This is a genomic window from Stenotrophomonas sp. CASM101 (assembly GCF_049384845.1).
GTDB classification, from domain to species: Bacteria; Pseudomonadota; Gammaproteobacteria; order Xanthomonadales; family Xanthomonadaceae; genus Stenotrophomonas; species Stenotrophomonas hibiscicola.
On record NZ_JBMRFR010000001.1, the window covers coordinates 280,078 to 738,765 of the forward strand.

Sequence of the window (458,688 nt, forward strand, 5' to 3'; positions counted from 1 at the left end):
GTACGCCGCCGGCGCGCACATCGCCACCCGTTCGCTGGAAATCGGCGACGCCAACCTGAAGACCGAGCGCGGCCAGCGCGTGGAACTGGGTATCCACACCCACAGCGAGCGCCTGGACTTCTCCGCGTCGGTCTACCAGACCAGGTTCAAGGACTTCATCTACCTGGCCGACACCGGTGTTACCGAAGGCCTGCCGGTCCGCGCCTGGACCCAGCAGGACGCGGTGTTCCGCGGTGCCGAGGCCGAAGCGCTGGTGCACCTGTTCGAGGGTGGCGCCGGTGACTGGGATCTGCGCCTGTTCGGTGACTACGTGAAGGCCAAGCTGGATGGCAGCGGCAGCCGCAACCTCGACATTGCCGTTCCGCATGGCGACCACAACCATAACTACAGCGTGGAACTTGCCAACACCGGCTACCTGCCGCGCATCGCCCCGGCCCGCGTCGGTGCCGACCTGCGCTGGTCGAAGGACGGCTGGCGCGCCTCGGTCGGTGCGGTGCGTTACAGCCGCCAGAAGGACGTCGCGCAGAACGAGGAGCCGAGCAACGGCTACACCCTGGTCGACGCGCACCTGGCCTACCGCTGGGATCGCAACGCCAGTAACAGCTATGAGGTGTTCCTGGATGGCAGCAACCTGACCAACCGCGAAGTGCGCCCGCATACTTCGCTGCTGCGCGACTACTCGCCGCTGCCGGGCCGTGGTGTCGCGTTCGGCATCCGCGCGTTCTTCTGATCGGCCTGCGCCGTCGGAACATTACCTGAGGGGGCCGAAAGGCCCCCTTTTTTTGTCGTATATGGCATGAACTGGTGAAAGCGGCGCACTACCGACGCATCACCATCTGCTACGCGGCTAGACTCAGCCCGGTGTCAATCCAATAGACAAACTGAGCGGAAACAGTTGCACGGCCCTGAGTCTCGATGCCGAACTGGAAGAACGCTTCCTTGCAATCGCCAAACGCGGGAGAACCGCTTGGCTGGCCGGCGACATTGCGGAGGCAGAGCATCGCTTCCTTGAAAGCCGGGACATGATTCCAGAGCCGAAATCTGCTTATGGCTACGGCCAGATTACCTCGTATGGAATAGCTGTCTTCTATCGCGATACCGCTCAGTTTGAGAAGGCCAGAGCGTGGGCGATGGTCGCCAGAGGCATTTATGGACAAGGAGAAGCCTCAAGCGAGTACATGGACGAGCTCCTTGCAACGATTGAGTTCGAGGCCGGAGACCTGGATGGGGCCTACACACTATTTGAACCGCAGTACCGGAAGTACGGCCGTCGTGTCTTTGAGGGCCATGAGAAGGGGTTCATTGATTTCATCAAGAGCAGGAAGAAGGCCAGATGAGCGGATCAGCCACCGGCTAGCCGCATCCGTTCCGGCGCCAAGCCTTTTCATCCACGCATGGCGTGGATCTACAACAACTCCAGCGGGGGGCCTTCGGGCCCCGCTTTCGTTCAGATTCTCACCATCACGTATCCGTCACAAAGATGTGCGTACGACAACAAGCGGACAATCCCGTCACTCAAAGTCTCGCCAATCGGACACTAATGTCCGAAAATATACCCATGACCGCCCAACGTGCCGATGCCGCTGCCCGCCGCGCCCTCATCCTCGACGCCGCCGATCATGTGTTCGGCCAACACGGTGTCACCGCCCCGCTGGACCTGGTGGTTGAACGCGCCCAGGTGGGCCGCGCCACCCTGTACCGCAACTTCCCCGACCGCACCGCGCTGATCCAGGCGCTGCTGCAGCGTACGGTCGACCGCATCCGGCGCCAGGTCGAACAGCTCGGCGACCGCGACGACGCCCTGTTCGAGGTATTCGAGGGCATGGCCCAGCGCATCATCGATTCGCCGGCGCTGGCCGATTACTGGCGTGCGGTCGATTCGGACGTGCCGTCCATGCGCGCTGCGCGCGAGACCGTGCGCGACCTGCTGGAGGAACCGATCGCGCGCGCCAAGGCCGCCGGACTGTGCCGTGCCGACCTGGAAAAGACGGATATTTCACTGATCTCGGGCATGCTGGGTGCGGCCCTGCGCGGCAAGACCCGCGACGAGCGCGCCCAGTTGGCCGGGCGCGCCCTGCAACTGTTGCGTGGCGGTCTCCAGGGAGCTGCCAGCGAGGCCCGTTGATGGTCCAGCCGTATCTGAAGCCGGTTCCGGATTGGGAGGAACATGAGAAGCCGACCATGCCCGGCTCGGCGTCGATGCCCTGGCACCCGCCGTACCGGCGTGCGGCCTATGCGCTGGTATCGTTGCTGGTAGCGATCACCGGCGGCCTCGGCAATGCGCTGGTAACCGCCAACCTGCCGTTCCTGCAGGGCCAGCTGGCGCTGACCCCGACCCAGGGCAGCTGGCTGGTAGCGGCCTATGCCATGGTCAACGTCACCGCCAACCTGCTGGCCTTCAAGTTCCGCCAGCAGTACGGCATCCGCCTGTTCGCCGAAATCGGGCTGGGGCTGTATGCGGCGCTGGCGGTGCTGCACCTGTTCGTCGGCAGCTTCGAGACCACGATGCTGACCCGTGCCGCCAGCGGCTTCGCCGGCGCGGCCTGTTCAACGCTGGGCACGCTGTACATGCTGCAGGCGCTGCCGCGGCGCTTCACCGGCAATCTGCTGGTGGTCGGCGTCGGCCTTTCCCAGCTGGCGGTGCCGATCGCTTGGATCGTCTCCCCGGGCCTGGTCGATACCGGCCAGTGGCACCAACTGTACTCGTTCGAGGCCGGCCTGGCCCTGTGCGCCTTCGCCGCAGTGGTAGTGCTGAAGCTGCCGCCGGGCATCCAGGTGAAGGCGTTCGAGCCACTGGACTTCCTCACGTTCGCGCTGCTCGCCCCGGCCGTCGCCCTGCTGGTGATCGTGCTGGCGCAGGGCTACACGCGCTGGTGGCTCAATACAGCGTGGCTGGGCTGGGCGCTGATCGCTTCGATCGTGCTGTCCACCACCGCCTTGATCATCGAGCACTACCGGCGTAACCCACTGCTGCAGATCCGCTGGCTGTCGACGCTGCCGGTGCTGCATTTCATCGTCGGCGCCTTCCTGATCCGCTTCCTGACCACCGAGCAGTCCTACGGCGTGGTCAACCTGATGCGCACGCTGGGCATGGGACCGGACCAGATGCGGCCGCTGTTCGTGGTGATCCTGGCCGGGGTGATCACCGGAATCGCCGGTGCCTCGCTTACCTTCGGCCCGAAGCGGCTGATCGCCCAGCTGCTGATGGCGATCCTGCTGCTGGGCGCCGCCGCGTTCTTCGACCAGCACCGCACCAGCATGGATCGGCCGCACGACTTCTACGCCAGCCAGTTCCTGGCCTCGGTCGGTGCGGGCATGTTCATGGGGCCCCTGATCATGCTTGGCATCTCTGCTGCGCTGAAACAGGGCGTGGACCACATGATCACCTTCCTGGTGACGCTGTCGATCACGCAGACGCTGGGCGGCCTGGCCGGCTCGGCGGTGCTGGGCACCTTCCAGCTGCATCGCGAGCAACTGTATTCCAGCGCGCTGACCAGCCAGCTCGATCCGGCCGATCCGATGGTAGCGCAACGCCTGCGTCTCCAGCAGCAGCTGTACAGCGCCCAGATCACCGACCCGGTCCTGCGCAGCGCACAGGGCAGCGCGCAGCTGGCACAGACCACGCGCCGAGAAGCCAACGTGCGTGGCTTCAACGATGTGTTCACCCTGAGCGGTTGGCTGGCGATCGGTTTCCTGTGCTGGTTGCTGCTGCTGTCGCTGCGTACCGCCGTACTGAAGCAATGGCGCAAGCGCCACCCGCCCGTGTCCACCGCGGCCACGCCGGCCGCATCCCGTTGAGTCCCCCCATGCCTCCCGTGCCGCCCCGACCCGACGACGCCGACAACGTCACCCCGCCGCCGCCCACCGACGCGGCGCCCGCGTCCACGCCGGTAGAACCCGCGGTCGCGCCGAAGTACCTCAAGCCCAGCGCGCGCAGCGTGGCGGTGATGGTGATTGTCGCCCTGCTGGGCATTGCGCTGATCCTGCGTGCCTGGCACCTGTGGCCGTTCACCAGCAGCGTGATGGTGACCGACAACGCCTATGTGCGCGGCCAGATCACGGTGATGGCGCCGCAGGTGAACGGCTATGTGACCGAGGTGCTGGTGAAGGACTTCCAGCACGTGAAGGAAGGCGAGCCGCTGCTGCGCATCGATGACCGCATCTATGCGCAGCGTGTCGCCCAGGCGCAGGCAACGCTGGACAGCGCGCGTGCGGCGCTGGCCAACTCCGACCAGTCGCAGGCGCAGAACCGTGCGCAGATCGCCTCGGCGCGCGCCACGCTCTCGGCCGGCCAGGCCGAACTGCAGCGCTCGCGCAACGAGCTGAAGCGCTACGAGGAACTGGCCGCACAGCAACTCGTGTCGATCAATGACCGCGACAAGTTCCGCACCAGCCAGGCCTCGGCGCAGGCCAGCGTGCAGCAGTCGCAGGCGCAGATCCGCATCGCCGAGGAAACGCTGGTGTCGACCCAGGTCGCGCGCAAAAGCCTGGAGGCCCAGGTGGAAAGCGCGCAGGCGCAGCTGGAGCTGGCCCGCATCGATCTGGCCAATACGGTGATCCACGCACCGCGCGACGGCCAGATCAGTGAAGCCAGCGTACGCGTGGGCCAGTACGTCGCGGCCGGCTCGCAGCTGCTGTTCCTGGTACCTGACACGCTGTGGGTGGTGGCCAACTACAAGGAAGGCCAGACCTGGGGGATGGCGATCGGCCAGCCGGCCACGTTCTCGGTGGACGCGTTCCAGGGGCAGGTGCTGAAGGGCCGTGTCGAAGAGATCGCGCCCGCCACCGGGTCGGAGTTCAGCGTGTTGCGCCCGGACAATGCCAGCGGCAACTTCACCAAGGTGGTGCAGCGGCTGCCGGTGCGGATCTCGATCGATCCGGGTCAGGCACTGGCGGCGCGGCTGCGGCCCGGCATGTCGGTGATCGTGCGGGTGGATACGGCAGGCAAACCGAAGGACTAGCCCTTGTCATGAAACGGGGTCAGATCCCTTTTGCCAATGGCAAAGGGATCTGACCCCACTCAGGATGCCGGCCAGCGGCCGGCACTACCATTGCATTACCCCGCGCAGCGCGCGCAGAGACCGTGCACTTCAAGGGTCTGTGCCTGCGGCTGGAAGCCCAGTTCCTTGGCGCGCTTTTCCAGCTGGCTGACGATTTCCCGGTCTTCCAGTTCCACCGCGCTGTGGCAGCTGTTGCAGATCAGGAACGGCACCGAATGCGCGGCGCTGCTGGGGTGGTGGCAGGCCACGAAGGCATTCACCGATTCCAGCTTGTGCACGAAGCCATTGGCCATCAGGAAGTCGAGGGCGCGGTACACGGTGGGCGGGGCATCAGCACCCACACCCTTGCCGTTGCGCACCCATTCCAGCAACTCATAGGCCTTGACCGGCTTGCCGGCCTCGGCGATCAGCTTCAGTACATTGGCGCGGATCGGGGTAAGGCGCAGCCCGCGTTCGCGCGAGACACGCTCGACCACCGCCACGAAATCCGATGCGTCGTGGACGTGGTGGTGCGGGGCGGTACAAGCAGTGGCGGTCTTGGCGGACATGCGCGTTCTCCGGTTCGGGCCTGGCAAGGATGCCTCAGGCCGTTGCTACCTTGGTGATGGCCACATCGATGCGTTTCAAGGCCTGCTCGCGGCCAGCCAGGTACACGGTATGGGAAATGTCAGGACTGACCTGGGTACCGGTGATGGCCACGCGCAACGGCTGGGCCACCTTGCCCATGCCGATCTCCAGCGCTGCGGCCGCGTCATGCAGGGCCAGGCCCACCGATTCGGCGGTCCATTCCGGCAACGCCGCCAGCAGCTCGCGGGCCTTGCCCAGCGCCACCTCGGCACCGGCCTTGAAGTGCTTGGCCACCGCCGCGTCATCGTACTCGGTCAGCGGCTGGTACCAGACCACGGCTTTCTCGGCCATCTCCTTCAGGGTCTGCACGCGTTCACGCAGGGCGATCACCACGTCCTCCGGTGCCGGTCCGGCAGCCACGTCCAGCCCCAGCTTCTGCAGCTGGTAGACCAGGTGCGGCACGATCGCGGCCACATCCTCGGTCTTCAGGAAGTGCTGGTTGACCCAGCCCAGCTTGGCCATGTCCAGTCGCGAGGCCTTGGAGTTGCAGTCCTTCACGTCGAACAGCTCGATCAGCTCCTGGCGGCTGAACAGCTCCTGGTCACCGTGCGACCAGCCGAGACGGGCCAGGTAGCTCAGCAGCGCATCGGGCAGGTAGCCGGCGTCCTTGTACTGCATCACGTCGGCCGCGCCGGTGCGCTTGGACAACTTGGCGCCCTGCTCGTCCAGGATCATCGGCATGTGGCCGAACTTCGGCACCGGCGCACCAATGCCTTCGTACAGGTTGATCTGGCGCGGGGTGTTGTTGATGTGGTCGTCGCCGCGGATGACCTCGGTGATGCCCATGTCCCAGTCGTCCACCACCACCGCGAAGTTGTAGGTGGGGTAGCCGTCCGGGCGGAAGATCACCATGTCATCCAGCTCGCTGTTGGCGATCTCGATGCGGCCCTTGATCAGGTCGTCGAACACCACCGTGCCTTCCAGCGGATTCTTGAAGCGGATGACGCGGTTCGGGTCGTCCCTGTAGGGCAGGCCCAGATCGCGCGCAGCGCCGTTGTAGCGCGGCTTCTCCTGCCTGGCCATGGCAGCCTCGCGCATCGCGTCCAGCTCTTCGCGGGTCTCGTAGGCGTAGTACGCCTTGCCCTCGGCGATCAGCTGCTCGGCCACTTCCTGGTAACGGGCAACGCGGTCGGTCTGGTAGATCGGGCCTTCGTCATAGTCCAGGCCCAGCCACTCCATCGCCTCCAGGATGGCGTCGATCGCACCCTGGGTGCTGCGTTCACGGTCGGTGTCCTCGATGCGCAGCACGAACTCGCCGCCACGGTGGCGGGCCTCCAGCCAGCAGTACAGCGCGGTGCGGGCACCACCGATGTGGAGGTAGCCGGTGGGACTGGGGGCGAAGCGGGTGCGGCAGGTCATGGACGGCTCGAGGAACGGGAATCCCCCGATTTTACCAGCCCGCCGCCCCCGACGGAAAAAGGGGACGGAGGGGATTAAGTCGTGATTGCCCAGCCCGTGGGCACTGCAACCGGGAAACGGAGGGGAGATGCGACTTAATCCCCTCCGTCCCCTTCTACGGTTCCACCTTGCGCGGGAACGGCTGCTCGCGCATCGCGGCGTTGTAGGCGAACGAGGCGACGATGGCAGCGGCCTGCTTCAGGTCTTCCGGTTCGGCGTGGTCCCAGGTGTCCAGGTGGCTGTGGTGGACATTGGTGAAGTAGTCCAGCCGGTCCTGGATGAACTGGAAGCCCGGCAGGCCGATGCGGTCGAAGCTGATGTGGTCGGTGCTGCCAGTGTTGCGGGTGGCCACGGTGGTGGCGCCCACGTCATGGAACGGCGCCAGCCAGGCTTCGAAGATGGGCATGGCCGCCAGGTTTTCCTGAGCGTAGATGCCACGGAAGCGGCCCGAGCCGTTGTCCATGTTGAAGTAGACCTGGAACCTGCTGTAGTCGCGGGTCTTCTGCAGTGCGCCGGTCGGCTCGCGCAGCGACGCCGGCAGCGCCTTCTGCGCCGGGTCGGTCGGCTCCGGGAACTTGCCGAAGTGCTTGGCCACATAGGCCTGCGAGCCGATCAGGCCCTGCTCCTCGCCGCTCCACAGCGCGACGCGGATGGTGCGCCTGGGCTTGGCGCCGGTGGCCTTGAGGATGCGCATCGCCTCCATCATCACCGCCACGCCGGCGGCGTTGTCGGCCGCACCGGTGCCGCTGTGCCAGGAATCCAGGTGCGCGCCGATCATCACCACTTCATCGGGCTTGCTGCTGCCACGGATCTCGGCCAGCGTGTTGTAGCCGGGCTGGTCGGCCTCGTCGGTGAAGCGTGCGGCCACATCCACGCGCAGGCGCACGGTCTGCTTGGCCTCCAGCGCGCGTACCAGCGGATTGAAGTGCTCGCTGATCATCGCCAGCTCGGGAATGCCCACCGACTCACCGGCCTTGCGCGAACCACCACCGGCAACGCGGATGATGCCGTTGTCCCAGCTGCTGATGCCGATCGAGGCCAGCGCGCCCTCTTCCACGAAGAAGGCATTGACCCTGGCCGCCAGCTGCTGGCGTTCCTGGTATTCCTTGACCCGCTTGGCGCGCTCGGCGGTGGCGTCCTTGTCCTTGGGCAGGGTGAACTCCTGCAGGCCCTCCAGCGAGGTGGCGTCGTGGCGGTGCGAATCGGGCTCGGTGCCCCGCTTGTATTCGCGTGCCTCGCCCAGCAGGAGGATCTTGCCACGCAGCTTGCCGCGGTACTTCTCTATGTCTTCGGGCTTCTTGATGTCGACCTGCACCAGCTCGCCTTCGACCGGGCCCTTCGTACCGGGGGTCCAGGCCTTGGGCAGCGCATGCAGCGGCTGCACGCGGTCACCCAGCATCTCCACGCTGGCCGAAGTGAACTCCCAGCCACGGCCGAAATCATCGAACGCCTCGTCGTGGACGTTGTCCAGCTTCCATTCGTTGAACTTGCCGCGGGTCCACGCATTGGCGCGGCCCATCGCCGGCGAGTTGGTCAACCGCGGTCCAATGCGTTCGGTGAGGTAACTGAAGGTGTCCATCACCTGCGACCGGTGGAAGGCCTCCTGGCGGATGCGGCTGACCATGTCCAGGTCCACCGTCTCGCGCTGCTGCGCCCCTGCATTGCCACCCATCACCAGCGCTGCGGCCAGCACGCCCCACTTCAACACATCGCACCCCTGCCCTTCGGCTCGATCTTCAACCCATCGAGTCTAGCCAGCAGGGGCGCGCCGATACCGTCCCATCGGTCATGGACAGCAGTAGATCCACGCCATGCGTGGATGAACAACCCGATCACCCCCTCCACCCCAACCACAACTGCGCCCGCTCCGGCAGCAACAACAACCAGTGCCGCCGGTCGACGCTGCAGCAGCCGTACACCGCCGCATGCGCGGGCCAGTCATCGGGCAGGCCGTCGATGCCGATTTCGGCCAGCGCTTCCGCCCCGGCCTTCCATGGCCGGTAGCGCGGCACCCGTCCGGCCACTGCGCCACGTCCCTGCCGCGCACCCTGCAACCAGCCCAGGCCCTTGCCCCGCAGTCCTTGGCAGGTCGCCGCCGCCAGCTGGAAGCGGACCAGGCCGGGGGCGATCCGTGCCCCCGGCAGGGCCGCCAGCACGCCATGTGCCTGCAGCAGTGCATCCACTTCCAGCAGGGCCGGAATGCCCTGCCGTGCCCGTTGCCGCAATCCCTGGCGCCAACTCATGGCCTGCTCCTTACTTCAGGTCCGCGCCGAGCGCGTACCAGTCCACCCGGCGGGTCACCCACATCGCCAGCGCCAGGATCACGAACAGCAGCAGCGAACCCATCAGCAGCGCATTGTTCTCCGACACCAGCAGGCCATACAGCGCGCCGTACAGCACGGTCAGCAGCGCCGCGAAGCCGAAGCCGCGCTTCCAGTGGCCCAGCACATTGGCCAGGTACACCGCCTGCAGGCCGATGCAGGCCACCGCCGAAACCAGGTAGGCCTTCCAGAACGCGATGTGCTCGGACAGGCTGATCAGCAGCAGGAAGAAGATCGCCAGCGCCAGGCCGACCATCAGGTACTGCAGCGGGTGGATGCGCAGCGACTTGATCAGCTCGAACAGGATGAAGCCGAGGAAGGTCAGCAGCACGAACAGCACGCCGTACTTCGAGGCACGGTCGGCCTGGGTGTAGGTATCGACCGGATCGACCAGCGACACCGTCACCGCCTGCGAGTCCACCGAACCGTCATTGCGCAGCTGCCGCTGTGCGTCGGAGGCCAGCGAGGACACCGCCCAGCGCGCATCGAATCCCTGCGCATCAACGCGGCGCTCGTTGGGCAGGAAAGCTCCGCTGAACGACGGATGCGGCCAGCTCGAACGCAGCGCGATGTGGGTGTCATCGCCCACCGGCACCACCGACAGCATGCGACTGCCATCCAGGCGCAGCTCCAGTTCAACGGTGCTGGCGGCCAGCGTGCCGCCCTGATCCGCATCGAAACCGGCCACCGGTGCATGCAGGCCCCGCCCGATCTCGCCGGCCGCACCAACACCCGGCAGCAAACGCAGCTGCTTGCCATCCACGCGCAGGTTCGGCGTGCCGACCAGGCCACGGACATCGGAAACCCCCACCGCCACATACGGCTGGCCGTAACTGCGGCCCGCCTTCACCGGGTAATCGTCTGCGGCGAAGGTCGCCTTCATCTGGCCGTTCCAGCTGTACACCGGCACCTTGAACAGCCCCACCTCACGCTGGCTCGGCAGCATTTCGCCGCCCACCTCCAGCGATGCCGGCATCTGCAGCCAGTGCCCCTCGGTGACCTGCACTTCGGTCTTCTTGACGCCCAGCGGGTCGACCAGTTCAACCTGCTTGCGTTCCACCCATGGCACCACCCGCACCGGGCCCACCAGCTGCTGTGCGCCGGCGCGGCTGTCGGCCACCCGCGAGAAAGCCTCGTCGCGGTACGCACTGCGTTCGTTGATGACACTGCGGATCATCGTCAGCGGAACCAGCAGCAGCAGGATCAGGCCGCCGACAATGGCGAAGCGCAGCAGCATCTTCAGGGATTTCATGGTCCATCCTCGTTGGAGAGGACTGCAGGATGGACCGCCACGGTGAGCGGGGTTTGTGGCGAATTTGAAGCGAATGTGAAGTCAGCGGCGGGGGCGCTGGCCTGGTGTACCCAGCGGCAACCACAGGCTGGCCACGGTACCGCCGCCGTCGCGGGCATCGGCACTGGCGCGCCCATCGTGCAGGCGCGCGACTTCCTGCACGAACGGCAGGCCCAGGCCGGAACTGCGCCGACCACTGCCGGGGCGGGCCAACGAATAGAAGCGTTCGAACACCCGTTCGCGCGCGTAGTCGGGAATGCCGGCACCGCGATCCGCTACCTGCAGGCGTACGCCCTGCCCGTCCACCTCGGCCAGCAGCGCGATGTCCGCGCCGGGCGGTGAGAAGGCAATGGCGTTGTCGATCAGGTTGTGCAACGCCTGCCGCAGCAGATAGGCATCACCCTGCACGCGCATGTCGGGTACGCTGCCGATGCGCACCTGCACGCCGGCCGCCTGCGCACGCACCTGCGCGGCCGCCGCCGCATCGGCCAGCAAGGTTGGCAGCGCGATCGGATCGCGGGTCTGCAGCCAGCCGTGCTGTTCCACTTCGGCCAGCGCCAGCAGCTTGTCAATCGTCTCGGTCAGCCGCTCCTGCTGATCGACGATGCTGCGTGCAAAATGCACGCGGTCGGCCTCCGGCAGTGGCTCCTGCAGCAGCTCGGCGGCACCGCGGATCGCCGCCAGCGGACTCTTCATTTCATGCGTCAGCGACTGCACGTACTGCTCGACGTAGGCCTTGCCCTCCAGCTTGCGGCGCATCGTTTCCAGTGCCTGGCCCAGGTCGCCGATCTCGTCGCGGCGCCGCCGCGGGGGTGGCACCGGTTCGCCGGCGCTGACCGCACGCGCGTAGCGGCTGAGCTGGCCAAGGCCCGTGGTGAGCCACATCGTCACCAGCACGCCGACCAGCGCCGACAATCCGATCAACCAGGCGCCGCGCTCGATGATGGCGCGTTGGCTGGCAGCGATGAACGGATCGATGCTGCGGTTGGGCTGGGCCAGGCTGAGCACGCCGATCAGCGTGCGCCCGTCGTCCGGGTCGTATACCGGCGCCGCCACATGCATCACCGTATTGCCTTCCTCGCCCGGCGTTTCCGGGCTGGAGCGGGCACCGTACTCGCCACGCAGGGTGCGATAGACATCATTCCAGCGCGAGTTGTCGCGCCCCAGGTCGCGGCCCAGCGAGTCGTAGATGACGATGCCCTTGGCATCGGTGATGGTCACCCGGTAGTCCAGTGAGCGCTTGGGAAAGCGCCAGACCATCGCTTTCAGGTCACGCTGCCGCGCCTTGGCGAGGTTGCGGGTGAAGCTGCCGCTGCCGATGGTGCCGGCCTTGACGTCGGCGGCGGCCATCTCGGCCAGCACGTTGGCCGCATCGACCAGGGTCGATTCCATCGCCTGGCGCACGCCGGGCTTCACTTCGTTGACGAACACGCGCATCACGAAGAACGCGGCGATGCCGGTGATCAGGAAGAAGCCGAGGAACAGCTTCAATACCAGGCGCATCGGCTAGACCTCCAGCGCGTAGCCAAGGCCACGATGGGTGCGGATGGGGTCTTCGCTGGCACCGGCCGCGCGCAGCTTGGCGCGCAGCGTCTTTACATGCGTATCAACGGTGCGGTCGGCGCTGTCGGCACTGCTGTCCCAGCCACGGTCCATCAGCTGGGCACGGCTGAGGATGGCGCCCGGGCGCTGCAGCAGCGCTTCCAGCAGCGCGTACTCGTAGCGGGTCAGGTCCAGTGCCTGGCCGCGGAAGCGGATACGCCGACCTTCGCGGTCGATGGCAAAGGCGCCATGTTCCTGCCAGCCCGCATCGGCGCTGGGTCCTGCGTTGACCGGTGCCGCGCGGCGCAGGCGCGCACGCACCCGCGCCACCAGTTCTCGCGGCGAGAACGGCTTGGTCATGTAATCGTCGGCGCCCAGTTCCAGGCCCAGCACGCGGTCCACTTCATCGTTGCGGGCGGTCAGGAAGATCACCGGCAGCTGGGCCGCCGGCCCGGGCTGCGCGCGCAGCCGCCGGCACACTTCGAAACCGCCCAGGTCGGGCAGGCCCACGTCCAGCACCACCACGTCGATATCGCCGGCCTGCAGCCGTTGCAGGGCCTCGCCGCCCAGCAGGCAGTGGCTGGCGGCATAGCCTTCGCTGCGCAGCGCATAGAGCACGGTTTCGGCGATGGCGGCTTCGTCCTCGACCACCAGGACATGGGCAACGGGAGCTGTCATGGCGCGCAGCATAGCCGCTGCGGCCGCCGCCCCGTACACTGCCGCCCATGAACTACCGCCACGCCTTCCATGCCGGCAACCACGCCGATGTGCTCAAGCACATCGTGCAGCTGGCCCTGATCGACAGCTTCAAGCGCAAGGACAGCCCGTTCTTCGTGCTCGATACCCACGGCGGTGCCGGCCGCTACCTGCTGGCCAGCGAAGAGAGCCGCAAGACGCTGGAGGCCGAGTCCGGAATCATGCGGCTGATGGCCCAGCCCAGGCTGCCCGAGGTGGTCGAGCGCTACCTGAAGGCGGTGCAGGCCGACAATCCGGTGGGCGCGCTGACCAACTACCCGGGCTCGCCGCTGTTGAGCGCACAGGCCATGCGCGCGCAGGACCGCATGGCGGTCTGTGAACTGCAGGAGGCCGAAACGGCCACGCTGAAGGCCCTGTTCGCCCATGACAGCCGCGTCGACGTGCGCGCCGGCGATGGCTGTGCCCTGCTGCGCTCGCTGCTGCCGCCGAAGTTCAACGGCAGCAAGATCGGCCGTGGCCTGGTCCTGATCGACCCGCCGTACGAGGCCCAGGACGCGGAATACCAGAACGTCCTGGCCGCCCTGGCCGAGACCCTGGCACGCTGGCCGCAGGCCACGTGTGCGGTCTGGTTCCCGATCAAGCAGCGGCGCACCATCCTGCACTTCCTGCGCAAGGCCACTGCCCTGCCGGTCAAGTCGGCGATGACGATCGAGTTCCTGGTGCGCCCTGACGACTCGCCGCTGCGGCTCAACGGCAGCGGCATGCTGCTGCTCAACCCGCCCTGGCAGTTCGACCGGGTGGTCGGCCCGGCCCTGCCGGCGCTGCGCCAGCACCTGGGCGAACCCGGTGCCAGCACCCGCCTGGATTGGCTCAAAGCCCCCGAATAACGGCCTTCACGAGGCTGTACCGCCGTGAGCCTTCCGTTCACGGAATGCAGCCCCGGTGATGCCACAATCGATGGACCACCAAGGAATCACCCGGTATGGCCACTCGCAACCGCATGCCGCCCTGGCATGAGATCTTCAAGGCTCCCAGCGGCCACGAGCTGCTGATCCGCCCCATCCGCCCGGAAGATGGCGCACCGCTGCAAGCGGCATTCAGCCTGTTCGGGCCGGAAGAAATCCGTGATCGTTTCCTGCAGGCGGTGACCGAACTGTCGCCGGAGACTACCCAGCGCCTGACCCACCCGAACCCCAAGACCGAGATCACCCTGGTCGCAGCCGAGTCCCTGCCCGCTGGCGAAGCGGTGGTCGGCGCGGTTGCCCGGGCCTCGATCATCCCCGGCACCCGTGAAGCCGAGTACGCGATCCTGATCAGCCGCTTCCTGATCGGCCAGGGCCTGGGCCGGCAGCTGATGCGCAAGCTGGTGAAGTGGGGCCGCGGCAAGTACCTGGACCGCCTGTACGGCGACGTTGCCGCCGAGAACGAGCCAATGAAGCAGCTGGCCGCCTCGCTGGGCTTCAAGCCGGTGCCGCATCCGAACGGTGCCGAAGGCCTGGTGCGGATGGTGCTGGAGCTGGACAACTGACGGATGCGTCGGGTCCTGCCCGGCGACGTTGATTCAACCGCTGCGCTCGCCGGGCTTGGCCCGGCGCTACACCCGCTCACGTCACGATCATGGGCCCGGCAGGGGCTTCTGCTAAAATCCGGAGTCCATGTCGCGTACCTCATACCCCGCCCCGCCGCTGCCGCGTGCCGGCCAGCTCCGCGCCTGGTGGCGCGCCCCCGCCTCGCCGACCGCCCTGGCCTGGTACCTGGCCCAGGCCGCGCGCGCGCACGACGCCCCGCTGCTGGTGATCGCCCGTGACAACCACGGTGCCAACCAGCTTGAAGCCGACCTGCAGACCCTGCTTGGCGGCGACCCGGCCCTGCCGGTGGTCGCCTTCCCTGACTGGGAAACCCTGCCCTATGACCGCTTCAGCCCGCATCCGGACATCATCTCGCAGCGCTTGGCTGCCCTGCACCGCCTGCCCACGCTGAAGCGTGGCCTGGTGATCGTGCCGGTGCAGACCCTGCTGCAGCAGCTGGCCCCGCGCAGCTATGTGATCGGTGGCAGCTTCGACCTGAAGGTCGGCCAGCGCCTGGACCTGGAGGCCGAGAAGCGCCGCCTGGAAAGCGCCGGCTACCGCAACGTGCCGCAGGTGATGGACCCGGGCGACTTCGCCGTGCGCGGCGGCCTGCTGGACGTGTTCCCGATGGGCGCCGACGAGCCGCTGCGGGTAGAACTACTGGACGAGGACATCGACTCGATCCGTGCCTTCGATCCGGAAAGCCAGCGTTCGCTGGACAAGGTCGAGGCGGTGCACATGCTGCCCGGCCGCGAAGTGCCGATGGACGAGGCCAGCATCGCACGCGTGCTGGCCACGCTGCGCGAGCGTTTCGATGTGGATACCCGGCGCAGTTCGCTGTACCAGGATCTGAAGTCCGGGCTGGCCCCGGCCGGCGTCGAGTACTACCTGCCGCTGTTCTTCGAGCGCACCGCGACCCTGTTCGACTACCTGCCCAGCGGCAGCCTGCCGGTGGTCTGTGCCGGTGCCGGCGAAGCCGCCGAGGCGTTCTGGGCGCAGACCGGCGAGCGTTATGAGCAGCGCCGCCACGATGTGGAACGGCCGCTGCTGCCGCCGTCGGCGCTGTACCTGTCGCCGGAGCTGCTGCGCGAGCGCCTGAACGATGCCCCGCGCATCGAGGTATGGGCCGCCGACCACGCACGCATCGCCGACGCGCACGCGCTGGGCGACCAGCCGCTGCCCCCGCTGCCGGTGGCCGCGCGCGAAACCCCCGCCGGCGATGCGCTGAAATCCTTCCTCGGCCATTATCCGGGCCGGGTACTGATCGCCGCCGATTCACCCGGCCGCCGCGAGGCGCTGCTGGAAGTGCTGCAGGCCGCCGAGCTGAAGCCGCCGGTGGTGGCCGACCTGCCCAGCTTCCTCGCCGACGACGCGCGCTTCGCGATCGCGGTGGCACCGCTGGAGGATGGCTTCGCGCTGGACGATCCGCGCATCGCGGTGCTGACCGAGCGCCAGCTGTTCCCCGAGCGCGCCGGCAGCACCCGGCGCACGCGCCGTGCCGGCCGCGAGCCGGAAGCGATCATCCGCGACCTCGGTGAACTGACCGAGGGCGCGCCGATCGTGCACGAGGATCATGGCGTCGGCCGCTATCGTGGCCTGATCGCGATGGACGTCGGCGGCATGCCCGGCGAGTTCCTCGAAATCGAATATGCCAAGGGCGACCGCCTGTATGTGCCGGTCGCCCAGCTGCACCTGATCAGCCGCTATTCCGGTGCGTCGGCGGAAACCGCGCCGCTGCATTCGCTCGGTGGCGAGCAGTGGAGCAAGGCCAAGCGCAAGGCCGCCGAGAAAGTACGCGACGTTGCTGCCGAGCTGCTGGAGATCCAGGCCCGCCGCCAAGCGCGTGCCGGCCTGGCACTGCAGGTCGACCGCGCGATGTACGAGCCGTTCGCGGCCGGTTTCCCGTTCGAGGAGACCCCGGACCAGCTGGCCGCGATCGATGCGACCCTGCGCGACCTGGCCAGCAGCCAGCCGATGGACCGCGTGGTCTGCGGCGACGTCGGCTTCGGCAAGACCGAGGTGGCGGTGCGCGCCGCGTTCGCCGCCGCCAGTGCCGGCAAGCAGGTGGCCGTGCTGGTGCCGACCACGCTGCTGGCCGAACAGCACTACCGCAACTTCCGCGACCGCTTCGCCGATTACCCGCTGAAGGTCGAGGTGCTGTCGCGCTTCAAGACCAGCAAGGAAATCAAGGCCGAACTGGAAAAGGTCGCTGCCGGCACCATCGACGTCATCGTCGGCACCCATCGCCTGCTGCAGCCGGACGTGAAGTTCAAGGACCTGGGCATGGTCATCGTCGACGAGGAGCAGCGATTCGGCGTGCGCCAGAAGGAGGCGCTGAAGGCGCTGCGCGCCAACGTGCACCTGCTGACGCTGACCGCCACGCCGATCCCGCGCACGCTCAACATGGCCATGGCCGGCCTGCGCGACCTGTCGATCATCGCCACGCCGCCGCCGAACCGGCTGGCGGTGCAGACCTTCATCACCCAGTGGGACAACGCGCTGCTGCGCGAAGCCTTCCAGCGCGAGCTCGCGCGCGGTGGCCAGCTGTACTTCCTGCACAACGACGTGGAGAGCATCGGCCGCATGCAGCGCGAGCTGTCCGAGCTGGTGCCGGAGGCACGCATCGGCATCGCCCACGGGCAGATGCCCGAGCGCGAACTGGAAAAGGTGATGCTGGATTTCCAGAAGCAGCGTTTCAACGTGCTGCTGTCGACCACGATCATCGAATCGGGCATCGACATCCCCAACGCCAACACCATCATCATCAACCGTGCCGACCGTTTCGGCCTGGCCCAGCTGCACCAGCTGCGCGGCCGCGTCGGTCGTTCGCACCACCGTGCCTACGCCTACCTGATCACCCCCGACCGTCGCGCGATCACACCCGACGCCGAGAAGCGCCTGGAAGCGATCGCCTCGATGGACGAGCTGGGCGCCGGCTTCACCCTGGCCACCCACGATCTGGAAATCCGCGGCGCCGGTGAACTGCTTGGCGAGGACCAGAGCGGGCAGATGGCCGAGGTCGGCTTCAGCCTCTATACCGAGCTGCTGGAACGCGCGGTACGCAGCATCAAGCAGGGCAAGTTGCCCGACCTGGATGCCGGTGAAGAAGTGCGCGGTGCCGAGGTCGAGCTGCATGTGCCGGCGCTGATCCCGGAAGACTACCTGCCGGACGTGCACACGCGCCTGACCCTGTACAAGCGTATTTCCAGCGCGCGCGACACCGATGCGCTGCGCGAGCTGCAGGTGGAGATGATCGACCGCTTCGGCCTGCTGCCGGATGCGGCCAAGCACCTGTTCGCCATCGCCGAGCTGAAGCTCAAGGCCAACACGCTGGGCATCCGCAAGCTGGACCTGGGCGAGAACGGTGGCCGCATCGTGTTCGAGTCCAAGCCGAACATCGACCCGATGGCGGTGATCCAGCTGATCCAGAAACAACCGAACCTCTACGCCATGGAAGGGCCCGACAAGCTGCGCATCAAGCACCCGCTGCCGTTGCCGGAAGACCGCTTCAATGCGGCCCGCGCCCTTCTGACCACCCTCGCCCCGGGTTGATCGCCCCCCCCGAACACCCCGCACCGGTCCCCACCCGGTGCGGGCGGATGACCATGCTCCCTGACGCCGTACCCGCCCCCGACCTGCTGCACGCGCAGTCCTGCCTGATCGATGCGCTCTCGATGTCGCTGCAGATGCGCGACGCCTACACCCGCCACCACTGCGACCGCGTCGGCCTGCTCGCGCAGTGCCTGGCCGCGCACTGCGACCTGGGTCAGGAGGCCTGTGCACAGGTCGGCCTGGCCGCGCGCTTCCATGACATCGGCAAGATCGGCATTCCCGACGAGGTGCTGCTGGCCCCGCGCCGCCATACCGACGAGGAACGCGCGATCATGCGTGAGCATCCGGTGCGCGGCGAACACATCTTCCTGGCGACCGGTCGCAGTGACGCCGCGCCGGTCGCGCAGCTGATCCGTGCCCATCACGAGGCGTTCGATGGGAGCGGCTATCCCGACGGGCTACGCGGTGAAACCATTCCCCTGGGCGCGCGCATCGTCACTATCGTCGATGCCTACGATGCGATGACCAGCGTACGCCCGTATCGCGACGCAATGGAGCACGAAACCGCCTTGCGGATCATCGAAGCGCAGTCCGGCGGGCTGGTGGACCCCTACGTGCTGCAGCGCTTCCATCGCATGCTGGCGCGGGAACCTGCGCTGGCGTAGCTGCCCGCCGCCGGGCATGAACTGACGCGCCCGCCGACGCACCTGTAGAGTCGACCGTTGGTCGACTGCTCTTCGTCCAGACCGCGAAAATCCCGCGCTGCGCGCGATAGTCGACCAGCCGTCGACTCTACCAATCCGGCGCCACCGGGTCGGTAAACAAAAGGCCCGGCATTCGCCGGGCCTTTCGCATCACGCAGTCACGGGTAATCGATTACCAGATCACCACGCGCTTGTCGTCGGCACGCACCATCGCGTCGCCGGCCTTGCACTGGAATGCAGCGGCATAGGACGGCATGTTCGACGGTGCACCGTTGGCACGGAAGTTGGCCGGCGCATGCGGATCGGTGTTGAGGCGGACACGCAGCTCACCATCGGTGAAATTGCGGCGCCACACCGTGGCCCAGTTCATGAAGAAGCGCTGGTCCTGGCTGTGGCCATCGACCTCGACATTCGCCTTCGGATCTTCCTTCAGCGCCATCTGCAGCGCGTCATAGGCCACGGTCAGGCCGCCCAGGTCGCCGATGTTCTCGCCCAGGGTCAGCTTGCCCTTCACGTTCATCCCCGGCACCGCTTCATAGCCGTCGAACTGCGCGACCAGCTGGTCGGTACGCTCGGTGAAGGCCTTGCGGTCGGCGTCGGTCCACCAGTTGTCGAAGTTGCCGTTGGCGGCGAACTGGCTGCCCGAGTCGTCGTAGCCGTGCATCATTTCGTGGCCGATGACCGCACCGATGCCGCCGTAGTTCAGCGCCGGATCCGCCTTGGCGTCGAAGAACGGCGCCTGCAGGATCGCTGCCGGGAACACGATCTCGTTCTTGGTGGCGTTGTAGTACGCGTTGACGGTCTGCGGGGTCATGCCCCATTCGGTCTTGTCCACCGGCTTGCCGATCTTGTCCAGCATGTACCGGTAGTTGAACGCACGCGCCGCCTGCATGTTGCCCAGGTAGCTGTCGCCGTTGGTCTGCAGGCCCGACCAGTCACGCCACTTGTCCGGGTAGCCGATCTTCGGGGTGAAGCTGGCCCACTTCTCCAGTGCCTTCTTCCTGGTTTCTTCGCCCATCCACGGCAGTTGTTCCAGGCGCGCCTTCAGCGCCTGCGACAGGTTTTCCACCAGGTGCTGCATGGCCACCTTCGACTCGGCCGGGAACACGGCGTCGACGTACAGCTGGCCCAGAGCCTCACCCATGCCACCGTTGACCGACTCCAGCACGCGCTTCCAGCGCGGCTGCATTTCCTTCTGGCCACGCAGGGTGGTGCCGTAGAAATCGAAGTTGGCCTTCTCGAACTGGCTGCTCAGGTACGGCGAGGCATCGTCGATGGTGTGGAAGCGCAGGTAGGCCTGCCAGGTGCTGGCCGGCACATCGGCGAGCATCTTGTCCATTTCACCGAAGAAGCCCGGCTGCGCCAGCGAGAACTTCTGTGCGGCCGGCACCTTCAGGGTGTCGAACAGCGCGGTCCAGCTGAAGTTCGGGGTCAGCTTGTCGGCATCTGCGGCGCTGAGCGGGTTGTAGCGCTTGGCCGGGTCACGCATTTCGATGCGCGACATCGAGGCCTTGGCCAGGCGGGTTTCGAAGGCCATCACGGCCTTGGCCTGCTCGGCGGCCTGCGCCGCGTCCACACCGGACAGGGTCAGCACCTGTGCGATGTAGGCCACGTAGGCGTCGCGGATCTTGGCCTGCGCATCGTCGAAGTAGTAGCCCTTCTCCGGCAGGCCCAGGCCGCCCTGGCCGACGTAGGCGATGACGTTGGCCGAATCCTTGTAGTCGGCATTGGCGAACAGCGAGAACAACACGCCCTTGCCTTCGGCCTGGCTGTCGCGCAGGTACCGGGTGATGGCGGCGGTGTCGTTAAGCGCGGTGATCTTGTCCAGCTGCGGCTGCAGCGGCGCCAGGCCGGCGGCTTCGATCTTCGCTTCGTCGTTGCCGGTCTTCCAGATGTCACCGATCTTGGCTTCCACCGAGCCGGCCTTGGCCTGGCTGGCGGCGGCCTGCTGCACCAGCGCGTGCTGCACTTCCAGCGAGCGCTCGCGCAGGATCTCGAAGCTGCCCCAGGTGGTCTGGTCGCCCGGCACCGGGTTGGCCTTCAGCCACTTGCTGTTGACGAAGCCATTGAGGTCGGTACAGGCGGAGATGGACGGATCGAGATCAGCGCTGTTGAGCGAGATCAGCGGCGTCTTGATCTGCGACAGGTCGAAGGCTGGCTTGGCGTCGGCGCTGGCCGCCGGTGCGGCGTCATTCTTGCCACAGGCCGCCAGCGAAGCAGCGATGGCGATGGTCAGGCCCAGCGGGACCAGGTTGCGGACGTTCATGAGGCTCTCCTGCGGGTAATTTCACAGGGTAGCCGGGGGCGTGAAGTTGGGGACCGGCCAAAGGTCACAGAGCGTCCTTCTGTAGAGTCGAGCCATGCTCGACTGCTCTCCGTTCCGGGTTCATGCTTCGTGCGGCAATAGCCCAAAGCAGCCGAGCGTGGGCTCGGCTCTACAAAAGCGAAGGCCGGCTTGCGCCGGCCTTCTGCTTCTTATTTCGCCTTGCCCTGGTTGGCCACGGCTTCGGCGGCCTTGCGCGCCGCTTCCGGGTCGCCCAGGTAGCGGAACGACTGCACGGTCAGGTCATCGTTCAGTTCGAACAGCAGCGGGATGCCGGTCGGGATGTTCAGCTCGAGGATTTCCTCGCGCGAGACATTGTTGAGGTACTTGTACAGCGCGCGCAGCGAGTTGCCGTGGGCGGTGACCAGCACGGTCTTGCCGTCCTTCAGCTGCGGGGCGATGGCGTCGTGCCAGTACGGCAGCACGCGATCCAGAGTGGTGGCCAGCGATTCGGTGCCCGGCAGCGCGTTGCGGTCCAGGCCGGCGTAGCGGCGGTCATGGATCGGGTGGCCCGGATCTTCCAGCTCCATCGGCGGCGGCGGGATGTCGTACGAACGGCGCCACACCTTGACCTGCTCCTCGCCGTGCTTGGCCGCGGTCTCGGCCTTGTCCAGGCCCTGCAGGCCGCCGTAGTGGCGCTCATTGAGGCGCCAGGACTTGTTCACCGGCAGCCAGTCCTGCTCCAGCTCGGCCAGCGCACCCTGCAGGGTGTGGATGGCGCGCTTGAGCACCGAGGTGTGCGCAACGTCGAACTGCAGGCCTTCCTCGCGCATCAGGCGACCGGCGGCGGCCGCTTCGCGACGCCCCTGCTCGGTCAGGTCAACATCGACCCAGCCGGTGAAGCGGTTGTCCAGGTTCCACTGGCTCTGGCCATGGCGCAACAGTACGAGTCTACGGGTCACTGCAGGGTCTCCAACGCGAGGATAGGCAGGCCGCCATTGTAGCCCGGCCGCCGCTCACCGGGCCGTGGCGCCGCCCGTGCGATGCTGTGACCCATGAATACGGTGATCGATCCCGGGCGCTGGGAAGGCAGCGTCGCTGCCGCCCGTGCGCAGCAGCTGCAACTGGCGGGCCGCGTGGAGCGCCAGGACCGCCTGCCACGCAACGTGCGCTGGCTGGCCGGGATGGATGTCGGCTTCGAAGACAACGGCGCCATCACCCGCGCCGCGGCGGTACTGCTGGACGCGGAAACGCTGAAGCCCATGGCGCAGGAGATGGCGCGCATCCCCACGGTGATGCCCTACATCCCCGGCCTGCTCAGCTTCCGCGAACTGCCGGCATTGCTGGCCGCACTGGCACTGCTGCCACGAACGCCGGACCTGGTGTTCGTCGATGGCCACGGCATCAGCCATCCGCGCCGGCTTGGCGTCGCCGCGCATCTTGGCGTGGTCACCGATCTGCCGAGCATCGGCGTGGCGAAATCGAAACTGGTGGGAAGGTTCGTCGAACCGGGCGCCGAAGCTGGTGCGCATACACCGCTGCTGGATGGCGACGAGCAACTGGGCTGGGTGCTGCGCAGCAAGGTGCGCTGCAAGCCGCTGTTCGTGGCCGGTGGCCATCGGGTCAGTGCCGACACCGCGCTGGGCTGGGTGCAGCACACCCTGCGTGGCTATCGGCTTCCGGAGCCAACCCGGCTGGCGGATCGGCTGGCCTCGCGGCGGGACGAATGACCGCACCGGGCATTCCCCGGTGCGGCCTTCATTTTCATTCAACGATGCACGTGGCCACGATGGCCCTGCGCGTCCTCGCCATGGTCGTGGCCCTCGTGGCCCTCGTGTCCGCCGCCCTTGGCCGGCGTCGGCTCGCCACAGGCTTCGCCACAATGGTCCGCTTCAATCTGCAGTGTGACGTGCTCGATACCGAAGTCATCATGCAGGCGACCGCCCAGCTCGCGGCGCAACGCATCGGCGTCGGTGCCGTCGCGCATCACAATGTGCGCGGTCAGCGCCGGCGTGCTGGAAGCCAGCGCCCACACGTGCAGGTCATGCACGTCCAGGACTGCGGCGTGGCCGGCCAGGCTGTCGCGCACCCTGGCCACATCCATGCCCTTGGGCACGCCTTCCAGCAGCACGTTGATCGCCTCGCGCATCAGCACGTAGGTGCGCGGCAGCACCCACAGGCCGATCAGCACGGCCAGGATCGGGTCGATCGGTTTCCATCCGGTCCACTTGATCAACAATGCGCCCGCAATCACTGCCACCGAGCCGAGCATGTCGGCCCACACTTCCAGGTAGGCGCCCTTCACGTTGAGGCTCTCGCCACTGCCCGCCTGCAGCAGGCGCATCGAGATCAGGTTGATGACCAGGCCCGCAGCCGCGATCACCAGCATGCCGGAGGAGGCGATCTCCTGCGGCTGGCGGAAGCGGCCGATCGCCTCCCACAGGATGTAGGCGGCGACCACGAACAGCATGGCACCGTTGATCATCGCGCCCAACGCTTCCAGCCGTGCATAGCCGTAGGTGCGGCGCGCATCCGGCGGGCGCCGGCTCAGCCGTACCGCAACCAGCGCGATCATCAGCGCCAGCGCGTCGGTGGCCATGTGCGCGGCGTCGGACAACAGCGCCAGGCTGTTGGTCCAGAACGCGCCCGCCACCTCGACGACGAGGAAGGTGGAGGTCAGGCCGAGCGCCCACCACAAGGGCTTCTCGTGGCGGATCTGGGACGGCAGGTGATCGTGGTCGTGGCCCATGGCAACAGCTCCTTTGCGATGCGGTGCAGGCTACGCGGTGCCGGCGGAGGAGACTATTACGATGTTTATAACATTGCAGGCCACACGAGCCCTCGCCGGCCTGCCGTCAGAAGCCGAAGCGCAGGCTGGCCCAGTATGCGCGGCCCGGCTCGTTGTAGGTCGCCGCCCCGGCATCGCTGCTGTTGGCCTCGCGGAACAGGCGCTTGTCGGCCAGATTGTTCACTCCAAAACCGAAGCTGACCGTCTCGGTCACCTTGTAGCGCGCGCTCACGCCCCAGATGTTGTACGCGCCACGATCCTGCAGCGCGATCGATGCATCACAGCTGCCAGTGCAGCGCGGGTCGTTGTTGATGTTGGTCGTGGCCGGTTCCTGCTTGCCGTAGAAGGTGCCGGTCAGCAGCATGGACAGCCTGTCGGTGGCCTGCCAGTCCAGCATGGTGTTGATCGTGTACTTCGGAATCACCGACAGCGGCTGGTGCGTGGTCTTGTTCTCGTTTTCCACCATGTAGGTGAAGTTGTTGCTCCACTTCAGGCGGTCGCCCTGCTCGCCCAGCAGCGGAATGACCAGGTTGCCTTCCAGCCCCTGCACGATCGCCTTCGGCGCGTTCTCCCAGCGGAAGATGCGGCCCTTGGTGTCGGCGGTCAGCCCGATCTGGGTGTAACCGGCCTGGATCTTGTCCTTGTAATCGTTGTGGAAGTAGGTCAACGACGCCTGCCAGCCGCTCTGCGGTGCCCACTCGATGCCCAGTTCCTTGTTCAGGCTGGTTTCCGCCTTCAGGTCTGCGTTGCCGCGCATGTAGCAACCAGCGCCCAGGCTCGGCAGCGCATTGGGGCAGCCGTTGCCGCGGGTGTAGTAGAGATAGTCCGGATTCGACTGGTACAGGTTCGGCGCCTTGAACGCGCGGGCAATGCCGCCCTTCACCACCCAGTCGCTGTTGATGCGGAACTGCGCATTGAGGCTGGGGCTGGTGTTGTTGCCGAACTGGCTGTGGTGGTCGAAGCGCAGGCCCGGGGTAACGATCCAGCGCTCGCCCAGGTAGATGTTGTCTTCCACGAACGCCGCCGTGGTCTGCGCGTCGGCCTTGCCCCGCGCACGGTCGGCCGACAACCCTGGAATACCGCCGCCGCTGCTGCTGGACTGGCTCATCGAATACGGATCGGTCAGGCGGCTGTCCAGGTATTCAAAGCCGAGCGTCCAGATGTTCTCTGCGCCGCCCAGCGCGGTCGGGAAGCTCACTTCGCCATCCAGCTGGTAGTTGCGCAGGCGAGAGGTCGACCAGTCGGTGCCGTTGAAGCTGCCTTCCGGGCCACCGGCCAGGCCTTCATTGATGCGCGAGTTGTTGACCGCCTCGACTGCGGCCGTCACCCGCGAAGTGACATCACCCCAACGGCCGCGGTGGGTGACCGCACCGGTGTTGCGGTACATGCGGTTGGTCTCCGCTTCGCCCTCGGCCAGTGCCGCCAGATCGACGCCGGTCGAGGTACCGGTGGTGCTGACGGCGCGGTCGCCGGCGTAGATGTTGCCCTGGCGGCTGGTGCCGGCTTCGAACTCCACCACCTGGTTGGCGGTCACGTCCCAGCGCAGCAGCGCGTTGACGTCGCGGTTCTTGACACCCTCGCGGCCGGCTGGCGGCACCGCGTTCGGATTCGTCGCGTACCGGCGATTGAGGTCCAGCGAATCGGCGTCGGTCCTGTTGAGATTGCCGTACATGCGGAACGACAGGGTATCGGTCATCGGCCCGCTGAGCTGCAGGCCGACGCGCTCGCTGCCCCCTTCGGCACTGTGCTCGGGCACCAACCCAAACAGGTCGACCGCACCGGTCAGATCGCCGGTCGGGTGCTTGGTGATGATGTTGACCACGCCGCCGGAAGCACCGGAGCCGTAGCGTGCCGCCGCCGGGCCGCGCAGCACTTCGATGCGCTCGATCATTTCCGCCGGCACCCAGTTGGTATCGCCGCGGGTATTGCGCTCGCCGCTGCGCCCCATGCGCACGGCATCACGGGCACCGACGCGCTTGCCGTCGACCAGGATAAGGGTGTTTTCCGGGCCCATGCCACGCAGGTCGATCTGGCGGTTGTTGCCGTACTGGCCCGAGGCGCTGTTGCCGGTCAGGTTGACGCCCGGCATGGTGCGCAGCAGTTCGGCGATGTCGTTGGCCGGCGGGCGCCTGGCGATGTCCTCGGCGGTGATGGTCGAGGTACCCAGCGCCTGGCGCGCGATCTGCGAGGCGGTGACGTGCACCGTGTCGATATCGGTGGCGTCGGTCTCGGCCCGGGCGGCCAGGGCGCTGCCCGCCAGCAGGGCGGCAACGGCAAGCGCCAGCGGGCGCGGCGAGAGGACAACGGCAGGAGACATGATCTGGACCTTCTGGCAGGGCTACGGGGCCTCTGGCAAAGGGCTTGAGGCAACGACAAGGGGGAGGCGGAGCGTCGCTGCAGTCGCCTGCGGCCCGATCCGTGCGTACATTCTCCCATAAACGCGAGTGATTCTCAAATGCGTTCACTCATTGCCGCAGTGGCGCCGATGTGCTTTGCGCACCGTGCAAGGCTGCACCGCGCGTAAACTGGCCGGCTAACCCGCCATCAACCGCACGCCGCCACGGCCGATACCCGTGGTTTGTCGTACGCAGTCAGAGATCGACGTGGAAACACCGCAACTGGACGATGCCAGCCAGCCGCTGGCCGAAGCCTGGCAGCACTGCCTGCAACAGGCTGGCCCTGCCGCCACCGCGCTGCTCAAGGCCGCTGCCACCGATGCCCCAGCCGTGCTGGCACAGCGCTTTTACGAAGTGCTGCTGCAGGACGGGCGTGCACGCCGCTTCCTGTCCCACGACCAGGTCAAGCAGCGCCTGCAGCCGGCCATGCAGCGCTGGCTGGTGCAACTGCTGACCACTGATCGCGACAGGATCGCCAGTGCCGTGGCCTCGCAACGGGTGATCGGCGATGTGCATGCCCGGGTCGGCATTCCGGTCGACCTGGTCACCCGCGGCGCGCGCGTGCTCAAGCACGAGCTGTTCGTGCGCCTGCGCGACGACGCACCCGACAGTGCCACCGCGTTCGCCGCCATCGACTGCCTCAGCGCGATCATGGACATCGCCATGGAAGGCATGACCCTGGCCTACACCCATGCGCGCGAACGATCCACCCGTGCCGATGCGGCCTACCGGTTGTTCTCGCTGGTGCAGAACGTCAGCACCGAGCGCGAGCGCCAGCGCGCCCTGCTGCTGGACTGGGAAAACGCACTGCTGTACGCACTGGCCGGCCACGTGCAGGCCGGCGAAAGCGCCAGCCTGGCGACCTCGGAATTCGGCCTGTGGTTCACCCACAAGGGCATCCCCAGCTTCGGCGAGAGCAGCGAAACCCAGCAGGTCGGCCAGCTGATGGCCCGCATCGACGGGAACCTGCAACAGGCAAGCAACGATGTCCCGGCGCAGCGGCTGGCGGTGCTGCCGGCCATCCGCGAGGATCTGGCCGCCATCCGCACCCTGATGACCCTGCTGTTCGAGCGCATCGGCGAACTGGATGCCGGCAGCGATGCGCTGACCAACCTGCTCAACCGCCGCTTCCTGCCGACCGTGCTGCGCCGGGAAATCGAGCTGGCCACGCGCAACGGCACGCCGTTCTCGCTGCTGCTGCTCGACCTGGATCACTTCAAGGCGATCAACGACGGCCACGGCCACGATGCCGGCGACCGCGCGTTGCAGCACGTGGCCGGCCTGCTCGGCCAACTCACGCGGGGCAGCGACTACCTGTTCCGCTATGGCGGCGAAGAATTCGTGGTGGTGCTGGTGGCCGCCAGCGAGTCACAGGCCTCGGTGATCGCCGAGAGCCTGCGCCGGCAGATCGCGCAGTCGCCAGTGGCATTGGCCAACGGCCAGGTTCTGTCGCTGACTGCCAGCATCGGCGTGGCCGGCCATGATGGCCACCCGGACTACGAACGGTTGATGGCACGTGCCGACGCGGCGATGTACGAGGCCAAGAGCAGCGGCCGCAACCGCGTGGTGGTGGCCAGCGCGGACCTGCAGGAAGCCCCGGGGCGGCGTGCACTGCAGCGATGACGACAGGACAGGTAGAGTCGACCGCTGGTCGACTATCGCGCGCAGCGCGGGATTTTTCGCACGCGGGGCGAAGAGCAGTCGACTGACAGTCGACTCTACCGACAGTCGACTCTACCGGTTCGCGCGCCAGCCGATGCGTTGAACGCCACCACCCGCCATGCTGCCCACCACAGCAGCGCCAGCAGCGCGATGCCGGCGCCCAACAGGCACACTGCTGGCCAGCCATGCCGGGCCTGCACCCAGGGTCCCGCAGCCGCACCCGCCCCGCTGCCAACTGCATAGAACAACATGTACAACGCCACCAGGCGCCCATGCTGCCCTTCCGGCGCACGCAGCAGCAGCGCCTGGTTCGATACGTGCAGTGCCTGCCCACCGAGGTCGAGCACGATCACGCCCAGCAGCAGCATCGACAGCGACTGCGGCAGGCCCAGCAGCGGCCACCACGCGGCCAGCATCAGCAGCAACGCGCCAAGACTGACCCGACCGGCGAAACCGCGGTCCATCCAGTGCCCGACCCGCGCTGCCATCAAGGCGCCCACTACGCCGGCCAGGCCCAGTCCGCCGATGGCCGCGGTGGACCACTGCAACGGAGGCGCCGACAACGGCAGCGGCACCGCCGCCCAGAACACGTTGAGGCCAGCAAACAGCAGCAATGCCAGCGGCCCACGCTCGCGCAGCGCGCGGTCCCGGCGCAGCATGCCCAGCATCGAACCCAGCAGTTCGCGCCAGCGCGGTGGTACCGCCGGCATCGGCACCGCCGGCAGGCGCCGCCACAGCAGCACGGCCAGGGCCGCCATCAGCGCTGCCGACAGCAGATAGACTGCCCGCCAGCCGACGGTGGCCGCGACCGTGCCCGATACAACGCGCGCCAGCAACAGGCCGATGAACACGCCGCCCTGCACCACGCCCACCGCGCGCCCGCGCCGCTCGGGCGGCGCAAGCGTGGCGGTATAGGCGATCAAGCCCTGAGTGAGCGCGGTGCCCAGCAAGCCTGCCAGCAGCATGCCAGACAACAGCCAACCGGCCGTGCGTGCCGCTGCCAGCCACAGCAGGGCCGCCACCAGTGCCGCCAACTGCAGCCGCAGCAGGCGCCGCCGGTCACCGCGATCGGCCAGCGGCAGCAACCCGAGCAATGCAAGCACGCTGCCGGCCTGGGTTGCCGCCAACACTGCGCCCGCCACGGCACGGTCCAGTGCGAAGGCCTGTGCCAGCCGATCCAGCAGCGGTTGCGCGTAATAGACGTTGGCCACGCTGGCGCCGGCCGCGACCGCGAGCAGGGTCAGCAATGGGCGGGACATCGATGCGCTCATGATGTAGTTGCAATTTGAAACTTGATGCAGGCTATCGCCATTGGTTTTAAACTGCAACCACATTCGGAGGCCCCAGCATGCACGCCAACAGTCCCTGCCCCGTTGCCCGCAGCGCCGACCTGCTCGGTGACCGCTGGGCATTGCTGGTGATCCGCGATGCCTTCGACGGCGTCAGCCGCTTCGGCGACTTCCAGCGCAGCCTCGGCGCGGCGCGCAACATCCTCAGCGATCGCCTGCGCAGGCTGGTCGAGGCCGGCATCCTGCAACTGCAACCGGCCTCCGATGGCTCGGCCTACCAGGAATACGTGCTCACCCACGCCGGCCAGGAACTGTTCCCGCTGCTGGTCGCGCTGCGCCAGTGGGGAGAACGCCATCGCTTCGGGGCGGGCGAAGCCCACTCGCAGCTGATCGAATCGGCGACGCGGCGGCCGCTGCCGTACATGCAGCCGCGCGGGCGCGACGGTCAGCCCCTGCAGGCCGCCGCCACGCGTGTGCGCAAACTCAAGATCGACGGGCGCGGCGCCTGACCCGCCCATTCGCGCACACCGCGATGCGGCGGCGCCGGTTAGCATCGGGTCTTTCCGCCGCTGGATGCCGCCGATGCCGCGCTTTCGCCCTTCCCTGCTGACCGCCCTGCTGCTGCCGCTGCTGGCCTGCGCGACAGCCACGCAGGCGCGCGAGGTCGCCGCGCCCGCCGACCACGTGCAGGCCGATGGCCCGTATGTGTTCCGCCAGGGCGACCAGCTGCAGGCCCAATGGATCTGCGCCGACAAGGTCGAATCGCGCACGCTGGCCACGCAGACCGCAGGCACCGACATCGCCCCACGCTGCGGCTACGAGCACACCGTGCATGTGGCCGCGCCGAATGCGCCTTCGATTTCCGTACTGCCGGCCACGCCGCGCATCGTCGCGCTGTCCGACATCCATGGCCAGTACGGGCTGCTGGTGCGCCTGCTGCGCGCCCACCAGGTCATCGACGCCCAGGACCGCTGGGCACTGGGCAAGGACACGCTGGTCGTCGCCGGCGATGTGTTCGACCGCGGCCCGCAGGTCACCGAAGCCTTCTGGCTGCTGTATGGCCTGCAGCAGCAGGCCGCTGCCGCCGGCGGTGCGGTGCACTTCGTGCTCGGCAACCACGAGACCATGGTGCTGTACGACGACCTGCGCTACGTCAACCCGAAGTACCTGCGCAGCGCCCAGCTGCTGGGCCGCAGCTACCCGCAGCTGTACGGCAAGGACTCGGTGATCGGCCAGTGGCTGCGCACCCGCCCGGTGCTGCTGAAGATCGGCGACACCCTGTTCCTGCACGGCGGCATCTCACCCGAAGCGGTGCAGCTGGCGCTGGACCCGGCGCGCACCAACGCGGCCTACCAGGCCTCGCTGGGGCTGCCCAAGGCCGAAGTGAAGGCCGACCCGGCCACGGCACCGCTGTATGACGGCAAGACCAGCCCGATCTGGTACCGCGGCTATTTCGATGGCCGCCTCGACTCCGCAGGGGTACAGGCCGTGCTCGACCGCCTGCAGCTCACCCGCATCGTGGTCGGCCACACCTCGATGCCGCACGTCAGCAGCTTCCACGGCGACCGCGTGATCGCCATCGACAGCAGCATCAAGAACGGCGAGAACGGCGAACTGCTGTTCATCGAGAATGGCAGGCTCAGCCGTGGCCTGCTGGATGGCTCCCGGGTGCCGCTGGCGCTGGGCGAGCCGGGGCTGCAGGACTGAATGGAGGGACAGCGTGACGGCGCCGGGAGGTGCCGGCGCGCTCCACCTTCATCCGGTTTGCGGCTACCCTTCGGCAGCCGAGAGGCCCATCCCGTCCAGCCGGTGGGCCTGACCGTAACAGGAGCCCCCGCGCATGCGCGTTCTGATTGCTGAAGACGACCCGGACATCGCCTCGGGCCTGTGCGCCTCGCTGCGCCGGCAGGGGCACGTGGTCGACCACGTCGACAACGGTGCGCACGCCGATGCAGCACTGGGCTCGACCCAGTACGCACTGCTGGTGCTGGACCTGGGGCTGCCGCAACTGGATGGCCGCGACGTGCTGCAACGACTGCGCCAGCGCGGCGATGGCCTGGCGGTGCTGGTGGTGACCGCGCGTGACGGCCTGGCCGAGCGGGTGCGCGTGCTCGACCTCGGTGCCGACGACTACCTGGTCAAGCCGTTCGCACTGGACGAATTCGAAGCCCGCGTGCGTGCACAGCTGCGGCGGGTCACCAGCAATGGCAATCCGGACCTGCGCATCGGCCGCTTGCGCCTGGACCTGGCCGGGCACCGCGTATGGATCGACGACCAACCACTTGAACTGACCGCACGCGAGTTCGGCCTGTTGTCGGCACTGGCGGTGCGTGCAGAGCGCATCGTGTCACGCGCGCAGCTGGTGGAAGCGCTGTGCGACTGGGGCCAGGACCTGACCGACAACGGCCTGGACATCGCCCTGCACCGCCTGCGCCGCAAGCTGCAGCCCGGCGGCATGGGCATCCGCACCGTGCGCGGGCTGGGCTACATGCTGGAAGACGCGCAGGACGACAGCGCCCCGTGATCAGTGGACCGCCCAGCCTGCGCCGGCGCCTGCTTGCCTTCCTGGCGCTGCCGATGCTGGCCCTGCTCACTTTCAATACGATCCTGGCCTACTACGTTGCGCTGGACTACTCCAACCGCATCCACGACCGCAACCTCATCGACGATACGCACTCCTTCGCGCAGATGCTGAGCGGCATGCCAGTGACCAGCGAGCTGTCACCGCAGGCGCGCTTCCTGATCGAGTACGAGCCCGACGGCCATCGCTATTTCAACGTCGACAGCAGCCGCCAGGGGACACTCAGCGGCAATGCGGATTTCAGTGCCTACGCGCCTTCGCAGGAATGCACCGGCGTGGACCCCACCCTGTACGACGGCATTCTCAACGGCCAGCCGGTGCGCATGGCCACCGTCTGCACGCGTGCGATGAACGATCCGCAGGACCAGCTGGCGGTGACGGTGGCCGAAAGCATGGCCGAACGACGCCAGCGCGCGAGAGAGATCCTGATGATCATCATCCCGCTGATGACCATGCTGGCGCTGGGCACCGCCGCGCTGGTCTGGTTCGGGGTGACCCATGGCCTGCGCATCCTGACCCCGCTGAGGACCCGCCTGGCACAGCGCCGCGGCGAACTGGCGCCGATCTCCGACGCCGACGTGCCGGAGGAGATCCAGCCGCTGATCAGCACCATCGACGATCTGTTTGCCCGCCAGGCGGAAATGATCACCCTGCAGAACCGTTTCATCGCCGACGCTGCGCACCAGCTGCGCTCGCCGTTGGCCGGCATGGCCCTGCACGTGGACCAGGCATTGGCGCATGGCGACCCGGACACGGTGCGCGAGGCACTGCAGCACATCCGCCGGCTCAACCAGCGCACCGCGCGGGTCAGCACCCAGCTGCTGGCGCTGAGCCGGGCGCAGACCGTGCCCGATACCGTGGAGGCACTGGACCTGTGCGAACGGGTGCCACAGTGGGTCGGCATGCGCGTGCCCGAAGCGATCCGCGACGGCATCGACCTGGGCTACCTCGGCAGTCCCCACCCTCTGCGCGTGCTCGGCAACGGTGCCCAGCTGCAGGAAGCACTGGACAACCTGATCGACAACGCGCTGCGCTATGCCGGCCGCGATGCGACCGTCACGGTGGGCGTGCACGCGCTGGATGACAATGACGTCGAACTGTACGTGGAGGACAACGGCCCCGGCGTGCCCGAGGACGTGATGCCACGGCTGGGCGAGCGCTTCTTCCGCGCCCCCGGCACCACCGCCAGCGGCACCGGCCTGGGCCTGGCCATCGCCCACGAGGCGGTGGAGCACTTCGGCGGGCGCCTGAGCTTCCTCAACCGCCCCGGCGGCGGGCTCAAGGTCGCCATCACACTGCCGCTGCTGAAGGGCCCCTGACCCGGATCGGGGCGCTGAAAGGCTGGCGAAAATCGCGGTTGCGATCCTGACCCTCCCCACTGCCGTCCCGGAGCCGCCAGGTGACCGAATCGCACGACTTCTTCCTCCCCGGTGGCCCGCAGGGCGTGCTGCTGGTCCACGGCCTGACCGGCACCCCGGCGGAAATGCGCATGCTGGGCAAGGGCCTGAACAACGCCGGCTTCACCGTACACGGCGTGCAGTTGCCCGGCCATTGCGGCACCGTGGATGACCTGCTGGCGACCACCTGGGAACAGTGGTACCAGGGCGTGGAAGATGCAGCGGCGAGCCTGCGTGGCAAGGTCGACCAGTTGTTCGTCGGAGGCCTGTCGATGGGCGCGGTACTGGCGCTGGCGCTGGCTGCTCGCCGCCCCGAATGGGTGTCCGGCGTCGGCGTGTATGGCGCCACCTTCCGCTACGACGGCTGGAACATTCCCGCCGTGGCCCGCCTGTCGTTCCTGCTGCCGTGGTTCAAGCGCTTCAACATCGGCCGCGACCGCATGTTCATGGAAGAACCGCCGTACGGCCTGCGTGACGAGCGCCTGCGTGCGCAGGTCAGTGCCGCCATGCTGTCCGGCGACAGCGCCGCGGCCGGCCTGCCGGGCAACCCCTGGCACGCGCTGGCCGAGATGCGCGCCCTGAGCAACTGGACCCGCCGCCACCTGCACCAGGTCACCGCACCGTGCCTGGTGATGCACGCCCGCGAAGACGACGTGGCCAGCATGGGCAACGCCGAACTGGTGATGTCGCGGGTCAGCGGCCCGAAGGAACTGGTGGTGCTGGAAAACAGCTACCACATGATCACCATCGATCGCGAACGCCGCGATGTGATCCGTCGCAGCGCGCGTTTCTTCACCGGGATCGGTGAACGCACGGGCGTGCTCAAGGCGGTGGCCTGAGATGGGGGCACTCGCCACCCTGCTGTGGCTGGCCAATGTGGTGCTCGATACCGGTGGCCAGCTCGCCTTCAAGGCCGCCGCCAGCGACCCGCAGGATGGCGAAGGACTGCAACGCTGGAAACACATGCTCAGCCGTCCCTGGCTGTGGATCGGCATCGCCTGCTACGTGCTTGAGTTCGTTGCCTGGATCGCGTTCCTGTCATTGGTACCGCTGTCCAAGGGCGTGCTGCTGGGCTCGATCAACATCGTTGCGTTGATGATCGCCGGCCGCATCCTGTTCCGCGAAAAGCTCACGCCATTGCGGGTGACCGGCATGCTGCTGGTCACGGCGGGCGTGGCGGTGGTGGGGGCCGGCTCATGAGGCGCCTGTATGTGATCGGCTTCCCGCTGCTGATGGCCTTCGACACGCTGGCCCAGCTGTGCTTCAAGTACGCCGGTGACGCCGCGCTGCCGGTCGAGGCCAACACCGCGTGGCTGCTGCGCGTGCTGTCGCAGCCGTGGGTATACGGCGCGGTGCTCGGCTACGTCGGCGCATTCTTCACCTGGATGAGCCTGCTGCGCCATGCGCCGATCGGCCCGGCGTTCGCGGCCTCGCACCTGGAGGTGATCAGTGTGCTGCTGCTGTCGGCCTGGCTGCTGAAAGAGCCGCTCACCCAGCACCACCTTGTCGGCGCGGTCCTGATCGTGGCTGGCATCGTCTGCCTCGGCCGCGCCGAAGCGGACGACCCGCACAGCCCGGCCGACAGCACCTCGTGAGCGGGCCGCGATGAGCCTGTTCGCGCGCGAACTGCCGCCGACCGCCGGCCTGCCGATGCAGGCCAGCGACTTCCTTCCCGGCGGCGGCGACCTGCGCGACATCCTGGCCACCCAGCTCGGTACACCGCCGCTGCAGTTGACCTGCTCCGGCACGCACGGACTGCTGATCGCGCTGCGTACGCTGCGCAAGCGCGCGCCAAAGCGCGATACCGTGATCCTGCCGGCCTACACCTGCCCGCTGGTGCCGATCGCGGTGCACAGCCTGGGCCTGCGCGTACAACTGTGCGATACCCGTCGTGGTCACTTCGACTTTGATCCGGCACAGCTCTCGCGCCTGGCCGACGCACGGACGCTGGCGATCCTGCCCACCCACCTCGGCGGGCGCATCGCCGATGTCGAGCGGGCCTGCGACATCGCCCGCGGCGCCGGCGCCTGGGTGATCGAAGATGCCGCACAGGCGCTGGGCGCACGGGTGGGCAACAGCAGTGTCGGCCTGCGTGGCGACATCGGATTCTTCAGCCTCGCTGCAGGGAAGGGACTGAGCCTGCACGAAGGCGGCCTGCTGGTCAGCCGCGATGACGAACTGCGCGCCGAACTGGCCGAGCATGCCGCCGAACACGTGCGCTTCAACCTGCGCTGGGAGCTGCTTCGCAGTGTGCAGCTGCTTGGTCTTGCCGCCTGCTATCGCCCCTCGCTGCTGTCGCTGGTGTACGGCAATCCGCTGCGCAGCGCACTGCAGCGTGGCGATCTGGAAGACGCGGTCGGAGACATTTTCCCGCTGGACATCCCGCAGCACCGGGTCAGCCAGTGGCGGCAGAACATCGGTGCCAACGCGGCGCGGCGGCTGCCTGCGTTCCTTCAGGCCGGGCGCCTGCGCGCATTGCAGCTGCGTGTGCAGCTGGCACAACTGCCGGCGGTGGAGGTGGTTGACGGCCTGGCCGGTACCGGCGGCACCTGGCCGATGCTGATGCTGCTGCTGCCCAGCCAGCGCGCGCGCGATGCCGCGCTGGACGACCTGTGGCCGCGCGGCCTCGGTGCCAGCCGCATGTTCATCCATGCCCTGCCCGACTACGCCTACCTGCGTGGCATCGTGCCGCAGGAGGACATGCCCAATGCACGTGACTTCGCCGCACGCATGCTGACCCTTGGTAACAGCGCCTGGCAGACCCGTGAAGAGACGGCCGAAATACTGCAGGTCCTGGCCCGCGCCTGACCTGCACATGCATGCGTGGCCTGCGCTACGCGCATTCATTCATGCACCTTCCTGAACGCTTTCCCAGCCCGTCAACAGAGCCTTTCAACAGGAAAGGAACGAGAAAGGCGGCCTGCCTACATTGAGCCTGCCCGGCAACGTGCCGGACGCCTTTCTCATCGACGGACCTGCCCATGCACTGGAGCATCCTGTGTGACTTCGACGGCACCATCAGCCTCGAAGATGTCATCGACGCGCTGCTGGAGAAGTACGGCCAGCCGGGCTGGCAGCAACTGGAAGACCAGTGGAAGTCGGGAAAGATCGGCTCGCGTGAATGCATGCAGGGCCAGGTGCGGCTGTTGAAGCTGGACCCGGCCACGCTGGATGCGCACCTGGACCAGGTGCAGATCGATCCGGGCTTCGCCGCCTTTGTCAGCCGCGCCGAACAGCTGGGCCTGCCGCTGCGCATCGTCAGCGACGGCCTGGACTATGCGATCCACCGCATCCTCGCCAACCACGGCCTGGCGCAGCTGCCGGTGGTGGCCAACCACCTGCGCTGGTGCGAAGACCATTGGGAACTGGAGTCGCCCTACCAGGCCGAAGGCTGCCGCAGCGGCACCTGCAAATGCACCTGCGCCGCGCAGGCACGTGCCAACGAAGCACCGCGCGTGCTGATGATCGGCGACGGCAGTTCGGATTTCTGCGTATCCGAAGACGCCGACTTCGTGTTCGCCAAGCGCCGCCTGATTGCCCATTGCACGAATGCCGGCATCGAGCATGCCGCCATCGACACCTTCCACGATGCAGTCGCACTGTTGCCGCGCCTGCTCGATGGCAGCCTGCTGCAGCCACGTCGCCTCGACGCCCGCCCGCAGCCCACCGCGCTGCCCCTGCTGCTGGCCACCGCCTGAGCACTCCCTTCCAGGCGCGCTCCCCTTTTACCCCTTTCGAACGTCCTTCACGGAACCGAACTGCATGAACATTTTTGACAAGAACGCCGACGCCGCTGTCTCCGATGCGCAGCTGCTGGCCGACGAAGCCCGCTACAGCTCCTTCGGCGATACCGTCCACTACGTCGACCCGCCGAAGATCTTCCAGCGCGGCGAAGGCAGCTACATGTTCGACGGTGCGGGCGTGCCCTACCTCGATCTGCAGATGTGGTACTCGGCCTGCAACTTCGGCTACAGCAACAAGCGCCTGAATGACGCGCTGAAGGACCAGATCGACACCCTGCCGCAGGTCGCCAGCCAATACCTGCATCCGACCCGCGTGCAGCTGGCCAAGACCATTGCCGTGGACATGCACGAAAAGTTCGGCCTCGACGGTCGCGTGCATTTCAATGTCGGTGGCGCGCAGGCCATTGAAGACTCGCTGAAGATCGTGCGCAACGCGCGCGGCGGCAAGAGCCTGATGTTCGCCTTCGAAGGCGGCTACCACGGCCGCACCCTGGGTGCCTCGTCGATCACCTCCAGCTACCGCTACCGCCGCCGCTACGGCCACTTCGGCGAGCGCGCGATGTTCATCCCGTTCCCGTACCCCTTCCGTCGCCCGAAGGGCATGACCCCGGACGAGTATTCCGACCACTGCGTGTGGCAGTTCGAGCGCCTGTTCGAAAGCGAATACAACGGCGTGTGGGACCCCAAGGTCGGCCAGGCCGAGTACGCCGCGTTCTACGTCGAGCCGATCCAGGGCACCGGCGGCTACGTCATTCCGCCGCGCAACTTCTTCACCGGCCTCAAGCGCGTGTTGGACAAGTACGGCATCCTGATGGTGGTCGATGAAATCCAGATGGGCTTCTGGCGTACCGGCAAGCTGTGGTCGATCGAGCATTTCGGCGTGACCCCGGACGTGCTGGTGTTCGGCAAGGCGCTGACCAACGGCCTGAACCCGCTGTCGGGCCTGTGGGCACGGGAAGAGCTGATCAACCCGACCGTGTTCCCGCCGGGTTCCACCCACTCCACCTTCAACTCCAACCCGCTGGGCACCCGCCTGGGCCTGGAAGTGTTGAAGCTGGGCAAGGAAATGGACTACGAGCGCACCGTACCGGAAAAGGGCGCGTACTTCCTCGACGGCCTGCGTGGCCTGCAGAAGCGCCACCCGGAAATCGGCGACGTCGACGGCCTGGGCCTGGCCCTGCGCGCCGAAATCTGCCAGGCCGACGGCTACACCCCGAACAAGGAACTGCTGGACCGCATGGTCGACATCGGCCTGGCCGGTGACCTCCTGCACGACGGCAAGCGCATGGGCCTCGTGCTCGACGTGGGTGGCTGGTACAAGAACGTGATCACCTTCGCGCCGTCGCTGGACATCAGCTACGAAGAGATCGACCTGGCGATCACCCTGCTCGACCAGGCGCTGACCAAGGCCAAGGGCTGAGGCTGGATGCGCTGCCGGTTCCCGTGCCGATGGAGATGACGTCACGCGCATCCAGCACCGCGCTGGAACCGGCCGCGCTGCTGGAGGGTTTCCTGGCCCACCCGCCGCTCGGATTCGAGGCAGGCCGCCTTCCCAGTGGCCTGCCGACCTTCCGTGCGCCGCTGGACCTGACCACCACGATGGACGACGCGCTGCGCAGCAGGCTGCTCGGTCTGCCGCTGTCGCGCCTGTGGCGGCCATGGATCACCTGGAAGACCCGTTTCGTCGGTGCCACCAGCACCGAGTACACCCCGCTGCCGGCGCACGTGGCGCCGGAGGCGCTGGCCGAGGACGTGACGCGTCACGCGATCGGTGATACCCGGCTGCTGGTGGTCAAGGACCTGGCCATCGATTCACCGCTGCTGGACGACGCGGCCAATGCGCACAGCGCGGCGTTCCTGCAGGCCTTGCTGGCGCGCGGCTTCGTTGAACTGGAAGGCATGCCGCTTGCCTGGGTGGCGATCGATTTCGATTCGCTCGATGGCTACCTCGGCCGCCTGTCGCCCTCGCGCCGCAAGAACATCCGGCGCAAGCTCCGTTCGCGTGATGACCTGCAGATCGACTGCATCGCCACCGGTGATCCCGCCTTGGCCGACCCACGGCTGCAGGCCGAGCTGTATGCGCTGTACCTGGGCGTGTATGCGCAGAGCGCGGTGCATTTCGACCAGCTCGACCTGACCTATTTCCAGTACCTGCTGGCCGACAGCCAGGGCCAGGGACGGATGTTCCTGTACCGCCACCAAGGGCAGCTGATCGGCTGGAACCTGTGCTACATCCACGCCGGAAAGCTGGTGGACAAGTACATCGGTCTGGCCTACCCGCAGTCACGCGAGCACAACCTGTACGCGGTCAGCTGGATGCACAACCTCGAGTATGCCCTGCAGCACGGCCTGAGCCACTACGTGGCCGGCTGGACCGACTCGCGGATCAAGGCCGAACTGGGCGCCCGCTTCACCTCCACCCGGCACGCGATCCACGCCCGTTCCCCGCTGCTGCGCACTGCCCTGCGCAAGCTGGCGCCGCATCTGCAGGGCGAACCTGATGGAGGCGGTTGAACGATGCCGTTGCGTTCTCCGTTGATCCTCGACCTGGACGGTGGCGTGCTGCCGCTGCCCCAGGCGCAGACCCTGGCCCTGCCGCAGTGGCACGACCCGCTGCGCTTCGCCTGCAGCACTGCCACCCTGCACCGTTTCGCCGCCGAAGTGCTGGCGCCGCTGCCCGCGCAGCTCGGCACCGTGATGCTGGGCAGTGGCGACTTCCATCACCTCAGCCTGCCGCTGTTGCGCCGCATGCGCACACAGGTGCCGTTCCAGTTGGTAGTGCTGGACAACCATCCGGACAACATGCGTTTTCCGTTCGGCATGCATTGTGGCTCATGGGTGAATGCCGCCAGCAAGCTGCCGCAGATCTCGCACATCCATGTGCTCGGCATTACCTCCAGCGACATCGGCCTCGGCCATGCCTGGGAGAACCACTGGCGCCCGCTGCTGGGCGGTCGCTTGACGTACTGGTGCATGGACGTGGATGTCAGCTGGGGCCATCGCCTCGGCATGGGCCACGCGTTCCGCCGCTTCGAGCACCCCGAAGCGCTGGTGGCCGCGTTCGCTGCCGAACAGGCCACGTCACCGCAGCCGGCCTACCTGTCGATCGACAAGGACGTGTTCGCCGAGGACGTCGCGCGCAGCAACTGGGACCAGGGCCGATTCCAGCTGGAAGACGCACTGGTGGTGATCGAGGCGCTGCGTGCCGGCGGCCTGGTCGGCAGTGACATCACCGGGGAAGTGTCGCTGGCCAACTACCAGAGTCGCTTCAAGCGCTGGTTGTCGTCGCTGGATGGCCAGCCCGACATCAGCGCCGACGATCTTCCTGCCTGGCAGGCGCGTCACCAGCAGGTGAATCGCGAACTGCTGGCGGCGATGGCCGCCGTACCGACGGCCTGCTGACCGCGTCGGTAATGCCGGCCGTTGGCCGGCGTGGCTTCGGTAGTGCCGGCCGCTGGCCGGCAACCTCGTTGTTCCCGGGCTCACAGGAATGCCGGCCAGCGGCCGGCACTACACTGGGCTCCTGCCCCCAAGAGCCGCCGCCATGCCCCAGACCGTCATCCCGCAACTGCGCATGCGCCACGCCGATACCACCCTGCCGTTCTACGTGCAGGGGCTGGGCTTCGTGGTCGACTGGGAACACCGCTTCGAAGCCGGTTTGCCGTTGTTCGCCCAGCTCACCCGCGATGGCCAGACGATCTTCCTCACCGAGCACAGCGGTGACTGCGAGGTCGGCGGCGCCGTGTACTTCATCGTCGACGACGTCGACAGCCTGTACCGCGCCTTCAGCGCCGCCAACGTGCCGATCGAGCAGCCACCGCATGACACCGACTGGGGCAGCCGCGAGATGCTGCTGCGCGACCCCGACGGCAACCGCCTGCGCTTTGCCACCCACCTGGACTGAACAACGCGGGCTTGAGGCGGATATACGAAACATATACGCTTCGTATATTCCCACTCCAGGACCGCCGATGGGCATCGTCAACATCGATGACACCCTGCACGACCAGTTGCGCCGTGCCTGCACTGTGTCCAGCCGTTCGATCAACGCCCAGGCCAACTTCTGGATCCGGGTCGGCATGCTGTGCGAGATGAACCCCACGCTGAGCTTCCAGGACATCGTCGCCAGCGAACTGCGGGCTGCCGGCGTGCAGCCGCCGCTGCTGGCACCGGGACAGGTCTGAGCAGATGGCGATCATCAAGCGCCCCGACGAGATCGCGCTGATGGCCGAATCCGGGCGCCTGCTGGCCCAGGTGTTCGCCGCACTCGACCAGCTGCCGCTGCAGGGCCGCAGCACGATGGAGATCAACGATTTCGTCGAACGCATGATCGTTGACGAGCTGCAGGCGCGGCCGGCCAGCAAGGGCCAGTACGGCTTCCCGTACGTGCTCAACGCCTCGATCGACAACGTGATCTGCCACGGCGTACCCAGCACCACCGACGTGCTGCGCAGCGGCCAGATCGTCAACCTCGACATCACCCTGGAGAAGAACGGCTACATCGCCGACTCCAGCACCACCTACCTGGTCGGTGAGGTCGACTACGCCGCGCGCCGGCTGGTGCAGACCGCTTACCAGGCGATGTGGAAAGGCATCGCTGCGGTGCGCCCCGGCGCGCACCTGGGCGACATCGGCCACGCCATCGCCCGCCACGCGCGCAGCCACGGCTACAGCGTGGTGAAGGAATACTGCGGCCACGGCATCGGCCAGGAAATGCACGAGGAACCGCAGATCCTGCACTACGGCCATCCCAACACCGGCAGGGTGCTGGAAGAAGGCATGGTGTTCACCATCGAGCCGATGCTCAACCAGGGCAAGCCGGCCATCCGCCAACAGCCGGACGAATGGCCGGTCTACACCCGCGACGGCAAACTGTCGGCGCAGTTCGAGCACACGGTGGCGGTAACCCGCACCGGTGTGCGCGTATTGACCCTGCGCCCCGGCGAAACGCCATTGTGCGCGGTGGATGCGGCCTAGAGCGGACGCAACAGAAGCAGCGTTGCCAGGCAGAACATGAAGATCGCGACGCCCCCATCCAGCACCCGCCAGGCGTCCGGCCTGCGGAACACCGGCTGCAACAGGCGCGCGCCATAGCCCAGCGTGCAGAACCAGGCCACGCTGGCCAGGCACGCCCCGGCGGCGAAGGCCCAGCGCAGGTCACCCGGGTAGCGCGTGGACAGACTGCCCAGCAGCACCACGGTATCCAGGTAGACGTGCGGATTGAGCAGGGTGAAGGCCAGGCAGGTCAGCAGCACCTGGCGCGCGCTGCCGCCCTGCGCCTCGGCCGCGGCCAGTGCACTGCCTCCGCGCCACGCGCGCAGCCCTGCCCGCAGGCCATACCACAGCAGGAACGCGGCGCCACCGAAGCGCAGCACCTGCAGCAGCAGCGGCCACTGCAGCACCAGCGCGCCCATGCCGCCGACGCCAGCCAGTATCAGCGCGATGTCCGCGCCGGCACAGGCAGCCACCACCGTTCCGACATGCCGACGCTGCAACCCTTGTCGCAGCACGAAGGCATTCTGTGCGCCGATGGCGATGATCAGGCCGGCACCCGCGAACAGGCCGGCGGCAATGGCGGCGATCCACATCAGGAAGGCCCAGGCAGCGAGGGGACGCGCAGGGTGCGGCCAATTGCCCTGTTTAGACAATCTGATTTTTCTTTATCCTGTGCAGGAAAACTGAAGAGGCGACGGCATGGACCTGGTACATCCGCAGCTGGCCGCATTCGCTGCGGTGCTGGAAGAAGGCAGCTTCGAGGCCGCGGCACGCCGCCTGTCGATCAGCCCGTCGGCACTGTCGCAGCGGGTCAAGGCGCTGGAAGACCGCCTCGGCCAGGTACTGGTGGTGCGCCAGGCACCCTGCCGACCGACCGCCGCGGGGGAAGCACTGCTGCGCCGGGTACGGCCGATGCAGGCACTGGAAGCCGAGGCGCTGGCCGAGCTGCTGCCCGAGCGTGGCAACGACGCTGCGCGTAAGCCCATCCCCCTGGCGGTCAACGACGACTCGCTTGACACCTGGTTCGTGCCGGCCATTGCCGACCTGCACCAGCGCCATGGCTACCTGTTCGACCTGCGCATGGACGACCAGGACCACACCCTGCAGCTGCTGCGCGATGGCAGCGTGCTCGGCGCAGTGACCGCCGAAAGCCAGCCGGTGAAGGGCTGCAACGTGCACCCGCTAGGCGCCATGCGCTACCACGCGATCGCTTCGCCCGGCTTCGCCCGCCAGTACTTCAACGATGGCATGCAGGCCGCGGCCCTGGCGCGCGCACCGATGCTGGTGTTCAACCGCAAGGATGAACTGCAATGGCGCTTCGTGCGGCGCCTGACCCGCGCGCGACTGCAGCCGCCGCTACACTACCTGCCCTCTTCCACCGGTTTCGTCGAAGCCGCCGCGTGCGGACTCGGTTGGGGCATGGCCCCGGAAACCCTGGTCGCGCCCGCCGTGCGCGCCGGCCGCGTGGTGGTACTGGAACCCCGCCGCTGGCTCGACGTGCCGCTGTACTGGCAGCATGCCGCCGTGCGCTCAAGCACGCTGCAGCACATCACCCAGGCGCTGCGCACGGCAGCCAGCGGCACCCTTCGTTGAGGACAATCCGATGACCGCAGACTCGGGCTTCACGCCGCGCGCACTACCGTTTGCGCACTTCTTTACCACTGGGACGGCATGGGCGTGATCGGCCGACGTACAAGGATGCACCGCGCGAAGGCCGCGCTGGCGCTGGTGCTGGCGACCTGCCTGCCAACCGCTGCGTCCGCGCAGAACAGCAACGACGCCCCCGCATTGGACTGGGAACAGGCACGGCAACGCCTGGAGCAGGTCTCCGATGCGCTGGCAGCCGCTGATGCAGCGGTACGCAACAAGCAGGACCTGCAGGACGCCACGCGCCTGCTGCGCCTGCCGGAGATCACCGGCGAAGTGCGCCGCCTGCAGTTCCAGAAGACCCTGACCCTGCCACTGGGTTCGCTGGCGCCCGTGGCTGAAGCCTTCGGAATCGATTCGCCGCTGTCGTTCACCGAGCGCGACTGGCGTACACGCCCGGTAGTGACCGCGGTGCTGCCGCTGTACACCGGCGGCGTGATCCCGGCCGCGCAACGTGCGGCCAGCGCCGCCCATGAGCAGGCCAACGCCGAGCGCGAGGCACAGCGCCAATCATTGACCGTGCAGCTGGCCCAGGCCTACTTCGGGCAGCGCCTGGCCGAGCAGGCGGTGGAAGTGCGCCGCGACGTACGCGACGGCCTCAACCGCCACCTGTCCGATGCAGAAAAGCTAGAGCGCGAGGGCTTCGCCACCCGCGCCCAGCGCCTGCAGGCTACCGTGGCCCGCGACAAGGCCGAGCGCGAATACCAGAAGACGGTGAACGATCTGGCTACGCTGAAGGCCGCGCTGGCCACGCTGCTGCGCAGTGGTGGCGAGGTGCAGCCGGTGTCGCCGCTGTTCGTGCAGCGCGTGCCGATGGAACCGGTGGCCAGCTTCGAGCGCACGGCGCAGGCGCGCCAGCCGCAGATCGCGCGCTTGCGCGCGATGGTGGCGCAGGCCGAACAGGGCGTGCGCGTGCAGCAGGCCAAGCTGAAGCCGCAGATCTTCGCCTTCGGCCAGTACGACTTCCGTCGCCGCGACGAGATGCTGACCGACCCGGACTGGGCGTTCGGCATCGGCCTGAAGTACACCTTCCTGTCGCCGAACTCGCGGCCGGCGCAGATCAGCGCCGCGCGTGCGCAGCAGGACCAGGCCGAAGCGGGCCTGCGCGAGGCCGAGAACCAGGTCGCACTGGGCGTGCGCAAGGCCTGGAACGAACTTGAGACCGCGCGCCAGCAGTTCGTGCTGCTCGACAGCAGCATCGCCCAGGCACAGGAAAACCTGCGCCTGCAGGAGCTGGCATTCCGCGAAGGCCAGGCCACCTCGCTGGATGTGATCGATGCGCGGCTCGGCCTGGGCGGCGCCCGTGTCGAGCGCGCACAGGCCGCCTACCAATACGACATTGCGCTGGCACAGTTGCTGGAGATCAGTGGACAGATGGACCGTTTCGAAGAATTCCGGCGGCGTGCGGACGAGGTGATCGACCATGAGTGACGTGCTGCACGACGATGCGACGACGCCCCCCGGCAAGCGACGGCTGGGACCGATCCTGCTGGTGGTCCTGTTGGTCGCGGTGGTGCTCGGCCTGTGGCTGGCCTGGCGCAGCCCGGCCGACCAGATCCAGGGCATGGCCGATGCGGATACGATCAACGTGGCCGCCAAGATCACCGCGCGCGTGGCCGAGCTGAAGGTGCGCGAGGGCGATCGCGTGCAGCCCGGGCAGGTGCTGTTCCTGCTCGACAGTCCCGAAGTGGCCGCCAAGGAACAGCAGGCGCACGGCGCATTGGCCGCTGCGCAGGCGGTGGCCGACAAGGCCGATGAAGGCGCGCGCAGCGAAGACATCCGCGCCGCCGAAGCGAACTGGAAGCGCGCCGAAGCCGGCGCGGCACTGGCCGAAGCCACCTACCGGCGCGTGCAGAACCTGTTCAACGAAGGGGTGATGACCCGGCAGAAGCGCGATGAAGCGCATGCCCAGGCCACCAGTTCGCGCGAACTGGCCCGCGCCGCCCGCGCGCAGTACGACATGGCACTGGCCGGCGCCCGAGAGCAGGACAAGCGCGCCGCGCAGGGCCAGGTGCAGCAGGCGCAGGGCGCGGTGGCCGAAGTCAACGCGGCGCGTGCCGAAGTGGAGGGACGCGCGCCGGTGGCGGGCGAGATCAACAAGCGCATGGCCGACCCGGGCGAGCTGGTGCCGGCCGGCTATCCGGTGTTCACCCTGGTCGACATCGACCGCATGTGGGTCGCCATGAACCTGCGCGAATCGCAGATGCAGGGCCTGAAGGTCGGCAGCAAGCTGCAGGGCAGCGTGCCGGCGCTCGGCCTGGACGGCGAATTCGAGGTCTACTTCATCAATCCGGCCGGTGACTATGCAACCTGGCGTACCACCCGCCAGTCGTCCGGCTATGACGTCCGCAGCTTCGAGGTGCGGGTGCGCCCGGTACGCCGCATCGAGGGCTTCCGCCCCGGCATGAGCGTGCTGTTCGCATGGCCCCAGCACTGAGCCCGGACCGCAACGGCTTCGCCGCTTCGTGGCGACGCGAGCTGCAGTCGCTGCGCGGCAACCGTGCCGACCTGCTGCTGGTCACCTTGCTGCCACTACTGATGCTGGTAGTGATGGCATGGATGTTCACGCCGTCGGTGATGCGCGACATCCCGATTGCTGTGGTTGACCTTGACCACAGCAGTGACAGCCGCCTGCTGCTGCGCATGCTCGACGCCAGTCCCGGCGTACGCGTCGCCAGCCAGCCAGCGGACATGGAAGACGCACGTTCGCAGCTGCGCAGCCTGGATGTATTCGCCATCGTGCTGGTGCCGCGCGACGTCACCCGCCAAGCGCTGCGCGGCCGCCAGGGCACGGTGTTCGCCTATTACAACGCCACCTACATGACCACCGGCCAGTCGGCGGCGCGCGACATCGGCGAGGCGGTTTCCGCATGGAATGCACGCCTGCTGCGCGAGCGCATTGGCCTGCAGGTCGGCCCGGGCAAGCTGCGTGCGGCGCCGATCGCTGTGCAGTCGGACATCCTCTACAACCCGGCACGCAGCTACGAGCTGTTCCTGCTGCCGCTGATCTTCCCGGCGGTGCTGTCACTGGTACTGGCACTTGCGGTGGCCGGCAGCCTCGGCCGCGAGATCCGCGATGGCACCCTGCCCGCCTGGCTGGGCCGCACGCCGTGGTCGGCGATTGCCGGCAAGGTCGCGCCGTACCTCCTGCTGTTCTCGCTGTATGGCGCGCTCGGTATCGGTTACCTGGCATGGCTGCGTGGCGACGGCGTGGCCGGCAGCGTACTTCTGCTGCTGCTCGCGCAGCCGTTGTTCTACCTGGCCACCGCCGCCTACGCGCTGTTCTTCGTCGGCGTCACCCGCGACATGGGCACCGCACTGTCCGCGGTGGGCCTCAGCATCGGCACCGCACTGGCGTTCTCCAGCGCCACGTTCCCGGTGCTGGACGGGCCGTTGTTCACCCGCATCTGGCATCAGCTGCTGCCATTGAGCGCCTACATCAAGCTGCAGACCCAACAGCAGTTCATCGGCTCGCCGCTGCAGGTTTCGGCATGGCCGCTGGCTACGCTGCTATTGATGACAGTGGTGGCCGGGGGCATCGGCGGGCTGCGCCTGATCGCCTTTGCGCGTACCCCAGAAGCCGCACAGCCGGCGGGGGGCGACGCATGAGCGTACTCTGGCGCAGCCTCCGGCAGACCCTGATGGCGGTCCTGTGCGACCGCTACGCGATCGTGGTGATGGTCGGCGCAGTGATCCTGTACTCGTTCTTCTATCCGGCCGCCTACCGGCACCAGGTGGCCAGCAACCTGCCGGTGCTGGTGGTGGACGAAGACCACAGCGCGACCAGCCGCGAGCTGCTGCGCAAGCTCGACGCACTGCGCGTTGCGCGCGTGGTCGGGCAACCGGCGGACGTCGACAGCGCACGCCGGCAGCTGGAAGCCGGCCAGGCCGAGGGGATCGTCGTGATCCCGGCCAATCTGGAGCGCGACATCCTGCGCGGCCATCCAGCCAAGCTGGTACTGCTTGGCAACGGCGCCTACCTGGGCCGCGCCAGCTGGGTGCTGGGCAGCGTAGCTGACGCGCTGGGTGCGTTCGGGCGTGATGCCGTGGTCGGCCAGGCCGCCTTCATGGGTGCACCGCAGGCCCCGCCGGTCACGCTTGTGCAGCGTCCGCTGTACAACACCCAGGAAGGCTATGGCAGCGCGATCGTGCCCGGGGTGGCCGAGCTGATCGTGCACCAGACGCTGTTGATGGGCATCGGCGTTCTGCTCGGCGGCCGCCGCCTCGCACTGGGCCGGCGCCTGCGCTTTGACCTGCCGACGCTGGCCGGCATGGCGTTGGGCTTCGGCCTGATCGGACTGTTCGGCCTGTTCTGGTACGCCGGTTTCACTGCCTGGGCGCAGGACTACCCGCGCGGCGGCAACCCGATAGGCCAGCTGCTGGGCGGCACCTTGTTCGTCGCCGTCACCGTGGCCTTCGGCCTGTTGGTCGGCAGCTTCTTCCGCACCCGCGAGCGCGCCTTCCAGTACATCGTCGCCACCTCGATCCCGCTGTTTTTCCTGGCCAACCTGTCGTGGCCGGCGGTGATGACGCCGCAACCGCTGGTCTGGCTGGCACAGCTGCTGCCCACCACCTCGGGCATCAACCTGATGGTGCGCCTGAACCAGATGGACGCCCGCCTGACCGACGTCAGCCACGAACTGATCACCCTCACCCTTCTGCTGCTGCTTTACGGCAGCCTCGCCGCCTGGCGCCTCCTGGCCCGAAACGGGGACGGAGGGGATTAAGTCGCAGGCAACCTGTTCAAGGGCCGCGGCATGGCCGCTTCGAGCCGACGCTCAGGGATCCGGGGCGTACCAGAACGGGATGCGGAACGCGCGACGCCGTCCGCCCCCGCGCTCTCCGCCTGTGGCATTCCACACCAGTTCCAGGTCATGGCGTCCGGGCGCGAGGCCGCGGGTAGGCAGGTACCCCACCAGGCCGCGCATATCCAGGTCGCGCCGCTCCATGGGCACGAAGCCATGCAGGTCGACCGGGGTGCCGTCCAGCTTGACCTGCCAGAGCCGGGAAAGGCACTCCACTGCGGCGTTGGCGGCCTGTTGCCCGGAGGCTTCATTGTGCGCGTCCGGAAGTGCGGTGCAATGCTGGCGCGCCAGCGGATTGTCGCGTTGCGGGCGATGCGGAATGAACACGCGAAGCTGCCCACCGCTGATCGTGTCCGACGGGATCATCGGGTACGGCAGCAGCTGGTCATGCGCCGAACGCATCGATTCGTAATGCGCACTCAGCATGCCGTGCTCAACCGCCGCTTCCGTGACGATCTGGTACCGGTTGAACAGCGAGAACTTCAACGACGCCATCACCTGCACGGCGGCCAGCAGCATCGCTACCAGCACCGCGAACAGGTAGGCCGCCATGAACGAGCGCGAGCGCAGGTTGCTCTGCATGGTCAGCTGCATGGTCTGCATCAGGCGCAACAGCGGAACCCGTTGCAGGGCCGCCAGCATGCCCTGCAGGAGTCGCTGCGGTCGCTCATGGGGCTGCCCGCGCGCCTGCCGCCGCGCCACGATCTTTTCCAGGATCCCGGGGGTAACAGCCAGCGTCAACAGTGCGGCCAGCACGCTGCACAGGGCGAGCATGGCGACATGATCGGCGCCACCTGACAGCGCGCCGATCACCATCGACACACCGAGCGTCAGGACGGCCAACACCAGCGTGCCCGCCAATGTCTGTACGGCAAGCAGGGTGGTCGAGAACAGCATCGTCGCCAGCCGGTCGGCCCGTTCGATGCTGCCATCGAGGCCTCCGTCCCGGGCCTGCAGGAAAGCGCGCGTGACCGCCCCCATTCTTGGCAGGCGCGCCCAGTCAATGCCATCGGGGAAATGCGACCGGAGGCCGATCAGCCCGATCCAGTAGCCGCGCACCGTGAGGTGGATGATCAAGGCGACTGCCAGCACATAGCACATGCCGACACTGATGCTGAAACCGAACCAGAGCATCTGGAAGTACATGCCTTCGGTGTGCAGGCTGCTGCGCGCCCAGGCGTCGAACAGATAGCCCGGCACGGCCAGCAGCGCGAACGCCAGCAGGCCCGAAATGAACAGCTCGAGTTCATCGGTGCGATCACGCACCCGTTGGGGATGGGCGGTCGCTTCCGCTATCGGGTCATGCCCGGCGAGCGGTGCCGGTTGGGGAGCTGGAGCCGATTCGTTCACTGGACGTTCATCCGTTGAGTCGGCGCAGTATAGGCATGACGCCAGATTCAGCGATACGGGTCCGGAACGACGAACGCCGGCGCGGGGCCGGCGTTCGAATACTGCGATGTGGAAGGGCCGAACAGGTGTGGCAGCGACCGATCAACGATAGACGCGTTCGCAGCGGCGCTCGACGACGCGGTCGCCGTTCTTCTGCTGGCTGTTGCCCTGGATCTGGCGACCAGCCGCACCACCGGCCACGGCGCCCGCCACGGTAGCGAGCTTCTTGCCGTTGCCGCCGCCCACCTGGTTGCCCAGCAGGCCGCCGATTACCGCGCCGGTTGCCGTACCGGCAATGCGGTTCGGATCGCGCGAGTTGCGCTGCACTTCCACGTTCTTGCAGACCACGCGGCTACCGTCGTTGAACCTGCGCCCCTCATCACGCGGGCCGTAAGTCTGCGCGCCGGCCACCGACGAGGCCGCCAGCAGGGTACCCAGCACAAGCAATCGGGTCGAGGTCTTCATGGCCATCTCCTGAGTTCCGGTACGGGGCCAGTGTCCCCCAGCTGTTGGCAACCGGAAGTGAAATGGGCGTGTCCCCAATCTCGCCGGCCATCGCGCGTTCAGGGAAAAAATCCGCGCCCATCACGGTCAACGATCGTGATGGGCGCCGTCTCCCTGCCGGCATGCGCTGTTGCTAGAACTCTTCCCAGCCGCCCGCGTTCGCAGCCAGCGTCGGCTCGATGCGTGGTACCAGTACCCCCGGCCGGCGTACCGGAGTCACTTTCGCCGCGACCGCGGCCAGGACCGGGCGCACGGCTGCGGCCGTGGTTGCCGCACTGATGCGGAACACCGAAACCGCTTCGGCCAGCAGATTGGCCTGCTCCTCCATGGAACGAGCCGCGGCGCTGGCCTCTTCCACCAGCGCCGCGTTCTGCTGCGTGGTCTCGTCCATCTGCACCACCGCCTGGTTGACCTGTTCAATGCCCGAGCTCTGCTCCTGCGATGCGGCAGATATCTCGGCCATGATGTCGGTCACCCGCTGCACCGAGGCCACCACCTCGCCCATGGTGGTGCCAGCCTGGCGGACCAGCGCCGAGCCGTCGGCGACCTTGCCAACCGAATCCTCGATCAGGCCCTTGATTTCCTTGGCCGCACCCGCCGAGCGCTGTGCCAGTGTGCGCACCTCACTGGCCACCACCGCAAAGCCCCTGCCCTGTTCACCGGCTCGCGCGGCTTCCACCGCCGCGTTCAACGCCAGGATGTTGGTCTGGAAAGCAATGCCATCGATGACCGAGATGATCTCGGCGATCTTCTTCGACGAGGCCTCGATCGCCGACATCGTGGTGACTACCTGGCCGACCACCTCGCCGCCCTGCGAAGCGACACCGTGCGCGCCGATCGCGAGTTGATTGGCCTGGCGTGCGTGCTCGGCATTCTGCTTCACGGTGGAGGTCAGTTCCTCCATCGACGCCGCAGTCTCTTCCAGGTTCGCCGCCTGCTGCTCGGTGCGCCGCGACAGGTCGGTGTTGCCCGCGGCGATCTCGCCTGCCGCCAGGTTGATGCTGGACGCGCTGGCCTGGATGCGGCCGACGATCTGCGTGAGCTGGTCGACGGTGGCGTTGCAGTCATCGCGCATCCGGGCGAACACCCCGTGGAAGTCCCCCTGCATGCGCACGGTCAGGTCACCGCGCGAGATGGACTGCAACAGGCTCGATACCTGCACCAGGTTCTCGTCGGTGGTCTGCATCAGCCGGTTGAGCCCGGCCACCATGTCGTGGAAATCGTGAGCGAAGCGCTGCTCGTCACCGCGCAGGCTGAAGTCCCCCGCCGCTGCTGCCGTCGCCAGCCTGCGGATCTCACCGTTGATCGCTGACAGGCTGGCCTTGGTCTCGTCCATCGCCTGGGTGATCGCGGCCTTCTCGCCCGGCAGAGGATCCATGTCTACCGACAGATCGCCCCTGGCGTAGTGCTTCATTACTTCGATCAACCGGTTCTGCACCTGCACATGCGAGCCGACGAGCGCATTGGTCTCGTGCACCATGCGCCCGTAGTCACCGGGGAAGGCGCTCTCATCCATGCGATAGCTGAGGCTGCCCGCATCGTGCTGGCGAGCCAGTTCCCCCTGCGCCGCCATCACAGACTGCAATTGCGCCTGCATGCGCTGCATCGACCTGAGCAGCTGCGTCACCTCATCGTTGCCGGAGGCGTCGATGCTGCTGTCCAGCCGCCCGTTGGCGATGCCATCGGCGAGCTTCACGGCTCCCTCCAGCGGCCGGGTCAGGCTGCGGGTGATGGCCCATGCGGCCAGCGAGCCGAGTATCAGGCTCAGCACGCCGAACACGATCGACAAGGTGCCGGTCCACGCCTCGGTCGCGCGGTAGTCCTCGCGGCTGCGCGCCGTCAGCACCTCTTGGTGCCGCAGGAGGGTGGAGATCGCCTCGTTCCAGGCCGTCGCCAGGCCCTGCTCGGCAAGCAGCTCCTTGGCTGCACCGTCGAAATCGCCGGCCTTCATGCGCTCATGCAGTTGCCGGGTGGACGCGTCGGTGGCCTTGCGTGCCGCGTCGATCCGCGCGACCAGCGTATCGCCGGTGGCATCACGCGGAATCTTGATGTACTTGGCCCATATGGCGTCGTAAGCCTGCGACAGCTCCTGCGCCTTCCGATAATCCCTGTCGAAATCCTCACCGCGCTTGATCACCATCAGCCGGCGCTGCATCAGCACCGCATTATTGGTATCCAGCATCTCGTTCAACAACCGCATTTTCACCATGTTGACGTCCACCACTTTCTCGAACTGGGTGGACTTCAGGTGATTTCCGTACAACGCCAGGCCGACGATGGCGACGATGAACAGCAGCAGCAAACCAAACCCGGCGCCCAGCCGGGATCCCACTCGGAGGTTGCGTAAGGCGAGCATCTCAATTCCCTTGATCAATGGCCGTACGGTCGATGGCGGCGCAGGCAGGGGAAACTTTATGGGCCGATATTATTGTATCGATCCAGATATCCTGAAATGTGCGGGCTGTTGTGAAAACCGCGCACCGGCAAATTCCTGCAGCCGCGCATTGCAAACGTGCATCGGACCACCCAATATTCGACCTGAATGCGGGTTATTCATTTTGCGAGCCGGTGACGGCGCATGGAGAACGAGTAGCCAGCATTAACTTGGGCTGCGAAGAAGCCACCAGAGGCATGTGCCACGCTTCCTTCCGCCTCTGGCCTGGGAAAGAACGTTCGATACTTTCTCGAGAGAGCCTCATGAACTCGCGCTCAGTATCGGTGTTTCTCCGGAGTAGTCCCTGGCATCCATGACCGATGCAGAAGATGCATGGCGGCGTGGCGTCCGCCCACTGCAGAGCAAGCCACCACGTAGCCAGTGCAATGATTCGCATCGTCGCTGGCCCTCTACGCATCCTTCGACGTCCGTCGTGACCTGTGGCAAAGGCGCACCGCGATGCCATATGGCATCCAGCCCGGAGCGACCGCGTAAAGCTCTCTCGTGCTGGGCCATCAACAACAGCGCGGACCACGCTACAGTCGGCGCATGACCCTCGTCCTGCAGATTGAAGGCGCCGCCATTGATGACATCGCCAGCCTTTACACGGAGATCAACCGCGTGTTCATGGCCGGCGAGGCATGGCAGCTCGGGCCGAGCCTGGACGCACTGGACGACCTGCTGCATGGCGGCTATGGCGCGTTGGCCGGGCAGGCGCAGGCCACGCTGATCTGGCGCGATATCGCCCACAGCCGTGCGGCCCTGGGCGTGGAGGCGACCTGCCAGTGGCTGCAGGCCAAGCTGGACGCACCAGGCAGCTTCAACGCGCGAGCGATCGCCCGCCGGCTGCAGGCGGTGCGACAGGGCGAGGGCCCGACCTACTTCGAGATCGTCATGCAGATCTTCTACAGCCATCGGCAGATCACCCTGGTCCCGGCCTGAACCCTTTTTCGTGCCGCACCGGCCTGCCACCCGTGGCGGCAGCCCTGCGCCCCAGCAGTTACCATGGACGGCCCTGTACCGGCTCCGCTGCCGCCGCCCTCCGGCGCGGCCGGACGCCCCGATTCACGAGTCCCATGTCCAAAGACAAGTCCGCCGAACATACCCCGTTGATGAAGCATCAAGTGCGTGTGCTTACAACCCATTGATTTAACGGGCGCTTGATCCAAGAAAATCCTGGTGAGGAGCCTCGTCTCTACTGCATTGCTACACAACCCCTCTGCGCCTCCAGCGGGATGACGTGGGCGATTGACAACCCTTGATTGCATGCTATGGCTTGCAACGGGGCAGGGTTTCTTACTCCTTTTCCCTGCCCCACTAAGCCCCCGAGCTGCAGGTCTCCTCCCCCGGTCGTTCGGGGGCTTTTTGTTTTAGCCCGCTTGCGCTTTCCCGAAAATCTACTACCCCTGAAAGCATCCATTGTTCTTTCTGGGAGGAAAGCATGCAGCCCCGCGTTACCATCGCCGCCGTTCTGGCCTGCCTGGCCTTGGCCGGTTGTTCGACTGTTCAACCCAAACCCAAGCCCAGCAGCCCCTGGGTTTTCCAAACCCCGAAGCCGCACGGCGCCATTTACCGGTTCTTCCACCCTAAAAGCGAAAGGACGTGGAAAGGGGTTTCCCCAGCGCTGCGGGAAAAGGTGGAAGCCGTCCAGGCCCAACTGGCCGCGGAAGGGTTTGATGTGCGGCCCGTGGAAGGGTATCGAAGCCCCGAGCGCCAGGCGGCCCTGCTTGCCTCCGGGTCTGGCGTGACCAGCGTTGGGGCATTCTCCAGCTGCCACAACTTCGGACTGGCCTTGGATGCCGCCGTGTTCGTCAATGGGGAGCCCAGCTGGAACTTGGACGATGCCCATGTGATGGCCGGCTATCAACGCTTTGGGGAGCTGGCGGAGATCGTGGGGCTGAACTGGGGCGGCCGGTGGACCAGCCCAAAAGACTATCCCCACGTCGAGCTGAAAGACGAATGCGGCCAAGCCAAGTGGGCCTACCGGCAGGGGCGCAAGCCGGGCGCGTTTCCTTCGGTGACCGGGGAGCCCTCTTCTGAAGTGCTGGCCCGGGCGCTGGCGCCGGCTTGGTGTCCTTCTGGGATGGAAACGGCGTGCTTGGCCTGGGGCAATGAAAACCGGATGGCCTGGAACTGGACGCTCCCGGCTCGGGTTTGTGTCGGCACCTTTCCTAACACCTTGAAAAAGATCGCCTGATCGCCTTGCGGAAATGCAATCGCCTGCTATGGATGAAGTATCAATCCATACTCGGGAGGGTTTTCATGTCGCCGCTTCGTATTTCGATTTTAACGGCTTTGATGGGGGCTTCGTTATTTGCCTCCCCATCGTTTGCTCAAACCGCCACGGGAACCGGGGCCACGGCTTCGGAGCCCAACTCGACGGCGACCGGGGAATACGCCCAAGCCTCGGCCCCCAATGCCACTGCAACGGGCGCCTATGCCAATGCCTCCGGGAACGGGGCCGTCGCCACGGGTGTTCAAGCCACCGCCTCCGCAGACAACGCGGTGGCATCAGGCACGAATGCCCAAGCGTCCGGCGCGAACTCCATTGCGACGGGCCAAGCCGCAAATGCCGCGGCGGTGAGCGCCGTCGCGGTAGGCACGCTGAGCTACGCGGGGGGCGAAGCTGCCATGGCCTTGGGCGCGCAATCCGCGGCTACCGGAGCCCATTCCTTGGCGGTTGGTGTCCAGTCACAAGCCAGTGGGGATCTTTCCATGTCCTTTGGCTACTTCAGCCGTTCGCGGGGCAATGCATCGATTGCTCAAGGCACCTTGGCAGAGGCAAACGCTGACCATGCAGTCGCCATAGGCAGTTCTGCCGTTGCCGATGCATTTCAGTCACTTGCACTAGGCGTTGGGGCTGAGGCCCGAGCGCAGGATTGCGTCGCTTTGGGTTCTCATAGCCGTTGCTGGGCCAGCGACGAAGTCAGCGTGGGATCCACTTTTGAGGACGGAGGCCAGAGCACCCGCCGAATCACGAACGTTCGGGCCGGCACCTCAGACACCGACGTCGCAAACCTCGGACAGGTCCGTCAGGCGGCCCAAGCGCTGGGCGGTGGTGCCACGTTCGTTAACGGCAACTTTGTCGCGCCCATTTATCAGTTCCGCAGCGGTGCCACGCATCAAACTGTGGGAGCCGCTTTGGACGACCTGGATGGACGGGTGACTTTCCTTGAACAAAACCCAGGCAGCGGTTCCGGCACGCCCGGCCCGCGCGGCGCAGATGGGTTAAGCGCCTACGAGGTGGCGTTGGCCAACGGCTTCCAAGGCAATGAACAAGAATGGCTGGCAAGCCTGAAAGGGGAGCCAGGGGTCCAAGGACCTGCCGGCACGGATGGGGTGGACGGAGCCACCGGGACCGGCTCGGGCTCGATTGCAAAGGCGGGCAAGAACGTCGAAGTCACCACGAACGCGGACGGAAGCCAAACCGTTGCAGTCAGCGACAACGTGCAACTGTCGGACGCTGGGTCGCTGAGCGTCGGCTCGACCGCGGTCAATGCCCAAGGCGTCTCCATTCAAGGTGGTCCCTCGGTTACGACTGCGGGAGTCAATGCCGGCAATCAACGCGTGACCAACGTTGCTCCGGGGCGCATCGAGCGCGACTCCACGGATGCCGTGAACGGTGGGCAGGTCTACGAAATGCAGCAGGTGTGGGATGACCGCTGGACGGAAACCGACCGCCGCTTCCGTCACCAAGATCGCCGAATCAATGGCCTGGGGGCGCAGATGGGCGCGATGACCCAGATGGCGACGGCTGCTGCGCAGAACGGCGGGGCTGCCGTCGGCCAGGTGAACCTTAATGTCGGCGTTGGCTTCTCGGGTGGCAGTGCTGCAATGGCCGTGGGCTGGGGAGCACGAGTCAGCGAGAAGGTCAGCGTCTCGGCGGGCCTGTCCTTCGGCTCTGGCAACAAGCCGGTGGCCGGCTTCGGGCTGAGCATCAACCTGGGGCGCTAACCGAACGATTGCGTGGTGGAAAACGGAGGTGATCGTATCTCGGCAAGGGCCCTTCGGGGCCCTTGATCGTGCCATGACTTGACGAATCGGTTCTTTCTTTTATGGGTATGTAGGTATACCCATCGATGGAGGACCCTTGAACTGGAAACGCAATCAGAAATACCTGCCCCGCCCACGCCATCTCTACGGGTTGTTCTTTGACAACGGGTGCTGCTACGTGGGGCAGACCGTCGATTTAAAGCAACGCGAGCAGCAGCACCGCAGTGCTCGTGGGGGCTGGCAGGGACGCCGATTCTCGTTCGTCCCGCTGTCGAGCATGACGGGCACCCAGGCCGATGCCGAGGCTCACGAATACGCGTGGCGCTACAAGGCTTTCCAGAATGGCTGGCGGATCTACAGCAAGCCACCGGGCATTCTTATCCGCGATCCCCGCAGGCGCACCACGGGTTACATGAAGTCCTTGGCGGCGGGGTATGCGTGGCCCGAGGCGGTTCCGCGCCGCTCGGCGGGGGCTCCGTCGTCCCTGGCTTGGGGGTTCTTCAAATGGCTGTTCCTCTACCCCTTCCTTTTCGGCGTGGCGGTGATAGTGCTGCAGGCCGTGGTCATGGCCACCCTGTAAAGCAAGGGCCCCGGCGGAAGCCGCGGGCCGCCCCTGCCCTACCCTCCACGCGCTTTTGACGTTGCTTTGGTGTCAAAAAGAACGCGGCCAGTGGCCGCGCCTCCAAGCAAAAGCGGTTTGGAGAGAAAAGCACATGGGCGGCATGGCCGCCCAGCCTGCTGCTCACAACGAGAAGCCCTGCGTGTGTTTCGGGGACTGCGCCGGCAGCTTGGGAGACGCCTTGCGCGCCCGCCGCAACGGCTCCAGCACTTCCAGCAGCCAACGGGCCTTGCGCTCGCCCTCGCTCCTCTGCGGTTTTGGGCGTTCCGCGTGCTCCTTCAGCAGCGCGTCGAGCTTGCCTTGGATGCGCGTTCGCTGAGCGGCTGGGCGTTGAGTGGTGGGGCGTGCAGCTGCCCCAAGGCGCTGGACAACCGGCCGTTGCGGATCGTCTTTTAGCCCCGCGTCCAGAACGGTCGCCTTCAATCGCTCCAACCCCAAGCGGGTGTTGAGTTGCTCCACGTCATCGTAGGTGCCATACAGCTTGTAGCTCCCTTTAGTCAAACGGGTAAAGGCCACCAGCGAACTGGCGTTGTCCATCATCCCAAGGTTCATAAGGTGGAACACTTCGCGCTTGCCCTGCCCTTGGCTCTTGTGGACGGTCACCGCGTAGTCGTGGACCACCGCCTTGTGCTCGTGCGTGTTCCACACCACCTTGCGCCCATTCTCCTTTGGGTTCTCCGAACGCAAGGTGCCGACGATATCGTAGCCGCCCGAGCGCGACGCTTTGATGGATTGGATGGTGGCCTGGGTGCCATTGACCACACCCAAGTCCTTGCGTTTGGCTGTGAACATCACCCGATCTCCCTCTACCAAGGCCAGGTCGAACTTTCGTCCATTGACGCGCCCCTCCACCACCACCTCATCCGTGCCGATCTCGCCGCGTTCTTTGAGGCCTTTTCGAATCCCTGCGTTGAGAGCGCCGACCTCGGCCCGGCTGTGGGCCAGCACCAGCTTGTCGTCCAGCGCCGCTGGATTCTTGAAGTAGTCGTTCACCAGGCGCTCGATGCATTTCTCCTGCGAGTGGGCTTCCACGATGGAGTCCATCAGGCGCTCCTTCTGCTCATCGCCCAGCTCCAAGGTTTCGCGCCGGCTGCGGGTGCCCTTTTTCAGATCGACCACTTCACCGTTCTCGTTTTTGGCGTAGAACCCCATCGCCGTCTCGCGGTCCTCCTGCCGCGCCTGTCGGCGAATCTCGGTCAACTTCACATCGCCCACCGCTTGCTTGGTGAGCTGAAAACCGGACCCGGCCCCGATGGGCTGCAGTTGCTCGGCGTCGCCTTGAAGGATGACCTTGGATTTCGCCTTCTCTGCGTAGGCCAACAAGGCTCGGGTGTCCCGCGTGTCCACCATGCCGGCTTCGTCAATGACCAGCACGTCGTTGGGCTGGAGTTCGCGCTTGCCTTCGGCCAAGTCGTGAAGCATCTGTGCCATGGAGGTTGAGGGCATCCCTGATTCCACTTCCAACTTCTGGGCGGCTTTGTTCGACACGCACACCCCCAGCAGCACCATCCCCTCAGATTCCAGCGCTTCCTTGTAGAGCTCGGAAATCGTGGTCTTGCCGGTGCCTGCTAAGCCGCTCAAGTTTGCCACCCCGCCACTGCCGCGACAGATGTGGTTCACGGCCACCAACTGCTCTTGCGAGAGCTGGAAGCCCTTGGCTTTCTGGTAGTCCTCAATGACGCGATCCACCGCGGCCTGCGAAGCATGGTGCTGGGTCTCGTTGGCCCGGCGGTTGGCGATGTCCACCACCGCTTGCTCCGCTTGCAACATCCATGGCGCGCAGAACCGGTCTTCCGTGTGCTTGCGGGCCAGTGTCTGCCCCCGGTCTTCGTCTGCCAAGCGCTCGGCGTTGACCAGCACCAGCCCATTGTCTTGCTTGAACTGCTCAATGCGGGCATGGAGTCCGGCCGCGTCCAACTTGCCGGCGTATTCCATTCCCAGCACCCGCACCAAATCAATGTCGTTGAACACGGCTTCGTTCTCGTGGAGCAGTTCCAGCAGCTCGGCGTCGCTCTTGTGTTCCACCTTGTCCAGGTTCCCCCGCGCTGCTTTCAACGTCTCCGGCGTCAGCTCGAAGTCCTTCAAAGCCTCCTGCCAGTGCTCGACCAACTCCGTGTAAGTGGGCTCGTTCTTGTGCTTCCGCGTGGCCTTGTTCGCCTGTTGGGTGCTGACCCCATGCTGCTCCGCGTATTCGAGCAGGGCCTTCCGGCGCTTGCTGAAGTGGTCGATGACGTCCTGGTCGATGCCTGCAAGGCGTGCGTAGGATCGGTTGGTCTCCTTGCCGTCGTCGTCCAGTTCTCGGACGTGCTCGACCTGATAGCCCAACCCTTGAAGGTTCTTGTAGAGCTCCAGCTTGTAGATTTCATCCATGGCCCGGGCATGGCGATAGATTTCGACGGCATCGAAGGTCGATTCCTTGCCATCGGCTCCCAGCGCCACCCCATAAACGAGATGGTGGGTGTGCAGATCCATGTCGAGGTCACGCCCGGCGAAGTGCTGGTGGCTTGACCACACCAGGCCCTTCACGCCGATCACGTCCTTGCCGCCCTTTCCCCGTCGAGTCTCAACCATCTGTTCCAGCCGGTTCATCGCTTCTGCAGAGGCGGCTTGGTGCGCCTTGAGCACGGCATCGCGCCGTTCTGGCGACTCCATTGCAAAGAGAATCCCAACGTCCTTGGGCGCCGACACCGTGACGTCGTAGCCGACCCGGTGGCCGCCGACCACCACGACCTCGGGCTTGCCTTGGGCGTCCAGGACGGGATCCCCGTTCTTGTCCACCTTTGGCCGCACCTTGCCTTTCTGGCCTGCGTTCTGGCAAAGCGCCCTCCCTGTCTGGGGGGCGAATCCTTCGGCCAGCTTGCTCATGCTCTCCCGTGTTACCGCCGTGGACAAGAGATTGAGGTGCGCGGCCATCTTGCCGCCCCAGGCCATGGTGTCCTGCGCGTTCCCGTCTTTGTCGAGGTAATACTCGGTGAGCATCAGATACTCGACCACGGCCGCGCCGGACTTGCTGTCCGTGCCTTGAGCGGTCAATGCCGTGACGTTGAACATGGAGTCCTCCAGGAATGGGTATCCCTTCAGATCTACCAAAACCCAGCGACTCCACAACCCCACTACTTGCGGAAGATTGCTTCCAGCTCGTCGTCTGAAACGGCGCGGAGCTTCGGCGGCGTGGCACCACGTTTTTGCAGCTCCGCGGCGGCCTGATCGGCGGTCATCTTCAGCACCCGCTGGACCTCTGCAGCGCTCTGCGCGTCGCTCGGTGGCATGGGCTTTTGCTCCACCGGGCGCCCCCCCTGCTTCGTCCACCTCGCCCGCTTCTGCCCCTCTCGAACCTTGGGATAGCTCACACCCGGCCAGTCCAGCAACAACAAATCGCCCGTGGTCTGCACGATGGCCCGGATACCCCAACGTTCTTTGCCGTAAGCCTTTCCTTTGCGGAAGCCCAGATCGTCGGTGAGGCGCCCTGGCGGAACAACGGATTTCGACTCCTCGTGGACGGTCGCCTTGTCGTCATGCGTGCGCCAAGCCACGGTGCGCTTGCCCAGGTTCCGGGAGATCTTCTCTCGGGTCTCGCCGACCTGAAGCTGACACACGATGTGTGTGCCGACCAACCCAGAAAACGCCTGGGCCGTCTTGTCCCCGTAGACCCTCTCGACCTGTGACCAATCCTGCACGGCCATGCAGGCCACCACGCCTTTTGAGCGTCCTAAGGCCAGCAGCGGCTCGATGTTGAGCTTGCCAGCGGAGGTGAGCTCATCGAAGAAGAACCCTAGGAATCGCCCGACCTCATCATCCGGCAAGCTGGGCGAGATGATCTCCGGCACCGCGACGTTGATCATGGCAGAGATGTAACTGCGCGCCAGCACCTCGTCCGGGCCCGATTGAACGATGACCTGCTTCCGACCCTCGTAGGAATCTTTGATCCAGTCGAGCATCGAGAACATTCGGTCCGGCTTGCGCTCCGGCCACGCCAAGGCCAGGCGCTCGATGACCGCTGTTCCGTTGGCGAGCACGGCCATGCAGCTCGATGTGGTGTTGCTGTCGGGATTGGAGATGAGCGCGGCGGCGCGGGGATAGTGGATTGAAAGCGCTTGGGACATGGGTCCGGCTGGGCGGGCAACCAATGCGGCCAACTCTGCCCACCCCCAGTTCTTGCCCTTCGTGGCCTGAAGTTCGCGCACGCATCCTTCTAGCAAGGCTTGCGCCGCAGACGCCCAGAAAGCGCCGCTGCCCTCCTCCGGGGGGATGATGGATTGGGAGAACGCGGCGGCTTGGGTTTGCGTTGCCACGTCACGGCCCACGTCCCAGACCCAGCTTCGTTTATCGAAGGGGCAGACGATGGCCGGGTGCTTAAAAATGGCCGTGAAGTCACCTTTGATGTCATAAACGAACGCCTTCTTTTTTTCGATCACCACTTGCTGGAGCAGGTGCTTCAGGATGACCGACTTACCCGAGCCCACGCTTCCATAGATGAACATGTGCCGGGCCAGCAGCTTTTTGCTGACGGTCCAGTCGGGATGCAGCGACAAGGCATGCAGCTCGTCTTCCTGCTCTTTCTTCGTGAGCGAACGGCGACGGGCCTCAGTCAAGGCATCTTTCCCCTGCAGCAGTTCTGACCCAGATACGTGCCACATGTTCGAACGCGGGATGAGCCCCCGACGCGTCACCCAAGCCGACGCCCACCCGGCCAAGCAAGCGGCGACGCCGACCCGTGCCAACGTGCCAAACGTGGCCTGCTCCTTGGCCACCCCCCAGAACGCGGCGGCCGGCTCTCGGAATGAGATCGTGCCGGTGGCAAGGTTGCCCAGCGCTGCCAGGCTGCCAGTCAGTGCCTGACCGAAGTTCATCAGCGAGTGCGAGGATGGGATTTGCCAGCCCAGCCAGAGCGCCGTGGGATAGGTCAGCGCCGCAACGCAAGCGCCTGACAGCAGGGCCTGGGGCCAATAGCGGACTTCGCGGCTCGGCTCGATGTTCGACGGGACCGTCCAGCTCCAGCAGTCATAAACCGTGGACTTGCTCACGTGCCTTCTCCCGGTGAGCGTCGCCCGGCTTGCGCCCCTCACGATCCAACTGCCCAGGGTCCGCGCCTGCAGCCGTGAGCTCCAGGCAGCATTGCGCGCGTTTGTGCTGGGCCGCCACATGTAGGGGAGTTTCCCCGCGGGGGTTCCCCAAGGCGAAGTCCGCGCCAGCCTCAATCAACCGACGAACGATGCCGGGGTGGCCGTGGCGCGCGGCGAGGTGCAGCGGCGTCTCGCCGTTGGCGTCGGGCACATTGGGCTCGGCGTGCATGCGCAAACAGGCCTCCACTCCATCGAGGTTCCCGGTCGTTGCGTTCTCGCAAAGCCACGTCTGCCAAGGGGCTCCGTACAGCCCCAGGTGCAGCGCATGCGCATGGGCTGCTGCCAGCACCTGGCTACCATGCATCGTGGTTAGCGCTTCTCCATAGGTCGCCTTGATGTGGTCCGCCGCCAACCGGGCGTGGGCATCGGGGACCTCAAACCGCCGGAGCAGTTGGGCGATGTCCAGAGACGGCTGAGACGGCACCGGCAGTTCAGGCAAGGCTCGGAGGGCCTAGAGCTGCTTCGCTGCGGAACGGTTCGACTGGACCTGGTCGATGGATTCCCTCAGCTCTCTCAACAGCCCCTCCCGCTGCTCGGCCGGGAGCAAGGCGTAGGCGGAGGCCAGGGGTTTGTGGCCCAGCACGCCGGCATGGATGGCTGCGTCGAGCGGGTGAGCGGACAGGTCCGGATCGACCTGAAGCAATGCGGCGTGGCCGCCCTGCCCCAGCTCCAGGGAAATGCGGTTGGAGAAACGGCTGGGGGTCAGCACCCAGTCAAAACCCGCGTCGGTCTGGGTGTCCAAGCCGAAAACCTGGGCCTCTCGGCAAAACCGCGTGGCCAAGTCCAACACTTCGCGCGCATCGGCGCCAGCTGCGGCCTCGTGATGCTTCCCGTAGAACTGGGCCAGCGTCAGGGGGTGGGGAACGGGATGAAGCAACGGCTCGTGGGGACGATTCAAGAAATCGCCCCCACCTGGGTTGCCTGCTGCGTTGTCACGTTGGGGTTCCATCCCCATTGCATACCGTGTTTTTCGTTTTTGGCAATCAGCAAGCGATCTTGATGATGAAAGCCACGCCAACCAGAACTCCGGTTTGAAGGAAAAGCGAGACGGTGTGCAGATCCATCTGCTCCAAATCCTCCTTCAGCCACGCCATCATGACAGCAACCCTGCCACGTTGGCGGCCACGTAGCTCACCACCGAAAACGAAAGCAAGGTGATCAGCAGGTTCCCCACGTTGTCCACGGCGAACTCGTAAGCATCGGCAAAAATATACATAAGAGCCTCCCCCGGTTGTGTTTGACTGATTACAGTCAACCACATCTCATAAAACTGGCAACCCTAAAAATCTCGATTGATCGACACTTTTGATGTTTAGTCAAAACCTTTTTTCTCTTTCCCAACCCCCACCCCGTCTCTTGCTTTGAGCCGCTTTCGACGTTTGCTTTTATGGGTAGATCGATCCACTCACAAACAAGGGAACGTGCCCAATAAAAAGGGCCCCGAAGGGCCCTGAGTGGTGTGTTTACTGGCGGAACACATTGGGTTGGCGCTCGCGACCTTGCTTCTGCCAATCGAACTCTTCCTCATAGAGGCGCATCTTCTTCTGCTCGGCCAAGGCCGTTGCGGCAAAGGTGGCCCCACCCCACTTGCCCGCGCCGTATTTCGGAAAGTCCACCCGCACGTCATCGCTACGCTGGCGCTGCTTGCGCCACTCGTCCAGGCGCATCATGGGAATCTCCACCTGTCCCGCGCGTTGCTGCTCTTCCTTGGCGCGCTCAGAGGGCATCTGGCTCACTCCCTGGCGCTGCTCGATGGTCTTCACTAGCTCCTCTTGCTTGCTCGCCATCCGCTCTTGATGCTTCGCAATCTCCGCCGGATCCGACTTTCGAAGCCACGTTCGAATGTCTTTGCGGGTCTCTTTGAGACCAGCCTCCAGCTCCGCCATTTGCTTGTCATACGCTGCCCGCTGCTTGACCAGGAAGAGATTGGGTCGCCCTCTCACCTCCATTTCATGGCGCTGATTGGCCAAGTCCGCTGCTCGCTCCTCCAGCGCCACCAGCCGCTCCGGGTCCAAACGTCGCTCCATGGAGCGCTGCATGCGCTCCACTTCGGATTTTTGCTCTTGGGCCTTCCGGTCCAACTCCGTCCATTTTTCTGCGACAGGCTCCTTGCTCGATGCCATCTGAGCGCGGAACTGTTGATCTTTCTCGTGATGATTGTGATTGTTCATTGCTTGGTCTCCTGCTGTGGGGATTGGAGGTCTTTGGAGCGCGCCTCGCGCTCCTTCTTGATGGCCGCAACCACCTCCTCGACTTGGCTAAGTGGAAGGAAGGGGGTGTTGCACACGTCGGCGCGACGAACGCCAGCCCGGTTGAACCAAAGAATGGCTCGCCCCTGCTGGTTCAGCAGGCCGGTGAACTCGGCTTGCGAGAACAACGGTTGGGCCTCGCGGTGACCGGACGCCGGCACCTCAATGTCCTTCACGGCATTAACCCCAGTGAGTTTCTGGCCGGTCCAGCGCATCTTGGTCACGGGGTCGATGTGGGTCGCCACCAAGCGCCCAGCACCCGCCCTGCGCAGTTGCTTCATGCCGGCCGCCATGGGGTGATTCGGGTCGAACAACGAGTTGTCCAACGCCATCTCAATCCCACCGGAGTAGTCCAAGCCAACGGCCTTCTGCTTGAAGGAAGTCATTTCTTCGACTCCGTAGCGGCTGGCCGCATACTCGTAGCTCTTCGGGGTGGTGCGCTGAAGAACGAGGTTCTGGAAGCTGCCCAAGAACTGATCAGCCGCATCCCCGGGCAGCTTCACCCGAATGCCGTCCACGTTCTGGGTGGCGTAGATACAGCCCATCTTCGTTGAGCGGCAGATCGGCAGGATGATCTGGTCCTCGCGCCCAATGAGGTTCTGGCACTCGTCTTTGATCAAGATCACCGGCAGCTCGCCGCGCCCGCGCCATTCTTCTTCACTGACTTCGTTCCGCAGCTTGATGCCGTTGTTCAGACGCTGGCAGATGAGGTTCTGAACCAACACGCCGGCGGTGCCGTGGCGCGTGTCGGGCAGGTTCACGCCCATGGAGGTGCCCTTGAGCATCTGGCCCACGTCCACTTCGCCTCGCTCAATGCTGTGCCAGGGCACGCCGTTCTCGTCCACCAAATACTTGCCGCGCATCAGGGGATTGATCCGACGGTCCACGTTGGCCATGAAACTGCCGCGCGTTTCGGCCGGGTAGGTCGGCCACTTCTTGAGCACGAACTCAAACGACATCTGAAGCAATGAGCCGCCGACGAGAAGGTCCGGGTGAATGGTCTTTTGAGCCGTTTCCAGCCGAAGGTCCCAGTCCTTCTTGCGGGCCGCAAAGTCCTCATCGCTTCCCAGATGCATGGGTTGCACGCCGAGGAAGTTGGCCGCCGCCAACAAGCTCTCACCGGGCAAGCTGCTGGTCTGCGTGCTGCGAATGTCGTTGATGGCGATGAGAACCTTGTTCAGGCGCTCCAGCGTCCACTGCCACTCGCGCTCCTTGGAAAGCTCTTGCTGGCGAATGGCCATTTTTGCTTCCAGGTCGGCGATCACCAGATCGATATCAGCACCATCCCCGCCATTGGCCACCTCAGCATCTTGCTTCTGAAGCAATCCTTCGATCTCAAGCTCCAGGCCCAGCTTCTCTGCGGCATCCAACGCCCGCATCTTGTTCTCGTGGTTGTGGAGCGCTTCCAGGATGACGGTCGCGTGGTCGATGATGTCCGCGGACATCCCCTTCCAAATATCCGTCTCGTCGTCTTCCATGCGAGTGTTGGTCAGCGCAGCCTTTACGCCTTGGGCATCCAGGCCTTCAATCATGCCCAAGTGAACGCCGGTCTCCACCACGTAATCCAACATGCCGCGAACCTCGCCAGCGAGCGCGCCCTTGCCGCAGAACACCGCGAACGCGCAGGGGTAGCCAGACTTCATGATTTCGGCCATCAGCCACCGAATGTAGGACGATTTCCCCATGCCGCTTTCGGCCAAAATCATGGCGTGCATGAACAGGTCATCGACGCTGATGCCTGCCGGGGAACCGGCGTCGTAGCAGAACTTCGCCCCTTTCTTCTTCAGGTGGCCCGTCGCCGTGCCCCAGGCAATGAATGGGGTTTTGTCAGCCAAGGCTTTCCGAACTTGGTTTTCCAAGGCTTCGGCCGTCGCCCGCTCCATCAACCCTTGCTTGCCCAGGTTGAACCGGGAGCTTTGGGACTGAAGCGCCAACGTGCGCTCTTTGTAGTCCCGCGAGTAGTAGACAAACCCGTATGCACCGGCCATCACGAACCAGGCGAAGCCGCCGATCACCGGAGGGAAGAGCGTCGTGATCAGCAGCGCAACCATGCCAACACTGCTCCAAAGGACAAAAGCCTTCAGACGTGCCAGCCTTCCGCCCCACGCTTCCTGATCTTGCTCCACCGGAGCAATCAGGCAGTAGAGGAACCCGGCCACGAGATAAAGTGTCAGTGCCGTCATGGCACCGCTCAACACGATGCCGCTGGTCCAAGCTGCCGTCCCCAGGCCTTTGATGAGCACCAACGGCAATGCAAAGGACAGGAAGAACGCCCGCAGCGCATCCGCGGTCCCCTCGCTTCGCTGAATGGCCCTCACGTAGGGCACGACGGCCGGAAGCAGCAACCACCCCAAGATACCGACGTAAGGGATGGAGGTGAGCGCTGCGATGAGCGCACCAAGGGTGGGAAGCGCCGCATACATCAAGAACAACGCCGTGCTATCTCCGCCTTGGAACTTATCCCTGGGCAGCACCCGGCTCTCGATCAGCCGCCCGTCTTTGGTCAGCTCCGCCCGGCCCTCCTGATTCTGCAGATCCAATGGAGCCGAAGGCCAGAAGACAGAGAACTTCTCGTCCTTCTCGTCCATCGACTCCGGAACCACGTAGCAGCCGCTTGCGGCGTCGTATTCTGCTCCCAAATCCGTGGCGTTATTCTCACGGCCTTTCGGAACCACGAGCCGGCGGCTGGAGACACGGTTGTGCGCGTTGACTAGGCCTTGGACGTTCTTGTAGTTGGCCGAGGATTTTTGACGCATGGCATCAACGATCCCTTGAGGCGCTCCGCGCAGCAGGATCCGATGCTTGATTTGGTTGGCAAGATCCAACAGGTTGTAAAGATTCAATCTCATTTCAGTTCCTCCTGGCTCAACTCATTCCAAATCGTGCGGCACCGCGCAATCGCATCACTGGTAATGTCGTTCCTTTTCCATCTGTCCTCGCACTCAGCGCGAAGCGCGGCAAGTTCCTCCGCAGTGGCCTCCGTCTCAGCAGGTAACGCAGCCCTTTGAGCAGGTGCCGTGCTCGCTTTTGGTTCAGCGGACGCCGCCGCCCTTTTGGGCCGGGCTTCTTGTCCACTCTTCAAGGGGCTGAGAACGCCAGCAACCAACTGAACTGCCATCCCCACCGGCGATCCACCCCAGTTGGAGAACGGCGCCGCAATCAGGGCGCAACCAACGCTGACGGCCACTACGGCCAAAAAGGTTGCCTTCGGGATTTCGGCCTTACTGACCTGCCGGGCTTCCTCTGCGTGCTGCTGCCCAAGGGACCACGCTTTCAGATTGTGCTGCTGCAACTCAATCGGACGATCCTCGGCCAGATCGTAGTAACTGTCTTTGACGGCCTGCGGGACATTTTTTAAACCCAGATCATCAGGACGCCCCAAGAACGTCTCGCCATGCCACCGCATGAAGCGAGAGGTGAATGAAACCCCGGCGCCGCGATACGGCAAGAAGAACCAACCCAACATAAAACCTCCCTTGAATGTAACTACCATTTACTTGTAACCGACCATCTTGTTTGCGCAAGGGGGGTTAGTTGATTCCAGCCTTCTTTGCCCAGGCGTCCATGTCGCTTTCTGCCTTTTCCTGCCACTGCGTTTCTTCCCGAGACTTTTCAGCCTCTGGTTTCTTAGCTGCAGGCGTTGCTCCTACGCCTGCCGAAGACGTCGCTTTGGCAACCACTGCCCTCGGCCTCTTCACTTCCTCAGGAGCGCGTTTGTCGCCTTTCTTCACCGGTTGAGACTCGGCCCGTGCTGCCGCCTTGGGCGCTTCTGCGAGAGCAGGCACGCCGCCCTTCTCAACCGGCAACGCGGGTGGCGCTTCGACTGCAACCGGAGCTTGCTCGGGTTCAGGAGCCGAAACAGGGGGTGCTGGCTTAACCTCTGGGACCGGCACTGCCGGCGTTGAAACAGGCGCAGCCACCGCAGACGCAGGAGCCGCAGTGGGAGCGGGTTCGTTTTTCCCGGTGTCGCGAGTGACCCACCAAGCAATCCCCCCACCCAGCACCAGGCAGGCGACGCCGGCCACAACGACGATTGACGAACCCTTCTTGCGGCTGATCGTTGTTGAGGCCGAGCCAGCAGGGGCGGCATGCGCTGGCGAGGGCTCCGGTTGAACCGCTGCCGCGTCCGCGACATGAGGCGCGGGCGTGGACGGGGGCAACGCCTCCTCGTCCTCCAATGCCTCCGAAGCAACGGAAAGGTCCGCCGGCTTCACTGCCTCCTCTTCCGCAAGCACGTCCAGCGTTTTCGGTTCTACGGCTTCTGGTTCGACAACGACCACCGGAACCAGCGGCTCGTAGGCCCGGCTGGGTTCTTCCAGTGCAACCGTTGTGGATTCCAAAACCGGCTCGGGGGCGCACACGTCCACCGGCTGCGCAGGGGCGGCTGGCTTCGCCGCTTCCTCCCGCTCGGCTTGTTCTTGCTGTTGCCGCGCCTGCTCGGCTGCGGCGGCTTCCTTGCGTGCCTTGGCTTCTTCTGCTCGACGTGCCAAGGCTTCTTGGGTTTCTTTGGTCTTCTCGACAGCCTTCTCCGTCAGCTCCTTGGTCCTGCGCCCGAGGGCGCGGCCCCAATGCTTGGCAGCGTTCAACACCTCGCTACCGCCGCTTGGAGTTGTGGGCGGAGTGGTGGTGGCGGGCGACGGGGCGGTGTCGTCATCAAAAAGCTCAGCCAGCTCCTGCAGACGGCGAAGCTCTTCCGGGCTTTGGGGGGTGTTGCTCATCGGATCCTCCAAGAGTTTGAAAAAGATTTGAGCCAAGGGGCTTTCGCCCCCCAGCTCTCGGTTGGCTTAGCGAACGTCAGGGATGGGAGTCACACGAATGAGGAAGGGCTCGTTGTCCTCCCCGCACGCCACAATCGAGCGATGAGCAGTCAGTGCCCCACGGCGATACAACTCCTCCGCGGGGATCGGGCACACCGCGAGATCCCCGCCCTCAAAGCGAATCGTCAACTGGCTTTTCGAGGACTTGAGCAGAGCCGCCAGTTTGTCCAAGGTCGCGGCCGTCTTCGGATTGCTGCCCTGCATGTCCTTGGGGTTGTAGCGAATCGTCAACGCGTCCAAAGCCTCGGCCTGGCCGTCAGTGGTCTGCACTGTTTTGGTCTGCACTTGCGCGTCCAATCCCGCCTGCCTCGCGGCTTGGGCGACCTCTTCCGCCTCCTGAACCTGTGCCCGAAACGAAGCAATACCGCCAACGACCGCGCCCGCGGCGCACGCCGTCAGGGTCTTTTCTTTCTTGCCCGTCAGCAGAGCGATGCCTGCACCGGCAGCGCAGCCAATCCCGCCCGCCTTGAACAGGCGCAGCTTGTTGGTCTTCTGCGGTTCCGCCGGAGCGGCGTCCTGAGCGAATGAGATGCTAGGGGCCAGCAACGCGGCGATGGTGAGAGTAAGAGCAAAGCGTTTCATAGAGACCTCCTTTGAGGCAGTGGGGGGAAAGGGTTAAGAGCGGTTGGCGTGACGTCGCCAATCCGCGCTGTTGTCTGAAGGGGTGGGGGACGGCCCGCGATGCGGCTTGGCAGCTGGCGGCTCGGCGGGGGCTTCGTGGTCGGCCTGTTGTTCGGCGATGAAGTGGCTAAACCCTCGGAGCGCTTCGAGGATGAGCGTCCGGTTGTCCTGGAGCGCCGCGTCCTGCTCGGCTCGCAGGTCCGCCATGAGGCTTTCGAGCGCCAGGAATGCCCTGGCTTCGGATTCACGGACCGTGGTTTGAATCGCGCTCAACGTGTCGCTGGCCTCCAAGCCTTGCACCACGCCGCGATTCTTTTCGAGAACGGCCAGGCGCAAATACTTGTTGAGCGAAACCCCCTGCTCCTTCGCGCAGTAGCGAGCACTCTCCAGCTCATCGCTGGCGATGCTGAAAGACTTGGTTAACAGCGACTGACGAACCACTTAACCCCCTGCAATGAAAATCCATACCCATGGATAGCAAAGGATTTAAGAAGCGCAAGTGGGCTAAGCCGATTTTCTTCTGTCTTGCTGGGATGCAGGCCATTTTTCAGCCGAACTGTTGGCCAAGTTGTTAGCCAAGACTGAAAACAAGGCGTAGCAAGGCCTGGGCGGGTGGAAACGCGCAGCGTTTCTAGCCAATCCGGAAAAACACTTTAGTGCGACTTGTGTATGGTCTACTCACTTCACCCCTCGGAAAAAACTTGAACGGTGAATGGGCAGCCAACGTCTTCCCCCGCAGTCCCTCCCCAGTTTTCGCTCCACCGCTCTTGCCCTTCCGCTTTTCCCCGGTAGAAGTTTAGGAAAGCCCCAATCCTCAACGAACCCGGAGACCCCAATGCCCCTCACCCCCGCCACGCCCAGCCGCTCAAAAAAGTTTTCACCCCCCCCCGCAGCCTCCCTCCCCACCCACCCAGCTTCCCACCTCCCCACCGACTCCGCACCCCTTGCCTCAGAAATCGGGGACCGCCGTTTTCTCCACTCCCGCGCCCTACCCCAGTTCGCTTTAGTCAAGCGGAGGCCAGCGCGGGATCTCGTGAGTGGCTGGGTTCAGTCACGCTGCCCGGGTGTTCGGAAAGCCCTGTCTCCATCCGTTTTAGTCAACTCTGCTTGGGGGTTCTGGAGGTCGTGTGCTGGGGGTTCGGTGCTCGGTTCGCATGCCATGGAAACACTGACCCCATCCGTTTTAGTCAAGCGCGCTGCCCAGCTTGAAGTTCGCTGCGCCCCGGCCTTCGATCAGCGGTTGGGGGGCCAGTGCTGGTCTGGGAATGTTTCGGGCAAGCGGGCTCTGGGTTTTGGATCGGCGGTCGCTGGGGTGGTTCGACAGGCTCGGCAAGGCGTTTTAGTCAAATCTTTCTCAGGCTCCTGCAACGCCCCACTGCCCCCGTTCTGCGATCCGGGTGCTGGGCCTGCGTTGAGCGGCTGGGGGGTGTTCCGTGCTTGACCTGACCCCCTTCTTGGATGCCATTGCCCGAGCCGATGCCCCGCTGGAAGGCAAGGCCAACGGGTGGCAACGCAAGGCTGTTTTGGCCGAGTTCGGCAACGCCTGCGCCTTCTGCTCCGCTCCACTGGACCTGTCCTCTCCCAAGTCTTGGACGGCTACGCCACTGGTCCCCGCGCAACTGGGAGGGCCAGCTTCCGTTGTCGAAAACTGGGTGCCTGCCTGCCGTCCCTGCGCTGCTGCCAAGGGCCTGCGCGATGTCGTGAGCTGGTCGGACTGGCAAGCGTCGGCGGACCCTGACCGGGTGGCCTTGCTGCTGGAGCGTCGGCGCTCTGCGTTGCTCTACGCGGAGAACCATTTCACCCCGTTGAGCCGTCACTCGAAGCGTGAGCGGCTGCTAGCACACCTGTCCGCCCGTTTCGACAAGCCCCGCTTCCGGGTCCACGCCTGGTCGGGTGAGGTGGATGGGGAGCGCGTGGCCTTGGTTGGCTGGAGCACCCGGTCAGGCGATGCCCTGGCACTGAGCGAGGCCCTGCTGGCGTTACGACTGAGGGACGGGGGCGAGGTGCTGGCAGAGGGCCAAGTGGCCCTTCTGCGGCTTCCGGCAAACGGGTTCCTGGGGGCCGTGTGGGCGCTCATTGAGGCCCATGGGATCGTCGTGCCGCTTGAGGTGCCGGGCGGTGACCAGGTGGACGATGACGACTGGCAAGAGTGCTGGCGACACCGTGTGATGGACCCGGTGAGCAACCACAAGCGCGTCCCGATGACCGGCGGTCCGGCCCTGCCTCATGCCCCCCGTGTGCTGTCCACGAACCCAGATTCCGTTCGTCGCCTAGCCCAGCTGCAGGCTGCGAAACGGGCGGACAGGTTGGAAGAAGCGGAGTTGCGGTATCGAGAAGCGATGGCCCGGAAGACCAAATACCTGGAGCGTGTCAGACGCGGCTTGGAGGCCCCGATGCCGCTGAACGAATACCGGGCGTGGAGCGATAAGGTGAGGCAGCTGGGCGTGGACTGGGTGAAGCTAAAGAACTAAAGCCGCTCTCTCGCTATCATTGACTCAGAAGCGGCACGGTGGGCATCGATTGAGTGCCCCGACAAAGGAATCGTCAAGGGACTACGAAATGGCAATCAGTCAGCAAGTGATTCATGGCTTGAACATCACGAAGCTCAAGGGAATCTTGGCTTTGGATGAGATTCGATTCGACGAGAAGCCGCTCACTGCAATCCTCGGGCCGAATGGTTGCGGCAAGTCAACGGTATTGCACGCGCTCGCTTGCTGTTATAGGCCACCCGAAGGATCGGACGGCAAGAGCTGGCAGTTTCGGGAGTTCTTCACTCCCACATCCGATTCAACGTGGGCCGGCAGCTCGCTGATCATGCATCATTCATTCAGAGACGGCTTGACTGAGCATAAAGACATCAGCACCGAATACAGAAAGAAGGCGGACAGGTGGTCCCCTCGCTATTCGAGGCGCCCGGAGCGCGACGTTTACTTCATCGGAATAAAGTCCTGCGTTCCTCGCATTGAGGAAGAGACCTATAACTCAGCCATCAACTATCAAACAGAGGTGCACGCTGACGCCACGCTCATAAAAGCAAAAATGGGTGTAGTGTTCAACCGTGCCTATACCGAGCTCAATGTTCACAAGACTCATGCCGGACGAAAATACAATGGCCTTGCACTCGATGGCAACAGGTATTCTGCGCTTGCCATGGGAGCGGGCGAGCAGAGAGTTCTGGAAATCCTATCCGTCGTCTTCAAAGCGCCGAAGTATTCACTCATCCTGATTGATGAGGTTGACCTCCTACTACACACCGCCGCGTTGACTCGCTTGATGCAGCTCCTACATGATCGAGCTAAAGAAAAATCGCTCCAGATAATCTTCACAACCCACAGAGAGGCGATTCTTGACCTCACGAAGATTGCCAGCATCAAACACCTACACACGGTCAAAAATCAGAACAAGACGTATTGCTTCTCAAATACGAAGCCTGAGGCACTCCACCGACTGACCGGGGAACGGGATCGGCCGCTTGAGGTTTTTGTCGAAGACGAAATGACCTTGACAATCGTGGAACACGAGCTTTTTTCGCTGGGAATGAAGCGCTATGCAAACATAACATCCTATGGCGCGGCGACAAACTGCTTCACCCTCGCTGCTGGATTGATGCTGTCCGGAGCACACAGCGTCGAATCTCAGCTGTTCTTGCTGGACGGTGATGTTTATGCAAGCGAAGACCAACAACGGGAACGTGTCAACGCGGTCCTAACTGGAACCGAAACCAGCGCGTCGGAGCGCCGTGAGCGTTGCCTCGAAGGCATCAGAAAACTTATCCCGGCGAACGATGCAGCTGCGGCGCCGGAGACGCAGCTGCATTGGATGATCCGTAGCCTGCCACCACAAGATGACATTGAAGGAACTGAGATCATTGAACTCGCACAAGGTATAGAAGCAGTCGATGATACGCACTCCTTCATCGAGCTGATCATTAGCACACTTAACATCAACAGGGCTGCCGGCCTATCGCGCATAGTTGATGTCGCTTCAAGGTCGCCGCATTGGCAACTCTATGTGTCGGAACTACGGGAATGGCTGGAGCTTAGGCAAGCCAGTGTTATCGAATCAGATACCAAGCCCTTGCCAGCAGTAATACCCACCCCCTCTGCGGAGTAAGCAAAAGCGGCTGCGATGGCCTTGCAGCATTCTTCACCTGCTCTGCTCCAGGCACCGGTCCACCAGTTGCCGCATCGCCTCGCCCAGCGAGATCCCAGCAGCTCGTGCGTCCTGGACCAATCCCCCGGCCACCTCTTCAGACACCTTCGGGTCCGGCAAAATCGCGCCGTAACGCTTCCCATCCGGCCCATGCTTGGCACGGACTCGGGGCCCGAACGGCTGCCGGATGTCGGCATGGGTGGCCACCAGGGCAGCCAATGCACTGCTGGCCGTGAGCCCCTGCTGGCGAGCGAGAGCCCGGAATGCGGCCGCCTTGGCCGGGGCAATGCGAACCGTGGGCAGCCGGCGGGGAACCGGCTGCTTGGGGGCGATGGCGTATCCCTTAGCCATTGATGAGCTCATCCCGGACGTGGGCGCGATACCAGCGGCGGCAGACCTTCTCAAACCCTTCTTGATCTTCGCCCTCGTAGGAATGGGTGTAGCCATTGCTATCGCAGATCTGCTCACCGAGGGTGCCTGGTTGACCATTCAAATCAGCGTAGATGTAGGAACGGCCAGGGCGAGAGAAAGTGATGGTGCGGTTGAGTTTACGGCTATTGATGATGAGTTCCATGATGATTACCTTTTTGGCTTTTTCGGTCAGCGGTATTGCCTTCCTATGAATCCAGGTTACGACAGACCCAAAAAATGTAAACCCTAAAGCAACACATTTATTTGACTAAAGTGCAGAACTGACGAGCAACCGCAAAAGACACAAAAACCCTGAAACACCTCACATTTCCAGCCCAGCACTGGGCCGGCGGAAGCCGAGGCCCCACCCGCCCTTCCTCCACAACGCTGTTGCTCTAGCCGCTTTTGCCGTTGCTCTTTCCACCCGCCGCCAGCCATAAAAAAGGCGGCCCATGGCCGCCTGTCTTTCACTGCCCCCCGAGGGATGGCGTAGGACCTGCTCATAGCTCTGCAGCGATTTCCTCGTGATCCAACGCTTCGGAAACCTCGGCCAGGGTGGCATACCCGCGGAGACTAGATTGGTGTTTCCCGTCCGAGAGTTCCCAGCGCGGCATGGCTTCGCAGTTGTTGGCGGCTTCCATCTTAACGTAGCGCCCAGCCTCGGACAGTTCCAGGCCCAAACGGGCGGCGCGGTTTTCGAGGGTTTGGCGGCGAGGGGTTTTCATGATGAATCCCTGTTTGGTTTTCAGGTCAGCGGTATTGCCTCCCTACAAATCCAGGTTACGACAGGGCATAAAAATGTAAACCCTAAAACAACACATTTATTTGACTAAAGTATAGAACTGACGGGCAACCGCAGAAAACATAAAAACCCTGAAACACCTCACATTTCCAGCCCAGCACTGGGCCGGCGGAAGCCGAGGCCCCACCCGCCTTTCCTCCACAACGCTTTTGCTCTAGCCGCTTTTGCCGTTGCTCTTTCCACCCGCCGCCAGCCATAAAAAAGGCGGCCCATGGCCGCCTGTCGTTCACTACCAACCGAGGGCTAGCGTTGTTTCCTCGCCCGCCCCACAATCGCCTTCCGGACCTGTTTCCGCACCGGATCCAGGTCGTCGGTCGCCGTGGTCACGACTAGGCGGCGCTTGGTTCTTTTGAGCTCCTGGCAGGCCCAGGACGCCAGCGCGATGAGCGCGGTGGTCAGAATCGGCTGCTCTTCCCCGGTGACGTCCTGAATCTGCTCCCGGAGCTTGGGCGGCACGGTGACCATCGTTCGCTCCACGCGCGCCCCGTTCTCGTCGCGATAGTCGAACATGGTGGAGTCGCGTCCCACGTCCAGATGAACCCTCTGGCCGTCCCGCAGGTAGGGCCGCTCCTCGGAGTAGTCGAAATAGGTTCTCCGCCCAGGCGCGTCTCCTGCCGCCACCATCAGCTCTGCCAGCTGCTGTTCGGAAAACTGGTCCAGATCAATGAGCGGCGCATACGTGCGTTCCGGCTTGGCGTGGACCACTTTCGCGGCGGTGGACAGGTCTTTGCGGGCTTTGGCAACGGCGTTCTTGGCGGGGGTCTTCTTGGCAGCCATGAGGTCCGGCAGGGGCAGCATTGGGATGTCCATCATGCATTCCCCCGGCCCGGGTTGGCCAATCTTTTTTGGATAGCCTGACCTACCCGCAATATATCTTCTCGGGCGTTAGCCACGCCCGCGCCGCGCATGGAAAAGACGGTCTCCCCCAGCTCATAGAAGCTTCCCAGCGCAGCGCGCTCGGGGATGACGATGGCCCCGGCCAGCTCCGGGTCTTCCAGCCGCCGGCGGTGTTCAGCCCGCTTGATGTTGACCCGGTTGGCCACCGGCAGGAAGGCCTTGCCCTGCTTCCGGAGGGTCTCGATGGTATGCAGGTAGACGACGTAACTCCCGCCGTCGAGCAGAGTGGGAACGATGTAGAGGTCGCCATCCGGAAGCTGATCTTTCACTGGGGCGCTGGGCGGCAGGTCTTGGATTTCCAAGTCGAACCCGGGGGAGGCCGCACGGCCCACGGTGAATGGGGTTTCGTCGGAAAGCGCGGCCCAGGCAACAGAACAGCAGTGCGGATCTCGGTCGTTCACCAAAACTCGGTGTTGGGAGGCGAAGAGCGCAGCAAGATTGAGCGAAAGCGTCGTTTTTCCAACGCCCCCTTTGAAACAACAGACGATGAGACGCATGATAGAGATCCTTTTATGGGTAGGTCATGCAACACACTAGGCTGCAAACCTAATCCCGCAAGGGCCTCTGCATCCAGAGGGTTTTCGCCGTGCAGACGTCCGGGATTCAGCGACCCAGGCCGCGGCGGGAGCCGTGGCCCTCCCCGCCCCTTCTCCCACGACGCCTTTCGGCGGCGAGTAGCCGCCGGCACGTGCTTCAAACCTCTTCAGCGACCGGTTGCTGAGTCTTGATGAACGCTGGGTGGTAGCGGTGAAGGTGGGTGTTCATCAAATCCGCGGTATGGCGTGCGAACCATGCCTGCATTGCCGGGCACAGAACGCCTCCACAGACCTCTGCGACGCTCCGACCTTCTGAGATCTGACGACGTTCTAGCTTCCCGGTGTGCCCCCGTCGCACCACGAACCGCTCCCCAATCCGGACCAGCGGGTTGGCCCCGGCGTCCATGAGCGCTTCGATCATCGCGGCATAGCGCGCCGCCAGGATCCGGTCCGACTGGATCGCCTTGGCATACATGACGGAGGCGACGGCCAACGCAGTGATGCCAGGATCGCCCGCCACGCCAGCGTCGAGGTCGGGCGTCCCCTTGAGCGAGTGCAGCCACCCATAGAACGCCAGCGGGTCGATGGTTTGGATGGCCCTGATGAGGCTTTCGGTCCCGGCACTCATTGCCCACCTCCCAGAACCCCGATGAGCACCAAGGCCACCAACGCGTAGAACGGCACCAGCACGATGCTCCACCACGTCTTCGAAACCTCTTGCAGCACCCTTCCTTGGCGATGCTCCGCCGGCAGTTGATAGAAGCGCACCAGGGCGCGCCCGGCGGAGATGGGGTTGGCGACCAGGTCCCGGTAGAACACCGCGGTGCCCAGGAGACCGACAAACAGCAGGGCCATGTTCAAGAGGCTCATGCGAAGCGCTCCTCTTCCTTCTTCCAACGCCGCTCATGGCGGGCGCGGGTGGCCAAGCGCTGGATCCTGCGGTGCTTGTCGGCCAGCTGATTGAGGCCATTGGTGCGGTCCAGGAACCGCGCGGCGGTGTGGAGTTGGAAATGCGCCAGGTCAGTGCTGGCAGGCTCGACGGGATGAATCTTCATGTCGTCACTCTCTTTTTGTGGATAGGTCGGTTTACCCATTAAACCGCTCCTACACACTGATCCAACCACAAGTTCAACCCGTGTCAACCCATTGATTTGAAGCATTTTTGACTAAAAACAGAAACTACTCTCAGGGCTTGCCAGAACGCGGTTCTGTCGCATGTCGACGTGCATGACACGTCACTACTGGCCTCGCCTTCCTGTTAACGCCCCAGGCGTTGGCCTGGTCGAGTGCTGCTCGCACTGGGTTGCCACCGCAATTAGGGCCGCCGCGTTATGGGTCTACCCCCGTGTCGCCATCCGGCTCTACGTGGCGTCGGATGTGGAGAACGTTCGGGATCTGGCCAGCCGTATTGAAGGTTCCCACGGCGTCGCCGGCTCGCTACGCAGCGCCAGCACGATGAACGTTCTCGGGCAGGGGCTCGCTCCCGCCGACTTCCGTCAAACCAGTCTCGTAGTCAGTAGCCTTCCAGGCGATATGTTACGACGCTACAACGTTCAAAAATGCAGTAAGCTCTTGCTCAACCGCCGGATCAGCGCACAGGAAAAACACGGCCTCGTGGTGGTAGGCCTCCGTGAGCGTGGAGTGGATGCTGATTCCTGCGGCTTAGGGGGTTCTCACAAACACGTCGTGCTGGTGCTGCATGCCCGCTTGGTCAGCCTGATCCTGAAGCGCGCGCTTAGCCACCGCCGTCCGCTCAGAGACATGCTCCATTGCAGGGGTTCCGACCCCGCATGCGGTGTAGAAGACCTTGCCCTTGAACGTGGTGCGCCAGACACAAACACTCCCACCATCGCTCAGGGACTGCATGTTAAGAACAAGGCTGCTGATCATCGGAATTCATGGGAAAGGTGGGCCGCAGCTCTCCAAACGACGCCATCCGCTTGGGCGGCTGAGACACGCGGGGAGGGGGCCAGCCCTAGCAGCACCCCCATGGACCGTGGGCGACCTGCCGGCCCAATCGTGGCGGTCATCGTCCAATGGGTGTACCTGTTCCATCACACGTCTCGCGGGATGGGAGCTCCAGCAAGGGAGCGCTCGATCTGTCTGGGGGCCGCCACCGGTATTAAGGCCAGCCCGGGCCTCGTCCACGCTGAACGCAAAGAGGCTTGCGCCTTCGATCGGTGGGCATCACAGTGACACGCATGGCCTTGCATGAGCGAACACAACCACCGCTATGACCGCTCCTCTGGATCACTTCGCAGACCTGTGCATGGCGGCCCAGGGGTTTCGTCCCTCGCAAACGAGGCTGACGGCCTTGTGTGATCAAGACCTGGTTTGGTTCCAGCCGGGCAAGCCAGCCCGGTTTGGACTCACCGAGGTGGGTAAGTCGCAGCTGATGGAGATGTTGAAGGCGTGTTGTAGCGGGGCCGTCGATGAGCCGCTTGCCAAGGTCAAGTCGATGCGACCCAACAGCGTGGAGTTCTCGGCTGGAATGGCTTACTTCGACGAATTCGAATGCAATCTGCGCCTGGGCGTTCGACCTGAAATTCTCCCGAATCGTTTGGCCTTCCTCGCTTGGCTGATCAAAGAGCAGCCTAGCGCGCCCATCGCCCCAAAGTAGGCGCCATCGCCCACAAGCTGCCGACACCTCTCCCGTCCGCTCCTTGCACCACAGCACCATTGCATCGGGTGTCTGACGGAGAGCGCAGGCGTGCCCTCGCAAGCTTGGGCTCGACCAAGCGCCTGCCCACGCCAACCGTGTAACAGTATTGATCTACGATAATTGGCCGCCGCAGTTGTCAACGCTGGCGGTCGCCTCGCTCACGGCCTGCGGCTGTACAGTTCAGACGCAGATGCGTGGTTGTTCGATCAAGGCTTGCAAGCCAGTGGAGGTGGGGCTGAAGTTCATGGGCAGCTTGCCGATAAACCTGTAACAAGGTAAATGAGGCGGGAAGCCCAGCGAAGCGATGGCGCGTTTCAGATCGGGGGTTGCTTTGAGCGTTCGAAAGGATCGGGTTCGCTATGCCTTGACGGTCGTAGGGGCCACGACGGTGTGCCTTCTGGCGATGCTCGCCGTCGCCCAAGCCATTCTCTACGTCCGTGACAAGGAAGGATCGGAGGCAGTGGCAGAAGCCGCGGTGGCACGCTCGGAGGCTATCTCTCTCGCAAGGCGCGTCGCGGCCGAACAAGCGTCTCGCATAGGGCTGCCTCGCTGCTCGGCCGCCGACATTGACTCGCTGAAAGAGATTGCGTTTCGCTCCAGCTATATGAGCGACATCGGTCGCATCCAAGACGGACGCCTTGTCTGCAGCGCCCTTTGGGGGCGCTCGCGCCCCTACAGCCTCCCCGCTCCACGCTTCTCCAGCGGAGGTGTCCGGATTTGGCATGCATCGGATCTCGTTGGCTCCCCCTACACCGGGTCCAATCTGATCGCCCAAGGCGACACGTTCACCGTGTCTTCTCCGTCTGCCTTCGAGAGCTTGGACCCTGCGCGCAGCAGCTCCATCAGCATCGAAACGAAGGACCGATCATTTGCATTCCGGACCTTGTCCCCGACCAGCCGCGTCGGCAACCCCTCTGTCGTCCAAGCTCAGCATTGCAGCCATGTGGCTGACGTCTGCGCCTTCGTCACCAGCCCTAGGCACGTGGTGTCCGAGCTGCCCTCGGCGTTGCTCACCACTATCTTGGCAGCCGGGGCGTCGATGGGGCTGTTGCTGGCGTTCCTGCTGATCAAACACCGAATCACGGCACGGCAAACCATCCAGCAACGGCTGGTGCTTGCGCTGAAGCGCAGCGAGATCGAACTGGCCTACCAGCCCCTGCGTCGGATTGGCACGCGGGAGCTCGTGGGATTTGAAGCGCTCAGCCGCTGGCGCCCGCCGGGAGACGATGAAATCCCGCCGGCCATCTTCGTGCCCATCGCCCACCGCCTCGGCCTGAGTCCTGATCTTTTTCGATACGTCCTGGCCCGTGCCATGAATGACCTCGCCCCCGCTTTGCGGGAGCACAGGAACCTCTACGTGAGCATCAATGCCGAGCCTGTGGACATGGCCCAAGAGTGCATCGTTCGCTACATCAGCAGCGTTACCACCGATTTTGGCGTGCTCCCCGAACAAATTCGCATCGAGATCACCGAACGGGAAGAACTCGTGTCTGCCACCGCCAAGAGCAACATGCAGGCCCTCTCGGTTCTGGGATACCGGTTCTTGATCGACGACTTCGGGACGGGCAGCGCGAATTTCTCCCACCTCGCCCAATCGCCGTTTCGAGGAATCAAGATCGATCGCATGTTCGTGGCCGCTATCAACGAGGACTCCCCCCTGCGGCCCGTGTTGCCAGGGATGTATCGCATCGCACGTGAGCTTGGGCTGGATGTCATCGCAGAAGGCGTCGAAACAGAAGAGCAAGATTTGCTGCTCTACCGGATCGCGCCGGACGCCATCGGCCAGGGATGGCATTACGGCCGGCCTCTCTCAACAAAAGACGCTCTGGCCGCCATCCAGGTTGGGTAGCCCTCCCGCGCGGCTGGACCCAAGCCTGTTCACTGGCGCTTGACCTCCGTCCTAGCAAGATGTCCGTGCGTCCGATGGACGCGACAATCGTGAAACTCTCCGCTATGGCGCTGACCCCAGTTGGCGCCGCCGAACCAACGGGGTGACTCCCCCTCGCCCTAGGTGACGCCCCGGCAATTCAGGGCATCGTCGTGATCGGCACCCCTAGCCACTGGCCTTTCTAGGCCAACGTGCGCCGCGCACCAAACCAGTGGTCGAAACCGCCTAGCCGCTGGTCTGGCTTTTTGCTGGTGAACGTACTGGCTGAGCGCTTTCCAACAGCGCCGCTCGGTCCCTTCGCTGTGCCGTGGGCTGTCAGCGTACAGCGCGCCTCTTGGTCATATTTCTGCTGCGGCAATAGAGGGATCGGGCAGCGGTATCTGGCGTGCGGACTGCGCGGACGACCCCGTAGATGAATTCTTCAGAGTGGCTTCGAGAGGGGCCCCACGTAGACGGAGGCAGACGGCCCTCCCGTGAAGCGCACAAGGAGATCCATCGCCGTTGCATTCATTGCGTCCGCATCGCCCCGCTGAGAGAAGCTGGCCCAGTCTGCCATCGCGATGCTCTGCAGCTGGCCCTCCTTGGCCTCAAACAGCCGCATAGGCCACCGCGGCAGCCGACGTTGCGAGACACGCCCGCGTGCCAACTCGATGAAGTTCAGGTGGCTGCGCGCTTCGGATGCCCTGGCGTAGGCAACGCGAAGTCCATCCGGTGGACCCTCCATGTAGGACAGGAACCGGGCCCCGTCGTACAAGGTCACCCCGGTCACGCCGGCCTGTCTGTTGAACCGCTCCGCGTCGGCCATCAACTCAACCAGCCGCCCAAGGCTAAGGTAGGGGCTGGCCTCACTCACAAAAACCACCGCACGGTTTGGCATGACACGCTCCTAAGATTGCTTCAGACCCAACAACCTGACGGGTCGGGAAGAGCAACAAGTGCTACACGGCAACCTTTGATTTTGCCTTCCAGGCGCCTGTTTCCAGATCCTCCCTCAGCACCCAGTCCTTTGCCGGAATCTTCGCCCCACGAGCGGTCAGGTAGTCCGGCATGGAGAGCAGGATCTCACCCCCTTGAATCAGACAGCTGGTCGAGAGGACCACGCCATCACTGAGCTCGACCAAGCAGGTGGTTCTCTCGCCCGGTTCAGCCTGCTCGCCTGTCAGGGACGCAGTGGCCCCTGGGTAGATGTGGCTGTGAGTAAATTCCAACCGCATGGCATGCCCCCTGTCGAATGCCTCAAGCTGATGACTCCCCTGCTTCCACTTTGCAACGTGAATCGGGCGGCCTACAGAGAGAATCCGTTACCCATCACCGCGGGACGTCATCGGGACGATTGCCGGCCAACGCGGCAAGCCGCTCCATCCCCGTTTCTGGGATGAATTTCCCTCCGAAGCGTTGGGAGAAATTCACCCAGTTCGACCTCATCAGTGCTTTGAGCTCGGCTTCTGAAATCGGCAGGAAGAGCAATGCATGCGCAGGGAACCGCAACTGCTGGATGGATCCCCGCGCCAGCTCAACGATTTCGGTATGCAGGGTGACGGACTCGGTGTAAACGCAGCTGGCAGCCACCGCACTCGCTGCGCCTTCCATATACGTTAAAAACCTGCTGCCGTCGAAGCATACGACTGCATGCGAGCCGCACTTGGCATTGAACTCTCGGCCTGCACGCATGACTTCGGCCAAGCGCTCATCACCGATGCCCTCCACCGCCGCGCTCACGAACACCACTGCACACTTGGGCATTGAGGGCCACCTCCAACTCGGAACCAGTGAGTCTAAACAGGCCAAGAGTAGATCAGCTGTGTAGAAAACGCAGGCGGGCTCGGACCGAAGTTGCGGTCCTTCTGAACGCTTAAGGATGCGCCATGGTTAGGACCATCCTAGATCAAGCTGGCTGCAAGAGACTTGACCTGGTGGGCAGCGTCGCCCCGAGGTGCGCGAGGACTGCGGCCTCAACGACCGAAGTGCTGCACAGAAAAAATATCCCGTCTCGCGGTCCAGCCGACGTTAAAGACCGATGGACACAGATCACTGAGGCGGATTCATCGCTCACGAAAACCTCATGAAACTTCGATCCCGCAAAGCGCACTTGGAGGGCTCTCCGACTTGCTTTCGTGTCCTGCCGTAGCACCATACCGTATTGCCCAGGCGTCCCGATGCCACTAGCGGTCCTGCAGGCCCGTGGGGTGGCAGCACCTCTGAGCGCCCGGGCCATTGGCGCTCAGCAGTCCCCTGTCCGCTACAAGTGAAGATCGCCACAACCGCGTGATATCGGCGTGAAAGCCAGCCGCGTCATTTGTTGCCGTTGCAACCGCCCACTTCTGACCTCCTACTAGTGCTTGGAACCGGGAAATCGAGTTGATTGAACAGTCTAGGCAATGCACCCGTCTTCATCAGTGATCCTGTTCATATTCGGTCAGAAACATCTCACACTGCTCGCTCCGCTTCCGACAGCGCTCTCTCTTCGCGTTGACTGTTCAATGCAATCTTCGACCGACTTTGTAATCCACCAAGTCGATCCCACACTGCTGAGCAAGGGGGCGAGGGCTGGATCTGCAGCTATCCTGATGACCTGCCAAGCGTGCCGAGCTAGGTCCACCGTCACCATCGGTGGCGGACTGCAGACGGATAACGCGGGTGTCTGGGTCACTTGTCCGGGATGCAACGCGAATGCCATGCTGGGTCTGGAGGAGATTTGGCGCCTTTGGAGCAGTGACGCCGGGATCGCCTTTGCAGCGGCATTTGACGCGTCGATCAAAGCGCCAGTCAGGGTGATGCCGGAGGGAGATCGTCGAAGAGGCCCTGACCTATCGCCTAGCGGTTGCTGCAATGGCTGCAGCTGAGCACGGCGCCACCGGAGATCGATGTCAGCCCAATGGGCTCGCTTGAAACGAAATCACTGTCGCACATGTGGCAACGGGCGTGGACTTTCAGCGCTTTGGACACCGCCTGCGGACCCGCGCTCACGCGCTCGACCCAGACCAAGCGAAACCGTCCAGTCTCACCAGCCGCACCACAGCTTTCATTCGCGTCCCGCTCGCACATTCAAGTTACCAACCGTGGCGTATGGCTTAGCATCAGACGGCGAGGGAGAAGGCAGCGTGCTGCGCTGCTGAGCCTCACGTGAAGCCGATTTAGTCAGGCGCGCGATGAACTGGATCGGCCAAGCGCGGCGAACCACCAGGGAGTATCGTGTTCAATCCACTTCAAACGAGCCCATCCATGCTGCGAGCCGTTGCCTACCGAAGCGTTGCCGACCCGGGAATTGATTCCACCCGCCTCGATCAGATCGTGCGCGGTGCACAACGCTTCAACCGGCTAGGCGGCGTGACAGGAGCGATGCTCTTCGATGGAGCCCGCTTTCTCCAATACGTGGAGGGACCAAACGATGGCATAGAAGGCGCCATTGGACGCATCAGGGCCAGCGATGACCACACCAACCTCCATGTGCTTGGGAATCGCTGATCGAAACCCGGCGCTTCCCGGCTTGGGACATGTGCTGCTTTATGCAGCCCAACACTGTGCTGGATCGGCTGTTCGTCGCCCCGTGGGGAAGTTTGGACCGCTCGCTGGATCACGCCGGCAACCCGGTCGGTGGCTTGTTGCTTCTGCGCCAGATCTTGGCGTAAGGCCGCAGCCCAAGGGGAGGCAGCCCCTGCTTCCCACGCGCGCCAGAGATCCACTCACGGCGGTTAGCCACACGCGGTTGCGAGAACCGCAGTTTCAGAACAACGCTGGTGCGCTATCAACTTGCCGTAGTCGAATCGTGGGCGATCTTGTGAGACAGGTCTGCGATGTGCCGTTCGACGGCGGCCAAGGCTAGCTGCATCGCGTCGCCCTTATTGCGGATCACACCCCTCTCCCGCACCTTGACGTCCACACCGTCTACCGTCGCCAAGTAGTGGAAGACTTCATCGGTCGGACTGGTGATGGTGACAACGTAGGTATGCCCACCCATCGTGTCTCGCATGGTGTGGCGGAAACCCTCTGTCTTCATGACCGGTTTGCAATGGTAGGCTGGGATCAATCTTACGCGGATGAGCGAGGCTAGAGGGCGATAAATGACCTCTCGGCCGGATCTGCTTTGGCTGCTGAGGTCTCGGGTAAGCAGGAGTTCGCTTCCCCTCCGTCCCTTCGCAGTTCCCGTAGCAGTCGTTGCCTATGATGACAATCCGGCCGCCGTCACCGCCGCCGCCTTGAGAAGGCGGGGGTCATCGAACACCGCGACTCCCAAGAGACCAACAAAGAGCAGGGCGAGGTTCAAAAGGCTTATGCGAACCGCTCCTCTTCCTTCTTCCACGCCGCTCATAACGGGCGCGCGTGGCCAAGCGCTGGATCCGGCGATGCTTGTCGGCCAGCTGATTCAAGCCGTTGGTGCAATCCAGAAACTGCGTGGCGGTGTGGATCTGGAAATGCGCCAGGTCGGTGCTGGCAGGCTCGACGGGATGAATCTTCATGTCTTCACTCTCTTTTTGTGGGTAGGTCGGTTTACCCATTACACCGCTCCTACCACGATCCAACCACGTCGCCAACCGATGTCAACCCATTGATTTGAAAGATTTTTGACTAAAATCAAGAACTGCCGTCAGGGCTTGTCAAAACGCGGCTGTGTCGCATGCTGAAGTGCATGACACCGCATGCCCACCCTCGCCGTCGTTCCTCCGCTCCAGGCTTTGGCCTGGTCGAGTTGCTGCTCGCATTGGGGGTTGCCACGGCCATGGGGGCCGCCGCGTTTTGGGGCTACCCCCGCGTCACCACTCGAGTGAACGTGGCGTCGGACGTCGAGAACGTTCGAGACCTGGCCAGCCGCGTTGATCGGTCCCATGGCGTCATCGGTTCGTTCCGCGGCGTCAGCACGTTGAACGTCCTCGAAGAAGGGCTGGCCCCTGCCGCCTTCCGCCAAGGCAGCGCAGCGACCATGAGCAACGCGTGGGGCGGCGCGGTGACCGTGGCCCCGGCCACGGTGCGCCTGGCAGGAGATGCCTTCACCGTGGGGCTGTCTGGGCTTCCTGCGCGGGCCTGCGTGCCGTTCGTCTCCGCCATCGCAGGCGACGCGAACGTGCGGGACGTGATCGTGGGCAACACCAGTGTTTTGTTGGGCAACGGCGGAACCCTAGACATCCCCGGCTTGGGATTGGCGTGCGGGGCCGATGGGGCCGTGGTCGATGTCGTTTATTACTCAGGCCTTGTGGCCGGCTCGTCGGTGGCCCTGGTGCCCACGCTTCCCCTGCCCTCCACGCCCGCGTTCCCGGCCCCTTCAACGCCAACCCCGGCTGGGCCCGTATCCACCGCGCCCAGCGTGCCCGATGCACTGCCTGGCGTTCCTGGGAGTGTGTCGCCAGGCCCTGGGGTTGCGCCTTCCCCGGCGGTTCCGCCGCTTCCTGTTGCGCCCAACGTTCCGGTGCCTCAGCCGCTCCCAACGCCGGTCCCCACCCCGGCCCCGCCCGCCTTGGTGCCTTGCCGGCAATCGGAAAGCTCGGCGGCCCGGGCGAGCTGTCCGGCGGGCACGTGGGGCACAGAGACGGTGCGCACGCGCCAGGTCTGCGCTCCCGGCGACGTGGATCCAAACTCAGACGCCGCGTGGGAGCATCCCGAGGCGTGGGTTCAAGCCCAGACGGTGGCAGCCGTGACGACGAGGGATTGCCAGGCCTGCCCGGGGACCACCCGTGAGGAACGCGATCAATGGCTTCCCACGTCGCAAGCCTGCCCGTCGGGTCAAACCGGCACGCACACCTGGGAACGGCAGCAGTTGCGGTCGAGGGACGTGTTTACCCATTGCCCGTTTGGCACCACCGCTCTGCCCGGCCCCACTTATGGCGGCTGGTCCAACTGGGTGGATACAGGGGCGCGTCGCAACGAGGTCAACACATGCAAGCCCACGGCTGCTCGCTGCAGCGACGGGAGCTTGCAGGTCGTGGCGTGGCACTCCGCCGATTGGCAGGACGTGCCGCCGCCCTCCGGTTCGAGTGGCATTTCTTACTGGTATCCCGACGCCGTGGTGCGCCTGACGCCAGCGGAAAAAGCCAAGCTGGACTGGGCCATCGCCAACGTGCCCATCCAACGGGTCGAGACGCCGGCACCGATGCCCGGCAACTGGCCCGCCAACGTGAGCGAGTCGGCTTTCTACGAAGAGCAATGCAACGCGCTTTCGGACGCCGGGAACATCCGCTACGCCTATTCCTACGACTTCGAATGCGTCTCCAACATGGGCATGCACTACTGCGACTACAACTGGACCAGCGGCGGCACCTCCTTGGCCGTGTGCCGGCAAGCGTGCGCGTCCGATCTGGTGGGCAAGAGCAACAACCCCTATCGCTGGGAATGGCCCGAGTCGTCGGTGGTGGCTTCGACGCCCTCCACGACCTGCACGGGCCAGCCCGGATGCACGCCCAACGGCGGTTTTGGCACCCAGCAAGGCCTGCCGGCGTGCAACGAGCACAAAGTCGGCCAGACCGTCGTGTTCAACTGGTATCGGCAGTTCTACAACCCAGTGCGGGTGGACTACCAGGTGCTGACGCTGACATGCAGAGGGCCTAGCTGATGTGCCGGGGACCATCGTCCCCGCCCATAGGTCAGTCGCAGAGATCAAACCTCAACGGCTTGCCATCCCACCGACCATACAGCTCGCCACTCCCCCAATAGCTGACCCGGCCTTCGCTTTCGCGCCGAATCGCTCTGAACACGCCGTTTCCCGGTGTCTGGTCGACCAAGCTCCCATCAAGCACCGGGAGAACATATCCAACCAGGCCATCCGGCGGAGTTGCTTGAGAAGGGATTGGTAAAAGGAGAGCACCTGTCGGCGTTTCTCGCAGAACGATGCAGAAGCACGGGTAGCTGAAGCTCTTCCAGGAAAAGACCAGCGCAGGATGCGTGCCTCGGGAACGAATCTCGTCGAGCAGCGGGCCGAGCGAAGTCATTGCTAGCGCCCTGGCCTTCGCCTTCATGGCCTCTTGGCTTGCCTCCTCGCACCAAGATGCAACGTCCGATGAGTCGGCGAGGATCAGGTCCTTATTTCGGCTAGCAAAGCGCTTGGCGACGTTTCTGTAGCGAGACGTAGTAACAAACAACCCGCCCGCCTTCTCCCGCAGGCTATGCGCCTCAAGGGCTGCCACTGCATCAAGATCTATAGGACGATGCTTGGCGTAACGCTTCACTTGCACCAGCGTGAGGGCATCACCCAAAGGGGATTGAATCCACATTCGGACATCCACGCCTTCATCGGCGCTGCCCGGTCCGATCTGAGTCCGCCAGCCTCTGGCCGTGAACACGCTGCTGATCAGCTCTTCGAACGCACGGGGACTCAGCCGATACAGGTCATCTGGGCGCTTCGAAAAATATTCGTAGATATCGCCGGAAACATCCGCCGTATCGGCCTCGATCAGCCGACAGGTCCACCTCCAGCGAGCCCATTCGTCGAACCTCTTCTGAAGGTCGGACTCCTGGTCAATGAGGTAGTAGCCGGCGGTGACGTGGTCATCTAGCTCGATGAATACACCGATGGACTCCAATGCCGCGTAGAGCTCCTCGGCCTCGTCCATCCCTTCATTCAAGCAGCGCCCCACCATACCTTCGGACCAGAGGGTCAAAATGGAAGAACCCTCACCCGGCTCAGTGTCGTAGTGATCAAGTGGATCCTTGTGCCCAGAATCACCCCACAGGTCGTGGCGCTCTGCCCATGACTCGGTGATCGCCTTGGCTTGGGCAACCACATCCTCCAGCTCTTGATCCGGCTTGGCCCTTGACTTTCGAGCACCCTTGATACTTTTAGATGAAGTTGCCACGACATATCTGCCGTCCGATAAAGTTGGAACGTATACTCCGCCCAACCGACATCTTTTTCCACATCCTCGGACGCACATGACAATCCTTTTCTTGATTGCGCTAGCCCTTGCGATCCCTACCAGCGGCCTATCTCTACTGGTCTACGGTGCAGTATTTGTAGGGAAAGCCATCCTTAAAGCTAAAGTAAGGATGCAGGAGGCCAACAAGAACATCGCCTTCAAAGCGATTGACAGCGAGGGCCCGAAGAACCTTCCCTCTTGGGTTAAAAACGAGGATCGGCGAGATGAGTTTGTCAGCGCGCTGCTGATGATGGCTCAGCGAAGAGGAGTTCCGGAGGCTTACTTGGGCGTGATGCTCAACACTCGGCAGTCTCTAGAAATCCTGTTGGGCTTCGCAGCAGAGATGGAGAAGAACGGCGCCTCTTTCGTGGAGCAGCAGTCCGGCAGCATCGATTTCGTCTGCCAGATGTGGGATCGCTTGGACGCAGCAAACAAAGCTAAGTTCGCAAACATTGATCTGACAGAAGAACAGTATCGCAGCCTCCACACGCCAATCGAACGCCGACTCCCCATCAACGCTCCGAGGCGCAACGATGCCCGCACTACCCAAATGATCGAATGGGCAATCGAGACTCTTGGCAAAGAGCCAAGCGTAATCGGAACCGCCTACGACGAGATTTCCTACAGCGCAGTGGTCAGCTACGTTCATGAACGCAAATGCACGATCATTACGCGAGTGGCAAAGCCCTACGGCGACTGGCTTGAGTTCCAAACGAACGTGCGTGGTCGGTCCTATCAAGTCACACTGGGAATGACACACGAAGGACACGGTTCGGTGCTCACCTCTCATCCCGCCTAAGATGTCAGTCCATGCGCTGGCTCATCGGGCGTCCGGCAGGGCCGTTCTATCCCACGCCCGCTTGACCCACCCGAACACTACGGCCAGCACGCCGATCAACAGCACGCCCCAGAGCCAAGCCAAGTAAAACGCTGCGGTAGCGATCTCCCCAAACTGGGGATGATCGGCATATTTGAAGCCCAGAACGGCGGCCGCCACCACCGTTACCACGCCCAATCCGCCCCCGAGCAGCGCCCCTTTAAGGAAGCCGTGCTTCCGAAAATACGGCATCCGCCCCGTTCGGACGTGCCAGTCCCAAAGCCGCTGAGCGCGGATGTGGAGCGCCAGGCAAAATGCCAAAAACGCGAAGACGAGCGCACCGGGCACACAACAGACCACGCCGATGAAGAAGTCGCGCTTCATCACCTCCACGCCGGCCGCCAGCCCAACCAGGCCCAACGGACCCAAGATGACGCTCGGGAGGATCAGCGCGGATGGGCCCGGCGGCGCATACACAACTTGCTGCGGCGGATAGCGGTTCATATGGTCCTCCCCTGTTGGATGGCTGCACGCTTGATCGAGACCGGCGTGCAGTCAAGCGGTGGACTGCCGCCCGTTTAGCCCGCGGACGTCCCTTCGTCCTTCACCTCAACCGGCTGCCAGCCCTCGCCCTGCGGGCGGAACAGTGCACGCAGCTTCGGCTTGAGGGTGCTTGGCTCGGGCTTGGTGGGCTGGCCACCGATGGACCCCTGCGCTTTTACCGACCCGCCCACCATGCATTCTTGATCCCCATTGGGCTTCTTCTCGCAGTCGAGATCCAAGCCGCCCGCGTCGGTCACTTCAAACCGCCAAGAGCGCTGGAGGGTTGCCTGCCTCCCCTGCTCGGTGAAAAAGCCTTCCACGACCTTCACCCCGTCCTCCTTCGTGGGGCCCTTGTCGCCAGAGCAGGCCGTCAGGGTCAAAAGTGCCGCTGCTGCGGCCACGATCATTGCGTGCTTCATGTCATGCGTCCTTGTCTTTGGAAGGAGTGATGCCGATGACTTGGTTCTTGTAGCCGATCTCCAGCCGGTCGATTTGGAGAACGATGTCGGGCAGGTCGTTGGGCTTCAACCTGCCCTCCACGACCTTGAAAAAGATTCGATCCCCCGTGGCGTCGCGCCCCACCCGTCGCAGCTCGGCCGCGTCTTCCGGCTTCAATCGCAACGCGGCGTGGTAGCGCCCGCCATGCTCGACCCCGACCACCGCACTGCCCTTGCCCAACGGCGAAGGGCCGATAACGGCCGTCGGAAGAAAGTCAGGCGAGCGGGGATACCAGTCGTGGTTCATGACCAGCACGTAGGCGTGGAGAATGTTGGTGCCGGGGTCGATCTCCACGTCGATGTAGGGCCGCAGGTAGAATGCGTCGGTGGAGGCGATCTGCCGCGCCTTGGCCTCAAACGCAGAGGCCGGGTCGCCCTGCAGGCCGACGCGTTTGAACTGGTGCCTCCATGAGCCGATGCAATGGGTTCGCATGGCGGGCGTCATGGCCTTGCCTGCCTTGGCCTCCGCGAAGAGGCCTTCTTCGCACATCTTGTGACCACCCGACGCGGTGGCCGCCAAGCCCCACCGGATCCGGGTGTAGCCGTCGAGCACCGGAGGGTCGCCGTCGTCCCAGTAAGTCCCCGCTGGTTCCAAATAGGGGCTCCTTGCCCGTTCACTGACTGTCCTGGGCGTCCCCGAGATCGCCTGCCCGATCTGCCGCAGCAGTCCTTTTGCCTCTTGGGCTTGGACCCCGGCCGACACCATCAACGCAACAGCGAAAATGCCCCCTGTCCAATGCTTCATGCCCTGCTCCTTGCCGTGGTTGCCTGCAACTTACGTGTCACGTAGAGTCTACCCGGGGCGTAGGTCATCCGTCATCCTGCCCGCATGCCTGCACTGCATCCGTTCAGCCCATGACAGCAGCCCCGTCCGCTCCCCGGGCGATCGTGGCGGCGCGCCTGCGCCAAGCCCGCGGGCTGAGGGGATTGAGCCAACGGGAGGTTGGAGTGCGTATGGGGTTGGACAAAGACACTGCATCCGCCCGCATCTCCCGCTACGAGTCGGGATCGATGTCGATCAGCCTGGAAGCCCTTTTCAAGCTGGCCGAAGCACTGGAAGTGCCACCGGCTTACTTGGTCGCAACGACGCCAAGCATGTCCGAAGCCATTCTCGCCCTGAGCATGGAGAGCGTGTCCCAGCAATCCCGCCTGGCGGATATGTTGAACGCGCTCGCCAAACTGCCGACTCAGGAGCGCGAAGCATTCGCCAAACTGCTTAAAGACAAGACCTAAGACGGTTCCGCGTAGCGGGACATGTCCTTCCGCATCTATCGCCATCGCCATCTTTCCTTGATATTGGCCTCGAATACGCCCTATCGGCCTGCTTTACTGATCCTTGAGCCCATCCTCCCTCGCACCTAGCACCATCACCGACTTGCCTCCAAATGTGACCCGCGTCACTATTGAGGAAGGGGGACGGAGCCTTCCTGGCTCTGGCCATTCACAGGGGAAGTGACCGATGTCGAATAAGAATGGGGCCGTTGCGCCCCCGACGCTGGAAGAGTGGTTGAATGGCCGCCCAAGCTGGTTGCGCATGGCGGCAGCCACGGTCATCGAGCACCGCCGCATGCCGAACGAAGAGGAGATGGAGGCGCTGGCGGATCACTGCCTGGCCGACGCGGCCAAGACACTGGACGCTCCCCACCCGGCGTTGGCACCGGGAACCATCTTGGGGACACCCACCGCCGCTGAGCTTCGCATCGACTCGGTCTCCTCCATCCGCGGCGTCAATGCCCTTGGCGAGGACGCGGCATTGGATCTCAGCCAAGGCCACATGACCGTGGTCTACGGACCCAACGGGGCCGGCAAATCGGGCTACGCCCGTTTGATGAAGCACGTTTGCGGCGCGCGGGCCAAGGGATCCATCCACGGCAACGTGTTCAAGCAGAACCCCGGTGCTGCCTCTGCTCTAATCAAAGTCACGGCGACCCGATCCGACGGCACGACGTCGTCTGCTGATCTCACTTGGCAAGCATCCGACGGCCCCCACGCGACATTGAAAGCGGTCCCGGTCTTCGACTCAGCCACAGCGCTGGAGTTCGGAGACAGCGCCACCACCGCCACCCATCTTCCCCGGGCGATGCGGTTCGTCGGGATGCTCATCAAGATCTCCGATGACTTGGCCACCCAGTTGAAGGCCCGCGCGGCCAAGCTCACCAGCAAACTGCCCATCATCCCGGAAGACCATGCGCAGAGCAGCGCTGCAACGGTCCTCCGGAAGTTGACGGCGAAACTGACCGAAGAGGAGATCAACCAGCGTTGCGCGTTCCCCGCTGCACTGAACGATGAGCGTTTGGCGCTGGAGACCGCACTGGCCCAGGCGAACCCTGAAGTGGCCCACGCCAAGGCCGTCGGAGAGCTGGAACGCTTGTCGCAGATGGCCACAAGCGTCTCGGCGTTGAGGGGGAGCTTGAGCGACGAGAAGGCCCAAGCCCTCCTGGAGGCCCGCAGCAATGCAGAGGTCAAGCGCCAGGCCGCCACCGCCTATGCCACGGCCTTCCTCAATGGGCTGCCGCTCAAAGGCGTCGGAGACGCCGTGTGGCAAACCCTTTGGGACGCTGCAAAGGCGTATTCGACCGGTCTTGCCTACCGTGATCTCCCGTTCCCCCACGTTGGAGACGAGGCTTGTTGTGTCCTCTGCCAGCAACCGTTGGGAGACGAGGGCAAGGCCCGCTTGACCAGCTTTGAAAGCTACCTCAACGACACCCTGCAGACAGAAGCGAAAAGCGCGGAAGACGCGCTGACGGCGCTGAAAAAGGCATTGCCCAGTCCTCTCCCCGATGTCGCTTGGCAGGCCCAGTGCGCCGCTATCGGCTTGGAAGCCCCCCAAGCCACTGAGCTGCTTGAGGCCATCCATGCGAGGTTGAAAGCCATGGCCGAGGCCACGGCCGCTCCGGCAGTGCAGTGGTCTACATGGACCAACGCCTACGATCAGAAGGTCAAGACAACCACCGCTGAACGCGACGCGCTGGCGGGCTTGCTGGACCCGACGGGGCGGAAAGAGAAAGAAACCCGCCTAGCAGAGCTGAAAGCACAACAGTGGCTATCGGAGCAGCGCGATGCGGTATGGGCCGACGTGATCCGCCTCAAACGCGTGGGAACGGTGGAAGCCGCTGTCCGGTCCACCTCAACCAGCCAGTTGACGCTCAAAAGCAATGACATTGGCGAGTCGGAGTTGGCCAAGGGCTACTGCGACCGCTTCAATGCCGAGTTGCAGGCGTTGGGCGGTCATTCGCTGCCCGTCCGCATGTCGTATCGATCCCAAGGTAAAGGGGCGTTCACCTTCTACGTGGAGCTGAAGGACGCGCAAGGTGCCCAGAAGAATCGGGAGATCCTGAGCGAGGGTGAGCAACGCATCGTGGCATTGGCGGCCTTCCTGGCCGATGCGACGGGCCTTGAACGGGGCATGCCCGTGATCTTCGACGACCCCATTTCCTCCCTGGACCAGCGCTTTGAGGAGGCGGTCGCCAAACGACTGGTGGATCTGGCCGAGCATCGCCAGGTGATCGTTTTCACGCATCGGCTGTCTCTAATGGTTCTCCTGCAGAACGCCTCGAAGCAGCGGACCAAGCTAGATCAGTCCGCCGTCAGCGTCGCGGTTGAATCGATCGCCCGCGATGGAAGTAAGACCGGCATGCCGGCGCAGATCAACACCTTCTCCTTGAAGCCACAATCCGGCTTGGGACAAATGGTCAGCAGCATCGGACAGCTTAAGAAGCTTGATCCGCCGCTAAAAGAACTTGCCCTGAAGGCCGCCTGCAGCAACTTCCGAATCTTGGTTGAGCGCTCTGTAGAGGACGAGCTTTGTTCTGGCGTCATCAACCGCTACCGGCGCGAGATCAACACGCTCAACAAGCTACAGCGGCTCAGTGCAATCACCCCAACAGACTGCGCGCTGATCGACGGGATGATGACGAAGTATTCGGCATTCGAGCACTCCCAACCCACCGACACCCCCAGTTGGCTTCCGGATCCGGACGAACTGCTGAAGGACGTGCAAGACATGCTCGAATGGTGCAAGGAGTTCGGTAAGCGAGCGGAAACGGCGGCGAAACCCAAGGCGTAGCCCTGGCCACCCGTTACTGCGTGCTCACGGTCATCAGAAGCGCCGCTTGCCAGCGCTTCCCACAGCAGGTGGCAGCGCTTGATGCAACTCGTGCGCGCGAAAAAACGCGTGCAGCCACTCTTCGGCGTCCTCGACGCCCGTCAGTTCCCGAATCACCACCCCGGCCAAGCAATCCCCAGGGACGGCAAACAGGTCGTCGTTCAGATCGCTGCTGGACAGAGGGGTATGGAAATCGGCCCCCTCTTGGAACGCCTGAAGCAGGTGCTGCCGGGCAAGAGGATCCCGGCGTGCCGCCCATGCGAGGCGAACGAGCTCCGACGATGGCCAGGGTGCAGGGGTCATCAGAACTCGTAACCGTCTGGCACGCCCGAGGGGATGCCCTGCATGGGGCCCGAGTAGCCCACCTGCTGAACCAGGTTCTGGGCGGTCTGCGACATGCGATCCAGGCGTTCCGGGACTTGGTCCAGGGCGAACAGAACCATGCCAAAAAGGGCGATGTTGAGCAGTTTGTTGAAAAGTTTTCGCACGAGCGGGGTCCTCCGTGGTTGTCAGGGGTTCGGGTTTCAAAAAAGCTGGTGGTGTTGGGCGATGCCGAACAAGCAAAGCGCCCAGGTGGACGCAATCGCTGCAGGGGCCAGGCAGAGCGACACGCCGAGGGCAATGTCCGACAGCTTGGCCTTGGGGTCGGTCACCATCTCCCATCCCAGCTTGGCCGCCCCCATCCCCGACATGGCGTCGAACAGGAATCGCAGGAGGGCTGCGGTGGTGGCGACGGTGGACCGGGCGGGCGCTTGGGTTTGGCTGCGGGTATTCATCAGAGCGCATCCAATCGATCAGCAATGGCCAATCCGGCGACCAATCCAGCCAAGAGGCAAAAAGCAAAGAACGTCAACATGGGGTTTCCTTTGGTTAAAGAGCATCAGCGCTCTTCTCTGATCTCAAAGTAAAAGAAAACCAACTTTTCGCAATAGATTGACCCTACATTTTTATGACTAAAACACAAAACTGACTGGGAAAAGCAAAAAACACAAAAACCCTGAAACACCTCACATTTCCAGCCCAGCGTCGGGCCCGGCGGAAGCCGAGGCCCCACCTGCCCTTCCCCCAACACGCTTTTGCTTTAGCCGCTTTTGCCGTTGCCTTTTCTCTTCAAGAGTTCAAAAGAACGCGGCCCGGGGCCGCGCCTGAAAAGCCCCCTTCGGGGAGGAAAGGCCCAGGGCCGGGGCTTCCGCCCCAGCGTCCGCGTGGCTGTCCTTGGCCCCATGCCCGCAAAAGGCAGTCCGATTCGTCAGGCGCTGGATTGGATGCATCGCCAGACCAACTGGCGAACGGCTTCTGGCTGACGAATCCCAACCCGGTTGGCGTCGAGGAGGAGGGCCATGGCGACCTGGGGAGCCACCTGCACACTGGGGAGCGCGGTTTTATAGCGCTCTCGCCCCGTTGCCTCTCCGGTCCACGGCGTCGGGCATCGAGGGGAAAACGGTTCTCGAATCTGGGCGTGTTGCTCGATGAGTTGAGCCAGTGCAGCGCGCATGCTCAGGCCTTGCGCGGCGGCCAGGGCTTGAAACGCGGCTTTGCTGGGCGCGTCAATCCACGTCTCGTGGATGGTTTCGACCAAACGTTCTGGGGGGCGGAGAATGTAGCGTTTGGTCATGCAGGGCTCCCGTGCGGCTTGGCCATCCATCCTTGGGCGGCCGCTTCTTCAGCGGTCAGCAACGCGGAAGTGCCCAGGAAGCGCGTGAGGTGGTAATGGCCGATGGTATGGGGATACCGCTGGAGGTGGGCGTGCATGTTCTTATCGAAGTAGCACTGACCACCCGAGCGGCGCTGGTATGCGTAGAAGCGTTTGCGGCGACTCGTTGCTGGCGTCTTCATGCCGCCCCCCCGCAATCGTCGCAACGCTGCATTTCTGCCGGATACGTTGAGAAGGGATAGGCCCCTTTCTGCCCCACTTCCCCGCAGCACCCACACCGCATGAGCCCCCGGGCGGTTTGACAAATCGCGGCCTCCGGGCCTTGCCAAACCACGCCGACCACGACGGCTTCCCACGAGCTGCCGCTCCGGGCAACCACGGTGAGCCCGTCGCCGTTCTGAACATTCTGGGTGGGCACCCGGGCGCCCCACTCGCCCGTCTTGAGTTGGATAGGGCTGGCGTGGTGGTGGGCCATTAGAAGCACCCCCGACAACCAAGGGGAGCAAAGCCTGACCGGCCAATAACATAAGCAATCATGCGAAAACCTTTGAAGAGGGGGAACTCCCTCGCTACCCACTCAAACTAAGCCGCCTACAAAAAATCGCAATACTTTCACCCTACGTTTTATCGACTAAATATCAAAACTGCCAAAATGGCAGCAAAGCGTTGAAGAACTTGAAGCGCAGCACATTTTCCAGCCAAGCGCCGGGCCCGGCGGAAGCCGAGGCCCCTCCCGCCCCTTCTCCACACAACGCTTTTGATTTGAGCCACTTTTGATTTTGGCGTTGCTTTTTTCTTTTCAAGAGATCAAAAGAACGCGGCCTGGGCCGCGCCTGAAAAGCCCCCTCCGGGGAGGGTTAGGACATGGGCCGGGGCTCCCGCCCCAGCCCCGCTTTGCCTTCCCTTGATTTCAACGCCCACAAAAAAAGCCCCGGTTTCCCGGGGCTCTTTCTGCAACGCTCAATGGCAATCAGGCCTTGAACGGGTGCGCCGGCCATTCCTGGTCCGGGTGCTTCTTTTTCCACGCCTTGCCTTCAGCGGTTTCGGCCCACGCAAGGAAGGCCTTCGGCTGACGTCCAGTGCCAGCCCACGTGGTCCCATCCGGGATCTGGAACTTCGGGGCGCGACTGATGCCGGCGCTTGCGGGAACCGACTTGCGTGGCTCAAGCAGCGCCCTCAGATCGTTCTTCTGCTTCGTCGTGTAATGCTGCCCAAACTGCTGCAAGGTCTCGTAGACCCCTGCAAAGCTGGCGCCAGCTTCGGCGGCCACAGCTTCTTGCTCTGCCTTTTCCAGCGCGGCCACTTGGGCCTCAGCGTCAGCCTTCTTTTTCCTGATTTCTTCGAGCGACAATGCCACGTTATTTCCCTATGGTTAACAAACCCCGATCGTGCCGATTCACAAGGCTGCTGTAAACCCTCAACGACCAGGCCTTGCTTTTATTGAGTTTTTGACAGGCGTCTAAGGGCTTCGCCTTGGAAGTCACTAATCCCCCGTCCGTGTCCGCGGTGATCAACCGCGGGCAGCACTGCGTATGGCCTATTTCGGGCGCGGGCTAGGGCCGGATCATGTCTCCATAGCTGCCATTGCCTCGCCAAGCCCGGGATGGGGATCCTTAAGACCCATCTCGACCATCGCCAACTTCAAGGGCCTTTCGTTCTCCTTCCTCATGGTATCCGAGTGCCAGCGACACCAAGTCCAACAGGTTGTCAGTCCACATTTGAAAGCCCTCGGCGTTCTGCACCTCAATGACTGTAAATGCCCACTCCGACGCGATTTCGGCGTAGCTGGGCCCCACTTTGAGCCGGAGGTAAGCGAGGTGCTTGGGGTAGCGAAGCGCCAACGTCTCATGGGTGACCAAGGCGTAGTGCCCGTTGCCCATGCGCAGCTCCCCCGTCCAGTTCGCCTCGTTCACCAGGGTCTCCGCATCCCGCGCCGTGGTGGGCCAAGAAGCGCCCGACACTTCGGTGACAGTGCAGCCTTCGATGCAATAGCCATGCAACTCAGTGAAGTCGTCCAGTGCCTCGTACTCCATCTCCTCATCATCAAACTCAGCGCAGTCTTCGACCGTGACTTCCCCCGAGCGCGGAAGCCTCTCCACCACCTCCTCATCGGTGTCCCAATCAATGTTGTCAAAGCGGAACGTGCGAGGCGGCAGAATCGGATCGATCCCCGCATCGGTGAGCACCTCGCACACGATGGACGTGTGTACCTCCAACCCAGCAGCGATGGCCCGAGCGTGGGTGCCATGGCAGGCCAAGCCAAGGATGGCCAGGTCCCGGTGTTCGGGGGACAGGGGGAACATCGGCGTTGCGTTCGTCATGAGTTGTTGCCTCGGCAGTTGGTGACTGAAAGGCTACGGACCACCAGAGGCGGACTCTACGCGCTAAGAGGGAGCCCCCTCTTAGGCCTGAACGGCGCTTCAGAAATACCCCCCCATGCTCGCCCAACGGCTTCAGCAGTTGCCGGTCTCGTGCCTTACCCGGAACCCTTTAGAAATCGGCGTGTCATCGGGCGCAGCGTCCTGCTGCGTGGCGCGATTGGTCTTCATGGCCATCGTCTCGGCCCACACCCGCAATCCGATGTCCTGCAGCAGGATATCTTCCCTCTTTCGCGCGGTCGATTCGATGATCCAGTGGCGGCCATACGCGCCATGCAACAACGGCCCCTCAGGCCATCCTTTCCGGGCGACGGTCATGGCCAGTCCGGCGATCAACCGAACGTCAAAGCATCGCCTCGTTTCTTCCTCGGATAGTTCCAAGCGCGGAGCAAGCAATGCTTCTCGGGCCTTCGTATCGGCCTGTATGACCCGCTCAAGCTCTGCTGGGGTTGGAGCCTCCATGCGCGTCCACACTTGCGCTGGCAAGCATGCCTTGACCCAGTTCCAAGCGCTTGCGGTGTCGTCAGACGGATCAGCCGGGTGCAGGATGAGCCGACTTTCAAACAACGCCTGGAGGGTTTCCGGATGCTGACCTGCCCCCACTGAGCCGTACCAGCCGAAGCTAGGTAGAGTCCGTCATCCAGAGAGGACGGACATGCGCAAGAGTCGCTTCACCACGGAACAGATCATTGGCTTCATCAAGCAGGCCGAGGCCGGCATCGCGCCAGCCCGTCCTGCCCCTCCCCCCCGAGGAAAGCCATGCGCCCGCGCTGCACGCATGAAGACCAGATTGTCGATGTCACGCCAAGCGCGCTGGGCTACGAGTAATGCTCGGCCATCCGATCATCGAAGGCTACGAGCCGCCCGAAGGCTGGGGCTAGTGCTATGTCGACGAAGTGGAAGTCGAATGCCGGACCAGACCCCGCAGCTGATCCCGCGCTACTTCTCAGCTTCGTGCCGTCCTTGACCCGGCGGGTCATCGGTTGAGCAGACCAACGCTTCCCACCGGAAAGTCTCGGCACGCACCGCTCATGCGTGGACCGACGCGGCGAGGCCAGGGCGTGCCGAAAGCGAGCCAACCTTCTGCAACCCGAGGCCATGAAGCGAGCGGCTTCATGGCCTCATCACGCTTGCATGTCCAGTATCGTAATCCCCAATACCCTGTCGTATGGCGGCGTACCGGACAACCGCATGCCATGCCTATCGACGCAGGAGATCCATGGTCGATCAACCCGTTCTTTACAGCGAAGCACTGGAAAACGTCGACGAAGACGAGGATCGTCTGATCGAGGAGATCGTCACGCAGATGGCCGAAGGTAACCGTGCTGCCTATGAGCGCCATCGGCATGCTATTCGCGATGCGCATGCAAAATCGCACGCGGTCCTCAAAGGGGAGTTGTCCGTCCATTCGGACCTCCCGCCAGCACTTGCGCAGGGGATATTCCGCAGGCCCGCGACCTACGGCGTGGTGGCGCGCCTGTCCTCGGCGCCCGGCGATATCCACTCCGATGCGATCCCGGCGCCGCGCGGGTTCGCAATCAAGCTGATCGGTGTGGACGGCGAACGTCTGTCACCGCAGATCGGAGGCCGCAATCAGGATTTCCTGATGGTGAACTTCCCCGTGCTCGCCTTTGGCACCATCCCCAAGTACAAGACACTGCTGGGCGTGCTGGAGAAGAACGCACACGCGCCGGACATCTTCCAGCGGATCGTCGCCGGGCTCGCACGCGGTACCAAGGAAGCAGTCGAAGCGCTGGGCGGGACGCCCGGTGCGACGCTCGAGGGCCTGGGGCGCGACAACCACAACCCGCTGGGAGAGTCCTACCACACGCAGGGCGCCCTGCGTTTCGGCGACTACGTGGCCAAGCTTTCGCTGGTGCCAGCGTCCAACGATGTGCGCGCACTGACCGGGGTGGCCGTGGAGGATGTCGGCTTCTCGACGATGCGGGATGTGATCGAGCAGCATTTCGCGCGTCATGGTGCCGAGTACACGCTGCGGGCGCAGTTGTGCACCGACGTAGCGAAGATGCCTGTGGAGGATGCAGCCGTGCGCTGGGACGAGGATGCCTCGCCGCACATGCCGCTTGCGACGCTGCGCTTTGCCCCGCAGGCGCCCTATACGCCCGCACGCCGGGTCTACGGCGACGACGTGTTGTCGTTCAATCCCTGGAATGGCGTGCAGGCCCATCGTCCGTTGGGCGGGATCATGCGCATCCGCCGCGCCGCGTATGAGCGTTCCAGCAGTTTCCGCCATGCCATGAACACCCAACCGCGGGTCGAGCCGGAGCATCTGGCCGATATCCCGGATTGAGCCTTCCCACGACAAGGACCCCCGATGACCACGTCGAATGATCCACGCCTCGCCGATGAGACCAAGCCGGAGGAGATCCGGCGCCGTGCTGGCGAACTGGCGCAGGACTTGCCAAAGCTTGCCAGGATCGCGCTCGAAGCCTTGATCAAGCAACACAACGATGCCTACAAGGGCAGCTCCCAAAGCGCCGGTCGCGCCGGTCGGCAGTCGGGAAATGTCTCCGAGTTGTCGGCCATCGCCACGCTCAAGCCCGGTGGCGCGGATCGGCTCAAGCGCATCTTCGGCCTGACCGGGGGCAATTTCGACGGCGCGCAACGCGTGTCCACGCTTCATGACATGCGGTTTGTGTTGTTCGATGACGACACGCGGATCCTGTTCGCCACGGCCTACGATGGTGACTGGGATACCTACATCAACGATTTCGCCACCAAGATTCCAGGCTTGATGGACCTGTTGTTCGCCAACGTGGAGGGCTGGCCTGGCATCGACAGTCCGCAGGTCAAGGATTTCATCGCCGATCACCAGATCGACGCGGCCGGTTGGTTTGTCGCCAATCCCCAGGTCACGGTAGTGGACGTGCGCCGTTACCAACGCATGGACAAGGCGTTGCAGGCCTTCTTGGATACGATGTCCGGAAATACGCAGATGGATGCGACCACGCGTGCAGCGCTGGAGACGCTGGAGCAGGCCATCTCCGTCCCGCAGGGGGTGGATTACTGACATGGGCCTGCTCGCTGACCTTGCTGCCCGTTTCCGTCGTGACCGGGTGACCCTGAACCTCGATGACATCCAGGCGCTCATCCTGCGATCGCGTCCTGAGCCTTACGTCGGGATTCATGCTTTGCTGCACGTGGAACAGGCGGCCGGTGGGCGCGATCTGCTGCGCCGGCTCGCCCCGCATGTCCCCACTGCTTCCGGCTGGACCGAGGAGCTTGATACCTGGATCGGCGTGGCCATCAGTCACGAAGGGCTCAAGGCGCTTGGATTGCCGCCGTCCTCGCTGGAGAGCTTCCCCCTGTCGTTCCGGCAGGGAATGGCAGCACGCGCCGAACAGCTGCGTGACTTCGGGGAAAACGCTCCAGAGACTTGGGAGGAAGTGTTCACACCGGGCAATTGCCATATTGCCCTGACCATCTATGCGCGCGATGAAGTACATCTGGATGTTGCGGTGGACAAAGCCATGGGCGAGCTAAATGCCTGCAGTGGCGTGACCTTGCTGGCAACGCACCGTTTCGGCGCCGACGCCGATGCCCAGAATCCATTCGGCTTCCGCGATTCGATTTCGCAGCCAACAGTGGCTGGCGCTGGCGTGGAACCACAGCCCGGGCAGCAGCGTGCGATCGCTGCGGGAGAGTTCATCCTTGGGGAAAACAGCGAAGCCGGTGCGCCGTTGCGCATGCCCCAGCCGGACGTATTGGGGCGCAACGGCTCGTTCGTGGTGATGCGCAAGTACGAAAGCCGGGTGGGTGCGTTCAACGATTTCATGCGCATACATGCAGGCGAGGACAAGCAGGCCCAGCATGCTCTTGCCGCGAAGATGTTCGGACGCTGGCGCTCCGGCGCGCCGCTACCGCTAGCGCCGGAACGAGACGATCCCGAGCTCGGCGCCGACCCGCAACGCAACAACGATTTCGACTACCAGCATGATGCCCTTGGTCGGATGTGCCCGCATTCGGCACATATGCGCCGCCTCAATCCGCGGGGGAGCCAGCTGACGATCCTCAGCGACGAGCACATTCATCGCATCATTCGGCGTTCGTCCACGTTTGGACCAAAGTGGAGCGATGACGTGACCGGCACCGACGATGCCAAGGCGGATCGCGGGATCTTCTTCATCTTCATCAGCGCCCGGGCCTACGACACGATCGAATTCCTGCAGCAGGAATGGATCAATCGCGGCAACTTCATCGACCTGGGTTCTGAACGCGACCCGATCGTCGGCCTGCACGAGGAGCCCGGCAGCTTCACGATTCCCCAGTCGCCAGTGCGTCGACGCGTGGCCGATGTGAGTACCTTCAATCGCCTGCGCGGCGGCGAGTACATGTTCATGCCGTCATTGAGCGCGCTGCGCTGGATCGGCGAGGGGAAGTTCGATTGAGCCGGCGCGGGCGCGCTGGGCGCTATGCGTGCTCGCGGGCCCTGCACTGAGAGGCCACCGTGCCCAGGCGGCACGGTGGCCTAAGCCTTGCGCCACGCCCGCGCGCACTGGCACGCCAGCGGCCATCCGATCATCGAAGGCTACGACCTGCCCGAAGGCTGGGGCCGGTGTTACGCCGATGACGTGGAAGTGGACCTGCCGGATCAAACGCCGCAGCGCGGCTCGATCTCTCGCTAGGGAAGCTCTGCTGAACAACTCCCGCCGTATCGCCGACAATGGCCTTCAACTTCGAGAGGCAGGCAGATGCGGCTGACGTTCGGTGATGCCGAGGATCTTGGCCAGCGCAAGCAGACCCGGCGCGAGGTGTTCTTGGGTCAGATGGATCAAGTGGTGCCGTGGAAGGCGTTGTTGTCGCTGATTGAGCCGCACTATCCCAAGTCAGGCCAGCCGGGGCGTCAGCCGTATGCGCTGGAGACGATGCTGCGCATCCACTTGCTGCAGCAGTGGTATGCATTGAGTGATCCGGGCATGGAAGAGGCGCTGTACGACATGCCGGTGATGCGTCGCTTTGCCAGTTGGGTGGGCTGGACGGGATCCCGGACGAGACCACGATCCTCAACTTCCGACGTCTGTTGGAGATCCATGATCTGGCGAGCAAGCTGCTGGGCCGGGTCAACATGCACTTGTCGAACAAGGGATTGAGTCTGCGCGGCGGGACGATCGTCGATGCCACGATCATCGCCGCGCCAAGCTCGACCAGAAACGCCCAAGGCAAGCGTGACCCGGACATGCATCAGACCAGGAAGGGCAACCAGTGGTATTTCGGGATGAAGGCGCACATCGGCGTGGACGATGCCTCTGGCCTGGTGCACCACGTGCAATGCACGGCGGCCAAAGTGGCTGACATCACCCAGACCCAGAAGCTGCTGCATGGCGATGAGGACACGGTGTGTGGCGACAGCGGCTATACCGGTGCGGACAAGCGCATCGAACTGAGCCAGAGCAAGGCCGGGTTTCTGATCGCGGCCAAGCCTTCGAAGGTGCGGGCCATCAGGAACCAGCGCAAACGTGCGGTTGTTGAGGACTGGGAACATTTCATCGCCCGGCTCAGGGCCAAGGTCGAGCATCCGTTCCGGGTGATCAAGCGTCAGTTTGGCTACACCAAGGTGCGCTATCGCGGCCTGGCCAAGAACACCGCGCAGGTGATGACGCTGTTTGTGCTGTCCAAACTGTGGATGGTGCGCCGGCAGTTGATGCCGGCCGCAGGGCCAGTGCGCCTGTAAGGCGGGGAAATCCCGCACACCTGTGCCAATTGGGCGCAATGAAAGCGTTGTTTCAATGAAATCCACGCCGACCGGATGGGGCTCAAACGCAGATGAGTGTTGTTCAGACCTTACTTAGGGTTGACGATGGTGCGATCCTGCCCTGCCCATCGTCCGCGTTCTCGTCTAACGTGCAGGCCACCACAGACCCGCGCCAGATATGGAGCGGCCTTCACAGCCCTCTGTCGTCTTTTCAAGCCCTATCCCGCTGCTTTCGCAGTGATCCAAGCTCGCGTTTCACGAAGAATTTCGTCCGATAGCACCTCTTCATGGGCCATGCGGGCCAGGATCAAGGCTCCTACCATCGCCGCCCAAGTGCCGATGGCCGTTCGGCGTTTGCCAGCCTCATCCGTGCCGTCAGTCATCTCACTAAGGTGCTGAAGCTGGCGCTTGAGCCCGTCCGTCATCTCGGCCCGGGCCACTCCGGGTTGGCGAATGGCATCTGACGCGAGCGCAGCAACTGGGCACCCGCACGAGCAGCGTCATCGCCGAGTGGCGCCGCGACTACAACCAGGTGCGACCACACAGCAGCTGCGGACGCATCCCGCCGGCCCAGTTTGCTGCCAACCACCGAACCCAAACCCATCCCGCCGCAGTACCCTTCAACCCCGGGCTCCACCAGTAATGGGTGGTACGGCTACTGGGGGCAGGTCAATGACGCAAAGATTGACCTCGCGATCGCGCATGTGAGTGAGGATACCGGACGCCTGCGCCGTGAAATGCTCTATTGCGAACAGTTCGTTTGCTGCTTCCACCCATCGCAGCTGGCCTACGCAACCCCTATCGCCTCCGAAGACTACTTTTCCTCCGTGCACGGCCTCGTGTCGGACAGCGAAAATTTGCCTGGATTTTTGGAACATCTGTTGCGGCACGCCCCGATGCAGCTGGAGGCCCCCCACTTGTCGCACAACGGCATCACCTTGCTTGCGATGGCTTCTCGCGCCCCACTCATCGCTTCCTTGCAAGCCGGTGTCGCCAGACGCTACGCCGCGGCATTTGGCCTCGTTGTTAGCGACCTGCCATTCGAGGTTGACGAATTGCAAATCGACGTGATCTGGCATCCGCGAAGTGAAAACGACCCAGGCATCTCGTGGCTGCGAAGGCTATGCCAGTCGTGCGTCGACTGAAGGAGTGGTGGCGACTGTCAGCCCAGCGTTCGCCTGCGACCGAGCAAGTCATCGTATTTGATATTGAGAACACCGTGATAAACAGACAGTTCACATTCAATCGCGGCAGTTGGCATGCCGGCCACAATGTGGTGGGGCCGTTGGACGGCGAAAACGACATGGCCGGCTTAACGCGGGCCGGGTATTCACCCAACGGTGCTTACTATGGCGGTGAGCACGGCCTGCGGCTGGAAATATTTGAGAACTCAGTAGATGGCTCGTTCTTCGCCTTCATTTCGCCCACCGGAAGGACGACGGTGGAGGTGCTCATCCCCGACTTCGAGAGCTTCATGCTCTTCATTAAGGATTACGGAGGCTCATTTGCCGCAGCGGGTTCCGAGGCGACCCAAAAAGTGGTTATGGAAACGCTTGCGAAGCTCTTCGGCGCGCTCCATGGCCACGACTGGAGTGAAGCCTGCCAGCTTTGTGACCCTGTAGGATGGCGACGCTGGAACGGTATGCAGGACAGCGGTTAAGGCTCCCTCGACCGCTTCGACCCAGCGGCGTCGCGACCGACCATCTAGCGAAGCGCTGGGGGCCAAGCAGCGCTCAGAGCGCCGTCGCAAAACCCAGCGCAGACGGAGTGCCTGGGTTCGCAAGGCATCTATCCTGGCCTCAAAGGTCGCCTGCACTCGAGCGCATTTTATAGACCGCCCAACGCCTCAAGCACCGGCATACGGCCTGTGCAGGCACACACCTATCGCCGGGGCGGTCATCGCCGTCGCCATCCCGGGCGGCGACTGCGCCTTGTCGAGCGTCAACTTGGTCGGGGTGCTGGAGTCGGCTGCAGAGCGGCTTCCACACAAGTCGCCAAGGCGCCTAAACCGGGCTCTTGCGCTGCTGTAATGAGGTTTCCCTCACTGAGCCACGTGAAGGGCGTCCGCGAATTGGCGGTAATACTTGTCTATTAGCTCTTCACCATCGTCCGGGGAGAACAGATACAACCTCATGATTCCCTCAAAGACAAGCGAGAGGCGATCGGCGACGACCTCTGAGTCCAGGGCGCTGGCTATTTGCCCCCTTTCCTGAGCCTGTCGAACTCTTTCCCGCAACATTTCCATCAAGCCCAATTCGTGGCTTCTAAGAAGTCCGGCCACATGGGCATTGCGTGCACCTTCGCTCGCGATTTCGGCGCGCAGAACTGCTATCGCATGTCCCTCGGGCTTCAGGAAGAGGTCTGCCAAAAGCTCCTCGACGGCCTGTCGACTAAAATCGGAGCTCCAAAACCGTGCAATCAGGGCCTGATGGCGCTGCAGATCGAGCTCGATCAGGGCGGTGATAAGGGCTTCTTTGCACGAAAAATACTGGTAGATGTTAGCAACACTTACCTTAGCATTGGCGCTTATGTCGGAAAGGGAGGAAGCGTGGAAGCCCTTGCGTATGAAAGACTCCCGCGCTCCATCCAAAATTTGCGTCAAGCGTTTTTCTCGCGCCCCCTCATTCACAGGGCGACCGAGCTGCGGCCTGCCTTTCCCTCCATTCATTCAACACCTCTACAGATTGGTCGTGTCTAAAGCAAGAACACTACTTCGACTGGGGTCACGGCTCAACAGGCAGCATTCGCTTGCGCGATTGCTGCCCAGCCTGAAGCAAACCATCGCAACGCTTAACTCTTCCTTGCAATGAAGTTCAGTCCCTGCATTGGCTGTCCCGAAGGTGCTCTGCCGACGTCCGGTTCAAGGCAGGTCGGTCAAGAACCGGACGGCAGGGCGGCGGTGGCGTATACCTTGATTTCCTGGAACTGCTCAATCGCGCGCGGCCCGCAAAGCACACCGATGCCGCTTTGCTTGAACCCGCTCTGTTCAAACTGCTCGGACATGACGCCCCAACAATTCATCCAAATATGGCCAGCCCGAATGGCCTTGCCAACTCGTCGGCAACGCGATGCGTCTTCCGAGAACACCGACGCGGCGAGGCCAAACTCGGTGGCATTTGCGCGCGCAATGGCGTCGGCTTCGTCCTCAAAAATCTCGAACGTCTGGACAGGTCCAAACACCTCGTTCTGAACGACGTAAGCGTTCAAGTCTTCGACCTCGATCAAACTTGGACGGTAGAACGCGCCGGCAGCCAACGGTCCCTCTTCGATTGGGCCGCCGCGAACGAGAACGTTCGCATAAGACGCTGCTTCGGCAACCACCGCGTCCACGCGTGCGACGCTGGCCTTGTCAATCAACGGACCGAGTTGTGCCTGTGGATCCTCGCTCTCGCCGAGCCGAACGTTGCCATAGGCCTCAACCAGGGCAGCTCGCAGCCGGTCTGCCACCGTCCGCTGAACCAAGACACGGGAACCTGTGCAACAGAACTGGCCATTCATCGCGACGAGGGCCATGACGATTTGTGGGACAACGGCCGCAAGGTTGGCATCGTCGAACACCACCAACGGTGCTTTTCCGCCAAGCTCCAGGTTCAGCCGCTTCAGCGTCTTCGCGCCGTTGGCGGCGATGGTCCGTCCAACGTTTGTGCTCCCGGTATAGCTGATCATGTCCACTTGAGGAGAGTCCACCAGCATGGCTGCGCCAATGCTTCCTGTCTCGGTGATGACATTGAGCACGCCAGGCGGCAGCGATGGAACGGCTGCGACCGCCTCGGCGAACAGCGCGTTGGTGAGTGCCGTCTGATGAGGCAGCTTGAGCACCACCGTGCACCCCGCCGCCAACGCCGGAGCGATCGCTCGCACGGAGAGAATGATCGGGGAGTTCCAAGGCGAAATGACGCCAACAACGCCAAGCGGCTCAGGATCGGAGAAGAAGTGCACCCCTGGCGCCGCTTCAAGAGCTCGGCCACCGGTTTGGAGCAGCGCGGTTGCCGCGCCATACCGGAGCCACTCCGACGCCAATGAGAGCTCCCACTCGGTCTGAGCCAACAGCTTGCCGCCTTCCTGAGAGAGGCGGACCGCCATTGTTTTTGCGCGCTTGGCGACCTCGTCGGCTAACTCATGCAAGGCGCGGGAACGCAATGATCGCTCCGTTGGCCAGTTGGATGTATCAAAGGCCGTGCGTGCAGCCTCGATGGCAAGCCGAGCTTCGTCCTGGCCGATATCCAAATAGCTCCCGAGCGGCTGGCCCGTCGAAGGACTGACCGCTTGCCTGATCGCCCCCCCTTCGTTCCAACTGCCATTGATCCAGTTCTTTACTGCTTCAGTCGCACGCGAGTCTGTCATGGCGTTTTCCTTTCATCGTATGGAGCTAGGGAGAATCAGGTCAGGGGCCTTCCGCTTCCTCACCTTCGACACCGAGTGAGCGAGCTGCGTCGCCCCGGCCATTAGAAGAGTGAACGCTCACATATGTATATGTCAAGCGTTTTTTTTGAGTCACGGGTAAAGCGCATCGCCAGCAGGCTCCGGGCACCCAAGGTTCTCCCTTAGGAGTGACGGGTAACGTCTTCTGATTCTCCAAAGCCTTGTGAGCAAAAAGACGCCTCAAATCCATCTGCACTCCACGCCCAGTCCGGCCGTTGCTATCACCGCGGCCTGCCGATGTGGCAAGCCTCGCCGTCCGACCTTGGGTTGCAGGTGAGTAAGGCGCGGAGCGTCTAATGCACCCAAGAACGCTTGGCGGCGGGGCGAGATGGCGCAAGGACCTCCTAAGCAACATGGTGGCGGCATGCTGCTTCTGCAAACTAAGGCGTTTCCAGCCGTCAGCGGGGAATGCACGCGCACTGGATCAATGCGCCCCGCGCCGTCCGTGCTCAACACGGACGGCACCAGGTCCTTGCCGGCAACTTATCCCTACGGCTCCCAAAATTCGCGCAAGTGAACTTCAACGCTTCACCGGTTGGCCCCAGTCCTCGCATTCGCGAGTCATCGTGATACGTTGACCTATTTCTTCTAGTTGCTGCAATGCTGGTTGCCGCTCACGTTCTGACACTTCGCCAGGTGGGCTTTGAACTGAAAGCCGAATCGGAGATGCTGCGGCAACGCGCACTGCCCACCTACAACCAGCTGCGCCCAATGATCGAGCAACTGCAAACGCGGCTTCGTTTCCATCAATGGGGAGTTCCCATCGTCATGTCGATCCTTTTGCTCGTCACCACCGGCATGACGCTTATTGCCTACTCGGAACTGACGGCGACCACCTGAGCCTACTGGACGCAGTAAAGGTCACTGGCCGACTCGAAAATACTGGCTCCAGCCTTGTCATGTTCACTGTTCACATCTAGGCGAAGCGATCCCGGCCAAGTTGCAGTAGCGGTAGACAGCTGAACTGCTTATCCCAAGCTCCCGCGCCAACTGAGCCCGGCTGACCACCTTCAACCGAGTCCGAACCTGGTCCAGGCCCAGCCCCCGCAAGGTGCGGTGCTCCGGCCCTTTCAGGACACGCCCCAAGCGAAGGGCTCGGCGGTCCAAGCCGATGGTGGCCGGCGACACGCCCAAGCGCTGGGCCACCTCGACCGAGGTCAGCCCGGCTCGGACCAGCCGCTGCACCTGCTGGCGACGCTCAGCGAGCTCGCGGGCTTGGCGGTCCCGGAACGCCTGCCGTCCGGAGCCCGCCAGGCGGTGCCGCCGGACAAAGCGGTTCACGGCTTGGTGGGTGACGCCCAGGCGTTGGGCCAAGGCGCGCTGAGTCACCCCTTCGTCCAGCAAGGATTGAACCTGGGCCGGGGAGCGGCCGCCGAGGAAGCCTTTGCGTGGAATCATGATGGAGTGGCCTGACGACGTCGCCCATCGCGCGGCGCTTTGAGACCTGCTCTTTTCATGTAAACAGATATAGACGACGCGCTGACCCCCAGATGCAGAGCCACAGCGTTGGCCGTCTGGAATCGGGCGAGCAGGATCTCGACCTCTGCTCGACTCAAGCCCGAGAGGGTCATTTTCTCCGCCGGTTTACGCATGCCCGGAAGCTTCAGCGGTTTGCGGTCGGTCGATGGTGTAGTGGCCTGGCGGCATCGCCCGTCCCGTGGCGCTTTGAGGCCGGCTCTCTTCATGTAAGAGGACACATGCGCCCCACTAGTTCCGAGATGCAACGCCACTGCCTTGATGGTCTGGAATCGAGCAAGAAGGGCCTCGATCTCTGCTCGACTCAAGCCCAAGAGGGTCATTTTCTCTGCCGGCAGACGCACAGGCGGCAGCTTCAGCGCTTTGCGGTCGGCCGTTATGCACGCGTATGGCACGGCCAACTGTTGCGCCATTTCAGACACCGATAGGCCGGCCTCGCTCAACCGGCGCACCTCTTTGCGCCGAGCCAGAACAACCGCCTTCTTTCCGTTTTGCGGCATGTCCAGTTCGTATTTCTTGCAAAACAGGCTAACCGCTTGCTGCGTGACGCCGATCCGAGCCGCCACACGGGTGCGGGTGCCCAGTTCGTGGAGCAGGCTCAGCACTTCCTCAACCGAGTGCCCTGCAATGCTCCTCGGTTGTCGTTGGCAGACCGGCAACCGCAGTCCAAGGGCTTGAGCATCTTTCTGCAAGGTGTAAACAGCCACCCCGAGGAACCTTGCGATGTCCTTTCGTGCCATGCCGGCCTGAATGCAGGCGCGGACCGCATAGCGGCGTTGGCTCACATAAGCCCGGTAGCGCTCCGAGGGCATGGCATCCGCAGGATCCACACGCTGAGCGTGCTCGATTTGCTCCGCTTCGCCGTGTGCGTTGCGGTGCGCGGCCAGGGCGTCGTCCACGTCCTTGCTGAAAGGCGTGTTGCGTTGGGCTGCGTCGTAGATGGCCCGGATGTCTGCGGGCATCGGCAACAGCTCGATGCCATCCGGCCCGGGAAGAACGTCTGGGGCAAACAAGGTGGACGGCTCGCGTGTCATCGGCCCACCCAGTAGCCCAGTCCCGCGCTAAGCAAGGTGGCCGCGTATAGAGCGGCGTCCTCAGCGCTGGAAATGTTGAGGGCCATTATCACCGCCACGAATGCAAGCGTGAGGACGCAGCCCGTGAAGATCCCCCCATAAATGGCGAAACCAATGTAAAGCGACGCGCTCCGCTCGCCGCTCCGGATGAAGGTCAGCGATTGCTTCACCGTCGGGTAAGTCAGCGCGGCCACAAAAGAGGTAACCGCCGCCGAGCAAAGAAACACTGCAAAGACCAGAATGGAAAGGAAAAGCATCGTCAACGCACTCATCCGCGCGACCTCCCCTTGCTCCAGAAAAAGGCCAGCAGGCAGAGCACCGCGACCGTGCCGAGTGCAAACAGGCCTCCCCCGGTGGCGACCTGGTGCCAGATGCTGAAGGTGGCTTGGGCCAAGAACGCGCTGATAACCACCATCCCAACCCCAAACAACGCGCCATGAATCATGAAGCGGCCGTGCGTGCGAGCGTCTCGGTCACCGCCCCTCACCCGTTGCCAAGCTGCCTTGGCGTCGCCAAAGCGCTTGAACGTCCAGAACGGAATCAGGACCATGAGGCCAAGCAGGGTCAGCAGAAAGATCACGCTCACCATCGGCGGCCTCCCGGGTGACTTCTGAGAGGGCGCGCTTGGAAGGTGAGAGGTTGGCCCCACTGGCTGGGCTTGAGATTCCACGCCATTGGCAGGTGGTGCAGCTCGTGAGGTTGCGCAGGGGAGCAGTCCATGCCATCCAGGATTTGGAGCGCAAAGGGAAGCGCACGGAGTTCCTCGGCCAAAGAGTCCATACCGTCCCAGACAAAGGCCCCAGCCGAAATAGATATAGCCATCAGCGCTGCCCCTTCATAAAGCAGATCCAGTGCGTCGCTGCACGCTTGCCGCTGGGGTGACCGAACAGGGGCTTCTCATCCGTCAGTGCCAAGATTTCGCTGACCTTGATCTGGGTTTCGTTCCACTTGAAGATCAGCACCCCCGAAGGCTCCAGCACGCGAAAGCATTCGGCGAACCCGGCTCGCAGGTCTTCGCGCCAAGTGCTGGGGTTGAGGCAGCCATACTTGGCGCGCATCCAGCTTTGCTCCCCCGCTTTGCGCAAGTGAGGCGGATCGAACACGACCAGCTTGAAGCGCCCGTCCGGGAATGGCAGGGCTCGAAAGTCCATGCCCTGGTCCGGGCGAACTTCCAGGTGCCGGCCGTCGCACAGTGTGTGTTCCTCGGAACGGATGTCGCCGTAAATGGCGCGCTCGTCGGCTCGGTCGAACCAAAACATGCGGCTACCGCAACACGGGTCTAGCACTGCTTGAGTCGAGCCATCCATCAGCGCTGCCCCTCAATCGGCACAACGCGGGTCTTGCTGCCCCTACCCGTCAAGAACACCTTGTCACCGGCGCGGATCGGCAGGTCATCGGCCTGAACAATGGCAATGACTTTTCCGGTCTCCAGATGGCGGACATACACTTCCATCCCGCGGCGCTTGCTCACCCCGTTTTGGATGGCCGTGCCGGCGACGCCCCCAATCACGCCACCCGCCACCCTGGCGGCGCTGCGGTAATCGCCTTTAACCTCGCGAGCGGCCCCATAACCCACGGCGGCGCCAATGGCGGAACCGGCGTTGAGGCGCTTGTCGGATTTGATGTCCACGCTGCGAACCATGAGCACCTCGCCCAGGCGGGCGTTCTGAACACTCAAGGTTTCACTGGTGCCGTATCGACGTGCGGAAGTAGTGTCAGCAGCGGAGGCCGTCAAGGGGAGCAGGCCGGCAAGGGCCAGAGAAAGAACCAAAACGCGCATGAGGCCTCCTTTTTTGAATGGGTTGCACCATCCATAACAAAAGGTTTGGTTTGCGCAAGGGGATCTGGAAAAGAAAGAGGCGGCTTTCGCCGCCTTTCTCGTTACTTACAGGGATGCGCTTCCGAAATATCCGACGCGACGGCATCCCTCCCAACACCGCGAACACAAACGGCCGGCGGTGAAAGCTGTGGCTGGTCGCCAGCCCGCACGATCAACCGGGTGGTTCGGCCGAGAACGTCAACGGCCACTGCCAACGAACGGCCGTCGCTCCAAGGACGGTCGAAGGAGCCTTCGAGCTGAACCCTTCCTTCTTGGACCTTCTCCCAAGCGATACCCCCGGCATTGAGAAGGCTGGGGAAATCGTCCAGGGTCGCGCCCTTGGGCAGGTCTACCTCCCCCAACAGGATCACGGAAGTGGCCGCAGTTTCGCTCTCAAGTGGAGCAGTGCCGGGCTGACTGGAACACCCCGCAGAGAGCAGCAACGCACCGGCGATGGCCGACAAACAAAGATTGCGCATAGATCCTCCTTTTTTGTGTGAGTAGAAATACCCATAACAAAGAAAAGGGGATGCGCAAGGGGCTGCAAAGAGAAAAGGGGCGGCTTTCGCCGCCCCTCTCAATCCAGCGTAAGAAGCTCAAGAAACAACATGGCGCTTAGTTAACCGACCCAGGAAATCACTAACTAAGCATTCCTTCCACCCCGGCGACAGCAACCACCGGAAACCACCAATACAGCAAGGATAACCACCCAACCACCTTCTAACCGCTCACCCTGGAAAAGTTCTCAGTTAGAAGTAGAGGAATCGGACCACAGCCGGGACTTCCCCCAGCACATTCATTTCTAACTCGAAACCTCAAAAGGTCAACCCCCTACCTGCGCTAAGCAACCTGCGTTCCTTGCGTCGCGATGGGGTCCTTCGACCGGCTTCCGTCTTTCGCCCCTGCTCCATGTCCTGCTCCTTCTTGACCTGGGGCAGCGGCTCGCGTTCAAACGCCGGGATGTCCAAAAAGGTCATGACCTTCTCCGCTTGGCTGGCTGCGCGGAACAGGGTCCTGGGGTCGTCGGCCAGGGCTTTCATCCAGGACTGCAGGTAGCCGGCGTGCTGTTTTTCGTGTTCTTTCCCCAGGCCGATTCCAAGGCGCTCGGAAATGAACAAACTTGAGAGCTCCGCTACCAGCTCCTCTTTAGCGTAGTCCTGGGTGCCGAACCCGCCGGTCTGATCTCGGTCGAGCCGGTGCTTCGCCCCAGTCCAATGGGCCAGTTCGTGGAGTAGCGTGGCCTGGTAGCTCACGTCATCGCTGAAAGTGTGGTGCTTCGGTAAGTGAATCGAATCCGCGGCGATGGAGTAGAACGCTCGGTTGCCACCGTCGTGATGAAGTTTTGGCTGGTGCTTGTCCAACAACTCCCGCACACGCAAGTGGCGGATCGACTCGGGCATGACGAAGGGCGGCGGGGGCTCGGGCATGCCGTCCACTTGGCTGGCATTGAACACTGTGGCGACGAACACCGATGGCCCTTGGTATCCGTTCTTCTCTTCGCCCTCGGTCAACGGCTCGGCGTCGTCTTTGGCCTTGCCCGTCTTGCTGAAGTCCCAGTAAGCGATCTGCTGGCCCTTCTCGCCGCGCTTGACCTGGGCTCCGATGTTTTCTGCTTGGCGATAGGTCAACCATCGGTTGTCCTGGTAGCCGTGGACCAGTTGAGCGCCGCGCAGGATCAGCGTGTTGGAGCCCCGATAGGCCTTCCCAGTGGTTGGGTTCCACGGCCCGTTGATCGAGCCGTTCTGCGGGGCGTCGGGGTCGTTCCAGGGCCGGCGCCAGGGGATGGTGCCCTGCTTCATGAGGTCGAGCATTCGCTCGGCGGTGGCTTGGATGAGATCGGAATACTTGGACATGGGGGTGGTTGCCTCAAATCTTTTTCAACCTCCTGCGCCTCCAAGCGGGTGGTTGTGGGTGGGGTCGGGTCAGAACTCGATATGAAGGGTCAGACTCTTGCGGTGATACAACGCTCGCCGCACCAGCTCGGCGATTTCGTCCTCGCTGCGCAATCCCTGGTCGCCGTCTTTTCCCAGACGGACATGGAGACCAAACCCGCTCTGCACGAGCAAGTATTGCGGGTCCGCTTCCGGCGTCTCTGGGCTCTCCAGATCAGCAGCGGTGATAGCTTCTTCGTGGAAAGTGTCTTCGGGGATGTGGTCGGGCGATGGCATGGGGGCTCCGTTTTGGTTTGGATACCCCTTTGCAATAGCGCAACGTCGCCGGTTGTAAAGGCCTACGCGGCTTCAGCCATCGGTGCGCCCGACAGGAGGGCGATGGCTTCCATGGCCTCTTTGCTCAGAGGGTCACCCAACGGAACCTCCTCGTCCGGGATGGCCTGGGGAGCCCCGCCCTCCAAGCGCGGCTTCACCCCCCCCACGCGCAGGTTGACCCAGCGCTCGGCCTTCGTGCCCTTCGTCGCCTTCTTTTGCTTCTGCTGGAGCCCCGGCATCCGTTCGCGCACGCGCTTCCAAAGCTCTTCTGCGCCCACCGGCTTGCGCCCCAGCTCTTCCAGCACGTAATCGCGGTAGTCGGCATAGATGTCGTTCTTGTCGGTCCACGTGCCTTCTTCTTCGATGACCATGCGCTCAGCGAAGTAGGACGCCGTGGTGTCCGTCTCTTGCCGGGTCTGCTCGGCCAGCGCCTTGACGGCTTCGGGCATTTCCTCGGGCAGGCCGCCTCGCTCAATGAGGCGCATGGCTCCCTCCAGCAGCCAGTCGATGATCACGGCCATTTCCGCCGGGTCCTCGGTCAGCTTCTTGTGGAAGTCCGGATCGCGGTCCTTGTCGTTCTCGGCCAGGCGCACATTGAACGGGATCATGCAAATCTTTCGCCAGAAGCCGTGTTCGTGACTCGTCACCGAGAACATGGCGTTCAGTGCCAGGAAGAGCGTGCCGCGCGGCACCGTGGTGTAGGCATCTTTGCCCTTGTTCTCCGCTGACATGGGATCGCGCGAGATAAGCGCCTTCAAGACCTGCTGGATGGGATCGGAGAGGACCTTGGGCGCCTCTGTCGCCAGATAAAGAGTCTTGGAAGCGAGAGGTGCCATGGCGAACTGCCCATCCAGCTTGTCGATGCGGACCGCAGTGTTCTTGGGGTGGATGGCTCGCAGGACGTGAAGCAAGGTGCTCTTGCCGTTGCTGCCGCTTCCCAGCAACAGGAAGGCTTTTTCCAGGCACATCGGCATGACCGACGACGCCATGGCTTCTTGAAGCAACCCTCGCACGGCCATGTCCGGCATGAAGCGATCCAGATATTTGGCCCACCGCGACTTGGGGTCCAACGGCTTGGGGGTGTAGCGGCCAGACCTCACCTGGTCGAGGTTGAGCTTCGCTGGGACCAAGGAAGTGATCCCGTGTTTGGGGTCGGCCGGCAGGTATTCGATGTAGGCCTTCTTGTTGGCGTCCTTGAGGATCTCCAGGTAACCGCCCTTCAGCGGCACGATGGCCCGATGCTGGCTTTCAGGCAACTTCATGCCAGGCAAGCGGATCATTTCGAGAATGGCCGTCTTGACGCAGCTGGTCGCGCTGCTCTGCTTGGCGTCCTCCGGGGCGTGCTTGCGCATCCAGTCCAACGCGTGGGCTTCTACTTCCCGGGTGGCTTGCGGGGCCCAGATGCCTTCGGACTCATTCCACTGATACAGCGAAAAATCGATCTCGCCGTTGTCCATCTTGCCGCCAATGCGGAAACAGTTGGCGCGGCGCATATCGTCGGCATAAGCCAGCTCAAACGAGAGGTCTTCCCCAATAACGCCCAGGTCATCCGTGGCGTCGTTGGGATTGGCATCGGCCCCAAAGGCCTTGCCCTTTTTCTTCGGAGCCTGATCAACGGCGTCGCCATTGGCCTCCCCGCCCTTGACAGGGCCAGTCTTCGACTTACTCTTCATGTTGTAATCCCTAGTAGTAAACGCCCCGGTTCGCACCCGGGGTTTTTTATGCCGCTTGACTGGGGCGATGCACCCACTCTTGAAGCGCCTGACGCATGGCCTCGGAAGGGGTTTGCCCACGGGCCACCGCCGTCTCCTCCACCAACGCCTTAAAACTTTTGCTGACCCGGGCCTTCAACAACTCATCCCGTGCGGTCTTTTCGCGTTTCGTCTTCACTGCCTGCTCCGTTTCTTGATTTGTGGTCCTGTTGTGGCCACAAATCCATCTAAGCAGGCTTTACGGAACTGGCAAGGGCTCGCGCCAACGGATGTTCGTTTCTGCTTTCGATGCTCCAGAAACACTTGAAAGTGTGAAATACCTCAAGCATCAGCCTGGGAGGTAACAAGTGCTTGTTACCCACTTGTTACCCTTCAAACCCTTATGTTTACTGGGGGTAACAGGTGGTAACAAGGTAACAAGTGGTTTAAGAGATCCACGCAAGAAAAATCCACTCACCGCTCACAACATCCATGCATACATCCATCGGGAGCTCGCGATCCACCCGTTACCCTGTTACCCCTTGTTACTTCCTTATGGGACAAGGCTTTCACGGGTAACAAGGGGGTAACAGGTGCTTGTTACCTGTCAGGAAAAACAAGAGCAAAAGCGGCTTGAAGCAAGAGCCGGCGGCTGCTCGCCGCCGAGTCTGGGAAAGGGAAAGGCGGGCCTCCGGCCTCTACTCGTAGAGGTGGAAGTGGGACCAAAACCCGGGGCGCCTGGGACCGATCAGTTCGTTCCCCACCGTGACTTTGACCGCCCCAAGCGGCAGGAAATGAAACGTTTGATTCGCGTGGATCTGCAAAGCCGTCATCGCTGCGCACAACGGATCGATGTCACCCGCCAGCACCAGGATTTTTTCGCTTGGAAGGTGTTTCAGTTGACTCCTGATCGCGGCAAGGGCAAGCGAACCCGCGCCGCAACAGCTGTCGTAGACCTTGGCTCCGCTCCCACCAGGCCGATGCCTGGTGGCAAGGGCTTGAACCAGATCGAGAAGATCGCCGGGAGTGAAAGACTGACCCAGCCCTTCCCCACCCTTCCTGGCCAGCAGCTCGGCATGGACCCGTCCCAGGACATCCTCGAACGGCCTGCCCGCGGTGACTGCATTGAGGTAGGCGGTAATGGCTGCTACAACCTCGGGCGCTTCTTCGACATTTTTTTTCAAGGGGCCAAAAGCAAGGACTTTGGGGTCGAGGTAACCCTTGGTATCTGCGTGGATATGCCCCATCGACATCAGCGCGTGCTGAACAAACGTTTCGACTGCACTCTGCGGATTCCACGGCTTGCCAGGAGTGGAAGGAATGGCTTGGATGGCATTCACCAGGTTGGCGACCTCATTCATCGTTGGCCGCCCCCATGTCAGCATCCAACACCCGACTCACACGCGCGAAATCCAGCTCCAAGTAACACCCGCGGATTTGCCGTTCCTTCACCGCCCTCTTCAACCGGCGGGCGCCCTCGTCGCCGTAGGCAATCCACGCAGGGCCAGCAGGCGGCGCATTGCCCACCTCACCGTTGGCGCGGTGGAATTTCAAGCGGCCCTCCTGGAAGACCACTGCACTAACGTTGGGGTGATTCAGCACGAAGCGCTGGAACCACCGGGTTTCAGTCCTCGCAAACACCAGGGCGATTCCGCCTCCCCGGTGGTTGGCCATCTTTTCCATCCAGGCCTCCTGCCCACGGCCGAACGGCGGGTTCATGAAAACGAAAGCGTCATCCGACCAGGCCGTCGACAGGCCGTCGTCGCTCGGCTTGAGCATCCGGGTCGCGGTGGGCCATGGCATCCCGCCCTCCGGCGTGCAGGGGTCAAGATCGAAGGGCCCCAGGCCTGTGTAGCCTTCCTTCGGGCTGCCCCAGATCAGCGGCGGCGAGGTGAGCCAGGTGTCCGTACTCTGGGCTGTAGGCAGGCGGTCGTAACCGACCGTGGCGCACGCGAGCTTAGTGGCGCGAGGGGCCGAGGTGTTCTTGCACTGCTTCGGCAGGGACAGCGCGCTGGTTTTGAGCGGGTGGGCAATGGCATTCATGAGAAATCTCCAGGTTTGGGGGTTTTTTGGCAAAGCTCCGCCAGCACGGCTGGTCAGCCGCGTCGCGAAAGGGTTTGGGGTTGGGCCTCAGATGACTGCCAGGCCTCGACAGTTACAGCTCTAGTTCGATGTGCTCGGCAATAGCTTCAAGCGTCTCTTCATCGACGCGAAGGGCATACACGTTTCCTCCCAACGTAAGCTCGACATCGTCGTAGAAGGTCACTCCCCACACCTGCCACGGCGTGGCATTGAGCTGCGCCGCGTCAAGGTTGAAAAACTTCGCCAGCGCTTCAGAGTTGGTCGCCGCAGCAATCGGGTAGCTCTTGGTCGCCAACCCGTCCCCCGTCAACTCCACACACCCCTCCTTCTGATCGCGATACTCGAACGCAGGGAAATCCAGGAGCGCGGCGCGCGTGCGGGGAAAGACGACCCGCGGAACTTCCTCTGCGATTGCATCACCTACAGAGCAACCGATGCCGGTCTCGATACGATTCAAGCCATAGGATGTCGTCAGGGCATCGGCGGCCTTTTTGGCGTCGATGCGCTCCATCCTCCTTTGAGCCCCTTCAACGTTCCGGGCACGGATCGGCAGCAATGCGGTGACATCGAGAGAAGCGGTAATGTGAAACGTGAAGATCTGGGTCATGCCGATTCCTTGGTTTGGGCAAAGCTCGGCCACCACGGCCGGGTTGGCCGCGTTTTGCGATAGGGGTTAGATGTCCGGCCAGATCTGGCCCCGGGCTACCGCTGCGCTGCTGGCTTAGCCGTTTGCGGCGCCTTCGACGCCGAGGAAGCCGTCCAGTGTTGCCAGCTGCAGGGTGAGCACTTGGGCGGGGTGGAGGCCGCCCATGTCGCGGTTCTGGACGATGGCGGCCGTGCTGGAGTCAGCGGCGAGCTGGGCCAGGGCCTGAGGCAAGGCGTCGGCCAGGGCGTCGGCGAGGACCCGGGGGGTTACGTTAGAGAACTGGTTAGAGAGCGAGGGGTCGAGCGAGAGGATGAGCGGCTGCATGAATGTCTCCGTGCTGGTGTGGCTCCATTTTCCAGTCACGATCCGAGCGCTACGATGCCCTAAGAGGGAGACCCCTCTTGGACCTGAACCCTCATTCATCCAGCCACGCTGGGGCGGCGGAGGAAGCCGCTGCCTCCCCGCTTTTATCTTTCCACGACCGAGCCGGCGGGCAGCCGGCGAGACAGGGGCATTGCGCCCCTGAAGGGCCGTCTAGAAGGGCGTTCCCTTTCTGCTCGGGGCAGGGGCGGGAAGCGAGACGTCCAGCAGCTCCGCCCTCGCTTCGTTGCGGGCCGTGAGTGCCATCTTGGCGTCCTTCAGTCGCTCTGCTTCGCGCGCTTTCAGCACCATGGCTGGCGCGGCCTGCGGGTCCTCTTCGGCATCGAATGCAGCCCGGGCTTCCGATGCGTCTTTGATGGCCTGGGATTCCTCCCACGCCATGTAGTCGGAAACGGCACCCAGCCAGTCCTTGTGGCCTTGGAGCAACGCGTCTTTCAGTGCGGGCTGTGCCCAAGGCATGCCGAACGCTTCGGCCAGTCCGCACTTCTCGACCTCGAGTTTGAAGTAGTTGTGTTGATCAACCTCAGCGATGCTCTTGCCTCGGAAGAACATCCGAAGGTGATCCTTCGCGCCCAAGGTTTGACCTGGTCTCACCGACGCCACCACCCGCTCGCCTCGCTCATCGACCCCAATCGTGAGCAGGAGGTCGCCATTGAGCTGCTCTCGAAACGTCGCCAAGCCTTCCGGCAACGTTCGCGTGGCCCCCAAGAGATGGCCTGGCTCCCTCGCGTCCCGCCATGGGCGCCCTGCCGGACGCGTTTTCTCGTCCTCGAGGGCGTCGAGAAGGTCCACCAACGATATGGCTGCGTGGGTGCGTGCCTGCCCCGGCTTGTCCACCACCACGCCCACCTTGCGAGCCCACGCGTTGAAGGCTTCGTAAGTCATGTTCAGCAGGCCCGCGGCCTCGGCTGCGGTCCATGTGTCCATCCACACCGCCTCCCGCTTGCCAGCCCCCAGTTCCTGGCGTTGCTTCTTCTCATCGGCCAGCTCTTTGTCCAGAGCGCGCAGCAACTTTCCCCAGGTTACCCCCCACCCGCCCGCGAACGTGTCATCCACGTGCCCGTAGCGGTCAGCATAGCGACGGATCAGCGCCGCTTCGGTCTTTGCTTTCGAATCAAACGACATACGGGGCAACCACTAGGATCGGTGGGGACTGTAGATGCTTAGAAGCGGAACGGCGTGCGAGTGATTGGGTCCGCCGCGGGCGGCAGACGGTCGTCCAAGCCTTGAGCACGGGCTTGGTTGCGGACCTCCCTCCACGCCGCCTGGAACGCGGATTGTGCCGCCTCCATCGCGTCATCGAATGGCTCGCGCGCCGCAACGCTGGTCCAAGGCTCCAGCAGCGCCTCGGCCAGGGGGGCCTCCCAGATTTCGCCCTCTGCCAAGGCGAGATCCAAGGTGTCCTCGTCCACGGTGAGCACGTGCCCGGCAATCAGCCCTCCCACCACCGCCCATGGGTGGGGAATGGCCCAACCTTCATGGGACGTGATCAACGCAGCAAAGCGCCCGGCGTTCTTGCGCAGCTTTTCCAATGCCACCTTGGCCTCGTGGATCTGCCGCTCCAGCTCCAGCTCTCGCTGCTGTTGGCTCAAGCGCTCGAGCTCAGTGCTCAGCCGACGCTCTTTCGCTGACCTGCCCTGACGCCCATCCTTCCAAGCCACCAGTTCGTCGTAGTCGTATTTCACACGCTGGTTGGGGCCATTGACGGCGCTGCCGGTGGCCTTCTGAAAGCGGGGCCCGGTGGGCGGGGTGCGTCGGCGCCAATCGCCCAGCGTGTCGGCGTGGATGCCCAAGAACCACGCGGCGGCCTTGGCGGACACCAACCCGCCTCCAGTGCTCTTCGCCCGGGCCAGCTCTGCGCTCCAGGCGGCCTCGGCCTTGGAGCGATACGCTTCTTCCGTGCGGACGGGTTCAATCCTGTTCATCGAGTGCGACTTTCCGGTTACGTGCCGCGAAGATCGTAGCGGGCGGATCGTTGACCTCATCCAGCCGTGGTTTGTCTGTGCCTTTCCAGCGGTTCCAGACCCGGGGACTGCTCGCCATCATGTGCTCTTCCACCACGGCAAACGCTTGACGCAGGACCGACCACTCCTGCTCGGTGTAGATCGCGTCAGTGGCCGCGGAATCCTTGTCCTTGATCCGGTGGTGAAGCATCTGCGACACGACCCGGGCCTTGGTGCCGTGAATCCGTTCGGCATAGCGCCCCAAGGTGCGACGCAAGTCGTGGGGGGTCAGGCCGATGTCCACCTCCTCGCGCAAATCGATCAGCCCAGCGTCGCGACGCACGTTGGCGATGATGGATTTGCTGTCGGAGTAATGACCCGTTTTGCTGCGCCGGGACCTTGCCGGAAAGACGAACCGGGTTCGATCCAACGCGTGCTCAGCATCGGCCACTGCCGCCTCCAAGGCATCGATCAGCCCCCGTTGCCCACCCCGTTTGCTCGCGGCGCTCAGCGCGGCCTTGGCGGCCTCCAATCCCTGCTTGGCCCCTGTATCGTCCGCGCGCTCGTTGAAGCGGCGCTGCAGGACGCGCTCGGCGAAGTAGGTGACGGGCAAGAACCGCTGCTCCTTGTTCTTGGTCTCGAAAAGGTAGACCTGGCTGCCCGCCCGCTTGGTAGTCGGGTTGATGTCCTCTGGCCCCGCCAGCCAGACCCAGGACACCATTTCCTGCGACAACTCTCCGGGCGTGCAGCGGTCATACCAGCGCAACGGAGCAGCCTCGCTGCGCCGTGTTCCCCAAAGCAAGGTCAGCAGCAGGTAGTCCGCCCCGGCCGCATTGCGCCCGCCTTGTTCGTCCCGCCGTGCTGCAATGGCTTTGAGGACCTTGGGCAGCGTTTTGTCGTCCAGGGGATTGCGAACCTCGGCCCGGCTGTAATGGTTTCGCAGCTCGTGCGCTTCACGGAGCATTTCCCGGGTATGGATGACCACCAGCGGGTTGTAGAACTGGCGCTGGCGACGGCCAAACCGATGATCGCGGGCTCTTTCCTCGTCGATGAGGAAATCCACCGCTCGCCTGGCGTCCGAAAACGTGTGTTCCGTTGAACTCAACCCTGCAGCTCGCACCCGCTGGATGTATTTGCCGGTGATGCCCAACGCTTCCAGCTGGGAAACGGTGAGCTTGGCCCAATCCGCCACCTCCGCCAGCTTTTTGCTCATGTCCCGGGGGATGCGATTGGACAGTTGCATGGAACTGATCCGGCAAGCATCAAAGGCCTGCTGGATGACCTCCAAATGGAGCTCGTTCAAGGTTTTGTCCGCCAACCCAACCGTGGGGCGCGAAAGGCGGGCCAAACTGTCCCGCACCGCGTCCACGCTGGCCGGCTTGATCTTCTTGTTCTTTGCGCGGGCGTCCAGGTGGGCGATGTAACGCTCCAATGCCTCGCGCAAGGTCAGATCCCCGAACTCCTTTTCCGACTCCCTCTCCAGCGTTTCCAGCAACTGCTGGCGTTTGACGTGGACGGGGTTTTTCCCGGTTTCCTTCAGCAGCGCCAGGTGCTCCCTGCACGCCTCCCTGGCCTCCTCCAGCCCCATGTCGCTCACGTTGCCTAAGGTGAAGCGGATCGGCGTGCCCGTGGGTCCTCGCTTCTGGCCCACGTAGGTGGTCATCGTGGAGCCGACCCGGAAGCCAAACCCCGTGGGAGCCCCCGGCCCACCATCCAGCACCACGTAAGCCTTGCCTTCCGGGCGCGGGACCAAGCGAACCTTTCCTTGCGCATCCAAGGCCGGGCCTTTATGGACCGACAGCGCCAGCACCTGGGCGTAGGTCAAACTAAACTTGAGTGAACCCGCCCTTTTGCTCGACGCTGGACTGTTCAACGCATGCCCCTCCGGATGCCAGTGTTGCTACAGTAGCGCACGCCCGCGGCCATTGCTACACGGCGTTGCTACACCCCATCCCACCCCATCCCGCGCCCGTCGCTACATCGTCACTACAGAAAATACCGTCACTCGCCCTCATTCGCCTCGAATCACCGTCACTCCATTCAAAGCCCTTCAACTCAAGTGATTGATATTAAAGAAAACAACAGCGCCAGCAAGGGCTCAAAGGAACACACGCCTGCGATGAAGCAGTTCTTCGCAGCCAAGTCCGAGTATCCGGACCTGCTGCTGTTCTTCCGCATGGGCGATTTCTACGAGCTGTTCTACGACGACGCGCGCAAGGCCGCGCGCCTGCTCGACATCACCCTGACCCAGCGTGGCAGTTCCGGTGGCGCACCGATCCCGATGGCCGGCGTGCCGGTGCACGCGTACGAAGGCTACCTGGCACGGCTGGTGGCGCTGGGCGAGTCGGTGGCGATCTGCGAGCAGATCGGCGATCCCGCGCTGGCCAAGGGCCTGGTCGAGCGCAAGGTGGTGCGTATCGTCACCCCCGGCACGGTCACCGACGAGGCGCTGCTGGATGAGCGCCGCGACACCCTGCTGATGGCCCTGTCGCGCAGCAAGCAGGGCTATGGCCTGGCCTGGGCCGACCTGGCCGGCGGCCGCTTCCTGGTCAACGAAGTGGAAACCGACGACGCTCTGGAAGCCGAACTGGCCCGTCTGGAACCGGCCGAGCTGCTGGTGCCGGACGAGGAGAACTGGCCGGAGTTCCTGCGCCAGCGCACCGGGGTGCGCCGCCGCGCACCGTGGCTGTTCGACGCCGACAGCGGCCGCCGCCAGCTGCTGGCGTTTTTCAAGCTGCATGACCTGAGCGGCTTCGGCATCGATGACAGGCCGCGCGCGACCGCAGCCGCGGGCGCCCTGCTCGGCTATGTCGAGGAGACCCAGAAGCAGCGCCTGCCGCACCTGACCTCGATCGCGATGGAAACCGCCGGCGAGGCGATCGCGATGAACGCCGCCACCCGCCGCCACCTGGAGCTGGATACGCGCGTGGACGGGGATACCCGCAGCACCCTGCTGGGCGTGCTCGACAGTACGGTCACGCCGATGGGCGGTCGCCTGCTGCGCCGCTGGCTGCATCGTCCGCTGCGCCTGCGCGAGGTGCTGGTGCAGCGCCACCATGCGGTGGAAACCCTGATCGATCGCGGCGCGGACGCCGACATCCGCGAGCAGTTCCGCCGCCTGGGCGACCTGGAACGCATCCTCACCCGCGTTGCGCTGCGCTCGGCGCGCCCGCGCGACTTCTCCACGCTGCGCGACGGCCTGGGGCTGCTGCCGGCCGTGCGCGAGGTGCTGGCACCGCTGGACTCACCGCGCCTGCAGGCCCTGCATGCCGCACTTGGTGAACACGATGCGTGCGCGCAGCTGCTGGCCACTGCCATCGCCGAAATGCCGCCGCTGAAACTGAGCGACGGCGGCGTGCTGGCTGACGGCTTCGATGAGGAGCTGGACGAGCTGCGCCGCCTGTCCACCCACGCCGACCAGTTCCTGGTGGACCTGGAACAGCGCGAACGCGAAAGCAGCGGCATTCCCACCCTGAAGGTGGGCTACAACCGCGTGCACGGCTACTACATCGAGATCAGCAAGGGCCAGTCCGACCGCGCGCCGGTGCACTACACCCGCCGCCAGACACTGACCAATGCCGAGCGCTACATCACCGAAGAGCTGAAGGCGTTCGAAGACAAGGTGCTGTCCGCGCGCGACCGTTCGCTGTCTCGCGAGAAGTACCTGTACGAGCAGCTGCTGGATACCCTCGGCGAACAGCTGGAGCCGTTGAAGCAGTGTGCCGCTGCGCTGAGCGAACTGGACGTGCTGGCCGCCTTCGCCGAGCGCGCGCAGGCACTGGACTGGTCGCGGCCGGAAATGGAAACGGCACCGTGCCTGAAGATCGAGCGTGGCCGCCACCCGGTGGTCGAAGCGGTGCGCGAGCAGCCGTTCGAACCGAACGACCTGGACCTGCATCCGGACCGTCGCATGCTGGTCATCACCGGCCCGAACATGGGCGGTAAATCGACCTACATGCGGCAGAACGCGCTGATCGTGCTGCTGGCCCACATCGGCAGCTTCGTGCCGGCCAGCCGTGCGGTGATCGGCCCGATCGACCGCATCCTGACCCGCATCGGCGCCGGTGACGACCTCGCCCGCGGACAGTCGACCTTCATGGTCGAGATGGCCGAGACCAGCTACATCCTGCATCACGCCACCGCCCATTCGCTGGTGCTGATGGACGAGATCGGCCGCGGCACGTCCACCTACGACGGCCTGGCGCTGGCCGATGCGGTGGCCCGTCACCTGGCCTATCAGAACCGCTGCTACACGCTGTTCGCCACCCACTATTTCGAGCTGACCGCGCTGGCCGACGAACAGTACGAAGGCGGCCGCAGCGGCATCGCCAACGTGCACCTGGATGCGGTCGAGCACGGCGAGGCGCTGGTGTTCATGCACGCGGTCAAGGATGGCCCGGCCAACCGCAGTTTCGGCCTGCAGGTGGCGGCACTGGCCGGCCTGCCGCGCGCCACCGTGGCCCAGGCACGGCGTCGCCTGGCCGAACTGGAGCAGCGCGGCGGGGAGAGCCATGCCGCCGAACTGGCGCCGCAGGCGCTGGATGCCCCGCAGCAGTTCGGGCTGTTCGCCGCGCCATCGAACAAGGCACAGGAAGCGCTGGCGGCCATCGACCCCGATGAGCTGACCCCGAAGCAGGCACTGGAAGCGTTGTACCGCCTGAAGGCGCTGCTCTAGGACTGCCGCGCCCGGCCCCGGCTCCCGCCACGGCGCGGGCGGCCGTCCGAAAGGCTCTGCAAATCCTACTTCACGTTTCAATTGACAGAAACTATCGGCCTGAACGGATCATTCGATTATTCATTTCATCTGGCCCTAGCTAAAGTCGAGTGAAGATGTTCCACCCCCGTCTTCACCCGCAGGAGCCAGCCATGAGCCAGTCCGATAACACCAGTCCCAAGTGCCCGTATCACACCGCTCCGTCGCCGGCAGAAGGCGCCCAGCAGCAGCGTGAACTGAGCACCACGCCGAAGCAGAAGCACGGCGACGATCCGGTCACGCCGATGACCACGGCCTTCGGCGCACCGGTGGTGGACAACCAGAACAGCAGGACCGCTGGCCCGCGCGGCCCGCTGCTGATGGAAGACGTGTGGCTGCTGGAAAAGCTGGCCAACCTCAACCGCGAGATCATTCCCGAGCGCCGCATGCACGCCAAGGGCTCGGGCGCGTTCGGTACCTTCACCGTCACCCACGACATCACCCGGTACACGCGCGCCAAGCTGTTCGAGAAGGTGGGCAAGCAGACCGAGATGTTCGCGCGCTTCACCACGGTGGCCGGCGAGCGTGGTGCCGCCGACGCCGAGCGTGACATCCGCGGCTTCGCACTGAAGTTCTACACCGAAGAAGGCAACTGGGACCTGGTCGGCAACAACACGCCGGTGTTCTTCCTGCGCGACCCGCGCAAGTTCGCCGACCTCAACAAGGCCGTGAAGCGCGACCCGCATACCAACCTGCGCAGCGCGCGCAACAACTGGGATTTCTGGACGCTGCTGCCCGAGGCCCTGCTGCAGGTGACCGTGGTGATGAGCGACCGCGGCATCCCGCGCAGCTTCCGCCACATGCACGGTTTCGGCTCGCATACCTACAGCTTCACCAACGCCGACAGCGAACGCTTCTGGGTCAAGTTCCACTTCGTCAGCCAGCAGGGCATCGAATCGCTGACCGACGCGCAGGCGCAGATCCTGGTCGGCCATGACCGCGAAAGCCACGGCCGCGACCTGTTCGCCGCGATCGAGAAGGGCGACTTCCCGAAGTGGAAGCTGTTCATCCAGGTCATGCCGGAGCTGGAAGCGGAAACCTACCGCATCCATCCGTTCGACCTGACCAAGGTGTGGCCGAAGAGCGATTACCCGCTGATCGAAGTGGGCCAGTTCGAACTGAACCGCAACCCGGTCAACTGGTACCAGGACGTGGAGCAGTCGGCGTTCGCGCCGAGCAACCTGGTGCCGGGCATCGGCCCGTCGCCGGACAAGATGCTGCAGGCGCGCCTGTTCGCCTACTCCGATGCGCAGCGCTACCGGCTGGGCGTGAACCATCACCAGATTCCGGTAAACGCCGCGCGCTGTCCGGTGCACAGCAACCACCGCGACGGTGCGATGCGCGTGGACGGCAACTACGGCGGCCTGCCGCACTACGAGCCCAACAGCTACGGCCAGTGGCAGGAGCAGCCGCAGTATCGCGAACCGCCGATGAAGATCCGGGGCGACGCCGACTTCTGGAACTTCCGTGAGGACGACGCCGACTACTTCAGCCAGCCCGGTGCGCTGTTCCGCAGCTACAACCAGGCACAGAAGGACCGCCTGTTCGCCAACACCGCCCGCGCCCTGGGCGATGCGCCGGACTTCATCAAGCAGCGCCACATCGACAACTGCAGCAAGGCCGACCCGGCCTACGGTGCCGGCGTCGCTGCGGCGCTGAAGGCGCTGGCCAGCCAGCCGTCGGATCCGTTCAAGCCGGCGCAGCCGGAAGCGGACTTCCCCACTGCCACCCCGGGCGCCGAAGACATCGAGCTCTGATCGCCCTGCCCCGTGTACGGCACGCCGCCTCCGTGTGGGGCGGCGTCGCCGTTTTAACGGTCCGCGTCGTACCTTCTGCACGCCCAACCCCAATCAAGGATTCCGCAGATGAGCCTGACCGATGAACTTCTCGCCAAACTGCAGGGCGCCCCGCTGCAGCAGGTGTCGCAGCAGCTCGGCATCAGCGACACCCAGGCCTCCGGTGCGATCAGTGCCGCACTGCCGGTGCTGATGGGCGCGCTGGGCAACAACGCCTCGCAGCCGCAGGGCGCGCAGGCGCTGCTCGGCGCACTGCAGAACAACCACAGTGGGCTGGACCTGGGCAGTGTGCTCGGTTCAGTGCTGGGCGGCGGTGGCGGTGGTGCCGCCAGCGACGGCGCCGGCATCCTCGGCCACATCTTCGGCGGCAGCCAGCAGAAGGTGGAAACCGGCCTGGCCCAGGCCACCCAGCTCGACAGCGGCCGCACCAGCCAGCTGCTGCAGATCCTGGCACCGATCGTGATGGCGTTCCTCGCCCAGCGCCTCGGCGGCGGGCAAGCCGATGCAGGCGCGCTCAGCCAGGCCCTCGGCCAGGAAAAACAGCAGGTGCAGCAGCAGGGTGGCATCGCCGGCGGCCTGCTCGGCAGCGTGCTGGACCAGGACGGTGACGGCCAGCTCGGTGTCGGCGACCTGCTGAAGATCGGCGGCAGCCTGCTGGGCGGCAAACGCTGAGGCTTGTGTGCGCCGGGCAATGACCCGGCGCACGCCTACAACGCGTCGATATCACCCAGCGCGCGGATCAACCGGCGTGCGCGCTTGTCCGGCTTGTGCTCCGGCGGCTGGAAACCATCGCGTGCGGCGATGCGCAGCGCACGCTGTTCGGCACGGCGCGCCTTGGAGGCCTCGCTCTCGGCATACAGCTGCTGCGCCGCCGGCGCCGGCCCGCGCTGGTCGCTCAGGCCCAGCACCTGGATCTCGAAATGCTCCTCACCACGGTTGACCTGCAAGTGCTCGCCGACGCGCACCGCGCGTGAGGATTTCGGGCGCTGCCCGGCCACGCTGACCTTGCCGGTTTCGATCGCCTGCTTGGCCAGGCTCCGGGTCTTGAAGAAACGGGCCGCCCACAGCCAGATGTCCAGGCGGACACTGGGCGACAGCGGGGAAAGCTCGGTCATCGGCAGGGACTACTCCGTTCGCTTGTTGAGGGGACGCGGGTTGTCGGGGTCGCTGCGGCAGCCGCTGCCGCCGATCAACGTGGGTACGCCGGCAGACAGATCCTGGCGCTGGCTGCCGACCAGGCACTCGGGGCGGTCGGTCGGCCGCACCTGGGTATCGCCCAGCCGGTCACCTGTCGAACATGCGGCCAGCGTGGCGCCGATCAAGGCCAGCGCCAGCCTCCGCTTCACCTGCAGTCGTTGATGCATTGCCACATCCCGCAAACCGGCTTGGTGCTAGTGTGCGCCTCCCGGGATTCGATCACCACTCCATGGCCAAAGCGCCGCTTGACCTGACCTCCGGCCCGATCGGGCGCAATCTCCTGTTGTTTTCGCTGCCGATCCTGGCGGGCAACATCGCGCAGTCGCTGAACGGTTCGGTGAACGCGGTCTGGGTCGGGCGCTTCCTCGGCGAGGCGGCGCTGACGGCCACCGCGAACGCCAACAACATCATGTTCTTCCTGATCGGCTCGGTGTTCGGCTTCGGCATGGCCTCGACCATCCTGATCGGCCAGGCGATCGGCGCGCGCGACATCGCGCAGGCACGCCGCGTGGTCGGCACCAGCGCCACGTTCTTCATCGGCCTGTCGGTGATCATCGCCATCGCTGGCTGGTTCATGGCCCACCCGCTGCTGGCGGCGATGGGCACGCCGGCCGCCTCGCTGCCGCTGGCCGAGGCCTACCTGCAGATCATCTTCCTGGCGATGCCGACGCTGTACGCGTTCGCCTTCCTCACCGCTGCGCTGCGCGGTGCCGGTGATTCGCGCACGCCGTTCCGTTTCCTGCTGGTGTCGGTGGCGCTGGACATCGTGCTGAACCCGGTGCTGATCTTCGGCATGGGGCCGCTCCCCGCGCTGGGCATCGCCGGCTCGGCCTGGGCCACGCTGGTCGCGCAGACGCTGTCGCTGGCCGGCCTGCTGCTGTACATGCGGCACAAGCGCCACACCCTGTGGCTCGGCCGCGCCGACATGCGCCTGTTCAAGCTCGACATGGCCATCCTCAAGGCGCTGGTGGTCAAGGGCGTGCCGATGGGCCTGCAGATGGTGCTGATCTCGCTGTCGGTGATCCTGCTGATGACCATGGTCAACCAGTACGGCACCGACACCGCCGCCGGCTACGGCGCTTCCCTGCAACTGTGGAACTACCTGCAGATGCCGGCGATGGCGATCGGTGCGGCGTGCTCTTCGATGGCCGCACAGAACGTCGGTGCGCAGCGCTGGGACCGCGTGCGCGGCACTGCACGCCAGGGCGTGCTGTTCAATTTCCTGTTGACCGGTGCGCTGATCCTGCCGCTGGTGCTGTTCGATCGCCAGCTGCTGGCCCTGTTCCTGCCGCCGGCCAGCCAGGCGCTGGACATCGCCCGTCACCTCAACCATGTGGTGATCGGCTCGTTCCTGTTCTTCGGCGTCAGCTTCGTGATCTCCGGCGTGGTGCGCTCCACCGGCGCGGTGATTCCGCCGCTGCTGATCCTGGCCGGCTCGCTGTGGGGCGTGCGCGTGCCGTTCGCCGAGCTGCTGCAGCCGTACTGGGGCGCCGATGCGATCTGGTGGAGCTTCCCGGTCAGCTCGCTGGTCTCGATGCTGCTGTCGCTGACGTATTACCGCTGGGGCGGCTGGCGCAAGGCAAGGATGCTGGGCAAGCCGTCACACGCCGAAGCGCTGGCCACGCCGTCGGAAATTCCGGCCTGCCCGCCATCGCCGGTGGCCGACCCGGATGCCGCGCCGCTGCGGTAGTGCCGGCCGCTGGCCGGCACCTTCAAACCTCTCCGGAAGCATCGTGCAACAGCCGGCCAGCGGCCGGCTCTACCGCTTCTTCTTCTTCGCCGCATTGAACGCCGCCGCCGCGCGCAGCAGTGCCTTCAACGCCGCGGAATCTGGCATCGCACCTTCATGGATGTCGATCGCACGCCGCGTGTTGCCCTCCAGGCTGGCGTTGAACAGGCCCTTCGGGTCCGCCAGCGCGGCACCGTTGGCGAAGGTCAGTTTCACTGCCTGCTTGTAGGTTTCGCCGGTGCACAGGATGCCGTTGTGCTCCCACACCGGTGTACCGCGCCACTTCCAGGCTTCCTGCACGTCCGGCAGCGCTTCATGGATCAATGCACGCACGCGTGCCAGCGTTTCGCCGCGCCAGTCCCCCAGCGCGGCGATGCGTGCATCGATCAGTTCGGCCGCCGGTGTTCCGGCATCGTCAGGGTTGGGAGCATGCGTGGCCATCAGGGACTCTCGTCGGGAAGGGAACGGAATGCCGGGCTTACATGCGCTCGCCGGGCAGCGCAGCGGCCTGGCGCACCCAGTCCAGGAACTGCGCTTCATCCAACAGGCCGGATTCGTGGATGTGCAGGTAGCGCGTGTCGGCGCTCCTGGAGGGCTCCGGTGGCACCGGCGTCAAGGCAGCGCCGCGGAAAAAGGCCACCTTGATGTAGCGCGTGAAGCAATGGAAGCTGAGAAACCAGCCTGCGCCCGCAGCCACCGCATACATCGGCGAGTTCCACTTCACCGCCTTGTGCACCCCGGGTACGGCCCGTTCGATCAGGGCATCCAGCCGTGCGCCGATGGGACGTTTCCAATCCGGCATTGCGGCGATGTACGCCTGCACCGGAGCATCGCCCTCGCCCTTGGCGATCTGCGGGTTGCCACCGGTGAGCAGCGTGGGCACAGCGGTGGGTGCGGTTCGCTTGGCAGGCATCGCACGGTACGACCATCGGAATGACGCTGCAGCCTAGCGCGGCCTGTGCCGGGCGTCACGGCGCAGTGCGCCATCGGCTCAGTCCGCCTGCCGCGCGCGGAACCGGCGCCACTCCGGCAGCTGGCGGTGGCGGCGCAGCGAGCGCATCAGCGCCGCCATCACAAGGCCGAACAGCGCTCCGGCCGACAGGCCTGCCACCAGCAACAGCACCAGCGGGCGCTCGCTGCCCTGCCAGAGCATCAGCCACATCAGCGCGGTCCAGAACAGCCCGAACAGCAGGCCCTGCACCAGCGCATTGGTACCGAAACCAGCCAGGATCGGCGGCGGCAGTGCGATGCCTGCGCGCCACAGCAGCCGATGCAACAGCGGCGCCGACTGCGCGCGTGCCAGCCCCTTGTCATCAAGAAAGCGCAGCGCCGATTGGATCACGACGGGATAGTGCGGATTGACGTCATTCATCACCCGATCGTGGCCGATGCAATGCCGGAAACGCAAACGGCCACCCGAAGGTGGCCGTCGCGGCAACAACCGAAGTTGTTTATCAGGCCTTTTCGGCCAGACGGGCAGCCTTGGCGGCAGCAGCGGCAGCCAGGTCTTCCTTGATGCGGGCAGCCTTGCCTTCCAGGCCACGCAGGTAGTACAGCTTGCCGGCGCGGACCTTACCACGACGCTTCACTTCGACCGAGTCGATGATGGCGCTGTGGGTCTGGAAAACGCGCTCGACGCCGTAGCCGTGCGAGATCTTGCGCACGGTGAACGAGGAGTTCAGGCCGGCGTTCTTGGTGGCGATGACGACGCCTTCGTAGGCCTGCACGCGCTCGCGGCTGCCTTCCTTCACCTTCACGTTGACGACAACGGTGTCGCCCTGGCTGAACTTCGGCAGTTCACGGGTGATCTGGGCGGATTCGAATTCCGCGACGATGGACTTGTTCAGCTTGCTCATGGGTTACACCGATTCTTGTTCGGGTGGGCGTGTCGTATCGACAACGTGGGCTCATGCAGTCACCGGACTGTGCTGCACGTTTGTTTTGGGTACTGCGCGCGCCAACCGGGGCTGGCGGGAATTGGCCATGATAGCCGATAAAGCCAGCCCTGCGCTAGGGGCTGGCCTTGGGTTTCTGCGCCTGGCGGGCCTGGTCCAGCAGTTTGCGGTCGGCCTTGCCCAGCGCCTGTTCATCCAGCAGGTCCGGGCGTCGCTGGGCAGTCCGGAGCAGCGACTGCTGGCGGCGCCAGGCGGCGATGGCTGCGTGGTTGCCCGAGCGCAGCACCTCCGGCACGTCTCCCAGCGGGTGCTGGGCCGGCTGGCTGTAATGCGGGCAGTCGAGCAGGCCGAGGTCGCCCTCGAAGCTGTCCTGCGCCGCCGACTCCGCATCGTTGAGGGCCCCCTCCTGCAGGCGGGCCACAGCGTCGATGATCACCGCCGCGCCCAGCTCGCCCCCGGACAGCACGTAGTCGCCGAGGGAGATTTCCTCGTCGACATTGGCCTCCAGGAAACGCTCGTCGATGCCCTCGTAGCGGCCACAGAGCAGGACCATGCGCGGCAGCGCCGCCAGCTCCCGCACCTTGGCCTGGGTCAACCGCGCGCCCTGCGGGCTGAGGTAGATCACCCGCGCCGGGGTTGGATCGGCATCGCGGATCGCCTGCAGGCAGGCCTGCAGCGGCTCGATCAGCATCACCATGCCCGGGCCACCGCCGAACGGACGGTCGTCCACCCGGCGATAGTTGCCTTCGGCGTAATCACGGGGGTTCCAGCCATGCAGGCTGAACAGCCCCTTCTCCCGCGCGCGCCCGACCACGCCCAATCCAGCGGACTGGGCGAGGAACTCGGGGAACAGGGTGATGACGTCGAAACGCATGCGTCTGCTCAGAACTCGGGATCCCAGTCGACCACGACCAGATTGGCCTCGAAATCGACCGATTTGACGAAGTCCGGCAGCACGAACGGGATCATCCGCTCGCGGTCACCACGGACCACCACCACATCATTGGCGCCGGTGCTGAACAGGTGCGAGACCTGGCCCAGAGCGACGCCCTCGGTGGTCGTCACGTCCAGGCCTTCCAGGTCCACCCAGTAGTACTCATCGGGCTTCGGTGGCGGCAATGCACTGCGGGCCACGTAGATTTCGGTGCCGCGCATCGCTTCGACCACGTCGCGGTCCTCGACGCCCGGGAAACGGGCGACCAGGTGCTTGCCGCTGTCACGGCCACGCACACCTTCTATCGTGGTTTCCACGCCGGACGGGCTGCGCACGATCCACGGCTGGTAACGGAAAATGGCGGAACGTGGCTCGGTCCAGGACTCGAGCTTGATCTCGCCGCGCACACCAAAAGCGCCGACAACCCTGCCCAGCAGGATGCGGCGCTCGATATCTTTCATCTGCTTCAACCAAGAGGGCCACGCCGAAGCGTGGCCCGTCAGGATCAGGCCGCAGCGGCCTGGGACTTGGTCGCTTCCTTGATCAGGTTGCGGACCTTGTCGGTCGGCTGGGCGCCGTTCTTGACCCAATGGTCAACACGGGCCAGGTCCAGTTCGATGCGCTTCTCGGCACCCTGGGCGACCGGGTTGTAGAAGCCAACGCGCTCGATGTTGCGGCCGTCGCGCGCGCTGCGCACGTCGGTGACGATGATGTGGTAGAACGGACGCTTCTTGGCGCCGCCGCGGGTCAGTCGGATCTTGACCATGGTGTTTTTCCTATTGCCCAGTCGCCAGGATGGCGAGGTAAGCGGGCGATTATAGCGGCAGAGCCCGGCCTAGCCAACCCCATATGACGCCGCGCCCTCACGGTAGCGCCGGGCCATGCCCGGCGGCTTTTGTTCAGTAATGTGATCGACTTCTGACTTACCCCGCCGACGTCCCCATGGCGATAACGTCAACGTGCTCCAGCGACAGGCGCCCGATGCATGTCCAGCACATCTACCTCGTGCCGCTGCAGCAGGTCGTCAAATGCATCGCCGCCAATCCGCTCGACAAGTTGCCGCTCGGATTCGTGGATGGCGATGCACTGCAGCCAATTGATCGCCACGGGCGGGAACTGCAGTCCCGGGAACCTGGCGTCATTCCAGAAAAAGGGCGGCACCAGATAGACGTGTGGCATCCGTGTCGATGGGAAGTAGTCCCGCAGGATGTCGGGAATCACGCTACCAGGCTGCACCGCCGCACGATCACGCATGATTGCGAAAGCCGTCGAGGCGACGATGTTGTCCCAATGCAGTGCGTCCTGTTCTGCACACGCGCACAGCTCGACGCGCGTTTTCAGTTCGTGTTCCTCCACATGACATAAAACAAAATCCGACAGACCGATGGACGAGATCGACTTCAGCCCTGCTTCCGGAGAGCTGAACGTCGTGAGGATATCGACCGAACGCAGGCGATGATCATCGTGAAAGGCCTGGACCTTGGGCCGCCCCTCACCGCCCATGATCTTGATTGCGTGCATCGCTACCGCGCGATGCTGCTCGGTGACCGTACTCATATCGGATTGGAACCCCGGTGCGTTGTTCGCTGCGGCGGCATCCGCCGGGCATGGCCCGGCGCTACCAGCTGCAACGCTTCAAGGTAGCGTGCGGCCATGCTTGGCGACCGGCAGCCCGCGCGCCTCGTTCAGGAGAGCGGCTGCCAGGCCACCGCCGCCAGCACCGCCCTGCCCTGTTCAGCCAGCGCCTGCGAGCCGGGCAGGACATGTCCGTCGATGGCCTCCAGTGCCCACAGGCCGCTGGCGTTGCAGGCAAAAGCGGCCTTCACACTGCCTAGTTCAGCCAGCGCCAACGGCCGCGTCAACTGCGCATCGGGCCAGTGCCGCTTCAGCAGCGCCTCAGCCGTACCGCGCAGGGCCGGCGCCTGCGGCCAGAGCAGCCGTTCACCATCGTGCACCGCCAGGTTCCAGGTACTGCCTTCACTCACTTCGCCATCGGCGGTCACGAACAGCACGTCGTCGAATCCTTCGGCCATCGCCGCGCGGCGCTCGGCGAACAGGCCGAAGGTGCCCACATGCTTGAGCTGCGGCAGCTCGCGCTGCCAGGTCACGCTGCGCACACGCTTGGAGGCGGTCAGCGTCACCGGCGCTGAAACCGCCACCAGCACGTCCACCGGCACCGCCGCCAGCGGATTGCGGAAATCGAAGCAGCGCGAGTACACCGTCACCCGCAGCGAGGCATCGGCCAGGCCGGCCTGCCGCAGCGCCTGCACCATCCAGCCCCGCACCTGCGCCGTATCCAGTTTGCTGCCGAACAGCTCGCGCGTGGCATGCGACAGCCGCGCCAGATGCAGGTCCAGTCCCTGCACCGCGTGGTCGCGCACCTGCAGCGAGGTGAAGTGGCCGTAGTTGACGAGCGCCGGCAGCAGATCCTCCACCTGCGCCGGCTGGCCGTTGCAGGTCAGCGTCATCGCAGCAGTGCCTGCGCCTGGCTCCACATGTCGCGCAGCACGTCGGCGGCCGGCTGTGCCGGCGCCATCCACGCCGACTGCCCGGCCCAGGCCTGCATCGCCGCCAGGCGGTTTTCCTGCGCGGCCTGCTTGCGCATCGGCGCGGTCAGCCCACGCTGCACTGGGTATGGACGCGGCGCGGGGGCTCCTTCTGCGGCAGCGGCGCGCACATAGGGTGTCGCCAGGCCACGACCCAGGCGACCGCTGAAGGCACGGGTCGGCCAAGTGTCTTCCGGTTCGCTGGCGGCCAGCCCATCAGCCCACGCCGAAGCGATCGCCGCTTCGGGCGTGCGCAGGAAGGCGGTGCCGATCTGCACGGCGCTGGCCCCCAGCGTGAGTGCGGCAGCGATGCCACGGCCGTCGGCGATGCCGCCTGCGGCAATCACCGGAATCTGCAGGTGATCGGCCAGGCGCGGCAGCAGTGCGAACAACCCGACCAACTGGCGCTCGGCCATCGCCGGATCGAACGCGCCACGATGGCCGCCGGCCTCCGCGCCCTGCGCCACCACCGCATCGGCACCGGCGTCCTGTGCCGCGCGCGCTTCGGACAAGGTGGTGGCACAGGCGATCCAGGCGATGCCGGCGTCCTTCAGCTGCTGCACGTGATGCGGCAACAGCACGCCCATGATGGTCGAGGCGACCGCCGGGCGCGCGGCCAGCAGTGCGGCGAACTGTTCTTCGAAGTCGGCGGGCGTGGCGTCGGCGGCACTGGCGGGCACGTCCGGGCCCCACTGCGCGAGGAAGGCGCGGCTGGCGGCTTCGGCGGCAACATCACGGGTCGGTGCGGGATCGGGCACCCACAGGTTCACCTGGGCCGGGCCGGTCGAAGCGGTGCGGAATTCGTCCATCCAGCGACCGATATCGGCCGAAGAGGACAACACCGCGCCCATCGCGCCCATGCTGCCGGCGTTGGCCAGCGCGGCCGACAACGGCACCGGGCAGGCGCCGGCCATCGGTGCCAGCAGGATTGGAACGGAAACGCCAAAGCGCCGGCAGAACGCCTCGGCGCGGGAAGCTACAGCGGAACTCTGCATGACGGCCCATCATTTTGGACAGGCCCTCATGGTGCGCGCAGGACAGGGGAAGAGTCGAGCCTGCTGCCTGACGGCCTGCTGCGGCGACTGTGCGCCGCCCCGCCCGGGCGTGGGCTCGGGCGCTACATCAGACTGCGACCGGGGCCGTCATCAACGGAACGGCATGCCGCGGCCACCCATGGCGCCCATCATGCCCTTCATGCTGCGCAACATGCCCTTCATGCCGCCGCCGGCCATCTTGCTCATCATCTTTTCCATCTGCATGTACTGCTTCATCAGCTTGTTGACGTCGGCCGGTGTCACGCCCGAGCCCTTGGCAATGCGCGCGCGACGCGAGCCGTTGAGCAGGTTCGGGTTGCGCCGTTCCTTCTTGGTCATCGAGTTGATGATGGCGATCATGCGCGGCACTTCCTTGCCCTGGCTGACCTGCTGCTTCAGATGATCAGGGATGTTGCCCAGGCCCGGCAGCTTGTCCATCAGGCCACCGATGCCACCCATGTTCTGCATCTGCTCCAGCTGGTCGCGCATGTCGTTCAGGTCGAACTTCTTGCCCTTGGCGACCTTCTCGGCCAGCTTGGCCGCCTTGTCCTTGTCGACCTGCTGCTCGACCTGCTCGACCAGCGACAGCACGTCGCCCATGTCGAGGATGCGGCTGGCGATACGGTCGGGATGGAACACGTCCAGGCCTTCCGGCTTCTCGCTCACACCGACGAACTTGATCGGCTTGCCGGTGATGTAGCGCACGCTCAGCGCGGCGCCGCCGCGGGCATCACCGTCAGTCTTGGTCAGCACCACGCCGGTCAGCGGCAGCGCATCGCCGAAGGCCTTGGCGGTGTTGGCCGCGTCCTGGCCGGTCATGGCGTCGACCACGAACAGCGTTTCGGCCGGATTCACCGCAGCGTGCAGGGCCTTGATCTCGGCCATCATCGCTTCGTCGATGGCCAGGCGGCCGGCGGTATCGACCAGCAGCACGTCGACGAACGACTTGCGTGCATCGTCGATGGCGGCGCGGACGATGGCTTCCGGCTTCTGGTCGGCACTGGACGGGAAGAACAGTACGCCCACCTGCTCGGCCAGGGTTTTCAGCTGCTCGATCGCGGCCGGACGGTAGACGTCGGCCGAGACCACCATCACCTTCTTCTTGCGCTTTTCCTTCAGGTGCTTGGCCAGCTTGCCCACGGTGGTGGTCTTGCCGGCGCCCTGCAGGCCCGCCATCAGGATGATGGCCGGAGCGGGAACGTTGAGGTTCAGGTCGCTGGCTTCGGCGCCCATCACGGCGGTCAGCTCGTCGCGCACGACCTTGATCAGGGCCTGGCCCGGGGTCAGCGACTTCAGCACTTCCTGGCCGACCGCGCGCACCTTGATGCGCTCGATCAGGGCCTGCACCACCGGCAGCGCGACGTCGGCTTCGAGCAGTGCGATGCGCACTTCACGGGTCGCCTCGCGGATGTTCTCCTCGGTCAGGCGGCCACGGCCACGCAGGCGCTCGATGGTGCCGGAAAGGCGCTGGGTCAGGGACTCGAACATGCGGCGCAACCTGTCTGAAAGCGGGGGACAATAAGGCAGACAGTATAACGGGTCCGGCCGTCGCCCCGGACTGCGACCACAGGGCCGTCGCCAGCATCACAGGGGTATGCGAAACTGCAACGATGACAATCGTTCTCATCGCCGTCCTGCTCTACCTGGCTGCCAGTGCCCTGCTGGTGCGCGCGCTCGGCCGCGATGAAACCACCGGCTCGCCCACCTGGCTGTGGCCCGCCCTGCCGGCGATGCTGCTGCATGGCGGTTACCACGTGATGGTGGCGATGCGTACCACCGGCGGGCCGGACATGCACTTCTTCGCCGCGCTGTCGCTGGTCGGCCTGGGCATGGCCTGGCTGACCTCGCTGGTCGGCGCGCGCGGGCGGATGTCGGCGCTGGGCGTGGTGGTGTTCCCACTGGCTGCCGTGCTGCTGCTGGCCTACCACGGCTACGGCCACGAGCCGAGCAAGGTGCTGGGCTGGCGCCTGGCCAGCCACGCCTGGCTGGCCCTGCTGGCCTATGCCACGCTGAGCATCGCCGCCCTGCTGGCGATCATGCTGTGGCTGCAGGAGCGCGCGCTGCGCCGCCGCGAGTTCCGGCCATGGCTGCGCGCGCTGCCACCGCTGGCCGACCTGGAGTCGCTGCTGTTCCGGGTGATCACCGTCGGCTTCGCGCTGCTGACCCTGACCCTGGTCACCGGCGTACTGTTCGTCGATGACCTGCTGGCGCAGAAGCTGGTGCACAAGACCGTGCTGAGCGTGCTGTCGTGGATCGTGTTCGGCGTGCTGCTGATCGGCCGCCGCCGCTACGGCTGGCGCGGCATGAAGGCGGTGCACTGGACGCTGGCGGCGATGCTGTTGCTGCTGCTGGCGTTCTTCGGCAGCCAGTTCGTGATCGAGCTGGTGTTCGGGCATACGCGATAGGCCGTGTGCCGACCAACGGTCGGCACCCACCCCGGTACTGCAGGCCACCGGCCGCCCCCACCCACCCTGGTAGTGCCGGCCGCTGGCCGGCAGCCACGCAATGCGCGGACGCTGCCGCCGGTCAGGGAATCGGCTGCGCCAGGATTTTCCGGACCGAACGACCGCTGTTGGTGAGGATGTCATCAACCTGCCAGCACCCCTGCCCCTGGCGCACCATCGGCAGGCGGGTCAGGTAAGCCTTCTTCCACACCGAGTAGCGCATCTCAACCTGGCCGGCGGTGGCCGACGCCTCTTCCCAGCTGTAGCGCACCGGCGTTTCGATGTCGCCGTCCTGCGCATCCAGCCACGGATCGGAATCGATCGTGCAGATGCCCTCCTCGCGCTGTTGGCAGGCGCGCTCATCACGCAGCGCCTTGCCGAAGGCCACGCTGACCAGCGCGGCCGGCGGCTCCAGCAGATCACCGTTGCCGGTCGTCGCCTCGTAGAAAGCGCGGGCGACAGCCGCAGGCTCCTGGCAGGCGGGTGCAGCCTGTGCTGCTGGCGCCAGCAGCAGGCCGGCAATCATCAACATCCCTGTCTTTCGCATGTCCAATCCCTTTGGTCGTGATGGCGATCTCTTGTAGAGCCGAGCCCATGCTCGGCTGCGTTCCAGCATAAGCCGAGCGCAGGCTCGGCTCTACTTACAACCCGTAACGCTCGATCACGTCCAGGTGCGGCTGGCGGTCCTGGTCACAGGCCTCGGCAAGCCGCAGCCAGCAATGCGGATGCGGCCACGTCGCGGTCTGCTGCTGGAGGAAGCGGTGCAGTGCCAGCGGTGCATGGTCCTGCGGCTGGGCCACCGTGAACAGCAGGCCCGGCAGCGTCCCCTCCTCCACGTCGGGGTCGGTGACGGTGTAGTCCGGTCGACTGTGTGACCACACCTTCCAGCCCTGTGCTTCGGCCGCCTCGACGAAGGCGTTCCAGGCCTCTTCGCCCGGGTGCGCGCCATCGATCATCCAGCTGCGGGCGAAGCCGCCGCGCTCCAGCACATGCACCTGCGAGTAGGTCGGGATGAAATGCTCGCGAGCTTCCTCCTCCTCGGGTGCCGGATGCACCAGCGCGGCATCGAACACCACCCAGTCGCCCACCTGCTGGGCGCGGTTGGACGGCGCGTTCTCGACGATGCGCGCGGTCACCGGACCGCTGCGACGGGCGTAGTACTCCATCGGCTCGCCGTTCTCTTCGCTGCGGATGATCACCCAGCCCCACGGCTCTTCGACTACGCCCTGCTGGCTGGACAATTCCATGCCAAGCGCCGCCGCCGAGCGGCGCACGGCGTCCCAGTCGCGCGCCGCGCTGGCTGCGCTCATGTGGTCCCAATGCGCGGCATTGGGCTCCTCCAGCAGCTCCACCAGCTGTGCATAACAGGCTTGGGCGTCGCTGAAACGGCCGGTTTCCATGTACATACGCGCCAGCGTGCCGCGCGCGCCGTGCGAGCCCGGAGACAGCTCCAGAAGCGATCGGGCCGCCTGCTCCAGCGCCGGCCAGTCGGACACGCGGCGTGCACGCTGCACCTCGCACCAGTGCGCGAACACCGGCACGCTGCCGCGATAGAGATCGGCCAGCTGGCGCAGTCCGTCGTCGTCGCCCTGTTCGGCCAGCCAGCGCATCAGCGTGTAGGCCGCGGGGCCATCGTGCTGCGCATGGCCGCGCACGAACCGCCACAGCAGCGACCGCGCCTCGGCCTGCGCGCCGCAGGCATTCAGTGCCGAGGCGGCCATGTCGGCCAGCGCCTCGTCATCGGGCAGCTCGGCATGCGCCTGCAGCAACCACTGCGCTTCGCGCTCGGGATCGCGCGACTGGTTCTGTTCGCCCTGCGCGTCCAGCCATGCCAGCAGCCCGCCGGCCGGCACCGGCAGCGGCGCGACGTCCGGCAATGCCTCGATGCGCGCGGCCAGGCCGGCCACCAGGGCCGCGGCACCACGGTCCTGGCGCAGCTGCGCCAGATGGGTGCGGGCCAGTTCCAGCTGCCGCAGTGCGACCCAGCGCGCGCCACGCTGCAGCGCCAGCTCCAGGCTCAGCGCCGCCACTTCGATCAGCAGGCGATGCGAACCAACCCGGGCGAAGTGCTCGATGATCGTGTTGAAGCGCGTGCCCAGGTCCCACGTATTGCGCGCCGGATCCCGCTGGCAGAGCGCTGCCGCGGTGTTTGCCCACAGCCGCCAGTAGTTCGGGGTCAGTTCGCTCCACGGCACCAGCTGCTGCAGCGCCTCTTCGTCGCGGCCCAGCTGGGCCAGCGCCCAGGCCTTGGACAGGCGGCGCGGCACCGTGCAGTTGGCCGGCTCGTACTCTCCGGACGCAGCAACTTCGGCCTCCCGCTTTTCGATCAGCGCCAGTGCCTCATCGGCACGGCCCATGCCCAGCAGGATCTTGATCTGCATCTCCGGGAAGCTGTCGAACACTTCCTTGCCACAGGCCTCCACGGCATCGGCCTGCACCTGCAGGTAATCCAGTGCCGCCTGGCCACGGCCATCATCAAGCAGCGCATCGGCCTTCTCGCAGCTCAGGCACTGGAAACAGGCCCAGCTCGGGTCGATGCGACCCAGTGTTTCATCGCAGACCTCGATGCGCTCGGGCACCCAGCCCGGGCCATCGATGTTGCCATAGCAGGCGGCCAGGTCCTGGGTCACGCAGATCGACTGCGGGCATTCCAGCGTGTCCTCGCGGTGCGCACGTTCAAACAGCGCTACGGCTTCGCCGAGTGCGCTTTCGCCTTCCACGCGGTTGCCGACGCGGTTGCGCAGCGCCCAGTGGCCGACATAGACGTCAACCCACGGGTTGTCCAACGCCTTGCCCAATGCGCGCGCTTCGGGCAGCAGCGCATCGACGCGGTCGATCTGCAGTTCACTGACCTCGTCGGCGAGACGGTTCAGCAGGTGCGCGTTCTGCGCCTGGCCGGCCTGGCGCAGGTCACCCTGCAGCTTTTCGACCCAGTTCCAGATGTCCATGGGGGTAATTGCTCCTGTCTAGCGAAGGCTGGATGAGAAGGTGCGGTGCTCAGCGCAGCATCTGCTGCAGGGCACCGGCGATATCGGTAAAGGCGCCGTTGAGATCCGGGCCGGGCGTAGCGTTCGCGCGTGCCAGCGGGCGGCCCTGCGCGGCGACGATGACTTTCAGCGAGCGCAGCAGGCGGGCTGCGGCCTCGGCCTGCGGATGGCCCTCGCGCTGGGCGCGCAACAGCGCCTGCACCGCCGGGTTGTCGAGGTTGAGGTACAACCGCGATGGTGCGCGTGATTCGATGCGCGCGGTGAACTGGCGCGCCAGGCGCAGCGCGGCCATCGAGACGCGCTTGTCGTTCTCGTCGTCTTCCAGCCGCTGCTTCAGCTCGGCCTCGCGGTCGGGCACCACCACCACCGGCAGCGCCTCCGGGCTGAAACGTGCGGGCAGCAGCTGCTCGCCGTCGCCCAGCTGTTCGCGCAGCCACGCCAGCTGCGCCTCGTCGAGGCTGTCATCACTGCGGAACAGTGCGCGGTTGCCCTGCTCGGTACCCAGCTCGACCAGGCGCAGGCCCTTGGCCTGGGCCCAGCGCCGCAGGAACGGCACCACCGCGTAGCGATGGCCATGCGCGACCGGTACGCCCATCGCGCGGAACAGCATCTCTTCAAAGCCGCCGCCGTTGTCGAGGATGACATGCACGGCACCGCGCGCCGGCAACGCGCTGGCCGGCAGGTCGCCCTGCGAGGTCGGCACCCGCACATGCTCCATCAGCAGTTCGAACAGGCGCTCATCGCACAGTGCCGCACCCAGCAGGGCCTCGTTGTGGCGGGTCAGCACGCGCCGCCAGGCTTCCGGCTGCTGTTTCGCGACGTCGGCCAGGCCGTCGATCAGCGCCTCCAGCAGTGCATGCTGCACCGCGCGGTACTGGTCATCGCGCTGCAGGTCTTCGCGGCTGGCGGTGGGCGTCAACCGCGAGGATTCGATCACTCCGCCGATGAAACCGGCCCACGGCGGCAGCAGGTCGCGCGCGTCGTCATCCAGCAGCATGCCGCGCACGAACACCGACAGGTTGCGGTTGTCGCTGGTGCCATAGGTGGCGCCGTCCTGCACCCACAGCAGGCCGGTGGCATCGCTGTTGCCATCGGCACGCAACGGCACGGTGACGATCGGCTCGAAATCATGCTCGAACCGCGCGGCGAACTGCAGCGCCTGGCGGCGGGCCTGCACCGGATGCACGGCAACATCCCCCTGATCGCGCCACGGTGGTGGCTCGGGATTGATCGCCTCGGTCGCAGCGCCAATGAAGATCGGCTCGGACAGCAGCGCGCAGTAGCGGCCCAGCACCTCGTGCAGGCGCGCCTCGTTGGCCAGCGGCAGGAAATCAGGATGCAGCTCCAGCTCCACCTCGGTGCCGACCGCACGTGCCGGCACTTCGCTTACCGTGTACTGCTCGGCATTGCTGGACACGTACAGATGGCCCAGGTCCGGGGTCTGGTACGAGGTGGTGCGCACGCTGACCCGGCGCGCCAGCACGAAGGCCGACAGGAACCCGAGGCCGAACATGCCGATCAGGCCCTCATCGTCCTCGCCGCCCTGGCGCAGGCCACGGGTATAGCCGACGCCGACGGTGGCCAGGTAATCGTGGATCTCCTGGCGGGTCAGGCCGGCACCGGTATCGGAGATGCGCAGCACGCCGGCACCGGCATCGACCTGCACCGAGATGCGCGACGGCACTGCGACGCCGGGCTGTTCGATGCGGCGGCGGATGATCGAGTCGTGCGCGTTCTGCACCAGTTCGCGCAGCGCCACCACCGGGGTGGAATACAGGTGCTTGCCCAGCACCGTCATCAGTCCATTGAGATCGACCCCGGCGCGACGGATCTCGGCGTTGGGGGTGGTGAGCGCGGTGTCCTGCATGTAATCGTTTACTCCTGGGCACGGAAAGACGCCAGAGGGCGTCTTCGTCGAGCGGGAAAAACTAGCACAGTGAAGCTGACCGTTACTGCATTGGACACTTGTAGAGCCGAGCCCATGCTCGGCTGCTGTTCGACCACCAGTCGAGCATGGCTCGACTCCACAGAAAGCAGCCGAGCGTGGGCTCGGCTCTACAGGGCTGGCATCACGCCGCGTCGATGGCCTCGGACAGGCGTTCTACCGCGATCACCTCCATGCCTTTCACCGAACCGCCCTTGGGCGCATTGGCCTTGGGCACGATGGCGCGCTTGAAGCCATGGGTGGCGGCCTCGCGCAGGCGGTCTTCGCCATTGGGCACCGGGCGGATCTCGCCGGACAGGCCCACCTCGCCGAAGGCGATGGTCTTCTCCGCCAGCGGCCGATCCTGCAGCGACGACAGCACCGCCAGCAGCACCGGCAGGTCGGCGGCGGTCTCCTGCACGCGGATGCCGCCGACCACGTTGACGAACACGTCCTGGTCGCCGACCAGCACGCCGCCGTGCCGATGCAGCACCGCCAGCAGCATCGCCAGGCGGTTCTGCTCCAGGCCGACCGCGACACGGCGCGGGTTCGACAGCGGCGATGCATCGACCAGCGCCTGCACCTCCACCAGCAGGGGCCTCGTGCCCTCGCGGGTGACCATCACGCAGCTGCCCGGCTGATGGGTGCTGCCGCCGGACAGGAAGATGGCCGATGGATTGGAGACTTCCTTCAGGCCCTTGTCCCCCATCGCGAACACGCCCAGTTCGTTCACCGCACCAAACCGGTTCTTGAAGGCGCGCAACAGGCGGAAGCGGCTGCCGCTCTCGCCTTCGAAGTACAGCACCGCATCAACCATGTGCTCCAGCACGCGCGGGCCGGCGATGCCGCCCTCCTTGGTGACGTGGCCGACCAGGAACACCGCAGTGCCGGTTTCCTTGGCAAAGCGCACCAGCCGTGCCGCGCTCTCGCGCACCTGGCTTACGGAGCCGGGCGCCGCGGTCAGCGTTTCGGTCCACAGGGTCTGCACCGAGTCGGCCACGATCAGCCGCGGGCCGGCCTTGGCCGCGTGCTGCAGGATCGACTCGACGCCGGTCTCGGCCAGCGCATTGACGCCGTCCAGCGGGAGCTCCAGGCGATGCGCGCGGCCGGCGACCTGCGCCAGCGACTCTTCACCGGTGACGTACAGCACCGGCAGTTCGGCCGCCATCTTCGCCACCGCCTGCAGCAGTAGCGTCGACTTGCCGATGCCCGGGTCGCCGCCCACCAGCACCACCGCGCCTTCGACCAGGCCGCCGCCCAGCACGCGGTCGAACTCGCCGATGCCGGTGGAGACCCGGCGATGCTCGGTCTGCTCCACGTCTTTCAGCGCGGTGATCTTCGGCGGGTCGATCTTCCCGGCCCAGCCGGCCCGCCGCGAGGCCGGCGCCTTGGCCGCCGCCGCGCTCTCCAGCACGATCTCCGACAACGAGTTCCAGGCGTTGCACTCGGTGCACTGCCCCTGCCACTTGCTGAATTCGGCGCCGCATTCATTGCAGACGTAGGCGGTGCGGGCTTTTGCCATCGGATGATTTCCAGCAATGGGAACAGGCGTGGCAGGATAGCCGAGCCGGGTCGCAGGTGCTGCGACCGCTCAAGTCCCGTCCACCCGCGCCGATAGCGGTCGCGGGCGTGCGCCTTGCGGGCGCCCCTCCCTCTCCCTCTGGATTCAACATGACTGGCAGTTACAGTCAGAGCCTGGTCGCCATCTCGCTGCTGGTGGCCATTCTTGCTTCGTACACGGCGCTGGACATGGCCGGCCGCCTGGCCACGGCCGAGGGGCGCGTGGCACGCTGGTGGCTGGCGGGTGGCGCGGCGGCCATGGGCCTGGGGATCTGGTCGATGCATTTCATCGGCATGCTGGCCTTCGACCTGCCGATTCCGGTCGGCTACGACCTGGGCATCACCCTGTACTCGCTGGCCGTCTCGATCGGCGCTTCGGCCTATGCGCTGTGGCTGGTGTCGCGCTCCAGCCTGCCGTGGCGGCGGCTGCTGGCCGGTGCGGTACTGATGGGCCTGGGCATTGCCACCATGCACTACCTGGGCATGGCCGCGATGCGCATGCAGCCCGGCATCGACTACCACCCGGGCTGGTTTGCCGCCTCCATCGCGGTGGCCATCGGTGCCGCAGGTGCGGCGTTGTGGATCGCCTTCCGGCTGCGCGCCGAGCAGCGCAACACCCTGCTGCTGCGCGCGCTCGCATCGCTGGTGATGGGCCTGGCCATCGTCGGCATGCATTACACCGGCATGGCGGCGGCGCGCTTCCCCGAAGGCAGTATCTGTGGCGCCGTCGGCAGCGGCGGCATCGACACGCGCTGGCTGGCGGTGCTGGTGATCGTCACCACCGTGGCCACGCTGGGCATCGCCCTGGTGGCCTCGCTGTTCGACCGGCAGATGCGCGTACGCACCGGGCTGCTGGCCGATTCGCTGGCGCACGCCAACGACAAGCTGATCCAGGCGGCACTGCACGACCCGTTGACCCAGCTGCCCAACCGCATGCTGCTGCAGGACCGCATCGAGCAGGCCATCGAGAAGGCGCGGCGACGCAATCATGCGGTGGCGGTGATGTTCTGCGACCTGGATGGCTTCAAGGCGGTCAATGATGCCTTTGGCCACCAGCTTGGCGACCGCCTGCTGGTGGCGGTGGCGCAGCGCATCGGCGGCCTGCTGCGCCCGCAGGACACGTTCGCCCGCCTCGGCGGCGACGAGTTCGTGATCGTGCTGGCCATCGATATTCCCGACGATGCGGTGGTGGTGGCCGAGCGCATCATTGCCGCCGCCGGTGAGCCGTTCACGCTGGATGCGGCCGAACTGCAGGTCAGCGCCAGCCTGGGCATCGCCCTGTACCCGGACGACGCCAGCAATGAGCGCGAACTGATGGCGCACGCCGATGCGGCGATGTACCACACCAAGGAAACCGGGCGGAACGGCTATACCTTCTTCACTCCCTCGATGCAGCTCAGTGCCAATCGCCAGCTGCGCCTGCTGCAGGACCTGCGCAAGGCCATCGCCCGCAACGAACTGATCCTGCATTACCAGCCCAAATTTCCGGCCGCGGGCGCACCGGCCACCGGCGCCGAGGCGCTGCTGCGCTGGCAGCACCCGGAGCTGGGGCTGCTGGCGCCGGATGTGTTCATTCCGATCGCCGAACGCAGCGGCCTGATCCTGCCGATCGGTGACTGGGTACTGGACCAGGCCTGCGCGCAACTGCGGGCATGGCACGATGCCGGGCATGCGGAATGGACCATGGCGGTGAACCTGTCGCCGCTGCAGTTCGCCTCGCCGGCACTGCTGGACAGCGTGCGCGAGGTGCTGGAGCGGCACCGGATCGAACCGGCACGGCTGACCCTGGAGATCACCGAGACCACGGCGATGAAGGACGTCGATGCCAGCCTGGCCATCCTCAACGACCTGACCACGATGGGCGTGCACATCGCCATCGACGACTTCGGCACCGGCTATTCCAGCCTGCTGTACCTCAAGCGCATGCCGGCCACCGAACTGAAGATCGACCGCGCGTTCGTTCGTGACCTGGAATGCAACGACGAAGATGCCGCCATCGTGTCGTCGATCATTGCGCTGGGCCGCACCCTGCAGTTGCAGGTGGTGGCCGAAGGCGTGGAAACGCAGGCGCAGCGCGAGTACCTGAGCGAGCTGGGCTGCGACCAGCTGCAGGGCTACCACCTGGGCCGGCCGATGGAGGCAGAGGAGTTCCTACGCCGGGTGGCAGGGTAAAGCCGGCCGCTGGCCGGCGTCCCGCAATTGCCGGCCAGCGGCCGGCACTACCGGACAACGGAAAACCAGAAAGGCCGCCCGAGGGCGGCCTTTCTGCGTGGCAACGTCGCGAGGACGTCAGTGCATCATGTGCACGTTCATGTTGTGCATGACCCACAGGGTGCCGATCACGATGATGCCGATCACCACGACGGTGAAGGCCGCAGCGTTGACGTTCCAGCGGCTTTCCGAAGAGCGGTCCAGGTGCAGGAAGAACACCAGGTGGACCAGCATCTGCAGCACCGCGGTGACCGCGATCACCACACCGTTGACGGTGCGCGAGAAATCGCCCGACATCACCATCCAGAACGGGATGACGGTCAGCACCACCGCCAGCACGAAGCCGATCAGGTACGACTTCACGCTGCCGTGGCTTTCGCCGCCGGTGCCGTGGTCGTGTGCATGGTTGTCATGTGCCATTACAGCGCTCCATTGAGGTAGACGACGGAGAACACGCCGATCCAGATCAGGTCCAGGAAGTGCCAGAACAGGCTCAGGCACGCCATGCGGGTCTTGTTGGTCGCGGTCAGGCCGTACTTTTTCAGCTGCACGAACATCACCAGCAGCCACAGCAGGCCCGCGCTGACGTGCAGGCCGTGGGTACCGACCAGGGCGAAGAACGCCGACAGGAAGGCACTGCGGTCCGGACCGTAGCCCTGATGGATCAGATGCTGGAACTCCCACACTTCCATGCACATGAAGCCGAAGCCCAGCAGCCAGGTGATGCCCAGCCACAGGTACATCTGGCCCATCTGCTTGCGGTGCATGGCAATCATGCCCAGGCCGAAGGTCAGCGACGAGGTCAGCAGCAGCGCGGTTTCCCACGCCACGAACGGCAGCTCGAACAGGTCCTTCGCGGTGGGGCCACCATCGGTACCGCCTGCCAGCACCACGTAGGTGGCGAACAGCGAGGCGAAGATGAGGCAGTCGCTCATCAGGTACACCCAGAAACCGAAGACGGTGTTGCCGCCGGTGTCGTGGTGCTCGTGGTCGTCATGGCCATGGGCCGCCGCGTGTGCGGCGTGCCCGTGGCTCAGGGTCGAGGTATTGGTGCTCATGCCTTCAGCTCCGACTTCACCAGGCCCTGGGCTTCCAGGTGCTTGCGGTGTGCGTTCTCGATGCGTTCCACCTCGGCGGCCGGGACCCAGTAGTCCACGTCCTGGTCGAAGGTGCGGTAGATGAACGTGGCGATCATGCCGACGAAGCCGACGATGGCCAGCCACCAGATGTGCCAGATCATCGCGAAGCCGAACACCAGGCTGAAGGCACCGATGACAACGCCCGTGCCGGTGTTGCGCGGCATGTGGATGTCGGTGTACTTGGCCGGCTTCGGCCAGGCTTCACCACGCTGCTTGCGTTCCCAGAAATCGTCCAGCTCGGTGACGTCCGGCAGGGTCGCGAAGTTGTAGAAGGCCGGCGGCGAGGAGGTTTCCCACTCCAGCGTACGGGCATCCCACGGGTCGCCGGTCAGGTCGACGGTCTTCTTGCGGTCGCGGATCGACACGGCCACCTGGATGATCTGGCACAGGATGCCGGCGCCGACGATGAACGCACCGCAGGCAGCAACCAGCAGCAGCGGCTCGTAGGCCGGGTTGACGGTGCTCTGCAGGCGACGGGTCATGCCCATGAAGCCCAGCACGTACATCGGCATGAAGGTCACGTAGAAGCCGATGAACCAGCACCAGAACGCGCACTTGCCCCAGAACTCATTGAGGCGGAAGCCGAACATCTTCGGCCACCAGTAAGTGATGCCGGCGAACATGCCGAACACCACGCCGCCGATGATGACGTTGTGGAAGTGGGCGATCAGGAACAGGCTGTTATGCAGCACGAAGTCGATGGCCGGGATCGCCAGCATCACGCCGGTCATGCCGCCGATGACGAAGGTGACCATGAAGCCGATCGTCCACAGCACCGGGGTGGTGAAGTGCACGCGACCGCGGAACATGGTGAACAGCCAGTTGAAGATCTTCACGCCGGTCGGGATCGAGATGATCATCGTCGTGATGCCGAAGAAGGCATTGACGTTGGCACCCGAGCCCATGGTGAAGAAGTGGTGCAGCCACACGATGAACGACAGCACGCCGATGCAGGCGGTGGCGTACACCATGCCCTTGTAGCCGAACAGCGCCTTGCGCGAGAACGTGGCGATGACTTCGGAGAACACACCGAACGCCGGCAGGACCAGGATGTACACCTCCGGGTGACCCCAGATCCAGATCAGGTTGATGTACAGCATGGCGTTGCCGCCACCATCATTGGTGAAGAAGTGCGTACCCAGGTAGCGATCCAGGGTCAGCAGCACCAGGGTGATGGTCAGCACCGGGAAGGCAGCGACGATCAGCACGTTGGTCACCAGGGCAGTCCAGGTGAACACCGGCATCTGCATCAGCTTCATGCTGGGGGTACGCATCTTCAGGATGGTGATGAAGAAGTTGATACCACTCAGCGTGGTACCCAAACCCGCCACCTGCAGGCCCCAGATGTAGTAGTCCATGCCGACGCTTGGACTGTATTCGATACCCGACAACGGCGGGAACGCCAGCCAGCCGGTGGCGGCGAACTCACCGATCCACAGCGACAGCATGATCAGCACCGCGCCCGCCACGAACAGCCAGAAGCTGAGCGAGTTGACGAACGGGAACGCAACGTCACGCGCACCGATCTGCAGCGGCACGGCCAGGTTCATCAGGCCGGTGATCAGCGGCATCGCCACGAAGAAGATCATGATCACGCCGTGGGCGGTGAAGATCTGGTCGTAGTGGTGCGGCGGCAGGTAGCCCTCGGACCCGCCGACGGCGAGCGCCTGCTGGGTGCGCATCATGATGGCGTCGGAGAAGCCGCGCAGCAGCATGACGAAGGCGACGATGAGGTACATCACGCCGATCTTCTTGTGGTCCACCGAGGTGAACCACTCCTTCCACAGATAGCCCCACAGCTTGAACTTGGTGATCAGGGCGACGACGCCCAGGCCACCCAGCACCGCGCCGACCAGGGTGGTCAGCACGATCGGATCGTGGGGGATCGACTCAAGAGAGAGTTTTCCCAACATGTTCATTCTCCCGAACCCGCGTGGCCGGCATGGCCTGCGTGTTCGTGTTCGTTGGCATCCAGGTTTTCACCCGATTCCTTGGAATCATGCGCATCACTGGGGGCGTGGCCCTCGTGCGCTTCATGGGTGGCGGCGTCGGCAGCGGCGGCACCGGCATGCGAGTGCTTCATGCCGTAATGCTTGTTGTCGCCCATGTGCTTGGCGATGACCCAGTCGAACAGGCCTTCTTCGGTCTTGCCGAAGTAGGTGACCGGATACCACTCGGCGTTGCGTGCTTCGCCCAGGGCCTTGAACGAGGCCTTGTCCAGGGTCTGCTCGCCGGCGCGGACCTGGTCCAGCCACTGGCGGTATTCGGCATCGGTGACCGAGTAGGCGGTGAAGTGCATCTTGGCGAAGCCCGCGCCGCTGTAGTGCGAAGACATGCCCGGGAATTCACCGGTCTCGTTGGCGATCAGGTGGAGCTTGGTCTCCATCGCAGCCATCGAGTAGATCATGCTGCCCAGGTGCGGGATGAAGAACGCATTCATCACCGAATCGGACGTGATCTTGAAGTTCAGCGGCGTGTTGACCGGGAACTTGATTTCGTTGACGACCGCCACCTTCTCTTCCGGATAGATGAACAGCCACTTCCAGTCCAGCGAGATCGCCTCGATGGTGACCGGCTTGACGTCCGAATCCAGCGGACGGTATGGATCCAGTGCGTGCGACGAGCGCCAGGTCAGGACCGCCAGGACCAGCACGATCATGCACGGGATCGACCACACCACCACCTCGATCGCCGTCGAGTGGGACCACTTCGGCTCGTAGCGGGCCTTGGTGTTGGAGGCGCGATACTTCCACGCGAACGTCAGGGTCATGATGATGACCGGGATGACGACCAGCAGCATGAGCACGGTGGCCGTGATCAGCAGGGTCTTCTCATCCTGGCCGATCTGGCCCTTCGGACTGAGGATGGCCACGGCATCGCAGCCGGTGAGCATCACCAGCAACGACAGCAGCAGGCCCGGGCGCAACCAGCGCCCAAGGGTTTTCAACGGAATCATCGGTCGATCCAATTGCGAGGGAATGCCGTTCCCCGTCCCTGCCTGTTCCGGCCAAAGCCGGTCCCACCGGTCCGGAAGACAGGCAGGCAGGTGGGGTCGAGTCAGCCTTTCAATTTTAGGCCGTCACCCATCATTTAAGAAAGGCATTGACATTGATCGAGCGCAGGAAAGGCCCGATTCTGGCTGCGACACGTTGTCGCACCGCGCACGCACGATGGCATCGGCCGGTGATCCGCCGCGCTCGGCAAAGTCGCCTGAACAGATTCAGGTGCGCGGACAGACAGGAACATGGGATGCTCCAGGAAGGAGGGACGCCATGGACAAGATCGACTTCAAGAAGCGCGACCGGGCGCTGTACCAGCCCCCGGCAGGCCGGTTCGTCCAAGTGGAGGTGCCACCGTTGCCCTACCTGATGATCGACGGCCGCGGCGACCCGAATACCGCCCCGGCTTACCTGCAGTCGGTGCAGTGGCTGTATGCAGTGAGCTATGCACTGAAGTTCGCGCTGAAGGCCGAGGGCCGGGACTACGTAGTGCCGCCGCTGGAAGCGCTTTGGACCGCCGACGACCCGGCGAGCTTTGTGGCACGCCGCAAGGACGAGTGGTCGTGGACGGTGATGATCCGTACGCCGGACGGGATCAGCCCAGGGCAACTGGAAACCGCCATCGCCAAGGCGACGAAGAAGCTGGGCGAGACAGCGGCTGGCCTTCGTCATAGGGTGCTTGAGGAAGGCCTCTGCCTGCAGACCCTGCATGTGGGCCCCTACGATGACGAAGGCCCGATCCTGGCTCATCTGCACGACGAGCTGATGCCTTCGCTGGGCTACACCTTTGCCGGCCCCCACCATGAGATCTACCTGAGTGATCCGCGAAAGACCGACGCGGCGAGATTGAAGACCGTGCTGCGGCAACCGGTGCGGGCGGTTGGGCCTGACGAGGGTTCTCGCGCATGACCCGAGGAACGTCATGCGCATGATCGAACGACTGCTGCGCTGGACCACCCTGCCCGCCGGGCGCCGGCTGATGGCCGTGCCTGGGGCTACGCTGGTGATCGTGCTGGCCTGCAATCCGGATCTGCTGCCGTTGTTGCCGCTGGTGGATGCGTCGGGACTGGACGTACTGATGCTGTTGCTGGGTGCGCAGGTGGTCGCGGTGCTGCCATGGGTACGCGAGCGGGCCAGCCGCGGGACCAGAGTGCTCGCACGCCTGCTGATCGGCGCATTGGCAGGAGCAGCGGGTGGTTATCTCCAGCAGCTGGCGTGGTGGCTGGCGAAGGATGCGGGGATGGCGCGGCGTTGATGGCGACGCGCCGCCAATCGGCCAAACAAAAAGCCCCGGCCAAAGACCGGGGCTTTTCATTGCAACTGGTGCCGGAAACAGGAGTCGAACCTGCGACCTACGCATTACGAATGCGCCGCTCTACCAACTGAGCTATTCCGGCGGAGCCCGCGATTTTACGGGCTGGGCGCCCCGGCGGTCAATCCACCCGGCTCAGCCCGCTACACCCGGTTCGCACACACCCGCCCCTGGGCAAAGTCCCGCAGGTTCCCCAGCGTGATCGCCGAGATCTCCTGCAGCGCCTCCACGGTGAAGAAGCCCTGGTGGCCGGTCACCAGCACGTTGGGGAAGGTCATCAGGCGCTGGAAGGCCTCGTCGTCGATGATCTCGCCGGACAGGTCCTGGAAAAACAGCGCGCTTTCCTGCTCGTACACGTCGATGGCCAGATGACCCAGCCGGCGCGCCTTCAGCGCGCGGATCACCGCATGGGTATCGACCAGTGCGCCGCGCGAGGTATTGACCAGCATCGCGCCCGGCTTCATCCGCGCCAGCGACGCGTCATTGATCAGGTGGTGGGTCTCAGGCGTCAGCGGGCAATGCAGCGACACGATGTCGGCACGTGCCAGCAGTTCATCCAGCCCGACCCTATCGCCGATTCCGCCGAACGCAGCCGACGGATACGGGTCGTGTCCCAGCACGATGCAACCCATGCCCTTGAAGATGCGCGCAGTGGCCAGGCCGATCTTGCCGGTACCGACGATGCCCACGGTGCGGCCATGCAGGGTGCGCCCGAGCAGGCCATCGAGCATGAAGTTGCCTTCGCGCACCCGGTTGTAGGCGCGATGGGTCTGCCGATTGAGGGTCATCACCAGCGCCAGCGCATGCTCGGCCACGGCTTCAGGCGAATAGGCCGGTACGCGTGCGACGAACAGATCCAGCGCTTTTGCAACCGCCAGATCCACGTTGTTGAAACCTGCGCATCGCAGCAGCACGGCCCGCACCCCCACCGCATGCAGGGCGTGCAGTACCGGTGCATCCAGCCGGTCGTTGACGAACACGCATACGGCTGCGCAATCCTGCGCCAGCGCCGCCGTGTGCACGTCCAGCGCCACATCGAAGTACACGAACGCAAAGCCGTCCCCAGCCGCATCGCGCTGGTTCGCCTCACCAAGGAAGCGGCGGTCGTAGGGACGGGCACTGAAGACGGCGATCTGCATGGATGGGCCTGGGTGGAATGCCATACCGACCATACCGCAGCAGCGCCCGCGTTGGGATGGCACCGGCGATGCCGTCATCGCCGGTGCCGGGTGCCACTTAGAACCTGCAGCCCAGGCCCAGCATCACGCCGTTCTGGATCTGCCCGTCGCGGCGCTCGCCCACATGGTCGGCCATGATCGACAACCGTTCGCTGGCGCGGCTGGTCATGCCCAGGTTCCAGGCCAGCACCTGCTCGCCCACCGCCTGGCTGCTGGCGCCGAACACCAGGTCCGGTGCTGCAGCAAAACCGGTGCTGTAACGGGCCTGCGAATCACCCGGCTCCTTCTGCCGGACCACCCGGGCGCGCGGGGTGATGCGCTCGCCGTTGTTGCCTTCGAACGTCTTGAACAGCTGCAGGCCCGCACCCACGCGGATGCTCTCCAGGCTGCCGCTGCGACCGATCAGTGCTCCGACGCCCTCCCCTTCATTGAAGCGCGTGGCCGAAGTGCGCGCGTAATCCACCACCGGCAGCAACGGCTGGATCACCAGGCCCTTGCCGGTGGTGAACGAGAACGCATGTTCAACACGTGCGGAGATCGCATCGTTGCTGTACTTCGCGCGCAGGGGCTGCTGCAGGCCATCGATACCGCCGATGCTGCGACGGGTCTCATGCCGCAGATCGGTGTAGCGCACGGCCGCCGACAGATAGCCGCGCGCGTACGTCGCATCGAGGTAGCCGCCCACGTCCAGCGCGCGCACATCTCCGGTGAAACCAGAGCCATCGCTGGCCATGGCGTTGTCCAGCGTGGAGACATCCAGATCAGCCAGCCGCAGCTTGGACAGCAACAGGCCCTGGATGTCCGGGTCACTGAGGTGACCCTGCACCGAGAGCGCACCGATGCCCTGCGGGTCGCGGCTGGATGCGGTGTAGATGCTCTGTGCGACATTGATGTAGGTGGATCGCCAGTCGGTATTCCAGCGTGTGAAGTCGTCGTCGACGAATGCCTGCAGCTGGCGTCCGGTGCGCAGGTAGCCGGGATTGATGTCACCGGTCACGTTGGCGGTGACGTTCAGGGTGTCGCCCGGATCGCGGTACCCGTTCGCGGTGATGATCCTGTTGCTGTAGATGTCCTGGCCGGGGAACAACTACAGCTTGCTGCCACTGCCATCGGGGTCGAAGGTGACCGAGGGACCGGTGCCGCGTGCCGGATCGCGCAACACCAGCAGGCCGTTCGGCTTCACCACTTCATACATGACCTTGTGCAGCAGCCCGGCATCCATGCCACCACCGTAGTTGCCACTATAGATCTGGGTCATGCGCGGCGACGGCGTGTAGATCACCTTGCCGCCGCTGCTGGCTGCGTGGATCTGCACCGAGTCGATGAGCGGCAGATCGCCGGCCAGATAGCGCTCGACGCCGCCGGACTGCACGATCGAGCAGGACGAGATGCAATTGCCGGACACGATGGTGTTCAGCCCGGAGGTGCGGATGATGCCCTGCAGCCACTCCCTGGCGATCAACGCGCCACCATTGGACGTACGCAGCACCACCTCACGGACCGGCCGGCCTTCGGCCTGTGCCTTGGCCAGCAATGCCGGCAGGGACACCGCGTCGGCGATAGGTCACATCTCCACTCAGGAAGATACGATCACCCTGCACGTGATTAATTCGTTGCCATGACGTCATCCACCACTGCTATGGCGGCAACGCCCATCAGCCCGGCCAGGGCCAGGCTCAACGTCGAGTACTTCATGTGTCCTCTCTCCACCCGCAACACGCGGATGGAGCGATCAACGCCGCAGCGGGATGATCTCCCCCAGTGGAACGGATCCTGGAAAATGAATACATTCACAATGGGAATTCGATCGATGCACACTCTTCCCCATCCGGTCATCGTCGCGTAAAACTCGACGACGCATTCGCCACCCACCGTCGAGGCCAGCCCTGTCCACCCCGTCTCCCCTGCTCCATCGCGCGCCGGAGCTACCCGCACCTGCGGATGCCTTCATCGCGTTCGTGCGCGAAGAGCGCGCACCGCTGTGCGCGTTCCTGCGCACGCGGGGGGTTGGGCCTGAGGATGCGGAGGATATCGCGCAGGACTGCATGGAGCGGCTGATCCGCTACCGCGCACAGGGCCCGGACGAACTGCGCCTGCTGCTGTATCGTATCGCCCGCAACCGCCTGGCAGACCGCGGCCGCTCACCGCTGTCGCGGCCGCATCTGCCGCTGGCCGAACACGATGGCAGCGACGAACCGTCCAGTTCCTCGCCCGATCCATTGCGCCAGGCCGAGTCAGGGCAGATGCTGTCCCTGCTGCGGCAGGCCCTGTTCAAGCTGCCCGAACGCGCACGCGAGGTCTATCTGCTCAACCGCATCACCGGCATGAGCTACACGCAGATCGCGCGGCATTGTGGAATTACTGCCAAGACCGTGGAAAAACATATCGCCCGCGCCCTGCAGGGCCTGCGTCAGGAGTTGGGATCGGATCCGCTGCACAACGACAGGGACGGCCAATGAGTGGCACCCCGCACAGGGATGATGCACAGCTGTTTGAACGCGCCAGCGCCTGGGTAGCCCGCCTGGAAGCCCCGGACTGCACGTCGGCCGAACGCGAAGCGTTCGAGGACTGGCTGGCCGAAGATCCGGCCCACGTCAAAGCCTGGGTGCAGGCCGAAACCCTGTTCCAGCAGGGCGCTGGGCTTGCGGCTGACCCTTGGCTGCGGACCGCTGCGGCACGCGCGGCGCGTCCGCCGCGCCGGCGCTGGTTGCCGGGCGTGGCCGCTGCTGCCGGTGTCTGCATGGCGATCGGCATCGGCTGGATGGCTGCCGTCGACGGCAACCCGACGCCACAGGTCTACGCCAATGATTCGCACCAGCCACAGCAGCAGACACTGGCCGATGGCAGCGTCGCCATGCTGGATGCTGGCACCACTCTCCGCGCCCGCTTCGGCTGGCGCCATCGTGAGCTGGTGCTGGAGCAGGGCCGGCTGCAACTGCAGGTCGCACCGTCGAACAAAGCGCTGCAACTGCGCGCCGGCGACAGTACGATCCGCGACATCGGCACGACCTTCCAGGTGGAACGCCTGCGCGACGGCCTGGTCGAGGTCGCGCTGCTGGAAGGTGCCGTCGAAGTCAGCAGCGGCGCAGCGCAGCACACGCTGGCGCCCGGCCAGCAGCTGCAGGTTCTGCCTTCCGGCCGTATCCAGCCAGGCCCTGCCCTCTCCTCCACTGCCGCCGCTGAAGGCTGGCTGCAGGGGCAACTGGTGTTCGATGCCACCCCCCTGTCGATCGTGGTCGAACGCATGAACCGTTACGGCCGCACGCCGCTGGTGATCGCCGATCCTGAGATCGCCAGCCTGGCCGTGAGCGGTACCTTCCGTGCCGGCGATGCGCAGGAACTGCTGTCGGCGCTGGAACTGGGGTGGTCCGTGGCTGGCCAGACGCGTCCGGATGGCGCGCTGGAACTGCGCCGCACGTACTGAGGAGACCGGCGGTGAAGGCAGGTCCGGGTGCGCTGCAGTGGGGGCTGCTCCGGGCCCTGCTATGCCTTGCCCTGGGCGTTGCCGCAGTACCGATGGCCGATGCCGGCACGCCCGCGGGCACGCTGGCGATCGACGTGGGCGCCGGCCCACTGGTACCGGCACTGCAGCAATGGGCCCGGCAGAGTGGCACCGCCCTGCTGTTCGACGCACGTGAACTGGAGGGTCTGCGCACCGATGGCACCCGTGGCCAGCGCGATACCGGGGCTTCGCTGAAGCAACTGGTTGCCGGCCTGCCGGTGAACATCCTGCGCACGTCCTCGGGTGCTTTTGTCGTGCGGCGGGTCCATGCCGAGCCTGCCAAGCCGCCGGCAGCGTTCACCGCCCCGCGTCTGCCGCGCCCGCCTCCCAGGTCCGCCGACACGCCGCACGAGGTGGAACTGGCTCCCATCCACGTCACCGGCAGCCGGCTGCCACGCTCTTCGGTGCAGACCACGCTGCCAGTCACCACCATTGATCGTGACGACATCCTGCGCAGTGGCTACGGCAACCTGTTCGACCTGCTGCGGCACCTGCCCGGCATGAACGGCCATCCTGCCATGAGCACCTCGCGCGGCGGCGATTCGCAGTACCTGCCGGTGGGTGCAGCGGCCACCACCAGCCTCGATGGCATGGGACCGCGGGCGACGCTGTTCCTGGTCAATGGCCGGCGCCTGCCGCGCTATCCGATGGTGTCGCTGGAACAGGGTGGGCTGACCGACCTCGGCGGCATTCCGCTGAGCTTCGTCGACCGCATCGAACTGGTACGCGGCGGTGCCTCGGCCATCTATGGCGCCGATGCCATGTCCGGCGTGGTCAACATCATCCTGCGCGACCAGGCCGATGGGCCCGAAGCCATGCTGCAGACCGGACTCAGCAGCCGTGGTGACGCGGGCCAGTACCGCCTGCAGGCCGCCACGGGCGGCGCGCGTGGCAACGGAGACCGCTGGTTTGCCGGTCTCGATCTGCACCGTGTCGAGCATGTCGCCGGTGACCAGCGTGACTGGCATGCGGAAACCTCGCTGTATCCGATCGGCGCGATCCTGGGCAACTGGTACGTGCCCGCGCGGCGCTGCGAGCCGCCCCTGGAGCGGCGCGAGGACGGCTGCTGGTTCGACAGCGCCCGGCCGCGTTCGCTGCAACCGGCCTCGGATACCGCGTCGGCCTACCTGCGCTACCGGCACGAACGGGGTGAGGGACGCTATGCCTATGCCGAGGTGCGGGCCAGTCACAACCGCCAGCGCTTCGACCTGGGCCCGACCGCCGTTGCGGTGGTGTCGCGGGGCATCACCTTCAACAGTGTGCTGCGTGAGGCCGGCAACGTGCGTCCCAAGGTCCGCGCCACCGATACGGACGTCACCTTCGGCATCGGACGTGACCAGGGCCGGCGCAGCTGGGAAGCCGGCATCAGTGCGCAGCGCAGCGAAGTCACCTTGTCCACGGCAGGCACGGTGCGCACGGCGCTGCTGCTTGAAGCAACGCAGGCACGCAGGTTCATTCCCGGCTTCGACGCGCCGCCGGCAGCCGATATGGACGCGCTGTTCCCATCCATCCGCAACCGCGGCAGCACTGCACAGTGGCAGGGCTGGTGGGGCGTGCAGCGTGAGCTGATGGCGATGGCTGGGGGCAATGCGCAACTGGCGACCGGCATCGACCTGCGCCATGAGCGCTGGACCTCGCATCCGGATGCGCTGCTGAGCCAGGGCGACCTTGCATTGGGTTTGCCGCAGCAGCAACGCCGCCTGTCGCGGCAAAGCAGCGGTGTCTATACCGAGCTGGGCCTGCCACTGGCACCCACGCTGCGCGCGGACCTGGCCGCACGCTGGGACCGCGACGACGGCTTCATGGCGTTCTCGCCACGTGCCGGACTGCGCTGGACCCCGACGCCTCACTGGTCGTTCCTGCTGGCCAGCGGACGCGGCTACCGTGCGCCGAGCCTGTTCGAGCAACGGCGCCCCCCGGGCTACTTCGGGTCGATCACGCTTCCGGTGTCCAGTGCCCTTCCTGAATGTGCAATGGCCACGGCCAGTGGCGGCTGCAGCGTCACGGCCAACGTGGTTGAGAACGATGCACTGAAGGCCGAGCGATCGCGCAGCCATTCGCTGGCCGCCACATGGACACCCAACGACACGTTTTCGTTGTCGCTGACCCACAACATCGTGGAACTGCGCAACGAGATCCTCGCCCTGCAGCCAAGCGACGCGGTGTGGAATCGCAGCACCTGGGAGCTGGATGACGACGGCTACCTGAGCAGCCTGCGCCTGTCGTTCGACAACATCGGCCGCACCACCTCCCGCAATTGGGTCCTGCGTGGCGAATACCGCATCGACAGCGGCAGCAACGGCCAATGGTTGTTCTCACTCGATGCGCTGAAGCAGCAGGAACTGCGTCGGCGCCGTGACCACGGGGCCGCCGTGGACCTGCGCGGCCATGTGACACCCGAACTGGCTGCGGTGTTGAACGCGCAATGGCAGAACAGCAACTGGGACGTCGCCCTGCGCGGCAACCAGGTCGGTCGCACCCGTGCCTGGCTGCCGGGGGCCGAATGCCCGCAGGATCAGGCCGAACAGAACCACTGCATGAATCCGCGCCAGCTGCGCTGGAACCTGCACCTGGCACGCCGCCTCGGCCCGCGCGTCGTCGCGGCGCTGGACGTGCACAACGTGCTCGACACGCAACCGGTGAACTACCTGGTCGGCAATGGCGGGCAGATGCCGGGGCTGGATGATCCGCTCGGCCGCTACTACCTGCTTACCCTGCAGTTCCGCTGAGCGTAGTAACCTACGCGGCCTGTTCCACCGGTCTGCCACCTCCCCCCATGAAGGCCTATCTCTGGTTCTGGGGCGCGTTCCTGCTGTTCTTCGCGTTGCCCTTCCCCTGCATTCTCTATTTCGGCACCTCGTGGCCGGTGGCGCTGGCTGATCGCAGTGCACCGTGGCTGGCACTGTTGCTGCTGGCACTGTCGCTCGCTGCATGGCTCGCTCTGCTGTTCGCGTTCCTGCATTTCCTGCTGCTCGGCCCACCACGCGCCCTGCATCGCGTTCGCTCGATCCTCGCCGATGGCGAACCACGCGATGCGCTGATCGAACACGCTGAACAGACCGGCGTGCAGGTGCGTGGCTTCGCGCAATGGAAACTGCAGCTGTCCTTCAAGAACCTGTCCGGCACGCCGATCCGCGAACTGCTGCTGGTAGTCGACAGCAAGCCGCAACTGCAGCGCTTCGGCGTCGGCAGGCACGTCGATGCACGCCTGAGCCGGGTGCCGGGCGCGTTCCCGAACGTGGTACTGGACGGCGCCCAGCCCGAACTGAATGTCGCCAGCCTGTGGCGGCGTGGCATCGGTGCAGCACTCGGCATCGCAGCCGTTGCCGCTGCCTATGTGTTGGCCTACCGGCTGCAGAACGAGGGGCTGGGCTGGACCTTCCTGTCGTTCGGTCACCCGCTGCTGGTATGCCCGCTGGTGCTGTGTGGCTATGCGCTGGGACTGCGCCTGCTCGGTCGCCTGCTGCACGCCGATGCCCGCGGAGACGCGCTGAAGTACCGCGGCATCGGTGTGGAGGCCCGGGTATTGAAGGTGCGCCAGACCGGCACCTACCTCAACGAACAGCCGCAGGTGGAGTTCCAGCTGGAATACACCGACCGCGAAGGTGGCATACAGCAGGTGAGCGTGCGCCGCTTCATCCCGTTGATCGAGCTGGCCAACGTTCCACGCGAGCAGGTCACGCTGCTGTACGACCCGGATGACCGCAGCAATGTGCGCCTGGAGGCTGTATGAAGCGGTCGCCTTCCACACCCGTGGTATTTTCCGCCGTGCTGCTGGTGCTGGCCGGCGCCGCCGTTGCCGGTGGTGCGCTGCAGACGATAGGCGAAACACTGGGGCATTCGGTGCAGGCTGACCGCGCGACCGCGCCGATCACCATGCCGCCATCGCGCGAGAGGCCCGCTTCGCTCGCCCCGATTCCCGAACCGCGATCAATGCCGGTTCCCGAACGCAGCAACCGGTTGTTCGATGCGGACTACCTGCTGGCCGCCCGCCAGGCACTGGAACAGATGCCTGCACTGGCCGGGCACCGGTTGACGGTGTTCCACAGCATCCACTTCTACGACGATGGCCGCATCAACCTGGATCTGGTCGATCCGCAACAGCCGGGCCACGTCGACAGCTATCACTTTGAACGTGGCCAGTGGCGCAAGGGCAATCCGGTGAACCCGCAGCAGTTCGCGCCGACCATCAGCCTGCAGCGCAGCAGCACATCCCTGGCCAGCATCGATTTCGAGGCCGTGCCGCGCGTGGCGCAGGCATTGCAGGAACAACGCAATGCCCTGCAGAACCCCGCATCCGAAGTCGGCCACGTGTATGTGATCGTGCGCAAGGGCGGCAAGCTGGTGTGGCTGCCGGACGAAGTGGCCGGTGACCGCGAATCCGTGCGCCTGCAGTTCGATGCGCAGGGCACCCTGCGCGGCGTGAACCACCAATAGGCCGCACAAAAAGGGGACGGAGGGGATTAAGTCGTATGTGCCTTGGTGCGGATTGCGACTTAATCCCCTCCGTCCCCTTTTTGCTGTTTCACCGAGCGGGCGATGGCGTACTGCGCGCCATAGTACGTGGACAACACCAGCAGGCTGGCCAACGGCAGGCCACCGGCGAAGCGGTCCCAGGCCAGCAGGGAATCGCTGGCGACGAACAGCAATGCACCTGCCGCAGCCCAGCGGGCGCTTCGGGCTTCCACGGCACCGGGCTGCGGGCTGCGCCACTGCCGTGCCAGGGCCAGCGCTGCCATCGATGCCAGCACCACCACGTATGCCAGCACCGGCACACGCATCGGCACCGGCAGGTGCGGCCACAGGCCAAGCACATTGAGTACGGCAAAGGCCGCCAGCAGGACGCTGGCGGCCAGCAGCCCACGCCCGGCACGCAGGCCATCGCGGAAGGCGACGATGTAGCAGACATGCGCCAGCAGGAAGGCAACCAGTCCCGGCACGAACGCATCCATCGGCAGCATCAGCGCGATGTCACCCACGCACGACAGCAGCATGCCGGCCAGCACCGCGCGCCGGTAGGTCGGCTGCGCAGGATCACGCACCCGCCAGGCGATGGCAGCGATCAGCAGCGTGGTCGCCGGCTTCGCCAGCCAATGCAGCCAGCGCCCGTCACCGTACAGGAACGCACCGATGATGGCGAGGATCGCCATCAGCAGGATCACGCCATCGCCGGCGCGCGGTTTCATCGTGGCTTCCACAGCTCCGCAAGGCGGTCAGGCTTGCCGGCAATGCGCTCCAGCACCGGGTACTGCAGGCCACCGTGGTAGTCGATGTTCATCGAGTCGATCCGATCGAACTGCTTCACCAGCAACACGATCGGCGCCTTGTCCTTCGCCGCCGCAGCTACCGCATCCTTCAAGCGCTGGCTGCTGTACTCACGCCCGCCAACGGCAATCACCTTCATGCCAGGCGCCAGGCCGGCGTTGAAGGCCGGGCTGTCCCAGATCACGTCGCCGACCGTACCGTTGTCGAGCACCGTCGCACCCAGCGAGTACGCCAGCAATGCGGCCTTGGCGCGCTTCTCCTGCGCCTTGTAGGCATCGTTCGGCGTATCGCGGTAGACCAGCTTCCAGCCCGCCAGTTCCAGGCCGCCGGTCAACGAACCGTGGCCGTCCAGGCGCCCGCGCAGGAACGTCGCCCAGTCGTACGGCGCGATGCCGTTCAAGGTCGCGACCACGTCGTCGAAGGTGTACGGGTTGACGTCCCAGTCGCCATTGCCGACGCCGAAGAAGGCGCGCGCGAAGTCATCCAGGCTGCGGCGGTTGCCACTCAGTTCGCGCAGCTTGCCTTCCACTTCCAGCCACAGCATCTGGCCGCCGGAGTAATAGTCTTCGCTCATCTGGTAGTTGCGGTACGGCAACGTGCGGCGCTGGGCGATGGTCGGGTCGTTGGTGGTGTCCTGCAGCGGCCGCCAGGCCAGGCCCGGGCGGCCACGGTCATAGGTCGCGGCCACATTGGCCAGCATGTCGCGCGCCTGCGCAGCCGACCACAACCCCGAGCGTGCCGCCAGCACCTGCCCCCAGAACTGGGTCTGCCCTTCGTACACCCACAGCAAGCTGTCGCCCATGGGCACGTTGAAGTTGGCAGTGGCCAGGTCGGCACCGCGACGGTACTTGCCGTTCCAGGAATGGGTGTACTCGTGCGGCAGCAGGTCACGCATCCAGGCGTTGCTGTCCCACTCGGTGAAGTAACCCGGGTCGGCGCTGTTCTCGCTGGAGCGGTGATGCTCCAGGCCGATGCCGCCAAGACGATCGGTCAAGGCCAGCAGGAATTCATAATGGTTGTAGTGACGCGCGCCATAGAGCTTGTCGGCCTGCTGCACCAGCGCGCGGTGCATCATGATCTGCGCGTCGGTCGGCTTCAGCGACTTGGCTTCGTCGGCAAACACATTGAGGTGCACCGGCACCTTCGCGCCCGGATCGAGATCGATGCGCTGGTAGTGCTCGCCGGCAAACAACGGCGAATCGACCAGATGGTCATACGAGATCGGCTTGAACACCACGGTATCGCCGTCGCGGTGCGCGGTTTCCAGCGCCGTGGCAAACGACCAGCCCTTGGGCAGGGTCACGCTGGCCTGCGCCTGCAGGTTGCGCGCATCTACGCCGGCCGGATACAGCGAATTGGCGTTCCACTGCAGGTTGAGCATTTCCGGGGTCATCACCACCCGCCCCTGGCTGCCGCCCTGCGAGGACAGGAAATCGAAGTGGGCGACGATCTCGCTGACGCCCTCGGGCACGTCCACCTTGAACGCATAGACGTTGTACTGGTCGCGCTGCCAGGCCAGCGGCTTGCCGTTGGCGGTCACGCGCAGGCCGGCCAGCTTGTCGATCGGGCCGGTGGGCGAATGGTTGCCGGGAATCCACTGCGGGTACAGCAGGGTGACCGGACCGGGCTTGACCGGCACGGTGGCGGTCACCTTGAAGATGCGACGGGCAAGGTCACGTGCATCCACATCGATGCGCAGCAGGCCTGGGGCTGCGGCATCACCCGATGGCGAGGCCTGCGCCAGCGCGGGCGTGGCGGCCAGCGCGAACAGCAACGACATCGCCAGGGCACGGGTCTTCATCGGCAACTTCCAGCATCGGAGAATCCTCCGATGCTAGGCCTGTGCGATGGCCGGCCCCATGGCCAAAGGTCATGGATGTGCTTATCCACGCCATGCGTGGATGAGGCCTTTCCCGGTCAGTCGACCAGGCGCAGGCGCAGTTCCTTCGGCAGCGCGAACACCATCGATTCCGGCTCGCCGTCCAGCTCGGACACGCCACTGGCACCCAGCTCGGCCAGGCGTGCCAGCACGCCGTCGACCAGCACCTGCGGCGCCGAGGCGCCAGCGGTCACGCCGATGTGCTGCTTGCCCGCCACCCACGCCGGGTCGATCTCGTGCGCGCCATCGATCAGGTACGACTCCACGCCTTCACGGCGGGCCAGCTCGCTCAGGCGGTTGGAGTTGGAGCTGTTCGGCGAACCGACCACCAGCACCAGGTCGCAGCGCTTGGCCAGATCGCGCACGGCGTCCTGGCGGTTCTGCGTGGCGTAGCAGATGTCGTCGTTCTTCGGGCCCTGCATCGCCGGGAAGCGCTCGCGCAGCGCATCGATGATGCCGCGCGTGTCATCCACCGACAGCGTGGTCTGGGTGGTGTAGGCGAAGTTGTCCGGCTGGTTGATCTGCAGCGTGGCAACCTGCTCCACGTCTTCCACCAGGTAGATCTGGCCGGTGCCGGCTTCGCGGTTCCACTGGCCCATGGTGCCTTCCACCTCCGGGTGACCGGCGTGGCCGATCAACACCACGTCACGGCCGGCACGGCAGTGGCGGGCGACTTCGAAGTGGACCTTGGTCACCAGCGGGCAGGTGGCGTCGAACACCTTCAGGCCACGGCGCTCGGCTTCCTGGCGCACGGCCTGGGACACGCCATGGGCGCTGAAGATCACCGTGTTGTTGTCCGGCACTTCGTCGAGTTCCTCGACGAAGATCGCGCCGCGCTGCTTCAGGTCGTCGACCACGAAGCGGTTGTGCACCACTTCATGGCGGACGTAGATGGGCGCGCCCAGCGTTTCGATCGCGCGCTTGACGATCTCGATCGCACGATCGACACCGGCACAGAAACCACGCGGGTTGGCGAGCAGCACATCCATCAGTTCAATCTCCCGGCAGCGGCCGGCTTACGGTTTCGGATTGGCATTATCCGCCTTTTTGGCGGACTTGCCGTCGAACAGGCCAAACAGGGCGATGCCGATGGCACCCACCACGATGGCCGAGTCGGCGATGTTGAACGAGGGCCAGGTGTAGCTGCCCACGTACCACTGGATGAAGTCGACCACGTGGCCGTGCACCTGGCGGTCGATCACGTTGCCGATGGCGCCGCCGATGATGAGCGCATACGGCACCGCGGCCTTCCAGTTGCCGCGCGCGGTGCCGCGCAGCCACCACGCCATCAGGCCGCTGATGGCGATCGCCAGTGCGGTGAAGAAGTACTTCTGCCAGCCACCGGCGTCGCTCAGGAAACTGAATGCCGCGCCGGTGTTGTAGGTGCGGTACCAGTTCCAGAAGCCCTCGATGACCACCACCGGCTGGAACTCCGGCAGGCTCGACAGCACCCAGGCCTTGGACCACTGGTCCAGGCCGATGATGGCGGCCGACAGCAGCAGCCAGACCAGGGCGTTCGGATGCGGACGGGGCGCGGCCATCAGAACCAGCTCCGCACTTCGCCGGCGCCGGTCACGTTGCTTACGCAACGGCCGCACAGTTCCGGATGATCGGCGTTGCTGCCGACGTCGGCGCGGTGGTGCCAGCAGCGCACGCACTTGGCCTTGCTGGTCGGCTGGGCACTGACAAACACCTCGTCGGTGGTCGCCGGGCGCACCTGCACGTCGCCACTGATGAACAGGAAACGCAGTTCATCGGCCAGCGGCTGCCAGCGCGCGGCCTGCTCCTCGCTGGCGGCAATGGTGATCTCCGCTTCCAGTGCGGCACCGATCGCGCCGTTTGCCCGCATCGGCTCGAGCACCTTGGCCACCTGTTCGCGCACGGCCAGCAGCTGGTCGAAGTCGGCGGCGTTGAGCTGGGCATCGGCCGGCAGCGGCGCCAGGCCGTCGTACCAGGTGGTGAACAGCACATGGCCAGCATGCTCGCCCGGCAGGTAGCCCCACAGCTCGTCGGCAGTGAAGGTCAGGATCGGCGCGACCCAGCGGGTGAACGCTTCGGCGATGTGGTACATCGCGCTCTGTGCCGAACGGCGACCGTGCGAATCGGTCGGCATCGTGTACAGGCGATCCTTGGTCACGTCCAGGTACAGCGAGCCCAGGTCCACGCTGCAGAAGTTCAGCAGCAGCTGCACGATCTCGGCCATGTTATAGCCGTCGTAGGCCGCCTTGATCTTCTCCTGCAGCTCCCACGCGCGATGCACGATCCAGCGGTCCAGCGCGACCATCTGGCCGAGCGGACGCAGGTGCTGGGCCGGGTCGAAGCCGTCCAGGTTGCCGAGCAGGAAGCGCGCGGTATTGCGCAGGCGGCGGTAGGCGTCGGCGTTGCGCTTCAGGATCTCCTGCGACAGCGACATCTCGTTGCTGTAGTCGGCCGAGGCGATCCACAGGCGCAGGATGTCCGCGCCCAGCTTGTTCATGATGTCCTGCGGCTCGATGCCGTTGCCCAGCGACTTGGACATCTTGCGGCCGTGCTCATCCACGGTGAAGCCGTGGGTCAGGCACTGCTTGTACGGGGCGCGCTTGTCGATCGCCACGCCGGTCAGCAGCGAGGACTGGAACCAGCCGCGGTGCTGGTCGGAACCTTCCAGGTACAGGTCGGCCGGCTTGCCGAAGCCACGCGCGGCGAGCACGCCTTCATGGGTCACGCCCGAATCGAACCAGACGTCGAGGATGTCGGTGACCTTCTCGTAGTCGGCGGCTTCAGCGCCCAGCAGTTCGGCGGCATCCAGCGAGTACCACACGTCGATGCCCTCGGCTTCGACGCGGTCGGCGACCTGCTGCATCAGCTCCACCGAACGCGGATGGATCTCGCCGGTCTGCCGGTGGGTGAACAGTGCGATCGGCACGCCCCAGGTGCGCTGGCGCGAGATGGTCCAGTCCGGGCGGCCGTCGACCATGCTCTGGATGCGCGCCTTCCCCCAGGTCGGGAACCAGCCGACGGTGTCGATGGCGGCCAGCGCATCGTTGCGCAGGTTGGCCTTGTCCATCGAAATGAACCACTGCGGGGTGGCGCGGAACACCACCGGCGTCTTGTGGCGCCAGCAGTGCGGGTAGCTGTGGCGGATCGGATGGAACGCCAGCAGCGAACCGTTGTCGCGCAGCACGCCGACGATGGCCTCCTGCGCCTTCCACAGGTGCTGGCCGGCCAGCACCACGTCACCGGCCGGCGGGGTCGATTCCAGGTACACGCCACGACCGTCGATCGGGGTCACCTGGCCGGCGTTGTACTTGTCCAGCAGGCCGTACTTCTGGCTGACCACGAAGTCTTCCTGGCCGTGGCCGGGGGCGGTGTGCACCGCACCGGTACCGTCCTCGTCGGAGACGTGGTCGCCGTTGAGTACCAGGATCTCGCGCTCCGGGTAGAACGGGTGCGCCAGCAGCTGGTTCTCCAGCGCCGCGCCGGTGGTTTCACCGTGCAGTACCACGTTCTCGACGCCGTAGCGCTGCAGTGCGCGCTCGGCCAGCGCCGCAGCCAGCACCAGCCAACGGCGCTTGCCGTTGTGCGCCGGGCCTTCGGCCAGCACGTAGCGGATCTCCGCGCCCAGCGACACCGCCAGCGAGGCCGGCAGCGTCCACGGGGTGGTGGTCCAGATCGGTACGGCCACTTCCACGTCGGCCGGCACGCTCACGCCGAACGCCTGGCCGATGGCCTGCGCATCGCGTGCGGCGTAGGCCACGTCGATCGCCGGCGATTCCTTTTCCTGGTACTCGATCTCGGCCTCGGCCAGCGCCGAGCCACAGTCGAAGCACCAGTACACCGGCTTGGCGCCACGCACCAGGTGGCCGTTGGCCACGACCTTGGACAGCGCACGGATCTCGTTGGCTTCGAAGTCGAAGCTCAGGGTCTTGTACGGGTTGTCCCAGTCACCGGTCACGCCCAGCCGCTTGAAGTCCACGCGCTGGATATTGATCTGCTCTTCGGCGAACTCGCGGCACTTCTGGCGGAATTCGACGGCGTCGAGCCTGGTGCCGACCTTGCCCCACTTCTTTTCCACCGCGATCTCGATCGGCAGGCCATGGCAGTCCCAGCCCGGCACATAGGGCGCATCGAAGCCGGCCAGGTAGCGCGACTTGACGATGATGTCCTTCAGGATCTTGTTGACCGCGTGGCCCAGGTGGATGCGGCCGTTGGCGTACGGGGGGCCGTCGTGCAGCACGAACAGCGGGCGGCCGGCGGCGTTGTCGCGCAGCTGCTGGTAGAGCCCCTGCGCTTCCCACCGCGCCAGAATGCCCGGCTCGCGCTTGGGCAGGTCGCCGCGCATCGGGAATTCGGTGGCTGGCAGGTTCAGGGTGGTCTTGTAGTCCTGGCTCACGCAGTGGCTCGCAATCTATGTTCGGAAAGGATGGCGCGCGCCTGTTCGGCGTCGCGGTGCATCTGGTCGGTCAGCGCCGCCAGATCATTGAACTTCTCTTCGTCGCGCAGCTTGGCGACGAATTCCACGTCGATGTGGCGACCGTACAGGTCACCCTGGAAATCGAACAGGTGGGCTTCCAGCAGCGGCTCCACGCCCTCCACCGTCGGCCGCGTGCCGAAGCTGGACACCGATGGCCACGGTTGGTCGAACACACCATGCACCCAGGTCGCGTAGATACCCGACAGCGCCGGCGTCTTCGGGAAACGCAGGTTGGCAGTGGGGAAACCCAGCGTACGGCCAAGCTGTCGACCGCGCACCACCCGGCCGCTGATCGCGTAGGGACGGCCCAGCAGGTCGTTGGCACGGGCGAAGTCGCCCTGCTGCAGCAGCTGGCGGATGCGGGTGCTGGAAATGCGCTCGCCATGCAGATCCACCGCTTCGATCTCGCCCGCGGTGAAGCCCAGTGCAGCGCCCATCTTCTGCAGCAGGGCCAGGTCGCCACGGCGGCGGTTGCCGAAGCAGAACTCCGGGCCGATCCACACTTCGCGTGCGCCCAGGCGGTGGGCCAGCAGCCGGTGGACGAAATCCTCGGCCGGCATCGCTGCCATCGCCGCGTCGAAACGCAGCAGTCCGATCGCATCCACACCGAGCTCGCGCAGGATCTCGACCTTGCTGCGCGCCAGGGTCAGCCGCGGTGGCGGCGTGCCCTGGGAAAAGAATTCACGCGGCAGCGGCTCGAATGCCACGGCCACTGCGGCCACGCCCAAGGCGCGCGCGCGGGCAACCGCGTGGCGCACCAGCGCACGATGGCCCAGGTGGAGGCCGTCAAATGCACCGATACAGACCACGCTTCCGTTGGGGAACAGCGCCCCGCCCTCCACGCTTCTGAACAGCCTGCTCATCAACTCTCGTTCCGGCCCGACCGGGGCCGCCGCTTCAATGGTGTAACCCTGAAGTATAGCCGTCACGGCGCACGATCAATGCCCACGCAGGTCGCGCGGGCGGAAGCCCATCGCCACCATGGCAACCGCGTAGGTCGCGCCACCGCCACCGACCAGCAGCGCCAGGGCGCCGATCCGCTCCCACACAGTCATCGCCGAGAAGCCTGGCAGCCAGTGCAGCAGGGCCAGCAGCACCCCGACCATGGCCGCGCAGGCCAGCAGCAGCCGCAGCAGATAGCCAGCCCAGCCCGGCCGGCGGCGGTAGACATCGGTCTTGCCCAGCCAGTACCAGAGCAGGCCCAGGTTCAGGTAACTGGACAGCGCACTGGCAATGCCCAGCGCCAGGTGCAGGCCCGGCTGCTTGCCGATGGCCGCCATCACGCCCTGCGCCTTCAGCTCGTCCGGCACCATCACCTGGTACAACACCGCCAGAAGGGCGAAGTTGAACACCATGTTGGCCACCAGCGCGGCCACACCCGCGCGCACCGGCGTCTTGGTGTCCTGGCGGGCGTAGAAAGCCGGCAGTACCACCTTCAGCAGGGCGAATGCCGGCAGGCCGAAGCTCAGGCCGTACACCGACAACGCGGTCATGCGGGTATCGAAGGCACTGAACTGGCCGTGCTGGAAGATGGTCGCGATCAGCGGCTCGGCCAGCAGCAGCAGGCCCAGCATGGCCGGCACCGAGATCAGCAGGGTCATGCGCAGGCCCCAGTCCAACGAGCGCGAGAAGCCCTCGCGGTCGGTACTGACGTGGTGGCGGGCCAGCGCCGGCAGGATCACCGTGCCCAGCGCCACGCCGAACACGCCCAGCGGCAGCTCCAGGAAGCGGTCGGCCAGCGACAGCCAGGACTGCGAGCCATCGGTCAGCTTGGCCGCGATCACCGTGTCCAGCAGCAGGTTGATCTGCGCCACAGAGGAACCGAACAGGGTCGGCACCATCAGCGTCATCACCTTGCGCACGCCCGGATGGCTCCAGCCCCAGCGCGGCAGGGTCAGCAGGTTGATGCCCTTCAGTGAGGGCAGCTGGAACAGCAGTTGCAGGATACCGGCGGCCAGTACCGCCCAGCCCAGTGCCAGGATCTGCTTCTCTGGAGTGCCGCCCAGCCGCGGCGCCAGCCACAGCGCACCGGCGATCATGCACAGGTTGAGGATGACCGGGGTCAGCGCCGGCATCGCGAAGCGCTGGAAGCTGTTCAGCGCACCGCCGGCCAGTGCGGTCAGCGAGACGAACAGCAGGAACGGGAAGGTCAGGCGGAACAGGTCGACCAGCAGGCCCTGCTTCACCGGGTCGGTATCAACGCCGCTTGAGAAGACCGAGGCCAGCTGCGGCGCGAAGATCAGGGCCAGTGCGGTGACCAGCATCAGCACCCCGCCCAGGGTGCCGGCGGTGCGCGCCATCAGTTCGCGCAGTTCGGCGTGGCTGCGGGTTTCCTTCACTTCCGTGAACACGGGCACGAAAGCGGTGGCAAACGAGCCCTCGGCGAACAAACGCCGCAGGAAATTGGGTACCCTGAAGGCGACCCAGAAAGCATCAGTGATGGCGTTGGTGCCGAACGTGGTGGTCACCACGAAGTCCCGGACAAGTCCGAGAACGCGCGAGACCATGGTCATGCTGCTGAACGACAGCAGGCCCCGCAACAACTTGGGTGAACTCACTCAGCGTCCCTCTTGACAATCGACTTGACGTGCATTTCTTACGCCATCATACTAGCTAGCTTGCTGTTCCCATAACACCGATTTTTCAGGAAACCACCACCGTGGCCAATATCAAGTCCGCCAAGAAGCGCGCCAAGCAGACCGTCGTGCGCAACGCGCGCAACGTGGCTCAGCGCTCGATGCTGCGCACCGCTGTCAAGAAAGTGATCAAGGCGCTGGACGCCAACGATGCCGCCGGCGCCGAAGCCGCCTTCGCCGTTGCCCAGCCGATCCTGGATCGCTTCAGCGCGCGTGGCCTGATCCACAAGAACAAGGCTGCTCGCCACAAGAGCCGCCTGAACGACCGCATCAAGGCCCTCAAGGCCGCCTGATCCGGCGTTGCCGCCCTGCCCTCCGGGGTTGGGCAGCAGGCAAAAGCCCGGCCCCGGCCGGGTTTTTTGTTGCCTGCGGTCCGGGCGATCCGCGGAGCCGCGCGGCCGGCACTACCAAATAAAAAACCCGGCCGAAGCCGGGTTTTTCGCATGGAACCACAACGGCATTACTGCGCGTTGCGGGCTTCCTGCTCTTCTTCCTTCTGGCGATCGAAGAAGGCCATGATCCGGCTCATGATCGGGAAAGTACCTTCGCGACCCAGCGCGGAGACCAGGAACCACGGCTCCTTCCAGCCCAGTTCGGCGACGATCTGCTCGGCCGCGGCCTGCGCCTCGTCTTCGAACATCAGGTCAGCCTTGTTCAGCACCAGCCAGCGCGGCTTGTTCAGCAGCTCCGGATCGTGCTTCTCCAGCTCGCGTTCGATCGCACGCACCTGCTCCACCGGCGAAATGCCCTCCACGCCGCCTTCCATCGGCGAGATGTCCACCAGGTGCAGCAACAGGCGGGTACGCTGCAGGTGGCGCAGGAACTGCGCACCCAGGCCGGCACCATCCGCCGCGCCTTCGATCAGGCCCGGAATATCAGCGATCACGAAGCTGCGGTGGTTCTCCACCTTCACCACGCCCAGGTTCGGGTACAGCGTGGTGAACGGGTAATCGGCCACCTTCGGCGTTGCAGCCGAAACGGCACGGATCAGGGTGCTCTTGCCGGCATTGGGGAAGCCCAGCAGGCCGACGTCGGCCAGCAGCTTCAGCTCCAGCTTCAGCGTGCGCTCCTCACCCGGCTCGCCCGGCAGCGCCTGGCGCGGCGAGCGATTGGTCGAGCTCTTGAAGTGCATGTTGCCCAGGCCACCGCGGCCGCCCTTGGCCACCAGCAGGCGGTCGCCGTGCCGGGTCAGGTCGCCGATGACTTCATCGGTGGCAACGTTGATGACCACGGTGCCGACCGGCACGGTGATGGTCAGGTCTTCGCCGCCCTTGCCATAGGCCTGGCGGCCCATGCCGTTCTCGCCACGCTGCGCCTTGAAGATGCGCTCATGGCGGAAGTCGACCAGGGTGTTCAGGTTTTCGTCGGCGCGGATGTAAACGCTGCCGCCCGCACCGCCGTCGCCGCCGTCCGGGCCGCCGAGCGGAATGAACTTCTCGCGACGGAAGCCAATGCAGCCGTTGCCGCCGTTGCCGGCGAACACTTCGATTTCTGCTTCGTCTACCAGTTTCATTGTTTCGATGCCTGCGATGGGCGCGGCCTGCTGGCCGCCACCTTGAATGTCATGCCGGCCGCGGGCCGGTAACCCGGCCCAGCCGGTCTTGCTTCAACTCTAACGAAAAGCCCCGCCGAAGCGGGGCTCTCCATGCAGCGTGCTCTTCATGCAGCACTCCCATGCCGGGGCACGGGTGCCGGCGACGCCTGGATCAGGCGTCGGCCGAGACGATGCTGACGGTGCGGCGCTTCTTGGCGCCCTTGACCGAGAACTCCACCTTGCCGTCCACGAGGGCGAACAGGGTGTGGTCACGGCCCAGGCCAACGCCGGTGCCCGGGTGGAACTGGGTGCCGCGCTGACGCACGATGATGTTGCCGGCTTCGATGGCCTGGCCGCCGAAGATCTTGACGCCCAGGTACTTCGGGTTGGAGTCGCGACCGTTGCGCGAGGAGCCTACGCCCTTTTTATGTGCCATGACTGCTTCTCCTGATACTTAGCCGGCGATGCCGGTGATCTCGATTTCGGTGTAGTACTGACGGTGACCCTGACGCTTCATGTGGTGCTTGCGGCGACGGAACTTGATGATCCGCACCTTGTCAGCACGACCCTGGGACAGGACCTTGGCGGTGACGGCAGCGCCCTTCAGCGCATCGCCCAGCTTCACGCCATCGCTGTCACCCAGCATCAGGATGTTGTCGAACTTGATCTCGCTGCCGACTTCGACTTCGAGCTTTTCAATGCGGAGCTTTTCGCCCTGCGCCACGCGGTATTGCTTACCGCCGGTGACCAGTACTGCGTACATGACCAGGCCTTCCTCTGTAGTTATTGTGGTCTGAACTGCCGCCATCGAGGGCGGACAGGAGCGGGATTGTACGCAGATCAGCGGGCGCGGGTCAAGTCAACCCCTGAACGACCCACGGGCCCGGACCTGCAGGCCGAGCCATGCACGGCTGAACGGTTCGCGGTCCAGGCCGCTGCACATGGCCCGACCCTACACAAAGCTGTCGGCCGGTCTCACAACGTGAGACGCCGGGGTGGCATTGTCGCCCATTGCCCCCATCTGGTCACCTCGGTAGGCTGACCGATTGCCGTTCCCTGCTGGCCCGGCACCCACCCAACGCCCCCACAACCGGATCCCCCATGGCGATGGATTTCATCCGCATCCGCGGCGCGCGGACGCACAACCTGAAGAACCTCGACCTCGACCTGCCCCGCGACAAGCTGATCGTGATCACCGGCCTGTCCGGTTCGGGCAAGTCCTCGCTGGCGTTCGACACCATCTATGCAGAAGGCCAGCGCCGCTACGTCGAGTCGCTGTCGGCCTATGCGCGCCAGTTCCTGAGCGTGATGGAAAAGCCGGACCTGGACCACATCGAAGGCCTGTCCCCGGCCATCTCGATCGAGCAGAAGTCGACCTCGCACAACCCGCGTTCGACGGTCGGCACCATCACCGAGATCTACGACTACCTGCGCCTGCTGTACGCACGCGTGGGCACCCCGCGCTGCCCGGACCACGGCTACCCACTGGAGGCGCAGACGGTCAGCCAGATGGTCGACCAGGTGCTGACCCTGGACCCGGAGCAGCGCTACATGCTGCTGGCCCCGGTCATCCGCGACCGCAAGGGCGAACACGCACAGGTCTTCGACCAGCTGCGCGCGCAGGGCTTCGTGCGTGTGCGCGTGGACGGCGAGCTGCACGAAATCGATGCGGTGCCGCCGCTGGCGCTGCGCCAGAAGCACACCATCGAGGCGGTGATCGACCGCTTCCGCCCGCGCGAGGACATCAAGCAGCGCCTGGCCGAGAGCTTTGAAACGGCGCTCAAGCTGGGCGATGGCATGGCCTCGGTGCAGAGCCTGGACAGCGCCGCTGCTTCGCCCACGCTGTTCTCCTCCAAGTACTCCTGCCCGGTCTGCGACTACTCGCTGCCGGAGCTGGAACCGCGCCTGTTCTCGTTCAATGCACCGATGGGTGCGTGCCCCGGCTGCGATGGCCTGGGCATGGCCGAGTTCTTCGATCCGTCGCGGGTGGTGGTGCATCCGGAGCTGTCGCTGGCCGCCGGTGCGGTGCGCGGCTGGGACCGTCGCAACGCCTACTACTTCCAGCTGATCGCCTCGCTGGCCAAGCACTACAGGTTCGACGTGGACGCTGCGTGGAACTCCCTGTCAGCCAAGGTGCAGCAGGCCGTGCTGTACGGCAGCGGCGATGAAACGATCACCTTCACCTACTTCACCGAAGCCGGCGGCCGCACCCAGCGCAAGCACCGCTTCGAAGGCATCATTCCCAACCTCGAACGCCGCTACAAGGAGACCGAATCGCCGGCGGTACGCGAGGAGCTGTCCAAGTACATCAGCGAACGCCCGTGCCCGGAGTGCAACGGCGCGCGCCTGAACAAGGCGGCACGCAACGTGTTCGTGGCCGACCGCCCACTGCCGGAGCTGGTGGTGCTGCCGATCGACGAGGCGCTGAAGTTCTTCAGCGAGCTGAGCCTGCCGGGCTGGCGTGGCGAGATCGCCGCGAAGATCGTCAAGGAAATCGGTGAGCGCCTCGGCTTCCTGGTCGATGTGGGCCTGGATTACCTGACCCTGGAACGCAAGGCCGACACCCTGTCCGGTGGCGAGGCGCAGCGCATCCGCCTGGCCAGCCAGATCGGCGCCGGCCTGGTGGGCGTGATGTACGTGCTCGACGAACCGTCGATCGGCCTGCACCAGCGCGACAATGAACGCCTGTTGGGCACCCTCACCCGCCTGCGCGACCTGGGCAACACGGTGATCGTGGTCGAGCATGACGAGGACGCGATCCGCCTGGCCGACTACGTGCTGGACATCGGCCCGGGCGCGGGCGTGCATGGCGGCGAGATCGTCGGCCAGGGCACCCTGCAGGACATTCTGGAGGCCCCGCGCTCGCTGACCGGCCAGTACCTGTCCGGCAAGCGCGCGATCGAGATTCCTGCTCGCCGGCACACGCCGAACCCGAAGATGACGCTGCACCTGCGCGGTGCCAGCGGCAACAACCTCAAGGGCGTGGACCTGGCGATTCCGGCGGGCCTGCTGACCTGCGTGACGGGCGTGTCCGGCTCGGGCAAGTCGACCCTGATCAACGATACCCTGTTCTCGCTGGCTGCCAACGAGATCAACGGTGCCTCGCACCCGGTTGCGCCGTACAGGGAGATCGATGGCCTGGATCTGTTCGACAAGGTGGTGGACATCGACCAGTCGCCGATCGGCCGAACCCCGCGATCGAACCCGGCCACCTACACCGGTCTGTTCACGCCGCTGCGCGAGTTGTTCGCACAGGTGCCGGAGGCGCGTGCGCGCGGCTATTCGCCGGGCCGTTTCAGCTTCAACGTGCGCGGCGGCCGCTGCGAGGCCTGCCAGGGCGACGGCCTGATCAAGGTGGAGATGCACTTCCTGCCGGACGTGTACGTGCCCTGCGATGTCTGCCACGGCAAGCGCTACAACCGCGAAACGCTGGAGATCCTTTACAAGGGCTTCAACATCAACGACGTGCTGGAAATGACCGTCGAGGATGCGCTGAAGCTGTTCGAGCCGGTGCCGTCGATCGCGCGCAAGCTGGAAACGCTGGTGGACGTGGGCCTGAGCTACATCAAGCTGGGCCAGAGCGCGACCACGCTGTCCGGTGGTGAAGCCCAGCGCGTGAAGCTGTCCAAGGAACTGTCGCGCCGCGATACCGGCCGCACCCTGTACATCCTCGACGAGCCGACCACCGGCCTGCACTTCCACGACATCGAAGCGCTGCTGGGCGTGCTGCACAAGCTGCGCGACGAAGGCAACACGGTGGTGGTGATCGAGCACAACCTGGATGTGATCAAGACCGCCGACTGGATCGTGGATCTGGGCCCGGAAGGCGGCCATCGCGGTGGCACCATCCTGGTCACCGGCACGCCGGAGGATGTGGCGGCCTGCCCGCAGTCGTACACCGGCCAGTTCCTGGCCCGCATGCTGCCCTCCACCAGCGCGCGCCCGGAGCAACCGGCTGCGGTGGCCAACAAGCCCGACGCCCGTCCGCCACGCAAGCTGAAGCCTGAGAAGCCGGCGAAGAAGGCGGTGGCTGCCAGGAGCACCGGCAAGACCAGCAAGACCGCGACGACCCGCAAGAAGAAGGACGCCTGATGAGCAGCGAACACAAGATCCTGGCCCGCATCCCGATCAGCGTGCGCTGGCGTGACATGGACAGCATGGGCCACGTCAACAACGCCAAGTACATTTCCTACCTGGAGGAAGCGCGCGTGCGCTGGATGCTGGGCGTGGAAGGCGTGTCGATGACCGACCGCATCGCACCGGTGGTGGCCGCGACCAACGTCAACTACCGCCTGCCGATCGTGTGGCCCAACGACATCCTGGTCGAGCTGTTCGTCGAGCGCCTGGGCAACAGCAGCGTGACCATCGGCCACCGCATCGTCGACCAGCAGGACGACTCGAAGCTGTATTCCGACGGCAACGTGGTGGTGGTCTGGATGGATACGCAGACCGGCAGGAGCGCACCGCTGCCGGAGGCGATCCGCAGCGCTTCCACCTGAAGGTAGTGCCGGCCGCTGGCCGGCAACCTCCAGATGCTTCGCGCATGCCGGCCAGCGGCCGGCACTACCGATCCCATTCAAAGGACTGAGATGATCCACCAGACTGAACTGCGCGACCTGCTGCCCGGCATGGTCCCCTTCCCTACCGATGTCTTCCCCGCCGACCAGGCGTGGCTCGCCCAGCATCTGCTGCCGCTGCTGAAGATCGACCTCGGTGTGCTGCGCCCTGAACTGGCCGGCCAGGTGGCAACGATGCTGTGCCCGATCGAGCCGTACGACGGCTGCATCGGCGAGACCACCGAAGAACACCACAACGACTTCACCAGCACCAACTGGATCGCCTTCGAGCTGACCGCCGGCAACCAGATGCGCTTCCTCGGCAACGAGGGCTATTTCATCGGCGATCAGGTGGATGACAAGCACGCGCGGAAACACATCGCGCAGATGCGCGAGAGCTATGCCAAGGCGCGTGACTACCATGCCACGCACGGCCGCCTGGCCTGCTACTCGCGCTATGGCAAGGACGAGCCCAGCGAGCGCGATTACCTGGATACGCTGGGTGGACGGATTTCCTGTGGCAACTGGATCGAAACAGCCGATATTCCGGCCGCCTTCACCCTGGAATTCACCGACGCCGCCAACGACCGGCATGCTCCAGATGATGCCGAACTGGCGATCATCCGCCACGGTGGCCACAAGTTCTTCGCCGTGGCCGAAGTCGCTGGCTACAACTGGTGCGCCACCGGCGCCGACGCGATAGTGATGCTGTATGAGCCGGTGAGCCGCACGGTGCTGTTCTCGTACGACTGGTCGTAAGACCCTGCGGTAGTGCCGGCCGCTGGCCGGCATTTCCTGTCCTGCCGGCCCGCGGCCGGCGCTACCCGAGCCTCATTTCGCAGCCTTGCGCACGGTCAACGTCGCACTCGCTTCGCCGCCGCCTTCCAGCTGCAGCCGCAACGGCAACGCCTGGCCTTCCTTCAACGCGCCCTTGCCCTGCATCAGCATCAGGTGCAGGCCGCCGGGCTTGAGCTCGGCATGCGCGCCCGGCGCCAGCGGCAGGCGTTCGATCGCGCGCATCCGGCTGACGCCATCGACAATCGTGGTCTCGTGCAGTGACACATCATCGAAGCTGCTGCTGGCTGCGCCAGTGATTGCCACCGCCTTGCTGCAGCCGTTGTGGATCACGCCGTAACCAGCGGTCATCGGCATCGCCGGATTCGGTGGCAACCGCGCCCAGCCCTGCTCCACCGTGACGCAGGCCGGTTCGGCCGCTGAAGCCGATGCTGCGGCCGCACACAGAACCCACAGTACGCCAACGAATGGTTTGGTTATCATCGCCCAGGTTCCTTCTTCGCAACGAGACCGCAGCATGACGACGCTCATCGAGGTGATCAACCATGGCCCCATCCGCGAACTGCGCCTGGCGCGGCCGCCGGTCAATGCGCTGGACACCGACCTGTGCCGGCAGTTGATCCATGCCATCGAGCAGGCCATGGCCGACGACGCGCACGGCATCGTGCTGTCGGGCAGCGAGCGCATCTTCACCGGCGGCATGGACGTGCCGCACCTGCTCTCGCACGGCGATGACAAGCACAGGCTGCTGGACACCTGGAACGCCTTCTTCGGCGCGGTGCGCACGCTGGCCGAGAGCCGTATCCCGGTGGTGGCCGCGATCACCGGCCACGCGCCGGCCGGTGGCTGCGTGCTGGCGCTGTGCTGCGACTACCGGGTGATGGCGCGCAGCGCCGATCCGTCGCGCCCGTATGCCATCGGCCTGAACGAAGTGCAGGTCGGCCTGATCGCGCCGGAGGGCATCCAGCGCCTGCTGCGGCGTGCGGTGGGCGTGCACCGCGCCGGCGTGCTGCTCACCACCGGTTCGCTGGTGCCGGCCGAACAGGCGCTGCAGATCGGGCTGGTCGATGAGCTGGCCGAGGGTGACCTGGTGGTGGCACGTGCCGTGGCCTGGCTGCAGAACCTGCTCAAGCAGCCGCGCCAGCCGATGCTGCTGACCCGCGCCATCGCCCGCGCCGACCTGCACGAGGCGCTGCACCCGGACCTGATCCAGCTCGACCGCTTCGTCGAGGCCTGGTTCGCCCCGGATGCACAGAACGCGCTGCAGGCGCTGGTGGCGCGGCTGGGCAAGTAGCCGGCGCTACCGATGATGGGCTGGCCTGCACCGGTATAATCGGGGCCTCTTCACTGCTGTGGCCGCCCCCTTGAACGACATGCCCGAACCCGTCGTCTCCGAGCTGATCGACCTGCTCACGCTGGAGCGGCTGGAGGACAACCTGTTCCGCGGGCAGAGCCGCGACATCGGCACCAAGTACGTGTTCGGCGGGCAGGTGCTGGGCCAGGCGCTGGCCGCAGCGCAGGCCACGGTCGACAATGGCCGCCACGTGCACTCATTGCACGCCTATTTCCTGCGCGCTGGCAACATCGACCACCCGATCGTCTACGACGTGGACCGCACCCGCGATGGCGGCAGCTTCTCGGTGCGACGGGTCACCGCGATCCAGCACGGCAAGGTGATCTTCTTCTGCGCGGCCTCTTTCCAGCAGGCCGAGACCGGCGCCGAGCACCAGCACAAGATGCCCGAGGTGCCGCAGCCGGAAGACATCGAACCGAACCGGCCGCTGCCGGCGGAAGTGCTCGAACGCCTGCCGATCAAGGTGCAGCGCTGGCTGTCGCGCGGTGGCCCGTTCGAGTTCCGCCACGTCTATCCGCGCGACGAACTGAACCCGCCCAAGCGTCCGCCCTACCACCAGGTCTGGCTGCGCCTGAGCGAACCGGTCGGCGATGCCCCGGAGCTGCACCAGGCACTGCTGGCGTACGCGTCCGACTTCCACCTGCTGGGCACGGCGACCTTCCCGCACGGCATCAGCTACTACCACCCGCACGTGCAGATGGCCTCGCTCGACCACGCGATCTGGTTCCACCGCCCGTTCCGCGCCGACGACTGGCTGCTGTATTCGCTGGACAGCCCCAGCGCGCAGGATTCGCGCGGCCTGGCCCGCGGCCAGTTCTTCACCCGCAACGGCGTGCTGGTGGCCAGCACCGCGCAGGAAGGCCTGATCCGCGTCGTTCCGGACCAGGCCGCGGCCGCCGCCGTGCCGGCCAAGGAGTAAACCGATGCGCCAGATCTTCAGCAGCCAGCGCGTGGAAACCGTCGAAGGCGTCGCCGAGCTCCTGCGCGGGCATGGCATCGAGGTCAAGGTGACCAACGGGCGCTCGTACAAGACCCGCCGCCGCGGCCAGTTCAGCTATACCGACCTGGGCAATGCCAGCGCCTATCCGGCGGTATGGATCGTACGTGCCGACGACCAGCCACGTGCGCGCGAAATCCTGCGCGATGCGCGCCTGCTCGATACCACCCGCCGCGACCATCCGACCGCCGAATTCGCCTTCCGCGATGCGCCGGAACAGGGCGGCGGCCGCAGCTGGGCCTGGCGCATCCGCATCGCCCTGCTGGTGGTGATTGCTGGCGTGGCGTTGGTCATCGGCCTGCGCCATCGTGGTGCCCCGGCACCGGTCGCGCCGGCCCCTGCCCCGCAGGCCCAGCCGCAGCAGGCACAGCCGGCACCGCAGGCCGCGCCGGCAGAGGAAGAAGTGCGGGTCCGCATCCAGCCCTCCAAGTAAGAGGCGGTAGCGCCGGGCCATGCCCGGCGAGCGCAGCGGCCTGTCAGCAGGGCCGCGACTTCACCGTAACCCGTCAGGATTGCCCCCCCCCCTTGTTGTTCAAGGGGGCGCGCCAACGGCGCGGGGATGAGGTGGAATGCGCGGACCGAAGATGCATCAGCATCTGCGGTCACACTTCGCGCGCGGCTCCGTCATGGGACACAATCCCAGCAGGAGAGCTGCCGCCATGACGACGTTCGCCGCATCGATCGACCAGACCCTGGAACGCGAACTGCCCGCCGCCGCAAGCGGTTGCCAGCACGCCTACGGGCGCATCGTGCTGGCCTGCCAGAACACGGTCACCGCCATCGCGCTGGCCATCACCCGCGACCGCCAAGCCAGCGAGGACATCGCCCAGGAGGCCTTCGTCAAGGGCTGGCAGCAGCTGCACCAGCTGCGCAGTTCGACCAGCTTCCTGCCGTGGCTGCGGCAGATCACCCGCAACCTGGCCCGCGACTGGCTGCGCGCCCAGCGCGGGCGCCCGCTGACTGGCGAGGCGGCCGAGGTGGCGATGGGCATGGCCGCCGACCCCGCCCCGGGTGCTGCCGACCGCCTGCAGCGGGTGGAAGAGGAGATCGCCGCCGAGGAGATCATCTCTGCCCTGCCCGCAGACAGCCGCGAAGTGCTGCTGCTGTACTACCGCGAGGGCCAGCGCTCGCAACAGGTGGCCGACCTGCTCGGGCTCAGCGACGCTGCGGTGCGCAAGCGCCTGTCGCGCGCCCGCGCGCTGGTGCGCGACGGCCTGCTGCAGCGCTTCGGTGAGTTCGCGCGTAGCAGCGCACCCAGTGCCGCGTTCGCTACGGCGGTGGTTTCGATGGTACTGGTGGCCGCGCCCGGCACCGCCAGTGCCGCAATCCTGCTCGGCACCGGTGTCGGCATCGGTGGCAGCAAGCTCAGCCTCGGTGGCGCCAGTGCCGCCGGCGGTACCGCGATGGGCTCGCTGACCGCCGCACTGGGGCAACTGCACATGATGCCGGCTGAAAGCTGGGGAGCGGTCATCGGTGGCGTGGTCGGCGGCACGGTCGGCAGCTACTTCGGTGGACGCTTCCTGATGTCGTACACCCGCAGCGAGGCCGAGCGCGCCGACGTCCGCCGTTTCCTCTATCTCAACATCGGCACCTGCATGCTCTGGTGCCTGACGATCCTGATGGCAGTGCTGCTGCAGGCGCCGCTCTGGGCCGTCCTGCTGGTGCAGGTCGCGGGCCTGGCCGTAGTCAACTACCAGTGCCTGGTACCGCTGCAGCGGCTGATGGCGCCGATGATCGCGCGTGACTCGCTGCAGCGCGGGCTCACCGGAACCAACTGGAAGTACGAGGCCATGTACGGCCGCACCGGCATCATCGCCATGAACCTGATGGTCATCGCGCTTGTGCTGTATTCGCTGGTGCGGAGCGGCCGGCTGTAACGGACAACGCCGGCACTGCGCCGGCGTTGTCTCCGATCACCGCATTGACGCTCAGCGCTGCGGCTTCGGTGCGCCGCCATCGCGTGGACCGCCCTGGCGCGGGCCGCCGTGCATCGGGCCCTTGGCTGCGTCGAACTCGGCCTTGCTCAGCTGGCCGTCCTTGTTGGTGTCGGCGGCAGCGAACCAGGCATCACGATGCTGCTTCATGCGCAGCTCGCGGTCGGCCTTGTCCAGGTAACCGTCCTTGTTGAGGTCGAGCCGGTCGAAGCGCGCAGCCAGGCGCGGATCGGCCTTGGCCTCGTCGCGGCTGATGCGGCCGTCCTTGTTGACGTCCAGCCTGGCCCAGCGCTCACCACCGTGGCCACGGCGGCCATGCTGCCAGCGCGGCAGCTCATCGCGCGAGAGCTTGCCGTCCTTGTTCTTGTCCAGCTCGTCGAACTTCGCGGCCAGGCGCGGATTGGCAGCCGCCTCGCTGCGGTCGATCACGCCGTCGCCATTGGTGTCCAGCTTGGCCGGGCGCTGCGCCGGCATGGCCGGGGTGTCGGCGGCCAGCGCGATTCCGGAAGCGGAGGTGCCCAGCAGCAGGGCCAGCAGCAGGGGGGTACGGATCATGAGGTCACTCCTGGGGATGGGAACAGCGTCGGGGTGATCACTTCACCCTCGGGGGACAACAACGCCCGGGCGCGACGTCGGTTGACGCCACTGCCGATTCCATTCATCCGGCGGACAGTCGCCGCCTCTGCGACAGGCTGGGGCTATGCTGTGCCCATGGCGATACATGGCGACAGAGACGACGAACTGCGACTTTTCCAGACCGGCGAGCACCCCTGCGGGTACTGGTCGGACCGGGTGGCGCGCGACCTGGTGCTGGATCCGCACGATCGCCGGCTGGGTGGCCTGTACCCGCTGGCACTGAGCTGGGGCTTCCGCCGCAGCGGCGACCTGGTCTACCGGCCGCACTGCGCGCACTGCCAGGCCTGTGTGGCGGTGCGGATCCCGGTGGCGCGCTTCGCCCCGGACCGCAGCCAGCGCCGCTGTGCCGCCCGCAATGACGACCTGGAGGTGCGGATCACTGCCGCCACCGCCCGCGACGACCTGTTCGCGCTGTATCACCGCTACCTCACCCACCGCCACGCCAATGGAGGCATGGACGACCACGGCCCGCACGAATTCGAGCAGTTCCTGATCGGCAGCTGGTCGCACACCCGCTTCATGGAGATGCGCCTGCCCGGCCACGACGGCCAGCCCAGCCAGCTGCTGGGGGTGGCGGTGACCGACGTCACCGAGCATGGCCTGTCGGCGGTCTATACGTTCTTCGACCCGGACCACGCCGCGCGCGGGCTGGGTACCTTTGCGATCCTGCAGCAGATCGAGTGGGCGCGCCGCGAGGGGCTGCCGCACGTGTACCTGGGCTACTGGATCCGCGGGCACCAGAAGATGGACTACAAGCGCCGCTTCCATCCGTTGGAAGCCTACGATGGCCGCCGCTGGCACGATTTCGACAATGATCTGGACGGGCGCTGACAAACCGCTGACACCGGGCCGGGTGCACAATACGGCCCATGAACATGACCCGCCGCCATCCCCTGATCCTCGCCCTGGCCCTGCTCTGCGGCGCCACCGCCCCCGCCTTCGCCACGTCCCCCGCGATGACCGAAAAGCCGTCCGCTGCGCTGCGCCTGGCGACCTACAACACGTCGCTGTACTCCGATGACGCCGGTGGCCTGATCAAGGAACTGGAAGGCGACAGCGAGCACGCACGCAAGATCGCCGCGGTGCTGCAGCAGGTGCGCCCGGATCTGGTGCTGCTGAACGAATTCGATTTCGACGACGCCCATCGCGCCGCCGACCTGTTCCAGAAGCGCTATCTGGAAGTCGCCCAGCCCGGTGGCGGCAAGCCGCTGCATTTCGCCTATCGCTACCTGGCCCCGGTCAACACCGGCGTGCCCAGCGGCCTGGACCTGGACAACAACGGCGTGGTCGGCGGCGAAGGCCGCAGCCGTGGCAATGACGCGTGGGGCTACGGCCTGCACCCCGGCCAGTACGGCATGCTGGTGCTGTCGCGCTACCCGATCGACGAAGCCAAGGTGCGCAGCTTCCAGCTGCTGAAGTGGAGCGCGATGCCCGGCGCGATCCGCCCGGTCGACCCACGTACCGGCCAGAGCTTCTACAACGACCATGTGTGGTCTCAGCTGCGCCTGTCGTCGAAGTCGCATTGGGACGTGCCGGTGAAGACCCCGGCCGGCGTGGTGCACGCGCTGGTCTCGCACCCGACCCCGCCGGTGTTCGACGGCCCGGAAAAGCGCAACGCGGCGCGCAACCATGACGAGCTGCGCCTGTGGCAGGAATACCTGTCCAAGGGTGACAAGCCCTGGCTGTGCGACGACAAGGGCCACTGCGGCGGCCTGGCGCAGGATGCGCGCTTCGTGATCCTCGGCGACCTCAACAACGACCCGGTCGATGGTGATGGCCGCCATGAGGCGATCGTCGAACTGATCGAGAACGCCCGCGTGCTGCGCTACCCCACCCCGCGCAGCGTCGGCGGCGAGCAGACCAGCCTGGCCTATGCGGCCAAGGGCATCGAGCGCAAGGGCGCACCGTTCCACGCCACCGGCGATTTCGGCCCGAAGTCCGGCACGATGCGCCTGGACTACGTGCTGCCCTCGACCGGTTTCGAGTACGTGGGCAGCGGCATCTTCTGGCCAGCCAATGAAAGCCCGGAAGCGAAGATCGCCGATGGCAGCGACCACCACCTGGTGTGGGTGGATGTGCGGTAGAGTCGACTGTTAGTCGACTGCACGGAAATCTGTACCGACCAACGGTCGGTACCCACCGGAAAAAGGGGACGGACGGGATTAAGCCGTTTGTGCCACAAACGACTTAATCCCCTCCGTCCCCTTTTTGCTTTACGGACGCAGTTCGACGCCGATGGCGTCGGCGGCATCACGCGCGATGGCGCGTGCTTCGTCGATGGTTTCCGCGCGCGCCAGGGTCACGCCGACGCGGCGATGACCGTGAACGCTCGGCTTGCCGAACAGGCGCACGGCGGTGTCCGGCACCTGCAGCGCGGTGGCGACGTTGTTGAAGTACGGCACGCCCTCGCCGTGGGCCAACAGCGCGCACGATGCCGACGGGCCGCTCTGGCGGATCAGCGGGATCGGCAGGCCGAGGATGGCGCGCGCATGCAGCGCGAACTCACTCAGTTCCTGCGATACCAGCGTCACCAGGCCGGTGTCGTGCGGGCGCGGCGACACTTCGCTGAACCATACTTCGTCGCCCTTCACGAACAGCTCGACGCCGAACAGGCCCCAGCCGCCAAGGTCGTCGGTGATCGCACGCGAAATCTCTTCGGCACGCGCCAGTGCCGCGCTCGACATCGGCTGCGGCTGCCAGCTTTCGCGGTAATCGCCATCCTTCTGCAGGTGGCCGATCGGCGCACAGAAGGAGGTGCCGCCGGCATGGCGCACGGTCAACAGGGTGATCTCGTAGTCGAAATCGATGAAGCCTTCGACGATGCAGCGGCCGGCACCGGCACGGCCACCGGTCTGTGCGTACTCCCAGGCCGGAGCGATGTCCGCCTCGCTGCGCACGGTGCTCTGGCCCTTGCCCGAGGACGACATCACCGGTTTGACCACGCACGGCAGGCCAATGGCGGCCACCGCAGCACGGTACTCGGCCTCGGTATCGACGAAGCGGTACGGCGAGGTCGGCAGGCCCAGGGTTTCGGCGGCGAGGCGGCGAATGCCTTCGCGGTCCATGGTCAGGCGTGCAGCACGCGCGGTCGGGATCACCCGCAGGCCCTGCTCCTGTTCCAGCTGGACCAGGGTCTCGGTGTGGATGGCCTCGATCTCCGGCACCACCAGGTGCGGCTGCTCCTCGGCGATCAGAGCGCGCAGCGCCATCGCATCGAGCATGTCGATCACGTGCGAGCGGTGCGCGACCTGCATGGCCGGCGCATCGGCGTAGCGATCGGCGGCGATCACCTCCACGCCCAGCCGCTGCAGCTCGATGGCCACCTCCTTGCCGAGTTCGCCCGAGCCCAGCAGCAGCACGCGGGTGGCGGAGGGGGACAACGGAGTTCCAAGCTTGGCCATGGCGGTTCCAGCAGCAATGTGAAGGCGGATGGGCATTCTAGCTGGCCGCGCCCCCTGGCCATGCCATCCGACGAACGGTAGCCTGGAAGTGATATCAATTTGATATCTTACGTTCGAACCCTCAAGGACGTACCGCCATGAAAGAGAAGTCGCTGTCTTCGCTCAACGGCCTCGGCACGCTGGCCGTCGCCCTGCTCGTCGCCCTCGCTGGCGCCGCCCTGTTCGTACTGGGTGTGGCCGCCAAGGCCAGCGTCGGCTCGCCCAACCTGCTGCTGATGCTGCTGGGGGCGTTGCTGGTAGTCCTGGGCGTGTTCACGCTGGCCGGCCTGTACACCATCCAGCCCAACCAGGCGGCGGTGCTGAGCCTGTTCGGCAAGTACGTGGGCACGGTGAAGGACAACGGCCTGCGCTGGAACAACCCTTTCTATGCCAAGCGCCGGGTCAGCCAGCGCGTGCGCAACTTCGAGAGCGGCAAGCTGAAGGTCAACGAGCTGGACGGCAGCCCGATCGAGATCGCCGCGGTGATTGTCTGGCAGGTGGTCGATGCCTCCGAGGCCGTCTACAACGTGGACGACTACGAGAGCTTCGTGCACATCCAGTCCGAATCGGCACTGCGGGCGATGGCCACCAGCTATCCCTACGACCAGCACGAGGATGGACAGCTGGCCCTGCGCAGCCACGCCAGCGAGATCTCCCAGCACCTGAAGAACGAGCTGGCCGAGCGCCTGGCCGATGCCGGTGTACAGGTGATCGACGCGCGCATCAGCCACTTGGCCTACGCCGCCGAAATCGCCCAGGCGATGCTGCAACGCCAGCAGGCCAACGCGGTGATCGCCGCGCGCACGCGTATCGTTGCTGGTGCGGTGGGCATGGTCGAGATGGCCTTGGCCGAACTGCAGAAGAACGGCGTGGTGCAGCTGGACGAGGAACGCAAGGCGCACATGGTCAGCAACCTGCTCACCGTGCTGTGCTCGGACCGCGGCACCCAGCCGATCGTCAATGCCGGCTCGCTGTATTGAGCCACACTCGCAACGGGGTGCCCCACCGCCCCGCCAGGAGCCCCCATGAGTGAGAAGAAAGCCTACCCGCTGCGCATCAATGCCGACGTCCTGGCTGCTGCGCAGCGCTGGGCTGATGACGAACTGCGCAGCCTCAACGCGCAGATCGAATACGTGCTGCGCGACGCCCTGCGCAAGGCGGGACGCCTGCCGAAACCCGCGCCATCGTCGGAGGACAAGGAATGAGCAAGCGTTGGAGCTACCAGACCATCGAGGTCAAGACGTCCATGATGGGCCTGCTCAAGGCCGAGGACATCCAGGCCGAACTCAGCCGCCAGGGCCAACTGGGCTGGGAACTGGTCAACATCATCATCCCGGCGCCGATGCGCCCGGCGATGCTGGTGTTCAAGAAGGAGGCCTGACGCATGGGCGGCAGCGACCCGAAGACGTTTGAAGTGGCCGAGAGCTCGCCGTTGCGCGTGCTCTGGATCGTGCTTCCGCTGCTGGCTGCCTTCGTGGCGTGCGTGTACGCACAGCTGTACAAGGCGCCGGCCAGTGCCCCTTGGATCGAAGTAGCGCTGTCGCCGCCCTGGTTCCGGATGGGTGGCAGTGCCGCCTGGAGTCTGCTGGTGATCGCGGTACTCGGCATCGGGTTGGGCGCAGCATTCTTCCGTCGCCGGGTGGAACTGGACGACAACGTGCTGGATGTGCGCTCGACGATGTACCGCCGCCGCGTCCCGGTGGCACAGCTGCGGCTGGACCAGGCCGAGGTGGTCGACCTGCAGCGTGACCGCCGCTACGGCATCCGTGTCAAAACCAATGGCTATTCAGTGCCAGGCTTCTATTCCGGCCACTTCCGCCTGCACGGGGGCGGCAAGGGCTTCGCTCTGGTCACCGATCGTGCGCGTGTCCTCGCCCTGCCGGTCAGTGACGGCAGCACGCTGCTGCTCAGCGTGGACCGGCCGCAGGCGCTGCTCGATGCGCTGCACAAAGTGGCCGCGTCGGCGCCACGGCAGTAAGCTGCTGAGATGCAACGACGCGCCCCCCTGCTGATCAACACCGAGGCCATCGAGCTGTGGCCCGCGCACCTGCTGCGTGCACGCAGCAACCTGGATGCACGCCTGCTGTCGCAGGCACACTGGGTGCTGCGGCGCAAGCGCGATGGCCGCTACCTCGCGGCGGTACTGGCGCGCGGGGTTCACGCCATGGTGCCGCGCCTGGCACGCGAGCCAGGGGTGGAGGACGCATTGGCGCTGCTGGATGCAGCAGCGGCGCGTCCGTTCGGCGCCGTGCTGGAGGATCAGTGGTTGCCACTGGCAGGCCTGCAGCAGCGCCTGCAGCAGCTTGGCCTGGATGCACAGCGCTATGCCGGCGACAGCGGGCTGCCGCTCGAACCCGAACCCTGCCTGCTGCACTTCGCCGGCCGCGACCGCTTCGCCCGCCCGTTGTGGCTGCACCGTGCCGCCGCGCAGGGCTGGCGGCGGATGCGACTGCACGCGGCACAGGATGGAATTGCGCTGGACGCCATCTCCGGCTTCCGCAGCCATGCCTACCAGTTGGGCATCTTCGAGCGGAAGCTGGCGCGCGGCTTGAGCGTGGCAGAGATCCTGAAGGTCAATGCCGCCCCGGGTTTCAGCGAACACCACAGCGGCTACGCGCTGGACATCGGCACACCTGGCGATGCGCCGGCCGAAGAATCGTTCGAAGCCACCGACGCGTTCGCCTGGCTGCAGGTGCATGCCGGCGGGCATGGCTTCCATCTGAGTTACCCACGCGACAACCCGCACGGCATCGTCTACGAACCCTGGCACTGGTGCTGGAGACCGGCCAACGGCTGAGCCCCTCGTGGCGAAAGCCTGGAGCGGTCAGCGCGTGGCCGCGGGATGGAACAAGACAGCAAAGACAAAAGCGGGTCGCTTCGCTCGAAGCCGAGCATGGCTCGGCTCTACAGAAGCTGACGGCGCAGCGGTGTCGTGCTTGGCCGATCTCCGCTGCCGTCACCGCCTCAACGCATTGATCGCCAGCAACACCCATCCGGCCATCATGCTGGTGCCGCCGATCGGTGCCATCCGCGTCGGCCACTGCCACAGCGCACCACCCACCAGGCTGCCGGAAAACAACAGCACACCCAGCAGCAGCACGTACAGCGCAAGGTGCGCGATCGCTCCCTGCGCGCGCGGCCCCAGCGCCACCAGTACCGCACCGTGCGCGAACGCATACAGCGCCGCCATGTTCAGATGCTGCTGCGCCAGCGGATCAGCCACGCCATGCGATGCATAGGCGGACAGGCCGATCGAGGCGGCGGCCAGCAGTGCCCCCAGGCAGGCCAGCAGCGAAGGCTTACGTGCGCGACGTTCGAGATTGAACATGTGGGCTCCTTGCGCAGCGCCCTTGCCGGGCGCCAGATGAAAAAAAAACGCGCCGCAATGAGCGGCGCGTTTTCGTGTCCAGCACTACATGGGTCAGCCGAAGCTTACTTGACGGCCCAGTAGATGTCGTAGGTACCTTCCGGGGTGAACGACTTGTCGATGCCGTCCTTCCAGGTTTCGTACGGACGGTCGATCACTTCGTTGCCGGAGGTCACCGCCCAGGCACGCAGGCCGTTGCGGGCCACGTCAAGACCCGCCATGTGGCCGGTGTAGGCCGCATGCGCCGAACGGTGCGGAGCCACATGCACGTACTTGACCGGCGCGCCGCCGTCGATCTTGACGGTCAGCTCTTCAGCGGTGGCACCTTCAGCACCCTTCTTCTTCACCGGCTGGGCGATGTCGAAGGCGTACTTCTCCTGGCCGAAGTCGGTGGTGATGATGCGGAACGGACCGGCGGCTTCAAGGCCATTGGCCTCCATCACGCGCTTGATCCACTCCTGGTTGTCCTTGATGGACTTGGTGATCGTGTCCTGACCGCGGTCCACGTTACCGGCGTTGACGACCAGCAGGTCCTCAGCCGGCACATCGACGATGCCCAGATCGGTCAGCGGGGCTTCCGGCGTGCGGTAGTCGACGTTCGGGACGGTGGCCAGCATGTTGGCCATGCGCGACAGGCCCATCTTGATGTCGTCGCCGATCTGGCGGCTGACATACAGGCCGGCATAACGGCCGAACAGGTCGAAGCCGTACTTCACCGAGTAGTCCTGGGTGATCTTGACGTTACGGCCACCCTTGCCGGTCGGCTCCAGGGTGAAGGTGGTGATCTTGTCGTGACCCTTGGTGGCGTCATCGATGGCGATCGCAACACGCTTGTTCTCTTCGGCTTCGGTGATCTTCCAGGAACCGGTGCCCAGGTCCTTGGAGGTGAAGTCGAGGGTGGCACCGACGCCGGAAGCCGGGCCGGACAGCTTCAGTTCAACGGCGGGATCGCGCAGTACCAGCGGGTTCCAGTCCTTGAAGCGGCGCAGGCTGCTGACCGTGTCGTACACGATCGTCATCTTGCGGTTGGTCTCGATGCTTTCGGTGATGTGACGCTCGCCCGGCAGACATACGCCAATGATGACGAACAGGCCAGCCACGATCCCCAAGGCGATCAGGAACTCGATAATACGGGTCATTCAGAGAGTCTCCGGGGCCGATCCCACGGCCGGGTTGATTGAAGCGAAGCGCCAATCCTAGCAGGCTTCGCGGGCATTGTTTATCGGGATTGGCGCACCGGTTTCCGTGCCGGCTGCGTATTTGTATGGACAAAGAAATCGAAGGGTACCGCATACCGACGCCCCTGAAGTAGGGGGCAACCCCGCCGGAGGGCCATGAATGGACCTCAAGTCATTGTCCTGAAAAGAATTTCCTCACACCAGCTGCAGCTCGAACGCCTTCAATACGGCGCGGGTACGGTCGCGCACGCCCAGCTTGGAAAGGATGTTGGACACGTGGTTCTTGATGGTGCCTTCGGCCACCCCCAGCGAATTGGCAATCTCCTTGTTGGAGAAGCCGCTGGCCATGAGGCGCAGGATCTCGGTCTCGCGGTCGGTCAACGGGTCCGGACGGTCCAGGCTGACAAACTCGTTGCGCATGTGCTCCAGGCCGGACAGCAGCCGCTGGGTCACGGCCGGCTGCACCAGCGAACCGCCGTCGGCCACGGTGCGGATGGCACCGACCAGCTGTGCCAGGGTCACGTCCTTGAGCAGGTAACCCTTGGCGCCGGCCTTAAGCCCGGCCAGCACCAGCTGGTCATCGTCGAAAGTGGTGAGGATGATGGTCGGCGGCAGCAGGTCCTGACGCGACAGGACCTGCAGCGCCTCCAGCCCGGACATCACCGGCATGCGCATGTCCATCAGCACCACGTCCGGTCGCACCTGCGGTATCAGCTCCACCGCCTGGCGGCCGTCGCCGGCCTCGGCCACCACCTCGATGCCGTCGTCGAGCGCCAGCAGGGAGCGGATTCCCTGCCGCACCAGGGTTTGGTCGTCGACCAGGCAGACGCGAATCATCAACGCACTCCTTCAGGAACCTTGGTAAGGGCGGCCACCAGCACCGTTGCCGGTACCGTCGCCCGCAGCCGGAAGCCTTCACCGGGCCGGGTCTCGACCTGCAGCTGGCCACCACATTGTTGCAGTCGCTCGCGCATGCCGCGCAAGCCATTGCCCACATTGACCGTATCCGCGCCGACGCCGTCGTCGCGGGCCTCCACCACCACCTGGTCGGGGGCTTCACGGTACACCTTGATCCACAGGTGGCGGCCACCGGCATGGCGCACCGCGTTGGTGATGATCTCCTGGGTACACCGCAGCAGCACGTGGGCCCGCTGCGGGTCCTCCACGTTCAGTGGATCCTCGATGTCCAGCTGGATGTCCAGCGAGGGCACGTTCTCGGTCAGCGGGCGCAGCGCCGCGGCCAGATCGATGGCACCGGTCTCGCGCAGCTGGCTGACCACCTCGCGCACGTTGCCCAGCAGCAGCTTGGCCAGGGCATGCGAGCGCTTCACGTGGTCCAGCGCCTGGCCTTCGGCCAGGTGGCCTGCCACTTCCAGGTTCAGGGTCAGCGCGGTCAGCTGATGCCCCAGAAGGTCATGCAGCTCCCGCGAAATACGGGTGCGCTCGTTGACGCGGGCGCTCTCGGCCAGGAGGGCACGGGTGGCGCGCAGCTCTGAATTGAGCCTGCGCTGTTCGTCGCGGGCCTCGGTCTGCTGTCTCGCAACAAGGCTGGTCACGAAGATGAACATGGAAAAGCCGCCATACAGCAACGACTGCATCACCGCTTCGAACAGCGGGAAGCGCAGCAGCAAGTAATAGACCGGCGCCACCGCCAGCTGGCTGACCAGCAGCCACAGCACGCACAGGCGTACCGAAAGCATCCACGGAATGACGCCGGCAGCCACCATCATCAGGATGCTGCCAAGGCCCGAGCCGCTGAGGAAACTGACGCCCAGCGCCGAGACCGTCAGCAGCAGCAGCAGGCCGCGGTCCAGCCAGCTGGTGTGGCTGCCGCTGTCGCTGCGCAGCAGGCGGGTCAGCCAATAGTACGCCGCGCCGAAGGACAGGTAGGCGACAAACAGCAGGATCGCCCAGCCGCCCATATCGCTGCGGCTGTGCAGGTTCTCGAACTGCGAATACGCCAATGGAAGGCCGACCATGACCCAGGTGAACAGGCCGGCCAGACGGAGAACGCGGGTATGGCTGAGGACTCCCAACATGCCAGCACTCTACGGGCCCGGCCTGCGTCGCGCACTCCCACGGAAGTCATGCATCCGCGCCCCCCTGTTCATGCCGCAGCCCACCCCGGGCATGCAATAATCGTGCGCAGGGTCCCCTGACGGACCAACCGCGTTACCCCACGGAGTCACAATGTCGATTGTCATCCGCGACGTGCGCGAGCACGAGCTCGATTCCGTCCTGGCTTTGAACAACAACGCTGGCCTGGCCATCCTTCCCCTGGATGCGGCCCGCCTGCGCCTGTTCTATGAAACCGCTGAGTATTTCCGCGTCGCCGAGCGCGACGGCAACCTTGCCGGCTTCCTGATCGGCTTCGGCAGCGACAGCCAGCACGACAGCAGCAACTTTGCCTGGTTCAAGCAGCAGCTGGACGCCCCGTTCTTCTATATCGACCGCATCGTGGTTGCCAGCCGCCGCCGTGGTGGTGGCGTCGGTCGCGCGTTCTATGCCGATGCGCAGAGCTTCGCCGAGCTGCGCTACCCGCAGATGACCTGCGAGGTCTTCCTCGACCATGGCGCCGATGCCGCCCTGCTCTTCCACGGCAGCTTCGGCTTCCGCGAGCTGGGCCAGAACACCATGCCGCAGGTCGATGTGCGCGCCAGCATGCTGGCCAAGGAACTGTGCAGCTACCCGTGGGTGAAGGAGACCTACGGCGGCAAGCTGCCGGATGTGGCATGGACACGTGCCCGGCAGCTGCCGGCGCAGGCACAGCGGCCGACGGGGACCTGAGCGTGGCGGTGAATTTCGATTACGAACAGGCCGGTGAACTGAAGATCGGCCAGGTGGGCATCGCCAACCTGCGCATCCGTACGCTTGACGTCGAACGCCTCGTGCAGGAAATGCGCGAACGCGTTACCCGGGCGCCGAAGCTGTTCGGCCGCGCCGCGGTGATCCTCGACTTCGGCGGCCTGAGCCAGGTACCGGACGTGGCCACGGCGCAAGCGCTGGTCGATGGCCTGCGCAGCGCCGGCGTGCTGCCGGTGGCGCTGGCCTATGGCACCAGCGCGGTCGACCTGCTCTCGCAGCAGCTCGGACTGCCGCTGCTGGCCAAGTTCCGCGCCCAGTACGAGCGAGCCGAGGCCGAGCCGCCCCCGCCCCCGCCCGCTCCGGAACCGCGCCGCGCAGCGCGCGCCGAACCGAAGCCGGCGCCGGCCGCGCCGACAGCCAGGATTGCCGGCGCTGCGGCACCGCAGCCGGGCCGCATGCAGCTGGGCAACGTACGCTCGGGCCAGCAGCTGTACGCTGAAAACTGCGACCTCACCGTGATGGCTACCGTCGGCGCCGGCGCCGAAGTCATCGCCGACGGCAGCATCCATATCTACGGCACCCTGCGCGGCCGCGCGCTGGCAGGGGCGCAGGGCAACACCGCGGCACGCATCTTCTGCCGTGATTTCCATGCGGAACTGGTGGCCATTGCAGGCCACTACAAGGTACTGGACGATGTCCCGGACAACCTGCGCGGCAAGGCCGTGCAGGTATGGCTGGAACAGGACCAGGTCAAGATCGCTGCGCTGGACTGACGCAGCTCCAAACTAATGCAGAACCAGGAGAAGTCCTTTGGCTGAAATCATCGTAGTCACCTCCGGCAAGGGCGGCGTGGGCAAGACCACTTCCAGCGCGAGCCTGGCCTGTGGCCTGGCGAGGCGCGGCAAGAAGGTGGCGGTGATCGACTTCGACGTCGGCCTGCGCAACCTCGACCTGATCATGGGCTGCGAACGCCGCGTGGTGTACGACTTCGTCAACGTCGTGCACGGCGAAGCCACCCTCAAACAGGCCCTGATCAAGGACAAGCGCTTCGACAACCTGTACGTGCTGGCCGCCTCGCAGACCCGCGACAAGGACGCACTGACCCAGGAAGGCGTGGGCAAGGTTCTGAAGGACCTGGCCGCCGACGGCTTCGACTACATCATCTGCGACTCGCCGGCGGGTATCGAAAAGGGTGCCTTCCTGGCGATGTACTTCGCCGACCGCGCCGTGGTGGTGGTGAACCCGGAAGTGTCCTCCGTGCGCGACTCCGACCGCATCATCGGGCTGCTGGATTCGAAGACCCACAAGGCCGAATCCGGGCAGAACGTGCCCGCGTTCCTGCTGCTGACCCGCTATACCCCGCTGCGCGTGGAAACCGGCGAGATGCTCAGCATTGCCGACGTCGAGGAAGTGCTGGGGCTGAAGGCGATCGGCGTGATCCCCGAGTCGGGTGACGTGCTCAATGCCTCCAACAAGGGCGAGCCGGTCATCCTGGATGTCGAATCCGCAGCCGGCCAGGCCTATGAGGACGCTGTCGCGCGCATCCTTGGCGAGGAGCGGCCGATGCGCTTCACCACCGTGGAGAAGAAGGGCTTCTTCAGCAAGCTGTTCGGAGGGTAAGCATGGGCCTGTTCGATTTCCTCAAAGCGAAGAAGACCACCGCCGAAACCGCAAAGAACCGCCTGCAGATCATCATCGCGCAGGAACGCAGCCACCGCGGTGGCCCGGACTACCTGCCCCTGCTGCAGCGCGAGTTGCTGGAAGTGATCAAGAAGTACGTGAACATCGACGTCGATGCGGTGAAGGTCGACCTGGTGAAGGATGGCCAGCACGACGTGCTGGACATCTCCGTGGCGCTGCCTGAAGGCCCGGACAAACCCTGATCCCCCGCCCCGCCCGTGCCTGCATGGGCGGGGCTGCGTGACCTGCATGACCGATACGACAACCACCGTGGGCATCACCTGCGTGGGCGACATCGCCTTCGCCGACGCGCAGCGCCTGCTCGCCGCGCATGGCCTGCGGCTGCACCACGTGGCGCCCGGCGAACCGATTCCCGGCAGTTACTGGGGCGAGCCAGAGGCCGGCATCATCGCCAGCAACGTGTACGTGCGCGACGACACGCCCGTGCATTCGATGCTGCACGAAGCCTGCCACCTGATCGTGCTGCCGCCGGAGCGGCGTGCGCAGGTGCATACCGACGCCACCGACTCGGTGGCCGAGGAAGATGCCACCTGCTACCTGCAGATCGTGCTGGCCGGGCAGCTGCCGGGTGTTGGCAGCGCGCGGTTGATGGCCGACATGGACGCCTGGGGGTACACGTATCGGCTGGGGTCTACACAGGCATGGTTCGAACAGGACGCCGAAGACGCGAAGGCGTGGTTGGTCGAACGCGGGTTGCCGGTGGCGTAACGCTCGGTAGTGCCGGCCGCTGGCCGGCAACCAGGTGATGCTTCACGGGTTCATGAGGTTGCCGGCCAGCGGCCGGCACCACCCCATCAGCCCTGCCCGGCCAGCGCGCGCAGGGTAATACCGACGATGTAGGCCAGGTAGGTGCCGGTGGCATAGCCCATCGTGCCCAGCAGCACGCCCACCGGCGCCAGCGCCGGATGGAACGCGGCGGCCACCACCGGCGCCGAGGCCGGGCCACCGATGTTCGACTGCGAACCGATGGCGAAATAGAAGAACGGCACCTTCAGCAGCTTGCCCAGGCACCACAGCAGCACGATGTGCACGGCGATCCAGATCAGGCCGAGCAGGAACAGCCACGGGCGGTCCAGCAACGCCAGCAGATCCATCTGCATGCCGATGCAGGCGATCAGGAAGTACAGCAGCAACGAACCCAGACGCGAGGCACCCGCGCCTTCCAGGTTGCGTGCGCGGGTGAAACTCAGGCTCAGGCCCAGGGTGGTCGACAGCACCACCACCCACACGAACGGTGCGTCCAGGCTGAACTGCGCGGCCCAGCTGACATTTGCCTTGAACCACGCCGCCAAGGGCGCACCGATCGCGTGTGCCAGTCCGACGCCACCGAAGGCCACGGCCACGATCAGCATCAGATCGGTGAGGCTGGGAATGCGCTCATGCTCGGCCTGGAAGCGCGCGATGCGCTCCTTCAGTTCATCGATGGCCGAGGTATCGGCGCCACTGCGTGCATCGATCTTCGCCGCACGACCGGCGAGGAAGATCAGCGCCGCCATCCACACATAGCCGACACCCACGTCGACCACGGCGAACTGGCCGAAGGTGGTCGCGTTGACGTCGAACACTTCGCGCATCGCCAGCATGTTGGCGCCACCACCGATCCAGCTGCCGGCCAACGCAGCCATGCCGGCCCAGGTGTCACCGGCCACGGTTTCCGGATGCACGGCGCGCATCAGCAGGAAGGCCACGACCGCCCCGAGCATGATGCTGGCCGATGCCCCCAGGTACATCAGCACCAGCTTCGGGCCCAGCCGCAGGATGCCCTTGATGTCCACCGCCAGGGTCAGCAGGATCAGCGCCGCCGGCAGCAGGATGTCGCGTGCGATCGGGTTGTAGAGCCGGGTGTTCTGCCCGTCGATCAGGCCGACGGTGTTGTAGATGCCGGGAATCAGGTAGCACAGCAGCAGCGCCGGCACGAAGGTGTAGAAGCGTTTCCACAGGCCCTGCTCGCGCGAGGCGGTCCAGAAAACGGCGCCGAGCGTGGCGGCGATCAAACCGAAGACGACGATGTCGTTCTGGATCAGGGCAGTCGAAGGCATGCAGGCGCTCTGGTAGAGCCGGCCGCTGGCCGGCTGCTGTTGGCGGCAGATAAGGTGTGCCGACCAACGGTCGGCACCCACCGGTAAAGCAGATGGTGAAACAGAAGCGCCGCCCCGGAGAGCGGCGCCGCAACCATCAGTTGCCGATGTGCTGCTTCAGCCAGGCATTGACGGTGTCATGCCACAGGATGCTGTTGTTCGGCTTGAGCACCCAGTGGTTTTCATCCGGGAAGTACAGGAACTTCGATTCGATGCCCTGGCGCTGGGCGGCGGTGAACGCGGCCAGGCCCTGCTCGACCGGGATGCGGAAGTCCTGCTGGCCGTGGATGACCAGGATCGGCTTCTTCCAGTCCGCCACGTGGTTGACCGGGTTGAACTTCTCGTAGTTCGCGGCCTTCTGGTACGGCGTGCCGCCCTGCTCCCACTCGGTGAACCACAGTTCTTCGGTGGCGTAGCCCATCATGCGCTGGTCGAACACGCCGTCGTGGTTGACCAGGCACTTGAACGGGCTGTTCCAGTTGCCGGCGATCCAGTTGACCATGAAGCCGCCGTAGCTGGCGCCCAGCGCACAGGCCTTGTCACCGTTGAGGAAGGAATACTTCTTCAGCGCCGCATCCCAGCCCTTCTGCAGGTCTTCCAGCGGGCGGTCGCCCCAGTGCTGGCTGATCGCATCGGTGAACGCTTGGCCGTAGCCGGTGGAGCCGTGGAAGTCGATCATCACCACCGCGTAGCCCTGGCCCGCATAGGTCTGCGGATTCCAGCGGTAGCTCCAGCCATTGCCGAAGCTGCCCTGCGGGCCGCCATGGATCAGGAACGCCACCGGGTAGGACTTGCCTTCCTGATAGTTGTGCGGCTTGACCACGTAGCCATGCACGGTGTCGTTGTTCCAGCCCTTGAACTCGAACTGTTCGTAGTCGCCGAAGGACACGTCCTTGAGTACGTCGCCAGCAGCCGGGGTCAGCGCGCGCAGTTCGCCGATCGGCTGGCCTGCGGCCGGCAGCAGTCCGACCAGCACCTGGTCGTTGCTCTTCAGGCTGTTGCGGGTGATCGCCACGCTGTTGCCGGCCACATCGACCGAGGTCACGCTGCCGTCGCCAACCAGCTTGGTGGCCTTGCCGCTGGCCACGTCGATCTGGAACAGCGGATGCTCGCCGAGGTCGTCGGCGGTGGTGTAGATGCTGGCGCCGTCGGCGGACAGGGTGATGCCGCCCGCCGAACGGTCCCACTGCGGCGCGATCTCGCGGGTCTTGCCGCTGGCCAGGTCCATCGCCATCAGGCCGAAGCGGTCGGCCTCGAAGCCCGGGCGCTTCATCGCACGATAGAACAGCGTCTTGCCGTCGGCGCTGAACACCGGGCCGGCATCCCAGGCCGGGTTGGAGGCGGTCAGGTTGACCGGCGCCTGCTTGCCCGCGGCGTCGAAGCGGTACAGATCGAAGTTGGTCGACCACGGTTCCTGCTTGCCGGCCACACGGATGCTGGCCACTACGCTGGCGCCATCCGGCGACCACGCGAAGTCATCATTGCCGCCGAACGGCTTGGACGGCGCATCCCCATCGATGGTCGCGCTCAGTGCCGAGGCGCCCTTGACTGCACCGGCCTTGGCCGCAGGCAGCGGAGCGACGAACAGGGTGTTGCGGCGGCCGTCGTTCCAGGTGTCCCAGTGGCGCACGAACAGCGAATCCCATACCTGGCCGCTGGCCTTGGCGTCCTTCTTTTCCTTCAGCTTCTTCTCGGTGCAGGCCAGGTCCGAGGCGCAGGCCTGGAACACGCCGGCGCTGAACAACACGCGGTCGTCCTGCGGCGACACGTGGTAGCTGTCCACGTCGACCGGGAAGTCGGTCAGCTGGCGCGGAGTACCACCGTTGATCGGCTGCGCGTACAGCTGCTGGCTGCCGTTTTTGGCGCTCAGGAAATACACCGTCTGGCCATCGGCCGACAGCGAGGCGGAATTGACGTTCCAGCCGGCCGGGGTGATCTGCTTTGGCGGCGCTGCGTCGCGGGTGCGCAGGTTGCGCGCGAACAGCGCGGTGGAGGCCTTCAGGTTGGCGTCCACGCTGCGCTTGGCGAACACCACGGTGCCACCGTCTGCGGTCAGCACCGGCGCGGAAACGCGGTCCATCGCCACCATGTCGCGGACTTCCAGGCCACGGGCAGCGGCAACACTGGGCAGGGCGGCCAGCAGGCTCAATGGCAGCAGGGCATGACGCAGTTTCATCGGGGTCTCCGCAGGACGGCAAAAAACCGATGGTAGGCCCGCATGGCCGGGGCTGCCAAGGCCATCGGTCATGGCTGCAGGCGGGCAATCGCCATAAACAGCAAACCCCGCCGAAGCGGGGTTTGCGGTACTGCCGGCCGCTGGCCGGCAACCAGGGGTATCACGGGATTCCGGGATTGCCGGCCAGCGGTCGGCACTAGCCGTCCCTTACGCCTTGGCGTACTTGCCGGTGCGGTAGATCAGCCAGCCGACCAGGAACAGCACGGCCAGGCCGATCCACTGTGCGCCCGGCAGGTGGAACGGCACTGCCAGCACATCGGCGCGGCTGCTGACCACGATCGGAATCGCGATGGCGATGCCCATCAGTGCCTCACCGGTGATCAGGCCGGCGGCAAACAGCACGCCCGGCTTGTGCACGCGGTCGCGGCCTTCTTCGTCATCGGCGCGCACCTTGTGGAAGCGCTCGACCAGATGGGCGATCAGGCCGCCGAGGAAGATCGGCACCATCAGTTCCAGCGGCAGGTAGATGCCGATGGCGGCGGCCAGCACCGGCACGCGGAAGCGCGCGTTGCGGGACTTCAGCCAGCTGTCGAAGGCGATGATGGCGGCACCGACCACGGCACCGATGCCGATGAAGGTCCACGGCAGTTCACCACCAAACAGGCCCTTGGCCACCGAGGCCATCAGGTTGGCCTGCGGCGCAGCCAGCGCGTTCGGGTGCAGCTCGGACTTCACGCCGATGCCGTAGGCAGTGGCCAGCAGGTTCAGTACCGGGGCCATGATCAGCGCGCACGAGAACGCGCCGATGCCCAGCATCAGCTGCTGCTTCCACGGGGTGGCACCGACGATGTAACCGGCCTTGAGGTCCTGCAGGTTGTCACCACCGACCGCAGCGGCACAGCACACCACCGCACCGATCATGATCGCGGCCACCGCGCCCAGCGGCGCCCCGCCGGCACCGACCGGCTTGAGGCCGTCAGCGCCCAGCAGCACGACCAGCACGGCCGAGGCGAACAGGATGGTGGAGATGGTGATGCCCGAGACCGGGTTGTTGGACGAACCGATCAGGCCGGCCAGGTAGGCGGAGACCGAGACGAACAGGAAGCCGGCGACGATCATGATGAGGGTCATCGGGATCGACACGTGCCACTGGCCGACGATGGCCTGGTACAGGGCCAGCAGCGGCAGCACGAACGCCACCAGGGCAACCAGCATCCACTTCATCGGCAGGTCGCGCTCGGTATGCGCCAGCACCGGGCCACCGCTCTTGCGGGCGGCGGCAAAGCCGCTCTTGACGCCGTTGAGCAGCGACTTGCGCAGCGAGATCAGGGTCCAGATGCCACCGATCAGCATCGCGCCGACACCCAGGTAGCGCATCTTCGCGCCCCAGATGGCGAACGCCGCCTCGGTGGACGAAGCCGCGGCAACCGACGCGGCCAGCGCCGGATCGGTGTTCATGAAGAACGCCTGATAGATCGGGATGGCGATGTGCCAGGTCAGGATCGAACCGGACACCACCACGATGCCGACGTTGAGGCCGACGATGTACCCCACGCCCAGCAACGCCGGTGACAGGTTGGTACCGATGAAGGCGGTGACCTTGGAGCTGCCGACATAGGCCGAGGTGGCCCAGGCATCTGGAATCAGGCGCATGCCGCTTTCCGCGGCCAGCTTGACGAAGGCGCCGATCACCGCCGACAGGCCGAGGATCTTCAGGCCCGGGCCCGGGTTCTCGCCGGCCTTGAGCACTTCGGCCGCCGCCTTGCCTTCCGGGAACGGCAGCGGATCTTCGACGATCATCGAACGGCGCAGCGGCACCGAGAACAGCACGCCCAGCAGGCCGCCGAGGCCGGCGATGCCCAGCACCCACCAGTACTTGAAGTCCGGCCAGTAGCCCATGATCACCAGCGCGGGGATGGTGAAGATCACGCCGGCGGCGATCGACGAACCGGCCGAAGCGCCAGTCTGCACGATGTTGTTTTCAAGGATGGAGCCACCGCCCAGCAGGCGCAGCACGCCCATGGAAATCACCGCGGCGGGAATGGCGGTGGCGATGGTCAGGCCTGCGAACAGGCCGAGGTAGGCGTTTGCGGCCGACAGCACCACCGCCAGCACGATGGCCAGGGCCACTGCGCGGAAGGTGAGCTGCTTGGGCGCAGCGTCGTGGTTCATGGAAGCCCCTGCTGGCAAAAAATCCCTGCCACGCTAGCGTTCAGGACAGATCAAGTCCAGCGTGCCAAAGGATGGGGCGTGTGCTGCAGCGCAATGGGCCAGTAAGTAGACCGGCAATCGACCGACCCGGCAAAGTCCGGTTGGGCACACAGCAAATGATATGTTATATCTTAATGCTACCTTGTTGTTACTGCATCGCATGCCCCCTTCCCCCTCCCCTCGCCTGGCCTCCGTCGACCAGCTGCGCGGCACCGTGATGCTGCTGATGTTGCTCGACCACGTGCGCGAGACCTTCTTCCTGCAGCACCAGGTAAGCGACCCGATGGACGCGGCGACGGTCTCCCCTGCGCTGTTCACCTGCCGTCTGCTGGCGCACCTGTGTGCGCCCGTGTTCGTCCTGTTGACCGGCCTGTCGGCCTGGCTGTACGGCCAGCGCCAGGCGGATCCGCGCCGGGCCACCGCAGCCTTCCTGCTCAAGCGCGGGCTGTTCCTGGTCGTGCTGGAACTTACCCTGGTGAACTTCGCCTGGACCTTCCAGCTGCCGCCGGACACGCTGTACCTGCAGGTGATCTGGGCCATCGGGCTGAGCATGATCGCGCTGGCCGGGCTGCTTTGGCTGCCACGCCCGGCACTGCTGGTGCTGGCAATCGCGGTGGTGGCCGGGCACAACCTGTTCGACGGCTTACGGGTGCAAGGCAATGGCCTGCTGGCGGTGCTGTGGAAAGTGCTGCACCAGCGCGACTGGATCGAGGCCGGTGCGCTGCGCCTGCGCACGTCCTATCCGCTGCTGCCGTGGATCGGGGTGATCGCACTGGGCTACCTGATGGGGCCGTGGTTCGGTCGCGAGCGCGCGCCAGAGCAGCGCCAGCGCTGGCTGCTGTGGGCAGGCATCGGCGCGCTGGCCCTGTTCGCACTGCTGCGGTTCGCCAACCAGTACGGGGATGCACCGTGGCAGTACCAGACCACCACGCTGCGCACCTGGCTGAGCATCCTCAACATCACCAAGTACCCGCCGTCATTGCAGTTCCTGCTGCTGACCCTGGGCGTGGGCCTGCTGTTGCTGCGCCTGTACGAATGGCCGCCCCTGGCGCTTGCGCTGCGCCCGCTGGCCGATATCGGCGCCGCGCCGATGTTCTTCTACCTGCTGCACCTGTATGTGCTGAAGGGGCTGTACCTGGCCGCGCTGGCGATCTGGGGACCGACGCACGGTGACCTGTACGCACTGGATTCGGTGACCGGCCTGCTGCTGGTGGCCTGTGCGCTGGCGGTGGTGCTGTACCCGCCGACGCGGGCCTTCGCGCGGTTCAAAGCGCGAAGGCGCGATCTGCCGTGGTTGCGATACCTGTGATCGCCCTGACCAGTCCGGCAATCCACGCATGGCGTGGATCCACTGAAAGCGGATCGGGCCACAGGCCTATAATTCCGCGATGAATTCCACCGCTATCGCTTCCGACGATTTCCTGGGCCACCCCAAGGGCGTCTACGTCTGCTTCTTCACTGAAATGTGGGAGCGCTTCTCCTTCTACGGCATGAAGGCGCTGCTGCTGCTGTACCTGACCAAATACCACCTGTTCGGCGACAAGGCCGGCCTGGACCTGCTCGGCGCCTACGGCGGCCTGGTGTACTGCATCCCGGTGTTCGGCGGCATGCTGGCCGACCGCTGGCTGGGCATGCGCCGGGCGGTGCTGTTCGGCGGCATCCTGCTGGTGCTCGGCCACCTCGGCATGGCCTTCGAGGGCCATGCAGCCTACCGGGTCAACGGAGAAGTGGTGCGCGACACCTCGGCGCTGGCGGTGACCTACCTGTCGCTGGCGCTGATCATCATGGGTGTCGGCTTCCTGAAGCCGAACATCTCCACCATCGTCGGCAAGCTGTACGCCAAGGACGACCCGCGCCGCGACTCGGGCTTCTCCCTGTTCTACGCAGGCATCAACCTCGGTGCATTGTTCTCTTCGCTGGTCTGCGGCTTCCTCGGCGAGGCCTATGGCTGGAAGTACGGTTTTGGTGCGGCCGGCATCGGCATGCTGGCCGGCCTGGCGATGTTCCTGTGGGGCCAGAAATACCTGCAGGGCCACGCCGAACCGCCGCAGCCGGCAGCGCTGAAACAGAAGGTGCTGGGCCTGCCGCGCGAATGGCTGATCTACCTGTGCGCGGTGCTCGGTGTGCTGCCGGTCGCCTGGCTGATGTGGGCCGCCGGCAATGGCGCGTTCGCGCTGGGCGGTGAAATCAGCCTGGCGCTGATGCTGATGCTGGTGGTGCTGGGCGGCGTGCTGGTCTGGTTCGCCTGGTTCACCGGCACGAAATGCACGCCGGTGCAGCGTCAGCAGATGATCGCGCTGATGGTGCTGATCTTCATGGCGCTGGTGTTCTTCACGATGTACGAGCAGTCCTACGGCTCGTGGGTGACCTTCACCGACCGCCTGCTGACCAAGGACATCGTGCCCTCGCTGGTGATCACCGGCGGCACGCCGCTGCCGTGGTCGATTCTCTCGCTGCTGCTGGCACCGCTCGGCTTCGTGGTCAGCGCGCGCCTGTCGGAACGGCGCCCGGGCTCGGCTGCGCCGCGCACGTTCTTCGCCGCCATCGTCGTGCTGATGCTGGTGCTGCTGGTGCGCGACTGCCTGGTGATCCCGCAGACCGCAGGCTCGCTGACCTACCTGGGTGGCCTGTTCCTGGTGCTGCTGGCACCGGCCTTCGCCGCACTGTGGACGTGGATGGACCGCCGCGGCTGGGAACCGGGCAAGCCGGTCAAATCGGCCTGGGGTCTGGTGATCGGCGCGCTGTCGTTCGTGCCGCTGGCACTGGCCGCACAGCAGGTCGGCGCTACCGGCGAGATGGCCAGTGTGTGGTGGCTGGTGCTGGCCTACTTCCTGCTGGCCAGTGGCGAGATGTGCCTGTCGCCGGTCGGCCTGTCGGCGGTCACCCAGTTGGCCGTGCCGCGGGTGATGAGCCTGATGATGGGCACCTGGTTCCTCGCCACCGCCTTCTCGGAGACGCTGGCCGCGCTGTTCGGCAAGCTGGCCGCGATCGAGGTGCCGGAAGGCGAATCGCTGGACATGGTGGCCGCCGCCGGCGCCTATGCGCACCTGTTCTGGCTGCTGATGTGGATCGGCTTGGGCTGTGCGCTGGCCGCCTTCATTGCCGCGCCGCTGCTGAAGAAGATGATGCACGGGGTCAAGTAAGCCCGGTGCAGGCGAAATCCGCGAGCGGCGGATCGATCATCCGCCGCTCCCGGCGTGCTCAGGGCGCGCTGCTCTTTTCCGCAGGCGCGGCCTGCGCGGCCACCTGTCCCCCCAGGCTGCGCGAGAGGAAGGCCAGCAACCTGCTGTAGTACGTGCGTTGGTTGGCAGGCGAATAGAAGCCATGCCCTTCGTTCCTGACGTACAGGGTTTCCACCGGCGAACCCGCCTTCTTCAATGCCGCTTCCATGCGTTCGCTGTGCACGATCGGCGCACGCTGGTCCTGGCCACCTGCGGCCAGGAATACCGGCACCCGTACCTGCGCAGCCAGATTCACCGGGGAACGCTCTGCCAGATCCTTGGGCGATCCCAGCCAGTTGCGCAGGTAGGCCAGGCCTGACTCATCACTCTGGATATCTCCGCGGGCGTACATCAACGGCAGATCGTAGATGCCGACGTAGCCGGCCGCGCACTGGTAGAGGCCTGGTTCGCGCACTGCCCCCATCATCGCCGCATAGGCACCGTAACTGGCCCCGTAGATGCAGATGCGGTTCTTGTCGGCCACGCCCTGGTCGATCGCCCACCGCGTGGCATCGGTGACGTCATCCTGCATCGACAGCCCCCATTGCTTGCGCGCAGCCTGCATGTGGGCCCGGCCATAGCCGGAAGATCCGCGGAAATTCACCTGCAACACCGCATAGCCTGCCGCCGCCAGCATCTGTGCCTCGGTGTCGTAGGTGCCATCGTCGGCAACGCCGATCGGGCCTCCGTGTGGCACCACTACCATCGGCAGCGCACCGGCCTCGTGGCCATGCGGGACGGTAAGGAAACCATGCAGCGGACGCCCGTCACGCGCCTTCAGGCTGATCGGACGCACCTGCGCGGCCAGCGCAGGGTCGATCCAGTCGCTGCGGCTGATCAGGTGCCGAGCACTCTTGGCCACCGTGTCATAGAGATAGAAATCGCCTGGGTTGCTGCCTGACCAGGTTTCCACCAGCACCGTCCTGCCATCGCGCGTGCTGGAGGTGATGTAGACCGCTCCGCCCAGGCCCGCTTCGAGGCTGCGGTAAAGGCGGGCTTCGTCCGAGGCATCATCGAAGAATGCCGTTCGCGGTGCACTGCCAAGGAACAGCGCCCCGACCGGTACGCGGCTGCCGGGGCGCCGGATGATGCGTGCAGGGTCGGCCGTCCCATCGCGCAGCAAGGTGCGTCGCTCATTGCTGTGCGGATCCCAGCTCACAATGGCGTCAGGCCCGTCTGCCTGCTCGACCTGCAGGTACGCCAGGCGACCATCGGCCGAAAAGCCGAGCGGCAGCTCGATGCGCTTGCTCAGGGATTCATCGTTGAGCAGGATCCAGTCGCTGTTGCTGCCCGTGCGGTAATAGAGCTTCTGCGTGCCGTCGGTAACGACAGCGCGCGCGAACCGCACCTCGCCCTGCTCATCGGTCGTGAAGTCCGCATCGGGAATGGGAGCCCGTGCCACCGCATTGCGGCGACCGGTGATCACGTCCATGCGCTCGACCTGTGCATGCGAACTGCCGACCAGCGGGATTACCGTCACCAGTGCGTTGCGGTCGTCGTCCTTGAGTTCATCACTGAGGTACGCGGCCACCAGGCCCGCCGGCTTGACCTTGATGTTGGTACCCAGGCTCTGGTCGGCAACCCGGTAACCCACCAGCAGCTCGCCGCCCTTGCCATTGGCATTGATGCCGAACAATTCGCCAGTCGGCGTCGGCCGCTCCAGCACCCCGAACTTCTGTGCCATGCCGACCAGAAGCCGCTCGTTGCTGACCCAGTCGAAGGTGTGGGCGTGATCGTTGCGGGGCGGGCGGAAGCTGCCCACCATCTTCATGTCGGCAATGCGGTAGATCGCCAATGCGGTCCCGGCCTCCAGCGGAACCGTCGCGGCGATGTACTCGCCCCCCGGTGAAATCTTGATGTCGGTGAACGACTCCTGCCGCAGATAGCGATCCAGGTCCAGCGTCGCCGCCGATGCTCCGCCCACAACCGCTCCCAGCAGTACAGCAAGCACAATCCTGCGCATCCTTCCCCCATGGAAAACCGGACACCCTGTCCGGATGCACGATTCTAGGCACGTGACCGTTTGCCGCGCCACATCGGCAGAAAAAACGACGGCACCGTTGCCGGTGCCGTCGTTACCACTACCTTGGAGAGAGAGTCAGGACGTGGGTTCGGGGGGCATGCGCCGGGTCAGTGGACCCCGCGCACCGCCAACGTTAGGGCCAGGATGCTGAGGATCACGGCGATGGTGCCGTCAAGCACACGCCAGGTGCTGGGCTTGGTGAACAGCGGCGCCAGCAGGCGTGCGCCCAGTCCCTGCGCGGTCAGCCAAAGGCAGCTGGCGGTCACCACGCCGGCGGCGAAGGCCATGCGGGCGTTGCCGAAGTTCTCGGCGATCGAGCCGATCACCATCATGTCCAGCCAGAAGTGCGGGTTGATCAGCGAAAAGCCGACTGCGGCCATCAGCACCGCGCGGCGGCTGCCGTCATCGCTGTCAGCCTCGCCCATGCCGCCGCCACCGGCGATCGCACGGCGTGCCGACTTCATCGCGTACCAGGCCAGGAATGCCACGCCGGTCCACAGCACGGCGCTGGTCAGCCACGGCAGCGCCGAGGTGAGCGTGCGCAGGCCGGCAACGCTGGCGAAGATGAAGATGGCATCGATGGCCGCACAGGTGGCAACCACCGGCACGATGTGCTTGCGCAGGATGCCCTGGCGCAGAATGAAGGCGCTCTGGGCGCCGACCACGGCGAACAGGCCGATGCCGGTAGCTGCACCAGAGAACCAGGCACCGAGGCCGGTGCTGGCGGAGATGACCGAGAACATGGGATTCACTGCCTTAACTTGCTTGGGGGGACGGTGCCTCGCGAAGGCGGACAGCACCGGAACGGGCGCCATTGTCGCGCCGCAACATGAAAAAGACGAGCTAAACTTCCTAAACCAACATTAGCCGAGCTTAATTCGATGCGTATCGATCATGCCCAGCTGCGCGCCTTGGCCGCGGTGATCCGCGAAGGCAGCTTCGACCGCGCCGCACAGTCGCTGAATGTCACGCCCTCGGCCATCTCGCAGCGGGTCAAGGCACTGGAGGACCGGATCGGCCGCCTGCTGGTCAAGCGCGGCACGCCTGCCACCGCCACCGCCGAGGGGCAGCTGCTCGTTCAGCTGGCCGAGCAGACCGCCCTGCTCGAACACGATGCGCTGCACCGGATGGGCCTGGCCGATGAGGATCTGCCCCAGGCCAGCATCCCGGTGGCGGTGAACCACGACAGCCTGGAAACCTGGTTTCCGCAGGCCGCCTACCAGTTCGCGCAGACCACCGGCACCACCCTGGACCTGCGCGTGGAAGACCAGGACCACACCGTCGAACTGCTGCGCCAGGGCACGGTGCTGGGCGCGGTGACCACCCTGGATGAGCCGGTGCAGGGCTGCCAGATCCACGCGCTGGGCAGCATCCGCTACGCGGCGACCTGTACCCCCGAGTTCCGCGAGCGCCATTTCGCCAAGGGCGTAACCGCGCAGGCGCTGGCGCAGGCCCCGGTGCTGGTATTCAACCGCAAGGACGAAATGCAGTCGCGCTTCGCCCGGCGCATGGCGGGCGACGACCTGCCCAGCACCGCGCCGACCTGGTGGATTCCGTCCACCCGCGCCTTCGTGCAGGCCAACCTGGGCGGCATGGGCTGGACCATGAACCCCCTGCCCTTGGTCAAGCGGCATCTGGACGCCGGGCGACTGGTCTACGTGCGCCAGCGCGCGTGGGAAGACGTGCCGCTGTACTGGCAGCACTGGAAGGGTGACGTGCAGACCATGGCCCTGCTCACCCGCGCGGTACTGGATGCCTCCTCGGCGCTGATCCGGCGCAAGCGCTGAAAAGGGGACGGAGGGGATTAAGTCGTATAAGGCCCAAGCGACACATCGGACAAAGACAACTTGATCCCCTCCGTCCCCTTTTTGCTCCATCCAATCTCCATCAACCCTCCACACCGGGTCCATGCGTGATGCGGATACTGGCGGGCCAATCACTACAAGGATGTCCGGTATGCCGATAGCCGTGCGCGATGCGCGCCCCGAAGATGCCGCCGCCTGCATCGACCTGCGCGGGCGCACCCGCGAAAACGCCTTCAGCGCCGCGCAGTTGGCAGAGCTGGGCATCACCGAGGACAGCTGGGCGGCCGGCATCGCCCAGGGCGATTCGATCGGCCGCGTCGCTTGGGAGGGCGAGCGCATGGCCGGCTACTGCTTCGCCGACCGCGACAGCGGCGAGGTGCTGGTGCTGGCCCTGCTGCCCGAGTATGAAGGCCGCGGCATCGGTCGCCAGCTGCTGCAGGACGTGGTCAGCCTGACCCGCGATGCCGGCCACCAACGCCTGTTCCTGGCCTGTTCGGCCGACCCACGCTCGCGCTCGCATGGCTTCTACCGGCGCCTGGGCTGGCGCCCGACCGGCGAGATTGATGAGGCCGGTGACGAGATTCTTGAGCTGGTCTGAGTGAAGCTGTCGCCAGGGATGGCCTGACACTGGCAAGGCTTCGTTCGCCGGTATCACCCGGTGCTACCGGGTGAGGATGGCGCGAAACGCCGGATGCTGCGTTGCATCAAAAACGGACCGGTTCCGGTTAGAATCGCACTTGGATGCTGCAAGGCGTTGTTTCTTCACGCCCTTTCCCTGCCCCACGCGCATCCTGACCCTTCCCCTCCGCCAACGATCCCGCCCCCATGAAGAAATTTGGCAAGGCTCTTCTCGCCCTGCTCGTGCTGCTGTTGCTGGCCGCCGCGCTGTTCCTGTACTGGCCGCTGACCCAGCGCTCGGTGCCCGCCGCCAGCAACGACAAGCCCGTCGACGTTGTGCTGGTCGGCGCCGGCATCATGAGCATCACCCTGGCCACCTACCTGCAGGAACTGCAGCCGGACTGGAACATCCAGGTCTACGAACGCCTCGATGGCGTCGCCGGTGAAAGCTCCGATGGCTGGAACAACGCCGGCACCGGCCATTCGGCCTTCGCCGAACTGAACTACACCCCGGAGCTGCCCGATGGCAGCATCGAGACCAAGCGCGCGGTCGGCATCGCCGAGTCGTTCGAAGTCTCGCGCCAGTTCTGGTCGCACCAGGTGAAGGAAGGCCGGCTGAGCCAGCCCAGCGACTTCATCAACCCGACCCCGCACATGAGCTTCGTCTGGGGCGATGACAACATCGCCTACCTGCACAAGCGCCAGCAGGCCCTGGTCAAGAATCCGCTGTTCTACGGCATGCAGTACTCCGAGGATCCGGCCCAGATCAAGCAGTGGGCCCCGCTGCTGATGGAAGGCCGTGACCCGAAGCAGAAGGTTGCCGCGACCTGGATGCCGCTGGGCACCGACGTCAATTTCGGCGTGATCACCCGCCAGCTGACCGCCGGCCTGCAGCGCAGCCCGAACTTCAGCCTGCACCTGAACCATGAAGTGACCGCGCTGCGGCAGAACGCCGACAAGAGCTGGAACGTGACGGTGAAGGATCTCAAGGCCGGCACCGAGACCACCACCCACGCCCGCTTCGTGTTCATCGGTGCCGGTGGCGCCGCGCTCAAGCTGCTGCAGATGTCGGGCATTCCGGAGTCGAAGGACTATGCCGGCTTCCCGGTCGGTGGCCAGTTCCTCGCCTTCCAGGGCCAGGACGTGACCTCGCGCCATGGCGTGAAGGCCTACGGCATGGCCGAGACCGGTTCGCCGCCGATGTCGGTGCCGCACCTGGATGCGCGCAAGCTGGACGGCAAGCCGGTGGTGCTGTTCGGGCCGTTCGCGCTGTACAGCACCAAGTTCCTCAAGCACGGCTCGTGGTGGGACCTGTATTCCTCGGTCACCCACAACAACGTCGGCCCGATGCTGGAAGTGGGCAAGGACAACCTGGACCTGGTGCAGTACCTGATGGGCCAGGCGCGCCTGAACGATGCGGACCGCCAGGCCGAGCTGGTCAAGTACTTCCCCAATGCCAAGCCGGGTGACTGGAAGTTGATCACCGCCGGCCAGCGCGTGCAGATCATCAAGCGTGATCCGCTGAAGGGCGCGGTGCTGCAGTTCGGCACCGAGATCGTGACCGACAAGGACCACACCCTTGCCGCCCTGCTCGGCGCGTCGCCGGGTGCGTCGACCTCGCCGCCGATCATGCTGGACCTGATGGCCAAGGCCTTCCCGGAGCAGATGAAGGCCGGCTGGGAAACCCGCCTGCGCGAGATCGTGCCGTCGTATGGGCGCAAGCTCAACGACAGTGCGGCGCTGGTCAACGAGATCCGCACGCTGACCAGCCAGACCCTGCACCTGCCGTATCTGGAGGTGCCGGTGGATGCGAACGCGGCATCGCCCGCTGCGGCCACGGCGCCTGCGCAGGCCAAGGAAAAGCGCAACGCCAATGAGGAACTGCAGGCGCTGTAAGCCCGCACGTTCCTTTCGATGCAGACGGACGGCCACCTTCGGGTGGCCGTTCGTTTTTGGGCGGCTCCCTGGTGTAGAGCCGAGCGCATGCTCGGCTCCAGCCAAAAGCAGCCGAGCATGGGCTCGGCTCTACAGACGGCCGTGCCCGGCGCCTGGACGCCCATGCGCACTGATACGAATTGTAATGTTGTTAAGAATTATTTACATTTGCGCCCTGCGCAGTGACCGCGCCCTCCCAGATGGACCTGATGTGCCCGAAGCCGCCGCCCCGGGTACTGGACGACTGTCGCCACCCTTCCCCGCTTCCAAGCATCGAGCCCACCATGTCCTTGACCCTGCGTAACCGCCTGCCCCGCCGCGCGCTGCTGCCGGCTGCCCTGCTTTCGTCGTTGACCCTGCTGGCGGCGCCCAGCGCGTTTGCTGCCGCCGACGGCTCAGCCGATGCCAAGACCCTGGACCGGGTCAGCGTGCGAGCCGAGCAGTCCGCTCCGCCGGCCAGCACCACGCGCCTGCCGATCACCCTGCAGGAAACCCCGCAGTCGGCCACTGCGATCAGCCTGCAGCGCCTGCAGGACGAATCGCTGTTCAGCATCAATGACGTGATGCGCAACGTGACCGGCGTCAGCGTGTCCTTCTATGACACGCAGCGCCCGCTGTACTACGCGCGCGGCTTCGCCATCACCGACTTCCAGGTCGACGGCATCCCCACCTACAGCGGGTCCACCAACCAGGAATACGACACCGCCTTCTACGACCGCATCGAAGTGATCCGCGGTGCCAACGGCCTGCTCAGTGGCGCTGGCGTGCCGTCGGCCACGGTCAACCTGCTGCGCAAGCGCCCCGGCAAGGAATTCGACGCGTCATTCGCGGTCAGCGCCGGCAGCTGGGACTTCCGCCGCATGGAAGCCGACGTGACCGCGCCGCTGACCGATGATGGCCGTTTCCGCAGCCGCGTGGTCGCCGCCTACACGGACCGCGGGCTGTACTACGACCGTTACGACGAGAACAAGATGGCCGGCATGGCGGTGCTTGAAGGCGATGTCACCGACAGCACCACGGTCACCGTCGGCTACCAGACCCAGGACAACAACCCGACCGGTTCGACCTGGGGCACCGTGCCGTTCTTCGACAACCAGGGCAATTTCGCCCATCTGCCGCGCTCGACCAACCTGTCGCCGAAGTGGAGCTACTGGAAGCGCGAGAGCAACACCGCCTTCGCCAACCTGGAACAGCGTTTCGGCGACAACTGGCTGTTGAAGGTCAACACCGCCTACACCCGCGGAAACGTGCAGAACGTGCGCCTGTACGGCACCGGCAACCCGGACCCGGTGACCGGATCGGGCATCTACCTGCGTGCCGCCGCCGGTGATTCGAAAGACACCCGCCGCAATGTCGATGCTTACCTGACCGGCAGCTTCCCGCTGTTCGGCCGCGACCACGACCTCACGGTCGGCGCCCAGTGGTCGGATCTGGAAGGGACCACGAACACCGTCGCGCTGAACTTCCCGGGCGACTGGGCCACCTGCGGGCGTGAGCGCTGCTACTACATCCCCAATGTGTACTCCTGGAACGGCGACATTTCCGAGGTGACCTACACCCGCACCGGCGCACGCCGTGTAGCGAAGACCACGCAGAGCGGCGTCTATCTGGCTACCCGCGTGCACCTGGCCGATCCGCTGTCGCTGATCGCCGGTGCACGCCTGAGCCGGTGGGAAACGCTCAGCCGCTCGTACAACGCTGCCGGCGCCTATACCGGCACCAGCGGTGCGTACAAGGTGAGCGATGAAGTCACTCCGTACGTGGGCCTGGTCTACGAGATCACCCCGAACGTGTCGGCCTATGCCAGCTACACCGAGATCTTCAATCCACAGAACTACAAGGACCGCAACGAGAAACTGCTGGCGCCGGTACAGGGCTCCAACCTGGAAGCGGGCATCAAGACGCAGTGGTTCGATGGCCGCCTGACCGCCAATGCGGCGGTGTTCGAGGCCAAGCAGGACAACTACGCGGTGCGCGACATGGGCGTGCCGGAGGGTTCGCTCAGCGATGGCACCTCGGCCTACATCGGCGTCAACGGCACCAAGGCGCGCGGCTGGGAGATGGACGTCAACGGCGAGATCCTGCCGGGCTGGACGGTCAATGCCGGCTACACCCACGTCAAGGTCACCCGCGCGGCCACTGACCTGCTGTACGCCAACCCGCCGAAGGATCTGTTGCAGCTCAACACCCAACTGCAGCTGCGCGGCACGCTGGAACGCCTGAGCGTTGGCGGCGGCCTGCAGTGGCAGAGCAAGGTGCAGGGCTACAACATTGCCTACCCGCTGGGCGGCACGGTCACGGTGAACCAGCCGGCCTACATGCTGGTGCAGTTCAACGCCAACTACCGCATCAGCGACAACTGGACGGCGACGCTGAGCGTGCGCAACGCGCTGGACAAGAGCTACTGGGCGAACCTGGACTACAACAACTACGGCGAGCCGCGCTTCGTGTCGGCCAGCCTGCGCTGGAAGTTCTGAGGCAGGCAGGGGTGGCCGGCTGTGCCCGGCACCTTGTAGCGTCGAGCCATGCTCGACTGCTTTTCGATCAGGCGTCGCGGCTTTGGAGCGAAGGGCAGTCGAGCATGGCTCGACGCTGCAGGGACCTCAATCGCCGCAGCTGCCGCCGTCACCGCTGCCACCGTCGCTGCTGCAGTCGAAGCTGCTGTGGCTGTGATGGCTGTAGCTGTCGCCGGAATGGCCGCCCGGATGATCGTAGCCACTGCCGGGACTGTTGTCGCCCCGGATCCCGGAGCCGTCGGCCGTGGCCACCGCCAGGCACACGATGGCCCCGACCAGGGGAAGCAGCCAGACCATCAGCAGCTGCACCGTCCGGCCGCCCGCCGACAGGCCATCACGCTTGGCGATCACCACGGTAGCCACGGCGTTCAGGCCCAGCACCAGCAGGACCAGCAGAAGGGCGGCGATCAGCATTCGGCGACTCCGTGCTCGGATTGGGGGCATTATGGCCTGCTGCCCCGGCAATGGCCCTGCCTGTCATGAAGATGGGACAATGTGGGGCGCGCCGGCTTGCTTCCAGGCCGCCGGCGCCCCTCGCACCACACGGAAGAAGAAGAACAAGAACATGCTGAAAGTCATTTTCGATACCGACCCGGGCGTCGACGACGCCTTGGCCCTGCTGTACCTGCACAAGCACGCCCAGATCGATCTGATCGGCGTCACCACCACCTTCGGCAATGCCTCGGTGGACTCAACCACGCACAACGCGCTGTACCTGAAGCAGGCCTGGGGCTTTGCCGCCCCGGTCGCGCGCGGCGCCGGTGGCCCGCTGCAGCCGGAAGCCACCCCGGAAGCCTGGCCGGTCCACATCCATGGCCACAACGGACTGGGCAACTACCCGGTGCCGGCCGAACTGGACGTGGCCGCCGACACCCGCCCCGCCCACCAGCTGATCATCGACCTGGTCCGCGCCCATCCGGGCGAAGTGACCCTGGTCGCGGTCGGCCGCATGACCAACCTCGCGCTGGCCCTGCAGCAGGCGCCGGATATCGCCGGCCTGGTACGCGGCGTGGTGATCATGGGTGGCGCCTTCCACGTCAACGGCAACATCACCCCGGCTGCGGAGGCCAATATCTGGGGCGATGCCGAAGCGGCCGACGTGGTGTTCACCGCCAGCTGGCCGGTGACCGCCATCGGCCTGGACGTCACCACCCGCGTGGAAATGGACCGTGACGGCCTGGACACGCTGGCCGCCATCGGCGGTGCCGACGCCGAGCTGGTCCGTGCACTGTCACAGGACTACGTCGACTTCTACCTGCAGGCCGGCCACAAGGGCATGGTCGTGCACGACTGCTGCGCCTGCATCGCGCTGACCCGCCCGGAGCTGTTCCAGTTCGAGCGCGCCAGCGTGCGCGTGGCCACCGACGGCGTTGCCCGCGGCATGACCATTCCCAAGCCGGAAGGCCTGGCCTTCGGCCCGAGCGTGTGGGACGGCCATGTGGTGCAGTCGATTGCCATCGGCGTGGATGCGGCCGCGGTGCTGGCTGACATCGAGCAGACCCTGAAGGTCTGACCCGCTAGCGCCTGGCCCTGCCCGGGACCGTCTCGGGCAGGGTCCACAGCACCGGCAGCACCAGCACCGCCACCAACGCGATCATCGCGCCCGGCGCCGCTGCCCAGCCGCTGCGCTCCACCCACCATTGCGCCAGCCACGGCGTTGCGCCACCGAAGAATGCAGTGGCCATGGTTACCCCCAGTGCCAGCCCGCTGACCCTGCCTTCGCCGGGGAACTGCTCGGCCGTGGCCGGCGCCGCCACCGCGCTGATGCCACCGGCCACGCAGGCCAGCACTACCGCCGCCAGCGCGATGCCCAGTGCGGTCGCCTGCGCCATCCACGCGAACAGGGACAGCGGCAGCAGCGCTGCCAGCACGGTCAAACCCAACAGCATCGGCCGTCGTCCGAAGCGGTCGGACAACGCGCCGCACAGCGGCGTGATCGCAATGACCGCCACCGCCGCGATCGTCGACAACCACAGCGCATCGCCTTCATCATGCCCCCGTGCGTGCAGGAACGCCGGTACATAGGTGATGCCCACGTAGTAGGTGATCGAGCCCAAGGCGGAGATCGCAAAGGTGCGCGCCACCGCCAGCGGGTGGTGGCGCAGCACGTGCCGAAGTGGCGTGGCCGGGATGCTGCCCTCGCGCCGCTGGCGCTCGAACTCCGGCGACTCGTGCATGCCCGAACGCGCAACCAGGATCACCAGCGCGAGCGCAGCCCCAACGAAGAACGGAATCCGCCAGCCCCAGCTGTCCAGCTGCGGTGTGGGCAGCAGCGCGACGGTAAGTGCAGAGATCGCTACCGCCAGCAGGGCGCCCACTTCGCTGGCGGCCGAGGCCAGCGAGGTCACCAGGCCACGTCGTCGCGCCGGTGCGCTTTCCAGCAGGTACGCCACCACCCCGGTGTACTCACCGCCCACCGAAAACGCCATCACGCAGCGCAGGATCAGCAGCAGCACGCCGGCCGTCGTACCGGCCGTGGCCGCTGTCGGCAGCAGTGCAGTGGCCAGCATCGCCGCTGCCATCAACGCCATCGAAGCCAGCAGCATCCAGCGCCGGCCCAGGCGGTCGCCCAGGTGGCCGAAGCACAGCGCGCCCAGCGGACGCATCAGGTAGGACACCGCGAAGCCAGCCAAGGTCACCAGCAACGCCTGCTCGCCACCGCCGAAGAACACCCGCGACAGCACCGTGGCGAAGTACAGGTACAGGGTGAAGTCGTACCACTCCACCACCGTGGACAGGCCCGCCACCCACATCGAGCGCTGCCGCGCCGCAGTCATTGCGTGTTCGCCTTCAACAGCCTCGGTCCCGGTTGGGCAGGTTCCGCGCAGCGTGGCATGGACGGGGTGAAATGCCGGTCATCGGCTGTCGACTGCGTGCATGCACTGGGTTTCATGACCGGTGAAGCGCTCACCGCCAGGGCCGAAGCAGAAGCATCCTTGCTGGAACACAAGGCCGGGCAACTCAGCCCGGCAGCTGCAGTTCCGCCCGCAGCCCGCCACCCTCGCGGTTGTGCAACCTCAGCGAACCACCCAGCGACTGCGCCAGCTGCACCGCGATGGCCAGTCCCAGACCGGTCCCTCCGGTATCGCGGTTGCGCGAGCTCTCCAGCCGGTGGAACGGTGCCAGCACTGCCTGCAGCTGGTCCTCGGGAATGCCGGGGCCACGGTCAGAAATGCTGATCCACACCCTTCCGGCCGTATCGCGGCCCGCCTCGATCTCGGCGGCGCCGGCGTAGCGCAATGCGTTGTCGACCAGATTGCCGACCACGCGGCGCAGCGGCTGCGGCCAGGTCTGCACGACCAGTCCAGCGGGCGCACCGCCAGTGACCGGCTTGCCCATGTCCTCGTAGTCGCCGACCACACTGGCGAGGAACGCGCCCAGGTCCATCGACACCGGCGCGCCAGCGGCAACGTGGCTGCTGCGCGCATAGGCCACGCCCTCACGCACCAGCTGCCCAAGGTGATCGAGGTCGGCCAGCAGGCGCTGCTGGGTGCTGTCTTCAGGCAGGGTCTCCACCCGAAGCTTCATGCGCGTGATGGGGGTCTGCAGGTCATGCGAGATCGCGGCCAGGATCTGCAGGCGTTCACTGACATGGCCACGAATGCGTGTCTGCAGGGCATTGAGTGCGGCTGCTGCGCCGCCTACTTCCGCAGGGCCATCTTCAGGCAGTGCAGGCCCGTCCTTGCCCGGCTGCAGATGCTCCACCGCATGCGACAACTGCTGCAGCGGGCGCATGGCCAGACGCACTGCCAGCCACGCGCACACCAGCAGCAGCGCCAGCTGCAGCAGCAGCACGGCGGGCAGCCAACGTGCCAGCGGCAGGCCCGACGGGGTGACTTCAATGGTCAAGGGTGTGCCGTCGTGCAGGCGCAGTTCCACCTCGAACCGCTCCGGCAGGCGAGCCACCTGGCGCGCCTGCAACGGATAGCGGTGCTGCAGGCTGTCGTCGATGATCGCCGTGACCTGGCGTGCACGATCGGTCTGCAGCCCTGGTCCGGCCGCGGCCGGGCGCAGCAGATAGCGGTAGGTGCGCCGCTCCAGCCGCGGCACCCAGGCCTCACGCTGCTCCGCAGGCAAATGTTCCAGCAGCGCGACGCTCACTGCCACATCCTCGTCGAGGTTGCGCAGCATCATGCTGCGGGTGGACTGGTAGCGTTCGAAGAACAGCAGGCCGAAGGACAGTGCGTGGGCCAGGGACAGTCCGCCCAGCAGCACCAGCAGCAGACGCGCCGACAGCGTGCGTGGCCAGCGTGGACGACGTGCGGCGGTGTTCATTCGTCCGGCCCCAGCAATTGCACCGGCAGGCTGAACACATACCCTTCGCTGCGCACGGTCTTGATGTAGGTTGGCTCGCGCGCGTCATCACCCAGGCGCTGGCGCACGCGGCTGACCAGCAGGTCGATCGAGCGATCAAACAGTTCGGCATCACGGCCCTGGGTGAGGCTGAGCAGCTGGTCGCGGCTGAGCACCCGATTGGCGTGATCGAGGAACACGCGCAACAGGCGGAACTCGGCGCCGCTGAGCGGATACGCGGTGCCCTGTGCATCCAGCAGGTGGCGGGCGGTGGTATCCAGGCGCCACTCGCCGAAGGCCAACTGGCGGCCGGCTTCGCTCACCTGCAGGTTCGGCGGCAGCATCTGCGTGCGACGGATCACCGCATTGATGCGTGCCAGTAGCTCGCGCGAAGAAAAGGGCTTGGTCACGTAGTCGTCGGCGCCCATTTCAAGGCCGATGATGCGGTCGGTCTCGTCGTCGCGCGCGGTCAGCAGCACCACCGGTACCGCCCGATGCTTGCCGGCGCGCAGGTTGCGGCACAGGCTCAGTCCGTCCTCGCCCGGCATCATCACGTCCAGCACCACCAGATCCACGGCATGGGTATCCATCAGCGCCCGCATGGCCCGGCCACCGTCGGCCTGGCTCACGCGCAGGCCGTTGCGCTGGAGGTAGTCGGCCAGCATCTGGCGGATCTCGCTGTCATCGTCGACGACCAGGATGTGCGATACATGGTTCATTGCGTTCTCGATGAAGACGGAGGTCAGGGCCGCGCTGCGCGGCCATGGTAGCGCGGCTCAGGGGCTGGCCAGCAGGCGCTGGATCTCGCTTTCGGTACGTGCGTAGTCGCCCTCGCCGTAATGGCGGTAGACCACCCGCCCCTGCCGGTCGAGCAGGTAAAGTGCGGGCCAGAAGCGGTTGCGCCAGGCGTTCCAGATCCGGTATTGGTTGTCCTGCACCACCGGCCAGGTGATGTCCAACCGTGCGATGGCCTTGCGCACGTTGCCGGGCAGCCCTTCATGGGCAAACTCCGGCGTATGCACGCCGATCACCCTCAGACCCTGCGGCGCGTAGCGTGCATGCCACCGGTGAACATACGGCGCCACGTTGAGGCAGTTGCTGCAGGTGTAGGTCCAGAACTCGACCAGCACCACCTGCCCCCGCAACTGCTTCAGTGTGAGCGGTGGGCTGTTGTGCCAGGGCCCGCCACCGTCAAACCCGGCAGCGGGAACGGCCTGTGCCGGCTGCGCGTCGGCCTCCGGGCTGGGCCAGGCCATCAGTAGCGCAGCCCCACCCAGCAGGCTCAGCAGCAACGGCAGCGCATACACACGCAGGGCGGCCATCGTTCAGCCCCCCTGCTCGGCCAGCGGCAATTCGGCCGGCTTCACTCCCGCCGCTTCCAGGATGCTGTCGGCCACCTGCGCCGGATGCGAAAGCAGCGACACATGGCTGCTGCCGATCGATTGCAGCTGTGCACCGATGCGCTTGGCGGTGGCGGCCTGCAGCTGCGGCGACAGCATGCGGTCATCGCGGCTGAGCACGTACCAGCTCGGCTTGCTGCGCCACGCCGCAACGTTCACTACTTCGCCCAGCGCGCTGGCCTTCAACGGGACCTGCGTGCTGTACAGCAGTGCGGCCGACTTCTTCATCACGTCCGGCGCGAAGTCCTGGGCGACGGCATCAGCCGGCAACGTCAGGTAGCCATCCCTTTCCTGCAGTCGGGCCAGGCCCGGGCCAACCGGGAAACCCTCGCCCTGTTGCGCCGAAGACTGTCCTGCATCCGGTGCGAACGCGGCCACGTACACCAGCGCCTGCACCTTCGGGTCATTGCCCGCTTCGGTGATGACCGTGCCACCCCAGCTGTGGCCGACCAGCACCACCTTGCCAGGCGCAGCGGCAATCGCACGACGGGTGGCGGCGACGTCGTCGGCCAACGAGGTGAGCGGATTCTGCACGGCCACCGCCGGCAGCTTCCAGTCATGCAGGGTGCTGATGACCTTGCTCCAGCTGGAGCCATCAGCGAACGCGCCGTGCACCAGGATGACGGTGGGCGGTGCAACGGTATCGGCCTGGGCAGCGAAGGCAGGGGCGGCGGCGAGGGCGAGAGCGGCGGCCAGCAAGCAGGTACGGATCATGGGGGGCACTCCGGAGTTGGGAGTGGCCATTTCCGCCTGCCGGTGTATCGGCGCTGTTTCTCCGCAGCGCGGAGTTGTACCGGACTGTAGGGCGCAGGCGGGTTTCTACAGTGGGATACATTCGCGCGCCGGTCCTGGCCGGGCGCTTTCGGGTGGATATCGCTGCCCGCACGCGGGCGCGCAACGCCCCGATGCGCATCAGCGCATCGTCTTTGTATCTGACTGTACGAAACCCCGGCCGCGGCCACAGTCGCTGACAAAACCCCGGGCAACGGCACACGTTGCCGATACCTGCGCCGCCTGGAATGGCTTCCATCGACCACTGGCCCGCAGGACACCACCATGATCAGCACCGCTTCTTCCGTGTATACGCCCCGCCTGGACGCCGTCGGCCGCTGGCTCTCGCCGTTGGCGCTGCGCACCCTGCTGGCCTGGGAGTTCTTTGAATCCGGCCGCGAGAAGCTGGGCGGCCAGAACTGGTTCGCCGACTTGGAAGGCCGCTTCCCGTTCCCGTTCTCCACACTGCCCGCGTCGCTGAACTGGCAGCTGGCCACGTGGCTGGAACTGGTGGGTGCAGTGATGCTGCTGCTGGGCCTGGCCACGCGCTCGGTGGCCTACGTCTTCTGGGTGTTGACGGTGGTCGCCATCGCCGCCGTGCACTGGCCCGACCAGTGGAACGGCTTGGGTGAACTCTGGCAGGGCTATGTGATCACCGACCAGGGCTACGGCAACTTCAAGCTGCCGCTGCTGTTCCTGGCCATGCTGCTGCCATTGATCCTCAACGGCGGTGGCGCGCTCAGCGTGGACCGGCTGCTGGCCGGCCCACAGCATGCCCCCGTCGGCAGTGACGGCCTGGGCTGGGGCGTCAGCCTGATCGCCCTGTTGCTGCCGGTTGCCGCGCTGTTGCCCGGCATCGGCTTCGGTGGCGCCCTGCTCGGTGGCGTGCTGCTGCTGGGCTACGCGCTGCGCCGTCGTCGCACCGCCTGACCTGCTTCGCCTTCCCGCGCTTCTTCCTTTCGTTTCCGTCGCCTTCAGGCGGCGTCCATCCCGCACGCCTGGCGTGCCATTCCCAAGGAGTCACCACCATGTCCGTCTCGACCAAGAACACCCCCTCCTCCCGCCTGCCGCGCATCGGTGCCATCGGCATCGCCCTGGCCGGTGGCCTGCTGCTGGCCGGCCAGGCCGCGGCGATCCAGCCGCTGGCGATCAGCGCGGTGGCCATGAGCGCCGCCGCCGAAGGCAAGTGCGGTGAAGGCAAGTGCGGGGCCAACAAGACCGCCTCCAGCAAGCCCGCCGGCAAGGCCAAGGTGGCCGAGGGCCAGTGTGGCGAAGGCAAGTGCGGCGACGCCTCGTTTGCCCGCACTGATCGCGACCACGACGGCAAGGTCTCGCGTGCCGAGTTCAACGCCGTGGCCGCCAAGCGTGCCGCCGAGTTCGACCGCATCGACACCGACCACGACGGTTACATCAGCGAGCAGGAAGCGCACGACTACCTGCGCAGCGTCTACACCGCCAACGGCAAGCCGATGCCGAAGGGCCTGTTCTCCCGCGTTGCCGATTGATCGACGTTCACCCGGCGCCGCCTTCAAGGCGGCGCTCTCTGTGGAGCATCCGCCATGTCCCTGCCCCTGCCCACCCATGCCGCCGGTCTTGGCCTGCGCCGTGGCCTGATCGACGAACTGCTGGCCATGCCGGCCGGTGCCATCGACTTTCTCGAAGTCTCCCCCGACAACTGGATCGGCGTCGGCGGTGCACACGGCGCCGTGCTGCGCCAACTCAGCGAGCGCCACCCCTTGACCTGCCACGGCCTGTCGCTGTCGCTGGGCGGTCCTGATCCGCTGGACCGCACCCTGCTGGCACAGACCCGTGCCTTCCTCGACCTGCACCAGGTGCAGCTGTACAGCGACCACCTGAGCTACTGCGCCGCCGGTGGCCATGTCTACGACCTGCTGCCACTGCCGTTCACCGCCGAGGCCGTTCACCATGTCGCCGGCCGTATCGCCCAGGTGCAGGACATGCTGGGCCGACGCATCGCCGTGGAGAACATTTCCTACTACGCCGTTGCCGGCGCGGACATGAGCGAGATCGACTTCATCAACGCCGTGCTCGCCGAAGCCGACTGCGACCTCCTGCTGGACGTCAACAACGTCTTCGTCAATGCCTGCAACAACGGTTACGACGCCTTCGAGTTCCTGGCCCGCGTGCCGTCCCACCGTGTCGCCTCGCTGCACGTAGCTGGCCACTTCGATGAAGACGACGGCTTCAAGATCGATACCCATGGGGCGCCGGTGAAAGGCGTGGTCTGGGCGCTCCTGCGCGAGGCCTATGCGCGGTTGGGCGTGCGCCCCACGCTGCTCGAACGCGACTTCAACTTTCCGCCGCTGGCGGAGTTGCTGGCCGAGGTTGCGCACATCCGCCAGGCGCAGGTTGAGGCACGTTGGCAGGAGGTGGCCCATGGCTGAGTCGCTGGCCATCGTGCAACGGCGCTGGGCCGATCATGTACGGGACCCGTCAATGCCTGCGCCCGATGGCGTCGAGGCACGGCGGATGGCGGTCTACCGCCGCCTGTGCATCGACAGCCTGGACACCCTTTTGGCAGGCAGCCTGCCGCGACTGCTGGAACAGCTGGGCGAAGCGCGCTGGCGCGGTCTGGTCGAGCACTACTACGCACATCACGTCTGCCATACCCCGTTGTTCCCGCAGATCGCCAGCGAGTTCGCTGCGTGGCTGGCTGTGCAGTATGCGTTCGCGCTGCCCGGCTGGGCGGCGGAACTGGCGCACTACGAAAGCACGCAGCAGACGCTGCACATCGAGGCACGTGATGCCGGGCATTCATTGCAGTCCATGCCGGCGGGCAGCGATGTGCTGGCGCTGTCGCCGCTGGTGCGGGTATTGGGCTACCGGTGGCCGGTGCATGAGGACGCCGCGCTGGACGATGCCGCCGCCAGCGAGCCGACGCTTCTGCTGCTGCGCCGCCTGGCGGACTACCAGCTGCAGGTCGAGGAACTGGCACCACTGGCGTATGCGCTGCTGTCGGCCTTCGCTGATGACGGTACCCACGTGGATGACGCGCTGAACGCACTGGCCGATGCGCATGGCGTGGCCGCCGACGAACTGCGCGTGGTGGCCACGCCCTTGCTGGGCGAACTATGCGCGGCCGGCGTGCTGGTCACGCTGGCCGGGTTCTGCGACTGCCGGCCAGCGGCCGGCACTACCCCTGTCTGATTCGAGGTTTGATCATGGCTGCTTCCAACACTTCCTTCCTGCACGGCTGGCGCCTTTTCGTGACCATGGCTGTGGTCCTGATCGCCGCCGCACTGGCGGCGTTCACCCTGCAGCCCGACGTGGTCGAGGGCAGCCGCGCGGCGATCCGGGTCACTGCACGCACGTCGTTCCTGCTTTTCCTGGCCGCGTTCACCGCATCGTCGTTCGCCAGCCTGCTGCCCGGCCCGTTCACCCAGCACATGTTGCGCGAGCGGCGCATCATCGGCCTGTCATTCGCGTTCTCGCACCTGCTGCATGCGGTGGCGATCACCGCCTTCGGCATACTCAACCCCGCGTTCTGGCCGGCACGCTCGGCCCTGGCCAACCTGCCGGGCACGATCGGCTATGTAGCCATCCTCGCCCTGGCCATCACCTCGCATCGTGGCATCGCCCGCCGCATGGGCCCCACCGTGTGGCGTCGCCTGCACGTGACCGGCATGTGGATCATCGCCGCAGTGTTCACCTATTCGTACTTCAAGCGCGTGCCCGGCAACTTCTGGTACGCGGTACCCTCCGCGTTGCTCTTCACCGCTGTCGTGGTGCGTGCGATCGCCAAGCGGGCGCAGTCGCTGCGGCGCAATGCGCATGCGCGGCCACCGCTGCGGAGTTCTTGAGGAGGCGGTTACCTGTAGAGCCGAGCCCATGCTCGGCTGCCCCTGGCTCAGCCGAGCATGGGCTCGGCTCTACAGAGGGATCCCAGCACGATAGGCAGCGAATTCCCTGCGGAAAGGGATATGCCCCACTTCAGGTCACGGGGCGCGGCGCAGCGTGATCAGGGTGATTTCCGAGGACACCCCGATGCGCGCGGGGAATCCGGCCCACAGGCCAGCGCCATTGCTCACGTACAGGGTCATCCCATCCACGTCGTAGCGGCCGGAGACGAAGCCACCATTGGCCCGCTTCACCAATTGGTCCATGCCGATGATCTGCCCGCCGTGGGTATGCCCGGACAGCTGCAGCTTCACACCGCGCGCAGCGGCCTCACGCGCATTGCGTGGGCGATGATCGAGCAGGATCACCGGTGCGGACGGATTGGCACCCTCAAGTGCAGCCTGGAGATCCGGCAGCGGCAGGCCATAACGCGCCGCCACCGGGTCGGTGACGCCAGCGATGGTCAGCGCCGCATCACCGCGTCGCACCTGAAGGTGGCTGTTCTCCAGCACCTGCATGTGCAGCGCGCGGAACGCCTGCATCCATGCCTGGTACTGCGCGTAGTACTCGTGGTTGCCGGTGATGGCAATGACGCCGTCCGGCGCCTGCAGATCGGCCAACGGACGCGCGTCGTCGCGACGGGCCTCGACGCTGCCATCGATCAGATCGCCGGTGATCACGATCAGGTCCGGCTTCAGCGCGTTGCTCTCGGTCACCACTCTACGCACCCAGTCGCCGGTCAGCAGACGGCTGGCATGGATGTCGGTCAGCTGCAGCACGCGATAGCCGTCGAACGCCGCTGGCAGCCCGGCAATGCTCACCTCGATCTGCCGGGCATGAGGCACCGCCATGCCCTGGCTGACACCATAACCACTGACCAGCAGCGCCAGCACGCCGGCCGCCGGCCGCAAGCGCCGCGTGCGCAATGCGGCTACCGCACGTGGCCAGCGCAGCAGGCGGGACGCGAGCAGGCCCGCATCCATCGCCAGCATCAGCAACGCCAACAGCAACACCGCCGTGGAGCCGGTAGCCAGCGTGGCGATGGCCAGTTTCGGAATCTCGGGCGAGGCCATCGTGCCCCAGAACGTGGCGACGATACGCAGCTGCACGGCTACGCCCACCAGCAGCAGCGACAGCACGACCTTCTGCCAGGGGGGCATGCGCAGTGGCCAGAACAGGCGCCAGGCCACATACAGGCCCATCAACAAACCGATCGTACTCAGCACTGCAACCATCCGGGAGGGAAAGTGGGGGCCGCCATGGTGACGGCTGCGGGCGGCGTTGTGTAGAGCCGAGCCCATGCTCGGCCTCTCAACATGCAGCCGAGCATGGGCTCGGCTCTACATCAACAGGTGGGTCAGGCCATTCCGTCGAGGCGCTGCACCCGCAGGCGGGCGATGCGGCGCTTCTCCATCGCCAGCACGGTGATGCGCACACCCGCCACCTCCACCACATCGCCGATGTCCGGCAGCCGACCCAACTGCTCCAGCACCAGCCCGGAGATGGTCATGTAGTCGGCACTGCGCGGCAGCGATACGCCGGCCAGCCGCTGCAGGTCGTCCAGAGTCAGCGCACCGTCGGCCTCCCATTGGTCCTCGCCCTGCGCGACCACGCCATAGCGCTCGTCCTGGGTATCGACCAGGTCACCGGCAATGGCCGCCAGCAGGTCGTTGGCGGTCACCAGGCCTTCCACGCTGCCGTACTCGTCCACCGCCACCGCCAACGGCACCGGGTGCTGGCGGATCAGTTCCAGCGCCTGCAGCGCGCTGGCACTGGACAGTACGTACTGCGGCTCGCGCAGGTTGCCCTCCAACTGCAGCGGCCTCCCCTGCAGCAGGTCGGCCAGCAGGTCGCGGCTCTGCACCACGCCACGCAGGCTGTCCAGGTCACCCTCACCCACCAGCAGGCGGGTGTGCGGCGACGCCACCAGGCGTGCCACCACATCCTCCTGCCCACGCGCCAGGTCGATCCACTGCACGTCGGCACGCACCGTCATCACGCTCGACACCGGGCGATCGGCCAGGCCCAGCACGCTGCGGATCATCTCGTGTTCGGCCGGCTGCAAGCGCTCTGCAGTGTCCACCTGCCCATCCCCCCCTTCATCGTCGTGACCATTGGCCGGGCGCGCGCCCAGCATGCGCAGCACGGCATCGGCGGTGCGCTGGCGGAACGGCAGGCGGCGCTCGTTGCGCTCGCGGTTGAAACGCACCCACTGGTTGAACGCCTCGACCAGGATCGAGAAGGCGATCGCCGCGTACAGGTAGCCCTTGGGGATCTTGTAGCCCAGTCCTTCGGCCACCAGGCTGAAGCCGATCATCAGCAGGAAGCCCAGGCACAGCACCACCACGGTGGGATGCTTGTTGACGAAGCGGGTCAGCGGCTTGCTGGCCAGCAGCATCAGCGCCATGGCGATCGTCACGGCCGCATACATCACACCCAGGTTGTCGACCATGCCGACCGCGGTGATCACCGAGTCCAGCGAGAACACCGCGTCGAGCACCACGATCTGCGCCACCACCATTGCGAAGCTGGCGTAGACCTTCTTGCCGTCCTCGTGGTGTTCGCGGCCTTCCAGCCGTTCGTGCAGTTCCATGGTGCCCTTGAACAGCAGGAACAGGCCACCGCCAAGCAGGATCAGGTCACGCCCGGAAAAGCTGTGGTCGAACAGCGTCAGCAGCGGCGCGGTCAGTTTCATGATCCAGGCCAGTGCGGCCAACAGCACCAGCCGCATCAGCAAGGCCAGCGCCAGGCCGATCACCCGCGCGCGGTCACGCTGGTGCGGCGGCAGCTTGTCGGCAAGGATCGCGATGAACACCAGGTTGTCGATGCCGAGAACGATCTCCAGCACGACCAGGGTTGCAAGGCCCATCCAGATCGAGGGGTCAGCCAACCATTCCATTTCAGGTCCGTTTCGTCAGTAGATAAGGGAAAAGAGCGACCGCTCAGTCAGCGTCATGTGCCTGCGCCGGGTCGTGCCCGAGCAGGTCACCGGGCGTGCACTGCAGCTCGCGGCAGATCGCATCAAGGGTGGAAAAGCGGATGGCGCGCGCCTTGCCGGTCTTCAGGATCGACAGGTTGGCCAGGGTGATGTCGATGCGCCCGGCCAGCTCGGACAGGGTCATGCCCCTTTCCTGCAGCATGCGGTCCAGGGTAATGACGATTGCCATCAGATGACACCGTCGAGGTCATCGCGCATCGCTGCGCCCACGGCGAACACGCGCGCCAGCACGAACAGCATCAGCACGGCCACCAAGCCAGTGATCGACATGCCACCGCCGACCTCCATCCAGGTGAAATCCGGGCCCATCCAGGCCGCGTAGGCGCCGATCAGGATCGACAGCAGCTCCATCGCCAGCATCAGCCAGGCCATGCGCTGCAGGCGCTGTGCGTTGGCGTGGGTGAACGGCCGCTCGCGCGCCGCCGACTTCAGCAGCCGCAGCAGGTGGCGCAGGAACATCAGGCACAGCACCAGCAGCGCGACGATCGCGCCCAGGCCCAGGCAGAAATGCAGGAACAGGTCATTGCCATGCGCGGCGACAGCCGCAGCGTCATGCACGCTGTCGAGCAGCCAGCGGCGGTCGTGGGCGACCAGCGGCACGGCCAGCAGCGCGGCCAGGATGCCCAGCCAGCACATCGCCCTGACGGCCTGTACGGCCGCCAGGGCCAGGGTGAACAAGCCTCGCGCGGGTCTGGCGCGGGCGGGACGAGCGGTCAAGCGGCCTCCGGCATTGGGGTGGCCTCGCCGCCCCGGGGTGGATTTATCGATAAACGATATATCACATGCCGCGTGAAAGGCTGAATCGCGAGCATCGCCCCTGTCAGGGCCCAGGTGCGCCCTGTGCCTGCATCGCTTCGCCAGGGGCGGCCGAGGCCATGGCCTGCACCCCGGCTTCGGCCGCCTGCCGCGTGACCAGGCGGAAGCGCACCTGCAGTTTGCCCTGCCCCGGCGTAGCCCAGCCGTACTGGATGGCCACCTGATCGGCCGACAGTGGCCCACGCCCTGGCAGCGACCGTACCTGCAACGGCTTCGGTGCGGCCTGCACCAACCGGGCAAACCCCTTCTGCACCACCGCCGCGTCGGCCTTCTCGGCGTAGACCGTACACGTTCCATCGTCAGCCCAGCTCACCGCATAGCGGCCACTGGCCAGCGGCACCATCCACGCCACGCCCGATTGCCCCTGCAACAGCGTGGCGGCTTCGGCCGGCTGCAGCGGCGACAGCCCATTGGATTCCATCAGCGACTGCAACCGCGCCGGGGCCCCGATGTGCTGCATGCAGGCGGTATCGAACAGCTCGCTGAAGGGATCCTGCGCCGGGGCCTTGGCCTTGGGCGCACGCGCGGGTTGCGCCACCACCAGTGTGGGCAGCAGGGCCAAAGCCAGCCAGAAGAACGCAGGACGCATCGGGATTCCACGCTACGGAAAACAGCGGGGAGGATGGCAAAGGCCTGGCGCGCCGCGCAATGGCCGCGATGGCCGCCAGCCTCCCGCTGCCGGGTCAGACGGCCATTTCGCCCTGGTCCTCGCCATCCCAATAGTGGATGCGGCTGGCGCGCACGTGAATCAGCACCAGCCCCGGTGTATCCACGCCCTGCTCGAACCAGCGCTCAAGATCCTTCACCCAGTGCTCGCGCATCACAGCGCGATCGCGCACCAGCGCCGCCCTTCCCTGCACGTGCACGAACAACGGCGGCTTGCCCAGCAGCGACTTGCTGCCGGAAAAACCCAGCGCAACGGCGGGGTCAGCCTCAATCTCGTGCACCATGTCGGTGTCTTCCGTGGTGAAGAACCAGCTGTCACCGTCGTAGTCCACGTCACCGTTGTTGCTCATCGGACGACCGGCAATTTCTCCGCCGGCGCGGGTCTGCAGCATGGTGAAATCGATGTCGGCCATCTTCCTGGCCAGTTCTGGCAGGGTGAGCTGGGTCATGGTGTCGTCCTTCATCAAGTGGAATCCCAGCGTCTGCGCAGAGCGGTGACCGAAGCGTGGAAGGTCCATGGCGACTTCTTCACAGAAAACGAGATAGGGCGCGTGGCGCGTGCGTGACGCGCTGCTCACCACACCACCTGCGTTTGCAGCAGCTGCACGCCCGCGCGTCGGGCGATCCTGCAGACGCTGCGACGGGTGCATGCACGCATTGGCTGACGCGTGCCATCAGCGCGTGATGCGACCGTCCCCCGCCACCCGTACCCGGTCACGCCCCTGTGCCTTGGCCTGGTACATGGCCGCATCGGCGGCACGCAGCAGGCTGCGCCAGCCCAGCGCATCGGTGCCGCCCTTGGCCACCCCGAAACTGGCGGTCACGCGCAGCACGATGCCCCCGGCCAGCGCGATGTCCATCTGCTGAAGCGCCAATCGCAATGATTCAGCCAGCTGGCGCCCGCCGGCCAGATCACCGTCGGCCAGCAGCACCAGGAACTCCTCGCCACCATAGCGGGCGATGTTGTCGCTGCGCCGCAGGTGGTGCCGCAGCAACTGCGCCACCTGCACCAGCACTTCGTCGCCGGCTTCATGGCCATGGCCATCGTTGATGGCCTTGAAGCGATCCACGTCCAGCAGGATCACCACGGCGCTTGCCTCGCCCCCCGCATGTCTCCGCTGCACCACCTCATCCAGCGCGCGCCGATTCAACAGCCCGGTCAGTTGGTCGGTACCGGCCAGCTGGCGCAGCTCGCTGGTCAACGTCGAACGCTCGCGCGATTTCTCGCACAGCACTTCGATGGCATCGAACAGGCGCTGCATCTCGGCCAGCGGGTGGGTGACATTCTCCTCCGGACCGGGCGTATCCGAGGCAAGCTGGATCACCTGCTGCTGCGCCTGCAGCAGTGGCTGCAGGATCTGCAGGTGGGCAATGCGCAGGGCCATGCCCAGCACCACCAGCGTGCCCAGCGCGGTCGCCACCAGCACGGCCAGGCGCATGGCCTCACGGTTGCGACTGCGTTCGAAGCGGGCGATGGACACGCTCAGGTAGCCATCGCGCAGCGCCTCCAGCGACTGCAGGGTCGGCACGTAGCGATTGGTGAACGCGGCGGCGGTCCACGACGGCGGCACGCCACGGCGGCCATCCTCGATCAGCTGCTCGATCATCGGCAGTGACTCACCGAAGAGCTGCCGCCGCGCCATGTCCCAGTGCCAGGACAATTCCGGGTCGCTGCGGAACACCGACTCGTGGCTGCTCGCCAACCGCCACAGCTCCAGCAGGCGGCCCTCGGTCTGCAGCGCAGCGCGCACCTGTTCCTCGCGCCACGCCCCCGGTACCGCCACCGGCGCCATCACGTTCGAGGCCAGGCGGCCACCATGCTCGCGAAGATCGAACAACAGCTGGCCCTGCATTGCCGGAATCGCCGCCTCACGGTCGGCACTGACCAGCGCGTTGATCTGCGCCGAGGTCAGCAGATGCAGGCGATCAACCACCGCGAACATGCCGCTGATCGCACGCTCCACCTCCTCCACACGGCGTGCGTCATGCGGTTGCGCCGCGACATGATCGACCGCAGCCCGCGCCGACTTCAGGCGACGCTGCGCGCTGGCCAGCAGGCGATGCTCGTCGTACACGCCCGGGTCATCCTTGAACACGGTCTCCAGCTGCAGCAGGGCAGTGTCGACCCGCTGGCGTGCGACGGCCAGCTGCGCAGCCAGCCGTGCCTGTTCGGCGGCATCGGCCGGGTCAGCCCCCAGCAGGCTGTTGGCCGGGCCTCGCTCGGCCGAAGCCAGGTTGGCAAGATCGAAGGTCTGCCGCAGCTGCCGCAGGCTGGCCAGGTTGCCTTCGGCGTCGGTGTAGCGCAGTGTTCCCTGGACCAGGGCGATGGCCATCAACGGCAACGTGCACACGACAAACAGCCCAGCCAGGATCCAGACCCAGGTCCGCAACCTGATGGGCGATACCTTGCCGGCCATGCAGAATTCCCCTGAAGTGCGGCTCACTGTAGCGACCGGCTCCGGCGGCGCCAAGCCAGTGCCGCCCCATCCGCGAGGGGGGATATAGCGCAGCGCGCGCGAACGCGCCGACAATGCCGGCGCCCCGACGCCAGCCGATCAGATGCGACAGGTTACGCCGGGTCAGATCCAGCGCTGGTCGACCAGTTCGCGCTTCACGTAGGCATAGAACACCGGCGCCGCCACCAGGCCGGGCAGGCCGAACGCCGCCTCCATCACCAGCATGGCCAGCAGCAGCTCCCAGGCGCGGGCCTGGATTTCACCGCCGACGATGCGCGCATTGAGGAAGTACTCCAGCTTGTGGATCACGATCAGGTACAGCAGCGCCGCCACTGCCACGTAGAACGAGACAGACAGCGCAACGATGGTGATGATCGTGTTGGAAATGATGTTGCCCACCACCGGCAGCAGGCCGGCGACGAAGGTGATCAACACCAGGGTCTTGGACAGCGGCAGGTGCACACCGAACAGCGGCAGCACGCCCAGCAGGAAGATCGCGGTGAACACGGTGTTGAGCAGCGAGATCTTCACCTGTGCGAACACCACCTGGCGGAATGCGGTGGCCAGGCGGCTGGTGCGCCCGATCAGCTCCTGCGCCAACGGCCCCATCTTGGGCACGGGAAGTTCGTCGTACAGCGCGATCATCGCACCCAGCACCATGCCGATCAGCACGCGCACGCCCACCTGCACCACCGAGGTACCGGCCACGCCCAGCTGGCGCTGGTGCTCGGCGGCCCAGTCGTTCAGCGCCGCGCGCAGCGCCGGCATGTCTTCGGGAATGTAGGGTTGCAGCAGCGCCGGCACCTGGTGCCGCGAGGTATTGAGGATCTCCATCAGGCGCGCCAGCAGCGCGTCCGGGCCGCCGGTCTCATTGCGGAAGAACGAGGCCACGCCGATGCCGGCCAATACCAGCGCGCTGATGATGATGGCCGACAATACGATCACCGCGATCGCCCGCGCTCGTCCCGGCGGCAGCTTGCCTTCCACGGTGGAGGCCAGCACGTGGGTCAGCTGGAACACCAGCAGCCCCGACAGCAGGGTCACCACCAGGCCCAGCTTCAACGCCAGCCACATGCCCAGCAACATCATCAACCACGCCGCGATCCGCGCAACGGGGGGCTTGGGCTGTGCAACGAGGGCGTCTTGCATGGGCGGTGCGTCCGGGCGGGGTGGCCCATGGTAGAGGATTGGTGGCGATGATTCCGGGTACAGCATGGACGAGCGCTACGCCCTCGTTCTGCGGTATGCCCACCGCCCCCGGCCCACTATTCGCCATAGCTGGCGTTGTTCTTGCCCTGGCGCTTGGCGTGGTAGAGCGCACGGTCGGCCAGTGCCAGCCAGTCCTCGACGCTGCCACCGCGCGGCGTTGCCGCGATGCCGATGCTGACGCTGAACTCGATGCCCGGTGTTGCCTGCCGTGCTGCTTCCAGCAGGTGCAGGCGGACCCGCTCGGCCACCTGCATCGCATCGATGGGCGCACAGTCGTGCAGCAGCACCACGAACTCGTCGCCTCCCAGCCGCGCAGGGGTATCACCGGGCCGGGCGAAGGCGCGCAGGGTGGACGCGATATGGCGCAGCACTTCGTCCCCGGCACGATGACCATGCGAGTCATTGATGCGCTTGAAGTCATCCACATCAAGCATCAGCAGGCAGGCGAAACCACCCTGACCCTGCGCCTTGTCCAGTGCCTGCTGCGCGCGGACGATCAGAAAGCCGCGGTTGGCCAGCTCCACCAGCGGGTCCATCCGGCTCAGCCGCTTCAACTGGCGGTTCTGCGATTTCACCCGACGGGCCAGCTGCCAGCTGAGAATGCTCAGCCCGATGCCATACACGAACAGGAACGGGATGCTCAGCATGATCGTGCGTTGCGAGGTCACCGGCTGGAATGGGAAGCCGAGCGCCCACCAGGTGAGTGCGAAGCCCAGCAGCAGCGCCAACGTGGCGCGCGTCGCCAGGCGCACGCCACCGGCTGCGATCTTGTCGGCCACCAGCAGCGCGGCAAACAGCGCGCTGGGCACGGCACTGAGCGCCATGAATGCGATCCAGCCGCCGCCGAACAGGGAATCGGCCACCATGCAGCGGAACTGGACGCGCGCCGGCTGGCGGGAGCGCCGGGTCAGCAGCAGCGCCAGCGCGGGCCACGCCAGCGCGTTGAGCAGCAGCAGGACCCACGCCCATCCGCCATTCTGCCGTTCGAGGATGATCGACGCGATGGGGATCGCCCCCAGTCCATTGCCGACAAAACGCATCCAGCCGATGCGACGTGCCGCGCCAATGCCTTCGACCGCGCCTTCCGCCGAATCGGTGAAGAATGGCATTGCCCCCTCCTGCGCGATCGCACCTGCTGCCACGGCCCTTGCCGGGCTGGCTGCCGGTGAGTCTGACAGGTTCGCGTCAATCCGGGATCAAGGCGGCGCCCCGTGGCGCGGTGTTCACCCGCCCCTGGGGGCCGCCGTGGAACCGCGCAGCATGAAGCTGAACTCCAGCGTCTGCTGCAGCGGCACATCGACCTGTTCGATGATGGCGAGCAGCAGGTTGACCGCGCGCTCGCCAATCTGCCGCATCGGCTGCCTGATCGTCGTCAGCGGCGGCGTGAGGTAGCGCGAGGAGGCCAGGTCGTCAAAGCCGACGATGGACAGGTCCTCCGGCACGCGGATGCCCAGCTCCCGGCAGGCAGCGAGAGTGCCCAACGCCATCTGGTCGCTGAAACAGAAGACCGCAGTCGGCACCGGCGCGACGGCCAACATCGACATCGCAGCTGCATGGCCGGACTCCACCGAAAAGTCACCCGGCATGATGTTCAGCTGGCGCAGGCGCCCACGCGCCTTGCCCGCCGCCCGGACCCCTTCCATCCGTTGCTGGTGCAGCGGATTGTCGGGGGGGCCTCCCACCACCGCGATCCGTTCGTGTCCCAGTCCATACAGGTGTTCCATCACCGTGCGCGCGGCGGCGGCATTGTCGATGTGGACGCTGGGAATCCCCAGTGCGGGATCGAATTCACAGCCGTTGACCACCGGTGCGGCGGAACCGCGTTGCTCAACGATGTCACGCGCCGTAGGTGGCAGGCGATGCCCCAGCACGATCATGCCGTCGGCCTCGTTGCGCCGGAGCATCTGCGCGTAGCGCTCCTCGCGGTCCGGTTGATGCTGGGTATCCCCCAGCAGCACCGCGTAGCCGACCGCCTGCGCTGCGTCCTCCGCGCCCTGCAGGATCTGGGCGAAGAACGGATTGGCAATGTCCGGGACGGTGACCAGGATCTTGCCGCTGCGGTGGGTCTTGAGCGTGCGGGCCACCGTGTTGGGCACATAGCCCAGCGCGGCGGCCGCCTGCTCGATGCGCGCACGGGTGGCCGGCAGGACCTTGTCCGGCCGGGACAGTGCCCGCGACACCGTGCCGGCGGAGACGCCGACGTGCTTTGCGATGTCGTAGATGGTGGCCATGGCGTTAGTTCTCCCGTCCGCTGTGCAGTGCACAACAGGTCCTGCGTGCGCCCCTGCTAGGATAATGCAATCGATTGCATCGAGGGCGAATCACGTTGAAGACGCTCAAGGGTCCAGCGCTGTTCCTGGCGCAGTTCATCGGCGACACAGCTCCTTTTGATCGGCTGGACACGCTGGCCGGATGGGCCGCGGGTCTGGGCTATTCTGGCGTACAAGTTCCCACCTCCGCGCCCCGCCTGTTCGATCTGGCCGAGGCGGCACGCAGCCAGGCGTACTGCGACGATATTGCCGGCATGCTGGCCGGTTACGGCCTTCAGATCACCGAATTGTCTACCCATCTGCAGGGGCAGCTGGTCGCCGTCCATCCTGCCTACGACAGCCTGTTCGACGGATTCGCCCCGGCGAACGTGCGCGGCAACCCGCCGGCGCGCCAGGCGTGGGCGGTGGAGCAGCTGCGGCTGGCGGCTCAGGCCAGCCAGCGCCTGGGGCTGGCCGCGCATGCCACCTTCTCCGGCGCACTGGCCTGGCCCTATTTCTATCCGTGGCCGCAGCGCCCGCCGGGCCTGGTGGAAGAAGCCTTCACCGAACTCGGCCGCCGCTGGCGACCGATCCTGGATGTCTTCGACACCTGTGGCGTGGACCTGTGCTTCGAGCTCCACCCGGGCGAGGACCTGCACGATGGCGCAACCTTCGAGCGCTTCCTTGACGTGGTCGATCACCACCCGCGCGCGAAGATCCTGTACGACCCCAGCCACCTGCTGCTGCAGCAGATGGACTACCTCGGTTTCATCGATCGCTACCACGCGCGCATCGGCGTCTTCCACGTGAAGGACGCGGAGTACCGGCCCAGCGCGCGCAGCGGCGTGTATGGCGGCTACCAGGACTGGATCGATCGCCCGGGCCGGTTCCGTTCACTCGGTGATGGCCAGATCGACTTCAAGGCGATCTTCTCCAGATTCGCGCAGTACGACTTCCCGGGCTGGGCGGTACTGGAATGGGAGTGCTGCCTGAAACACCCGGAAGACGGTGCACGCGAGGGCGCCGCCTTCATCCGCGATCACATCATCCATGTAACCGAACGCGCCTTCGACGATTTTGCCGGGAGCGGCACGGATCTGGAATCACTTCACCGCATGCTGGGAATCTGAACCATTTCCGCCCCGGGAGGGCAAGCCATGACGCACGCGATGTCGCGCCTGGGCGCGATGATGTTTCTGCAGTTCTTCATCTGGGGGGCGTGGTTCGTCACCCTGGGGACGTACCTTGTGCAGGGCCCCTTGCAGGCCAGCGCGAGCCAAGTGGCAACCGCGTTCCTCAGCCAGTCCATCGGCGCCATCGTGGCACCCTTCCTGGTCGGCCTGATCGCGGACCGCTATTTCGCGGCGCAGCGCATCCTGGCAGTACTGCACCTGGCTGGCGCGGTGCTGATGTGGCTGGCTTCCACCGCCACCAGTTTCAGCGTGTTTTCCGCGTGCGTCATGGGCTACATGCTGCTGTTCATGCCGACGCTGGCCCTGGCCAACAGCGTGGCGATGCGGCACATGCAATCGCCGGAGAAGCAGTTCCCGCTGGTACGCGTGGCCGGCAGCGTCGGCTGGATCGTCGCAGGCGTGCTGATCGGCTGGCTGGGCTGGGAACAGGCGCATCGGCTTGAACTGACGTTCCGGATGGCGGCTGCGGCATCGCTGGTGCTGGGCCTGTATGCGTTCACCCTGCCGCACACGCCACCACTGGCGCAGCAGCGCGAGGCCGGGCTGGGACAGATCCTGGGGCTGGATTCGTTGCGGCTGCTGAAATCGCGTGCCTATCTGGTGTTCTTCCTGGCCTCCATCGCCATCTGCATTCCGCTGTCGTTCTACTACAACTTCACCAATCCGTATCTCAACGACCTGGGCGTGCAGGGCGCCGCCGGCCTGCAGTCGCTGGGCCAGGTGTCCGAAGTGCTGCTGATGCTGGCCATGCCCTTCCTGTTCGTGCGGCTGGGGGTGAAGACCATGCTGGCGGTCGGCATGGCCGCCTGGGTGGTGCGCTACGCCCTGTTCGCCTTCGGCGATGCCGGTGGCGGCTTCCCGCTGCTGGTGATCGGCATCGTGCTGCACGGCATCTGCTACGACTTCTTCTTCGTCACCGGCCAGATCTACACCGACGCCCATGCCGGCCCCGCCGCGCGCAGCAGCGCACAGGGCTTCATCACCCTGGCCACCTACGGCGTGGGCATGCTGATCGGCACCTTCCTGTCCGGTGCCGTAGTGGAGCACTTCACCACCGCAGCAGGCCCGGACTGGCAACAGATCTGGTTGTTCCCGGCCGGTGTTGCACTGGTGGTGCTGATCGCCTTCCTGCTGCTGTTCCGCGACCGCCCGGCAGCTGCTGCAGCGCCGTACACACCCTGAGGAGACCGGACGATGCCCCCGCTTGGAATCGCCATCGTTGGTACCGGCATGATCGGCGCGGTGCATCGCCGCGCGGCACTGCTGGCGGGCGCCGCGGTACGCGGCGTACTGGCCTCGTCGCCGCAGCGCGCGAGCGAGGTGGCACACGCGTGGAATGTCCCGCACGCCTATCGCGATATCGATGACGTCGTCGCTGACCCCCAGGTGCAGGTCGTGCACATCTGCACGCCCAACCACCTGCACCGCGTGATGGCGCAGGCCGCGCTGGAAGCCGGCAAGCACGTGATCTGCGAGAAACCGTTGGCGACGACGGTGGACGATGCACGGGCGCTCGCGGCGCTGGCTGCCTCGACCGGATTGGTTGCCACCGTCCCCTTCGTCTACCGCTACCACCCGGTGGTCCGCGAGGCGCGTGCACGCATCGCGCAGGGTGAACTTGGGCCGTTGCACCTGATCCATGGCAGCTACCTGCAGGACTGGCTGCTGGACCCGGCCAGCAACAACTGGCGGGTTGACCCGGCGCTGGGCGGCGCGTCGCGCGTGTTCGCCGACATCGGCTCGCACTGGTGTGACCTGGTGGAATGGGTCAGTGGCGAACGCTTCACCGAAGCGAGCGCGGCGTTCGCCACGGTCATCGCCGAGCGCAGCGCCACCACTGGCCAGAGCTTCAGCACGCCGGCGACAGGCGGCGCAAGGCAGGCGGTCGAGAGCGAGGACGTGGCCGCAGCGATGTTCAGGACCGGCGCCGGCACGCTGGCGTCATTGACGGTCAGCCAGGTCTCGGCCGGACGCCACAACCGGCTCTGGTTCGAGATCGATGGCGCCAATGCGAGCGTGGCGTTCAACCAGGAGGATGCCGAGCGGCTGTGGATCGGCCGGCCCGAGCAGCGCGAGGAAATCTTCGTGCGCGGCCCGGGTGCCGGCAGTGCCGAACAGCGCCGGTTGTCGCCGCTGCCAGCGGGGCATGCCCAGGGCTACGGCCACTGCTTCGAAGCGTTCGTCGCCGACACCTATCGTGCCGTTGACGGCGAGCGCTTCGAAGGCCTGCCCACCTTCGAAGACGGCCTGCGCTCGGCGCGGATCGTCGATCGCGTCATTGCATCGGCCAGGTCACGCGCCTGGACCGCCATCGGTTGAATCCCGCGAGGAACTGTTGATGAAAGCTCTTTTCCGTAGAAGTGCAGGTCTCATCCTGCTGCTCGCTGCCCTGCCCGCCTTCGCAGACGAAGCGGCCACCACGCAGAAGCCGATCGCGGTGCAGATGTACACCCTGCGCAATGCAGGCTCGCTCGACCAGCAGCTGAAAATCGTCCACGACGCGGGCGTGCGCGCGGTGGAGACCGTCGGAACGCAGAACGTCAGCGCTCCGGAACTGAAGCGACTGCTGGACCGGTACTCGATCAGGGCGGTTTCGTCGCACGTGCAGCTGGCCGAGCTGCGCGACAACCTCGATGGCGTGGTGGCCTTCAACCGCTCGATAGGCAACACCACACTGGTGGTGCCCTACCTGGACCAGAAGGACCGTCCGCGCGATGCCGCCGGCTGGACCGCATTGGGCCAGGAGCTGGGCCGGATCGCCAGACAGGTGCGCGGCAAGGGCATGCAGCTGGCCTATCACAACCACGATTTCGAGCTGGCCGACTTCGACGGTCAGACCGGGCTGGAGCTGCTGTTCGCAGCGGCCGGACCCGATCTGAAGACCGAACTGGACCTGGCCTGGGTCGCGCGAGCGGGACTGGACCCGGCGGTGATGCTTGGCAAGTTCCGCGGTCACGTTTTTGCGGTACACGCCAAGGACAATGCACCCAAGGGCCAGGCCGAAGACGAAGGTGGTTTCGCTGCGGTCGGCCAGGGCGTGCTGGACTGGAACGCGATCCTGCCGGCCGCCGCCACCGCTGGCGTGCAGTGGTACATCGTCGAACACGACCAGCCACGCGATCCGGCCAAGGTCATCCAGGCCGGCGCGGACTACCTGCGTGAACACCTGCCCAACGTGCCCGCCCGTGCACGGCACTGACGCATGAAGGAGTTCCCCATGAAAATGATCCTGGCAGTGGCCGTAGCCCTGGGCGGCGTGAGCCATGCAGCCGCAGCCTGGGCCAAGGACGATCCCGCCGCTGGCGCGAAACTCTACGCCCAGCACTGCACTGCCTGCCACGGTGCTGAACGCGCCGGCGTACCGCCGACCTTCCCGGCGCTTACCGACGTCGGCAAGCGGCTTCAGCCCGCCCAGGTCAAGGACAGAATCAGGAAGGGCGGCGGGTTGATGCCGCCCTTTGCCCAGCTGTCGCAGCAGGAGATCGACGACCTCGCCAGTTACCTGGTGAAGTAGTCGTGCAGCTACAGTTCGCGCACCCAGATGTTGCGGTAACTGACCTTCGAGTCATGCTCCTGCAGGTAGAGCGGCGCACATCCGTGCGGTGAGTAGGAGGGAGGACCGAGGTACTCGGTCCTGCCCGCCACAGCCGTATCGTCCTGCACCAGAACACCGTTGTGCAGCACCGTGATGCGCGCCGGCGAGAGCAGCCCACCGCCCGGAGAGAAGCGCGGTCCCTTCCAGATGATGTCGTAGGCCTGCCACTGCCCCGGTGCGCGCGAGGCGTTCACCAACGGCATCGCCTGCTTGTAGATCGACCCCGCCTGGCCGTTGGCATACGTCGGGTTGTTGTAGCTGTCGAGCACCTGCAACTCATACAGTTCCTGCAGGAAGATGCCGCTGTTGCCCCGGTTCTGGCCGTCGAAGCCTTTCGTCTCGGTGGGGGTACGCCATTCGACATGCAGCTGGATATCGCAGAAGCGTTGCCTGGTGCGGATGCCCTTGCTGCCCGGAACGACGGTCATGGCGCCATCGGCAACCTTCCAGGGTACACGCCCTCCCTGCTCCGCCTCCCAGGCCGAGACATCCTTGCCATCGAACAGCACGATGGCGTCCGACGGTGCCTTGCCCGGTGGCGTGGCCACCACCGCAGGCACCGGCGTCCACACCTCGGTCTTCTTCGGGTCACGCGCAGCATCGGCACCGTCCTGTGCGAATGCCGTCGCAGCGGCAAGCAGGCCGGCGGTGCCCAGCAGAGCGCGGATCATCCAGGTGTCGTCCATCAGCTGGTCCCCCATGCAGGCGTACCGGGAACGTAGGCAAGGTCGCCGTCGTAACGTCCCGGCACAGCGACGTATTGCAGCACCCCGGTCGCACCGACCTTGGAGGTGAAGAAGCCGAAGATGGCCAGTTGCTTGATCATCGTGAAGTAATGCGGCATCGCCTCGCCTTCTTCTGGCGTACCGGTCTCGGTCACATCGGCATTGCGCGCCTTGGCTTCGGCATCCAGGGTACGCAGCAACGCGGTGCGTGCCTCCGGCGTGAGCGACAGGAAGCGGCCACCGGCACGCTTGTCGATGTCGGCCAGGCCGGCACGGAACACCGCCTGCTGGCGAGCGGTGTAGCAGTCGCTGACGAACGTCGCCATAAAGGCACCGGCGCCCGCGTCCTTCGCCCCGGGTGTCCGGGTCCGCGGCAGGATGGTCTCGGCGATCTCGTCCAGCGTGCCGATATCGGCATCGGAGAACGCGGCCATCGCCCCGGCCGCTGGCGCTTTGCCCTGCACCAGCGCAGGCAGGCCGACCATGGCCGCACCGGTGGCGGCGACGATCATCTTCAGCAGTTCGCGGCGATCCATCAGAGGTTCCCCGCTTTCAGTTCGCGCACCGCATGGTCGGCGGCACGCGCCGTCAACGCCATGTACGTCAGCGAGGGATTCACGCAGGCGCTGGAAGTCATGCAGGCACCGTCGGTCACATAGACATTGGGCGCATCCCAGACCTGGTTGTGTGCATTCAACACCGAGCTCTTCCGATCACGTCCCATGCGCGCGGTCCCCATCTCATGGATGCCCTTGCCCGGGGCATAGTCGTTGTCGTGCATCTTCACGTCCTTGACCCCTGCCGCCTCCAGCATCTCGGCGGCATCGGCGGCCATGTCCTTGCGCATCGCCAGTTCGTTGGCGCGCATGGACACGTCCATCGCCAGCACCGGCAGCCCCCACTTGTCCTTGCGCTCGCGGTCCAGGCGGATCGTGTTGTCGTGGTGCGGCAGCATCTCACCGAACCCGGTCATGCCGATGCGCCAGTCGCCCGGCACGGTCAGCGCTTCCTTCAGGTCGGCACCGATGTTCAGCTCGGCGATCTCGCGCGACCAGCCGGTGCGGCTGGCACCGCCCTGGTAACCGAACCCGCGCAGGTAGCCGCGCTTGTCGGCGGCCACGTTGCGGAACCGCGGAATGTAGAAACCGCAGGGACGACGACCGAAGTAGTACTTGTCTTCGTAGCCCTCGACCCGGCCCGAGGCGCCCGCACCGAAATGATGGTCCATCACGTTGTGCCCGAGCTCACCCGACGAAGAGCCCAGCCCCCCGTCCCAGACGTCGGTCGCCGAATTCATCAGCAGCCAGGTCGAGTTGAAGGACGATGCATTGAGGAAGATGACCTTGGCCGTGTACTGGTAGGTCTGGCCTGTTTCGGCGTCGATGACCTCCACGCCGCGCGCACGCTTGCGGTCCTTGTCGTAGAGCACTTCCTTGACGATCGAGACCGGCCGCAGGGTCAGGTTGCCGGTCTTCATCGCCGCCGGCAGCGTCGCCGACTGGGTCGAGAAATAGGCACCGAAGGGACAGCCCAGGATGCACTTGTTGCGGTACTGGCAGTTCACGCGGCCCTGCTCGGGCATCGGCTGGGTGATGTTGGCAGTGCGCGAGTGGATCATGTGCCGTGTTCCGCCGAAGGCCTTCTTGATCCGCGCGGCCACATCCTTCTCGACGATGTTCAAGGGAATCGGCGGCAGGACTTCGCCGTCCGGCAACACGTCCAGTCCTTCGCGCGTGCCGGCAATGCCGGCGAACCTCTCTACATGGTCGTACCACGGCGCGATGTCGGCATAGCGGATTGGCCAATCGGTGGCGATGCCGTCCTTGAGGTTGGCCTCGAAATCCAGATCGGAGAAGCGATAGCTCTGCCGCCCCCACATCAAGGAACGACCACCGACGTGGTAGCCACGGAACCAGTCGAAGCGCTTGGTCTCGATGTAGGGCGAGTCCTGCTCGTTGGCCCACATCCCTTCCAGGTTCTCAGCCAGCCCGTAGTCGCGCATCAGCACCGGGAACGCGGCCTTCATTGCCTGCGTTGGCCGGTTGCGGTGCGGGAAATCCCACGCCTCCTTCATCGCGTTGACGTAGTCCTTGACGTGCTCGATGTTGCGCCCGCGTTCCAGCATCAGGACCTTCAGGCCCTTCTCGGTCAGCTCCTTCGCTGCCCAGCCGCCACTGATTCCCGAGCCAACAACAATGGCGTCGTAGTGATTATCTGCCATGGGTCTCTCACCTGGGTGGATATCGTTTCAGACGTCGCAGAGGCGGATCGCCTCGCGCAATGAGGCAACGGGATCGGGCGCGGCAGGCGTGAACTCCTGCGCCAGATACCCCTCAAAACCGGTGTCGCGGATCGCGCGGCAGATCGCTGCATAGTTCAGCTCCTGCTGGTCTCCGATCTCATGCCGGCCAGGCACACCTGCGGTGTGGTAGTGCTTGAAGCAGGCGTGATGCTTGCCGATGGTGGCGATGATGTCGCCCTCCATGATCTGCATGTGGTAGATGTCGTACAGCAGGCCGAAGTTGTCCGAGCCGAGCCGCTGGCACAACTCCACGCCCCAGGCCGAGTGGTCGCACAGGTAGTCGCGGTGATCGACCTTGGAGTTGAGCAGCTCCATCACCAGCACCACACCGCGCTTCTCGGCATGCCCGAGGATGCGCTTGAGGCCAGCCTCGGCATTGGCCATGCCGTCATGCGGGTCCATACCGTTGCGGTTGCCAGAGAAGCAGATGAGATTCCGGTAACCGGCATCGGCCACCAGATCGATGTGCCGCGTGTAGCGCTCTACCAGCTGGTCGTGGAACTCACGTCCGGCAAAGCCCTTGGTAAGGCCCAGCTCCGCGCCGTTGCACATCGAGCTGTAGACGCCATGGGCCTTCAGCGTGGGCCAGTCTTCGGGGCCGACCAGGTCGATCGCGGCAAAGCCGATGTCCTTCACCGTCGCGCAGAGCTGGGCAACTGACAGCTGCGGGAAGGTCCAGCGGGCCACGGCCTGCTTCAGGTTGCCCTTCAGCGGTGCAGTGGTGGCGAATGCAGGCAACGCTCCCGCAGTACCCAGAGCTACGCCTCCAGCAACCGCCATGCGCAGCGCATCGCGCCGCGTGAGCCCCCTCGAAGGAGCCGGTCTGATCGAATGGATGGACATCCACCTTCCGGCCTCCCAACCGGTATCAAACGCAACGATCCACAGCAATGCAATCGATTGCACCATAGGGGAGGAAATTGGATGCTTGCAAGTTGCGGTGCACGAAAATTCAATGCTGCGGGGCACAACTCCGTAGCAATCGCGGACAAAGAAAAGCCCCGCATGAGCGGGGCTTTCTTTTCTGCTGCAGGCGAGCGTCCGATCAGAACGGTTGTGAATACTAAAGATGTCAACAACTACTCCCTGGCCAGACAAGGCAAGCACTCTCATCGACTGAGCCTGGTCGAACGTAAACATCTGCTTGTCAGCCCAGAGTGTCGACGCGGTTACCGGCTTCTGCGTCCCGCCTTGAGCTACTGGAAGCAGCCAAACGTCTATCGCTGGGCTGAAACCAAGCTGCGCCATAACCCATCAAACCGGTAGCACGGGCCCGACGAGCCCTTCCCCATGCTCCCCCTCGCGGCACGCTCAGCAAAACACTAGGCAGCTTAGAGCGAGTCGACCAGGGTTAGATTGTCATGTCGCAGACAGGAACCGAGGCATCGACGGACGTGATTATGGACTTAAAGGCGAAAAGGAAGCGCACAATGAAAGACTAACGACCACCCACAAAGCCAGGATCAATTCACTTCCTGCTAGAACATGAACTAGCTCCAGTCCGGCGGCAATGGACGCCACGCTCCCGCAGCTTCGTCTGAAAGCTTTTTAAGAGCCCGACGCGCTCCGACAAAGTCTCGCTTAGCCAGCGCGGAACGCAGACGCGCGAATCGATCCACGGCCTGCTTATCCCCCCCCTGGAACGCGAGCAGGCTCGTCAACGGCACATCAAAACAGACGACATCGTTCACATCGCGCTCGATAAGCCGACAAAGGTCCCGCTCCCAGCGAACTGTTCTTGGGGCCCAAGCACGACAATCTGAGTAATGTCCATTATTCGCAATCGCAATGACATTGTGAAGCTGGAAGCCAACAGATTGAATAAGATGATCATATGAGGAAGTATCGGGGTTCCAAGCTGGGCAGAGCACCATCTGTGCACGACCGAGCAGATCAGCAACTCGGCGCGCCTCGATAAGTTCACTGCAAATAAGCACAGAGAAGGCACCCCAAGCGGAGTGTATTACGGTCCTAGGCAGCGAACTCACATGCGGAGGCGCAAATGAAACAGGCGTTTTCTGCTTTAAGAGCATGGCCGCCTCTTCTCTTGCTGGAAGCCGCTTTGTCCATGGCCACGCCGCGACAGAGAAGAAGGGCCCCGGAAGGACCGCGAAAACTTGATTTGCGACATATGGCTGCGTATGCGTCCCATGATGGATGTATTCGAGACCGACAACCAATCCATAATGACCGGCCTTTACGACATGATTCGCGACAGTACGAAACCATTTCCGAGGCAAGGAGAGCTCCGGCAGAACGAGTAACTCAACAGCCTTGCTTCTAGATGCTGCCGCCGCCTTCTCCAAGACATCGGTCAGCCCCTGAAGTCTGCTCTTTGTATGCCGAGCGGCGCCGTACGGGCTGCCACGGGTACGGGTAGCTGCCCCGATCCATGCGGCGTCATCAACAACGAGATTACCCAGTATTATCCGCGGCTCCATTGGCACGGCGCCAGCCTCTAGTGGCCGTCCAGCAGAGGGCCGCTCAATTGATATCGTACTGCGGTCAAGGACAGTACCGACGGCATCTTTGTATTCCGTACCGCGAACTGCGTTAACTATTCGAATGAGATCATCGAAAGTAGATCCATCAAACCCCAGGTCTTCTACACGAAAAAGCCAGCGCCGTGCAATGTCGAAATACGATGGTGGGCGTGTACAAAGGAACAAGCGAGCGGCGGGCATTATCCAGGATGGATCACCAACGCCTTCACACTTGGCAATGTATTCGTCTATGGCCTGCAGTCGAGTTGCCAACTCCTTGTTCCTTGAAAGCCCCGAGCGGAGCCATTGGCGGTCGACGTCAGTAGAATTTCGACTTGGAAGCGCATCGTCTTCTCGGTCCCGCGAACGGAGGTCAGCTGAAGCAAGCTGCTCAGCACGCCGGCGAAGTACTGTCGCCTTCACTTCCACTGTCCTAACCCTTAGGCCGCCAGGGAAGCGACTGGCGATAGCTTTGGCATCCATGCCAATTGGTAGACAGGAGCAGATCGCCTCCAGTCGACGCTCATGAAGGTAGTTGCGAAGCCACGTCCACGGAGCACGGCGACTGGAATCGATTTCGTTACCTCGGTAGTAGAGCTTGCTCGTTGTCGCTTTCAGAGCATCCACACTTCCCCATACGCGATCGGTGCGCTTACGAAGTTCCTTAGCAGATTTCCAATCACCGGTACAGATTGCGAGTTTGAGAAGTCGCAAGGTCACGTCGAGGTCGTTTACCCAGCTGTCCTCAGCATCAAGCACCCGCCCTACTCGCTCTAGGCTTGTTCTTACAAGATCTCGAGCTTCACTGTGATCGATAAGACTTGATACACGCTCAAGCGAACGCAGACTCGTGGATAACGCAAAACGTTCGAGCCGAGCGCGGTCAGCCTCCCGGAGAACTCGCAAGGGAGAGCCTTCCACGTTGCCCGCACGAATGAGGTGACTAACACCGTCCCCCACCAAAGTAGATGAATCTACAAAGGCGCGCCGCTCGCTCAATGCCTTAGCAAAATCTGATGCGACAGCGTCTACGAAGTCCGCACCAGGAACACCCGCCAAGTGGTGCGCACGAACCTTTCTTTCCTGAAGCTCGAACTCCGAACCTCGCCGATTAAGCGCTTCCGAATCCAGCCTAAAAACACCGGTACCGCTCGGATCGACGTTCGAATTGAGCGGCAGAAACCGCCGAATCGTATCAGCCAAATCTCGCTCACCATCCGCATCGGCAACGATTACCAAATCATCCACATATCTCTTGTAGCAAATCACACCAGGGCGAGATGCGACATGACTATCGAGCGGCGCAAGAGCCAGGTTAGCTATCAGCCTGCTCGTCAACGCCCCTATCGGAACACCTATACGGATAGGTGTCGCTGCACGCGCTGACGCCACTTTATAAAACTTAGCGTACGCACCAAGTAACGACACCGTAGCATGCCGATATTCGTCAATGAAATATTCATCTGCCCCAGCACTCACCAGCTCCGCAATTAGCGAGCGATCCAACATGAAAGAGGGATCGATAGTCTCATAGAAATTCGCAAGATCACCGCTAACGATTAGCGTCTGATCACCAAGCTCAAGATTGAATTTTGCCGCACTGAGCGGAGCTGAACGGAATTGCTGATAACGTTTCGGCCAGTATTCAAACAGCCAGCGACGATGGGGAATAACCGCCCCCTGACGAAGATCTAGCCTATAGCCCAATACGTCACTTGAGAGGAGTGAATCCAGAAGGCCACCAAACCGCCACAAATAGAGAACTTCGGCGATTGCGAAGTCCGGATGTGGCGTTATTCGCAGCTGCACCTCAATCGGTTTAGCAGCGCCATCCTCACGACTTGCCCCGATGCGTATGAGCCCACCAGAGCCGTCTGGACTGGCATGGAAGCGCTTCGGCACTATCCACACCTCGCCAACCTGAAGTTTATCGAACCACTTGCCATTAGACAGCTTTGCCTGAAGCGATTTCAGGTTGTCAGGCAGACTCTCTTCGTAGGCCGCGAGCTCGACAAGGCCAACCCCGCGCTTCTCAAAGAAGAGCGCAGATTTCGCTTGGCGAAATGCGAGGTAGAGTTCTGAGATTGATGGAACTTTTGAGCCCTTGCTCACCGAACGCCCCCTATGAATCTCAACAGTAGTTTGCAGTTTTTATTTCACGAATGCGACTTTGTGATGGGCCACGGAATCGCTAGAAACTCACCCTCCGAGAACCAATCGCTCGCAGTGACTCTGTTCAGCGCGACTGAAGGGGCGGAGGACCATAGGACGAGGGCCAACGACTCCTTAGCACGACTGCAGGTGACATATAGGAGGCGCAAGGTACGATCGATGGTCGTTTCCTTTCCTTTCCCAACATTGTCCCAGTCCGATTTACTGAGCTGGATCCCTCCAAAAATCTTGTCATATGAAATTTGGTTGCCACCAGCCAGCTTATCGTCCATCACAACCATAACGTGAGCAAACTCCGAGCCTTTGACCACCTGGTGGGTGGCAAGCACAGAATTTCCAGCGAGGTAGGTGCGATACTTCTGCAACTGACTCCAAGGAGTGTCGAACAGCGCACACCACCCCCGACGTATGCGGTCCTTCTTGGACTCATCCTCTCCTCTGGCCGGAGCAGGTGGAGCAGGAGACTTGTCGGAAAATGCATCTAGAAGTCGATGATCGACCTCGAACAGATTCGCGCCCAGTATCGGCGTGAGAACTTGTTCAACAGTGGCGCCAGGATTCTGACAGGCAGTAGCAAAGGCGGAAATGGCTCGAAGCATCTCGTCGGAACGCCTAGCACGCTCGGCCGCTTGTTCTGGCATGTTATCGAGACGACCGAAGCAGCGAAGGACTTCGGTGGCCATAAGCTCGTCTATGGCACCATCGGGGCCAACACAGGCCTCCAACTGCGCAAGCTCATTCAAAAGCACCTGCACAGCAGTAGGCCCCTTGTTCTCGCCGCTTCCCGTAGGCGCAGCCGAATTTGGGTCGATCAGAACCATTGCACTGTACGCGTCGAGGAACGCGCCGCGAGTTGCGACAAGCTTGTGCTCTAGAGCGAGCAGCTGATAGTGACCTTGGCTCCAAGCATCGGAACCGCTGGCTTGCCGCATCTGGTCTGCGCACCACCGCTCGCTTGCAACCTTCTCCTCCGGCGAGAGCGATGTGTCGCCAACAAAGAGTCGGACCACTCCGCCGGCCTTTTCAGTTCGCGGATGCTGCTCGACGCCGTTGGCAGGCTGCGTTCTGCCATCGATCTCTGCCTCCCATATTCTGTTGATGAGCGTGACGATTCGACGTTGACTGCGATGATTCATTTTCAGCTCTGGCGTCGCCCAGCTCACTGGGACTAGACTCGGAAGATCCGAGTGACCATCCGTGTATATGCGCTGCCGATGGTCGCCAAGCAGTCCCAGAGTGAGACCGAAACCCCTCGGCTCCGCGAAGCTCATCAAGGCGTCCAAGATACCCTTCATGGTGTCTTGAGACTCATCGATAAGAATGATGGGGTGGCGGTCCTTCAGAATGGTCTGCAGCGTAGACTTGTGCTGCAGCAGCCACGCCGTCGCGTCCAGCACATGTTTGTGGGCGAGCGCGCCGGCACCATGCGTCTCGCGGTCCGGGTTGTAGATGAACACATCCGTCAGCCGAAATGCCTCGATGTCCGCCTTCATCTCGTCCAAGTCCCGCTGCTTCGCTGCAGTGATCCCTCTAGGCTTGGCAACCGCCTCTGCAGTTTCCTTTTCCAGCTGAGCTTGCTTGATGGCGACGAGGGCTTCTCGGATGTCGTCGTTGAATCCGCTAATGAGTTCCCAACAGAACGCGTGGATTGTGGAGACATCCACCAAGTCGTTGTCTCCAAGGCGACCTTTGATGACCGCGACAGCGTTCTTTGTGTATGTGACCACGCGTATCGAACGGCCATAGATCTGCAGTCGTCGGGCGAGTCGCCCCCCTTTTTCATGCTCCACAACGCCGGTCATTCGACGCAGCACCTCGACCAATGTGCGCGTCTTTCCGGACCCCGCGCCGGCAAAGAGGAAGTAGCTGCGAGGCGGCTCCTCAGTGAGATAGCCGCAGATTTCATCGACAACCCCGTCATCACGCTCGTTGTTGCCAGGGACGGCTAGCGCGCTCATGTCATCGGTTCCTTGCTGGGCTCAAGCTGCGCCTGTAACCAAGCCAGGGCATCGGCGATGTACTTCGGGCAGACAACTGGTTCATCAGAAGAAAGCTGCTCGAAGATGCTTGCAGCAAACTCGCCCTTTCGTAGCGAGCCATGCATTACCGTATGGAGTGCCTTGACCATCTCTGCAACGCTTCCAGCTTCGGCCGCGGCTCTTGCCACAGATCCAAGCGCGCCAGTCGGTGGCTCAATCTCAACGCCATCATCATCGGCTTTGCCTTCCATGAGCGCCTTGAACCAAGGCATGTTTGTAAGAACGAGGGAATCTTCAAAGGAGCTGGGCCAGCTGCCGTTAGCTTCAGCAACTGGCAGCTGCCAAGCGAATCGCACGAGGCCCGCTGCGGCCTCACCCCATACCAACTGAGCGTCGGTCGGATTCTTCAAATCATCGAGCATCTGAAGCCTTGGGTGCCACCCACGGAGCGTCGGATTGCCGCAATGGAGACCAGCTTGACCGGTGTTTGCGACCGCGACCAGCCTCTTGGTTGGCTCGCCGTTCTTCTTGGGTTTGCCGTCCTGTTCCTCGCAAGGGTCGACGTCGGTGATGATGACAGTAGGGATCCGCAGCTTCTCGACGAGTGGCTTGAGTCGGTGGGCATGACTCCCTCCGATATCAAGGAAGGACACATATCGACTGTTCAGCTCCTTGAAATCTCGCTCCATGAAAAGAGGGATGAGCATGCGCTCAGCAACGCCTTCCACGAAGATGGCCGCATTGGCGAATAGCAGGTCGGTGTGTTGGACACGGAAGTATCGCTCTGCGAACTGACGTGTCTTCTTGTCATCACCAAAGACCTGCCCGAGATTGACTACTTCAGTGGTTGGCATTGGGCTTGCCGCGCTCTTTGCCACGCGGCGTACATACCGGAGGCGGTCAAAGTCCTCAGCGTGCGCGAGATGGCTCGAGTGGGTGCTGATCAGCAACTGGCTCTTGAGCGCTGAGGCGTCTGCTCCCGTCGGGCTTATGAGCTTGTGTGCCTTGTCGGGAAAGATACGCTGCACTTGGACATGAAGGTGCGCCTCAGGCTCTTCAATCATCACAAGGTGAACGGGCGCAGGAGATCCTTTGTCGGGCTTTAGCCTAGCAGCTTTGAATGACACCAACTGATAACTGAGGGACTGGAGGTTCTGGTAGCCGAGTCCGATGGAGTGTTCAGGAAGGAGTTCTTCAAGCGACTCCTTCTGCATGCTGTACTGCACCGCAGTTCCATGGTCTAGCAGGTCAGCCGTCTGGATGCGCGTGCGAAAACGAATTTCCTGGGGATCATGCAGACCCGGATAGCCTAGCTGCTTCACCTCCTCGACCGAATCGGCAATGGCCTCGTGAATCTTCTTGTCAAGGTCTCTGTGCGCCTCTGCCACCGCTTTGACGAGGTCCGCGCGGTGACCATGCCCTGTACTGGCGACGTTCAAGTGCTGACGGGCAAACTTGAGGAGTTGGTTGGAGAACATGCCAACTCGATGCGGCCCGGATGCCGACCGTGACTCAGCCTCTTCACTGCCCAGCCCACGCTGAGCGGCAACAAAGTCGACTCGGATGACCTTGGACAGATGCTTCCGATCAATGCGGCTGGCATTTTCAGCAAGCGCCTGGCTGGCGTAGGTCTTGAAGCCGGTTATTGGGTTGTTCTCTGCATCGAGTTTATATGCACGAACCTGGCCGAGTTTCGAAGGTTCACGGAGCCAAAAGTCCAAAAGGTCTATGGGCCAAGCCAACGAGTCAGCACCCATTTCCTTCACGGGCCCGCGCGCCGTGCGGTATATCCAGGCAAGTTGCTTTAGCTCTTCAACGGTTGACGCTGGTTCCAAGCGAAGCCGGATACCCACTGCACCACCCTTCCAGCTGAACTTGGAAAGGAACGGTGCGACGTAGTGGTACATGCCCGCCTCGGCATCGAACCAAAGGTCCAGCGTTGGCATGGTCGAGAGAAGAGCTTGAAGCTGCTGCTTCCACTGCTCCTCGTCACCTGGCACGGTTAAGGGGTCTTCCGGTACGGCTTCCCATACTTTTCCAAGAGCTCGCAGTGTTGGCCATTGCGAGAGGCTGATGTCAAAAGAGCCAAAGGACGAACTTTCTGCAAGGAAGTGACGGAGAGCGGTGAGTACCGAGGTCTTCCCGCTGTTGTTCGCTCCGACCAGAATAGTGGTCTTCTTGTTGACGTCCAGTTGAACCTTGCCGAGGCGGCGGAACTGGCACAACTCTAGAAATCGAAGTGTGATGCCTCCGGAGACCGGAATAACTGGACCTGCGTCTGGCATTGAGGCACCTTTTGACTGGAAGTTAGCGATGTGCCGCTATTAGGCAGATACTTAAGGCGCCAGGGAAGACGCCCTCATGTCACCAATAGCAGCGAAGATGATTTGGTTGGCCATCATGGATAGCGACATTTCTGTTCGGCTGAGGACCTGGAACCCGCGAGAAATTGATGACCGGGAAGACGCCTGCTTCCGACCCAAAGCGGCATCGATCCGCCCTCGATAGATCCCCCGAATCTCGCTTAATCGCTGCCGCATCGGAACTAGAGCGCACGCCCATCGTTCTGAAACCCCATCCCATTCCTGAGCGTCGTCCGCTAGAATTTCCCGTTGAACGGCAAGTGCATGGAAAGCAACCTTAGTCGGGAATGGTCGGCTCATCGCCCCAAGCGGCCGAACCCACCCTGTTCGCCCTAGCAGTGCCAGCACGGCGCGCCTGGGAAAACGGCGAACTAATTGCTGCGCTTTGAGTAGATCGGTATATCAGGCGGTCGTTAACAATAGAGCCCACATACTTTCCATCGGGGCCAAAAACACGCTCGCCTTTGATGCGACCTACAACTGCGCCTGAGCGGCTGTAAACAAATTCCCCATTCACCTGCAGAGGCTTGCCGTTCTTTGTAAACAGATCCATCTTTCCCCCGAGCTCCTATAAGGAACGGCAACTCTGCCGCAAATGCCCCCTGGTCGACCTAGGGGGCCGGCCACGCTTTCACCCACAAAGCGTCGCATCTAAGGTTCTCAATCTAGTACAACTAGATCCTAAGCGGGCATGGCTTCGCTGGCAAGCTAAGGGACTCCCGCGCAGCCAGCCCTCCATTTCCCGCCACGGGACGACATGGACCCTGCCCGTAGAAAGCCCTAATTCTCTAACCGTCTAGTGCCCATTTGCGGGCAACCACGGGAATACCCCTGCTCGATTGGCAAGTCTCAATTGGCTAGTGTGGTCGGAGGAGCGGGCGCCGCTTCGCCCAGCACCTGAACCAGCTCCATCGATCGCAGCATAGCGACGATCTCCAGCTACTTCTCTGCGGCCCACTTGGGCCGGGTGCCCAAGCATTTGGTTTGCCAGCGTCTCCTGGGCAGAGATGGCGATGCCAAACAGTAGATTAGGAGCATTGGCCGGATTCAACCCTCCCAATCGTACATTCCACCAATGCGATTGCGACTGGGGCTGACCGTAAAGCGAGAAGACAGCGTACCTATCGACACTACATGGACTTGATCCCGAGTTGCACCTAGAAAGTGCTGAGCCTCGTGGACTGCCAGCAGACAAGGAGCGTTGGCGTACAGACCACTATCAATGTATTGACAACTGCCGAAGGTGTGCCTAGGGAAATAACCAAACGCAGCAATGGTAGCAAGCGGGACATGAGCGAGCCGATGGCGGTGGTCTCTGGAAAAGTTCCGGTGACACTTGGCCTAGCGCGACGCTGTGATTGTTTGCTACTGCTTGTCCTTGATCTGGTTGCCGCGCACGCTCTGTAATATCTTCAAGACCTCATCAGAGACCTCGGTCGGGGAGAACCCCAAGGCAGCGGCGATGAGGCAGAACTCCAACACATCCAAGCGACGCGCTCCAGACTCAACAGAAGACACGCGCTGCTGAGGCCACCCCAGATGGGAGGCTAGCCTAGTTTGACTGATGCCCAACGACTCCCGTCGCTCCCGGAGCAGACCGATCAACCGAAGGTATGCACTTTGGTAGATCGTCTTGGTAGCCATCGGGTCCGCCTGGAGGAGCGGAACGAAATCTATGGCCACAGCCGGCACTACATGAAAATTGTGTAGACGACATTCCGGTGACTTGCTAGCATCAGGGCCGGTTGAACTTCCGGGGATCGAGTGATCTATGGGCGTGACCAACAGACCCTCATTCCTCCGGGGCCAGAGCTCGATTCGCTGCTGGTATCGCTTGGACCGTTCTATGCGTGCGCATGGTGCGCGCTCGAGCGCTCCACTTCGATTTCCGCCCCTGTAGCCGCTGACACAGCGGTTGCGCAGCGCTTGCTGCTGTTCCTTAAGACAGCGGGAGTTCTAGCTGAGACGGGTCCGTCAAACGGCTATACAAGGCGATCTCTTTACGAACCCATTAGCTGGAGCTATCGGGAAGGCGGCCAGCTGCCTGACGATCTGAGTACTGCGCTGACCCATGCGCTGACAGCTTGGCATCCCTCTCTTGGAGCACAGGACCAACAGTGGCTTTGGCGTCAGCTTTCTGACCGCGAAGCTGCTGCCTATCTTGTGTCATTGCTGCGCAAGCACCGGATCGGCATTCAACACGCCGAAGAGATCCTGCGCATACAGGAAAAGGACTGGCACGAGCTGAGTTTGGGACGCAAGCGATACGTGCTTTGGTCATCAGTCAGGGGAGCAGCCAGTGAGTACCTAAGTAACGGCGGCGACGAATCCGCGGCATTGATCGTGCTGAGCCGCGAGATACGAAGTCGAGCAAACTGGCTCTCTCGGAAGCAAGCATCAGGAGCGCTAAGCAAGTCTGACTACTGCTTCCTGCCAGGCCCTGCGTGGCGGCGACCGCTAATGGTCGATGTCGCACTGGAGTGCCTGCTGCCCATTGGCGACGCCTACTGGCTCGCTCCTCCGATCCTGATGCGCAGCACGAGAGGCCAAGACTTAGATCGCGCCTCTCGTGACGCACTCAAACTTAGATAGGCTCCTATCGCATGCGCCCCAGAATCCTTGCCCTCGATCTTGAGGGGACCCTGATCTCCAATGCGGTCAGCCAGATTCCGCGACCAGGACTTCGCAATTTTTTGGAGCATGCTGCAACTACCTTCGATGAGGTTGTACTTTTCACGACAGTGCCTAAGCATTTGGCGCTGAGAATCGTATTGCTTCTGGCGGAGGAAGCGCATGTGCCTCTCTGGTTCACAGAGGTCCGCTACGTCGAATGGACTGGTTCTACCAAAGATCTTCGATTTGTATCTCCGCTACTTGGCCAAGCTTTGCTGCTTGACGACCACCGTTCATACATCCACCCGGATCAACATAGGTTCTGGATTGAGGCCCCTCTATTCGCATCACCGTACCCTGCTAATGACAGCGGCTTGCAGGTCTGCCAGACACGCATCAGGGAGAGAGTGTCGCTGCTCGCAGCGATAGCCTGACTGAGCGGCAGCAGTCGAAACCATCGCGCAAGAACTCTAGACGAACCTTGAGCTAGCTGCTCTTAACGTAAGAGCGCACCATCCACTGCAGGAATGAGCGTGACTAGGACCAGTCTTTCCCACCCTCTTCAGATAGCGACTCTCCCTGTCGGTCATTGCGGAGGAGCTATCGGGGTAACCTTCGCTCCAGGCAAGCGCCAAGATATCGCGATGACGGGTTCGTGGTCGCGAGACTTAGATATCGACCTTCAAGCTATAAGCTCATGGGGCGCAAGCCACCTCATCAGTCTAATTGAACCCTGGGAGTTCGAGGATCTTCAGATCTCCGCTCTGCCAGAGCGTGCGGTAGCCCATGGCCTACGGTGGTACGGACTGCCGATTAGGGATGGAGCCGCACCCGACTGCGGGTTCCTCCAAACATGGAAGGAGTTGGAGAAGTCCATCTGCAATGATCTCCTCGACGGCGAACGGGTTGTGGTCCATTGCAAAGGGGGGCTGGGCAGAGCAGGTACTGTCGCCTGCATGCTTCTCCTCGCCACCAAGACTTCTCTGAGCAGCGAAGATGCAATCAGGCGCGTGAGGCAGGTACGCCACGGTGCCGTTGAGACATCGCAACAGGAGCGATTCATACACAACTGGGGATCCCTCTCACATACTCGCTAGGGAAACACTGATCAATCCGTGTTTTCGAGACCAACCTTCGAGCAAGGTCTATCAAGTGACAGCCCCGTCCGCTTTCGGCCCGCAGGATGTGCAGCATCGTATCCTGCCTAATCGGGCCCGATGCGCGAACGTCCACCAATTCCCAACGTTCTCCTTATGAGGAATTTAGCTGCGGACAAGGGCTTCGAGCAGGATGCGGTGCTGCGTGGGCGACTTGCTGCGGCCGAGCAACCCTTTCCCGAAGCGTTCCAGCCGGTGGCCCTGGCGCTGTGCGCGGCCATGGCGCAGGACCCGCAGCTGCGCGCGCCCATCCAGCAGAACCAGGCGCAGATCCTGGCCGAGATCCAGCAGCAGGCCACGCACCCACGCAGCGCGTTGCTGGCATACCTCGCGCTCGAAGGCATGAATCTGCTGGAGTCGCTGGACTACGTGCAGTGGCCTTCCTCGCAGCGGCAGCAGCTGTTGCAGGACATTGGCGCGTTGATCGACACGCCGCCGCGCTGAATCCGTTCTCTCCCCCGAGGTAACCCTGATGAGTTCTTCCACCCTCTTCCTGACCGGAGGAAGCGGCTACGTGGGCCGCAATCTGATCCGCCGCCTGTGTGCAGACGGCCACCACGTACGTGCGCTGGTGCGCAGCCCCCACGCCGAGGCAGTTGTAGAAGCGCTGGGCGCCCAGCCGGTGCAAGGCGACCTGCTGGACCCGGGCATCGTTGCGGCGATGCAAGGCTGCACTGCGCTGATCCACGCAGCTGCCGACACCGACCAGCTTCGGCAGCCAGGTGAAGAACAGCCCCATTGTCGAGGATGCAGCCCAGACGCGATTCACGATCGGCTACATGGTCCGCTTCTAATAAAGATGTCCATTCGGGCCGGAGTTGGCAACTTCGGCCCGCACAGTGCGAATGTCCATCTGCGCACCATGGCAACGATCTCGACCACTGTGACATGGTCTCTATCACCATCCGCATACGGTCTCGCCCGCTCCCAGCCGGGACCGGCCTGGAGCAACTGGAGAAGCGTGTTCGTCTAGCGATGAATGTCCGCTTCTGGCCGCAGGGCGTCATGCGACCCATAGCCGCCGTTCACGGTTACGTCCAACATTGCCCCGAATCTCATTGCTACTCAAAACCGGGTGCACGTCGGGTGGCAGGTCGGCCTACGATGCCGGCCCCTCTTCGTCAGCCTCCTCGTCGTCAACAACAGCATCTGCCTCCCCGGCAACGAACCCGCACATCTCCATAAACATCCAGGCGCGCATCCAGTTATTCACCTCGGCGACTTTCAGGGTGCTAGCGTCTTCGTCGCTTCCGCCCGCCTTGCGGATGTACAACGTTTGTAGGGAGGCTACGTACGCCTCGCGGAAGATGCCGGTCGGGCGAAAGCCAAAGTTGTGCGTGAAGACCACTTCTTGAAGCTCGTGAACCATACCCTCCCATAGAGGCACCTCGCGCTCGCATTCGGTTCCGTGCGCCAGGCAATCGTCAATAGCGCGCTTGGCGAGGCGCAGCAGCCGACCATCGAAGGCGTACCGCGGGCTGTCCATGAAAATGTCGCGATGCTGTTCGTCCATCTGCTCGAGCATCGGAACTGAGCGCTCGGGATCGGCCACCAAGAACGGGTTGACGGCACACACAATCAGGCTATTGCGGTAGTAACGAGGGAGCTCTTTCCAGGGCTTACGGACGAACACGAATCCGTGCAGCTGCTCGGCCTCCATTAACTGCGCGGCATACGTACTCAGGGCGCCCAACGCCTCGCGGGTGTACTCGTTGAGGTTTCCCTCATCCTCCTCACTGTCGTACCAGCCTTCTAGGTCGTGGAACGAGGCAACAACGCAGCCCATCGCCTGGTGCGATAGCAGCCTATTTGCGAAGTAGCGGAAATCCTCATCAGTCGGGACATACAGCTCCAGCTTCAAGCTTTCAAGCGTCTGCTCCGAAAAGATTGGGCGGTAAGCGATGACGTCCCGATTGGAGATGAGCAGGTCATACAGGTACGCATGGCGAGTAATTTTCGCCCCCATGGGCGCCACCAGAACGTTGGCGATGTCTGCCGGACCCGAAAGCGCAAACATTTGGGCGATGTAGTTGCTATAGGCTAGTAACTCAGAGAACGCGTTCCGTTCGGATGAACTGCCGACCTTGAGCTCAAGTACGAAAATGCCGTCTTCGTGGTAACCCAACAAGTCGAGCTGCATCGGCTTGGTACTGTCCGTGGGCAGGTCGACTTTGCTACCGACGAACGTTCCGTAGCGAACGCTATCGTGGATGCGATCAATGCGCTGCAAAGCGCGCTGCTTGATGATGCGCCACAGCTCGAAGCTGCTCTCCTCATCTTCTACTTCGGGCAGTAAGGCGCGGCCTTCCAAGGCTTGAGTCAGCTCGGTCGAGTCCATCACGACCGTTTCCATGCCCATCGCCAACAACTGCTTGTGTACTTGTTCTTCAGAAAAGGGGATGGCCACTCAATCGCTCCCGTTGTGGTTCGCCGATGATGACATCATCGAATGCATCCATGGCACCGCCGAGCGGCTGACGACATCCGACGCTCGCTGGCGCAGCGGCGGCTCAACACGGCATTCGATGTCTCCTTTTGGCCGAAAGCGGACATCGCCTCCCGCATCAGCTCAACCCTAGAACTTCAGCCTCACGCCACCGTTCACCACAAACCCTTCCAGCGGCGCCCATGCGTCCACGGTCCACTGGCCATCGTCGGCACGGCGAGGCCGCAGCATCGGGTTGTAGCCGCTCTGGCGGACGTTGAGGATGTTTTCCAGGTTGAGGAACAGGCTGACTCTTCCCAGCACGATCTCTCCCAGCGCACCGACTTCCAGATACGGTCGGCTGCGTCGACGCCAGGGATTGTCATCAAGCGTCTGGATGCCGGTGTAGTAGGCTTCCAGGCCTATGCGGCCACGGTCATGCTGTTCCCACATGGCAACCAGGCCTGCGCTATGCCGGGGTGTGAGTGAGACCAGGCGGCGGCCGGCGCCTTCCTCACCAGGTTCGCGCGCATCGGTGTAGACATAACTGCCGGTTACCGTGATGTCCTGCCAGCGATAGCGCAGCAGCAACTCACTACCCCGGGTGCGGGTGACGCCCGCCACATTGACCAGTTGCACACGTTCTCCCGGCGCGTTCGCAGATTCCACCAGGCGTACCGCATGGTCGATATCGGATGCGAACACGCTGAGGTTCATCTCCCAGGGGCCATGCACATAGCCTGCATCGATGGACCCGGTTGTAGCGATTTCCGCGCGAAGGCCGGTGAGCGACTCCAGGCGTGACAGGCCAGCGGCCTCGATCTGTTCGACGAAGGGCGTAGGCGCATAGAAGCCTCTGCCGATCGACGCGCGCAGGGTCCACTCGTCAGGGCGGAACAACAGTGACACGCGGGGGCTGAAGTGCCCACCATAGACGCTGTGGTCATCCCAGCGCGCACTGCCGGAAAGCGTGAGGTCATCGCGCAGCGCCTGCTCCGCCTGCACGAACAGGGCAGGCACGGTGTAGCGGTAATCAAACTGCCGGTATCGGGCGGAACGGAACCGGTCCTGCTGCGCGGCAATGCCCGCCAGCCAGCTGGTGGCGCCTACGCCGGACGCATAGCTGATTTCCGCAAAGCCGGTCTGATGGGTGTCGTTGTCCTGCTCAGGGCCATACCCGTGGTCGTGATCGGTGGACATGGCCGATGCGCGCAGCTGCAGACGGTCGCTCTCGCGCACTGGAACATCGATCACCGCGCCGGCATCAATGCGCTCCGTGCGCTGCGTGAGAGCGAAGGGCTGCCCGTCGGGCGCCCGTTGACCGGGCAGTGTTCCGCCAAGCCGACTCTCGCGCATTGCGCCTGCCGTCAGCAGTGCGCGCGCTCCGTTTTCCGATTCCCAGAACAACCGCGGCCGGACCGTGGCACGCTCGTAGCCGGGAATGTCAGCCCAGCCGTCTCCGTCCAGGTCCTGGCGGTCCTGGCGATGGTAGCCACCCACCACCGAGAGGCCCCAGTGCTCGGCCAGTGGCCCTGCTGCGTAGCCGGTCACGTCCTGCCCGCCACGGCTGGTGGCATTGAGCAGCATTTCGGCCTCGGCGGTTTCCTTGGGCCGGCGCGATATCAGGTTCACCACACCGCCCAACGCTGCTGGACCGTACAACGCCGACGCGCTGCCCTTGATGATCTCGACACTGCCAAGGTCGGTCGGGGGAATCTGCAGCATGCCGATGGACGATGACTGGCCGCCGTACAGCGGCAGGCCATCGGCCAGCAGCTGGGTATACCGGCCGCGCAGGCCCTGGATGCGGATGTTGGATGCGCCCATGCCCGGCGAGGTGTTCTGCACCCGCACGCCCGCCGTCTCCGCCACAAGCACGGAGACGTTGCCCGGCGACATCAGCAGCTTCTCTTCGATCTCTTCCTGCGACACGACGTCTACCCGGATCGGTTCGTCGGAAACGCGGCGCCCTGACCGGGTTGACTGCACCACCACCGCATCCAGCTCCACGGCCTCATCGTGGTGGTCGTCGTGCGCGGCAGGCGGTTCATGTGCATTGGCCGGGGCAACGGCGGACAGCAGGGCGGCGCTCAGCGCCAGGGCAAGCGGATGTGGCAGCAGGGTCATGGGTCGTCAGGGCGGCAGGGCCGCGCGGTGGCGAAGTAGCCCGGCGTTGTAAACCTTGATGCGGCTACAAGGTCAAGCGGCAGGCTGCGGCTGAAGGGCTTCCAGCACCCTGCAGTCGGCCACGCGGCCGCCCGGGCAATTGCCGATCATCCGCTCCAGCTCGCCCTGCAGCGCCTGCAGGTCCTGGATCCTGCGCGTGATGTCTGCGATGTGCGCTTTCACCACATCGTCCACCGAACTGCACTCGTGCTCCCGCTGTTCACCAAAGGCAATCAGCTCGCGGATCTGTTCGATGGAGAAGCCAAGCTCGCGGGCGCGGCGCACGAACGACAGTCGCCTCTGGTCCTGCGCGCCGTAGTAGCGGTAGTTGCCCTCCGAGCGCAACGGTGGCTGCAGCAAGCCGATCTTTTCGTAATACCGGATGGTTTCGGCCTTGGTGCCGGTCTGGCGGGCCAGCTGGCCGATGGTGAGGTGGCTGGGCATGGGCTTGACCTTGTAGGGGCTACAGGGTTGATAACGACTCTCCCACCCTTTTTCAAGCCCGGCCACAGCCTGGCGGGAGACATCCATGGACCACTGCTGCGGCCACAAGCGCCAGGAACTGGAAGCGCTGGCCCTTCACAGTGCGCAGCGGCGCGTGCTGGTGGCGGTACTCATCATCAACTTGGCGATGTTCTTCATCGAGTTCGGCGCGGGCATCGTGGCGCACTCCAGTGCCCTGCAGGCTGATGCCGTGGACATGCTGGGCGACGCGATCGTGTACGGCCTGAGCCTGTGGGCAGTGAACCGGGGGGCGCGCTGGGAGGCCGGTGCGGCCCTCGCCAAGGGGCTGCTGATCCTGGCCTTCTTTGTCTTCATCGTGGTGGAGGTGGTCAGCAAGCTGATCCACGGCGTGCCGCCTTCCAGCGGCTTGATGCTGGGGTTTGGAGCCATCGCGCTGGTGGCCAATCTGGTGTGCCTGGCATTGTTGTGGCGGTTCCGCGCGCTCAACATCAACATGAAAAGCACCTTCGAGTGCTCCCGCAATGATGTCGCCGCCAACATCGGTGTGCTGGTGGCTGCCGGTGGCGTAGCGCTGACCGGAAGCGGCTGGCCAGACATCGCAGCAGGCGCGGTGATCGCACTGCTGTTCCTGAAATCCGCGCTTGGCGTGATCGGCGAGGCGTGGCCCGCGTGGCGTGCGGCGGTTAAGTAGCAAGGCGTTGGGGCAAGTGCTGGTTAGAACTGTGCCGAGCGGATGTCGGCTTCTGGCCGAAAGCAGTCGCGGGCCTTACAAAGCAGCGTCCGACGCGAAGCGGGCAGTTGCCGCCCGGTAGCTCGCTACAAGTGCACAACTTGCTTCGATCTCAACTCAGCCTATGGACACATAGTGCCCGACATGCGCCGCACCCGTTACACCCACGTTCCGTTGTGCGTAGCTAACACACACCCGCCTTCGCTGGATTGCAGGGCAAGCATTTAGGCCCCTAGGGCCCGGAATGAACAGCTGAGCCATTGACGCAACTTAGGAAAACTCCTTGACCCCAGGTGGCACTGGCCTGAACAATCAGTGCAAGACACCGGTTTCGGAGTCTAATCGGCGTTATGCCGCACAAGGAGGTTTCATGGAGCAGTTGCAGACTTTTTTTTCTGGCATGGCCTGGTGGTTCAACGGTGGCGCAGTCGTACTCATCCTGCTTACTCGATTATTGGCACATAACAAGGGCGCGTGGGCTCTCGTCGGCGTCATCCTACTAGTAGTGTCCATGGGGAATTCAACGCTGCTTGCCCCATTCGGAAACGACACCTCAAGCCAGCTTGCAGCGCTCTTTGGCACGGTCGTACATGCAGCACTCGGTGCAACCTTCGTAGCCAACTGGCTCACTGACGGTGCTGCCTAGAAATTCATTCAAGCCGACGCCGCTTCGCGGCGCGGCTTGAGTCAGGTGTTGCTCAATGTCCGCTCCTGGCCGAAAGGGGCCATGGGCGCGACAGGGGTGTACGGACGCTCATCACACATCGGACGATGGAAATTAATGGATGGCCCGAGCTGAGCAAGCCCAGTACTGAAGACATGCTTGGAAAGTAGTAATTCTTCCCATTACGCACCTATGAAGCGGTAGTAGGCCAATGGACAAGCGGGCCCTAATGTGGGACTGCCGCAGGCCGGTAGGCACTATGAGTGCCTGAATTCCCAATCGCTGCTGTTGGTTTAGTGGGAAATCGAAATCAAACCGAAGAGCGCCTAATATCATTGGCCCACCGGCTGGGTAGCCGGTGGGCATCGAATTACCGCACGGGAGGGGCTGAAATGCGCAGTACTGCCAGCGCCAGCAGAGCCGACGCTACGGACCCGGCGATGATGCCGAGCTTCGCTTGGTCAACCCATTCTTCATGGCCAGGGAACGCCAGGCCTGAAATGAACAGGCTCATGGTGAACCCGATGCCGCACAGCAGCGATACGCCGTAGATCTGCGCCCAACTCACTCCTTCCGGTTTGGCAGCGAGTCCGGTCTTGGCCGCGATCACGACACCTCCAAACACTGCGAGCTGTTTTCCAATAAAGAGGCCTGCCGCGACGCCCAGCGGGATTGAAGAGAGGAAGTCAGACACGCTAAGGCCGCGCAGGTCAACGCCCGCATTTGCCAGGCCAAATATTGGCATCACGAGAATTGCCACCGGAAGAGCGATGGCATGCTCAATGCGAACCAATGGGCTTGAGTCTCTGCCGTGCAGTGAGTCGTAGGGAATGAGGAGCGCACCGATGACGCCCGCCAATGTGGCATGCACGCCAGACAGCAGCGTGAGGTACCAAAGCACAGGCAATGCAAGGACGTAAGGCCAAAGGCGCGCGACTCCCGCGCGGGACATGCACCACATTGCCACACATACCGCCGCCGCGCCGACGAGAGCCAGCATGTTCAACGAAGAGGTGTAGAAGATCGCGATGATGGCGACAGCGCCCATGTCGTCAATGATCGCTATTGACATAAGGAGGATCTTCAAAGGTAGCGGCGCGCGCTTTCCGAGTAATGCCAGAAGTCCCAAGGCGAACGCGATGTCAGTCGCTGCAGGAATTGCCCAGCCGTTTAGCTGTCCAGGCGTGTCCTTGGTCATCCATGCATAGATTAGGGCCGGGATCGCCATACCGAAAAGCGCTGGCAGAGCAGGAAGCCGCCGCTGCTTCCATGTGGAGAGTCGGCCGTCAGTGAGCTCCCTCTTAATTTCCAGGCCGACAAGCAGAAAGAAGATCGCCATCAGGCCATCGTTGATCCACAGGTGTGGTGTCATAGGGCCCAACTTCGGTGTAAGCGTGGGTCCCCATTCGGCATGGAGCAGGTGCCGGTATGCTTCCGAGAGCGGGCTATTCGCAATGGCAATGGCCACTGCGGCTGCTGCCATCAATAGTAGTCCACCGGCCGACTCGCTTGAGATGAAGCGCTTTAGCACGCTGGCGGGAGAAACAGGGGTGGTCATCGGAACTCCTGTGTGAGCCGCCGGACCAATCAATATCGTCACCGGACACGACGAAACGCGCCCAAAGTGGCGCTATTTCATGAATCTGGCGAGTAGTTGCGGGATGGTTTCGAGGCGGCAGGCAGCATAAGAGATCGGCAGAGAAACGAGTTAACGTTCTCCGTATACGAACCGATCACGGCCCGGGCGCACGCAGCACACGCCTCACAGCAAGGATCGCACATCCAGCTCTGGCGCTCAACTGAGTTACAGCGCCAAACTTTCCACGGTACGGGACACGTTCAGGTCGCTCCGTCGCCCGGCTTTCGACGGCGCGACGCGCAAATTGCTCGAGAACGCGAGCATTTCACGCCCGTAGCCTCCAATATTAAAAGAAGGATAAGCCGAGAGAGACAGCGAAGTTTGCGCACTGGCCCCACTATCCACTGTTCCCAACATCGGATCCTTGAAGCTATCAATTCGGTGTCTGTGGTCCACAGGCATGTGCAACTGTCAACTGCCAATTGCTTGAACCATCTGATACACGCGGCACCTGCGCTGTAGGCCATTATGTCCGCTTCTGGCCGGAAGCGGACATTTGGACGGCATGGCGGCCGCCCCGGTGGTAACGAGACTTAGAATTCGATCTGCGCGCAATTCGTGAGTGGGGGGCGACCAACCTAGTGTCCCTACTTGAGCCATGTGAAATCCATGGAATCAGGATCGCCGCACTACCCAAACGAGCAGCAGCCCTAGGTGTCCGATGGTTTGGCCTGCCGATCGTAGATGGTGTAGGCCCGGCGGATGCCTTTCTTGATGACTGGCGGAAGGTGGGACCTGCACTCTGCGAGAAGATACCCGAGTAATTGGTACTCGTTGAGGCTAGGTTAGCTCTTCTTGGAGGAAAAGGACCCAACACTGTCAGGTGGCCGACCGCGAGAATCGATCCCTTTCAGCGATGGCAAGGGAGAGTTCAGGTACTCAGCGTCTAGGCCTCGCAGGCTCGCGTTGTACGACCATCTTACGAACTGCTCCAGTAGGCAGTTGTTCTCGCGATAGACTCGTTCTAGTTCCGCCTCCAGCCGTAGAATTCGGTCCATAGCGATCTGCATTTCAGGAACAGCCTTGACCTGCCGCAGATGCCCCCCTTGCGCGGCTAAACCCGCCTTACGCTGTTCGAAGGCCTGCTGAATGCGAGTGTGCTTATGCAATGCTTGCCGCGTATATCGCGTAAAGAGGTGCCGCTCCACCGCGTCCAGCAGAGATTGCCAGGTCAAACGACCTGACCAGCCGTCAAGAATTCCGACAATGCTAGCGATGTCTTCATCACTAAGATTTTTTGCTCTTCTCATGAAGCGGTGCCTCGCACTTCGATCGCCCATTCCGTTTGCACCGACTCCTCGTCATGTTGATCCAACAACCGGCGGGCACCCAATGCCTGCCGAACCCGAGAGGCCGGACGAATGTGAGTCAAGCGGATTAGCGCACCTGGTGGAACTTGCGGATCGTCCAGAATTGCAACAAGCTCCGACAGTCTCGTTAGCGTCAGCCTTTGGTGTTCAACCCAACGCGACGCACCATATACCCCTTCAGCATCCGCAGCTTCTGCCTCAGCTAGCAGACTAGTGGTTTCGGCAAGTTTGGCACGCGTATTTGCATCACCGATTTCGTCGCCTTTGATACACACCTGCTCGTTGCAATTCGTACAGTCACGGTGCAGGGCGCAGGGAGACATGACGAAGTCGTGCACGCAGACTCCGAAATCGGTTGTGTGAGCGGCTTGGATACCCATTTCCTTGAACTTGTCTCGAGGAATTAGACTAACGCGAACCTGCGGTAGCGGATCGGTCGCCAGTTCAGTCACCGACTCCCGCTGCCTTTCCTGACGTAAGCCCACCAGCCGAGCCTGGACATCGCGATCAGAGACATGGTTGTACGAGTCATTCTGACGAATGTCACTCCGACCAGACCACTTTGCGATGTCAAGTTCACTCATGCCACCGGCCTGAGCCAAGGTATTCAGATAGTGTCTGAATTGGTGAGTACGAATGACGATTGGAGATCCGTCTGAATCGAAGTAGCCCAGATGATCGAACACGGACTTGAACCCGTGCTCTGTGCGACCACCAAGACCAGTAGAGATAAAGTTCTGATCTGGCGCCTCGATGACGCAACGAAACGTTCGCTTAGTCCGATGCAACTCATTACGCCGAACTACGCAAAGCGCTTCGCTGTACCGCAGACCAGAATCGACGTCCAACCATGGGAACCCTCGGGGCAGGAAACTGATGACAGCAGCCTCAACATTCGTGAACTTGGCTACTATTCTGCCGCGACGCTTCTCGACAGGCACGCCATTACCCAAACACCACGCCCTAGTGGTCGCCGGCGACACCGATTCTACAAAAAGGATCTCGCCGAGCTCTGCAATTGACAAGTCACCGCCGCGAAAATGCTCGAGATGTGGTGGGATGAACATCGATTTGGGATTGCGTTCGTACCAACGCGCCACGCGACGCGCCTCTGCTGATAGGTCATTGAGTCTTCTCACGGCCTCGCGCACGACCGAACTCATAGATGGCACAACCCACTTGATCATGGGGTCTGCACCCTTGGAGGGCCAGAACCGCAGCCCATATGCCGGCGACGCATCGGGACGAGCTGTTGTGACCTCAGGCTCCGCTCTAAGCAGCAAAACCTCATTCACCCGATCCGGGGCCGAGCACATGATCCCCGCCGTCGACGTCACAAAGAGATCAGCAGGCTCACTCGCTGCGCGAAACGCCAGCGCTAGGCATTCCAACGAGCGGGGGCTGGGAAGCTTAGCCTGCCGCGCAGCCTCAAACTCGTCTCCTACCCTGCCGTTCGCCTCCGTCGGGCGAGGTATGAAATTGGACCAGCGCAATGGGACTGCCGCTAAGCGGTTGTCATCAATGAACGACGCAAGCATCTCCAATTGCGAGCCGACTCGATAGCCCGCAGATGGGCTGAACTTCGCCCGGACCAGTAGAGCCGCTCTGTTGAAGGTCGCCGCAGTGACTGAAGCAACGTTACAAGCCCCCTGATCTTCCAGTGCAGCCGCCAACGCTCGTAGGGAGGCGAGCCGAAACCCTATACATTTCGTTGGCCGCATCCCATGCTGATATCGAATGTAGGATTTGGCGAACGAACCAAAGGGCTCGAGCATTGGGCGTGGCACGCGCTCGTTAACTGAGTCCCATGAGCTAAAAATAGCGCGAACCGCGCCTCGCCGAGCTTTGATCCTGACAGAATCCGCGATCTCCCACGCCATCTCATCGAAGGCAAGCTCGGCACCAAAGATGGTCAGCTCATTCCGGCACAGAGCAATAAACGCAGAGACATTCTGCTCGGCATTTAGCTCACTAAGCGGCTGAAAAAGAACTACTTTAGCCACAGGTTTTAGCTCCACCAAGTGAGCAACGACGCACCTTAACCTGGCGGCATTCCTCTATCACAGCCGCAACTGCGAAGATGGTTCGGTCATTGATGGAAGCAATGCGCTTATCGGAATCCCTGAGTTGCTTTTCACGCTGGTCAAGCAGGTGCTGTAGTACCGCCTCATGTGGCCCGTCCATCCAAGCCTCGAAGCTGGAGCAGGTGTAACAGGCGATCGGAGCATTGAATCCACAGAATCCGTGCGTTCCACAATCGCCCATAGGGGAACCACTTCGGTCAATACGCAGATCCATTACGCGCCTCGAAGTATTCGAGCCCAGTCCCTCCACAAGAGTTCCCGCGAACGCTTGGGCCAAGGGAGCCATCTCCATAGCAATGGCACGATCAATGCGCTCGATGATTGCAGGTGAACTGGCCGAGTAAACGCCAACATTCTGGGTGTCCGTGTGATCGAGAAGTCGGGCGATGACCAAAGGACTGTAGCCCTCTTCGCCAGCTCGCGTGCCGATCGTTCTCCTGAACCGGACGCCGCTTATGCTCATCGCCTTACCCGTGCGCTCTGAGACCACTGACAGGCTTTCGAGAACGGTCGTGATCGTCCGGCCAATCATGACGGCAGTCCGATGGAATTCGAATCCTTGGGCACCCATCTTCGAGCGCTCAGCGGGAAAGAGAGGGGCTTGCCCTGCATCATCTAAGATCGAACAGAAGCGTGCGCGAACGCCCTCAGCGTACGAACAGAGATGCTCACCAAACTGCTCGACAAGCGGGCGTTCTACGAACTGAGCACGCGAAAACTTGGCACCCTTCTTAGCGCTTGGCACCTGGATGGAATACTTCAGCATCCCATCAGCATCTGTTTCCACCCTGACATCGCAGACCTTTAGGGACGCGTACTGCTTGCTGCGCTGACCCAATAGGATAAAAAGCCACGCCAAGGTGAAGTCCGCGGTAGACACATCACCTTTCGCATATGCTTGATTGAGCGCTGATTGCAGGGCCTCTTCTTCGACATGGGTGAAAGGACCATCATGTGGATCCCATGTAAGGACAGACACACCCTTGTCATTGCCCTTGAGCCGCAATTGTTTGAGAAGCAGCTCGACGTCTTCATCGACCCCTGGGTAGCCCAGCTGGACCCATTTGCGGAGGAACCCCGCGAAAGACCCCAAGTACCATTCCTTCGACTGATGGAGGCCTGCACGGTAGTTCAGCAAATCTACGGCTGTGATGCTGGAAACCTGCATAGGCGTAGAACGCAGGAAGTGCTGCAGCCTTTGAAACATATTCTTTAGATGGTCGGGAGAGCGATTCTCTGCATACCACGTCAATACCGACTTGGCACCATTACGCAGCACTGGCGAAGCGGTTGGCAGCTGGTCGAAGTCTAAATGAATGTTATTGACACCATCGCGGTATGCCCAGATATGGGCGTTTGGATCGAACTCGATGCCCGACTTAGTGCGACTGCCTACCCATACAGTGAGTGCACGCGCCTCGCTAGCTTCTTCCTGATATAAGTGGGCATGTTTCACCTGCTCCTCCTCACTGGGCGGCTAAAGGACTTGGCTTGCATCTCCAGCGACGCCTCATTGCTTTTTCGCTGCACGTGCCTTTTCGTGTAGTGCGAAGCCATCTTCGACCTAGGTGACCAGCCCATCGTCTGGGTCCGCATCCTTTCTTCGTCTTCTGCGGACACACCTCGGCTATCCATGAGATCGGAGAAGTCGTCGTTCCAGGTGTGCCTCAAGACATGCGGGGAGAGGTCATCAGGAAGGCCAGGAACCTTGCTACGTAACTCCCTGAAAAGCTTGTTGAGCGCCGGCTTTGACAGCGGCTGGCCTGTCCCCGTCGCCACGAAGAGATAGGGATGGCGGCGCGCACCTTTGATCTTTGCTCGTTCCCCCATTATGTACCTCTGGATTAACTCCGCCAGATCAGGACCCAGTGCAAGTAGGCGACCTCGTGTTTTGACAAGCGGCGCACTTTTTCGCGGCTCTTCGGGGTTGCCAGGCCGCCGAACGATCGTGACCTCCCCGGTCCGAATGTTGACGTCACTAGCGTAGGTAGCAAGCAGCTCGCCGTTACGCACGCCCAGAAGGAGTAGCCAGAGGAAGATAAGTTGATTGCGAACCCGGACGTGCCTGTTCTTCCAGGGGTTGTCCGCACTGTCGGGATCAATGACCTCGAGAATGCGTGCACGGACCTCCGCGTCTACCCCCTGACGGCTACCCTGCGCGGAGTGGCGGCTGGGCATTCTGGCATTGATAAGGCTGACGAATGTTTGAGTGGCCTCGAGCAAGCTGTGATTGTGGGGATGTCCCACCTCTAGCTTCAGGCGCCGACCGGCTGTTAGCCAGGACAAGTAGTCGCGAATGTATGCCATACGGGTTGCCTTCGTGTCGGCACCCACCTGCGCCAGCGCTTTCACCGTGGGGCGCATTCGGGCCTGCTCCAGTGTTACGACCCTAGACACCACCGCTCGGGGTGACTCATCCATCTGGCTCATAGCGTCGAGCTCATCCTGCCGCAATCCAGCCAGCTTGGTGAGCGACTCAACCTCGCCCAAGGTAAGGAGCCGACCGTCATTGATTCGATCGTGAATGTCTATACCGAGATGACGAAACACTTGATGGGCAATCATCACAGCCCTGGCCGCGTGCTCGAGCGTGTTCTTCGCCAGCCCAGCAGCCCGAAGCTCGGTCACCAAAAATAGGTTTGGATGCCAGAGGGGGGCTCCCGACTCCTTACACAGAAGCATCGGAAATCGCTCTCCAGACAGGAACCGAACTGTTTTCACCCTATAGCCAGCTGCCATGTTGACATTTCCCAAAGGTAGTCGGTAAGCCGAGAAATCAGCAGCCGATGGAAAACGTTAACAACAAAAAAAGGCCCTTGGCAAATGCGCCAAGAGCCCTTGTTAACAGATACTAAAAGGTATCCTCTAGAACGGAATATCGTCGTCAGCGAAGTCGTCCATCGGCGGCGCCTGCTGCGGCTGCGGGCGCTGGTTGCCGCCCTGGTTGCCGTAACCGCCGCCCTGGTTGCCGCCCTGGTTGCCATAGCCACCGCCCTGGCCGCCACGCTGGCCACCGCCGCCGCCGTACTCCTGGCGCGGCGCCTGCTGGCGCTGCGGACGATCGCCGCCGTAGTTGCCACCACCGCCACCTTCACCGCGGCCGCCCAGCATCTGCATTTCATCGGCGATGATGTCCGTGGAGTACTTCTCCACGCCGTCCTGGCCGGTGTACTTGTCGTAGCGCAGGCTGCCTTCGACGTAGACCGAGCTGCCCTTGCGCAGGTACTCGCCGGCGATCTCGCCGAGCTTGCCGAAGAACACCACGCGGTGCCATTCGGTGCGCTCCTGCTGGTTGCCATCCTTGTCCTTGCGGACGCTGGTGGTGGCCAGGCTGATGCGGGTGATCGCCATGCCGCTCTGGGTGTACTTCACGTCCGGGTCGTTGCCGAGATTGCCGACCAGGATGACTTTGTTGATGCCGCGCGCCATAGATGGATTCTTCCGTTGTCCGGGGCTGGACCAGTGATAGCACACCCGACGGGGTGCCGATACGCTGGACCTCCCGCGGTTGCGAATGGGGGGGATATCGGAACGAGGCATCTTACCATTCCCTTCGCCCCCGGCCCGTCGGGAATCCGGCCGATCCGGGTCGGAACCGACCTCAACGAAGCAGGGGGCGATCCAGCAGCAAGCCGGTGACCCGTGTGACCTCCCCCACCGCCACCACCCTGGGCCCTTCATGGCAGTGGAAGCGCACGCCGGGCCGGATACGCTCCCGGTGCAGCCCCGCCCTGAGCACCTCATTGACCACGGTCAGGCCGGCCAACAGGGGCTCGCCCACCGGCAGCGGCAGCTCGGTCGCCCAGCTGTCGCCCTCGGCGTGACGGAAGTCGGGCCAGATCATGAACAGCTCTGGCGCCCCGGCGTCATCGGCGTAGGCAAAGTCCCAGCGGATACCGTTCCGGGCCGGGCTGCGACGCCCACCCTCCTCTGGCGCAAGGATGCGGATCCGCGCCTCGAAATCGTCGGGGACACCCGGGGACAGGCGAAAGGTCACCGCTTGGCTCCATCAGGCTATGGTGTTGACCGTCGCACGACCGCGACCGTGGCCACAAGCAGTGACGGCCAGGACGGCCGGCAGCCACCCCATGGCATCATGCCCGGGCACCCTTCCCCCTGTCCCCTCCCGCGTTCCCATGACGATCAAAGGCAAAGCGACCTCCCTCGACATCGCCCACCTGGCCGGGGTCTCCCAGCCAACCGTGTCGCGGGCCCTGCGCGGCAGCCCGATGGTCAACGCCGAGACCCGCGAGCGCATCCTGCGCATCGCCCGCGAGCTGAACTACAAGGTCGACAAGAACGCCTCCAGCCTGCGCCTGCGCAACGCCGGCACGCTGGCCCTGCTGTTCTTCGAAGACCCGACCAACGACGATTCGCTGATCAATCCGTTCTTCCATTCGATGCTGGGCTCGATCACCCGCGCCTGCGCGCTGCATGGGCAGGACCTGCTGGTCTCGTTCCAGCAGCTGTCCACCGACTGGCAGGCCGATTACGAGGACAGCAACAAGGCCGACGGCATCATCCTGCTCGGCTACGGCGACTACCACGAATCGCGCGACCGCCTGCAGCGGCTGGTCGAACAGGGCACGCACTTCGTGCGCTGGGGCGCCGCCCTGCCCGGCCAGCCGGGCGTGTCGATCGGCAGCGACAACTTCCAGGGCGGGCATGACATCACCACCCACCTGCTGCAGCAGGGCTGCCGCCGCATCGCCTTCCTCGGCCATGCCTCCAGCCATTACCCCGAATTCCAGGAACGCTACCGCGGCCACGTCGCGGCCCTGCAGGACCACGGCCTGGCCGCCGAACCGGCGCTGCAGCACGATGCGATCACCACCGAGGCTTCCGGCCAGGAAGCCTGCCAGGCGCTGCTGGCGCGTGGCGAGCCGATCGATGCGATCTGCGCCGCCAGCGACCTGATCGCCATCGGTGCGATGCGCGCCCTGCGCGAGGCCGGGCTACGGGTGCCGCAGGACGTGGCGGTGACCGGCTTCGACGACATCCCGCTGGCGGCCTCGGTGTCCCCGGCGCTGACCACGGTCCAGCAGGACACCAAGCAGGCCGGCCAGCTGCTGGTGGAGCGCCTGCTGACGCTGATCGGCCGGCAGCCGGTGCAGAGCCAGAGCATCCCGGTGAAGCTGGTGGTGCGGGAATCGTCGCTGCGCCGGTAAGCGCCACCAGGCCTTACGCCACGCCTCAACGTGCGACGGCGGAATTCTTCCCCCATGACCAACGGCGGATGCGCACAGAGGCTGATGCGCGGATAACGCGCAGACATCGCCCATGGAAAGGTGTACGTCGCATGCTGAAGATCGATTCGCTGTCCAAGACGTACGCCAACGGCGTGCATGCCCTCAACAACGTCAACCTGGACATCCCGCGGGGCATGTTCGGCCTGCTCGGCCCCAACGGCGCCGGCAAGTCCTCGCTGATGCGCACGCTGTCCACCCTGCAGGAAGCCGACAGCGGCACGGCGACGCTCAGCATTCCAGGCGAGGCGCCGATCGACGTGCTGCGCGACAAGGATGCGGTGCGCCGCCGGCTGGGTTACCTGCCGCAGGATTTCGGCGTGTACCCGAAAGTCAGCGCGCTGGACCTGCTGGAGCATTTCGCGGTGCTCAAGGGCCTGACGCAGCGCGCGCAGCGCCGCGAGGTGGTCGATGGGCTGCTGCAGCAGGTGAACCTGTGGGACGCGCGCAAGCGCAAGCTGGGCACCTACTCCGGCGGCATGCGCCAGCGCTTCGGCATTGCCCAGGCGCTGCTGGGTGACCCGCGGTTGGTGATCGTCGATGAACCCACCGCCGGCCTCGACCCGGAAGAGCGCAACCGCTTCCTCAACCTGTTGGCGGCGATCGGCGAGAACGTGGCGGTGATCCTCTCCACCCACATCGTCGAGGACGTGACCGATCTGTGCCCGACGATGGCGATCATGAACAAAGGCCAGGTGCTGCTGACCGGGCGCCCGGCCGATGCCATCGACGCCCTGCAGCAGCAGGTCTGGCGCAAGCAGGTTGATCCTTCGGAACTGGCCGACCACGAGGCACGCTACGTGGTGCTGTCCACCCGCCTGGTCGGTGGCCGCCCGGTGATCCACGTGCACAGCGCCAACGACCCTGGCGACGGCTTCGCGGCCGTGGCTCCCGACCTCGAGGACGTGTACTTCCAGCGCCTGCGCCTTCAGGCCCGTAGCCGCGTCGCAGCCTGAGCGGAGCACGCCATGATCCTCAACTTCTTCCGCTTCGAGCTGCGCGAGCAGCTGCGCTCCCCGCTGCTGTGGCTGCTGGCCGGGCTGTTCGCCCTGCTTGCCTTTGCCGCCGCGTCCAGCGACGCCGTGCAGATCGGTGGCGGCACCGGCAACGTGCACAGCAACGCGCCCACCGTGATCGCACAGATGCTGGGCATCTTCACCCTGCTCGGCATGCTGGTCACCGCCCTGTTCGTCAGCAACGCGCTGTTGCGTGACTTCGAACTCGGTACTGCCGAACTGATCTTCGCCTGCCCGGTGAAGCGCCGCGATTACCTGGCGGGGCGCATCGCTGCCGCCCTGGCGGCCGGGCTGCTGGTCTACATCCTGATCGCATTCGGCCTGTGGCTGGCGCCGTTCATGCCGTGGGTCGATCCCGAGCGCATGGGCCCGATCAGCTGGCAGGGCTATGCCTGGACGTTCGCGGTCGTCGTCATTCCGAACCTGTTGTTCACCACCGCGCTGCTGTCGCTGCTGGCAGCGCTGACCCGCTCGATCCTCTGGGTCTACATCGGCCTGGTGGCCTACCTGGTCTTGTACGGCGCCAGCGCGGCCCTGCTGCGCGACATCGACAATACGTGGATCGCGGTGCTGAGCGAACCGCTGGGCATGCGCGCACTCGGCCGTACCATCCGCTACTGGTCCACCGCCGAACGCAACAGCGGGGTTCCCGAGCTGGCCGGCTACCTGCTGGCCAATCGCGCCCTGTGGTTGGGCGTGGCTGCCGCGCTGTTTGCCGCCACCTTCGCGCTGTTCCGCACCGAACGCAGCGGCAGTGGCCGTCGGCGCTGGGGCCGCAGGCAGGCGCAACCGGCTTCCGAAGCCAGCGTGGTCCGTCCCACCCGCGCGACACTGCCGCGCGTGATACCGGCGTTCACTGCCAGCACGGCGTGGCAGCAGTTCCTGCGCCAAGTCCGCTTCGATACACGCGGTGTCCTGCGCAGCGTGCCGTTCATCGTGCTGCTGGTACTGGGCCTGGCCAACTTCCTGCCCAGCGCGCTGTTCCGGCAGACCCTGTACGGCACCTCGATCTGGCCGGTCACCTCGCAGATGATCATGGGCCTGCAGGGGGCCTTCAGCTGGCTGCTGGTGATCATCGTGCTGTTCTTCGCCGGTGAGCTGGTCTGGAAGGAACGCAGTGCGCGCATCAATGAAGTGACCGATGCCATGCCGGTGCCGAACTGGGTGCCTCTGCTGGCCAAGTTCACCGCACTGCTGGCCGTGATCATCTGCTTCCAGGCCGCCGGCGCGCTGGCCGCGATGGGCGTGCAGCTGGCCAAGGGCTACACGCATCTGGAGCCGCTGCTGTACCTGCGCAGCCTCGCGCTGGATTCGGTGGTCTACATCCTGATGGGGGGCCTGGCGCTGGTGCTGCAGGTGCTCACCAACAACAAGTTCGTCGGATACGCATTGCTGATCGTGGTGATGATCGGCCAGGGCGTGCTCGGCCTGCTCGACTACACGCAGAACCTGTACAACTTCGGCAGCTGGCCCAACGCGCCCTATTCGGACATGAACGGCTACGGCCACTTCCTGACCGGGCAACTGGCGTTCCAGGGCTACTGGGCGTTGTTCCTGCTGACGCTGATGTGCTTGGCGTCGGCCTTCCGGGTGCGCGGTGTCAGCCAGGGCCTGCGCCAGCGCCTGGCTCTGGCCGGCCGCCGCCTGCGCGGCCCGACCGGCGCCTTTGCAGCGCTGGCAGCAGTGGCGTTCGTCGGCGTGGGGGGCTGGCTGTACTGGAGCACCAACATCCGCAACGAGTTCCTTTCTCCGGACCAGCAGCTGGATCTGCAGGCCCGCTACGAGCGCGAGCTGTCGAAGTACCGCAACCTGCCGCAGCCCCGCATCGTGGCGGTGGACAACCGCGTGGATCTGTCCCCCGAATCGCAGTCAATGGTGATCGATGCGAACTGGACGATCCGCAATCTCCACGCGCAGCCGATCCCGGAACTGCATGTCTCGATGGGCGATGACAAACAGCTGGTAGCCGCCGATCTTGGCGGACAGACGATGGCCTTCCATGCCAAGGACCTGGGGTATCGCATCTATCGGCTGGACAAGCCTCTGCAACCGGGCGAAAGCCGCCGTGTCCATTTCCGGGTGGTGCAGAAGCCCAATGGCATCACCGCCGGCCAGGCGCCGAGCAACATCGTGGACAACGGCACGTTCTTCAACAGCCGCGTGTTGCCGTCGTTCGGCTACAACGAGGGCGCGGAGATCACCGACCGCAACGAGCGGCGCAAGCGCGACCTGGGTGAGCCGCGGCGCATGCCCAAGCTGGAAGACGAAGCCGCGCGTGCCAACACGTACATAGCCAACGATGCCGACTGGCTCGACTTCCGCACCACGATCTGCACGGCACCGGACCAGGTGGCGCTGGCCCCGGGCTATCTGCAGCATGAGAGCACGGTCAATGGCCGGCGCTGCTTCAACTATGCCATGGATCGACCGATGCTGAACTTCTACGCCTATCTGTCGGCGCGCTGGGAGGTGCGCAAGGCAAAGTACAAGGACATACCGATCGAGGTCTACTTCGACCCGGCGCACGGCTACAACGTGGAGCGGATGATCGAAGCGGTGCAGAAATCGCTGGCCTACTACGAGGCGAACTTCACCCCGTACCAGCATCGCCAGGTGCGCATCATCGAGTTCCCGGCTTATGCCCGCTTCGCGCAGTCGTTCGCCAACACCATCCCCTACTCCGAAGCCATCGGTTTCATCGCCGACCTGCGTGACCCGGACAAGGTGGACTACGTGTTCTACGTGACCGCGCACGAAATCGCACACCAATGGTGGGCGCACCAGGTGATCGGTGCCAACGTGCAGGGCGCCACGGTGCTGTCCGAATCGTTGTCGCAGTATTCGGCACTGATGGTGATGGAGCAGGAGTACGGCCGCCAGCACATGCGTCAGTTCCTCAAGCGCGAACTGGACGGTTACCTGTCCGGCCGCGGCGGCGAGGCCATCGAGGAACAGCCGCTGGAGCGCGTGGAAAACCAGCAGTACATCCACTACCAGAAGGGTTCGCTGGTGTTCTACCGGCTGCGTGAAGAGATCGGCGAAGTGGCCCTGAACCGCGCGTTGAAGCGCTTCCTGCAGGACAAGGGCTACCAGCAGCCGCCGTACACCACCTCACGCGAACTGCTGAGCTACATCCGTGCCGAGACCCCGGCCGACCGCCAGCAGCTGGTCACTGACCTGTTCGAGAAGATCAGCTTCTACGACAACCGCGTGATGGCCGCCAGCGCCCGCAAGCGCGATGACGGTCGTTACGACGTGACCCTGGACCTGCATGCCAGCAAGCAGTATGCCGATGGCAAGGGCCAGGAAAGCGACGGGAAGATGGATGACTGGATCGAGATCGGCGTGTTCGCCAACGGGCCTTCAGGCAAGGAACGCGACCAGAGAGTGCTGTACCTGCAGCGCCACCACATCACCAGTGCGGAGCCCAAGATCACGATAACGGTGGACGAAAAGCCGGATGAAGCGGGCTTCGACCCGTACAACAAGCTGATCGACCGCGTGAGCGATGACAACCGGCGCAAGGTAACGATATGAGGTATGTGGTGGTGCCGGTAGCGTGGCCGGCATCATCGGTGGCGGAGCTGCTGCGGGCACATGGATTCTGTGGAGAGCTGCCGTGCCAGTCATGATCTACGGTTTCACTGGCCGATACACTGGCAAGGCCGAATTCGAGTGGAACGCGCCCAGCGTCGGTGCACACCACCAGGCAATGCTGTTCCTGCTGCAGGACGGTGAACACCATGCATTCGACCTCGCGTTGGCCGAGTGCTTCCGTTTCTGCTTCGATGAAATCCGGGATCTACGCTGCGGCCGCCTGCAGGTCGATGTACTCAACACCGATACCTACCGCGGCTTTGCTCCCTTCTACGAGGAAGCGCTGGAAGCCGGCTCTGCCCTGCTCTACTACCCCGCTCCACTGTAGTGCCGGGCCATGCTCGGCACGCTGCCGACGAAAGCCGCGAACGCTCAGCGCAGCGCAGCCCTGGGCCCCAGCAACGCCAGCAGCACATACACCACGATCGAGGCGACCGTACCTAGCGCTGCCGGTACCCCGAACGCCCAGCGCGAGCGCCCCTGCTGGCGCGCCCACTGGGCCAGATGCCAAGCCGCGCCCAGGTTGATCAGCCAGGCGATGACGAACACCGGCCACTGCACCATGCCCACCGCGCGCAGCACCGGAATGGACACCAGCGCGGCAACGATCGCCGCGATCAGGAAGATCAGCGCCGAGCGGGAATGGGAGGGTGCGGCCATGGTCACGTTATCAACCACCAGAAGCATGGAGCCCGCTTGCAGGATAACGCCGACGGTCCTTGGATGCAGCAGATGGTCCCATCGGGGCCAGATTGGATGCCCTACATCAAGATCCTCGGATCTCCGACGAACCGCACGGCGGATACCGATACGCGGCAATCGCCACGAAGCGCAAGGTGAATCAGTGGGAACGCCGTGGATCAGGAAGGTGTACCCGCAGCAGGTGCACCCATTCGTCCAAGGAGTCACGTTGTGAAAATGATCTCTGCAGCTAGCTTGATTCTGGCAGGCTCCGCGCTTTCCACGTTCAAGGCGCACGCCGTCCAGGTAGTCACCTGTGGCAATTGCACTCAATCCTGGCAATACGAATCCGCTGGCGAAATGGCACATGGATTCCGTCGTGGCTGGGAGGTCTACCTCGTGGTCAACCCCCACCGCCCAAGCGCTTTACGTCACCGTCAATTACATTCCTCCTGGCGAGGTTCCCAGAAGGCTCCACCCAGCTCCTTCCCTGGGCGAATTGGGAATCGCTGCTGACATCAACGTTCCAGGCTGGCGTTTACCGAGCCAACCGGTGCAGACCCGGGATGGGCAAGGCGACTTCGACAGCAGTTCACAAGGTTTGGCAGAAGGCGAGCGACTTCAGCTTGAAGCGGTTGTCCGCATGTCGAAAGAATGGGTGTTCATAAAGCCTGCAAATGACAGCGGATACTTCTCCAGCCTGCATGTCGCAAACCAATTCATTCCAGCAGTAGATGATGCGATCCGAATCGCGCACACGGCAAGCAATCCGGCCTGGCAACACGGGCAGATCAATGGAAACCTCCTTGGCTCACTTTTCCGATCACTCGAGCATTTCTTCGGGAGAGGCGTTGGCGGCTGCCTGCTGATGGACAACGGCGACACCGCTTGCTGGCAGATCAATCCAATGGCAAGAGGGGCGGCTCGACTGATCAAAGGTACGGCCAAGGATATTTTCGGCCAGGCATTACCTGAATCAGACACCATCAAGAATGGGGGACAGATTGATATTGATGTCGACAAGGGTGATTGGCCTCGCGAGATCCGCTACAACTTCAATGGCGGCTATTATCGATGCGGATCGGTAAGCGGAAGGCTGGATCGCTGCGAATGGATCCGCCCCCGCTAGGAGATATGTCATGAAGATATGGTTGCAACTGGGAACGCATTCCTTGGTCGCCGTCGCCTTCTCACTTCTTGGGGCATTTCACATCACCCTTGGTCTCCCCAGCCTGAAGCGCCAGTACAGTGATGATCTCGCGTTGTCCATCCACCTGCTGTTCGACGAGGATGGCCAAGAACGATCCCAGGCTGAACTGCAGTCCAGAGTTTCATCCCACATCGTCAACATGCTTTTGCTCTCTGCCCATTCCCAGGGTAAATCGGATGCGGAGAATGCGCGTTTGGCAGCAATCAGCCAACGCGTTCTCGCCCAGGACCTCCTGCGATACGTCGAGCGCGACGATGTACGACACAACGCTGTCCTGGTGGCAGGCAACCTGGCTGCGGATTGAGCATCCGATGCCCGATGTCGCCAGCCACCAGCCTGCGCTCCCGCGCTCTTTCAAAGTGCACATCCGGTTCACTGACTGGACGGAGCACCAGGAAACTTCTCTTCCAGGGCACGTCTCTTACAGTGAACGCACCATCACCAGCACGCGATAGCTGCAGCTATCGGCTACCTGCAGCGGCGCCCAGCCCAGCCGCGCATACAGCCCACCGTCCAGGGCCTCAGTCTGCAGGTAGAGATCGGAAACCCCCATCCGCACCGCCTGCGTCGCTGCTTGCTCCACCAACGCGCCAGCCAGCCCACGCCCGCGATGGCTGTCGGCCACGAACACGCTGCCCAGCCAATGTTCGTACTGTGGGAACGCCTGCATTTCCCGCCGCTTGAGCTGGACTGCGCCAACCACCTGACCGTCATCGAATACGGCGATCAGGTGCGGGAAACCTTCGGCGTCCTGTGGCGGATTGAGCCGCTGCAGTTCCTGTTCCAGCGACAGGCCCGCGTCCTGGCCCCATTGTGCGTGGTACCACCCGGCCAGTTGCTGCCGTTCCGGTGCGCCAGCGGGTAATACCCTGAATTCCATGGCAATGCCTTGATCCCGATATTGCCCAAGAGGATCACGGACGGCGCTCGAAGGGAAGCCTTCTGTAGAGTCGCGCCGTGCTCGACTGATCCGGCATTGCGCGAACGGCAGCCGAGCATGGGCTCGGCTCTACATGACAATCAACCCTGGGCGAAGTCCTTCAGGATCTCGCCGACGCCGCTGGGCGAGATCTCGAAACCCAGCTGGGTGCCCGGGTTGATCACCACGCCATAGCCACCCGGCACGCGGCGCAGCACGTCCAGCATCCGCCAGCGGATCTGGTGTTCGGCCTGCTGGCTGTAGATGCCCACCCGCGACGGATCGGTGAATACGGCCACGTGCAGGATGCCCTGCTTGTCGAACAGCAGCGGGTCGAAGCCGCTGCCGTCGGGCGTGACCAGGCTGCCGGTCAGCAGCACTACCTCGGAAGCGACGAAGGCCTCCATGAAGGCGCGGATCGGCACCGCCCCGTCCATCGCCGCCTTCAGCAGGGTTTCGATCGGGGTCTGCGGGGCGAGGTCGGTCATGGCGGTACGGCAGGGCGTGAGGGGGGGGGCTATTGTGCCGGATATGGTCACCCCGGTAGTGCCGGCCCCTGGCCGGCACCTGAAGGTGCCATGGATTCATGGGTAGCCGGCCGGCGGCCGGCACTACCGCCCCAGCCGCACGTCCCGCGCCCGCTGGTCGGCCATCGCCTTGTCCAGCTCGGCCTGCAGCGCTGGCTGCTGCACGGCGGCATCCAGCACATACACCTTCACGCCGTGTGCGGGCACTTCGGCCTCCAGGGAGGCATCCACCTGCAACGAACCGCCGTCCAGTGCATCGCGCCAGCGGCCGGACTGGACGTAACGCGCCACGGTGAGCGTCCTGGCCTGGTCGCCCTTGTTCAGCAGCACCAGCGCAGTCTGCGCCACGTCACCGTGCTGCAGCACGCGGAAGAACACCGCCTCATTGCCCTGCAGGCGTTCGTTCACCTGCAGGCCGCGCTGCAGGGCCGGGGTGGCCTCGCGCAGCTTCGCAATGCGCTGCAGCGGCGCGAAGATCGGGCTCTGCGGTGCAGCGTCCACGCGCGGCTGGCCGAAGTAGGCACGGTTGCCGGCGTGCTCGGCGCGGCCGCGCATGAAGCCGGTCTCCGAACCGTAATAGACCACCGGAATGCCGCGCGCGGTGAACAGCCAGTTGTGCGCGTCGATGAAGCCGGTGTCGCTGGCCTGAAGGCGCGGCATGTCGTGGTTGTCGTAGAAGCTCATCAGCTCGTACGGATTGGCATACGGGCCACCGCTCAGGTGCAGTGGCTCAGCCAGGGTCTCGAAGCCCTTGTTGGCGGTGCCGAAGGTCTGCTCCAGTGCGCCGCGCAACGGGAAATCGAGCACGCTCACGTTGGCATTGGATGGCCAGGTGTGCTCGGCAATGGTCGCCGCGTTGTAGTCGAAGGCTTCGCCAAACATGAACATGCCCGGGTGCTCGGCACGGATGCGCTTGACGAAGGCATGCCACCACGGGTGCGGCAGCCAGCCGATGGTGTCGATGCGCAACGCGTCCACGCCCTGCGCGGTCCATTGCAGGTAGGCACCGACCAGGTAGTCCATCACCGCCGGATTGTCCTGGTTGAAGTCGGACAGCTCAGCCAGATTGCCATCGAAGATCGAGCCATCCTTGCTGTCGACCGGTCCAATGTTGTTGTAGAACGCGTGCAGCGGGTTGTGCTTCGGATCCAGTTTCTGCGGCGGCAGGTTCTGGTGGTCGGCGATCAGTTTTCCGTCCTTGTCGAAGATCTGGCCGAACTGCGGCTGTCGCGTCGGCATGGTCCAGGCCGGCGAGCCGTGGTTGCCCACGATATCCAGCACCACCTTCAAGCCAGCACCGTGCAGGCCCTTGGTCAGCCCGGCGAAATCCAGGTTCTTGCTGGGCAGGTGCTCATCGAGCTTGTAGAAGTTGATGCCCCAGTAGCCGTGGTAGCCGGTCTTGCCGCGATCAGTCAGCGTGCTGGTACAGCTGATCGGCTTGCTGCCGGTAAAGGCCTCGTCCGGGTTGTCGACGATGGGCGTGATCCATACCGCGCCGAAACCGAGGTTGCGGATGTACTGCGCGTTGTCGAGCACGCCGCGGAAGTCGCCGCCGAGGTAGCCGATGTTGCCGTCCACCTTGTCCGGGCACGGCACCGGAATATCGAAGGTGCGATGCGTGCCGCCCTGGTCGCGGTGATCGTTGGACGGATCGCCGTTGACGAAGCGGTCGGTGACCACGAAATACACCGCATCACTGGCGAACGGCTCGGTGGTGCCGACGTAGTCCGGGCGCGGCGTGGCCACGGCCTGGCCGGCGAACAGGGCAAGGGAAACAGCAACAGCCAGGACACCACGCATCACACCACCTCCGGACGGGACGGAACCCGCAGCACGCACAGGCCGGCCAGGAACAGGCTGCAGCCGCCCAGCACCAGCACATGCATCGGCTGGCCACCCAGCCATGCGCGCAGGGCAAAGCCGAGCGCACTGGCCGCCACCAGCTGCGGGATCACGATGAAGAAATTGAAGATGCCCATGTACACACCCATCTTCGACGCCGGCACGCTGTCGGACAGCAGTGCATACGGCAACGACAGGATCGAGGCCCAGGCAAAGCCCACACCCACCATCGACAGTAGCAGCCAGTGCGGGTCGCGGATGAACATCAGCGAGACCAGGCCGGCGCCGCCCAGCCACAGGTTGACCAGGTGGCTCCAGCGCAGGCCGATCGCACGCACCATCGGCGGAATCAGCACCGCCGCCAGCGCAGCGAAGCCGTTGTAGGCGCCAAACAGCACGCCCACCCAGTTGGCACCTTCGTTGTAGGCGGCCGACTGTGGATCGGTCGAACCGAAGTGGGTACCGGCCACCGCAGCGGTGGTGTAGATCCACATGGCGAACAGCGCGAACCACGAGAAGAACTGCACCCACGCCAGGCGGCGCATGGTGACCGGCATCGCGCGCAGGTCGCCGACGATGGCGGCCAGCATATGCGTGGCCGGCAGCGCGCGCGCGGCCGCCAGCAGCAGGCCGTAGCCGGCGCACAGGCCGGCCAGCACGTACAGCATCCGGTCGCCTTGCCGCCAGGCGATCAGCAGCGCCAACAACACACCCAGCCCAAGCCACAGGGTGACCCGCGTCCATGAAGCCGGGCCGTTGATCGCGGCCGCCGCCTGATGTTCCGGTGGCTCGGCATCATCGAACCCGGCCAGCTCCGCCGGTGAATATTCGCGGGTGCTGACCACCGTCCAGGTGATCGCCGCCAGCAGCACCACCGCGCCGAAGTAGAACGCATAGCGCACAGTGTCGGGCACTTCCCCGGCGGACGCGGTGTTGGCAACGCCGAAGTGGGCCAGGATGAACGGCAGAAAGCTGGCGACGATGGCACCCACGCCGATGAAGAAGCTCTGCATGGCATAGCCGGCCGGACGCTGGCGTGGCGCCAGCTGGTCACCGACGAAGGCACGGAACGGCTCCATCGATACGTTGATCGAGGCATCCAGTACCCACAGCGTGCCGGCCGCGATCCACAGCGTCGGCGAGTTCGGCATCACCAGCAGCGCCAGCGTGGTCAACACCGCACCGATCATGAAGTACGGACGACGGCGCCCCCAGCGCGTCCAGGTGCGATCGGACAGGTAGCCGATTACCGGCTGCACCAGCAGGCCGGTCAGCGGCGCGGCAATCCACAGCCCTGGCACCGCGTCGATATCCGCGCCCAGCGTCTCGAAGATGCGGCTGGCATTGGCGTTCTGCAGGGCGAATCCGAACTGGATGCCGAGGAAGCCGAAACACATGTTCCAGATCTGCCAGAACGACAGCTGCGGTTTTGCCGTGCGATTCATCGTGCACCCTCTTCCATCGCCACCGGCGCCACCGGCGCCACCGTCAGCGCCTGCACCTGCGCCTGGTTGAGCACGCCGTCGCGCCCGCCCTTGCCCCCGGTGTAGTGCGCGAAGTGCCGCAGCGCGCTCATGTTGAAGCCTTCTTCAAGCGCGACCGTGCATCGGCCCTTGGGCACCTTGAATGCCGCCGAGGTCGAGTCCTGCACCGCCACGCTGTGCGGCAGCGTAACCGTGTGCCGCTGCAACGGCTGGCCCGGGCACTGCAGCACCAGCTGCTTCACCGCAGCGGTGACGCCGGTGTTGATCGGCCCGTTCGGGTTGCGGTACTGCAGGCGAAGACGCACCTGCCCGGCCTTGGCCGAGGTGAACTGCCAGCGATCCTCGCCCTTCAGCACCTGCTGCGGACCGACGCAGACCGTCGGGCTGTGCAGCGATTCCAATGCGTTGTCGCGCCGGGTCAGGCTGAGGCAATGCTGCAGGCCATCGTCACTGATGTGCGCCTGGCCGTTGCTGGCGGTGAGCGCGCGACCGTCCTGCCACAGCACCTGGCCGGCAGCGACCTCGACGTTCCAGCCCCTGCCCTTGCGCCGCGCCTGCGGTGCGGCCGGCGTGGCCGGCGCGCGCGCATTGGCGTCGGCCGTCATCGCCACGCTGCGCGGTGCCGATGCGGCGGGGACCAGCTGCACGGTGGTGGTGGCACCACGCGTCGTCACCTTGCCCGCAACCAGCGATCCATCGCCCAGCTGCTTCGGCCGCTCCAGTACATAACGCTTGCCGTTGGCCTCCAGGGAGATGCGGCGTTGCTTGCCGAACAGTTCGGGCACCAGCACGGCCGGCAGCTTGGGCTGCACGCGGCCATCGTCCTGCACGCCGAATACGCCTTCGACCACCATCGACAGATAGCCGGCCACCGACCACAGCTGGCGTTCGGAATTGACCACCGGGCCGCTCAGTGCGCCTTCCTCGACATGCACGGCCTGGCTGACCAGCTCGTAGTTTTCCATGTTGGAGCCGGCCAGCGCGGCGCCCTGCATCAACGAGCGGATTTCGGCGGCGATGCGCGGCGCATCATCCAGCTGCCGCGCCGCGCGCAGCGAGTACGCACTGACGAACGGCCAGATCGCGCGATTGTGGTAGATCGGCTGCTGCGCCTCCTGCGGCCACACCACCGGGCTGCCGGCCGGGCCCATCGGATACGCCGCCAGCGCACGCCGCGCGCGCTCCGGCGGCAGCACCCCGGCCAGGATGCCCAGCGAAAGGCCGAGCAGATCCACCTTGGCGTACGGCACCGGGTGCGCGGCTTCACCGATGTAACTCATGTACTGGCCGATGTCTTCGCGCCAGAAGCGCGTATCGATCTGCTGCGCCAACGCATCGGCCCACGCCTTGTACTCGTCCGCGCGGGCATCGCCGCGCTTGCCGGCCAGGCGTTCGGCCAGGCGCAGCGCCTGGTAGTGCAGCACGTTGGTGGACAGCGCGTAGGAATCACCGATGAAGCGCACGTCCTCGCGGGTCCAGTCCGGATAGGTCTGCTCGCGCCAGTCCAGGAACGAGGTCTCGCCGCGGTACAGGCCCACCTGCGCGTCGAACACCATCGCGCGGTCCTGTGCCAGCGTGCCCTGCAGCGCCTGCCAGACCTGATCGGCAAACGCCGGATCATCCAGCAGGTGGCGCGCGGCCAGGAACCACACCACGCGGTCGCTGCTGATCGGCCAGCTGCCGCCGGAACCGGTGTCCTGCGCCACGAACAGGCCGGGCGTGTGCCCGTCGCGCGCCGCCGACAGCTTGAACTGCAGCGACTGCCGGGTGCGTTGCGGGTCCAGCCGCGCCAGCGCCAGATCGGCGGCGAAGCTGACATCGCGGGTCCACACATAGGGCCAGCGCGCGCCGGTCTGGAAGCACTCGCACGGCACCGGCCGGCCCTCGTCGAAGGCCGGATCGCGGATCGCATCCACGCGGTCCTGGTCCATCTCCTGCTGGGCCAGCGCGAACAGTGCATCGAACATCACGCTGCCGGTCTGGCTGCGCATCGGTGCGGCTGCGATCTGCACTGCGCCCTTCGGCGCATGCAGCACGAAGCTGCCATTGGCAGCGGCTTCGGCGCGCGCATGGCGGCCGTCGAATTGCAGGTCGGCCGCCTGCGCGGTCGTCCCCAGCGCTGCCCCCAGGGCAGCGGTCAGGCAAATGATCTTCAGCATCGAAGCGGCGGACCGGCTTGCGCCCGTCGGCCTCCCTCCCTCTCTGCACGCGTTGTAGGTCCGCACCGTCGTTGCAGGCGGGCGGGCGCGGCCCCTCCCTCAAGGTGCCTGGGCCCCATGGTAGACGCGGGGCTGTCGACTGCGTCCAGTTGCATACGTATTCATGGCATCGCGCGGTGGCGCGCCCGCCGCGCTGGCTTATGGTCCGGGTCTGCCAACGGCGCCTTGGGAGGGGAATTGCCGATGTCATCCACTGCTGTACGCGCGCTATTCGCGCACATGCTCGGCCTGGCCCTGATGGGGTGGGCGACGCTGGTACAGGCCACGCCGCAGGTGGCCAGCGTCGAATCGCCGGGCAAGGTATTGAAGGTCAGCCTCGTGCTGGACGGCGGCACCGCGCGCTACCGCGTCGAGCGTTTCGGCGAACCCGTGGTGGAGGATTCGAAGCTTGGCTTTGCCCTGCGCGACGGCCGCCTGGACCGCGATTTCGCCCTGCTTGGCCAGCAGCGGCGCAGCGTCGATGACACTTGGGAGCAGCCGTGGGGCGAGCGCCGGCTCACCCGCAACCACTTCAACGAGCTGACCGTGCAGCTGGCCGAAACCACCGGCAGCAAGCGTCGGCTGGATGTGGTGTTCCGCGCCTACGACGATGGCCTGGGCTTCCGCTATGTGTTCCCCGAACAGCCGAACCTGCACGAGGCGATCATCGATGACGAACTGACCGAGTTCGCCATCGCGCCTGAATCCACCGCTTGGTGGATCCCCGCCGGCGAACCGATCCACTACGAATACCTCTACCAGCGCACGCCGCTGCGCGAAGTACCGCTGGTGCATACGCCGATGACCCTGCGCAGCCGCGATGGCCTGCATCTGGCGATCCACGAGGCGGCGCTGGTGGACTACGCCGGCATGTGGCTGCGGCGCACCGAGGGCCAGCACCTGCGCGCGCAGCTCTCGCCCTCGGCCGAAGGCTGGAAGGTACGCCGCGCCCTGCCCTTCGCCACGCCGTGGCGCACGCTGCAGATCGCCGACCGCGCCGGTGGCCTGGTCGAATCGGACCTGATCCTCAACCTCAACGAACCCAACGCGCTGGGCGATGTGAGCTGGGTGAAGCCAGCCAAGTATCTGGGCGTGTGGTGGTCGATGCACCTGGACAACGAGAGCTGGGCGACCGGGCCGAAGCACGCGGCCACCACCGCCAAGACGAAGAAGGTGATCGACTTTGCCGCTGCGCACGGCTTCCGTGGCGTGCTGGTGGAGGGTTGGAACCCGGGCTGGGACGGCATGTGGGTGGGCAATGGTTATGACTTCGATTTCACCCGGGCCACGCCCGATTTCGACATTGAAGCGCTGTCGGCATATGGCCTGAAGAAGGGCGTACACCTGATCGGCCACCATGAAACCGGCTGCGCCATCGAGCACTACGAGGACCAGCTGGGCGCCGCGCTGGACCTGTATGCACGGCTGGGCGTGGACCAGTTCAAGACCGGCTACGTCTGCGACGACGGCCAGGTCGACCGCCGCAATCCCACGGGGGGCCCACTGTGGCGCGAGTGGCATGACGGGCAGTTCATGGCCCGCCACCATCTGAAGGTCGTGGAGGAAGCCGCGCGCCGGCACCTGTCGGTGAACCCGCATGAGCCGATCAAGGACACCGGCCTGCGCCGTACCTACCCCAACTGGATCTCGCGCGAAGGCGCGCGCGGCATGGAATACAACGCGTGGGGCCAGCCACCGAACCCGCCCGAGCACGAGGTCAACCTGGTGTTCACCCGCATGCTGGCCGGGCCGATGGACTACACCCCCGGCATCCTCAGCCTGAAGGGCCGCCACGGCCAGGCGATCCCCAGCACGCTGGCGCGGCAGCTGGCGCTGTACGTGGTGCTGTACAGCCCGATCCAGATGGCCGCCGACCTGCCCGAACACTACCTGCAGCATCGCGAGGCGTTCCGTTTCATCGAGGACGTGGCGGTGGACTGGGAGCAGAGCCGCGTGCTCGATGGCGAAGTGGGTGACTACGTGACGATCGTGCGCCGCGACCGCAACAGCCGCGACTGGTTCCTCGGCAGCATCACGGATGAACACGGCCGCGTGTTGCCGGTATCGCTGGGCTTCCTGGAACCTGGCGTGCGCTACCGCGCCGAGATCTACCGCGATGGCGAGGGCGCGGATTTCCGCAGCAATCCATTCGCGTTCGCACGCGAAACCCGCGAGGTGACCAGCGCCGGTGCACTGATGCTGGTACTGGCACCGGGCGGTGGCCAGGCCATTCGCTTCACGCCATCGGATTGATGAACGCCCCCGCGTGACGCTCGCCGGGCATGGCCCGGCGCTACCGTGGCGGGAGTCTGAAAGCGATTACATCCCTGCAAATGCCATTGAATACGTATGCAGGGTGATTCCCGCGAAGAATGCGCTGCCTACCATAGCGGCGACGACAGCGGCCACCGCGTCGCACGTTCACGGCCCCGCCGGAACGCTCACAAATCGATCTGCAACATTGCCTGGGAGGGGAAAATGTTGAACCACAAGCGCAGCGCGCTGAGCATCGCGCTGGCCGTTGTCCTGGCGCCGACGGTGGCGTCGGCACAGTCCACGCAGAGCACCACCACGCCGGCCGGCACCGCCGCCACCAACCTGGATACGGTGCAGGTCACCGGCATCCGCCGCGGCATCGAGAGCGCGATCGCGGTCAAGCAGGACGCCACCTCGGTGGTCGAAGCGATCTCCGCCGAAGACATCGGCAAGCTGCCCGACGTCAGCATCGCCGAGTCCATCTCGCGCCTGCCCGGCCTGGCCGCGCAGCGCGTGGCGGGCCGTGCGCAGGTGATCAGCGTGCGCGGCCTGTCGCCGGACTTCGCCACCACCCTGCTCAACGGCCGCGAAGTGGTCAGCACCGGCGACAACCGCGGCGTCGAGTTCGACCAGTACCCGTCCGAGCTGGTCAACGGCGTGACGGTGTACAAGACCCCGGACGCGGCGCTGGTCGGCCAGGGCCTGTCGGGCACCATCGACATGCAGACCGCGCGCCCGCTCAGCTTCGGCGAGCGCGTGATCGCGGTCAGTGGCCGCTACCAGAAGAGCTCGCTGGGCCGCGCCGCCAACGTCGATCCATACGGCAACCGCTTCAGCGCCAGCTACATCGACCAGTTCCTGGACAAGACACTGGGCATCGCCATCGGCTATGCGCACAGCGACATGCCGATCCAGGAGAACCAGGTCGGCCTGTACGAGCCGTGGACCACCGAGCACACCGACAAGGGCGACCGCCCGGGCGTGGGTGCAGGCACCTATTTCTCCGATGGCATCAAGGCGCTGCGCCGCACCGGCAACAACAAGCGCGACGGCGTGATGGCCACGATCCAGTTCCGGCCGAACAACAGCTGGACCAGCACCTTCGATGCATTCCACACCGAAGCCGAGCAGATCGACACCGCCAACCAGTTCGAGCTGAACCTCAGCAACTACAACGGCAACTACACCCCGGGCCTGCTGGTCAGCAACCCGCAGGTCAACGCCAATGGTTCGTTCACCGGCGGCACCGCCAGCGGCGTGTACCCGCTGGTGCGCGGCATGTACAACAAGCGCAAGGACAAGATCGATGCGTTCGGCTGGAACAACGAGTTCAACTTCAGCGGCGTCAAGCTGGTCGCCGACCTGAACTACTCCAAGGCCACGCGCGATGAGCTGAACCTGGAAAACAACCTGCAGCTGACCCCGATGCCACAGCTGGATACGGTCGGCGTGTCGATCCGCCAGAACGGCTTCTCGCAGATCAGCCCGGGCCTGAACTACTCCAATCCCGACGCCCTGTTCCTGACCAACACCATCTACGGTTCCGGCTACGGCAAGGTGCCGCAGGTGGAAGACCGCCTGAAGGGTGGCAAGCTGGCCGCCACCATCGCCCTGCCCGATGCCATCGCCTCCTGGGCGCCGGACATCGACATCGGCGTGAACTACGCCGACCGCCGCAAGGTGAAGACCCAGTCCGAAGGCAACATCCTGCTGGGTGCGCAGGGCGATGCCAACATCGCCTCGGACCTGCAGTATCGCCCGGTCAACCTCGGCTTCGCCGGCCTCGGCACCATCCCGGCCTGGAACGTCCCGGCCGCGGTCGGCCGCTACATGACCTTCAACCCGGTCGACAACCTGGACTACCTGATTCCCAAGTCGTGGACGGTGCAGGAGAAGATCACCACCGCCTGGGCGCGCCTGAACATCAACGCCGACATCGGCGACGTCGGCGTGCGCGGCAACATCGGCGTGCAGATGCAGCACACCGACCAGAGTTCGGATTCGCGCTACTGGGACAGCTCGCAGTCGGCCGGCAACAACGTGCAGCCGTACTCGAACGGCCGCACCTACAACGATTGGCTGCCGAGCCTGAACCTGGCCTTCCTGTTCCCGCACCAGCAGACGCTGCGCTTCGCCGTCGCCAAGCAGGTCGCACGCCCACGTGTGGACCAGATGCGCGCCGGCCTGGAGTTCGGCGTGGACACCGGCACCGGCCGCCCCGGCGGCAGCGGCGGCAATCCGCTGCTGGACCCATGGCGTGCCACCGCGCTGGACCTGTCCTATGAGAAGTACTTCGGCGAGAAGGCTTACGTGGCCGCCGCGATCTTCTACAAGGACCTGAAGAGCTACGTCTACACCCAGTCGGTCGATAACTACGACTTCACCGCGCTGCTGGGCAGCTACGTGCCGCCGCCGGGCATGACCGCACCGGTGCTGACCACCGGCACCTTCTCCGCGCCGCAGAACGGCAAGGGCGGCACGCTGAAGGGCCTGGAGCTGACCGCATCGTTCCCGCTGGAGATGCTGACCGACAGCCTGCGTGGCTTCGGCGTGCAGGCCAGCGCGACCTTCAACAAGAGCGACATCACCATCCTGGATCCGGAGAGCGCCTCCAGCGTGGGCAGTGACCCGATCAGCCTGCCCGGCCTGTCCAAGCGTGTCTACAACTTCACCGCCTACTACGAGCGCAGTGGCTTTGAAGCACGCGTCAGCCAGCGCCGGCGTTCGGACTTCATCGGCGAGATCGGTAACTTCAACGGCAACCGCAGCCTGCGCTACGTGGTTGGCGAGAACGTGACCGATGCGCAGGTCAGCTACACCTTCAGCGACAGCAGCGCCCTGCGTGGCCTGACCCTGCTTCTGCAGGGCAGCAACCTGACCAACGAGCCGTACCGCACCTACGCCGGCAGCAAGGACCGCCCGCTGGAGTACATCGAATGGGGCCGCACCTACATGCTGGGCGTGAACTACAAGTTCTGACCACAGCCGGGTAGTGCCGGCCGCTGGCCGGCAACCACCCCATCGGTAGCGCCGGGCCATGCCCGGCGACGGAAGCCAGGAGCAGGACCGGAAACCCGCTGCGCAGGCAGCGGGTTTTCTTTCGCCCGGTCACCGGCATGCCACCGACCGGCGCCCGGCCATGCCGCTCACAAAAAAGGGACGGGGCGCTTCGGCCCCGTCCCCGCAAGTACCGCCACCGGAGAAAACGGTCAGCTGCATCGGGCGCAATACACCGCGCGCGGCGGCAGCTGGAGTTCGTTGCCCTGCACCGTGCCCGCATCCGGGCCCGGTACCGCCACCTGCTGCCAGTTCCCCGGCGGCAGCGGACGGGTCACCGCCTCGGCCGACAGGTTGAAGGCCAGCAGGAGGGTTTCATCTGCAAGCATACGCTCGAACAGCAGCACAGGCTCGGCGCTTTCAAGGAATCTGATGCTGCCGTGCAGGAGGGCCGGCTGGGTATGCCGCCAGGCCAGGAACCCCCGGAACGCGGCCAGGACCGAGTCCGGGTCGCGCTCCTGCACCGCCACGGCCGCGGCGCGGTGCTCGGCCGGGATCGGCAGCCACGGCTGGCCGGAAGTGAAACCGGCCAGCGGCGCATCGGTCCACGGCATCGGCGTGCGGCAGCCATCACGGCCCTTGAAGTTCGGCCAGAAGGTGATGCCGTAGGGGTCCTGCAGGGCCTCGAACGGTACCTCGGCCTCGGCCAGGCCCAGCTCCTCGCCCTGGTACAGGCAGACCGAGCCGCGCAGCGAGCACAGCATCGCCACCAGCATCCGCGCCAGGCGCGGATCGGCCGGGTGACCGCCCCAGCGGCTGACCGCACGCTCCACGTCGTGATTGGACACCGCCCAGCACGGCCAGCCTTCGGTCATTGCCGCTTCCAGCCGCGATACCGTATCGCGGATGTAGGCCGCACTGTAGTCGTCCACCAGCAGCTCGAAGCTGTAGCCCATGTGCAGGCGGCCATCGCGGGTGTACTCGGCCGTGGTGGCCAGCGAGTCTTCCGAAGAGATCTCGCCCAGGCTGACCGCCCCCGGATACTCATCCAGCAGCGCGCGCAGGCGCTCCAGGAACGGCAGGTTCTCCGGCTGGGTGTTGTTGTAGTAGTGGTACTGGTAGGCGTACGGATTGTCCGGGCTGAAGCCTCGCCCCACCCGCTTCTCCGCCGGCTTGGGCGGGTTGTCGCGCAGCTGTGCGTCGTGGAAGCAGAAGTTGATCGCATCCAGGCGGAAGCCATCCACGCCGCGGTCCAGCCAGAAGCGCACATTGTCCAGTGTGGCCTGCTGCACATCCGGGTGATGGAAGTTCAGGTCCGGCTGGTCGACCAGGAAGTTGTGCAGGTAGTACTGCTCACGGCGCGGCTCCCACTGCCAGGCGCAGCCACCGAACAGCGACAGCCAGTTGTTGGGCGGGGTGCCATCCTCGCGCGGGTCGGCCCAGACGTACCAGTCGGCCTTCGGATTGCTGCGGTCCTGGCGGCTCTCGCGGAACCACGCATGCTCGATCGAGGTGTGGCTCAGCACCTGGTCGATCATCACCTTCAGGCCCAGGCCGTGGGCCTTGGCCAACAGGCGGTCAAAGTCGTCCAGGCTGCCGAACAGCGGATCAACGTCGCGGTAATCGGCGATGTCGTAGCCGAAGTCGGCCATCGGCGACTTGAAGAACGGCGAGATCCAGATTGCATCCACGCCCAGCGCGGCAATGTGGTCCAGGCGCTGGATGATGCCGGGCAGATCGCCCACGCCATCGCCGTTGGCATCGAGGTAACTGCGCGGGTAGATCTGATAGATGACGGCTCCGCGCCACCATGGATAGTGCGACATCGACAGCCCCCCTCCGGGCATGCGGGACCCGCCGGCAGCGGGCCGAAATCCTGATCCGGCAAGCTTAGCGGCGGGCTCCCGGGCATGGCGCAACCTGCATACGTATTCACGCGGAGGGCCGCGCAGGCCGGGCTGGAATTTCCGCGCGGACCGGTTTGCGCCCGAATTCACGGCCAGCGCCTATAATCAGTGGTGAGCCTGAAAGCCTGATCGCATGACCATCACCGAAGACACCCGTCCCGCCCTGGGCCTGCCCCAGATCCAGTCGCTTGCCGCGGCCGACATGGCCGCCGTCGACGCCCTGATCCGGCGCCGGCTGTCTTCGGACGTCGTGCTGATCAACCAGATCGCCGACCACATCATTTCCGCCGGCGGCAAACGCCTGCGCCCGATGCTGGTGATGCTGGCCGGCCACGCGGTGGGCCAGGCCGGCCCGGAACACCACCAGCTGGCGGCGATCATCGAGTTCATCCACACCTCCACCCTGCTGCACGATGACGTGGTGGACGAATCCAGCCTGCGCCGCGGCCGCAGCACCGCCAACGCGCTGTGGGGCAACGCGCCCAGCGTGCTGGTGGGCGACTTCCTGTACTCGCGCAGCTTCCAGCTGATGGTCGAGCTGGAGCGCATGCCGGTGATGCAGATCCTGGCCGACGCCACCAACCGCATCGCCGAGGGTGAAGTGCTGCAGCTGCTGCACGTGCACAACCCGGATACCGACGAAGCCGCCTACCTGCGCGTGATCGAGCGCAAGACCGCGGTGCTGTTCGCCGCCGGCACCCGCCTGGGTGCGCTGGCCAGCGGCGTGGACGAAGCCACCCAGCAGGCCCTGTTCGACTACGGCATGCACCTGGGCTACGCGTTCCAGATTGCCGACGACGTGCTGGACTACTCGGCCAACGCCGAGGAGCTGGGCAAGAACCTGGGCGACGACCTCGCCGAGGGCAAGGCCACGCTGCCGCTGATCCACGCGATGGCCCACTCCGACGACGCTACCCGCGAACGCCTGCGCACCATCGTGCAGGACGGCGACGCCTCGGCGATGCCGGAAGTGCTGGCCGCGATCCGTGCCACCGGCGGCCTGGAGTACAGCCGCGCGCGTGCCGAGGAATATGCCGAAGCCGCCGAGCGCGCGCTCGATGGCCTGGGCGACAACGATGCCGTGGCCGCCCTGCGTGGCCTGGCCCGCTACGCGGTGCAGCGCTCGCATTGACCGGTAGTGCCGACCAACGGTCGGCACCTACCAAACCGGCATTCCGGTGGGTGCCGACCGATGGTCGGCACTGAAACGGTCGCATTGACCGCATCTGGTAGTGCCGGCCGCTGGCCGGCATTGAAGCATCGGTAGGTGCCGACCGTTGGTCGGCACTGAAGCATCGGTAGTGCCGGCCGCTGGCCGGCATTCCCGATGACATCCGCAGCATCATGAGGTTGCCGGCCAGCGGCCGGCACTACCACTGCACGAATCAACGTTTCTCGAAGCGCTCCTCGAAGAACTCATCCAGCGCCTTCCACGCGCGCTTGGCCGCCCGCTCGTTGTACTGGCACCCCGGCGGGCTGTTGGCGTCGCGCTCGGCGAAGCAGTGCACCGCACCGCTGTAGTTGGTGAACTCCCAATCGACCTTGGCCGCGTCCATTTCCTTCTGGAAGCCAGCGATGTCCTCGGCGGTCACGCTCCTGTCGTCGGCGCCGTTGAGCACCAGCACCGACGGATGGCTGCCACCGGCCTGCGCCGGCAGCGGTGAACCCAACCCACCGTGCAGGCTGACCACAGCGGCCAACGGCGCACCGGCACGGGCCAGTTCCAGCACCGTGGTGCCGCCGAAACAGAAGCCCACCGCGCCGATCCGGCTGGCATCCAGCGGCACCTTCCCCGCCTGCGCCTTGAGCACGTTCACCGCCTCCAGCGCGCGTGCCCGCAACAGGGGCCTGTCGTTGCGCAGCTTGCTGGCGACCGGCCCGGCCTCGGCATCGGTCTTCGGCCGCACGTCCTTGCCATAGACATCGGCCACCAGCACCACGTAGTCATCACCGGCCAGCTGCTTGGCCTTCTCGACTGCCGACTCGTTCACGCCCTTCCAGTTCGGCACCATCACCAGGCCAGGGCGCTGGTCATGCTCGCCATCGTCATAGACCAGCACGCCACTGAAGGTCGTGCCCTGGTGTTTCCATTCCACCGGCTGCGTCTTCATCGCCGCCCACGCTGGCATCGCCGCCAGTCCCAGTACCATCGCCACGCCGCAACGCCAACGGTTCATGCGCCTGCTCCGCAAGAAAAAGGGGACGGAGGGGATTAAGCCGTATTCGCCCCTCCCGCGTCGCATTCTGCATTGGCGGCGTGACGCAGGTGTGGTTGGATACGACTTGATCCCCTCCGTCCCCTTTTTTCGCATGACTCTTGTTGATCGCTTTCTGTCTGGCCTGATCCCGCGTTTGCCTGCCGAGGATGCCCCGCAGTGGGTCCACGTGCAGGGCGCCAGCGCTGAAGACCTGCAGCGCCTGCGTGTGCAGTGGCCGCAGGTGCCGGACAGCCTGGTGGAACTCCTATCGCGCGTGGATGGCACCCACTACCGGGAGTACCCCGGCGGCAAGGTCTGCGTACTGATGCTCGGCTCGGACGTGGAGGACGGTGGCTACCCGTACTACCTGCGCTCGGTCGCGCAGATCTTCGAGGACCAGCAGCAGTGGGACGACAGCATCCGTTCCATCTACGAAGAGTGGCTGGATGAGGAGCCGGAGATCCTGGGTGAAGGCATCGACGGTGATCTGCCGATGAGCAGGCGCCTGTGCTTCTCGCACTGCATGAACAACGGCGGCACCTCGATGCTGTACCTGGATTTCGATCCGGCACCGGGTGGCACCGTCGGCCAGGTGGTGCGCTACCTGCACGATCCGGACAGCTACGCAGTCATCGCGCCAAGCTTCGATGCGTACCTGCAGCAGCTCATTGACGGCGGTTACGCTTTCATCGACGAAGACGAATGAAGGCCGCCGAGCGTGGGCTCGGCGCTACAGTAGAGCCACGCCATGCGTGGATGAATTTCCCCGCAGGTTGCCGGCCAGCGGCCGGCACTACCCGCGTTCGATCCAGTGCAACGTGCCCGGCTCGAATGCCAGTAGATCCGACGCCGCCAGATGCGCGCGCAGCCAGTGGCGTTCCGGCGGCTTCGGCTGCCGGGCACCCACCGAACCGTCGTAGTCGCGCACCAGCAGGCCGATGCGCGCGGCCCCAGCCTGCAACAGCGCATCGATACGCTGCAACCACTGGCCGGCATCATCCAGGGCTTCATCGCTGAGTGCCCGCTGATCCTGTTCATGCCGCGCCAACTGCGCCGCCAACGCGCGGGCGATCTTCGCTTCGCTCCAGCCCTTCCTGCGCCAGCGTTCGGCATCGCCGTTCCACTCACGAACCGCCTGCGCCGAGGCCAGCGACGTGCCGCAATCGCAGTGCACGGCACTCAACCACGGCTGCCAACCGGGCCCGACCGCTGACTGCAGGCTGGGCGAATCCTGCGCAAACAGGCGCCGACCGCTGCGCTGCATGATCGCGGCGGCTTCAATGTGCGATAAGGATGCGGGCAGGAACAGGGTAATGAAGGTGCACACGCGGCTATCCGGGTCCGTCCGGGGATACGCCCATGGTAACTCGCCGGGGTCAGAGCCCTTTCCTGAGGAAAGGGATCCGACCCCGATCCGGCGGATCAGGCGATGCCCAACCCCGGAATCGCGCTGATGCTGTCCGGGTCGAATCCGGCCAGTTCGGCGAAATGGCGACCACGCGCCACGTAATCGCGGTAGGCACCAAAACTGGGCGCGCCCGGCGACAGCAGCACCACCCCGCCCTGCGCACCCAGCGTCGCGCGTGCAAGCGCCATCGCCTCGGGCAGGTCGCCGGCGGCGTGCAGGCCGAAGCGGCCGGCATCGGCCAGCGGCTGCAGCATGGCATGGATGCGCGGGCCGTTGCTGCCCATGGTCACGATCTCCACCGGTGGCACGTCGTGGGCCATGTGCTGCATGAAATCGGTCCAGTCCAGGCCACGGTCGTGCCCGCCCACCAGCAGCGCGATGCGCTGCCCGGCGAAGCACTCCAGCGCGGCCAGGCTGGCGTGCGGCGTGGTGCTGATCGAATCGTTGACGTAGGTCAGGCCATCGGCCACGCCGATGCGCTGCAGGCGGTTCGGCAGCGGGCGGAAATCCTGCACCGCCGGTGCCAGCGCCACCGCGTCCAGGCCCAGTGCCTCCAGCGCGGCCAGCACCGCGCACAGGTTGCCGCGATTGTGACGGCCCGGCAGCGGCGTGTTGCGGGTATCGAACACGGCCTGCTCACCGTGATGCACGATGTCGCCCCGCATGTGCCAGCCCTGCGGCTGGTTGAACCAGACCACCTCACTCTCGGGCAGCGACAGTGCCGCCAGGTGCGGATCTGCGGCATTGAGCACGGCGATGCGCGGTGCGGCTTCAGTCACCAGCCGCAGCTTGTCTTCGATGTAACGCTGTTCGCTGCCGTGCCAGTCCAGGTGTTCCGGGAACAGGTTCAGCACCACGGCCACCTGCGGGCGGGCGCCACTGCGCGCCACCTCACCGGTCTGGTAGCTGGACAGTTCCACCGCCCAGTACTCGGGCGCGGGCTGCGGATCCAGCACTTCCAGCAGCGGCAGGCCGATGTTGCCGACCAGTCCGGTGCGATGCCCGGCGGCCCGCAGCAGGTGCGCGACCAGCGCGGTGGTGGTGCTCTTGCCCTTGGTGCCGGTCACGCACACGGTGTCGTGCACGATGCCATCGTCAGCCGCGTGCTCCGCAAACCACAGCGCGGTGCCGCCGATGAAGGTGGTGCCCTGCTCTGCCGCCGCCAGCGCGATCGGCTGGTAAGGGCTGATGCCGGGCGACTTGATCACCACATCGAACGCCGCCAGCGCTTCGGCCGAGGGTTCGCCAAGTACCTGCAGCGCGCCCTGCGTTTCCGCACGCGCGGCTTCGGCTTCAGCGGCCGGGCAGAACAGGCTCAGGCCAAGCGTTGGCAGGCGCTCACGCAGCACCGCAAACGCGGCGCGGCCCTCACGGCCCCAGCCCCACAGCGCGACGCGCTTTCCTTCAAGCTTCGAAATCTTCACGCACCCGTTCCCACAGCGCAGCCGGAACGCGGTGCTCGCCCTGCAGCTGCAGCAGCGGTGCCAGTTCCAGTTCGGCGGCATCCAGCTGCGGCTGGATCTCGTTGCAGAAGCGCTTCACCAACAGGTCTTCCTTCCATTCCGGGCGCTGCGCCAAGGTCGCCATCGCCGCACGCGATTCGCGGCCTTCGCCCACGCACTCGAACGGCTTGTGGTCCTGGAATTCCAGCAGCGCGTCGAAGCCACCGGCCTGCTCGGCATCGTCCAGCAGGTTGCGGCCGAAGATGCGCACCAGGCGCGTCTTGGGCATGAACGGGGCCAGCGCCAGGAACACGAAATGGCACTTCGGGCAGACGCCACACCAGCGGTTCACCGGGCGCTCGCCGAGGATGTGGAAATTGCGGTTGCAGCTGGAGAAGTGCGCGTCGTAGAAATCGGTCTTGGCGAACTGGCGGGCCACCGCCAGCTCGGACATCGGGCGCAGCAGCGAGTAGTACTGCAGGTCCGCCGCCACGTACTTGCGCACATGGCTGCCGAACGCCTGCTCGCAGGCCCAGCCCTTGGACCACTGGTGATTCACTTCGCCGGTGCCCGGAATCTGGCTGCCGTAGCTGGCCGAACGCTCGTTGGAGAACACGACCTGGTCCACGCCGTGCAGCAACGCGGCCAGCACCATGATTGCCGAGTTCACCACCGTCACCGGGATATGGCCGTTCCAGGCGCCCTGGCGGTTCAACTCGAACAGTTCCGGTGCCAGCGTGCGGCCCAGGTTCAATGTCGGCAGGCCGGTGCGCTCAGCGCACGCACGGATCAGCTGCGAGCCACCGATCCAGGTCACGGTCTCGTCCACGCCGGCACGGCGCAGCGCTTCGATGCTGACCAGCGAATCCTTGCCGCCGCCGATGGCCACCAGCGCGTGCGGCCGCAGACCCAGCGCCGGCGCCTGCACGGCCTCGCCCTGCACCGGCAACCGGAAGCGGCCGCGCAGGTTCAGGCCGTTGCGGTAGGCGAATTCGCCCAGGCCATTGAGGTAAATGGTCTCCACCAGTGCGGCGGTATCGGCATCGATGCTGTAACTGTCGATGCTGACCGTATCCGGTACGCCGGCCTTGTAGTAGCTGACGCCGGCGATCAGGTGCAGCAGCTGCAGCGCACGCTGCACGGCGGCGGCACGCGCCTCGTCCAGCACGAACGGGGCGCCCGGCACGGTGATGGTTTCCACCATCTCCGGGCCGTCGTCGAAGGCGTAGACCAGCCGGGCCACGCCGGTATCCGCTGCGAAGTCGCAGCGGACGAAGCGGAAGCGGGAAACCTGGTGTTTGTCGAAAGCAGTCATGGTGTATCCGGTCAGGCACGGGCCCGCGCGAGGGCGCGGGGCGTGTCGGTGGGCGGGTGCAGGGCGCGCATGGTGATCATTCGATCACGTCTTCGCGCGGCAACATCCGCTGGTTGTAGGTGTTGGCCATCACATAGCCGTAGGCACCGGCATCTGCGATCAGCATCACGTCGTCCGGCGCGGTGGACACCGGCAGCTTGCGGCGCTTGCCGAACACATCGCTGGATTCGCAGATCGGGCCGACCACATCGAACGCCGCTTCGGCATAACCGCCCTGGCGGCTGAGGTTCTCGATGTCATGCCAGGCGTCGTACAGCGCCGGGCGCATCAGTGCGTTCATGCCGGCGTCCAGGCCGACACGGCGCACGCCGTCCTTTTCCACCACCTGGGTGGCATGGGTCAGCAGCACGCCCGATTCGGCCACCAGGTAGCGGCCCGGCTCGATCGCCAGGCGGAATGCCGGGTGCAGCGCCTTGACCTCGGCCAGGCCCTCGGCCCAGGCGTCCAGGTCGAAGGGTTCGTCTTCGTCGCTGTACGGAATTGGCAGGCCGCCACCGATATCGATGGTCTGCACGCTGCCGATGCGGCGGGCGAAACCGGCCAGCTCATCGCACATCAGGCGCCAGTGCTGCGCGGTTTCCACGCCGCTGCCCAGATGCGCATGCAGGCCCACCACGCGGCTGCCCAGTTCGGTGGCCGCGCGCACGAACTCGTCGACGCGGGCGATCGGCAGGCCGAACTTGGACTCCTTGCCACCGGTGCGGACCTTGGCGTGGTGGCCCTCGCCCCGGCCCAGATCGACGCGCAGCCACAGCTCGCGGTTGCGGAACAGGTCCGGCCAGCGCTGCAGCGCTTCCACGTTGTCGACGGTCACGGTCACGCCCAGCGCGAACGCCGCCTCGTACTCGCTGCGCGGGCAGAAGCTGGGGGTGAACAGCACGCGCTTGGGCGACAGTTCCGGCAGGTGCTGGAACACATGCTTCAGCTCGCCGTGCGACACGCACTCCAGGCCGAAGCCTTCGGCTTCCAGCAGCTGCAGGATGGCCGGGTGGCTGTTGGCCTTGATCGCGTAGTAGCGCTGGTCGATCGGCTTGATTGCGGCCAGTGCACGGGCGCGGGCGCGCACCGTCGGCAGGTGATAGACGTAGCGCGGCGTACCGGCATCGGCCAGCTGCAGCAGGTGCGCACGCTGGCCGCGCCACCACGGCGTGCCGCGCGGGCGCACGGTGCCGGCAATCTCGCGCCAGCGCGGGCCGAACACTTCGGTCTCCTCCACCGGCATCGCGCCGCTGTCGATCAGCTCTGCGTGCAGGATCGGCAGCAGGCCATCGGCATCGGCCTCGTCGATGACGAAGGTCAGGTTCAGGTCGTTGGACGACTGCGAGATCATGTGCACGCGCTCGCGGCCGAAGGTGGCCCACACGTCAGACAGCTTGTGCAGCAGCGAGCGCATGCCGCGGCCCACCAGGGTGATCGCCGCGCACGGCACAATCACCTTCACCTTGCAGATCTGCGACAGGTCGGCCGACAGCGCGGCCAGCACATCGGTGTTGACCAGGTTCTCGGACGGGTCCAGCGACACGGTGACGTTGGTCTCGGCCGAACCGATCAGGTCCACCGACAGGCCGTGCTTCTTGAACAGGTTGAACACATCGGCCAGGAAGCCGACCTGCTGCCACATGCCGATGCCTTCCATCGACACCAGCACGATGCCGTTGCGGCGGCTGATCGCCTTCACCCCCGGCACCGGTGCGGCGCTGCCATCGATGCTGGTGCCCGGCAGTTCCGGGCGCTCGGTATCGAGGATGGCCATCGGCACGCCGGCATCGCGGCACGGCTTGATCGAGCGCGGGTGAAGCACCTTGGCGCCGGTGGTGGCGATTTCCTGCGCTTCGTAATAGTCCAGGCGGGTCAGCAGGCGCGCGTCCGGCACGTCCTTGGGATTGGCGCTGAACATGCCCGGCACATCGGTCCAGATCTCCACCCGGCTGGCGCCGAGCAGCGCACCGAAGTACGCCGCCGAGGTATCCGAGCCACCACGGCCGAGGATGGCGGTACCGCCATCGGCATGCCGCGAAATGAAGCCCTGGGTGATCAGCAGGCGGGTCGGCTGCGCGCGGAAGCGCTGCACCCACTCCGCGTCTGCGCGCCACTGGCAGTTCACCGACAGCCGCTGCGACCAGTCGCTCTGGTTCGGCTGCGGCGGCATCGCGTCCAGCCACTGGCGGGCATCCATCCAGCCCATGTCCAGGCCCGAGGCGCGCAGGTAGGCCGCGCCCAGGGTGGAGGACAGCAGCTCGCCCTGGCCCAGCACTTCGGCCTGCCAGTCGAGCGGACGGGTGGCTGCACGCGCATCGTCGAGCAGGCCCTGCAGCGCGGCCAGCCGTTCGGCCAGCACCTCGCGACCCAGGCCGAGTTCGGCCAGGAAGCCTTCATGGCGTTCGACCAGCGCTGCCACGCGGTCCCGGCTATCGGGCGCGCCGTCGGCAATCGCGGTCAGTTCGTTGGTGACCCCGGACAGCGCCGATACCACCACCAGCACGCGCGAGCCGGTCTCTTCCGCGCGTTTTTTCGCCAGCTTCCCGATCGTGTCCCAGCGGTGACGACGCGACACCGAAGTGCCGCCGAACTTCAGTACGATCCAACGATCGACAAGGGGGGAAGCTGACATGGATTGGCTATGTAGAATGTGGGGAAGCCGCCCTCGGGGGCGGAACCTTTGATTCTAAGCGCAATATCCCCGTAGATGGCCGTCCTCCGTTACCTGCAGCTCGATGTCTTCGCCGCCCGCCCCGGCACCGGCAACCCGCTGGGCGCCATCCTGGACGCCGACGGGCTCTCCAGCAGCCAGATGCAGGCCCTGGCTACCTGGCTGAACCTCTCCGAGACGGTGTTCTTCCTGCGCCCCACCGCGCCCGGCGCCGATTACCACATCCGCATCTTCACCCCAACCCGCGAGCTGGCGTTTGCCGGCCACCCCAGCGTCGGCGCCGCCTGGGCGGCGGTGACCTGCGGCCTGGCCCAGCCTCGCGCCGGCGCCCTGCTGCAGCAGTGCGCGGCAGGGTTGCTGCCGGTATGGGTGAGCGGCCCGGCCGAGGCACTGGAGATCCAGCTGGCCAGCCCGCCGGCACGGCAACTGGACACGGAGGCAGGCGGAGCGCCCGCCGCGCTGTTGGCGCTCGCTGCCGACGGGCAGGTGCCCGAACTCTGGGACAACGGCGCACGCTGGTGGCTGCTGCCACTGCGCGATGCCGACGCCGTGCGCAGCCTGCTGCCGGACATGGCCGCGCTGGCCGCCTGGAGCCTCGCCACCGACGCTACAGGCCTGGCCGTCTTCGCCGATGAAGCCGGCACCGGCCACACCCGCGTGGTGCGTGCCTTCTGCCCCGCTGATGCGCCCGCCGTGCCCGAGGATCCCGTGACCGGCAGTGCCAATGCACTGATAGGCGCCTGGCTGCGGCAGCACAATGCCCTGCCCGGCCGCGAGGGCCGCTACGTGGCCAGCCAGGGCCGCGAAGTGGGCCGCGATGGCCGCGTGCAGGTGCAGGTCGACGCGCAGGGCACGGTGTGGATCGGCGGCCAGGTGCAGCCGGTCATCGACGGCCAGATCCGTTGGCTGTAGAGCCGAGCCCACGCTCGGCTGCTTCTTCTCACACCCCCGACACAGCCGAGCATGGGCTCGGCTCTACAACCGCGCGTTAAGCTGCGCGCCAACCGATCCTGGAGTTTCGCCCCGATGACCACCCGCCGTTTCCTGCAGCTGGATGTGTTCTCCCCGCGCGCCGGCGCTGGCAACCCGCTGGCCGTGGTACTCGATGCCGACGGCCTGGACGACGCCAGCATGCAGGCGATCGCGCGCTGGACGCGTCTGCCCGAGACCACCTTCGTGTTCCCGCCCCAGGCAGCCGGTGCCAGCTACCGGCTGCGCATGTTCAGCCCGCAGAAGGAAGTGCCGTTCGCCGGCCACCCCAGCGTCGGCACCGCGCATGCGGTGCTGCAGGTGGGCCTGGCCGGAGCGGTTGACGGTGTGCTGGTGCAGGACGGCATTGCCGGCGCGCTGCCGCTGCGCGTCAGCGGTGAGGGTACGCAACAGCGCATCGCCATCCGCACCCCGCGCGCGCAGCTGGCCGAAACTGCCGAGGCCTGCGATCCACGCCTGCAGGCTGCACTGAGGGGCTGGCCGCTGGGTTCGTTGCCGCCGGCGCGCATGCAGGGCGGGCGCAGCTGGTGGGTGGTGCAGGTGGCCGATGAAGCCGCGTTGCGCGCCCTGCAACCCGACTGGGATGCGGTGGCCGCACTGGCCGAGTCCACCGACAGCATGGGCGTGTTCGCCTATGCCTTCAGCGATGGCGGTGAGGGATTCGATCTGGCCGTGCGTGCCTTCGTCGGCAACGGTCGCCGCTTCGAGGACGCCGCCTCGGGTGCGGCCAATGCGGTGCTTGCCGCATGGCTGGACCTGCGCGACGCGCTGCCGCGTGGGCGGACGCCGTTCGAAGTCAGCCAGGGCCGCGAAGTCGGCCATGACGCGCGCCTGACCCTGCTGGTCGATGAGGATGGCGAGGTATGGTCAGGCGGCCAGGTGCAGACCGTCATCACCGGCACCATCGATTGGTAAAGGGACACTGTAGAGCCGAGCCCGCGCTCGGCTGCTCTCCGGCCAGATCACGGGAGCTGCAGAAGCCGAGCATGGGCTCGGCTCTACAGATGCGTCGGCTCAGGCCAGTTCGGCTTCCAGGCTGATCGGCACCGCACTGAGCGCCTTGGACACCGGGCAGTTCTGCTTGGCGTCATCGGCAATGGCGCGGAACTGCGTCGCGTCGATGCCAGGCACCACCGCCTTTACCTTCAGCCGGATCTGCGACAGCTGCGGGCCGCCTTCCATCGACAGGTCGACCTTGGCTTCGGTGTCCAGCGAGGTCGGGGTAAAGCCAGCCTCGCCGAGCTTGGCCGACAGCGCCATGGTGAAACAGCCGGCATGTGCGGCGGCAATCAGCTCTTCTGGATTGGTGCCCTTTTCGTCGCCGAAGCGGCTGTTGAAGCCGTAGCGGGTCTTGTCCAGCAGTCCACTCTGCGGCGTGCTCAGCTGCCCCTTGCCCGACTTCAGATCGCCTTCCCAGTGCGCGGTGGCGTGTCGCGAGATTCCCATTGTGCTGCTCCTGCGTGGCGGTGATGAACGGCCACCCTCGCATGCCACGCGTTAGCCCTGCGTCGCTCCGCCGCACGCCCCACGTCGCCCCCGACCCCGGAAGATGGACACTTCCTCGCCAGCGCGCAACGCATTTTCCTCTTGTTTTCAGTGGTTTCGCGCAGTGCACCAATGGGCAGGCGGCGGGCTTCGAGCACGCTGACACGCCCCCAGCCCCCACCGCCGGCCATGTACTGAATCGGCCTGGATATGAAAAAACATGCACTTTCCGCGCTTCGGGCTATTGGCGGCGCCCAAGAGTTGCCCTACATTGCGCTTGCCGACGGGGTTCGGCGCCGACCAAACAACCAACCGTTCACGGAACAGGAAACCATGGCAAAGACCGCTAAGAAGGCTGCCCCGAAGAAGGCAGTGAAGAAAGTCGCGACGAAGGCAGCCGCCAAGCCGGCCGCTCCGAAGCCGATCAAGGAAGTGCTGACCAAGTCCGGCCTGGTTGCACACATCGCTGAAGCCTCCGGCGTCGTCGCCAAGGACGTCCGCGCTGTGCTGGCCTCGCTGGAAAGCGCCGTCGCCTCCTCGGTGCACAAGAAGGGCGCTGGCTCGTTCACCCTGCCGGGCCTGCTGAAGATCACCACCGTCAATGTGCCGGCCAAGCCGAAGCGCAAGGGCATCAACCCGTTCACCAAGGAAGAGCAGTGGTTCGCTGCCAAGCCGGCCACCACCAAGCTGAAGGTGCGTCCGCTGAAGAAGCTGAAGGACGCCGCGCTGTAAGCGCGCGCCCCAACGCGGATTCCGACGGGACGGCTCTGGCCGTCCCGTTTTTTTTGTCCCAACCACAGCCCGCAACACAGCGTTGCCGCATCCCCGGGAATGCGCGTACAGGCCCGTCGCCATTGGCTGGGCGTGGTGCGTTGCGGCCCCGGAACGTACCGGGTGGAACACTGCGTGCAGCCCCGGCCATCGCCGCCGGGCACGGCCTTGCCTAAGGTGGGCACATCCTCCACAGCTACGGCGAGCGTCCCCTCATGGCCAGCCCCTCCACCCGCTACCGGATCTCGGTGACCCCCATCGAAAAGGACGGGTTGCAGTGCACCGGGCGCTGCACCATCGAACTGGAACATCGCGCCAGCCGAGACCTCATGCGCCTGCTGGAAGCGGCGCCGCGCACCGCTGGCGTCAGCGGCGACGAGCGCGCGACCCTGGTGATCGCCACCCAGCTGCTGCGCGACATCGTGCAGCGCCACGCCGAAACAGAAGGCCATGCCCTGGCCGCCATCGCCGCGCAGGTGCTGCCGGCGCTGGATGCACTGGAACAGCTGCCCTCCTCCCGCTGATCGCCGCACAGCCGATACACTGCCTCCTTCCGTTCGCCTCGGGGAGGAGGCTGGCATGCGCAGGTTCCTGATACTGATCGCACCACTGGTGCTGCTGGCCTGCTCCAGGCCGCCATCGCAATCCAACGCAGCGGATGCCGCACCGCCGGTAGCGGCCAGCACGACTGCCAGCACGAAGCCGCAGACCGCCGCAGCAAGCGATGCAGCGGCTGCGCGGGCCATCGATGTCGATCCCCTGTTTGCTGCCGTCGCGGCCGACGCCGAGCTGCCCGCGGCCATGCTCAACGCGTATGTCATGGCCCTGCTCAATCGCGATCGCAAGGCCGCCGACGCCGCGTGGACTTTCCCGCCCAGCGATGCCCGGCGCGCTGACGATGCCGCATTGCGCCAGCTGACGGACGTACGCAGCCTGCGCCTGACCAGCGAGCTGCCGATCGCGCGCGACGGCCACCAGCCGCCGCAGCTGCTGGAGGTTCCGGTGCGGATCCGCGCGATGACTCCTGAGGGCACCTTCCGCTTCGGCGGCTGGTACCGGGTGCAACCCAGCGCCGACGGCAGCGCCTGGCAGATCCAGTCGGCACAACTGCGGCCATCGCTGGACTGAACCGTTGCGGCGGCATGCACGCGCGATTCAGCCGGCAACGCTACTCTTTGAACCATCCATTCCGCATCCATCGGTCTCTGCCATGCGCCTGCGTTCCCTGATGACCCGCCTCGCGGCCTCCACCGTGCTGATCGCCGCTGCAATCGGCGCCCAGGCTGCGCCTTCCATTTCCGGCCGGGAACTGTCGGTCGGTGCCAGCGACGTACAGCAGTACCTTGATGGCAGCTTCCCGCGCACGCAGGACGCGCTCGGCGGCCTGATCGCCCTGACGATGAGCCACCCGCAGCTGAGCCTTCCGGCCGGCGAGCGCTTGAACCTTGGCATGGACGTGGCACTGGCCACTGCCGGTGGTAGCCCGGCCAAACTGGGTACGGTGAAGCTGAGCAGCGGCCTGCGCTACGACGCGCAGACCCAGGGGTTCCACCTGCAGCAGCCGAGCGTGGATGACTTCACCCCGGCCAACCAGGGCGGTCGTCTCGACTCCCGTACCCGCGGCCTGCTCAACGCCTGGCTGAGCGACTACGCCCAGCGGGAGCCGATCTACAAGCTGGACCCGGCCGTGGCCGGCATGCTCGGCGCCCTGCAGGTGCAGTCGGCACAGGTGAAGAACGGCAAGCTGGTGGTCACCTTCAACCAGAACCTGGGCAACCTGGTGCCAGCGGGCCTGCTGGGCAAATAAGAAGGTAGTGCCGGCCGCTGGCCGGCACGCGTCTCACTTGCGTGCCGGCCAGGGGCCGGCACTACCGGCAAGGCATCACGCGGCAAGTGCTTTTACCACCGCCTCGCTGAAGGCCGGAATGTCATCCGGCTTGCGGCTGGTGATCACGTTACCGTCGACCACCACCTCGGCATCGCGCCAGTTCGCCCCCGCATTGGTCAGATCCTGCTGCAGGGACGGCCAGGACGTCAGCGCGCGGCCATCGGCGAGGCCACTGTTGATCAGCAGCCACGGGCCATGGCAGATCGCCGCCACAGGCTTGCCTGCTTCGTCTACTGCGCGGACAAAGCCGAGTACAGCCTCGTCGGTACGCAGCGTGTCCGGATTGATGACCCCTCCCGGCAGCACCAGGGCATCGAAGCTGGCCGGATCGGCCTCATCCAGCGGAATATCCACTGCAACGGCGTCGCCCCAGTTCTTCTCTTTCCAGCCCTTGATCGTCGCCTCCTTTGCAGGCGACACGACGCTGACGCGCGCGCCTTCGGCTTCCAGCAGCCGCTTGGGTTCGGTCAGTTCGGACTGTTCAAAGCCGTGGGTGGCAAGGATGGCAATCTGCTTGCCCTTCAATCGTTCTGCCATGGGTGCACTCCGGTTGGGGGTGCCGACAGAATGGAAGAACGGCCCTTGCAGGGCAGTGACCCTGCCGTGCACGGCAGGTGGAGAGCTCCAGGTGGTGCCGGCCGCTGGCCGGCACCTGCATCGCGCCATGCCGGCCAGCGGCCGGCCCTACCCGGTACCGGTCAGCGCTTGGGCTGCAGCATGGTGCCGGTGCACTTGGGCGAGCCGCAGCGGCACTCCCAGATCTTCTTCAGCTTGGCAGTGTGACGCTCGGCCAGAGTGATGCCGTAGTTGTAGGTCAGTTCCTCGCCGGGCGTGATGTCACGCAGCGCCTCGATGAACACCTTGTCACCGCGGCTGTCGCCGTCCTCGTCTTCCTCGATCACGGCCTCGCAGTTCGGCTCGCAGCTGTGGTTGATCCAGCGCGCGTCATTGCCTTTGTAGTTGGCATCGATCACCCAGTCGTCGTTGAGGGTGAACAGGAAGGTGTGGCCGCTTTCGACGTCGCCGCTGTCATCGGCATCAACATCGCCGTGGCTGCGCAGCAGGCCCTTGTACTGGATCACGCGCTCGCCCTGCTTGATCGGGGCCACGGCGAACACGCCGTTGCCATGGATGGCGGACTTGCGGGCTTGGATCTTCTTCGGCATCGGCACGGGCTGTTTGCAGCGGATGGAACCTGGATTCTCGCCCATTCCGGGTGATTGCGAAAATCACCCCGGTAGCGCAGCATGGCGCCCCGGCAACGGCCCGGCGCGTCCTCCCGCCCGGCCCAGCGCCGGCTGAATGCCCGGGTTGGATGGCGGCGAATAAAAGCGTACAATTTCAGTCCGCTTTAAGAACCACTCGCATCCCCATGTTGCGTGTCACCAAGCTCACCGATTACGCCACCGTCGTACTGACCGTGCTTGCCGCCCGTCCGGGCGAGGTGCTCAGTGCCACCGAGCTGGCCGAATTCACCGGCCTGGAGCCGCCCACCGTCAGCAAGGTGCTCAAGCCACTGGCCCAGGCCGGCCTGGTCGAAGGCCTGCGCGGTGTCCGTGGCGGCTACCGCCTGACCCGCCCGGCCATCGAGATCTCGCTGTTCGAAGTGGTCGAAGCGATGGAAGGGCCGCTGGCCCTGACCGAATGCAGCCACGACCACCACCAGTGCGGCATGGCGCCCAAGTGCGGCGCGCGCAGCAGCTGGCGGCTGATCAACGACGTGGTCTCCGAGGCCCTGCGCGATGTCACCCTCGCCCAGATCCTGCCCCCTCTCCCCCTTGCCGATGACGAACAGCGCCGCACCATCGCTGTCGACGTCGTCTCCTGATCCACAGGCAGCCCCCCCATGGCCACCGAAACCATCGAAAACGTCGCCCACGACGACACCCCCAACCGCGAGATCCACGAGCAGCTCGGCCGCAAGTATTCGGCCGGCTTCATCACCGAGATCGAGTCGGACTCCCTGCCGCCGGGCCTGGACGAGGACACCATCCGTGCCCTGTCGGCCAAGAAGGACGAGCCGGAGTGGATGACGCAGTGGCGCCTGGACGCCTACCGCCACTTCCTGACCATGCCGATGCCGGACTGGGCCAAGCTGGAGATCGCCCCGATCGACCTGCAGGCGCTCAGCTACTACTCCGCGCCGAAGGGCCCGAAGTACGCCTCGCTGGATGACGTGCCTAAGGAGCTTCTGGACACCTACGACAAGCTGGGCGTGCCGCTGCACGAGCGTGCCAAGCTGGCAGGCGTGGCGGTGGACGCGGTGTTCGACTCGGTGTCGGTCGGTACCACCTTCCGCAAGGAACTGGCCGAGAAGGGCATCATCTTCTGCTCAATGTCCGAGGCCATCAAGGAGCACCCGGAGCTGGTCCGCCAGTACCTGGGCACCGTGGTGCCGGTCGGCGACAACTACTTCGCCGCGCTCAACTCGGCGGTGTTCTCCGATGGCAGCTTCGTGTTCATCCCCAAGGGCGTGCGCTGCCCGATGGAGCTGAGCACCTACTTCCGCATCAACGCCGGCCACACCGGCCAGTTCGAGCGCACCCTGATCGTGTGTGAGGACAAGGCCTACGTGTCCTACCTGGAAGGCTGCACCGCGCCGATGCGCGACGAGAACCAGCTGCACGCCGCCGTGGTCGAGCTGGTCGCGCTGGAAGACGCGGAGATCAAATACTCCACCGTGCAGAACTGGTACCCGGGCGACGAGAACGGCGTCGGCGGCATCTACAACTTCGTCACCAAGCGTGCCGAGTGCCGCGGCGCGCGCAGCAAGGTCACCTGGACCCAGGTCGAGACCGGCTCGGCGATCACCTGGAAGTACCCGTCCTGCGTGCTGCTGGGCGACGACTCGGTGGGCGAGTTCCACTCCGTGGCGCTGACCCATCACCGCCAGCAGGCCGACACCGGCACCAAGATGATCCACATCGGCAAGCGCACCAAGAGCAAGATCGTCAGCAAGGGCATCAGCGCCGGCCGAGGCCAGAACACCTACCGCGGCCTGGTGCGGGTGGACCGCAACGCCGATGGCGCGCGCAACTACACCCAGTGCGATTCGCTGCTGATCGGCAAGCAGTGCGGCGCGCACACCTTCCCCTACATCGAGGTGAAGAACCCGGGCGCCACCGTCGAGCACGAGGCCACCACCTCCAAGATCTCCGACGACCAGCTGTTCTACTGCCGCGCCCGTGGCATCAGCCAGGAAGACGCGGTGTCGATGATCGTCGACGGCTTCTGCAAGCAGGTGTTCCGCGAACTGCCGATGGAGTTCGCGGTGGAAGCCAAGAAGCTGCTGGAAGTCTCGCTGGAAGGTTCGGTGGGCTGACCGCCCGCCCCTGCCCCTCGCAAACGCATTCTCTTTACCGGCGGGCCGCGGCCCGCCCCACGGAAATCCCCACCATGCTGAAGATCGAAAACCTCCACGCCCGCATCGGCGACAAGGAAATCCTCAAGGGCCTGTCGCTGGACGTCCAGCCGGGCCAGGTGCACGCCATCATGGGCCCGAACGGCGCCGGCAAGTCCACCCTGGGCAATGTCCTGGCCGGCCGCGAAGGCTACGAAGTGACCGAAGGCAGCGTGCAGTTCGACGGCGTCGACCTGCTGGAGCAGGACCCGGAAGCGCGCGCCGCTGCCGGCCTGTTCCTGGCGTTCCAGTACCCGGTGGAGATCCCGGGCGTGAACAACACCTACTTCCTGCGCGCGGCACTGAACGCCCAGCGCAAGGCACGCGGTGAGGAGGAACTCGATTCCATGCAGTTCCTCAAGCTGGTGCGCCAGAAGCTGGCCGTGCTGCACCTGAAGGACGAACTGCTGCACCGTGGCGTCAACGAAGGCTTCTCCGGTGGCGAGAAGAAGCGCAACGAGATCTTCCAGCTGGCCGTGCTGGAACCGAAGCTGGCGATCCTGGACGAAACCGACTCGGGCCTGGACATCGATGCACTGAAGAGCGTGGCCGATGGTGTCAACGCACTGCGCGCTGCTGATCGCTCGTTCCTGGTCATCACCCACTACCAGCGCCTGCTGGACTACATCAAGCCGGACGTGGTGCACGTGCTGGCCGATGGCCGCATCGTCAAGACCGGTGGCCCGGAACTGGCCCTGGAACTGGAAGCGCACGGCTATGATTTCCTGAAGGACCGGGTCGTGCCCGAGGCGGCGGTCTGATGAGCGCCTTGCTTGATTCGATGGCCCAGGCCTTCTGCGGCAGCGATGCGCGCCGCGAAGTGCTGGATGCGGCCCTGCGTGACGGCCTGCCGGCCGCCCGCAACGAGGCTTGGAAGTACACCTCGCTGCGGCAGCTGGAACGCCGTGCGTTCGCTGCGGCACCGCTGCAGGGCCCGGCGCTGGACGCCGCCCTGCTGGACGACATCCCGGCGCCGCGCCTGGTGTTCGTCAACGGCCGCCTCGATGCCGCGCTGAGCGACGTGCAGGCCCTCCCGGCCGGCGTGCAGCTGCAGCCGCTGTCGGCCGCACTGGCCGCTGGCGAAGACGCCGTGCGTTTCCTTGGCCGCCGCTACGAGCGCAGCGAGGAGATCTTCGCCCGCCTGAATGCCGCGCTGGCCGATGAAGGCGTGGTGCTGCGCGTGGATGAAGGCGTGCAGGTCGACGTGCCGCTGCAGCTGGTGTTCGCCAGCGTCGCCGGCGACACCGACCTGGCCTGGCATCACCGCCACCTGATCGAACTGCGTGCCGGCGCCAGCCTGGGCGTGGTCGAGCACCGCTTCAGCGTGGGCGACTCCGCCCACCTGGACAACACCGTGCTGCATGCCCACGTCGCTCGCGATGCCGTGCTCAAGCACGCCCGCGTGCAGGCCGGCAGCGCGCGCCAGACCAGCTTCCTGCGCACCGACGCGGTGCTGGCCCGCGACGCGCAGTACCACCGCGTGGACCTGGAACTGGGCGCCGCGCTCAGCCGCCATGAACTGAACGTGCGCCTGGAAGGCGACAATGCCCAGCTGACCGCCAACGGCGTGCTGCTTGGCAATGGCCGCCGCCACGTCGAAACCCGCCTGGGTATCGACCACATCGCACGCGATACCGCCTGCGAACTGCTGTGGCGCGGCGTCGCCGCCAACCGCAGCCGCGTGGTGTTCCATGGTGGCATCCAGATCCGCGAAGGCGCCGATGGCACCGACGCGAACCTGTCCAACAAGAACCTGCTGCTGTCGGCCGACGCCGAGATCGACACCCAGCCGACGCTGGTGATCGACGCCGACGAAGTGAAGGCCGCGCATGGCGCGACCGTTGGCCAGCTCGATGCCAACGCGCTGTTCTACCTGCGCTCGCGCGGCCTGCCGCAGGCACAGGCGCAGGCACTGCTGAGCGCCGCGTTCTGCCACGAGCCGTTGAAGATCCTGCCGGACGCACTGCGTGCGCAGCTGGCACACCGTCTGGACAAGGCGCTGGCCGAGGCAGGTGTGGCATGAACCTGTCCACGCCGCGCCCGATCGAAGAACGCACCGGCGCCCCCGACTGGGACCGCGTCCGCCTCGACTTCCCGCTGCTGATGCGTGAAGTGCATGGCAAGCCGCTGGTCTATTTCGACAATGCCAACACCGGCCAGAAGCCGGTGCAGGTGATCGGCGCGGTGGACGAGTTCTACCGCCGCTACAACGCCAACGTCAGCCGCGCGGTGCATGCACTGGGCAGCGAAGCCACCGACGCTTACGAAGGCGCACGCAACACGCTGGCGCGCTTCCTCAACGTGCGGCCCAGCGACCTGGTGCTGTGCAGCGGCACCACCTTCGCCATCAACCTGGTGGCCTATTCGTGGGCGCTGCCGCGGCTGAAGGCCGGCGACGTGATCCTGATCACGCGCATGGAGCACCACGCCAACATCGTGCCGTGGCAGCTGGTCGCGCAGCGTACCGGCGCCACCATCCGCGTGGCCGAGATCACGCCTGACGGCGCACTCGATCTGGATGCGCTGCGCGCGGCGATGACCCCGGAGGTCAAGCTGCTGGCCGTCACCCACGTCTCCAACGTGCTGGGCACGGTCAACCCGGTGCGCGAGATCTGCCGCGAAGCGCGCAAGCGCGGCATTATCACCGTGGTCGATGGCTCGCAGGCCGTGCCGCACCGCAAGGTCGATGTCGCCGCGATCGGCTGCGACTTCTACGCCATCACCGGCCACAAGATGTGCGGCCCGACCGGTACCGGCGCACTGTGGGCGCGCCGCGAGCACCTGGACGCGATGCCGCCGTTCCTCGGTGGCGGCGAGATGATCAAGGAAGTCAGCTTCGACGGCACCGTGTTCAACGATGCCCCGCACAAGTTCGAAGCCGGCACCCCGAACATCGCCGGTTTCATCGGCCTGGGTGTGGCTGCCGACTACCTGCAGCAGCTTGGGCAGGAGAACGTGGAAGCCCGCGAAGCCGAACTGCTGGCGCACTTCACCGAAGAGCTGCGCCGCGTCGACGGCCTGCGCATCATCGGCGAAGCGCCGGAGAAGGCTGCGGTGGTCTCGTTCCTGATCGATGGCGCGCATGCGCACGATCTGGCCACCCTTCTGGATCTGGAAGGCGTGGCCGTGCGCTCGGGCCAGCACTGCGCACACCCGCTGCTGCAGTACTTCGGCGTCGCGGCTACCTGCCGCGCCTCGCTGGCCTTCTATAACACGCATGCCGAGATCGAGCGGTTCATGACCGCACTGACCAAGGTGCGGAAGCTGCTGGGCTGAGGATTCGCCAGAATCAGGGAAGTACGAGAACGCCGCAGGGAACTGCGGCGTTTTTTATTGCGCGCTGGACGCAAGCAAGCAGAGGCGTAACGGGGAAATGCTGAGTGATGCCAGGAACGGGCAATCTCACCCTAATGCCGATCCATCCATCATCAACGGCCTTGTGACACCGTCTTCTACATGCCAACAAGCATGGACACCCCGGAGGCAATCAAGAAAACGTACATCATCACGACGCCCCTCAACACCCACCGTTCCCCCTGATGGAGCGTCTGCCCTTTGGAAGTAGGGGCAAGCACTGCAATACCGCGCAAGCACCTAAGCCACCAATCAACCTTGATGATTCCGACTGCAGCGAGTACTTCCGGCCGTTCACGCTCGATTTTCAGCAACATTCTGTGAGCCGCAAATGCGTTTACCCACATGGCACCTAGAATGATGGAAGCCCAAATGGGGAAGCTCTCAACAAGGCTTTTCATCGTTCTTCACCCTGGCTACGCGCTATAAAAACTCGTCAAACAGGCGCCGAAGATCAAATCAATCCGCAATTTCTGCAATACGGCAAACCCCTCCACCCACATCCGCCTCAACTCTGACGTACAGATTATTCGTAAAATACACATCCCCATGGCAAACCACGCGGACACTGCTCTCGTAGTAAGTTACAAGAAGTGAGGAATCAGTAGCGACCTCAGGCTTCACAACCCTGCTTTCACCGACAGGAATTGATCCTACGCCTACCACACCACCGCCAACCTCCAAGCTGACGCCATAAATCACGCCCCTTCCAACATTCTTTACAACAATCACCGGATCCGACAACCAATCACAACCCTGCAACCCCAGCGAAAGAACCACAGCAGCCAGGCATGATTGGATTCGACCACTCCACGCGGTTGAGTGCTCAGCATCCAACTTGCAGTTCGCCATTTCTTGCAGCCTCCGAACATTGAAACGACTTCCTGTGCGACTGCCGGAGCCACACAAGCCACGGCCCCACCGCGAGTACCACCCGAATCAACAGCAAACAGAGCCATTCATGGCTTAGTCCCAATTCAATACGCCGCGGGTGACGGAAAAGCCTGCGGAGCATGCCGAACAATCACCGGCGTTGCAGGCCCTTTGAAGCTACTCCATCACATAGCGCCCGCACACCCAATCTTCTACGTAGCAATCAGCTATGGATTCGATGCGTTCAATGGCGCAAGAAGCCCCTTGACGTACCCACCGAGACCAACTACGTCCTCAGCTGTACCAATCAGGTCCCGTCGCATCATCTTCTCGACATGCTCTACACCACCAAGTCGCGCGACAACATCCGCAAGGAAAGTGACATCTCCCGCAAATAACGTCACGTCCTGATCCAGCTTTACAACCCAGCGACCATCACGCGAAAACAAGAAATGATCACGCATGAAGTTCCCATCTTCCAACCAGTAGGAGCGCAGGCCATCCAGACCTCGCTCAATTTCCACGGGGTTTCCGCCGTCGGAGCTCTCTGAACATCGAACCGCGCACATCGCGATATCTGCAAAGTGCTCCGAAAGTGCGCTCAGCCACGCCACCCAAACATCATTCGGAGCAAAATCCTCATACAGGTTGCGATCAAACGCCATCCCAGCCCAGTCTTCCCGGAGGAGAGGGAGATCCGGAGGGTTAGAGTTTGAGAGAGATGCCGCAATGAAATCTGGCCAGCAACATGTATTTTTCATAGCTTCTCTGAATGCACTCAAGCCCACTCATCAATACTCCGCCTAACGGCCAACACCTGTGCTTCGGCATAGCGGGGATCGCGAATACGGATATCGGCATCATCAAGATAGTGCCATATCACGTGAGGAACACCGATTTCATACGAACTTGACCGAAGCACGTTCTTGATAAATTCCGCCCTCTGGTACCAGCTAGACACCTGCTCCACGGAAGCAGGCTCGGATTCCAAAAGCCTCCGCAGACAGGCTAGAACGAGATTCTTTACATCGATAGCGCTCAATGCGAAACCTCCTATTCTTCAACCAAGCGGAAATTGCCCCAAAGCCTATCGACGTGATCGATCAGCTCGCAATGACACAGACGCAATCGCGCGACGTGTAGAATTGAACAGCCCAGGAGTGAAATGGCGTACTGTGATATCTGTGACTCTGCCAGCCATCGAGAATGTTCCGAAGTCTCTGTCTGGCAAGTGTCAATCCTAACATGGAGACCATGCGATCACATGTTAGGCGCGCCTGTGGATCATCCCGCTTTCCTGCCACAGAAGGCAGAAATGAAAGCACATAACGCCATTTCCACAACCTATCACTCACTTCAGATCTTCAAGATTGACGAGCACATCTCCAAATTCCGCACGTGGAACGGGACCAGGGATTCGTAGGGAGCGAACTTCAAGGGGGGCGTGAATTTCGCCAAGCAGCAGATCACCTGTCGAATTGTCACTCTCCCTTGTCCTGAACACCCCGATTATCGAGACCCATGAATACGCGTATTCATCAAATACGCTTTGCTGCAGATCTATTGGCCCTCTAATTCGAACTTGGGTCTCCTCAGTCACTCCGGCCTCAAACAACTCTTTGCTTGAATTCAGTACAAAGAGCTCCCGGCTCACCCCGAGATAGCCCTCCATCCGCACCAACTTTCCATCGAATAGCCGGGGCGTAGCAGCCAGTTCCCGGAAGCTGACCCGGCAGGCGGAGCTGCCCTCGACGCCACAGGTCGTTCCAAACGGTACGCCCACACCTTCTTGATACCTGCAACCAGCCCCATAAAAAATAAAAACAATAACCACGAAAAACCGGAAATCAACATTCACGCCCACACCCCCGCGTCGCCATCCAGCGCCATGGGATACCGCTCACTTTCGCTGCACTCCCGCAAACCGCCCCTCCTCTGCCAGCCGAAAAATTCGCAGAATCATTGATAGCCAAGTTCATCAACAACAGCCTTGCACTTGGAATCCAAATCGACATGAAATGATTTCAACTCCTCGGACGGTAGTTTCCCGTCGTCCGAGCGATGCATTACTGCATATCCGCGCAACCCTGCCACCGTCCCCTCAGGAGCAATGTTGTAGATATCCCCACCCCACCCCCGCGACGACTTTACATAGTCAGCCACCACCAAAAGACAGTCGTCATCCAGTCGACCGCTTCCTATTTCATGTAGCGAACAACCAGCGACAGATACGAGACATAGCGCTGAAGTTAGCGCAAGCCCTTGAAGAACCATCGCTCGTCGTCGGCATCGAGATGAACTTGTGGATTTCACAGCACTCCCGCCACTTGTCGAGAAACCCAGGAAGGAACACCGTGGGCCGCCCGCCCCCCCCCCCCCGCGTTTGCAGTAATGATTCTATCAATAGCGCGTCAGCGACTGTTTGACGACAACGTGCTCCCATTCTACTTGGGATAGCCTTTCGCCCCTCGCCCCTTCAGCCATGGCCATCTGAACCAGCTCACCAGAAGGCTCATACACCGTACGCTCGATGACATTTCCATTGACAGCGGTGATCGCCACCGTTGAAACCAACGCATCGGTGTAACTGTACTCGACCACTTCCTGGGCAGCGGCCAGCACTATATTCAGGCCACACGCACCAACACCGCGAGTACCGCCCGAATCAGTGGAGAGCCAGCCCTTTTTCCAGCCGACAGCCCGCCCTCGACCTCTCGGCAACAATCGTCACGCACTCATTCACAGGAAGCCCACAGGTGTCCGCCGACCTGACGACACCTTGATGATCGGCTAAGACGAAATATACCCTCAATCTTTCGCTTCCAGCCTGATCAAATGATTTCCTGACATCAATTAAATGCACCCTGCATATTTGCGCTTCTGGCACACTTTCGGAACTGAAAACTGACTCGAGCGCCTGTGCGTAGTGATTAGCCGCTGCGTTTCTTGGCTCATGATTTATGACCACACCCAAACCTCCATCTCTCCCGCCACAGGCTGCAAGCCCTAACAAGCAAAGCGCCGCTACAATAATATCGACCAGCCGCCCAAAGCGATCAAGCACTTGGGAATTTTTCACTGAATCCCCTCCCAAAACTTAGCGCACGCGCAATCTACATCCTTTCACAGGCCCCGATCATTCGCTTCACGATGACCGAGGCACACTGGCCTTCGTCAATACCACAAGTCCCCGCAGTCAAGAATTTCCCGCCGCCATCAGTCAGTACATAGAAAATCCTTCTATTTCTCCGACCCTCCCGAGAGAGTTCGAGCTGCGATACCACCAACTCTGCATTCACTTTCCGCGCCCCGTCCACAGGACGCGAATGCATGAGCTCATCCATATCAGCATGGATCTTCTGAGATGAGGAGCTGTCGTGGTCCTGGTTGGCCACCCGAAGAAGACAACCGCGGTCCTGCACACAAGAGGCGAGAAGCGGCATCGATAAGGCAGCAGATAGAGAAATTATGATCTTCATCGAGACCTGCCCAACCAATAACCTCGTGTTCAAACCAGAATGCGCTCCGCACCACCCGTTCCTATCATCGAATCCGAACGAATTATTATCGGCATTTGCGCAACTGCTGCCTCTAATTGGAGAGCCCCACCCCGCAAGGTGGAACCCCGACCCGTTCATGCCGCAATCTCTGAAGATCCATCTCCATCAGTTCGCGCGTAGTCTCCGGCGAATCAAGACGCAAGCCTTCCTCGAGGATTTGCATTGCGCGCTTACAGTCCCCCCCGCCTTGCTCAAGGGAGAGGAACAGTGCCAATCGCTGCATTGAACTAACGTCCATTCGTGCGACCCCCTCCTCAAGCCAGTAGCGATACCGCTCCATGTCGCCACGCGTCGAGTAGTGCCATTCGAGCTTTAGACGGGCCTCTGCATTCCCGTTTTCAGCCATCGAAATCTGACGTTCCAATTCTTCCTCGGAAAGGGCCAAACTTGGCGCTTCATCATGTTTCTCATTTCGGGAAAGCCGCTCTTCCTGGGGCTCCCCGTTACCGCAGCCAACAAGCAGCAAAGACAAAACAACGGAATTCGAAAGAATTTTCATTGCTTCACCTTCACCGTTTCTATTCTACGAATTCTGGACCCCAATTCAGGCTCAGCAAACTGATAGGATATTGAACCATCAGCTTTGATCGTAATCGAACGAATGGCGGGACCCGTCGGCCCCGTCCCTCCAGGCGAGAACCTTTGCCATACACCTGCACCTCCGGTTCCGTTCTCACCCATACTGACACGGAGCGTCATATCATCTCCAGGCTTGTAGTTTTTTGGATAGCGAACGAATCCGTTGGGAGCATAGACGGACGACTTATTCAGGTTCGCCCATCCCTGAGCAAAAGCCTTTGCCTGACCGATTTCCGCCCCAAGGTGGCAACCTGCCATGAATATTTCCTGGCCCTGTTTTAGCCCAAACTGGGTCCGAGCCATATCCCATGAGCTGACTGTGGAGTAGTTTTCCATGCGCCCCCCTCGCTGGTCCTGAATGACCATGTTATTGGCGTGCCCTGCGACCGTGAACTTGCCCGGAATGTTGAGCGCATCTCCTGCCGCTCTCAGCCCGTTCGGATCAGCTTCACTGAACACGTTCATGTCTGCCCTGCCGTCCGGATCCTTGAACTTATACGGATTGGCAGAAGCGTAGCGATAGCGATTGAATGAAGCCCCTTCCGAACTAGCTGCAACTGGATCAGCCCCCAGAAATGCGACAGTTTGGAAGTCATAGTACCGCTGCTGCATGTAACTCAGCCCGGTCCCGGAGTCCGTCACATGCCCCGCATATCCCGGCCCATCCTTCAACGGCCGATTGACCACCGCCCCATACGGCTCATACACCGTACGCTCAATGACATTTCCGCTGGCATCGGTGATCGCCACCGGTGAACCCAGTGCATCAGTGTGGATGTACTCGACGACTTCCTGTGCGACCGCCGGAGCCACACAGGCCGCCAGCACCACCACCGTGAGCACCGCCCGAATCAACAGCGAACAGAGTCCATTCATGGCTTAGTCCCAATTCAATACGCCGCGGGTGACGGGGAAGTCTGCGGACCATGCCGAACAGCCACCGGCGTTGCAGGCCCTGACAATGTAGAGACTGGCGCAGTAGGTCCCGCCGCTCGACTGCACGTAGGTATTGGGGCCGGTGTACAGGCGCCGTCCAGTATGCAGTGACCTGTCGGCACCCGCCTCGGATACCATCAGAAAATCCCTGTTATCACGAACCGCTTCATGGGAGCCGCGATTGATACTTGAAACTCACTTCAGATCTTCGAGATCAACGGACACGTCTCCGAAAGTCGCTCTTGGAATCGGACCTGGGACTCTCAACGACTGAACGTCAAGTGGGGCATGCATTTCGCCGAGAAGAAGATCATCCGTCGACCCGTCCGTCCTCCTAAGCCTGAACTCCCCAGTCACTGATACCCACGAATAGGCATACCGATTAAAAACGTCACGCTGGAGATCTATTGGGCCCCTGATGCGAACTTGGGTCTCATCAGTCACTCCAGCTTCGAACAGCTCCTTGCTGGAGTTCAATACAAAGAGCCCTCGACTAACTCCGAGATAGCCTTCCACGCGTATCGATTTCCCATCGAATAGACGGGGGGTCGCAGCCAGCGCCCGGAAGCCGACTCGGCAAGCTGGATTCTGACCGATCCCACAATCCTTTGCGGGCGGCGTCTGCCGTCCTTCCTGATCACCGCAACCGACCACGGAAATCGCCAAGAAGAAGGTCACGAAAAGCTGATAATTTATTCTCATTTCACAACCTCCGACACACCATCCTTGTTCAGCCTATAGACCCCCGACGGATCCGAAACGTAATTAATCGAATTTGTTTTCTTGTACGTTTCAACATCCCAATATGAGAATGGCGAGTAGGCACGATTGTATCCGTCCAATGCTGGATGCGTGTGGATATTGATCCCCCTACGAGAGGCCTACCGGCAGTCCCACCCAGCCAGTCCACGTCACGAACCTGACTGGATATCCCAATATCGGAAAGGTGAAAGGCACCGCTATTCTTCATCACGATTTCCGCACTCACTTCCCATCCGAATCTAACAGAGTACTTCTGATAAACCTTTGAAAAAATCTTGGCAGCGGTGTCTGAATTCGCGTTCGGAATTGACTCCATCTTTACCTTCGTAGCATCAACAACACCCTTCATGGCATCATATCGAGCCTGTGCATTTTCCTTTGTAAAGCCAGACGGGAGAGCCCCTCCGATTGCCGCCACTCTTACCCCGGCCGCAATGCCATTGTTTTATATTTTGCTCCCAGTAATAGCCTGCCGAGCATCCTTGGGCTGCCTTCCATCCGGATCAAGGAACCGATACGGGTTCCCCAGCGCATACGCGTAGCGCCCAAAAGCAGCCACTGATGAAGCTATTGGATCGGCGGATAGAAATGCCCCAGTCTCCACATCATAGTACCGCTGCTGCATGTAACTCAGCCCGGTCCCGGAGTCCGTCACATGCCCCGTATATCCCGGCCCATCCTTCAACGGCCGATTCACCACCGCCCCATACGGCTCATACACCGTACGCTCGATGACATTTCCGCTGGCATCGGTGATCGCCACCGGTGAACCCAGTGCATCAGTGTGGATGTACTCGACGACTTCCTGTGCGACCGCCGGAGCCACACAGGCCGCCAGCACCACCACCGTGAGCACCGCCCCGAATCAACAGCGAACAGAGTCCATTCATGGCTTAGTCCCAATTCAATACGCCGCGGGTGACGGGGAAGTCTGCGGACCATGCCGAACAGCCACCGGCGTTGCAGGCCCTGACAATGTAGAGACTGGCGCAGTAGGTCCCGCCGCTCGACTGCACGTAGGTATTGGGGCCGGTGTACAGGCGCCGTCCAGCTCCGGAAGGCTCAAGCTGATACTCCGTTGCCCCCGGAACCGCGCGCCAGCCGACGCTGCATTGCACCTGATAGGGCGCCTTGCGCGTGCTGAGCCACTCCGCCACGTAGATCTGAGTGGCTGCAGGAGGAAGCACGACGGAGACACTGGCGATGCCCGAGTAGGGACTGCACCCCGCGAAATTGCATGCCCTCACGCGATAGGCGTAGCTGCCATTGCCACGGCTGGCACCAAAGCTGTTCCCGCCGCCGTTATGCACCACCGTCCAGCCACCACCGTTGGCACTCTCCTCCAGCACGAAGCTCTCGCTGTTGGCCGGCACCGACCAGCTCAGGCTGTACTGCGGCACGTTCACCAGGCCCGGCGCGCTGATCACCGGCTCGATCGTCGGCGGCCCGATCATCTCTCCTGTAGCAGCCAGGCCAGGAAAACGCGAAAGCACGCGAGGTGGAACTACTGGCGCACTTCACCGAAGAGCTGCACCGCCTCGCCGGCCTGCGGATTATCGGGGAGGTGCAGGGAAGGCCGCCGCGGTCTCGCCCGTGCTCAGCGGCGAGCACGTCCATGAACAACTGGTGATCCTGCACAATCTGAAAGAATGAAAGTGCGATAGGGCCCGCACCACGCCCGCCCGCTGATGCAGCACTTCAGCGTCGGGGCCACCTGCCGTACCTCCCTAGCGTCCTACATGGCGCACGCCAAGATCGAACCGTTCATGACGGCGTTGGCGACGGCGCGGAAGTTGCTGGGGTGTGTTTTGAGTAGCAGCGAGCAAGACGAGAATGCCGCGGGAGACTGCGGCCTTTCCGTTCCTAACAATTGCCCAGATCGACCCGCTGGATGTCGGGCATAAACGTCGACTTGCGTAGGAAAGAACGCAAGCGCCAACCAATGCAACTCTGCATAGAACGCCCACGAGGCGAGCACTTCCATCATGCACCAAACGAGCAACGACAAGCTGTGCCGACAACGCTCGCCAAGCGCCTGTCACCAACCCACTCGACTCATTCGCTATAAACCCAAATGAACGCCTTCCATCACCCCCATTCGATCTACATCCACTGGAGCACTTGGGGGCCTGGGGGCACCATCGCGATTCCAGCGAAACGTGCCGGTCACCCGCAGGAATTTCTCCTCCCCACTCTCAACCGAAGGAATCTCTCGAAAGGCATCCGGGCTTGATTCTGGATAGGCCACCAATGAACTGAATGAGTTCCTTGCGTCCAGTTCATCACGCGAAGGAAAGAGCAAGATCACACCGTTGACCTGATCTATCCATGCATAGAAAGAAACCAATCGCCCGTCAAATTTTTCTGGCTGAGACAACAGCGCAGACATCGTGGTCATGCACGTTTCATACCCTAAGTCATTGCCTCGAAATTTACAGGCGCTTGGAGCCCCCGCCGCGCGCCCCTCCTGACTGGATGAAGAACAAGCGCCAAGGATGAAAACCAGCGTAACAACTGCAAACCACCGACGTCCGGGATCCATCATTTCACCTTAAAGAAGTAGTCTTCGGCCGCGATGTACGCGCCAGGGTTCGTTCTAGCATTGACCGCTCGTCAGTGCCGCAAGTTCCCGCAGTCAAGGATCTCCCGCCGCCATCAGTCAATACATAGAAGATCCTTCCATTTCTCCGACCTTCCGAGAGCGTTCGAGCTGCGATACCACCAACTCTGCCTTCACTTCCCGCGCCCCATCCACAGGGCGCGAATGTATGAGTTCATCCATATCAGCATGGATCTTCTGAGATGAGGAGCTGTCGTGGTCCGGGTTAGCCCCCCCCGAAGAAGACAACCGCGGTCCTGCACACAGGAGGCAAGAAGCGGCATCGATAAGGCTGCAGATAGAAAAATTTCGATCTTCATCAAAACCGAACCAAGTCACTTTCCCTAAAGTTGCTTATCAAGGCGCTTTGCGTCGAGCCGACCTTCGCCCCTGAAGAACCCCTTGAAATTGCTAAGTCGATGCGGAGACGCCGTATCGTTGTTCAGCATCGCATCGGCGAAGCGCTGGAGAAGGCTACCGTAATCTCGTTCCTGAACGATGGCGCGCTTGCACACGACCTAGCCACCCTGCCCGACTCGGCACGCCGAGGCCGAGCAACTCGTGACCGCATTGACCAGGTGCGTAAGTTGCTTGGCTGAGGATTCGCCGTAGTCAAGGACATGCGAGAACACCACGGTAAACCGTGGTGTTCTTGTTTTCAGCGACTACCTACTCTGACATGCCGTACGACGATCAGGAATGACATCTGCGAAGGCGGCGTCAGCTGCGGATACGCTGATAGCAGCCTCAACGACAATCGCTAAACATGTCGACCATGCATCAACGCTTGCCGCCACCCCATACAGAGTCGTAAAGCCCCAGCATGAGAAGCACCATGAAGGAAGTCATCCCCAAGTACAGGAATCGGCTCGCCAGCCGATGCGAATCACAAACACTCTTACTCAAGATCACTCCATCCAGGCGCCCTCTGTTCACTGCGCGGAGCCGTTGATAGGCGCCTTCAAATTCCAAAGAAACTCCCGGACGTTTGCGCCTGCTCAACTCCGGATGATCACGCTCCAGTCTCACCTTGAACTCGTGAAGAAAGTAGAAATATGCTGGATAGAAGATGATGATTCCCAGAATTGAAAGCAAGAACAACCAGCTCATAGCTCTTTCTCCCATCCCCCCATCGCGGGAGGCTTGACTATTGCCTGTCCACCAAAGCCACCGCCAGCAGAAACCGATAGAGACCCTCCGCCGTGATCATTGAAACGGGCACTCAAACCAATAGCGAGGCCATCGCCTATTCGCACCTTAAAGTATCCCAGAGGGTTACCCTTAAGCGCCAGATCAGTTGTCCCTTTGGGGTCACCCCAAGAGAACACCTTGAAATTCGCCTGGGCGCCGATGAATCCGCCCAAGCCCATCACTTTGTAAACGCCTAGCCGGTCACTTTGCCACGGGCGCGTCGTCTTGGTCGCGGTAGCCTCCGCGCCAAGACCCAGGGCAAGAGAACCACTTGCTGTGAACGACGTCCTTCTGATTGCACGCTCCCCGGTATTTTCGATCAGTTCCCCCATACTCCCCGCAGGAGGAATTGAAGGCTCCGAATTTCTGTTTCCTGCCGAAATCCTCGACCCACCAATACTTCCACCGCGCCCCCCCCTTTGTCCAACCTGCACCCCGTGTCCTTTCCGCATGCTTGCCGTCCATCAGGATCAGTAAACGCGTATGGATTACTTTGCGCGTAGTGATACCGTCCGAACGCAACTTCTGTAGCAGCAACGGGATCGACAGAATGAAACGCGCTCGCCTCTGGATCGTAATACCGCTGCTGCATATAACTCAGCCCGGTCCCCGAGTCCGTCACATGCCCCGTATATCCCGGCCCATCCTTCAACGGCCGATTCACCACCGCCCCATACGGCTCATACACCGTACGCTCGATGACATTTCCGCTGGCATCGGTGATCGCCACCGGTGAACCCAGTGCATCAGTGTGGATGTACTCGACGACTTCCTGTGCGGCCGCCGGAGCCACACAGGCCGCCAGCACCACCACCGCGAGTACCGCCCGAATCAACAGCGAACAGAGTCCATTCATGGCTTAGTCCCAATTCAATACGCCGCGGGTGACGGGGAAGTCTGCGGACCATGCCGAACAGCCACCGGCGTTGCAGGCCCTGACAATGTAGAGACTGGCGCAGTAGGTCCCGCCGCTCGACTGCACGTAGGTATTGGGGCCGGTGTACAGGCGCCGTCCAGCTCCGGAAGGCTCAAGCTGATACTCCGTTGCCCCCGGAACCGCGCGCCAGCCGACGCTGCATTGCACCTGATAGGGCGCCTTGCGCGTGCTGAGCCACTCGGCCACGTAGATCTGAGTGGCCGCGGGAGGAAGCACCACGGAGACACTGGCGATGCCCGAGTAGGGACTGCACCCCGCGAAATTGCATGCCCTCACGCGATAGGCGTAGCTGCCATTGCCACGGCTGGCACCAAAGCTGTTCCCGCCGCCGTTATGCACCACCGTCCAGCCACCACCGTTGGCACTCTCCTCCAGCACGAAACTCTCGCTGTTGGCCGGCACCGACCAGCTCAGGCTGTACTGCGGCACGTTCACCAGGCCCGGCGCGCTGATCACCGGCTCGATCGTCGGCGGTCCGATCACCGCTACCGTCGACGTGGCCGACCAGGGTCCGCAGCCCGCGCCGTTGCAGGCGGCAACCCGATAGCCGTAGTTGCCCACACCACGCGCGGCGGTGGCGTAGGAACCCGCGTTGCCGTCGAACAGCGTGACCCATCCACCACCATTGCTGCTTTCCTGCAGGGTGTAGCGCGTGGCACCAGCCACCCCGTTCCAGCCAATGCCGATACTGCCCGGCGCAGCGCGTGCCGGCGCAGAAAGACCTGGCGCAGTGGCAGGCGGATACACCACCGTCACCGCAGCCGTTGCGCTGTATCCCGTGCACCCCACCGGGTTACATGCGCGAACCCGGTAGTTGTAGCTTCCCGCTGCCTTGCCACTGAAGGCCTTGGACTGACTGATGGCGTTGTGCACCTGGGCCCATGCGCCACCATTGGCGCTTTCCTCCAGCTCATAGCGCTCGGCACCGGAAGCCGCAGACCAGGCCACGTTGTAGCTGCCGTTGAAGGCCGTGGCAGGCAGGTTCAAGGTCGGCACAGTGGATGGCGCCAGTGCCACGGCCACTGATGCGACATTGCTCCATCCGCCGCACACCGCCCGGCAGCCGCGCACGCGGAACTGATAGGTTCCCGTGACCAGGCCGGTGCTGGTGAACGATTGCGCCGCGCCATCAAAGACCGTGCTCCAGGTGCCCGCAAGGGCACGCTGCAGCTCATAGCGGTTGGCACCACCGGCCGGGCTCCAGGTCAGGTTCACGCTGCCCTGGGTGATGTAGCCCGGCGCACTCAGCGCGGGAACGCCGGGTGCGGCTTCGCCATGCACCTGGGACACCAGGCTGCCTGACAGGTAGAGATAGTCGGTCTGTTTGCCGGTACGTTCGTTGCGCTGGAATCGCAGCACACCGCCGTTGTCGTAGAACGAGTAGATTGCCCCCTTGCCACTGGCGCTGGCCTTCACCCGGCGCCCGTGGGCGTCATACTCGTAGCTCTCTGCTGTACCCGCCGCACGCAGCCGGTTGCCGTAGTCAAACGCGAAAGCCTGGCCATTGCGCACCGAAAGATTGCCCTGCACGTCATAGCCAAGACCGGTCACGGTTGCCCCGGTTCCGGTTTCGATCACGTTGACCAACCGATTCGTCGGATCGAAATAGTGCGTACGATCGCGGCTGCCGACCTTGGCACGGCGCAGGTTGTCCAGCGCGTCATACTCATACAATGCGTTGCCGAAGCCCGGTGCAGTGACCGTCCGCAACCGGTCCAGGCCGTCATAGGTCATGTCCCGGTTGCCGGGCGCCCCGGGCAGGCCATCGGAAATGGCCATCACGTTGCCGCCAGCATCGTAGTCGTAGCTGTCATCCAGCACTGCGGCCGCTGCAGTGGCATCGCGGCTGCGGTCGGGCAGCCCGCGGGCATTCTGGGTCAACGTGTGCACGATCCCGTTGCCATAGACAAAGCGGGCCAATGCGCCGTTGGCGAAGTAACTGGCCTCTTTCGCATAGCCACCGACCGTCGTCGCCCGACCCAGTGCATCCGGCGTATAGCTGACGACGCGCCCCCCCGGGTAGATATTGCTGGCCAGTGTGCCGTTGGCATCGTAGCCATAGGCCAGGCTCAGGCTTCCCAGATCCGGATGCTGCAGGGTTTCGCCACTGAGCAGGCGGCGGCGGTTGTACTGGTAGCGGTTGACGACCATCGGCCGGGCCGGGTCGTTCTGCGTACTGATCTCGGCAGGCAGACCATCAGGCGCGTAGGACCAGTTCTGATTTCCGCGCCCATCCGGGAAGATCAGGGTCGACAAGCGGTTGGCAGCATCGTAACTGCGCTTCACCGCACGTCCACTGGCCAGCGCTTCACTGCGGTTGCAGTCGGTGGTGCTGGTCAAACCCGTGCCGGCCGCCGACCACAGCACGTTGCCTGCCGCGTCGTAGTCCTGCACGGTCGCGCCGGTTTCCGGTTCGATGGTCTTGCACAGCTGCTGGTAGCCGTCATAGACGTAGCGGCGGGTCAGCGACTGGCTGCCGTCTGCACTGCGGCGGGTGATCGCCAGCGGCTTGCCCAGCGTATCTCGCTGGATCTCGGTCACCACGCCTTCCGGGTGCTGCAGCGTCAGCGGCATCTCATAGCTGGGCTGGTCGTAGGCAAGATGGCGTGTCGTCGTCGCCTGGCCTCGCGGGTTGGTCACTTTCACCGACAGATTGCCCACGTACTCGGTGCGGGTAACCAGTGCCCCCAGCTCGGACGATTGACTGACCGCCGTGGGGCGGCCCAACGCGTCGTACTGCGTCGTGGTGCCGGTCAGGGTGGCATTGATATCGGAGAACTGCCGCGTGGGATACGAGGCAAACACGGTCTTGCCGCTGGTGTCGTAGCGGGTCACCACGGCGCTGTCCAGCACGTTGTTGGCGTTTTCGGTCACCAGCACCGGGCGGAACATCGCATCCAGGTAGGTATCCGTGCGCCGCCCGCCCTGCGTGCGGGAATGCTTCCACGCACCGGCGGGCACCCCCAGCTGCGCGCCACCCAGCCGCTGCAGGTCCATGGTTACGCCATTCCAGTTCACGCTGTCACCGCCTGGGAACTGCTGGCTGCGCAGCCTGCCCATGCTGTCGTAGCTGAAGCTGGTGGTTGCGCCGGTTTCGTCGGTCAGCGAGGTGATCCAACCGTTATCGTCGACGGCAACCGTGCGCACCGCGCCATTGGGCGCTTCGGGCGTAGCCGGCATGCGCAGCTGCTGCGGAACGCCACGCTTCCATCCCGACAGATGGCTGGTATTGCCGCGGCCATCGGCCACCGAGGCAACCGTGCCGTCGGCTGCGTAGGTCACCTGCTGCGCCAGGCGGCCGAATGCATAGGCGCGTAGCGGCAGTGCTTTGGCCGTATCGAATTCGGTGCGGGACTGCTCGATGCCGTTGAGCACACTGCGCGCCACCTGGCCGTTCACCCACAGCGCGGGATTGTCGTAGTAGCTGGTGCTGCTGGTGCGACTCTGGCCGGCGGAATTCGCTTCGACAACGGTGACTTCGCGCGCAAATGCATCAAAGGCCTGCACGGTGCGGGTGAACTGCACGCCATCCTGTTCCACAACGGTGGATTGGACGGGGCGGTTGTAATGGGCCTTGAGATCGTTGGCACCGTACTTGAAGTCCTTGCCGGCCTCCTTCGGGAAGGGCGCCGCATCCAGCTGGGCATCCGGATAGTAGTTGTTGCGGTCAATGCGCACGACCGCGCCGCCCGATCGCGTTGTCGTCGACAACAACAGGCCATCGTTGTAGGCAACTTCCTTGCCGAACTCATAGACGCGAACGACACCATCGGGCAGCGTTTCGGTGGTGATCTTCGGCTCTGCCTGGCCCACCGGGATTACTGGACCGCCCAGGTCCTGGGCGAAAGCACCGTTGAGATTGGTGTATTGATAAGTCCACTGTGCAGTGGGCATGCCCGGACCGCTGATGGTCTTGGTCACCAGCGACATTGCGTCACGGTAGACCGGCGTGTAGTTCCAGCCATCGGCAAACAGGTGATTGTCGCCAGAGGTCTGGCAATCCAGCTTTACATTCTTGCGCCCGTGGCGGAACGGGCGGAACAGGAACGTTCCCAGCGCACCCGACGGATGCTGGATGCTCAGGGTGATCTCGCTGGGCACGATCTTGTTGACGCGCGAGCATGTGGCCGGGTAGTCCATGTACTCCCAGATGCTCTGCCCGATGTAGTCGGCATACTTGTGGGTGACTGACAGCGGCGGCAGGTTGTAGACCCATTGGGTACCGTCCGGCAGCGTCACTGTCCGCAGGATATCGGCCTCCGTGTACCCATAAGTCCAGGTGCGCCCTGCAGCGGTTGCGGACGCGATCAGTCCTTTCGCGTTGTAGCCCAGGCTGATCTCGCGGCCATCGTTGGCAACCATGCGCAACAGCCGGTCGCCACTCCACTCGTAGCGCACCCAGTTGCCGAAGCGATCCACAACCTGCGATGGGTACAGGAACACACGCTTTCGATTCAGCAGTGCATTGCTTTCTGGCCCGTAGGGTTGCAGCGTTGCACCGTTGTGGGGCTTGGCGACCATCCAGTCGAAGTAGTACTTGGTACCGTCGGGCGCATGACCAAGGAAGCCTTGTCCCGGCTGTCCGCTCTTCAGGGCGGTCAGGCAACTGAACGTCCAGCCGCCCTTGGTATTCCAAGGCGCCGGTTCGCCAAACTGTGGCTGCGGCTGGCGCGCATCACCGCTGCCTCCCAGGACCGGCTCACCGCCACCGCCTGGCAGGGAAAGGCGCACGCCATCCCAGAATGTAGTGGGACTGAAATTGACGGTCTGGGTTTGGCGACGGTTCCAGACCTCCAGCGCGGGGGGCGCCGCCACCGTACTGCAGCGCGCAGCAGGCGCCCAGTAGCCGACAGCAGCGGTCTCCGGCAGATCACCATAGACGCCGGACATGGACGGAATATCCAGATCCCAATCCGAGAATGGGCTCTCACTACTGCCATCGCCATCGCGGTAGCTGCGGCCCAAGGTCATCGTCAGGCTGCCATTGCCCGGAATCGAAACATCCGTGGCCTTGAAGCTGATCGAACCGTCATAGAGGTTGACCTGCTCACCGAAGATCTCGCCCTTCAGCGGCTCGACGAGGTCCCCGTACTTCAGTCGCTTGTCGTACTCCTGCCGCCAGGTGGGAACGATCTGGGCGGAAACGCCGACCGGTGCCAGCACGCACAGGGCAACGACACCGAGAAGAAGACCCTTGCCAGCCATTGCCGCGCGCGGATATGAAATGAGGCCAGACTGCATGCAGATCCTCCCTGGATCGACGTCCCTGTGTGCCCCACCCGCGCCGAACGGCAGTTGACCTTCGACCAGGCGGCACCCACGCCGGCAGACAGCCACGCGTTGCTTCACGGTGGGCGGGTGCTGGTCACAGATATGAACGAATAATGAAGATGGCGTCAAGTCCACGTATTGGCCACACTCGGCAAAGTCACGTCAGCCAGCAGCCTCCCGTGCCCTTCCCCGCTCCACCTAGAATGTCCCCATGAGCACCCTGACCTTCCGCGCCGCCACGCCGGCCGACATTCCCGCCCTCATTGCCCTCGTCACCTCGGCCTACCGCGGCGATGCCAGCCGCGTCGGCTGGACCACCGAAGCCGACCTGCTGGACGGCGCCCGCATCGACGCCGAAGGCATCCAGGCCGACCTGGACCGCCCGCGCTCCACCATCCTGCTGGCCGAGCGCGGGGACCAGCTGGTGGCCTGCGCCCATGTCGCCGATGTCGACGGCAAGGGCTATTTCGGCATGTTCTCGGTCGACCCGGCCCAGCAGGGTGGCGGCGTTGGCAAGCAGCTGATGGACGCCGCCGAAGCGCACGCCGCACGCGAATGGAACGTGCCGGTGATGCAGATGACGGTGATCGACGTGCGCGACGAACTGATCGCCTTCTACGAGCGTCGCGGCTACAGCCGCACCGGCATCAAGAAGCCGTTCCCGTATGGCGACGAGCGTTTCGGCATCCCCAAGCGCGACGACCTGCGCTTCGAGATCCTTGAAAAGCCGTTGACCGGAGCAGTCGCGTGAGCGAGGCCTGGACCTTTGTCTGTGCCGGCGCCGAGCTGTTGCCGGGCGAAATGAAGAGTGTGTTCGACGAGGTGACCGGCACGCCGATCGTGGTATTCAACCTCGACGGCGAGCTGTACGCCCTGGAAGACCAGTGCACGCATGAAGAGTTCGAGCTGTCCTCGGGCGAGTTCAACACCACCGAAGGCAGTGTGGAGTGCGTGCTGCATGGGGCGCGCTTCGACGTGCGTGACGGGCGCGCTTTGTGCGCGCCGGCCTACAGCCCTGTGCCCAAGTTTCCGGTGAAGCGCGAGCACGACGCCATCTGGACCCGCGACGACCGGGATTGAGGCGGCGTCCGCCCGGAGAGACCATTCACGGGGCGCCCGGCCAGAGAGCATCAACCCATGGGGTGGATCTACCGGAAGGCCATGAGGACCCTTCCAGGGCGCCCCGTGGCCGCCCCGGGGCGCCGCCACGCCCCGTACATGCGAATCATTATCGTTGATGTTATTCTACGTAACATCTTCGTAACGACTCCGCCCCTCGCGCCATGGCTTCGCCCGCGCCCACCGCCACGCTGTGCCAGCTTGCCCGTCAAGGGTGGCCGCTGCTTGTGGCCGTGCTGCTGACGCTGCTGCTGGGCTGGTCGGCACTGCACGAAGGACGCGACAACGGCCCTGCTGCCAACGGCTGGCAGGCACAGGCTGAAGATCTGCAGCAGGTCATGCCGATGCCGGCCCCGCCGGCGGACGAGTGCCCGCACCCTGCCGCGCCAGCACCGGAGCCGCCGCTGGATGGCGAGGGCACCACGCCCTGTACCGGACTGGCTCCCCCGCGCGCCGCCCTGGTCGTGCATGTTCCGCTGTGGCGCTCCAACGCCCTGCGCTGGCAGCTGCACGATCCCGCACTGCGGTTGAACCCCGGCCACGCACCGCCCGCACCGCACGCCAGCTGAGACGCCCTGCGGCTGTTGCCGTGCGTCTGACGTCATTCGCCCATAGCCGAGCATCGGCTCGGCTCTACAGACGAAGCTCTCCACGTGCCCACGCGCTGCCTGCGCTACGGCTCTCCCCCTTTCCCGATCCACGCCACGACCCATCGCCATGACCTACATCACGTCCCGCAAGCACGCCCCGCGCGTTTCCCTGCTCGCCACCGCCACCCTGGCCGCGGGCTTCGCGCCGCTGGCTGCGCAGGCCGCCGACAGCGCCGACGCCGGCTCCCGCAACGCCACTGAGCTGGACAAGGTGCAGGTGCGCGGCAGCTGGTTCAACCCGTCCTCGCCGAAGTTCACCGCCGAGCTGCTGGACACCCCGAAGTCAGTGTCGATCGTGTCGGAGAAGCTGATCGCCGAAACCGGTGCGACCAACCTGCAGGATGCGCTGCGCATGGTGCCGGGCATCACCTTCGGTGCCGGCGAAGGCGGCAATCCGACCGGTGACCGCCCGTTCATCCGTGGCTTCGATTCGCAGAGCAACGTCTTCGTTGACGGCCTGCGCGACGTCGGCTCGCAGACCCGCGAGATCTTCGACCTGGAGCAGGTGGAAGTGGTCAAGGGCCCGAGCTCGGCCTACGGCGGCCGTGATTCCGGTGGTGGCAGCCTGAACCTGGTGAGCAAGACGCCGAAGCTGAAGAACGAGACCAGCGCCAGCATGGGCGTCGGTACCGACAGCTACGCACGCGGCACCGTGGACGCCAACTACGTGCTGGGCGACGGCATCGCCGCCCGCCTGAACCTGATGAAGCACGCGTCGGACATCGCCGGTCGTGATGCGGCCAATGTCAGCCGTTGGGGCATCGCGCCGTCGATCGCGTTCGGCCTGAACGGCCCGGCGCAGCTGATCGCCAGCCACTACCACATGCAGAGCGATGACCTGCCCGATGCGGGTGGCTTCCCCTACAACAATCCGTTCTCCAGCGGCCCGAACGTGGCCAGGAACGGTGATGGCCGCCCAGTGGTGCCGGACCGCAACAACTACTACGGCCTGGTCGACCGTGACTTCCAGCGCACCCGCGCCGACATCAGCACTCTGGACGCCAGCTACGACTTCGGTGGCCACAAGCTTCGCAACATCGCGCGCCTGGGCAACACCAGCAACGACTACCTGTGGACCCAGCCGGACGACAGCAAGGGCAACCCCAACCTGTACGGCACCTTGTGGCGTCGCACCAACACCCGTGCGGTCGACGTCAAGAGCTTCGCCGACCAGCTGGGCCTGACCGGTGCGTTCCAGACCGGCGCGCTCAAGCACAGCTACAGCGCGGGCCTGGAGTACAGCGACGAGAAGATGACCCGTGGCAGCTACCTGATGTCGCCGGGCACCGCCAATCCCCTTGAAAACAGCGCCAACAGCACTCGCTGCCAGGTGTCCGGCGCGGCCACCGGCTACAACTGCACCGACTTCAACAAGCCGAACCCGAACGATCCGTGGGCGGCCGGTCAGATCGTCTATCGCAGCGACAAGGCGCTGGACGTCGAGCAGCGCACCAGGACCACCTCGGCCTACGTGTTCGACACCATCGAGCTCAATGAGCAGTGGATGATCAACCTCGGCCTGCGCTACGACGACTTCCGTACCACCCTGACCACGCCGGTGGCCGGCAAGGCACCGACCCGCGTGCGCAACAGCAACGACTTCCTGAACTACCAGGCCGGCGTGGTGTTCAAGCCGGCCGCCAACGGCAGCATCTACCTGTCCTGGGGCACCTCCTCGACCCCGCCGGGCATGGACGGTGGTGACGGTTCGGACGGCCTGAGCGCGGCCGTTGCCGACCTCAAGCCGCAGGACACGAAGAACCTCGAACTGGGCACCAAGTGGGACCTGCTGGACAACCGCCTGAACCTGACTGCTGCGATCTTCCACACCGTGATGAACAACGCGCGCGTGACCGTCGACAACGGCACCAGCCAGAACGCCGGCAAGAAAGAGATCAACGGTTTCGAGCTGGGCTTCAACGGCCAGTTGACCGAGGCCTGGAGCCTGTACGGCGGCTACACCTACCTCGATTCCGAGCTGAAGGACAATGGCTTTGTCTGTGGCGCACCGGTGGGCCGCACCTGCCCGTCCAACGTCTACGTGCCATCGCCGAACAACGGCAACGAATTCCCGAACACCGCCAAGCACAGCGCCAACCTGTGGACCACGTACCGCTTCCCGATCGGCCTGACCGTCGGCGCCGGTGCGTTCTACTCGGACAAGCAGTACGGTGATGTGGCCAACACCAAGTGGATTGCCAGCTACACCCGCTTCGACGCGATGGCCAGCTACGCGATCCAGGACAACATCAGCCTGCAGCTCAACGTGCAGAACCTGACCGACAAGACCTACTTCACCAAGGCCTATGCCTCGCACTACGCGAGCATCGCCCCGGGTCGCTCGGCCACCCTGGCACTGAACGTGAAGTTCTGATGTAGCTTCGCTCCACCACGGCGGCAGGGGCTCCTGCCGCCGTTTTTGTTTCCGGCGATACTCACCCCATCATGGCACCCCGTACCCCCATCGACAGCGACGCCCTGGCCGAGCTGCTCCAGCACGATCCACAGGCTGCGTTCGCACGCGTGCGCGACGCCGCACAGGCCGGGCAGGTCGATGCACAGCTGCTGCTCGCGCAGATGCACATGGAAGGCAAGGGCACCCTACAGGACGCCTCGGCGGCGCTGCTCTGGTACGAAACCGCCGCCAACAACGGCGCGCCGATGGCGATGAACATGCTCGGCCGCTGCCATGAGCTGGGCCAAGGCACCACGGCCAATCCGGCACTGGCCGCAGTCTGGTACCGGCGCGCGGCCGACACCGGGCTGGACTGGGGCCTGTACAACCTGGCCAACCTGCTGGCCACCGGCCGCGGCGTGACCCAGGACCGCGCGCAGGCACTGGCCCTGTATACCCGTGCCGCACACCTGGGCCATGCCAAATCGATGAACCTGTTGGCCCGCCACCTCGAAGACGGCCTGGAGATCGAGCGCGATCCGCAGGCCGCCCTGGGCTGGTACCGGCGCGCGGCCGAGACCGGCGATTTCCGTGGCCAGGCCAACTACGCCTCGATCCTGCTGCAGGCCGGACAGATCGACCAGGCCGTGCACTGGCTGCAGCTGGCGCTGGCGCACGGCAGCCCGGCGTTCATGGCGCACATCGTGCCGGAACTGGCCGCGTCGCCGCATCCGCAGGTGCGCGCCCTGGCCGCACCGCCGTCCCTCTGAGGAGTCCCGCATGCTGCTGCACATCCCCGACATTCTCAGCACCGACCAGGTGGCCGACTTTCGCCGCCGACTGGATGCCGCCGACTGGACCGATGGCCGCGAGACCGTCGGCCATCTGGGCGCGCAGGCCAAGCACAACCAGCAGCTGCCCGAGGCCTCGCCGCTGCGCCGCGAGCTGGGCGAGATCATCCTCGTCGCGCTGGCCCGTCACCCGCTGTTCTTCAGCGCGGCGCTGCCGCTGAAATACCTGCCGCCACGCTTCAACCGCTACAGCGGTGGCGGCACCTATGGTTTTCACGTCGACGGCGCGGTGATGAACCTGGCCAACGGCGAACAGCTGCGTTCGGACATCTCCTGCACCCTGTTCCTGTCCGCGCCGGACGAGTACGAGGGCGGCGAACTGATCATCAGCGATACCTACGGCGAGCATGAAGTGAAGCTGCCCGCTGGCGACCTGATCGTGTACCCGTCCAGCAGCCTGCACCAGGTGCGCCCCGTCACCGCCGGCGCGCGCGTGGCCTCGTTCTTCTGGGTACAGAGCATGGTCCGCGACGATGTGCAGCGCCGCCTGCTGTGGGAAATGGACGGCGCGATCGAGCGCCTGCGGCAGACCGGCGGCGACGCCGAGGCGGTGCTGCAGCTGACCGGCGTGTACCACAACCTGCTGCGGCGCTGGAGCGAGGTCTGAGCCCCAATGGCCAGCCCGAGACGATTTGGCAATCATTCTCATTTGCAACAGCTAACAGCTCTCATTACAATCACGCCCCGTTGATGCCGGCCGCTGCCGGCAGACCCTTGGGGACCCCTGCTTGCTGCGCCCGCTTCGCCCTCGTCCACTCATCCATCGCAAGATGGGCACCGCCATGCGTGGCCAGCGTCCTGCGCTGGCCAGCCTGCTGGCGTGGGTGGCGATGCTGGCCTTGCTGCTGGGCACCCTGCCACTGCTGCCACACGAGCAAGCCGGAATGGCCGTGCAGATGCCGCTGGAAGAACGCGGTGGCGAAGCGCCCCTGCAGGAAGAGGCCCCGGCCAAGCTGCGTCGCTGTGCTGCAGCTCCGGTGAAATCAGCCGAGAAGGCTCCCCCGCCGCTGGTGCTGGCCAGCCAGTGGCTGCGCACCGAGCTTGAACTCGTACCCGCCACGCCGGCCATGCCCGGCGTGCGCCCGGACTGGCCGCTGGCCGCTCCGGACACGCCCTGGGCCGATGCGCCCGGGCGCCGCCAGCAACGCGGCCAGGCGCCGCCGCTCGCCTGATTCACGGCCCCGCGTGACCGCCTGCGCGGCGTGCCCGCGCGCCGCTGCCTGCTTCATCCCTGCCGCCCCTGACCGGGCCTCCCCGTGCATGCCGACCGTTCGCGCCTGGCATCGCACCACCCTGCATCCTTCGAGGTTACTGCCATGGCCCAGCGCCATCGTGTCCGTTCGTCCCTGTCCCGTACCCTGCTGACCAGCGCCGTGCTGGCGGCCATGACCGCCCCTGCCCTCGCCCACGGTGACGCTTCCGGCGCGCCGCAAACGCTGGACAAGGTGGTGGTCACCGCCTCCGGCTTCGAGCAGAAGGTGGTCGATGCGCCGGCCAGCATCAGCGTGGTCAGTCGCGAAGAACTCAGCAAGCGCCCCTACACCAATCTGGTCGACGCGCTGCGCGACGTCGAAGGCATCGACGTCGGCCTGGAGGCCACCGACAAGAACGGCCGCGCCACCATCTCCATGCGCGGCCTGCCGTCCGAATACACCCTGGTGCTGATCGACGGCCGCCGCCAGAGCAATGTCGGTCAGCTGTACCCGAACAACTTCGGTGGCGGCCAGTTCGCCTACCTGCCGCCGCTGGACGCGATCGAACGCATCGAAGTCGTGCGCGGCCCGATGTCCACGCTGTACGGCTCGGACGCGATGGGCGGCGTGATCAACATCATCACCCGACGCAACCAGGACCGCTGGCACGGCGCCGTGACCCAGGGCTTCACCGTGCAGCAGGATGACCAGTTCGGTGATGCGCGCACCACCGACCTTTACTTGAGCGGCCCGCTGCTGAAGGACCGCCTCAGCCTGGCGGTGCGCGGCAGCTACTACGACGCCAAGGCCTCCAACCCGGAGTGGGATGCACTGACCCTGCCCGACGGCAGCCTGTGGGAGCGCAGCATCGGCTTCGGCGGCGGTGGCAAGTCGGTGGCCAACACCAACTGGAACACTGGCGTACGCCTGGATTTCCGCGTCAACGACGATCACGAACTGTGGCTGGACTACGACGTGTCGCGGCAGAAGTACGACAACAGCGAAGGACAGACCGGCACGCTGGACAGCCTGGCCAGCCTGTGGCGCGTCGGCAATGCGGTCATCCCCAACCCGAGCGGCAGCGGCACCGTCACCCGCCGCGTGGTGCAGCCGCGCGTGGGCTACACCGCCTACCAGCGCTACGAGCGCGACCAGCTGTCGTTGACCCACCAGGGCCGTTACAGCTTCGGCACCTGGCAGACCTCGCTGACCCACAGCAAGAGCAGCAACCTCGGCCGCTCGCTGCCGCTGACCCTGGACGAGCGCGCCAACCTGCAGACGCTGTGGAATGACGTCTGCCGTCGTACCGGTGCTGCCAACAACTGCGCGGCCGGCCGTGGCAATGCGCTGACTGCGCTCAATCCCAGCGAGATGGCGCGCCTGCAGGCGTTCCTGCCGCGTCCGCTGCGCACCATGGAACTGGAAGGCTACGTGCTTGACACGATGCTCGACCTGGACTTCGGCGCGCACACGCTGACCGTCGGCGGCCAGTACAACGACACCGACATGATCGATGGCGTGTTCGGCATGGATGGCGCCGGTTATCGCAGCAACACCAAGCAGAAGCACCGCATGTGGGCGCTGTTCGCCGAGGACAACTGGGCGTTGACCGATAGCCTCACCGCCACCTTCGGCCTGCGCTACGACGACCACAACGTGTTCGGCAGCCATGTCAGCCCGCGCGGCTACCTTGTGTGGAACGCCAGCGATGCGTGGACCTTCAAGGGCGGCGTCAGCACCGGCTACAAGACCCCGCGACCGGACCAGCTGTTCCCGGGCATCACCGGCTTCGGTGGCCAGGGCGTGCTGCCACTGGTCGGTTCGCCGAACCTCAAGCCTGAAACCAGCACCAACTACGAGCTGGCCGCCTACTACGAGGGCCAACGCTGGGGCTTCAACGTCACTGGCTTCTTCAACACGTTCGAAGACAAGATCGCCAGTGGTGGCACCTTCCCGAACTGCGAAGTGGCGCCGGCCGGCAGCGGTTACTGCGTGGACATCGGTCCGGGTTGGGCCGCTCTGGGCTACAGCACCTTCACCCAGAGCGTGAACATCGACAAGGCTGAAACGCGGGGTGCCGAACTGGCCGCCCACGTCGACCTGCTCGACACCCTGCAGCTGCGCGGCAACTACACCTGGACCAGGAGCGAGCAGACCAGTGGCGCACAGAAGGGGCTGCCGATCAGCGGCACCACGCCGGCAAAACACATGGCCAACGCCAGCCTCAACTGGCAGGTCAACGAAGCGCTCAGCCTGTCGCTGATCGGCGAAGGCCGCTACGACCGCTACCGCGACACGCTGCTGGACGCCAACGGCGCCAGCCACACCCGCTACTACGAGGACTACACCATCTTCCATCTCGGTGGCAGCTGGAAGGCCACGCCCTGGCTGACGGTGAACGCACGGGTCAACAACCTGCTCGACAAGGATTTCGTCTCGCAGTCGTGCCTGTTGATCAGCCAGAGCGAATTCAACTGCGTGGACGACTACGCGACCAAGGACCAGCGCCGCAGCTACTGGATTTCGTTGAACGCGAAGTTCTGACCGCCGCGCACCGCCTTGGTGGGTTCCAACCTTGGTCGGCACCGCTTCATCCACGCATGGCGTGGATCTACCAATCCTGCGGTAGTGCCGGCCGCTGGCCGGCAACCGCTAAAGCCCCCTCCGGGATACAGAACGACACGCAATTGCGAGCTATTCTCATCAATGATGTAATGGGCAGTCCCCGTCCGCCTCGAACCGTGCCGTGAGCCGTCCTGCCACTTCCACCGTGCAGCAGCAACAGAACCGTGGCTTCTGGCTGCGGACGCTGCACCAGTGGCACTGGATCAGCTCGGCGGTGTGCCTGATCGGCATGCTGCTGTTCGCGGTGACCGGCCTGACCCTCAACCATGCCGCGAAGATCGAGGCCAAGCCCGAGGTGCAGAACCAGCATCTGGAGCTGCCGGCCGAACTGCTGGGCCAACTGGGCACCCGCGAGGACGGCAACGCGCCGATCCCGCGCCCGGCGCGGCAATGGCTGGATACGCAGCTGGGCATCGCCATTGGCGGCCGCCCGGCCGAATGGTCGGCCGAAGAGATCTACCTGTCGCTGCCGCGCCCCGGTGGCGACGCCTGGCTGAGCATCGACCGCGAGACCGGCGCGGTGGAATACGAATCGACCTCGCGCGGCGCGGTGTCCTACCTCAACGACCTGCACAAGGGCCGCAACGCGGGCCCGGCGTGGGGCTGGTTCCTGGACCTGTTCGCCGTGGCCTGCCTGGTGTTCTGCATCACCGGCCTGTTCCTGCTGCACCTGCATGCGCGGCAGCGGCGCATGACCTGGCCGCTGGTCGGCCTCGGCCTGATGATCCCGCTGTTGATCGCCCTGCTGCTGATCCACTGACTTTCCTTCGTTTCCGGAGCCGCCCCATGCGCGTCACCCTGACCATCGCCCTCAGCGGCCTGCTGGCCACCTCGCCGGCCTATGCCACCACCCTCGACATCAACGTCGAAGTGCCCAAGCTCAACGTGGCCGAGTACCACCGCCCGTACGTGGCAGTGTGGCTGGAAGGCGCCGACCAGAAGGTCGCGGCCAACCTGTCGGTCTGGTACCAGCAGACCAGCAACAGCGAAGGCCATGGCACCAAGTGGCTGCCCGACCTGCGCCAGTGGTGGCGCAAGAGCGGCCGCACCCTGCAGGTGCCGGTGGACGGCGTGACCGGCCCGACCCGCCCGGCCGGCAAGCACGCGCTGTCGTTCAACGACAAGCAGCCGGCACTGAAGCAGCTGGCCCCCGGCAACTACACCCTGGTGGTCGAGGCGGTGCGCGAAGTCGGCGGCCGTGAACTGCTGAAGATCCCCTTTACCTGGCCGGCCACCGCCGCGCAGAACGGCAAGGCGCAGGGCGCCACCGAACTGGGCCAGGTCACCCTGTCCGTCAAACCCTGAGAGGGGACGGAGGGGATCAAGTCGTAGCCCCCTCTTCCTTGCCGCATCACCCGCATCCACTGGAGTCCTCCGCATGAAGCGCACGCTCGTCCTCGCCGCCGCCCTGGCCGCTGCCCTTCCCTTCTCCGCCCTGGCCCACAAGGCCTGGCTGCTGCCCTCGCAGACCGTGATCGCCGGCAACGCACCGTGGATCACCGTCGACGGTGCGGTCTCCAACGACCTGTTCTACTTCAACCACGTGCCGCTGCGCCTGGAATCGGTGGTGATCACCGCGCCGGACGGCAGCACCGTGCAGCCGCAGAACGCAGCGACCGGCAAGTACCGCAGCGTGTTCGACATCGAACTGAAGCAGCCCGGCACCTACCGCATCGCGTCGGTCAGTGACGGCCTGTTCGCCACCTACGAGCAGAACGGCGAGCGCAAGCGCTGGCGTGGCAGCGTTGCCACTTTCGGTGAACTGCCGAAGGATGCGAAGAAGCTGGAAGTGAGCCAGTCGGTCGGCCGCGTGGAGACCTTCGTCACCAACGGTGCGCCGAACGACACCGCGCTCAAGCCCACCAACCGTGGCATCGAGCTGGTCGCCGTCGGCCACCCCAACGATCTGTTCGCCGGCGAGGAAGCCACCTTCCGCGTGCTGGTCGACGGCAAGCCGGCCACCGGCCTGGAGTTCGAGATCGTGCGTGGCGCCACCCGCTACCGCAACGCGCAGGACGAACTGAAGGTCACCAGCGATGCCAAGGGCGAGATCAAGGTGACCTGGCCGGAAGCTGGCATGTACTGGCTGGAAACCGGCACCGAGGACAACAAGACCTCGGTGAAGCAGGCCGCCAAGCGCCGCCTGAGCTACGTGGCCACGCTGGAAGTGCTGCCGCAGTAATGACGTGGACCGCGATGCCGGGCAGCCCCGGCATCGCATCTGCAGCACACCACCATGACCGATCCCCTGCTCGACATCGCCCGCCTCGGTGGCACTACCATGGGCACCACCTGGAGCGTGTCGCTGGTCGCGCCGCACCAGCGCGACCTGCACCTGCTGCATGCCGGCATCCAGGCGCGGCTGGATGCGGTGGTCGCGCAGATGAGCACCTGGGAGCCCGGCTCGGACCTGAGTCGCTACAACCGCGCCGACGCGGGCCAATGGTGCGTGCTGCCGGCTGAAACCCGCCAGGTGCTGGCCTGCGCACAGGCCATCGCCGCCGCCAGCGATGGTGCATTCGATCCCACCCTGGGTCCGCTGGTCGCGCTGTGGGGCTTCGGTGCACAGGCCGGCCCACGCCGCGTGCCCGACGCCGCAACCCTGCAGGCCACCCGCGCCCGCTGCGGCTGGCAGCAGTTGCAGTGGCGCGATGATGCGCTGCTGCAACCCGGTGGTCTGGAACTGGATCTCTCTGCGATTGCGAAAGGCTTCGGTGTCGACCACGTCGCCGCCTGGCTGCGCGATCAGGGCATCACCGCTGCGCTGATCGAAGTGGGCGGCGAACTGGCCGGCTACGGCCGCAAGCCCGATGGGCAACCGTGGCGCGTGCTGGTGGAATCGGCACCGGAAGAAGACGCGCACACCGACACGCCGCCGCGCGTGCTGGCACTGGATGGCAAGGCCGTGGCCACCTCGGGCGACCGCTGGCACCAGTACCAGGCCGATGGCCAGGCCTACAGCCACAGCCTGGACCCGCGCAGCGGCATGCCAGTGCGCCAGGTCGCCGCAGCGGTCACCGTGGTCGCCGACGATGCCATGCACGCCGATGCCTGGGCGACCGCACTGACCGTGCTCGGCCACGAACAGGGCATGGCGCTGGCCGAACGCGAAGGCTTGGCTGCACGCTACCTGCAGCGTGCAGCAGACGGCCCGCGGGAATTTCTCAGTAGCGCCTTCCAGCGCCTGCTCGACGAGCAGGACGCATGAGCGCACGTCCATCGCGCGCGTGGCTTGGCAACGCACTGGTCCTGCTCCTGCTGGCGCTGATCGCCTGGGCGCTGCTGCGACTGCATCTCGGCGAAGCCTGGTGGCAGGGCGCGCCGCCGGCACGGCAAACGCAGATCGCGATCATCGCCACCGCACTGTATGCGCTGGCCTGCGCCGCACTGCGGTGGCGTGGGCGACCGCGCGACGATGCTGCCTCTGGCGACGTCGCACCGATCCTGATGGTCTGGTCCAGCCAGACCGGTTTTGCCCGCGAACTGGCCGAACGCAGTGCCGAGGCATTGCGCGGTGCCGGCGTGCCGGTGCGTGTGCGCGGCCTGCATGAGGTCGACGCCACGCTGCTGGCCGACAGCCAGCGTGCATTGTTCATCGCCAGCACCACTGGCGAAGGCGACCCACCCGATCATGCGCTGCCGTTCCTGCGCGGCGTGATGACCTCACCGCCTGCGCTGCAGCACCTGCAGTACGGCGTGCTCGCACTGGGCGACCGCAGTTACGGCCACTTCTGCGGATTCGGCCACCAGCTCGACCAGTGGCTGCGCCAGCACGGTGCGCATCCGCTGTTCGATGCGATCGACGTCGACAACGCCGATCCGGCCGCGCTGCGCCATTGGCAGCAGTTGCTGGGCCAGCTCGGCGGCGGCGCCAGCGAACTGCCCGACTGGAGCCCGGCCGAGTACCAGCCGTGGACGCTGCTGCAACGTGAGCATCTGAACCCGGGCAGCCCCGGCGGCCCCGTGTATTGGTTGCGCCTGCAGCCCCCGGCCGATGCAGATGCACAGTGGCAGGCCGGTGACATCGCCGAGATCGGCCCGCAGCACGCACCGCACACCGTGCGTGCCTGGCTGGACGCACAACGCTTCGATGCGGATACCGTGCTGGATGACGGGCAGACGTTGCTGGCACGCGTCGCGCGCTCGCACCTGCCCTCATTGGTTCCCCCGGGTGATCTGCCCGCATTGCTGGCGACCCTGCAACCGCTGCCCCATCGCGAGTACTCGATCGCCTCGGTGATGGCCGACGGTGCGGTCGAGCTGCTGCTGCGCCGACAGCTGCGCGCGGACGGCACGCCTGGCATCGGCAGCGGCTGGCTGTGCGACCACGCGGCCATCGGTGAACCGGTGCAGCTGCGCCTGCGCCGCAACGACAATTTCCATGGCGTCCCCTTCGATGTACCGCTGCTGCTGATCGGCAACGGCACCGGCATCGCCGGCCTGCGCGCACATCTGCACGAACGTGCCCAGCGTGGCGCACGCCGTACCTGGCTGCTGTTCGGTGAGCGCACCGCCGCGCATGACTTCCATTTCGGCGAAGAGCTGCAGGCAATGCTGGCCGACGGCACGCTGGCGCGGCTGGATGCAGTGTTCAGCCGCGATGGCGGTGCGCATCGCTATGTGCAGGACCGCCTGCTGGCCGAAGCAGCAACACTGCGGCAGTGGGTGGATGAAGGCGCCACGATCCTGGTCTGCGGCAGCCTGCAGGGCATGGCCCCGGCGGTGGATGCGGTGATCGAACAGGTGCTGGGGACTGCGGACAAGGAAGCGCTGCTGCTGGCCGGTCGTTACCGGCGCGATGTGTATTGAGGTCGCCGCATCCACGCATGGCGTGGATCTACTGAACGCACCGACGCCTGCGAACCGCCTTCTGGTGGGTGCGAACCTTGGTTCGCACCATGACGCAGCATTGGCGGCCGTATCCACGCATGGCGTGGATCTACTGCGCGGCGTGTCCAGGCATGGCAACTACACCCCAGTAGATCCACGCCATGCGTGGATTGAGCCACCGGCGCCCAGGAATCATCCCGCCGCCGCACTGACCCGTATCGCCAACAACTCGCCACCGCCCTGCAACGCGTGCCGCTGACGTTCGCCGGCCGCCAACCACGCGGTATCGCCGGCCCGTAGCACGGGCAGGCCGCTGTCGGCACCGAACTCCGCCTGACCGGACAGCAGATGCAGCGCCCAGGCCACGCCCGGTTCGCAGAAGAAGAACATCGCGCCCACCAGTGGCCGGTGCAGCAGTTCGGCCTGCAGCAGCTCGCGCTTCCACATCAGGTTGAAGTCGTGGGTGGTGCCATCGACCAGTTCACCATGCAGGGTTTCCTCGCCGGCAAAGCGCACCCGTCCATGCGGCGGCAGCACCTCGGCAACGCGGCCATCGTCGAAGCGCAGGCGCACGCCATTGCCCTGCAGCAGTACCAGTTCGCGCTCCACGCCGGGGAAGGCGGAGAACGCGGCGTCCTGCTCGATCTCGGCCGCCGACAGGCGCAGCGCCCAGTCATCCCCCTGCGCAGGCAGGCGAAGGATCTCGCGGGTCCAGCCAAGTCCATTCCGCCAGCGCTCGCGGCGATAGTCCAGGCTGGAAATGACCTGGCTCGGAGTGTGCAGCAGGGAGTCGATGTTCATCCGCGCATTGCATCATGCCGCGCGCCGTCGTGCATCACCGCGTGGCGAGCGTGCCCTGGCCACCGCACCCGCCGGCCAGCAGCTGCGAGTGCTTCAGCCAATCCTGGTCGGGGTAGTAAGCAAACACCATCGTGCCACCACGCAACGCATCGATCAGCGGCTTGGCCACCGACAGCCGCACCGCCGGGCAACCCAGGCTGCGTCCCAGCCGCCCCTGCAGCTGCGCGGTAGCCGGGTTCACGTACGGCGCACCATGGATGACGATCGCGCGATCGCGCGCGCGGTCATTGAAGCCCGGTTCCAGGCCGGCCAGGCGCAGCGAATATCCATTGCCGCCCATGTAGGTTTCCTGCGCGGTGAACGCGCCGAGGCTGGACATGAAACTGCCGTCGCGGTTGGAGAAGTGCTCGGTGCGGTTCTCGCCGCTGTTGCGGCCATGCGCCACCCATTCCTCGAACAGCAGGCGCTGGTGCGCCAGGTCGAACACCCACAGGCGCGGCTCGGTGGACGGGCGCGAGTAATCGATCACGCTGAGCCGATCACCGTTGATGCCCAGCTCCGGCCGCTGCAGCGCGCAGCGCATGGCGCGCGCCGCCAGCTGCAACACGTGGCGGTCGGCCTTGGGCGCACTGCGCGACAGCAGGGCAGCCAGATCATCGGCAGAGGTGGCGAGGGCGGGCGTCTGTGCCAGCGCCGGGGCGCTGGCCGAGGTCGCCAGCAGGCCGAACGCGGCCAGCCGGCACAGGCGGGATGCAGTCATGGGCACAACGAGGGGACTCAGTTGCCCTTGAGGGTGGACCCTGGCGGCTCGGATTCCAAGACCGGCTGCATTCCGGATTCAGCCGGGCTTGGGCGGACCGCCGGCAGCGAGGTCACCAGCAGGGTCGTGCCCGGCACCAGCACCTGGTACAGCTGGCGGGCGAAATCGGCCGGCAGCGCCATCGGCAGCGAGGGCGTGGCCAGCAGGTCCGGCGTGGCCTGGGCACGGTCCTGGCCCAGCAACGGATAGGCCGTCCACTGGTGCAGCCGCTGGTTCACGTCCAGCGGGCTGGGGGTGTCGCTGTAACCCTGCCCCATCACGAACAGCGTGGTGCCCTGGAATGCGGGCAGGGCGTCGGCCTTCAGCGGCGACTCGCCGATCATCACGCCATCGCGCAGCACGTACAGGCGCTGGTCATGCAGGCTGACCAGGATGCCGACCTGCCCGGCCGGGGCCGCGCTGTCGTTCCACCACGCCTGCGCCGGCGCTCCGCCCTCTGCCTCCGGCAGGGCCTGCCCACGCGCATTCACGGGTGCCAGTACCGACGGATAGGCCAGGGTCATCGGCGAGCTCTTGGCATCGGCCACGACCACGGTATCGCCACGCTGGGTTTCTCTGAACAGCTTCTGCGCGAAGGCCTGCGGCAGGCGCACGCAGCCGTGCGAGGCGGGATGCCCGGGCAGGCTGCCGCCATGCAGAGCGATACCGTCCCAGGTCAGCCGCTGCATGTACGGCATCGGCGCGCTGTTGTAGAGGTTGGACCTGTGGTCCTTGTCCTTCTGCAGGATGGTGAACACGCCGGTCGGCGTCTCGTGCCCGGCCTTGCCCGAGCTGATCGTGGTCAGGCCGATGGCGATACCGTTGCGGTAGACATAGGCGCGCTGCTCATCAAGGCTGACCACCAGCACGATCGGGCCGGTCGGCGAGATTTCCGGATGCCACAGGTATTCGCCCGGCTTGAGGTCGGTCGGTCCGCGTACCTCGGCGGTGGCCGCAGCGGCAGCTGCAGGCTTGGCGGCCGGCGTAGGCGCAGCGGCGTGGGCCTGCAGTGGCAGGGTCAGTGCCAAGGCGAGCATCAGGGTGGTGGGGCGGTGCACAAGCATCCAGCGGGGTCCTTTCCATGCGGAGCGGCCACCGTACACCATCGGCCCGTGGTGGCCGCGGCAAAACCAGGCGCCGGAAATGAAACTGCCCGGCGACACAGCCATGTGTCGTACCGGGCAATCGTTACGTCCTTGTCGGCCTGCTGCCGCCCCCTCGCATCCTGCGCTGTGGGGGTAGCGTTGCATCCTGCACGCGGCCGCGTCTGTCCTGTTTGTATCTCAGCCCCTTCCACAGGTCTGTGATGCCACCATCCTGGTGAGTGGTGCCGCGTCCTGCGGCGGTCGGTGGTCACGGGCGTCCTGTCCGTGACCGGTGAACCAGCGTCCTGCCGGTTCCGACGATTCCTGCTGTCAGCGCCTCGGTACGGTTCGCACCGGTACCGATCCGGGTACCGGATCCGCCGGCAACAACCTGTTGCCTACGGTGATCCGCTGTCGATTCCGTTCGACGATGGCTTTCCCTATCCCCTTCACCTGCGCCAGGTCCTCGACGCGATGAAACGGGCCGTGTCTGCGCCGGTGCTCGACGATCGCCTCGGCCTTGGCGGCTCCGACCATCGTCAATCCCTGCTGCAGCGCCTGGGCATCGGCGCGGTTGATGTCGATCGGTTCGGCGGCATGCGCCCCAGCGATCCACACGACCAGCACCAGTGCCCTCAACACGACACTCCAAGGCACGACGTGTATCTCCTTGTGATTCTGGACGTCCCGACCGGCAATCCCGTCGGTAGGAACAGTGTCCGTCACCACATGCACACAGCCTATCGGTTTCCTGGATTTCTAAAAGCCAGCCAAATACCCGACGTGATGTAGGAAAAACCCTACCCGTGGCACAGGCGTAGAATGGCGGGATCAGCCCATGCAACCGGAGTTTCAGATGGACAGCGCCAAGCTCGGCCAATTCGTCAATGACAAGTGGGACAGTGAAATCGTCCCGCAGTTGGTCGACTACATCCGCATTCCCAACAAGTCGCCGATGTTCGACGCCAATTGGGTGCAGAACGGCTACATGGAACAGGCGGTCACGCTGATGGAGAACTGGGCCAGGGCCCAGCAGCTGCCCGGCCTGAAGGTTGAAGTGGTGCGCCTGGAAGGCCGCACCCCGCTGATCTTCCTGGAAATTCCGGCCTCCGGCCCGGAAACCGGCGACGACACCATCCTGCTCTACGGCCATCTGGACAAGCAGCCGGAAATGACCGGCTGGGACGACGATCTCGGCCCGTGGACCCCGGTCCTGCGCGGCGACAAACTGTATGGCCGCGGCGGTGCGGATGACGGCTACGCCATCTTCGGCTCGCTGGCCGCGGTGCTGGCGCTGCAGGCCCAGGGCCTGCCGCACGCCCGCTGCGTGGTGCTGATCGAAGCCTGTGAAGAATCGGGCAGCTACGACCTGCCGGCCTACGTCGACCACCTGGCCGACCGCATCGGCAAGCCGTCGCTGGTGGTCTGCCTGGATTCGGGCTGCGCCAACTACGACCAGCTGTGGTGCACCACCTCGCTGCGCGGCCTGACCGGCGGCAACTTCACCGTGAAGGTGCTCAACGAAGGCGTGCATTCCGGCGATGCCTCCGGCGTGGTGCCGTCCAGCTTCCGCCTGCTGCGCCAGCTGCTGTCGCGCATCGAGGACCAGGACACCGGCCGCATCCTGATCGACGGCATGAACGTGGAAATCCCGGCCGAACGCCTGGAACAGGCCAAGCGCGCGGCCGAAGTGGTGGATACCGAGATCTTCGAGAAGTTCCCGATGGTCGACGGCCTGCGCCCCATGAACGAGGACCTGACCGAGCTGGTGCTCAACCGCACCTGGCGCCCGGCGCTGTCGGTCACCGGCGTCGGTGGCATGCCGCCGCTGGAATCGGCCGGCAACGTGCTGCGTCCGCAGACCTCGGTGAAGCTCTCGCTGCGCCTGCCGCCGACTGCCGATGGCAAGACCTGCGGCGAACTGTTGAAGGAAGCACTGCTGCGCGACCCGCCGAACGGCGCGCAGGTCACCCTGGACCTGGAAAAGGCCTCCACCGGCTGGAACGCACCGGCCATGGCGCCGTGGCTGACCCAGGCCATTGACGACGCCAGCCAGGCTTTCTTCGGCAAGCCGGCGATGTACATGGGCGAAGGCGGCTCGATCCCGTTCATGGGCATGCTGGGCGAGAAGTTCCCGGGCGCGCAGTTCATGATCACCGGCGTGCTCGGCCCGCATTCCAATGCACATGGCCCCAACGAGTTCCTGCACATCCCGATGGGCAAGAAGGTCACCGCCTGCGTGTCCAAGGTGATCAGCGAGCACTATGCCGCCAGCCTGCGCGGCGAGACCAGCGGTTCGCCGGTGGCTGCCGACAGCGGCACCCGCCACGGCGACCACGGCTGCTGCTGATTACGGCACACCGTGACGGACGCAGCCTGGCCTTGCTAGGCTGCGTCCACCCAAAGCGGAACACATGCACATGAATGGTCTGTTCGGCAGCAGCAGCTGGCTGTACATCCTGCTGGTCGGCTTCGTCGTCGGCCTGCTCGGGCGCTTCTTCATGCCCGGCAACAACCGCATGGGCTGCCTGCTGACCATCGTGCTGGGCATCATTGGCGCGCTGGTGGCCGGTTGGTTCGGCCAGTACATGGGCTGGTACGCTCCCGGCGAACCGGCCGGTTTCCTCGGTGCGGTAGTGGGCGCGGTGGCCGTGCTGGCCGTGCTGCGCCTGTTCAGCGGCCGCCGCTGACCCCGTCCCTCCTTCCCCCCTGCTCCCGACGTTGGCGCGCCCGGCGCGCCCGGATATGCCCGCATGACCGAACCCGCCTCCGATCCCCAGCGCAGCGCGCAGCGCCTGCAGTGGGCCCGTACCCAGCTCGATGACGCCAACGCGGTAGTCGAACGCGCTTCGGTGGATGCCGGCATGCGCAGCTACTGGCGTACCACCAGCACGCGCGGCAGCCACATCGTGATGGACGCTCCGCCGGGGCTGGAAGATCCGCGGCCGTGGCTGCGCATGCGCGGCCTGCTGCACGACAACGGCCTGCGCGTGCCTGCATTGCTGGCGCAGGACCTGGAAGCCGGCTTCCTGCTGCTGGAAGATCTCGGCGGCCCGACCCTGGCCAGGATCCTCGACGAGCGCAACGCCGATGAATGGTTCGGCCGTTCGATCGAACAGCTGCTGCGCCTGCAGGCGATCCCGGTACCGGCCGACTTCGGCCAGTTCGGCGAAGCGCTGCTGCAGCGCGATGCCGGCCTGTTCGACGAATGGTTCCTGCAACGCCACCTGCAGCTGGAACTGGACTGCGGCGAGATCGAAGGGCTGCAGCTGGTACACCGCCGGTTGATGGACAACGCATTGGGCCAGGCCCAGCTGATGACCCACCGCGACTACATGCCGCGCAACCTGATGCCGGTCGACGACGGCCCCGCGGTGCTGGATTTCCAGGACCTGGTGCGTGGCCCGATCGCCTACGATGCGGTGAGCCTGTTCAAGGACGCCTTCCTGAGCTGGCCGCTGCAGCGCGTGGACGAGTGGCTGGCGCAGTACCACGAGCGCGCACGCGACGCCGGCCTGCCGGTACCCGACCGCGCCACCTTCCTGCGCGATGCCGACTGGATGGGTATCCAGCGCCACGTGAAGATCCTTGGCCTGTTCTGCCGCCTGCGCTACCGCGACAACAAGGGCCATTACCTGGACGACGCGCCGCGCTTCATCGGCTACCTGGATGAAGTACTGCCGCGCTACCGCGAGCTGGCACCGCTGCAGCAGCTGCTGGACGAGCGCATCAAGCCGGCGCTGGCCGAGCTGGGTGCACCGATGCGCGTGGCCCGATGAAGGCGCTGGTCTTTGCCGCCGGCCTCGGCGAGCGCATGCGCCCGCTGACCCTGCACACGCCCAAGCCGCTGCTGGAAGTGGCTGGCAAGCCGCTGATCGTCTGGCACCTGGAACGCCTGGCCGCACTCGGCGTGCGCGAGGTGGTGGTCAACACCGCGTGGCTGGCCGAGCAGTTCCCTGCAACGCTGGGCGATGGCAGCCAATGGGGCGTGCGCCTGCATTTCCTGCACGAAGGGCCGACCCCGCTGGAAACCGGCGGCGGCATCCTCAACGCATTGCCGGTGCTGGGCGATGCCCCGTTCCTGGTGGTGAACGGCGATATCTGGACCGATTTCGATTTCGCCACGCTGCCGCGCGAGCCGCAGGGCCAGGCACACCTGGTGCTGGTCGACAATCCGGCGCAACACCCCGACGGTGACTACCGACTCGATGCGCAGGGCCTGCTGCACCACGACCGCGCAGGGCCGTGCCTGACCTATGCCGGCATCGGCGTGTACCGTCCTTCGATCGTGGCCGACTGGCGCGCGGTGATCGGCGATGCGCCGGGCAGCGAGCGGCTGCCGCCGAAATTCTCGGTGGTGCCGCTGCAGAAGCATTTCATGGCGCAGGGGTTGATGACCGGGCAGCACCATCGCGGGCGCTGGACCGACGTCGGCACCGTGGATCGCCTGCGCGCGCTGGATGCTGAGTTGGCGGCGAACGGCTGAGCCCCTCGTGGTTGGTCGCGTAAAGCGGATCGCGTGCTTGGCCGGGCGGGTGGGCCATGCAGGGGACGCTGCAAGTCCCCCTCCGGGGCCCGGCCCAGCCGCTGGCGGCTGTGCGTTCAGGCGCTTGCGAAGCAGTGCTTCGCAAGCAAAGCGCCCTCACCCCTGTAAGCTCGATGGCGCCATCCATGGCGCCAACGCCCCTGCATGGCCCACCCGCCCGGCCTCTGACAGTTTCCGTGGGCGTCCAGCCACGGAAGAAAGGAAAGAAAAGCAAAAGCGGGTCGCTTCGCTGCGCTTGCTCCGGTGACGACCAACGGTCGTCACCCACCACAAGCAAGACACGTGTCGACCAAGGTCGACACCCACCAACAGCAGTGCAGTACGCAGTCCCGGCAGATCGCGGGAACCTGTCGAAGGCGGGGTGGCTCAGGTTGCGGGGGCGTGAGCGCCATGGATGGCGCGATCGAGGCTACATGGACGTACTTGCGCCGTCCCCCGCAACCTGAGCCACCCCGCCTCCCTCAGGAAGCCAGCATTTGACGTTGCTGTTGAAGTTGCCGGCCAGCGGCCGGCACTACCGCGGGTGCAGGGCGCAGCCCTGCAAACAAACCCCACCCTCAGTAACGAGGCCGGCCTTCTTCCAGCACCTGGCGCAGGAACGGCACGGTGATCCGCCGCTTCGCCGCCAGCGATTCGCGGTCCAGCCAGTCCAGCAGCGTGATCAACCCACCCAGCTCGCGCCCGGTGTGCGACAGCAGCCACTCGATGGCCGCTTCGTCGATGGCCAGGCCGCGTCGCAGCGCGCGCTCGCGCAGCACCGCAGCACGACCTTCCTCATCCAGCGGCTGCAGCAGCACGCGCACGCACTGGCCCAGCCGCGAACGCAGGTCGGGCAGTACCAGGCCCAGTTCTTCCGGCGCCTTCTGCGCCGTGTACAGCACGGTCACGCCTGCTGCACGCGCGCGGTTGTGGAAATCAAACAGCGCGATCTCGTCCTCGCGGTTGCCGGCAACCTCGTCCAGCCCGTCCAGCGCCACCAGTTCGCGTGCGTCCAGCCCGTCGAGCGCTGCACGAACGCGGCCGGCGGCGCTGGCCAGTGGCACGTACGTCGGCAGGCGCCCGGCCTGCTCGGCGCTGGAGCACGTCGCCAGCGCCTGGTGGGTCTTGCCGGTTCCCGCAGCGCCTTCCAGGTAGACCCAATCGTGGCTGGCACCGACCGCGATCGCGCGCAGCTGCGCCAGCGCGCCATCCGGCGCGCCGATGAAGGTCTCCAGGCGCTGGTCCCGCGGGTAATGCAGGGCCAGCGGCAGTTGCGGCACGCCCATCACTTCAGGTCGGGGCCCTTGTCGGTCGGAACGATGATATGGGGGGCGTCGACCACGCCATCAAGCACGATCGCCGGCTTCTCGCCCACGTACAGCTCGCTCTGGCGGTAACGCTGGTGGGCATAGCGCAGCAGCACGTTGGTCACCGCCGCCACCGGCAGCGCCAGCAGCATGCCGAGGAAGCCGAACAGCTGGCCGCCGGCCATCACCGCGAAGATCACCGCCACCGGATGCAGGCCGATCTTGTCGCCGACAATGCGCGGGGTCAGTACGTAGCTCTCCAGCAGCTGGCCCACGGTGAACACCACGCCGACCAGGATCAGCAGCTTCAGGTCGAAGCCCTGTGCCTGCACCAGCGCGGCAATCACCGCCATCAGCACGCCGGTGGTCGCGCCCAGGTAGGGGATGAAGCTGATCAGGCCGGCAATCAGGCCAATCAGCAGGCCCAGCTTGAGGCCTACCAGCGACAGGCCGCCGGCGTAGATCACGCCCAATGCCAGCATCACCAGGAACTGGCCGCGGATGAACGCCCCCAACACCTCGTTGGACTCACGCGCCAGCGCAGTGATGGTGCCGATGTGGTTGCGCGGAATCACCGAGGCCACCCGCTCGACCAGCTTGTCCCAGTCGCGCAGGAAGTAGAACGCCAGGATCGGCAGCAGCAGGATGTTGACCACCCAGGTCACCATCGCAAAACCCGAACGCGAGACGTAGCCCATGAACGTGGTGGCGACGCCGCCGGCCTGCTGCCAGTGGCTGCGCACCCACTCGATCAGGCGGTCCGGATCCAGCCACTGCATCACTTCCAGGCCGGTCTTCTGCTCGAACCAGGGAATCCCCTTTTCCATCAGCCACGCCTGCGCCTGCGGCGCGACCGCGATCAGGGTGGTGATCTGGCGCTCGATCATCGGCACCAGCACCAGCAGCAGCGCCACGATCACCAGCACCATCGCCGCGAACACCAGCACCACGCCGGTCATGCGCGAGCGGCCGGTGGCCTCGATGCGGTCCACCAGCGGGTCGCCCAGCCAGGCCAGTGCCAGCGCCAGCACGAACGGGGTCAGGATCGGGGCCAGCAGCCACACCACCCAGCCGACCAGGCCGGCGAACAGGATGTACTTCAGCCGGCGCAGGAACTGCGCGATTTCCGCTTCCGGGGTCAGGGTCATCGCAGGCGGTACTCATTGCTGACCGGTGCTGCGACCGGGGCACCGGTGGTGTCGTCGATCGGCGTCGGCAGGGCCGGCAGCGGCGCGCTCGGCACCAGTACACCGTTGTCGCCCAGCATGCGGTTGAAGCCGGCCAGGCCGGTGGTCATCTCCAGGCTCAGCTCCAGCTGGCCGGCCGAAGCATGCAGCGGGGTGACGTTGCGCACCACCGGCACCTCGCGCAGGCCGGCGGCAAGGCGCAGGTAGTCGTCGGCACTGTTGATGCCGGTGACCACCACGCGGTAGGTTCCGGCCTGGCCGACGGCGGCGCCGGCCTTCGCATAGCGCCTGACCAGCGCATCGGCGGCGCCATCGGCGCCGGCCGCCATCGCCCGCATGGCGTTGGCGTCCTTGCTGGTCCACTTGTTCAGCTCACGGCCGTTGTCGACGAACACCCAGTCCGCCTGCCAGCCGCCGTTGGCGCGGTAGAGCTTGCCGATCAGCTGCATCGGCGGTGAGTAGCGCGAGGAGGCGCGGGCCACGGCGGCACTGTCCTGGCGCCAGATGGCACCGGCCAGCGCCTGCTCGGCGGCACCGCCGCTGGGCAGGCCGAGCTTGTAGCCGCGCTCGATGGCGCGGTTCAGCAGTGGGCGGGCGGCATTGGCCTGCTGCACGCTGACCAGGCGCGGTCCGCTGCCGTCATCCACGGCCAGCCACACCACCGGCTTTGGTCGCGGCTGCGGCCACAGCGGCAGGCCCAGCGCCGAGACCAGCGAATCGACGTCGTCCTCGCGGAAACGGGCCACCAGCAGGGTCCGGAAGCTCGGCGCGCCGCTGGCGCCTACGCTCTGGTCCTGCTTGTAGTCGTAGCTGGCCACGTAGTCCTTGGCATTGCGCAGTGCCTGCACCACACCGGGGCGCGACATCACGTTGCGATCACCGGACAGCTTGCCCAGTACCACGCTCAGGGCGCGGGCCAGGGCGCCGTTGCGATCGGCTTCGGCTTGGCTGTTGACGGGCACTTCGGCCTCGTACGCGCCACTGGCGGTGGCGACATCACCCTCGGTGCGAAGGCCGCTCTGGGCCATCGTGGCCACCGGCAGGCTCAGCGCAAGGAGCAGGGTCAGAATCAGGCTGCGGCGCATCAGGACATCCATTGGCTCGACGTATCCGGGGGAATTGTTGCCCGAATACGGCCTTTGCGCCAATGCGGCCTGTTAAAATCGCCCGTTCAACCCCTGCCAGCGCCGACGCCCGTGACCAACACCCCGTCTTCCGCCCCCTCCCCCCTTACCTATCGTGACGCGGGTGTCGACATCGACGCCGGCAACGAGCTGGTCGAGCGGATCAAGCCCCTGGTCAAGCGCAGCTTCCGGCCGGAAGTGATGGGCGGCCTGGGCGGCTTCGGCGCCCTGTTCGACCTGTCCAACAAGTACCGCGAGCCGGTGCTGGTGTCGGGTACCGACGGCGTGGGCACCAAGCTGAAGCTGGCGCACCAGCTGAACCGCCACGATACGATCGGCATCGACCTGGTCGCCATGTGCGTGAACGACGTGCTGGTACAGGGTGCCGAGCCGCTGTTCTTCCTGGACTACTTCGCGACCGGCAAGCTGGACATCGACACCGCCGCGGCGGTCGTGGGCGGCATCGCCAACGGCTGCACCGAGGCCGGCTGCGCGCTGATCGGTGGTGAAACCGCTGAAATGCCCGACATGTATGCCCCGGGCGAATACGACCTGGCCGGCTTCACGGTGGCCGCGGTCGAGAAGAGCGAGCTGAAGGACGGCGCCAGCGTGGCTGCCGGCGACGTGCTGATCGGCATCGCCTCGTCCGGCCCGCACTCCAACGGCTACTCGCTGGTGCGCCGCATCTACGACCGTGCCGGCCGCCCGGCCGATCTGGAGCTGGAAGGCGGCGTGAAGCTGGTCGATGCGCTGATGGCGCCGACCCGCCTGTACGTCAAGCCGATCCTGGCGCTGCTGAAGTCACACGGCGAGGCCATTCACGGCATGGCCCACATCACCGGTGGCGGGCTGACCGAGAACATCATCCGCGTGGTGCCCGACGGCCTCGGCCTGGACATCCAGGCCTCGTCCTGGACCCTGCCGCCGGTATTCCAGTGGCTGCAGAAGGAAGGCGCCGTGGCCGACAGCGAGATGTGGCGCACCTTCAACTGCGGCATCGGCTTCGTGCTGATCGTCGCGCCGGACCAGGAGGCTGCCGTGTCCGAGGCGGTCAGGGCGCAGGGCCTGGAGCACTGGACCATCGGCCAGGTGGTCACCGCCGAAGGCGCCGAGCGCGTCCACATCGGCTGAGCCCGGCAACCAGGAGCCCGCATGGACGCAACGCCCCCCCTGGCACCCACCCCGGTACCACCGCCGTTGGCGGCGGTGCCGGTCTTCAGCAGGCAGGACGCTGACCACCTGCGCGCGCTGTCCATCGCCCACTATGTGTTCGGTGGCCTGATTGCGCTGCTCTCGCTGTTTTTCATTCTGTACATCGTGCTCGGCATCAGTGCGCTGAGCGGCCATCTGCCGATGAACTCCGGGGGCCAGCCCTCGTCGCCGGCCGAACAGCGCCTGTTCGGCTGGGTGTTCACGGTCCTGGGGACCGTGTTCGTCGTCGGCGGCCTGGGCATGGCCGCATTCGTCATCCATGCCGGCCGCTGCGTGGCCCGGCGGCGTCGTTACCTGCTGTGCCTGATCGTGGCCGGCCTGCTCTGCCTGTTCGCGCCGCTGGGCACCGTTCTAGGGGTGTTCACCCTGGTCACACTGCTGCGCCCGCAGGTGAAGGCCGCCTTCGATGCAGCTGGCGCGGCTGCATGACGATGCCGGGCGCGCCTCCGCCATTGCCACAGCAGACCCTGGCGCAGCTGCAGTTGGCCAGCCACCTGCAGACGCTGAAGGTGCTGTTCTACGCGCTGGCAGGTTTCCACTGGCTGGCCGCGTTGGCCTTCCTCGGTTTCATCGGCCTGGTCGCCAGTTCCCGGGGGTTGAACGAAGGCGCGGCGCTGGCCACGGTCTACGGGGTCATTTCGTTGTTGGCGGCGGCGCTTGGCTTCGTACAGCTGCACACTGCGCGCCTGCTGTCGCGCCGCACCGGGCTGGCCTGGTGCCAGCGCGCAGCATGGCTGGCAGTGCTTGCCGGCCCGTTGGGCATGGCGCTGACGGCCTATGCCCGGGTGTTCCTGTCCAAGCCTGACATGGCCGCATTGTTCGACCGCGGCGACCACCTCAGTGCCTGAGCCCGCAGGCAACCCATCGCTTCCTCCTGACCGATCCGACATGTCCGCGCCCGCCACCGCCGCAAACGCCACTGCCCGCGGCTATCGTGTTTCACTGCCCAAGAAGCTGGCCTTCGCCGCCGTACTGGCCGTGTTCCTGGTCAGCTGGATCGATCCGCTGTGGCCCGTCGAACAGGCCCTGCACAGCTCGCTGACCGTCGTCGGCCTGGCTGCCCTGCTCTGGGTGGACCGGCGTGGCTGGCTGGGCAATGGCGCCTTCATCGCGATCTGTGGCTTCATCGCACTGCATTGCGTGGGCGCGCGCTGGCTGTACTCCAACGTGCCCTACGACGCTTGGGCACAGGCGCTGGCCGGCTGGTCACCGAATGCCGCCTTCGGCTGGCAGCGCAACCACTTCGACCGTCTCATCCACTTGTTGTTCGGCGTCTGCTTCACCCCCGCGCTGCTGCAGCTGGCCCGGCATGCCTGGCCGGCGCTGCGCCTGGGCCAGGCCTTCAGCCTGGCGGTGATGACGGTGATGTGCGCCAGCCTGGTCTACGAGTGGTTCGAGTGGGCCATCGCGCTTGCCCTGTCGCCCGACGCCGCCGAGGCCTACAACGGGCAGCAGGGCGACATGTGGGACGCTCATGCCGACATGCTGCTGGCGACCTTGGGCAGTCTGCTGACCTGGCCGTTGATCCGCCGGAGTGCCCGGCAATGAGCACGCCCACCCGCATTGCCGTGCTCGCCTCCGGCCGCGGCAGCAACCTGCAGGCCATCCTTGACGCAATTGCTGACGGCCGCCTGCCCGCCGAGGTTGTCGGCGTGTTCTCCGACCGCCCAGCCGCAGCCGCGCTGCAACGGGTCGGCGACAGCCTGCGCTGGGCGCATGCACCGAAAGAATTCGGTGACCGCGCCGCCTACGAGCAGGCCTTGGGCGATGCACTGGCCGCGGTCGCGCCGGATCTGATCGTCTGCGCCGGCTACATGCGCATTCTCGGCGCCGACTTCGTGCAGCGCTTCAATGGCCGGCTGGTCAACATCCACCCCTCCCTGCTACCGCTGCACAAGGGGCTGGACACGCATGCGCGGGCGCTGCACGCCGGCGATGCGGAGCATGGGGCCAGCGTGCACCTGGTGGTGCCCGAGCTGGATGCCGGCGCCGTGCTGGCCCAGGCGCGGGTGCCGGTGATGCGCGGCGATGACGCCGACAGCCTGGCGGCGCGTGTGCTGGCGGTGGAGCATCCGCTGCTGATCGCCACCCTGCAGCTGCTGTGCGCCGGCCGCCTGGCTGAACGGGAGGGCCAGCCACTGCTGGATGGTCACCCCCTGTTTAGCCCACTGGTCCTAGATTCCGCCGGGAACCTGAACCGGTAACGCCCACGCACACGCCCCGCTGACTGCGGGGCTGGCATCCTGCCCCCCTCCTGCAGCTCCTGTCCTCCATGAAGACCACGACCCTGCTGTCCACTTCATTGCTGCTGTCGCTTGTCGTGCTTCCCGGCGTGGGTTGGGGCCAGGCACAGGCGCCTGCCTCGCCGGTTCCGGCGCCAGCGGTGCAACCGCCGGCCGAAACGACGGCCCCGGCCCTGCCGGCATTGGCGTGGGAACCGCCGCCGCTGCAGCCGTTCAGCGCCACCTACCAGGCCTTCTACAAGGGCAAGGAGGCCGGCGACGCCAGCATGCAGGTCACCCACACCGGCGGCAACCAGTGGCGGGTGGACATGCAGGTGGTCGGCCGCCGCGGGTTCGCCAGCGTGCTGGGACTGAACATCGAGCAGAGCACGGTCTTCGAGGAGCGCGCTGGCACCTATGCACCGCTGAGCCAGAGCACGGTGCGCAAGGGCCTGTTTCTCGGCAAGAAGGCGGTCGGCACGTACAACTGGCAGGCCGGTACCGCGCAGTGGAGCGGCGATGTCGAGAAGAAGCGCGCACAGCCGATTCCGCTGCAGCCGGGCGACCAGAGTGCGCTGCTGATCAATCTGGCAATCATGCGCGACGCCCGCCCAGGCGCCGCGATGCACTACCGCTACGTGGACATGGGCAAGGTCCGCCAGCATGACTACCAGGCCGCGCCGCAGACCGAGAACGTCGAGGTCGGCGACCTGTCCTACAACGCGCTGCGGGTCTACCGGACCAACGGCGGCAAAAATGAAACCATCCTCTGGATCGCCAACGGGGTCCCCACCCCGGTGCGCATCCTGCAACGCGAAGACGGCGAAGACCGCGTCGATCTGCGCCTGATCGAATACCAAGGAGTCTGAGCATGAGCATCCCGACCCGCCCCCTCGCCTGGATCGCGGCCGCTGCCCTGTCCGTGGCCAGCCTGCCGGCCATGGCCCTGCAACCTTTCAAGGCGGATTACCTGGCCAGCTACATGGGCATGCAGGCCAACGGCACGATGACCCTGTCCAACGAAGGCAGCAACAAGTGGCGCTACAGCCTCCAGGTGAAGAACCAGCTCGCCGACCTGAGCCAGAGCACCGTGTTCGAGGAAGTACGTGGGCAACTGCGCCCGCTGAGCAGCCAGGACCGCTCGGCGCTGCTGGTGAAGAAGCGCAACGTGCAGGCCAATTACAACTGGACCAGCAACCAGGCCACCTGGACCGGCGACATCAAGCCGGACCGTGCCGGCCCCATCGCGCTGAAGGCCGGTGACATGGATGCGCTGCTGATCAACCTGGCGATCACCCGTGACCTGGCCGCCGGCAAGCCGCTGACCTATCGCATGGTCGACGAAGGCCGCATCAAGAACATGACCTACCGCGTGGTCGGCAAGGAATCGATCACCGTGGGCGGCAAGAGCTACGAGGCCACCAAGGTCTCGCGCGCCGACGGCAACAAGGAGCTGATCGCCTGGATCGTGCCGGAGTTCCCGGTGCCGGCGCGCATGCTGCAGCGTGAGGGCGGACGCGATGCGCTGGACCTGACCATCAAGGCGCTGAACTGACGGAGATCCACGTCATCCACGCATGGCGTGGATCTACTGGAAACCTGGAGTAGATCCACGCCATGCGTGGATGGACGCCCCGGAAAAAACGCCCGCTTTCGCGGGCGTTTTTCTTACTTCTTTTCCTCGGCCGCAGCGGGCTTGAACTCGGTGCGGCAGTCCACGCGGATCTGCTCGCCGGTGCTGCGCCAGACGAAGGTGCGGCAATGACGGTTGCCGTCCTGGCTGTCGTTCACCGCGACCGCGTAGAACGACTCGATGATCTCGTCGCGCGAGACCGTGCCATCGCCGTTCCAGTCCATGTCCCTCTGCTCGATGCCCTGGGTAATGGCGATGTTGGCGTACCAGGCATAGCCCAGCCACGCCAGCACGATCAGCACCAGGGCCAGCAGTGCCTTGCGACGCGGGCTGAACTTGCCACGCAGGATCATGGCACGCGCCGGATGGTGGCGCCGAGCGAAGACAGCTTCTCTTCGATGTTCTCGTAGCCACGATCAAGGTGGTAGATGCGGTCGATGGTGGTCTCGCCGCTGGCCATCAGGCCGGCCAGGATCAGCGAGGCCGACGCACGCAGGTCGGTGGCCATCACCGGCGCACCGCTCAGGTGCTCGCTGCCACGCACGATGGCGGTGTGGCCTTCAACCTGGATGTCCGCGCCCAGGCGCAGCAGTTCGTTGACGTGCATGAAACGGTTCTCGAAGATCGTTTCGTTGATCACGCCCACGCCGTCAGCCACGCAGTTGAGCGCCATGAACTGGGCCTGCATGTCGGTCGGGAATGCCGGGTACGGCGCGGTGGTCAGGTTGACCGCCTTCGGCCGCTTGCCCTGCATGTCCAGGGTGATGGTGTCGTCGGTGGTCTCGATCTTCGCACCGGCCTCGACCAGCTTGGACAGCACCGCGTCCATGGTGTTCGGGCGCGCACGGTTGACCGTGACCTTGCCGCCAGTCATCGCTGCGGCCACCAGGAAGGTGCCGGTCTCGATGCGGTCGGGCAGCACTTCGTGGCGGCCACCGGACAGGCGCTCGACGCCTTCGATCACCAGGCGGGCGGTGCCCAGTCCTTCGATCTTCGCGCCCAGCGCGATCAGGCAATGCGCCAGATCGGTCACTTCCGGCTCCATCGCACAGTTGTCGAGGATGGTGGTGCCTTCGGCCAGCACCGCGCCCATCAGCACGTTCTCGGTGCCGGTGACACTGACCATGTCGAAGGTGAAGTGGCCGCCCTTCAGGCGCTTGGCGCTGGCCTTGATGAAGCCGTTCTCGACCACGATCTCGGCACCCAGTGCCTGCAGGCCCTTGATGTGCTGGTCGACCGGACGCGAACCGATCGCGCAGCCGCCCGGCAGCGACACTTCGGCCGCGCCGAAGCGGGCCAGCAGCGGGCCCAGCACCAGGATCGAGGCGCGCATGGTCTTGACCAGCTCGTAAGGTGCCACGTGCTGGTTGACCGAACGCGGGTCGACCACGATCGCGCTGCCGCGCGACAGCGTGCCCTGGTCGATGGTGACTTTGGCACCCAGTTCGCCCAGCAGCTTCACCGTGGTGACCACGTCGTGCAGGTGCGGCACGTTGGTGATCTCCACCGGCGCATCGGCCAGCAGGGTCGCGCAGAGGATGGGAAGGACGGCGTTCTTGGCGCCGGAGATGCTCACTTCACCGTGCAGCGCAGCGCCGCCGGTCACAACGATCTTGGCCATGTATTGGGAATCTTCTGCGGTTCAGCCGGCTTCGGCCGGGGTCACGGTTTTCAGCGCCAGCGCGTGGATCGCGCCGCCCATCAGGTCGCCGAGGGTGGCATAGACCATCCGGTGGCGGGCCAGCGGCATCTTGCCGGCAAAGGCCTCGCAGACCACGGTCGCTTCGAAATGCACGCCATCGTCGCCACGCACATCGGCGCGGGCGCCAGGCAGGCCGGTTTCGATCAGATTGCGGATGGTGTCGGCGTCCAACGGGCTTTCCTAATAAAATGTGCATCCATTCTACTTCCGCTGCGTGGCGTCCGCATGGCCGAATCCCTGTTGCCCCCCCGTTCTGCCGACCCTGCCGGCCTGGTCGCCAGTGGCCGCCGCGTGTTCGAGATCGAGCGGCAGGCGCTGGAGGCCGTGGCTGACCGCCTCGGCGAGGCCTTCCAGCAGGCCTGCCAGGCGATCCTGGCCAGCCGCGGGCGTGTGGTCGCCACCGGCATGGGCAAGTCCGGGCACATCGCCCGCAAGATCGCCGCCACCCTCGCCTCCACCGGCACCCCGGCGTTCTACGTGCACCCTGGCGAGGCCGGACACGGTGACCTGGGCATGATCACCGAGGACGATGTGGTGCTGGCGCTGTCCTATTCGGGGGAGTCGGACGAGCTGCTCATGCTGTTGCCGGTGCTCAAGCGCCAGGGCAACCTGCTGATCTCCATGACCGGCCGCCCGCAGTCCAGCCTGGCCACCGCCGCCGATATCCACCTGGACGTCAGCGTGCCGGCCGAGGCCTGCCCGCTGGCGCTGGCGCCGACCTCCAGCACCACCGCCTCGCTGGCGATGGGCGATGCGCTGGCCGTGGCCCTGCTCGACGCACGCGGCTTCACCGCCGACGATTTCGCCCGCTCGCACCCGGCCGGCAGCCTCGGCCGCCGCCTGCTGCTGCACATCACCGACGTCATGCATAGCGGCGAGGACCTGCCCAGCGTGGGTGCCGACGCCAGCCTCAGCGAGGCGCTGGTGGAAATGAGCCGCAAGCGACTCGGGATGACCGCCGTGGTCGACGCCGATGGCGTGCTGATCGGCCTGTTCACCGACGGCGACCTGCGCCGCGCGCTGGACAGCGCGCTTGACGTGCGCACCGCGAAGATCGCCGACGTGATGACCCGCAACCCGCGCACCATCGGGGCCGACCAGCTGGCCGTAGAGGCCGCGCGGCAGATGGAAACCCAGAAAATCAACGGCCTGATCGTGGTCGATGACCAGGGCCGTGCGGTAGGCGCCCTGAACATTCATGACCTGTTGCGGGCCCGGGTGGTTTAACCGACAGTCCGTAGACCCCATTCAGTCTGTAATGCCCCACCCGACCCCACCGAGCCTGCTGCCCTGATGCCCTGGTCCCCCCTGCCCGCCTTCCCTGCCCACCTGCATGCCGCTGCGGCCCGCGTCCGCCTGGCCTGCTTCGACGTGGACGGCACCCTCACTGACGGTCGGCTGTACTACGACAAGGAAGGGAACGAGAGCAAGGCGTACTTCGTGCAGGATGGCCTGGGCCTGAAACTGCTGCAGCAGCACGGTATCCACCCCGTGCTGATCACCGCGCGCAACAGCCAGTCCGCGCTCAAGCGCGGCGCCGACCTCGGCATCGACACCCAGATCGCCGTGGGCGACAAGCTGGCCAGCGTGCAGGCGCTGTGCGCGCAGCACGGCGTCGGCCTGGAGCAGGTGGCCTTCATGGGCGACGACCTGCCGGACCTGGCGCCGCTGGGCGCGGTCGGCCTGGCAGTGGCCCCGGCCAACGCCCACCCGTGGATCGCCGAGCGCGTGCACTGGCAGACCCGCGCCGACGGCGGACGTGGCGCCGCCCGCGAACTGTGCGACATCCTGCTGGCCGCACAGGGCCACGTGGATGCGGTGCTGGCGAGGTTCGGCGCATGAGCCTGCCGACACTGAACTGGCGCACCCTTCTGGGCGTCGGCCTGCTGCTGGCGGCGCTGCTCAGCAGCTGGGCCGCCCTGCGCAACCGCGACAAGGGCCCGGCCAACGACAGCCAGGAGCCGGGTGTGGACTACGTTCTGCACGACTTCCAGATCGTGGCCCTGGATGAGCACGGCAAGGAGTCGACCACCCTGCGTGCGCCGCGGCTGGAACGCCAGCGTGGCGACCAGACCATCAACATCGCCACGCCGCTGTTCGAGATGCCGGACAAGGATGGCAAGCACTGGACCCTGCGTGCCGAGACCGGCTGGCTCAGCGCCAAGGGCGACCAGATGAAGCTGCGCGGCAATGTGGCCGGCGACAGCCCGGCCGATCCGGGCGTGGTGCCGACCACCTTCCGCACCGACCATCTGGACGTGTTCCCGAAGGAGAACCGCGCCCGCACCGACGCCCTGGTGACCATGACCCGCCCGGGCATGGAACAGTCCGGCGTCGGCTTCGAAGTGGATTCGAAGAACAACACGTATCATTTCCTCAGCCAGTCCAAGGGCCGTTACACGCCCAAACGCTGATTCCGCCGCCAGCCCGCGACGTCTCCGGACAGGCGCAGGGCCGGCAGCCCCACCCTCCGCCCCCGGCCCGCCCGGGAGGCCCCCACCGGTAGAACGGACCCCGATGAAGATTTCCTTTGCCGCCGTACTCGCGCTCGGTCTTCTTGTCCCCAGCGCCGCCTTCGCCAAGTCCACCGACCGCAACGAAGACATGCACATCGATTCCGGCGCCCAGTCCGGCACGCTCACCGGCGACGGCAAGACCGTGCTGTCGCAGGGCGTGATCATCACCCAGGGCACGCTGGACCTGCGCTCGTCCGAGGCCGAGATCTACCTCAAGGATGGCGAAGCCGTGCGCGCGGTGTTCACTGGCAAGCAGGCCAAGATGAAGCAGCAGCTCGATGACGGCACCTGGATGGATGCCGTTGCCGACCGCATCGACTACGACATCAAGACCGAGATCATCACCCTGACCGGCAACTACAAGGTCACCAGCGCGCGCGGCACCAATGCCGGCCAGCGCATGGTCTACAACACCCGCACCGGCGAAATGAACTCCGGTGGTGACGGCAGCCGTGTGCGCACCGTCATCCCGCCGAAGAACAAGACCCCGGCCCCGCCTGCGGCACAGCCCAAGGCCACCACGCCGGCGCAGCCGGCCGGGAGCAGGAAGTAATGCTCGTCGCCAAGGGCCTGCGCAAGAAGTACAAGCAGCGCGAAGTCGTCAAGGATTTCGGGCTGACCCTCGACGCCGGCGAAGTGGTCGGCCTGCTGGGCCCCAACGGTGCCGGCAAGACCACCTGCTTCTACATGATCGTCGGCCTGGTTGCGGCTGACGCTGGCAGCATCGTGCTCGACGGCAAGGACATCACCGGCGACCCGATGTATACCCGCGCCAAGCAGGGCGTGGGCTATCTGCCGCAGGAACCGTCGGTATTCCGCAAGCTGACCGTGGCCGACAACATCCGCCTGGTGCTGGAGCTGCGCGAAGACCTGGATGCGGCCGGCCGCGAGCGCGAATTGAACAGCCTGCTCGACGAACTGCAGCTGGGCCATGTTGCCGACCAGCTTGGCGCCAGCCTGTCCGGTGGCGAACGCCGCCGCTGCGAGATCGCCCGCGCCCTGGCAGCGCAGCCGCGCCTGATCCTGCTTGACGAGCCGTTCGCCGGTGTCGATCCGATTTCGGTCGGCGAGATCCAGCGCATCGTCACCCATCTCAAGCAGCGTGGCATCGGCGTGCTGATCACCGACCACAACGTGCGCGAGACCTTGGGTATCTGCGACCGCGCGTATATCCTCGCCGAGGGCAGCGTGCTGGCCCAGGGTTCGCCGGAAGCGATCCTGGACAACGCCGATGTACGCCGCGTCTACCTCGGGGATTCCTTCAAGCTGTGAAGCAGTCGCCGGGTCCCTTTCCTTCCTTTCGGCACAGGCATGAAGACTCGGCTGCAGACATCGTTGGGACAGCAACTGGTGCTTACGCCCCAGTTGCAGCAGGCGATCAAGCTGCTGCAGATGTCCACCACCGAGCTGGAGCTGGAAATCGCGCAGGCGGTGGAAAGCAATCCGCTGCTGGACTGGGCCGACAGCAGTGACAGCAGCAGTCCTGCCGGCGAAGGCGACGACAACGGCAACGATGCGCCCGCAGAACGCGCCGATGCCGGCGACGACTGGGCGCCGGCGGAACTGGACTGGAACGCGTCCGGCAGCGGCGGCAGCTTCGACGATGACGACGACAATGGCAGCGCCGCCGAGCGCGTAGCCGAAACCGAAACGCTGGCCGACCATCTGCTGTGGCAGCTGCATCTGTCGCATCTGTCCCCACGTGATCGCAGCATCGGTGCCGCGCTCATCGATGCACTGGACGATGACGGTTATCTGCGCGAACCGCTGGCCACCATCGCTGAAACCCTGTTGCCGGCGATCCACGCCGACGATGACGAGATCCTCGCCGTGCTGCATCGCATCCAGCGCTTCGATCCGGTGGGTGTGGCTGCACGCACGCTGGGCGAATGCCTGCTGCTGCAGCTGGATGTGCTGCCCGGCGAAACGCCCGGGCTGGCGCTGGCGCGACAGATTGCCGCAGGCCCGCTGGAACGGCTGCCACGCAGTGGCGTCGCCGGGCTTGCTCATGAGTTGAAGCAGCCGATGGACGAGGTCGAGACTGCCGTCGCGCTGCTGCGCTCGCTGGACCCACGCCCGGGCACGCAGATCGCACCGCTGTCGCAGGACACTTACGTGGTGCCGGACGTGGTGGTATGGCGGCAGAACGGCGTGTGGCGCGCTGCACTGGCCGCCCATGCCGGGCCGAAGGTGGTGATCCACCGCGGCTACGAACAGCTTATCCGGCGTTGCGGCGATGCCGATGCCGGCTACCTGCGTGCCCAGCTGCAGGAAGCACGCTGGCTGCTGAAAGGCCTGCAGCAGCGCGGCGAAACCCTGTTGCGCGTCGTGCGCAGCCTGATCCTGCAGCAGGCCGGCTTCCTTGAATTCGGCGAGCAGGCGCTGCGCCCACTGACCCTGCGCGAGATTGCCACCGAACTGGGCCTGCACGAATCCACGGTGTCGCGTGCGATCGCCCGCAAGCACGTGCGCACCCCGCGCGGCACCCTGCCACTGCGGGCCTTCTTCGCCTCCGGCATCGATACCGAGGGCGGCGGCGCGGCGTCCAGCACCGCCATCCAGGCGATGATCCGGCGCCTGATCGACGATGAGAATCCGCGCAAGCCGCTTTCTGACGCCAAGCTGGCTGACCTGCTCAAATCGTCGGGAATCCCAGTAGCGCGGCGCACCGTGGCGAAGTATCGTGAAGCCATGAACATTTCCGCCTCGCACGAAAGGGTCAGAATCGCTTGACGCGCCGCCGCGCCCGGCGGAGAGGTTCATTGGCACATCCGAACACAGGAGAAACCCGATGCGCATCGAAACGTTTGGCAAAGATGTCGAAGTCACCCCGGCCCTGCAGTCCTATGTGGAGGAAAAGCTGGCCCGGATCGGAAAGCACTTCGACCAGCACTGCGAAGCGCGGGTGACCCTCAAGCTGCAGAAGACCGAACACCATGTCGACGCCAGCCTCAACATCCCGGGCCAGACCCTGCACGCGGAGGCCAATGCCCAGACCATGTATGCCGCGATCGACCTGCTTGCGGACAAGCTTGACCGCCTGGTGATCAAGCACAAGGAGAAAAAACAGCAGCACGCGCCGCTGCCGGTGGGCGACAATGGTGGCTGATCGCCACCGTTCCCCGCAGACATGCCCCTGACTGACCTCCTGGCGGCCGTGCAGACCCAGCTCTGCACGGCCACCGACCGTGACAGCGTCCTGCAGGCCGCCGCCGGGTTGCTGGCCTGCCGCCAGGCCAATGCCGAACAGATCTATCTGAACCTGTGCCAGCGCGAAGCCCTGGGCAGCACCGCGATCGGCCACGGCATCGCCATCCCCCACGGCCGCGCGCCTACCCTTGATCGCCCCCGTGGCGCCCTGCTGCGATTGGCCGCCCCGGTCGATTTCGGCGGCGACGAACCGGTGGACCTGGTGTTCGCCATGGCCGTCCCCGCCCACTACACCCACCAGCACCTGATGCTGTTGTCCGAGCTGGCCGAACTGTTTTCCGCGCCGGACATCCGCCAGGCCCTGCGCGAAGCGGGCGATGCCCGGGCGCTGCGCGAGGCGCTGGACATGACCCCTCCTGCGAGTGCCGCATGAATACCAGCATCACCGCCCGTGAACTGTTCGAACAGCAGCGCGAGCGGCTGGGGTTGCGCTGGGCCGCCGGCAAGTCCGGTGAGAAGCGCGAGCTGGAGGCCGGCAATACCGTCTCGCGGCGTCCCTCGCTGGCCGGCTACCTCAACGCGATCTATCCCAACAAGGTGCAGATCCTGGGCACCGAGGAACTGTCCTGGCTGGATGCACTGGAACCACGCCAGCGCTGGGAGACCATCGAAAAGATCATGCAGTCGCACCCGCTGGCGCTGGTGCTGACCCGCAACCAGCCCTGCCCGGAAGACCTCCGCGCCGCTGCTGACGAATCCGGCACGCCGCTGTGGCTCTCGCCCAAGCGCGGCCACGAACTGCTCAACCACCTGTCCTACCATCTGGCGCGTACGCTGGCGCCGCGGGTGATCCTGCACGGCGTGTTCATGGAGATCTATTCCATCGGCGTGCTGATCACCGGCGAGGCCGGATCGGGCAAGAGCGAGCTGGCGCTGGAGCTGCTCACCCGCGGCCATCGCCTGGTCGCCGACGATGCCCCCGAGTTCACCCAGATCGCCCCGGACGTACTCGACGGCACCTGCCCCGAACTGCTGCAGGACCTGCTGGAAGTGCGCGGCCTGGGCGTGCTCAACGTGCGCGAGATGTTCGGCGACACGGCTGTAAAGAAGAACAAGTACCTTCGGCTGATCGTCCACCTGACCAAGCCGATGACCGAACCCACCCCACATGGCTACGAACGCCTGACCGGCGATTCGGGCACCCGCCATGTGCTGGACCTGGACGTTCCGCTGATCACCCTGCCGGTGATGCCCGGCCGCAACCTGGCCGTACTGACCGAAGCCGCGACCCGCCTGCACATCCTGCGCACCAAGGGCATCGACCCGGCGGCTATGTTCATCGCCCGCCACAGCAACCTGCTGGAACGGCGAACACCCTGATTTCCCTGCCCCTCGAAGAGCCTGTCCATGAGCACCGTCACCCCCTCCGCCCCGACCCTGATCATCGTCAGCGGCCTGTCCGGCTCGGGTAAATCCGTCGCCCTGAAGACCTTCGAGGACCAGGACTACTACTGCTCGGACAACCTGCCGATCAATCTGCTGCCCGACTTCGTGCGCAGCCTGCTGGCCAACCATGACGGCAGCGCGCCGCGCCGCCTGGCCGTGGGCATCGACGTTCGCGGACAGGCCGATCTGAGCCAGCTGGGCAACTGGCGGCAGCTGGCCACTGACGCCGGCGTGGAAGTGAAGGTACTGTTCTTCGAGGCCAGCGATGAGGCTGTGCTCAAGCGCTACGCCGACACCCGGCGCCGTCATCCGCTGAGCCAGCTGGGCCTGTCGCTGCCCGAAGCGATCGCACGCGAACGTGAATTGACGGCACCGCTGCGCCGCGAGGCCGATGCGGTGATCGATACCAGCAACCTCAACGTGCATCAGCTGCGGCGGCGGATCATCACCGAGTTCACGCTGGACCATGCCACCGGACTGTCCCTGCTGTTCGAATCGTTCGCGTACAAGCGCGGCGTGCCGGCCGAGGCGGACTTCGTATTCGATGCGCGGGTGCTGCCCAATCCACACTGGGACCCCGATCTGCGTGCGCTGAGCGGCCGCGAACCGGGCGTACGCGACTACCTTGAAGCGCAGCCGGATGTGCAGCGCTATCTGGGCCAGCTGATGGATTTCCTCGATACCTGGCTGCCGAAGCTGGGTGATGGCACGCGCAGCTATGTGACGGTGGCGTTCGGCTGCACCGGCGGCAAGCACCGCTCGGTGTTCCTGGCCGAGCGCCTGGCCCGGCATGCCCGCGAGATGGGCTGGGAAGATGTGGCCACGTATCACCGCGAACAGGATTGAGGGGGGCGGCCGGGCTGCGCCCGGCACCCGCCGGTAGTGCCGGCCGCTGGCCGGCAACAGCAACAGCAACAGCAACAGCAGAAGCGGCATTCCGTGGGATGGCGGGGCGGTGTGGATCTGCAGGACACGCCGTAAACCCCGCTCCGCGGTCCGGCCCAGCCGCTGGCGGCTGGGCGTTCGGGCGCTTGCGAAGCAGTGCTTCGCAAGCAAAGCGCCCTCACCCCTGGGGGCTCGATGGCGCAATCCATGGCGCCAACGGTCCTGCCTGCCCACACCGCCCCGCCTCTGACAGATTCCGTGTGCTGTTGGTGGGTGTCGACCTTGGTCGACACGATCCACGCCATGCGTGGATGAATCTCTGCCAGGCATCGAAAAACGGATGGGGTCGAATCTCTTCTCCAACGGAAAAGGGCTCCCACGCGAGCAACACTGAATACGGGACACAGTGCCCCTCATCTGCTGCTATCGCCAATTCACCTTGACCTGTTAACGTGCAGTAATGACCTGTGGCATTCTCCTCGTAACACATCCGGGGGTCGGGCCCGCCCTGCTTGAGGTGGCGACCCGGCTCCTGCGGCAATTGCCGCTGAAAACCGAAGCTTTCGAAGTACCGTTCGACGCAGACCTGGACGCCCTGCTCCCGCTCGCCTCGGCCGCCCTGCGGCGGGTCGATGCAGGGGATGGCGTGCTGATCCTGACCGACCTGTACGGCGCCAGCCCCGCCAACCTAGCCGGGCAGCTGGCCCGGTTGGGGACCCCGGTTCGCCGGGTATCGGCGCTGAGCCTGCCGATGTTGCTGCGGGTGATGAATTATCCGGAACAGGGACTGGATCAACTGCCCGCCACAGCCGCGGCGGGCACCCGTAATGGAGCGATAGTCGACGATGCTTGAACGAGAACTCACCGTGAGCAACCGCCTGGGCCTGCACGCCCGGGCCACCGCCAAGCTGGTGCAGACCCTGGCGCCGTTCCGCTGCAACGTGACCATGGCCGCCAAGGGCCGTGAGATCAACGCCAAGAGCATCATGGGCGTGATGCTGCTGGCCGCCGGCCAGGGCACTCCGGTCACGGTGCGCATCAACGGCGAGGACGAAGCCGCCGCGATGGAAGCGGTGGTCGGTCTGTTCGAGCGCCGCTTCGACGAGGACAGCTGAGCGTGCCGCGCGCGCGCGCCGGCCAGGTTCCTTCCGGCCAGCGGCCGGTCCAGCTGCTGGCTGGGCACGGTGCTGCCCGTGGCGCGGCGATGGGCCGCGCACGGGTACGCCTGCCGCATGCGCTGGAGGTGGCCGAGCAACGCATCGGCGCCCACCAGGTCGAGGCCGAGCTGGCCCGCCTGCATCGTGCGGTGGATGCCGCGCGCACGGAAATGCACGAACTGCGCCAGCGCCTGCATGGCGCATTGAACCAGGAAGTGGGCGAGTTCCTGGACCTGCACGCGCTGCTGCTGGACGATCCCGAGCTGTTGTTCGGGCTGGACGAGCTGATCCGCAGCGGTCCCTACAGTGCCGGCTACGCATTGCGCCTGCAGCGTGACCGCCTGGCCAAGGTCTTCGATGGCATGGACGATGCCTACCTGAAGAGCCGCATGGACGACCTGGACCATGTCATCGGCCGCATCCACGCGTTCCTGCAGCCTGAACGCGCGCCGGTGATGAAGGGCCTGGCCGGCGAGATCCTGGTCTGCGACAACGTCGCCCCGTCCGAACTGGCCCAGCTGCAGGCCCAGGGCGTGGTTGGCATCGTCACCGCCGCCGGCAGCGCGCTGTCGCACAGCGCGATCCTGGCGCGCAGCCTGCATCTGCCGTTGATCGTGAACGTTCCGCAGCTGCTCAGCCGCATCGCCGATGGCGACGTGCTGATCATCGATGGCGCCGACGGCAGCATCACCGCCAACCCGCAGGCCGACAACCTGCGTGACTATCGCGCGCGCCTGAAGGAGCATGCGCGCGAGCAGCGCGAGCTCGGCCGCCTGCGCAGCAAGCCCAGCCGCACCCGCGACCAGGTCGACATCGCCCTGCTGGCCAATGCCGAATCGCTGGAAGACGTCACCCAGGCGCACGCGCTGGTCGCGCAGGGACTGGGCCTGTACCGCACCGAGTTCCTGTTCCTGCAGCGCAACGAGCTGCCGGATGAAGAAGAACAGTTCCAGACCTACCGGGATGCCGCGTTGGGCATGAGCGGGCGACCGGTCACCATCCGCACGCTCGATCTGGGCGCGGACAAGGCCGACCGCACCGGCCTGACCCTCAGCAATGAAGAGAACCCCGCCCTGGGTCTGCGCGGCGTACGCCTGTCGCTGGCACGCCCGAAGGTGGCCGATACCCAGCTGCGCGCGATCCTGCGCGCCTCCGCCTACGGCAAGCTGCGCGTGCTGGTGCCGATGGTCAGCACCCGCGAGGAGCTGCTGGCGGTGCGCCGGCGCATGCTCAAGCTGACCGAACAGCTGCGCGGCGAGGGCCACATGGTGTCCGACCACGTGCCGCTGGGCGCGATGATCGAAGTTCCTGCGGCAGCACTGGCGCTGGAGAGCTTCATCGACCTGGTCGATTTCCTGTCGATCGGCACCAATGACCTGGTGCAGTACCTGCTGGCCGCCGACCGCAACAACGAGGCACTGGGCGAACTGTATTCGCCACTGCATCCGGCCGTGCTGCGATTGCTGCAGATGGTGATCGAGACGGGCGCGCGTCACCGCATCCCGGTGGCGGTCTGCGGCGAGATGGCCGGCGATGCACGGATGACCCCGCTGCTGCTGGCGCTGGGCCTGACCGAGTTCAGCCTGCACCCCGGCACGCTGCTGGAAGTGCGCCGTGCGATCCGCGATGCCGATCTGGCCGCATTGCGCGCGCGCGCGCCGAAGCTGCTGGCCGCACGCGACCGCCGCGCGATCGAGCGCTGGCTGGCGCTGGTGGCCGAAACGGCCTGACTGCCGAAAGTAGTGCTGGTCGCTGGCCGGCAATCTCGTGGACTTCGATGGGGACGATTGCGGGCCAGCGGCCGGCGCAACCACCGCCCCTCGGCTATGCGTTGAAACATCCCCTTGCGATAATGACGCGCTGAACACCCCTGTTGCCGCATCCTTGCCGGGATCGCGGCTTTTCTTATCCCGCGGGAGCTGCGATGGCTGAAGCCGTACGCCACGACAAGACTGCGCGCCAACTGCGGATGCTGTCCGACGCACTGGACAGCGGTCGGCTGGGCCCGGTGCGTCGCCTGGTCAACACCCTGGCCCCGGCCGAGATCGGCAACCTGCTTGAATCGCTGCCGCCGGGCAAGCGCGAGGTGGTGTGGGGCCTGGTCGATCCGGAAGATGACGGCGAGGTGCTGGTCCACGTCGGCGACGACGTGCGCGAGAGCCTGCTCGCGGACATGGACCCGGACGAAATCATCGCCGCGGTCGAAGACCTGGACATCGACGACCTGGCCGACCTGGTCGAAGACCTGCCCGATACGGTCATCGACGAAGTCCTCAAGTCGATGGACCGCGAGAACCGCGAGCGCCTGGAACAGGTGCTGTCCTATCCCGAGGACAGTGCCGGCCGCCTGATGAACCCGGACGTGGTGACCGTGCGCGCCGACGTCAACGTGGACGTGGTGCTGCGCTACCTGCGCCTGCGCGGCGAACTGCCGGACCACACCGACCACCTGTTCGTGGTCAGCCGGCGCCATCAGTACCTTGGCCGGGTGTCGCTGGCGGCACTGGTGACCCACGAGGACACCACCCCGATCAACCGCCTGATCGACGACGAGCAGCCGGCCATCGACGTCGGCGAGAGCGACCAGGAAGTCGCGCGGCAGTTCTCCGACCATGACTGGATCTCCGCACCGGTGGTGGACGAGAACAACATCCTCGTTGGTCGCATCACCATCGATGACGTGGTCGACATCATCCGTGGCCAGGCCGAGCACCAGGCGCTGGGCGCCGCCGGCCTGGACGAGGACGAGGATCTGTTCAGCCCGGTCTGGCGCGCCATGCGCCGCCGCCTGATGTGGCTGTCGATCAACCTGTGCACGGCCTTCCTGGCCTCCAGCGTGGTCGGTCACTTCGAGGGCACCATCGACAAGCTGGTGGCGCTGGCGGTGCTGATGCCGATCGTGGCCGGCCTCGGTGGCAACGCCGGCACCCAGGTGCTGGCGCTGATGGTGCGCGGCCTGGCGCTGGGCCAGGTGGGCGCCTCCAACGCGCGCACCCTGCTGTGGAAGGAAGTGCGTGTTGCGCTGCTGAACGGCGTGATGCTCGGCTCGGTGCTGGGCCTGATCGTATTGGCCTGGTTCCATTCACCCGGGCTGTCTGCGGTGATCGCCATCGCACTGACCTGCAACCTGCTGTTCGCAGCGCTGGCCGGCGTGCTGGTGCCGCTCACACTGAAACGCTTCGGCTTCGATCCAGCGCTGGCCAGCGGTATCTTCCTGACCGCGGTGACCGACTCGATGGGCTTCTTCACTTTCCTCGGCCTGGCCACGCTGGTGCTGCTGCACTGACCGCATCGAGGATCGGCCCCCGCCACGCGGGTCGTTGACTCCACCCAACCGGAACACCCATGGCAACAACGATCGAAAACTATTTCCAGCCCGGCTGGCGCGACCAGCAGCACACCTGCCCGGCCTGCGAGTGGAAGGGCAGCTCGCGCGCCATGGAGATGGAACTGGACGAGGACGCCACCGAGTATGACTGCCCGGTCTGCGAGAACCCGCTGCTGGTGGTCCTGCACCCGGATATGGCGCAGGTGCAGGCTGCGGCGGCGGCAGGCAATGCCGAAGCGCAGGAACAACTGGACATCATTGCCAGCTTCCCGCGCCCGCAGTGACGCGGCGCACGATGCCGCGCTGGCGACAGCGGACTACGATGCAGGCGATCTCGCCACTTCGGGAAACCTCATGGTCCGTTTGCTGTCGCGCTGGCTGCCACTGCTGGCCCTTCTGTTGATGAGCGGCTGCACGTCGCTGCCGGATGGCGCGCGGGGTCGCTTCGAAGCCCGCGCCGTGAAGGTGGATGGCGAGACGGCCTACTACCAGGTATTCATTCCGGCCGCATCGGCGCGTACACCGGGCTCACTGCCGGTCGTGCTGTTCCTGCACGGTTCGGGCGAGCGCGGCGCCGATGGCGTGAAGCAGACCCACGCGGGGCTGGGACCGTACCTGCGCGAGCAGGCCGCCGATTTCCCTGCGTTGGCCGTATTTCCGCAGGCGCCGGGACGCGGGGAATGGAGCGGGCGCAACAACCGTGTGGCCCTGGCCGCGCTGGATGCAGCGATCGCCGAGTTCGGTGCCGATCCGGCGCGGCAATACCTGACCGGCATGTCGATGGGTGGCTACGGCAGCTGGAATATCGCCTTGGACAACCCGCACCGATTTGCTGCGATCGTGCCGGTGTGCGGCGCGGTGCTGGCCCCGCGCGCGGTACGTCCGACCCTGTTCGTCGAACAGGTGGCCGGTGAAACCGACCCGTATGCGGCCATTGCCCAGCGCCTGCGGCAGACGCCGATCTGGATCTTCCATGGCGCGCTGGATGACGTGGTGCCGCCGGATGACGACCGCCGGCTGCACGCCGCATTCCAGAACGCCAACGCGCGTGACGTGCGCTACACCGAATACCCGGAAGGCAACCACAATGCCTGGGACGCCACCTACGCCGACCCGGCGATGTGGGAATGGATGTTCGCGCAGAAGCGCTGAGCCATAGTTTCTGCTGGGAAACATCTGTGGGTGGATGCCAACCGTTGGTCGGCTTGGGTATTGGTGGATGCCAACCGTTGGTCGGCTTGGGTATTGGTGGGTGCCGACCGTTGGTCGGCTCGGGTATTGGTGGGTGCCGACCGTTGGTCGGCACTATCTCTCCGCTTCGGGGTAATCCATTGCTTGGCACCTCCCATCGATCTCCCATCGGCACCAGGCATACGGATACTCTCCCACGCAGCTCGCCAAGTTCGCCCTGACCGGGTTGGCGACGATGTACATCGCATGGCGAAACAGTGATTCTTCAGAACGCATGGCGTGATCGTGATAGCTCGATTGCCAAAATGGTCCTGTCTTACCCAGCATGCGGTTGATCCGCAATGCACTGCTCGATTTGAAGCGTTGCATGATGTAGTCCAGCGAGAACGCACGGATCTCAACAAGCCAATGGATGTGGTCCGGCATGACCACATAGGCAAGTGAGTGCGTCAGGCCATCATCATCAATGCGACGGAACACATCCATCACCTCCTGTGCCGCAGTGGCATCATCGAAGTAGCGTCGACGTTCCTGGGTGACGGTGGTCAGGATGTAGGATTGCCCGATCCGGGAATGACGGCCAAGGCGTAGGCGTGCGCGGTTCATGGGCCCAAGCGTGCGCCTGCCGGTATCCCTCTTCTATCGGGCAACCACGTCAGTACAGGTAGGCCCGGAACCATTCAATGGCCAGGCCCGCACTTCACCGCACTGATGGTTCAGTGCCGACCAACGGTCGGCACCCACCGGGTCGGATGAGGACAGATCAACCGTGCCGACCAACGGTCGGCACCCACCAAAGTGGTCAGCCCAGCAGGGTTTCCAGCACGGCCATGCGCACGGCGACGCCGTTGGCGACCTGGCGCAGCACCCACGATTGCGGGCCATCGGCCACGTCGTCGGTCACTTCCACGCCGCGGTTGATCGGCCCCGGGTGCAGTACCGCAGCGTCCTTGCCGGCACGCACCAGGCGCTCGCGGGTCAGGCCGTACTGGGCGTGGTACTGCTCCAGCGACGGCACCAGGCCTTCTTCCATGCGCTCGCGCTGCAGGCGCAGCATCATCAGCGCGTCGGCGCCTTCCAGCATCGCATCGAAATCATCGCCGACCACGCAGCCCTTCAGGGTCTCGTCGTCCGGCAGCAGTGACTGCGGGCCGCACACGCGGATCTCGCCCACCCCCAGCGTGCGCAGCGCATGCAGGTCGGTGCGCGCCACGCGCGAGTGCTTCACGTCGCCGACGATCACCACCTTCAGCTTCGAGAAATCCGGGCCCTTGGCCTGGCGCAGGGTCAGCATGTCCAGCAGGCCCTGGGTTGGGTGCGCGCTGCGGCCGTCGCCGGCGTTGATCAGTGCGGTGCCCTCGCCCGCCGCCTCGGCCAGCGCGGCCACGGCGCCGTCATCGGGGTGACGCACCACGAAGCCGCGCACGCCCATTGCTTCCAGGTTGCGCAACGTGTCGCAGGCCGTTTCGCCCTTGCGCGTGGACGAGGTCGACGCGTCGAAGTTCAGCACATCGGCGCCCAGGCGCTGCGCGGCCAGCTGGAACGAGCTGCGGGTGCGCGTGGACGGTTCGAAGAACAGCGTGCACACCGCAGAACCGGCCAGCACGTGGCGCTTGTTGCCGACACGGCCGACTGCGGCGTCACGGATCTGCCCTGCCCGGTCCAGCAACTGCAGCAGTGTTTCGCGCGGCAGGCCCTCCAGGGTCAGCAGGTGGCGCAGGCGTCCGGAGGCATCGATTTGCTGGGCAGTCATGGCGGGAGTCGTGCAGTCAGGGAATGGGGGTGGCGTCGTCGGGGGACGACAGCCAGCGGTCGATGATCACCGCCGCGGCCACAGCATCGAGGGCGGCCGCATCGCGGCGACGCTTGCGTCCTTCGGCGCGCTCGACGGCGAAGCGGCGTGCGGCCTCGACCGAGCTGGAACGCTCGTCGATCATCACCACGGGCAGCTTGAAACGTTCCCGCAGCTGGCGGGCGAAGCCCTGCGCGCGCTTGCGGTTGGGCTGGTCCTGGCCGTCCAGCGTAAGCGGATCGCCGACCACCAGGCCGTCGGGCTTCCATTCCTTGAGCAGGCGCTCGATCGCGGTCCAGTCCGGGCCGTTGCCGTGCACATCGACCACGGCCACCGCGCGCGCATGGGCGGCGAAAGCACTGCCGATGGCCACGCCGATCCGCCGCGAGCCGACATCAAAACCCAGGACCGTGCCGTCACGACGGATCGCCGGGGCAGCAGAATCCGGTGCGGGCGTGATGGGCTCAGACATGGCCGCTGTAGTCGGTCAGCCGGAACAGGTCCACGCCGATGCGCGCAGCCGCCCCCTGCCAGCGCTGCTCCAGCGGCAGCTGGAACACCAGCTCGGCATCGGCCGGCACGGTCAGCCAGCTGTTCTCGGACAGCTCGCTTTCCAGCTGCCCTGCGCCCCAACCGGCACAGCCGAGGGTGACCACCGCATTGGCCGGGCCTTCGCCACGCGCCATCGCTTCGAGGATGTCGCGCGAGGTGGTCAGGTACAGGCCGTCGCCCACGGTCAGGCTGGAATCCCACGCGCGCGCGTCGTCGTGGATGACGAAGCCGCGTTCGGGATGCACCGGACCGCCATTGAGCACCATGCGCGCCTGCAGCTCGCCATCACCGGTGGTGATGTCCATCTGCGCAAGCACTTCACCCAGCGTGTATTCGGAAGGCTGGTTGACCAGTACGCCCATCGCCCCGTTCTCGTCGTGCTGGCAGATCAGCGCGACGCTGCGGGCAAAGGTCGCGTCGAGCAGCGACGGCAGCGCGACGAGCAGGTGATCGGCAAGGGAGGTCGGCATTACAGGCATGGGTCCATTCTACCTGCTGGGGGCGGGATGGTCGCGCGATGGCGCCGAACCGCGATGGGCTAGGATGGTGCTTTGCCATGGAAGGTCATCGATGCAGTCTTCATCGCCCCTGACCCTGCCGGCACGCAGCGCCATCGTCCTGATCGCCCTGCTGCAGGGTCTGATGCTGTATGCCGCGCAGGAATTGTCCGATGCGTGGCCGTTCCGCGATATCGGCTGGCGCTACTGCTGGTACGCCTGGGTGCTGGCCATTCCCAGCGCGGTGGCGCTGAGCCTGGTCGAGCTGGGCCAACGCCGCCTGTGGCTGCAGGCGGCGCTCGGCTCGGTGGTGGTGCTGGCACTGGCCGCCTGGATCGGCTGGAACCTCAATGGCGAGGCCGCACTGGAATCGGGCGCGCTGCAGTTTCCGTTGACCCTGGGCATGGGCGTGGCGGTGTTCGTGGCCCTGCCCTGGTGGCAGTTCCAGCTGCAGCACGGTCAGTGGCGCGCCAGCTACCCCGAGCTGTTCGAGCGCGCCTGGCAGAACGGCTTGACCCTGGCCCTGGCGGCGCTGTTCACCGGGCTGACCTGGCTGCTGCTGTGGCTGTGGGCGGCGCTGTTCCAGCTGCTGGAGGTCACCTTCTTCCGCGATCTGTTCCGCCAGGATGCTTTCATCGCACTGGCCACCGGCAGCCTGGCCGGGTTTGGCGTGCTGATCGGGCGCACCCAGCATCGGGCGATCCAGATCACCCGCCAGGTGCTGTTCGCGATCTGCCGCGGGCTGCTGCCACTGCTCTCGTTCATCGCCGTGTTGTTCGTGCTGAGCCTGCCGCTTGCCGGGCTGGAACCACTGTGGAAGACCCGTTCGGCCGCCAGCCTGCTGGTGGTGGTGTCACTGCTGCTGGTGACGTTCACCAATGCGGTCTACCAGCAGGGGGAAGACTCCCCGCCGTACCCTCTCGTGCTGCGCCGTCTGGTCGAGGCCAGCCTGCTGGCGCTGCCGGTCTACGCCGCGCTGGCGCTGTATGCGCTGGGCCTGCGCGTGGTGCAGTACGGGTGGACAGTGGACCGGTTCTGGGCACTGCTGATCGCGCTGGCCGTGGCCGGCTATGCCCTGGGCTATGCGCTGGCGGTACTGCGTCGCCAGGGCCGCTGGCTGCAGGCGCTGGAACCGGTCAACCGCTGGATGTGCTGGGTGGTGCTCGCACTGGCCCTGCTGGGCAACTCGCCCCTGCTGGACCCGGTGCGGCTGACCCTGTCCAGCCAGCTGGAGCGCCTGCGCGCGGACCCGCCGGCGATCACCAGCAGCGACGTCAACGTGCTGCGCTTCGATCTGGGGCGCCGTGGCGTGCAGGCGCTGCGCGAACTGCAGCGCCATCCGGCCATCATCGCCGATGCCAACGCGCCACAGGTGGTCGCGGCAGCACTGGCGCGTACCTCCCGCTGGGACGACGGCCACCGCCTCGACAAGGGGCCGCAGGACGTCGCCGCCCTGCGGCGCGCGCTGAAGCTGGCCGCCGGATCCAGCTCGCCACCGGACGACTGGTGGAAAGCTCTGGCCACCCGATCGATCGATGGCGAATCCTGCGCACAGAGCGAGCGCGACTGCCTGATCGTGCATCGCGACCTGGACGGTGATGGTACCGGCGAAGTGCTGCTGTGCGAGCTGTACACCCACCGTGGACCGGACTGCGTGCTGTACGCACGTGGCAGCGATTCCCAGTGGCGCCGGGCCGGTGCGCTGTTCGGCACCGTCAGCGGGCCGGCCGAGGCGATCAACCAGGCCCTGCGTAACGGCAAACTCACGCTCGTGCCACCGCGCTGGCCGATGCTGTCCATCGGCGGGCACCCTGCAGTGGCCATCGATCCCGAACCCGAACCCGAATCCGAATCCGAATCCGAATCCAACGAGCCTTCCCCATGAGCGGTTACTGCCTGATTGCCCCCGGCCATCCGGTGCACGACTACTACCACGCCAACGAGTACGGCTTCCCGCAGCGGGACGAGCGTGAACTGTTCGAGCGATTGGTACTGGAAATCAACCAGGCCGGTTTGAGCTGGGAAACGATCCTGAAGAAGCGCGAGGGCTTCCGCGCAGCCTATGACGGCTTCGATGTGGACCGCGTGGCGGCCTACGCCGAGCAGGACATCGCGCGCCTGCTGTCGGACCCGGGCATCATCCGCAACCGCCTGAAGGTGCTGGCGGCGATCCACAACGCGCAGGTGATCCAGCAGCTGCGGGCCAGCCATGGCAGCTTCGCGGCGTGGCTGGATGCGCACCACCCACGCAACAAGGCCGACTGGGTGAAGCTGTTCAAGAAGACGTTCCGCTTCACCGGCGGCGAGATCACCGGCGAATTCCTGATGAGCCTGGGCTACCTGCCCGGTGCGCACGCCGAGGATTGCCCGGTGCATGCGCGGCTGCTGATGCTGTCACCGCCGTGGCTGCAGGCCGCCGCCCGCTGATGGATCTCCGCGCGTGGATGCCGGTAGTGCCGGCCGCTGGCCGGCAACCCCGTTGAACGGTCACACGCCCATGTAGCGGCCGGGGCGGTGGTTGAACATCAGCACCAGGCTGAGCACCACCGCGCCGATGGCCGAGTACAGCACCTTGGAAGGCGACAGCACGAAGAACGCGGCCACCATCAGGCAGGCGTCGTAGGACATCTGCACCTTGCCCGCGCTCCAGCCACGGGTGCGCTGCAGGTACACCGCCAGGATGCCGATGCCGCCGAGGCTGGCACGGTGACGGATGAAGAACAGGATGCCCAGGCCAGACAACGCGCCACCGACGATCGCCGAATACAGCGGGTTGATGTGCGAGAAGTCGATCCAGCGCGGCAGCAGGTCGGTCAACACGCCACAGGCGGTGACCGCAGCGAAGGTCTTCAGGGTGAATTCCCAACCCATGCGCCGCAGCGCCACCCAGTAGAACGGCAGGTTGACCAGCACGAACACCAGGCCGAAGTTCCAGCCCATCGCGTAGTGCAGCAGGAACGCCATGCCCGCCATGCCGCCGATCATCAGCCCGCCCTTGGCGAAGATGGCCAAGCCCAGCGAGGCCACCATCGTGGCCAGCACCATGCCTTGCACGTCCTCGGCGATCGAATGACGCAGCGCTTTGTCGTCGGCGGTGGTGCCGGCGCTGTCGGGCGGCGGGGTCAGCGGACCGGCGGTGACCAGGTGGCCGTCAGCGTCGTCGCACGGCGCGGGGCCATGGGAAGGAAGGGACATGCGGGTGGGGGAACAGCAGGTGGGGAGCGGTATTAGACACGATCTGCATGACAGTTGCAGATGAAATCGTTCAGCTGAATGCGCCCCAGCCTGCCCTCCGCCAGCCGCCGGTCACCCCTTGCCGGCCAGATGGTGCGCCACCAGTGCGTTGGCATGTCCGTGGCCCAGTCCATGCTCACTTTCCAGGAAGCTGACCAGTTCCATGTGTTTCAGGCCCTTCTTCCCGGCCAGCAGCCCGAACCAGTGGGCGACCGGCTGCCCATAGGTCTTCTCGATGGAGGGGAAATACGAGGCCGGGCTTGCGGCTTGGTGTCAGTGCTCGTGTGCAGCTCCCGTTGAAGTCATTCATTCGACGAACCACGGACGCAGAAATCGACACACCCACACGCCCGACCCAGCGCCGACCAACGGTCGGCACCCACCAAAGCAGAATGCCGTTCCAACAGCTCGCGGGAAATTGTCGAAGGCGGGGTGGCTCAGGTTGCGGGGGCGTGAGCGCCATGGGCCCGAGGCATGCCTCGGACGGGTTGGGCAGGACGCCCAACCCCGGTCTTGCCGTGTGCGCAGGACAGCGCACACGAGCAAGCGCGACCGAGGCTACATGGGTGAGGGCGCTTTGCTTGCGAAGCACTGCTTCGCAAGCGCCCGAACGCACAGCCGCCAGCGGCTGGGCAGGGCCCCGGAGGGGGACTTGCGCCGTCCCCCGCAACCTGAGCCACCCCGCCTCCCACGGGAAGCCAGCTTTTGACGTTGCCGTTGATTCGGCAGGTGCCGGGCGCAGCCCGGCCGTATCATCCCCTCATGCCCCGCGAAAACCTCAACGACCTGCAGGCCTTCGTCCACGTTGCCCGCGAGGGCAGCTTCACCAAGGCTGCCGCCCAGCTGGGCGTGTCCCAGTCCGCGCTCAGCCATGCCATGCGCGGACTGGAGCAGCGCCTGGGCGTGCGCCTGCTGACCCGCACCACCCGCAGCGTGTCCACCACCGAAGCCGGCGCCCGCCTGCTGGAAACGCTGGCCCCGCGCCTGGCCGAGATCGAGGATGGGCTGGCCGCGCTGGCCGAGTACCGTGAACGCCCGGCCGGCACCATCCGCATCAATGCCACCGGCCACGCCGCCGAGTACATCGCCTGGCCCAGGCTGGCGCCGCTGCTGCAGCAGTATCCGGATTTGAAGGTGGAACTGGCGGCCGACTACGGGTTGGCCGACATCGTGGCCGAGCGCTACGACATCGGCATCCGCCTGGGCGAGCGGCTGGCGCGCGACATGATCGCCGTACCGATCAGCCCGCCGCTGCGCATGCGCGTGGTCGGGGCGCCCAGCTACTTCCGCCAGCACCTGGTGCCGCGGCACCCGGACGACTTGGCCGGGCACAACTGCGTCACCCTGCGCCTGCCCACGCATGGCGGGCTGATGCCGTGGGATTTCGGCCAGGACGGCAATGAACTGAGCGTGCGTGTGAGCGGCCAGTGGATCTTCAACAGCATGGGCATGACCCGCGCCGCCGCGCTGGCAGGCAGCGGGTTGGCCTGGCTGCCGGAGGACCAGGTACAGCCGATGCTGGACGATGGCCGCCTGCTTTCGGTGCTGGACGACTGGTGCCCGCACTTCGATGGCTATTACGCGTACTACCCCTCGCGCCGCCACGTGACCGTGGCGATGCGGACGGTGCTTGATGCGCTGCGTGGGCCGATGGGGTGAGGATCAAGGAGTGCGGACCAACGGTCCGCACCCACCACCAACGGTCCGCACCCAGCTGTTGATCAGCCCTTGGCCTGGGCGGCGCGCTGCGCGTTGTAGCGCTCGCCGACGATCGACACTTCGTCCAGCGCCTGTGCGATGCGTTGCAGCTCCTCCGGTGCCAGCTGCAGGTCGGCCGCGCCCAGGTTTTCCTCCAGACGATGGACCTTGGTGGTGCCTGGGATCGGCACGATCCACGGCGCCTGTGCCAGCAGCCAGGCCAGCGCCACCTGCGCCGGGGTCGCACCCCGCGCCGCCGCGATCGTGCTGATGCGATCCACCAGCGCCTGGTTGGCGCGACGCGCTTCCACTTCGAAACGCGGCACGCTGTTGCGGAAATCGTTGGCGTCGAAGGTGGTGTCGGCGTTGATCGCACCGGTCAGGAAGCCGCGGCCCAGCGGGCTGAACGGCACGAAGCCGATGCCCAGCTCCTGCAGCGTCGGCAGCAGTTCACGCTCCGGTTCGCGCCACCACAGCGAGTACTCGCTCTGCACCGCAGCCACCGGCTGCACCGCATGCGCGCGACGCACGGTGGCAGCACTGGCCTCGGACAGGCCGAAGTGGCCGACCTTGCCCTCGGCGATCAGGTCGCGCACGGTGCCGGCCACATCCTCGATCGGCACGTTCGGGTCGACGCGGTGCTGGTAGAACAGATCGATATGGTCGGTACGCAGGCGCTTGAGGCTGGCTTCAGCCACGGCGCGGATGTTCTCCGGGCGGCTGTCCAGACCGGCATCGGTGCGCGCGTCCCTGAAACCAAACTTCGTGGCGATCACCAGCCTGTCGCGGTAGGGCGCCAAGGCCTGGCCGAGCAGGTCTTCGTTGGTGTACGGGCCGTACACTTCGGCGGTATCGAAGAAGGTCACGCCGCGCTCGACGGCAGCGTGCAGCAGGGCGATGCCCTGGCTCGGTTCGACCGGCTGGCCGTAGGCATGGGTCAGGCCCATGCAACCCAGGCCCAGGGCGGAAACCTTCAGGCCGCTGCGGCCGAGTTCACGTGTCTGCATCGTCGTACTCCAGAGGGGGAACGCTGACGATACGCCTGCATCGGCGATGGATTGAACCGACTGGACGGCAGTCGGTCATGACTGGAATTCATCAATCGCCCGCGCGCCCGGTAGAGTCGACTGTCAGTCGACTCTACACATCGCCAGGTCACCGGATCTCGGAGATCTCCACCCCATCCAGGCCCTGCGACAGCGTGCGCGCGTCGCCGCCCTGGCTGAGCTTGATGCGCAGGCGCACTTCGTTCTGCGAGTCGGCGTAGCGCAGTGCGTCCTCGTAGCTGATCTCGCCGGCCTGGTACAGCTCGAACAGGCTCTGGTCGAAGGTCTTCATGCCCAGCTGGACCGAGTCCTTCATCACTTCCTTCAGCTTGTGGATCTCGCCGTCGCGGATGTAGTCCTGCACCAGCGGCGTGCCCAGCAGGATCTCCATCGCCACCTTTCGCGAGCGGCCGTCGGGCGACGGCACCAGCTGCTGCGCGACCACGCCCTTGAGGTTCAGCGACAGGTCCATCAGCAGCTGGTTGCGGCGGTCTTCCGGGAAGAAGTTGATGATGCGATCCATCGCCTGGTTGGCATTGTTGGCATGCAGCGTGGCTAGCACCAGGTGGCCGGTTTCGGCGAACGCGATGGCGTGATCCATGCCTTCGCGGGTACGCACCTCGCCGATCATGATCACGTCCGGCGCCTGGCGCAGGGTGTTCTTCAGGGCCGCTTCCCAGCTGTCGGTATCGATGCCGACCTCGCGCTGGGTGATGATGCAGCCCTCGTGCTTGTGCACGAACTCGATCGGATCTTCGATGGTGATGATGTGGCCGGTCGAGTTCTGGTTGCGGTAGCCGATCATCGCCGCCAGCGATGTCGATTTGCCGGTACCGGTGGCACCAACGAACAGGATGATGCCGCGCTTGGTCATCGCCAGCGTCTTGATGATCGGCGGCAGGCTCAGCTCTTCCACGGTCGGAATGCGCGTCTCGATGCGACGCAGCACCATGCCGACCTGGTTGCGCTGGTAGAAGCAGCTGACGCGGAAGCGGCCGACACCGGACAGGCCGATGGCGAAGTTGCATTCATGCGTCTTCTCGAACTCCTCGCGCTGCGCAGGGGTCATCACGTTGAGCACCAGGTCGCGGCTCTGCTGCGGCGTGAGCGGGGTCTGCGTGATCGGCGAGATCTTGCCGTTGACCTTCATCGCCGGCGGCATGCCCGCAGTGATGAACAGGTCCGAGGCGCGCTGGTGCGCCATCAGCTTGAGGAACGAAGTGAAATCGATGGTGGTCGCGGTGGTGTTCACGGCAGGCTCCCGGAAAAGCGGTTTACCAGGTAACGGTCGGTGGAGGAAACAACACGGAGCGGCCGCGCCATTGCACGCGCCGCCCGTGGCTGCCCTGCCTTACTCGAACAGGCGCTTGTCCTTGGCGTAGTCGCGGGCCTGGTTGCGGGTGATCAGGCTGCGCTTGACCAGGTCCTGCAGGTGCTGGTCCAGGGTCATCATGCCGTACTGCTGGCCGGTCTGGATGGCCGAGTACATCTGCGCCACCTTGTCCTCGCGGATCAGGTTGCGGATGGCCGGCGTGCCGACCATGATTTCCCACGCTGCGGTGCGGCCACCGCCGACCTTCTTCAGCAGCGCCTGCGAGATCACCGCACGCAGCGACTCGGACAGCATCGAGCGCACCATCGGCTTTTCGCCGGCCGGGAACACGTCGATGATGCGGTCGATGGTCTTGGCCGCCGAGCTGGTGTGCAGGGTGCCGAACACCAGGTGGCCGGTCTCCGCAGCGGTCAGTGCCAGGCGGATGGTTTCCAGGTCGCGGAGTTCGCCGACCAGGATGATGTCCGGGTCCTCGCGCAGTGCCGAGCGCAACGCTTCATTGAAGCCATGCGTGTCGCGGTGCACTTCGCGCTGGTTGATCAGGCACTTCTGCGAGGTGTGCACGAATTCGATCGGATCCTCGACGGTGAGGATGTGGCCGTATTCGTTCTTGTTGATGTAGTCGATCATCGCCGCCAGCGTGGTCGACTTGCCCGAGCCGGTCGGGCCGGTCACCAGGATCAGGCCCTGCGGCTGCTGGATCACTTCACGGAACAGCGGCGGGCAGGCCAGGTCCTCGAGGGTGAGCACCTCGGACGGAATGGTACGGAACACCGCACCGGCGCCGCGGTTCTGGTTGAACGCGTTCACACGGAAGCGCGCCAGCGACGGGATCTCGAAGGAGAAGTCCACTTCGAGGAATTCCTCGTAATCGCGGCGCTGCTTGTCGGACATGATGTCGTACACCAGCGCATGGACCTGCTTGTGGTCCAGGGCCGGGATGTTGATCCGGCGAACGTCGCCGTCCACGCGGATCATCGGCGGCAGGCCTGCGGACAGGTGCAGGTCGGACGCTTTGTTCTTGACGGAAAACGCCAGCAGTTCGGCGATATCCATGAGCGGCTACTCCCCAATAACGGCTTCGACTGGAAGGATCTTTCCCCGGGCGGCAGTATAGCCTCCTGATTCAATGGAACGCGTTACGTGGCCACTCCCCTGCCCCAGATCCTGAGCAACCTGCATGCCGCCGCCGAGGCGGCCGGCCGGCCCGAGCCGCGCCTGCTGGCCGTGTCCAAGACCCAACCGGCCGAGGCCGTGGCTGCGCTGGCCGCACAGGGCCAGCAGGCCTTCGGCGAAAACTATGTGCAGGAAGCGCTGGCAAAGATGCAGGCGCTGCAGCACCTGGCGCTGGAGTGGCACCTGATCGGCCACCTGCAGTCGAACAAGGCCGATGCCGTGGCCACCCACTTCGACTGGGTGCAGAGCGTGGACCGGCCCAAGCTGGTAACGGCGCTGGCGCGCCATCGCCCGGCCGCACGCGGCCCGCTGAATGTGCTGATCCAGGTCAACATCGACGATGAATCCAGCAAGCACGGCTGTGCACCGGAAGACGTGGATGCATTGGCTGCGGCAATTGCCGCCGAGCCTGCCCTGCGCCTGCGCGGGCTGATGGCGATTCCCGCGCCATGGCCCGAAGCCGAGCGTCGTCGGGATGCATTCGTGCGCATGCGCACACTTTTCCAGTCGCTGGCCGCCCAGCACGCGCAGGTCGACACGCTGTCGATGGGCATGAGCAGCGACTACGCCGAAGCCATCGCCGAGGGCGCCACCCTGGTGCGCATCGGCACCGCCCTGTTCGGCGCGCGCCCGCGCCCAGCCTGACTTTCCAAGGAGCTTTCCATGGCAGTTGATTCCATCACTTTCATCGGCGGCGGCAACATGGCGCGCAGCCTGATCGCCGGCCTGATCCGCCAGGGCACACCCGCCGCGCACATCCACGTCGCCGAACCGCTGGCCGCACTGCGCCAGGCGCTGGCCGCCGACTTCGGTGTGCAGGTGCATGACAACGCGATTGATGCCGCTGCGCAGGGCAGCACCTGGCTGCTGGCGGTGAAGCCGCAGGTGCTGCGTGAGGTCTGCCAGTCGCTGCAGGCGCTGGCCCAGGCAAACCAGCCGTTGGTGGTGTCGATTGCCGCCGGCATCACCAGTGCGCAGCTGCAGCGTTGGCTGGGAGGCGACCAGGCAGTGGTGCGCGCGATGCCGAACACCCCTGCCCTGCTCGGCGCAGGTGTGACCGGCCTGTTCGCCACACCGTCGGTGGACACGCAGCAGCACGCACAGGCCGAGAAGGTGCTGGCCAGCGCAGGCCGCACCGTGTGGATCGACAGCGAGGCGCTGATGGATTCAGTGACTGCCGTATCCGGCAGTGGCCCGGCCTATGTGTTCCTGCTGGCCGAAGCGATGGAAGCGGCGGGTATTGCCCAGGGCCTGCCAGCCGACGCCGCGCGCACGCTGGTGGTGCAGACCCTGCTGGGTGCCTCGCGCATGCTTGATGAAGCCGGTGAGAGCCCGGCCGAGCTTCGCCGCCGCGTGACCTCGCCGAACGGAACCACCCAGGCCGCGATCGAGAGCTTCCAGGCCGGTGGCTTCGAGGCGCTGGTGGACACGGCGCTGCGCGCCGCGCAGGTGCGCGGGCAGGAATTGTCTGCGGCGAATGATTGATCCCGATGTGTGCCGACCAACGGTCGGCACCTACCATCATCCACGCATGGCGTGGATGCTCATCGCCCCAACGTGGTCATGACGAAATCCACGAAGCACTGCAACCGCGGGCGTGGCCTGCGGTCGGGCAGGTAGATCAGGTGCATCGGCCGCGCCTCGGGCAGGTAGTCGCGCAGCAGCGGCTTCAGGCGCCCGGCAGCAATTTCGCCAGCCAGCAGCGCCGTCGGTTGCAGCACCAGACCCGCTCCTGCAACGGCAGCTTCGCGCAACGCGAAACCATCGTTGCAGGTCAGGCGCGCTTCCCAGTCCACCTGTTCACCGTTGGCCAGCTGCCAGCCGTGGCCACCGCGCCAGGCCAGATGGCTCAGGCAGTCATGCCCTGCCAGATCGGCGGGCGTACGCGGCGTGCCGCGCCGGCGCAGGTACGACGGTGACGCACACAGGCTCATCGCATACGGCGGCAGCGGCCGCGCCACCAGTTCCTGCGATGGCAGTGGCCCGACCCGGATCGCCACATCGAAACCATCCTCGATCAGATCCACGCGGCGGTTGCTCAGGTCCAGCTCGATATTCAACTGCGGCTGTGCGCGCAGCAGGCCGGCCAGCTGCGGCGCCAGCACGCAGCTGCCCCAGGTGGTCGGCGCACTGACCCGCAGCAGGCCACGTGGCTGTACCTGCAGACCGGCCACATCGGCCTCGGCCTGCTGCACCTGCTCCAGCACCTGCCGGCATCCGGCCAGATAGGCGCTGCCGGCTTCGGTCAGGCGCTGGCGGCGGGTGTTCCGTTGCAGCAGCGCGGTGCCCAGATGCGCCTCCAGCTGCTGGATATACTTGCCCACCATCACCGCCGACACCTGCAGCTGTTCGGCGGCCCCGGCAAAGCTGCCGCGCTCGGCCACGGCGACGAAGGCCTGCATGCAGCGAAGGGTATCCATTGCTAATCCAAAGTTAGGAATCTGCAAATCATACGCCGCTTACCTAACCCCAATGTGACGGCGCAGACTGCGCTCACACCCTCACGCAAGGAACCGCCATGAAGATCCTCCTCGTCGGTGCCAGCGGCACCCTCGGCCAGGCAGTCGCCCGCCAGCTCGGCCAACAGCATCAGATTCTCGCCGCCGGCCGCAGCAGCGGCGAACTGCGCGTGGACCTGACCGATGACGCCAGCGTCGCCGAACTGTTCGCACGTACCGGCCCGGTCGATGCGGTGATTTCCACCGCCGGCAAGCTGCACTTCGGTCCGCTGCAGCAGATGACGCCGGCGCAGTTCAACCTCGGCCTGCAGGACAAACTGCTGGGCCAGGTGAGGCTGGCACTGGCCGCGCAGCACCATCTCAACAGCGGCGGCTCGATCACCCTGACCAGCGGCATCGTCAGCGCACAACCGATCCGCGACGGCGTCAACGCCACCTCGGTGAATGCCGCACTGGAAGGCTTCGTGCGCGCAGCCGCACTGGAGCTGCTGCCGCGCGGCCTGCGCATCAACGTGGTCAGCCCGAACGTGCTGATCGAATCGATGGCCGCCTACGGCCCCTACTTCCCGGGCTTCGAGGCGGTAAGCGCACAGCGCGCGGCACTGGCCTTCCAGCGCGCGGTGGAAGGCATCCAGAGCGGCGAAACCATCACGGTCTGGTAAGAAAATGGGGACGGAGGGGATTAAGTCGTTTTCGTCCGCCGGGCATGGCCCGGCGCTACCGGGAGCGCGTTCCCTTTTTGTCGCTCACTCCCAGCGCATCGGGCCGTCGCCGCGTTCGCCGAGGACGTCGCCGGGATTGGCCAGGCGGCAATGCTGCAGCGACAGGCAGCCACAACCGATGCAGCCGGTCAGTTCGTCGCGCAGCAGCTGCAGCATGTGGATGCGCTCTTCCAGCTCGGTGCGCCAGCGCGCGGACAACCTGGCCCAATCCGCTTTGGTTGGTGCGCGGCCGTCAGGCAGGCTTTCGAAGGCACGGCCGACTGCTTCCAGCGGCATGCCCACCCGCTGCGCCACGCGGATCACCGCCAACCGGCGCAGCACGTCCCGGGTGTAACGCCGTTGGTTGCCCGAGGTGCGCAGGCTGCTGATCAGCCCCTTGCGCTCGTAGAAATGCAGTGCGGAAACGGCCACGCCACTGCGCTGGGAGACCTCGCCAACGCTGAGTTCCTGGGATGCCATTGCTTGACCTCAACTACAGTTGAGGTGGCATGCTGCTATCTTCGCCGCCCGTTGACAAGCGCGGCCTGCACCTGACCCGTATGAACCCGACCCTCTCTCCCGCCGACACCCACCTGCCGGCTGACAGCTCGATCCTGTCCGCGCGCTACCGCGCCACGACCATCGGCATGGTCGCACTGATCGCGCTGCACGCCTTCGAAGCACTGGCCGTCGCGGCCGCGATGCCCACCGTGGCCGAAGCACTCGATGGACTGCGCCTGTACGCGCTGGCCTTTGGCGGCACCCTGGCCACCAGTGTGATCGGCATGACCCTGGCCGGGTGCTGGGCCGATCGCCACGGCCCCGCGCGGCCACTCTGGTACGGCCTGGGCTGCTTCGTGCTGGGCCTGCTGCTGGCCGGCTTTGCGACGCGCATGGGCATGCTGGTGGCCGGGCGCCTGATGCAGGGCCTGGGCGCGGGCGCGATTTCGGTCTCGCTGTACGTGATGGTCGGCCGCAGCTACCCCGAGCACCTGCGGCCGAAGGTGTTCGCGGCATTCTCGGCGGGCTGGGTGGTGCCCTCCATGGTCGGCCCGGCGCTGAGCGGCCTGATCGTCCAGCATCTCGGCTGGCGCTGGGTGTTCCTGGCGGTGCCGCTGCTGGCAGTCCCTGCTGCCCTGTTGCTGCGGCCTGCGCTGGCGCGCATGCAGCCCTCCGCCGACAGCAACAACGACGAGGGGCGCGGCAACGTCGTACGTTGGGCCAGTGGTGCATCGCTGGCGGCGCTGCTGCTGTACTTCGGCGGCCAGCAGCACGGTCCGACCGCCCTGCTCTGCATCGGCGTGGCGATGCTGGCGCTGCTGCTATGCGTGCATCGCCTGCTGCCGGCCGGAACGCTGATCCTGCGCAGGGGCCTGCCCAGCGTGATCGCACTGCGCGGCATCGCCGCTGCCGCATTCTTCGCCTGCGAAGCCTACCTGCCGCTGCTGCTGCAGCGCGAACGCGGGCTCCCGCCCAGCTGGGCCGGCGCGGTGCTCAGCCTCGGCGCACTCGGTTGGTTCGCCGGCTCCTGGCTGCAGGGTCACCAGCAGCGCGGCTGGTCACGCCAGCAGCTGCTGCGCGTCGGCACGGCGATGATGACGCTCGGTATCGCCGCAACGCTTGCGGTGTTGTTCAATGCAGTGCCATTGCCGGTGGCCCTGGTGGGCTGGACGGTCACCGGTTTCGGCATGGGCATGATCTACGCCAGCCTCTCGGTACTCACGCTTTCGCTGTCAGCAGCGCATGAGCAGGGTGCGAACACGTCGGCCCTGCAGCTGAGCGAGGCCCTGTCGGTGACGACCGCATTGGCAGTCTCCGGTGCGTTGTTCGCGCTGTTCGTGGAAAGCGCGCCGCACACCGGCTACCTGCTGTGCCTGGCGATCACCTTCGGCTTGGCGGTGCTGGCCGCGGTGATCGCGCGACGGGTGTAGCGCCGCCGGGTTTCGGTAGTGCCGGCCGCTGGCCGGCAACCTCCGCGCACGCGGGAATCCCATGATGGTGCCGGCCAGCGGCCGGCACTACCGGGTCCCCGTGCCTACGTCATCGATGTCCCGGTGCAGGATGCGCCGCACTTCCAGCACTGCCTGCGGGGTCTCCTGCACGCTGTGGCCGGAAATGATGACCTTCTCCGACTGTGCACCCGGCAGGTGCGCACTCCAGTACGGCACCAGTCCATCATCGGACTTTTCCACCGGCAGCTCCGGCTTGCGCTGGGCGATGATCGAGTGGTACTTCAGTCCCGCTTCGATCGGCAGCTGCGCTGCGGCCTTCACGAATGGATCGCTGGCCTTGAGGTTGTCGATGCTGTTGGGAATCTTCGGCTTGGCCGTGCCGTCGACCTGCTGCTCGGCCTGTGCCAGCGCCATGAACACGTCCTCGAATTTGCCGAGAATGGTCAGCGGCAGGCGTACCAGGCGACCGATCAGCCGCCCGACCCTGTTGCCGGCGATATCCGTGCCCTGGTGCGGCGCGGCGATGAAGATCGCGCGTTCCACGTTCGGCTGCGCCTTGAAATGCAGCAGTGGCCCCAGCTTGGCCTGCACCCGCTTCAGCCGCTCGCCCTTCAGGTCATAGTTGGCCAGCAGGTCATCCCACAGCACATCACCCGAATCGCTCACCAGCAGCCGCGCCAGCACGCCGCCCATGCTGTGGCCGATATAGACCATGTCCTTCGATGCGCGCGTGCTGCCGTTGGGGTCGAAGTGCTTGAGCGTGTCATTGAACGCGTTGGCGATCTCGTAGCGGTTCAGCGCGATCGGCGCGTTGGTCGGGTAGTAGACCTGCCACACCTGGAACTGCTGGCGCAGCTCGGGGTCGCCCATGATCTCGTTGGCCAGGTTCACCCAGGCTTCCGGGCTGCTGGCCAGGCCGTGCAGCATGAAGATGATGCGGCGGTTCGGGTCCCACGGCTGCATCAGGTAGATGTGCGGTTCGCCGATGCCCTCGCTCATGCCGAACAGGGTGCGCAGTGATTGCCGGGCGAAACCGCTCTGCGCCAACCACAGGCCATAGGCGGCGGTGAAGTTGCCGGCCAGCGGCACCTGCTCGCCATGCAGGGTGATGCGCTCGGTCGCTTCGGGCGAATAAGCGTCCAGCTCGACCCGGCGCGTGCGCATCACATCGTCCAGGTTGCTGCCTTCGAAGCGCAGCAGTGCGGTGACGTTGATCGAGGACATCTCACTGAACTCGGGCACCGAATCGTCGTGGCGATGACGGCGGCCACGGCGTGCGTCGTCCTCATCCTCCTGCGGCGCCTCAGCCTTGGCGCCCTCGGGTGCGATCACCGGTGCGACCAGCTTCGGCGGGTCCATCACCATCACCAGTTCGGCACCGAAGCCATCACGGCGATAAGTACTGCGCAGCCCGACGAAGCTGACCGTGCCGGCTGGCACCAGCTGCGCGGGAATGCTCTTCAGGTTCAGCTGCTGGTAGTTGGAAGCCAGCGACCAGCTGCCGACCGAGATCGGCTTCGTGTAGTCCTCGCCCGCCAACGCAGCGGCGCGCGCGCGGACGAACAGCACCACCGCCGCCTTCTCGGCCGCGTAGTTGTAGTAGTCACGCACCTGTGTCTGCCGGTCTTCGAAGGCGCGATCCGATGGTGAGCGGCCGCTGTAGAACAGGTAGGCATAGGCGTAGCGCGCGGCTTCCAGCCAGGCGTCCAGCGCTGCGTCGCTCATCGGCGGATCACCGGCTGCGGTCTTCTTCGGCGTCAGCGCCAGCGCGGCCTTCACCCACAGTTCGGACAGCGCCGACAGCCGCTGCTCGACATTGAGATCGTCGGTCATCAGCAGCGTGCTGCGGCAGACCAGGAAGTCCTTCTCGCACTGCGATTCGTCCAGGCCTGCCGCGCTGAGCGTCTCGCGCGCAGCGGGGCTGAGCTTGCCGGTATTGAGCACGTCGGCACGCTTGTTGACCAGCGAATCGCTGGACTTGACCTGCTTGACGGTGACCATCGCGCAGCCACTGCTGCCCAGCAGCAGGAAGGCGGCGAACAACACCGGCAGCGCACGCTGCCAGCGGATCAGGAGGAGTCGAGTCATTACTGCGGGTCCTGCTCGGTGCCAGGTACGCCCTGGCGGATCACGGTGGAGAAGTGTTCGCCGCTGCCCAGGTCCAACGCACGCTGGGTGATGCGGCCCTTGTCGTGCAGCTCGGCGTACGGCACACCCGGGGTCAGTGCACCGACCTCCTGTGCGTACTCGGCCAGGTAGCCGGACAGCAACAGGCGGTAGTCCAGCGGCAGGCGCGGCGCGATCTGGCGGGCCAGATCGAAGACGATCGTGGTGCAGTTGCTGGTGAGTGTGTTGTAGAAGCCCGGCTTCGCATCCAGTTCGCGCGCCTGCGCGATGTACGCGGCGAACAGCTCCTTCAGCTGCGCACGGTCCATGCCGTGCAGGCGGTACAGGTAGACATCCTCGCCACGCGCATTGGTGCGGGTGCGGATGATGTCGGTCTCCTCCGCGGCCACCAGGGTCATCTCGAATTTGCGGAAGAAGCCGCCCAGCGCCGAGAACGATTCGCCGCGTTCCTTGCGGATCTCCAGCGAGAACACCACGTGGCGCCCATCCTCGAAGCCAAACGAGATCAGGGTGTGGGCGATGGCCGGGCCCATCCAGTACGACAGCACCAGGTCGGCCGAGCGCAACTGGTCCAGGTCGTACGCGCGGCGCACCCAACGGGCGTCGTAGTCGGTTTCGGTCCGCCATCTGAAGTCACGTACGTTGTCGAGCACCACGTGGCGGCCATCGAAGGAGACCACATGCAGGCGCTGGGCCACGTCATCGGCCCAGACGCGGTCCTGGCGCGGGGTCAGCAGCAGCCACCACAGGCCGGCCAGCGCCAGCGATGCCCCGAACGCCATGCCCAGGCGACGATGGCCACGGCCACGCGCGACGTGCCACGACGCCCACAGCGCAACCAGCAGCCACAGCGCCGCAATGCCATTGGCCAGCCAGCCCGGCCCCGGCACCTGATAGGCCAGCAGCCCGGTCACCCACAACGCTGCCAGCGCCATGGCACTTCCTGTCATCCAACGTCCTGCGGCTTTCACTGGCATCCTGTCGCGGTCCCGAAGCCGCATAGTTAGCCACAAGCGGGTTCACCGTGGCATCTACGGCCTGTTCAGGCACGCCGGCGCACCGTCTGCGGCGGTCCATGCGGCCAGGTTCACTTCACAGGAGCAACGATGGGCATCACTTCCGTGGCCGGCGTTCCGGTCCAACCCCAGCACCGCGCAACCTGCCACTGTGGCACGGTCGAACTGCTGCTGGACCTGCCGGACGGCATCGTCGATCCCCGCCGCTGCGACTGCTCGATGTGCCGGCGCCGGGGTGCCATCGCCGCCAGCGTCCCCCGCCAGGGCCTGCAGGTGGTGCGCGGGCAGCATCACCTGCAGAAGTACCAGTTCAACACCCATGTGGCCGAGCACTACTTCTGCGGGGTGTGCGGCATCTACACCCATCACCGGCGCCGCTCCAACCCCGACCAGTACGGCTACAACGTGGCCTGCCTGGAGGGCATTGATCCGTTCGCGCTGGGGGTTATTCCGGTCAGCGACGGGGTCAACCACCCGTCAGACCGCACCGGCTAGTGGCGCGTGCGCCGCGGCGGCGTGGCGATCTTCTGCCAGGGCGCCATGCCGCTGCGCCCCGCCCGCGCCGGGCGTTTCAGCCAGGGCCGGCGTGACGGTGCCTGTGGCGCGTCCTCGACCGGGGGAGGAAGGGGTCGACGGCCGGGCCAGAGATGGTCGAGCAGCCACATGGCAGGTCTCCGTGGGGGGACGGGGACGATCAAGACTAGGCCCGGGTGGGCATAGGCGACGTGAGCGGGACACGACAACGGGATGACGGCGGAGGCGGCGATGAGCCTGCTACACCATGTTCCCGACCAAGGCACCTGTCCTTTTCCGCAACAACAGGCGCAACACGGCGGCACAGGCGGCGGTCAGCAGCGCCAGTACACGCAGCAGTGTTGCCAGCGCCTCACTACTGGCGTGCTGCAGCTGCATGCGGCTCATCGCCGGAAGCAGTGCCTGCGCCTGTTCCCGCGCCCCCGTGGCCAGATAGGCACCGGCACGCGCCAGCGATGCCGGCGACGCGCCCTGCAGCTGATGGCCGATCAGCAGCGCAAGCAAGGCAGTGACTGCGGCCAATGCGATGCCTTCACCGGCCACCCGCACGGTTCCGAAGATGCCAGCGGCCATGCCCGCACGCTGTACCGGCACCACGCTGACCGACAGCCCATCCATCAGGCCCCACGGCAAGGCCGTTCCTGCGCCGATCAGCATCAGCAACGGCACCCACTGCGACGGCGACGGATGCGATGCGTGGCGCGACAACAGGTACAGACCAGAGGCACAGACCAGCAGGCCCAGCGTGCACAGCCGCGCACTTCCAACGCGCTCCGCCCAGCGCGCGGCCAGCATCGGCAGCACCAGCATCGGCGCGGACAGGGCCAGCATCTGCAGCCCCACCAGGGTCGCGCTCTGTCCGTGCACACCCAGCAGCTGCAGAGGCAGCACCACCAGCAGCACCACATAGCCGAAGCAGGTTGCGACCGGCAGCAGCTGGACACCGAGGAACGCCGGTTGCGAGAACAGCGAGAGGTCCAGCAACGGTGAGGGGTGCCGCCGTTCGATGAAGACGAACACCCCGCCCAACAGCAGCGTCGCCAGCAGCGCCAGCTGCACGCGCGCGGCATGCAGGCCGAACTCGCCCGACCACAGCAGCGCCAGGGTCAACGCCGCCAGCGTCAGGCTGAAACTCAGCATGCCGCCGATATCCAGTGGTCGGCGCTCGCCATGACTTTCAGGCAACGCGCGTGCCCCCAGGCCGAAGGCCACCAACGTGAGCACACCGCCCGCGGCGAACACGCTGCGCCATCCCAATGTCTGCAGCAGCAGGCCCGCGAGCAGGGGCCCCAACGCCAGCCCCATGCCGAACGTGGTGCCCAGCAGGGCGAAGACACGGGCACGCGCCGGCCCCTGCCAGGCCTGTGCCAGCAGCGCCGTGCCGGATGCCAGCGCCGCCGCCGCGGCAACGCCCTGCAACCCGCGCGCCAGATCCAGCCATAGCAGCGTGCGAGCAAGGCAGACGGCGGCGGTGGCGGTGGTGAAGCCCGCCGTGCCCAGCAGGAACAGCCGCCGACGGCCATATCGATCGGCCAAGCCGCCCGCAGCGAGCAACAGACTGCCGAAGGTGAGCATGAAGGCGTTGGTCACCCAGGCCAGCGCGGTGGGCGATGCCGCCGCGGAACGGGCCAGCGCCGGCACCGCGACTGCACCGGCAGAGAAGGACAACGGCAACGCCAGCGCGGCCAGGCAGACCGCAAGCAGCGCCCAGCGCTGCTGCGCGCGGACAGGTACAGGGAGCATCGAATCCGGGGCCATGCGGGCCTCCATCCATCAGGGGCATTGATGATGGACAGGCCGCTATTCCAGAAAAACAGGCTCGGTGGACGTTGATTACGGCCAGATGTTCCGCAATCATCCCCACATGGACTCCATCTCCGCCCTGCTCGCCTTCGTCCGCACCGCGGAGGCAGGCAGCATTGTCGGTGCCGCCCGCGTACTCGGCCTGTCAGCCTCGGCCGTCGGCAAGCGCATCGCCCGGCTTGAACAGGAACTCGGCACGCGCCTGTTCCAGCGCACCACCCGCCGCGTGCATCTCACCGACGAAGGCGAACTGCTGCTGCAACGCTGCCGGCGTGCGCTGGATGAGCTTTCCGAAGCGCAGGCGGACCTGGCGCAGCGACAGCACGCCCCCAGCGGACTGCTGCGCATCGGCCTGCCCACCATCGGCTACCGCTTCCTGCTGCCGGTGCTGCCCGGCTTCCAGCAACGCTATCCGCAGGTGCAGCTGGAACTGGACTTCAACGACCGCATCGTCGATGTGGTCAGCGAAGGCCTGGATGCAGTGATACGCAGTGGCGAACTGGCCGATTCCAGCCTGACCGCACGGCGGCTGGGTGGTTTTCGTTTCATCCTCTGTGCGGCGCCGGGCTATCTGCAGATGCATGGAACGCCCGGCGATGTGGGCGACCTGCGCATGCATACCGCGCTGCGCTTCCGTTACCCCACCACCGGAAAGCTGCATCCGTGGCAGCTGCCGGGCATCGAAGGCGACGCCGGGGCGCGCCTTCCCACGGCGATGACCTGCAACAACATGGAGGCCGTGCTGGCCGCTGCGATCGGATGCATGGGCCTGGCCTGGATGCCTGACTTCCTCGCAGCCGACGCGCTGGCCGATGGCCGCCTGCAACAGGTGCTGCCCACACTGCCCACGCACCAGGGGCAGTTCTCGCTGCTGTGGCCCGGTGGGCGCCATCCCAGTGCACGCCTGCGGGTGTTCATCGACTACGCCGTTGCGCACCTTTTCCGCAGCACCCCGGAAAAGGGGACGGAGGGGATTAAGTCGTAATTGGTCCTGCTGTGCCTGAAACGACTTAACCCCCTCCGTCCCCTTTTTCGTCCCCTTTTTCCTGGCGGCTGAAGCGGCGCGCGCCGGCGACGCAGATCACTGCGACCAGAGTCACCAGCACCATGCTGAGGCTGACCGATTCGTGCAGCAGCAGCGCGGCCAGGGCCAGGCCGAAGAACGGCTGCAGCAACTGCAACTGGCCGACAGCGGCGATGCCGCCCTGCGCCAGCCCGCGGTACCAGAACAGGAAGCCGATCAGCATGCTGAACACCGCCACGTAGCCCAGCGCCCACCACGCCGAGGCACCGACCGCAGTGAACGAGGCCGGGCGCATCAGCACCGTCATCGGCAGCATCACCGGCAACGCCAGCAGCAATGCCCAGCTGATCACCTGCCAGCCGCCCAGATGACGGGCGAGCAGACCACCTTCCGCGTAGCCCAGCCCGCACACCACGATCGCCGCCAGCATCAGCAGGTCGGCCTGCAAAGAGGCTTCGATGCCGTTGCGCGCGGCATAGCCGACCACGCAGGCACTGCCCAGCAACGAGAACAGCCAGAACGCCGGGCGCGGCCGATCGCCACCGCGCAGCACGCCGAACATCGCTGTACTCAACGGCAGCAGGCCAAGGAACACGATGGTGTGCGCCGACGACGCGTGACGCAGCGCGAGCGCGGTCAGCAGCGGGAAGCCGACCACAACGCCGAGGCTGACCACCACCAGCCCCGGCAGGTCGCCGCGCCGCGGCCATGGCTGGCGCAGCAGAAGCAGCAGCCCCAGACCGAGCACCGCGGCGATGGTGGCGCGTGCGGCGGTGACGAACCCGGCATCCAGCTGCAGCACCGCCAGGCGGGTGGCCGGTAATGAGCCGGCGAAGATCACCACACCGATGAAGCCATTGATCCAACCACTCGCCGACCGTTCCACGCCTGGACTCCTGAAGGTGCCGGACGATGCCCGGCTGCACCTGTATGGAAGCATCCAGCGCGGAACGACCCCAGCTACAATCCAGTACAGCCGCAAGTAACTGTACTGCCCACACTTCCACTACGGTTCCACCATGCCGCGCCCGCTCACCCGCATCGAATCGGTCATCCAGACCATCCGCACCCGCATCAGTGCACGGGTGGATGGCCCCGGCTCCCGCCTGCCTTCGGTACGTGCGCAGGCAGCGACCATGGGAGTTTCAGTCTCCACCGTGGTCGAGGCCTACGAGCGCCTGGCGGCCGAAGGCCTGATCAGTGCACGCGCAGGCTCGGGCTTCTACGTCAGTGGCCCGGCCGCACCGCTGGCGCTGGCCGAAATGGAGCCGCGGCTGGATCGCGCGGTGGATCCGCTGTGGGTATCACGACAATCGCTGGAAACGCCCGCGGGCGATCTCAAGCCAGGGTGCGGCTGGATGCCCAGTGACTGGCTGTATCACGATGGCGTGCGCCGCGGCCTGCGCGGGCTGGCGCGTGCCGATGCCATGCAACTGGTGGACTACGCCGGCCCGCTCGGGCTGCCCGCGTTGCGCCAGCTGCTGCAAAGGCGCAGCGCCTCGCTTGGCATCGATGCACCGATGGAGCAGATCCTGCTGACCGAATCCGGTACGCACGCGGTCGATCTGCTCTGCCGTTTCCTGCTCAAGCCCGGTGACTGCGTGCTGGTCGATGACCCGAGCTACTTCAATTACCACGCGCTGCTCAAGGCGCACCAGGTGCAGGCCATCGGCGTGCCGTACACGCACAGCGGCCCGGACCTGGAGGCGTTTGCGCAAGCCCTGCAGGCGCATTCGCCGCGGCTGTACCTCACCAATTCCGGCCTGCACAACCCGACCGGCGCGGTGCTTTCAGCCAACACTGCGCACCGCCTGCTGGGCCTGGCCGAACGCAGCGAGCTGATCATCGTCGAGGACGACATCTTCGCCGACTTCGAACTGCAGCCGGCACCGCGGCTGGCCGCGCTCGATGGACTGTCACGGGTGATCCACGTCGGCAGTTTCTCCAAGACGCTGTCGGCAGCGTCGCGCTGCGGCTACATCGCTGCGCGCCACGACTGGATAGAAGCACTGACCGACCTGAAGCTGGCCACCAGCTTTGGCGGCGGCCATCTGGCCGCGCAGTTGATGCACATCGCGCTGACCGATAGCGGTTACCGCCGCCACATGCAGTCGATACGTTCGCGCCTGGCCGATGCACGCCGGCACACACTGCGGAAACTGCAGGCGCTGGGCATCACGCCGTGGCTGCAGCCGGAAGCCGGCCTGTTCCTGTGGTGCCAGCTGCCCGACGGCCGCGACGCCGCCGCACTGGCGCGGCACTGCCTGCGCGAGGGCATCGTGCTGGCGCCGGGCAACGCGTTCAGCCAGTCGCAGCGCGCGGCCGACTATCTGCGCTTCAACGTCTCGCAGTGCCAGGACCCGAGAATCTGGCAGGTACTGGCGCGGGCGCTGCGCTGAGCCGGGAATGCGCGACCAGCGCAGCCACCACCATGCGTACGCCCCGCAACTGGCCGCGACGATGCGGCAGCGGCGCGCAATGCCTCTTGCGCGCCGCGCTACAGTGGCATGTCCTCCGCCGCAGGAATCCGCGCATGTCCACGTTCTCCGATCCGCAGGCGGTGGCCCGCTATGCCGAAGCGCCGCTGCGCCAGGTGCCCGGTTTCCTCGCGTTGCAGCAGATGACCCGCCTGCTGCTGGCCGAACACGTTCCCGCACAGGGCCGCGTGCTGGTACTCGGCGCCGGGGGCGGGCTTGAGCTGAAGGCCTTTGCCGAAGCGCAGCCGGGCTGGCAGCTGCTGGGTGTGGATCCGGCCGCGCCGATGCTGGCCCTGGCCGAGCAGACACTGGGTCCGCTGATGCCGCGCGTGCAGCTGCTGGAAGGTTACATCGACGATGCGCCCGATCTGCGCTTCGATGGTGCCAGCTGCCTGCTGACCCTGCACTTCCTCGACGCCGCGCAGCGCCTGCACACGCTGCGCGAGCTGCACAGGCGCCTGCAGCCCGGCGCACCGCTGGTGGTGGCGCACCACAGCGTGCCGCAGGATCCGGCCGGCAAGCTGCGCTGGTTGCAGCGCTACGCCGCGTTCGCCGAAGCCTCGGGGGTTGCCCACGCCGATGCACAGCGCGCGATCGACGCCATTGCCGAGCGGTTGCCGCTGCTGGCCCCCGAACAGGAGGTCGCGCTGATGCAGGAGGCCGGCTTCGATGGCGTGGAGCTGTTCTATGCGGGCTTCAGCTTCAAGGGCTGGGTGGCGTACGCCGGGTGATGTCTACGGCACCACGGTGATGCCGATCCGCTGCATCAACAGCGCCACCTGCTGCACGTCCAGCGTGGCGCCACGCAGGTTGGTGCTGCGCAGGTCCAGCTCGCCCAGATCGGAATTGGTCAGGTCGCAGTCGGTGAAGTTGGCGCTGTTCCAGTCGATTCCCTCGAACTGGCCACCGGACAGGTCCGAGCCCGCGAAGCTTGCGCCACTCACGTTCGCACCGTCCCAGCGGTTCTCCCACAGTTCGCATTTCTCCAGCGTAACCCGCGAGAAATTGGCATAGCGCAGGTTCGACTTCTTGATGAAGGCGCTGCAGAACCAGCTGCGCGTGGTGATCTGGTTCATGAAGCTGGCGTTGCTGAAATCCGCACCCTGCGCGCGGCACTCGCTGATCTCCAGGCCCAGCGCCTTGATGAAGTTGAAGTGGCACATGCTGATGTCGCAGCTGCGGAAACTGGCTTCCTTCAATGTGGCGCCATTGAAGCGGCAGCCGCTGCGGCTGTCGGCATCGTAGAAGCTGCAGTTGATGAACTCGGTGGCGGTCAGGTCGGCACCGGAAAAATCGCACTCATGGAACTGCTGGTCGACCACTTTCTGGCCGGTGTATTGGTCCGCGCCGATGCGCAGCTTGCGGTGAACGGTGGGGGACATCAGGGATTCCATGCCAGGTGCCCCGCCATCATGCCGGGCCGCGAGGGCGATCCATAGACGTGGGCGCGGGCGGATTCACCGGCAGTCCAGCCGCCCTGCGTCCCCCCAATGCCGCATGCACGTTATTGCACGTTACTGCACGAACGTGCAGACTTGCAGCATGAGCTCCAATCCCAGCCCCCTCCCCGCCCAGCGCACCCGGCAGATCCTGGAGGAACTGCGCCAGCAGGGCCGCGTGGTCGCCGCCGAGCTGGCGCGCCGCTATGCCGTGTCCGAAGATTCGATCCGCCGCGATCTGCGCGAACTGGCCGCACAGGGCATGTGCCAGCGCGTTTACGGTGGCGCCGTGCTGCCACCGCCCAAGGAACGCCCGCTGCGCGAGCGCCTGACCCGCGACCGCGGCGACAAGGCCGAGCTGGCCGCCCGCGTCTGCGCGTTGCTGCACCCCGGCCAGGTCGTACTGCTCGATGCCGGTTCAACCAACCTGGCGATCGCCCAGCACCTGCCGGCCGCCCTCAGCTTGACGGTGATCACCAACGCGCCACAGATCGCCACGGCCGCCAGCCTGCTTGAAGGCACCTCGGTGCAGCTGATCGGCGGGCGCCTGGCCAGCGGTGGCGGTGCGGTCGGCGCCGAGGCATTGGCCCAGGTGCAGCGCCTGCGCGCCGATGTGTACCTGCCCGGCCCCTGCGCGGTGGACGGCGACACCGGCGTGTGGGCAATGGATGCGGAAGAAGCCACACTGAAGCGCGCGATGGTGGCCTGCAGCAGCCGTGTCATCGTCGCCGCCACGACTGAAAAGCTGGGTGCACGCGGCAACTGGCAGATTGCCAGCCTCGACGAGATCGACGACCTGGTGCTGACCACCACCGCACCGCCCGCATTGGCGGCACGCTTCCGCGCCGCCGGCATCGCGGTACACCCCACTCCCCCCTGACCGTACCGCTCATGTCCGTTGCCAACCGCGCGCGTGCCGAACAGCACGCGACCCGCGCTGCGTTCTTCATTCCCGGCTTCGCCACCGCGCTCTGGGCCACCCTGGTGCCGTTCGCAAAGGCACGCACCGGGATCAACGACGCCACGCTGGGGCTGGTACTGCTCTGCCTCGGTGCCGGTTCGCTGCTGGCGATGCCGTTGTCCGGCGTGCTGGCCGCGCGCCTCGGTTGCCGGCGGGTGATGGTGGCCAGCAGCCTGCTGATCTGCCTGACCGTGCCCGGCCTGGCGCTGGCCGGTTCGGCCTGGACACTCGGGCTGGTCCTGTTCGTGTTCGGTGCCGCCGTGGGCGCGATGGACTGCACGATGAACGTACAGGCCGTCATCGTCGAGCGCGAAGCACGGCGCGTGATGATGTCCGGCTTCCATGCCTTCTTCAGCATCGGCGGCTTCCTCGGCGCGGCCACCATGACCGTGCTGCTGTCCGCACAGCTGCCGCCCTTGGCATCGGTAATGATCGGCGTTGGCGCCATGCTGCTGGTGATGCTGTTGTCGGCAGCGCACTGGCACAGCGAACGGATGCCGCACGACACACCGATGCTGGCCCTGCCACACGGCATCGTGCTGTTCATCGGCGTACTGGCGTTCGTTGCGTTCCTCGGCGAAGGTGCGATGCTGGATTGGAGCGCGGTGTTCCTCAGCGATGTGCGTCGCGTCGATGCCAGCCTCGCCGGCGTCGGCTATGTGACCTTCACCCTGACCATGACCATCGCCCGCCTGTTCGGCGATGCACTGGTGGCGCGCGTGGGCCGCCAGCGCGCGATCGTTCTCGGCGCTCTGCTTGCTGCCGCTGGCGTGCTGGTGCTGACCCTGGTCACGCCATGGCAGGCGTCGCTGGCGGGCTATGTGCTGGTCGGCCTTGGCTGCGCCAACATCGCGCCGGCGCTGTTCTCGCTGGCCGGCCACCAGACCCGCATGCCGGGTGCGCTGGCGATCACCGCCGTTTCCACGCTGGGCTTCGCCGGCATCCTTGCCGGACCGGCGCTGATCGGCTTCGCCGCCAACCATTTCGGCCTGATCGCCGCATTCATCGGCATTGCCACGGCCTTGTTGCTGGTGGCGATGTCCACGCGTTGGCTGCGGGTGTAGCCCAGGGCATCAACGCCGCCTGCGCCGCAGCTTCATCCGCAAGCGCCGATAGCCGATCACCGTCGCCGTGGCACACAGCGCGGTGCCGGCAGCGCTCAGCAGCAGCAACACCACCAACCGGGCACCTTCCTGGCGCAGCATCGCCGGCAGGTCCCAGCTATGCAGGAAGTAGAACAGCCAGCGCCCCACCCGCTCACGATGCCCCATCGTCAGCAACGGATCGCCGGTCGCCAGATCGAGATAGAGGCGTGTCGCCTCGGCATCACCGAAATCCACAACTGCCACCGGGAAGCGACGTACCGCTGCACCATTCATGGCCTCGGGCGCACGCGGGTAGAAGTACGCATCCGCTGCATGCTGCACCACGAAACCCTGCATGGGTGTAGCGGACAGCGCACGTGCCCTCTGCTGCAACCACGCGGTCGGCAGCCACCGTGCGACATGCAGGTGCCCATTGCCGCCGGACACGATGCGCGTATCACCCTGCCCGTCCAGCAACACCGCGAACAGCTCACCACCGATCCGTCGCCACTGGATCTCCACCGGCTGGAAGCGCGCAGCTTCGGCCATCGCCAGAAGCTTCGCAGGATCACCCAGCGCACCATCCACCGCCACCGCGCCGCCACGGTAGTGCTCAACATCGATCGCTTCACCCGTACTGCTGAAGACACCCAATGGGTTCATCGACATCAGCCCGCTGAAGATCCAGGTGAACACGAAGGCGGACGCCATCAGGCCAAGCAGGTGGTGCCAGCGCATCCACGGCTCGACGTACGGTGTCTTCGCACCGGAACGATAGTGCCCACGGAAACGCCAGCGCCACACACCCACCACGACGCCGCTGACCGCCGCCAGCGTGCACAGTGCGGACAGCACGATCACCACCCACGTCCACACCGGGTCGACCGACTGCATGCGCAGGAAGTACAGCCAGTGCAGCCAGGCGCCCACATAGTTCCAGCGCTGCTGCACATGAGGGGCGTCCAGCACCACTTCGCCGGTACGCGAGGACACGTACAGGTAGCCCGGCTGCGCGCCGCCCACCTCCACCCGATACAGCGGCCGATGCGCGTCCAGTGCACGCGAATGCGTCCAACGATCCTCATTCACGCGCGTTGCACCCACGAAGGCCTGGCCGCCCGCGAACTGCGCGGCGGATGCTTCGGCGCGCTGTGCCGACACCGGCAGCAGCGCCTGACCGGTGTATGCAGACCAGGCCCCCACGTGGCTGCCACTTCGCACCACATACGCCGGCTCGCCGCGTAGCGTGGTCAATGCCACAGCCTCCGGCTCGGCCTGCACGGCGGCAGGCAGTACAGACAGCCCCTGCAGGTCGCGGGCCTCACCCAGCACCGGCAACGCCGCCAGCCGCTCGCCGGGCGTCAGCTTCGGGTAACCAATGAACAGCATCACCATGCCGCTGACGAACCACAGCAGCATCAGCAGGCATCCGCCGATGCCCAGCCAGCGATGCACCAGATAGGTCCAGCGCTTGGCGGTGGATCGCAACGTCATCGCCAGCGTCCTCAGAAGCGATGGTCGACGGTGAATTCGACGCGCCGGTCCGCCCCCAGCAACCACTGCGTGCTGGTGTAGTACGCGGTGGCGTAGTACGCCTTGTCGAACACGTTGAACAGGCGTGCGGACAATCGCGTGTGCGGTGCTGCCTGCCAGGTCAGGGCGAGGTCGGTGGTGCTGTAACCGGGCAACTCCAGCGTGTTGGCATTATCGGCGTAGCGCTTGCCGACGTAGCGAACGCCACCCGCCGCGCTCCAGTCCGGTGCGAACTGCCAGCCCAGCCACACACTGGCCAGGCGCTCGGCTACGTTCGGCGGCACGTTGCCGTCGCGCGACACCAGCACCGCCGGCGAACCCGTGGTTTCCAGGAAGTCCTCGAATTCGGCCTTCAGCACCGTCGCGTTGGCATCGAGCGACCAGCGCGGCGCGAAGTTCCAGTTCAACGACGCTTCAATACCGCGCGAGGTCTGCGCGCCCACCTGTACCCGGTGATCCGGCACCAGCGGGTCGCGGCTGAGCAGCCCGGTCTTGCGGATCCGGTACGCCGCCAGCGTCCACTCGCCACCGTCGAACGCCTGCTTCAGGCCCACCTCGATCTGCCGCCCCTTGGCCAGGTCGAACGCTCCATTGGCGGCGCTGATCATCAGCAGTCCGCTGACCGGGTCCGCCGCCTGCGAGTACTGCGCATACAGGCTCAGCGTCGGCTGCAGCGCAAATACCGTGCCGGCGCGCCAGCCGGTGCTGCTGTAGGTTTTCGAGAACGCGTTCTGGCCACTGATCAGATCGGTGCGATCAATGCGCGCGCGGTCGTGGCGCAGGCCACCCAGCACCGACCAGCGCTCGCTCAGCGCCAGCCGGTCTTCCACGAACAGCGCGTACTGCTCGGCAAGGTTGCGGTAGCGCGGCAGGTTCGGCGCGTCGCTGGCGAACTGGCCCGGGACAGGATCGAACGGATCGACCGGGCCCGAGCTGCCGGCATAGGTGTTGTTGGTGTGCTTGAAGTGCGCGCGGTTGGCATCCAGGCCCACCGCGAAGCTGTTCGCCCAACCGCCCACATTGCCCTGCACACGCAGCGTCGAGGTCAGTCCGGTCTGGTCCTGGTTGTGGGTGATCTCGGTATTGCCCGAGCGATCGATCAAGCCGGTAGCGCGGTTGTAGACATAGGCCTCGGCATTGCGCCAATCACGCTGGCTGTCGATCTGGTAGACGCGGGTTCGCCATTCCACGTTCGCGTTCGGTGTCCACAGCGCGTCGAGCTGGGTCCAGCGGTCGCGGAAGCGGATCTCGCTGTCGTCCACGTTGTAGTTGCGGTGGCGCAGCGCCTCCAGCTGGCGGCCCTCGACCAGCGGCGTGCCGAAGTAGCGCATGGGTTTCTGGTAGCCCTGCGCATGGGTGAGCATCAGCTGCAGGTCCGCACGTGGCTGCCACAGCAACGCACCGGAGAATGTCGCGTCGCTGTTGCGTCCACGGTCGACCCAGCCACCGCTGTAGTTGCCGCTCACATCAACCCGATAGGCCAGCTCAGGCGTCAGCGCGCCACCACTGCCGAAGCCCAGCCGCGCGGTGTCCTCGCTGCCCGCGGTCATGCTGATCTCGTTCTCGATGGCGCCGCGCGTGGGCTTCTTCGGCACGATGTTGATCACGCCGCCGATCGCCCCGTCGCCGTGGATCACCGAGGCCGGACCGCGCAGCACTTCGATGCGCTCGATCGACCAGGTATCGAACGGGAACGTGATGCCCACGCCGCCGTACTGGCGCAGCCCATCGTACAGCCGCATCACCGAGGCACCGTCGGTGAAGCCGCGGCTGGACAGCGCACTCAGGCCATTGCCCGGATGCGGCATGGCACTGATCGCACCCGCTCGGCTGATCGCATCGTTGAGGTTGCTGTCGCCGCGCTGCTCCAGCTGCTCGCGCGAAATTACCGTCAGGCTGGCCGGTGTCTGCAACACGCTCAGGCCCAACGCAGAGCCCGCGCTGGCGGTGGACGACAGTTCACCGCTGCGGGTATCGACCACCCGCACGGTATCCAGCGTGGTCGGTGGGGCCGCGTCGGCGGCAAGCAGGGGCGCGGCATGCAGGAGCAGCGAGCACAGGACAGGCAGCGTCGCCCGGCGCAGACGCGCGGGGTTGGGGTTCGTTTTCATTTTTTCACGGCATGCAAGGCCACCCCGCAATGGCAGGGCAGCAATCAGAAAGGGACAAACACGCGCGTGCGGGCACCGGCCGTGGCCGGCAACCTCATGGAAGAACGTTCAATGCAGCGCGCGTGCGGCTCAGGCGGCCATCAAGGCCGGCGGCCCACGCGCTCCCAACGTGCCGCTGATCTGTCGCGGCAACGCCTGCACCGCGCCGCGCAGCGCGCGGCACACCGGTGCCATCGGCGCCAACAGCAGCACGGCCGCCACCAGCAGGGTGATCAGCCGTGCAGCGATCAGGCAGTAATCGCAGTCCACGCCCATCTCATGATCGGCATGTGGATCGGCGGCCGGTTTCTTTGCGGCGTCGCCGTGCGGCATCGCCATCGCGTGATGGTCGTGGTGCCCGTCCATCGCGTGCTGCGCATGCTCTGCGTGCATCGCGTGATCAAGGGCTGCCACCGGTGCGGCGGCCGCGACGTGGCCATGCGCCAGCCAGCGGCTCACCAGCGGGGCGAGCAGCACCAGCAGCATGGCAAGCCATGCGAGGGCCTGGAACCGGCGGTGGAGAGCAGAACGGCGCACGCCGCCATTCTACGGGGCCACGGCCAACCTTGGACCGCGTTCAGGGTTGGCCCCCTGCGACACGGTGACGCAGGGGCTCGCCTCCAGCGGCGACATGTGAATGCACCGCACCGCGGTCCCCACGCTTGCAGGCCCCACCTAGCCAACGTTAGGGTTCAGATGGCCACGGCAAGGAGCCAGGGGGATCAGCATGACCACCCGCATTACACACCGGCTGCGCATCAGCCTGCTCGGCCTGGCCGCGCTGCTCGCCGCCTGCGCCGACAAGGGGCCGCCCCCACCGCCAGAGCCGCTGGAACTCTCACAGCCCATCGCCGTGGACACGCCGGGCCAGCAGGTGCAGTTCGAGTTCGAAACCACGGCGCGCAATTTTGCCAGCTACCGTACCTATGCGGTGGAGCTGGATCTACAGCACGTTTCCCCATCGCCAGATGCTGCTTCTCCGCGCGACCTGCACATTCCTTTACGCGTTGGACTTCAGCAATGGTCCGGCGGCACGTGGCAGTCGCTGGCAAGCCCCGACGCCTACCAGATCGCACAGTCGCAATCTGGCCAGCCACTGCCAGACTGGCACCGCGATGCGGGACTGAACTATGCCCAGACCCAACGGGGCAGCGATGGCGCATACCGATTGCATGTCGCGTTGCTGCCGTTGCAGGGGCACAGCCGCTATCGAGTCCAGATCAGCACGGTTGAAGACATCGCACCACTTCGTGGCGCAAGCGCCAGGATACTGATTCACGAATCGCGTCCGCTCGCCAAGTAGCGCAGCGCCTTGGCACGCCCTAAAGAAGCAGCGCAGCGCACCCGCATCAACTCACGTATTGCGCCTGACCGTTCCCGAACGACCAGTTCTCCTTCTTCACCTCCACCAGATTGATGAACACATCCTCGCCGCGGATGCCCACCGCCGCATGCAGTCCATCGGCGATGCCGGCGTACAGCGCCTTCTTCTGCTCCAGCGTGCGCCCTTCGTTCCAGGTGATCTGGATGCAGATGAAGTCGTCGGTGCGATCCACCCCCAAGTAGCCGGGGTCGTAGATCAGCGTGCCGGGCGCGTGTTCCTGGAAGATCTGGAAACGGTCGTTTTCCGGCACGCCCACCGCGCGCATGGCTTGGTAGATGGTTTCGCCGACGCGTTGCAGGTAGTCGGCGGATTTACCTTTGCGAAGATCGATGCGGGCGAGCGGCATGGTGGTACTCCGGGGTGGATGGGCACGGCAATGGGCTGAGACTACGCCTGCCCAGGGCGGTGGGACAGCACAGGGATGGAACCCTCTGGCTCCATGCGTGGCATGGTCCCGCCTCCGCCGCGCGGGGTGACGTGATTGCCATCGCGGCATCCCTCCGGAGTCGTCATGTGCACGGCCGGTAAGGACGGCGATGTGCGCCATCAGTGATGGGCCGCACTACTCGCAGGTGTCGGACGGCACACAACGGGAAATGTCTGGCCTGCCTAGGGACGGTTGAGAACTTTCCTTACAGACCGATGTGATTGCCCGGCTTGAAGATCGCCGCGCCGAGGCAAAGAGCCTTGGCCGGGATTGGCGTCTCGAATAAACGAACAAGCTACTGGAGGTTGCGATCTTGATCGCAGCAAAGAGAATGCACCGACTGCCTTCCATGGCGGGCGGTGCGTGGGGATCGGAAGATCCGCCAGGCTTTTTCTCCCAGTGAGCTTTCGTGCCTTGGTACGCCAACCCGCACCGTCCGCCACCTTCGCTTCGGAAGGTGGCTTCACGCCAGTGAGGGTTTCGCCATGACCAACTGCACCGCCATCCATCCCCGCCTGCACGCCTTGATCGGCGACATCGCCGCCGATGTGCCCGAAGACCTCGCACGCGAGATCGAGTGCGCCCTGAACGAACAGAACCTTCCGGCGCAGTCGGCCACGTTTTTCGCCCGTCTCAATGCGATCAACCATGCTGACGGCGATGACGGACAGCCGTGCATCAGCCTCACCCTCGGCGCCAGCAATCACGCTTCGTTGCGCCGCTCGCTATCTGGGCTCGGCGCGTTGCTCGATCTGCTGCAGGCCGCCGACCATGCGCGCAACGAAGGCGGCCCGGACGAACAGTTGGGCGCCTTCCATATCGACGGACTGATCGTGGCCGCACGACAGTTGGTCCGCGAGGCACATCATTGCCTCTGCAGCGGCGATGCCTGACCGGCCCGGATGTGCTCCCGCTACAATCGCGCAGGGAGCGCAGGAGACCGCAATGGACGCCGAACACCTGGAGTACTTCAAGGCCGCACTGGAAGGCCGCGCAAGCGTGGGCTGGAACGTCTGGTTCGCCGCCAACCAGCAGGCGCTGGCACAACAACTGAGCCGCCCTGCACTGCTGCGCTTGAAGTTCAGCAAACTGGATGAAGCCGAACGCCTGCTGGCAGAGGCCGGCATCGCGCCCAGCAGCACGGCGGGCAAGCGCTACGAAATGTACTGCGCGCAGTTTTCGGCGGACGTGGTGGACGCGAACGGTCGCCCGCTGCCGGCCATCTGGCGCGCGGCGCACGGCGGTGCCATCGGCCTGCTTGCCGAGGGTGAGCAGGAGGCCGGCCAGGCGAAGCTGCTCGCGGAGTTCCGCCGCGTCCGCAAGCGCGGGCTGCAGCAGGCCCATGAATGGTTGGCCGATCTGTGCTTTGAAGGCGAGATGGAGCTGACCAGCGGCAGTGCCGAGGTGGGCCGTGGTCTGCTTGCAGTGGTGGTGCAGGCGGGTAGCGGCCATGACCTGCTGGATGCCACGGCGATGATCGCGCGCGAGCTATTGGACGAACACGCCTGAGACAAGGCCTGTTCCCATTCACAGAAGAAAACCCCTGAGTAAATGAAGGCCAGCAGTGAGCTCAGAGAATGGCTGGGACCGCTGTAGAGCAGGACTTTCCGCCCCCTCCCCTGCGTGGCCCGCATCGACCAACAAGCTTCATGATCGTAATATCCGGTCAAGCCTTACTCGAAGGCGTTTCCGGGGATGCGAAGAATGCGTAGGTGCAGGGATGCTGCAGGTGGTGCAATTTCGCGCTTCAGGAGATTTGAATCTCAATTCCGCCAGTTGGCTGCCATAGGCACCTGGTTGTGCTTTGCGCTGCCATTCGGCCTTGGCCTATTACCATCTGCCATCGCCGCAGGCCAGGAAACAGTCACTTACATCCACACTGACGCCCTTGGCTCCGTCGTCGCCGAAACAGATGCCAATGGGAAAGTGATCAAGCGCTACGACTATGAGCCCTATGGGGCCTTGGTAGGTGGCCAAGCCACAGACGGACCGGGATACACGGGACATGTGAGCGACTCGGTCACCGGACTGAGCTACATGCAGCAGCGGTGGATCCACAGTTGGGGATTTTCCTATCGGTGGACCCGGTAACGGCCTATCAGAAGCCAGTTGAACAGTTCAACCGGTATCGATATGCCAACGGAAACCCTTACAAGTTCACGGATCCTGATGGGCGGGAGAGTGGTGCAGCCTTCAAGGTAGTCAACGACGCCACGAATGGGCAACCGATTACTCCTCCGCCGAAAAATCCAAGCGATAGCCTCGGACCGGCAATTGGTGTCGCGTTAACCGCAATTCTGGCGGCTCCAGTACTCGCAGAGGGTGGCCTGGCCGCAATGGCAAATCCAGGAGCGGTAGCCACTGCGGCAGAGATTGGCGCAGGAGCCGCCGGTGTCACGGGCACTTCTGGCGCAGTAGCGGGAAAGATCACCGGCTACACCAAGCACGGCTTGAATCAGGCAATCTCCCGCGATGGAGGCAGGGGGGTCTCTGCAAAGGCCATACTATCGGCAGTGAAAGAACCCGCGAAGGTTGCCGAGCAGGCCGGCGGCAAGACGGCGTACACAGGGAAGGATGCGAAAGTAGTTTTGAACGGCGAAGGGAAGGTCATAACGGCCTTCCCGAAGAATAGCGAAGGACTGAGAGACCCGAAGGTAAAGTAAAGATGAAGAAGGATATCTCACCCAGCCTGCGCTCGCTGTTGGTTGAAATCGCAGCGAAGCACAATTTGCTCCTACCCGAGAATGGCGTCAGATACCTCGTTGAGCGTGATCGCGAGTCGCTGATTGATGCGTTGCTGGAAGAACTGTCAGAGAGCGGCTTGGGGCCTGACGATGAACCTAATCAACGAGGCATTGAGATCGAAGAAATCATTGACTTCGTCGGCCCCGTCGTTGATCGGCCCGATGCGTCGGGTGACTGAAGGCACGTTGATGCGGGCACGGCCTGATTGACGCACGGCGAAGATCAAGCGCGCCGCTGGAAGAACACGGCTGAGACGGAGCGCGCATTCGGCTGATCCTGCTGGATCGCTGGTAACAAAAAAGCCCCCATTTCTGGAGGCTTCTTTCGTTCTGCAACATGGTGGGCGGTACAGGGATCGAACCTGTGACCCTTGCCGTGTGAAGGCAATGCTCTACCGCTGAGCTAACCGCCCGGTGTGTTGCTGAGCCGCTCATTATAGGGGCTTTTCAGAGGCAGTCAACACTTTTTCACATTCGTGTTCACGGGTGTTTTCGGGGTGCGCAGCCGAGCATGGCTCGGCTCTACAGAACAGCGGGTTCACAGGCGTTTCGGGGCATGCAGCCGAGCCCAGCCCGGCGCTACCGGACTCACATCGTATGCGTCGGCTTGTCCGAACCGGTCAGACCGGCCAGCAGGGTCTCGATCTTGTGGCGCACGCCCTCGCCTTCGGCACCGTCGGCCAGCTGCACGCCGATGCCGGCGGTGCGGTTGCCCTGCGCGCCGGCCGGGGTCACCCAGATCACCTTGCCGGCCACCGGCAGGCGCTCGCTGGAATCGGGCAGGGTCAGCAGCAGGAACACCTCGTCGCCCAGGAAGTAGCGCTTGGGCGTGGGCACGAAGATGCCGCCATTCTTCACGAACGGCATGTACGCGCTGTACAGCGCGGCTTTGTCCTTCACGGCCAGGGACAGGATGCCCTGGCGGGCGTTGCTGGCACTCATCGATTTCCCCTTGCGGCAGGCCGCTCGTTCACCTTGTTCCAGGCCAGCAGCAACTCGACCACCGCAAGGTCTGCACGCACCGTGGTGCGCAGCAGGTCGCGGGTGCGGTTGGCCGCATCGAACCAGGCTGCAAGCTTGTGCAATCGCTCCGGCGTGGTCAAGGCATCGGTGCTGGCCTGGGCCAGCGCCAGGTCGGCGGCAAAGCGCAGGCGCAGCGCCGCGTTGTCGTCACCGCACCACTTCTGCGCCAGCTCCACCGCGCCGGTCTTGCCGGTGACCAGCTGTTCCAGATCTCGACCGACTTCGCGGCGCAGGCTCAGGCCGTCTTCGCGCAGCCAGTTGTCGGCCTGGCCGGGATGGCCGCGCGCGGCCTCCAGCGCTTCGCGCGCCGATGCCTCGCTATGGCCCCGCTGCTGCAGCCAGGCCAGCGCTTCGTGCTGCGGCGGCAGCTTGAACTCCAGGCGCTGGCAACGGCTGCGGATGGTCTGCGGCAGGCGTGCCGGGTCGCTGCTGATCAGCCACAGGTAGCGGCCGGGCTGCGGCTCCTCAAGCGTCTTCAGCAGCGCGTTGGCCGCCGAGCGGTTGATCGCATCGGCCGGGTCGACGATCACCACCTGCGCCACGCCGTACTGCGGGGTCAGCGCCAGCTTGTCGGTGATCTCGCGCATCTGCTCGATGACGATCTCGGTACGCAGCTTGTCGCCGCTCTTGTTCGGAATGAAGCTGACCAGCTGCAGGTCCGGATGGGTGCCGGCGGCGATCAGCTGGCGCGTGCGCGTGGCGTGCGTTGCATCACCCTGCGCCAGCACGTGGTCGGCCAGCGCCAGCGCCACCTCGCGCTTGCCCAGCCCGGCCGGGCCGCAGATCAGCAGGCCATGACCGAGGCGACCGGCGTCGAGCGCGGCCACGGTCTGGTCGAACGCGCGCTGCTGCCACGGCGAAAACGTGCTCATGCGCCCTCCCCGTCCTGCAGCCAACGCTCGATACGTGCGACCACATCGGCGGCCACGCGTTCCTGCACCTGGCCGGCGTCGATCAGCGCGAAGCGCTGCGGGTCCTGCTGTGCGCGGCTGCGGAACACGGCGCGCACGCGCTGGAAGAAATCGTCCTGCTCGCTCTCGATGCGGTCCGGCCACAGGTCACGGCCGTTGGCGCGTGCGCGGCCGACGGCCACGTCCACATCCAGCAGCAGGGTCAGGCCCGGCAGCAGGCCGACCGCGCGGCGCTCCAGGTCGGCAATCCACTGCGGATCCAGGCCACGGCCGCCGCCCTGGTAGGCGTAGCTGGAATCGGTGAAGCGATCGCTCAGCACGTAGGCACCGCGCTGCAGCGCCGGCCGGATCACCTGGCGCACATGCTGGGCGCGTGCGGCGAACACCAGCAGCAACTCGGCTTCGGCGCTGAGCGGCTCGGCAGCGATCTCGGCATCGGGCTTCAGCACCAGGCCGCGGATGCGCTCGGCCAGCGGCGTGCCACCCGGCTCGCGGGTCAGCACCACCTCGTGGCCGTGGCTGCGCAGGCAGTCACGGATGGCATTGATGGCGGTGGTCTTGCCTGCGCCCTCGCCGCCTTCCAGGCTGACGAAACGCGGGTGGCGAAGCAGCGCGGGACTCATTGCGCCGGGGTCTCCTGGGTACGTTGCTGGCGCAGCTGCTGCAGGTAGCGGGCTACGGCGGCGTTGTGCTGGTCCAGGCTGGGCGAGAACACGTGCGCGCCGCTGCCGTCGCCCACGGCGACGAAGTACAGCGCGTCACCGGCGGCCGGCTGCGCGGCGGCCATCAGCGCGTCGCGACTGGGCATGGCGATCGGGGTCGGGGTCAGGCCCGCACGGGTATAGGTGTTGTACGGCGTATCGGTGGTCAGGTCGCGGCGGCGGATGTTGCCGTCATACGCGGCACCGATGCCGTAGATCACGGTCGGGTCGGTCTGCAGGCGCATGCCGATCTTCAGGCGGCGCATGAACACGCCGGCGATCTGCGGGCGCTCGCTGGCCAGCGCGGTTTCCTTCTCGATGATCGACGCCAGCGTCAGCAGTTCGTAGGGCGTGTTGATCGGCAGGTCCGGCGCGCGGCTTTCCCAGGCTTCGTCCAGCGCCTTTTCCATTGCGGCGTGGGCGCGCTTGAGCACGTCCAGATCACTGTCGCCGCGCTGGTAGACGTAGGTCTCCGGCAGGAAGCGGCCTTCCGGGTGCTGGCCACCGAAGCCAAGGCGCTGCATCAACGCGGCGTCATCCAGGTTGTCGGTGGTGTGCAGCAGCGGCTCGGCGCGCTTGAGTGCAGCACGCAGCTGGCGGATGTTCCAGCCCTCGACAATCGTGACGCGGTGCTGCAGCACCTTGCCGGCGCGCATGCGCAGCAACAGCTCGCGCGGGGTCAGCTCGCCACTGAGCGCGTACTCGCCCACCTTCAGCTTGCCGGCCGCATCGAGCTGGCGCGCCAGCAGTTGCCACTGGGTGTCCTGGCCCTCGTCCACGCCGGCGTCGCGCAGCTTGCGCAGCACGCTGTTCATGCCATCGCCGCTGGCGATGACCACGCTCTCGGCGGTCGGGGTGATCGGGGCATCGGCGAACCGGGTCTGCTGGTAGAAGAACCACGCGCCCGCGCCAGCCACGACGGCGCCCAGCACCACCACCAGCGTTACCACGAACAGACACCCGCGCTTGGCTCCCGCCATGGACTACCTCTGAACTCGATTCCGTCGTGCAGGATACCGTGCCGGTGGATTGGGGTCATGATCGGGGTGGCGCCTGCGTGCCGACCAACGGTCGGCACCCACCACAACACTGGCACTACCGGAACACGCCTACCCCTGCTGGCCGAGCGCGCGCAGCAGGCCGCGGGCCTTGGCGCGGGTCTCGTCCAGTTCCTTGTCCGGGTCCGAATCGACCACGATGCCGGCGCCGGTGCGGAAGCTCACCTCCTGGCCGTCCACTTCGGCGGTGCGGATCAGGATGTTCAGGTCCAGGTCGCCATCGCGGTTCAGCCAGCCGAACGCGCCGGTGTAGGCACCACGCGGCACCTGCTCCAGCTCGCTGATGATCTGCATGCAGCGCACCTTGGGGCAGCCGGTGATGGTGCCGCCCGGGAACGTGGCGGCGATCACCTCGCCGGGCGTGACCTCCGGGCGCAGGTGGCCGCTGACGTTGCTGACGATGTGGTGCACATGCGCGTAGCTCTCCACGGTCATCAGCTCATCGACCACCACGGTGCCGGGCAGGCAGATACGGCCCAGGTCGTTGCGCTCCAGGTCGATCAGCATCACGTGCTCGGCACGCTCCTTGGGGTGGCCGACCAGTTCCTGGATGCGCGCGGCATCATCGTCGCCCTCGAAGCGCGGACGCGTGCCGGCAATAGGACGCGTCTGCGCGTGGCCGGCATGCACCGACACCAGCCGTTCCGGCGAGGAACTGACCACGTGGCGGCCGTGCGCGCTGAACAACCCGGCGAACGGTGCGGGGTTGGCACGGCGCAGCTGCGCATACAACGCCTGCGGGCTGACCGGCGCGGCGAACTGCGCGCTCCAGCGCCGCGACAGGTTCACCTGGAACACATCGCCGGCACGCAGGTAGTCGATCACCCGGCGCACGCCATCGGTGAGGCGCTGTGGCGCATCCTCGCCGACCGACTGCGGCGGCTGCCAGCCCTGCCCGGCCTCCGGCAATGCCTGCGACGCCAAGGTCATCAGCGCCTCCAGCAGGGTCTGCTCACCGGCTTCGGCGATGACGAAGCTGGCGTCGTTCTGGTGGTCGTGCAGCACCGCTGCCGGGCAGCGCAGCGCCAGCGCGGTCGGGCGGCCGTCCTCGCGCGCGCGCGCCGGCAGCACCGGTTCGATCTGGCTGGCCACTTCGTAGTCCAGCATCAGCGCCCAGCCGCCACGGAACGGCAGGCTGTGGCTGCCGTCGTGCGGCAGACGTTCGTGCTGCCAGGCGCGATCCAGCGCCTGCAGGAACGTGCCGGGCTGCACGGCACCCTGCAGGTCGCGCACCTGGCCATCGGCGTCCAGCCGCAGGCCCTCGCCCTGCGTGGCCAGCAGCAGGCTCCAGCGGCCCTGGGCGGTGCCCGAGGCAGTGGATTCCATCAGCAGCGGGAAGCGCGCCGGGTCATGCTGCTGCAGGGCCAGCAGATCGATCGGGTGCGGCAGCGGGTGGATCAGCGGTGCGTGGGTCATGGCAGCCAGTTCTGGGGTTCAGATGCACGGAAGCCGCCTTGCGGCGGCTCCGTGGTGCACGGCGTTGATCGGTTTGTCGGATTGCCGATGGGTAGAGTCGACTGTCAGTCGACTGCTTTCCCATCAACGATCACCGCGGCGGATCGAAAGGCAGTCGACTAACAGTCGACTCTACCAATGCGACGTCGAGCGTGGCGCGACGTCGCAACACCGGTCAGACGCGCTTGAAGATCAGCGTGCCGTTGGTGCCGCCGAAGCCGAAGCCATTGGACATCACCACGTCGACCTTGGCCTGGCGTGCTTCGTTGGGCACGTAGTCCAGGTCGCAGCCTTCGCCCGGCTGCTGCAGGTTGATGGTCGGCGGAATGACGTTGTCCTGCAGCGCCATCACCGAGAAGATCGCTTCCACACCGCCGGCAGCACCCAGCAGGTGGCCGGTCATCGACTTGGTGGAGCTGACCATCATCTTGTAGGCGTGGTCGCCGAAGGCGGTCTTCATCGCCATCGTCTCACCCAGGTCGCCCAGCGGCGTGGAGGTGCCGTGCGCGTTGAGGTAGCCCACCTGTTCCGGGGTCACGCCCGCGTCCTTCATGGCCATGGCCATGCAGCGCGCGGCGCCTTCGCCGTTCTCGCTCGGTGCGGTCATGTGGTACGCGTCGGAGCTGGCGCCGAAGCCGGCCAGTTCACAGTAGATCTTCGCGCCACGCGCCTTGGCGTGCTCGTACTCTTCCAGGATCAGGATGCCGGCGCCGTCGCCCAGCACGAAGCCGTCACGGTCCTTGTCCCACGGGCGCGAAGCCTGTTCCGGGGCGTCATTGCGGGTGCTCATGGCCTTCATCGCGCAGAAGCCACCCAGTGCGGTCGGCGAGGAGCCACGTTCGGCACCGCCGACCACCATCACGTCGGCGTCGCCGTACTGGATCATGCGCATCGCGGTACCGATCGAATGGTTCGAGGTCGCGCACGCCGACACCGCCGAGAACGACGGGCCCTTCAGGCCGGTGATGATGCTCAGCTGGCCCGGCAGCATGTTGATGATGGTCTTGGGCACGTAGAAGGGCGAGATCTTCTTGCCCTCGTGGAACTCGATGGTCTGCTCTTCGATGCCGAGCAGGCCGCCGATGCCGGCGCCGACGATGGCGCCGATGCGCTCGGCATTGGCGTCGGTGATCTCCAGGCCCGAGTCGTGCAGGGCCATGAACGAGGCACCGAGGCCGTAATGGATGAACGGGTCCATCTTCTTGGCATCCTTGCCGCTGACCCGGAATTTGCCGAACAGTTCGTTGTCGGCGGTGATGTCAAAGCCCTTGACCTCACCTGCAATCTTGGTGGTGAACCGATCCAGGTAGGCATCAGAAATGTTGGTCAGCGGACCGATGCCCGAACGACCGTGGGTGATGCCTTCCCAGCTGCTGGCCAGATCATTGCCCAACGGCGAGACGATACCCAGGCCGGTTACGACGACGCGACGCTTCATTGCTGATTCTCCTGACCCGAAGGTTCAATCGGGTAACACGGTTTGCTTCGGTGTGATGCCCAAACACACGGGGCCGCAACTGCGGCCCCATGGGGTGCGGTGCGCGGCGAGCGTGAGCCCGCGCGCGCACTGCCGTCTGACATCAGGCCTTGACGTGGGCCTTGATGTAGTCGATGGCGGCCTGCACGGTGCTGATCTTCTCGGCTTCTTCGTCCGGGATCTCGCACTCGAATTCTTCTTCCAGGGCCATCACCAGCTCGACGGTGTCCAGCGAGTCAGCGCCCAGGTCATCGACGAACGATGCGCTGTTGGTGACTTCTTCTTCCTTGACGCCAAGCTGTTCGACGACGATTTTCTTGACGCGTTCTTCGATGGTGCTCATGGGATCTCGCTCCAGATGGAGTTGTGGTTCAAAAGTGGTCGCCATCAAGGGCGATGGCCGTGGGATAGTGTAGTGGAAACCGGCGCGGCCTTGCATTGCAGCAAAAACCCCCGCAGATCAACCACTTGCGGCGCAATCCCTGCGCCCCTTGCTTACGGCATGTACATGCCGCCGTTCACATGGAGGGTTTCGCCGGTGATGTAACCGGCAGCCGGGCTGGCCAGGAAGGCCACCGCATGGGCGATGTCTTCCGGCGATCCCAGGCGTTCGAGGGCGATGTCGTTGATCAGCGCGGTGCGCGCTTCTTCCGGCAACGCCTTGGTCATGTCGGTGTCGATGAAGCCAGGTGCGACAACATTGACGGTGACGCCGCGCGAACCGATTTCCTTGGCCAGCGACTTGCTGAAGCCGATGATGCCGGCCTTGGCCGCGGCGTAGTTGGCCTGGCCGGCGTTGCCGGTCACGCCCACCACCGATGCGATGTTGATGATGCGGCCCTTGCGTGCCTTCATCATGCCGCGCATCACCGCCTTGCTGGTGCGGAACACGCTGGTCAGGTTGGTGTCGATGATCGACGCCCACTCCTCGTCCTTCATGCGCATCAGCAGGTTGTCGCGGGTGATGCCGGCATTGTTGACCAGGATCGAGATCGGGCCGAATTCCTTGGCGATGCCATCGAGCACGCTGTCCAGCGCGGCGGCATCGGTGACGTTCAGCGCGCGGCCGTGACCGCCGTGGGCAGCCAGGCGTTCGCCGATCGCGGCAGCGCCGGATTCGGTGGTGGCGGTGCCGATGACGGTGGCGCCCTGGGCGGCCAGCAGATCGGCGATGGCGGCGCCAATGCCACGGCTGGCACCGGTGACCAGTGCGATTTCACCCTGCAGGGGCTTGCTCATGATGTTTTCCTCAGACGGGAGCGGCCGCCGCACCGTGCCGCTTGCAGCGGCCACCGGTACGGCCGGCAGGAACAGGGAAGGTCAGGCCGACCATGCCTCGCGGGCGGCTTCGAAGTCGCCCGGCGTGGCCAGCGGACGGCCGTCGATGGCCTTGTCGATGCGCTTGACCAGGCCGGTCAGCACCTTGCCTGGGCCGCACTCGGCGATCTGGGTGATGCCGCGGGCGGCCAGCGCCTGCACGCAACCGGTCCACTGCACCGGCTGGTACAGCTGCTGGACCAGCGCGGTGCGGATGGCGTCCACGCCGTCGTGCACCTGGGCATCGACGTTCTGCACCACCGGCAGCTGCGGCGCCTGCCAGGACAGGCCGGCCATCACTTCGGCCAGGCGGTTGGCGGCTTCGCGCATGAGCGGGGTGTGCGAGGGCACGCTGACGGCCAGCTTGACCGCCTTGCGCACGCCCTTCTCGGACAGCAGCGCCAGTGCACGGTCGACCGCATCGGCGTCGCCACCGATCACGATCTGGCCCGGCGAATTGAAGTTGGCCGGCACCACCACCTGGCTGCCTGCGGCTTCGGCGCAGACGTCCAGCACCAGCTGGTCTTCGGCACCGAGCACGGCGGCCATGGCACCGACACCGGCCGGTGCCGCTTCCTGCATCAGCTGGCCACGCAGGCGCACCAGGTGCGCACCGTCATGCAGGCTCAGCGCGCCGGCGGCGACCAGGGCGGTGTACTCGCCCAGGCTGTGGCCGGACAGCACCGACGGGCGCGGGCCGCCCACGGCGTTCCAGGCGCGCCACACGCCGATGCTGGCGGCCAGCAGGGCCGGCTGGGTGTATTCGGTACGGTTGAGCATTTCCTCCGGGCCGCCCTGGGACAACGCCCACAGGTCGACACCGGCACCATCGGATGCCTCGGTGAAGGCTTCACGCACCTGCGGGTGCAGTTCGGCCAGCTCGGCCAGCATGCCCACAGACTGCGAGCCCTGGCCGGGGAAGACAAAAGCGAGGGTGGATACGGTCACGCGGTCATCCGCTTGTTGCAATCGAAGCGGGCCATGATAAGGGGGAATCCGCTGTGTCGTCTGTACGTGCGCGTATGCAGGCGTATGGAGCAATGACAGGGTCAGATCCCTTTTCCACCGGAAATGGGATCTGACCCCGGCCGACGATCAGCAGAACAGCTGCAGGACGTCCAGATCGCCGTCGGCGAGGAAATCCACGCACAGGCCCACCAGCATCAGCACGCCAGCAGTGCTGGCACCGTGGGTGATGAAGATCGAATGGGCCAGCGCGCGCGCTGACCGGCCCAGCTTCATGCAGACCCTGGCCAGGCTGCGCAGGCGGCCACTGACCGCATGCACGTGCTCGCGCACCGGTGCCTGGGCACCGCCCATCGCCTCGGCCATCATCGCCTGCAGGTGCTCGGGGCGGTCGGCATAGTACTTGGCCACGCCATAGCCGAACATCAGCCAGTCGCGGGCCTGGGCTTCGGACAGGTCCATCACTTCCAGTGGATCTTCCTCGAAGTCGATGAAACCGACCTTGTCGCCATCCCAGGTGAGGTTGCGCGGCAACGGCTGGCCGAAATAGGCGCCGCGCGCATGCGCTTCGGCAATGGCCTGCATCGCCGCCATGACCAGCCGATCACGACCGGCCTCGTCGGCCTGGCGCAGGCAGGTATTGAACGAGCTGCCGTTGTCGCCGATTACCAGCGCGGCATGGCCGGTGCCCAGCACGTCAGGCACGTTCACACCTTGCGCCTGCAGTTCTGCAAGGCGGCGGGCCTCGGTTTCGCGTGCGGCGTCGCCGCCACGGTGCGGAGGAGGACGAAGGGCATCGAGGTGGAAACGACGGGCAACAAAATTGAGCAGGCCAAGGGCCAGCGCCCGGCTTCCCTTGCCGTACTGCTTCAGCCAGGCACGTTGCCCTTCGATGACGATGGGCTCAACCATGACAGGTCCTCCTTAAACGCGTTACGGCCCCGGAGGGCCGCAACGACAAAGCTTCACATTGTCGTAACTTGCACTATCAATAGCGCAACAGAGCCGAACCCCACGTGAAGCCACCACCGAAGGCCTCCAGCAGCAGCAGCTGGCCGCGCTCGACCTTGCCCGAACGCACGGCGGCGTCGAGCGCCAGCGGCACCGAGCCGGACGAGGTATTGCCATGCTTGTCGACAGTCACCACCACCTGGTCCATCGACATCTCCAGGCGCTTGGCGGTGGCTTCGATGATGCGCAGGTTGGCCTGGTGCGGAATCAGCCAATCCAGGTCGGACTTGTCCAGGCCGTTGGCGGCCAGGGTCTCGTCCACGACCGAGTCCAGCGCCTTGACGGCGTACTTGAACACGTCGTTGCCCTTCATGTTGATGGTGCCGCCACCGTTGGCGCCGTCCTTGAAACCGCTCGAGACGCCGACCGGGTTCCACAGCAGTTCCTTCTTGCTGCCGTCGGCATGCAGGTGGGTGCTGAGGATGCCGGTCTCTTCGTCGGCCTTGAGCACGACGGCGCCAGCGCCATCGCCGAACAGTACGCAGGTGGTGCGATCGTTCCAGTCGACCATGCGGGTCAGCGTTTCGGTGCCGATCACCAGCACGTGCTTGCAGTCACCGGAACGGATGAATTTATCGGCCACGCCCAGCGCGAACACGAAGCCCGAGCAGGCTGCGTTGACGTCGAAGGCGGGGCACCCGGCCACACCGAGCTTGGCCTGGATCAGGCACGCGGTGGACGGGAAAATAAGGTCAGGCGTGGTCGTACCGACCACGATCATGTCGAGCTGCGAAGCGTCGATGCCTGCGGCTTCCAGCGCGCGCAGGGCGGCGTTGTAGCCAAGGTCGCTGGTGGTTTCGCCTTCGGCCGCGATGTGCCGTTCACGAATGCCGGTGCGCGACTGGATCCACTCGTCCGAGGTTTCGACCATTTTTTCCAGGTCGGCGTTGGTCAGGACTTTTTCCGGCAAATAGCTGCCGGTGCCCGCGATCCTCGAGTAGATCCGCTTGCTCATCATGTTTCCTGTTGCGCGGGCCGCCGATCACCGGCACGCCCGGGAAAGAAGGCAAAGGCCGCTGCCCGGAGGCAGCGGCCTTCCCGGCACATCAATCTTCTTCGACGGCCGAGGTCTTGGTCTGGATGACCTTCTTGCCGCGGTAGAAACCATCGGCAGTGATGTGGTGACGCAGATGCACTTCGCCGGTGGTCGGGTCGGTCGACAGCTGCTTGGCGCTCAGGGCGTCATGCGAACGGCGCTGGCCGCGGCGGGACGGGGTAACACGGGATTTCTGGACAGCCATGGGATTGCTCCAAACTCGGTTCGTTTTGCTTCGTCGTTTCGTCGCACAGGACGCCAGCGCCCAGCACACTTTTCGCTTTCGCCGCAGCCGCCGACGACAACCGGCTGCTATTGTTTCTTCAATGCCGCCAACGCCGCAAACGGGTTGGCCTTCTTTGTTTCTTCTTCGCTCGGCGCCCAGTCCTTGTCGACTGCTTCACCGTCGGGCGACAGCGGTACCACCGGCACCGCCAGCACCAGCTCGTCCTCGACCAGATCCAGCGGCTTCAGCTGGCCATCTTCCGGCACCAGCAACGCCTCGTATTCCTCCGGCAGGGACGATTCCTCGTCCTCGTCGCGGATCAGGCCAAGCCTCTGGGTCACCTTCACCGGCAACAGGAATCGCTGCATGCTGCGCTGACAGGTCAGCGGCAACGCGGTGTCGATGGTCAGTTCCACATAGGATACCCGCAAGACGTCGTCGCGACCGAATTCAAGCGAGTAGACGCACTCGCCGTCGGTATCTGCGACCAACCCCTGCAGGCGGGTCAATTCAGCCAGGGAGACCTGACCGTCGAAGCGCCTTCGCGCTACAACCATCCGCCAGGCATCCAGCGTTTCGGGCACGTTCGCGGACATAAGCCGCTGAATACTAAGGATCGGGGCGGCGGCTGTCAAATGCCCGCCATACAGGACTTGCCGCTGGCGCTGCAGACGGGCCAGACTGCTTCGCCCTGCCCCGGTATTGTCGCATGTCACTGGTCCTGGCCTCCACGTCCCGCTACCGCCGTGAACTGCTGCAGCGGCTGGGCCTGCCCTTCGACTGCGCGCGCCCTGAGGTGGATGAAACCCCGTTGAACAACGAAGCGCCCTTGGCCCTGGCCACCCGCCTGGCCGCCACCAAGGCGGTCGAGGTGGCGTGCCGGCATCCCGGCGCGTGGGTGATCGGCTCGGACCAGGTCGCGGACCTGAACGGCCAGCCACTGGGCAAACCGGGTACGGTCGAGGCCGCCTGCGCACAGCTGGCGGCGATGTCCGGGCAGACCGTGCACTTCCATACCGCCGTCTGCCTCAGCCGTGATGGAGCATCATTCACGGCCACCGATCTGACCGAGGTCCGCTTCCGCGCACTGGAACCGGACGAGATCGCCCGCTACGTGGCCACCGAACAGCCGCTGGACTGCGCCGGCAGCTTCAAATGCGAGGGCCTGGGCATCAGCCTGTTCGACGCCATCGACAACCGCGACCCGACCGCGCTGATCGGCCTGCCGCTGATCACGCTATGCGGATTGCTGCGCAGGGCAGGTTTCGCGGTGCCGTGAACGGTAGAGCCGAGCCCATGCCCGGCTGTTTTTTTGAGGCTGCCTGCATCTGAAGCAGAAGCAGCCGAGCATGGGCTCGGCTCTACAGGACCAGAGGACCTCAACGAACCTCGAACGGCTGCTCCTGCCACGCCTCCACGCTGCCATCGCGGCCATGCAGGCGCAGCCCGAGCCAGTGCTTGCCCGGAGCCAGCGTGGTGGTATCCAACGATGCGTCGAAGCCCACCGCCGGATGCTGCGGATCGGTACTGTCCGGCCAGGTGTGGCGCACGTCGAACACACGCCCGTAGCGGGCATCACCGATGGAGCGGCCATCGACCAGCACTTCAACCCGCGCCAGGCCGACGCCATCCTTGAACGCCCAGCCCTTGATCGCGAGCGTGCCGGACACCTTCTCGCCGTTGGACGGCGCATCCAGCCACGCCATCGCCGGCGTCACGCACGGCCCTTGCGCGCGCTGCACCGGCAGGCGGAACAACAGGAAGCGCTGGAATCCGTGATCACTGCTGACCACGCGTGGCGCAGGCAGCGGCCCCACCTGATCGCAGATGACGTGATAGCGCGCCAGCAGTTCGCGATAGCGCTGGTCGCTGGGTGACAGCACCAGCAGCATCGGCGCCGTGCGCTCGCCCTGATGCAGCAGGCCCCACTGTGCCAGCTGTGCGGTGCGGCCATGCTTGTCATTGAGCGGATGCGGCAGCACCTCGATGTTGCCATTGCCCAGCTGGAAACCCAGTTCAGCGCCGACCTTGAAGTTGCCGGCCAGCACGCGTGTCCCTTGCGGCATCTGCCGCAACTCCTCGCGCACCGCTACCGCCAGGGGTTGCCAGCCGGCGAAATTGCGCGGGTAGTACTTGCTGCCGGCCACCTGCTCGCGCAGTGCCGGCGTGGAGGCCATCAGGTAGTAGCCGAAGGCCAGCACCATGCCCGCACCGGCCAACCACCAGCCGGTGCGGCGCAGCCAGCGCGGCCAGCCGTTGAGCACCACCGGCACCGCCACCAGCAGTGCGAGGTAACCCGGCAGCGGCCAGTGGAAACTGATCCGCTCGACGTCAGTAAAGAAGCCGAGCACGAAAATGCCCAGCGTGGATACGCCGCCCACCAGGCCGAAATAGCGCCACTGCACGCGCGCGCCGCCACCGCTCCGGGTTCCTGCCAGCGCCACCTTCCACATCGCCATGCACAGGATCGGCGTCACCAGCATCGGCTGGATCACCAGGAACCACAGCCCGCCCCATTCGAAGGCCCAGGGATGACGCTCGACCACCTGGAATTTCAGCCCGGCATCGTGGTTGTCCGCATTCCACGCCAGCAGTGGCAGCCACGCCAGCACGCCCACCGCCAACGCGACCCATACGCGCGGATCGGCCAGCATGCGCCTCCCCTGCGGCAATGCCAGCAGCGCAATGAAACCCACGCCGATGACACCGATGAAGCGGTAATGGCTGAGCGCACCGATCAACAGGCCCAGCGCCAGCTTCATCGCCGAGGAGGCATCCACGTTGTGCAGCAGGCGCGCGCCGGCATGCAGGCAGATCACCGCCGCCAGTGCCATCGGCACGTCCGGCACCGCCAGCAGGCCCAGCGTCGCCGACAACGGCATCAACAGCGTGAGGCTGCCCGCCTGCCAACCGGCCACGTTGCCGAACCAGCGCGTGGCCGTGCGCACCACCAGCAGCGGCAGCAGCGCACCGATGGCCAGGAATGGCAGGCGCAACGCGAGCACGTGATGGCCACCGATCTCAACGCCCAGCCGGGCCAGCCACGCGGTCAGCCCGGGCAGGTCCGAATAGGCTGCGGCCAGATGCTGGCCTTCCTGCCAATAGAACGCTTCGTCGACGAACAGCGGCAGGCGCGCGGCAACGATCAGCTTGGCCGCTGTGACCAGCGTCCATAACCAGAGAAATATCGTCCGTGCGCGCTGTTCGCCTTGCATTGCTCTATGGATAATCGAGTGGATTCCAGATCTGAGACGATCATGCCAGCCTCGTCCCCCAATCCCAGCATGCTAACCGATCAATTGCGTCAGGCCCTGCGGGAGGCACAGGATCAGGTCAACGCACTGGTGCTGGGCAAGGTGCCGGAAGTCAGGCTGGCCTTCGTCGCATTGCTGTCCGGCGGCCACCTGCTGATCGAAGACCTGCCCGGCCTGGGCAAGACCACGCTGGCGCATGCGCTGGCCAGCAGCCTGGGCCTCAGTTTCCAGCGCGTGCAGTTCACCTCAGACCTGTTGCCCGCCGATGTGCTGGGCGTGTCGGTGTATGAAGCCGGCAGCCGCCAGTTCCAGTTCCACCCAGGCCCGGTATTCACCCACGTACTGCTGGCCGACGAGATCAATCGCGCCCCCCCGCGCACGCAGAGCGCGTTGCTGGAAGCGATGGCCGAGCAGCAGGTCACCCTGGACGGGCAGACGCACCCGCTGCCGGACCCTTTCTTCGTCATCGCCACACAGAACCCGGTGGACCTGTCAGGCACCTTCCCGCTGCCGGATTCACAGCTGGATCGCTTCCTGCTGCGGCTGGCGATGGGCTATCCCAGCGCCCAGGCCGAGCGCGAGCTGCTGCGTGGCAGCGACCGCCGCGACCTGATCGCGCGGGCCGTGCCGAAGCTGGATGACACCCAGGTGCGCACGTTGCGCGACGCGGTGAACCAGGTGCATGCCAGCGACGCGCTGATCGACTATGTGCAGGCCCTGCTGACCCGCAGCCGCCAGCACGCAGGCGTGCGCGTCGGCCTGTCGCCGCGTGCCGGCCTGGCGCTGCTGCGTGCAGCCAGAGCACATGCACTGCTGCTGGGTCGCGGGCATGTGGTGCCCGAGGACGTGCAGACGCTGTTCGTCGCCGTGGCCGGCCACCGGTTGGTGGCGGAAGCCGAATCCAGTTCAGGGCCGGCATTGGCACGCGCGATCCTGCAGACCGTCGCGGTGGATTGAACGTGGCCACACGCTGGGCACGCATGCAGCTGCTGGCTCGGCCGCGCAGGCCCGAAGCCTTGCCGAAGCGACTGGATCGCCATCGCATCTATGTGCTGCCCACCCGCTTCGGCCTGTTCGTTGCAATCCTGCTGGCAGCCATGCTGCTGGGCGCGCTGAACTACAACAACAATCCCGCCCTGCTGCTGGCCCTGCTGCTGGCGGCAGCGGCAATCGCCAGTGCCATTGCCGCGCATCTCCAGTTGTCCGGCGTACAGATCGACGCGATCTCCGCCGAGCCGGTACCGGCCGGGCAACCCTTGCGCCTGCGCGTGGACCTCTCTCTGCGGGATCCGCGTGCGCGGCACGGCCTTCATCTCCAGCTGGGCGACAGCCAGGCCTGGACCTCGCTGCCTGCACACGGCCGTGGTGAAGTGGAACTGGAGGTTCCCAGCGAACGCCGGGGCTGGCTGGAGCTTCCACGTATCCGCCTGTCCACGACCCAGCCCCTGGGCCTGGTGCGGGCGTGGTCGTGGGTGTGGCCGGAACAGCCGCTGCTGGTCTACCCACTGGCCGAAGCCCTGGCGCCTGCACTGCCGGAGAGCGGCAGCGATCCGCTGCATACCCGTGCCCACGCCAGCGGCGAGGAACTGCATCAGCTGCGCCCCTACCGGGCGGGCGATGCGCCGCGCAGCATTTCCTGGAAGCACTCGGCACGCCGCGACAGCCTGCTGGTGCGCGAGTACGAAAAACCGGTCGGCATTGAAGTAGTCCTCGACTGGCGCGCATTGGCGCCGCTGGGCCAAGAAGCACGCATCGCTCGATTGGCGCGCTGGGTGGATGTAGCCGAGCGCGAGGGCCGCCGCTACACCCTGTTGCTGCCTGCACACCCGCCGTTCGGGCCCGGACAGGGCGCCAGCCACCACCACCTGTGCCTGCGCGCGCTGGCGCTGATGCCGCATGACTGAGACCCCGGAGCTGCTCGACCGCAACGCCCGCAACTGGACCCTGGCCAGCGCGGCGCTGGCTCTGTTGCCGCTGCTGCTGCAGCTGCCGCCACTGCTGGCGGGCGTGATCGCGCTGGCGGCGATTTTCACCGCCGCCCTGTCGCGGCGGACAGTGCTGCCGATGCCGGTGCGCCTGCTGCTGGTGCTGGCCATGCTCGGCGCCATCGTCTGGCAGATGGGCATGGTGCGCCCAGGACGCGACACCGGTTGCGCGCTGCTGGCCGCGATGCTGGCGATCAAGTCCAGCGAGCTGCGCAGCCTGCGTGATGCCCGCAGTCTGCTCGGCTTTGCGCTGTTCTCGCCCTTTGCAGCATTCCTGCTCGACCAGGGGCCGCTGACAACAGCACTGGCCGCGCTGGCCGGGGTCAGCGCACTGCTCGCCCTGCAACGCCTGGCCCAGGATGAAGGCCATGCTGGCCGCCTGCCGTTGCACGGGCAGCTGCGTGGTGTCGGCCGCCTGCTGGCGATCGGCCTGCCGCTGGCATTGGCCTGCTTCTGGCTGTTCCCGCGCCTTGCCACGCCACTGTGGGGCGTTCCCGAGCGCGCCGTGGGTACACCGGGGCTGTCCGACAGCATGGAACCCGGCCAGTGGCTGGACCTGATGGCCGACGACACCCCGGCGTTGCGCGTGCAGTTCTTCGGTGCCCCACCCGAGCCGGCGCAGCGCTACTGGCGCGGCCCTGTACTGACCGCCTTCGATGGACGGCGCTGGACACGCGAGCCTGCGAGCGCGCGGCGACCTGCTGCGGTGGTTGAAGCCGGTACACAGGGCTGGGATTACCAGATCGACTACGAGCCGACTGACCGCCGCCAGCTTGTGGCGCTGGACCTGCCCAGCGGTGCGCCTGCGGGCAGCATGCTGGATGCGGACATGAGCCTGCGCAGCGAACGCCCGCTGGCCTCGCTCAGCCGCTGGCGATTGCATTCGGCCCCTCCACGGCAGTTCGACAGCACGCTGTCGCCCCTTCTGCGCCGCGCGACGCTGCAGCTGCCGGCCGGCTTCAACCCGCGCACCGCCACCCTGGCCCAGCAATGGCGACAGGACGCCGGCGGTGATGACGAGGCCATCGTGCGCCGCGCGCTGCAGTGGATCACCACGGATTTCTCGTACACGCTGGATACCCCGGCGGCGGGGCGCGACCCGATCGACGAGTTCCTGTTCGGCTACAAGGCCGGCTTCTGTGAACACTTCAGCTCGGCTTTCGTGGTGCTGATGCGCAACGCGGGTGTACCCGCGCGGGTGGTGACCGGTTTCGCCGGCGGCACCCGCAACCGCATCGGCGACTACTGGGTGGTGCGGCGGATGGATGCCCACGCCTGGGCCGAGGTGTGGCTGCCGCAGCGCGGCTGGGTACGGGTAGACCCGACGGCGGCCGTGGCACCGGAACGCATCCTGGACACGCTGGACGACCGCCTGCAGGCCGGCACGGACACACCACTGCGACAGCGGTGGCTGCAGCTGGGCCAGATGGGGGATTGGCTGCGCCGCGGCTGGAACGATCTGGTGCTGTCCTTCGATGCGCGCCGCCAGCAGCAACTGCTCAAGCCTTTCGGGCTGGACGATCTGGGTCCCGGGCAGCTGGTCGCCGGCTTCGTCGTGGCCGCCCTGCTGGCACTGGCGTGGATGGCCTGGCTGCTGGCCCGCGGCGAGCGCGAACGCGACCCGCTGCTGCGCGCCTGGCATCGCCTCGGGCGACGCTACGCCCGCCTCGGCCTGGCCCGAGAACCGCACGAAACCGCACAGCACTGGGCACAGCGGGTTCACCGGCAGCGACCCGACCCGACCCTGCTCGCGCTCAGCCAGCGTTTCGCCGACGCGCGCTACGCTGGAACTTGCAACGACCTCGCCTCATTATTGCGGGACCTGCGCAGGCATCGCCCGACTTCCGGAGCCTCCCCATGAACACCAAGTTCCTCCTCACCGCTGTGGCCACGCTGGCCCTGTCGGCCTGCGCCACGGCCCCGAAGCCGCTGCAGGGACAGTTCAGCCTGGTCTCTCCTCGCGACTCGGTCGCTACCCAGCAGGTCGGCACGCCGGTCCGTTGGGGCGGTCGCATCATCGAAACCAAGCCTGGCCAGGGCGAGACCTGCTTCCAGATCATCTCGCGCCCGCTCAATGGCAGTGGCCGCCCGAACACCACCTCGTCCGATGCCAGCGACGGCCGCTTCATCGCCTGCCGTGCCGGCTTCTACGACCCGGCGGTGTTCGAGGCCGGTCGTGACGTCACCTTCATCGGCAAGATCGACGGCTACCAGAACACCCGCATCGGCGAGTACGACTATCGCCTGCCGAAGCTGGCGGCCGATGTCATCTACCTGTGGCCGGAACAGCGCCAGGTCGATGTGGTGCCCTACCCCTATGGCCCGTGGGGTCCGGGTCCGTGGGGCCCTTACTGGGGCGGCTATGGCCGCTGGGGCTGGTGGTGATCGCCACCGCACAGGCATGACGGAAAGGCCGCCCTCGGGCGGCCTTTTTCATCCACGCATGGCGTGGACAGGGGCTTCAACGCCCAGGCGCACCGAAATGCCCCAGCGGTGCCCCCGCCAGCAGGTGCATATGGATATGGAACACGGTCTGCCCGGCATGCTCACGGCAGTTCATCACGATGCGGTAGCCGTCCTGCGCGAAGCCCTCGCGGCGCGCGTACTCGGCAGCGGCCAGGGCCAGTTTGCCGATCAGGTGCGCCTGCGAGGGCTGCAGGTCATCCAGGGTCGGAATGATCTCGTTCTTCGGGATGAACAGCACATGCACCGGCGCCTGCGGTGCGATGTCCTTGAAGCCCAGCACCTCGTCATCCTCGTAGACGATGGTGGCCGGGATCTCACGACGGATGATCTTGCTGAAAAGGGTTTCGTTGCTCATGGTCGGCCTCGGCGGAGATGTCTCCCGCATTGTAGGCCGCCCACGCCCGGCCACGTCCGGCCGTTGCTCAATCGCGGAATTCGCTGCGCGTACCGAACGCGTGCGACAGCGTGCCACGATCAACGTATTCAAGCTCGCCGCCCAGCGGCAGGCCCTGCGCCAGGCGGCTGGGCTGTACCTTGCGTGCGCGCGCCAGCTGCGCCAGGTAATGCGCGGTGGCCTCGCCCTCGACAGTGGCGCTGGTGGCGATGATCAGCTCCTGCACCTCGCCTTCGGCCAGCCGTCGCTCCAGCTGCTCCAGGCCCAGTTCGCGCGGGCCGACGCCATCGAGCGGCGACAGTCGCCCCTGCAGCACGAAGTAGACACCGCGGAAGCCGGTGGCGTTTTCGATGGCCAGGCGGTCGGCCGGCGATTCGACTACGCACAGCTGGCTGCGCTCGCGGCTGCCGTTGGCACAGGTCGGGCACAGCTCGGTTTCGCTGAAATCGCGGCACTGCGCACAGTGGCCGATGCGCTCCACCGCCAGCGCCAGTATCTGGGCCAGGCGCTGGCCACCTTCGCGCTCGCGCTCTAGCAGGTGGTAGGCCATGCGCTGCGCCGTCTTCTGGCCCACGCCAGGCAGCACCCGCAGCGCGTCGATCAATTGTTCAAGCAGGGGTGCGGACACGGCGGTGTGCTTTGATGGCGTCGAGCAAGCTCGACAGCTACGTGTAGAGTCGAGCCATGCTCGACTGAGGGTTGCAGCGGGCGCCTGCAGCAGGCGCCCCGCCAAGAATCAGAACGGCAGCTTCATGCCCGGCGGCAACTGCATGCCAGCGGTGGCCGAACCCATCTTCGACTTCGACTCGGCATCGATCTTGTTCGAAGCATCGTTGAAGGCGGCGGCGATCAGGTCTTCCAGCATCTCCGGGTCGCTGGTCAGCGACGGGTCGATGCGCACCTTGCGGCATTCCTTGGCGCCGGTCAGGGTCACGCTGACCATGCCGCCACCGGCACTGCCGGTCACTTCGATCCTTGCGATTTCTTCCTGGGCCTTCTGCAGGTTCTCCTGCATCTTCTGGGCCTGCTGCATCAGTTGGGCGATGTTGCCGCGCATAGTCTCTTACTCGTCAAAAGAACGGATGGAATCGGAAACAACCCGGGCACCGTGCTGTTGGATCAGCACCTGCACCTCCGGATCGTCCATGAAAACAGCCTCTGCCACCTGCTGCCGCTCACTACGCTGGCGGTCGGCACGCTGATGCAGGGTCTCGGCCGGAACGTGCTCGATCTCCACGGTCTCGACCACGATCTTCGGGGCCTGGCCAAGGGCTTTCTCCAGCATCTCGCCCAGGGCGGCCAGCGCACGCTCAGAGCGCAGGTACTCAAATCCGGGCGAAAGGCCCAGTTTCAAGGTCCCGTGCTGGCAACTGATGAAGGCAGCGTTGGCCGCCAGCTGCCGCGACGGGCCGCTGAGGCCGCTGTTGGCCACCAGATCCAGCCAGTCCTCGGCCGTGGCCAGGTCGCTGACACCTTCCAGCGGCGCGGTCCCCTGCACTGGCGCGGGCTCGGCCGGCGCGATGGCAATGCCTTCAGTGCGGAACGGGCGCTCGGGCGGTGCAGGCTCGCTGGGAGCCACGACGGGAGCCGGCGGCTCATGCCAGGGCGCGACCATGGCGGCGTCTGGCCCCGCCATCTCGGCCGCCAGCGCCTCGTCACGCGCCTCGGTTTCGTCGGTGGCCCACGGCGGCAGGTCGTCGCCCGCTTCCGCTTCAGCAGCCGGTGGAGCGGCCTCGGCCTTCATCGGCGGCGGCTGCACAGGCTCTTCCACCGGAACCGGCTCGGGCTCCGGCGTCGGGTCCGGTTCGGGTTGCGGGGCCGGCTCGGGTTCGGGTTCAGGTTCGCGCGGCGCGGCCTGCACCGGAGCGGCCACCTGCGCCACCACGGCCGGGCTTGCCGAAGCGGCGGCAGTCGCCGGCATCGCTTCGTGGGTACCCGCCCCGGTGCCACCACCGGCAGCATTGCCACCCGGCGCATTGCCTGCACCATCCACCGACTTCGGTACCGGCGGGACTGCTACGGCCGGGCGGAATGCCAGCATCCGCAGCACGGCCATTTCGAAACCTGCGCGCGGGCTCGGCGCCAACGGCAGGTCGCGGCGGCCATTCAGGGCCATCTGGTACCAGAGCTGCACCACTTCCGGGCGCAGGCGCTCGGCGAATGCGACGGCGTCCAGGCCTTCGGCAGCGGCCGCACCCGGTACCAGCTGCTGCACCTGGATGCGGTGCAGGCCTTCGGCCAGCGCTTCCAGCACGCCACTCCAGTCCGGTGAGAATTCGGCCAGCGCGGCCACCACCTGCAGCAGGCGCGGCCCATCGCCCTCGGCCAGCGCATCGAGCATCGCCGCCACCTGGGTGCGATCGACCGTGCCCAGCATGGTGCGTACCACGTCCTCGCGCAGTGCGCCGCCGGCATAGGCGATCGCCTGGTCCAGCAGCGACAGGCCGTCGCGCAGGCTGCCGTCAGCGGCCTTGGCCAGCTGTACGATGGCACTGCCGTCTGCCTCGATCTCTTCTGCCGCCAGGATGCGCGTCATCTGGCCCTGGATCTGATCCTCGTCCAGGCGCTTGAGGTTGAACTGCAGGCAGCGGCTGAGCACGGTGACCGGCAGCTTCTGCGGGTCGGTGGTGGCCAGCAGGAACTTCACGTGCTCCGGCGGTTCTTCCAGCGTCTTCAGCAGCGCATTGAACGCCGCCTTGGACAGCATGTGCACTTCGTCGATCAGGTAGACCTTGTACTTGCCGCGCGACGGCATGTACTGCGCGTTCTCGATCACCTCGCGCACGTCATCCACGCCGGTGTTGGACGCGGCATCGATTTCCAGCAGGTCGATGTAGCGGCCAGCGTCGATGTCCAGGCAGGCCGCGCACTGGCCGCACGGGTCGGCGCTGGTGCCCTGCTCGCAGTTCAGCGACTTGGCGAAGATGCGCGCGATGGTGGTCTTGCCCACGCCGCGGGTACCGGTGAACAGGAACGCGTGGTGGACACGGCCGCTGTCCAACGCGTTGCTGAGCGCACGGACCACGTGTTCCTGGCCCACCAGCTCGGCAAAACGCTTCGGACGCCACTTGCGGGCAAGGACGAGGTAGGACATCAGGCCACCGTTTTCCATCGGATGTTCCATTGTGCCATGCCTGTCCAGCCCCCTCGCCAACAATGCGCCCGGATGCGTCCGTGATCTGGGCGCTTGTGTCCGGCCGCGCCGCCCGCTAGAATCTGCGCCCCTGCTGAGGCGTTTGCCGGTGGCAGGGATCCGGAGAGGTGTCCGAGTGGTTGAAGGAGCACGCCTGGAAAGTGTGTAAGCGTCTAAACCGCGCTTCGGGGGTTCGAATCCCCCTCTCTCCGCCAGACAAACGCAAAAGGGCCGCCCACAGGGTGGCCCTTTTGCGTTTGTCTGGCGGATGGGATGGGTAGTGAGAAGCCCCGCCGGGGTTCGACGGTTCTGCAGGAGCAGAACCGGACAGCCGCAGGCTGGTCCCGGGGCGCAACGCGCATCGGGATCGGGTGCAGGGATGCACCCGACAATCCCCCTCTCTCCGCCAGATATAATGAAGAAGCCGCCCAGTGGGCGGCTTTTTTATTTTGGCTGGCGGCAATCGCCGCAGGCACTGCCGGACTGAACAGGCGCTGCCGCCGTGGCCGGTCCAACGGCCCGCCCGCCGACGGCGCGCGATCGGCCGCGAGTCATCTGCGCCGGAGCAGTCCCCGCACGCAGGCGCCGACGAACGCCAGCCCCAGCAGCACCCACACGACCGTCATTCCCCACAACGCACCGAACGTATCCAGCACCGGCTCCAGCCGCAGTCGCGCCGGGTCGTACAGCACGCGTACCGGCTGCCCAGGCTCATAGCCGAAAATCATGCCGCCCTGCGGGTACGAGATGCGTTGGCCGGTCGCGGTGGTGAACGCGACCTGCGGATGCGATCCGCCGGCGTTCAGGCGCTCGACCTGGCCATCAACGGCCTGCGCGACCTCCAGGAACTCAAGACGATGCGTCACCTCGAGGGCGGCCACGGCAAGGCTCAACAGGCCCACCGCGCCAAACAGCAGACCACGCATGAGCTGGGCAGTCCGGGAAAGAGAAGGGTCGGGCGTCACTGGGCAGCTCCGTTGCAGGCAGGAAGACGAATGGGGCCGGCGGATCCTGCCGCGCGGTCAGTCCCATGTGTCGAAAGCATAGCCCGGAAGCCGCCGCGCCCCGCTGCACGCCATCGCGGCCGCATGCGCCTCGCCATTGCCCGCGAACGACGCACCCGCCTGGTACAGGCGCCTGCGTCCCGAGCACGGTCATTCGAGTGGGGAAAAGTCACCTGGAAAAGGATCGGCATCGCTCCATGTACCCTGGAACGCTTCGCCCTCTCCCAACGTCTGGACGGTTGAAATGCAGCCGGGCAACTCCATGGCATTTCCCATGAACCTCCGCCTCTACCGCCCCGCAGACGCCAGCGCCTGCCTGTCGATGTTCGACAGCAACGTGCCCACCTATTTCGCGCCCGAAGAGCGCAGCGACTTTGAACGCTTCCTGCGCGAGCAGGCCATGGACTGTGCATTCCAGGTGATCGAGCGCGATGGCAGCATCGTGGCCTGTGGCGGCCTGTCGCGACGCGGCGACGGCAGTGCCGGCTTCTGCTGGGGCATGGTGCAGCGCGCGCTGCACCGGCAGGGACTGGGCCGCGAACTGGCGCTGGCACGCCTGCGCCAGGCCGAAGCGGATCCGTCGATCAAGCGCATCACGCTCAGTACCAGCCAGCACACCCAGGGCTTCTATGCCGGGCTGGGCTTCCAGGTGACGCGGATCGTGTCCAATGGCCACGGCGCCGGGATCGACGCCGTGGAGATGGAGCGGAGGGTCTAGCCCTCCGCCCCGCCCCGGATCCACGCAAGCCTGGATCCAACATCGCCGCACTTCCCTCAGAAGCCTACGCGCAGGTTGATCTGCCCACCCACGTCGCGGCGGCCATCGCCATGCTGGCCCTGCACGAACATCGACAGCTGGCTGTTGCGGCCGAGGCCGACCGCCACGCCCAGCTGGCTGACCAGCGCATTGCGCGCCATCACCGCACTGTAGACATCGAAGGCATTGCCGCCCACCGCGAAGCGATTGCGGCTGGCCACATCGGTGTCACCCGAGGCGTGCTGCCAGCCGAGGCCGACCGTCAGCTGTGCCGGGAAGCGCTCGCCGCTGCCCACGTCCCAGCGCCCACGCACGCCCACGGTGCTGACATTGAGCGTGTCCTTGCCGCCTTCCAGCGCCAGCGCAGCAGTGCCGCCCTGCTCCACTGCGCGATCGCTGTCGACCCAGTGCTTGGTGAACTGCACGTACGGCTGCAGCTGGGTCCTGCCATGGGACCAGGTCCAGCTGCCCTCCACCTGCGCGATGGTCACATCCGAGTCCTGGCGGCTGTACAGGGTCTGGCCCAGCAGCGGCACCTCACGCGTGGTGCGCGTGCGGTAGTCGCCACGCGATACGCTGCCACCGACCGCGAAACCGTTGTTCCACTGGCCCTGTGCATACAGGCCGAACGTGTGGCCACGCAGGCGGGCCCGCGAACTGCGATCGTACAGGCGCGTATCCAGCCGCTCGTTGCCTGCGGCCGCACCCAGCACCACGTGCTCGCCCAGCTGCCAGTCCACGCCCGCCATCAGCGCATTGCGGTTGGAGCGGATGTCATCGCCGTTGCCGTCACCGTCCTGGCGGAACACCTTGCCACTCCCGGCCAGCCAGGCCGAGGCTCGCTCACCACGCACGGTCGGCAGCTCACTGCCGAGGCGCTGGCGGATACCCTCCTCCAGGTAGTTGTCGTACAGCAGCACCGCGCGGCTGGCCGCATGCACTTCACCCGAAAGCTGGTCGAACGCCGCGCGCGCAGAGCCCGCGTCATACATCAGCAGGGTGTTGTACAGGCCCAGCGCCGGGCCGCTCTGCGGCAGGCTGTCCAGCGCTGCGGCAGTGTTGTACTGGTTGCGCGTCGTCGCTGCGGTGGTGAATGCTGCGGTCTGCGCCACGTCTATCTGCAGGTTGGCGGTGTTGGCGGTATAGACCGGCGTAATCGTCAGGAAGGCCGACGGCGAGGTTGCCGAAGCGAACTGCCCGCTCAGGCCACCACCTGCATTGACCACCGTGTACTGCTGGCCCTGCTGGTAGCTGGTGCTCGGCGAAATGGTGTTCACCCGCACCGTGCTGCCACCCACGTTTGCACTACCGCCCACCTGCACCGTGTCGCTGCCGGTGGCACCCAGGTCGATGCCCAGCGTGCTGCCCGGCGACAGGGTCAGATTGCCGCCCACCGTAATGGTGCCGGCGCCATTGCCCGCACCGCCGCTGTTGCCTGGACCATTGCCCGGCGACAGCACGCCGCCGCTGGACACCGTCACGCCGCCACCCGTGCCACCGATGGTCCCGGTACCGGACAGCGTGGTACCGCTGCCGATGGTCCACTGGCCACCGATGTTGCCGGTGACATTCAGGCCACCGCCGGTGACCTGGCCGGTGCCGCTGAAGCCGCCGCTGTTGCCGCCCAGGTTCAGGCCGCCCGGGCCTGCCTGCACGATGCTGCCACCACCGCTGATGGCGCCGCCCAGCGTGGTGGTGCCGCCGGTGTTGATGACCAGGCCACCATTGTTGGTGATATTGCCGGTGATCGAGCCGCTGGCGCCGCCATTGCCGACCTGCACGGTGCCGCCGGCATTGATGGTGGTGCCGCCGGTGTAGGTGTTGTTGCCGGTCAGGACCACGGTGCCGGTGCCGGCCTGGGTCAGGCCACCGTTGCCGCTGATGGTGCCGCCCACCGTGGTGTTGCCGCCGACGTTGAACACCAGGCTGCCGTTGTTGGCAACGTTGCCGGTGATCGCACCGCTCGCGCCACCGTTGCCGACCTGCAGCGTGCCGCCGGTGTTGATGGTGGTGCCGCCGGTATAGGTGTTGTTACCGGTCAGGACCACGGTGCCGGTGCCGGCCTGGGTCAGGCCGCCGCTGCCGCTGATGGCACCGCCGACGGTGGTGTTGCCACCCACGTTGAACACCAGGCTGCCGTTGTTGACGACGCTGCCGCCGATGGCACCGGTCGCACCGCCATTGCCGACCTGCAGGGTGCCACCGGCATTGATGGTGGTCTGGCCGGTATAGGTGTTGTTGCCGTTCAGGGTCAGCGTGCCGCTGCCGGCCTGGGTCAGGCCGCCACTGCCACTGATGGTGCCATTCAGCGTGGTATTGCCCGCCACATTGGAGAGCAGCGTGCCATTGTTGGTGACGTCGCCGACGATCGAGCCCGTCGCACCGCCGTTGCCCAGCTGCAGCGTACCGCCGGCGTTGATGGTGGTACCGCCGGTATAGGTGTTGGTACCGGTCAGCAGCAACGTCCCGCTGCCGGCCTGGGTCAGGCCGCCGCTGCCGCTGATGGTGCCGCCCAGCGCGGTGTTGCCGCCCACGTTGGAGATCAACGCGCCATCGTTGGTGATGTCGCCAGCGATGGAGCCGGTTGCCCCGCCGTTGCCGACCTGCAGCGTGCCACCGGCATTGATGGTGGTGCCGCCGGTGTAGGTGTTGTTGCCAACCAGGGTCAACACGCCAGCGCCGGCCTGGATCAGCGTGCCACTGCCACTGATCGCGCCATCGACTGTGGTGTTGCCACCGACGTTGAACACCAGGCTGCCGTTGTTGGCAACGTTGCCGGTGATCGCGCCGGTCGCACCGCCATTGCCCACCTGCAGCGTGCCACCGGCATTGATGGTGGTGCCGCCGGTATAGGTGTTGTTGCCGGTCAGGGTCAGCGTGCCGCTGCCGGCCTGGGTCAGGCCACCGGCGCCGCTGATGGTGCCGCCCAGCGTGGTGTTGCCGGCCACGTTGGATACCAGCGCACCGTTGTTGGTGATGTCACCGACGATCGCGCCGGTTGCACCGCCGTTGCCCACCTGCAATGTGCCACCGGCATTGATGGTGGTACCGCCGGTGTAGGTGTTGTTGCCGGTCAGCACCAGCGTACCGCTGCCGGCCTGGGTCAGGCTGCCACTGCCGCTGACCACACCGCCCACGGTTGCCGTGGTGCCGAGGTTGTAGACCAGGCTGCCGTCGTTGGTGATGTCGCCCAGCACCGAGCCGGTGCTGCCACCGTTGCCGATCTGCAGCGTGCTGCCACCGTTGATGGTGGTGCCACCGGTGTAGGTGTTGTCACCGCTCAGGGTCAGCGTGCCGGTACCACTCTGCACCAGGCCACCGGTGCCGCCGATCACGCCGGCGAACGTGGTGCTGGCGTTGTTGCCGCCGGTGGTCAGCGTTGCACCGCCCAGCGCCACCGTACTGCCGGTAACACCGGCCAGGCCACCGATGCTCTGGTTGCCACCGGCACTGATGTCCAGCGTACCGGTGCCGGCCAGGTTCACCGTGCTGGCGTCGGACAGGCTGCCGCCCGCGCCCACCGCCAGCGTGCCGCTGTTGATGGTGGTGGTGCCGGTGTAGCTGCTGGCGCCGGCCAGGGTCAGCGTGGCCGCACCGTCCTTGGTCAGGCCACCTGCACCGGAGACCGCACCGGCCAGCGTCAGGTCGTTGTTGCCCAGCACATCAAGCGTGGCACCGGCGCCGAGTGCAACGTTGTTGGCCAGGGTCACCGCCGCGTTGGCATCCAGCGAACCGTTCCCGGCCACGTTCAACGCACCCGTACCGAGCGCGGCATTGTTGCCGACCACCAGCCCGCCGGCATTGAGGGTGACGCCGCCGCTGAAGGTGTTCGCACCGCCCAGCGTCTGCACGCCAGCGCCGTCCTTGATCAGCGCTCCCGTGCCGCCGATGGTGCCGTCGAACGTGGTGTTGCCGACGCCGCCGAGAGTCAGCGTGTTGCCACCCAGCGCCACACTCGAACCCGCCACGCCCGCCAGCGAGCCGATGCTCTGGTTGCCGCCTGCGGAGATATCGAACGCGGTACCCGCATTGGCGAGGGTGACCGCACCGGTCGCCGCCAGGCTGCCGCCGGCACCGATCGCCAGCGTGCCGGCATTGATGGTGGTGCCGCCGGTGAAGGTGTTGGTACCGGTCAGGGTTTCGGTGCCGGTGCCTTCCTTGATCAGGCCGCCGGTGCCGGCAATCGAACCACCGAACGTGCCGTTGCTGGCATCGCCGATGGTCAGCGTGTTCGCGCCCAGATTCACCGTACCGTTGCCGATCAGCGTGCCGAACACCTGCGTACCCGCACCGGCCGACAGATCGAAGGTCGCGCCGGTGGCCAGGTTGACGGTGCCACTGGCAAGCAGGCTCGCGCCCGCGCCCAGCGCCAGCGTACCGGCGTTGATGTTGGTGCCACCGGAATAGGTGTTGGTGCCGTTCAAGGTCAGTGTGGCCAGGCCCTCCTTGGTGAGGAACCCGGTGCCGCTGAGATTGCCGTTGAGTGTCAGATCGTTGCTGCCCAGCACGGTCAGGCCGGCATTGAGAACGAAGTTGTTGCCCAGCGTGATCGCGCTGTTGGAATCGAGCGAGGCATTGCCACCCACGGTCACCGTACCCGTGCCAAGCGCGGAATTGTTGCCGACCACCAGGCCACCGGCGTTGAGCGTGACGCCACCGCTGAAGGCATTGGCACCATTCAGCGTCTGCACGCCGGCGCCGTTCTTGATCAGGCCGCCACTGCCGCTGATCACGCCGTTGTAGGTGCTGTCGGCGACGCCGCCGAGGGTCAGCGTGTTGCCGCCCAGCGCCACTGTGCTGCCGGCCACGCCGGCCAGCGAACCAATGCTCTGGCTGCCACCGCCGGAGATGTCCAGCGTGCCGGCACCGGCCAGATTCACCGCGCCGGTGGACGCCAGGCTGCCTCCGGCACCGATGGCCAGCGTGCCGTTGTTGATGGTGGTGCCGCCGGAATAGGTGTTGGCACCGGTCAGGGTCACCGTGGCTGCGCCGTCCTTCACCAGACCACCGGCACCGCTGATGATGCCGTCCAGGGTCAGCCCATTGCTGCCGAGCAGGGTGAGGTTGTTGCCGGCAGAGAGGTTGATGGCGTTGCCGAGGGTGACTGCCAGGCTGCTGTCCAGCGTCGCGTCGGCCCCCACGTCCAGCGCCCCCGTACCCAGCGCGCTGTTGTTGCCGACCACCAGGCCGCCACCGTTCAAGGCCAGACCACCACTGAACAGGTTGGCGCCGCCCAGGGTGAGGATACCCACGCCGATCTTGACCAGCGCACCGGTGCCGGAAATCGAACCGTCGAAGGTGCTGCTGTCGGCGCCGCCGAGGATCAGCGAGTTGGCGCCGAGGCTGACCAGGGAGCCGGTCACGCCAGACAGTGAACCAATCGTCTGGTTGGCACCGGAACCCGAAATGTCGAAGCCCGCGCCGGCGGCGGCGACGTTCACCGCTCCGGACGAGGACAGACTGCCGCCGAGACCGATCGCCAGCGTGCCGGCGTTGATGGTGGTGCCGCCGGTGTAGGTATTGGTGCCGGTCAGTGTCTCGATACCGCTACCGACCTTGGTCAGGCTACCGGTGCCGGCGATCGAACCGCTGAAGGTGCCGTTGGCGGCGCTGCCCACTTCGATGTTGTTGGCGCCCAGGTTGACCGTGCCGTTGCCAACCAGCGTGCCGAACACCTGCGTGCCGTTGCCGGCCGACAGGTCCAGCGTGGCGCCGGTGGCGAGATTGACGGTGCCGCTTGCGGCCAGGCTGGCCCCGGCGCCGAGTGCCAGCGTGCCGGCGTTGACGTTGGTACCGCCGGTGTAGGTGTTGGCGCCGTTCAAGGTCAGCATCGCAGTGCCGTTCTTGGTCAGGCTGCCGGCACCGGAGAGCACACCGTTGAGGGTGAGCGCGCTGGTGCCCAGCACCGTCAGCCCGGCGTTGAGCACCACGTTGTTGGCCAGCGTCGCCAGCGCGGTGGTATCCAGCGTGGTCGCCCCACCGACGGTGAGCACGCCGGTACCCAGCGCGGCATCATTGCCGAGCACCAGGCCGCCGGCATCGAGCGAGACGCCGCCGCCGAAGGTATTGGCACCGGACAGGGTCTGCACCCCGGCGCCGACCTTCACCAGCCCGCCACCACCACTGATCACGCCATCGAAGGCCCCGTTGGTCGCGGTGCCGAATGTCAGCGAATTGCCCCCCAGCGCCAGTGTGGTTCCGAGCACGCCGTTGAGCGCACCGATGGTCTGGTTGCCGGTCGCGCCGGAGATATCGAAGCCCGCGCCGGCATTGCCGAGCGTGAGGTCGCCAGCGGCGGCCAGACTGCCCCCCACGCCCAGCGCCAGCGTGCCGGCGTTGATGGTGGTGCCACCGCTGTAAGTGTTGGCGCCGTCCAGTGTCAGCGTGGCGGTGCCGTTCTTGATCAGGCTGCCATTGCCGGACACGATGCCGCCCAGGGTCAGCGCATTGCTGCCCGCTACGGTCAGCGCCACGCCCGAGCCAAGGTTCACCGCGTTGCCCAGCGTCACCGCGGTGCCGGCATCCAGCGAAGCACTGTTGTTCACCGCCAGCGTGCCGGAACCCAGCGCCCCGTTGGCGCCCACCACCAGGCTGCCGCCGTTCAAGGTCAGGCCGCCATCGAACGTGTTGGTGTTGTTGAGCGTCAGCAGACCCGTACCGTTCTTGACCAGGCTGCCGTTGCCAGCCACCACGCCGCCGAGGGTGACATCATTGGTGCCGCCCAGCGTCAGTTGCGTACCGGCACCAAAGTTCACCGCGTTGGCCAGGTTCAGCGCCACGGTACTGTCCAGCGTGGTGGTGCCACCGATGCCCAGCGGACCCGTGCCGAGCGCACTGGCGTCGCCGAGAATCAGGCCGCCCGCGTTGAGCGCAAGGCCACCGCTGAACGTGTTGGCGCCGGACAGCGTCTGCACGCCCGTACCGGTCTTGATCAGGCCACCGGTACCGTCGATCACGCCGGCAAAACTGCCATCGGCGGCACCGCCGAAGGTGAGTGACTGCGCGCCAAGCAGCAGCTGGCTGCCTGCCACGCCGTTCAGTGCGCCGATGGTCTGCGCTGCACCCGCTGCGGAGATGTCCAGTGCCGCACCGGCGCCCGCAAGATCCACTGCACCGGTTGCGGCAAGACTGCCGCCCGCTCCCAGCGCCAGCGTGCCTGCGTTGATGGTCGTGCCACCGTTGTAGGTATTGGCGCCAGACAACGTCAGCCGCGCCGTACCGTCCTTGATCAGCCCGCCAACACCGAATACCGGGCCGGCGAGCGTCAGGTCATTGCTGCCCAGCACCGTGAGGTTGGCGCCGGCGGCGAGGCCTATGTTGTTGGTCACGGTGAGCGCCGATGCTGCATCCAGCGAAGCGTTGCCGCCCACGTCCAGCTGGCCGGTACCCAATGCCTGCGCATTGCCCAGCTGCAGCAGGCCCGCGTTGAGGCCAACACCCCCGCTGAAGGTGTTGGCTCCGTTCAACGCCAGTGTCGCCGCACCGTTCTTGACCAGGCCGCCAGTGCCGCTGATGACACCGCCCAGCGACACGTCCTGGCTGCCCAGCAGATCCAGCACCGCGCCTGCACCGAGGTTGACGTCGTTGGCGAGATTCAGGGCCACCGAACTGTCCAGCGTGGTATCGGCCCCCACCGACAATGCACCGGTGCCCAGCGCGCCGGCATTGCCCAGCAGCAGGCCGCCGCCGTTGACGGTCAGCCCCCCCACCGAAGCTGTTGGCGCCATTGAGGGTCAAGGTGGTGGCACCGTTCTTCACCAGCCTGCCCGCACCGGACACCACCCCACCCAGCGTGATCGCCTGCGAACCCGCCAGCGACAACGCGGCGCCTGCACCCAGTGCCACGTTGTTGCTCAGGTTCAGCGGCGCACTGCCGTCGAGCGAGACGTTGCCACCGATGCCCAGTGTCCCCGTACCGAGCGCGCCGCTGTTGCCCAGCAGCAGGCTGCCCGCGTTTGCGTTCAGTCCACCGCTGAAGGTGTTGGTTCCGTTCAAGGTCAGTGTCGAGGCGCCGTTCTTGACCAGGCTGCCGGTGCCCGTGATGTTGCCGGCCAGGGCCAGGTTCTGGCTGCCCGGCAGGGTCAGGGCCGCGCCGAGGTTGATCGCACTGCCCAGGTTCAACGCTGCCGTGGCATCCAGCGACCCGTTGCCACTGACCGTCAGCGCGCCGCTTCCCAGCGCACCGGCGTTGCCCAGCACCAGCCCACCGGCCGCAAGATTCACCCCACCGCTGAAGGTATTGGCACCGGTCAGCGTCTGCACGCCGGTACCCTGCTTGATCAGCCCACCGGTGCCGCCGATCACGCCGGCGAAGGCCTGGTTGGTGGCATCACCGAAGGTGAGCGTGCTGCTGCCCAGCGTCACCGTGCTGCCGGCAATACCGGACAGCGCGCCGATGGTCTGGTTGCCGCCGAGCGAGATGTCCAGGTCCGCGCCAACGCCGGTCAGGCTGACCGCACCGCCGGCGGCCAGGCTTCCGCCGCTGCCCACCGCAACCTTGCCGGCATTGATCGCCAGGCCGCCGATGAAGGTATTTGCGCCACCCAGCGTAAGCGTGGCCGCACCGTTCTTGACCAGGCTGCCGGTGCCACCGATGGCGCCGCCCAGCGTCAATGCATTGCTGCCCAGTACATTCAGCAGGCCACCTGCGCCGAGGTTGATGCCGTTGGCCACGCTCAGCGCCGCGCTGGCATCGAGCGTTGTCGGACCGCCGACATTCAGCGCGCCGGTTCCGAGCGCGCCGGCATTGCCCAGGACCAAGCCACCGGCATTGAGCGCCAGCCCACCACCAAAGGTATTTGCACCGTTGAGCGTCAGCGTGGTCGCACCACTCTTGACCAGGCTGCCGGTGCCACCGATCACGCCGTTGAACGTCAACGCCTGGTTGCCGAGCAGATTGAGGCTGGCACCCGAACCGAGGTTGACCGCGTTGCCCAGTGCAAGCGCCCCCGTGGTTCCATCGAGCGTCACGTCGCCGCCGACACTGAGCGCACCGCTGCCCAGCGCAGCAGCATTGCCCAGCAGCAGGCCGCCGCCGTTGAGTGCCACGCCGCCACTGAGGTTGTTCACGCCCGACAAGGTCTGCACGCCGGTGCCCAGCTTGACCAGGCCACCCGTGCCTGCGGCGAACGTGCCGCTGTAGCTGGTATCGCCCAGCCCCGCGAGGGTGAGCGTGTGGCTGCCTAGGTTGACCGAACCGCCGAGGCCCGCCAGCGAACCGATGGTCTGGTTGGCGGCCGCCGAAAGATCCAGGCTGGTGCCGACGCCCAGCGTGATCGCGCCGGTGGGCGACAGGCTACCGCCCGCGCCCAAGGCCAACGCGCCGCCGGCCAGATTGAAGCTGCCGCTCAGCGAATTGGCACCGTTCAGGGTCAGCGTGCCCGCACCGTTCTTGGTCACGTTGCCGGCACCGGAAATCGAGCCACTCAATGTCAGCGCATTGCTGCCCAGCAGGTTCAGCGAGCCCCCGCCATTGACCACCAGGTTGTTGCCCAGGTTGAAGCCCGCCGTCGTGTCCAGCGAGGCGCTGCCACCGACGGTCAGATTGCCGCTGCCGAGTGCACCGGCATTGCCCAGCAGCAGGCCGCCGGCATTGAGATTGACGCCACCGGAGAACAGGTTTGCGCCGCCGAGAGTAACGATACCGGTGTTGTTGACCGTCAGTCCGCCAGCACCTGAAAGCACGCCATTCAAGCCGAACGCATTGGTCCCGGCCAGGGATAGATTGCCGCCGAGGCTGAAAGCGTTGGCCAGATTCAGACCGGCCGTGGAGGATGCGATGGCACCGCCGTTGGCGGTGAACAGCCCTGTGCCGAAGGAACCGGCATTGTTGAAATTGACCAGGCCATCATTGAGCGTGGTCGCACCTGCAACCGCCCACGCACCCTGCAGGTTCCAGGTGCCGCTGTTGACGGTGAGCTTCTGGAAATTGAGGTACTGGTTCCAGCCCAGCGTGGTCACCGCTCCGCCGGTGCCGGCCCCCGGACCGCTGACGACGTTCTGCAACACCAGCGTGTTGTTGGCCGCACCACTGCCGGTGCCGGCGTCGACCGATCCCGCAGCCGCAACCTTCACCCCGGTGACACCGGTAATCACGCCTGCAAGAGCGCTGCCGCCGCCGCTCACAACGCTGGAACCCGACACTGCGGTGAAGGTGTTGCCGCCGGTTGAATCACCCAGGTGAACGCTGCCACTGACCGCCCCCGCATTGAGGAACGTATTACCGCCAGAAGCGCCCAGACCGACACGCCCGTCGATGGTGCCGGTGTTGGTCACATTGGCTGCCGCACCACCGTACGTCACCACGGTAGTCGCGTCGGAAACGCTGCCTGCGCCGATCAACGACGTGCTGATCAGGCCGGCGTTGTTGATGGTGGTGGTGCCGTTGACATTCTGTGCCACCAGCGCCTGTCCACCGAAGCCCAGCAGCGTTGCGATGTTGACGACACCCTTGATCTGTCCGCTGGCATTGTTGTTGACGACGATCGCGCTGTTGTTGGCAGAAGCATTGCCGATGACCAGGCCGGGCGAGGCGAGGATGATCGAGCTCGGATCGATCGTGCCATTGTTGTTGACCGTCACGTTGTCGCCGGTCAGCGTTGCTGCGTTGCCGCCACCTACGATCGGCGGCGTACGCAGCAATGCACCCGCGTCGATGTTCAGCGTGAGGCCGTTGGTCGCGTTGGAGTAGTTGTTGATGTTGGTGGTGCTGTCGCAGTTTACGGTTGTGGTGCCCGTGCACGCTGCGAATGCCGGTCCGCTGGCCAGTGTGGCGGCCAAAGCCGCCGCCAGCTGGTGCGCCCGCAATCGCGGCACCCGCCCTGCGCTGGCCGCGCTTCCGCCGGGATTGCGGGCGATCTCCGAAGCAACCTGCATTACCCCAAGGGCACGATTGAAAACCAGACGGTAAATGCGGTTCATCGGTAAATCTCCATGAAAAGACCGGATGGCACAGCTGGCAGGTTTTTTTGGAGACAATGCGGCCCACCCCGGCTCCCGATGCGGGAACAAGGTTCGAGGGCATTAACTCCTGAAAATCTTCACATCTTCACGCGGTCGCACCCGTTGACAGGTACGACAGCGTGTCCCTCAAGGCGAAAACTCCCCGGTTTCGCCCGACGAATGGCGGCACTGTGCGACCGTCGGTGCCAGCGGCATGTGAATCACGCTCGTTATTTTCATGACGTACGTCAAATAAAACGGGCGGACAAAATGGTCTTGCCGAAAATGCATATACCTGCCGAAAGCGGAGATTCCTTTCCCCGCCTTAAGTAAATCATTCAGCTGCTCGAGAGTTTCATCAGCACCAGGCCGGAAACGATCAGCACCGCTGCACCGATCCGCATCGGGCTGACCTGCTCGCCCAGGAACACGATGCCGACCACGAATGCACCGACCGCGCCGATGCCGGTCCAGATTGTGTAGGCAGTGCCCAGCGGCAGGCTGCGCATGGCTACTGCAAGCAGCCAGAAGCTGGCGATCATGCCGATGATCGTGACCACGGTGGGGGTGAGCCTGGTGAAGCCTTCGGACTGCTTCATGGACACGGCCCAGACGATTTCCAGCAGGCCGGCGAACAACAGATAGATCCAGGCCATGACAGCCCTCCTCTTGGTAGGGCCAGGCCGTCCTGGTCAGTGGTTCCCGATGTGGGGGAGGCCGTTCCTCCTGGCCGGCATTGTAGCAACGCCGGTCGCGCCGGGCCCTTGCCAGCAGACGCGGGTTACAGCCGATTCAGTGCACGAAGCTGGCGTCGATGTACCTGCCTGCGCTATAGTTGCCGTCTGCCATCGGTCAGCCGATGTGCAGTCCGGCTGTGGTCTCCGGCGCGTCGCGCGCTGCTTCCCCTGATCGGTGAACACCGGCCGCCCCTTGGGCGGCCAACGTCTCTATGGTGGCCCCGTCGGCCCCTCGCGACGCTAGGTCGAAAATCCCGCCAGGGCCGGAAGGCAGCAACGGTATCGATCGACGCGGGCGCCGAGGTCAGCCGGCGGGGCCATCGCCTTTTCGGGCGCCCCACGGCCCTGGTAGCCGCCAATCTTGATTGGCGCCCCTCGCCGGGCATGGCCCACCGCTACCGGGCCTGCGGCGTTCCCTGATGGAACACCACGCGCCACCCCTGCGCATGCCGACGCCACAGCGAACTGCGCAGCACCCAGCGTTGCGCCTGGCCATCGACGTGATGGCGGCTGCGGTAGCGCACCTGGGCCAGGCCCCGGGCCAGCAACCGGCCAACGCTGCGTCCGCAGGCTGGCCCACGTCGATCACGCCGGATCCTGCGCCAGTACGTGCGGCGCGGTCGGGCTGGCCAGGGGCACGCACTGCCCCGGCTGCGCAACACGGTGCCCCCGCGCCGCCAGCGCCTGGCCATCGGCCACGCTGGCATAGTGGTAGAGCATCATCCGCGCCCGCAGCTCGGCGCTGTACTCACGCTCCAGATCGTCCACGCCGGTGTGCGACGGATTGCCGTGCAGGCCGCAGTCGTGGGCGATCAGCTCGTTGTCATTGGCGAAGCGGGCCAGCATCTCCGGAATCGGCCGGGTATCGCCGCTCCAGGTCAGCGCGCCCTGCAGGCGCAGGCCATAGGCCGTCTCCGGCCAGTGGTGGCGCACTGGGAACGCCTCCAGGCGCACTCCCTCGTGCCAGAACGCATCGCCCACCACGATCAGCTGGAAGGCATCCCAGAAGTTCGCACCGCCCTCGGCCAGCACGTTCGGATAGTCACCGATGCGCTGGTGCAGCAGCGGCACCACCGTGGCCGGCACATACAGGCGCACCTTGCCGCGCCGCTGCGCATTGAAGAAGGTGTCCACGAACAGCCGTTCGAAGCCTGCCACGTGGTCAAGGTGCACATGGGTCACGAACAACGCCTGCGGCATGTGGCCGTAGTGCGCCTTGAACGCGGTCAGCCCTTCACCACCACAATCAATGGTCAGCCACGGACGCCCATCCCGCTCGATCACCGACATCGGCGACCCCAGCTCGACCGCCGACGCATTGCCGACGCCGAGGAAACGCAACGACCAATCCATCAGGTGCCCCGGTTCCAGGCCATGTCATAGGCACGGCGCAGCCGCGCGTAGTCCTTCTGCACATCTTCCACGCTGCGCTCGCCGCGCAACTTGATCAGCGAGCGCAGCAGGCGCTTGAGGTTGCGTTCGCGCCAGGCGGTGGCCGGAATGCGGATCACCCCACGGTCGAAGTCGATCAGCCAGCCATGGCCGTTGCCATCGAACAGGATGTTGTGCGCGTTGAGGTCGGCATGGTCCAGGCCGGCACGATGGAAGCGGGCGATCAGCCGACCCGTCTCCTCCCAGGGCGCGCCCCGGCCGGCGACCAGGGCGCGGTCGGCCAGCGAGCGCACGCCCTCGATCCGCTCCATCAGGATCGCGGCCCGGTAGCGCAGGCCCTCGCGCATGTAGAACGCGGCGATCGGCCGTGGCACCGGCAGCTTCTTCTCGCGCAGCGCGCGCATCAGCCGGAATTCGGCGAAGCTGCGGGTCCGGTCCGAACCGCGCCACAGGTACTGGTCGTGGCTGAGCTTCGCGGCCAGGCCGCCCCGCAGGTAGTGCCGCAGCACGCTGGCCCCGAACGGCGCATCGACGAACCAGGCGCTGCCGCGGCCGCCCTCGCCCACCGGCCGGGCCCTGCTGCCCCAGTGCTGGGGCGAGAACAGGCCGATGTCGGCTTGCCGCAGCCGCTCGCGGTCGAACAGAATGGCCCCGATGCCGCGACCCTCGCGGCATGGCGTCAGCGCTTCATTGGCGTCGAATGCGACCATTTCATTGAGTCTAACAACACATGGCATCAGCGTCCTCCTCCTTGTGCCTGCTGCGCCTGTCCGCACTCGGCGACGTCACCCACGTGGTGCCCCTGGTGCGCACCCTGCAGGCTGCGCGCCCGGACACGCCGATCCACTGGATCATCGACAAGGTTGGCCACAAGCTGCTTGACGGCCTGCCCGGTGTCACCTTCCATGCCTACGATAAGAAGAGCGGCATGGCTGGGGTCAAGGAACTGCGCAGGCAACTGCCACCGGGGCGCTTCGAGGCGCTTCTGCAGATGCAGGTCGCATTCCGCGCCAACCTGCTGTCAGCCTTCATTCCGGCCGAACGCCGCATCGGCTACGACCGCAGTCGCTCCAAGGACCTGCACGGGCTCTTCATCAACGAGCGCATTCCTGACCGCCCCGGCATCCATGTACTGGATGCCATCGGCAGCTTCTGCGAACCGCTGGGCCTGCGCCAGACCGAAGTCAGCTGGGATCTGGCCGTGCCGCCCTCCGCCTTCGAGTGGGCCGCCGCGCAGTGGCAGGACGATGGCCGCCCGGTGCTGATGATCTCGCCCTGCTCCAGCCACGTGCGGCGCAACTGGTATGCGGACCGCTATGCAGCGGTGGCCAACCACGCCGCACAGCGCGGTTGGCGGGTGGTGCTGTGCGGTGGCCGCAGCGAACTGGAGCGCCACATGGCCGATGCGATCCAGGCGCAGCTGCAGACGCCGGCACTGGACCTGGTCGGCAAGGACACGTTGAAGCAGCTGCCTGCCCTGCTGGCCCGCGCCAATCTGGTGATGACCCCGGACTCGGGCCCGATGCACATCGCCAACGCGATGGGCGCCAAAGTGCTGGGCCTGCATGCAGCCAGCAATCCGGACCGCAGTGGCCCGTACTCGGACCGCCGCTACTGCGTGGACCGCTACGATGATGCCGCGCGCAAGTACCTGGCCAAGCAGGCGACGGACCTGAAGTGGGGCACCAAGATCGAATTCGACGATGTGATGGAACTGATCACCGTGGAAGACGGTATCGCTGCGTTCGAACGCTACGTCGCCGACCACCTGGGGTGATCGGCAGCCTGCCCGGGTTTACGTGCGCTGCGCGTAATCCTGGTAGGACTTCTCTTCCACGTACGCCGAGCCCAGCGCCAGGTTGATCGCCTTCTTGATGCGCGCGCGCTCGTCGTTGCGCAGGTAGACACTGCGCGCCAGGTCGATGAAGCCCTGGTCGAACGCCTGCACCTTCTCCTTCAGGCGGATGTCGTCCTCGATGTCCCACAGCTGCTCGTTGACCGCCTTCAGCTCGGCACGCAGCTTGGCGATGTCCTTCACCGCGGCCGGGTGTGCCATCCAGGTCTGCTCCAGCGCCGACAGCTCCTTGCGCACATTGGCCAGCTTGCCCTCGTCGCTGATGCGCTCGGACTTGATCTGCAGGATCGAGATCTTGTCCAGCAGCTCGCCGAAGGAAACGGGGACGAGGATTTCAGCGGTCATCGGGAAAAGCTCCAGCAGGTGATGCGTACATGTTAACCCGCAGCGTCCGCACGGATATCCCGGGTAGATCCACGCCATGCGTGGATGAGCCTGCCAGCAGGAACAGCACCCACGCACCGCGCGGATCTCCCGTGATGCATCTGGAGGAACCAGCCCCTCTGTTGAGGGGCTGCCCCGACAGGGGCGGGGAGAGGCCGGCAAAGGGAGGGGCCCACGCGTTGCGCAGCAACGTGTGGGGCGACGCGCAGAGCGCGTCGCGTCCCGCGCCAGATCAGTACAGGGTCACTACGGCGGGATGCCCGCCGCGCATCCACGCACCGCGCGGATCTCCCGTGATCCATCTGGAGGACCAAGCCCCTCTGTTGAGGGGCTGCCCCGACAGGGGCGGGGAGAGGCCGGCAAAGGGAGGGGCCCATACGTTGCGCAGCAACGTTTGGGGCGACGCGCAGAGCGCGTCGCGTCCCGCGCCAGATAAAGAAAAAGGGCTGCCTTTCGGCAGCCCTTTTTCTTTATCTGGCGGAGAGGGGGGGATTCGAACCCCCGAGGCGCTATAAACGCCTGCCTGATTTCGAGTCAGGTACATTCAACCACTCTGCCACCTCTCCGGGTGGTCCCCGGCGGACCGGGGACGCGCATCATACGAGGAAGTGAGGCCGACGACAAGTCATTCCGGCCCATGAAGTGGAAATTTCCTGGGCGCATGCCTTGCCGGATGCGTGCGGCCACCCGATGATGCCTGTCTCCCCAGCAACACCCTGCCCCAGCCCCCATGATCGAATTCGGACACCTCACCCACCCCGGCATGCGCCGCGAGCTCAACGAGGACACCTACTACGGTGACAGCGAGCTGGCCCTGTGGCTGGTGGCCGATGGCATGGGCGGGCACGCCTGCGGTGAAGTGGCCAGCGCGCTGGCACGCGAAACCATCGTGCGCGAGATACGCCGTGGCGCGCCATTGGCCCAGGCCATCCGCACCGCCGACGAAGAGATCATCCGCACCTCACGCCGTCGCAATGACAGCCTGCCGATGGGCACCACCGTGGTCGCCGCGCGCGTGCAGGGCAACCGCTATGAAGTGGCCTGGGTCGGCGACAGCCGCGCCTACCTGTGGCGCGATGGACAGCTGGCACAGCTCAGCCAGGACCACAGCGTGGTGCAGGAACTGGTCGCGCAGGGAAACCTGACCGCCGAACAGGCGCGTGCGCATCCGCATCGCAACGTGGTTACCCAGGCGCTGGGCGTGACCGATCCGGCACACCTGAACGTGGCCACCACCAGCGGTGAACTGCGCCCGGGAATGCAGCTGCTGCTGTGCAGTGACGGCCTGACCGAGGAGGTGGACGACCGCAGTATCGCCCACACCCTCGCCTACGAAGATGCCAGCGCGCAGGAATGCGTGGACACGCTGGTCGCAGCCGCACTCGACGGCGGTGGCCGCGACAACATCAGCGTGATCCTGGTGCGCTGCCATTGACCGGTAGATCCACGCCACGCGTGGATGCGGTAATGCCGGCCGCTGGCCGGCTCACCGGGAAACCCCGTATCACGTAGATGCCGGCCAGCGGCCGGCACTACCTCGATGTATTACGCGCTGACGGGTTCTTCCACCTTCGGGCCATCCCACAGCGCGTGGCCGGCCTTCTTGCGCAACCGCTCCAGCCGCGCGGCATGCGCTTCCAGCTCCGACGGCGTGGCCACTACGCGCGGGCGCGGCAGCAGCTTGCTGGTATCGAAGGCCTGCAGCGCCGCACCGGCGCCACCGCCATCGTCATCCCCCAGGCCGAATCCGATCTCTTCCTGCCCCGAGGTCAGCGCGATGTAGACGTCACCCAGGATCTGCGCATCGAGCAGGCCGCCATGCAGCGCACGGTGCGAATTGTCCACGCCCAGCCGCTTGCAAAGCGCATCCAGCGAATTGCGCTGGCCCGGGAAGCGCTCGCGCGCCATCACCAGGGTATCGATCACCGTGCAGCGATCGGTGATCTTCCCGTACTGCGGGCCCAGCAACGACAGTTCGTTGTCGAGGAAGCCCAGGTCGAACGCCGCGTTGTGGATGATCAGCTCGGCGCCATCGATGAAGGCAAGGAATTCATCGGCGATCTGCGCGAAGTCCGGCTTGTCAGCCAGAAACTCCAGGGTCAGGCCGGTGACTTCCTGCGCGCCCTGTTCGAACTCGCAGTCCGGCTTGATGTACTGGTGGTAGTTGTTGCCGGTCGGGCGGCGCTTGAACAGCTCCACGCAGCCGATTTCGACGATGCGGTTGCCCTTCTTCCACTCCAGGCCGGTGGTTTCGGTATCGAGGATGATCTGACGCATGGGCTCAGTTTACCGGGCTGGCGTCGCGGATCTGGATGGCCGCGTTGCGGGCCAGGGTATCCACCCGCTCATTGTCCGGATCGCCGGAGTGGCCCTTCACCCAGCGCCAGTCGATCTGGTGCCGCAGCGTGGCCGCATGCAGGCGCTCCCACAGCTCGCGGTTCTTCACCGGCTCACCGCCGGCGGTCTTCCAGTTCTTGCGGATCCAGCCCGGCATCCACTGGGTCAGCCCCTGCCGCACGTACTGCGAATCGGTGTAGAGCACGATGTTGCACGGCTCGGTCAGCGTCTCCAACCCGGAAATGGCGGCCATCAGCTCCATCCGGTTGTTGGTGGTGTGCGCTTCGCCGCCGCTCAGTTCACGCTCATGGCCCTTGTAGCGCAGCAGTGCAGCCCAGCCGCCGGGGCCGGGATTGCCAAGGCAGGAACCGTCGGTGTGGATTTCGATGGTTTTCAATACAACTCCAGAATCAGGTGGCTACGGTGCCGTGCCAGCGCACCGGCAGCGGTGTCGGCCCGGGCAGGGCCAGCGTGCGCTTTTCAGCATGGAACAGGCAGGCCGCGCGCAGTGGCGCCCACCCGCCCGGGCGACGGCTGCCGGCACCGCGCCAGAGGGGGCCGATGTAACGCATATCGTCGCACTCCAGCCCGTGGCGGCCGAGCAGCAGGCGAATCCGCTGCGGCGTGCGCACCACCAGTCCGTGCTGGCGCCAATGTGTACGGTAGGGGCTGAACGGGTTGAGGCTGCTCAGCCACAGGTGGCCGCCCGGCATCAGCACGCGCTCGCACTCATCCAGCAGCTGGTCGGCATCGCCGGTGGTCACATGCTGCAGCACGATCGCGTTGACACTCTCGTTGGCCAGCGGCAGCGGCAGTGCGCAGCGGGTATCACCGGCATAGCCCTGCCCCTGCCGGAACAGGCGCAGGCCACGCCCGCCGAGCTGCGCATCATCAAGCCAGCACGCGCTTGGCGCGATCCACAACCAGGGTTGTGCCGGCAGCACTGACAGCTGCGGCAGCAGTAATTGCCGCTCCAGCACGCGCAGGGATTCCGCCGGTTCACTGTCGAACCACGGGGTCTGGCTCGCTTGACGGGTGCTCTGCAGCGCGGGCATGGTCCAATTCTATGCGACTGACTGCCCTGCCCGCATTTGCGGACAACTACATCTGGACGTTGATCGACGACGATGGCGCCGCCGTGGTCATCGATCCCGGCGATGCCGCGCCGGTGCTTGCGGTGGCCGATCAGGGCCTGCGCGTGGACACGATCCTGCTCACCCATCATCACGATGACCACATCGGTGGCGTGCCCGCGCTGCAGGCGCGTTTTCCCGGCGTCCGGGTGATCGCGCCGGTCGAGGAGCGCATTCCCACTGCGACCCACCGCGTCGGTGAAGGTGAACGCGTTCAGGCACTGGGCCGGACGTTCCACGTACTATCCGTGCCCGGGCATACCCGCAGCCACATCGCGTTTCACACTGCTGAACATCTTTTCAGCGGAGATTCGTTGTTCAGCCTGGGCTGTGGACGCCTGTTCGAAGGTACGCCGTCCCAGCTGCTGGCGTCGATGCGCAAGCTGGGTGCCCTGCCCGCGCAACTGCTGCTTTGTTGCGCTCAT

432 protein-coding genes, 4 tRNA genes, 1 other RNA gene and 5 pseudogenes (2 of these 442 cut by a window edge) are annotated in these 458,688 nt (G+C 65.2%); 201 read left to right on the plus strand and 241 right to left on the minus strand.

Annotated features, from left to right (window positions below; translation table 11 throughout):
• From VG543_RS01400 to VG543_RS01420, 5 genes are all read left to right on the plus strand, one after another.
• Positions 1-730 carry the final stretch of a TonB-dependent receptor gene (locus VG543_RS01400; RefSeq protein WP_423177530.1) on the plus strand. The gene continues 1,478 nt to the left of window position 1, outside the view, so the window shows 730 of its 2,208 coding nt (coding positions 1,479-2,208); its start codon lies beyond the left edge, outside the window; it ends in the stop codon at positions 728-730.
• A 292-nt stretch (positions 731-1,022) separates the two neighbouring features.
• Positions 1,023-1,337 carry a hypothetical protein gene (locus VG543_RS01405; protein ID WP_312545285.1) on the plus strand — a complete coding sequence of 105 codons (315 nt, stop codon included), beginning with the start codon at positions 1,023-1,025 and terminating at the stop codon, positions 1,335-1,337.
• Between the two features lie 221 nt (positions 1,338-1,558).
• The gene (locus VG543_RS01410) at positions 1,559-2,125 is read left to right on the plus strand and encodes a TetR/AcrR family transcriptional regulator (RefSeq protein ID WP_019659167.1); all 567 of its coding nucleotides are present in this window, start codon (positions 1,559-1,561) and stop codon (positions 2,123-2,125) included.
• Positions 2,125-3,798: an MFS transporter gene (locus tag VG543_RS01415; RefSeq protein ID WP_423177531.1), complete on the plus strand. Its 1,674-nt coding sequence runs from the start codon at positions 2,125-2,127 to the stop codon at positions 3,796-3,798. Before VG543_RS01410 ends, VG543_RS01415 begins: the two co-directional genes overlap by 1 nt.
• Before the next feature lie 8 nt (positions 3,799-3,806).
• Entirely contained in the window at positions 3,807-4,961 is a 1,155-nt protein-coding gene (locus VG543_RS01420; protein ID WP_021202514.1) for an HlyD family secretion protein, read from the plus strand.
• Positions 4,962-5,056: 95 nt separating this feature from the next.
• Here the strand turns inward: VG543_RS01420 and VG543_RS01425 are convergent, their stop codons facing one another.
• The 7 genes from VG543_RS01425 to creB all read right to left on the minus strand — a co-directional run bounded on the left by VG543_RS01425 (position 5,057) and on the right by creB (position 12,869).
• On the minus strand, positions 5,057-5,548 hold the full coding sequence (locus tag VG543_RS01425) for a Fur family transcriptional regulator (protein ID WP_021202513.1): 492 nt from the start codon (positions 5,546-5,548) through the stop codon (positions 5,057-5,059).
• A gap of 34 nt (positions 5,549-5,582) precedes the next feature.
• Positions 5,583-6,986, minus strand: coding sequence for a glutamate--tRNA ligase (gene gltX / locus VG543_RS01430; protein WP_134732486.1), 1,404 nt, complete (start codon positions 6,984-6,986; stop codon positions 5,583-5,585).
• A gap of 154 nt (positions 6,987-7,140) precedes the next feature.
• On the minus strand, positions 7,141-8,733 hold the full coding sequence (locus VG543_RS01435; protein ID WP_423177533.1) for a M28 family metallopeptidase: 1,593 nt from the start codon (positions 8,731-8,733) through the stop codon (positions 7,141-7,143).
• A gap of 124 nt (positions 8,734-8,857) precedes the next feature.
• Entirely contained in the window at positions 8,858-9,268 is a 411-nt protein-coding gene (locus tag VG543_RS01440; RefSeq protein ID WP_019659172.1) for a hypothetical protein, read from the minus strand.
• 10 nt (positions 9,269-9,278) lie between these two features.
• Positions 9,279-10,598, minus strand: a complete 1,320-nt coding sequence (gene creD, locus VG543_RS01445; RefSeq protein ID WP_019659173.1) for a cell envelope integrity protein CreD — start codon at positions 10,596-10,598, stop codon at positions 9,279-9,281.
• 81 nt (positions 10,599-10,679) lie between these two features.
• Entirely contained in the window at positions 10,680-12,140 is a 1,461-nt protein-coding gene (creC, locus tag VG543_RS01450; RefSeq protein WP_019659174.1) for a two-component system sensor histidine kinase CreC, read from the minus strand.
• A 3-nt stretch (positions 12,141-12,143) separates the two neighbouring features.
• Positions 12,144-12,869: a two-component system response regulator CreB gene (gene creB, locus VG543_RS01455; protein WP_019659175.1), complete on the minus strand. Its 726-nt coding sequence runs from the start codon at positions 12,867-12,869 to the stop codon at positions 12,144-12,146.
• Between the two features lie 35 nt (positions 12,870-12,904).
• On the opposite strand from creB, the gene VG543_RS01460 reads away from it, so the two are divergent.
• The 4 genes from VG543_RS01460 (at position 12,905) to VG543_RS01475 (ending at position 18,660) form a co-directional block, all read left to right on the plus strand.
• A complete protein-coding gene (locus VG543_RS01460) occupies positions 12,905-13,762 on the plus strand; it encodes a 23S rRNA (adenine(2030)-N(6))-methyltransferase RlmJ (RefSeq protein ID WP_423177535.1) in 858 nt (285 codons plus the stop codon).
• Between the two features lie 95 nt (positions 13,763-13,857).
• Entirely contained in the window at positions 13,858-14,403 is a 546-nt protein-coding gene (locus VG543_RS01465) for a GNAT family N-acetyltransferase (RefSeq protein ID WP_019659177.1), read from the plus strand.
• A 127-nt stretch (positions 14,404-14,530) separates the two neighbouring features.
• Complete coding sequence (gene mfd, locus VG543_RS01470) at positions 14,531-17,995, plus strand: transcription-repair coupling factor (protein WP_423177536.1); 3,465 nt, start codon at positions 14,531-14,533, stop codon at positions 17,993-17,995.
• A gap of 47 nt (positions 17,996-18,042) precedes the next feature.
• On the plus strand, positions 18,043-18,660 hold the full coding sequence (locus tag VG543_RS01475) for an HD-GYP domain-containing protein (protein WP_058983344.1): 618 nt from the start codon (positions 18,043-18,045) through the stop codon (positions 18,658-18,660).
• A gap of 211 nt (positions 18,661-18,871) precedes the next feature.
• On the opposite strand, the gene VG543_RS01480 is transcribed toward VG543_RS01475, so the two are convergent.
• Positions 18,872-20,965: a M13 family metallopeptidase gene (locus tag VG543_RS01480; protein WP_423177537.1), complete on the minus strand. Its 2,094-nt coding sequence runs from the start codon at positions 20,963-20,965 to the stop codon at positions 18,872-18,874.
• 209 nt (positions 20,966-21,174) lie between these two features.
• A complete protein-coding gene (gene gpmA, locus VG543_RS01485; RefSeq protein ID WP_019659181.1) occupies positions 21,175-21,924 on the minus strand; it encodes a 2,3-diphosphoglycerate-dependent phosphoglycerate mutase in 750 nt (249 codons plus the stop codon).
• Positions 21,925-22,017: 93 nt separating this feature from the next.
• Between gpmA and nfi the strand changes: the two genes are divergently transcribed.
• Positions 22,018-22,692, plus strand: coding sequence for a deoxyribonuclease V (nfi, locus tag VG543_RS01490; protein ID WP_423177538.1), 675 nt, complete (start codon positions 22,018-22,020; stop codon positions 22,690-22,692).
• 38 nt (positions 22,693-22,730) lie between these two features.
• On the opposite strand, the gene VG543_RS01495 is transcribed toward nfi, so the two are convergent.
• Together VG543_RS01495 and VG543_RS01500 are read right to left on the minus strand one after the other, a co-directional pair.
• Positions 22,731-23,711, minus strand: coding sequence for a cation diffusion facilitator family transporter (locus VG543_RS01495; RefSeq protein ID WP_423177539.1), 981 nt, complete (start codon positions 23,709-23,711; stop codon positions 22,731-22,733).
• Between the two features lie 106 nt (positions 23,712-23,817).
• A complete protein-coding gene (locus tag VG543_RS01500) occupies positions 23,818-26,067 on the minus strand; it encodes a TonB-dependent siderophore receptor (RefSeq protein ID WP_423177540.1) in 2,250 nt (749 codons plus the stop codon).
• Positions 26,068-26,353: 286 nt separating this feature from the next.
• Between VG543_RS01500 and VG543_RS01505 the strand changes: the two genes are divergently transcribed.
• Entirely contained in the window at positions 26,354-27,769 is a 1,416-nt protein-coding gene (locus tag VG543_RS01505) for a diguanylate cyclase (RefSeq protein ID WP_423177541.1), read from the plus strand.
• 95 nt (positions 27,770-27,864) lie between these two features.
• Here VG543_RS01505 and VG543_RS01510 read toward each other — a convergent pair whose 3' ends face one another.
• Positions 27,865-29,067, minus strand: coding sequence for an MFS transporter (locus tag VG543_RS01510; RefSeq protein WP_423177542.1), 1,203 nt, complete (start codon positions 29,065-29,067; stop codon positions 27,865-27,867).
• An 89-nt stretch (positions 29,068-29,156) separates the two neighbouring features.
• On the opposite strand from VG543_RS01510, the gene VG543_RS01515 reads away from it, so the two are divergent.
• The 15 genes from VG543_RS01515 (at position 29,157) to map (ending at position 41,795) form a co-directional block, all read left to right on the plus strand.
• On the plus strand, positions 29,157-29,606 hold the full coding sequence (locus tag VG543_RS01515) for a winged helix-turn-helix transcriptional regulator (RefSeq protein WP_423177543.1): 450 nt from the start codon (positions 29,157-29,159) through the stop codon (positions 29,604-29,606).
• Positions 29,607-29,679: 73 nt separating this feature from the next.
• Entirely contained in the window at positions 29,680-30,804 is a 1,125-nt protein-coding gene (locus VG543_RS01520; protein WP_423177544.1) for a metallophosphoesterase, read from the plus strand.
• Between the two features lie 133 nt (positions 30,805-30,937).
• Entirely contained in the window at positions 30,938-31,621 is a 684-nt protein-coding gene (locus VG543_RS01525; protein ID WP_049414101.1) for a response regulator, read from the plus strand.
• Positions 31,618-32,997 (plus strand): sensor histidine kinase, encoded by a 1,380-nt coding sequence (locus VG543_RS01530; RefSeq protein WP_423177546.1) that lies wholly within the window; start codon positions 31,618-31,620, stop codon positions 32,995-32,997. Before VG543_RS01525 ends, VG543_RS01530 begins: the two co-directional genes overlap by 4 nt.
• Positions 32,998-33,077: 80 nt before the next feature.
• The gene (locus VG543_RS01535; protein WP_423177548.1) at positions 33,078-33,914 is read left to right on the plus strand and encodes an alpha/beta hydrolase; all 837 of its coding nucleotides are present in this window, start codon (positions 33,078-33,080) and stop codon (positions 33,912-33,914) included.
• Position 33,915: 1 nt separating this feature from the next.
• The gene (locus VG543_RS01540) at positions 33,916-34,275 is read left to right on the plus strand and encodes an EamA family transporter (protein WP_014646430.1); all 360 of its coding nucleotides are present in this window, start codon (positions 33,916-33,918) and stop codon (positions 34,273-34,275) included.
• Positions 34,272-34,670, plus strand: coding sequence for a DMT family transporter (locus tag VG543_RS01545; RefSeq protein WP_423177549.1), 399 nt, complete (start codon positions 34,272-34,274; stop codon positions 34,668-34,670). The genes VG543_RS01540 and VG543_RS01545 overlap by 4 nt, the downstream gene beginning before the upstream one ends.
• 10 nt (positions 34,671-34,680) lie before the next feature.
• Entirely contained in the window at positions 34,681-35,883 is a 1,203-nt protein-coding gene (locus VG543_RS01550; protein WP_423177550.1) for a DegT/DnrJ/EryC1/StrS family aminotransferase, read from the plus strand.
• A gap of 173 nt (positions 35,884-36,056) precedes the next feature.
• Positions 36,057-36,773: an MtnX-like HAD-IB family phosphatase gene (locus VG543_RS01555; RefSeq protein ID WP_423177551.1), complete on the plus strand. Its 717-nt coding sequence runs from the start codon at positions 36,057-36,059 to the stop codon at positions 36,771-36,773.
• A 64-nt stretch (positions 36,774-36,837) separates the two neighbouring features.
• Positions 36,838-38,238 carry an aspartate aminotransferase family protein gene (locus tag VG543_RS01560; protein ID WP_423177552.1) on the plus strand — a complete coding sequence of 467 codons (1,401 nt, stop codon included), beginning with the start codon at positions 36,838-36,840 and terminating at the stop codon, positions 38,236-38,238.
• 29 nt (positions 38,239-38,267) lie between these two features.
• Entirely contained in the window at positions 38,268-39,332 is a 1,065-nt protein-coding gene (locus tag VG543_RS01565) for a GNAT family N-acetyltransferase (protein ID WP_423177554.1), read from the plus strand.
• 3 nt (positions 39,333-39,335) lie between these two features.
• Positions 39,336-40,220 (plus strand): hypothetical protein, encoded by an 885-nt coding sequence (locus VG543_RS01570; protein ID WP_423177555.1) that lies wholly within the window; start codon positions 39,336-39,338, stop codon positions 40,218-40,220.
• 142 nt (positions 40,221-40,362) lie between these two features.
• Entirely contained in the window at positions 40,363-40,722 is a 360-nt protein-coding gene (locus VG543_RS01575) for a bleomycin resistance protein (protein WP_053498166.1), read from the plus strand.
• Positions 40,723-40,789: 67 nt separating this feature from the next.
• Entirely contained in the window at positions 40,790-41,002 is a 213-nt protein-coding gene (locus VG543_RS01580; RefSeq protein WP_005415768.1) for a ParD-like family protein, read from the plus strand.
• A 10-nt stretch (positions 41,003-41,012) separates the two neighbouring features.
• Entirely contained in the window at positions 41,013-41,795 is a 783-nt protein-coding gene (map, locus tag VG543_RS01585) for a type I methionyl aminopeptidase (RefSeq protein ID WP_423177792.1), read from the plus strand.
• Here the strand turns inward: map and VG543_RS01590 are convergent.
• On the minus strand, positions 41,792-42,406 hold the full coding sequence (locus VG543_RS01590) for a LysE/ArgO family amino acid transporter (protein ID WP_423177557.1): 615 nt from the start codon (positions 42,404-42,406) through the stop codon (positions 41,792-41,794). The two genes, map and VG543_RS01590, sit on opposite strands and share 4 nt — an antisense overlap.
• Positions 42,407-42,512: 106 nt before the next feature.
• Between VG543_RS01590 and VG543_RS01595 the strand changes: the two genes are divergently transcribed.
• The 5 genes from VG543_RS01595 (at position 42,513) to VG543_RS01615 (ending at position 48,187) form a co-directional block, all read left to right on the plus strand.
• The gene (locus VG543_RS01595) at positions 42,513-43,406 is read left to right on the plus strand and encodes a LysR family transcriptional regulator ArgP (RefSeq protein WP_423177558.1); all 894 of its coding nucleotides are present in this window, start codon (positions 42,513-42,515) and stop codon (positions 43,404-43,406) included.
• A gap of 78 nt (positions 43,407-43,484) precedes the next feature.
• Complete coding sequence (locus VG543_RS01600) at positions 43,485-44,891, plus strand: TolC family protein (protein ID WP_423177560.1); 1,407 nt, start codon at positions 43,485-43,487, stop codon at positions 44,889-44,891.
• Complete coding sequence (locus VG543_RS01605) at positions 44,884-45,897, plus strand: HlyD family secretion protein (protein WP_019659205.1); 1,014 nt, start codon at positions 44,884-44,886, stop codon at positions 45,895-45,897. Before VG543_RS01600 ends, VG543_RS01605 begins: the two co-directional genes overlap by 8 nt.
• Positions 45,882-47,069 carry an ABC transporter permease gene (locus VG543_RS01610; protein WP_423177561.1) on the plus strand — a complete coding sequence of 396 codons (1,188 nt, stop codon included), beginning with the start codon at positions 45,882-45,884 and terminating at the stop codon, positions 47,067-47,069. The genes VG543_RS01605 and VG543_RS01610 overlap by 16 nt, the downstream gene beginning before the upstream one ends.
• Positions 47,066-48,187 carry an ABC transporter permease gene (locus tag VG543_RS01615; protein WP_423177562.1) on the plus strand — a complete coding sequence of 374 codons (1,122 nt, stop codon included), beginning with the start codon at positions 47,066-47,068 and terminating at the stop codon, positions 48,185-48,187. Before VG543_RS01610 ends, VG543_RS01615 begins: the two co-directional genes overlap by 4 nt.
• 51 nt (positions 48,188-48,238) lie before the next feature.
• Here the strand turns inward: VG543_RS01615 and VG543_RS01620 are convergent, their stop codons facing one another.
• The 3 genes from VG543_RS01620 to VG543_RS01630 all read right to left on the minus strand — a co-directional run bounded on the left by VG543_RS01620 (position 48,239) and on the right by VG543_RS01630 (position 52,514).
• Positions 48,239-49,531 carry a hypothetical protein gene (locus tag VG543_RS01620; protein ID WP_026346934.1) on the minus strand — a complete coding sequence of 431 codons (1,293 nt, stop codon included), beginning with the start codon at positions 49,529-49,531 and terminating at the stop codon, positions 48,239-48,241.
• 225 nt (positions 49,532-49,756) lie between these two features.
• On the minus strand, positions 49,757-50,125 hold the full coding sequence (locus VG543_RS01625) for a glycine zipper 2TM domain-containing protein (RefSeq protein ID WP_014646414.1): 369 nt from the start codon (positions 50,123-50,125) through the stop codon (positions 49,757-49,759).
• A gap of 166 nt (positions 50,126-50,291) precedes the next feature.
• Positions 50,292-52,514, minus strand: a complete 2,223-nt coding sequence (locus VG543_RS01630) for a methyl-accepting chemotaxis protein (protein ID WP_026346935.1) — start codon at positions 52,512-52,514, stop codon at positions 50,292-50,294.
• 627 nt (positions 52,515-53,141) lie between these two features.
• Here VG543_RS01630 and VG543_RS01635 point away from each other — a divergent pair.
• The 4 genes from VG543_RS01635 (at position 53,142) to VG543_RS01650 (ending at position 57,165) form a co-directional block, all read left to right on the plus strand.
• On the plus strand, positions 53,142-53,534 hold the full coding sequence (locus VG543_RS01635; protein ID WP_423177564.1) for a barstar family protein: 393 nt from the start codon (positions 53,142-53,144) through the stop codon (positions 53,532-53,534).
• 499 nt (positions 53,535-54,033) lie between these two features.
• Positions 54,034-54,789, plus strand: a complete 756-nt coding sequence (locus VG543_RS01640) for a M15 family metallopeptidase (protein WP_197639517.1) — start codon at positions 54,034-54,036, stop codon at positions 54,787-54,789.
• A gap of 65 nt (positions 54,790-54,854) precedes the next feature.
• Complete coding sequence (locus VG543_RS01645) at positions 54,855-56,546, plus strand: YadA-like family protein (protein WP_197639519.1); 1,692 nt, start codon at positions 54,855-54,857, stop codon at positions 56,544-56,546.
• Positions 56,547-56,682: 136 nt separating this feature from the next.
• Positions 56,683-57,165: a GIY-YIG nuclease family protein gene (locus VG543_RS01650; protein WP_046429599.1), complete on the plus strand. Its 483-nt coding sequence runs from the start codon at positions 56,683-56,685 to the stop codon at positions 57,163-57,165.
• 162 nt (positions 57,166-57,327) lie between these two features.
• Here the strand turns inward: VG543_RS01650 and mobF are convergent, their stop codons facing one another.
• The 11 genes from mobF to VG543_RS01705 form a co-directional block, all read right to left on the minus strand.
• Positions 57,328-60,255, minus strand: a complete 2,928-nt coding sequence (mobF, locus tag VG543_RS01655; RefSeq protein WP_197639530.1) for a MobF family relaxase — start codon at positions 60,253-60,255, stop codon at positions 57,328-57,330.
• A 62-nt stretch (positions 60,256-60,317) separates the two neighbouring features.
• A complete protein-coding gene (locus VG543_RS01660) occupies positions 60,318-62,228 on the minus strand; it encodes a type IV secretion system DNA-binding domain-containing protein (RefSeq protein ID WP_423177566.1) in 1,911 nt (636 codons plus the stop codon).
• Positions 62,206-62,766 carry an ankyrin repeat domain-containing protein gene (locus tag VG543_RS01665; protein ID WP_423177567.1) on the minus strand — a complete coding sequence of 187 codons (561 nt, stop codon included), beginning with the start codon at positions 62,764-62,766 and terminating at the stop codon, positions 62,206-62,208. The genes VG543_RS01660 and VG543_RS01665 overlap by 23 nt, the downstream gene beginning before the upstream one ends.
• A 12-nt stretch (positions 62,767-62,778) precedes the next feature.
• Positions 62,779-63,276: a hypothetical protein gene (locus VG543_RS01670; protein WP_423177568.1), complete on the minus strand. Its 498-nt coding sequence runs from the start codon at positions 63,274-63,276 to the stop codon at positions 62,779-62,781.
• Positions 63,277-63,420: 144 nt separating this feature from the next.
• Entirely contained in the window at positions 63,421-63,543 is a 123-nt protein-coding gene (locus VG543_RS01675; RefSeq protein ID WP_258014395.1) for a hypothetical protein, read from the minus strand.
• Between the two features lie 247 nt (positions 63,544-63,790).
• A complete protein-coding gene (locus VG543_RS01680) occupies positions 63,791-64,498 on the minus strand; it encodes a hypothetical protein (protein WP_180834360.1) in 708 nt (235 codons plus the stop codon).
• The gene (locus VG543_RS01685) at positions 64,495-67,425 is read right to left on the minus strand and encodes a hypothetical protein (protein ID WP_423177570.1); all 2,931 of its coding nucleotides are present in this window, start codon (positions 67,423-67,425) and stop codon (positions 64,495-64,497) included. Before VG543_RS01685 ends, VG543_RS01680 begins: the two co-directional genes overlap by 4 nt.
• Entirely contained in the window at positions 67,422-68,042 is a 621-nt protein-coding gene (locus tag VG543_RS01690; RefSeq protein ID WP_423177571.1) for a hypothetical protein, read from the minus strand. Before VG543_RS01690 ends, VG543_RS01685 begins: the two co-directional genes overlap by 4 nt.
• A 64-nt stretch (positions 68,043-68,106) precedes the next feature.
• Positions 68,107-69,294 (minus strand): hypothetical protein, encoded by a 1,188-nt coding sequence (locus tag VG543_RS01695; protein WP_423177573.1) that lies wholly within the window; start codon positions 69,292-69,294, stop codon positions 68,107-68,109.
• Positions 69,295-69,360: 66 nt separating this feature from the next.
• The gene (locus VG543_RS01700) at positions 69,361-69,975 is read right to left on the minus strand and encodes a hypothetical protein (RefSeq protein ID WP_423177574.1); all 615 of its coding nucleotides are present in this window, start codon (positions 69,973-69,975) and stop codon (positions 69,361-69,363) included.
• Between the two features lie 33 nt (positions 69,976-70,008).
• Complete coding sequence (locus tag VG543_RS01705; RefSeq protein WP_423177575.1) at positions 70,009-70,455, minus strand: hypothetical protein; 447 nt, start codon at positions 70,453-70,455, stop codon at positions 70,009-70,011.
• A 992-nt stretch (positions 70,456-71,447) separates the two neighbouring features.
• Here VG543_RS01705 and VG543_RS01710 point away from each other — a divergent pair.
• Positions 71,448-72,485 (plus strand): hypothetical protein, encoded by a 1,038-nt coding sequence (locus tag VG543_RS01710; RefSeq protein ID WP_423177577.1) that lies wholly within the window; start codon positions 71,448-71,450, stop codon positions 72,483-72,485.
• A gap of 88 nt (positions 72,486-72,573) precedes the next feature.
• Positions 72,574-74,127, plus strand: coding sequence for an ATP-dependent nuclease (locus tag VG543_RS01715; RefSeq protein WP_423177578.1), 1,554 nt, complete (start codon positions 72,574-72,576; stop codon positions 74,125-74,127).
• Positions 74,128-74,160: 33 nt separating this feature from the next.
• Here the strand turns inward: VG543_RS01715 and VG543_RS01720 are convergent, their stop codons facing one another.
• The 8 genes from VG543_RS01720 to VG543_RS01755 all read right to left on the minus strand — a co-directional run bounded on the left by VG543_RS01720 (position 74,161) and on the right by VG543_RS01755 (position 77,906).
• Positions 74,161-74,517 carry a hypothetical protein gene (locus tag VG543_RS01720; RefSeq protein WP_242881221.1) on the minus strand — a complete coding sequence of 119 codons (357 nt, stop codon included), beginning with the start codon at positions 74,515-74,517 and terminating at the stop codon, positions 74,161-74,163.
• Entirely contained in the window at positions 74,510-74,740 is a 231-nt protein-coding gene (locus VG543_RS01725; protein WP_040234203.1) for a hypothetical protein, read from the minus strand. The genes VG543_RS01720 and VG543_RS01725 overlap by 8 nt, the downstream gene beginning before the upstream one ends.
• Before the next feature lie 337 nt (positions 74,741-75,077).
• Positions 75,078-75,302, minus strand: coding sequence for a hypothetical protein (locus tag VG543_RS01730; protein WP_040234251.1), 225 nt, complete (start codon positions 75,300-75,302; stop codon positions 75,078-75,080).
• 320 nt (positions 75,303-75,622) lie between these two features.
• Entirely contained in the window at positions 75,623-76,177 is a 555-nt protein-coding gene (locus tag VG543_RS01735; protein WP_131826320.1) for a hypothetical protein, read from the minus strand.
• An 11-nt stretch (positions 76,178-76,188) separates the two neighbouring features.
• Positions 76,189-76,773, minus strand: a complete 585-nt coding sequence (locus VG543_RS01740) for a ParA family protein (protein WP_423177579.1) — start codon at positions 76,771-76,773, stop codon at positions 76,189-76,191.
• 196 nt (positions 76,774-76,969) lie between these two features.
• Positions 76,970-77,440, minus strand: coding sequence for a hypothetical protein (locus VG543_RS01745; protein WP_423177580.1), 471 nt, complete (start codon positions 77,438-77,440; stop codon positions 76,970-76,972).
• Positions 77,437-77,682, minus strand: a complete 246-nt coding sequence (locus VG543_RS01750; RefSeq protein ID WP_343368504.1) for a hypothetical protein — start codon at positions 77,680-77,682, stop codon at positions 77,437-77,439. Before VG543_RS01750 ends, VG543_RS01745 begins: the two co-directional genes overlap by 4 nt.
• On the minus strand, positions 77,679-77,906 hold the full coding sequence (locus VG543_RS01755) for a hypothetical protein (RefSeq protein WP_139042364.1): 228 nt from the start codon (positions 77,904-77,906) through the stop codon (positions 77,679-77,681). The genes VG543_RS01750 and VG543_RS01755 overlap by 4 nt, the downstream gene beginning before the upstream one ends.
• A 1,139-nt stretch (positions 77,907-79,045) precedes the next feature.
• On the opposite strand from VG543_RS01755, the gene VG543_RS01760 reads away from it, so the two are divergent.
• Positions 79,046-79,432, plus strand: a complete 387-nt coding sequence (locus VG543_RS01760) for a hypothetical protein (RefSeq protein WP_049433975.1) — start codon at positions 79,046-79,048, stop codon at positions 79,430-79,432.
• Between the two features lie 445 nt (positions 79,433-79,877).
• Positions 79,878-81,323: an EAL domain-containing protein gene (locus tag VG543_RS01765; protein ID WP_049452619.1), complete on the plus strand. Its 1,446-nt coding sequence runs from the start codon at positions 79,878-79,880 to the stop codon at positions 81,321-81,323.
• 460 nt (positions 81,324-81,783) lie between these two features.
• Here VG543_RS01765 and VG543_RS01770 read toward each other — a convergent pair whose 3' ends face one another.
• From VG543_RS01770 to VG543_RS01780, 3 genes are all read right to left on the minus strand, one after another.
• Positions 81,784-82,239 (minus strand): BLUF domain-containing protein, encoded by a 456-nt coding sequence (locus VG543_RS01770; RefSeq protein ID WP_049452610.1) that lies wholly within the window; start codon positions 82,237-82,239, stop codon positions 81,784-81,786.
• A gap of 61 nt (positions 82,240-82,300) precedes the next feature.
• Positions 82,301-82,483: a hypothetical protein gene (locus VG543_RS01775; protein ID WP_152906212.1), complete on the minus strand. Its 183-nt coding sequence runs from the start codon at positions 82,481-82,483 to the stop codon at positions 82,301-82,303.
• Between the two features lie 187 nt (positions 82,484-82,670).
• Positions 82,671-83,105, minus strand: a complete 435-nt coding sequence (locus VG543_RS01780) for a BLUF domain-containing protein (protein WP_423177582.1) — start codon at positions 83,103-83,105, stop codon at positions 82,671-82,673.
• A gap of 1,479 nt (positions 83,106-84,584) precedes the next feature.
• Between VG543_RS01780 and VG543_RS01785 the strand changes: the two genes are divergently transcribed.
• A complete protein-coding gene (locus VG543_RS01785) occupies positions 84,585-84,827 on the plus strand; it encodes a BLUF domain-containing protein (RefSeq protein WP_080353422.1) in 243 nt (80 codons plus the stop codon).
• 280 nt (positions 84,828-85,107) lie between these two features.
• On the opposite strand, the gene VG543_RS01790 is transcribed toward VG543_RS01785, so the two are convergent.
• Together VG543_RS01790 and VG543_RS01795 are read right to left on the minus strand one after the other, a co-directional pair.
• On the minus strand, positions 85,108-85,359 hold the full coding sequence (locus VG543_RS01790; RefSeq protein ID WP_049452607.1) for a hypothetical protein: 252 nt from the start codon (positions 85,357-85,359) through the stop codon (positions 85,108-85,110).
• A 214-nt stretch (positions 85,360-85,573) separates the two neighbouring features.
• Positions 85,574-85,858 (minus strand): hypothetical protein, encoded by a 285-nt coding sequence (locus VG543_RS01795; RefSeq protein ID WP_312390605.1) that lies wholly within the window; start codon positions 85,856-85,858, stop codon positions 85,574-85,576.
• A gap of 131 nt (positions 85,859-85,989) precedes the next feature.
• Here VG543_RS01795 and VG543_RS01800 point away from each other — a divergent pair, with 131 nt between their 5' ends.
• A complete protein-coding gene (locus VG543_RS01800; protein ID WP_423181111.1) occupies positions 85,990-87,903 on the plus strand; it encodes a type 4 pilus major pilin in 1,914 nt (637 codons plus the stop codon).
• Positions 87,904-87,934: 31 nt separating this feature from the next.
• Here VG543_RS01800 and VG543_RS01805 read toward each other — a convergent pair whose 3' ends face one another.
• On the minus strand, positions 87,935-89,143 hold the full coding sequence (locus VG543_RS01805) for a restriction endonuclease (protein WP_423177586.1): 1,209 nt from the start codon (positions 89,141-89,143) through the stop codon (positions 87,935-87,937).
• Positions 89,144-89,219: 76 nt separating this feature from the next.
• Between VG543_RS01805 and VG543_RS01810 the strand changes: the two genes are divergently transcribed.
• Positions 89,220-90,002 carry a hypothetical protein gene (locus tag VG543_RS01810; RefSeq protein WP_040008391.1) on the plus strand — a complete coding sequence of 261 codons (783 nt, stop codon included), beginning with the start codon at positions 89,220-89,222 and terminating at the stop codon, positions 90,000-90,002.
• A gap of 21 nt (positions 90,003-90,023) precedes the next feature.
• Here the strand turns inward: VG543_RS01810 and VG543_RS01815 are convergent, their stop codons facing one another.
• The 3 genes from VG543_RS01815 to VG543_RS01825 form a co-directional block, all read right to left on the minus strand.
• Positions 90,024-90,524 (minus strand): hypothetical protein, encoded by a 501-nt coding sequence (locus VG543_RS01815; RefSeq protein ID WP_423177587.1) that lies wholly within the window; start codon positions 90,522-90,524, stop codon positions 90,024-90,026.
• A 74-nt stretch (positions 90,525-90,598) separates the two neighbouring features.
• Positions 90,599-90,982: a hypothetical protein gene (locus VG543_RS01820; RefSeq protein ID WP_052467218.1), complete on the minus strand. Its 384-nt coding sequence runs from the start codon at positions 90,980-90,982 to the stop codon at positions 90,599-90,601.
• Between the two features lies 1 nt (position 90,983).
• Entirely contained in the window at positions 90,984-91,805 is an 822-nt protein-coding gene (locus VG543_RS01825) for a hypothetical protein (RefSeq protein WP_423177588.1), read from the minus strand.
• Positions 91,806-91,915: 110 nt separating this feature from the next.
• Between VG543_RS01825 and VG543_RS01830 the strand changes: the two genes are divergently transcribed.
• Both VG543_RS01830 and VG543_RS01835 read left to right on the plus strand, forming a co-directional pair.
• Positions 91,916-92,293: a helix-turn-helix domain-containing protein gene (locus VG543_RS01830; RefSeq protein ID WP_049452603.1), complete on the plus strand. Its 378-nt coding sequence runs from the start codon at positions 91,916-91,918 to the stop codon at positions 92,291-92,293.
• A gap of 226 nt (positions 92,294-92,519) precedes the next feature.
• Positions 92,520-95,126, plus strand: a complete 2,607-nt coding sequence (locus VG543_RS01835) for an AAA family ATPase (protein WP_423177589.1) — start codon at positions 92,520-92,522, stop codon at positions 95,124-95,126.
• 33 nt (positions 95,127-95,159) lie between these two features.
• On the opposite strand, the gene VG543_RS01840 is transcribed toward VG543_RS01835, so the two are convergent.
• The 8 genes from VG543_RS01840 to VG543_RS01875 form a co-directional block, all read right to left on the minus strand.
• Positions 95,160-95,468 carry a hypothetical protein gene (locus tag VG543_RS01840; RefSeq protein ID WP_423177591.1) on the minus strand — a complete coding sequence of 103 codons (309 nt, stop codon included), beginning with the start codon at positions 95,466-95,468 and terminating at the stop codon, positions 95,160-95,162.
• Complete coding sequence (locus VG543_RS01845) at positions 95,468-95,653, minus strand: hypothetical protein (protein ID WP_008268538.1); 186 nt, start codon at positions 95,651-95,653, stop codon at positions 95,468-95,470. The genes VG543_RS01840 and VG543_RS01845 overlap by 1 nt, the downstream gene beginning before the upstream one ends.
• 36 nt (positions 95,654-95,689) lie before the next feature.
• Positions 95,690-95,941 (minus strand): hypothetical protein, encoded by a 252-nt coding sequence (locus VG543_RS01850; RefSeq protein WP_423177592.1) that lies wholly within the window; start codon positions 95,939-95,941, stop codon positions 95,690-95,692.
• A 473-nt stretch (positions 95,942-96,414) separates the two neighbouring features.
• On the minus strand, positions 96,415-96,780 hold the full coding sequence (locus VG543_RS01855; RefSeq protein WP_130519090.1) for a hypothetical protein: 366 nt from the start codon (positions 96,778-96,780) through the stop codon (positions 96,415-96,417).
• The gene (locus VG543_RS01860) at positions 96,777-97,001 is read right to left on the minus strand and encodes a hypothetical protein (protein WP_130519092.1); all 225 of its coding nucleotides are present in this window, start codon (positions 96,999-97,001) and stop codon (positions 96,777-96,779) included. The genes VG543_RS01855 and VG543_RS01860 overlap by 4 nt, the downstream gene beginning before the upstream one ends.
• 788 nt (positions 97,002-97,789) lie before the next feature.
• Positions 97,790-98,176, minus strand: a complete 387-nt coding sequence (locus VG543_RS01865; RefSeq protein WP_130519093.1) for an H-NS family nucleoid-associated regulatory protein — start codon at positions 98,174-98,176, stop codon at positions 97,790-97,792.
• Between the two features lie 256 nt (positions 98,177-98,432).
• Complete coding sequence (locus VG543_RS01870; RefSeq protein WP_099470345.1) at positions 98,433-99,140, minus strand: hypothetical protein; 708 nt, start codon at positions 99,138-99,140, stop codon at positions 98,433-98,435.
• Positions 99,141-99,272: 132 nt separating this feature from the next.
• Positions 99,273-99,800, minus strand: a complete 528-nt coding sequence (locus VG543_RS01875) for a hypothetical protein (protein ID WP_423177593.1) — start codon at positions 99,798-99,800, stop codon at positions 99,273-99,275.
• 616 nt (positions 99,801-100,416) lie between these two features.
• On the opposite strand from VG543_RS01875, the gene VG543_RS01880 reads away from it, so the two are divergent.
• From VG543_RS01880 to VG543_RS01915, 8 genes and pseudogenes are all read left to right on the plus strand, one after another.
• Positions 100,417-101,508, plus strand: a complete 1,092-nt coding sequence (locus VG543_RS01880; RefSeq protein WP_070470375.1) for a catalase family protein — start codon at positions 100,417-100,419, stop codon at positions 101,506-101,508.
• Between the two features lie 24 nt (positions 101,509-101,532).
• Positions 101,533-102,228 (plus strand): hypothetical protein, encoded by a 696-nt coding sequence (locus VG543_RS01885; protein WP_423177594.1) that lies wholly within the window; start codon positions 101,533-101,535, stop codon positions 102,226-102,228.
• 1 nt (position 102,229) lies between these two features.
• The gene (locus VG543_RS01890) at positions 102,230-103,606 is read left to right on the plus strand and encodes a Dyp-type peroxidase (protein ID WP_049452916.1); all 1,377 of its coding nucleotides are present in this window, start codon (positions 102,230-102,232) and stop codon (positions 103,604-103,606) included.
• A gap of 87 nt (positions 103,607-103,693) precedes the next feature.
• Entirely contained in the window at positions 103,694-103,843 is a 150-nt protein-coding gene (locus VG543_RS01895) for a hypothetical protein (protein WP_158230263.1), read from the plus strand.
• A gap of 66 nt (positions 103,844-103,909) precedes the next feature.
• Positions 103,910-104,889, plus strand: a protein-coding gene (locus tag VG543_RS01900; protein WP_130519097.1) for an IS5 family transposase whose coding sequence is annotated in 2 segments (ribosomal slippage) — positions 103,910-104,180 and positions 104,180-104,889 — 981 coding nt in all. Because the reading frame shifts where the segments join, the coding sequence is not laid out codon by codon here.
• A 520-nt stretch (positions 104,890-105,409) separates the two neighbouring features.
• Positions 105,410-105,553 (plus strand): annotated as a pseudogene (locus tag VG543_RS01905) (integrase core domain-containing protein); the annotation flags it as partial.
• The gene (locus VG543_RS01910; protein ID WP_130519099.1) at positions 105,486-106,055 is read left to right on the plus strand and encodes a LysR substrate-binding domain-containing protein; all 570 of its coding nucleotides are present in this window, start codon (positions 105,486-105,488) and stop codon (positions 106,053-106,055) included. The pseudogene VG543_RS01905 and the gene VG543_RS01910, both read left to right, overlap by 68 nt.
• On the plus strand, positions 106,043-106,570 hold the full coding sequence (locus tag VG543_RS01915; protein WP_143565990.1) for a hypothetical protein: 528 nt from the start codon (positions 106,043-106,045) through the stop codon (positions 106,568-106,570). Before VG543_RS01910 ends, VG543_RS01915 begins: the two co-directional genes overlap by 13 nt.
• A gap of 381 nt (positions 106,571-106,951) precedes the next feature.
• On the opposite strand, the gene VG543_RS01920 is transcribed toward VG543_RS01915, so the two are convergent.
• Entirely contained in the window at positions 106,952-107,578 is a 627-nt protein-coding gene (locus VG543_RS01920) for a TetR/AcrR family transcriptional regulator (protein WP_080353445.1), read from the minus strand.
• 206 nt (positions 107,579-107,784) lie between these two features.
• Positions 107,785-109,254: an aldehyde dehydrogenase family protein gene (locus VG543_RS01925; RefSeq protein WP_049453296.1), complete on the minus strand. Its 1,470-nt coding sequence runs from the start codon at positions 109,252-109,254 to the stop codon at positions 107,785-107,787.
• 678 nt (positions 109,255-109,932) lie between these two features.
• Between VG543_RS01925 and VG543_RS01930 the strand changes: the two genes are divergently transcribed.
• The gene (locus VG543_RS01930) at positions 109,933-110,172 is read left to right on the plus strand and encodes a hypothetical protein (protein ID WP_423177596.1); all 240 of its coding nucleotides are present in this window, start codon (positions 109,933-109,935) and stop codon (positions 110,170-110,172) included.
• A 63-nt stretch (positions 110,173-110,235) separates the two neighbouring features.
• Here VG543_RS01930 and VG543_RS01935 read toward each other — a convergent pair whose 3' ends face one another.
• The 18 genes from VG543_RS01935 to VG543_RS02020 all read right to left on the minus strand — a co-directional run bounded on the left by VG543_RS01935 (position 110,236) and on the right by VG543_RS02020 (position 124,475).
• Positions 110,236-110,730, minus strand: a complete 495-nt coding sequence (locus VG543_RS01935) for a hypothetical protein (protein WP_279911883.1) — start codon at positions 110,728-110,730, stop codon at positions 110,236-110,238.
• On the minus strand, positions 110,727-111,770 hold the full coding sequence (locus VG543_RS01940) for a hypothetical protein (protein ID WP_423177597.1): 1,044 nt from the start codon (positions 111,768-111,770) through the stop codon (positions 110,727-110,729). Before VG543_RS01940 ends, VG543_RS01935 begins: the two co-directional genes overlap by 4 nt.
• A 68-nt stretch (positions 111,771-111,838) precedes the next feature.
• Positions 111,839-112,153 carry a hypothetical protein gene (locus tag VG543_RS01945; RefSeq protein WP_180834179.1) on the minus strand — a complete coding sequence of 105 codons (315 nt, stop codon included), beginning with the start codon at positions 112,151-112,153 and terminating at the stop codon, positions 111,839-111,841.
• Positions 112,150-112,470 carry a hypothetical protein gene (locus VG543_RS01950; RefSeq protein WP_180834178.1) on the minus strand — a complete coding sequence of 107 codons (321 nt, stop codon included), beginning with the start codon at positions 112,468-112,470 and terminating at the stop codon, positions 112,150-112,152. The genes VG543_RS01945 and VG543_RS01950 overlap by 4 nt, the downstream gene beginning before the upstream one ends.
• A 232-nt stretch (positions 112,471-112,702) precedes the next feature.
• A complete protein-coding gene (locus tag VG543_RS01955; RefSeq protein WP_279911880.1) occupies positions 112,703-113,140 on the minus strand; it encodes a class I SAM-dependent methyltransferase in 438 nt (145 codons plus the stop codon).
• 47 nt (positions 113,141-113,187) lie between these two features.
• Positions 113,188-113,661: a hypothetical protein gene (locus tag VG543_RS01960; protein ID WP_197639594.1), complete on the minus strand. Its 474-nt coding sequence runs from the start codon at positions 113,659-113,661 to the stop codon at positions 113,188-113,190.
• Positions 113,662-113,762: 101 nt separating this feature from the next.
• The gene (locus VG543_RS01965; RefSeq protein WP_423177599.1) at positions 113,763-114,179 is read right to left on the minus strand and encodes a hypothetical protein; all 417 of its coding nucleotides are present in this window, start codon (positions 114,177-114,179) and stop codon (positions 113,763-113,765) included.
• 336 nt (positions 114,180-114,515) lie between these two features.
• Entirely contained in the window at positions 114,516-115,553 is a 1,038-nt protein-coding gene (locus VG543_RS01970) for an ArdC family protein (RefSeq protein ID WP_423177600.1), read from the minus strand.
• Positions 115,554-115,622: 69 nt separating this feature from the next.
• Positions 115,623-115,868, minus strand: coding sequence for a hypothetical protein (locus VG543_RS01975; protein WP_423177602.1), 246 nt, complete (start codon positions 115,866-115,868; stop codon positions 115,623-115,625).
• 62 nt (positions 115,869-115,930) lie between these two features.
• Positions 115,931-117,580, minus strand: coding sequence for a DNA primase family protein (locus VG543_RS01980; protein ID WP_145513060.1), 1,650 nt, complete (start codon positions 117,578-117,580; stop codon positions 115,931-115,933).
• Positions 117,581-117,626: 46 nt separating this feature from the next.
• Positions 117,627-117,797, minus strand: a complete 171-nt coding sequence (locus tag VG543_RS01985) for a ribbon-helix-helix protein, CopG family (protein WP_140222693.1) — start codon at positions 117,795-117,797, stop codon at positions 117,627-117,629.
• Positions 117,798-118,296: 499 nt separating this feature from the next.
• Positions 118,297-118,959: an N-6 DNA methylase gene (locus VG543_RS01990; protein WP_172617713.1), complete on the minus strand. Its 663-nt coding sequence runs from the start codon at positions 118,957-118,959 to the stop codon at positions 118,297-118,299.
• On the minus strand, positions 118,952-119,641 hold the full coding sequence (locus VG543_RS01995; RefSeq protein ID WP_423177604.1) for a DNA N-6-adenine-methyltransferase: 690 nt from the start codon (positions 119,639-119,641) through the stop codon (positions 118,952-118,954). The genes VG543_RS01990 and VG543_RS01995 overlap by 8 nt, the downstream gene beginning before the upstream one ends.
• A gap of 112 nt (positions 119,642-119,753) precedes the next feature.
• Entirely contained in the window at positions 119,754-120,287 is a 534-nt protein-coding gene (locus VG543_RS02000) for a hypothetical protein (RefSeq protein ID WP_140222696.1), read from the minus strand.
• 114 nt (positions 120,288-120,401) lie between these two features.
• Positions 120,402-120,650, minus strand: a complete 249-nt coding sequence (locus VG543_RS02005) for a hypothetical protein (RefSeq protein WP_140222697.1) — start codon at positions 120,648-120,650, stop codon at positions 120,402-120,404.
• Positions 120,651-120,860: 210 nt separating this feature from the next.
• Complete coding sequence (locus tag VG543_RS02010) at positions 120,861-121,832, minus strand: hypothetical protein (RefSeq protein ID WP_197639619.1); 972 nt, start codon at positions 121,830-121,832, stop codon at positions 120,861-120,863.
• Between the two features lie 38 nt (positions 121,833-121,870).
• Entirely contained in the window at positions 121,871-122,632 is a 762-nt protein-coding gene (locus VG543_RS02015) for a nucleotide-binding protein (RefSeq protein ID WP_197639621.1), read from the minus strand.
• A complete protein-coding gene (locus VG543_RS02020; protein WP_423177605.1) occupies positions 122,619-124,475 on the minus strand; it encodes an integrase arm-type DNA-binding domain-containing protein in 1,857 nt (618 codons plus the stop codon). The genes VG543_RS02015 and VG543_RS02020 overlap by 14 nt, the downstream gene beginning before the upstream one ends.
• 294 nt (positions 124,476-124,769) lie before the next feature.
• Between VG543_RS02020 and mutS the strand changes: the two genes are divergently transcribed.
• The 3 genes from mutS to VG543_RS02035 all read left to right on the plus strand — a co-directional run bounded on the left by mutS (position 124,770) and on the right by VG543_RS02035 (position 129,871).
• Complete coding sequence (gene mutS / locus VG543_RS02025; RefSeq protein WP_423177606.1) at positions 124,770-127,325, plus strand: DNA mismatch repair protein MutS; 2,556 nt, start codon at positions 124,770-124,772, stop codon at positions 127,323-127,325.
• Positions 127,326-127,600: 275 nt separating this feature from the next.
• The gene (locus VG543_RS02030) at positions 127,601-129,160 is read left to right on the plus strand and encodes a catalase (protein WP_423177794.1); all 1,560 of its coding nucleotides are present in this window, start codon (positions 127,601-127,603) and stop codon (positions 129,158-129,160) included.
• A 108-nt stretch (positions 129,161-129,268) separates the two neighbouring features.
• Complete coding sequence (locus VG543_RS02035) at positions 129,269-129,871, plus strand: DUF937 domain-containing protein (RefSeq protein WP_058983293.1); 603 nt, start codon at positions 129,269-129,271, stop codon at positions 129,869-129,871.
• Positions 129,872-129,906: 35 nt separating this feature from the next.
• Here the strand turns inward: VG543_RS02035 and VG543_RS02040 are convergent, their stop codons facing one another.
• Both VG543_RS02040 and VG543_RS02045 read right to left on the minus strand, forming a co-directional pair.
• A complete protein-coding gene (locus VG543_RS02040) occupies positions 129,907-130,314 on the minus strand; it encodes an RNA-binding S4 domain-containing protein (protein ID WP_021202477.1) in 408 nt (135 codons plus the stop codon).
• A 9-nt stretch (positions 130,315-130,323) separates the two neighbouring features.
• Positions 130,324-130,563, minus strand: a complete 240-nt coding sequence (locus VG543_RS02045) for a hypothetical protein (RefSeq protein WP_279936871.1) — start codon at positions 130,561-130,563, stop codon at positions 130,324-130,326.
• Between the two features lie 62 nt (positions 130,564-130,625).
• Between VG543_RS02045 and VG543_RS02050 the strand changes: the two genes are divergently transcribed.
• Positions 130,626-132,086: an MATE family efflux transporter gene (locus tag VG543_RS02050; RefSeq protein ID WP_251102838.1), complete on the plus strand. Its 1,461-nt coding sequence runs from the start codon at positions 130,626-130,628 to the stop codon at positions 132,084-132,086.
• Between the two features lie 69 nt (positions 132,087-132,155).
• On the opposite strand, the gene VG543_RS02055 is transcribed toward VG543_RS02050, so the two are convergent.
• The 11 genes from VG543_RS02055 to ffh form a co-directional block, all read right to left on the minus strand.
• On the minus strand, positions 132,156-132,566 hold the full coding sequence (locus VG543_RS02055) for a DUF1801 domain-containing protein (protein ID WP_019659260.1): 411 nt from the start codon (positions 132,564-132,566) through the stop codon (positions 132,156-132,158).
• Positions 132,567-132,603: 37 nt separating this feature from the next.
• Positions 132,604-133,038 carry a DUF1801 domain-containing protein gene (locus VG543_RS02060; RefSeq protein ID WP_019659261.1) on the minus strand — a complete coding sequence of 145 codons (435 nt, stop codon included), beginning with the start codon at positions 133,036-133,038 and terminating at the stop codon, positions 132,604-132,606.
• 78 nt (positions 133,039-133,116) lie between these two features.
• Complete coding sequence (locus VG543_RS02065; protein WP_058983283.1) at positions 133,117-133,497, minus strand: DUF6404 family protein; 381 nt, start codon at positions 133,495-133,497, stop codon at positions 133,117-133,119.
• Between the two features lie 82 nt (positions 133,498-133,579).
• Positions 133,580-133,981, minus strand: a complete 402-nt coding sequence (gene rplS, locus VG543_RS02070) for a 50S ribosomal protein L19 (protein ID WP_005408597.1) — start codon at positions 133,979-133,981, stop codon at positions 133,580-133,582.
• A 154-nt stretch (positions 133,982-134,135) separates the two neighbouring features.
• Positions 134,136-134,894 carry a tRNA (guanosine(37)-N1)-methyltransferase TrmD gene (gene trmD, locus VG543_RS02075; protein ID WP_019659263.1) on the minus strand — a complete coding sequence of 253 codons (759 nt, stop codon included), beginning with the start codon at positions 134,892-134,894 and terminating at the stop codon, positions 134,136-134,138.
• 8 nt (positions 134,895-134,902) lie between these two features.
• The gene (gene rimM / locus VG543_RS02080) at positions 134,903-135,415 is read right to left on the minus strand and encodes a ribosome maturation factor RimM (protein WP_019659264.1); all 513 of its coding nucleotides are present in this window, start codon (positions 135,413-135,415) and stop codon (positions 134,903-134,905) included.
• A 44-nt stretch (positions 135,416-135,459) separates the two neighbouring features.
• Complete coding sequence (gene rpsP, locus VG543_RS02085) at positions 135,460-135,720, minus strand: 30S ribosomal protein S16 (RefSeq protein WP_005415733.1); 261 nt, start codon at positions 135,718-135,720, stop codon at positions 135,460-135,462.
• Positions 135,721-135,908: 188 nt separating this feature from the next.
• A complete protein-coding gene (locus tag VG543_RS02090; RefSeq protein ID WP_423177609.1) occupies positions 135,909-136,511 on the minus strand; it encodes a suppressor of fused domain protein in 603 nt (200 codons plus the stop codon).
• 128 nt (positions 136,512-136,639) lie between these two features.
• Positions 136,640-137,422, minus strand: a complete 783-nt coding sequence (locus VG543_RS02095) for an aminotransferase class IV family protein (RefSeq protein WP_423177610.1) — start codon at positions 137,420-137,422, stop codon at positions 136,640-136,642.
• Positions 137,419-138,495, minus strand: coding sequence for a nitronate monooxygenase (locus VG543_RS02100; protein WP_134730329.1), 1,077 nt, complete (start codon positions 138,493-138,495; stop codon positions 137,419-137,421). The genes VG543_RS02095 and VG543_RS02100 overlap by 4 nt, the downstream gene beginning before the upstream one ends.
• A 150-nt stretch (positions 138,496-138,645) precedes the next feature.
• A complete protein-coding gene (gene ffh, locus VG543_RS02105) occupies positions 138,646-140,022 on the minus strand; it encodes a signal recognition particle protein (protein ID WP_010483267.1) in 1,377 nt (458 codons plus the stop codon).
• 122 nt (positions 140,023-140,144) lie between these two features.
• Between ffh and VG543_RS02110 the strand changes: the two genes are divergently transcribed.
• Positions 140,145-140,939 carry a cytochrome C assembly family protein gene (locus VG543_RS02110; protein WP_019659268.1) on the plus strand — a complete coding sequence of 265 codons (795 nt, stop codon included), beginning with the start codon at positions 140,145-140,147 and terminating at the stop codon, positions 140,937-140,939.
• Between the two features lie 121 nt (positions 140,940-141,060).
• Here the strand turns inward: VG543_RS02110 and VG543_RS02115 are convergent, their stop codons facing one another.
• From VG543_RS02115 to radA, 4 genes are all read right to left on the minus strand, one after another.
• Entirely contained in the window at positions 141,061-141,525 is a 465-nt protein-coding gene (locus VG543_RS02115) for a hypothetical protein (protein ID WP_019659269.1), read from the minus strand.
• Positions 141,526-141,619: 94 nt separating this feature from the next.
• Positions 141,620-143,926 (minus strand): hypothetical protein, encoded by a 2,307-nt coding sequence (locus tag VG543_RS02120; RefSeq protein ID WP_423177611.1) that lies wholly within the window; start codon positions 143,924-143,926, stop codon positions 141,620-141,622.
• A 49-nt stretch (positions 143,927-143,975) separates the two neighbouring features.
• A complete protein-coding gene (locus tag VG543_RS02125) occupies positions 143,976-145,832 on the minus strand; it encodes an ATP-binding protein (protein WP_019659271.1) in 1,857 nt (618 codons plus the stop codon).
• A gap of 202 nt (positions 145,833-146,034) precedes the next feature.
• Complete coding sequence (gene radA, locus VG543_RS02130; RefSeq protein ID WP_019659272.1) at positions 146,035-147,411, minus strand: DNA repair protein RadA; 1,377 nt, start codon at positions 147,409-147,411, stop codon at positions 146,035-146,037.
• A 149-nt stretch (positions 147,412-147,560) separates the two neighbouring features.
• Here radA and VG543_RS02135 point away from each other — a divergent pair, with 149 nt between their 5' ends.
• Positions 147,561-149,621 (plus strand): putative bifunctional diguanylate cyclase/phosphodiesterase, encoded by a 2,061-nt coding sequence (locus VG543_RS02135; protein ID WP_423177612.1) that lies wholly within the window; start codon positions 147,561-147,563, stop codon positions 149,619-149,621.
• A gap of 117 nt (positions 149,622-149,738) precedes the next feature.
• Here the strand turns inward: VG543_RS02135 and cyoD are convergent, their stop codons facing one another.
• From cyoD to cyoA, 4 genes are read right to left on the minus strand one after another with little or no spacing between them, the layout of a single operon-like run.
• Positions 149,739-150,080, minus strand: a complete 342-nt coding sequence (gene cyoD / locus VG543_RS02140; protein WP_005415725.1) for a cytochrome o ubiquinol oxidase subunit IV — start codon at positions 150,078-150,080, stop codon at positions 149,739-149,741.
• Complete coding sequence (cyoC, locus tag VG543_RS02145; RefSeq protein ID WP_019659274.1) at positions 150,080-150,718, minus strand: cytochrome o ubiquinol oxidase subunit III; 639 nt, start codon at positions 150,716-150,718, stop codon at positions 150,080-150,082. The genes cyoD and cyoC overlap by 1 nt, the downstream gene beginning before the upstream one ends.
• A complete protein-coding gene (gene cyoB / locus VG543_RS02150) occupies positions 150,715-152,712 on the minus strand; it encodes a cytochrome o ubiquinol oxidase subunit I (protein ID WP_019659275.1) in 1,998 nt (665 codons plus the stop codon). Before cyoB ends, cyoC begins: the two co-directional genes overlap by 4 nt.
• 2 nt (positions 152,713-152,714) lie before the next feature.
• On the minus strand, positions 152,715-153,755 hold the full coding sequence (gene cyoA / locus VG543_RS02155; RefSeq protein ID WP_014646391.1) for a ubiquinol oxidase subunit II: 1,041 nt from the start codon (positions 153,753-153,755) through the stop codon (positions 152,715-152,717).
• Positions 153,756-154,071: 316 nt separating this feature from the next.
• Between cyoA and VG543_RS02160 the strand changes: the two genes are divergently transcribed.
• A complete protein-coding gene (locus VG543_RS02160) occupies positions 154,072-154,707 on the plus strand; it encodes a GyrI-like domain-containing protein (RefSeq protein WP_329848533.1) in 636 nt (211 codons plus the stop codon).
• A 13-nt stretch (positions 154,708-154,720) separates the two neighbouring features.
• A complete protein-coding gene (locus VG543_RS02165) occupies positions 154,721-155,053 on the plus strand; it encodes a hypothetical protein (protein ID WP_180876079.1) in 333 nt (110 codons plus the stop codon).
• 66 nt (positions 155,054-155,119) lie between these two features.
• Here VG543_RS02165 and VG543_RS02170 read toward each other — a convergent pair.
• The 3 genes and pseudogenes from VG543_RS02170 to VG543_RS02180 all read right to left on the minus strand — a co-directional run bounded on the left by VG543_RS02170 (position 155,120) and on the right by VG543_RS02180 (position 157,983).
• Positions 155,120-155,195 (minus strand) — tRNA-Thr (locus VG543_RS02170).
• 58 nt (positions 155,196-155,253) lie between these two features.
• A complete protein-coding gene (locus tag VG543_RS02175) occupies positions 155,254-156,249 on the minus strand; it encodes a 2-hydroxyacid dehydrogenase (protein ID WP_423177613.1) in 996 nt (331 codons plus the stop codon).
• Positions 156,250-156,346: 97 nt separating this feature from the next.
• Positions 156,347-157,983: pseudogene (locus VG543_RS02180) on the minus strand (autotransporter domain-containing protein).
• A gap of 254 nt (positions 157,984-158,237) precedes the next feature.
• Here VG543_RS02180 and VG543_RS02185 point away from each other — a divergent pair.
• From VG543_RS02185 to VG543_RS02205, 5 genes are read left to right on the plus strand one after another with little or no spacing between them, the layout of a single operon-like run.
• Positions 158,238-158,747 carry an RNA polymerase sigma factor gene (locus VG543_RS02185; RefSeq protein ID WP_111099011.1) on the plus strand — a complete coding sequence of 170 codons (510 nt, stop codon included), beginning with the start codon at positions 158,238-158,240 and terminating at the stop codon, positions 158,745-158,747.
• Positions 158,744-159,712 (plus strand): FecR family protein, encoded by a 969-nt coding sequence (locus tag VG543_RS02190; RefSeq protein WP_021202458.1) that lies wholly within the window; start codon positions 158,744-158,746, stop codon positions 159,710-159,712. Before VG543_RS02185 ends, VG543_RS02190 begins: the two co-directional genes overlap by 4 nt.
• An 11-nt stretch (positions 159,713-159,723) precedes the next feature.
• Positions 159,724-162,519, plus strand: a complete 2,796-nt coding sequence (locus VG543_RS02195; protein WP_111101814.1) for a TonB-dependent receptor plug domain-containing protein — start codon at positions 159,724-159,726, stop codon at positions 162,517-162,519.
• A gap of 47 nt (positions 162,520-162,566) precedes the next feature.
• On the plus strand, positions 162,567-163,523 hold the full coding sequence (locus tag VG543_RS02200) for a hypothetical protein (RefSeq protein ID WP_329841480.1): 957 nt from the start codon (positions 162,567-162,569) through the stop codon (positions 163,521-163,523).
• Complete coding sequence (locus tag VG543_RS02205) at positions 163,520-164,227, plus strand: hypothetical protein (protein ID WP_423177614.1); 708 nt, start codon at positions 163,520-163,522, stop codon at positions 164,225-164,227. Before VG543_RS02200 ends, VG543_RS02205 begins: the two co-directional genes overlap by 4 nt.
• Before the next feature lie 59 nt (positions 164,228-164,286).
• On the opposite strand, the gene VG543_RS02210 is transcribed toward VG543_RS02205, so the two are convergent.
• The 7 genes from VG543_RS02210 to murJ form a co-directional block, all read right to left on the minus strand.
• Positions 164,287-164,976, minus strand: coding sequence for a lysoplasmalogenase (locus VG543_RS02210; RefSeq protein WP_423177615.1), 690 nt, complete (start codon positions 164,974-164,976; stop codon positions 164,287-164,289).
• Complete coding sequence (locus VG543_RS02215; protein WP_423177616.1) at positions 164,973-166,856, minus strand: M61 family metallopeptidase; 1,884 nt, start codon at positions 166,854-166,856, stop codon at positions 164,973-164,975. The genes VG543_RS02210 and VG543_RS02215 overlap by 4 nt, the downstream gene beginning before the upstream one ends.
• A gap of 116 nt (positions 166,857-166,972) precedes the next feature.
• Positions 166,973-167,923: a 4-hydroxy-3-methylbut-2-enyl diphosphate reductase gene (gene ispH / locus VG543_RS02220; RefSeq protein WP_019659291.1), complete on the minus strand. Its 951-nt coding sequence runs from the start codon at positions 167,921-167,923 to the stop codon at positions 166,973-166,975.
• A 27-nt stretch (positions 167,924-167,950) separates the two neighbouring features.
• On the minus strand, positions 167,951-168,475 hold the full coding sequence (gene lspA / locus VG543_RS02225) for a signal peptidase II (RefSeq protein WP_423177618.1): 525 nt from the start codon (positions 168,473-168,475) through the stop codon (positions 167,951-167,953).
• Positions 168,475-171,306 (minus strand): isoleucine--tRNA ligase, encoded by a 2,832-nt coding sequence (ileS, locus tag VG543_RS02230; protein WP_423177619.1) that lies wholly within the window; start codon positions 171,304-171,306, stop codon positions 168,475-168,477. Before ileS ends, lspA begins: the two co-directional genes overlap by 1 nt.
• Positions 171,303-172,250: a bifunctional riboflavin kinase/FAD synthetase gene (locus VG543_RS02235; RefSeq protein WP_019659293.1), complete on the minus strand. Its 948-nt coding sequence runs from the start codon at positions 172,248-172,250 to the stop codon at positions 171,303-171,305. The genes ileS and VG543_RS02235 overlap by 4 nt, the downstream gene beginning before the upstream one ends.
• A gap of 75 nt (positions 172,251-172,325) precedes the next feature.
• Complete coding sequence (murJ, locus tag VG543_RS02240; protein ID WP_032955127.1) at positions 172,326-173,930, minus strand: murein biosynthesis integral membrane protein MurJ; 1,605 nt, start codon at positions 173,928-173,930, stop codon at positions 172,326-172,328.
• Between the two features lie 116 nt (positions 173,931-174,046).
• On the opposite strand from murJ, the gene rpsT reads away from it, so the two are divergent.
• A complete protein-coding gene (gene rpsT / locus VG543_RS02245; protein WP_005408560.1) occupies positions 174,047-174,316 on the plus strand; it encodes a 30S ribosomal protein S20 in 270 nt (89 codons plus the stop codon).
• A gap of 167 nt (positions 174,317-174,483) precedes the next feature.
• Here the strand turns inward: rpsT and cgtA are convergent, their stop codons facing one another.
• The 3 genes from cgtA to rplU form a co-directional block, all read right to left on the minus strand.
• Positions 174,484-175,536 carry an Obg family GTPase CgtA gene (cgtA, locus tag VG543_RS02250; protein WP_021202450.1) on the minus strand — a complete coding sequence of 351 codons (1,053 nt, stop codon included), beginning with the start codon at positions 175,534-175,536 and terminating at the stop codon, positions 174,484-174,486.
• A gap of 193 nt (positions 175,537-175,729) precedes the next feature.
• Positions 175,730-175,993, minus strand: a complete 264-nt coding sequence (gene rpmA, locus VG543_RS02255) for a 50S ribosomal protein L27 (RefSeq protein ID WP_005408558.1) — start codon at positions 175,991-175,993, stop codon at positions 175,730-175,732.
• Positions 175,994-176,011: 18 nt separating this feature from the next.
• Positions 176,012-176,320 carry a 50S ribosomal protein L21 gene (rplU, locus tag VG543_RS02260; RefSeq protein WP_005408557.1) on the minus strand — a complete coding sequence of 103 codons (309 nt, stop codon included), beginning with the start codon at positions 176,318-176,320 and terminating at the stop codon, positions 176,012-176,014.
• Positions 176,321-176,658: 338 nt separating this feature from the next.
• On the opposite strand from rplU, the gene uvrA reads away from it, so the two are divergent.
• From uvrA to VG543_RS02275, 3 genes are all read left to right on the plus strand, one after another.
• On the plus strand, positions 176,659-179,649 hold the full coding sequence (uvrA, locus tag VG543_RS02265; protein WP_279937027.1) for an excinuclease ABC subunit UvrA: 2,991 nt from the start codon (positions 176,659-176,661) through the stop codon (positions 179,647-179,649).
• Positions 179,649-180,056 (plus strand): acyl-CoA thioesterase, encoded by a 408-nt coding sequence (locus VG543_RS02270; protein WP_019659297.1) that lies wholly within the window; start codon positions 179,649-179,651, stop codon positions 180,054-180,056. Before uvrA ends, VG543_RS02270 begins: the two co-directional genes overlap by 1 nt.
• A 90-nt stretch (positions 180,057-180,146) precedes the next feature.
• Entirely contained in the window at positions 180,147-180,872 is a 726-nt protein-coding gene (locus VG543_RS02275; RefSeq protein WP_021203120.1) for a hypothetical protein, read from the plus strand.
• A 72-nt stretch (positions 180,873-180,944) separates the two neighbouring features.
• On the opposite strand, the gene VG543_RS02280 is transcribed toward VG543_RS02275, so the two are convergent.
• Positions 180,945-181,391 carry a copper chaperone PCu(A)C gene (locus VG543_RS02280; protein WP_423177621.1) on the minus strand — a complete coding sequence of 149 codons (447 nt, stop codon included), beginning with the start codon at positions 181,389-181,391 and terminating at the stop codon, positions 180,945-180,947.
• 34 nt (positions 181,392-181,425) lie between these two features.
• On the opposite strand from VG543_RS02280, the gene VG543_RS02285 reads away from it, so the two are divergent.
• The 4 genes from VG543_RS02285 (at position 181,426) to VG543_RS02300 (ending at position 185,136) form a co-directional block, all read left to right on the plus strand.
• Positions 181,426-182,202, plus strand: a complete 777-nt coding sequence (locus VG543_RS02285) for an enoyl-CoA hydratase/isomerase family protein (protein ID WP_021203118.1) — start codon at positions 181,426-181,428, stop codon at positions 182,200-182,202.
• Positions 182,203-182,281: 79 nt separating this feature from the next.
• Positions 182,282-183,181 (plus strand): acyl-CoA thioesterase II, encoded by a 900-nt coding sequence (tesB, locus tag VG543_RS02290; RefSeq protein WP_032953622.1) that lies wholly within the window; start codon positions 182,282-182,284, stop codon positions 183,179-183,181.
• Between the two features lie 4 nt (positions 183,182-183,185).
• Positions 183,186-183,692 (plus strand): pathogenicity-like protein, encoded by a 507-nt coding sequence (locus VG543_RS02295; protein ID WP_423177623.1) that lies wholly within the window; start codon positions 183,186-183,188, stop codon positions 183,690-183,692.
• A gap of 226 nt (positions 183,693-183,918) precedes the next feature.
• Positions 183,919-185,136 (plus strand): RNA polymerase sigma factor, encoded by a 1,218-nt coding sequence (locus tag VG543_RS02300; RefSeq protein ID WP_019659303.1) that lies wholly within the window; start codon positions 183,919-183,921, stop codon positions 185,134-185,136.
• A 51-nt stretch (positions 185,137-185,187) separates the two neighbouring features.
• Here VG543_RS02300 and VG543_RS02305 read toward each other — a convergent pair whose 3' ends face one another.
• Positions 185,188-185,748: an EF-hand domain-containing protein gene (locus tag VG543_RS02305; RefSeq protein ID WP_061480377.1), complete on the minus strand. Its 561-nt coding sequence runs from the start codon at positions 185,746-185,748 to the stop codon at positions 185,188-185,190.
• Positions 185,749-185,904: 156 nt separating this feature from the next.
• Between VG543_RS02305 and VG543_RS02310 the strand changes: the two genes are divergently transcribed.
• Both VG543_RS02310 and VG543_RS02315 read left to right on the plus strand, forming a co-directional pair.
• On the plus strand, positions 185,905-186,660 hold the full coding sequence (locus tag VG543_RS02310; RefSeq protein WP_049447050.1) for an arginyltransferase: 756 nt from the start codon (positions 185,905-185,907) through the stop codon (positions 186,658-186,660).
• Between the two features lie 38 nt (positions 186,661-186,698).
• Positions 186,699-187,913 (plus strand): endonuclease/exonuclease/phosphatase family protein, encoded by a 1,215-nt coding sequence (locus VG543_RS02315; protein WP_401746276.1) that lies wholly within the window; start codon positions 186,699-186,701, stop codon positions 187,911-187,913.
• Positions 187,914-188,042: 129 nt separating this feature from the next.
• Here VG543_RS02315 and purT read toward each other — a convergent pair whose 3' ends face one another.
• Positions 188,043-189,230 carry a formate-dependent phosphoribosylglycinamide formyltransferase gene (purT, locus tag VG543_RS02320; RefSeq protein WP_423177624.1) on the minus strand — a complete coding sequence of 396 codons (1,188 nt, stop codon included), beginning with the start codon at positions 189,228-189,230 and terminating at the stop codon, positions 188,043-188,045.
• 137 nt (positions 189,231-189,367) lie between these two features.
• Here purT and VG543_RS02325 point away from each other — a divergent pair, with 137 nt between their 5' ends.
• From VG543_RS02325 to VG543_RS02345, 5 genes are read left to right on the plus strand one after another with little or no spacing between them, the layout of a single operon-like run.
• Positions 189,368-190,249 carry an SPFH domain-containing protein gene (locus VG543_RS02325; protein ID WP_021203112.1) on the plus strand — a complete coding sequence of 294 codons (882 nt, stop codon included), beginning with the start codon at positions 189,368-189,370 and terminating at the stop codon, positions 190,247-190,249.
• Positions 190,250-190,294: 45 nt separating this feature from the next.
• Positions 190,295-190,474, plus strand: coding sequence for a hypothetical protein (locus VG543_RS02330; RefSeq protein ID WP_019659309.1), 180 nt, complete (start codon positions 190,295-190,297; stop codon positions 190,472-190,474).
• Positions 190,471-190,650, plus strand: a complete 180-nt coding sequence (locus VG543_RS02335; protein WP_019659310.1) for a DUF4177 domain-containing protein — start codon at positions 190,471-190,473, stop codon at positions 190,648-190,650. The genes VG543_RS02330 and VG543_RS02335 overlap by 4 nt, the downstream gene beginning before the upstream one ends.
• A gap of 3 nt (positions 190,651-190,653) precedes the next feature.
• On the plus strand, positions 190,654-191,247 hold the full coding sequence (locus VG543_RS02340; protein WP_019659311.1) for a PH domain-containing protein: 594 nt from the start codon (positions 190,654-190,656) through the stop codon (positions 191,245-191,247).
• Between the two features lie 9 nt (positions 191,248-191,256).
• Complete coding sequence (locus tag VG543_RS02345; RefSeq protein ID WP_134730370.1) at positions 191,257-192,066, plus strand: D-alanyl-D-alanine carboxypeptidase family protein; 810 nt, start codon at positions 191,257-191,259, stop codon at positions 192,064-192,066.
• 159 nt (positions 192,067-192,225) lie between these two features.
• Here VG543_RS02345 and VG543_RS02350 read toward each other — a convergent pair whose 3' ends face one another.
• The 4 genes from VG543_RS02350 to VG543_RS02365 form a co-directional block, all read right to left on the minus strand.
• Positions 192,226-192,597 carry a DUF423 domain-containing protein gene (locus VG543_RS02350; RefSeq protein WP_019659313.1) on the minus strand — a complete coding sequence of 124 codons (372 nt, stop codon included), beginning with the start codon at positions 192,595-192,597 and terminating at the stop codon, positions 192,226-192,228.
• Positions 192,598-192,701: 104 nt separating this feature from the next.
• Complete coding sequence (locus tag VG543_RS02355) at positions 192,702-193,775, minus strand: SRPBCC family protein (RefSeq protein ID WP_021203110.1); 1,074 nt, start codon at positions 193,773-193,775, stop codon at positions 192,702-192,704.
• A 234-nt stretch (positions 193,776-194,009) separates the two neighbouring features.
• Positions 194,010-194,651, minus strand: coding sequence for a response regulator (locus tag VG543_RS02360; RefSeq protein ID WP_021203109.1), 642 nt, complete (start codon positions 194,649-194,651; stop codon positions 194,010-194,012).
• Positions 194,651-195,853, minus strand: coding sequence for a sensor histidine kinase (locus tag VG543_RS02365; protein WP_423177626.1), 1,203 nt, complete (start codon positions 195,851-195,853; stop codon positions 194,651-194,653). The genes VG543_RS02360 and VG543_RS02365 overlap by 1 nt, the downstream gene beginning before the upstream one ends.
• A gap of 151 nt (positions 195,854-196,004) precedes the next feature.
• On the opposite strand from VG543_RS02365, the gene VG543_RS02370 reads away from it, so the two are divergent.
• From VG543_RS02370 to VG543_RS02390, 5 genes are read left to right on the plus strand one after another with little or no spacing between them, the layout of a single operon-like run.
• Positions 196,005-196,601 carry a GNAT family N-acetyltransferase gene (locus tag VG543_RS02370; RefSeq protein ID WP_019659316.1) on the plus strand — a complete coding sequence of 199 codons (597 nt, stop codon included), beginning with the start codon at positions 196,005-196,007 and terminating at the stop codon, positions 196,599-196,601.
• Complete coding sequence (gene minC, locus VG543_RS02375; protein ID WP_164143875.1) at positions 196,547-197,392, plus strand: septum site-determining protein MinC; 846 nt, start codon at positions 196,547-196,549, stop codon at positions 197,390-197,392. Before VG543_RS02370 ends, minC begins: the two co-directional genes overlap by 55 nt.
• 37 nt (positions 197,393-197,429) lie before the next feature.
• The gene (gene minD, locus VG543_RS02380; RefSeq protein WP_019659318.1) at positions 197,430-198,239 is read left to right on the plus strand and encodes a septum site-determining protein MinD; all 810 of its coding nucleotides are present in this window, start codon (positions 197,430-197,432) and stop codon (positions 198,237-198,239) included.
• A 2-nt stretch (positions 198,240-198,241) separates the two neighbouring features.
• Entirely contained in the window at positions 198,242-198,502 is a 261-nt protein-coding gene (minE, locus tag VG543_RS02385) for a cell division topological specificity factor MinE (RefSeq protein WP_005408532.1), read from the plus strand.
• Between the two features lie 46 nt (positions 198,503-198,548).
• Positions 198,549-199,028, plus strand: coding sequence for a hypothetical protein (locus VG543_RS02390; RefSeq protein WP_058979833.1), 480 nt, complete (start codon positions 198,549-198,551; stop codon positions 199,026-199,028).
• 86 nt (positions 199,029-199,114) lie between these two features.
• Here the strand turns inward: VG543_RS02390 and VG543_RS02395 are convergent, their stop codons facing one another.
• The 3 genes from VG543_RS02395 to VG543_RS02405 all read right to left on the minus strand — a co-directional run bounded on the left by VG543_RS02395 (position 199,115) and on the right by VG543_RS02405 (position 204,746).
• Positions 199,115-200,359, minus strand: coding sequence for a DUF819 domain-containing protein (locus VG543_RS02395; RefSeq protein ID WP_019659320.1), 1,245 nt, complete (start codon positions 200,357-200,359; stop codon positions 199,115-199,117).
• Between the two features lie 136 nt (positions 200,360-200,495).
• On the minus strand, positions 200,496-202,574 hold the full coding sequence (locus VG543_RS02400) for an alpha/beta hydrolase family protein (protein WP_019659321.1): 2,079 nt from the start codon (positions 202,572-202,574) through the stop codon (positions 200,496-200,498).
• A 207-nt stretch (positions 202,575-202,781) separates the two neighbouring features.
• On the minus strand, positions 202,782-204,746 hold the full coding sequence (locus VG543_RS02405) for an OPT family oligopeptide transporter (RefSeq protein WP_049435318.1): 1,965 nt from the start codon (positions 204,744-204,746) through the stop codon (positions 202,782-202,784).
• Between the two features lie 199 nt (positions 204,747-204,945).
• Here VG543_RS02405 and VG543_RS02410 point away from each other — a divergent pair, with 199 nt between their 5' ends.
• Positions 204,946-206,094: a DUF1624 domain-containing protein gene (locus VG543_RS02410; RefSeq protein ID WP_423177628.1), complete on the plus strand. Its 1,149-nt coding sequence runs from the start codon at positions 204,946-204,948 to the stop codon at positions 206,092-206,094.
• Positions 206,095-206,173: 79 nt separating this feature from the next.
• Positions 206,174-207,928 carry a peptide MFS transporter gene (locus VG543_RS02415; protein WP_423177629.1) on the plus strand — a complete coding sequence of 585 codons (1,755 nt, stop codon included), beginning with the start codon at positions 206,174-206,176 and terminating at the stop codon, positions 207,926-207,928.
• A gap of 58 nt (positions 207,929-207,986) precedes the next feature.
• Here VG543_RS02415 and VG543_RS02420 read toward each other — a convergent pair whose 3' ends face one another.
• Both VG543_RS02420 and VG543_RS02425 read right to left on the minus strand, forming a co-directional pair.
• Positions 207,987-209,969, minus strand: a complete 1,983-nt coding sequence (locus VG543_RS02420) for an alpha/beta hydrolase family protein (protein ID WP_423177630.1) — start codon at positions 209,967-209,969, stop codon at positions 207,987-207,989.
• A gap of 167 nt (positions 209,970-210,136) precedes the next feature.
• On the minus strand, positions 210,137-210,772 hold the full coding sequence (locus VG543_RS02425) for a LysE/ArgO family amino acid transporter (RefSeq protein ID WP_019659326.1): 636 nt from the start codon (positions 210,770-210,772) through the stop codon (positions 210,137-210,139).
• A gap of 138 nt (positions 210,773-210,910) precedes the next feature.
• Between VG543_RS02425 and VG543_RS02430 the strand changes: the two genes are divergently transcribed.
• The 4 genes from VG543_RS02430 to VG543_RS02445 all read left to right on the plus strand — a co-directional run bounded on the left by VG543_RS02430 (position 210,911) and on the right by VG543_RS02445 (position 216,864).
• Positions 210,911-211,816, plus strand: a complete 906-nt coding sequence (locus tag VG543_RS02430) for a LysR family transcriptional regulator ArgP (protein ID WP_049416399.1) — start codon at positions 210,911-210,913, stop codon at positions 211,814-211,816.
• A gap of 169 nt (positions 211,817-211,985) precedes the next feature.
• The gene (locus tag VG543_RS02435) at positions 211,986-212,432 is read left to right on the plus strand and encodes a GNAT family N-acetyltransferase (RefSeq protein WP_005412603.1); all 447 of its coding nucleotides are present in this window, start codon (positions 211,986-211,988) and stop codon (positions 212,430-212,432) included.
• Positions 212,433-212,659: 227 nt separating this feature from the next.
• Positions 212,660-214,348 carry a malate dehydrogenase (quinone) gene (mqo, locus tag VG543_RS02440; RefSeq protein ID WP_279936798.1) on the plus strand — a complete coding sequence of 563 codons (1,689 nt, stop codon included), beginning with the start codon at positions 212,660-212,662 and terminating at the stop codon, positions 214,346-214,348.
• A 323-nt stretch (positions 214,349-214,671) separates the two neighbouring features.
• Positions 214,672-216,864: a TonB-dependent siderophore receptor gene (locus VG543_RS02445; RefSeq protein ID WP_423177632.1), complete on the plus strand. Its 2,193-nt coding sequence runs from the start codon at positions 214,672-214,674 to the stop codon at positions 216,862-216,864.
• 126 nt (positions 216,865-216,990) lie between these two features.
• Here VG543_RS02445 and VG543_RS02450 read toward each other — a convergent pair whose 3' ends face one another.
• Complete coding sequence (locus VG543_RS02450) at positions 216,991-217,317, minus strand: hypothetical protein (protein ID WP_423177633.1); 327 nt, start codon at positions 217,315-217,317, stop codon at positions 216,991-216,993.
• 151 nt (positions 217,318-217,468) lie between these two features.
• Here VG543_RS02450 and VG543_RS02455 point away from each other — a divergent pair, with 151 nt between their 5' ends.
• Positions 217,469-218,416: a nucleoside hydrolase gene (locus VG543_RS02455; RefSeq protein ID WP_111101871.1), complete on the plus strand. Its 948-nt coding sequence runs from the start codon at positions 217,469-217,471 to the stop codon at positions 218,414-218,416.
• Between the two features lie 4 nt (positions 218,417-218,420).
• Here the strand turns inward: VG543_RS02455 and VG543_RS02460 are convergent, their stop codons facing one another.
• The 5 genes from VG543_RS02460 to VG543_RS02480 all read right to left on the minus strand — a co-directional run bounded on the left by VG543_RS02460 (position 218,421) and on the right by VG543_RS02480 (position 223,310).
• A complete protein-coding gene (locus tag VG543_RS02460; RefSeq protein WP_111098253.1) occupies positions 218,421-219,680 on the minus strand; it encodes an MFS transporter in 1,260 nt (419 codons plus the stop codon).
• 184 nt (positions 219,681-219,864) lie between these two features.
• Complete coding sequence (locus VG543_RS02465) at positions 219,865-221,178, minus strand: sensor histidine kinase (RefSeq protein WP_423177635.1); 1,314 nt, start codon at positions 221,176-221,178, stop codon at positions 219,865-219,867.
• Positions 221,175-221,915, minus strand: a complete 741-nt coding sequence (locus VG543_RS02470; RefSeq protein WP_207050089.1) for a response regulator — start codon at positions 221,913-221,915, stop codon at positions 221,175-221,177. Before VG543_RS02470 ends, VG543_RS02465 begins: the two co-directional genes overlap by 4 nt.
• A 57-nt stretch (positions 221,916-221,972) precedes the next feature.
• A complete protein-coding gene (locus VG543_RS02475; protein ID WP_021203082.1) occupies positions 221,973-222,518 on the minus strand; it encodes a redoxin family protein in 546 nt (181 codons plus the stop codon).
• Between the two features lie 3 nt (positions 222,519-222,521).
• Positions 222,522-223,310 (minus strand): alpha/beta fold hydrolase, encoded by a 789-nt coding sequence (locus VG543_RS02480; protein WP_019659347.1) that lies wholly within the window; start codon positions 223,308-223,310, stop codon positions 222,522-222,524.
• A 342-nt stretch (positions 223,311-223,652) separates the two neighbouring features.
• Between VG543_RS02480 and VG543_RS02485 the strand changes: the two genes are divergently transcribed.
• The 5 genes from VG543_RS02485 (at position 223,653) to VG543_RS02505 (ending at position 227,188) form a co-directional block, all read left to right on the plus strand.
• A complete protein-coding gene (locus VG543_RS02485) occupies positions 223,653-224,297 on the plus strand; it encodes a DoxX family protein (RefSeq protein ID WP_423177636.1) in 645 nt (214 codons plus the stop codon).
• Positions 224,298-224,395: 98 nt separating this feature from the next.
• Complete coding sequence (locus VG543_RS02490) at positions 224,396-224,872, plus strand: EF-hand domain-containing protein (protein WP_423177638.1); 477 nt, start codon at positions 224,396-224,398, stop codon at positions 224,870-224,872.
• A gap of 54 nt (positions 224,873-224,926) precedes the next feature.
• Positions 224,927-225,772 carry a DUF692 domain-containing protein gene (locus VG543_RS02495; RefSeq protein WP_423177639.1) on the plus strand — a complete coding sequence of 282 codons (846 nt, stop codon included), beginning with the start codon at positions 224,927-224,929 and terminating at the stop codon, positions 225,770-225,772.
• Positions 225,765-226,535, plus strand: coding sequence for a DNA-binding domain-containing protein (locus VG543_RS02500; protein WP_233653119.1), 771 nt, complete (start codon positions 225,765-225,767; stop codon positions 226,533-226,535). Before VG543_RS02495 ends, VG543_RS02500 begins: the two co-directional genes overlap by 8 nt.
• Positions 226,536-226,549: 14 nt before the next feature.
• Positions 226,550-227,188, plus strand: a complete 639-nt coding sequence (locus VG543_RS02505; RefSeq protein WP_423177641.1) for a ferric reductase-like transmembrane domain-containing protein — start codon at positions 226,550-226,552, stop codon at positions 227,186-227,188.
• Between the two features lie 135 nt (positions 227,189-227,323).
• On the opposite strand, the gene VG543_RS02510 is transcribed toward VG543_RS02505, so the two are convergent.
• The 10 genes from VG543_RS02510 to VG543_RS02555 all read right to left on the minus strand — a co-directional run bounded on the left by VG543_RS02510 (position 227,324) and on the right by VG543_RS02555 (position 237,601).
• Entirely contained in the window at positions 227,324-228,460 is a 1,137-nt protein-coding gene (locus VG543_RS02510; RefSeq protein ID WP_423177642.1) for a metallophosphoesterase, read from the minus strand.
• A 122-nt stretch (positions 228,461-228,582) separates the two neighbouring features.
• On the minus strand, positions 228,583-230,124 hold the full coding sequence (locus tag VG543_RS02515; protein WP_019659354.1) for a TerC family protein: 1,542 nt from the start codon (positions 230,122-230,124) through the stop codon (positions 228,583-228,585).
• A 43-nt stretch (positions 230,125-230,167) separates the two neighbouring features.
• A complete protein-coding gene (locus VG543_RS02520; RefSeq protein ID WP_019659355.1) occupies positions 230,168-230,392 on the minus strand; it encodes a helix-turn-helix domain-containing protein in 225 nt (74 codons plus the stop codon).
• On the minus strand, positions 230,392-230,859 hold the full coding sequence (locus tag VG543_RS02525; RefSeq protein WP_026346953.1) for a DUF2975 domain-containing protein: 468 nt from the start codon (positions 230,857-230,859) through the stop codon (positions 230,392-230,394). Before VG543_RS02525 ends, VG543_RS02520 begins: the two co-directional genes overlap by 1 nt.
• 184 nt (positions 230,860-231,043) lie before the next feature.
• Entirely contained in the window at positions 231,044-231,628 is a 585-nt protein-coding gene (locus VG543_RS02530; protein WP_058980816.1) for an NMCC_0638 family (lipo)protein, read from the minus strand.
• Positions 231,629-231,722: 94 nt separating this feature from the next.
• Entirely contained in the window at positions 231,723-232,154 is a 432-nt protein-coding gene (locus VG543_RS02535) for a pyridoxamine 5'-phosphate oxidase family protein (protein WP_026346954.1), read from the minus strand.
• A 225-nt stretch (positions 232,155-232,379) separates the two neighbouring features.
• Positions 232,380-234,122, minus strand: a complete 1,743-nt coding sequence (locus VG543_RS02540) for a diguanylate cyclase (protein WP_423177644.1) — start codon at positions 234,120-234,122, stop codon at positions 232,380-232,382.
• Between the two features lie 162 nt (positions 234,123-234,284).
• The gene (locus VG543_RS02545; protein WP_019659360.1) at positions 234,285-235,310 is read right to left on the minus strand and encodes an AI-2E family transporter; all 1,026 of its coding nucleotides are present in this window, start codon (positions 235,308-235,310) and stop codon (positions 234,285-234,287) included.
• Positions 235,311-235,426: 116 nt separating this feature from the next.
• On the minus strand, positions 235,427-236,479 hold the full coding sequence (locus tag VG543_RS02550) for a sensor domain-containing diguanylate cyclase (RefSeq protein WP_019659361.1): 1,053 nt from the start codon (positions 236,477-236,479) through the stop codon (positions 235,427-235,429).
• A gap of 114 nt (positions 236,480-236,593) precedes the next feature.
• Entirely contained in the window at positions 236,594-237,601 is a 1,008-nt protein-coding gene (locus tag VG543_RS02555; protein WP_058980811.1) for a LacI family DNA-binding transcriptional regulator, read from the minus strand.
• A gap of 95 nt (positions 237,602-237,696) precedes the next feature.
• Here VG543_RS02555 and VG543_RS02560 point away from each other — a divergent pair, with 95 nt between their 5' ends.
• The 5 genes from VG543_RS02560 to VG543_RS02580 are packed head-to-tail and all read left to right on the plus strand — an operon-like array spanning position 237,697 to position 242,326.
• Complete coding sequence (locus tag VG543_RS02560) at positions 237,697-238,749, plus strand: sugar phosphate isomerase/epimerase family protein (RefSeq protein WP_423177645.1); 1,053 nt, start codon at positions 237,697-237,699, stop codon at positions 238,747-238,749.
• A gap of 27 nt (positions 238,750-238,776) precedes the next feature.
• Positions 238,777-239,994, plus strand: coding sequence for a nucleoside permease (locus tag VG543_RS02565; RefSeq protein ID WP_134730415.1), 1,218 nt, complete (start codon positions 238,777-238,779; stop codon positions 239,992-239,994).
• A 12-nt stretch (positions 239,995-240,006) separates the two neighbouring features.
• Complete coding sequence (locus VG543_RS02570; protein ID WP_423177646.1) at positions 240,007-241,131, plus strand: Gfo/Idh/MocA family protein; 1,125 nt, start codon at positions 240,007-240,009, stop codon at positions 241,129-241,131.
• A gap of 19 nt (positions 241,132-241,150) precedes the next feature.
• Positions 241,151-242,011, plus strand: a complete 861-nt coding sequence (locus VG543_RS02575; RefSeq protein ID WP_206621306.1) for a sugar phosphate isomerase/epimerase family protein — start codon at positions 241,151-241,153, stop codon at positions 242,009-242,011.
• 18 nt (positions 242,012-242,029) lie between these two features.
• On the plus strand, positions 242,030-242,326 hold the full coding sequence (locus tag VG543_RS02580; RefSeq protein ID WP_233653128.1) for a c-type cytochrome: 297 nt from the start codon (positions 242,030-242,032) through the stop codon (positions 242,324-242,326).
• A gap of 8 nt (positions 242,327-242,334) precedes the next feature.
• Here the strand turns inward: VG543_RS02580 and VG543_RS02585 are convergent, their stop codons facing one another.
• From VG543_RS02585 to VG543_RS02600, 4 genes are read right to left on the minus strand one after another with little or no spacing between them, the layout of a single operon-like run.
• Positions 242,335-243,108, minus strand: coding sequence for a 3-keto-disaccharide hydrolase (locus VG543_RS02585; RefSeq protein WP_233653129.1), 774 nt, complete (start codon positions 243,106-243,108; stop codon positions 242,335-242,337).
• Complete coding sequence (locus tag VG543_RS02590) at positions 243,093-243,668, minus strand: gluconate 2-dehydrogenase subunit 3 family protein (RefSeq protein WP_423177648.1); 576 nt, start codon at positions 243,666-243,668, stop codon at positions 243,093-243,095. Before VG543_RS02590 ends, VG543_RS02585 begins: the two co-directional genes overlap by 16 nt.
• Positions 243,668-245,353: a GMC oxidoreductase gene (locus tag VG543_RS02595; protein ID WP_423177650.1), complete on the minus strand. Its 1,686-nt coding sequence runs from the start codon at positions 245,351-245,353 to the stop codon at positions 243,668-243,670. Before VG543_RS02595 ends, VG543_RS02590 begins: the two co-directional genes overlap by 1 nt.
• A 27-nt stretch (positions 245,354-245,380) precedes the next feature.
• Positions 245,381-246,277, minus strand: coding sequence for a hydroxypyruvate isomerase family protein (locus tag VG543_RS02600; protein ID WP_329859012.1), 897 nt, complete (start codon positions 246,275-246,277; stop codon positions 245,381-245,383).
• A 162-nt stretch (positions 246,278-246,439) separates the two neighbouring features.
• On the opposite strand from VG543_RS02600, the gene VG543_RS02605 reads away from it, so the two are divergent.
• On the plus strand, positions 246,440-246,700 hold the full coding sequence (locus VG543_RS02605) for a hypothetical protein (RefSeq protein ID WP_423177651.1): 261 nt from the start codon (positions 246,440-246,442) through the stop codon (positions 246,698-246,700).
• A 224-nt stretch (positions 246,701-246,924) separates the two neighbouring features.
• Here VG543_RS02605 and VG543_RS02610 read toward each other — a convergent pair whose 3' ends face one another.
• The 5 genes from VG543_RS02610 to VG543_RS02630 form a co-directional block, all read right to left on the minus strand.
• On the minus strand, positions 246,925-250,029 hold the full coding sequence (locus tag VG543_RS02610; protein WP_423177652.1) for a hypothetical protein: 3,105 nt from the start codon (positions 250,027-250,029) through the stop codon (positions 246,925-246,927).
• Positions 250,030-250,073: 44 nt separating this feature from the next.
• Positions 250,074-252,047 (minus strand): UvrD-helicase domain-containing protein, encoded by a 1,974-nt coding sequence (locus VG543_RS02615; protein ID WP_171968386.1) that lies wholly within the window; start codon positions 252,045-252,047, stop codon positions 250,074-250,076.
• A complete protein-coding gene (locus VG543_RS02620) occupies positions 252,044-254,353 on the minus strand; it encodes an AAA family ATPase (protein WP_423177653.1) in 2,310 nt (769 codons plus the stop codon). Before VG543_RS02620 ends, VG543_RS02615 begins: the two co-directional genes overlap by 4 nt.
• Before the next feature lie 355 nt (positions 254,354-254,708).
• Positions 254,709-254,984, minus strand: coding sequence for a hypothetical protein (locus VG543_RS02625; protein ID WP_080052358.1), 276 nt, complete (start codon positions 254,982-254,984; stop codon positions 254,709-254,711).
• A gap of 812 nt (positions 254,985-255,796) precedes the next feature.
• Positions 255,797-256,075 carry a helix-turn-helix domain-containing protein gene (locus VG543_RS02630; protein ID WP_149908847.1) on the minus strand — a complete coding sequence of 93 codons (279 nt, stop codon included), beginning with the start codon at positions 256,073-256,075 and terminating at the stop codon, positions 255,797-255,799.
• Between the two features lie 282 nt (positions 256,076-256,357).
• Between VG543_RS02630 and VG543_RS02635 the strand changes: the two genes are divergently transcribed.
• The 5 genes from VG543_RS02635 (at position 256,358) to VG543_RS02655 (ending at position 259,174) form a co-directional block, all read left to right on the plus strand.
• On the plus strand, positions 256,358-257,023 hold the full coding sequence (locus VG543_RS02635) for a hypothetical protein (protein WP_149908848.1): 666 nt from the start codon (positions 256,358-256,360) through the stop codon (positions 257,021-257,023).
• A gap of 11 nt (positions 257,024-257,034) precedes the next feature.
• Complete coding sequence (locus VG543_RS02640; protein WP_149908849.1) at positions 257,035-257,478, plus strand: NIF family HAD-type phosphatase; 444 nt, start codon at positions 257,035-257,037, stop codon at positions 257,476-257,478.
• Between the two features lie 93 nt (positions 257,479-257,571).
• Positions 257,572-258,141: a cyclin-dependent kinase inhibitor 3 family protein gene (locus tag VG543_RS02645; RefSeq protein WP_171968387.1), complete on the plus strand. Its 570-nt coding sequence runs from the start codon at positions 257,572-257,574 to the stop codon at positions 258,139-258,141.
• A 156-nt stretch (positions 258,142-258,297) separates the two neighbouring features.
• The gene (locus VG543_RS02650; protein WP_149908850.1) at positions 258,298-258,645 is read left to right on the plus strand and encodes a hypothetical protein; all 348 of its coding nucleotides are present in this window, start codon (positions 258,298-258,300) and stop codon (positions 258,643-258,645) included.
• Between the two features lie 28 nt (positions 258,646-258,673).
• A complete protein-coding gene (locus VG543_RS02655; RefSeq protein WP_149908851.1) occupies positions 258,674-259,174 on the plus strand; it encodes an SDR family oxidoreductase in 501 nt (166 codons plus the stop codon).
• A gap of 126 nt (positions 259,175-259,300) precedes the next feature.
• Here VG543_RS02655 and VG543_RS02660 read toward each other — a convergent pair whose 3' ends face one another.
• The 3 genes from VG543_RS02660 to VG543_RS02670 form a co-directional block, all read right to left on the minus strand.
• Positions 259,301-260,608: a hypothetical protein gene (locus tag VG543_RS02660; protein WP_219628551.1), complete on the minus strand. Its 1,308-nt coding sequence runs from the start codon at positions 260,606-260,608 to the stop codon at positions 259,301-259,303.
• Between the two features lie 168 nt (positions 260,609-260,776).
• A complete protein-coding gene (locus VG543_RS02665) occupies positions 260,777-262,753 on the minus strand; it encodes a TonB-dependent receptor plug domain-containing protein (RefSeq protein ID WP_149908852.1) in 1,977 nt (658 codons plus the stop codon).
• 72 nt (positions 262,754-262,825) lie between these two features.
• Entirely contained in the window at positions 262,826-263,236 is a 411-nt protein-coding gene (locus VG543_RS02670) for a MerR family transcriptional regulator (RefSeq protein WP_049419476.1), read from the minus strand.
• Between the two features lie 85 nt (positions 263,237-263,321).
• Here VG543_RS02670 and VG543_RS02675 point away from each other — a divergent pair, with 85 nt between their 5' ends.
• Both VG543_RS02675 and VG543_RS02680 read left to right on the plus strand, forming a co-directional pair.
• Positions 263,322-263,948, plus strand: coding sequence for a cation transporter (locus tag VG543_RS02675; protein WP_119706145.1), 627 nt, complete (start codon positions 263,322-263,324; stop codon positions 263,946-263,948).
• A gap of 409 nt (positions 263,949-264,357) precedes the next feature.
• The gene (locus VG543_RS02680; RefSeq protein ID WP_149908853.1) at positions 264,358-264,633 is read left to right on the plus strand and encodes a hypothetical protein; all 276 of its coding nucleotides are present in this window, start codon (positions 264,358-264,360) and stop codon (positions 264,631-264,633) included.
• Positions 264,634-265,021: 388 nt separating this feature from the next.
• Here the strand turns inward: VG543_RS02680 and nhaA are convergent, their stop codons facing one another.
• The 6 genes from nhaA to VG543_RS02710 form a co-directional block, all read right to left on the minus strand.
• Positions 265,022-266,209: a Na+/H+ antiporter NhaA gene (nhaA, locus tag VG543_RS02685; RefSeq protein ID WP_149908854.1), complete on the minus strand. Its 1,188-nt coding sequence runs from the start codon at positions 266,207-266,209 to the stop codon at positions 265,022-265,024.
• A gap of 1,327 nt (positions 266,210-267,536) precedes the next feature.
• Entirely contained in the window at positions 267,537-269,603 is a 2,067-nt protein-coding gene (locus tag VG543_RS02690) for an integrase (protein WP_171968388.1), read from the minus strand.
• Positions 269,596-271,140 (minus strand): site-specific integrase, encoded by a 1,545-nt coding sequence (locus tag VG543_RS02695; RefSeq protein ID WP_149908856.1) that lies wholly within the window; start codon positions 271,138-271,140, stop codon positions 269,596-269,598. Before VG543_RS02695 ends, VG543_RS02690 begins: the two co-directional genes overlap by 8 nt.
• On the minus strand, positions 271,137-272,423 hold the full coding sequence (locus tag VG543_RS02700; RefSeq protein ID WP_149908857.1) for a tyrosine-type recombinase/integrase: 1,287 nt from the start codon (positions 272,421-272,423) through the stop codon (positions 271,137-271,139). The genes VG543_RS02695 and VG543_RS02700 overlap by 4 nt, the downstream gene beginning before the upstream one ends.
• Before the next feature lie 126 nt (positions 272,424-272,549).
• Positions 272,550-273,113 carry a single-stranded DNA-binding protein gene (locus tag VG543_RS02705; protein ID WP_111098242.1) on the minus strand — a complete coding sequence of 188 codons (564 nt, stop codon included), beginning with the start codon at positions 273,111-273,113 and terminating at the stop codon, positions 272,550-272,552.
• Positions 273,114-273,285: 172 nt separating this feature from the next.
• On the minus strand, positions 273,286-273,681 hold the full coding sequence (locus tag VG543_RS02710; RefSeq protein WP_423177655.1) for a hypothetical protein: 396 nt from the start codon (positions 273,679-273,681) through the stop codon (positions 273,286-273,288).
• A 139-nt stretch (positions 273,682-273,820) separates the two neighbouring features.
• On the opposite strand from VG543_RS02710, the gene VG543_RS02715 reads away from it, so the two are divergent.
• The 4 genes from VG543_RS02715 (at position 273,821) to VG543_RS02730 (ending at position 279,871) form a co-directional block, all read left to right on the plus strand.
• The gene (locus VG543_RS02715) at positions 273,821-274,852 is read left to right on the plus strand and encodes a LacI family DNA-binding transcriptional regulator (RefSeq protein ID WP_423177657.1); all 1,032 of its coding nucleotides are present in this window, start codon (positions 273,821-273,823) and stop codon (positions 274,850-274,852) included.
• A gap of 131 nt (positions 274,853-274,983) precedes the next feature.
• Positions 274,984-275,886 (plus strand): ABC transporter ATP-binding protein, encoded by a 903-nt coding sequence (locus VG543_RS02720; protein ID WP_019659375.1) that lies wholly within the window; start codon positions 274,984-274,986, stop codon positions 275,884-275,886.
• Between the two features lie 12 nt (positions 275,887-275,898).
• Positions 275,899-279,483 (plus strand): ABC transporter permease subunit, encoded by a 3,585-nt coding sequence (locus tag VG543_RS02725; RefSeq protein WP_423177658.1) that lies wholly within the window; start codon positions 275,899-275,901, stop codon positions 279,481-279,483.
• An 82-nt stretch (positions 279,484-279,565) separates the two neighbouring features.
• Positions 279,566-279,871 (plus strand): hypothetical protein, encoded by a 306-nt coding sequence (locus VG543_RS02730; RefSeq protein WP_279936775.1) that lies wholly within the window; start codon positions 279,566-279,568, stop codon positions 279,869-279,871.
• Between the two features lie 44 nt (positions 279,872-279,915).
• Here the strand turns inward: VG543_RS02730 and VG543_RS02735 are convergent, their stop codons facing one another.
• Entirely contained in the window at positions 279,916-280,203 is a 288-nt protein-coding gene (locus tag VG543_RS02735) for a hypothetical protein (RefSeq protein WP_423181112.1), read from the minus strand.
• A gap of 337 nt (positions 280,204-280,540) precedes the next feature.
• Here VG543_RS02735 and VG543_RS02740 point away from each other — a divergent pair, with 337 nt between their 5' ends.
• Complete coding sequence (locus VG543_RS02740) at positions 280,541-281,353, plus strand: hypothetical protein (RefSeq protein WP_423177661.1); 813 nt, start codon at positions 280,541-280,543, stop codon at positions 281,351-281,353.
• Between the two features lie 10 nt (positions 281,354-281,363).
• A complete protein-coding gene (locus VG543_RS02745) occupies positions 281,364-281,738 on the plus strand; it encodes a hypothetical protein (RefSeq protein WP_251102641.1) in 375 nt (124 codons plus the stop codon).
• 117 nt (positions 281,739-281,855) lie between these two features.
• On the opposite strand, the gene VG543_RS02750 is transcribed toward VG543_RS02745, so the two are convergent.
• The 5 genes from VG543_RS02750 to VG543_RS02770 all read right to left on the minus strand — a co-directional run bounded on the left by VG543_RS02750 (position 281,856) and on the right by VG543_RS02770 (position 288,365).
• Positions 281,856-282,314, minus strand: coding sequence for a GNAT family N-acetyltransferase (locus VG543_RS02750; protein ID WP_423177662.1), 459 nt, complete (start codon positions 282,312-282,314; stop codon positions 281,856-281,858).
• A 140-nt stretch (positions 282,315-282,454) separates the two neighbouring features.
• Positions 282,455-282,841, minus strand: a complete 387-nt coding sequence (locus VG543_RS02755; protein WP_134735501.1) for an SseB family protein — start codon at positions 282,839-282,841, stop codon at positions 282,455-282,457.
• Between the two features lie 123 nt (positions 282,842-282,964).
• On the minus strand, positions 282,965-284,680 hold the full coding sequence (locus VG543_RS02760; RefSeq protein WP_329848970.1) for an alpha-amylase family glycosyl hydrolase: 1,716 nt from the start codon (positions 284,678-284,680) through the stop codon (positions 282,965-282,967).
• The gene (locus VG543_RS02765; RefSeq protein WP_423177663.1) at positions 284,680-286,167 is read right to left on the minus strand and encodes an MFS transporter; all 1,488 of its coding nucleotides are present in this window, start codon (positions 286,165-286,167) and stop codon (positions 284,680-284,682) included. Before VG543_RS02765 ends, VG543_RS02760 begins: the two co-directional genes overlap by 1 nt.
• Positions 286,164-288,365 (minus strand): Six-hairpin glycosidase-like protein, encoded by a 2,202-nt coding sequence (locus VG543_RS02770; protein WP_423177664.1) that lies wholly within the window; start codon positions 288,363-288,365, stop codon positions 286,164-286,166. The genes VG543_RS02765 and VG543_RS02770 overlap by 4 nt, the downstream gene beginning before the upstream one ends.
• Positions 288,366-288,602: 237 nt before the next feature.
• On the opposite strand from VG543_RS02770, the gene VG543_RS02775 reads away from it, so the two are divergent.
• Both VG543_RS02775 and VG543_RS02780 read left to right on the plus strand, forming a co-directional pair.
• Entirely contained in the window at positions 288,603-290,657 is a 2,055-nt protein-coding gene (locus tag VG543_RS02775) for a glycoside hydrolase family 97 protein (protein ID WP_423177666.1), read from the plus strand.
• Positions 290,658-290,882: 225 nt separating this feature from the next.
• Entirely contained in the window at positions 290,883-293,639 is a 2,757-nt protein-coding gene (locus tag VG543_RS02780) for a TonB-dependent receptor (RefSeq protein ID WP_423177667.1), read from the plus strand.
• Positions 293,640-293,869: 230 nt separating this feature from the next.
• On the opposite strand, the gene VG543_RS02785 is transcribed toward VG543_RS02780, so the two are convergent.
• The gene (locus VG543_RS02785; protein WP_423177668.1) at positions 293,870-295,483 is read right to left on the minus strand and encodes an alpha-glucosidase family protein; all 1,614 of its coding nucleotides are present in this window, start codon (positions 295,481-295,483) and stop codon (positions 293,870-293,872) included.
• A gap of 214 nt (positions 295,484-295,697) precedes the next feature.
• Between VG543_RS02785 and VG543_RS02790 the strand changes: the two genes are divergently transcribed.
• A complete protein-coding gene (locus VG543_RS02790) occupies positions 295,698-296,696 on the plus strand; it encodes a polyprenyl synthetase family protein (RefSeq protein ID WP_005408451.1) in 999 nt (332 codons plus the stop codon).
• Between the two features lie 253 nt (positions 296,697-296,949).
• Here VG543_RS02790 and VG543_RS02795 read toward each other — a convergent pair whose 3' ends face one another.
• Positions 296,950-297,741: a dienelactone hydrolase family protein gene (locus tag VG543_RS02795; protein ID WP_423177669.1), complete on the minus strand. Its 792-nt coding sequence runs from the start codon at positions 297,739-297,741 to the stop codon at positions 296,950-296,952.
• 133 nt (positions 297,742-297,874) lie between these two features.
• Here VG543_RS02795 and VG543_RS02800 point away from each other — a divergent pair, with 133 nt between their 5' ends.
• Positions 297,875-298,468, plus strand: coding sequence for an SMI1/KNR4 family protein (locus VG543_RS02800; RefSeq protein ID WP_329847191.1), 594 nt, complete (start codon positions 297,875-297,877; stop codon positions 298,466-298,468).
• Positions 298,469-298,555: 87 nt separating this feature from the next.
• Here VG543_RS02800 and VG543_RS02805 read toward each other — a convergent pair whose 3' ends face one another.
• The 4 genes from VG543_RS02805 to VG543_RS02820 all read right to left on the minus strand — a co-directional run bounded on the left by VG543_RS02805 (position 298,556) and on the right by VG543_RS02820 (position 304,598).
• The gene (locus tag VG543_RS02805) at positions 298,556-299,089 is read right to left on the minus strand and encodes a hypothetical protein (protein ID WP_423177670.1); all 534 of its coding nucleotides are present in this window, start codon (positions 299,087-299,089) and stop codon (positions 298,556-298,558) included.
• Between the two features lie 95 nt (positions 299,090-299,184).
• On the minus strand, positions 299,185-300,594 hold the full coding sequence (gene murD / locus VG543_RS02810) for a UDP-N-acetylmuramoyl-L-alanine--D-glutamate ligase (protein ID WP_423177671.1): 1,410 nt from the start codon (positions 300,592-300,594) through the stop codon (positions 299,185-299,187).
• Positions 300,575-301,927 carry a UDP-N-acetyl-alpha-D-muramoyl-L-alanyl-L-glutamate epimerase gene (murL, locus tag VG543_RS02815; RefSeq protein WP_019659392.1) on the minus strand — a complete coding sequence of 451 codons (1,353 nt, stop codon included), beginning with the start codon at positions 301,925-301,927 and terminating at the stop codon, positions 300,575-300,577. Before murL ends, murD begins: the two co-directional genes overlap by 20 nt.
• 76 nt (positions 301,928-302,003) lie before the next feature.
• Positions 302,004-304,598: a bifunctional aspartate kinase/diaminopimelate decarboxylase gene (locus VG543_RS02820; RefSeq protein ID WP_134735513.1), complete on the minus strand. Its 2,595-nt coding sequence runs from the start codon at positions 304,596-304,598 to the stop codon at positions 302,004-302,006.
• Between the two features lie 75 nt (positions 304,599-304,673).
• Here VG543_RS02820 and VG543_RS02825 point away from each other — a divergent pair, with 75 nt between their 5' ends.
• Together VG543_RS02825 and VG543_RS02830 are read left to right on the plus strand one after the other, a co-directional pair.
• Positions 304,674-305,549: a PhzF family phenazine biosynthesis protein gene (locus VG543_RS02825; RefSeq protein WP_423177672.1), complete on the plus strand. Its 876-nt coding sequence runs from the start codon at positions 304,674-304,676 to the stop codon at positions 305,547-305,549.
• Positions 305,550-305,663: 114 nt separating this feature from the next.
• On the plus strand, positions 305,664-306,542 hold the full coding sequence (locus VG543_RS02830) for a PhzF family phenazine biosynthesis protein (protein WP_180876185.1): 879 nt from the start codon (positions 305,664-305,666) through the stop codon (positions 306,540-306,542).
• Between the two features lie 99 nt (positions 306,543-306,641).
• Here VG543_RS02830 and VG543_RS02835 read toward each other — a convergent pair whose 3' ends face one another.
• Positions 306,642-307,073 carry an OsmC family protein gene (locus tag VG543_RS02835; protein ID WP_251102627.1) on the minus strand — a complete coding sequence of 144 codons (432 nt, stop codon included), beginning with the start codon at positions 307,071-307,073 and terminating at the stop codon, positions 306,642-306,644.
• 372 nt (positions 307,074-307,445) lie between these two features.
• On the opposite strand from VG543_RS02835, the gene VG543_RS02840 reads away from it, so the two are divergent.
• The 4 genes from VG543_RS02840 (at position 307,446) to VG543_RS02855 (ending at position 309,690) form a co-directional block, all read left to right on the plus strand.
• Positions 307,446-307,844 (plus strand): HU family DNA-binding protein, encoded by a 399-nt coding sequence (locus VG543_RS02840; protein ID WP_005408442.1) that lies wholly within the window; start codon positions 307,446-307,448, stop codon positions 307,842-307,844.
• A gap of 254 nt (positions 307,845-308,098) precedes the next feature.
• Positions 308,099-308,407 (plus strand): DUF3861 family protein, encoded by a 309-nt coding sequence (locus VG543_RS02845; protein ID WP_019659397.1) that lies wholly within the window; start codon positions 308,099-308,101, stop codon positions 308,405-308,407.
• Between the two features lie 55 nt (positions 308,408-308,462).
• Positions 308,463-309,011 (plus strand): hypothetical protein, encoded by a 549-nt coding sequence (locus VG543_RS02850; RefSeq protein WP_423177673.1) that lies wholly within the window; start codon positions 308,463-308,465, stop codon positions 309,009-309,011.
• 82 nt (positions 309,012-309,093) lie between these two features.
• Positions 309,094-309,690, plus strand: a complete 597-nt coding sequence (locus VG543_RS02855) for a DUF1439 domain-containing protein (RefSeq protein WP_019659399.1) — start codon at positions 309,094-309,096, stop codon at positions 309,688-309,690.
• A 75-nt stretch (positions 309,691-309,765) separates the two neighbouring features.
• Here VG543_RS02855 and VG543_RS02860 read toward each other — a convergent pair whose 3' ends face one another.
• Both VG543_RS02860 and VG543_RS02865 read right to left on the minus strand, forming a co-directional pair.
• Positions 309,766-310,308 (minus strand): type 1 glutamine amidotransferase domain-containing protein, encoded by a 543-nt coding sequence (locus VG543_RS02860; RefSeq protein WP_019659400.1) that lies wholly within the window; start codon positions 310,306-310,308, stop codon positions 309,766-309,768.
• Between the two features lie 161 nt (positions 310,309-310,469).
• Positions 310,470-310,937, minus strand: a complete 468-nt coding sequence (locus VG543_RS02865) for an SET domain-containing protein (protein ID WP_026346957.1) — start codon at positions 310,935-310,937, stop codon at positions 310,470-310,472.
• A gap of 206 nt (positions 310,938-311,143) precedes the next feature.
• Between VG543_RS02865 and VG543_RS02870 the strand changes: the two genes are divergently transcribed.
• From VG543_RS02870 to VG543_RS02890, 5 genes are all read left to right on the plus strand, one after another.
• Positions 311,144-311,599: an SUF system Fe-S cluster assembly regulator gene (locus VG543_RS02870; RefSeq protein WP_005408436.1), complete on the plus strand. Its 456-nt coding sequence runs from the start codon at positions 311,144-311,146 to the stop codon at positions 311,597-311,599.
• Between the two features lie 18 nt (positions 311,600-311,617).
• A complete protein-coding gene (sufB, locus tag VG543_RS02875) occupies positions 311,618-313,093 on the plus strand; it encodes a Fe-S cluster assembly protein SufB (protein WP_049434499.1) in 1,476 nt (491 codons plus the stop codon).
• Between the two features lie 74 nt (positions 313,094-313,167).
• The gene (sufC, locus tag VG543_RS02880) at positions 313,168-313,932 is read left to right on the plus strand and encodes a Fe-S cluster assembly ATPase SufC (protein ID WP_058979323.1); all 765 of its coding nucleotides are present in this window, start codon (positions 313,168-313,170) and stop codon (positions 313,930-313,932) included.
• The gene (gene sufD / locus VG543_RS02885) at positions 313,932-315,194 is read left to right on the plus strand and encodes a Fe-S cluster assembly protein SufD (RefSeq protein WP_288041608.1); all 1,263 of its coding nucleotides are present in this window, start codon (positions 313,932-313,934) and stop codon (positions 315,192-315,194) included. Before sufC ends, sufD begins: the two co-directional genes overlap by 1 nt.
• Entirely contained in the window at positions 315,191-316,447 is a 1,257-nt protein-coding gene (locus VG543_RS02890; protein WP_010483557.1) for a cysteine desulfurase, read from the plus strand. The genes sufD and VG543_RS02890 overlap by 4 nt, the downstream gene beginning before the upstream one ends.
• A 176-nt stretch (positions 316,448-316,623) precedes the next feature.
• On the opposite strand, the gene VG543_RS02895 is transcribed toward VG543_RS02890, so the two are convergent.
• The 14 genes from VG543_RS02895 to VG543_RS02960 form a co-directional block, all read right to left on the minus strand.
• A complete protein-coding gene (locus VG543_RS02895; RefSeq protein ID WP_423177674.1) occupies positions 316,624-316,926 on the minus strand; it encodes a hypothetical protein in 303 nt (100 codons plus the stop codon).
• Between the two features lie 58 nt (positions 316,927-316,984).
• Positions 316,985-317,377, minus strand: coding sequence for a hypothetical protein (locus tag VG543_RS02900; RefSeq protein ID WP_144435314.1), 393 nt, complete (start codon positions 317,375-317,377; stop codon positions 316,985-316,987).
• Positions 317,378-317,625: 248 nt separating this feature from the next.
• A complete protein-coding gene (locus tag VG543_RS02905; protein ID WP_058979329.1) occupies positions 317,626-318,063 on the minus strand; it encodes a hypothetical protein in 438 nt (145 codons plus the stop codon).
• A gap of 686 nt (positions 318,064-318,749) precedes the next feature.
• The gene (locus tag VG543_RS02910) at positions 318,750-319,256 is read right to left on the minus strand and encodes a hypothetical protein (protein ID WP_134730473.1); all 507 of its coding nucleotides are present in this window, start codon (positions 319,254-319,256) and stop codon (positions 318,750-318,752) included.
• A 542-nt stretch (positions 319,257-319,798) separates the two neighbouring features.
• On the minus strand, positions 319,799-320,020 hold the full coding sequence (locus VG543_RS02915; RefSeq protein WP_019659408.1) for a hypothetical protein: 222 nt from the start codon (positions 320,018-320,020) through the stop codon (positions 319,799-319,801).
• A gap of 969 nt (positions 320,021-320,989) precedes the next feature.
• A complete protein-coding gene (locus VG543_RS02920; RefSeq protein ID WP_329847169.1) occupies positions 320,990-321,457 on the minus strand; it encodes a hypothetical protein in 468 nt (155 codons plus the stop codon).
• Positions 321,454-322,413 carry an RHS repeat domain-containing protein gene (locus VG543_RS02925; protein ID WP_423177676.1) on the minus strand — a complete coding sequence of 320 codons (960 nt, stop codon included), beginning with the start codon at positions 322,411-322,413 and terminating at the stop codon, positions 321,454-321,456. The genes VG543_RS02920 and VG543_RS02925 overlap by 4 nt, the downstream gene beginning before the upstream one ends.
• Positions 322,414-323,680: 1,267 nt before the next feature.
• Positions 323,681-324,091 (minus strand): RHS repeat-associated core domain-containing protein, encoded by a 411-nt coding sequence (locus tag VG543_RS02930; RefSeq protein WP_423177677.1) that lies wholly within the window; start codon positions 324,089-324,091, stop codon positions 323,681-323,683.
• Between the two features lie 37 nt (positions 324,092-324,128).
• Positions 324,129-324,689, minus strand: a complete 561-nt coding sequence (locus tag VG543_RS02935) for a hypothetical protein (protein ID WP_312545954.1) — start codon at positions 324,687-324,689, stop codon at positions 324,129-324,131.
• 608 nt (positions 324,690-325,297) lie between these two features.
• On the minus strand, positions 325,298-325,633 hold the full coding sequence (locus tag VG543_RS02940) for a hypothetical protein (protein WP_279937795.1): 336 nt from the start codon (positions 325,631-325,633) through the stop codon (positions 325,298-325,300).
• Between the two features lie 981 nt (positions 325,634-326,614).
• Positions 326,615-326,944: a hypothetical protein gene (locus VG543_RS02945; RefSeq protein ID WP_262088559.1), complete on the minus strand. Its 330-nt coding sequence runs from the start codon at positions 326,942-326,944 to the stop codon at positions 326,615-326,617.
• Positions 326,941-327,357 (minus strand): hypothetical protein, encoded by a 417-nt coding sequence (locus VG543_RS02950; RefSeq protein WP_187756749.1) that lies wholly within the window; start codon positions 327,355-327,357, stop codon positions 326,941-326,943. Before VG543_RS02950 ends, VG543_RS02945 begins: the two co-directional genes overlap by 4 nt.
• On the minus strand, positions 327,345-327,881 hold the full coding sequence (locus tag VG543_RS02955) for an RHS repeat domain-containing protein (RefSeq protein WP_423177679.1): 537 nt from the start codon (positions 327,879-327,881) through the stop codon (positions 327,345-327,347). The genes VG543_RS02950 and VG543_RS02955 overlap by 13 nt, the downstream gene beginning before the upstream one ends.
• A gap of 3 nt (positions 327,882-327,884) precedes the next feature.
• The gene (locus VG543_RS02960; RefSeq protein WP_423177680.1) at positions 327,885-333,203 is read right to left on the minus strand and encodes a wall-associated protein; all 5,319 of its coding nucleotides are present in this window, start codon (positions 333,201-333,203) and stop codon (positions 327,885-327,887) included.
• 241 nt (positions 333,204-333,444) lie between these two features.
• Here VG543_RS02960 and VG543_RS02965 point away from each other — a divergent pair, with 241 nt between their 5' ends.
• The 13 genes from VG543_RS02965 to VG543_RS03025 all read left to right on the plus strand — a co-directional run bounded on the left by VG543_RS02965 (position 333,445) and on the right by VG543_RS03025 (position 346,875).
• Positions 333,445-333,984: a GNAT family N-acetyltransferase gene (locus VG543_RS02965; protein WP_021202565.1), complete on the plus strand. Its 540-nt coding sequence runs from the start codon at positions 333,445-333,447 to the stop codon at positions 333,982-333,984.
• On the plus strand, positions 333,981-334,313 hold the full coding sequence (locus tag VG543_RS02970; protein ID WP_010483575.1) for a non-heme iron oxygenase ferredoxin subunit: 333 nt from the start codon (positions 333,981-333,983) through the stop codon (positions 334,311-334,313). Before VG543_RS02965 ends, VG543_RS02970 begins: the two co-directional genes overlap by 4 nt.
• Positions 334,314-334,516: 203 nt before the next feature.
• On the plus strand, positions 334,517-334,921 hold the full coding sequence (locus tag VG543_RS02975; protein ID WP_019659414.1) for a hypothetical protein: 405 nt from the start codon (positions 334,517-334,519) through the stop codon (positions 334,919-334,921).
• Between the two features lie 148 nt (positions 334,922-335,069).
• The gene (locus VG543_RS02980) at positions 335,070-337,376 is read left to right on the plus strand and encodes a TonB-dependent receptor (RefSeq protein WP_423177682.1); all 2,307 of its coding nucleotides are present in this window, start codon (positions 335,070-335,072) and stop codon (positions 337,374-337,376) included.
• Between the two features lie 71 nt (positions 337,377-337,447).
• The gene (locus tag VG543_RS02985) at positions 337,448-338,167 is read left to right on the plus strand and encodes a tetratricopeptide repeat protein (RefSeq protein WP_423177683.1); all 720 of its coding nucleotides are present in this window, start codon (positions 337,448-337,450) and stop codon (positions 338,165-338,167) included.
• Positions 338,168-338,177: 10 nt separating this feature from the next.
• The gene (locus tag VG543_RS02990) at positions 338,178-338,855 is read left to right on the plus strand and encodes a Fe2+-dependent dioxygenase (protein ID WP_423177685.1); all 678 of its coding nucleotides are present in this window, start codon (positions 338,178-338,180) and stop codon (positions 338,853-338,855) included.
• A 163-nt stretch (positions 338,856-339,018) separates the two neighbouring features.
• Positions 339,019-339,420, plus strand: a complete 402-nt coding sequence (locus VG543_RS02995; protein WP_312545936.1) for a hypothetical protein — start codon at positions 339,019-339,021, stop codon at positions 339,418-339,420.
• A gap of 144 nt (positions 339,421-339,564) precedes the next feature.
• Complete coding sequence (locus VG543_RS03000; RefSeq protein ID WP_423177687.1) at positions 339,565-341,985, plus strand: TonB-dependent receptor domain-containing protein; 2,421 nt, start codon at positions 339,565-339,567, stop codon at positions 341,983-341,985.
• 202 nt (positions 341,986-342,187) lie between these two features.
• Positions 342,188-342,826 (plus strand): PepSY-associated TM helix domain-containing protein, encoded by a 639-nt coding sequence (locus tag VG543_RS03005; RefSeq protein WP_111104324.1) that lies wholly within the window; start codon positions 342,188-342,190, stop codon positions 342,824-342,826.
• A gap of 26 nt (positions 342,827-342,852) precedes the next feature.
• On the plus strand, positions 342,853-343,371 hold the full coding sequence (locus tag VG543_RS03010) for a DUF2271 domain-containing protein (RefSeq protein WP_021202573.1): 519 nt from the start codon (positions 342,853-342,855) through the stop codon (positions 343,369-343,371).
• Between the two features lie 73 nt (positions 343,372-343,444).
• On the plus strand, positions 343,445-344,248 hold the full coding sequence (locus tag VG543_RS03015) for a DUF4198 domain-containing protein (RefSeq protein WP_423177689.1): 804 nt from the start codon (positions 343,445-343,447) through the stop codon (positions 344,246-344,248).
• Between the two features lie 54 nt (positions 344,249-344,302).
• The gene (locus VG543_RS03020) at positions 344,303-345,274 is read left to right on the plus strand and encodes an FAD:protein FMN transferase (RefSeq protein ID WP_423177691.1); all 972 of its coding nucleotides are present in this window, start codon (positions 344,303-344,305) and stop codon (positions 345,272-345,274) included.
• Entirely contained in the window at positions 345,271-346,875 is a 1,605-nt protein-coding gene (locus tag VG543_RS03025; protein ID WP_423177693.1) for a sulfite reductase subunit alpha, read from the plus strand. Before VG543_RS03020 ends, VG543_RS03025 begins: the two co-directional genes overlap by 4 nt.
• 213 nt (positions 346,876-347,088) lie before the next feature.
• On the opposite strand, the gene VG543_RS03030 is transcribed toward VG543_RS03025, so the two are convergent.
• The 4 genes from VG543_RS03030 to VG543_RS03045 form a co-directional block, all read right to left on the minus strand.
• Complete coding sequence (locus VG543_RS03030) at positions 347,089-347,697, minus strand: HutD family protein (RefSeq protein WP_423177695.1); 609 nt, start codon at positions 347,695-347,697, stop codon at positions 347,089-347,091.
• 34 nt (positions 347,698-347,731) lie between these two features.
• Positions 347,732-348,457, minus strand: a complete 726-nt coding sequence (locus tag VG543_RS03035) for a murein L,D-transpeptidase catalytic domain family protein (RefSeq protein WP_019659426.1) — start codon at positions 348,455-348,457, stop codon at positions 347,732-347,734.
• A 17-nt stretch (positions 348,458-348,474) separates the two neighbouring features.
• Positions 348,475-349,560 (minus strand): L,D-transpeptidase, encoded by a 1,086-nt coding sequence (locus tag VG543_RS03040; protein WP_423177696.1) that lies wholly within the window; start codon positions 349,558-349,560, stop codon positions 348,475-348,477.
• A gap of 351 nt (positions 349,561-349,911) precedes the next feature.
• Positions 349,912-350,238 (minus strand): ComEA family DNA-binding protein, encoded by a 327-nt coding sequence (locus VG543_RS03045; protein WP_032955193.1) that lies wholly within the window; start codon positions 350,236-350,238, stop codon positions 349,912-349,914.
• Positions 350,239-350,437: 199 nt separating this feature from the next.
• Here VG543_RS03045 and VG543_RS03050 point away from each other — a divergent pair, with 199 nt between their 5' ends.
• The 4 genes from VG543_RS03050 (at position 350,438) to murU (ending at position 354,067) form a co-directional block, all read left to right on the plus strand.
• Positions 350,438-351,931, plus strand: a complete 1,494-nt coding sequence (locus tag VG543_RS03050; RefSeq protein ID WP_021202579.1) for a M20 family metallopeptidase — start codon at positions 350,438-350,440, stop codon at positions 351,929-351,931.
• A 70-nt stretch (positions 351,932-352,001) separates the two neighbouring features.
• Positions 352,002-352,271 (plus strand): GlsB/YeaQ/YmgE family stress response membrane protein, encoded by a 270-nt coding sequence (locus VG543_RS03055; protein WP_019659430.1) that lies wholly within the window; start codon positions 352,002-352,004, stop codon positions 352,269-352,271.
• Between the two features lie 63 nt (positions 352,272-352,334).
• Positions 352,335-353,360 carry an aminoglycoside phosphotransferase family protein gene (locus VG543_RS03060; RefSeq protein ID WP_019659431.1) on the plus strand — a complete coding sequence of 342 codons (1,026 nt, stop codon included), beginning with the start codon at positions 352,335-352,337 and terminating at the stop codon, positions 353,358-353,360.
• On the plus strand, positions 353,357-354,067 hold the full coding sequence (murU, locus tag VG543_RS03065; RefSeq protein WP_423177699.1) for an N-acetylmuramate alpha-1-phosphate uridylyltransferase MurU: 711 nt from the start codon (positions 353,357-353,359) through the stop codon (positions 354,065-354,067). Before VG543_RS03060 ends, murU begins: the two co-directional genes overlap by 4 nt.
• Before the next feature lie 617 nt (positions 354,068-354,684).
• On the opposite strand, the gene hda is transcribed toward murU, so the two are convergent.
• Genes hda through VG543_RS03080 form a run of 3 tightly spaced genes read right to left on the minus strand, consistent with a single transcriptional unit; the run spans position 354,685 to position 357,697 of the window.
• The gene (hda, locus tag VG543_RS03070; protein WP_021202582.1) at positions 354,685-355,392 is read right to left on the minus strand and encodes a DnaA regulatory inactivator Hda; all 708 of its coding nucleotides are present in this window, start codon (positions 355,390-355,392) and stop codon (positions 354,685-354,687) included.
• Positions 355,392-356,561 (minus strand): AI-2E family transporter, encoded by a 1,170-nt coding sequence (locus tag VG543_RS03075; RefSeq protein ID WP_111099197.1) that lies wholly within the window; start codon positions 356,559-356,561, stop codon positions 355,392-355,394. The genes hda and VG543_RS03075 overlap by 1 nt, the downstream gene beginning before the upstream one ends.
• On the minus strand, positions 356,558-357,697 hold the full coding sequence (locus tag VG543_RS03080) for a DUF2066 domain-containing protein (protein ID WP_019659435.1): 1,140 nt from the start codon (positions 357,695-357,697) through the stop codon (positions 356,558-356,560). The genes VG543_RS03075 and VG543_RS03080 overlap by 4 nt, the downstream gene beginning before the upstream one ends.
• Positions 357,698-357,796: 99 nt before the next feature.
• Here VG543_RS03080 and purM point away from each other — a divergent pair, with 99 nt between their 5' ends.
• From purM to VG543_RS03115, 7 genes are all read left to right on the plus strand, one after another.
• Positions 357,797-358,855, plus strand: a complete 1,059-nt coding sequence (gene purM, locus VG543_RS03085; protein ID WP_188250362.1) for a phosphoribosylformylglycinamidine cyclo-ligase — start codon at positions 357,797-357,799, stop codon at positions 358,853-358,855.
• Between the two features lie 21 nt (positions 358,856-358,876).
• Positions 358,877-359,365 (plus strand): hypothetical protein, encoded by a 489-nt coding sequence (locus VG543_RS03090; RefSeq protein WP_312545914.1) that lies wholly within the window; start codon positions 358,877-358,879, stop codon positions 359,363-359,365.
• Positions 359,362-359,784 (plus strand): hypothetical protein, encoded by a 423-nt coding sequence (locus VG543_RS03095; protein WP_312545913.1) that lies wholly within the window; start codon positions 359,362-359,364, stop codon positions 359,782-359,784. Before VG543_RS03090 ends, VG543_RS03095 begins: the two co-directional genes overlap by 4 nt.
• Before the next feature lie 40 nt (positions 359,785-359,824).
• Complete coding sequence (locus VG543_RS03100) at positions 359,825-360,484, plus strand: DUF2238 domain-containing protein (RefSeq protein ID WP_019659439.1); 660 nt, start codon at positions 359,825-359,827, stop codon at positions 360,482-360,484.
• A complete protein-coding gene (gene purN, locus VG543_RS03105; protein WP_134735833.1) occupies positions 360,481-361,140 on the plus strand; it encodes a phosphoribosylglycinamide formyltransferase in 660 nt (219 codons plus the stop codon). The genes VG543_RS03100 and purN overlap by 4 nt, the downstream gene beginning before the upstream one ends.
• 68 nt (positions 361,141-361,208) lie before the next feature.
• Positions 361,209-362,027 carry a DUF3108 domain-containing protein gene (locus VG543_RS03110; RefSeq protein WP_155029070.1) on the plus strand — a complete coding sequence of 273 codons (819 nt, stop codon included), beginning with the start codon at positions 361,209-361,211 and terminating at the stop codon, positions 362,025-362,027.
• A gap of 2 nt (positions 362,028-362,029) precedes the next feature.
• Complete coding sequence (locus VG543_RS03115; protein WP_019659442.1) at positions 362,030-362,713, plus strand: DUF3108 domain-containing protein; 684 nt, start codon at positions 362,030-362,032, stop codon at positions 362,711-362,713.
• Positions 362,714-362,826: 113 nt separating this feature from the next.
• On the opposite strand, the gene VG543_RS03120 is transcribed toward VG543_RS03115, so the two are convergent.
• From VG543_RS03120 to VG543_RS03130, 3 genes are read right to left on the minus strand one after another with little or no spacing between them, the layout of a single operon-like run.
• Positions 362,827-363,144: a hypothetical protein gene (locus VG543_RS03120; protein WP_019659443.1), complete on the minus strand. Its 318-nt coding sequence runs from the start codon at positions 363,142-363,144 to the stop codon at positions 362,827-362,829.
• Positions 363,141-364,412 (minus strand): UDP-N-acetylglucosamine 1-carboxyvinyltransferase, encoded by a 1,272-nt coding sequence (gene murA / locus VG543_RS03125; RefSeq protein ID WP_019659444.1) that lies wholly within the window; start codon positions 364,410-364,412, stop codon positions 363,141-363,143. The genes VG543_RS03120 and murA overlap by 4 nt, the downstream gene beginning before the upstream one ends.
• Positions 364,413-364,433: 21 nt before the next feature.
• A complete protein-coding gene (locus tag VG543_RS03130) occupies positions 364,434-364,664 on the minus strand; it encodes a BolA family protein (RefSeq protein WP_021202589.1) in 231 nt (76 codons plus the stop codon).
• Between the two features lie 54 nt (positions 364,665-364,718).
• Between VG543_RS03130 and VG543_RS03135 the strand changes: the two genes are divergently transcribed.
• The 16 genes from VG543_RS03135 (at position 364,719) to VG543_RS03210 (ending at position 378,127) form a co-directional block, all read left to right on the plus strand.
• The gene (locus VG543_RS03135; RefSeq protein WP_423177702.1) at positions 364,719-365,720 is read left to right on the plus strand and encodes a KpsF/GutQ family sugar-phosphate isomerase; all 1,002 of its coding nucleotides are present in this window, start codon (positions 364,719-364,721) and stop codon (positions 365,718-365,720) included.
• Positions 365,721-365,786: 66 nt separating this feature from the next.
• Positions 365,787-366,335: a KdsC family phosphatase gene (locus VG543_RS03140; RefSeq protein ID WP_019659446.1), complete on the plus strand. Its 549-nt coding sequence runs from the start codon at positions 365,787-365,789 to the stop codon at positions 366,333-366,335.
• Positions 366,332-366,907: an LPS export ABC transporter periplasmic protein LptC gene (gene lptC / locus VG543_RS03145; RefSeq protein ID WP_019659447.1), complete on the plus strand. Its 576-nt coding sequence runs from the start codon at positions 366,332-366,334 to the stop codon at positions 366,905-366,907. The genes VG543_RS03140 and lptC overlap by 4 nt, the downstream gene beginning before the upstream one ends.
• Before the next feature lie 103 nt (positions 366,908-367,010).
• On the plus strand, positions 367,011-367,562 hold the full coding sequence (gene lptA / locus VG543_RS03150; protein ID WP_423177703.1) for a lipopolysaccharide transport periplasmic protein LptA: 552 nt from the start codon (positions 367,011-367,013) through the stop codon (positions 367,560-367,562).
• Complete coding sequence (lptB, locus tag VG543_RS03155) at positions 367,562-368,281, plus strand: LPS export ABC transporter ATP-binding protein (RefSeq protein ID WP_019659449.1); 720 nt, start codon at positions 367,562-367,564, stop codon at positions 368,279-368,281. The genes lptA and lptB overlap by 1 nt, the downstream gene beginning before the upstream one ends.
• A 39-nt stretch (positions 368,282-368,320) precedes the next feature.
• Complete coding sequence (locus VG543_RS03160; protein WP_423177705.1) at positions 368,321-369,742, plus strand: RNA polymerase factor sigma-54; 1,422 nt, start codon at positions 368,321-368,323, stop codon at positions 369,740-369,742.
• A 58-nt stretch (positions 369,743-369,800) separates the two neighbouring features.
• Positions 369,801-370,118: a ribosome hibernation-promoting factor, HPF/YfiA family gene (gene hpf, locus VG543_RS03165; protein ID WP_004147311.1), complete on the plus strand. Its 318-nt coding sequence runs from the start codon at positions 369,801-369,803 to the stop codon at positions 370,116-370,118.
• Positions 370,119-370,139: 21 nt separating this feature from the next.
• Positions 370,140-370,592 carry a PTS sugar transporter subunit IIA gene (locus VG543_RS03170; protein ID WP_019659451.1) on the plus strand — a complete coding sequence of 151 codons (453 nt, stop codon included), beginning with the start codon at positions 370,140-370,142 and terminating at the stop codon, positions 370,590-370,592.
• On the plus strand, positions 370,589-371,539 hold the full coding sequence (gene hprK / locus VG543_RS03175) for an HPr(Ser) kinase/phosphatase (protein WP_019659452.1): 951 nt from the start codon (positions 370,589-370,591) through the stop codon (positions 371,537-371,539). The genes VG543_RS03170 and hprK overlap by 4 nt, the downstream gene beginning before the upstream one ends.
• A 27-nt stretch (positions 371,540-371,566) precedes the next feature.
• A complete protein-coding gene (gene rapZ, locus VG543_RS03180; RefSeq protein ID WP_188250360.1) occupies positions 371,567-372,451 on the plus strand; it encodes an RNase adapter RapZ in 885 nt (294 codons plus the stop codon).
• 499 nt (positions 372,452-372,950) lie between these two features.
• Positions 372,951-373,343 (plus strand): PTS sugar transporter subunit IIA, encoded by a 393-nt coding sequence (locus VG543_RS03185; protein WP_019659454.1) that lies wholly within the window; start codon positions 372,951-372,953, stop codon positions 373,341-373,343.
• On the plus strand, positions 373,336-373,605 hold the full coding sequence (locus tag VG543_RS03190; RefSeq protein WP_005408385.1) for an HPr family phosphocarrier protein: 270 nt from the start codon (positions 373,336-373,338) through the stop codon (positions 373,603-373,605). Before VG543_RS03185 ends, VG543_RS03190 begins: the two co-directional genes overlap by 8 nt.
• Before the next feature lie 2 nt (positions 373,606-373,607).
• Positions 373,608-375,377: a phosphoenolpyruvate--protein phosphotransferase gene (ptsP, locus tag VG543_RS03195; protein ID WP_423177707.1), complete on the plus strand. Its 1,770-nt coding sequence runs from the start codon at positions 373,608-373,610 to the stop codon at positions 375,375-375,377.
• Positions 375,378-375,571: 194 nt separating this feature from the next.
• Positions 375,572-376,933, plus strand: a complete 1,362-nt coding sequence (mgtE, locus tag VG543_RS03200) for a magnesium transporter (protein ID WP_019659456.1) — start codon at positions 375,572-375,574, stop codon at positions 376,931-376,933.
• 59 nt (positions 376,934-376,992) lie between these two features.
• Positions 376,993-377,259: a hypothetical protein gene (locus tag VG543_RS03205; protein ID WP_019659457.1), complete on the plus strand. Its 267-nt coding sequence runs from the start codon at positions 376,993-376,995 to the stop codon at positions 377,257-377,259.
• 70 nt (positions 377,260-377,329) lie between these two features.
• On the plus strand, positions 377,330-378,127 hold the full coding sequence (locus VG543_RS03210) for a prolyl oligopeptidase family serine peptidase (RefSeq protein WP_111103434.1): 798 nt from the start codon (positions 377,330-377,332) through the stop codon (positions 378,125-378,127).
• A gap of 153 nt (positions 378,128-378,280) precedes the next feature.
• Here the strand turns inward: VG543_RS03210 and VG543_RS03215 are convergent, their stop codons facing one another.
• The 4 genes from VG543_RS03215 to VG543_RS03230 form a co-directional block, all read right to left on the minus strand.
• Positions 378,281-378,772 (minus strand): REP-associated tyrosine transposase, encoded by a 492-nt coding sequence (locus VG543_RS03215; protein ID WP_423177708.1) that lies wholly within the window; start codon positions 378,770-378,772, stop codon positions 378,281-378,283.
• A gap of 196 nt (positions 378,773-378,968) precedes the next feature.
• Positions 378,969-379,919, minus strand: a complete 951-nt coding sequence (locus tag VG543_RS03220; RefSeq protein ID WP_423177710.1) for an aspartate carbamoyltransferase catalytic subunit — start codon at positions 379,917-379,919, stop codon at positions 378,969-378,971.
• Positions 379,920-379,935: 16 nt separating this feature from the next.
• The gene (gene ruvX, locus VG543_RS03225; RefSeq protein WP_005408378.1) at positions 379,936-380,430 is read right to left on the minus strand and encodes a Holliday junction resolvase RuvX; all 495 of its coding nucleotides are present in this window, start codon (positions 380,428-380,430) and stop codon (positions 379,936-379,938) included.
• The gene (locus VG543_RS03230; RefSeq protein WP_021202596.1) at positions 380,423-380,989 is read right to left on the minus strand and encodes a YqgE/AlgH family protein; all 567 of its coding nucleotides are present in this window, start codon (positions 380,987-380,989) and stop codon (positions 380,423-380,425) included. Before VG543_RS03230 ends, ruvX begins: the two co-directional genes overlap by 8 nt.
• A gap of 91 nt (positions 380,990-381,080) precedes the next feature.
• On the opposite strand from VG543_RS03230, the gene VG543_RS03235 reads away from it, so the two are divergent.
• Positions 381,081-382,892, plus strand: a complete 1,812-nt coding sequence (locus tag VG543_RS03235; protein WP_423177712.1) for a DUF4153 domain-containing protein — start codon at positions 381,081-381,083, stop codon at positions 382,890-382,892.
• Positions 382,889-383,434: a DNA-3-methyladenine glycosylase I gene (locus VG543_RS03240; protein WP_423177713.1), complete on the plus strand. Its 546-nt coding sequence runs from the start codon at positions 382,889-382,891 to the stop codon at positions 383,432-383,434. The genes VG543_RS03235 and VG543_RS03240 overlap by 4 nt, the downstream gene beginning before the upstream one ends.
• Positions 383,435-383,494: 60 nt before the next feature.
• Here the strand turns inward: VG543_RS03240 and VG543_RS03245 are convergent, their stop codons facing one another.
• Together VG543_RS03245 and VG543_RS03250 are read right to left on the minus strand one after the other, a co-directional pair.
• Positions 383,495-384,202, minus strand: a complete 708-nt coding sequence (locus VG543_RS03245; RefSeq protein ID WP_005415543.1) for a YitT family protein — start codon at positions 384,200-384,202, stop codon at positions 383,495-383,497.
• Positions 384,203-384,313: 111 nt separating this feature from the next.
• A complete protein-coding gene (locus VG543_RS03250; protein WP_312546100.1) occupies positions 384,314-384,478 on the minus strand; it encodes a DUF4287 domain-containing protein in 165 nt (54 codons plus the stop codon).
• A 525-nt stretch (positions 384,479-385,003) separates the two neighbouring features.
• On the opposite strand from VG543_RS03250, the gene VG543_RS03255 reads away from it, so the two are divergent.
• Positions 385,004-385,900 carry a LysR family transcriptional regulator gene (locus VG543_RS03255; RefSeq protein ID WP_111098567.1) on the plus strand — a complete coding sequence of 299 codons (897 nt, stop codon included), beginning with the start codon at positions 385,004-385,006 and terminating at the stop codon, positions 385,898-385,900.
• Between the two features lie 62 nt (positions 385,901-385,962).
• Here VG543_RS03255 and VG543_RS03260 read toward each other — a convergent pair whose 3' ends face one another.
• From VG543_RS03260 to VG543_RS03270, 3 genes are all read right to left on the minus strand, one after another.
• Positions 385,963-386,946 (minus strand): aldo/keto reductase, encoded by a 984-nt coding sequence (locus VG543_RS03260; protein ID WP_019659467.1) that lies wholly within the window; start codon positions 386,944-386,946, stop codon positions 385,963-385,965.
• 148 nt (positions 386,947-387,094) lie between these two features.
• A complete protein-coding gene (locus VG543_RS03265; RefSeq protein WP_019659468.1) occupies positions 387,095-388,237 on the minus strand; it encodes a PilT/PilU family type 4a pilus ATPase in 1,143 nt (380 codons plus the stop codon).
• A gap of 99 nt (positions 388,238-388,336) precedes the next feature.
• Positions 388,337-389,374 carry a type IV pilus twitching motility protein PilT gene (locus VG543_RS03270; RefSeq protein WP_006422551.1) on the minus strand — a complete coding sequence of 346 codons (1,038 nt, stop codon included), beginning with the start codon at positions 389,372-389,374 and terminating at the stop codon, positions 388,337-388,339.
• An 87-nt stretch (positions 389,375-389,461) separates the two neighbouring features.
• Between VG543_RS03270 and VG543_RS03275 the strand changes: the two genes are divergently transcribed.
• Both VG543_RS03275 and proC read left to right on the plus strand, forming a co-directional pair.
• Complete coding sequence (locus tag VG543_RS03275; RefSeq protein WP_423177716.1) at positions 389,462-390,139, plus strand: YggS family pyridoxal phosphate-dependent enzyme; 678 nt, start codon at positions 389,462-389,464, stop codon at positions 390,137-390,139.
• 18 nt (positions 390,140-390,157) lie between these two features.
• Complete coding sequence (gene proC / locus VG543_RS03280) at positions 390,158-390,979, plus strand: pyrroline-5-carboxylate reductase (RefSeq protein WP_423177717.1); 822 nt, start codon at positions 390,158-390,160, stop codon at positions 390,977-390,979.
• A 59-nt stretch (positions 390,980-391,038) separates the two neighbouring features.
• Here the strand turns inward: proC and VG543_RS03285 are convergent, their stop codons facing one another.
• On the minus strand, positions 391,039-391,914 hold the full coding sequence (locus VG543_RS03285) for a LysR family transcriptional regulator (RefSeq protein ID WP_423177719.1): 876 nt from the start codon (positions 391,912-391,914) through the stop codon (positions 391,039-391,041).
• A gap of 71 nt (positions 391,915-391,985) precedes the next feature.
• Here VG543_RS03285 and VG543_RS03290 point away from each other — a divergent pair.
• Positions 391,986-392,615 (plus strand): annotated as a pseudogene (locus VG543_RS03290) (short chain dehydrogenase); the annotation flags it as partial.
• A gap of 84 nt (positions 392,616-392,699) precedes the next feature.
• Here VG543_RS03290 and soxR read toward each other — a convergent pair.
• On the minus strand, positions 392,700-393,134 hold the full coding sequence (gene soxR, locus VG543_RS03295; RefSeq protein WP_111103413.1) for a redox-sensitive transcriptional activator SoxR: 435 nt from the start codon (positions 393,132-393,134) through the stop codon (positions 392,700-392,702).
• Between the two features lie 29 nt (positions 393,135-393,163).
• Here soxR and VG543_RS03300 point away from each other — a divergent pair, with 29 nt between their 5' ends.
• Positions 393,164-394,585 (plus strand): MFS transporter, encoded by a 1,422-nt coding sequence (locus VG543_RS03300; RefSeq protein ID WP_423177721.1) that lies wholly within the window; start codon positions 393,164-393,166, stop codon positions 394,583-394,585.
• A gap of 87 nt (positions 394,586-394,672) precedes the next feature.
• Here VG543_RS03300 and VG543_RS03305 read toward each other — a convergent pair whose 3' ends face one another.
• On the minus strand, positions 394,673-396,694 hold the full coding sequence (locus tag VG543_RS03305) for an alpha/beta hydrolase (RefSeq protein WP_171952384.1): 2,022 nt from the start codon (positions 396,692-396,694) through the stop codon (positions 394,673-394,675).
• A complete protein-coding gene (locus VG543_RS03310; RefSeq protein WP_423177797.1) occupies positions 396,694-397,668 on the minus strand; it encodes a DUF4105 domain-containing protein in 975 nt (324 codons plus the stop codon). The genes VG543_RS03305 and VG543_RS03310 overlap by 1 nt, the downstream gene beginning before the upstream one ends.
• Before the next feature lie 171 nt (positions 397,669-397,839).
• Here VG543_RS03310 and VG543_RS03315 point away from each other — a divergent pair, with 171 nt between their 5' ends.
• A complete protein-coding gene (locus tag VG543_RS03315) occupies positions 397,840-398,244 on the plus strand; it encodes a GFA family protein (protein ID WP_014646209.1) in 405 nt (134 codons plus the stop codon).
• Between the two features lie 279 nt (positions 398,245-398,523).
• On the opposite strand, the gene VG543_RS03320 is transcribed toward VG543_RS03315, so the two are convergent.
• Positions 398,524-400,041, minus strand: coding sequence for an MFS transporter (locus tag VG543_RS03320; RefSeq protein WP_423177722.1), 1,518 nt, complete (start codon positions 400,039-400,041; stop codon positions 398,524-398,526).
• Between the two features lie 106 nt (positions 400,042-400,147).
• On the opposite strand from VG543_RS03320, the gene VG543_RS03325 reads away from it, so the two are divergent.
• The gene (locus tag VG543_RS03325; protein WP_058979452.1) at positions 400,148-401,071 is read left to right on the plus strand and encodes a LysR substrate-binding domain-containing protein; all 924 of its coding nucleotides are present in this window, start codon (positions 400,148-400,150) and stop codon (positions 401,069-401,071) included.
• A 25-nt stretch (positions 401,072-401,096) separates the two neighbouring features.
• Here the strand turns inward: VG543_RS03325 and VG543_RS03330 are convergent, their stop codons facing one another.
• Entirely contained in the window at positions 401,097-401,996 is a 900-nt protein-coding gene (locus tag VG543_RS03330; protein ID WP_312545884.1) for a DMT family transporter, read from the minus strand.
• Between the two features lie 133 nt (positions 401,997-402,129).
• Between VG543_RS03330 and VG543_RS03335 the strand changes: the two genes are divergently transcribed.
• Both VG543_RS03335 and VG543_RS03340 read left to right on the plus strand, forming a co-directional pair.
• Complete coding sequence (locus VG543_RS03335) at positions 402,130-403,509, plus strand: PLP-dependent aminotransferase family protein (RefSeq protein WP_423177724.1); 1,380 nt, start codon at positions 402,130-402,132, stop codon at positions 403,507-403,509.
• A gap of 134 nt (positions 403,510-403,643) precedes the next feature.
• On the plus strand, positions 403,644-404,318 hold the full coding sequence (locus tag VG543_RS03340; RefSeq protein WP_111098574.1) for a class I SAM-dependent methyltransferase: 675 nt from the start codon (positions 403,644-403,646) through the stop codon (positions 404,316-404,318).
• A 3-nt stretch (positions 404,319-404,321) separates the two neighbouring features.
• Here the strand turns inward: VG543_RS03340 and smqnr are convergent, their stop codons facing one another.
• The gene (smqnr, locus tag VG543_RS03345) at positions 404,322-404,969 is read right to left on the minus strand and encodes a SmQnr family pentapeptide repeat protein (RefSeq protein WP_014646203.1); all 648 of its coding nucleotides are present in this window, start codon (positions 404,967-404,969) and stop codon (positions 404,322-404,324) included.
• Positions 404,970-405,129: 160 nt separating this feature from the next.
• Between smqnr and VG543_RS03350 the strand changes: the two genes are divergently transcribed.
• Positions 405,130-405,906: a DeoR/GlpR family DNA-binding transcription regulator gene (locus VG543_RS03350; protein WP_423177726.1), complete on the plus strand. Its 777-nt coding sequence runs from the start codon at positions 405,130-405,132 to the stop codon at positions 405,904-405,906.
• A gap of 11 nt (positions 405,907-405,917) precedes the next feature.
• The gene (locus VG543_RS03355; RefSeq protein ID WP_312545879.1) at positions 405,918-407,051 is read left to right on the plus strand and encodes an MFS transporter; all 1,134 of its coding nucleotides are present in this window, start codon (positions 405,918-405,920) and stop codon (positions 407,049-407,051) included.
• A 9-nt stretch (positions 407,052-407,060) separates the two neighbouring features.
• Here VG543_RS03355 and VG543_RS03360 read toward each other — a convergent pair whose 3' ends face one another.
• The 3 genes from VG543_RS03360 to VG543_RS03370 all read right to left on the minus strand — a co-directional run bounded on the left by VG543_RS03360 (position 407,061) and on the right by VG543_RS03370 (position 411,241).
• Entirely contained in the window at positions 407,061-408,566 is a 1,506-nt protein-coding gene (locus VG543_RS03360) for a PepSY domain-containing protein (protein WP_423177728.1), read from the minus strand.
• 11 nt (positions 408,567-408,577) lie between these two features.
• Positions 408,578-410,716 carry a TonB-dependent receptor gene (locus tag VG543_RS03365; RefSeq protein ID WP_423177729.1) on the minus strand — a complete coding sequence of 713 codons (2,139 nt, stop codon included), beginning with the start codon at positions 410,714-410,716 and terminating at the stop codon, positions 408,578-408,580.
• Between the two features lie 129 nt (positions 410,717-410,845).
• Positions 410,846-411,241, minus strand: coding sequence for a DUF2946 family protein (locus tag VG543_RS03370; RefSeq protein ID WP_423177730.1), 396 nt, complete (start codon positions 411,239-411,241; stop codon positions 410,846-410,848).
• Between the two features lie 241 nt (positions 411,242-411,482).
• Between VG543_RS03370 and VG543_RS03375 the strand changes: the two genes are divergently transcribed.
• The gene (locus VG543_RS03375) at positions 411,483-412,058 is read left to right on the plus strand and encodes a hypothetical protein (protein WP_423177732.1); all 576 of its coding nucleotides are present in this window, start codon (positions 411,483-411,485) and stop codon (positions 412,056-412,058) included.
• Between the two features lie 46 nt (positions 412,059-412,104).
• Here VG543_RS03375 and VG543_RS03380 read toward each other — a convergent pair whose 3' ends face one another.
• Positions 412,105-412,485 carry a tautomerase family protein gene (locus VG543_RS03380; RefSeq protein WP_423177733.1) on the minus strand — a complete coding sequence of 127 codons (381 nt, stop codon included), beginning with the start codon at positions 412,483-412,485 and terminating at the stop codon, positions 412,105-412,107.
• Positions 412,486-413,051: 566 nt separating this feature from the next.
• Here VG543_RS03380 and VG543_RS03385 point away from each other — a divergent pair.
• The 4 genes from VG543_RS03385 to VG543_RS03400 all read left to right on the plus strand — a co-directional run bounded on the left by VG543_RS03385 (position 413,052) and on the right by VG543_RS03400 (position 415,489).
• Entirely contained in the window at positions 413,052-413,459 is a 408-nt protein-coding gene (locus tag VG543_RS03385) for a hypothetical protein (protein ID WP_423177734.1), read from the plus strand.
• Between the two features lie 52 nt (positions 413,460-413,511).
• Positions 413,512-414,075, plus strand: a complete 564-nt coding sequence (locus VG543_RS03390) for a hypothetical protein (RefSeq protein WP_423177735.1) — start codon at positions 413,512-413,514, stop codon at positions 414,073-414,075.
• Between the two features lie 539 nt (positions 414,076-414,614).
• The gene (locus VG543_RS03395; RefSeq protein WP_279936116.1) at positions 414,615-415,229 is read left to right on the plus strand and encodes an RHS repeat-associated core domain-containing protein; all 615 of its coding nucleotides are present in this window, start codon (positions 414,615-414,617) and stop codon (positions 415,227-415,229) included.
• Between the two features lie 2 nt (positions 415,230-415,231).
• Positions 415,232-415,489 (plus strand): hypothetical protein, encoded by a 258-nt coding sequence (locus VG543_RS03400; protein ID WP_021202623.1) that lies wholly within the window; start codon positions 415,232-415,234, stop codon positions 415,487-415,489.
• A gap of 159 nt (positions 415,490-415,648) precedes the next feature.
• Here VG543_RS03400 and VG543_RS03405 read toward each other — a convergent pair.
• From VG543_RS03405 to VG543_RS03470, 14 genes are all read right to left on the minus strand, one after another.
• Positions 415,649-415,723, minus strand: a tRNA-Val gene (locus tag VG543_RS03405).
• A 175-nt stretch (positions 415,724-415,898) separates the two neighbouring features.
• Complete coding sequence (locus VG543_RS03410; RefSeq protein WP_005412452.1) at positions 415,899-416,252, minus strand: PilZ domain-containing protein; 354 nt, start codon at positions 416,250-416,252, stop codon at positions 415,899-415,901.
• The gene (locus VG543_RS03415; RefSeq protein ID WP_188250352.1) at positions 416,249-417,205 is read right to left on the minus strand and encodes a DNA polymerase III subunit delta'; all 957 of its coding nucleotides are present in this window, start codon (positions 417,203-417,205) and stop codon (positions 416,249-416,251) included. Before VG543_RS03415 ends, VG543_RS03410 begins: the two co-directional genes overlap by 4 nt.
• Complete coding sequence (gene tmk, locus VG543_RS03420; RefSeq protein ID WP_019659493.1) at positions 417,202-417,867, minus strand: dTMP kinase; 666 nt, start codon at positions 417,865-417,867, stop codon at positions 417,202-417,204. Before tmk ends, VG543_RS03415 begins: the two co-directional genes overlap by 4 nt.
• On the minus strand, positions 417,864-418,925 hold the full coding sequence (gene mltG, locus VG543_RS03425; RefSeq protein ID WP_423177736.1) for an endolytic transglycosylase MltG: 1,062 nt from the start codon (positions 418,923-418,925) through the stop codon (positions 417,864-417,866). Before mltG ends, tmk begins: the two co-directional genes overlap by 4 nt.
• Before the next feature lie 129 nt (positions 418,926-419,054).
• Positions 419,055-420,419, minus strand: a complete 1,365-nt coding sequence (locus VG543_RS03430) for an aminodeoxychorismate synthase component I (protein ID WP_423177737.1) — start codon at positions 420,417-420,419, stop codon at positions 419,055-419,057.
• Between the two features lie 214 nt (positions 420,420-420,633).
• Complete coding sequence (gene fabF, locus VG543_RS03435) at positions 420,634-421,896, minus strand: beta-ketoacyl-ACP synthase II (protein ID WP_423177738.1); 1,263 nt, start codon at positions 421,894-421,896, stop codon at positions 420,634-420,636.
• 142 nt (positions 421,897-422,038) lie between these two features.
• Positions 422,039-422,278, minus strand: a complete 240-nt coding sequence (gene acpP / locus VG543_RS03440) for an acyl carrier protein (RefSeq protein WP_005415509.1) — start codon at positions 422,276-422,278, stop codon at positions 422,039-422,041.
• Positions 422,279-422,430: 152 nt separating this feature from the next.
• Positions 422,431-423,174, minus strand: coding sequence for a 3-oxoacyl-ACP reductase FabG (gene fabG, locus VG543_RS03445; RefSeq protein ID WP_423177739.1), 744 nt, complete (start codon positions 423,172-423,174; stop codon positions 422,431-422,433).
• Between the two features lie 81 nt (positions 423,175-423,255).
• Positions 423,256-424,200: an ACP S-malonyltransferase gene (gene fabD / locus VG543_RS03450; protein ID WP_423177740.1), complete on the minus strand. Its 945-nt coding sequence runs from the start codon at positions 424,198-424,200 to the stop codon at positions 423,256-423,258.
• 147 nt (positions 424,201-424,347) lie between these two features.
• On the minus strand, positions 424,348-425,130 hold the full coding sequence (locus tag VG543_RS03455; RefSeq protein WP_019659499.1) for a serine/threonine protein kinase: 783 nt from the start codon (positions 425,128-425,130) through the stop codon (positions 424,348-424,350).
• A 76-nt stretch (positions 425,131-425,206) separates the two neighbouring features.
• The gene (locus VG543_RS03460; RefSeq protein WP_019659500.1) at positions 425,207-426,184 is read right to left on the minus strand and encodes a beta-ketoacyl-ACP synthase III; all 978 of its coding nucleotides are present in this window, start codon (positions 426,182-426,184) and stop codon (positions 425,207-425,209) included.
• A gap of 91 nt (positions 426,185-426,275) precedes the next feature.
• Positions 426,276-426,470, minus strand: a complete 195-nt coding sequence (gene rpmF / locus VG543_RS03465; RefSeq protein WP_005408308.1) for a 50S ribosomal protein L32 — start codon at positions 426,468-426,470, stop codon at positions 426,276-426,278.
• 107 nt (positions 426,471-426,577) lie between these two features.
• Complete coding sequence (locus VG543_RS03470) at positions 426,578-427,087, minus strand: YceD family protein (protein ID WP_019659501.1); 510 nt, start codon at positions 427,085-427,087, stop codon at positions 426,578-426,580.
• A gap of 113 nt (positions 427,088-427,200) precedes the next feature.
• Between VG543_RS03470 and VG543_RS03475 the strand changes: the two genes are divergently transcribed.
• Positions 427,201-427,770 carry a Maf family protein gene (locus tag VG543_RS03475; protein ID WP_019659502.1) on the plus strand — a complete coding sequence of 190 codons (570 nt, stop codon included), beginning with the start codon at positions 427,201-427,203 and terminating at the stop codon, positions 427,768-427,770.
• Between the two features lie 100 nt (positions 427,771-427,870).
• On the opposite strand, the gene VG543_RS03480 is transcribed toward VG543_RS03475, so the two are convergent.
• The gene (locus VG543_RS03480; RefSeq protein ID WP_423177742.1) at positions 427,871-429,706 is read right to left on the minus strand and encodes a glycosyltransferase family 39 protein; all 1,836 of its coding nucleotides are present in this window, start codon (positions 429,704-429,706) and stop codon (positions 427,871-427,873) included.
• A gap of 42 nt (positions 429,707-429,748) precedes the next feature.
• Here VG543_RS03480 and VG543_RS03485 point away from each other — a divergent pair, with 42 nt between their 5' ends.
• From VG543_RS03485 to VG543_RS03500, 4 genes are read left to right on the plus strand one after another with little or no spacing between them, the layout of a single operon-like run.
• The gene (locus VG543_RS03485; protein WP_021202627.1) at positions 429,749-430,702 is read left to right on the plus strand and encodes an AAA family ATPase; all 954 of its coding nucleotides are present in this window, start codon (positions 429,749-429,751) and stop codon (positions 430,700-430,702) included.
• 23 nt (positions 430,703-430,725) lie between these two features.
• Positions 430,726-431,649, plus strand: a complete 924-nt coding sequence (locus tag VG543_RS03490; protein WP_032955142.1) for a DUF58 domain-containing protein — start codon at positions 430,726-430,728, stop codon at positions 431,647-431,649.
• Positions 431,642-433,591, plus strand: a complete 1,950-nt coding sequence (locus tag VG543_RS03495) for a transglutaminase TgpA family protein (RefSeq protein WP_262214649.1) — start codon at positions 431,642-431,644, stop codon at positions 433,589-433,591. Before VG543_RS03490 ends, VG543_RS03495 begins: the two co-directional genes overlap by 8 nt.
• Positions 433,588-434,115: a Slp family lipoprotein gene (locus VG543_RS03500; protein WP_019659507.1), complete on the plus strand. Its 528-nt coding sequence runs from the start codon at positions 433,588-433,590 to the stop codon at positions 434,113-434,115. The genes VG543_RS03495 and VG543_RS03500 overlap by 4 nt, the downstream gene beginning before the upstream one ends.
• Positions 434,116-434,191: 76 nt before the next feature.
• On the opposite strand, the gene VG543_RS03505 is transcribed toward VG543_RS03500, so the two are convergent.
• The 4 genes from VG543_RS03505 to dnaX all read right to left on the minus strand — a co-directional run bounded on the left by VG543_RS03505 (position 434,192) and on the right by dnaX (position 437,702).
• Positions 434,192-434,551, minus strand: coding sequence for a histidine triad nucleotide-binding protein (locus VG543_RS03505; protein WP_005408300.1), 360 nt, complete (start codon positions 434,549-434,551; stop codon positions 434,192-434,194).
• Between the two features lie 67 nt (positions 434,552-434,618).
• On the minus strand, positions 434,619-435,218 hold the full coding sequence (gene recR, locus VG543_RS03510; RefSeq protein ID WP_019659508.1) for a recombination mediator RecR: 600 nt from the start codon (positions 435,216-435,218) through the stop codon (positions 434,619-434,621).
• 108 nt (positions 435,219-435,326) lie between these two features.
• Positions 435,327-435,647: a YbaB/EbfC family nucleoid-associated protein gene (locus VG543_RS03515; protein ID WP_019659509.1), complete on the minus strand. Its 321-nt coding sequence runs from the start codon at positions 435,645-435,647 to the stop codon at positions 435,327-435,329.
• Between the two features lie 6 nt (positions 435,648-435,653).
• Complete coding sequence (gene dnaX, locus VG543_RS03520) at positions 435,654-437,702, minus strand: DNA polymerase III subunit gamma/tau (protein ID WP_134734705.1); 2,049 nt, start codon at positions 437,700-437,702, stop codon at positions 435,654-435,656.
• Positions 437,703-437,845: 143 nt separating this feature from the next.
• Between dnaX and VG543_RS03525 the strand changes: the two genes are divergently transcribed.
• Positions 437,846-437,938: transfer RNA gene (locus tag VG543_RS03525), tRNA-Ser, on the plus strand.
• Positions 437,939-438,274: 336 nt separating this feature from the next.
• Here the strand turns inward: VG543_RS03525 and VG543_RS03530 are convergent.
• The gene (locus tag VG543_RS03530; RefSeq protein ID WP_021204514.1) at positions 438,275-438,649 is read right to left on the minus strand and encodes a DUF3592 domain-containing protein; all 375 of its coding nucleotides are present in this window, start codon (positions 438,647-438,649) and stop codon (positions 438,275-438,277) included.
• 352 nt (positions 438,650-439,001) lie between these two features.
• On the opposite strand from VG543_RS03530, the gene VG543_RS03535 reads away from it, so the two are divergent.
• Positions 439,002-439,445, plus strand: a complete 444-nt coding sequence (locus VG543_RS03535; RefSeq protein WP_058979454.1) for a GNAT family N-acetyltransferase — start codon at positions 439,002-439,004, stop codon at positions 439,443-439,445.
• A 56-nt stretch (positions 439,446-439,501) separates the two neighbouring features.
• Here the strand turns inward: VG543_RS03535 and VG543_RS03540 are convergent.
• Together VG543_RS03540 and VG543_RS03545 are read right to left on the minus strand one after the other, a co-directional pair.
• A pseudogene (locus VG543_RS03540) lies at positions 439,502-450,404 on the minus strand (autotransporter-associated beta strand repeat-containing protein).
• A 359-nt stretch (positions 450,405-450,763) separates the two neighbouring features.
• Entirely contained in the window at positions 450,764-451,081 is a 318-nt protein-coding gene (locus VG543_RS03545; RefSeq protein WP_005415486.1) for a DMT family transporter, read from the minus strand.
• 302 nt (positions 451,082-451,383) lie between these two features.
• Between VG543_RS03545 and ffs the strand changes: the two genes are divergently transcribed.
• Positions 451,384-451,480: signal recognition particle sRNA small type (gene ffs / locus VG543_RS03550), an RNA gene on the plus strand.
• Between the two features lie 77 nt (positions 451,481-451,557).
• On the opposite strand, the pseudogene VG543_RS03555 reads toward ffs, so the two are convergent.
• From VG543_RS03555 to VG543_RS03565, 3 genes and pseudogenes are all read right to left on the minus strand, one after another.
• Positions 451,558-451,710: pseudogene (locus VG543_RS03555) on the minus strand (DUF4440 domain-containing protein); the annotation flags it as partial.
• A 37-nt stretch (positions 451,711-451,747) separates the two neighbouring features.
• Entirely contained in the window at positions 451,748-452,515 is a 768-nt protein-coding gene (locus tag VG543_RS03560; RefSeq protein WP_423177743.1) for an MBL fold metallo-hydrolase, read from the minus strand.
• Entirely contained in the window at positions 452,515-453,264 is a 750-nt protein-coding gene (locus tag VG543_RS03565; protein WP_021204519.1) for a 3-deoxy-D-manno-octulosonic acid kinase, read from the minus strand. The genes VG543_RS03560 and VG543_RS03565 overlap by 1 nt, the downstream gene beginning before the upstream one ends.
• A gap of 20 nt (positions 453,265-453,284) precedes the next feature.
• Between VG543_RS03565 and VG543_RS03570 the strand changes: the two genes are divergently transcribed.
• Positions 453,285-454,331, plus strand: a complete 1,047-nt coding sequence (locus tag VG543_RS03570) for a glycosyltransferase family 9 protein (RefSeq protein WP_111097840.1) — start codon at positions 453,285-453,287, stop codon at positions 454,329-454,331.
• Between the two features lie 18 nt (positions 454,332-454,349).
• On the opposite strand, the gene VG543_RS03575 is transcribed toward VG543_RS03570, so the two are convergent.
• Positions 454,350-454,754, minus strand: a complete 405-nt coding sequence (locus VG543_RS03575) for a DUF6165 family protein (RefSeq protein WP_019659518.1) — start codon at positions 454,752-454,754, stop codon at positions 454,350-454,352.
• 514 nt (positions 454,755-455,268) lie between these two features.
• Positions 455,269-455,359: transfer RNA gene (locus VG543_RS03580), tRNA-Ser, on the minus strand.
• A gap of 164 nt (positions 455,360-455,523) precedes the next feature.
• Between VG543_RS03580 and VG543_RS03585 the strand changes: the two genes are divergently transcribed.
• Positions 455,524-456,228 carry a PP2C family protein-serine/threonine phosphatase gene (locus VG543_RS03585; RefSeq protein WP_423177744.1) on the plus strand — a complete coding sequence of 235 codons (705 nt, stop codon included), beginning with the start codon at positions 455,524-455,526 and terminating at the stop codon, positions 456,226-456,228.
• Between the two features lie 110 nt (positions 456,229-456,338).
• On the opposite strand, the gene dnaQ is transcribed toward VG543_RS03585, so the two are convergent.
• From dnaQ to VG543_RS03600, 3 genes are read right to left on the minus strand one after another with little or no spacing between them, the layout of a single operon-like run.
• Entirely contained in the window at positions 456,339-457,070 is a 732-nt protein-coding gene (gene dnaQ, locus VG543_RS03590; protein ID WP_019659520.1) for a DNA polymerase III subunit epsilon, read from the minus strand.
• Between the two features lie 4 nt (positions 457,071-457,074).
• The gene (rnhA, locus tag VG543_RS03595; protein ID WP_019659521.1) at positions 457,075-457,527 is read right to left on the minus strand and encodes a ribonuclease HI; all 453 of its coding nucleotides are present in this window, start codon (positions 457,525-457,527) and stop codon (positions 457,075-457,077) included.
• A 13-nt stretch (positions 457,528-457,540) separates the two neighbouring features.
• Positions 457,541-458,185 (minus strand): hypothetical protein, encoded by a 645-nt coding sequence (locus tag VG543_RS03600; protein ID WP_019659522.1) that lies wholly within the window; start codon positions 458,183-458,185, stop codon positions 457,541-457,543.
• Positions 458,186-458,196: 11 nt separating this feature from the next.
• On the opposite strand from VG543_RS03600, the gene gloB reads away from it, so the two are divergent.
• A protein-coding gene (gloB, locus tag VG543_RS03605) for a hydroxyacylglutathione hydrolase (protein WP_021204521.1) crosses the window boundary here: on the plus strand, positions 458,197-458,688 show its 5' portion. Its footprint extends 273 nt past the window's final position; 492 of the gene's 765 nt are visible here — the first part of the coding sequence; the start codon lies at positions 458,197-458,199; its stop codon lies off the right edge, out of view.

Coding starts and splice junctions, on each gene's coding strand:
- VG543_RS03075 (WP_111099197.1), bottom strand. CDS start 356,561: ATGACCCTGACCCCGGAAGCGGAAATCGCGCAGTTCCTGCGCCGGCTG.
- VG543_RS02575 (WP_206621306.1), top strand. CDS start 241,151: ATGAAAGCTCTTTTCCGTAGAAGTGCAGGTCTCATCCTGCTGCTCGCT.
- VG543_RS01825 (WP_423177588.1), bottom strand. CDS start 91,805: ATGAAGCATTGGACAGGGGGCATTTTCGCTGTTGCGTTGATGGTGTCG.
- VG543_RS02495 (WP_423177639.1), top strand. CDS start 224,927: ATGTCCCTGCCCCTGCCCACCCATGCCGCCGGTCTTGGCCTGCGCCGT.
- VG543_RS02765 (WP_423177663.1), bottom strand. CDS start 286,167: ATGAATCGCACGGCAAAACCGCAGCTGTCGTTCTGGCAGATCTGGAAC.
- VG543_RS02995 (WP_312545936.1), top strand. CDS start 339,019: ATGGGCACCGCCATGCGTGGCCAGCGTCCTGCGCTGGCCAGCCTGCTG.
- VG543_RS02490 (WP_423177638.1), top strand. CDS start 224,396: ATGTCCGTCTCGACCAAGAACACCCCCTCCTCCCGCCTGCCGCGCATC.
- VG543_RS02840 (WP_005408442.1), top strand. CDS start 307,446: ATGGCAAAGACCGCTAAGAAGGCTGCCCCGAAGAAGGCAGTGAAGAAA.
- VG543_RS02955 (WP_423177679.1), bottom strand. CDS start 327,881: ATGAATGGACTCTGTTCGCTGTTGATTCGGGCGGTACTCGCGGTGGTG.
- VG543_RS02700 (WP_149908857.1), bottom strand. CDS start 272,423: ATGGCAGCTGGCTATAGGGTGAAAACAGTTCGGTTCCTGTCTGGAGAG.
- VG543_RS02655 (WP_149908851.1), top strand. CDS start 258,674: ATGAGTTCTTCCACCCTCTTCCTGACCGGAGGAAGCGGCTACGTGGGC.
- minE (WP_005408532.1), top strand. CDS start 198,242: ATGGGCCTGTTCGATTTCCTCAAAGCGAAGAAGACCACCGCCGAAACC.
- rimM (WP_019659264.1), bottom strand. CDS start 135,415: ATGAAAGATATCGAGCGCCGCATCCTGCTGGGCAGGGTTGTCGGCGCT.
- VG543_RS02370 (WP_019659316.1), top strand. CDS start 196,005: ATGTCGATTGTCATCCGCGACGTGCGCGAGCACGAGCTCGATTCCGTC.
- VG543_RS03240 (WP_423177713.1), top strand. CDS start 382,889: ATGAGCGGTTACTGCCTGATTGCCCCCGGCCATCCGGTGCACGACTAC.
- VG543_RS01930 (WP_423177596.1), top strand. CDS start 109,933: ATGCTGGTTGCCGCTCACGTTCTGACACTTCGCCAGGTGGGCTTTGAA.
- cgtA (WP_021202450.1), bottom strand. CDS start 175,536: ATGAAACTGGTAGACGAAGCAGAAATCGAAGTGTTCGCCGGCAACGGC.
- lptA (WP_423177703.1), top strand. CDS start 367,011: ATGAAGATTTCCTTTGCCGCCGTACTCGCGCTCGGTCTTCTTGTCCCC.
- VG543_RS02975 (WP_019659414.1), top strand. CDS start 334,517: ATGGCTTCGCCCGCGCCCACCGCCACGCTGTGCCAGCTTGCCCGTCAA.
- VG543_RS02425 (WP_019659326.1), bottom strand. CDS start 210,772: ATGTTCTCGGTCATCTCCGCCAGCACCGGCCTCGGTGCCTGGTTCTCT.
- VG543_RS03530 (WP_021204514.1), bottom strand. CDS start 438,649: ATGCGTGGTCTGCTGTTTGGCGCGGTGGGCCTGTTGAGCCTTGCCGTG.
- rplS (WP_005408597.1), bottom strand. CDS start 133,981: ATGAGCAAGCTGAACAAGTCCATCGTCGCGGAATTCGAATCCGCCCAG.
- sufC (WP_058979323.1), top strand. CDS start 313,168: ATGCTGAAGATCGAAAACCTCCACGCCCGCATCGGCGACAAGGAAATC.
- VG543_RS01610 (WP_423177561.1), top strand. CDS start 45,882: ATGGCCCCAGCACTGAGCCCGGACCGCAACGGCTTCGCCGCTTCGTGG.
- VG543_RS02890 (WP_010483557.1), top strand. CDS start 315,191: ATGAACCTGTCCACGCCGCGCCCGATCGAAGAACGCACCGGCGCCCCC.
- sufB (WP_049434499.1), top strand. CDS start 311,618: ATGGCCACCGAAACCATCGAAAACGTCGCCCACGACGACACCCCCAAC.
- VG543_RS02035 (WP_058983293.1), top strand. CDS start 129,269: ATGAGCCTGACCGATGAACTTCTCGCCAAACTGCAGGGCGCCCCGCTG.
- VG543_RS02065 (WP_058983283.1), bottom strand. CDS start 133,497: ATGAATGACGTCAATCCGCACTATCCCGTCGTGATCCAATCGGCGCTG.
- VG543_RS02300 (WP_019659303.1), top strand. CDS start 183,919: ATGACGACGTTCGCCGCATCGATCGACCAGACCCTGGAACGCGAACTG.
- sufD (WP_288041608.1), top strand. CDS start 313,932: ATGAGCGCCTTGCTTGATTCGATGGCCCAGGCCTTCTGCGGCAGCGAT.
- VG543_RS01475 (WP_058983344.1), top strand. CDS start 18,043: ATGACCATGCTCCCTGACGCCGTACCCGCCCCCGACCTGCTGCACGCG.
- VG543_RS03460 (WP_019659500.1), bottom strand. CDS start 426,184: ATGAGCAAGCGGATCTACTCGAGGATCGCGGGCACCGGCAGCTATTTG.
- VG543_RS02735 (WP_423181112.1), bottom strand. CDS start 280,203: ATGGCCGCACCCTCCCATTCCCGCTCGGCGCTGATCTTCCTGATCGCG.
- VG543_RS03260 (WP_019659467.1), bottom strand. CDS start 386,946: ATGCAGACACGTGAACTCGGCCGCAGCGGCCTGAAGGTTTCCGCCCTG.
- VG543_RS01780 (WP_423177582.1), bottom strand. CDS start 83,105: ATGCCCAAGTGTGCAGTGGTGTTCGTGAGCGCGGCGGTGGAGGGCATC.
- VG543_RS01695 (WP_423177573.1), bottom strand. CDS start 69,294: ATGAGCAACACCCCCCAAAGCCCGGAAGAGCTTCGCCGTCTGCAGGAG.
- purT (WP_423177624.1), bottom strand. CDS start 189,230: ATGGCCAAGCTTGGAACTCCGTTGTCCCCCTCCGCCACCCGCGTGCTG.
- VG543_RS02615 (WP_171968386.1), bottom strand. CDS start 252,047: ATGAGCGCGCTAGCCGTCCCTGGCAACAACGAGCGTGATGACGGGGTT.
- VG543_RS02295 (WP_423177623.1), top strand. CDS start 183,186: ATGCGCCAGATCTTCAGCAGCCAGCGCGTGGAAACCGTCGAAGGCGTC.
- VG543_RS02835 (WP_251102627.1), bottom strand. CDS start 307,073: ATGGGAATCTCGCGACACGCCACCGCGCACTGGGAAGGCGATCTGAAG.
- VG543_RS02550 (WP_019659361.1), bottom strand. CDS start 236,479: ATGCCATTCTTCACCGATTCGGCGGAAGGCGCGGTCGAAGGCATTGGC.
- VG543_RS01510 (WP_423177542.1), bottom strand. CDS start 29,067: ATGTCCCGCCCATTGCTGACCCTGCTCGCGGTCGCGGCCGGCGCCAGC.
- VG543_RS02270 (WP_019659297.1), top strand. CDS start 179,649: ATGAGCAGCGAACACAAGATCCTGGCCCGCATCCCGATCAGCGTGCGC.
- VG543_RS01800 (WP_423181111.1), top strand. CDS start 85,990: ATGACACCGCATGCCCACCCTCGCCGTCGTTCCTCCGCTCCAGGCTTT.
- VG543_RS03010 (WP_021202573.1), top strand. CDS start 342,853: ATGCGCGTCACCCTGACCATCGCCCTCAGCGGCCTGCTGGCCACCTCG.
- VG543_RS02510 (WP_423177642.1), bottom strand. CDS start 228,460: ATGGTTGCAGTGCTGAGTACGATCGGTTTGTTGATGGGCCTGTATGTG.
- VG543_RS02325 (WP_021203112.1), top strand. CDS start 189,368: ATGAAAGAGAAGTCGCTGTCTTCGCTCAACGGCCTCGGCACGCTGGCC.
- VG543_RS02460 (WP_111098253.1), bottom strand. CDS start 219,680: ATGACTGCGGCGCGGCAGCGCTCGATGTGGGTGGCGGGCCTGTCCACG.
- VG543_RS03455 (WP_019659499.1), bottom strand. CDS start 425,130: ATGGTTGAGCCCATCGTCATCGAAGGGCAACGTGCCTGGCTGAAGCAG.
- VG543_RS03410 (WP_005412452.1), bottom strand. CDS start 416,252: ATGAGTGCCAGCAACGCCCGCCAGGGCATCCTGTCCCTGGCCGTGAAG.
- rpsP (WP_005415733.1), bottom strand. CDS start 135,720: ATGGTCAAGATCCGACTGACCCGCGGCGGCGCCAAGAAGCGTCCGTTC.
- VG543_RS03205 (WP_019659457.1), top strand. CDS start 376,993: ATGGCAACAACGATCGAAAACTATTTCCAGCCCGGCTGGCGCGACCAG.
- VG543_RS01605 (WP_019659205.1), top strand. CDS start 44,884: ATGAGTGACGTGCTGCACGACGATGCGACGACGCCCCCCGGCAAGCGA.
- VG543_RS02010 (WP_197639619.1), bottom strand. CDS start 121,832: ATGTCGTTTGATTCGAAAGCAAAGACCGAAGCGGCGCTGATCCGTCGC.
- VG543_RS03350 (WP_423177726.1), top strand. CDS start 405,130: ATGAGCTCCAATCCCAGCCCCCTCCCCGCCCAGCGCACCCGGCAGATC.
- VG543_RS02565 (WP_134730415.1), top strand. CDS start 238,777: ATGACGCACGCGATGTCGCGCCTGGGCGCGATGATGTTTCTGCAGTTC.
- lptB (WP_019659449.1), top strand. CDS start 367,562: ATGCTCGTCGCCAAGGGCCTGCGCAAGAAGTACAAGCAGCGCGAAGTC.
- VG543_RS02940 (WP_279937795.1), bottom strand. CDS start 325,633: ATGACCACGATGTCTGCGCTGTTGTCTCAGCCAGAAAAATTTGACGGG.
- VG543_RS02340 (WP_019659311.1), top strand. CDS start 190,654: ATGGGCGGCAGCGACCCGAAGACGTTTGAAGTGGCCGAGAGCTCGCCG.
- VG543_RS02455 (WP_111101871.1), top strand. CDS start 217,469: ATGCTGAAAGTCATTTTCGATACCGACCCGGGCGTCGACGACGCCTTG.
- VG543_RS02725 (WP_423177658.1), top strand. CDS start 275,899: ATGATCCTCAACTTCTTCCGCTTCGAGCTGCGCGAGCAGCTGCGCTCC.
- VG543_RS01745 (WP_423177580.1), bottom strand. CDS start 77,440: ATGAGTGCCGGGACCGAAAGCCTCATCAGGGCCATCCAAACCATCGAC.
- VG543_RS02000 (WP_140222696.1), bottom strand. CDS start 120,287: ATGACCCAGATCTTCACGTTTCACATTACCGCTTCTCTCGATGTCACC.
- VG543_RS01740 (WP_423177579.1), bottom strand. CDS start 76,773: ATGCGTCTCATCGTCTGTTGTTTCAAAGGGGGCGTTGGAAAAACGACG.
- hda (WP_021202582.1), bottom strand. CDS start 355,392: ATGGGCGTGCCGCAACTGCCGCTGGCCCTGCATTACCCGCGGGACCAG.
- VG543_RS02210 (WP_423177615.1), bottom strand. CDS start 164,976: ATGAAACCGCGCGCCGGCGATGGCGTGATCCTGCTGATGGCGATCCTC.
- VG543_RS03170 (WP_019659451.1), top strand. CDS start 370,140: ATGCCCCTGACTGACCTCCTGGCGGCCGTGCAGACCCAGCTCTGCACG.
- VG543_RS02670 (WP_049419476.1), bottom strand. CDS start 263,236: ATGCCCAGCCACCTCACCATCGGCCAGCTGGCCCGCCAGACCGGCACC.
- VG543_RS01690 (WP_423177571.1), bottom strand. CDS start 68,042: ATGTTGGGTTGGTTCTTCTTGCCGTATCGCGGCGCCGGGGTTTCATTC.
- VG543_RS03060 (WP_019659431.1), top strand. CDS start 352,335: ATGACCGAACCCGCCTCCGATCCCCAGCGCAGCGCGCAGCGCCTGCAG.
- VG543_RS03040 (WP_423177696.1), bottom strand. CDS start 349,560: ATGCTTGTGCACCGCCCCACCACCCTGATGCTCGCCTTGGCACTGACC.
- VG543_RS02530 (WP_058980816.1), bottom strand. CDS start 231,628: ATGCGTCCTGCGTTCTTCTGGCTGGCTTTGGCCCTGCTGCCCACACTG.
- VG543_RS03570 (WP_111097840.1), top strand. CDS start 453,285: ATGGCATCAGCGTCCTCCTCCTTGTGCCTGCTGCGCCTGTCCGCACTC.
- VG543_RS01820 (WP_052467218.1), bottom strand. CDS start 90,982: ATGAAGCACGCAATGATCGTGGCCGCAGCAGCGGCACTTTTGACCCTG.
- VG543_RS01755 (WP_139042364.1), bottom strand. CDS start 77,906: ATGGGTAAACCGACCTATCCACAAAAAGAGAGTGACGACATGAAGATT.
- VG543_RS01540 (WP_014646430.1), top strand. CDS start 33,916: ATGGGGGCACTCGCCACCCTGCTGTGGCTGGCCAATGTGGTGCTCGAT.
- VG543_RS03380 (WP_423177733.1), bottom strand. CDS start 412,485: ATGCCGCTCGCCCGCATCGATCTTCGCAAAGGTAAATCCGCCGACTAC.
- VG543_RS02190 (WP_021202458.1), top strand. CDS start 158,744: ATGAGTGGCACCCCGCACAGGGATGATGCACAGCTGTTTGAACGCGCC.
- mfd (WP_423177536.1), top strand. CDS start 14,531: ATGTCGCGTACCTCATACCCCGCCCCGCCGCTGCCGCGTGCCGGCCAG.
- tesB (WP_032953622.1), top strand. CDS start 182,282: ATGCCCGAACCCGTCGTCTCCGAGCTGATCGACCTGCTCACGCTGGAG.
- VG543_RS02515 (WP_019659354.1), bottom strand. CDS start 230,124: ATGGAATGGTTGGCTGACCCCTCGATCTGGATGGGCCTTGCAACCCTG.
- VG543_RS02100 (WP_134730329.1), bottom strand. CDS start 138,495: ATGCAGAGTTCCGCTGTAGCTTCCCGCGCCGAGGCGTTCTGCCGGCGC.
- VG543_RS02645 (WP_171968387.1), top strand. CDS start 257,572: ATGAGCGTGACTAGGACCAGTCTTTCCCACCCTCTTCAGATAGCGACT.
- VG543_RS01855 (WP_130519090.1), bottom strand. CDS start 96,780: ATGACCAAACGCTACATTCTCCGCCCCCCAGAACGTTTGGTCGAAACC.
- VG543_RS01890 (WP_049452916.1), top strand. CDS start 102,230: ATGGGCCTGCTCGCTGACCTTGCTGCCCGTTTCCGTCGTGACCGGGTG.
- VG543_RS02415 (WP_423177629.1), top strand. CDS start 206,174: ATGAATTCCACCGCTATCGCTTCCGACGATTTCCTGGGCCACCCCAAG.
- VG543_RS01860 (WP_130519092.1), bottom strand. CDS start 97,001: ATGAAGACGCCAGCAACGAGTCGCCGCAAACGCTTCTACGCATACCAG.
- VG543_RS02935 (WP_312545954.1), bottom strand. CDS start 324,689: ATGATCGGGCCGCCGACGATCGAGCCGGTGATCAGCGCGCCGGGCCTG.
- hpf (WP_004147311.1), top strand. CDS start 369,801: ATGCGCATCGAAACGTTTGGCAAAGATGTCGAAGTCACCCCGGCCCTG.
- VG543_RS02595 (WP_423177650.1), bottom strand. CDS start 245,353: ATGGCAGATAATCACTACGACGCCATTGTTGTTGGCTCGGGAATCAGT.
- VG543_RS02605 (WP_423177651.1), top strand. CDS start 246,440: ATGAGCGGGGCTTTCTTTTCTGCTGCAGGCGAGCGTCCGATCAGAACG.
- VG543_RS02520 (WP_019659355.1), bottom strand. CDS start 230,392: ATGGCAATCGTCATTACCCTGGACCGCATGCTGCAGGAAAGGGGCATG.
- VG543_RS01590 (WP_423177557.1), bottom strand. CDS start 42,406: ATGTGGATCGCCGCCATTGCCGCCGGCCTGTTCGCGGGTGCCGGCCTG.
- VG543_RS03300 (WP_423177721.1), top strand. CDS start 393,164: ATGCTGCTATCTTCGCCGCCCGTTGACAAGCGCGGCCTGCACCTGACC.
- VG543_RS02055 (WP_019659260.1), bottom strand. CDS start 132,566: ATGGCCACGCATGCTCCCAACCCTGACGATGCCGGAACACCGGCGGCC.
- soxR (WP_111103413.1), bottom strand. CDS start 393,134: ATGGCATCCCAGGAACTCAGCGTTGGCGAGGTCTCCCAGCGCAGTGGC.
- VG543_RS02845 (WP_019659397.1), top strand. CDS start 308,099: ATGGCCAGCCCCTCCACCCGCTACCGGATCTCGGTGACCCCCATCGAA.
- VG543_RS03505 (WP_005408300.1), bottom strand. CDS start 434,551: ATGAGCAACGAAACCCTTTTCAGCAAGATCATCCGTCGTGAGATCCCG.
- VG543_RS03135 (WP_423177702.1), top strand. CDS start 364,719: ATGGCCGAATCCCTGTTGCCCCCCCGTTCTGCCGACCCTGCCGGCCTG.
- VG543_RS02795 (WP_423177669.1), bottom strand. CDS start 297,741: ATGAACCGTTGGCGTTGCGGCGTGGCGATGGTACTGGGACTGGCGGCG.
- VG543_RS02470 (WP_207050089.1), bottom strand. CDS start 221,915: ATGAACCATGTATCGCACATCCTGGTCGTCGACGATGACAGCGAGATC.
- VG543_RS02785 (WP_423177668.1), bottom strand. CDS start 295,483: ATGTCGCACTATCCATGGTGGCGCGGAGCCGTCATCTATCAGATCTAC.
- VG543_RS02345 (WP_134730370.1), top strand. CDS start 191,257: ATGCAACGACGCGCCCCCCTGCTGATCAACACCGAGGCCATCGAGCTG.
- gltX (WP_134732486.1), bottom strand. CDS start 6,986: ATGACCTGCCGCACCCGCTTCGCCCCCAGTCCCACCGGCTACCTCCAC.
- VG543_RS03320 (WP_423177722.1), bottom strand. CDS start 400,041: ATGGCCCCGGATTCGATGCTCCCTGTACCTGTCCGCGCGCAGCAGCGC.
- VG543_RS01680 (WP_180834360.1), bottom strand. CDS start 64,498: ATGAACAATCACAATCATCACGAGAAAGATCAACAGTTCCGCGCTCAG.
- VG543_RS01560 (WP_423177552.1), top strand. CDS start 36,838: ATGAACATTTTTGACAAGAACGCCGACGCCGCTGTCTCCGATGCGCAG.
- minC (WP_164143875.1), top strand. CDS start 196,547: ATGGACACGTGCCCGGCAGCTGCCGGCGCAGGCACAGCGGCCGACGGG.
- VG543_RS03385 (WP_423177734.1), top strand. CDS start 413,052: ATGACCAACTGCACCGCCATCCATCCCCGCCTGCACGCCTTGATCGGC.
- VG543_RS02485 (WP_423177636.1), top strand. CDS start 223,653: ATGATCAGCACCGCTTCTTCCGTGTATACGCCCCGCCTGGACGCCGTC.
- VG543_RS03185 (WP_019659454.1), top strand. CDS start 372,951: ATGACCTGTGGCATTCTCCTCGTAACACATCCGGGGGTCGGGCCCGCC.
- nhaA (WP_149908854.1), bottom strand. CDS start 266,209: ATGACCACCCCTGTTTCTCCCGCCAGCGTGCTAAAGCGCTTCATCTCA.
- VG543_RS02355 (WP_021203110.1), bottom strand. CDS start 193,775: ATGACCCGTATTATCGAGTTCCTGATCGCCTTGGGGATCGTGGCTGGC.
- VG543_RS01850 (WP_423177592.1), bottom strand. CDS start 95,941: ATGAATACCCGCAGCCAAACCCAAGCGCCCGCCCGGTCCACCGTCGCC.
- VG543_RS03500 (WP_019659507.1), top strand. CDS start 433,588: ATGAACACCAAGTTCCTCCTCACCGCTGTGGCCACGCTGGCCCTGTCG.
- VG543_RS02280 (WP_423177621.1), bottom strand. CDS start 181,391: ATGATAACCAAACCATTCGTTGGCGTACTGTGGGTTCTGTGTGCGGCC.
- VG543_RS01950 (WP_180834178.1), bottom strand. CDS start 112,470: ATGGTGAGCGTGATCTTTCTGCTGACCCTGCTTGGCCTCATGGTCCTG.
- VG543_RS01630 (WP_026346935.1), bottom strand. CDS start 52,514: ATGCTCGCCTTACGCAACCTCCGAGTGGGATCCCGGCTGGGCGCCGGG.
- dnaX (WP_134734705.1), bottom strand. CDS start 437,702: ATGGAAAACGGTGGCCTGATGTCCTACCTCGTCCTTGCCCGCAAGTGG.
- VG543_RS02305 (WP_061480377.1), bottom strand. CDS start 185,748: ATGATCCGTACCCCCCTGCTGCTGGCCCTGCTGCTGGGCACCTCCGCT.
- VG543_RS03215 (WP_423177708.1), bottom strand. CDS start 378,772: ATGAACCGCGCACGCCTACGCCTTGGCCGTCATTCCCGGATCGGGCAA.
- VG543_RS02465 (WP_423177635.1), bottom strand. CDS start 221,178: ATGAACACCGCCGCACGTCGTCCACGCTGGCCACGCACGCTGTCGGCG.
- VG543_RS01565 (WP_423177554.1), top strand. CDS start 38,268: ATGGAGATGACGTCACGCGCATCCAGCACCGCGCTGGAACCGGCCGCG.
- VG543_RS01795 (WP_312390605.1), bottom strand. CDS start 85,858: ATGGGTAAACCGACCTACCCACAAAAAGAGAGTGAAGACATGAAGATT.
- VG543_RS02675 (WP_119706145.1), top strand. CDS start 263,322: ATGGACCACTGCTGCGGCCACAAGCGCCAGGAACTGGAAGCGCTGGCC.
- VG543_RS01405 (WP_312545285.1), top strand. CDS start 1,023: ATGATTCCAGAGCCGAAATCTGCTTATGGCTACGGCCAGATTACCTCG.
- VG543_RS01545 (WP_423177549.1), top strand. CDS start 34,272: ATGAGGCGCCTGTATGTGATCGGCTTCCCGCTGCTGATGGCCTTCGAC.
- VG543_RS02535 (WP_026346954.1), bottom strand. CDS start 232,154: ATGACCCAGCTCACCCTGCCAGAACTGGCCAGGAAGATGGCCGACATC.
- VG543_RS02570 (WP_423177646.1), top strand. CDS start 240,007: ATGCCCCCGCTTGGAATCGCCATCGTTGGTACCGGCATGATCGGCGCG.
- VG543_RS02755 (WP_134735501.1), bottom strand. CDS start 282,841: ATGACCGACCTCGCCCCGCAGACCCCGATCGAAACCCTGCTGAAGGCG.
- VG543_RS02050 (WP_251102838.1), top strand. CDS start 130,626: ATGGCCAAAGCGCCGCTTGACCTGACCTCCGGCCCGATCGGGCGCAAT.
- VG543_RS01675 (WP_258014395.1), bottom strand. CDS start 63,543: ATGTATATTTTTGCCGATGCTTACGAGTTCGCCGTGGACAACGTGGGG.
- VG543_RS02680 (WP_149908853.1), top strand. CDS start 264,358: ATGGAGCAGTTGCAGACTTTTTTTTCTGGCATGGCCTGGTGGTTCAAC.
- VG543_RS03115 (WP_019659442.1), top strand. CDS start 362,030: ATGAGCATCCCGACCCGCCCCCTCGCCTGGATCGCGGCCGCTGCCCTG.
- VG543_RS01440 (WP_019659172.1), bottom strand. CDS start 9,268: ATGAGTTGGCGCCAGGGATTGCGGCAACGGGCACGGCAGGGCATTCCG.
- mgtE (WP_019659456.1), top strand. CDS start 375,572: ATGGCTGAAGCCGTACGCCACGACAAGACTGCGCGCCAACTGCGGATG.
- mqo (WP_279936798.1), top strand. CDS start 212,660: ATGAAGAAATTTGGCAAGGCTCTTCTCGCCCTGCTCGTGCTGCTGTTG.
- VG543_RS01725 (WP_040234203.1), bottom strand. CDS start 74,740: ATGGAACTCATCATCAATAGCCGTAAACTCAACCGCACCATCACTTTC.
- VG543_RS02410 (WP_423177628.1), top strand. CDS start 204,946: ATGCCCCCTTCCCCCTCCCCTCGCCTGGCCTCCGTCGACCAGCTGCGC.
- ispH (WP_019659291.1), bottom strand. CDS start 167,923: ATGGATGTGCTGCTCGCCAACCCGCGTGGTTTCTGTGCCGGTGTCGAT.
- VG543_RS03210 (WP_111103434.1), top strand. CDS start 377,330: ATGGTCCGTTTGCTGTCGCGCTGGCTGCCACTGCTGGCCCTTCTGTTG.
- proC (WP_423177717.1), top strand. CDS start 390,158: ATGGCAGTTGATTCCATCACTTTCATCGGCGGCGGCAACATGGCGCGC.
- VG543_RS03020 (WP_423177691.1), top strand. CDS start 344,303: ATGACCGATCCCCTGCTCGACATCGCCCGCCTCGGTGGCACTACCATG.
- fabF (WP_423177738.1), bottom strand. CDS start 421,896: ATGAAGCGTCGCGTCGTCGTAACCGGCCTGGGTATCGTCTCGCCGTTG.
- VG543_RS02555 (WP_058980811.1), bottom strand. CDS start 237,601: ATGGCCACCATCTACGACATCGCAAAGCACGTCGGCGTCTCCGCCGGC.
- VG543_RS02095 (WP_423177610.1), bottom strand. CDS start 137,422: ATGACGCTGACCTGCAACGGCCAGCCGGCGCAGGTGGAGGATCTGCTG.
- VG543_RS02825 (WP_423177672.1), top strand. CDS start 304,674: ATGGCCGTCCTCCGTTACCTGCAGCTCGATGTCTTCGCCGCCCGCCCC.
- VG543_RS02540 (WP_423177644.1), bottom strand. CDS start 234,122: ATGGCCGGCAAGGTATCGCCCATCAGGTTGCGGACCTGGGTCTGGATC.
- VG543_RS02165 (WP_180876079.1), top strand. CDS start 154,721: ATGCGCATGATCGAACGACTGCTGCGCTGGACCACCCTGCCCGCCGGG.
- VG543_RS02770 (WP_423177664.1), bottom strand. CDS start 288,365: ATGCTGAAGATCATTTGCCTGACCGCTGCCCTGGGGGCAGCGCTGGGG.
- VG543_RS01550 (WP_423177550.1), top strand. CDS start 34,681: ATGAGCCTGTTCGCGCGCGAACTGCCGCCGACCGCCGGCCTGCCGATG.
- murL (WP_019659392.1), bottom strand. CDS start 301,927: ATGACTGCTTTCGACAAACACCAGGTTTCCCGCTTCCGCTTCGTCCGC.
- VG543_RS03400 (WP_021202623.1), top strand. CDS start 415,232: ATGAAGAAGGATATCTCACCCAGCCTGCGCTCGCTGTTGGTTGAAATC.
- VG543_RS02865 (WP_026346957.1), bottom strand. CDS start 310,937: ATGCCGAAGAAGATCCAAGCCCGCAAGTCCGCCATCCATGGCAACGGC.
- VG543_RS02360 (WP_021203109.1), bottom strand. CDS start 194,651: ATGATTCGCGTCTGCCTGGTCGACGACCAAACCCTGGTGCGGCAGGGA.
- VG543_RS03355 (WP_312545879.1), top strand. CDS start 405,918: ATGTCCGTTGCCAACCGCGCGCGTGCCGAACAGCACGCGACCCGCGCT.
- VG543_RS02405 (WP_049435318.1), bottom strand. CDS start 204,746: ATGAACCACGACGCTGCGCCCAAGCAGCTCACCTTCCGCGCAGTGGCC.
- VG543_RS01790 (WP_049452607.1), bottom strand. CDS start 85,359: ATGAAGACAGAGGGTTTCCGCCACACCATGCGAGACACGATGGGTGGG.
- VG543_RS02125 (WP_019659271.1), bottom strand. CDS start 145,832: ATGCAGGACACCGCGCTCACCACCCCCAACGCCGAGATCCGTCGCGCC.
- VG543_RS03245 (WP_005415543.1), bottom strand. CDS start 384,202: ATGTCCCTTCCTTCCCATGGCCCCGCGCCGTGCGACGACGCTGACGGC.
- fabG (WP_423177739.1), bottom strand. CDS start 423,174: ATGAGCAAGCCCCTGCAGGGTGAAATCGCACTGGTCACCGGTGCCAGC.
- VG543_RS02235 (WP_019659293.1), bottom strand. CDS start 172,250: ATGAGCAGGCTGTTCAGAAGCGTGGAGGGCGGGGCGCTGTTCCCCAAC.
- VG543_RS03325 (WP_058979452.1), top strand. CDS start 400,148: ATGGACTCCATCTCCGCCCTGCTCGCCTTCGTCCGCACCGCGGAGGCA.
- VG543_RS02435 (WP_005412603.1), top strand. CDS start 211,986: ATGCCGATAGCCGTGCGCGATGCGCGCCCCGAAGATGCCGCCGCCTGC.
- hprK (WP_019659452.1), top strand. CDS start 370,589: ATGAATACCAGCATCACCGCCCGTGAACTGTTCGAACAGCAGCGCGAG.
- ruvX (WP_005408378.1), bottom strand. CDS start 380,430: ATGTCTGAGCCCATCACGCCCGCACCGGATTCTGCTGCCCCGGCGATC.
- VG543_RS03390 (WP_423177735.1), top strand. CDS start 413,512: ATGGACGCCGAACACCTGGAGTACTTCAAGGCCGCACTGGAAGGCCGC.
- VG543_RS02790 (WP_005408451.1), top strand. CDS start 295,698: ATGACCATCACCGAAGACACCCGTCCCGCCCTGGGCCTGCCCCAGATC.
- VG543_RS02400 (WP_019659321.1), bottom strand. CDS start 202,574: ATGAAACTGCGTCATGCCCTGCTGCCATTGAGCCTGCTGGCCGCCCTG.
- VG543_RS01885 (WP_423177594.1), top strand. CDS start 101,533: ATGACCACGTCGAATGATCCACGCCTCGCCGATGAGACCAAGCCGGAG.
- VG543_RS03545 (WP_005415486.1), bottom strand. CDS start 451,081: ATGGCCTGGATCTATCTGTTGTTCGCCGGCCTGCTGGAAATCGTCTGG.
- VG543_RS01410 (WP_019659167.1), top strand. CDS start 1,559: ATGACCGCCCAACGTGCCGATGCCGCTGCCCGCCGCGCCCTCATCCTC.
- rapZ (WP_188250360.1), top strand. CDS start 371,567: ATGAGCACCGTCACCCCCTCCGCCCCGACCCTGATCATCGTCAGCGGC.
- VG543_RS01575 (WP_053498166.1), top strand. CDS start 40,363: ATGCCCCAGACCGTCATCCCGCAACTGCGCATGCGCCACGCCGATACC.
- cyoC (WP_019659274.1), bottom strand. CDS start 150,718: ATGAGCACCAATACCTCGACCCTGAGCCACGGGCACGCCGCACACGCG.
- VG543_RS01925 (WP_049453296.1), bottom strand. CDS start 109,254: ATGACAGACTCGCGTGCGACTGAAGCAGTAAAGAACTGGATCAATGGC.
- VG543_RS02480 (WP_019659347.1), bottom strand. CDS start 223,310: ATGATCCGTACCTGCTTGCTGGCCGCCGCTCTCGCCCTCGCCGCCGCC.
- VG543_RS01715 (WP_423177578.1), top strand. CDS start 72,574: ATGGCAATCAGTCAGCAAGTGATTCATGGCTTGAACATCACGAAGCTC.
- VG543_RS02090 (WP_423177609.1), bottom strand. CDS start 136,511: ATGAGTACGGTCACCGAGCAGCATCGCGCGGTAGCGATGCACGCAATC.
- VG543_RS02215 (WP_423177616.1), bottom strand. CDS start 166,856: ATGAAGACCCGTGCCCTGGCGATGTCGTTGCTGTTCGCGCTGGCCGCC.
- murU (WP_423177699.1), top strand. CDS start 353,357: ATGAAGGCGCTGGTCTTTGCCGCCGGCCTCGGCGAGCGCATGCGCCCG.
- VG543_RS02850 (WP_423177673.1), top strand. CDS start 308,463: ATGCGCAGGTTCCTGATACTGATCGCACCACTGGTGCTGCTGGCCTGC.
- VG543_RS02365 (WP_423177626.1), bottom strand. CDS start 195,853: ATGTTGGGAGTCCTCAGCCATACCCGCGTTCTCCGTCTGGCCGGCCTG.
- VG543_RS01840 (WP_423177591.1), bottom strand. CDS start 95,468: ATGACCCCTGCACCCTGGCCATCGTCGGAGCTCGTTCGCCTCGCATGG.
- VG543_RS02705 (WP_111098242.1), bottom strand. CDS start 273,113: ATGGCGCGCGGCATCAACAAAGTCATCCTGGTCGGCAATCTCGGCAAC.
- VG543_RS03470 (WP_019659501.1), bottom strand. CDS start 427,087: ATGTCCGCGAACGTGCCCGAAACGCTGGATGCCTGGCGGATGGTTGTA.
- VG543_RS01940 (WP_423177597.1), bottom strand. CDS start 111,770: ATGCCCGCAGACATCCGGGCCATCTACGACGCAGCCCAACGCAACACG.
- VG543_RS03255 (WP_111098567.1), top strand. CDS start 385,004: ATGCCCCGCGAAAACCTCAACGACCTGCAGGCCTTCGTCCACGTTGCC.
- VG543_RS02920 (WP_329847169.1), bottom strand. CDS start 321,457: ATGAAAATTCTTTCGAATTCCGTTGTTTTGTCTTTGCTGCTTGTTGGC.
- mutS (WP_423177606.1), top strand. CDS start 124,770: ATGAAGCAGTTCTTCGCAGCCAAGTCCGAGTATCCGGACCTGCTGCTG.
- VG543_RS02040 (WP_021202477.1), bottom strand. CDS start 130,314: ATGACCGAGCTTTCCCCGCTGTCGCCCAGTGTCCGCCTGGACATCTGG.
- VG543_RS02650 (WP_149908850.1), top strand. CDS start 258,298: ATGAGGAATTTAGCTGCGGACAAGGGCTTCGAGCAGGATGCGGTGCTG.
- VG543_RS01870 (WP_099470345.1), bottom strand. CDS start 99,140: ATGACGAACGCAACGCCGATGTTCCCCCTGTCCCCCGAACACCGGGAC.
- VG543_RS02965 (WP_021202565.1), top strand. CDS start 333,445: ATGAGCACCCTGACCTTCCGCGCCGCCACGCCGGCCGACATTCCCGCC.
- VG543_RS01835 (WP_423177589.1), top strand. CDS start 92,520: ATGTCGAATAAGAATGGGGCCGTTGCGCCCCCGACGCTGGAAGAGTGG.
- VG543_RS02505 (WP_423177641.1), top strand. CDS start 226,550: ATGGCTGCTTCCAACACTTCCTTCCTGCACGGCTGGCGCCTTTTCGTG.
- VG543_RS01645 (WP_197639519.1), top strand. CDS start 54,855: ATGTCGCCGCTTCGTATTTCGATTTTAACGGCTTTGATGGGGGCTTCG.
- VG543_RS01810 (WP_040008391.1), top strand. CDS start 89,220: ATGACAATCCTTTTCTTGATTGCGCTAGCCCTTGCGATCCCTACCAGC.
- VG543_RS03375 (WP_423177732.1), top strand. CDS start 411,483: ATGACCACCCGCATTACACACCGGCTGCGCATCAGCCTGCTCGGCCTG.
- VG543_RS02420 (WP_423177630.1), bottom strand. CDS start 209,969: ATGCGCAGGATTGTGCTTGCTGTACTGCTGGGAGCGGTTGTGGGCGGA.
- VG543_RS02045 (WP_279936871.1), bottom strand. CDS start 130,563: ATGCATCAACGACTGCAGGTGAAGCGGAGGCTGGCGCTGGCCTTGATC.
- VG543_RS01580 (WP_005415768.1), top strand. CDS start 40,790: ATGGGCATCGTCAACATCGATGACACCCTGCACGACCAGTTGCGCCGT.
- VG543_RS02330 (WP_019659309.1), top strand. CDS start 190,295: ATGAGTGAGAAGAAAGCCTACCCGCTGCGCATCAATGCCGACGTCCTG.
- VG543_RS01415 (WP_423177531.1), top strand. CDS start 2,125: ATGGTCCAGCCGTATCTGAAGCCGGTTCCGGATTGGGAGGAACATGAG.
- VG543_RS02665 (WP_149908852.1), bottom strand. CDS start 262,753: ATGACCCTGCTGCCACATCCGCTTGCCCTGGCGCTGAGCGCCGCCCTG.
- VG543_RS02980 (WP_423177682.1), top strand. CDS start 335,070: ATGACCTACATCACGTCCCGCAAGCACGCCCCGCGCGTTTCCCTGCTC.
- VG543_RS02745 (WP_251102641.1), top strand. CDS start 281,364: ATGAAGATATGGTTGCAACTGGGAACGCATTCCTTGGTCGCCGTCGCC.
- VG543_RS02175 (WP_423177613.1), bottom strand. CDS start 156,249: ATGCAGATCGCCGTCTTCAGTGCCCGTCCCTACGACCGCCGCTTCCTT.
- VG543_RS01520 (WP_423177544.1), top strand. CDS start 29,680: ATGCCGCGCTTTCGCCCTTCCCTGCTGACCGCCCTGCTGCTGCCGCTG.
- VG543_RS02275 (WP_021203120.1), top strand. CDS start 180,147: ATGATCCACCAGACTGAACTGCGCGACCTGCTGCCCGGCATGGTCCCC.
- VG543_RS01970 (WP_423177600.1), bottom strand. CDS start 115,553: ATGTCCAAGTATTCCGATCTCATCCAAGCCACCGCCGAGCGAATGCTC.
- VG543_RS02580 (WP_233653128.1), top strand. CDS start 242,030: ATGAAAATGATCCTGGCAGTGGCCGTAGCCCTGGGCGGCGTGAGCCAT.
- VG543_RS01965 (WP_423177599.1), bottom strand. CDS start 114,179: ATGCGCAATCTTTGTTTGTCGGCCATCGCCGGTGCGTTGCTGCTCTCT.
- VG543_RS01495 (WP_423177539.1), bottom strand. CDS start 23,711: ATGGGCCACGACCACGATCACCTGCCGTCCCAGATCCGCCACGAGAAG.
- VG543_RS01595 (WP_423177558.1), top strand. CDS start 42,513: ATGGACCTGGTACATCCGCAGCTGGCCGCATTCGCTGCGGTGCTGGAA.
- VG543_RS01640 (WP_197639517.1), top strand. CDS start 54,034: ATGCAGCCCCGCGTTACCATCGCCGCCGTTCTGGCCTGCCTGGCCTTG.
- VG543_RS02450 (WP_423177633.1), bottom strand. CDS start 217,317: ATGCTGATCGCCGCCCTTCTGCTGGTCCTGCTGGTGCTGGGCCTGAAC.
- VG543_RS02390 (WP_058979833.1), top strand. CDS start 198,549: ATGACCGATACGACAACCACCGTGGGCATCACCTGCGTGGGCGACATC.
- VG543_RS02960 (WP_423177680.1), bottom strand. CDS start 333,203: ATGCAGTCTGGCCTCATTTCATATCCGCGCGCGGCAATGGCTGGCAAG.
- VG543_RS01480 (WP_423177537.1), bottom strand. CDS start 20,965: ATGAACGTCCGCAACCTGGTCCCGCTGGGCCTGACCATCGCCATCGCT.
- VG543_RS02310 (WP_049447050.1), top strand. CDS start 185,905: ATGGCGATACATGGCGACAGAGACGACGAACTGCGACTTTTCCAGACC.
- VG543_RS02945 (WP_262088559.1), bottom strand. CDS start 326,944: ATGAGCTGGTTGTTCTTGCTTTCAATTCTGGGAATCATCATCTTCTAT.
- VG543_RS03095 (WP_312545913.1), top strand. CDS start 359,362: ATGACGATGCCGGGCGCGCCTCCGCCATTGCCACAGCAGACCCTGGCG.
- VG543_RS03055 (WP_019659430.1), top strand. CDS start 352,002: ATGAATGGTCTGTTCGGCAGCAGCAGCTGGCTGTACATCCTGCTGGTC.
- VG543_RS02160 (WP_329848533.1), top strand. CDS start 154,072: ATGGACAAGATCGACTTCAAGAAGCGCGACCGGGCGCTGTACCAGCCC.
- VG543_RS01975 (WP_423177602.1), bottom strand. CDS start 115,868: ATGCCATCGCCCGACCACATCCCCGAAGACACTTTCCACGAAGAAGCT.
- VG543_RS02205 (WP_423177614.1), top strand. CDS start 163,520: ATGAAGCGGTCGCCTTCCACACCCGTGGTATTTTCCGCCGTGCTGCTG.
- VG543_RS02395 (WP_019659320.1), bottom strand. CDS start 200,359: ATGCCTTCGACTGCCCTGATCCAGAACGACATCGTCGTCTTCGGTTTG.
- VG543_RS01460 (WP_423177535.1), top strand. CDS start 12,905: ATGAACTACCGCCACGCCTTCCATGCCGGCAACCACGCCGATGTGCTC.
- VG543_RS01555 (WP_423177551.1), top strand. CDS start 36,057: ATGCACTGGAGCATCCTGTGTGACTTCGACGGCACCATCAGCCTCGAA.
- VG543_RS03335 (WP_423177724.1), top strand. CDS start 402,130: ATGCCGCGCCCGCTCACCCGCATCGAATCGGTCATCCAGACCATCCGC.
- VG543_RS03160 (WP_423177705.1), top strand. CDS start 368,321: ATGAAGACTCGGCTGCAGACATCGTTGGGACAGCAACTGGTGCTTACG.
- rpmA (WP_005408558.1), bottom strand. CDS start 175,993: ATGGCACATAAAAAGGGCGTAGGCTCCTCGCGCAACGGTCGCGACTCC.
- creB (WP_019659175.1), bottom strand. CDS start 12,869: ATGCTGCGCGCCATGACAGCTCCCGTTGCCCATGTCCTGGTGGTCGAG.
- VG543_RS02110 (WP_019659268.1), top strand. CDS start 140,145: ATGACAATCGTTCTCATCGCCGTCCTGCTCTACCTGGCTGCCAGTGCC.
- VG543_RS03090 (WP_312545914.1), top strand. CDS start 358,877: ATGGACGCAACGCCCCCCCTGGCACCCACCCCGGTACCACCGCCGTTG.
- VG543_RS02715 (WP_423177657.1), top strand. CDS start 273,821: ATGACGATCAAAGGCAAAGCGACCTCCCTCGACATCGCCCACCTGGCC.
- smqnr (WP_014646203.1), bottom strand. CDS start 404,969: ATGTCCCCCACCGTTCACCGCAAGCTGCGCATCGGCGCGGACCAATAC.
- cyoD (WP_005415725.1), bottom strand. CDS start 150,080: ATGGCACATGACAACCATGCACACGACCACGGCACCGGCGGCGAAAGC.
- VG543_RS01600 (WP_423177560.1), top strand. CDS start 43,485: ATGGGCGTGATCGGCCGACGTACAAGGATGCACCGCGCGAAGGCCGCG.
- VG543_RS02120 (WP_423177611.1), bottom strand. CDS start 143,926: ATGGACATCTGGAACTGGGTCGAAAAGCTGCAGGGTGACCTGCGCCAG.
- VG543_RS02640 (WP_149908849.1), top strand. CDS start 257,035: ATGCGCCCCAGAATCCTTGCCCTCGATCTTGAGGGGACCCTGATCTCC.
- VG543_RS02750 (WP_423177662.1), bottom strand. CDS start 282,314: ATGGAATTCAGGGTATTACCCGCTGGCGCACCGGAACGGCAGCAACTG.
- VG543_RS03220 (WP_423177710.1), bottom strand. CDS start 379,919: ATGACTGCCCAGCAAATCGATGCCTCCGGACGCCTGCGCCACCTGCTG.
- VG543_RS01615 (WP_423177562.1), top strand. CDS start 47,066: ATGAGCGTACTCTGGCGCAGCCTCCGGCAGACCCTGATGGCGGTCCTG.
- VG543_RS01990 (WP_172617713.1), bottom strand. CDS start 118,959: ATGAATGAGGTCGCCAACCTGGTGAATGCCATCCAAGCCATTCCTTCC.
- VG543_RS03035 (WP_019659426.1), bottom strand. CDS start 348,457: ATGACTGCATCCCGCCTGTGCCGGCTGGCCGCGTTCGGCCTGCTGGCG.
- VG543_RS02905 (WP_058979329.1), bottom strand. CDS start 318,063: ATGGCGTTTGATCGCAACCTGTATGAGGATTTTGCTCCGAATGATGTT.
- VG543_RS03495 (WP_262214649.1), top strand. CDS start 431,642: ATGACTGAGACCCCGGAGCTGCTCGACCGCAACGCCCGCAACTGGACC.
- VG543_RS01955 (WP_279911880.1), bottom strand. CDS start 113,140: ATGTTTTGGTTCGACCGAGCCGACGAGCGCGCCATTTACGGCGACATC.
- VG543_RS02525 (WP_026346953.1), bottom strand. CDS start 230,859: ATGTGCTGGCTGGGCATCCTGGCCGCGCTGCTGGCCGTGCCGCTGGTC.
- VG543_RS03360 (WP_423177728.1), bottom strand. CDS start 408,566: ATGACGTTGCGATCCACCGCCAAGCGCTGGACCTATCTGGTGCATCGC.
- VG543_RS02475 (WP_021203082.1), bottom strand. CDS start 222,518: ATGGCCGCCCTGCGTGTGTATGCGCTGCCGTTGCTGCTGAGCCTGCTG.
- VG543_RS02780 (WP_423177667.1), top strand. CDS start 290,883: ATGTTGAACCACAAGCGCAGCGCGCTGAGCATCGCGCTGGCCGTTGTC.
- VG543_RS02285 (WP_021203118.1), top strand. CDS start 181,426: ATGACGACGCTCATCGAGGTGATCAACCATGGCCCCATCCGCGAACTG.
- VG543_RS02545 (WP_019659360.1), bottom strand. CDS start 235,310: ATGCAAGACGCCCTCGTTGCACAGCCCAAGCCCCCCGTTGCGCGGATC.
- acpP (WP_005415509.1), bottom strand. CDS start 422,278: ATGAGCACCATCGAAGAACGCGTCAAGAAAATCGTCGTCGAACAGCTT.
- VG543_RS02760 (WP_329848970.1), bottom strand. CDS start 284,680: ATGCGTGGTGTCCTGGCTGTTGCTGTTTCCCTTGCCCTGTTCGCCGGC.
- VG543_RS02350 (WP_019659313.1), bottom strand. CDS start 192,597: ATGTTCAATCTCGAACGTCGCGCACGTAAGCCTTCGCTGCTGGCCTGC.
- VG543_RS01830 (WP_049452603.1), top strand. CDS start 91,916: ATGACAGCAGCCCCGTCCGCTCCCCGGGCGATCGTGGCGGCGCGCCTG.
- VG543_RS02830 (WP_180876185.1), top strand. CDS start 305,664: ATGACCACCCGCCGTTTCCTGCAGCTGGATGTGTTCTCCCCGCGCGCC.
- VG543_RS03415 (WP_188250352.1), bottom strand. CDS start 417,205: ATGAGCACGTTTTCGCCGTGGCAGCAGCGCGCGTTCGACCAGACCGTG.
- VG543_RS03190 (WP_005408385.1), top strand. CDS start 373,336: ATGCTTGAACGAGAACTCACCGTGAGCAACCGCCTGGGCCTGCACGCC.
- VG543_RS03560 (WP_423177743.1), bottom strand. CDS start 452,515: ATGGATTGGTCGTTGCGTTTCCTCGGCGTCGGCAATGCGTCGGCGGTC.
- tmk (WP_019659493.1), bottom strand. CDS start 417,867: ATGAGTCCCGCGCTGCTTCGCCACCCGCGTTTCGTCAGCCTGGAAGGC.
- VG543_RS02900 (WP_144435314.1), bottom strand. CDS start 317,377: ATGGCGAACTGCAAGTTGGATGCTGAGCACTCAACCGCGTGGAGTGGT.
- VG543_RS02990 (WP_423177685.1), top strand. CDS start 338,178: ATGCTGCTGCACATCCCCGACATTCTCAGCACCGACCAGGTGGCCGAC.
- VG543_RS01735 (WP_131826320.1), bottom strand. CDS start 76,177: ATGCTGCCCCTGCCGGACCTCATGGCTGCCAAGAAGACCCCCGCCAAG.
- VG543_RS03285 (WP_423177719.1), bottom strand. CDS start 391,914: ATGGATACCCTTCGCTGCATGCAGGCCTTCGTCGCCGTGGCCGAGCGC.
- VG543_RS03475 (WP_019659502.1), top strand. CDS start 427,201: ATGTCACTGGTCCTGGCCTCCACGTCCCGCTACCGCCGTGAACTGCTG.
- VG543_RS02335 (WP_019659310.1), top strand. CDS start 190,471: ATGAGCAAGCGTTGGAGCTACCAGACCATCGAGGTCAAGACGTCCATG.
- dnaQ (WP_019659520.1), bottom strand. CDS start 457,070: ATGCGTCAGATCATCCTCGATACCGAAACCACCGGCCTGGAGTGGAAG.
- VG543_RS03600 (WP_019659522.1), bottom strand. CDS start 458,185: ATGCCCGCGCTGCAGAGCACCCGTCAAGCGAGCCAGACCCCGTGGTTC.
- cyoB (WP_019659275.1), bottom strand. CDS start 152,712: ATGTTGGGAAAACTCTCTCTTGAGTCGATCCCCCACGATCCGATCGTG.
- VG543_RS03485 (WP_021202627.1), top strand. CDS start 429,749: ATGCCAGCCTCGTCCCCCAATCCCAGCATGCTAACCGATCAATTGCGT.
- VG543_RS03565 (WP_021204519.1), bottom strand. CDS start 453,264: ATGGTCGCATTCGACGCCAATGAAGCGCTGACGCCATGCCGCGAGGGT.
- lptC (WP_019659447.1), top strand. CDS start 366,332: ATGAGCCTGCCGACACTGAACTGGCGCACCCTTCTGGGCGTCGGCCTG.
- cyoA (WP_014646391.1), bottom strand. CDS start 153,755: ATGATTCCGTTGAAAACCCTTGGGCGCTGGTTGCGCCCGGGCCTGCTG.
- VG543_RS02820 (WP_134735513.1), bottom strand. CDS start 304,598: ATGTCAGCTTCCCCCCTTGTCGATCGTTGGATCGTACTGAAGTTCGGC.
- VG543_RS02620 (WP_423177653.1), bottom strand. CDS start 254,353: ATGCCAGACGCAGGTCCAGTTATTCCGGTCTCCGGAGGCATCACACTT.
- VG543_RS02135 (WP_423177612.1), top strand. CDS start 147,561: ATGACTGGCAGTTACAGTCAGAGCCTGGTCGCCATCTCGCTGCTGGTG.
- murA (WP_019659444.1), bottom strand. CDS start 364,412: ATGGCCAAGATCGTTGTGACCGGCGGCGCTGCGCTGCACGGTGAAGTG.
- VG543_RS02585 (WP_233653129.1), bottom strand. CDS start 243,108: ATGGGGGACCAGCTGATGGACGACACCTGGATGATCCGCGCTCTGCTG.
- VG543_RS03230 (WP_021202596.1), bottom strand. CDS start 380,989: ATGCCTGTAATGCCGACCTCCCTTGCCGATCACCTGCTCGTCGCGCTG.
- VG543_RS03575 (WP_019659518.1), bottom strand. CDS start 454,754: ATGACCGCTGAAATCCTCGTCCCCGTTTCCTTCGGCGAGCTGCTGGAC.
- VG543_RS03490 (WP_032955142.1), top strand. CDS start 430,726: ATGCAGCTGCTGGCTCGGCCGCGCAGGCCCGAAGCCTTGCCGAAGCGA.
- VG543_RS02500 (WP_233653119.1), top strand. CDS start 225,765: ATGGCTGAGTCGCTGGCCATCGTGCAACGGCGCTGGGCCGATCATGTA.
- nfi (WP_423177538.1), top strand. CDS start 22,018: ATGAATACGGTGATCGATCCCGGGCGCTGGGAAGGCAGCGTCGCTGCC.
- trmD (WP_019659263.1), bottom strand. CDS start 134,894: ATGCGTTTCGACGTCATCACCCTGTTCCCCGAGTTCCTCGCCCAGTCC.
- VG543_RS02870 (WP_005408436.1), top strand. CDS start 311,144: ATGTTGCGTGTCACCAAGCTCACCGATTACGCCACCGTCGTACTGACC.
- VG543_RS02950 (WP_187756749.1), bottom strand. CDS start 327,357: ATGGGGGAACTGATCGAAAATACCGGGGAGCGTGCAATCAGAAGGACG.
- VG543_RS01880 (WP_070470375.1), top strand. CDS start 100,417: ATGGTCGATCAACCCGTTCTTTACAGCGAAGCACTGGAAAACGTCGAC.
- VG543_RS03025 (WP_423177693.1), top strand. CDS start 345,271: ATGAGCGCACGTCCATCGCGCGCGTGGCTTGGCAACGCACTGGTCCTG.
- VG543_RS03100 (WP_019659439.1), top strand. CDS start 359,825: ATGTCCGCGCCCGCCACCGCCGCAAACGCCACTGCCCGCGGCTATCGT.
- VG543_RS02590 (WP_423177648.1), bottom strand. CDS start 243,668: ATGGATCGCCGCGAACTGCTGAAGATGATCGTCGCCGCCACCGGTGCG.
- VG543_RS02315 (WP_401746276.1), top strand. CDS start 186,699: ATGAACATGACCCGCCGCCATCCCCTGATCCTCGCCCTGGCCCTGCTC.
- VG543_RS01420 (WP_021202514.1), top strand. CDS start 3,807: ATGCCTCCCGTGCCGCCCCGACCCGACGACGCCGACAACGTCACCCCG.
- VG543_RS01770 (WP_049452610.1), bottom strand. CDS start 82,239: ATGCCAAACCGTGCGGTGGTTTTTGTGAGTGAGGCCAGCCCCTACCTT.
- rpmF (WP_005408308.1), bottom strand. CDS start 426,470: ATGGCTGTCCAGAAATCCCGTGTTACCCCGTCCCGCCGCGGCCAGCGC.
- VG543_RS02005 (WP_140222697.1), bottom strand. CDS start 120,650: ATGCAGCCGCTCATCCTCTCGCTCGACCCCTCGCTCTCTAACCAGTTC.
- VG543_RS03120 (WP_019659443.1), bottom strand. CDS start 363,144: ATGATCCTGCGTGGCAAGTTCAGCCCGCGTCGCAAGGCACTGCTGGCC.
- VG543_RS01960 (WP_197639594.1), bottom strand. CDS start 113,661: ATGCGCGTTTTGGTTCTTTCTCTGGCCCTTGCCGGCCTGCTCCCCTTG.
- lspA (WP_423177618.1), bottom strand. CDS start 168,475: ATGGCCGCGCCCCGTCCGCATCCGAACGCCCTGGTCTGGCTGCTGCTG.
- VG543_RS03535 (WP_058979454.1), top strand. CDS start 439,002: ATGAACCTCCGCCTCTACCGCCCCGCAGACGCCAGCGCCTGCCTGTCG.
- VG543_RS01750 (WP_343368504.1), bottom strand. CDS start 77,682: ATGAGCCTCTTGAACATGGCCCTGCTGTTTGTCGGTCTCCTGGGCACC.
- rplU (WP_005408557.1), bottom strand. CDS start 176,320: ATGTACGCAGTACTGGTCACCGGCGGTAAGCAATACCGCGTGGCGCAG.
- VG543_RS03000 (WP_423177687.1), top strand. CDS start 339,565: ATGGCCCAGCGCCATCGTGTCCGTTCGTCCCTGTCCCGTACCCTGCTG.
- purN (WP_134735833.1), top strand. CDS start 360,481: ATGAGCACGCCCACCCGCATTGCCGTGCTCGCCTCCGGCCGCGGCAGC.
- VG543_RS01935 (WP_279911883.1), bottom strand. CDS start 110,730: ATGATTCCACGCAAAGGCTTCCTCGGCGGCCGCTCCCCGGCCCAGGTT.
- VG543_RS03515 (WP_019659509.1), bottom strand. CDS start 435,647: ATGCGCGGCAACATCGCCCAACTGATGCAGCAGGCCCAGAAGATGCAG.
- VG543_RS01720 (WP_242881221.1), bottom strand. CDS start 74,517: ATGGCTAAGGGATACGCCATCGCCCCCAAGCAGCCGGTTCCCCGCCGG.
- VG543_RS02115 (WP_019659269.1), bottom strand. CDS start 141,525: ATGCGAAAGACAGGGATGTTGATGATTGCCGGCCTGCTGCTGGCGCCA.
- VG543_RS02855 (WP_019659399.1), top strand. CDS start 309,094: ATGCGCCTGCGTTCCCTGATGACCCGCCTCGCGGCCTCCACCGTGCTG.
- VG543_RS01465 (WP_019659177.1), top strand. CDS start 13,858: ATGGCCACTCGCAACCGCATGCCGCCCTGGCATGAGATCTTCAAGGCT.
- VG543_RS01765 (WP_049452619.1), top strand. CDS start 79,878: ATGCTCGCCGTCGCCCAAGCCATTCTCTACGTCCGTGACAAGGAAGGA.
- VG543_RS02445 (WP_423177632.1), top strand. CDS start 214,672: ATGTCCTTGACCCTGCGTAACCGCCTGCCCCGCCGCGCGCTGCTGCCG.
- VG543_RS01995 (WP_423177604.1), bottom strand. CDS start 119,641: ATGAATGCCATTGCCCACCCGCTCAAAACCAGCGCGCTGTCCCTGCCG.
- VG543_RS01815 (WP_423177587.1), bottom strand. CDS start 90,524: ATGAACCGCTATCCGCCGCAGCAAGTTGTGTATGCGCCGCCGGGCCCA.
- VG543_RS03315 (WP_014646209.1), top strand. CDS start 397,840: ATGGGCATCACTTCCGTGGCCGGCGTTCCGGTCCAACCCCAGCACCGC.
- VG543_RS02060 (WP_019659261.1), bottom strand. CDS start 133,038: ATGCCTGCCAAGCGAACCGCACCCACCGCTGTGCCCACGCTGCTCACC.
- VG543_RS02895 (WP_423177674.1), bottom strand. CDS start 316,926: ATGAAAAGCCTTGTTGAGAGCTTCCCCATTTGGGCTTCCATCATTCTA.
- VG543_RS02600 (WP_329859012.1), bottom strand. CDS start 246,277: ATGTCCATCCATTCGATCAGACCGGCTCCTTCGAGGGGGCTCACGCGG.
- mltG (WP_423177736.1), bottom strand. CDS start 418,925: ATGGCGGGAGCCAAGCGCGGGTGTCTGTTCGTGGTAACGCTGGTGGTG.
- VG543_RS03110 (WP_155029070.1), top strand. CDS start 361,209: ATGAAGACCACGACCCTGCTGTCCACTTCATTGCTGCTGTCGCTTGTC.
- ffh (WP_010483267.1), bottom strand. CDS start 140,022: ATGTTCGAGTCCCTGACCCAGCGCCTTTCCGGCACCATCGAGCGCCTG.
- VG543_RS01685 (WP_423177570.1), bottom strand. CDS start 67,425: ATGAGATTGAATCTTTACAACCTGTTGGATCTTGCCAACCAAATCAAG.
- VG543_RS01425 (WP_021202513.1), bottom strand. CDS start 5,548: ATGTCCGCCAAGACCGCCACTGCTTGTACCGCCCCGCACCACCACGTC.
- VG543_RS02720 (WP_019659375.1), top strand. CDS start 274,984: ATGCTGAAGATCGATTCGCTGTCCAAGACGTACGCCAACGGCGTGCAT.
- VG543_RS01515 (WP_423177543.1), top strand. CDS start 29,157: ATGCACGCCAACAGTCCCTGCCCCGTTGCCCGCAGCGCCGACCTGCTC.
- VG543_RS02985 (WP_423177683.1), top strand. CDS start 337,448: ATGGCACCCCGTACCCCCATCGACAGCGACGCCCTGGCCGAGCTGCTC.
- mobF (WP_197639530.1), bottom strand. CDS start 60,255: ATGTTCAACGTCACGGCATTGACCGCTCAAGGCACGGACAGCAAGTCC.
- VG543_RS03015 (WP_423177689.1), top strand. CDS start 343,445: ATGAAGCGCACGCTCGTCCTCGCCGCCGCCCTGGCCGCTGCCCTTCCC.
- VG543_RS02860 (WP_019659400.1), bottom strand. CDS start 310,308: ATGGCAGAACGATTGAAGGGCAAGCAGATTGCCATCCTTGCCACCCAC.
- creD (WP_019659173.1), bottom strand. CDS start 10,598: ATGAAATCCCTGAAGATGCTGCTGCGCTTCGCCATTGTCGGCGGCCTG.
- VG543_RS03270 (WP_006422551.1), bottom strand. CDS start 389,374: ATGGATATCGCCGAACTGCTGGCGTTTTCCGTCAAGAACAAAGCGTCC.
- VG543_RS01760 (WP_049433975.1), top strand. CDS start 79,046: ATGACCGCTCCTCTGGATCACTTCGCAGACCTGTGCATGGCGGCCCAG.
- radA (WP_019659272.1), bottom strand. CDS start 147,411: ATGGCAAAAGCCCGCACCGCCTACGTCTGCAATGAATGCGGCGCCGAA.
- VG543_RS01785 (WP_080353422.1), top strand. CDS start 84,585: ATGCTGCGAGCCGTTGCCTACCGAAGCGTTGCCGACCCGGGAATTGAT.
- VG543_RS03030 (WP_423177695.1), bottom strand. CDS start 347,697: ATGAACATCGACTCCCTGCTGCACACTCCGAGCCAGGTCATTTCCAGC.
- VG543_RS03050 (WP_021202579.1), top strand. CDS start 350,438: ATGGACAGCGCCAAGCTCGGCCAATTCGTCAATGACAAGTGGGACAGT.
- VG543_RS03235 (WP_423177712.1), top strand. CDS start 381,081: ATGCAGTCTTCATCGCCCCTGACCCTGCCGGCACGCAGCGCCATCGTC.
- VG543_RS03480 (WP_423177742.1), bottom strand. CDS start 429,706: ATGCAAGGCGAACAGCGCGCACGGACGATATTTCTCTGGTTATGGACG.
- VG543_RS01945 (WP_180834179.1), bottom strand. CDS start 112,153: ATGAGTGCGTTGACGATGCTTTTCCTTTCCATTCTGGTCTTTGCAGTG.
- VG543_RS03310 (WP_423177797.1), bottom strand. CDS start 397,668: ATGGCGCTGGCAGCGTTGTGGGTGACCGGGCTGCTGGCCTATCAGGTG.
- VG543_RS02015 (WP_197639621.1), bottom strand. CDS start 122,632: ATGAACAGGATTGAACCCGTCCGCACGGAAGAAGCGTATCGCTCCAAG.
- VG543_RS02925 (WP_423177676.1), bottom strand. CDS start 322,413: ATGAATGGACTCTGTTCGCTGTTGATTCGGGCGGTGCTCACGGTGGTG.
- VG543_RS03430 (WP_423177737.1), bottom strand. CDS start 420,419: ATGACCCACGCACCGCTGATCCACCCGCTGCCGCACCCGATCGATCTG.
- VG543_RS01525 (WP_049414101.1), top strand. CDS start 30,938: ATGCGCGTTCTGATTGCTGAAGACGACCCGGACATCGCCTCGGGCCTG.
- VG543_RS03305 (WP_171952384.1), bottom strand. CDS start 396,694: ATGACTCGACTCCTCCTGATCCGCTGGCAGCGTGCGCTGCCGGTGTTG.
- VG543_RS01730 (WP_040234251.1), bottom strand. CDS start 75,302: ATGAAAACCCCTCGCCGCCAAACCCTCGAAAACCGCGCCGCCCGTTTG.
- VG543_RS01570 (WP_423177555.1), top strand. CDS start 39,336: ATGCCGTTGCGTTCTCCGTTGATCCTCGACCTGGACGGTGGCGTGCTG.
- VG543_RS01635 (WP_423177564.1), top strand. CDS start 53,142: ATGACCCTCGTCCTGCAGATTGAAGGCGCCGCCATTGATGACATCGCC.
- VG543_RS03140 (WP_019659446.1), top strand. CDS start 365,787: ATGCCCTGGTCCCCCCTGCCCGCCTTCCCTGCCCACCTGCATGCCGCT.
- creC (WP_019659174.1), bottom strand. CDS start 12,140: ATGCGCCTGGTATTGAAGCTGTTCCTCGGCTTCTTCCTGATCACCGGC.
- VG543_RS01980 (WP_145513060.1), bottom strand. CDS start 117,580: ATGAAGAGTAAGTCGAAGACTGGCCCTGTCAAGGGCGGGGAGGCCAAT.
- VG543_RS03340 (WP_111098574.1), top strand. CDS start 403,644: ATGTCCACGTTCTCCGATCCGCAGGCGGTGGCCCGCTATGCCGAAGCG.
- VG543_RS01920 (WP_080353445.1), bottom strand. CDS start 107,578: ATGAATGGAGGGAAAGGCAGGCCGCAGCTCGGTCGCCCTGTGAATGAG.
- VG543_RS01670 (WP_423177568.1), bottom strand. CDS start 63,276: ATGGAACCCCAACGTGACAACGCAGCAGGCAACCCAGGTGGGGGCGAT.
- VG543_RS03585 (WP_423177744.1), top strand. CDS start 455,524: ATGATCGAATTCGGACACCTCACCCACCCCGGCATGCGCCGCGAGCTC.
- VG543_RS02800 (WP_329847191.1), top strand. CDS start 297,875: ATGACTCTTGTTGATCGCTTTCTGTCTGGCCTGATCCCGCGTTTGCCT.
- VG543_RS02430 (WP_049416399.1), top strand. CDS start 210,911: ATGCGTATCGATCATGCCCAGCTGCGCGCCTTGGCCGCGGTGATCCGC.
- VG543_RS01700 (WP_423177574.1), bottom strand. CDS start 69,975: ATGAAACGCTTTGCTCTTACTCTCACCATCGCCGCGTTGCTGGCCCCT.
- VG543_RS03365 (WP_423177729.1), bottom strand. CDS start 410,716: ATGAAAACGAACCCCAACCCCGCGCGTCTGCGCCGGGCGACGCTGCCT.
- VG543_RS03370 (WP_423177730.1), bottom strand. CDS start 411,241: ATGCTGCTGGTGCTGCTCGCCCCGCTGGTGAGCCGCTGGCTGGCGCAT.
- VG543_RS01500 (WP_423177540.1), bottom strand. CDS start 26,067: ATGTCTCCTGCCGTTGTCCTCTCGCCGCGCCCGCTGGCGCTTGCCGTT.
- VG543_RS01625 (WP_014646414.1), bottom strand. CDS start 50,125: ATGGCCATGAAGACCTCGACCCGATTGCTTGTGCTGGGTACCCTGCTG.
- VG543_RS02630 (WP_149908847.1), bottom strand. CDS start 256,075: ATGGCTACCAAGACGATCTACCAAAGTGCATACCTTCGGTTGATCGGT.
- VG543_RS03080 (WP_019659435.1), bottom strand. CDS start 357,697: ATGGATGTCCTGATGCGCCGCAGCCTGATTCTGACCCTGCTCCTTGCG.
- VG543_RS02625 (WP_080052358.1), bottom strand. CDS start 254,984: ATGGATCTGTTTACAAAGAACGGCAAGCCTCTGCAGGTGAATGGGGAA.
- uvrA (WP_279937027.1), top strand. CDS start 176,659: ATGGCGATGGATTTCATCCGCATCCGCGGCGCGCGGACGCACAACCTG.
- VG543_RS02200 (WP_329841480.1), top strand. CDS start 162,567: ATGAAGGCCTATCTCTGGTTCTGGGGCGCGTTCCTGCTGTTCTTCGCG.